At 70.6% G+C, this 446,738-nt stretch carries 410 protein-coding genes, 2 tRNA genes, 1 other RNA gene, 2 pseudogenes and 1 riboswitch (2 of these 416 cut by a window edge); of the genes and pseudogenes, 232 read left to right on the forward strand and 183 right to left on the reverse strand.

All coding sequences use genetic code 11. From position 1 onward, the window contains the following. The 4 genes from ACO2Q3_RS03930 to ACO2Q3_RS03945 form a co-directional block, all read right to left on the reverse strand. Window positions 1–202 carry the beginning of a DUF7507 domain-containing protein gene (locus ACO2Q3_RS03930; protein ID WP_423305181.1) on the reverse strand. Its footprint begins 2,981 nt before the window's first position, so the window shows 202 of its 3,183 coding nt (coding positions 1–202); the start codon lies at window positions 200–202; the stop codon falls past the left edge of the window. A gap of 384 nt (window positions 203–586) precedes the next feature. Then, the gene (locus ACO2Q3_RS03935; protein WP_423305183.1) at window positions 587–2,863 is read right to left on the reverse strand and encodes a S8 family peptidase; all 2,277 of its coding nucleotides are present in this window, start codon (window positions 2,861–2,863) and stop codon (window positions 587–589) included. 179 nt (window positions 2,864–3,042) lie between these two features. Further along, a complete protein-coding gene (locus tag ACO2Q3_RS03940; RefSeq protein ID WP_423305185.1) occupies window positions 3,043–4,422 on the reverse strand; it encodes an HlyD family type I secretion periplasmic adaptor subunit in 1,380 nt (459 codons plus the stop codon). Continuing rightward, window positions 4,419–6,251 (reverse strand): type I secretion system permease/ATPase, encoded by a 1,833-nt coding sequence (locus tag ACO2Q3_RS03945; protein ID WP_423305187.1) that lies wholly within the window; start codon window positions 6,249–6,251, stop codon window positions 4,419–4,421. The genes ACO2Q3_RS03940 and ACO2Q3_RS03945 overlap by 4 nt, the downstream gene beginning before the upstream one ends. A gap of 127 nt (window positions 6,252–6,378) precedes the next feature. Between ACO2Q3_RS03945 and ACO2Q3_RS03950 the strand changes: the two genes are divergently transcribed. Continuing rightward, window positions 6,379–7,440, forward strand: coding sequence for a lysine-2,3-aminomutase-like protein (locus ACO2Q3_RS03950; protein WP_423305189.1), 1,062 nt, complete (start codon window positions 6,379–6,381; stop codon window positions 7,438–7,440). Between the two features lie 22 nt (window positions 7,441–7,462). On the opposite strand, the gene ACO2Q3_RS03955 is transcribed toward ACO2Q3_RS03950, so the two are convergent. Genes ACO2Q3_RS03955 through ACO2Q3_RS03965 form a run of 3 tightly spaced genes read right to left on the reverse strand, consistent with a single transcriptional unit; the run spans window position 7,463 to window position 8,973 of the window. Next, entirely contained in the window at window positions 7,463–8,095 is a 633-nt protein-coding gene (locus tag ACO2Q3_RS03955) for a dihydrofolate reductase family protein (protein WP_423305191.1), read from the reverse strand. A gap of 40 nt (window positions 8,096–8,135) precedes the next feature. Continuing rightward, window positions 8,136–8,630: an SRPBCC family protein gene (locus ACO2Q3_RS03960; protein WP_423305193.1), complete on the reverse strand. Its 495-nt coding sequence runs from the start codon at window positions 8,628–8,630 to the stop codon at window positions 8,136–8,138. Beyond that, window positions 8,611–8,973, reverse strand: coding sequence for an ArsR/SmtB family transcription factor (locus tag ACO2Q3_RS03965; RefSeq protein ID WP_423305195.1), 363 nt, complete (start codon window positions 8,971–8,973; stop codon window positions 8,611–8,613). Before ACO2Q3_RS03965 ends, ACO2Q3_RS03960 begins: the two co-directional genes overlap by 20 nt. Window positions 8,974–9,141: 168 nt before the next feature. Here ACO2Q3_RS03965 and ACO2Q3_RS03970 point away from each other — a divergent pair, with 168 nt between their 5' ends. From ACO2Q3_RS03970 to ACO2Q3_RS03995, 6 genes are all read left to right on the forward strand, one after another. Beyond that, the gene (locus ACO2Q3_RS03970; RefSeq protein ID WP_423305198.1) at window positions 9,142–10,191 is read left to right on the forward strand and encodes a sugar phosphate isomerase/epimerase family protein; all 1,050 of its coding nucleotides are present in this window, start codon (window positions 9,142–9,144) and stop codon (window positions 10,189–10,191) included. A 15-nt stretch (window positions 10,192–10,206) separates the two neighbouring features. Beyond that, entirely contained in the window at window positions 10,207–11,358 is a 1,152-nt protein-coding gene (locus ACO2Q3_RS03975) for a Gfo/Idh/MocA family protein (protein ID WP_423305200.1), read from the forward strand. Beyond that, a complete protein-coding gene (locus ACO2Q3_RS03980; protein ID WP_423305202.1) occupies window positions 11,358–12,122 on the forward strand; it encodes a TIM barrel protein in 765 nt (254 codons plus the stop codon). The genes ACO2Q3_RS03975 and ACO2Q3_RS03980 overlap by 1 nt, the downstream gene beginning before the upstream one ends. Before the next feature lie 9 nt (window positions 12,123–12,131). After that, window positions 12,132–13,811 carry a GMC oxidoreductase gene (locus ACO2Q3_RS03985; RefSeq protein ID WP_423305204.1) on the forward strand — a complete coding sequence of 560 codons (1,680 nt, stop codon included), beginning with the start codon at window positions 12,132–12,134 and terminating at the stop codon, window positions 13,809–13,811. Then, window positions 13,811–14,539, forward strand: coding sequence for a sugar phosphate isomerase/epimerase family protein (locus tag ACO2Q3_RS03990; RefSeq protein ID WP_423305206.1), 729 nt, complete (start codon window positions 13,811–13,813; stop codon window positions 14,537–14,539). The genes ACO2Q3_RS03985 and ACO2Q3_RS03990 overlap by 1 nt, the downstream gene beginning before the upstream one ends. Before the next feature lie 314 nt (window positions 14,540–14,853). Further along, on the forward strand, window positions 14,854–16,677 hold the full coding sequence (locus tag ACO2Q3_RS03995; RefSeq protein ID WP_423305208.1) for a transglycosylase domain-containing protein: 1,824 nt from the start codon (window positions 14,854–14,856) through the stop codon (window positions 16,675–16,677). 294 nt (window positions 16,678–16,971) lie between these two features. Here ACO2Q3_RS03995 and ACO2Q3_RS04000 read toward each other — a convergent pair whose 3' ends face one another. Further along, window positions 16,972–19,089: a TonB-dependent receptor gene (locus ACO2Q3_RS04000; protein WP_423305210.1), complete on the reverse strand. Its 2,118-nt coding sequence runs from the start codon at window positions 19,087–19,089 to the stop codon at window positions 16,972–16,974. 179 nt (window positions 19,090–19,268) lie between these two features. On the opposite strand from ACO2Q3_RS04000, the gene ACO2Q3_RS04005 reads away from it, so the two are divergent. Both ACO2Q3_RS04005 and ACO2Q3_RS04010 read left to right on the forward strand, forming a co-directional pair. Next, window positions 19,269–20,603, forward strand: a complete 1,335-nt coding sequence (locus ACO2Q3_RS04005) for a histidine kinase (protein WP_423305212.1) — start codon at window positions 19,269–19,271, stop codon at window positions 20,601–20,603. Then, window positions 20,600–21,214 carry a response regulator gene (locus tag ACO2Q3_RS04010; protein ID WP_423305214.1) on the forward strand — a complete coding sequence of 205 codons (615 nt, stop codon included), beginning with the start codon at window positions 20,600–20,602 and terminating at the stop codon, window positions 21,212–21,214. Before ACO2Q3_RS04005 ends, ACO2Q3_RS04010 begins: the two co-directional genes overlap by 4 nt. 271 nt (window positions 21,215–21,485) lie before the next feature. On the opposite strand, the gene ACO2Q3_RS04015 is transcribed toward ACO2Q3_RS04010, so the two are convergent. Continuing rightward, entirely contained in the window at window positions 21,486–22,418 is a 933-nt protein-coding gene (locus tag ACO2Q3_RS04015; protein ID WP_423305216.1) for a LysR substrate-binding domain-containing protein, read from the reverse strand. A gap of 102 nt (window positions 22,419–22,520) precedes the next feature. Between ACO2Q3_RS04015 and ACO2Q3_RS04020 the strand changes: the two genes are divergently transcribed. Next, window positions 22,521–22,700: a hypothetical protein gene (locus ACO2Q3_RS04020; protein ID WP_423305218.1), complete on the forward strand. Its 180-nt coding sequence runs from the start codon at window positions 22,521–22,523 to the stop codon at window positions 22,698–22,700. Window positions 22,701–22,920: 220 nt separating this feature from the next. On the opposite strand, the gene ACO2Q3_RS04025 is transcribed toward ACO2Q3_RS04020, so the two are convergent. Both ACO2Q3_RS04025 and ACO2Q3_RS04030 read right to left on the reverse strand, forming a co-directional pair. Next, window positions 22,921–24,069, reverse strand: a complete 1,149-nt coding sequence (locus ACO2Q3_RS04025; protein WP_423305220.1) for an acyl-CoA dehydrogenase family protein — start codon at window positions 24,067–24,069, stop codon at window positions 22,921–22,923. Window positions 24,070–24,176: 107 nt separating this feature from the next. Then, a complete protein-coding gene (locus ACO2Q3_RS04030; RefSeq protein WP_423305222.1) occupies window positions 24,177–25,019 on the reverse strand; it encodes a hypothetical protein in 843 nt (280 codons plus the stop codon). A gap of 83 nt (window positions 25,020–25,102) precedes the next feature. On the opposite strand from ACO2Q3_RS04030, the gene ACO2Q3_RS04035 reads away from it, so the two are divergent. From ACO2Q3_RS04035 to ACO2Q3_RS04045, 3 genes are read left to right on the forward strand one after another with little or no spacing between them, the layout of a single operon-like run. Beyond that, entirely contained in the window at window positions 25,103–25,564 is a 462-nt protein-coding gene (locus ACO2Q3_RS04035; RefSeq protein ID WP_423305224.1) for a PaaI family thioesterase, read from the forward strand. A 49-nt stretch (window positions 25,565–25,613) separates the two neighbouring features. Then, window positions 25,614–26,651 carry an MsnO8 family LLM class oxidoreductase gene (locus ACO2Q3_RS04040; protein ID WP_423305226.1) on the forward strand — a complete coding sequence of 346 codons (1,038 nt, stop codon included), beginning with the start codon at window positions 25,614–25,616 and terminating at the stop codon, window positions 26,649–26,651. Window positions 26,652–26,669: 18 nt separating this feature from the next. Then, window positions 26,670–27,743: a hypothetical protein gene (locus tag ACO2Q3_RS04045; protein ID WP_423305228.1), complete on the forward strand. Its 1,074-nt coding sequence runs from the start codon at window positions 26,670–26,672 to the stop codon at window positions 27,741–27,743. A 165-nt stretch (window positions 27,744–27,908) separates the two neighbouring features. Here the strand turns inward: ACO2Q3_RS04045 and ACO2Q3_RS04050 are convergent, their stop codons facing one another. Genes ACO2Q3_RS04050 through ACO2Q3_RS04060 form a run of 3 tightly spaced genes read right to left on the reverse strand, consistent with a single transcriptional unit; the run spans window position 27,909 to window position 30,400 of the window. Beyond that, window positions 27,909–28,460, reverse strand: a complete 552-nt coding sequence (locus ACO2Q3_RS04050) for a molybdopterin-dependent oxidoreductase (RefSeq protein ID WP_423305230.1) — start codon at window positions 28,458–28,460, stop codon at window positions 27,909–27,911. After that, a complete protein-coding gene (locus tag ACO2Q3_RS04055; protein WP_423305232.1) occupies window positions 28,457–29,086 on the reverse strand; it encodes a glutathione S-transferase family protein in 630 nt (209 codons plus the stop codon). The genes ACO2Q3_RS04050 and ACO2Q3_RS04055 overlap by 4 nt, the downstream gene beginning before the upstream one ends. 30 nt (window positions 29,087–29,116) lie before the next feature. Beyond that, window positions 29,117–30,400, reverse strand: a complete 1,284-nt coding sequence (locus ACO2Q3_RS04060; RefSeq protein WP_423305234.1) for a NupC/NupG family nucleoside CNT transporter — start codon at window positions 30,398–30,400, stop codon at window positions 29,117–29,119. Between the two features lie 145 nt (window positions 30,401–30,545). Here ACO2Q3_RS04060 and ACO2Q3_RS04065 point away from each other — a divergent pair, with 145 nt between their 5' ends. Further along, window positions 30,546–31,553, forward strand: a complete 1,008-nt coding sequence (locus ACO2Q3_RS04065; RefSeq protein WP_423305236.1) for a hypothetical protein — start codon at window positions 30,546–30,548, stop codon at window positions 31,551–31,553. A gap of 229 nt (window positions 31,554–31,782) precedes the next feature. On the opposite strand, the gene ACO2Q3_RS04070 is transcribed toward ACO2Q3_RS04065, so the two are convergent. From ACO2Q3_RS04070 to ACO2Q3_RS04080, 3 genes are all read right to left on the reverse strand, one after another. After that, window positions 31,783–32,817, reverse strand: a complete 1,035-nt coding sequence (locus tag ACO2Q3_RS04070) for a DUF4424 domain-containing protein (RefSeq protein WP_423305238.1) — start codon at window positions 32,815–32,817, stop codon at window positions 31,783–31,785. An 85-nt stretch (window positions 32,818–32,902) separates the two neighbouring features. Then, window positions 32,903–33,676 carry a hypothetical protein gene (locus tag ACO2Q3_RS04075; RefSeq protein WP_423305240.1) on the reverse strand — a complete coding sequence of 258 codons (774 nt, stop codon included), beginning with the start codon at window positions 33,674–33,676 and terminating at the stop codon, window positions 32,903–32,905. A gap of 398 nt (window positions 33,677–34,074) precedes the next feature. Continuing rightward, window positions 34,075–36,144 carry a S46 family peptidase gene (locus tag ACO2Q3_RS04080; RefSeq protein ID WP_423305242.1) on the reverse strand — a complete coding sequence of 690 codons (2,070 nt, stop codon included), beginning with the start codon at window positions 36,142–36,144 and terminating at the stop codon, window positions 34,075–34,077. A gap of 152 nt (window positions 36,145–36,296) precedes the next feature. Here ACO2Q3_RS04080 and ACO2Q3_RS04085 point away from each other — a divergent pair, with 152 nt between their 5' ends. From ACO2Q3_RS04085 to ACO2Q3_RS04095, 3 genes are read left to right on the forward strand one after another with little or no spacing between them, the layout of a single operon-like run. Beyond that, window positions 36,297–37,436, forward strand: a complete 1,140-nt coding sequence (locus tag ACO2Q3_RS04085) for an ABC transporter permease (protein ID WP_423305244.1) — start codon at window positions 36,297–36,299, stop codon at window positions 37,434–37,436. Next, a complete protein-coding gene (locus ACO2Q3_RS04090; RefSeq protein WP_423305246.1) occupies window positions 37,433–38,185 on the forward strand; it encodes an ABC transporter ATP-binding protein in 753 nt (250 codons plus the stop codon). Before ACO2Q3_RS04085 ends, ACO2Q3_RS04090 begins: the two co-directional genes overlap by 4 nt. Further along, the gene (locus tag ACO2Q3_RS04095) at window positions 38,185–39,138 is read left to right on the forward strand and encodes an HlyD family secretion protein (protein WP_423305248.1); all 954 of its coding nucleotides are present in this window, start codon (window positions 38,185–38,187) and stop codon (window positions 39,136–39,138) included. The genes ACO2Q3_RS04090 and ACO2Q3_RS04095 overlap by 1 nt, the downstream gene beginning before the upstream one ends. Before the next feature lie 10 nt (window positions 39,139–39,148). Here ACO2Q3_RS04095 and ACO2Q3_RS04100 read toward each other — a convergent pair whose 3' ends face one another. The 4 genes from ACO2Q3_RS04100 to ACO2Q3_RS04115 form a co-directional block, all read right to left on the reverse strand. Beyond that, entirely contained in the window at window positions 39,149–39,406 is a 258-nt protein-coding gene (locus tag ACO2Q3_RS04100) for a helix-turn-helix domain-containing protein (RefSeq protein WP_423305250.1), read from the reverse strand. Window positions 39,407–39,519: 113 nt separating this feature from the next. Next, the gene (locus ACO2Q3_RS04105; RefSeq protein WP_423305252.1) at window positions 39,520–39,930 is read right to left on the reverse strand and encodes a response regulator transcription factor; all 411 of its coding nucleotides are present in this window, start codon (window positions 39,928–39,930) and stop codon (window positions 39,520–39,522) included. Between the two features lie 147 nt (window positions 39,931–40,077). Next, window positions 40,078–40,704 carry a response regulator transcription factor gene (locus tag ACO2Q3_RS04110; RefSeq protein ID WP_423305254.1) on the reverse strand — a complete coding sequence of 209 codons (627 nt, stop codon included), beginning with the start codon at window positions 40,702–40,704 and terminating at the stop codon, window positions 40,078–40,080. After that, on the reverse strand, window positions 40,701–41,993 hold the full coding sequence (locus ACO2Q3_RS04115) for a sensor histidine kinase (protein ID WP_423305256.1): 1,293 nt from the start codon (window positions 41,991–41,993) through the stop codon (window positions 40,701–40,703). The genes ACO2Q3_RS04110 and ACO2Q3_RS04115 overlap by 4 nt, the downstream gene beginning before the upstream one ends. A gap of 230 nt (window positions 41,994–42,223) precedes the next feature. Between ACO2Q3_RS04115 and ACO2Q3_RS04120 the strand changes: the two genes are divergently transcribed. From ACO2Q3_RS04120 to ACO2Q3_RS04130, 3 genes are all read left to right on the forward strand, one after another. Continuing rightward, entirely contained in the window at window positions 42,224–43,129 is a 906-nt protein-coding gene (locus ACO2Q3_RS04120; RefSeq protein WP_423305259.1) for an SDR family oxidoreductase, read from the forward strand. 252 nt (window positions 43,130–43,381) lie between these two features. Continuing rightward, window positions 43,382–44,815, forward strand: a complete 1,434-nt coding sequence (locus ACO2Q3_RS04125; RefSeq protein ID WP_423305261.1) for an MFS transporter — start codon at window positions 43,382–43,384, stop codon at window positions 44,813–44,815. 213 nt (window positions 44,816–45,028) lie between these two features. Continuing rightward, window positions 45,029–46,465, forward strand: a complete 1,437-nt coding sequence (locus tag ACO2Q3_RS04130; RefSeq protein WP_423305263.1) for an MFS transporter — start codon at window positions 45,029–45,031, stop codon at window positions 46,463–46,465. A gap of 1 nt (window position 46,466) precedes the next feature. Here the strand turns inward: ACO2Q3_RS04130 and ACO2Q3_RS04135 are convergent, their stop codons facing one another. Further along, complete coding sequence (locus tag ACO2Q3_RS04135; RefSeq protein ID WP_423305265.1) at window positions 46,467–47,576, reverse strand: Mrp/NBP35 family ATP-binding protein; 1,110 nt, start codon at window positions 47,574–47,576, stop codon at window positions 46,467–46,469. A 90-nt stretch (window positions 47,577–47,666) separates the two neighbouring features. Between ACO2Q3_RS04135 and ACO2Q3_RS04140 the strand changes: the two genes are divergently transcribed. Together ACO2Q3_RS04140 and ACO2Q3_RS04145 are read left to right on the forward strand one after the other, a co-directional pair. Then, window positions 47,667–48,245 carry a pyridoxamine 5'-phosphate oxidase family protein gene (locus ACO2Q3_RS04140; protein WP_423305267.1) on the forward strand — a complete coding sequence of 193 codons (579 nt, stop codon included), beginning with the start codon at window positions 47,667–47,669 and terminating at the stop codon, window positions 48,243–48,245. A gap of 279 nt (window positions 48,246–48,524) precedes the next feature. After that, window positions 48,525–48,713: a hypothetical protein gene (locus ACO2Q3_RS04145; RefSeq protein ID WP_423305661.1), complete on the forward strand. Its 189-nt coding sequence runs from the start codon at window positions 48,525–48,527 to the stop codon at window positions 48,711–48,713. 151 nt (window positions 48,714–48,864) lie between these two features. On the opposite strand, the gene ACO2Q3_RS04150 is transcribed toward ACO2Q3_RS04145, so the two are convergent. Then, on the reverse strand, window positions 48,865–49,539 hold the full coding sequence (locus ACO2Q3_RS04150) for an HAD family hydrolase (protein ID WP_423305269.1): 675 nt from the start codon (window positions 49,537–49,539) through the stop codon (window positions 48,865–48,867). A 47-nt stretch (window positions 49,540–49,586) separates the two neighbouring features. Continuing rightward, window positions 49,587–50,480 carry a phosphoserine phosphatase SerB gene (serB, locus tag ACO2Q3_RS04155; RefSeq protein WP_423305271.1) on the reverse strand — a complete coding sequence of 298 codons (894 nt, stop codon included), beginning with the start codon at window positions 50,478–50,480 and terminating at the stop codon, window positions 49,587–49,589. Between serB and miaA the strand changes: the two genes are divergently transcribed. The 4 genes from miaA (at window position 50,479) to ACO2Q3_RS04175 (ending at window position 55,015) form a co-directional block, all read left to right on the forward strand. Beyond that, window positions 50,479–51,435: a tRNA (adenosine(37)-N6)-dimethylallyltransferase MiaA gene (miaA, locus tag ACO2Q3_RS04160; RefSeq protein ID WP_423305273.1), complete on the forward strand. Its 957-nt coding sequence runs from the start codon at window positions 50,479–50,481 to the stop codon at window positions 51,433–51,435. The genes serB and miaA overlap by 2 nt on opposite strands. A 176-nt stretch (window positions 51,436–51,611) precedes the next feature. Beyond that, a complete protein-coding gene (locus tag ACO2Q3_RS04165) occupies window positions 51,612–53,417 on the forward strand; it encodes an acetolactate synthase 3 large subunit (RefSeq protein WP_423305275.1) in 1,806 nt (601 codons plus the stop codon). A 33-nt stretch (window positions 53,418–53,450) separates the two neighbouring features. Then, window positions 53,451–53,999 carry an acetolactate synthase small subunit gene (gene ilvN, locus ACO2Q3_RS04170; RefSeq protein WP_423305277.1) on the forward strand — a complete coding sequence of 183 codons (549 nt, stop codon included), beginning with the start codon at window positions 53,451–53,453 and terminating at the stop codon, window positions 53,997–53,999. A gap of 113 nt (window positions 54,000–54,112) precedes the next feature. Then, entirely contained in the window at window positions 54,113–55,015 is a 903-nt protein-coding gene (locus tag ACO2Q3_RS04175) for a TauD/TfdA dioxygenase family protein (protein WP_423305278.1), read from the forward strand. Between the two features lie 187 nt (window positions 55,016–55,202). Here the strand turns inward: ACO2Q3_RS04175 and ACO2Q3_RS04180 are convergent, their stop codons facing one another. Beyond that, the gene (locus ACO2Q3_RS04180) at window positions 55,203–56,174 is read right to left on the reverse strand and encodes a phytanoyl-CoA dioxygenase family protein (RefSeq protein WP_423305279.1); all 972 of its coding nucleotides are present in this window, start codon (window positions 56,172–56,174) and stop codon (window positions 55,203–55,205) included. A 195-nt stretch (window positions 56,175–56,369) separates the two neighbouring features. Beyond that, window positions 56,370–56,957 carry an inner membrane-spanning protein YciB gene (locus tag ACO2Q3_RS04185; RefSeq protein ID WP_423305280.1) on the reverse strand — a complete coding sequence of 196 codons (588 nt, stop codon included), beginning with the start codon at window positions 56,955–56,957 and terminating at the stop codon, window positions 56,370–56,372. 128 nt (window positions 56,958–57,085) lie between these two features. Here ACO2Q3_RS04185 and ssrA point away from each other — a divergent pair. The 5 genes from ssrA to ACO2Q3_RS04210 all read left to right on the forward strand — a co-directional run bounded on the left by ssrA (window position 57,086) and on the right by ACO2Q3_RS04210 (window position 61,709). Further along, window positions 57,086–57,450, forward strand: a transfer-messenger RNA (tmRNA) gene (gene ssrA, locus ACO2Q3_RS04190). 180 nt (window positions 57,451–57,630) lie between these two features. Beyond that, on the forward strand, window positions 57,631–58,143 hold the full coding sequence (locus ACO2Q3_RS04195) for an SspB family protein (protein WP_423305281.1): 513 nt from the start codon (window positions 57,631–57,633) through the stop codon (window positions 58,141–58,143). Between the two features lie 5 nt (window positions 58,144–58,148). Further along, entirely contained in the window at window positions 58,149–58,616 is a 468-nt protein-coding gene (locus ACO2Q3_RS04200; protein WP_423305282.1) for a PaaI family thioesterase, read from the forward strand. A 10-nt stretch (window positions 58,617–58,626) separates the two neighbouring features. Beyond that, the gene (locus ACO2Q3_RS04205) at window positions 58,627–59,406 is read left to right on the forward strand and encodes a C13 family peptidase (RefSeq protein WP_423305283.1); all 780 of its coding nucleotides are present in this window, start codon (window positions 58,627–58,629) and stop codon (window positions 59,404–59,406) included. A gap of 212 nt (window positions 59,407–59,618) precedes the next feature. Continuing rightward, window positions 59,619–61,709, forward strand: coding sequence for a serine hydrolase domain-containing protein (locus ACO2Q3_RS04210; RefSeq protein WP_423305284.1), 2,091 nt, complete (start codon window positions 59,619–59,621; stop codon window positions 61,707–61,709). 7 nt (window positions 61,710–61,716) lie between these two features. Here ACO2Q3_RS04210 and ACO2Q3_RS04215 read toward each other — a convergent pair whose 3' ends face one another. Then, a complete protein-coding gene (locus tag ACO2Q3_RS04215; RefSeq protein WP_423305649.1) occupies window positions 61,717–62,007 on the reverse strand; it encodes a RusA family crossover junction endodeoxyribonuclease in 291 nt (96 codons plus the stop codon). Between the two features lie 198 nt (window positions 62,008–62,205). Between ACO2Q3_RS04215 and fumC the strand changes: the two genes are divergently transcribed. Further along, entirely contained in the window at window positions 62,206–63,597 is a 1,392-nt protein-coding gene (gene fumC / locus ACO2Q3_RS04220; RefSeq protein ID WP_423305285.1) for a class II fumarate hydratase, read from the forward strand. 188 nt (window positions 63,598–63,785) lie between these two features. Here fumC and ACO2Q3_RS04225 read toward each other — a convergent pair whose 3' ends face one another. After that, complete coding sequence (locus ACO2Q3_RS04225) at window positions 63,786–64,796, reverse strand: polyprenyl synthetase family protein (RefSeq protein ID WP_423305286.1); 1,011 nt, start codon at window positions 64,794–64,796, stop codon at window positions 63,786–63,788. Window positions 64,797–64,903: 107 nt separating this feature from the next. Here ACO2Q3_RS04225 and ACO2Q3_RS04230 point away from each other — a divergent pair, with 107 nt between their 5' ends. Continuing rightward, a complete protein-coding gene (locus tag ACO2Q3_RS04230) occupies window positions 64,904–65,641 on the forward strand; it encodes a tRNA1(Val) (adenine(37)-N6)-methyltransferase (protein ID WP_423305287.1) in 738 nt (245 codons plus the stop codon). 63 nt (window positions 65,642–65,704) lie between these two features. Here the strand turns inward: ACO2Q3_RS04230 and ilvC are convergent, their stop codons facing one another. Both ilvC and ACO2Q3_RS04240 read right to left on the reverse strand, forming a co-directional pair. Continuing rightward, complete coding sequence (gene ilvC, locus ACO2Q3_RS04235) at window positions 65,705–66,724, reverse strand: ketol-acid reductoisomerase (protein ID WP_423305288.1); 1,020 nt, start codon at window positions 66,722–66,724, stop codon at window positions 65,705–65,707. 194 nt (window positions 66,725–66,918) lie between these two features. Beyond that, window positions 66,919–67,947: an RcnB family protein gene (locus tag ACO2Q3_RS04240; protein WP_423305289.1), complete on the reverse strand. Its 1,029-nt coding sequence runs from the start codon at window positions 67,945–67,947 to the stop codon at window positions 66,919–66,921. 138 nt (window positions 67,948–68,085) lie between these two features. Here ACO2Q3_RS04240 and ACO2Q3_RS04245 point away from each other — a divergent pair, with 138 nt between their 5' ends. Together ACO2Q3_RS04245 and ACO2Q3_RS04250 are read left to right on the forward strand one after the other, a co-directional pair. Continuing rightward, window positions 68,086–68,640: a DUF924 family protein gene (locus tag ACO2Q3_RS04245; RefSeq protein ID WP_423305290.1), complete on the forward strand. Its 555-nt coding sequence runs from the start codon at window positions 68,086–68,088 to the stop codon at window positions 68,638–68,640. 125 nt (window positions 68,641–68,765) lie between these two features. Further along, window positions 68,766–69,599 (forward strand): thymidylate synthase, encoded by an 834-nt coding sequence (locus tag ACO2Q3_RS04250; protein WP_423305650.1) that lies wholly within the window; start codon window positions 68,766–68,768, stop codon window positions 69,597–69,599. 14 nt (window positions 69,600–69,613) lie between these two features. Here the strand turns inward: ACO2Q3_RS04250 and ACO2Q3_RS04255 are convergent, their stop codons facing one another. Then, a complete protein-coding gene (locus ACO2Q3_RS04255) occupies window positions 69,614–70,207 on the reverse strand; it encodes a DUF2846 domain-containing protein (protein ID WP_423305291.1) in 594 nt (197 codons plus the stop codon). A gap of 32 nt (window positions 70,208–70,239) precedes the next feature. On the opposite strand from ACO2Q3_RS04255, the gene ACO2Q3_RS04260 reads away from it, so the two are divergent. Both ACO2Q3_RS04260 and ACO2Q3_RS04265 read left to right on the forward strand, forming a co-directional pair. Next, on the forward strand, window positions 70,240–70,752 hold the full coding sequence (locus ACO2Q3_RS04260; RefSeq protein WP_423305292.1) for a dihydrofolate reductase: 513 nt from the start codon (window positions 70,240–70,242) through the stop codon (window positions 70,750–70,752). An 89-nt stretch (window positions 70,753–70,841) separates the two neighbouring features. After that, window positions 70,842–71,753 carry an SMP-30/gluconolactonase/LRE family protein gene (locus tag ACO2Q3_RS04265; RefSeq protein WP_423305293.1) on the forward strand — a complete coding sequence of 304 codons (912 nt, stop codon included), beginning with the start codon at window positions 70,842–70,844 and terminating at the stop codon, window positions 71,751–71,753. Between the two features lie 194 nt (window positions 71,754–71,947). Here ACO2Q3_RS04265 and ACO2Q3_RS04270 read toward each other — a convergent pair whose 3' ends face one another. Next, the gene (locus ACO2Q3_RS04270; RefSeq protein WP_423305294.1) at window positions 71,948–73,783 is read right to left on the reverse strand and encodes a monovalent cation:proton antiporter-2 (CPA2) family protein; all 1,836 of its coding nucleotides are present in this window, start codon (window positions 73,781–73,783) and stop codon (window positions 71,948–71,950) included. A gap of 122 nt (window positions 73,784–73,905) precedes the next feature. Next, complete coding sequence (locus ACO2Q3_RS04275; RefSeq protein ID WP_423305295.1) at window positions 73,906–75,006, reverse strand: NADH:flavin oxidoreductase; 1,101 nt, start codon at window positions 75,004–75,006, stop codon at window positions 73,906–73,908. 227 nt (window positions 75,007–75,233) lie between these two features. On the opposite strand from ACO2Q3_RS04275, the gene ACO2Q3_RS04280 reads away from it, so the two are divergent. After that, the gene (locus ACO2Q3_RS04280) at window positions 75,234–77,054 is read left to right on the forward strand and encodes an alpha/beta fold hydrolase (RefSeq protein ID WP_423305296.1); all 1,821 of its coding nucleotides are present in this window, start codon (window positions 75,234–75,236) and stop codon (window positions 77,052–77,054) included. Window positions 77,055–77,275: 221 nt separating this feature from the next. On the opposite strand, the gene ACO2Q3_RS04285 is transcribed toward ACO2Q3_RS04280, so the two are convergent. Together ACO2Q3_RS04285 and ACO2Q3_RS04290 are read right to left on the reverse strand one after the other, a co-directional pair. After that, a complete protein-coding gene (locus ACO2Q3_RS04285; RefSeq protein WP_423305297.1) occupies window positions 77,276–77,671 on the reverse strand; it encodes a c-type cytochrome in 396 nt (131 codons plus the stop codon). 47 nt (window positions 77,672–77,718) lie between these two features. Continuing rightward, entirely contained in the window at window positions 77,719–79,323 is a 1,605-nt protein-coding gene (locus tag ACO2Q3_RS04290) for a flavin monoamine oxidase family protein (protein WP_423305298.1), read from the reverse strand. A gap of 403 nt (window positions 79,324–79,726) precedes the next feature. Between ACO2Q3_RS04290 and ACO2Q3_RS04295 the strand changes: the two genes are divergently transcribed. After that, a complete protein-coding gene (locus ACO2Q3_RS04295) occupies window positions 79,727–79,960 on the forward strand; it encodes a hypothetical protein (protein WP_423305299.1) in 234 nt (77 codons plus the stop codon). Window positions 79,961–80,031: 71 nt separating this feature from the next. Here ACO2Q3_RS04295 and ACO2Q3_RS04300 read toward each other — a convergent pair whose 3' ends face one another. Then, complete coding sequence (locus ACO2Q3_RS04300) at window positions 80,032–81,018, reverse strand: NAD(P)H-dependent flavin oxidoreductase (protein ID WP_423305300.1); 987 nt, start codon at window positions 81,016–81,018, stop codon at window positions 80,032–80,034. Window positions 81,019–81,230: 212 nt separating this feature from the next. Here ACO2Q3_RS04300 and ACO2Q3_RS04305 point away from each other — a divergent pair, with 212 nt between their 5' ends. The 5 genes from ACO2Q3_RS04305 to ACO2Q3_RS04325 all read left to right on the forward strand — a co-directional run bounded on the left by ACO2Q3_RS04305 (window position 81,231) and on the right by ACO2Q3_RS04325 (window position 86,069). Then, complete coding sequence (locus tag ACO2Q3_RS04305; RefSeq protein WP_423305301.1) at window positions 81,231–81,644, forward strand: PRC-barrel domain-containing protein; 414 nt, start codon at window positions 81,231–81,233, stop codon at window positions 81,642–81,644. Between the two features lie 99 nt (window positions 81,645–81,743). Further along, on the forward strand, window positions 81,744–82,526 hold the full coding sequence (locus ACO2Q3_RS04310; RefSeq protein WP_423305302.1) for a gluconate 2-dehydrogenase subunit 3 family protein: 783 nt from the start codon (window positions 81,744–81,746) through the stop codon (window positions 82,524–82,526). A 2-nt stretch (window positions 82,527–82,528) separates the two neighbouring features. Continuing rightward, on the forward strand, window positions 82,529–84,298 hold the full coding sequence (locus ACO2Q3_RS04315) for a GMC family oxidoreductase (protein WP_423305303.1): 1,770 nt from the start codon (window positions 82,529–82,531) through the stop codon (window positions 84,296–84,298). Further along, entirely contained in the window at window positions 84,295–85,656 is a 1,362-nt protein-coding gene (locus ACO2Q3_RS04320; protein ID WP_423305304.1) for a c-type cytochrome, read from the forward strand. The genes ACO2Q3_RS04315 and ACO2Q3_RS04320 overlap by 4 nt, the downstream gene beginning before the upstream one ends. Next, complete coding sequence (locus ACO2Q3_RS04325) at window positions 85,653–86,069, forward strand: cupin domain-containing protein (RefSeq protein ID WP_423305305.1); 417 nt, start codon at window positions 85,653–85,655, stop codon at window positions 86,067–86,069. Before ACO2Q3_RS04320 ends, ACO2Q3_RS04325 begins: the two co-directional genes overlap by 4 nt. 15 nt (window positions 86,070–86,084) lie before the next feature. Here the strand turns inward: ACO2Q3_RS04325 and ACO2Q3_RS04330 are convergent, their stop codons facing one another. Further along, window positions 86,085–86,645: an HNH endonuclease gene (locus ACO2Q3_RS04330; RefSeq protein ID WP_423305306.1), complete on the reverse strand. Its 561-nt coding sequence runs from the start codon at window positions 86,643–86,645 to the stop codon at window positions 86,085–86,087. Window positions 86,646–86,931: 286 nt separating this feature from the next. On the opposite strand from ACO2Q3_RS04330, the gene ACO2Q3_RS04335 reads away from it, so the two are divergent. Then, window positions 86,932–87,930 carry a hypothetical protein gene (locus ACO2Q3_RS04335; RefSeq protein ID WP_423305307.1) on the forward strand — a complete coding sequence of 333 codons (999 nt, stop codon included), beginning with the start codon at window positions 86,932–86,934 and terminating at the stop codon, window positions 87,928–87,930. A 9-nt stretch (window positions 87,931–87,939) separates the two neighbouring features. Here ACO2Q3_RS04335 and ACO2Q3_RS04340 read toward each other — a convergent pair whose 3' ends face one another. Next, the gene (locus tag ACO2Q3_RS04340; RefSeq protein WP_423305308.1) at window positions 87,940–88,539 is read right to left on the reverse strand and encodes a hypothetical protein; all 600 of its coding nucleotides are present in this window, start codon (window positions 88,537–88,539) and stop codon (window positions 87,940–87,942) included. A 538-nt stretch (window positions 88,540–89,077) separates the two neighbouring features. Here ACO2Q3_RS04340 and ACO2Q3_RS04345 point away from each other — a divergent pair. Both ACO2Q3_RS04345 and gluQRS read left to right on the forward strand, forming a co-directional pair. Then, window positions 89,078–89,713, forward strand: a complete 636-nt coding sequence (locus ACO2Q3_RS04345; protein WP_423305309.1) for a TetR/AcrR family transcriptional regulator — start codon at window positions 89,078–89,080, stop codon at window positions 89,711–89,713. Between the two features lie 12 nt (window positions 89,714–89,725). After that, window positions 89,726–90,556 carry a tRNA glutamyl-Q(34) synthetase GluQRS gene (gluQRS, locus tag ACO2Q3_RS04350; RefSeq protein WP_423305651.1) on the forward strand — a complete coding sequence of 277 codons (831 nt, stop codon included), beginning with the start codon at window positions 89,726–89,728 and terminating at the stop codon, window positions 90,554–90,556. A 23-nt stretch (window positions 90,557–90,579) separates the two neighbouring features. Here the strand turns inward: gluQRS and ACO2Q3_RS04355 are convergent, their stop codons facing one another. Both ACO2Q3_RS04355 and ACO2Q3_RS04360 read right to left on the reverse strand, forming a co-directional pair. Next, on the reverse strand, window positions 90,580–91,350 hold the full coding sequence (locus tag ACO2Q3_RS04355; protein ID WP_423305310.1) for a GNAT family N-acetyltransferase: 771 nt from the start codon (window positions 91,348–91,350) through the stop codon (window positions 90,580–90,582). Then, window positions 91,347–91,979, reverse strand: coding sequence for a TlpA family protein disulfide reductase (locus ACO2Q3_RS04360; RefSeq protein ID WP_423305311.1), 633 nt, complete (start codon window positions 91,977–91,979; stop codon window positions 91,347–91,349). Before ACO2Q3_RS04360 ends, ACO2Q3_RS04355 begins: the two co-directional genes overlap by 4 nt. On the opposite strand from ACO2Q3_RS04360, the gene argH reads away from it, so the two are divergent. From argH to lysA, 3 genes are read left to right on the forward strand one after another with little or no spacing between them, the layout of a single operon-like run. Then, a complete protein-coding gene (gene argH, locus ACO2Q3_RS04365; RefSeq protein WP_423305312.1) occupies window positions 91,980–93,380 on the forward strand; it encodes an argininosuccinate lyase in 1,401 nt (466 codons plus the stop codon). Further along, complete coding sequence (locus tag ACO2Q3_RS04370; protein WP_423305313.1) at window positions 93,377–93,661, forward strand: hypothetical protein; 285 nt, start codon at window positions 93,377–93,379, stop codon at window positions 93,659–93,661. The genes argH and ACO2Q3_RS04370 overlap by 4 nt, the downstream gene beginning before the upstream one ends. Further along, complete coding sequence (gene lysA, locus ACO2Q3_RS04375; RefSeq protein WP_423305314.1) at window positions 93,658–94,929, forward strand: diaminopimelate decarboxylase; 1,272 nt, start codon at window positions 93,658–93,660, stop codon at window positions 94,927–94,929. Before ACO2Q3_RS04370 ends, lysA begins: the two co-directional genes overlap by 4 nt. 149 nt (window positions 94,930–95,078) lie before the next feature. Here lysA and ACO2Q3_RS04380 read toward each other — a convergent pair whose 3' ends face one another. The 3 genes from ACO2Q3_RS04380 to ACO2Q3_RS04390 all read right to left on the reverse strand — a co-directional run bounded on the left by ACO2Q3_RS04380 (window position 95,079) and on the right by ACO2Q3_RS04390 (window position 97,149). Further along, on the reverse strand, window positions 95,079–95,369 hold the full coding sequence (locus tag ACO2Q3_RS04380) for a hypothetical protein (protein ID WP_423305315.1): 291 nt from the start codon (window positions 95,367–95,369) through the stop codon (window positions 95,079–95,081). Window positions 95,370–95,685: 316 nt separating this feature from the next. Then, entirely contained in the window at window positions 95,686–96,219 is a 534-nt protein-coding gene (locus ACO2Q3_RS04385; protein WP_423305316.1) for a phosphoribosyltransferase, read from the reverse strand. Window positions 96,220–96,234: 15 nt separating this feature from the next. Next, window positions 96,235–97,149, reverse strand: coding sequence for an MJ0042-type zinc finger domain-containing protein (locus ACO2Q3_RS04390; RefSeq protein WP_423305317.1), 915 nt, complete (start codon window positions 97,147–97,149; stop codon window positions 96,235–96,237). A 57-nt stretch (window positions 97,150–97,206) separates the two neighbouring features. Here ACO2Q3_RS04390 and ftsE point away from each other — a divergent pair, with 57 nt between their 5' ends. The 5 genes from ftsE to ACO2Q3_RS04415 are packed head-to-tail and all read left to right on the forward strand — an operon-like array spanning window position 97,207 to window position 101,274. Beyond that, the gene (gene ftsE / locus ACO2Q3_RS04395; protein ID WP_423305318.1) at window positions 97,207–98,010 is read left to right on the forward strand and encodes a cell division ATP-binding protein FtsE; all 804 of its coding nucleotides are present in this window, start codon (window positions 97,207–97,209) and stop codon (window positions 98,008–98,010) included. Then, window positions 98,007–98,918, forward strand: coding sequence for an ABC transporter permease (locus tag ACO2Q3_RS04400; protein WP_423305319.1), 912 nt, complete (start codon window positions 98,007–98,009; stop codon window positions 98,916–98,918). Before ftsE ends, ACO2Q3_RS04400 begins: the two co-directional genes overlap by 4 nt. Window positions 98,919–98,961: 43 nt before the next feature. Then, on the forward strand, window positions 98,962–99,582 hold the full coding sequence (locus tag ACO2Q3_RS04405; RefSeq protein WP_423305320.1) for a YdcF family protein: 621 nt from the start codon (window positions 98,962–98,964) through the stop codon (window positions 99,580–99,582). Window positions 99,583–99,606: 24 nt separating this feature from the next. Next, window positions 99,607–100,314, forward strand: coding sequence for a lysophospholipid acyltransferase family protein (locus ACO2Q3_RS04410; protein ID WP_423305321.1), 708 nt, complete (start codon window positions 99,607–99,609; stop codon window positions 100,312–100,314). 54 nt (window positions 100,315–100,368) lie between these two features. Next, window positions 100,369–101,274, forward strand: a complete 906-nt coding sequence (locus tag ACO2Q3_RS04415; RefSeq protein ID WP_423305322.1) for a LysR family transcriptional regulator — start codon at window positions 100,369–100,371, stop codon at window positions 101,272–101,274. Here the strand turns inward: ACO2Q3_RS04415 and ACO2Q3_RS04420 are convergent. Next, entirely contained in the window at window positions 101,271–101,822 is a 552-nt protein-coding gene (locus ACO2Q3_RS04420; RefSeq protein WP_423305323.1) for a gamma-glutamylcyclotransferase, read from the reverse strand. The genes ACO2Q3_RS04415 and ACO2Q3_RS04420 overlap by 4 nt on opposite strands. Window positions 101,823–101,851: 29 nt before the next feature. Here ACO2Q3_RS04420 and ACO2Q3_RS04425 point away from each other — a divergent pair, with 29 nt between their 5' ends. From ACO2Q3_RS04425 to ACO2Q3_RS04440, 4 genes are read left to right on the forward strand one after another with little or no spacing between them, the layout of a single operon-like run. Then, window positions 101,852–102,883: a DUF2125 domain-containing protein gene (locus ACO2Q3_RS04425; protein WP_423305324.1), complete on the forward strand. Its 1,032-nt coding sequence runs from the start codon at window positions 101,852–101,854 to the stop codon at window positions 102,881–102,883. Between the two features lies 1 nt (window position 102,884). After that, window positions 102,885–103,634, forward strand: coding sequence for a chorismate mutase (locus ACO2Q3_RS04430; protein ID WP_423305325.1), 750 nt, complete (start codon window positions 102,885–102,887; stop codon window positions 103,632–103,634). A 9-nt stretch (window positions 103,635–103,643) separates the two neighbouring features. Next, window positions 103,644–104,786 carry a histidinol-phosphate transaminase gene (gene hisC, locus ACO2Q3_RS04435; protein ID WP_423305326.1) on the forward strand — a complete coding sequence of 381 codons (1,143 nt, stop codon included), beginning with the start codon at window positions 103,644–103,646 and terminating at the stop codon, window positions 104,784–104,786. A gap of 4 nt (window positions 104,787–104,790) precedes the next feature. Next, window positions 104,791–105,720, forward strand: a complete 930-nt coding sequence (locus tag ACO2Q3_RS04440; protein ID WP_423305327.1) for a prephenate/arogenate dehydrogenase family protein — start codon at window positions 104,791–104,793, stop codon at window positions 105,718–105,720. 153 nt (window positions 105,721–105,873) lie between these two features. On the opposite strand, the gene ACO2Q3_RS04445 is transcribed toward ACO2Q3_RS04440, so the two are convergent. The 3 genes from ACO2Q3_RS04445 to ACO2Q3_RS04455 all read right to left on the reverse strand — a co-directional run bounded on the left by ACO2Q3_RS04445 (window position 105,874) and on the right by ACO2Q3_RS04455 (window position 109,034). Beyond that, window positions 105,874–106,164, reverse strand: coding sequence for an ArsR/SmtB family transcription factor (locus ACO2Q3_RS04445; RefSeq protein ID WP_423305328.1), 291 nt, complete (start codon window positions 106,162–106,164; stop codon window positions 105,874–105,876). A gap of 122 nt (window positions 106,165–106,286) precedes the next feature. Beyond that, window positions 106,287–107,603 carry a PQQ-dependent sugar dehydrogenase gene (locus tag ACO2Q3_RS04450; RefSeq protein ID WP_423305652.1) on the reverse strand — a complete coding sequence of 439 codons (1,317 nt, stop codon included), beginning with the start codon at window positions 107,601–107,603 and terminating at the stop codon, window positions 106,287–106,289. A gap of 54 nt (window positions 107,604–107,657) precedes the next feature. Beyond that, entirely contained in the window at window positions 107,658–109,034 is a 1,377-nt protein-coding gene (locus ACO2Q3_RS04455) for a serine hydrolase domain-containing protein (RefSeq protein WP_423305329.1), read from the reverse strand. A 261-nt stretch (window positions 109,035–109,295) separates the two neighbouring features. Here ACO2Q3_RS04455 and ACO2Q3_RS04460 point away from each other — a divergent pair, with 261 nt between their 5' ends. Beyond that, on the forward strand, window positions 109,296–109,916 hold the full coding sequence (locus tag ACO2Q3_RS04460) for a GNAT family N-acetyltransferase (RefSeq protein WP_423305330.1): 621 nt from the start codon (window positions 109,296–109,298) through the stop codon (window positions 109,914–109,916). A 176-nt stretch (window positions 109,917–110,092) separates the two neighbouring features. Continuing rightward, the gene (locus ACO2Q3_RS04465; protein ID WP_423305331.1) at window positions 110,093–112,351 is read left to right on the forward strand and encodes a TonB-dependent receptor; all 2,259 of its coding nucleotides are present in this window, start codon (window positions 110,093–110,095) and stop codon (window positions 112,349–112,351) included. A 78-nt stretch (window positions 112,352–112,429) separates the two neighbouring features. Here ACO2Q3_RS04465 and ACO2Q3_RS04470 read toward each other — a convergent pair whose 3' ends face one another. From ACO2Q3_RS04470 to ACO2Q3_RS04480, 3 genes are all read right to left on the reverse strand, one after another. Next, window positions 112,430–112,933, reverse strand: a complete 504-nt coding sequence (locus tag ACO2Q3_RS04470; protein WP_423305332.1) for a GNAT family N-acetyltransferase — start codon at window positions 112,931–112,933, stop codon at window positions 112,430–112,432. Between the two features lie 45 nt (window positions 112,934–112,978). After that, window positions 112,979–114,481, reverse strand: a complete 1,503-nt coding sequence (locus ACO2Q3_RS04475; protein WP_423305333.1) for a flavin-containing monooxygenase — start codon at window positions 114,479–114,481, stop codon at window positions 112,979–112,981. A 236-nt stretch (window positions 114,482–114,717) separates the two neighbouring features. Beyond that, entirely contained in the window at window positions 114,718–115,242 is a 525-nt protein-coding gene (locus ACO2Q3_RS04480) for a hypothetical protein (RefSeq protein WP_423305334.1), read from the reverse strand. 80 nt (window positions 115,243–115,322) lie between these two features. Here ACO2Q3_RS04480 and ACO2Q3_RS04485 point away from each other — a divergent pair, with 80 nt between their 5' ends. After that, complete coding sequence (locus tag ACO2Q3_RS04485) at window positions 115,323–115,745, forward strand: HAD family hydrolase (protein WP_423305335.1); 423 nt, start codon at window positions 115,323–115,325, stop codon at window positions 115,743–115,745. Between the two features lie 7 nt (window positions 115,746–115,752). On the opposite strand, the gene ACO2Q3_RS04490 is transcribed toward ACO2Q3_RS04485, so the two are convergent. Next, window positions 115,753–116,130, reverse strand: a complete 378-nt coding sequence (locus ACO2Q3_RS04490) for a nuclear transport factor 2 family protein (protein WP_423305336.1) — start codon at window positions 116,128–116,130, stop codon at window positions 115,753–115,755. Between the two features lie 263 nt (window positions 116,131–116,393). Here ACO2Q3_RS04490 and leuA point away from each other — a divergent pair, with 263 nt between their 5' ends. After that, window positions 116,394–118,076 (forward strand): 2-isopropylmalate synthase, encoded by a 1,683-nt coding sequence (leuA, locus tag ACO2Q3_RS04495; RefSeq protein ID WP_423305337.1) that lies wholly within the window; start codon window positions 116,394–116,396, stop codon window positions 118,074–118,076. A 182-nt stretch (window positions 118,077–118,258) separates the two neighbouring features. Here leuA and ACO2Q3_RS04500 read toward each other — a convergent pair whose 3' ends face one another. After that, window positions 118,259–120,928, reverse strand: a complete 2,670-nt coding sequence (locus tag ACO2Q3_RS04500) for an ATP-dependent DNA helicase (RefSeq protein ID WP_423305653.1) — start codon at window positions 120,926–120,928, stop codon at window positions 118,259–118,261. 282 nt (window positions 120,929–121,210) lie between these two features. On the opposite strand from ACO2Q3_RS04500, the gene ACO2Q3_RS04505 reads away from it, so the two are divergent. The 5 genes from ACO2Q3_RS04505 (at window position 121,211) to ACO2Q3_RS04525 (ending at window position 126,110) form a co-directional block, all read left to right on the forward strand. Continuing rightward, window positions 121,211–121,768, forward strand: a complete 558-nt coding sequence (locus ACO2Q3_RS04505; RefSeq protein ID WP_423305338.1) for a DUF805 domain-containing protein — start codon at window positions 121,211–121,213, stop codon at window positions 121,766–121,768. Window positions 121,769–121,841: 73 nt separating this feature from the next. Continuing rightward, complete coding sequence (locus ACO2Q3_RS04510; RefSeq protein WP_423305339.1) at window positions 121,842–124,325, forward strand: ligase-associated DNA damage response DEXH box helicase; 2,484 nt, start codon at window positions 121,842–121,844, stop codon at window positions 124,323–124,325. Between the two features lie 7 nt (window positions 124,326–124,332). Further along, window positions 124,333–125,061, forward strand: coding sequence for a ligase-associated DNA damage response endonuclease PdeM (pdeM, locus tag ACO2Q3_RS04515; protein ID WP_423305340.1), 729 nt, complete (start codon window positions 124,333–124,335; stop codon window positions 125,059–125,061). A gap of 70 nt (window positions 125,062–125,131) precedes the next feature. Next, window positions 125,132–125,701 (forward strand): hypothetical protein, encoded by a 570-nt coding sequence (locus ACO2Q3_RS04520; RefSeq protein WP_423305341.1) that lies wholly within the window; start codon window positions 125,132–125,134, stop codon window positions 125,699–125,701. A 10-nt stretch (window positions 125,702–125,711) separates the two neighbouring features. Continuing rightward, window positions 125,712–126,110: a DUF4440 domain-containing protein gene (locus ACO2Q3_RS04525; protein ID WP_423305342.1), complete on the forward strand. Its 399-nt coding sequence runs from the start codon at window positions 125,712–125,714 to the stop codon at window positions 126,108–126,110. On the opposite strand, the gene ACO2Q3_RS04530 is transcribed toward ACO2Q3_RS04525, so the two are convergent. After that, the gene (locus ACO2Q3_RS04530; protein ID WP_423305343.1) at window positions 126,107–129,319 is read right to left on the reverse strand and encodes a peptidoglycan-binding protein; all 3,213 of its coding nucleotides are present in this window, start codon (window positions 129,317–129,319) and stop codon (window positions 126,107–126,109) included. The two genes, ACO2Q3_RS04525 and ACO2Q3_RS04530, sit on opposite strands and share 4 nt — an antisense overlap. A 296-nt stretch (window positions 129,320–129,615) precedes the next feature. Here ACO2Q3_RS04530 and ACO2Q3_RS04535 point away from each other — a divergent pair, with 296 nt between their 5' ends. Next, entirely contained in the window at window positions 129,616–129,819 is a 204-nt protein-coding gene (locus ACO2Q3_RS04535; RefSeq protein WP_423305344.1) for a hypothetical protein, read from the forward strand. 156 nt (window positions 129,820–129,975) lie between these two features. Here the strand turns inward: ACO2Q3_RS04535 and ACO2Q3_RS04540 are convergent, their stop codons facing one another. Then, complete coding sequence (locus ACO2Q3_RS04540) at window positions 129,976–131,655, reverse strand: phosphatidylglycerol lysyltransferase domain-containing protein (protein ID WP_423305345.1); 1,680 nt, start codon at window positions 131,653–131,655, stop codon at window positions 129,976–129,978. 207 nt (window positions 131,656–131,862) lie between these two features. Between ACO2Q3_RS04540 and ACO2Q3_RS04545 the strand changes: the two genes are divergently transcribed. The 7 genes from ACO2Q3_RS04545 to ACO2Q3_RS04575 all read left to right on the forward strand — a co-directional run bounded on the left by ACO2Q3_RS04545 (window position 131,863) and on the right by ACO2Q3_RS04575 (window position 140,081). Beyond that, window positions 131,863–133,083 (forward strand): acyl-CoA dehydrogenase family protein, encoded by a 1,221-nt coding sequence (locus tag ACO2Q3_RS04545; protein WP_423305346.1) that lies wholly within the window; start codon window positions 131,863–131,865, stop codon window positions 133,081–133,083. Window positions 133,084–133,178: 95 nt separating this feature from the next. Beyond that, on the forward strand, window positions 133,179–134,390 hold the full coding sequence (locus ACO2Q3_RS04550; protein ID WP_423305347.1) for an acyl-CoA dehydrogenase family protein: 1,212 nt from the start codon (window positions 133,179–133,181) through the stop codon (window positions 134,388–134,390). 96 nt (window positions 134,391–134,486) lie between these two features. Continuing rightward, window positions 134,487–135,692, forward strand: coding sequence for an acyl-CoA dehydrogenase family protein (locus ACO2Q3_RS04555; protein WP_423305348.1), 1,206 nt, complete (start codon window positions 134,487–134,489; stop codon window positions 135,690–135,692). An 80-nt stretch (window positions 135,693–135,772) separates the two neighbouring features. Further along, complete coding sequence (locus ACO2Q3_RS04560) at window positions 135,773–136,996, forward strand: acyl-CoA dehydrogenase family protein (protein ID WP_423305349.1); 1,224 nt, start codon at window positions 135,773–135,775, stop codon at window positions 136,994–136,996. A 46-nt stretch (window positions 136,997–137,042) separates the two neighbouring features. Then, window positions 137,043–138,266 carry an acyl-CoA dehydrogenase family protein gene (locus tag ACO2Q3_RS04565; protein WP_423305350.1) on the forward strand — a complete coding sequence of 408 codons (1,224 nt, stop codon included), beginning with the start codon at window positions 137,043–137,045 and terminating at the stop codon, window positions 138,264–138,266. 15 nt (window positions 138,267–138,281) lie between these two features. Continuing rightward, the gene (locus ACO2Q3_RS04570) at window positions 138,282–139,409 is read left to right on the forward strand and encodes an acyl-CoA dehydrogenase family protein (RefSeq protein ID WP_423305351.1); all 1,128 of its coding nucleotides are present in this window, start codon (window positions 138,282–138,284) and stop codon (window positions 139,407–139,409) included. A gap of 174 nt (window positions 139,410–139,583) precedes the next feature. Then, window positions 139,584–140,081, forward strand: a complete 498-nt coding sequence (locus tag ACO2Q3_RS04575; RefSeq protein WP_423305352.1) for a pyridoxamine 5'-phosphate oxidase family protein — start codon at window positions 139,584–139,586, stop codon at window positions 140,079–140,081. 226 nt (window positions 140,082–140,307) lie between these two features. Here the strand turns inward: ACO2Q3_RS04575 and ACO2Q3_RS04580 are convergent, their stop codons facing one another. After that, window positions 140,308–141,354: an aldo/keto reductase gene (locus ACO2Q3_RS04580; RefSeq protein ID WP_423305353.1), complete on the reverse strand. Its 1,047-nt coding sequence runs from the start codon at window positions 141,352–141,354 to the stop codon at window positions 140,308–140,310. Window positions 141,355–141,612: 258 nt separating this feature from the next. On the opposite strand from ACO2Q3_RS04580, the gene ACO2Q3_RS04585 reads away from it, so the two are divergent. Beyond that, window positions 141,613–142,293 (forward strand): Crp/Fnr family transcriptional regulator, encoded by a 681-nt coding sequence (locus ACO2Q3_RS04585; RefSeq protein WP_423305354.1) that lies wholly within the window; start codon window positions 141,613–141,615, stop codon window positions 142,291–142,293. Between the two features lie 106 nt (window positions 142,294–142,399). On the opposite strand, the gene ACO2Q3_RS04590 is transcribed toward ACO2Q3_RS04585, so the two are convergent. From ACO2Q3_RS04590 to ACO2Q3_RS04605, 4 genes are read right to left on the reverse strand one after another with little or no spacing between them, the layout of a single operon-like run. Then, entirely contained in the window at window positions 142,400–143,812 is a 1,413-nt protein-coding gene (locus tag ACO2Q3_RS04590; RefSeq protein ID WP_423305355.1) for a cytochrome P450, read from the reverse strand. A gap of 11 nt (window positions 143,813–143,823) precedes the next feature. Next, on the reverse strand, window positions 143,824–144,249 hold the full coding sequence (locus ACO2Q3_RS04595) for an SHOCT-like domain-containing protein (RefSeq protein ID WP_423305356.1): 426 nt from the start codon (window positions 144,247–144,249) through the stop codon (window positions 143,824–143,826). 12 nt (window positions 144,250–144,261) lie between these two features. Next, entirely contained in the window at window positions 144,262–144,522 is a 261-nt protein-coding gene (locus ACO2Q3_RS04600) for a hypothetical protein (RefSeq protein WP_423305357.1), read from the reverse strand. Further along, a complete protein-coding gene (locus ACO2Q3_RS04605; protein ID WP_423305358.1) occupies window positions 144,519–144,899 on the reverse strand; it encodes a DUF2089 domain-containing protein in 381 nt (126 codons plus the stop codon). The genes ACO2Q3_RS04600 and ACO2Q3_RS04605 overlap by 4 nt, the downstream gene beginning before the upstream one ends. Before the next feature lie 200 nt (window positions 144,900–145,099). Here ACO2Q3_RS04605 and pstS point away from each other — a divergent pair, with 200 nt between their 5' ends. Together pstS and manD are read left to right on the forward strand one after the other, a co-directional pair. Beyond that, window positions 145,100–146,179 (forward strand): phosphate ABC transporter substrate-binding protein PstS, encoded by a 1,080-nt coding sequence (pstS, locus tag ACO2Q3_RS04610; protein ID WP_423305359.1) that lies wholly within the window; start codon window positions 145,100–145,102, stop codon window positions 146,177–146,179. 113 nt (window positions 146,180–146,292) lie between these two features. Next, on the forward strand, window positions 146,293–147,510 hold the full coding sequence (manD, locus tag ACO2Q3_RS04615; RefSeq protein WP_423305654.1) for a D-mannonate dehydratase ManD: 1,218 nt from the start codon (window positions 146,293–146,295) through the stop codon (window positions 147,508–147,510). A gap of 4 nt (window positions 147,511–147,514) precedes the next feature. Here the strand turns inward: manD and ACO2Q3_RS04620 are convergent, their stop codons facing one another. Continuing rightward, a complete protein-coding gene (locus ACO2Q3_RS04620; protein WP_423305655.1) occupies window positions 147,515–147,679 on the reverse strand; it encodes a hypothetical protein in 165 nt (54 codons plus the stop codon). Between the two features lie 195 nt (window positions 147,680–147,874). Here ACO2Q3_RS04620 and ACO2Q3_RS04625 point away from each other — a divergent pair, with 195 nt between their 5' ends. From ACO2Q3_RS04625 to ACO2Q3_RS04640, 4 genes are all read left to right on the forward strand, one after another. After that, window positions 147,875–150,286 carry a TIM-barrel domain-containing protein gene (locus ACO2Q3_RS04625; protein WP_423305360.1) on the forward strand — a complete coding sequence of 804 codons (2,412 nt, stop codon included), beginning with the start codon at window positions 147,875–147,877 and terminating at the stop codon, window positions 150,284–150,286. Window positions 150,287–150,437: 151 nt separating this feature from the next. After that, a complete protein-coding gene (locus ACO2Q3_RS04630) occupies window positions 150,438–151,112 on the forward strand; it encodes a DUF969 domain-containing protein (protein WP_423305361.1) in 675 nt (224 codons plus the stop codon). Next, window positions 151,109–152,068 (forward strand): DUF979 domain-containing protein, encoded by a 960-nt coding sequence (locus ACO2Q3_RS04635; RefSeq protein WP_423305362.1) that lies wholly within the window; start codon window positions 151,109–151,111, stop codon window positions 152,066–152,068. Before ACO2Q3_RS04630 ends, ACO2Q3_RS04635 begins: the two co-directional genes overlap by 4 nt. A 7-nt stretch (window positions 152,069–152,075) precedes the next feature. Next, window positions 152,076–153,086 (forward strand): DUF2891 domain-containing protein, encoded by a 1,011-nt coding sequence (locus ACO2Q3_RS04640; RefSeq protein ID WP_423305363.1) that lies wholly within the window; start codon window positions 152,076–152,078, stop codon window positions 153,084–153,086. A gap of 159 nt (window positions 153,087–153,245) precedes the next feature. On the opposite strand, the gene ACO2Q3_RS04645 is transcribed toward ACO2Q3_RS04640, so the two are convergent. From ACO2Q3_RS04645 to ACO2Q3_RS04675, 7 genes are all read right to left on the reverse strand, one after another. Beyond that, window positions 153,246–154,049: an SDR family NAD(P)-dependent oxidoreductase gene (locus ACO2Q3_RS04645; RefSeq protein WP_423305364.1), complete on the reverse strand. Its 804-nt coding sequence runs from the start codon at window positions 154,047–154,049 to the stop codon at window positions 153,246–153,248. 1 nt (window position 154,050) lies between these two features. Next, the gene (locus tag ACO2Q3_RS04650) at window positions 154,051–154,620 is read right to left on the reverse strand and encodes a carboxymuconolactone decarboxylase family protein (protein ID WP_423305365.1); all 570 of its coding nucleotides are present in this window, start codon (window positions 154,618–154,620) and stop codon (window positions 154,051–154,053) included. Window positions 154,621–154,699: 79 nt separating this feature from the next. Continuing rightward, window positions 154,700–155,500, reverse strand: coding sequence for an SDR family NAD(P)-dependent oxidoreductase (locus tag ACO2Q3_RS04655; RefSeq protein ID WP_423305366.1), 801 nt, complete (start codon window positions 155,498–155,500; stop codon window positions 154,700–154,702). A gap of 38 nt (window positions 155,501–155,538) precedes the next feature. After that, complete coding sequence (locus ACO2Q3_RS04660; protein ID WP_423305367.1) at window positions 155,539–156,126, reverse strand: malonic semialdehyde reductase; 588 nt, start codon at window positions 156,124–156,126, stop codon at window positions 155,539–155,541. 167 nt (window positions 156,127–156,293) lie between these two features. Continuing rightward, window positions 156,294–156,776 (reverse strand): MerR family transcriptional regulator, encoded by a 483-nt coding sequence (locus ACO2Q3_RS04665; protein ID WP_423305368.1) that lies wholly within the window; start codon window positions 156,774–156,776, stop codon window positions 156,294–156,296. A gap of 169 nt (window positions 156,777–156,945) precedes the next feature. Beyond that, a complete protein-coding gene (locus ACO2Q3_RS04670; protein ID WP_423305369.1) occupies window positions 156,946–157,458 on the reverse strand; it encodes a MarR family winged helix-turn-helix transcriptional regulator in 513 nt (170 codons plus the stop codon). A gap of 178 nt (window positions 157,459–157,636) precedes the next feature. Next, entirely contained in the window at window positions 157,637–158,731 is a 1,095-nt protein-coding gene (locus tag ACO2Q3_RS04675) for a zinc-binding dehydrogenase (protein WP_423305370.1), read from the reverse strand. Between the two features lie 157 nt (window positions 158,732–158,888). Here ACO2Q3_RS04675 and ACO2Q3_RS04680 point away from each other — a divergent pair, with 157 nt between their 5' ends. Beyond that, the gene (locus tag ACO2Q3_RS04680; protein ID WP_423305371.1) at window positions 158,889–160,418 is read left to right on the forward strand and encodes an FAD-dependent oxidoreductase; all 1,530 of its coding nucleotides are present in this window, start codon (window positions 158,889–158,891) and stop codon (window positions 160,416–160,418) included. Between the two features lie 116 nt (window positions 160,419–160,534). Then, window positions 160,535–160,954 (forward strand): hypothetical protein, encoded by a 420-nt coding sequence (locus tag ACO2Q3_RS04685; RefSeq protein ID WP_423305372.1) that lies wholly within the window; start codon window positions 160,535–160,537, stop codon window positions 160,952–160,954. Between the two features lie 53 nt (window positions 160,955–161,007). On the opposite strand, the gene ACO2Q3_RS04690 is transcribed toward ACO2Q3_RS04685, so the two are convergent. Next, window positions 161,008–161,820, reverse strand: a complete 813-nt coding sequence (locus tag ACO2Q3_RS04690; protein WP_423305373.1) for an SDR family oxidoreductase — start codon at window positions 161,818–161,820, stop codon at window positions 161,008–161,010. Window positions 161,821–161,935: 115 nt separating this feature from the next. Between ACO2Q3_RS04690 and ACO2Q3_RS04695 the strand changes: the two genes are divergently transcribed. Continuing rightward, window positions 161,936–162,604, forward strand: coding sequence for a TetR/AcrR family transcriptional regulator (locus tag ACO2Q3_RS04695; protein WP_423305374.1), 669 nt, complete (start codon window positions 161,936–161,938; stop codon window positions 162,602–162,604). 202 nt (window positions 162,605–162,806) lie between these two features. Here ACO2Q3_RS04695 and ACO2Q3_RS04700 read toward each other — a convergent pair whose 3' ends face one another. Further along, complete coding sequence (locus ACO2Q3_RS04700; RefSeq protein ID WP_423305375.1) at window positions 162,807–163,169, reverse strand: UBP-type zinc finger domain-containing protein; 363 nt, start codon at window positions 163,167–163,169, stop codon at window positions 162,807–162,809. Window positions 163,170–163,184: 15 nt separating this feature from the next. After that, complete coding sequence (locus ACO2Q3_RS04705; protein ID WP_423305376.1) at window positions 163,185–164,870, reverse strand: FAD-dependent oxidoreductase; 1,686 nt, start codon at window positions 164,868–164,870, stop codon at window positions 163,185–163,187. 216 nt (window positions 164,871–165,086) lie between these two features. On the opposite strand from ACO2Q3_RS04705, the gene ACO2Q3_RS04710 reads away from it, so the two are divergent. Then, complete coding sequence (locus tag ACO2Q3_RS04710) at window positions 165,087–166,763, forward strand: S10 family peptidase (protein ID WP_423305377.1); 1,677 nt, start codon at window positions 165,087–165,089, stop codon at window positions 166,761–166,763. Between the two features lie 230 nt (window positions 166,764–166,993). On the opposite strand, the gene ACO2Q3_RS04715 is transcribed toward ACO2Q3_RS04710, so the two are convergent. The 4 genes from ACO2Q3_RS04715 to ACO2Q3_RS04730 form a co-directional block, all read right to left on the reverse strand. After that, window positions 166,994–168,292, reverse strand: a complete 1,299-nt coding sequence (locus ACO2Q3_RS04715; protein WP_423305378.1) for an OmpP1/FadL family transporter — start codon at window positions 168,290–168,292, stop codon at window positions 166,994–166,996. A gap of 314 nt (window positions 168,293–168,606) precedes the next feature. Next, window positions 168,607–169,047, reverse strand: a complete 441-nt coding sequence (gene trxC, locus ACO2Q3_RS04720) for a thioredoxin TrxC (RefSeq protein WP_423305379.1) — start codon at window positions 169,045–169,047, stop codon at window positions 168,607–168,609. 64 nt (window positions 169,048–169,111) lie between these two features. Next, window positions 169,112–170,362, reverse strand: a complete 1,251-nt coding sequence (locus ACO2Q3_RS04725) for a dicarboxylate/amino acid:cation symporter (protein ID WP_423305380.1) — start codon at window positions 170,360–170,362, stop codon at window positions 169,112–169,114. Window positions 170,363–170,466: 104 nt separating this feature from the next. Then, complete coding sequence (locus ACO2Q3_RS04730) at window positions 170,467–171,825, reverse strand: LLM class flavin-dependent oxidoreductase (RefSeq protein ID WP_423305381.1); 1,359 nt, start codon at window positions 171,823–171,825, stop codon at window positions 170,467–170,469. Window positions 171,826–172,090: 265 nt separating this feature from the next. Between ACO2Q3_RS04730 and ACO2Q3_RS04735 the strand changes: the two genes are divergently transcribed. Then, complete coding sequence (locus tag ACO2Q3_RS04735; RefSeq protein WP_423305382.1) at window positions 172,091–172,594, forward strand: helix-turn-helix domain-containing protein; 504 nt, start codon at window positions 172,091–172,093, stop codon at window positions 172,592–172,594. Between the two features lie 101 nt (window positions 172,595–172,695). After that, entirely contained in the window at window positions 172,696–173,622 is a 927-nt protein-coding gene (locus ACO2Q3_RS04740) for a LysR family transcriptional regulator (RefSeq protein WP_423305383.1), read from the forward strand. 175 nt (window positions 173,623–173,797) lie between these two features. Here ACO2Q3_RS04740 and ACO2Q3_RS04745 read toward each other — a convergent pair whose 3' ends face one another. The 10 genes from ACO2Q3_RS04745 to cyoA form a co-directional block, all read right to left on the reverse strand. After that, window positions 173,798–174,991 (reverse strand): cytochrome P450, encoded by a 1,194-nt coding sequence (locus ACO2Q3_RS04745; protein WP_423305384.1) that lies wholly within the window; start codon window positions 174,989–174,991, stop codon window positions 173,798–173,800. Window positions 174,992–175,055: 64 nt separating this feature from the next. Then, entirely contained in the window at window positions 175,056–175,742 is a 687-nt protein-coding gene (locus ACO2Q3_RS04750; protein WP_423305385.1) for a beta/gamma crystallin-related protein, read from the reverse strand. Window positions 175,743–175,843: 101 nt separating this feature from the next. Then, window positions 175,844–176,326 (reverse strand): DUF3237 domain-containing protein, encoded by a 483-nt coding sequence (locus tag ACO2Q3_RS04755; RefSeq protein ID WP_423305386.1) that lies wholly within the window; start codon window positions 176,324–176,326, stop codon window positions 175,844–175,846. Between the two features lie 255 nt (window positions 176,327–176,581). After that, window positions 176,582–177,115 carry a response regulator transcription factor gene (locus tag ACO2Q3_RS04760; protein ID WP_423305387.1) on the reverse strand — a complete coding sequence of 178 codons (534 nt, stop codon included), beginning with the start codon at window positions 177,113–177,115 and terminating at the stop codon, window positions 176,582–176,584. Continuing rightward, window positions 177,112–178,425 carry an ATP-binding protein gene (locus ACO2Q3_RS04765; protein WP_423305388.1) on the reverse strand — a complete coding sequence of 438 codons (1,314 nt, stop codon included), beginning with the start codon at window positions 178,423–178,425 and terminating at the stop codon, window positions 177,112–177,114. The genes ACO2Q3_RS04760 and ACO2Q3_RS04765 overlap by 4 nt, the downstream gene beginning before the upstream one ends. Beyond that, window positions 178,415–179,188 carry an SURF1 family protein gene (locus ACO2Q3_RS04770; protein ID WP_423305389.1) on the reverse strand — a complete coding sequence of 258 codons (774 nt, stop codon included), beginning with the start codon at window positions 179,186–179,188 and terminating at the stop codon, window positions 178,415–178,417. The genes ACO2Q3_RS04765 and ACO2Q3_RS04770 overlap by 11 nt, the downstream gene beginning before the upstream one ends. Then, entirely contained in the window at window positions 179,185–179,565 is a 381-nt protein-coding gene (gene cyoD, locus ACO2Q3_RS04775; RefSeq protein ID WP_423305390.1) for a cytochrome o ubiquinol oxidase subunit IV, read from the reverse strand. Before cyoD ends, ACO2Q3_RS04770 begins: the two co-directional genes overlap by 4 nt. After that, window positions 179,565–180,194: a cytochrome o ubiquinol oxidase subunit III gene (cyoC, locus tag ACO2Q3_RS04780; protein WP_423305391.1), complete on the reverse strand. Its 630-nt coding sequence runs from the start codon at window positions 180,192–180,194 to the stop codon at window positions 179,565–179,567. The genes cyoD and cyoC overlap by 1 nt, the downstream gene beginning before the upstream one ends. A gap of 12 nt (window positions 180,195–180,206) precedes the next feature. Beyond that, the gene (cyoB, locus tag ACO2Q3_RS04785; RefSeq protein WP_423305392.1) at window positions 180,207–182,243 is read right to left on the reverse strand and encodes a cytochrome o ubiquinol oxidase subunit I; all 2,037 of its coding nucleotides are present in this window, start codon (window positions 182,241–182,243) and stop codon (window positions 180,207–180,209) included. An 8-nt stretch (window positions 182,244–182,251) separates the two neighbouring features. Continuing rightward, window positions 182,252–183,328 (reverse strand): ubiquinol oxidase subunit II, encoded by a 1,077-nt coding sequence (gene cyoA, locus ACO2Q3_RS04790; protein ID WP_423305393.1) that lies wholly within the window; start codon window positions 183,326–183,328, stop codon window positions 182,252–182,254. Window positions 183,329–183,476: 148 nt separating this feature from the next. Here cyoA and ACO2Q3_RS04795 point away from each other — a divergent pair, with 148 nt between their 5' ends. The 3 genes from ACO2Q3_RS04795 to ACO2Q3_RS04805 all read left to right on the forward strand — a co-directional run bounded on the left by ACO2Q3_RS04795 (window position 183,477) and on the right by ACO2Q3_RS04805 (window position 185,357). Beyond that, entirely contained in the window at window positions 183,477–184,211 is a 735-nt protein-coding gene (locus ACO2Q3_RS04795; RefSeq protein ID WP_423305394.1) for a hypothetical protein, read from the forward strand. A gap of 154 nt (window positions 184,212–184,365) precedes the next feature. Continuing rightward, window positions 184,366–184,917 carry a MarR family winged helix-turn-helix transcriptional regulator gene (locus tag ACO2Q3_RS04800; protein WP_423305395.1) on the forward strand — a complete coding sequence of 184 codons (552 nt, stop codon included), beginning with the start codon at window positions 184,366–184,368 and terminating at the stop codon, window positions 184,915–184,917. Between the two features lie 182 nt (window positions 184,918–185,099). After that, a complete protein-coding gene (locus ACO2Q3_RS04805; RefSeq protein WP_423305396.1) occupies window positions 185,100–185,357 on the forward strand; it encodes a hypothetical protein in 258 nt (85 codons plus the stop codon). A 51-nt stretch (window positions 185,358–185,408) separates the two neighbouring features. Here ACO2Q3_RS04805 and ACO2Q3_RS04810 read toward each other — a convergent pair. Further along, window positions 185,409–185,483, reverse strand: a tRNA-Gly gene (locus tag ACO2Q3_RS04810). Between the two features lie 129 nt (window positions 185,484–185,612). Here ACO2Q3_RS04810 and ACO2Q3_RS04815 point away from each other — a divergent pair. After that, on the forward strand, window positions 185,613–186,200 hold the full coding sequence (locus ACO2Q3_RS04815) for an HD domain-containing protein (RefSeq protein WP_423305397.1): 588 nt from the start codon (window positions 185,613–185,615) through the stop codon (window positions 186,198–186,200). Window positions 186,201–186,206: 6 nt separating this feature from the next. Here the strand turns inward: ACO2Q3_RS04815 and ACO2Q3_RS04820 are convergent, their stop codons facing one another. The 3 genes from ACO2Q3_RS04820 to ACO2Q3_RS04830 all read right to left on the reverse strand — a co-directional run bounded on the left by ACO2Q3_RS04820 (window position 186,207) and on the right by ACO2Q3_RS04830 (window position 188,133). After that, complete coding sequence (locus tag ACO2Q3_RS04820; RefSeq protein ID WP_423305398.1) at window positions 186,207–186,398, reverse strand: helix-turn-helix transcriptional regulator; 192 nt, start codon at window positions 186,396–186,398, stop codon at window positions 186,207–186,209. Next, the gene (locus tag ACO2Q3_RS04825) at window positions 186,395–186,796 is read right to left on the reverse strand and encodes a hypothetical protein (RefSeq protein WP_423305399.1); all 402 of its coding nucleotides are present in this window, start codon (window positions 186,794–186,796) and stop codon (window positions 186,395–186,397) included. The genes ACO2Q3_RS04820 and ACO2Q3_RS04825 overlap by 4 nt, the downstream gene beginning before the upstream one ends. A 284-nt stretch (window positions 186,797–187,080) precedes the next feature. Beyond that, window positions 187,081–188,133 (reverse strand): 2'-deoxycytidine 5'-triphosphate deaminase, encoded by a 1,053-nt coding sequence (locus tag ACO2Q3_RS04830; RefSeq protein WP_423305400.1) that lies wholly within the window; start codon window positions 188,131–188,133, stop codon window positions 187,081–187,083. A gap of 121 nt (window positions 188,134–188,254) precedes the next feature. Here ACO2Q3_RS04830 and metZ point away from each other — a divergent pair, with 121 nt between their 5' ends. After that, entirely contained in the window at window positions 188,255–189,472 is a 1,218-nt protein-coding gene (gene metZ / locus ACO2Q3_RS04835; RefSeq protein WP_423305401.1) for an O-succinylhomoserine sulfhydrylase, read from the forward strand. Between the two features lie 48 nt (window positions 189,473–189,520). Continuing rightward, entirely contained in the window at window positions 189,521–189,937 is a 417-nt protein-coding gene (apaG, locus tag ACO2Q3_RS04840) for a Co2+/Mg2+ efflux protein ApaG (RefSeq protein ID WP_423305402.1), read from the forward strand. Window positions 189,938–190,091: 154 nt separating this feature from the next. Here apaG and ACO2Q3_RS04845 read toward each other — a convergent pair whose 3' ends face one another. The 5 genes from ACO2Q3_RS04845 to ACO2Q3_RS04865 form a co-directional block, all read right to left on the reverse strand. Beyond that, entirely contained in the window at window positions 190,092–190,991 is a 900-nt protein-coding gene (locus tag ACO2Q3_RS04845) for an Hsp33 family molecular chaperone (protein ID WP_423305656.1), read from the reverse strand. 110 nt (window positions 190,992–191,101) lie between these two features. Continuing rightward, window positions 191,102–192,037, reverse strand: coding sequence for an ornithine carbamoyltransferase (gene argF / locus ACO2Q3_RS04850; protein WP_423305403.1), 936 nt, complete (start codon window positions 192,035–192,037; stop codon window positions 191,102–191,104). Beyond that, window positions 192,034–193,248 carry an aspartate aminotransferase family protein gene (locus tag ACO2Q3_RS04855; protein ID WP_423305404.1) on the reverse strand — a complete coding sequence of 405 codons (1,215 nt, stop codon included), beginning with the start codon at window positions 193,246–193,248 and terminating at the stop codon, window positions 192,034–192,036. The genes argF and ACO2Q3_RS04855 overlap by 4 nt, the downstream gene beginning before the upstream one ends. A 146-nt stretch (window positions 193,249–193,394) precedes the next feature. Continuing rightward, window positions 193,395–193,859: a GIY-YIG nuclease family protein gene (locus ACO2Q3_RS04860; protein ID WP_423305405.1), complete on the reverse strand. Its 465-nt coding sequence runs from the start codon at window positions 193,857–193,859 to the stop codon at window positions 193,395–193,397. A gap of 103 nt (window positions 193,860–193,962) precedes the next feature. Beyond that, a complete protein-coding gene (locus ACO2Q3_RS04865; protein WP_423305406.1) occupies window positions 193,963–194,781 on the reverse strand; it encodes an ABC transporter permease in 819 nt (272 codons plus the stop codon). A gap of 228 nt (window positions 194,782–195,009) precedes the next feature. On the opposite strand from ACO2Q3_RS04865, the gene ACO2Q3_RS04870 reads away from it, so the two are divergent. From ACO2Q3_RS04870 to ACO2Q3_RS04880, 3 genes are all read left to right on the forward strand, one after another. Next, on the forward strand, window positions 195,010–195,528 hold the full coding sequence (locus ACO2Q3_RS04870) for a GcrA family cell cycle regulator (protein ID WP_423305407.1): 519 nt from the start codon (window positions 195,010–195,012) through the stop codon (window positions 195,526–195,528). A gap of 60 nt (window positions 195,529–195,588) precedes the next feature. Next, entirely contained in the window at window positions 195,589–197,214 is a 1,626-nt protein-coding gene (gene xseA / locus ACO2Q3_RS04875) for an exodeoxyribonuclease VII large subunit (RefSeq protein WP_423305408.1), read from the forward strand. Between the two features lie 71 nt (window positions 197,215–197,285). Beyond that, complete coding sequence (locus ACO2Q3_RS04880) at window positions 197,286–197,516, forward strand: DUF2093 domain-containing protein (protein ID WP_423305409.1); 231 nt, start codon at window positions 197,286–197,288, stop codon at window positions 197,514–197,516. A gap of 4 nt (window positions 197,517–197,520) precedes the next feature. Here the strand turns inward: ACO2Q3_RS04880 and ACO2Q3_RS04885 are convergent, their stop codons facing one another. After that, window positions 197,521–198,426 (reverse strand): lysophospholipid acyltransferase family protein, encoded by a 906-nt coding sequence (locus tag ACO2Q3_RS04885; RefSeq protein WP_423305410.1) that lies wholly within the window; start codon window positions 198,424–198,426, stop codon window positions 197,521–197,523. A gap of 195 nt (window positions 198,427–198,621) precedes the next feature. Here ACO2Q3_RS04885 and ACO2Q3_RS04890 point away from each other — a divergent pair, with 195 nt between their 5' ends. Together ACO2Q3_RS04890 and hisN are read left to right on the forward strand one after the other, a co-directional pair. Then, window positions 198,622–199,026, forward strand: a complete 405-nt coding sequence (locus tag ACO2Q3_RS04890) for a helix-turn-helix domain-containing protein (protein WP_423305411.1) — start codon at window positions 198,622–198,624, stop codon at window positions 199,024–199,026. A gap of 217 nt (window positions 199,027–199,243) precedes the next feature. Then, the gene (gene hisN / locus ACO2Q3_RS04895; protein WP_423305412.1) at window positions 199,244–200,059 is read left to right on the forward strand and encodes a histidinol-phosphatase; all 816 of its coding nucleotides are present in this window, start codon (window positions 199,244–199,246) and stop codon (window positions 200,057–200,059) included. A 131-nt stretch (window positions 200,060–200,190) separates the two neighbouring features. Here hisN and ACO2Q3_RS04900 read toward each other — a convergent pair whose 3' ends face one another. Together ACO2Q3_RS04900 and ACO2Q3_RS04905 are read right to left on the reverse strand one after the other, a co-directional pair. After that, the gene (locus ACO2Q3_RS04900; protein ID WP_423305413.1) at window positions 200,191–201,147 is read right to left on the reverse strand and encodes an alpha/beta fold hydrolase; all 957 of its coding nucleotides are present in this window, start codon (window positions 201,145–201,147) and stop codon (window positions 200,191–200,193) included. A 6-nt stretch (window positions 201,148–201,153) separates the two neighbouring features. Continuing rightward, a complete protein-coding gene (locus ACO2Q3_RS04905) occupies window positions 201,154–201,462 on the reverse strand; it encodes an SCP2 sterol-binding domain-containing protein (protein WP_423305414.1) in 309 nt (102 codons plus the stop codon). Between the two features lie 251 nt (window positions 201,463–201,713). On the opposite strand from ACO2Q3_RS04905, the gene ACO2Q3_RS04910 reads away from it, so the two are divergent. Continuing rightward, entirely contained in the window at window positions 201,714–202,172 is a 459-nt protein-coding gene (locus ACO2Q3_RS04910; protein ID WP_423305415.1) for an Hsp20 family protein, read from the forward strand. A gap of 69 nt (window positions 202,173–202,241) precedes the next feature. Here the strand turns inward: ACO2Q3_RS04910 and ACO2Q3_RS04915 are convergent, their stop codons facing one another. The 3 genes from ACO2Q3_RS04915 to gpmA form a co-directional block, all read right to left on the reverse strand. Continuing rightward, the gene (locus ACO2Q3_RS04915) at window positions 202,242–203,507 is read right to left on the reverse strand and encodes a pentapeptide repeat-containing protein (protein ID WP_423305416.1); all 1,266 of its coding nucleotides are present in this window, start codon (window positions 203,505–203,507) and stop codon (window positions 202,242–202,244) included. A 100-nt stretch (window positions 203,508–203,607) separates the two neighbouring features. Continuing rightward, window positions 203,608–204,867, reverse strand: a complete 1,260-nt coding sequence (locus ACO2Q3_RS04920; RefSeq protein WP_423305417.1) for a pentapeptide repeat-containing protein — start codon at window positions 204,865–204,867, stop codon at window positions 203,608–203,610. 105 nt (window positions 204,868–204,972) lie between these two features. Next, a complete protein-coding gene (gpmA, locus tag ACO2Q3_RS04925; protein ID WP_423305418.1) occupies window positions 204,973–205,686 on the reverse strand; it encodes a 2,3-diphosphoglycerate-dependent phosphoglycerate mutase in 714 nt (237 codons plus the stop codon). 93 nt (window positions 205,687–205,779) lie between these two features. Here gpmA and ACO2Q3_RS04930 point away from each other — a divergent pair, with 93 nt between their 5' ends. From ACO2Q3_RS04930 to ACO2Q3_RS04940, 3 genes are all read left to right on the forward strand, one after another. Beyond that, window positions 205,780–205,959, forward strand: a complete 180-nt coding sequence (locus ACO2Q3_RS04930) for a hypothetical protein (protein ID WP_423305419.1) — start codon at window positions 205,780–205,782, stop codon at window positions 205,957–205,959. 57 nt (window positions 205,960–206,016) lie between these two features. Continuing rightward, on the forward strand, window positions 206,017–207,516 hold the full coding sequence (locus ACO2Q3_RS04935; RefSeq protein WP_423305420.1) for a phosphomannomutase/phosphoglucomutase: 1,500 nt from the start codon (window positions 206,017–206,019) through the stop codon (window positions 207,514–207,516). A gap of 82 nt (window positions 207,517–207,598) precedes the next feature. After that, a complete protein-coding gene (locus ACO2Q3_RS04940; protein WP_423305421.1) occupies window positions 207,599–208,900 on the forward strand; it encodes a UDP-glucose dehydrogenase family protein in 1,302 nt (433 codons plus the stop codon). A 6-nt stretch (window positions 208,901–208,906) separates the two neighbouring features. On the opposite strand, the gene ACO2Q3_RS04945 is transcribed toward ACO2Q3_RS04940, so the two are convergent. Further along, a complete protein-coding gene (locus ACO2Q3_RS04945) occupies window positions 208,907–209,059 on the reverse strand; it encodes a hypothetical protein (protein WP_423305422.1) in 153 nt (50 codons plus the stop codon). A 201-nt stretch (window positions 209,060–209,260) separates the two neighbouring features. On the opposite strand from ACO2Q3_RS04945, the gene ACO2Q3_RS04950 reads away from it, so the two are divergent. Next, the gene (locus ACO2Q3_RS04950; RefSeq protein WP_423305423.1) at window positions 209,261–209,881 is read left to right on the forward strand and encodes a DUF3828 domain-containing protein; all 621 of its coding nucleotides are present in this window, start codon (window positions 209,261–209,263) and stop codon (window positions 209,879–209,881) included. Window positions 209,882–210,041: 160 nt separating this feature from the next. On the opposite strand, the gene glmM is transcribed toward ACO2Q3_RS04950, so the two are convergent. Further along, window positions 210,042–211,394 (reverse strand): phosphoglucosamine mutase, encoded by a 1,353-nt coding sequence (glmM, locus tag ACO2Q3_RS04955; RefSeq protein WP_423305424.1) that lies wholly within the window; start codon window positions 211,392–211,394, stop codon window positions 210,042–210,044. A gap of 184 nt (window positions 211,395–211,578) precedes the next feature. Here glmM and glmS point away from each other — a divergent pair, with 184 nt between their 5' ends. Next, a complete protein-coding gene (gene glmS, locus ACO2Q3_RS04960; RefSeq protein ID WP_423305425.1) occupies window positions 211,579–213,393 on the forward strand; it encodes a glutamine--fructose-6-phosphate transaminase (isomerizing) in 1,815 nt (604 codons plus the stop codon). Window positions 213,394–213,487: 94 nt separating this feature from the next. Here the strand turns inward: glmS and ACO2Q3_RS04965 are convergent, their stop codons facing one another. Then, complete coding sequence (locus ACO2Q3_RS04965; protein WP_423305426.1) at window positions 213,488–213,742, reverse strand: hypothetical protein; 255 nt, start codon at window positions 213,740–213,742, stop codon at window positions 213,488–213,490. A gap of 123 nt (window positions 213,743–213,865) precedes the next feature. Between ACO2Q3_RS04965 and ACO2Q3_RS04970 the strand changes: the two genes are divergently transcribed. From ACO2Q3_RS04970 to ACO2Q3_RS04980, 3 genes are all read left to right on the forward strand, one after another. After that, on the forward strand, window positions 213,866–214,750 hold the full coding sequence (locus ACO2Q3_RS04970) for a UTP--glucose-1-phosphate uridylyltransferase (protein WP_423305427.1): 885 nt from the start codon (window positions 213,866–213,868) through the stop codon (window positions 214,748–214,750). Further along, a complete protein-coding gene (locus tag ACO2Q3_RS04975; RefSeq protein ID WP_423305428.1) occupies window positions 214,747–215,634 on the forward strand; it encodes an NAD-dependent epimerase/dehydratase family protein in 888 nt (295 codons plus the stop codon). Before ACO2Q3_RS04970 ends, ACO2Q3_RS04975 begins: the two co-directional genes overlap by 4 nt. A gap of 218 nt (window positions 215,635–215,852) precedes the next feature. Further along, window positions 215,853–216,923 (forward strand): 3-deoxy-7-phosphoheptulonate synthase, encoded by a 1,071-nt coding sequence (locus ACO2Q3_RS04980; RefSeq protein ID WP_423305429.1) that lies wholly within the window; start codon window positions 215,853–215,855, stop codon window positions 216,921–216,923. Between the two features lie 4 nt (window positions 216,924–216,927). Here the strand turns inward: ACO2Q3_RS04980 and ACO2Q3_RS04985 are convergent, their stop codons facing one another. Together ACO2Q3_RS04985 and ACO2Q3_RS04990 are read right to left on the reverse strand one after the other, a co-directional pair. Continuing rightward, window positions 216,928–218,175 (reverse strand): histidine-type phosphatase, encoded by a 1,248-nt coding sequence (locus ACO2Q3_RS04985; RefSeq protein ID WP_423305430.1) that lies wholly within the window; start codon window positions 218,173–218,175, stop codon window positions 216,928–216,930. A 401-nt stretch (window positions 218,176–218,576) separates the two neighbouring features. Further along, window positions 218,577–219,092 (reverse strand): DUF6882 domain-containing protein, encoded by a 516-nt coding sequence (locus tag ACO2Q3_RS04990; RefSeq protein ID WP_423305431.1) that lies wholly within the window; start codon window positions 219,090–219,092, stop codon window positions 218,577–218,579. A gap of 148 nt (window positions 219,093–219,240) precedes the next feature. Here ACO2Q3_RS04990 and ACO2Q3_RS04995 point away from each other — a divergent pair, with 148 nt between their 5' ends. Beyond that, window positions 219,241–219,642, forward strand: coding sequence for a DUF6491 family protein (locus ACO2Q3_RS04995; protein ID WP_423305432.1), 402 nt, complete (start codon window positions 219,241–219,243; stop codon window positions 219,640–219,642). Window positions 219,643–219,686: 44 nt separating this feature from the next. Here the strand turns inward: ACO2Q3_RS04995 and ACO2Q3_RS05000 are convergent, their stop codons facing one another. The 3 genes from ACO2Q3_RS05000 to ACO2Q3_RS05010 all read right to left on the reverse strand — a co-directional run bounded on the left by ACO2Q3_RS05000 (window position 219,687) and on the right by ACO2Q3_RS05010 (window position 224,599). Continuing rightward, the gene (locus ACO2Q3_RS05000; protein ID WP_423305433.1) at window positions 219,687–221,063 is read right to left on the reverse strand and encodes an amidohydrolase family protein; all 1,377 of its coding nucleotides are present in this window, start codon (window positions 221,061–221,063) and stop codon (window positions 219,687–219,689) included. A 155-nt stretch (window positions 221,064–221,218) separates the two neighbouring features. Continuing rightward, complete coding sequence (locus ACO2Q3_RS05005; protein WP_423305434.1) at window positions 221,219–222,277, reverse strand: MFS transporter; 1,059 nt, start codon at window positions 222,275–222,277, stop codon at window positions 221,219–221,221. A 519-nt stretch (window positions 222,278–222,796) separates the two neighbouring features. Then, a complete protein-coding gene (locus ACO2Q3_RS05010; protein WP_423305435.1) occupies window positions 222,797–224,599 on the reverse strand; it encodes an ABC-F family ATP-binding cassette domain-containing protein in 1,803 nt (600 codons plus the stop codon). Between the two features lie 140 nt (window positions 224,600–224,739). On the opposite strand from ACO2Q3_RS05010, the gene ACO2Q3_RS05015 reads away from it, so the two are divergent. Then, window positions 224,740–225,225, forward strand: coding sequence for a YcgN family cysteine cluster protein (locus ACO2Q3_RS05015; RefSeq protein WP_423305436.1), 486 nt, complete (start codon window positions 224,740–224,742; stop codon window positions 225,223–225,225). A 202-nt stretch (window positions 225,226–225,427) separates the two neighbouring features. Here ACO2Q3_RS05015 and ACO2Q3_RS05020 read toward each other — a convergent pair whose 3' ends face one another. The 3 genes from ACO2Q3_RS05020 to ACO2Q3_RS05030 form a co-directional block, all read right to left on the reverse strand. After that, window positions 225,428–226,696, reverse strand: coding sequence for an RNA polymerase sigma factor (locus ACO2Q3_RS05020; RefSeq protein ID WP_423305437.1), 1,269 nt, complete (start codon window positions 226,694–226,696; stop codon window positions 225,428–225,430). Continuing rightward, window positions 226,693–227,091, reverse strand: a complete 399-nt coding sequence (locus ACO2Q3_RS05025; protein ID WP_423305438.1) for a YciI family protein — start codon at window positions 227,089–227,091, stop codon at window positions 226,693–226,695. The genes ACO2Q3_RS05020 and ACO2Q3_RS05025 overlap by 4 nt, the downstream gene beginning before the upstream one ends. 86 nt (window positions 227,092–227,177) lie before the next feature. Further along, window positions 227,178–228,389 (reverse strand): NAD(P)/FAD-dependent oxidoreductase, encoded by a 1,212-nt coding sequence (locus ACO2Q3_RS05030; RefSeq protein ID WP_423305439.1) that lies wholly within the window; start codon window positions 228,387–228,389, stop codon window positions 227,178–227,180. A gap of 80 nt (window positions 228,390–228,469) precedes the next feature. On the opposite strand from ACO2Q3_RS05030, the gene ACO2Q3_RS05035 reads away from it, so the two are divergent. Further along, complete coding sequence (locus ACO2Q3_RS05035) at window positions 228,470–229,243, forward strand: pseudouridine synthase (protein ID WP_423305440.1); 774 nt, start codon at window positions 228,470–228,472, stop codon at window positions 229,241–229,243. Between the two features lie 34 nt (window positions 229,244–229,277). Here ACO2Q3_RS05035 and ACO2Q3_RS05040 read toward each other — a convergent pair. Then, window positions 229,278–229,511, reverse strand: a pseudogene (locus ACO2Q3_RS05040) (SDR family NAD(P)-dependent oxidoreductase); the annotation flags it as partial. A gap of 8 nt (window positions 229,512–229,519) precedes the next feature. Continuing rightward, on the reverse strand, window positions 229,520–230,278 hold the full coding sequence (locus tag ACO2Q3_RS05045; RefSeq protein WP_423305441.1) for an SDR family NAD(P)-dependent oxidoreductase: 759 nt from the start codon (window positions 230,276–230,278) through the stop codon (window positions 229,520–229,522). 156 nt (window positions 230,279–230,434) lie between these two features. Between ACO2Q3_RS05045 and ACO2Q3_RS05050 the strand changes: the two genes are divergently transcribed. The 4 genes from ACO2Q3_RS05050 to ACO2Q3_RS05065 all read left to right on the forward strand — a co-directional run bounded on the left by ACO2Q3_RS05050 (window position 230,435) and on the right by ACO2Q3_RS05065 (window position 232,956). After that, window positions 230,435–231,373 carry an AraC family transcriptional regulator N-terminal domain-containing protein gene (locus tag ACO2Q3_RS05050; RefSeq protein WP_423305442.1) on the forward strand — a complete coding sequence of 313 codons (939 nt, stop codon included), beginning with the start codon at window positions 230,435–230,437 and terminating at the stop codon, window positions 231,371–231,373. 81 nt (window positions 231,374–231,454) lie between these two features. Further along, complete coding sequence (locus ACO2Q3_RS05055; RefSeq protein WP_423305443.1) at window positions 231,455–232,111, forward strand: glutathione S-transferase family protein; 657 nt, start codon at window positions 231,455–231,457, stop codon at window positions 232,109–232,111. Between the two features lie 6 nt (window positions 232,112–232,117). Continuing rightward, complete coding sequence (locus ACO2Q3_RS05060) at window positions 232,118–232,477, forward strand: ArsR/SmtB family transcription factor (protein ID WP_423305444.1); 360 nt, start codon at window positions 232,118–232,120, stop codon at window positions 232,475–232,477. Beyond that, complete coding sequence (locus ACO2Q3_RS05065) at window positions 232,474–232,956, forward strand: SRPBCC family protein (RefSeq protein WP_423305445.1); 483 nt, start codon at window positions 232,474–232,476, stop codon at window positions 232,954–232,956. The genes ACO2Q3_RS05060 and ACO2Q3_RS05065 overlap by 4 nt, the downstream gene beginning before the upstream one ends. A 133-nt stretch (window positions 232,957–233,089) precedes the next feature. Here ACO2Q3_RS05065 and ACO2Q3_RS05070 read toward each other — a convergent pair whose 3' ends face one another. Continuing rightward, on the reverse strand, window positions 233,090–234,892 hold the full coding sequence (locus ACO2Q3_RS05070; protein WP_423305446.1) for a flavin-containing monooxygenase: 1,803 nt from the start codon (window positions 234,890–234,892) through the stop codon (window positions 233,090–233,092). A gap of 226 nt (window positions 234,893–235,118) precedes the next feature. Here ACO2Q3_RS05070 and ACO2Q3_RS05075 point away from each other — a divergent pair, with 226 nt between their 5' ends. From ACO2Q3_RS05075 to ACO2Q3_RS05175, 21 genes are all read left to right on the forward strand, one after another. Next, window positions 235,119–236,054: a DnaJ C-terminal domain-containing protein gene (locus tag ACO2Q3_RS05075; protein ID WP_423305447.1), complete on the forward strand. Its 936-nt coding sequence runs from the start codon at window positions 235,119–235,121 to the stop codon at window positions 236,052–236,054. A gap of 115 nt (window positions 236,055–236,169) precedes the next feature. Further along, a complete protein-coding gene (locus tag ACO2Q3_RS05080; protein WP_423305448.1) occupies window positions 236,170–236,505 on the forward strand; it encodes a PepSY domain-containing protein in 336 nt (111 codons plus the stop codon). A gap of 5 nt (window positions 236,506–236,510) precedes the next feature. Further along, complete coding sequence (locus ACO2Q3_RS05085; protein WP_423305449.1) at window positions 236,511–237,191, forward strand: response regulator transcription factor; 681 nt, start codon at window positions 236,511–236,513, stop codon at window positions 237,189–237,191. A gap of 64 nt (window positions 237,192–237,255) precedes the next feature. After that, window positions 237,256–238,614: a sensor histidine kinase gene (locus tag ACO2Q3_RS05090; RefSeq protein ID WP_423305450.1), complete on the forward strand. Its 1,359-nt coding sequence runs from the start codon at window positions 237,256–237,258 to the stop codon at window positions 238,612–238,614. Window positions 238,615–238,700: 86 nt separating this feature from the next. Continuing rightward, the gene (locus tag ACO2Q3_RS05095; RefSeq protein ID WP_423305451.1) at window positions 238,701–240,035 is read left to right on the forward strand and encodes a hypothetical protein; all 1,335 of its coding nucleotides are present in this window, start codon (window positions 238,701–238,703) and stop codon (window positions 240,033–240,035) included. A 212-nt stretch (window positions 240,036–240,247) separates the two neighbouring features. Further along, window positions 240,248–241,996, forward strand: coding sequence for a hypothetical protein (locus ACO2Q3_RS05100; protein ID WP_423305452.1), 1,749 nt, complete (start codon window positions 240,248–240,250; stop codon window positions 241,994–241,996). A gap of 101 nt (window positions 241,997–242,097) precedes the next feature. Next, window positions 242,098–242,367, forward strand: a complete 270-nt coding sequence (locus ACO2Q3_RS05105; RefSeq protein WP_423305453.1) for a helix-turn-helix domain-containing protein — start codon at window positions 242,098–242,100, stop codon at window positions 242,365–242,367. A gap of 40 nt (window positions 242,368–242,407) precedes the next feature. Next, window positions 242,408–244,108, forward strand: coding sequence for a SulP family inorganic anion transporter (locus ACO2Q3_RS05110; RefSeq protein WP_423305454.1), 1,701 nt, complete (start codon window positions 242,408–242,410; stop codon window positions 244,106–244,108). 65 nt (window positions 244,109–244,173) lie between these two features. Next, window positions 244,174–245,298, forward strand: a complete 1,125-nt coding sequence (gene ccmI / locus ACO2Q3_RS05115; RefSeq protein WP_423305455.1) for a c-type cytochrome biogenesis protein CcmI — start codon at window positions 244,174–244,176, stop codon at window positions 245,296–245,298. 8 nt (window positions 245,299–245,306) lie between these two features. Continuing rightward, window positions 245,307–245,825: a cytochrome c maturation protein CcmE gene (gene ccmE, locus ACO2Q3_RS05120; RefSeq protein ID WP_423305456.1), complete on the forward strand. Its 519-nt coding sequence runs from the start codon at window positions 245,307–245,309 to the stop codon at window positions 245,823–245,825. Further along, the gene (locus ACO2Q3_RS05125) at window positions 245,822–247,849 is read left to right on the forward strand and encodes a heme lyase CcmF/NrfE family subunit (protein ID WP_423305457.1); all 2,028 of its coding nucleotides are present in this window, start codon (window positions 245,822–245,824) and stop codon (window positions 247,847–247,849) included. Before ccmE ends, ACO2Q3_RS05125 begins: the two co-directional genes overlap by 4 nt. Beyond that, a complete protein-coding gene (locus ACO2Q3_RS05130; protein WP_423305458.1) occupies window positions 247,846–248,310 on the forward strand; it encodes a cytochrome c-type biogenesis protein in 465 nt (154 codons plus the stop codon). The genes ACO2Q3_RS05125 and ACO2Q3_RS05130 overlap by 4 nt, the downstream gene beginning before the upstream one ends. A gap of 154 nt (window positions 248,311–248,464) precedes the next feature. Then, window positions 248,465–250,051 (forward strand): Do family serine endopeptidase, encoded by a 1,587-nt coding sequence (locus ACO2Q3_RS05135; protein ID WP_423305459.1) that lies wholly within the window; start codon window positions 248,465–248,467, stop codon window positions 250,049–250,051. Window positions 250,052–250,081: 30 nt separating this feature from the next. Next, the gene (locus tag ACO2Q3_RS05140; RefSeq protein WP_423305460.1) at window positions 250,082–250,753 is read left to right on the forward strand and encodes a response regulator transcription factor; all 672 of its coding nucleotides are present in this window, start codon (window positions 250,082–250,084) and stop codon (window positions 250,751–250,753) included. An 18-nt stretch (window positions 250,754–250,771) separates the two neighbouring features. Next, entirely contained in the window at window positions 250,772–252,175 is a 1,404-nt protein-coding gene (locus ACO2Q3_RS05145) for an ATP-binding protein (RefSeq protein WP_423305461.1), read from the forward strand. Next, on the forward strand, window positions 252,123–255,107 hold the full coding sequence (locus ACO2Q3_RS05150) for a bifunctional [glutamine synthetase] adenylyltransferase/[glutamine synthetase]-adenylyl-L-tyrosine phosphorylase (protein WP_423305462.1): 2,985 nt from the start codon (window positions 252,123–252,125) through the stop codon (window positions 255,105–255,107). Before ACO2Q3_RS05145 ends, ACO2Q3_RS05150 begins: the two co-directional genes overlap by 53 nt. Before the next feature lie 104 nt (window positions 255,108–255,211). Then, entirely contained in the window at window positions 255,212–257,527 is a 2,316-nt protein-coding gene (locus ACO2Q3_RS05155; RefSeq protein ID WP_423305463.1) for an ATP-binding protein, read from the forward strand. Between the two features lie 173 nt (window positions 257,528–257,700). After that, window positions 257,701–258,258, forward strand: a complete 558-nt coding sequence (locus ACO2Q3_RS05160) for an RNA polymerase sigma factor (RefSeq protein ID WP_423305464.1) — start codon at window positions 257,701–257,703, stop codon at window positions 258,256–258,258. Between the two features lie 31 nt (window positions 258,259–258,289). Then, window positions 258,290–258,718 (forward strand): hypothetical protein, encoded by a 429-nt coding sequence (locus ACO2Q3_RS05165; protein WP_423305465.1) that lies wholly within the window; start codon window positions 258,290–258,292, stop codon window positions 258,716–258,718. After that, window positions 258,718–259,209, forward strand: coding sequence for a periplasmic heavy metal sensor (locus ACO2Q3_RS05170; protein ID WP_423305466.1), 492 nt, complete (start codon window positions 258,718–258,720; stop codon window positions 259,207–259,209). The genes ACO2Q3_RS05165 and ACO2Q3_RS05170 overlap by 1 nt, the downstream gene beginning before the upstream one ends. Before the next feature lie 534 nt (window positions 259,210–259,743). Further along, window positions 259,744–260,687, forward strand: a protein-coding gene (locus ACO2Q3_RS05175; RefSeq protein ID WP_423305467.1) for an IS630 family transposase whose coding sequence is annotated in 2 segments (ribosomal slippage) — window positions 259,744–260,079 and window positions 260,082–260,687 — 942 coding nt in all. Because the reading frame shifts where the segments join, the coding sequence is not laid out codon by codon here. Window positions 260,688–260,727: 40 nt separating this feature from the next. On the opposite strand, the gene ACO2Q3_RS05180 is transcribed toward ACO2Q3_RS05175, so the two are convergent. From ACO2Q3_RS05180 to ACO2Q3_RS05190, 3 genes are all read right to left on the reverse strand, one after another. Further along, entirely contained in the window at window positions 260,728–263,199 is a 2,472-nt protein-coding gene (locus ACO2Q3_RS05180; protein WP_423305468.1) for a PAS domain-containing sensor histidine kinase, read from the reverse strand. Window positions 263,200–263,512: 313 nt separating this feature from the next. Beyond that, complete coding sequence (pepN, locus tag ACO2Q3_RS05185; protein WP_423305469.1) at window positions 263,513–266,104, reverse strand: aminopeptidase N; 2,592 nt, start codon at window positions 266,102–266,104, stop codon at window positions 263,513–263,515. A 65-nt stretch (window positions 266,105–266,169) separates the two neighbouring features. Continuing rightward, entirely contained in the window at window positions 266,170–266,745 is a 576-nt protein-coding gene (locus ACO2Q3_RS05190) for a hypothetical protein (RefSeq protein ID WP_423305470.1), read from the reverse strand. A 154-nt stretch (window positions 266,746–266,899) separates the two neighbouring features. Here ACO2Q3_RS05190 and ACO2Q3_RS05195 point away from each other — a divergent pair, with 154 nt between their 5' ends. The 8 genes from ACO2Q3_RS05195 to ACO2Q3_RS05230 all read left to right on the forward strand — a co-directional run bounded on the left by ACO2Q3_RS05195 (window position 266,900) and on the right by ACO2Q3_RS05230 (window position 279,490). Then, on the forward strand, window positions 266,900–268,015 hold the full coding sequence (locus tag ACO2Q3_RS05195) for an acyl-CoA dehydrogenase family protein (protein WP_423305471.1): 1,116 nt from the start codon (window positions 266,900–266,902) through the stop codon (window positions 268,013–268,015). A 21-nt stretch (window positions 268,016–268,036) separates the two neighbouring features. After that, a complete protein-coding gene (locus tag ACO2Q3_RS05200; RefSeq protein ID WP_423305472.1) occupies window positions 268,037–269,257 on the forward strand; it encodes an acyl-CoA dehydrogenase family protein in 1,221 nt (406 codons plus the stop codon). A gap of 416 nt (window positions 269,258–269,673) precedes the next feature. Then, window positions 269,674–272,427 carry a TonB-dependent receptor gene (locus tag ACO2Q3_RS05205; RefSeq protein WP_423305473.1) on the forward strand — a complete coding sequence of 918 codons (2,754 nt, stop codon included), beginning with the start codon at window positions 269,674–269,676 and terminating at the stop codon, window positions 272,425–272,427. Window positions 272,428–272,630: 203 nt separating this feature from the next. Further along, window positions 272,631–274,151 (forward strand): response regulator, encoded by a 1,521-nt coding sequence (locus ACO2Q3_RS05210; RefSeq protein WP_423305474.1) that lies wholly within the window; start codon window positions 272,631–272,633, stop codon window positions 274,149–274,151. A 133-nt stretch (window positions 274,152–274,284) separates the two neighbouring features. After that, the gene (locus ACO2Q3_RS05215) at window positions 274,285–275,706 is read left to right on the forward strand and encodes a pyridoxal-phosphate dependent enzyme (protein WP_423305475.1); all 1,422 of its coding nucleotides are present in this window, start codon (window positions 274,285–274,287) and stop codon (window positions 275,704–275,706) included. Beyond that, entirely contained in the window at window positions 275,703–276,887 is a 1,185-nt protein-coding gene (locus tag ACO2Q3_RS05220; protein ID WP_423305476.1) for a trans-sulfuration enzyme family protein, read from the forward strand. Before ACO2Q3_RS05215 ends, ACO2Q3_RS05220 begins: the two co-directional genes overlap by 4 nt. 92 nt (window positions 276,888–276,979) lie before the next feature. After that, on the forward strand, window positions 276,980–277,624 hold the full coding sequence (locus tag ACO2Q3_RS05225) for an FABP family protein (RefSeq protein WP_423305477.1): 645 nt from the start codon (window positions 276,980–276,982) through the stop codon (window positions 277,622–277,624). A 258-nt stretch (window positions 277,625–277,882) separates the two neighbouring features. After that, window positions 277,883–279,490, forward strand: a complete 1,608-nt coding sequence (locus ACO2Q3_RS05230) for a methyl-accepting chemotaxis protein (protein WP_423305478.1) — start codon at window positions 277,883–277,885, stop codon at window positions 279,488–279,490. Between the two features lie 35 nt (window positions 279,491–279,525). On the opposite strand, the gene ACO2Q3_RS05235 is transcribed toward ACO2Q3_RS05230, so the two are convergent. The 3 genes from ACO2Q3_RS05235 to ACO2Q3_RS05245 all read right to left on the reverse strand — a co-directional run bounded on the left by ACO2Q3_RS05235 (window position 279,526) and on the right by ACO2Q3_RS05245 (window position 281,384). Next, window positions 279,526–280,092, reverse strand: coding sequence for a DNA-3-methyladenine glycosylase (locus tag ACO2Q3_RS05235; protein WP_423305479.1), 567 nt, complete (start codon window positions 280,090–280,092; stop codon window positions 279,526–279,528). A 20-nt stretch (window positions 280,093–280,112) separates the two neighbouring features. Then, window positions 280,113–280,189: transfer RNA gene (locus ACO2Q3_RS05240), tRNA-Met, on the reverse strand. 82 nt (window positions 280,190–280,271) lie between these two features. Then, entirely contained in the window at window positions 280,272–281,384 is a 1,113-nt protein-coding gene (locus tag ACO2Q3_RS05245; protein ID WP_423305480.1) for an NAD(P)/FAD-dependent oxidoreductase, read from the reverse strand. A gap of 73 nt (window positions 281,385–281,457) precedes the next feature. Here ACO2Q3_RS05245 and ACO2Q3_RS05250 point away from each other — a divergent pair, with 73 nt between their 5' ends. Continuing rightward, window positions 281,458–282,633 carry a serine hydrolase domain-containing protein gene (locus tag ACO2Q3_RS05250; protein WP_423305481.1) on the forward strand — a complete coding sequence of 392 codons (1,176 nt, stop codon included), beginning with the start codon at window positions 281,458–281,460 and terminating at the stop codon, window positions 282,631–282,633. 199 nt (window positions 282,634–282,832) lie between these two features. On the opposite strand, the gene ACO2Q3_RS05255 is transcribed toward ACO2Q3_RS05250, so the two are convergent. Beyond that, window positions 282,833–286,243: an indolepyruvate ferredoxin oxidoreductase family protein gene (locus tag ACO2Q3_RS05255; RefSeq protein WP_423305482.1), complete on the reverse strand. Its 3,411-nt coding sequence runs from the start codon at window positions 286,241–286,243 to the stop codon at window positions 282,833–282,835. Window positions 286,244–286,383: 140 nt separating this feature from the next. On the opposite strand from ACO2Q3_RS05255, the gene ACO2Q3_RS05260 reads away from it, so the two are divergent. After that, window positions 286,384–286,881, forward strand: a complete 498-nt coding sequence (locus tag ACO2Q3_RS05260; protein WP_423305483.1) for an Lrp/AsnC family transcriptional regulator — start codon at window positions 286,384–286,386, stop codon at window positions 286,879–286,881. Window positions 286,882–286,975: 94 nt separating this feature from the next. After that, the gene (locus ACO2Q3_RS05265; protein ID WP_423305484.1) at window positions 286,976–287,869 is read left to right on the forward strand and encodes a pirin family protein; all 894 of its coding nucleotides are present in this window, start codon (window positions 286,976–286,978) and stop codon (window positions 287,867–287,869) included. Between the two features lie 7 nt (window positions 287,870–287,876). On the opposite strand, the gene pgsA is transcribed toward ACO2Q3_RS05265, so the two are convergent. After that, window positions 287,877–288,500: a CDP-diacylglycerol--glycerol-3-phosphate 3-phosphatidyltransferase gene (gene pgsA, locus ACO2Q3_RS05270; protein ID WP_423305485.1), complete on the reverse strand. Its 624-nt coding sequence runs from the start codon at window positions 288,498–288,500 to the stop codon at window positions 287,877–287,879. A gap of 63 nt (window positions 288,501–288,563) precedes the next feature. On the opposite strand from pgsA, the gene ACO2Q3_RS05275 reads away from it, so the two are divergent. Both ACO2Q3_RS05275 and ACO2Q3_RS05280 read left to right on the forward strand, forming a co-directional pair. Next, complete coding sequence (locus ACO2Q3_RS05275; RefSeq protein WP_423305486.1) at window positions 288,564–289,568, forward strand: NAD-dependent epimerase/dehydratase family protein; 1,005 nt, start codon at window positions 288,564–288,566, stop codon at window positions 289,566–289,568. A 90-nt stretch (window positions 289,569–289,658) separates the two neighbouring features. Further along, window positions 289,659–290,009: a GIY-YIG nuclease family protein gene (locus ACO2Q3_RS05280; protein ID WP_423305487.1), complete on the forward strand. Its 351-nt coding sequence runs from the start codon at window positions 289,659–289,661 to the stop codon at window positions 290,007–290,009. Window positions 290,010–290,038: 29 nt separating this feature from the next. On the opposite strand, the gene uvrC is transcribed toward ACO2Q3_RS05280, so the two are convergent. Next, entirely contained in the window at window positions 290,039–291,919 is a 1,881-nt protein-coding gene (gene uvrC / locus ACO2Q3_RS05285; RefSeq protein WP_423305488.1) for an excinuclease ABC subunit UvrC, read from the reverse strand. A 58-nt stretch (window positions 291,920–291,977) separates the two neighbouring features. Between uvrC and ACO2Q3_RS05290 the strand changes: the two genes are divergently transcribed. Continuing rightward, on the forward strand, window positions 291,978–292,709 hold the full coding sequence (locus ACO2Q3_RS05290; protein ID WP_423305489.1) for an HAD family hydrolase: 732 nt from the start codon (window positions 291,978–291,980) through the stop codon (window positions 292,707–292,709). A gap of 49 nt (window positions 292,710–292,758) precedes the next feature. On the opposite strand, the gene ACO2Q3_RS05295 is transcribed toward ACO2Q3_RS05290, so the two are convergent. From ACO2Q3_RS05295 to thiC, 8 genes and pseudogenes are all read right to left on the reverse strand, one after another. Next, a complete protein-coding gene (locus ACO2Q3_RS05295) occupies window positions 292,759–294,543 on the reverse strand; it encodes a long-chain-acyl-CoA synthetase (protein WP_423305490.1) in 1,785 nt (594 codons plus the stop codon). A 120-nt stretch (window positions 294,544–294,663) separates the two neighbouring features. After that, window positions 294,664–295,467, reverse strand: coding sequence for an ABC transporter permease (locus ACO2Q3_RS05300; RefSeq protein WP_423305491.1), 804 nt, complete (start codon window positions 295,465–295,467; stop codon window positions 294,664–294,666). Between the two features lie 3 nt (window positions 295,468–295,470). After that, the gene (locus tag ACO2Q3_RS05305) at window positions 295,471–296,298 is read right to left on the reverse strand and encodes an ABC transporter permease (RefSeq protein ID WP_423305492.1); all 828 of its coding nucleotides are present in this window, start codon (window positions 296,296–296,298) and stop codon (window positions 295,471–295,473) included. Window position 296,299: 1 nt separating this feature from the next. Then, the gene (locus tag ACO2Q3_RS05310; protein WP_423305493.1) at window positions 296,300–297,292 is read right to left on the reverse strand and encodes an ABC transporter ATP-binding protein; all 993 of its coding nucleotides are present in this window, start codon (window positions 297,290–297,292) and stop codon (window positions 296,300–296,302) included. Between the two features lie 294 nt (window positions 297,293–297,586). Then, complete coding sequence (locus ACO2Q3_RS05315) at window positions 297,587–298,417, reverse strand: pentapeptide repeat-containing protein (RefSeq protein WP_423305494.1); 831 nt, start codon at window positions 298,415–298,417, stop codon at window positions 297,587–297,589. Between the two features lie 125 nt (window positions 298,418–298,542). Continuing rightward, window positions 298,543–298,695 (reverse strand): annotated as a pseudogene (locus ACO2Q3_RS05320) (ClpX C4-type zinc finger protein); the annotation flags it as partial. 99 nt (window positions 298,696–298,794) lie between these two features. After that, window positions 298,795–301,392: an autotransporter outer membrane beta-barrel domain-containing protein gene (locus ACO2Q3_RS05325; RefSeq protein ID WP_423305495.1), complete on the reverse strand. Its 2,598-nt coding sequence runs from the start codon at window positions 301,390–301,392 to the stop codon at window positions 298,795–298,797. A gap of 402 nt (window positions 301,393–301,794) precedes the next feature. Next, the gene (gene thiC / locus ACO2Q3_RS05330) at window positions 301,795–303,645 is read right to left on the reverse strand and encodes a phosphomethylpyrimidine synthase ThiC (protein WP_423305496.1); all 1,851 of its coding nucleotides are present in this window, start codon (window positions 303,643–303,645) and stop codon (window positions 301,795–301,797) included. Window positions 303,646–303,705: 60 nt separating this feature from the next. Continuing rightward, a riboswitch (TPP riboswitch) is annotated at window positions 303,706–303,834 on the reverse strand. A 67-nt stretch (window positions 303,835–303,901) separates the two neighbouring features. Here thiC and ACO2Q3_RS05335 point away from each other — a divergent pair. The 3 genes from ACO2Q3_RS05335 to ACO2Q3_RS05345 all read left to right on the forward strand — a co-directional run bounded on the left by ACO2Q3_RS05335 (window position 303,902) and on the right by ACO2Q3_RS05345 (window position 305,776). After that, complete coding sequence (locus ACO2Q3_RS05335) at window positions 303,902–304,270, forward strand: HIT family protein (protein WP_423305497.1); 369 nt, start codon at window positions 303,902–303,904, stop codon at window positions 304,268–304,270. Between the two features lie 157 nt (window positions 304,271–304,427). Continuing rightward, window positions 304,428–304,820, forward strand: a complete 393-nt coding sequence (locus tag ACO2Q3_RS05340; RefSeq protein ID WP_423305498.1) for a hypothetical protein — start codon at window positions 304,428–304,430, stop codon at window positions 304,818–304,820. A gap of 95 nt (window positions 304,821–304,915) precedes the next feature. Further along, entirely contained in the window at window positions 304,916–305,776 is an 861-nt protein-coding gene (locus ACO2Q3_RS05345) for a hypothetical protein (RefSeq protein WP_423305499.1), read from the forward strand. Between the two features lie 3 nt (window positions 305,777–305,779). On the opposite strand, the gene ACO2Q3_RS05350 is transcribed toward ACO2Q3_RS05345, so the two are convergent. From ACO2Q3_RS05350 to ACO2Q3_RS05360, 3 genes are all read right to left on the reverse strand, one after another. After that, window positions 305,780–306,334 carry a tetratricopeptide repeat protein gene (locus ACO2Q3_RS05350; protein WP_423305500.1) on the reverse strand — a complete coding sequence of 185 codons (555 nt, stop codon included), beginning with the start codon at window positions 306,332–306,334 and terminating at the stop codon, window positions 305,780–305,782. 180 nt (window positions 306,335–306,514) lie between these two features. Then, window positions 306,515–307,690, reverse strand: coding sequence for a hypothetical protein (locus tag ACO2Q3_RS05355; protein ID WP_423305501.1), 1,176 nt, complete (start codon window positions 307,688–307,690; stop codon window positions 306,515–306,517). 106 nt (window positions 307,691–307,796) lie between these two features. Then, complete coding sequence (locus tag ACO2Q3_RS05360; RefSeq protein ID WP_423305502.1) at window positions 307,797–308,102, reverse strand: GNAT family N-acetyltransferase; 306 nt, start codon at window positions 308,100–308,102, stop codon at window positions 307,797–307,799. Window positions 308,103–308,148: 46 nt separating this feature from the next. On the opposite strand from ACO2Q3_RS05360, the gene ACO2Q3_RS05365 reads away from it, so the two are divergent. Both ACO2Q3_RS05365 and ACO2Q3_RS05370 read left to right on the forward strand, forming a co-directional pair. Next, on the forward strand, window positions 308,149–308,706 hold the full coding sequence (locus ACO2Q3_RS05365) for a DUF3617 domain-containing protein (RefSeq protein WP_423305503.1): 558 nt from the start codon (window positions 308,149–308,151) through the stop codon (window positions 308,704–308,706). Window positions 308,707–308,732: 26 nt separating this feature from the next. Then, window positions 308,733–309,338 carry a hypothetical protein gene (locus ACO2Q3_RS05370; protein ID WP_423305504.1) on the forward strand — a complete coding sequence of 202 codons (606 nt, stop codon included), beginning with the start codon at window positions 308,733–308,735 and terminating at the stop codon, window positions 309,336–309,338. 40 nt (window positions 309,339–309,378) lie between these two features. Here ACO2Q3_RS05370 and dusA read toward each other — a convergent pair whose 3' ends face one another. Together dusA and ACO2Q3_RS05380 are read right to left on the reverse strand one after the other, a co-directional pair. Beyond that, window positions 309,379–310,389, reverse strand: a complete 1,011-nt coding sequence (gene dusA, locus ACO2Q3_RS05375) for a tRNA dihydrouridine(20/20a) synthase DusA (protein WP_423305657.1) — start codon at window positions 310,387–310,389, stop codon at window positions 309,379–309,381. 369 nt (window positions 310,390–310,758) lie between these two features. Next, entirely contained in the window at window positions 310,759–311,940 is a 1,182-nt protein-coding gene (locus tag ACO2Q3_RS05380; protein WP_423305505.1) for an acyl-CoA dehydrogenase family protein, read from the reverse strand. 83 nt (window positions 311,941–312,023) lie between these two features. Here ACO2Q3_RS05380 and ACO2Q3_RS05385 point away from each other — a divergent pair, with 83 nt between their 5' ends. The 3 genes from ACO2Q3_RS05385 to ACO2Q3_RS05395 all read left to right on the forward strand — a co-directional run bounded on the left by ACO2Q3_RS05385 (window position 312,024) and on the right by ACO2Q3_RS05395 (window position 314,338). Then, window positions 312,024–312,920 (forward strand): hypothetical protein, encoded by an 897-nt coding sequence (locus tag ACO2Q3_RS05385; RefSeq protein ID WP_423305506.1) that lies wholly within the window; start codon window positions 312,024–312,026, stop codon window positions 312,918–312,920. Continuing rightward, the gene (locus tag ACO2Q3_RS05390) at window positions 312,911–313,579 is read left to right on the forward strand and encodes a TetR/AcrR family transcriptional regulator (RefSeq protein WP_423305507.1); all 669 of its coding nucleotides are present in this window, start codon (window positions 312,911–312,913) and stop codon (window positions 313,577–313,579) included. Before ACO2Q3_RS05385 ends, ACO2Q3_RS05390 begins: the two co-directional genes overlap by 10 nt. A 384-nt stretch (window positions 313,580–313,963) precedes the next feature. After that, on the forward strand, window positions 313,964–314,338 hold the full coding sequence (locus ACO2Q3_RS05395) for a hypothetical protein (protein WP_423305508.1): 375 nt from the start codon (window positions 313,964–313,966) through the stop codon (window positions 314,336–314,338). Between the two features lie 90 nt (window positions 314,339–314,428). Here the strand turns inward: ACO2Q3_RS05395 and ACO2Q3_RS05400 are convergent, their stop codons facing one another. The 3 genes from ACO2Q3_RS05400 to ACO2Q3_RS05410 form a co-directional block, all read right to left on the reverse strand. Continuing rightward, complete coding sequence (locus ACO2Q3_RS05400; protein ID WP_423305509.1) at window positions 314,429–315,211, reverse strand: hypothetical protein; 783 nt, start codon at window positions 315,209–315,211, stop codon at window positions 314,429–314,431. Window positions 315,212–315,242: 31 nt separating this feature from the next. Then, a complete protein-coding gene (locus tag ACO2Q3_RS05405) occupies window positions 315,243–315,863 on the reverse strand; it encodes a cytochrome b (protein WP_423305510.1) in 621 nt (206 codons plus the stop codon). A gap of 142 nt (window positions 315,864–316,005) precedes the next feature. Beyond that, window positions 316,006–316,758 carry an SDR family NAD(P)-dependent oxidoreductase gene (locus tag ACO2Q3_RS05410; protein ID WP_423305511.1) on the reverse strand — a complete coding sequence of 251 codons (753 nt, stop codon included), beginning with the start codon at window positions 316,756–316,758 and terminating at the stop codon, window positions 316,006–316,008. Between the two features lie 304 nt (window positions 316,759–317,062). Between ACO2Q3_RS05410 and ACO2Q3_RS05415 the strand changes: the two genes are divergently transcribed. From ACO2Q3_RS05415 to ACO2Q3_RS05520, 22 genes are all read left to right on the forward strand, one after another. Then, entirely contained in the window at window positions 317,063–317,860 is a 798-nt protein-coding gene (locus tag ACO2Q3_RS05415) for a tyrosine-protein phosphatase (RefSeq protein ID WP_423305512.1), read from the forward strand. A 70-nt stretch (window positions 317,861–317,930) separates the two neighbouring features. After that, window positions 317,931–318,593 (forward strand): polysaccharide biosynthesis/export family protein, encoded by a 663-nt coding sequence (locus ACO2Q3_RS05420; protein WP_423305513.1) that lies wholly within the window; start codon window positions 317,931–317,933, stop codon window positions 318,591–318,593. A 49-nt stretch (window positions 318,594–318,642) separates the two neighbouring features. Continuing rightward, window positions 318,643–320,898, forward strand: a complete 2,256-nt coding sequence (locus ACO2Q3_RS05425; RefSeq protein ID WP_423305514.1) for a GumC family protein — start codon at window positions 318,643–318,645, stop codon at window positions 320,896–320,898. 33 nt (window positions 320,899–320,931) lie between these two features. Then, window positions 320,932–322,224, forward strand: a complete 1,293-nt coding sequence (locus ACO2Q3_RS05430) for a hypothetical protein (RefSeq protein WP_423305515.1) — start codon at window positions 320,932–320,934, stop codon at window positions 322,222–322,224. Between the two features lie 105 nt (window positions 322,225–322,329). Next, entirely contained in the window at window positions 322,330–322,830 is a 501-nt protein-coding gene (locus tag ACO2Q3_RS05435) for a hypothetical protein (RefSeq protein WP_423305516.1), read from the forward strand. Between the two features lie 26 nt (window positions 322,831–322,856). Continuing rightward, window positions 322,857–324,254, forward strand: coding sequence for an O-antigen ligase family protein (locus ACO2Q3_RS05440; RefSeq protein ID WP_423305517.1), 1,398 nt, complete (start codon window positions 322,857–322,859; stop codon window positions 324,252–324,254). Window positions 324,255–324,455: 201 nt separating this feature from the next. Then, the gene (locus tag ACO2Q3_RS05445; RefSeq protein WP_423305518.1) at window positions 324,456–326,357 is read left to right on the forward strand and encodes a polysaccharide biosynthesis protein; all 1,902 of its coding nucleotides are present in this window, start codon (window positions 324,456–324,458) and stop codon (window positions 326,355–326,357) included. Window positions 326,358–326,386: 29 nt separating this feature from the next. Next, complete coding sequence (locus tag ACO2Q3_RS05450; protein ID WP_423305519.1) at window positions 326,387–327,424, forward strand: Gfo/Idh/MocA family protein; 1,038 nt, start codon at window positions 326,387–326,389, stop codon at window positions 327,422–327,424. Further along, window positions 327,424–328,323: a DapH/DapD/GlmU-related protein gene (locus tag ACO2Q3_RS05455; RefSeq protein ID WP_423305520.1), complete on the forward strand. Its 900-nt coding sequence runs from the start codon at window positions 327,424–327,426 to the stop codon at window positions 328,321–328,323. The genes ACO2Q3_RS05450 and ACO2Q3_RS05455 overlap by 1 nt, the downstream gene beginning before the upstream one ends. A 5-nt stretch (window positions 328,324–328,328) precedes the next feature. Continuing rightward, complete coding sequence (locus ACO2Q3_RS05460; protein ID WP_423305521.1) at window positions 328,329–329,495, forward strand: DegT/DnrJ/EryC1/StrS family aminotransferase; 1,167 nt, start codon at window positions 328,329–328,331, stop codon at window positions 329,493–329,495. A 17-nt stretch (window positions 329,496–329,512) separates the two neighbouring features. After that, entirely contained in the window at window positions 329,513–330,925 is a 1,413-nt protein-coding gene (locus tag ACO2Q3_RS05465; protein WP_423305522.1) for a nucleotide sugar dehydrogenase, read from the forward strand. After that, a complete protein-coding gene (gene wecB, locus ACO2Q3_RS05470) occupies window positions 330,925–331,998 on the forward strand; it encodes a non-hydrolyzing UDP-N-acetylglucosamine 2-epimerase (protein WP_423305523.1) in 1,074 nt (357 codons plus the stop codon). Before ACO2Q3_RS05465 ends, wecB begins: the two co-directional genes overlap by 1 nt. After that, a complete protein-coding gene (locus ACO2Q3_RS05475) occupies window positions 331,995–333,182 on the forward strand; it encodes a DegT/DnrJ/EryC1/StrS family aminotransferase (RefSeq protein ID WP_423305524.1) in 1,188 nt (395 codons plus the stop codon). Before wecB ends, ACO2Q3_RS05475 begins: the two co-directional genes overlap by 4 nt. Further along, window positions 333,175–333,981, forward strand: a complete 807-nt coding sequence (locus ACO2Q3_RS05480; RefSeq protein ID WP_423305525.1) for a class I SAM-dependent methyltransferase — start codon at window positions 333,175–333,177, stop codon at window positions 333,979–333,981. The genes ACO2Q3_RS05475 and ACO2Q3_RS05480 overlap by 8 nt, the downstream gene beginning before the upstream one ends. Beyond that, window positions 333,978–334,922 (forward strand): transketolase, encoded by a 945-nt coding sequence (locus ACO2Q3_RS05485; protein WP_423305526.1) that lies wholly within the window; start codon window positions 333,978–333,980, stop codon window positions 334,920–334,922. The genes ACO2Q3_RS05480 and ACO2Q3_RS05485 overlap by 4 nt, the downstream gene beginning before the upstream one ends. Further along, window positions 334,915–335,874 carry a transketolase family protein gene (locus ACO2Q3_RS05490; RefSeq protein WP_423305527.1) on the forward strand — a complete coding sequence of 320 codons (960 nt, stop codon included), beginning with the start codon at window positions 334,915–334,917 and terminating at the stop codon, window positions 335,872–335,874. Before ACO2Q3_RS05485 ends, ACO2Q3_RS05490 begins: the two co-directional genes overlap by 8 nt. Further along, window positions 335,871–336,635, forward strand: a complete 765-nt coding sequence (locus tag ACO2Q3_RS05495) for a sugar transferase (RefSeq protein WP_423305528.1) — start codon at window positions 335,871–335,873, stop codon at window positions 336,633–336,635. The genes ACO2Q3_RS05490 and ACO2Q3_RS05495 overlap by 4 nt, the downstream gene beginning before the upstream one ends. Then, window positions 336,632–337,162, forward strand: a complete 531-nt coding sequence (locus ACO2Q3_RS05500; RefSeq protein WP_423305529.1) for a GNAT family N-acetyltransferase — start codon at window positions 336,632–336,634, stop codon at window positions 337,160–337,162. The genes ACO2Q3_RS05495 and ACO2Q3_RS05500 overlap by 4 nt, the downstream gene beginning before the upstream one ends. Before the next feature lie 9 nt (window positions 337,163–337,171). Continuing rightward, on the forward strand, window positions 337,172–338,455 hold the full coding sequence (locus tag ACO2Q3_RS05505; protein WP_423305530.1) for a glycosyltransferase family 4 protein: 1,284 nt from the start codon (window positions 337,172–337,174) through the stop codon (window positions 338,453–338,455). A 10-nt stretch (window positions 338,456–338,465) separates the two neighbouring features. Beyond that, window positions 338,466–340,301, forward strand: coding sequence for an asparagine synthase (glutamine-hydrolyzing) (gene asnB, locus ACO2Q3_RS05510; protein WP_423305531.1), 1,836 nt, complete (start codon window positions 338,466–338,468; stop codon window positions 340,299–340,301). Further along, complete coding sequence (locus ACO2Q3_RS05515) at window positions 340,298–341,680, forward strand: lipopolysaccharide biosynthesis protein (protein WP_423305532.1); 1,383 nt, start codon at window positions 340,298–340,300, stop codon at window positions 341,678–341,680. Before asnB (ACO2Q3_RS05510) ends, ACO2Q3_RS05515 begins: the two co-directional genes overlap by 4 nt. Then, a complete protein-coding gene (locus ACO2Q3_RS05520) occupies window positions 341,677–343,101 on the forward strand; it encodes a hypothetical protein (protein WP_423305533.1) in 1,425 nt (474 codons plus the stop codon). Before ACO2Q3_RS05515 ends, ACO2Q3_RS05520 begins: the two co-directional genes overlap by 4 nt. 42 nt (window positions 343,102–343,143) lie before the next feature. On the opposite strand, the gene asnB (ACO2Q3_RS05525) is transcribed toward ACO2Q3_RS05520, so the two are convergent. Together asnB (ACO2Q3_RS05525) and ACO2Q3_RS05530 are read right to left on the reverse strand one after the other, a co-directional pair. After that, a complete protein-coding gene (gene asnB / locus ACO2Q3_RS05525) occupies window positions 343,144–345,054 on the reverse strand; it encodes an asparagine synthase (glutamine-hydrolyzing) (protein ID WP_423305534.1) in 1,911 nt (636 codons plus the stop codon). A gap of 151 nt (window positions 345,055–345,205) precedes the next feature. Further along, a complete protein-coding gene (locus ACO2Q3_RS05530; protein ID WP_423305535.1) occupies window positions 345,206–346,393 on the reverse strand; it encodes a glycosyltransferase family 4 protein in 1,188 nt (395 codons plus the stop codon). A 153-nt stretch (window positions 346,394–346,546) separates the two neighbouring features. On the opposite strand from ACO2Q3_RS05530, the gene ACO2Q3_RS05535 reads away from it, so the two are divergent. Both ACO2Q3_RS05535 and ACO2Q3_RS05540 read left to right on the forward strand, forming a co-directional pair. Next, window positions 346,547–347,503 (forward strand): D-glucuronyl C5-epimerase family protein, encoded by a 957-nt coding sequence (locus tag ACO2Q3_RS05535; protein ID WP_423305536.1) that lies wholly within the window; start codon window positions 346,547–346,549, stop codon window positions 347,501–347,503. Between the two features lie 55 nt (window positions 347,504–347,558). Next, complete coding sequence (locus tag ACO2Q3_RS05540; RefSeq protein ID WP_423305537.1) at window positions 347,559–349,421, forward strand: right-handed parallel beta-helix repeat-containing protein; 1,863 nt, start codon at window positions 347,559–347,561, stop codon at window positions 349,419–349,421. Here the strand turns inward: ACO2Q3_RS05540 and ACO2Q3_RS05545 are convergent. The 5 genes from ACO2Q3_RS05545 to ACO2Q3_RS05565 all read right to left on the reverse strand — a co-directional run bounded on the left by ACO2Q3_RS05545 (window position 349,408) and on the right by ACO2Q3_RS05565 (window position 355,395). Beyond that, entirely contained in the window at window positions 349,408–350,520 is a 1,113-nt protein-coding gene (locus ACO2Q3_RS05545) for a DNA topoisomerase IB (RefSeq protein WP_423305538.1), read from the reverse strand. The genes ACO2Q3_RS05540 and ACO2Q3_RS05545 overlap by 14 nt on opposite strands. 66 nt (window positions 350,521–350,586) lie before the next feature. After that, window positions 350,587–351,735, reverse strand: coding sequence for a serine hydrolase domain-containing protein (locus ACO2Q3_RS05550; RefSeq protein ID WP_423305539.1), 1,149 nt, complete (start codon window positions 351,733–351,735; stop codon window positions 350,587–350,589). Window positions 351,736–352,055: 320 nt separating this feature from the next. Continuing rightward, entirely contained in the window at window positions 352,056–353,516 is a 1,461-nt protein-coding gene (locus ACO2Q3_RS05555; RefSeq protein WP_423305540.1) for an NAD-dependent succinate-semialdehyde dehydrogenase, read from the reverse strand. Next, a complete protein-coding gene (locus tag ACO2Q3_RS05560) occupies window positions 353,516–354,397 on the reverse strand; it encodes a hypothetical protein (protein WP_423305541.1) in 882 nt (293 codons plus the stop codon). Before ACO2Q3_RS05560 ends, ACO2Q3_RS05555 begins: the two co-directional genes overlap by 1 nt. Before the next feature lie 77 nt (window positions 354,398–354,474). Continuing rightward, the gene (locus ACO2Q3_RS05565) at window positions 354,475–355,395 is read right to left on the reverse strand and encodes a LysR substrate-binding domain-containing protein (protein ID WP_423305542.1); all 921 of its coding nucleotides are present in this window, start codon (window positions 355,393–355,395) and stop codon (window positions 354,475–354,477) included. 106 nt (window positions 355,396–355,501) lie between these two features. On the opposite strand from ACO2Q3_RS05565, the gene ACO2Q3_RS05570 reads away from it, so the two are divergent. Further along, window positions 355,502–356,263 (forward strand): phytanoyl-CoA dioxygenase family protein, encoded by a 762-nt coding sequence (locus ACO2Q3_RS05570; protein ID WP_423305543.1) that lies wholly within the window; start codon window positions 355,502–355,504, stop codon window positions 356,261–356,263. A 217-nt stretch (window positions 356,264–356,480) separates the two neighbouring features. Here the strand turns inward: ACO2Q3_RS05570 and ACO2Q3_RS05575 are convergent, their stop codons facing one another. The 3 genes from ACO2Q3_RS05575 to ACO2Q3_RS05585 are packed head-to-tail and all read right to left on the reverse strand — an operon-like array spanning window position 356,481 to window position 362,143. Beyond that, the gene (locus ACO2Q3_RS05575; RefSeq protein ID WP_423305544.1) at window positions 356,481–357,740 is read right to left on the reverse strand and encodes an MFS transporter; all 1,260 of its coding nucleotides are present in this window, start codon (window positions 357,738–357,740) and stop codon (window positions 356,481–356,483) included. A 2-nt stretch (window positions 357,741–357,742) separates the two neighbouring features. After that, entirely contained in the window at window positions 357,743–359,851 is a 2,109-nt protein-coding gene (locus tag ACO2Q3_RS05580; protein ID WP_423305658.1) for an alpha-glucosidase, read from the reverse strand. A 12-nt stretch (window positions 359,852–359,863) separates the two neighbouring features. Then, on the reverse strand, window positions 359,864–362,143 hold the full coding sequence (locus tag ACO2Q3_RS05585; protein ID WP_423305545.1) for a TonB-dependent receptor: 2,280 nt from the start codon (window positions 362,141–362,143) through the stop codon (window positions 359,864–359,866). Between the two features lie 324 nt (window positions 362,144–362,467). Between ACO2Q3_RS05585 and ACO2Q3_RS05590 the strand changes: the two genes are divergently transcribed. Then, entirely contained in the window at window positions 362,468–363,187 is a 720-nt protein-coding gene (locus ACO2Q3_RS05590) for a GntR family transcriptional regulator (RefSeq protein WP_423305546.1), read from the forward strand. 188 nt (window positions 363,188–363,375) lie between these two features. On the opposite strand, the gene ACO2Q3_RS05595 is transcribed toward ACO2Q3_RS05590, so the two are convergent. The 6 genes from ACO2Q3_RS05595 to araD all read right to left on the reverse strand — a co-directional run bounded on the left by ACO2Q3_RS05595 (window position 363,376) and on the right by araD (window position 369,595). Further along, on the reverse strand, window positions 363,376–364,194 hold the full coding sequence (locus ACO2Q3_RS05595; protein WP_423305547.1) for a phytanoyl-CoA dioxygenase family protein: 819 nt from the start codon (window positions 364,192–364,194) through the stop codon (window positions 363,376–363,378). A 276-nt stretch (window positions 364,195–364,470) separates the two neighbouring features. Further along, window positions 364,471–365,256: an SDR family NAD(P)-dependent oxidoreductase gene (locus ACO2Q3_RS05600; protein ID WP_423305548.1), complete on the reverse strand. Its 786-nt coding sequence runs from the start codon at window positions 365,254–365,256 to the stop codon at window positions 364,471–364,473. A gap of 7 nt (window positions 365,257–365,263) precedes the next feature. Next, window positions 365,264–366,130 carry an SMP-30/gluconolactonase/LRE family protein gene (locus ACO2Q3_RS05605; RefSeq protein WP_423305549.1) on the reverse strand — a complete coding sequence of 289 codons (867 nt, stop codon included), beginning with the start codon at window positions 366,128–366,130 and terminating at the stop codon, window positions 365,264–365,266. Next, complete coding sequence (locus tag ACO2Q3_RS05610; protein WP_423305550.1) at window positions 366,127–367,014, reverse strand: aldose 1-epimerase; 888 nt, start codon at window positions 367,012–367,014, stop codon at window positions 366,127–366,129. The genes ACO2Q3_RS05605 and ACO2Q3_RS05610 overlap by 4 nt, the downstream gene beginning before the upstream one ends. A gap of 14 nt (window positions 367,015–367,028) precedes the next feature. Then, the gene (locus ACO2Q3_RS05615) at window positions 367,029–367,832 is read right to left on the reverse strand and encodes an HpcH/HpaI aldolase family protein (RefSeq protein ID WP_423305551.1); all 804 of its coding nucleotides are present in this window, start codon (window positions 367,830–367,832) and stop codon (window positions 367,029–367,031) included. Between the two features lie 26 nt (window positions 367,833–367,858). Then, on the reverse strand, window positions 367,859–369,595 hold the full coding sequence (araD, locus tag ACO2Q3_RS05620) for an L-arabinonate dehydratase (RefSeq protein WP_423305552.1): 1,737 nt from the start codon (window positions 369,593–369,595) through the stop codon (window positions 367,859–367,861). A gap of 143 nt (window positions 369,596–369,738) precedes the next feature. Between araD and ACO2Q3_RS05625 the strand changes: the two genes are divergently transcribed. The 7 genes from ACO2Q3_RS05625 to ACO2Q3_RS05655 all read left to right on the forward strand — a co-directional run bounded on the left by ACO2Q3_RS05625 (window position 369,739) and on the right by ACO2Q3_RS05655 (window position 375,080). Next, a complete protein-coding gene (locus ACO2Q3_RS05625; RefSeq protein WP_423305553.1) occupies window positions 369,739–370,026 on the forward strand; it encodes a UxaA family hydrolase in 288 nt (95 codons plus the stop codon). A 14-nt stretch (window positions 370,027–370,040) separates the two neighbouring features. Beyond that, a complete protein-coding gene (locus ACO2Q3_RS05630) occupies window positions 370,041–371,216 on the forward strand; it encodes a UxaA family hydrolase (RefSeq protein ID WP_423305554.1) in 1,176 nt (391 codons plus the stop codon). A 10-nt stretch (window positions 371,217–371,226) separates the two neighbouring features. After that, window positions 371,227–372,246 (forward strand): Ldh family oxidoreductase, encoded by a 1,020-nt coding sequence (locus ACO2Q3_RS05635; protein WP_423305555.1) that lies wholly within the window; start codon window positions 371,227–371,229, stop codon window positions 372,244–372,246. Beyond that, complete coding sequence (locus ACO2Q3_RS05640; protein WP_423305556.1) at window positions 372,243–373,178, forward strand: hydroxyacid dehydrogenase; 936 nt, start codon at window positions 372,243–372,245, stop codon at window positions 373,176–373,178. The genes ACO2Q3_RS05635 and ACO2Q3_RS05640 overlap by 4 nt, the downstream gene beginning before the upstream one ends. A 1-nt stretch (window position 373,179) precedes the next feature. Beyond that, entirely contained in the window at window positions 373,180–374,301 is a 1,122-nt protein-coding gene (locus ACO2Q3_RS05645; RefSeq protein WP_423305557.1) for a YeiH family protein, read from the forward strand. A gap of 95 nt (window positions 374,302–374,396) precedes the next feature. Beyond that, the gene (locus tag ACO2Q3_RS05650) at window positions 374,397–374,588 is read left to right on the forward strand and encodes a hypothetical protein (protein WP_423305558.1); all 192 of its coding nucleotides are present in this window, start codon (window positions 374,397–374,399) and stop codon (window positions 374,586–374,588) included. A gap of 84 nt (window positions 374,589–374,672) precedes the next feature. After that, complete coding sequence (locus ACO2Q3_RS05655) at window positions 374,673–375,080, forward strand: YciI family protein (RefSeq protein WP_423305559.1); 408 nt, start codon at window positions 374,673–374,675, stop codon at window positions 375,078–375,080. Window positions 375,081–375,296: 216 nt separating this feature from the next. Here the strand turns inward: ACO2Q3_RS05655 and ACO2Q3_RS05660 are convergent, their stop codons facing one another. Together ACO2Q3_RS05660 and ACO2Q3_RS05665 are read right to left on the reverse strand one after the other, a co-directional pair. Then, window positions 375,297–376,454: an HlyD family secretion protein gene (locus ACO2Q3_RS05660; RefSeq protein ID WP_423305560.1), complete on the reverse strand. Its 1,158-nt coding sequence runs from the start codon at window positions 376,452–376,454 to the stop codon at window positions 375,297–375,299. Window positions 376,455–376,512: 58 nt separating this feature from the next. After that, window positions 376,513–377,106 carry a TetR/AcrR family transcriptional regulator gene (locus ACO2Q3_RS05665; protein ID WP_423305561.1) on the reverse strand — a complete coding sequence of 198 codons (594 nt, stop codon included), beginning with the start codon at window positions 377,104–377,106 and terminating at the stop codon, window positions 376,513–376,515. 111 nt (window positions 377,107–377,217) lie between these two features. Between ACO2Q3_RS05665 and ACO2Q3_RS05670 the strand changes: the two genes are divergently transcribed. Both ACO2Q3_RS05670 and ACO2Q3_RS05675 read left to right on the forward strand, forming a co-directional pair. Continuing rightward, a complete protein-coding gene (locus tag ACO2Q3_RS05670; RefSeq protein ID WP_423305562.1) occupies window positions 377,218–378,849 on the forward strand; it encodes a DHA2 family efflux MFS transporter permease subunit in 1,632 nt (543 codons plus the stop codon). Between the two features lie 23 nt (window positions 378,850–378,872). Next, the gene (locus tag ACO2Q3_RS05675; protein ID WP_423305563.1) at window positions 378,873–380,336 is read left to right on the forward strand and encodes an efflux transporter outer membrane subunit; all 1,464 of its coding nucleotides are present in this window, start codon (window positions 378,873–378,875) and stop codon (window positions 380,334–380,336) included. Window positions 380,337–380,507: 171 nt separating this feature from the next. Here the strand turns inward: ACO2Q3_RS05675 and ACO2Q3_RS05680 are convergent, their stop codons facing one another. The 6 genes from ACO2Q3_RS05680 to ACO2Q3_RS05705 all read right to left on the reverse strand — a co-directional run bounded on the left by ACO2Q3_RS05680 (window position 380,508) and on the right by ACO2Q3_RS05705 (window position 385,799). Then, complete coding sequence (locus ACO2Q3_RS05680) at window positions 380,508–381,389, reverse strand: alpha/beta hydrolase (RefSeq protein WP_423305564.1); 882 nt, start codon at window positions 381,387–381,389, stop codon at window positions 380,508–380,510. Between the two features lie 77 nt (window positions 381,390–381,466). Further along, window positions 381,467–382,768: an MFS transporter gene (locus tag ACO2Q3_RS05685; protein ID WP_423305659.1), complete on the reverse strand. Its 1,302-nt coding sequence runs from the start codon at window positions 382,766–382,768 to the stop codon at window positions 381,467–381,469. 256 nt (window positions 382,769–383,024) lie between these two features. Next, window positions 383,025–383,738, reverse strand: a complete 714-nt coding sequence (locus ACO2Q3_RS05690; RefSeq protein WP_423305565.1) for a DUF899 family protein — start codon at window positions 383,736–383,738, stop codon at window positions 383,025–383,027. 34 nt (window positions 383,739–383,772) lie between these two features. After that, window positions 383,773–384,213, reverse strand: a complete 441-nt coding sequence (locus ACO2Q3_RS05695) for a GFA family protein (protein WP_423305566.1) — start codon at window positions 384,211–384,213, stop codon at window positions 383,773–383,775. Between the two features lie 240 nt (window positions 384,214–384,453). Further along, a complete protein-coding gene (locus ACO2Q3_RS05700; protein ID WP_423305567.1) occupies window positions 384,454–385,068 on the reverse strand; it encodes a 2-hydroxychromene-2-carboxylate isomerase in 615 nt (204 codons plus the stop codon). Beyond that, window positions 385,065–385,799, reverse strand: coding sequence for an SDR family oxidoreductase (locus ACO2Q3_RS05705; RefSeq protein ID WP_423305568.1), 735 nt, complete (start codon window positions 385,797–385,799; stop codon window positions 385,065–385,067). Before ACO2Q3_RS05705 ends, ACO2Q3_RS05700 begins: the two co-directional genes overlap by 4 nt. A 113-nt stretch (window positions 385,800–385,912) precedes the next feature. Here ACO2Q3_RS05705 and ACO2Q3_RS05710 point away from each other — a divergent pair, with 113 nt between their 5' ends. The 3 genes from ACO2Q3_RS05710 (at window position 385,913) to ACO2Q3_RS05720 (ending at window position 388,006) form a co-directional block, all read left to right on the forward strand. Continuing rightward, window positions 385,913–386,386: a winged helix-turn-helix transcriptional regulator gene (locus tag ACO2Q3_RS05710; protein WP_423305569.1), complete on the forward strand. Its 474-nt coding sequence runs from the start codon at window positions 385,913–385,915 to the stop codon at window positions 386,384–386,386. 114 nt (window positions 386,387–386,500) lie between these two features. After that, window positions 386,501–387,010: a translation initiation factor 2 gene (locus ACO2Q3_RS05715; RefSeq protein ID WP_423305570.1), complete on the forward strand. Its 510-nt coding sequence runs from the start codon at window positions 386,501–386,503 to the stop codon at window positions 387,008–387,010. Window positions 387,011–387,106: 96 nt separating this feature from the next. Beyond that, window positions 387,107–388,006: an alpha/beta hydrolase family protein gene (locus tag ACO2Q3_RS05720; RefSeq protein WP_423305571.1), complete on the forward strand. Its 900-nt coding sequence runs from the start codon at window positions 387,107–387,109 to the stop codon at window positions 388,004–388,006. 148 nt (window positions 388,007–388,154) lie between these two features. Here the strand turns inward: ACO2Q3_RS05720 and ACO2Q3_RS05725 are convergent, their stop codons facing one another. From ACO2Q3_RS05725 to ACO2Q3_RS05735, 3 genes are all read right to left on the reverse strand, one after another. Then, entirely contained in the window at window positions 388,155–389,393 is a 1,239-nt protein-coding gene (locus ACO2Q3_RS05725) for an MFS transporter (RefSeq protein WP_423305572.1), read from the reverse strand. Between the two features lie 174 nt (window positions 389,394–389,567). Beyond that, window positions 389,568–390,008, reverse strand: a complete 441-nt coding sequence (locus tag ACO2Q3_RS05730) for a DUF488 family protein (RefSeq protein ID WP_423305573.1) — start codon at window positions 390,006–390,008, stop codon at window positions 389,568–389,570. Then, complete coding sequence (locus ACO2Q3_RS05735) at window positions 390,005–390,505, reverse strand: CC0125/CC1285 family lipoprotein (protein WP_423305574.1); 501 nt, start codon at window positions 390,503–390,505, stop codon at window positions 390,005–390,007. The genes ACO2Q3_RS05730 and ACO2Q3_RS05735 overlap by 4 nt, the downstream gene beginning before the upstream one ends. Before the next feature lie 127 nt (window positions 390,506–390,632). Between ACO2Q3_RS05735 and ACO2Q3_RS05740 the strand changes: the two genes are divergently transcribed. Beyond that, window positions 390,633–391,184, forward strand: a complete 552-nt coding sequence (locus ACO2Q3_RS05740) for a type 1 glutamine amidotransferase domain-containing protein (RefSeq protein ID WP_423305575.1) — start codon at window positions 390,633–390,635, stop codon at window positions 391,182–391,184. Between the two features lie 221 nt (window positions 391,185–391,405). On the opposite strand, the gene ACO2Q3_RS05745 is transcribed toward ACO2Q3_RS05740, so the two are convergent. Next, complete coding sequence (locus tag ACO2Q3_RS05745; RefSeq protein ID WP_423305576.1) at window positions 391,406–391,837, reverse strand: PaaI family thioesterase; 432 nt, start codon at window positions 391,835–391,837, stop codon at window positions 391,406–391,408. Window positions 391,838–391,968: 131 nt separating this feature from the next. Between ACO2Q3_RS05745 and ACO2Q3_RS05750 the strand changes: the two genes are divergently transcribed. Then, on the forward strand, window positions 391,969–393,480 hold the full coding sequence (locus ACO2Q3_RS05750) for a flavin-containing monooxygenase (RefSeq protein WP_423305577.1): 1,512 nt from the start codon (window positions 391,969–391,971) through the stop codon (window positions 393,478–393,480). 164 nt (window positions 393,481–393,644) lie between these two features. Here the strand turns inward: ACO2Q3_RS05750 and ACO2Q3_RS05755 are convergent, their stop codons facing one another. The 4 genes from ACO2Q3_RS05755 to ACO2Q3_RS05770 form a co-directional block, all read right to left on the reverse strand. After that, entirely contained in the window at window positions 393,645–394,019 is a 375-nt protein-coding gene (locus ACO2Q3_RS05755) for a VOC family protein (RefSeq protein WP_423305578.1), read from the reverse strand. A gap of 122 nt (window positions 394,020–394,141) precedes the next feature. Continuing rightward, window positions 394,142–395,404 (reverse strand): cytochrome P450, encoded by a 1,263-nt coding sequence (locus tag ACO2Q3_RS05760; protein ID WP_423305579.1) that lies wholly within the window; start codon window positions 395,402–395,404, stop codon window positions 394,142–394,144. A gap of 190 nt (window positions 395,405–395,594) precedes the next feature. Beyond that, window positions 395,595–395,834: a DUF2188 domain-containing protein gene (locus ACO2Q3_RS05765; RefSeq protein WP_423305580.1), complete on the reverse strand. Its 240-nt coding sequence runs from the start codon at window positions 395,832–395,834 to the stop codon at window positions 395,595–395,597. A 94-nt stretch (window positions 395,835–395,928) separates the two neighbouring features. Then, window positions 395,929–396,627, reverse strand: a complete 699-nt coding sequence (locus tag ACO2Q3_RS05770) for a pirin family protein (RefSeq protein ID WP_423305581.1) — start codon at window positions 396,625–396,627, stop codon at window positions 395,929–395,931. Window positions 396,628–396,745: 118 nt separating this feature from the next. Between ACO2Q3_RS05770 and ACO2Q3_RS05775 the strand changes: the two genes are divergently transcribed. Further along, window positions 396,746–397,642: a LysR family transcriptional regulator gene (locus ACO2Q3_RS05775; protein WP_423305582.1), complete on the forward strand. Its 897-nt coding sequence runs from the start codon at window positions 396,746–396,748 to the stop codon at window positions 397,640–397,642. 116 nt (window positions 397,643–397,758) lie between these two features. On the opposite strand, the gene ACO2Q3_RS05780 is transcribed toward ACO2Q3_RS05775, so the two are convergent. From ACO2Q3_RS05780 to ACO2Q3_RS05790, 3 genes are all read right to left on the reverse strand, one after another. After that, entirely contained in the window at window positions 397,759–398,394 is a 636-nt protein-coding gene (locus ACO2Q3_RS05780) for a cytochrome b (protein ID WP_423305583.1), read from the reverse strand. Window positions 398,395–398,532: 138 nt separating this feature from the next. Further along, window positions 398,533–399,828, reverse strand: coding sequence for an MFS transporter (locus ACO2Q3_RS05785; RefSeq protein WP_423305584.1), 1,296 nt, complete (start codon window positions 399,826–399,828; stop codon window positions 398,533–398,535). 161 nt (window positions 399,829–399,989) lie between these two features. Continuing rightward, the gene (locus ACO2Q3_RS05790) at window positions 399,990–402,953 is read right to left on the reverse strand and encodes a TonB-dependent receptor plug domain-containing protein (protein WP_423305585.1); all 2,964 of its coding nucleotides are present in this window, start codon (window positions 402,951–402,953) and stop codon (window positions 399,990–399,992) included. 500 nt (window positions 402,954–403,453) lie between these two features. Here ACO2Q3_RS05790 and ACO2Q3_RS05795 point away from each other — a divergent pair, with 500 nt between their 5' ends. Beyond that, complete coding sequence (locus ACO2Q3_RS05795) at window positions 403,454–404,122, forward strand: response regulator transcription factor (protein WP_423305586.1); 669 nt, start codon at window positions 403,454–403,456, stop codon at window positions 404,120–404,122. Then, window positions 404,119–405,993 carry a HAMP domain-containing sensor histidine kinase gene (locus ACO2Q3_RS05800; protein ID WP_423305587.1) on the forward strand — a complete coding sequence of 625 codons (1,875 nt, stop codon included), beginning with the start codon at window positions 404,119–404,121 and terminating at the stop codon, window positions 405,991–405,993. The genes ACO2Q3_RS05795 and ACO2Q3_RS05800 overlap by 4 nt, the downstream gene beginning before the upstream one ends. A 264-nt stretch (window positions 405,994–406,257) precedes the next feature. Here ACO2Q3_RS05800 and ACO2Q3_RS05805 read toward each other — a convergent pair whose 3' ends face one another. Next, window positions 406,258–407,814: an AlkA N-terminal domain-containing protein gene (locus ACO2Q3_RS05805; protein ID WP_423305588.1), complete on the reverse strand. Its 1,557-nt coding sequence runs from the start codon at window positions 407,812–407,814 to the stop codon at window positions 406,258–406,260. 118 nt (window positions 407,815–407,932) lie between these two features. Here ACO2Q3_RS05805 and ogt point away from each other — a divergent pair, with 118 nt between their 5' ends. From ogt to ACO2Q3_RS05855, 10 genes are all read left to right on the forward strand, one after another. After that, the gene (gene ogt, locus ACO2Q3_RS05810) at window positions 407,933–408,478 is read left to right on the forward strand and encodes a methylated-DNA--[protein]-cysteine S-methyltransferase (RefSeq protein ID WP_423305589.1); all 546 of its coding nucleotides are present in this window, start codon (window positions 407,933–407,935) and stop codon (window positions 408,476–408,478) included. Window positions 408,479–408,583: 105 nt separating this feature from the next. Further along, window positions 408,584–410,194 (forward strand): hypothetical protein, encoded by a 1,611-nt coding sequence (locus ACO2Q3_RS05815; protein ID WP_423305590.1) that lies wholly within the window; start codon window positions 408,584–408,586, stop codon window positions 410,192–410,194. Between the two features lie 41 nt (window positions 410,195–410,235). Then, window positions 410,236–413,349: a YncE family protein gene (locus ACO2Q3_RS05820; protein ID WP_423305591.1), complete on the forward strand. Its 3,114-nt coding sequence runs from the start codon at window positions 410,236–410,238 to the stop codon at window positions 413,347–413,349. Between the two features lie 19 nt (window positions 413,350–413,368). After that, complete coding sequence (locus ACO2Q3_RS05825) at window positions 413,369–414,421, forward strand: PrsW family glutamic-type intramembrane protease (protein WP_423305592.1); 1,053 nt, start codon at window positions 413,369–413,371, stop codon at window positions 414,419–414,421. Window positions 414,422–414,551: 130 nt separating this feature from the next. Continuing rightward, window positions 414,552–415,193, forward strand: a complete 642-nt coding sequence (locus ACO2Q3_RS05830) for a TetR family transcriptional regulator (protein ID WP_423305593.1) — start codon at window positions 414,552–414,554, stop codon at window positions 415,191–415,193. Then, window positions 415,190–416,149: an HlyD family secretion protein gene (locus ACO2Q3_RS05835; RefSeq protein ID WP_423305594.1), complete on the forward strand. Its 960-nt coding sequence runs from the start codon at window positions 415,190–415,192 to the stop codon at window positions 416,147–416,149. Before ACO2Q3_RS05830 ends, ACO2Q3_RS05835 begins: the two co-directional genes overlap by 4 nt. Next, a complete protein-coding gene (locus tag ACO2Q3_RS05840; protein WP_423305595.1) occupies window positions 416,146–417,108 on the forward strand; it encodes an ABC transporter ATP-binding protein in 963 nt (320 codons plus the stop codon). The genes ACO2Q3_RS05835 and ACO2Q3_RS05840 overlap by 4 nt, the downstream gene beginning before the upstream one ends. Next, complete coding sequence (locus tag ACO2Q3_RS05845; protein ID WP_423305596.1) at window positions 417,105–418,235, forward strand: ABC transporter permease; 1,131 nt, start codon at window positions 417,105–417,107, stop codon at window positions 418,233–418,235. The genes ACO2Q3_RS05840 and ACO2Q3_RS05845 overlap by 4 nt, the downstream gene beginning before the upstream one ends. Window positions 418,236–418,352: 117 nt before the next feature. Then, a complete protein-coding gene (locus tag ACO2Q3_RS05850) occupies window positions 418,353–420,239 on the forward strand; it encodes an alkyl/aryl-sulfatase (RefSeq protein ID WP_423305597.1) in 1,887 nt (628 codons plus the stop codon). Between the two features lie 204 nt (window positions 420,240–420,443). Then, window positions 420,444–421,271, forward strand: a complete 828-nt coding sequence (locus ACO2Q3_RS05855) for an enoyl-CoA hydratase-related protein (protein WP_423305598.1) — start codon at window positions 420,444–420,446, stop codon at window positions 421,269–421,271. A gap of 212 nt (window positions 421,272–421,483) precedes the next feature. Here ACO2Q3_RS05855 and ACO2Q3_RS05860 read toward each other — a convergent pair whose 3' ends face one another. Continuing rightward, window positions 421,484–422,896 (reverse strand): carotenoid oxygenase family protein, encoded by a 1,413-nt coding sequence (locus ACO2Q3_RS05860; protein ID WP_423305599.1) that lies wholly within the window; start codon window positions 422,894–422,896, stop codon window positions 421,484–421,486. A 74-nt stretch (window positions 422,897–422,970) separates the two neighbouring features. On the opposite strand from ACO2Q3_RS05860, the gene ACO2Q3_RS05865 reads away from it, so the two are divergent. The 5 genes from ACO2Q3_RS05865 (at window position 422,971) to ACO2Q3_RS05885 (ending at window position 426,800) form a co-directional block, all read left to right on the forward strand. Further along, the gene (locus ACO2Q3_RS05865; RefSeq protein WP_423305600.1) at window positions 422,971–423,591 is read left to right on the forward strand and encodes a TetR/AcrR family transcriptional regulator; all 621 of its coding nucleotides are present in this window, start codon (window positions 422,971–422,973) and stop codon (window positions 423,589–423,591) included. A 57-nt stretch (window positions 423,592–423,648) separates the two neighbouring features. Beyond that, complete coding sequence (locus tag ACO2Q3_RS05870; protein ID WP_423305601.1) at window positions 423,649–424,800, forward strand: epoxide hydrolase family protein; 1,152 nt, start codon at window positions 423,649–423,651, stop codon at window positions 424,798–424,800. Continuing rightward, entirely contained in the window at window positions 424,800–425,201 is a 402-nt protein-coding gene (locus ACO2Q3_RS05875) for a GFA family protein (RefSeq protein WP_423305602.1), read from the forward strand. Before ACO2Q3_RS05870 ends, ACO2Q3_RS05875 begins: the two co-directional genes overlap by 1 nt. Further along, complete coding sequence (locus ACO2Q3_RS05880; protein ID WP_423305603.1) at window positions 425,198–425,605, forward strand: GFA family protein; 408 nt, start codon at window positions 425,198–425,200, stop codon at window positions 425,603–425,605. Before ACO2Q3_RS05875 ends, ACO2Q3_RS05880 begins: the two co-directional genes overlap by 4 nt. Window positions 425,606–425,795: 190 nt before the next feature. Further along, entirely contained in the window at window positions 425,796–426,800 is a 1,005-nt protein-coding gene (locus ACO2Q3_RS05885) for a beta-eliminating lyase-related protein (RefSeq protein ID WP_423305604.1), read from the forward strand. A gap of 20 nt (window positions 426,801–426,820) precedes the next feature. On the opposite strand, the gene ACO2Q3_RS05890 is transcribed toward ACO2Q3_RS05885, so the two are convergent. The 3 genes from ACO2Q3_RS05890 to ACO2Q3_RS05900 form a co-directional block, all read right to left on the reverse strand. Further along, the gene (locus ACO2Q3_RS05890) at window positions 426,821–427,774 is read right to left on the reverse strand and encodes an acetyl-CoA carboxylase carboxyltransferase subunit alpha (RefSeq protein WP_423305605.1); all 954 of its coding nucleotides are present in this window, start codon (window positions 427,772–427,774) and stop codon (window positions 426,821–426,823) included. Between the two features lie 127 nt (window positions 427,775–427,901). After that, on the reverse strand, window positions 427,902–428,297 hold the full coding sequence (locus tag ACO2Q3_RS05895; RefSeq protein ID WP_423305606.1) for a hypothetical protein: 396 nt from the start codon (window positions 428,295–428,297) through the stop codon (window positions 427,902–427,904). Window positions 428,298–428,414: 117 nt separating this feature from the next. Beyond that, window positions 428,415–428,807, reverse strand: a complete 393-nt coding sequence (locus tag ACO2Q3_RS05900) for a hypothetical protein (protein ID WP_423305607.1) — start codon at window positions 428,805–428,807, stop codon at window positions 428,415–428,417. Window positions 428,808–428,970: 163 nt separating this feature from the next. Here ACO2Q3_RS05900 and ACO2Q3_RS05905 point away from each other — a divergent pair, with 163 nt between their 5' ends. Further along, window positions 428,971–430,254: a DUF445 domain-containing protein gene (locus ACO2Q3_RS05905; protein ID WP_423305608.1), complete on the forward strand. Its 1,284-nt coding sequence runs from the start codon at window positions 428,971–428,973 to the stop codon at window positions 430,252–430,254. Between the two features lie 269 nt (window positions 430,255–430,523). Here the strand turns inward: ACO2Q3_RS05905 and ACO2Q3_RS05910 are convergent, their stop codons facing one another. Both ACO2Q3_RS05910 and ACO2Q3_RS05915 read right to left on the reverse strand, forming a co-directional pair. After that, window positions 430,524–431,435, reverse strand: a complete 912-nt coding sequence (locus tag ACO2Q3_RS05910; RefSeq protein ID WP_423305609.1) for a tyrosine recombinase — start codon at window positions 431,433–431,435, stop codon at window positions 430,524–430,526. Window positions 431,436–431,445: 10 nt separating this feature from the next. Then, entirely contained in the window at window positions 431,446–433,038 is a 1,593-nt protein-coding gene (locus ACO2Q3_RS05915; protein WP_423305610.1) for a hypothetical protein, read from the reverse strand. Between the two features lie 121 nt (window positions 433,039–433,159). Here ACO2Q3_RS05915 and ACO2Q3_RS05920 point away from each other — a divergent pair, with 121 nt between their 5' ends. The 4 genes from ACO2Q3_RS05920 (at window position 433,160) to ACO2Q3_RS05935 (ending at window position 436,623) form a co-directional block, all read left to right on the forward strand. Next, a complete protein-coding gene (locus ACO2Q3_RS05920) occupies window positions 433,160–433,735 on the forward strand; it encodes a shikimate kinase (protein ID WP_423305611.1) in 576 nt (191 codons plus the stop codon). Beyond that, window positions 433,732–434,844, forward strand: a complete 1,113-nt coding sequence (aroB, locus tag ACO2Q3_RS05925; RefSeq protein WP_423305612.1) for a 3-dehydroquinate synthase — start codon at window positions 433,732–433,734, stop codon at window positions 434,842–434,844. Before ACO2Q3_RS05920 ends, aroB begins: the two co-directional genes overlap by 4 nt. Then, complete coding sequence (locus tag ACO2Q3_RS05930; RefSeq protein WP_423305613.1) at window positions 434,841–436,136, forward strand: HlyC/CorC family transporter; 1,296 nt, start codon at window positions 434,841–434,843, stop codon at window positions 436,134–436,136. Before aroB ends, ACO2Q3_RS05930 begins: the two co-directional genes overlap by 4 nt. Before the next feature lie 115 nt (window positions 436,137–436,251). Beyond that, a complete protein-coding gene (locus ACO2Q3_RS05935; RefSeq protein ID WP_423305660.1) occupies window positions 436,252–436,623 on the forward strand; it encodes a response regulator in 372 nt (123 codons plus the stop codon). Between the two features lie 13 nt (window positions 436,624–436,636). Here the strand turns inward: ACO2Q3_RS05935 and ACO2Q3_RS05940 are convergent, their stop codons facing one another. Further along, the gene (locus ACO2Q3_RS05940) at window positions 436,637–436,912 is read right to left on the reverse strand and encodes a BolA family protein (protein WP_423305614.1); all 276 of its coding nucleotides are present in this window, start codon (window positions 436,910–436,912) and stop codon (window positions 436,637–436,639) included. A 67-nt stretch (window positions 436,913–436,979) separates the two neighbouring features. Here ACO2Q3_RS05940 and ACO2Q3_RS05945 point away from each other — a divergent pair, with 67 nt between their 5' ends. Together ACO2Q3_RS05945 and cobS are read left to right on the forward strand one after the other, a co-directional pair. Then, a complete protein-coding gene (locus ACO2Q3_RS05945; RefSeq protein ID WP_423305615.1) occupies window positions 436,980–437,618 on the forward strand; it encodes a J domain-containing protein in 639 nt (212 codons plus the stop codon). A gap of 94 nt (window positions 437,619–437,712) precedes the next feature. After that, entirely contained in the window at window positions 437,713–438,717 is a 1,005-nt protein-coding gene (gene cobS / locus ACO2Q3_RS05950) for a cobaltochelatase subunit CobS (protein WP_423305616.1), read from the forward strand. A gap of 24 nt (window positions 438,718–438,741) precedes the next feature. On the opposite strand, the gene ACO2Q3_RS05955 is transcribed toward cobS, so the two are convergent. After that, the gene (locus ACO2Q3_RS05955) at window positions 438,742–439,308 is read right to left on the reverse strand and encodes a hypothetical protein (protein ID WP_423305617.1); all 567 of its coding nucleotides are present in this window, start codon (window positions 439,306–439,308) and stop codon (window positions 438,742–438,744) included. Between the two features lie 122 nt (window positions 439,309–439,430). On the opposite strand from ACO2Q3_RS05955, the gene ACO2Q3_RS05960 reads away from it, so the two are divergent. From ACO2Q3_RS05960 to ACO2Q3_RS05985, 6 genes are all read left to right on the forward strand, one after another. Beyond that, window positions 439,431–439,820: an AprI/Inh family metalloprotease inhibitor gene (locus ACO2Q3_RS05960; RefSeq protein WP_423305618.1), complete on the forward strand. Its 390-nt coding sequence runs from the start codon at window positions 439,431–439,433 to the stop codon at window positions 439,818–439,820. 147 nt (window positions 439,821–439,967) lie between these two features. Then, window positions 439,968–440,255 carry a hypothetical protein gene (locus tag ACO2Q3_RS05965; protein ID WP_423305619.1) on the forward strand — a complete coding sequence of 96 codons (288 nt, stop codon included), beginning with the start codon at window positions 439,968–439,970 and terminating at the stop codon, window positions 440,253–440,255. Between the two features lie 121 nt (window positions 440,256–440,376). Beyond that, a complete protein-coding gene (locus tag ACO2Q3_RS05970; protein WP_423305620.1) occupies window positions 440,377–441,063 on the forward strand; it encodes an AprI/Inh family metalloprotease inhibitor in 687 nt (228 codons plus the stop codon). Between the two features lie 62 nt (window positions 441,064–441,125). Beyond that, window positions 441,126–443,057, forward strand: coding sequence for a cobaltochelatase subunit CobT (cobT, locus tag ACO2Q3_RS05975; RefSeq protein WP_423305621.1), 1,932 nt, complete (start codon window positions 441,126–441,128; stop codon window positions 443,055–443,057). Beyond that, window positions 443,054–444,082, forward strand: coding sequence for an esterase-like activity of phytase family protein (locus ACO2Q3_RS05980; RefSeq protein ID WP_423305622.1), 1,029 nt, complete (start codon window positions 443,054–443,056; stop codon window positions 444,080–444,082). The genes cobT and ACO2Q3_RS05980 overlap by 4 nt, the downstream gene beginning before the upstream one ends. Further along, window positions 444,079–445,218, forward strand: coding sequence for an L-lactate dehydrogenase (locus ACO2Q3_RS05985; protein ID WP_423305623.1), 1,140 nt, complete (start codon window positions 444,079–444,081; stop codon window positions 445,216–445,218). Before ACO2Q3_RS05980 ends, ACO2Q3_RS05985 begins: the two co-directional genes overlap by 4 nt. A gap of 33 nt (window positions 445,219–445,251) precedes the next feature. Here the strand turns inward: ACO2Q3_RS05985 and ACO2Q3_RS05990 are convergent, their stop codons facing one another. Then, entirely contained in the window at window positions 445,252–445,599 is a 348-nt protein-coding gene (locus ACO2Q3_RS05990; RefSeq protein ID WP_423305624.1) for a hypothetical protein, read from the reverse strand. Between the two features lie 183 nt (window positions 445,600–445,782). Here ACO2Q3_RS05990 and ACO2Q3_RS05995 point away from each other — a divergent pair, with 183 nt between their 5' ends. Together ACO2Q3_RS05995 and ACO2Q3_RS06000 are read left to right on the forward strand one after the other, a co-directional pair. Beyond that, window positions 445,783–446,061, forward strand: coding sequence for a hypothetical protein (locus ACO2Q3_RS05995; RefSeq protein ID WP_423305625.1), 279 nt, complete (start codon window positions 445,783–445,785; stop codon window positions 446,059–446,061). 184 nt (window positions 446,062–446,245) lie between these two features. Next, window positions 446,246–446,738 carry the 5' portion of a dienelactone hydrolase family protein gene (locus tag ACO2Q3_RS06000; protein ID WP_423305626.1) on the forward strand. 272 nt of this gene lie beyond the right edge of the window, so the window shows 493 of its 765 coding nt (coding positions 1–493); its start codon is at window positions 446,246–446,248; the stop codon falls past the right edge of the window.

Genomic DNA, 446,738 nt, shown 5'->3' on the forward strand with positions numbered 1-446,738 from the left:
ACGACACCACCTGCAGCGCGCTGAGCAGGATGCTGTGGGTCCAGACGCCGCCCTTGTCGTCCAAGGGCACGCCAGCACTGGTGTTGTAGCCGTCTTCGGTGGGACTGGCCTGGATGCGCAGAAACGAGTCGTAGTTGCCCGTGCCGGAATTGACGCTGGTGGAGTCGTAGAACGCGCCATCATTGAGATCGGTCGTGGACATGATTTCTATCCCAACATCGTTTGCCATTTCGCAGCCGAACGGCTCGGGTCTGCGGTGTGTTCGGTAGTTTTCCTTAGACCGAAGACAATTGAGTGGTAGAACTCAGGTCCAGACGACCATGCCACCAGTCTTTCGCGACGGATTCGTCGCATGTTGTCGCCGGCATTGCTTCAGGATCGTAGCGGATTCAATTCACAGGGGATTAACCCTATCGAATTGGAAATAGAATTGCGAGGCCGCGACACCCCGAAAAGGGGCCTTAGCGAACAAGGTTCGGTGATTGCGCCGGCCCCATCGAGGCCGCCGACGCTTCGCCCCCGCGCAAACGCCCGCGGCCGGGGCCGCGGGCGTGTAGTCGCCGACGATGTCTGGTCGGGCCTGGGTCTAGAACCGGCTGGTGACGCCCAGGCGCAGGGCGGCGCCGTTGCGGCCGGCGACGTTGCCGGCGTCGGAGCGGAGCGAGAGCTGGGCGGCGACTGTGGCGTCGGGGCCCAGGGGAGCGGCGTAGGCCAGGTCCAGGTCAGTCTCGTCGCCCGAGGGAACCAGGCTCACCGTCTCGAACGCCGTATGCGGCAGCCCCTGATCGTCGACCGTGGTGGTCGCCAAGCTGAGCTGGCCGCTGGTCACGCGCAACGGCTTGCGCACACCCAGGCTCAGCCGGTCCCCGGCGCGGAAGGCGTCGTCCTGGGCCAGGGCCAGGCCGAATGCCCGGGCGGTCAGCGGACTGACGTCGCGCACCAGGCCGCCGCCGGCCGTGGCCCCGCTGGTGGAGACCCAGGCCGCATCGGCGATGAGGCTGCGCCCGCCGCCAAGCCCCAGGGTGCTGGTCAGCGAGATCGCCCGGCTGTCGCGGTGGTCGCCGAGGGCCAGCAGACCCGCGCCGTCATAGGTGGCGCCCAGCAGGCCGTTGCTCTCCGACAGGCTGGACCAGGTCGCCCCCAGCCGCCAGCCGGAGGTCACGGCGACATTGGCGCCGATCGCCGTCGCGCGGGCTGTGGAGCGGGTGCGATCGCCGATCAGGCCGACGCCGTATTGCTGGTCGGTCTCGGTCCAGCCGGCGGCAAGGCGCACGCGGCCGCCGAGGTTCGCGCCGACGCTGGTGGCGTAGCCGCCCTGGGCCAGACCCATCAGGACGGTGGAGGCCTGCAGCCGCCCGGCCTGGTCCGCCGCGGCGCTGTCGGCGCCCCAGAAGGCTTCGGCGAAGGCGCTGGTCGACCCGCCGCCACGCGAAACGCTCATCACGTCGCCGCGCGCGTCCACCAGGGTCATGGCCGTCAGCCCCCGCTCGCGCTGGCCCATCAGCCGGGCGGCGAGGTCGCCCTCGCCTGGGCCGGCGGCCAGGCCGTCGCCCCAGACCCCCTCGGCGAAGTTCAGCGGCCGGGTCGTCGCCGCGGCCGCCCAGCCGCCGCCGGTGAAATAGGTCCGCGCGCTGGCGACCGGCCGCGTGGGCTCGCTGGGCAGGGCCATCAGGCTGTCCGACGAGACCGTCGCCACCAGGTGCGACAGGTCGGCGCTGAAGTTGCGGCTGAAGCTGTCGAATATGGTGTAGCCGGACAGGGCCTGGCGCAGCGGGGTCGCCTCGCCGATGGCGCTGGAGGTGACCATGACCCCGCCCGACAGCGTCAGGTTGGTCTGGGTCCCGGTGGCGGTGGTGACGGTGGTCGTGCCGATCGGCTGGAAGGCGGCGGCCAGGTTCAGCAGCCCCGAGCCGTAGGTGGCGTCCACGCCCTTGGCCCCAAGGTCGGTGGCGCTCTTCAGCAGCACGGTGGTCGCCGTGCCGTTGGTGCGCAGGATCGGCCAGGTCGCCTCCAGCAGCGCCACCGCGCCGGTCACCTCGGGCGCGGCCATGGACGTGCCGCTCCACGAGGCATAGACGCTCGAGCCGAACTGGATGCCCGGGGCGACGATGTTCTCGCCGTTGGCCATCAGCCACAGGTTGGCGTAGGTGGTCGACGTGGTCCCCGCCGAGACCTTGCCGGTTCCGGGCTTGTTGCTGAACGTCGAGACGGTGTTCGTCGCCCCCACCGAGCCGACGAACAGCAGGCGGGCGGCCGCCGCCGCGGTCAGGCCGCTGGTGGTGGCCCCACCGTTGAAGTTGGTCGCGCCATTGCCGCCCGCCCAGACCAGCACGACATTCTTCGAGGCCGCATAGTTGATGGCGTTGATCACCGCCGTGGTCGGGGTGAAGGTCAGGCTCAGGTTGATCACCTGGGCGCCGTTGTCGGCGGCCTTCCTGATGCCGTTGGCGATGTCGCTGTCGTAGCCGCTGCCCGAGGCGTTCAGCGACTTGTCAGACAGGATGGTCGCCGCCGGGGCGACGCCGGACATGCTGTTGTAGATGGTGGAGGTGTACTTGCCCGCCGCGATGGCGGCGACGGCCGTGCCGTGACCGTTGTCGTCATAGTAGCCGTTCGAGCAGGTGAAGGTCACCGCCGCACAGGCCGACCCGCCGGCCACCCGGCCGCTGACCTCGCTGTTGGTCGACACCAGGCCGGTGTCGATCACGGCGATCGTCACCCCCGCCCCACCCTTGGCCTGGGTCTGCACGCTGGCGGTGTCGCCGATCTGCGCCTGCCAGGTCGCCGACTTGTCGGCGGCGCTCGCCTGGCCTGCCAGGACCAGGGCCGCGAAGGAAATACCAGCTAGAAGTCTTGCGTGCATGATAGCGCCGTGGAAAGTCTTTTCTGTGTAGAAAAGACTGAGCGCGGTGCGTTTCAGTACTGTTTAAAAACTTGGTTCATTTCAGGTATTGAAGTTTGGTTACGGACTCGTATCGACCAATTAAGCGAACAGCATTCGCCTATCGTGAGTCCGCGAAATCTGGCCTCGCCCCGGGCTGATCAGTGCTCGTGGAACGAGCTCCAGATCGCGTCGGTCAGGGGCTCGAAAAGGTACTGCAGCGCCGTGCGCTTGCGCAGCGGCACCAGCACCTGCACCGGCATGCCGGCGCGCAGGGCGAAGCCTGGCCCCTTGACCTTCTGCAGGGCCGCCATCTGGTCCGGCGGCACGGTGACCTCGGCGGTATAGAACCTTGCGCCGGTGCGGTCGTCGGTGAAGCTGTCGGCGCTGAGCTTGGTCAGCCGCCCCTCGAGGATCGGCAAGCCCCGGTCGCGGATCGAGGTGAACTTGACCTCGGTCGCCTGGCCCACGTGCAGGTCGTCGGCGTCATTGGGCGAGATGCGCGCCTCGATCACCATGCCGACGTTGTCGGGCACGATGTCCATCAGCTTCTGCCCGGGGGTGACCACGCCGCCGACGGTGAACACCGACAGCCCCACCACCGCCCCGCTGGCCGGCGCGCGCACCTGGATACGCGCCAACTGGTCGCGCGCAGCGTTCAGCTTGGGGGTCAGGTCGTTCAGCTGGAAATCGATGTCGCGCAGCTGACCGGCGATTTCCTCGCCGCGCTGGCGGTCCAGCTGCAGCATCTGCATCTGCGCCTCGCCGGCCTGCTGTTCTGACTGCGCCACCTGCGCGGCATACTGCCCGCGCGCCCCGCCGAGCTCCGCCTGGGTCCGCTGCAGGGCGCGCACCCGGTTGACCGGGGCGAAGCCCTTGTCAGCCAGAGCCTGGGTGCCGGCCAGTTCGTCGGCGAGCAGCTTCTGCTGGCGGTCGGCGGCCTGGATCTGGCGTTGGAATCCCTCGGCCTGCTGGCCCAGCTCCGAGGCGCGCTGGCGCAGCACCGCCTTCTGCGCCGCCAGCGACGCGCCGCGCGCCTGGAACTGCACCTGCTGCACCTTCATGGCGCGCTGGGCCTCGACGAGGTCGTCGCCCGTCAGGGTGTCGAAGGCCTTGGGCCAGGTGATCTCGGGCGCCCCCAGCTGTTCGGCCTGCAGCCGCGCGCGCTGGGCCTGCAGGCCAAGGACCTGCGCGGCCAGCGAAGATTCCACCGCCTTGGCCTCGGCGCCGTTCAGCTCCACCAGCACGTCGCCGGCCTTCACCTTCTGACCTTCGCGGACGTTGATCGCCGAGACGATGCCGCCGTCCTTGTGCTGCACGCTCTGACGGTGACCCTCGACGCTGACCTGGCCGGTGGCGTAGGCGGCCGCGTCCAGCCGGGCGAAGGCGGCCCAGCCCAGCAGCATCACGAAGAAGGCCACGGCGACGATGGCCCCGAAGCGGATCTCGCCCTTCGGGTCGTCGTCCTGCGTATCGGCGGGCGGGCCGAGCCGGGCCAGGGCCGTGCGGGCTCGCAGCAGGGAGGGCGCCTGGAGGGTCATTGTCCGGTCACCGGAGATCTGCGGGTGAAGTCGGCGGCCGGGCGCTGCGGCGTCGAGCCGGCGCGGCGGGGCGGCGCCGGCGGGGCGGCGGCCTCGGCCGCCGGTGGCTGCGCCTCCAGCTGCGGCCGCGGGCCGTTGATGCGCACGATCACCTCGTCGCGCGGGCCATAGAGTTCGATGCGGCCGTCGCGCAGCATCATCAGCTTGTCGACGGCGCTGAGCACGCCGGTGCGGTGGGCGACGACGATCACCGTGCGCCCGCGCGCCTTCAGCGCCTGCAGAGTCGCCAGCAGCTGGGCCTCCCCTTCCAGGTCGAGGTGGGCGTTCGGCTCGTCCAGCAGCAGGATCGCCGGGTCGCCGAACAAGGCGCGCGCCAGGGCGATCTTCTGCGCCTGGCCGGCCGACAGCCCCGAACCGCCCCAGCCCAGCTGGGTGTCGTAGCCGTCGGCCAGGCGCAGGATCATCTCGTGCGCGCCGGCCGCCTGGGCGGCGGCGATGGCCATGGCGTCGATGGCCTTGGGATCGTCTCCGGTGCGGAAGCGGGCGATGTTGTCCTTCACCGTGCCGGCGAACAGCGAGGCGTCCTGCGGCATGTAGCCGATGTGGCTGGCCAGCCGCTCGGCCTCCCAGTCGGCCCGCTCGGCGCCGTCGAAGCGCACCGCGCCCTGATCGGCGTCGATGGCCCCGGCGATCACCCGCAGCAGGGTCGACTTGCCCGCGCCGGAAGGACCGATCACGCCGACAATCTCGCCGGCGTCCATATGCAGGGTGATCTGCTGCAGCACAGCCCCGTCACGGGCCGCGTTCAGCACCAGCACCCGCTCCAGGTCGACCACGCCGGTGGGATCCGGCAGATGGGTCAGGCCGATCTCGGCCGGCGCCCGCGCCAGCAGGTCGTTCAGCGTCCGCCAGGCGACCCGCGCCTGCACCCCCTGGCGCCAGGCGCCCAGCACCTGCTCGATCGGCGCCAGGGCCCGGCCGACCAGCAGCGAGGCGGCGAAGATCGATCCGGGCGAGATCTTCTGGTTGATCGCCAGCCAGGCGCCGATGCCCAGGGCCAGCGACTGCAGGAAGGTGCGGGCGAAGCGCGTGAGGGCCATGTAGCCGCCGCCGGCGAAGGCCGCCTCGGTCTGCAGCCGCATGGCGCTCTCGCGCTCGCCCATGTGGCGCCGGATCATGGCCTGGCGCATGCCGAGCGCACGCACCACCTCGTTGCCGGCCGCCGACTGTTCCTGGCTGACATAGGCGAGGTTGGCCGCGGCGCTCGACTGGGCCAGACGTTCGCGCGTCGCCCGTTCGTTGAGCCAGGCGAGACCCACCAGGCTTGCCGCCCCGAACAGGGCCACGGCGCCCAGCAGCGGGTGCAACAGGGCGCAGACGATCAGGTAGATCGGTGTCCATGGCGCATCGAACAGGGCCAGCACGCCGGCGCCCGACAGGGCCTGGCGCAGGGTGTCGAACTCCCGCATCGCCTGGCGCGAGATCACGTCCTTGCCCCCACGCGCGCGGGCGAGGGTGGCCGACAGAATTACCGGCGCCAGCAGCCGGTCCAGACGCTGGCCGGCGCGGGTCAGCAGCCGCGTGCGCACCATGTCGAGCAGCGACAGGGTCGCCAGGGCCGCCACGAGGGCGATGGTGATGAACACCAGGGTCATGCCGCCGCGCGAGGGCACCACCCGGTCGTACACCAGCAGCATGTACAGCGTCGGCGCCAGGTACAGCAGGTTCAGCAGCGCGCTGAACGCCGCCGCGCCCCAGAAATGCCGGCGACACGCCTGCAGCGCCTGGCGCAGCGGCGAGGTAAGCGAAGTGGCGGTTTGTTTGGCCAATGCCAGACCCCAATGAATTCGCTCTTGATAAAGCAAATCCAGCACCATGCGGTAGCCTTCGCGTCACGCGCGAGCCGGCGACCCTGCCGCATTGCCGGCGCGGCGCGCTTGGCCCATATGCGGCCGGATGTCCGTCCCCGCCCCCAAGACCCTGCGCAGCGCCGCCGACCTCGCGGCCGCTGGCCTGGTCGCGTCCGAGCGTCTGCCGGCCCTGGAGGCGGTGGCGGCGCGCTATGCGGTGGCGATCACCCCGGCGATGGCCGAGCTGATCGACGTGGCGGACGACGACGACCCCATCGCCCGCCAGTTCACGCCGCACGAGTCCGAGCTGGTCGCTCTGCCCGTCGAGGCCGCCGACCCGGTGGGCGACGACGCCTTCAGCCCCGTGCCGGGCATCGTCCACCGATACCCCGACCGGGCCCTGCTGAAGATCACCCATACCTGCGCGGTCTATTGCCGGTTCTGCTTCCGGCGGGAGATGGTCGGGCCCGGCGGGGTCAAGAGCCTGAGCGCCGAGGCGCTGGACGCCGCGATCGGCTACCTCGCCGACCATCCGCAGATCTGGGAGGTGATCGTCACCGGCGGCGACCCGCTGGTGCTGTCGCCGCGCCGGCTGCGCGACCTGATGGATCGCCTGGCCGGCATCGAGCATCTGAAGGTCGTTCGCTTCCACACCCGCATGCCGGTGGTGGACCCGGCCGCCGTCACCGAGGCCATGGTCGCGGCCCTGCGCAGCCCACGGCAGGCGGTGTACGTCGCCCTGCACGCCAACCACGCCCGCGAACTGACCCCCGCCGCGCGGGCGGCCTGCGCCCGCATCGTCGACGCCGGCATCCCCATGCTGGGCCAGACCGTGCTGTTGCGCGGGGTCAACGACGACGCCGAGACCCTGGGCGCGCTGATGCGGGCGATGGTCGAGAGCCGCATCAAGCCCTACTACCTGCACCAGGGCGATCTCGCCCCCGGCACCAGTCACCTGCGCGTGCCGATCGCCGAGGGCCAGGCGATCCTGAAGACCCTGCGCGGACGCTGGTCGGGCCTGTGCCAGCCCACCTACGTGCTCGACATCCCCGGCGGCCACGGCAAGTCGCCGATCGGACCGGGGTATCTGAGCGAGGACGCTGAAGGGCTGGTGATCGAGGACTACAACGGGCGCGAACACGCTTATCCGCCGAAGGGCGAGGCCTGAGCCTGCTAGCCGCTGCCGGCGCTCAGCGCGTCAGCACGACGTGGGTCGCCAGCGCCGTCGGGGTCACCTGCGCCACACGGTAGCCGAGGCCCGGCAGGTCGATGCCGGCGAACAGCGACTCACCGCGGCCGAGCAGCACGGGCGAGACGGCCAGGTGCAGCTCGTCGATGGCGCCCGCCAGCAGGTACTGGCGTACGGTCGAGACGCCGCCGCCGATCTTGACGTCCAGCGCCCCCGCCGCGGCCCGCGCCTGCTCCAGCGCCGCCTCGATCCCCTCGGTCACAAAGTGGAAGGTCGTCCCGCCCTGCATCTCGATCGGCGGCCGGGGGTGGTGGGTCAGGATGAAGGTCGGCGCGTGATAGGGCGGATCATCGCCCCACCAGCCCTTCCAGTCGGGCCCGCCCCAGTCGTCGCCGGCGGGTCCGAACATGTTGCGGCCGAGGATGAAGGCGCCGAAACCCTCGCCGGCGGCGCGGGCGAACGGGTCGTCGGTCCCGCCCTCCTGCCCGATCATCTCCCGGAAGGTCCGCGTCGGGTAGAACCATTCGTGCAGCGCCTGGCCGCCCTTGCCCATCGGCTGCTCCAGCCCCTGGTCGGGACCGGCGCCGAAGCCGTCGATGGAGACGGCGAAACCCCTCACGCAGACCTTGCCCATGCGGCTCTCCGTCCGTTCGGTCGAGATGGATTGGCGCCGCTCAAGCGCCGGCGGCCAGGACGCTCAGCAGGTCGTTCAGCTGGTCGAACTGTTCGGGATAGCCGCCTTCCATGCCGACATAGGAGGCGTCGAGTTCTTCCTTCGTGGGATAGAGCTCCGACAGCACCACACGCGTGCCGCCGTCGCGCGCTTCGAAGGTCACCGTGGTCACGGCGCCGTCGGCGTCGCCCTCGTCGTTGGTCCAGACCAGGCGCGAAGGGGGCGAGACCTCGATGTACTTGCCGTAGAACGCCATGGCGCTGGCGGCGTCATGGCCGAAGGCGATGCGATAGCCGCCGCCGGTGCGCACATCCATCTCGCACGACAGCATGGGCACGCCGCTGGACTTCGGCGCCCACCAGCGCTGGAAAAGCTCCGGACGGGTCCAGGCGTCCCACACCAGGCGGGGCGGGGCGTCGAAGGTGCGGGTGACCGTCAGTTCGCGATCCGACCGCCGTTCGACCGCGGTGCGGCCGTCATTCGCCGTGGCGCCCATCGGCTTCCTCCTGTTGTTTGAGCGTCTCGAGGACGCCTTCCAGCGCATCGAAGCGCGCATTCCAGACCCGGCGGCGCCCCTCGATCCAGGCGGCCGCCTCTTCCAGCCCAGGCCGGCCGAGGCGGCACGTCCGCACCCGCCCGACCTTCTCGCTCGTCACCAGCCCGGCCTGCTCCAGCACGCCGACGTGCTTCTTCATGCCCGTCAGGGTCATGTGGAACGTCTGCGCCAGCTCGGTGATCGAGGCGTCCGCCCGCCCGAGCCGTTCCAGCACGCCGCGCCGGGTCGCGTCCGAAAGGGCGGCGAACGAGGCGTCCAGGTGGGGGGCGGAATACTGAACCATTGAGTTCAGTGTTAGCCTACGGATCGCCGCCGGGCAAGCGACGACGATCGCCGCCGCGCGCCACGAACGCGTGAATGTCACTCGCGCCTTGCTCTCACCGCGAACCTGGGCACATTGCGGCTAACCGGCGCGCTGACCGCCGGACCCCTGGGCGACATCGGAGGATACGTGAAAGGGCCGGCCATTTTCCTGGCGCAGTTTGCTTCGGACGAAGCGCCGTTCAACAGCCTGAAGTCGATCGCGCACTGGGCCGCGTCCCTGGGCTACAAGGGCGTGCAGATCCCGACCTGGGACCGGCGGCTGTTCGACCTGAAGCTGGCCGCCGAGAGCGACGCCTATTGCGACGAGGTGCGCGGCGTGCTGGCCGACGCCGGGGTGGAGATCTCCGAGCTGTCGACGCATAGCCAGGGCCAGCTGGTGGCGGTGCATCCGGCCTATGACGAGATGTTCGACGGCGGTGTGCCCCGCCAGGTGCGCGGCAATCCGAAGGCGCGCCAGGAATGGGCGGTCGAGCAGGTGCTGATGGGCGCCAAGGCCTCGCGCCGGCTGGGACTGGACGTGCACGTGACGTTCTCGGGCTCGCTGGCCTGGCCGTACTTCTATCCCTATCCGCAGCGGCCGGCGGGACTGATCGAGGAGGCGTTCGACGAGCTGGGCCGGCGCTGGCGGCCGATCCTCGACGCCTTCGACGTGGTCGGCGTTGACCTCTGCTACGAGGTGCACCCCAGCGAGGACCTGTTCGACGGCACGACCGTGGAGATGTTCTGGGACCGGGTGGATCACCACCCACGGGCCAACCTGCTGTACGACCCCAGCCACTTCATGCTGCAGCAGCTGGACTACCTCGAGTACATCGATCTCTACCACGAGCGGATCAAGATGTTTCACGTCAAGGACGCCGAGTTCCGGCCGACCGGGCGGCAGGGCGTCTACAGCGGCTATGCGCCGTGGAAGGAGCGCGCCGGGCGGTTCCGCTCGCTGGGCGACGGCCAGATCGACTTCAAGGCCATCTTCTCCAAGTTCGCCCAGTACGGCTACCAGGGCTGGGCGGTGCTGGAGTGGGAGTGCGCGCTGAAGGACTCCGTGGACGGGGCCCGCGAGGGCGCGCCGTTCATCCGCGACCACATCATCCAGGTGACCGGCAAGAGCTTCGACGACTTCGTGGCGACGGGGACCGACGCGGCGGCCAACCGGCGGATGCTGGGCATCGATCGCTGAGCCCTCGCTAAGATGATGACCGGACAACGACTGAAACTGGGCATGGTCGGCGGCGGCGACGGCGCCTTCATCGGCGGCGTGCACCGCATGGCCGCACGACTGGACGACCGCTGGACCCTGGTCGCCGGGGCGTTCAGCAGTGACGCGGCGCGCTCGCAGGCGTTCGGCCGGTCGCTGGGGCTGGACGCGGCGCGCTGCTACGGCGACTGGCGGGCGATGGCGGAGGGCGAGGCGGCGCGGCCGGACCGGATCGACGCGGTGGCGATCGTCACCCCTAACCACCTGCACCACGGCCCAGCGCGGGCGTTCCTGGACGCCGGCATCGCGGTGATCTGCGACAAGCCGCTGACCACCACCCTGGCCGACGCGCTGGACCTGGCGAAGACCGTGGAGCGCACGGGCCTGCCGTTCGTGCTGACCCACAACTACAGCGGCTACGCCATGGTCCGGCAGATGCGCGCCATGGTGGCCGAGGGGACGCTGGGCGCCCTCCGCGTGGTGCAGGCCGAATATGCCCAGGATTGGCTCGCGACCGACCAGAGCGGCAACAAGCAGGCCGACTGGCGCGGCGACCCCGAACGCGCTGGCGGCGGCGGCGCCCTGGGCGACATCGCCACCCACGCCTATCACCTGGCCGCCTTCGTGACCGGGCAGACCGCGCAGGCGATCAGCGCCGAGACCTCGCGCTTCGTGCCCGGCCGGCGGCTGGACGACGACGTGCAGATCCGCCTGCGCTGGGCCGGCGGCGCGCGTGGCCAGCTGTGGGCCAGCCAGGTGGCGATCGGCGTCGCAAACGGCCTGCGGCTGCGCGTCTATGGCGACAAGGCCGCCCTGGAATGGGCCCAGGAGGAGCCGGACCTGCTGCGCTTCGCGCGGCTGGGCGAGGCCCCGCAGATCCTGCGGCGTGGCGGACCGGGGATGTCGGCGGCGGCGCAGGCGGCCAGCCGGATTCCCGCAGGCCATCCAGAGGGTTACCTTGAAGGCTTCGCCCAGATCTACGCCGACGCCGCCGACCTGATCGGCGCGCACAAGGCGGGCCTTCCCGCGCCGGCTTCGATGCTGCCGGACGTCCGCGACGGCGTGGACGGCATGCGCTTCATCCAGGCCGCCCTGGCAAGCGCGGCGGCGGACGGGCGCTGGGTGGCGCTGAACGAGGGGGCGGCGTGATGCGGCAGAGCTTTGCCTGGTGGTCCTTCACTATGGGACGGGACATCGAGCCGGCGGCGTTCCTGCGCGACGCCGTGGCGGCCGGCGCCCAGGGCGTCGAGATGCTGCCGCAGCCGCTGTGGCCCGTGGCGCACGACCTGGGCCTGACCATCGTCACCGAGACCGGCCACAAGCTGGAGGAAGGCTTCAACGATCCGGCCAGGCACGCAGCCCTGCAGGGCGAGATGCGCCGCAAGATCGACGCGGCCGCGGCGGGCGGGGTCGAGGCGGTGATCGTCTTCGCCGGCAACCGGTTCGGCGACGGCGCCGACGCGCCGGCCATCGCCGCCTGCGTGGAAGGTCTGGGACCCGTGGTCGCCCACGCGCAGGCCGCCGGCGTGCGCGTGCTGATGGAGCTGCTGAACAGCAAGGTCGACCACCCGGGCCAGCAGTGCGACCGCACCGCCTTCGGCGTGGCCGTGGCGCAGCAGTTGGCCGGTCTGAAGCTGCTCTACGACGGCTACCACATGCAGCTGATGGAGGGCGATCTCAGCCGCACCATCAAGGCGAACCTGGACCTGATCGGCCACGTGCACACCGCCGGCGCGCCCGGCCGCCGCGACCTGGACGACCGGCAGGAGATCAACTGGCGGGGCGTCGCCGCCCTCCTGAACCACCTGAAGTACGACCACTGGGTCGGCCACGAATTCATTCCGCGCGGCGAGCCCATCGCCGCGCTCAAGCAAGCCATCGCCCTGTTCGATTCCGTCGAGCGGGCGGCGTGAGGATCTGAGATGCAATTTGATGCGGTCATTGTGGGCTCGGGCATCAGCGGCGGCTGGGTCGCCAAGGAGCTGTGCGAACGCGGCCTGAAGGTGCTGATGCTTGAGCGGGGCCCGGACGTCGAGCATGGCGCCGACTACAGCCACGAGCTGGCCGGGCGGCTTCGCCGGCGCGACGACCAGATCCCTCAGGAAGAGCTGGACCTGCACTACCCCTACTACGTCGGCGTGACCTACGCGATGTTCAACTCGAACAAGAAGTTCTGGGCCAGCGACCACGACTATCCGTACGAGACGCCGCCCGACAAGCCGTACCGCTGGATCCGCGGCTACCAGCTGGGCGGCCGCTCGCTGACCTGGGGACGCCAGTCCTACCGCTGGTCGCCAAACGACTTCGAATCCAACCTCAGGGACGGGCACGGCGTCGACTGGCCGATCCGCTACGAGGACCTGGAGCCCTGGTACGACCACGTCGAAGCCTTCGCCGGGATCAGCGGCGACTACGACGGCCTGCCGCAGCTGCCGGACGGCGACTTCCTGCCGCCCTTCCAGTTCAACGACGTCGAGGTGGACGCCAAGGGGCGCATCGAGGCCGCCTTCCCGACCCGTAACCTGATCATGGGCCGCTGCGCCCATCTCAGCCGCGTCGCCAAGCCCCAGATGGACGTGGGCCGCCAGCGCTGCGAGCAGCACGTGCGCTGCGCCCACGGCTGTCCGCTGGGCAGCTATTTCTCGACCCAGGCGGCGACCCTGCCAGCGGCGCGCAGGACCGGCAACCTGACGGTGATCACCGACGCCATCGTCGACAGCGTCATCTACGACCCGGCGACCAAGCGCGCGACCGGCGTGCGGGCGATCAACCGCCTGACCAAGGAGGCCGTGACCTATGAGGCGCGGGTGGTGTTCCTGAACGCCTCGGCGATCAACACCGCCGCCCTGCTGCTGAACTCGCGCTCCGACGCCTTCCCGCGCGGCCTGGCCAATGGCTCCGACCAGGTCGGCCGCAACCTGATGGACCACGTCAGCACCCGGCCGATCCTCGGGGTCTATCCGGGCTTCGAGACCAGTCCCTTCCAGAACGATCGCCCTACCGGGCTCTACATGCCGCGCTACGCCAACGTTACCGAGACCGACAAGCCCTATCTGCGCGGCTTCGGCCTGCAGGGCGGCGCGGTTCGGCGGCGCATTCCGGGCGCCGAGCCCGACGCCTCCGGGGCGCCGAAGCGCGGCTGGATGTTCTCGCTGCTGCCGTTCGGCGAGGTGCTGCCGAACCCGGAGAACCGGGTGACCCTGACCACCTCGCGGGTGGACAACTGGGGCATCCCGCTGCCGGTGATCAGCGCCGAGCACGGCGAGAACGAGCGCAGGATGATGCTCGACGCGGCCAAGGACGCCGCCGCCATGCTGGCCGCCGCCGGCTGCACCGACATCACCCCCTGGGAAGAGGCCGGGTCGCATCTGACCCCGCCAGGCGACCGCATCCACGAGATGGGCACCGCGCGCATGGGCCGCGACCCGCGCACCTCGGTGTTCAACGGCTGGGGCCAGGCGCACGAGGTCGCCAACCTGTTCTGCTCGGATGGCGCGGTGATGGCCTCCAGCGCCTCGATGAACCCCTCCCTGACCTACATGGCGCTCTCGGCGCGAACGGCCAACCACGCGGCCGACCTGCTCGAACAAGGAGCCCTCTGATGAAGCCCGTCGGCCTGCAACTCTACACCCTGCGTCGCCCGTTCGCGGAGGATCCGATCGGCACGCTCGAGCAGATCAAGCGGGTGGGCTACGACTCCGTCGAGTTCGCCGCGCCGCTCGACACCGACTTCGCGCCGCTCAGCGCCCGGATGAAGGAGATCGAGCTCGACTGCCCGTCGGTGCACGTGGGCCTGGCCGACATCACCGGCCGACCGGAGCGGGTGCTGGCGATCGCCAAGGAGCTCGGCTGCCGGTTCATCGTCCTGCCGTTCGTCGACCCGAAGGACGCCGACTGGCACGCGGTGGTCAAACAGATCGACGCCTTCGCCAAGGTCGCCAAGGACGAGGGCTTCCGCTTCGCCTACCACCACCACCACTTCGAGTTCGACAACTCCCGCGGCTTCCGCCCCTTCGACGTGCTGGTCGGCGAGTCCGACCCGGCGCTGCTCAACTTCGAGCTCGACGTCTACTGGCTGAAGAAGGGCGGCGAGGAGCCGGTGGAGATGATCAACCGCCTGGGCGACCGCGTGAAGCTGCTGCACCTGAAGGACATGGCCCCCGACGGCGCCATGACCGACGTCGGCGCCGGCGTGCTGGACTTTCCGGCGATGATCGCCGCGGGCCGCGCGGTGGGGGTCGAGCACATGTTCGTCGAACACGACGTGCCGCCCAAGCCCTACTGGCCGAGCGTCGAGACCAGCGTGAACTACCTGCGCGAGCTGGCGTAAGAACCGCAAGGCCGGCGCGGCCCCTCACCTTCCCACGCTGCTTGCTCGCGCAAGCGCCGCGGGCCCCTTCCTCTCCCTCGAGGGAGAGGCGAAAGGCATGGCGGACTTCAGGAAACATCCCCCTCTCCCTGGAGGGAGAGAGAGGGGCCCGAGGCCGGCGCGACGGCGCCGGGCTTGGGAGGGTGAGGGGCCGCGCCGGCCGGTTCACACAGATTACGGCGATTTCAGTTTCCGCGGCGGGCGCCCCGGGAGGATAAGGCGTGCGGCGGCGCCCTCCCCCCTTTCCGCCGCCCGCACTCAAGGAGCGCTAGCGCTTGATCGCCCTCGCCGTCGCCCTGTCCCTCGGCGCGTCGCTGCCCGACCTGCCGAGCCTGCCCAGCCTGCCACCCATCCGGCGCGACCCTCAGATCACCTACGTCGACCGCGCCGGTGCGGTGATCGGCGTTCGGGGCGGCCGCTACGCGCCGCCGGCGGACCTGGCCAAGCTGCCGGCCTATGTGCCGGCGGCGTTCGTGGCGATCGAGGACCGGCGGTTCTACGAGCACGCCGGGGTCGATCCGATGGGCATCGCCCGGGCCATCGTCAGCGACCTGTCCAAGGGCCGCGCGGCCCAGGGCGCCTCGACCATCACCCAGCAACTGGCGCGCAACCTGTTCCTCAGCAACGAGCGCACCGTCGAGCGCAAGGCGACCGAGGCGGTCTACGCCGTCGAGCTGGAGCGCGCCTTCTCCAAGCAGCAGATCCTGGGGATGTATCTCTCCAGGGTCTATTTCGGCTCCGGCGCCTACGGCATCGAGGCGGCCGCCCGGCGCTATTACAACAAGCCCGCGGCGAAGCTGACCATCCGCGAGGCCGCCTCGCTGGCGGCGGTGATGAAGTCGCCGGTGGCCTATGATCCCGCCGACCAGCCGGCAGCCAACGCCGCGCGCACCCGGCTGGTGCTGGACGCCATGGTCGAGACCGGGGCGATCACCGCCGCCCAGCGCGCCAAGGCGTTGGCCCAGACGCCCAAGGTCTGGAAGGACGCCCCGGATGCGCCGACGCAGTACTTCGTCGACTGGGTGGACGGCCAGACCCGCAAGCTGCTGACCGGCCCGCTGCATCAGGACCTTGTAGTCGAGACCACGCTGGACTCGCAGCTGGAAGCCGCCGCCGCCCAGGCGGTCAGCGCCAGCGTCACCCGCCACAAGGGTCAGGGCGTGGAGCAGGCCGCGGCGGTGTCAGTGGACGCCGTGGGCCGCATCCGCGTGCTGGTGGGCGGGGTCGACTACGCCAAGAGCCAGTTCGACCGCGCGGTGGACGCCCATCGCCAGGCCGGGTCGTCCTGGAAGCCGTTCGTCTATCTGGCGGCGATGGAGAGCGGCCGCACGCCGGACACGCCGGTGGTCGACGAGCCGGTGACGATCAACGGCTGGTCGCCGCACAACTTTGAGCCGGAATTCATGGGCTCGATCACCCTGCAGACCGCCCTCGCCCACTCGGTCAACACGGTGGCGGCGAAGCTGGCCGACGACGTGGGCCGCGACAAGGTCGCCGCCGACGCCCACCGGGTGGGGATCGTCTCGCAGATCAACACCGACCCGGCCATGGCGCTGGGCACCACCCTGGTCACCCCGCTGGAGATGGCGCAGGCCTATACAGCGTTCTCCAACGGCGGCAACCGGGTCGCAGCCTATGGCCTGGAACGCATCCGCGTGGCCGGCGGCGCGGTGATCTTCCAGAACCGCCCAACCCCGCCGACCCCGGCGATCGCCAATCCGCCGCTGTCGGAGCTGAACCAGATGCTGCGCCAGGTGGTGGCCGTCGGCACCGGGACCAAGGCGGCGATCCCCGGCTACGACGTGGCCGGCAAGACCGGCACCACCTCGGACTTCAAGGACGCCTGGTTCTGCGGCTTCACCGGCGGCTTCGCCACGGTGGTGTGGATGGGCCGCGACGACAACACCGCGATGCGCGGGATCACCGGCGGCAGCGCCCCGGCCGAGGCCTGGCGCAGCTACATGGGCTACGCGGTCCGGCACGTCGCCGCGACCGCGATCCCCCCCGGCCCGCCGCCCCCGGCGCCGGCGGCGCCCGCGCCGACCGAGACCCAGCCGCCAATCCCGGGGCTGAACGATCTGTTGCCACCGAAGACGTGAGGGGTTGGGGGTTCCGATTTTTGAACCACGAACCCACACGAACCACACGAACGGGTTCACCCCAACACCTGCTCACCCCGGCGAAGGCCGGGGCCCAGGCAAAAGCCTCAGCCCACTGGACCTGAGCCTGGCCTGGCGCAGCAACCACCCTGCCGGAGGCGAGTCTTGCCTGGGTCCCGGCCTTCGCCGGGATGAGCTGGTTGGGGGTGAACTTGTTCGTGTGGTTCGTGTGGTTCGTGTGGTTCGTGGTTCAAAATGAGAACCGCCCCACCCCAGCGGCGCTCTCCAGCCAAATCAGAAACTCTTGCTGATGCCGCCGAAGAAGCCGCGGCGCGGGCCCCATTGCGGGGCGCCGACGCCGACGCCGGTGCCGTCGCGGATCTCGTACTTGTCGTCGTTGACGTTGATGATGTCGAAGCGCAGGTCCAGCGGCCCCACGCCGTTCATCGCCAGGTGGTAGGTGGCCGACAGGTTGAGCTGGGCGTAGGCCGGCACATGGTCGCCGTTGGGGACGGCGCCGTCCTTGCGCAGGCCGCTGCCGATGATCAGGTCGCCCGACAGCTTCAGCGCGCCGATGCTGTAGGATGCGCCGCCTGAGGCGGTGATCGACTGGTTGTGGTCCAGATAGATGTAATGGCTCTGGATATAGGCCAGGTCCGCCGGGTAGAAGTTGAACTGGCTGGAGACGATGTCGCGCCCCTGCGCCTTGGACAGGGCCAGGTTGCCGTAGGCCGAGAACGGTCCGTGCGAGTAGGTGGCCGAGACCTCGATGCCGCGGATGCGCCCGTCGCGATAGTTGAACGGGGTGAGGATGATCGGCGCGCCGAACTGGCCCTCGTCGATCAGGTTCTTCGCGTAGCGCAGGTAGCCGTCGATCCCGACGGTCAGCTCGCCGAACCGCTGCTGCACGCCCACGTCATAGTAGTTGTCGCGCTCGGAATAGGGGGTGGTGTCGGTCAGGTTCGGCGACTGCGCGGTGGTGCCGACGAACTTCGCCACCGTGGGCGCCGCGATCAGCTCGAACGACGGCGGGGTGAAGTAGCGGGCGTAGCCGGCGTGGACGGTCGTGGCGTCGGTGGGCTTCCACACCAGGTTCACCCGCGGGCTCAGCTGGCGCTCGTTGCGCAGGGCGTCGACCTCGTCGAATCGCAGGCCGTAGTTGAGGGTCAGGCTGTCGGCCAGCTTCCACTCGTCCTGCAGGAAGGCGCTGTACGTCCACGCCGTGCGCGCGCCGTTGTCGACGATGGTCTCGGGAACGTCGCTGGTCTGGACGCCGAAGGCGTCGGTGGGCAGCACCTGGGCGGTGGTGCGGCTGATCGAGCGGTCGCCCTCGATGATCACCCCGCCGCGGATCGTGTGCGCGTCGTTCAGCTTGTACACCGCCTCGGTCTGCAGGCCGGCGGCAAAGTCGCGCTTGGCCGCATACTGCGAGATGCCGTTGAACAGCAGCTCGCCCAGCGGGTCGGGCCGATAGGTCAGGGTGGAATAGCGCGTGAAGCCCGACAGCTGCAGGGTCAGCCTGTCGGTGGTGCGCAGATAGCTGGCGATGGCGTAGTCGGTGGTTTCGCGCTGGCTCTGGCGCAGAGCCTCGCTGGCGAAGCTGGTCTGGCCGTTGACAGTGAGCCCGAGGCCGCCCGGATCATCGGCGTTCAGGCCGCGCACGTCCGGAATCTGGAAGCGCTGGTTGGACGTGCCGGCGATCAGCGAGATGCGGCTGGTGTCGTCGATGATGTGGTCCAGATAGCCGAACAGCTGGATCTGGTCGGTGCGGTCGTGCAGCGGCGCGCCGCTGCCGTCGGGGCTCTCGATGCCGAGGTCGCTGCGCGTGTAGCTGCCGGAGACGAAGAAATTGTTGGCCCCGGACGAGCCGCCGTAGTCGAAGCTGGGCTCGAACTCGCCGTGGCTGCCACCGTAGACGCTGACGTCGCCGCCGTTGTGGTAGAGGCCGCTCTTGGTGGTGATGTTGACGATGCCGGCGGTGCGCAGGCCGTACTGCGCCGGCAAGGCGCCGGTGATCAGCTCGGTCGATCCCGCCAGCCGCGGGCTGAGCGTCTGGCCGAACACCGACAGCCCCTCGGGCAGGATCACATTGTTCAGCCGGTACTGGATGTTGGCGTGGTCGCCGCGGATGTGCAGCTGGCCGAAGCTGTCCTGGGTGACGCCGGGCGCCTGCAGGATCACCTGGTTGAGGCCCGTATTCTGGCCGCCGGGCAGGTTGTCGACGAACTTGGAGCTGATGGTGAAGCTGGACGCGCCCAGCGCCGGCTCGATGGTGGCGCGCGCGGCGTCAAGCTTCTGGGCGGTGACCACCAGTTCGGAAACGTCGGTGTTGGCCGCGTCGGCCTTGTCGGGCGCCGCCTCGGCGGCATGGCCGAGCGCTGACCCGGCCAGGGCCGCCAGCAAGGCGAACAACGAAACCTGTCTCGTCCAGCGTCGCGCCACGAGCCCACTCCAGCACCAGTTGTGATGCCGCTGGGATAGGGCGCGGCGCGGACACGGCCCAGGGTGCGGCTTCCCGTTCTGGTCGGGAATTTTTCCCGATTTGCGCGCAGGCGTGGCGCCGACGGCCCTTGCAGGGCTACGCTCGGGGCATGTCGTTACGCGCCCGCATCGTCTCCGCCATCGCCCTGGTGCTGCTGCTCAGCGCCGTGGCCGGGGCCGGGCTGGCGGCCTGGCGCACCCAGCAGGCGCTGCGCGAGGAGCTGTCGGCCGCCATGACCGGCGGGCGCCAGACCGTGGCCGGCGCCTTCGAGGACCTGCCGCGCTCCGACCACGCGCCGCGCGACCTGGCCCAGCTGATCGCCGCCTTCGACGGCAATCGCCACGTCCGCGCCACCCTGGTGGGTCCCGGCGGCGGGGCGATGGCGGTGTCCGCCATGCAGCCCGCCGATCCGGCGCCGGCGTGGTTCGCCGAGCTGGTGGGCACGGACCTGCCCCCCGCCACCCTGCCCGTGCCCGGGGGCGGCGGCGAGGCGGTGGTGCTGAGCGCCGTCCCGGCCAACGACGTCGGCGCGGCCTGGGCCCAGTTCCTGGACCTGATGCTGGTGCTGGGCGGCGCCTTCCTGCTGGGCTCGGCCCTGGTGTGGCTGACCGTCGGCCGGGCGCTGCGCCCGTTGGCGGACGTCTCGGCGGCGCTGCAGCGGATCGGCTCGGGCGACTACCGCGCCCGGGTGGCTGCGGACGGGCCGCAGGAGCTGGCCAGGCTCAGCCAGGGCGTCAACGAGATGGCCGAGCGCCTGGCCGCCGTGCACGCCCGCAACAGCGCCCTCGAACGTCAGCTGCTGACCCTGCAGGACGAGGAGCGCGCCGACATCGCCCGCGACCTGCACGACGAGATCGGTCCGCACCTGTTCGCGGTGAACATGGACGCCAGCCTGGTCTCCCAGCTGGTGGCCGCCGGCAAGGCCGACGAGGCCGCGGCCCAGGTGAAGGCGATCCAGGCCTCGGTCGGGCACATGCAGCGCCTGGTGCGCGACCTGCTGGCGCGGCTGCGGCCCGCCCAGCTGGTGGAGTTGGGCCTGGGCGCGGCGATCGACGACCTGGTGGTGTTCTGGCGCGCCCGCCACCCGGAGATCGCCTTCGAGGTGTCGATGGCCGCCGACGAGGACGCCATGGGCGAGACCGCGCGCGAGGCGGTCTATCGCGTGGTGCAGGAGGGCTTGAACAATGCGGTGCGCCACGGGCGACCCAGGCGCGTCGAGATCGCGGTCAGCCTGGACGGCGCGGGCGAGGTGATCGCCCGGGTCTCGGACGACGGCGCGGGCGCCGCGGCCGGCGGCGGCGAACGCGAGGGGGGCTTTGGCCTGCTGGGCATGCGCGAACGGGTCGCGGCGGCGCACGGGCGGCTGACCATCGAGCGCGGCGCCGCGGGCCAGGGCTGGACAGTGCTGGCGCGGCTGCCGGCGCTGGCGGAGGCCGGCGCATGAGCATCCTGCTGGTCGACGACCACGCGATCGTGCGCGACGGCCTCAAGCGCCTGCTGGCCACGCTCGACTTCGGCGAGGTGCTGGAGGCCGCCGACGGGCGCGAGGCCCTGGCCGTGGTCCGCGCGCGGCGACCCGACCTGGTGATCCTGGACCTGAACCTGCCGGGCCTCGGCGGTCTGGAGCTGCTGCGGCGGCTGATCCAGCTGGAGGCCCGCCGGGTGCTGGTGCTGTCGATGCACGCCGAGCCGCTCTACGCCAAGCGCGCGCTGGAGGCCGGGGCCGCCGGCTATGTGACCAAGAACGTCTCGCCGGACGAGCTGCTGATCGCCGTGCGGCGGGTGGCGGCCGGCGGCCGCTACGTCGAGGCGGAGATCGCCCAGGCCCTGGCGGTGCAGGGGGCCGAGGCGGCGCAGTCGTTCGACAACCTGACCCCGCGGGAGCTGGAGATCATGCGCCTGCTGGCCACCGGCGCCAGCCTGGCCGAGATCGCCGCCGCGGTAGGCGTGGGCTACAAGACCGTCGCCAACGCCTGCAGCCTGATCAAGTCCAAGCTGGGCGTGTCCCGCACGGCCGACCTCGTGCGCCTGGCCATCGAGACCGGGGTGAGCTGAGCCCCCAACATCCGCTCATCCCGGCGAAGGCCGGCACCCAGGAAGTAGCTTCAGCCTACTGGATCCGGGTCCAGCCTGGCCGAGCAAACGTCCTGCCAGCGGCGAGTCTTGCCTCGGTCCCGGCCTTCGCCGGGGTGAGCAGATATGGGGTTCAACCCCAACCTCGAGGACCGGACGTGATTGTCAGTGGGCCCCCTGGTCGGGGCGGCGATGATCGCGGGCTGTTCGAAGCCGGCCGACCGGATCAGCCGCCGAACCCTGACGTTCCCGCTCACGGCGGCGGTGGGGCGAGGTCGCGATAGCGGGCGATGGCCGGGTCGGCGGCGACCAGGGCGGTCAGCCAGTTGCGGAAGGCGGCGATCTTCGGCGAGCGGCGGCGCTCCGCCGGCCAGGTCAGCCAGATCCCCCGCGCGGCCGGGATCACGGTGTCGAACGGCTGCGCCAGGCGGCCGGCGGCAAGCTCGGCGGCGAAATAGATCGGCGAGGCCAGGGCGATCCCCTGCCCGGCCATGGCGGTGGCCACCTCCACGGTCTGCAGGTCGGCGGCGAAGCGCGGCCCGGCCCTCAGCGGGCCGCCGGCCACCCCGGCGGCGGCGAACCAGTCCGCCCAGTCGGCCTCCAGCCCGATCAGCGGCGCGGTCAGCAGCGCCTTCGGCTCGGGCAGTCCGCCCAGCTCGGCCACCAGCGCGGGCGCCGTGAGCGGGGTGACCAGCGACGGCATCAGGTAGCAGCTCTCGACCCCGGGCCATTCGCCGTGGCCAGAGCGGATCGCCACGTCGACCCCCTCGCGCGCCAGGTCGACCATCCGCGCTGAGGTATCGAGACGCACCGCGATCTTCGGGTGCGCCAGCTGGAAGGCGCCCAGCCGCGGCGCCAGCCAGGAGGTGGCCAGCGACTGCAGGGTGGTGATCGCCAGCACCCCCTCTTCCGTCTCGGTGAGGTCGGAGATCGCGGCCTGCAGCAGGCCGACCGCCTCGGTCGCGGCGCGCGACAACCGCTCGCCCGCCGGCGTCAGGGCGACCTCGCGCGCCAGGCGCCGGAACAGCGGCTGGCCCAGGCGCTGCTCCAGCGCCTTCACCTGCCAGCTGACGGCGGCCTGGGTGATGTTCAGCGCTTCGGCGGCCCGCGTGAAGCTCTTCAGCCGCGCGGCGGCCTCGAACACGCGCACGGCGCTGAGCGGCAGGGTGGCAAGCGGGTCTGACATAAGGCTGACTTATGCATACAGCAGGAGGACCGGTTTGTCACCGAGCCCCGTTCTTGCGATCTATCCCTCGACAAGGGCGCGATATTTCAAAGGACGAGCATGATGGAAGAGCTCAACAAGACCCATAAGGAAAAGGCCTTCGGCTGGGTGCTGACGGTGCAGGAGATGATGCGCGCCGTGAGCCACCGCCGGGTCGATGCGCGCATCGCCGATCAGCTCAGCCGGTCTCGCCCGGAAGCCGCCCCGCTCGACGACCTTCACAACCTGGCGGGCCCCCACTGACGGGGGAGCCTCTCCCCCACCGCCCGTCACCCTCGGGCGCAAGTCCCGAGGGTCCAGGCACACGTGAGAAAGAATGGCGCGCTTCGAAGGGCGCGCCACGACGGGTCGGCTGCCGCTCCAGCAACGCTCCGCTGCCGCTCGCGACGGCCCTTCACGCGATCATGGATCCTCGGGACTTACGCCCGAGGATGACGGCAAAGGAGGGGGAGACCCCGCAGCCCTAGCCGCCCCGCTTCAGCGTCTCGCGGGCAATGACCACCTGCTGGATCTGGCTGGTGCCCTCGTAGATGCGGAAGATGCGCACGTCGCGGTACAGGCGCTCGATGCCGTAGTCGGCGATGTAGCCGGCGCCGCCGAAGATCTGCACCGCCTTGTCGGCCACTCGGCCGACCATCTCCGAGGCGAAGTACTTGGCCGCAGCCGCCTCCAGGGTGACGCTCTCGCCGGCGTCGCGCTTGCGGGCGGTCTCCAGGGTCAGGGCCTTGGCGGCCATCGCCTCGGTCTTGCAGTCGGCGATCATGCCCTGCACCAGCTGGAAGTTGGACAGGGTCTGGCCGAACTGTTTGCGCTCGGACGCGTAGGCGACGCAGTCGGCGATCAGCCGCTCGGCCACGCCGACGCACACCGAGGAGATGTGCAGGCGTCCGCGGTCCAGCACCTGCATGGCCACCTTGAAGCCCTCGCCCTCGGCGCCCAGGCGGTTCTCGGCGGGCACGCGGACATTGTCGAAGATCACGTCGCAGATGTGCGCGCCCTGCTGGCCCATCTTCTTCTCGGGCTTGCCGATCGAGAGCCCCGGCAGGTCGCGCGGCACCACGAAGGCGGAGACGCCGCCGGCCCCCTTGATGTCCGGGTTGGTGCGGGTCATCACCGTGAACAGCGCCGCCTTGTTGGCGTTGGTGATGTAGCGCTTGGAGCCGTTCAGCACGTAGTGGTCGCCATCGCGCACCGCCCGGGTCTGCACCGCGGCGCTGTCTGAGCCGGCTTCCGGCTCGGTCAGGGCGAAGGAGGTCACCAGCTCGCCGGAGGCGATGCCGGGCAGCCATTTGGCTTTCTGCTCGGGGGTGCCGAACATCACCAGCCCCTGGCTGCCGATGCCGACGTTGGTGCCGAAGGCCGAGCGGAACGCCGGGCTGGTGCGACCGAGCTCGACGCCCACCAGGCACTCGTCCTCCATCGACAGGTCCAGGCCGCCGTATTCCTCGGGGATCGACAGGCCGTACAGGCCCAGCGCCTTCATCTCGGCGATGATGTCGTCCGGGATGGCGTCGTCCTCGGCCACCTGCGCCTCCAGCGGGCGCAACCGTTCGGTGACGAAGCGGCGGACGGTGTCGATCAGCTGGTCGCGGGTTTCGAGGTCCAGGGCCATAGGGTCGTCAGTCTCATAGGTTGGCGTCGGGCGCGGCGGCCGAGTTTGGCTGCCGCGGGGAGCGCGACACTAGTGGCCAAACGTGAGCGGGGCAAACGCCGCGCCGGTCAGGGCGCGACCTGCAGCCAACGCCCGCCGCGGCGCACATAGATCGCATCGGTGAGGGCGTCCGGCAGGCCCGCGGCGTCGAGCGCCGCGCGGTGCAATCCATCGATCAGCTCCGCGCCGTCGCCGTGCATCACCACCAGGCTGTCTCTAGCAAAGGGCGAGACCAGCGGTGGCCCGCCCCTCTGCATGTCGGGCGAATCCCAGAAGGCGTCGAAGGCCATGAGGCTGGGAGAGATCTGCAGGCCGGTCACCACCACCATCCCCTGGGTCGGCGACAGCGCCTTCGGCAAGCGCGCGCGGGTGTTGGCCAGCGCCGAGGCCCAGATCTCCGCGTCCGTGGCGTGCAGCTTAGCGCGCAGCTCGGTTATCGGTGGGATCATGAAGCTCTGCGGCTCGTCGACTGCGACATACAGCGACAGCCCCGGCGCCACCGGTCTGGCGAAGGGCACAGCGTTGGGATCCGACCCCGGAGGGGCGCGCGCCAGCACTTGCTGGCCGTAGCCGTTCGGCCTGACCAGCAGAACCAATTGCGCAGAGGTGTAGGCAGGCTCACTGGCCTGCACGGCCTCCACAGCCATCGTCGCGTATCGGCGGACGATCCGGTCGAGGTCCTCGGGGTTCTGCTGATAGGCGTGATAGGCGTTGTCGAGGAAGGCGGTGATCGTCTTGCCATGCAGGCCAATCTCGAGTTCGGCCTCGTCCTTGGCGACCACCGTGACCTCGGGATCGCGCTCGCGAACGGCCGCGACGTAGGCGTCGCGGAAGCCGACCTTGCCCAGCAGATCGGCCGCCCAGACCGGCGCCGTGTGCCACATGGCAGTGACCGCTACGACCGCGGCCAATACGCCTCGCCACTTTCCCACACATGCCCCCTCGTGCTTATGAGCGGCCGGACAGTAGGCGACTTGAACCCAAGGTTGAAAGCATGGACGGCACGGTCGAGGAATTTGCCTGGTCGCGCGAGGTGATCCAGGACGGCGAGTGGGCCGGCTGGCGGATCTTCAGCGGCGACCCGTTCGAGCTGCACTCGGGGCCGTTCTACGCCCGCACCCTGGAGAGCGGCGAGAACGTCTGCGCCTTCCGCGCCGAGCGCAAGCACATGAACGGCGGCGGCTTCATGCACGGCGGCTGCCTGATGACCTTCGCCGACTACGCCATCTTCGCCATCGGCGGCGACGCCATCGCCGGATCCGGCTCGGTGACCGCCTCGATGAACTGCGAGTTCATCGACAGCGCCCGCGAGGGCGAGATCGTCGAGGCCCGCGGCGAGGTGGTGCGCAACGGCGGCTCGCTGGTGTTCGTGCGCGGCCAGATCACCACCGGCGAGCGCACGCTGCTGACCTTCTCGGCCATCATCAAGAAGATCCGCCGCAAGCCGGTGGAATAGGCGGCGCCTTGGGGGTTACGGCGCGCGTGGCGCGGCCCATATTGCGCCCATGACCAGGCTGTCCGTGCTCGATCTGTCGCCCCTGTCCGGCGAGGGGACCCAGGCGCAGGGGGTGCGCGACAGCCTGGAGGTGGCCGTGGCCGCCGAGCGGCTGGGCTATCACCGCATCTGGTTCGCCGAGCACCACTCGATCGCCACCCTCTCCAGCGCCACGCCTGAGGTGCTGATCGCCGCGGCCAGCCAGCGCACCAGCCACATCCGGCTGGGCTCAGGCGGGGTGATGCTGCCCAACTATTCGCCGCTGAAGGTGGCCGAGACCTTCATGGCGCTGGAGGCCCTGGCCCCCGGGCGCATCGACCTTGGCGTCGGCCGGGCCCTGGGCGCCGATGCGCGCACCGGCGCAGCGCTGCGGGCGCAGAGCTCCGAGGTGTTCCCGCAATATTTCGCCCTGCTGAACGCCTGGCTGCTGGATTCCGCCGGCAAGGAGCCGTTCCCACCGCACCATCCGGCCGCGGGCGTACGCGCCAGCCCCACCGGGCCCGGCCACCCGGCGCTGTTCATGCTGACCTCGTCGGTGGAGAGCGCGATCTTCGCCGGGCGGGCCGGGGTAGGCATGGTGTTCTCGGAGTTCATCGCCCGCACCGACGGCGGGCCGGCGATCCGCGCCTATCGCGAAGCGTTCGAGCCGTCGCCCTTCGCCGCCGAGCCTTTCGCGGGCGTCGGCCTGATCGCCTTTGCCGCCGACACCGAGGCAGAGGCGGTGAGGCTGGACGCCCCGCGAAGGGCGGCGAGCTTTTCCATGCTCACGGGCGAGCGGCGGCGATTCACCTCGATCGAGGGCGCCCAGGCCTTCCTCGACGAATTCAAGGGCGATCCGCGCCTGGAGGCGGTGATCGCGCGCAGCCTGACCGGCGAAGGGGCGGCGGTGCGCGGGATGCTCGCGGAAAAGGCGGCGCAGGCGGGGGCCGACGAACTGTTCGTCATGTCGGTAGGCCCGACCCTGTCCGACCGTCTAAGGTCGCTGGAGTTGATCGCCGGCGACACGCCCGGCGCAGCGCGGCTGCCGCAACTGGCCGCCGCCGTCTGAGCGGACTTGGGAGGGGATGTGGACGACGCCGGGCTGGACGACCTTGTCGCCTTGCTGCCGCCCCTGCTGCAGTCGCTGGAGAGCCTGATCTTCGTCTCGCGCCACCTCGACCCGCCCCGACTGCCCGAGGTGATGGCCGCGGTCGGTGCGCCCGAGGCGGCGTTGCCCGCCCTGCGCGCCCGGCTGGCGGCCTGGCCCGAACGGCTGGGCGGCGTGCGCGGCCGCCTGGAGCTGGCCCTGGACGAGACGGTGGCGGCCTTCGAGGCCCTGCGCACCGGACCGGACGACCCGGACGGCCTGCGCGGCGCCTTTCGCGCCCTGCGCAGCCTGCCGCGGGCGATGGAGGCGCTCTATCCTCTGGCCGCCGGCCTGCCGCCGCTCAGCCGCTTCTTCCTGGAGCCAGGGGCCCGCGCTGACGCCGACCTGCTGCTGAAGCTGGTGCAGGCGCCGCCGCGCGAGGATGTGGGCGTGCTGCACGGCGGCGGCGAGCCGGGCGACCGCGGCGGATTCTCCCTCTATGTCCCGGAGTACTACAGCGACGACCGCGACTGGCCGGTGGTCTTCGCCCTGCACGGCGGCAGCGGCAACGGCCGCAGCTTTCTGTGGACCTGGCTGCGCGAGGCGCGCAGCCGCGGCGTGATCGTCGTCTCCCCGACGGCCATCGGCGACACCTGGGCGCTGAGCGGGCCGGATATCGACAGCCCGAACCTGGCGGCGATCCTGGACCAGGTGCAGGCGCGCTGGCGGATCGATGCGTCCCGCGTACTGCTCGGCGGCATGAGCGACGGCGGCACCTTCACCTACGTCAGCGGACTGGAGCCGGACTCGCGCTTCACCCACCTGGCCCCGACCTCGGCAGCCTTCCATCCGTTCCTGGCGGAAATGGCCGATCCGGAGCGCCTGCGCGGCCTGCCGATCTTCATCACCCACGGCGCGCGCGACTGGATGTTCCCCGTCGACATGGCCCGTGACGCCCACATCGCCCTGGACCAGGCGGGGGCGGCGGTGTGCTACCGCGAGATCGCCGACCTCAGCCACACCTACCCGCGCGAGATCAACGTCGAGCTGCTGGACTGGATGGGGGTGGGGTAGAGCCTCGCCCATCCCCGTCTGTCATCCCGGAAAGGCGCGCAGCGGCTTATCCGGGACCGCCGGAAGCGCTGGTCGTTCAATTGCGGCCAGCGCCGGCGTCTGCCGCGGTCCCGGATACTCGCTGTGCGAATTCGGGGATGACAGAGGGAGGAGCGACGAGCCCCCCTACGGCAGCACCTTCACCTCGATGCGGGTCACCGCGTAGACGCTGCGCGAGGGCTTCCTGTCGCCGTCGACGACCAGGCGGTACGGCGCGTCGTGGGCCGTGAGCGGGGCGCCGTCCATGCGGTCGGCGAGGATCACCGGGTGGGCCTGCACGCTGCCGTCGGTCTCGGCCAGGGACAGCACGGCGCGGAAGCCGTCGCCGCCGGTGACCACCAGGTAGTCCTTCACCGCCTCGGCGTGCACCCGCGCGGCCGTGGGGGCGTCGACCAGGCGCAGCAGCTCGGTCAGGCGCACGCCCTCGTAGGTGTGCGGCTGGCTGTGGTTGGTCATCACCGCCTGCTCGCGGTCGAGACCGGCCAGGGTCGCGGCGGTGATCTTCAGCGTCTTGCCGGTCGGACCGACGAGTACGGTCTCGGCGGGCGGGGCCGTGGGTGCGGGCGGGGGCGCAGCCGTCCCGGCGGCGGGCGCCTTGGGCGCCGGCTGGGCCAGGGCGGCGCCAAGCATGGCCAGCGCAAAGCCGCCGGCGGTGACGAGGCCGCGCACCGCGCTCATGCGCCGGCCGTAGCGGACGGCCGGGCGCGGATCGCCTCCAGCCAGCGGGCGATGTTGGCGTGCTCCGGCTTGAGCTGGAACTTCACCATCCGCGCGAAGTCCATGCCGATGAACAGCACCCCGTCGGCCAGGGTGATGCGGTCGCCCGCCAGCCATTCGCTCTCGCCGAGCCGCCGGTTGAAGAAGCTCATCGCCCGCTCGGCGCTCTGGCGGTTGTTGTCGGCCACCTCCGGCACCTGGGTCTCCAGCGCTGCCAGGGCGGGATGGCCGTGGCGCACGGCCAGCATCAGCGGCGTGGCCGCCATCATCTCGGCCCGGCGGGTCCACATCTCGATCTGCGCCGTCTCGCGCGCATCGCGACCGAACATGTTCGGCTCGGGATACAGGCTCTCGAGATAGCGGCAGATGGCCACCGACTCGGTGATCGTCGCGCCGCACGGCATGGTCAGGGCCGGCGCCTGGGGCAGGCCGGCGCGGGCGACGTATTCCGGCGTCTTGTGCTCGCCGGCGAAGAAGTCGACCGGCACGATCTCGATCGGGCCGTCCTCGCCGTCGATGCCCTTCTCGGCCATGAACCAGCGCACGCGGCGGGGGTTGGGCGCGCGGCGCGCGTCGTACAGCTTCATGGATGTCTCCGCTTCGACCCGCCTTCGAGTCTAGCGCCCGAACAGCTGGGACGGCAGAAGGCCCACGACCGAGGCCGTCATGCAAGTGGCCAGGAAGCCGGCCATCATCGCCTTCCACACCATGCCCATGACCTCCTTGCGCCGCTCCGGCGCCAGCACGGTATAGCCGGCGACGTTGATGCCGACGGAGGCGATGTTGGCGAAGCCGCACAGGGCGTAGGTCATGATCACCCGGGTGCGGTCGGAGATCACCGTGGCCGGCATCTTCGACAGGTCGATGAAGGCGGTGAACTCGGTGAGCACCAGCTTGACCCCCAGCAGCGAGCCGGCCGCGGGCGCCTCCTTCCAGCTGATCCCCAGCGACCAGGCTAGGGGGGCGAAGATCACGCCCAGGATCCGCTCCACGCTGAGCGGGGCGCCGCCGACGTTGGGGGCCAGGCCCATCAGCCCATCGACCATGGCGATCAGGGCGACGAACACGATCAGCGTGGCGCCGACGTTGAGCACGATCTGCAGGCCGTCGCTGGTGCCCTTGATCAGGGCGTCGATCGAGCTTTCGTAGGCCTTGGCCGCGCCGGTATCGAGGGCCTGGGGCTTCTCCGCCTCGGCGTCGCGCGGCACCAGGATGCGCGCCAGCAGCACCCCGGCGGGCGCCGAGATCAGCGAGGCGGTCAGCACGTGGGCGGCGGCGTTGGGCAGCACCGACTTCAGGATGGTGGCGTAGGCGACCATGGTCGAGCCCGACACGCAGCTCATACCGACCGCGATCAGCATGAACAGCTCGGAGCGCGACAGGCTGGCCAGGTACGAGCGGATGAAGATCGGGCCCTCCACCTGGCCCATGAACACCGTGGCGGCGGTGGCCAGGGCGGGCGCCCCGCGCAAGCCCATGGTGCGTTCGAAGACGATGCCGAAGGCCTGGGTGATCCAGCGCAGGATGCGCCAGTGCCACAGCAGCGCCGAGGTGGCGCAGACCACCAGGATCACCGGCAGCACCCGGAAGGCGAACACGAACAGGCTGCCCGGGTCGGTCACCGTGTAGGGCTGGGAATCGCCGCCGGCCAGGAAGCCGAACACGAACCGCACCCCGGCCTGGGTGCTGGCCGACAGGCCGTCCACCGCCTGGCCGATGCCCAGCAGCGCCCCGCGCGAGGCCGGCAGGCCGAACAGCAGCGCCACCAGGCCCGCCTGAACGGCGATGGCGCCGATGGCCAGCTTCCAGGGGAAACGGTCGCGCCGCTCCGACAGCAGCCAGCAAAGGCCGATGGTGAAGACGATGCCCACCAGGCTCTGGGCATTCTGCAGTTCGAACATGCGTCCCCCGACTCCGCCCCTGATCGCGGGACGAACGACGATTGATCCCCAAGCGGGGCGCCGGCGCAAGGGCAAGCACCCGCGGCCCGTCCGTCAGGCGGTCCGGCGCCCTAGCCTCGCCACCTTCCTCGTGCCAGGAGGGCGCATGACAGCGCGACGACTCCTGGCCGGCCTTGCGGCGATCCTGCTGATGCTGCCGCCCCTGGCCCACGCCAACGATCCGGGCGCCGACGGCCTGATCGGCCGGGACGTGCGGGCGGGCGTCGCCGCCGGCGGCAAGGTGTGGGTGTCGAGCTTCGGCGCCCTGGTGGCGATCGAGGAGGCCACCAACGTCCGCAAGGTGGAGATCCCCAACGGCCTGATCGACGTCGCCAAGTGGAAGGGCGAGGTCTGGGCGCTGCGCCGCCGCGCCGACCTTCCGGCGCCCCGGCCCGACCAGAGCCGCTACAGCATCTACGTGGTCAAGGCGGGGCGGATGTTCGAGCTGCCGCCGCTGCTGACCGGCACGGCCGACGGACCGCAGGGCCTGGCGATGTCCGCCTCCGGACCGCGGCTGGTCGGGCGCACGCACCTGTGGACCCTGGACCGTAACGCCTCGCGCTGGCGCGAGACCCGGGTGACCCGCCCCGCCGACCCGGCGGGCGCGGTGATGAGCCTGGCGGCCAGCGCCGACGGCCAGACCATCTACGTCGGCTGGAACGCCGGCCGCGACGGCGGGCGGCTGGAGCGGATCGCCACCGGCCCCGGCTCGGTCACCGTGCGGACCACCCTGCCCGTCACCGGCCTGGCCCCCGATCCGCAGCATTCCGCCTGCGTTCTGGCCGCCTACGGCCTGACGCAGGCGACCAGCAGCGGCAAGGTGGTGCGCGTGTGCGGCGACGCCGAGACCGTGGTGCTGGAACACAAGACGGCCGGCGCCGCCGAGCCGTTCTATGGCATCGCCGCGGACGGCGACACGGTGTGGGCCGCCACGGGTTCGACCCTGTTCCGCCTGACCCCGAAGGGCCAGGACCAGTTCCCGATCGGCGACTACGTCTGGCTCAGCGACCTGAAGGTCACCCGCCCGGCGCCGGGCGCGCTGCTGGTGCTCACCGACCTCAACCGCCACTTCTCCGCGGCGGGCTCGACGCCCCTGGTGATCGCCAATCCCTAAGGGCCTGCCTTCCCCCTCTCCCCGTCATCCTCGGGCGACAGTCCCGAGGATCCATGAACACGCGAGACGAAGTCGCGAGCGGCAGCGGAGCGACGCAGGAGGCTTCCGCGAACACGAACGCGCAACCGCTGTGCCGTGACGCGCCCTTTGAAGCGCGCCAATCGTTCGCCCGCGTTCATGGATCCTCGGCACAAGGCCGAGGATGACGGTGGGGAGAGGAACAGCCCCCCTACGGTGTGGCCCCGTTCATCCGCTTGAGGATCAGCACCGACACTTCCTGGCGCGGGGTGAAGTCCCTGTAGCGGACCTCGAACTGGGTGGGGCCGATCTTGCGCACGCCCTGACCGCAGAAGCTGACCAGGGAATCGGCGTCGCCCTTGTCGATGACCATGTGGAAGTCGCCGATCGGCGCCTTCCAGTTGGCCCCGGTCGAGAGGATGTATTCGATGCGCTGCTCGGTATAGGGCGCGAACTCGACGTCGGCGCGATGCGGGGTCGCGGCGATCGCCTTCAGGAAGCCGTCGTCGACGCAATAGTGGGCCCGCAGCCGCACGTACTGCGGGTCCTTGCGGAAATAGTCCGCGCCCCAGGACGTGCCGGCGGTCTCGCCCACCGAGGGTCGGTAGCGGTGCTCGACGACGATCTCGCGGCCGGCGGGGAAGGTCTGGCGCCAGAAGTACGTCGTCTTCAGGGTCCAGGTCGCATAGAGGTGGCGCTCCCAGCCCTTGCCGGCGTCGTATTCCATGATCTGGCCGAGGCCGAGGCGGATGATCTCGTCGCGCTTGGCCTTCGGCAGGGCGTCCAGCACCGTGTTGGTGGCCTGCAGATGCGGCGCGAGGGGCACGCCCAGCGCCCGCAGATAGGCCGTGCGGTCGACGCCGCGGGCGAACACCTTCTGCTCCACCTGCGCCGCCACGGCGCGGCCATCCACGGTGGTGTGGAAGTCCAGGAAGTTCACCGGATCCTGGGTCGGCACCGAGATGTTGTCGTCCTCGCCCTCGATGGTGATGTCGGGCATCGGAAAGGCGACGAGGATGGTGACGGGCCGCGGCGAGGTGTTGGCGAACCGGTAGCGCACGCGCACCGCCTTCGCCGAGATGAACAGGTCCTCGGACCGCATCTCCACGGCCGGGTCGCGCGTCAGCACCAGGCCGCCCGACTTCAGCTCGGCGCTGGAATCGTTGGCGCGCAGGGCGACGGGCGACAGCAGGGCCAGGGCCAGTCCGGCGGCGGCGATCGTGTGGCGGGCGGCAGGTCGGATCATCGGGCGCCTCCGTGGAAGCGCCACCTTGCCAGTTCCTGGCGGCAAGGAACATCGGGCCGGAGGCGAACCCCCGGCCCGAAGGACGCTAAGCCGTGACCGCGGCGGTCGCCGTGGTCGTACTGGCGGTGGTCGAGGCGCCGGACTGCGACTTCAGGGCCGAGATCAGATCGGACATGAGGCCGCCGACCAGGTCGGAGACCGCCTGGTACTGCGCCACCCCCTGCTCGGCCTTCTGCTGCTGTGACGACAGATAGCTGCTGAGCTCGGCGGTGGAGAGGGAACCATCGCCATTGCTGTCGGCGGCGGCGAAGTCGCTATCGGCCTGCGACGACGAGCTGGTCGTCGATGCGCTGGCCGAGGACGATCCGTCGGACGCCTCCACGTGGTGGTGATGGTGGTGGTGGCGCCCGCCCACGGAGCCGGACTGATCCGAGCTCTGCAGGCCTTGGTAGGCGCTCTCGAACTGGCTCTTGCTCATGGAGCCGTCGGTTCCGTAGGCGCTCTCCAGATTCGAGGCCGCCGAAGCGGGATCGAAGCTGCTGAGGGCGTCCTGGCCCTGCGGGTTCAGGAACGGGTCCTGGCCGAGGGATGAGCTGGAATCCGTCTGCAGCGACAGCAGGGACTGCAGGATTGCATCACTGAAACCCTGCGGGGCCATCGACAGAGACGTCGCCTGGGTCGTGGTCGTACTCGTCGACGACGATGACCCAGCACTATTTGCCGACGCGGGAACATTCTGCCCGATCGACTGAAACTCACTCTGAGAGAGAACGCCGTCCGCGTTCTTGTCCAAAGAGTTGAACAGCGACTGCTGCAGCTGCTGCAGCAAGGTCGATGTGTTGACTGAGGAGATGGTCATTGTGGTTTTTCCTCAAGTGACCGCGGCGTCACCGACCACCGCGGGCGCCGGGACAAGGGCGGCGCAGGCTCGAGGCGTGCGAAAATCGGTCCAGACGCGCTGGCGCCGTGGACCGGCGTCAGGGATTGCGGCGCGATTGTGGCGGGGCGGTTGCGGGGGTGAAGAGGTGGGAACCTTCCGAATGATCACCTCACCCCACCCACCGTCATCCTCGGGCGTCAGTCCCGAGGATCCATGAACACGGGAGGCGCATTCGCGAGCGGCAGCGGAGCGTCGCAAGGGCGGCAACCGCCCCGTCGTGGCGCGCCCTTCGAAGCGCGCCAATCGTTCTCACGCGCGCATGGACCCTCGGGACTTACGCCCGAGGGTGACGGCAATATCGGGGTCGATGGCACCCCCTATCTGCCCATCAGCTCCTTCACCAGCGCGGTGCGGCCGTAGACCTTGCTGAGCGCCTCGGTGATGGCGTCGGTGGATAGGGCGACCGTGCGGTTCAGGGCGCCGTCGTAGACGAAGTCGCCGGCGATGGAGTGGATGTTGCCGTCGAAGGCGTCGCCGATGATCTGGCCCTTGGCGTCCACCACCGGCGAGCCGGAGTTGCCGCCGAGGATGTCGTTGGTGGTAGCGAAGTTGAACACGATGGCCGGGTCCAGCTTGCCGCGCGCCGCCTCCCAGCGCGGCGACAGCCGGAAGGGGTCGGCCCCGGTGGCGCGGTCGTAGAGGCCGGCGAAGGTGGTGAAGGGGGCCACCTGATCGCCCTTGTAGGTCCAGCCGGCGACCTTGCCGTAGCTGAGGCGCAGCGAGAAGGTCGCGTCCGGATAGATGTTCGGCCCGTTGAAGGCGAAGCGCACCCGGGCGATGCGCTCGCTGGCGCGGTCCGTGGGCCCGGCCACCTCCTCCTCCCACAGCTGGCGCGCGGCGCGCGACACAGGGTCGGTGCGCAGCACGAACTGGATCATCGGATCGCTGGAGGCGGTGATGGCCGGCAGGCCGCCAGACCACAGGGCCCGGCGCACCGCCGGATCGGCCAGTTTCGAACCGTCGACCAGCCGGCGGGCCATGTCCTCGGGGCTCTCGCGGCCCAGCACCATCACCGTCGCCGGACTGTCGGCGCCCAGGTACTCGCGGGTCTTGGAGAGCCAGAACTCCAGGTACAGCACCTCGAGCCCCGGCTCGACGGCGGCCTTGTCGAACAGGGTCTTCTCGACCAGCGGCAGCCGCGAGTCGGCGAACTCGGGCAGGCGCTGGGTGGTCGGCTTGGCGCGTTCCAGCGCCCCGCGCACCAGGGTGCGGGCGTAGCGGTAGAGCTCCGAGCCGCCGCCGGCCGCGCCCTCGAGCTGGCGCCAGACGATGTATTGTTCGGCGTAGGCGTGCTGCAGCCGCTCGATCTCGGCCCAGGGGTCGCCGACCTCGGCCGACAGCTTGGGATCGGCCGCCAGACGGGCGCGCAGATCGGCCTCCTCCTTGCGGCGCTGGGCCATGAACTCGGGGTCGAGCAGCGCCAGCTGGCGACCGTAGAACACCTTGAAGGCGTTCTCCTGGCCGAACAGCTGGTCGGTGGTGATGCGGCGGTTCTCCGCGCTCTGTTCGGAGAACTGGATCAGCCGGCCGCGCAGCTCGGAGCGCTGCAACTCGGTGATCGGCAGGTTGACGTCGCGAAGGCTCTCCAGCTGGGCCACGGTGAACTGGCGCTCGCTGGCGCCCGGATTGCCGGAGACGAACACCGGCTCACCCGCCTGCGGCGCGCCCGAGGCCCAGGTCAGGTAGTCGGGCGTCGTGGCCGGCTTGCCGTCCTCGTACAGCCGCAGGAAGGCGCAGTCGAAGGCGAAGCGCGGGAAGTTGAAGTTGTCCGGGTCGCCGCCGAAGAAGGCGGCCGAGAACTCCGGCGCGAACACCAGCCGCACGTCGGCGTACTTGTGGTACTTGTAGACCTTGAACTGGCCGCCGCGGAAGAAGCTGATCACCTGGCAGCGCAGGTGCGGATCGCCGCCGCAGGCCGCCCGCTCGGCGCCGGACATCGCCCCCTCACGCGCCACCACATAGTCCTCGCCGAACTTGCCCGTCGAGGCGGCGAACACCTGGGCGGTGACGTCGGTGATGCCGATCAGCACCTCGGCCTGCACGCCGGGACACTTGCGCTCGTCGGTGCGCGCCTCGGTCAGGAACCCGTCGCGCACATAGTCCGCGCCGGGCGGCGACAGGTCGTGGGCGCACTCCATGATGCAATGCTGGTTGCTGAGCGCCAGGCCGTCGGCCGACACCACGGCCGCCGAACAGCCGCTGGTCAGGCGCACCGAGGCGGCGCGGACGTGGTCCAGCCAGGGGCGGTCCAGGCGCACGCCCAGGGATTGTTCCACCTGCACCGCGGGGAAGTCGTCGAAGGTCCACATGCCTTCGTCGGCGCGTGCGGAAGATGCGAACGGCAGCGCCAGCAGGGCGGCGACGGCCGCCAAAGCGAACTTGAACATCTTGGCCGTTGACGGACCTTCGGGTGTTTCCTCTGAAGATCGATTGTGCGCCATCGATCGGCCAAGGCCAAGCCCGCCTTACCGCGATTTAACTGGGTGCGGCGCGAGGGCGCGGATATCCCGCAGCCTGGGGTCGCAAACGGGGGTGGCTCATGTCGCTGGCCCTGGCGACGCTCATCTACGAATGGCGACGCTACCTGGCGGCGGTGATCGCCCTGGCCTGCGCCGGCCTGCTGGTGCTGGCGTTCGTCGGCCTGTTCGCCGGCATCATCAAGGCAGCGACGGCCAACATCGAGCGCGCCCGCGCCGAGATCATGATCTTGGCCCCCAAATCCGAGAGCCTGGTCAATTCCTCGAACGGCCTGCCGGTGCGCATCAAGCCGCTGATCTACATGAACCCGGAGGTGGTCGAGGTCGGCGTGCTGGAAGGCAATGGCGGCCAATGGGTCAACATCCCCAAGCCGGGCCAGAAGCAAGTGTCCAGCTTCGTCGCCATCCGCGTAGTCGACACCCGGCCGGGCGCGGTGACCCTGCCGGTGGACTATCCAGAGTCCATCCGCCTGGCGCTGACCGAGCCGGGCGCCGTGGTGGTCGATAAGACCGCCCTTTCGCGCCTGGGCGTCAAGGTCGGCGACAAGGCTTCGCTGAACGGACACACAGTCTATCTGCGCGGCGTGCTGACCGGCTACGCCAACGTCAACAACGTTGACGTGGTGATGAGCCGCGACACCCTGCGGCGGCTGGGCATGGGCGATTCCGGGCCCCGGTCCGGCCCGCTGATGGTGCGCATCCGCAACCCCGCCCGCGCTGAGCTCGTGCGCGACCAACTCAACGCCGTGGCGCACGGCGCCTACCGGGCCTGGACGCGCGACGAACTGGCCAAGGCGAACGAGGGCGCGCTGCTGAAGGAACAGATCATCGGCCTGATCCTGGCGTTCGCGGTGGTCATGGGCGGCGGGATCGGCATCGCCATCACCTCGATGACGCTGCGCGGCGCGATCCTGGCCAACATCAAGGAGTTCGCTTCCCTGCGCGCGCTGGGCGTGTCGATGGGTTCGCTCAGGCTGATCGTCGTGGAGCTGTCGCTATGGGTTGGCATCGCCGGCATCGTCGCCACCGCGATCCTGACCTCCCTGATAAGCCTGCTGGCCGCGTCTATCGGCCTCCCCATGGTGTTCCGCCCGCCGATGGTGATCGGGGTCAGCATCATGCTGATTGTCGTCGCCGCCCTGTCGGGCCTGATCAGCCTGGGGGTGCTGAAGCGCAGCCAGCCGGCGGATCTGCTGCGATGAACGCCGCCGTCCTCAAACCCCCGCCCACCGCCCTCGTCGCCAAGGGCCTGGTCAAGCGCTTCAAGACCGGCCGCACCCACATCGAGGTGCTGAAGGCGGTGGATTTCGACGCCCGGCACGGCGACGTGACCATGGTCATGGGTCCCTCCGGCTCGGGCAAGTCGACCCTGGTGGCGGCGCTGTCGGGCCTGCTCAAGCCCGACCAGGGCGAGGTGCAGGCGCTGGGCGAGAGCCTCTGGGACCTGCCGTCAGGTCGGCTGGACAAGTTCCGTCTGGATCACTGCGGCTTCATCTTCCAGGGCTTCAACCTGTTCAGCGCCCTGACCGCCCTGCAGCAGGTGACCACGGTGCTGAAATACCAGGGCCACGCCCCCGCGGTGGCGCGCCGGATGGCGGTGGACGCGCTGACGGAGGTGGGCCTGGCGGGGCGCATGCACCAGCGCCCGGCCGAACTGTCCGGCGGCGAGAAGCAGCGGATCGCCATCGCCCGCGCCCTGGCCAAGCAGCCGAAGCTGCTGTTCGCCGACGAGCCGACCTCGGCCCTCGACGGCGAGAACGGCCAGATCGTCATCCGCCTGCTGCGGCGGGCGGCCAAGCAGCACGGGGCCGCGGTGATCTGCGTGACCCACGACCCGCGGCTGGAAGCCTACGCCGACCGGGTCATCCACATCGAGGATGGCCGCATCCTGGACGACCAGCGCCGCGAGCCCAGCATCGCCGCCGACCAGCCCCCCATCGGAGCCGACTGATGCCCGCCTTCCTCAGACGCCGCGCCTTCTGGATCGTGCTGGTCGCGATCCTGCTCGCCGGGGCGGCCGGCTTTGCCATGCTGCGCCAGGCCAGGGCGCATCAGCAGGCGGTGTCCGTCGCCGCCGCAAAGCCGGTGGACAGCCCCTATGCCGCCATCGCCGCCGGCAAGGCCGACGTCGAGGGCGGGGTGATCCAGGTGGCGGCCCGCACCCAGGGCGTCGTGCGCGAGGTCTATGTGCAGGAGGGCGACAAGGTCGCCAAGGGCCAGATCCTGGCGCGCCAGGAAGACGACGTGCCGCGCCTCGCCGCGCAGACCGCGGCGGCCGACGTCCAGTCCGCCCAGGCGCAGATCGCCGCCACCGAGGTGCAGGTGCGCACGGCCAAGCGTGAGTACGACCGCCTGGCGCGCCTGGCCGCCGGCAACTGGATCGCCGGCCAGCAACTGGACCAGGCCCGCGACGCCATCGCCGCCGCGCAGGCGCAGCTGCAGGCCCAGCACGCTGCGGTGGCCGCAGCCCAGGCCCGGCTGTCGCAGGCCCGCTACAGCGAGGAGCTGACCATCGTCCGCGCCCCGGCGGACGGCCGCATCGCCCGCCGCTACGCCAACCCCGGCCTCGGCGCCTCGACCCTGAACGTCTCCACCATGTTCGACCTGGAGCCGGCCACGCGGCGCATCGTGCGCGCCGAGCTGACGGATGCGGCGGTGCCGTTCGTGACCATCGGCCAGAGTGTCGAGATCCTGTCGGAATCCGACCCCACGCACGTGTTCAAGGGAACGGTGCTGCGCCGGGCGGCTGTGTTCGGCGCCCGCAAGCTGCAGTCCGACGATCCGTCAGAACGCAGCGACGACCGGGTGGTCGAGGTGGTGGTCAGCGCCGACGGTTCGCCCTTCCTGATCGGCCAGCGGGTGCTGGTGAAATTCCTGAAGCCTGGCGCAAGGCCGGCCGGCTGACGACCGGATCTCAGAAGCCGGCGAGCACGGCGACGGGCCGCCGCCGGGCGGGCGGGTCATTGTCGTTCGCCGCGCCCAGCCGGCTCAGGTCCGACCGGCAACGCGCGCCCAGGATCCGGAGCACGGCCGCCACGTGCCGTTCCACCGTCGTGCGATGCAGGTTGAGGTAGGCGGCGATCTCGGCGTTGCTGTCGCCTGCGAGGATGCAAAGGGCGACCTCGTGCTGCCGCGTGGACAGGGTCTGCAGGAGGGCGTCGATGTCTGACACTGGAAACTCGGCCTTTCGGGAGGGCTGAAGAAACGTCCTGCAGCCTAGGCGTCCGGGCGCCCCGCCATCCATTGGGCGCTGGTAGCGGCGGATGCCAAGTGCGGATAGCGAAGCTATACCTTGGTATAGGCCTCAGGTTCTCCGCCGCCCCGAATGGCCCTGGCGGCGGATAGCAGACGGAGGAGGTCGGCGGGCTGGAACGGCTTGGCCAGGCATTCCAGCGCGCCAGCCGCCATCGCCCGCTCGCGGAAGGCCGGGTCCAGGCGCGAGGTGATGAACACCACCGGCATGCGCCAGGGCTGGGTCTGCAGGGCCGCCAGCAGCGCCAGCCCGTCCATGCCCGGCATCTGCATGTCCAGCAGCAGGCAGAAGACCGCCTCGTGCGGACCGGCAGCCATGAAGGCCTCGGCCGAGGGGAAGGCCAGCACCTCCATCCCCATGGCCGCCAGCAGGCCGCCGAGGGCGTCCCGGAAGGACGCATCGTCGTCGACGATGGCGACGCAGGGGGAGCGTGCCGCGGGCATGGATCCGGTTCCTGGCGGAAAAGGGACCGGCGACGGAACGGACCGCCGCCGAGGCGCCCGCAGCCTCGCGCCGGTAGCCGGGAAATTGAAGCCGTGCTTTGGCCTCGCGCGACTATACCAAGGTATCGGCAGGCTTGCGGCCGATCGTCAGGGACCGGCGGCGCGCAGGCCCAGACGATCGGCCATGCGCACCAGCTCGGGCAGGGACGCGGCCTGCATCTTGCGCATCAGCTGGCTGCGGTGGACCTTCACGGTGACCTCGCTGAGACCCAGGTCACCGGCGATCTGCTTGTTCAGCCGCCCCGCCGTCACCTGGATAAACACCTCCCGCTCGCGCTGCGACAGCGCGGCGTAGCGGGCGCGCAAGTCGGCCAGGCCGGCCTGCTGGGCCGCGTGGCTGGCATCGCGTTCCAGGCCCACCTGGATCGCGTCGAGCAGGTCCTGTTCGCGGAACGGCTTGGTCAGGAATTCCACGGCGCCGGCCTTCATTGCCCGCACCGACATCGGGATGTCGCCGTGGCCGGTGACAAACACCACCGGCAGCGGCCGGCCCCTGGCCGCAAGCTCGTCCTGCAGGTCGAGGCCGCTGCGTCCGGGAAGGCGGACGTCCAGCACCAGACAGGCGGGGCTGGGCGGGGGCTCCGCAGCCAGGAACTCCGTCACGGAACCGAACAGCCGCACCTGAAAGCCCACCGAGCGCAACAGCCCGTCCAGGGCCTCGCGGACGGCGGCGTCGTCGTCGACCACGAGCACAGTCCCGGCGGACGGGGTCATCGGCCCGGCCCTCGCCTGCCCGCCGCGACGGGGAGGGTGAAGCAGAAGCAGGCCCCGCCCCCCTCGGCGGGCTGGGCCCACAGCCTGCCGCCGTGCGCCTCGATGATGTTGCGCGAGATCGCCAGTCCCAGACCGACGCCGCCGGGCTTGGTGGTGAAGAAGGGATCGAACAGCCGCGCCGTGGCCTCGGCGTCCAGTCCGGGACCCTGGTCGCTCACCTCCACCCGCACGGCGTCGGCTCCGTCGGCCGCAGCGCTGACGCGCAGCGTTCCACCGCCGCCGGCGCGCATGGCCTCCAGGCCGTTGACCACCAGATTGAGCACGACCTGCTGCAGCTGCACCCGGTCCCCGAACACCCTGGGCAACCGGCGCGGAACCGCCCATTCGATGGCCGAGCCGGACCGGCGCTGCTCCGGCTCGACGAACAGCTTGAGATCCAGCAGCGCCTCGGCGAGGTCCACCGGCGCGAAATGCGTTTCCTGCCGCGCCAGCAGGGCCCGCGTGCGCTGCACCACCTCCGCGGCGCGGTGGGCGTCGCGCAGGCCGCGGCGCAGGGCCTGGCGCGCCTGGGCCAGGTCCGGCGGATCGCGATCCAGCCAGCGCAGGCCCGCCTCGCAGTTGGTGGCCGCCGCCGCGATCGGCTGGTTGATCTCGTGGGCGATGGTCGCGGCGAACTCGCCGACAAGACTCAGCCGGGTCGCGCGGGCGAGGTCCGACTGGGCGTCGCGCGCCGCCGCCTCGGCCGACAGGCGCGCCGCCTCCGCGGCCTTGAGCTGCTCGCGCGCCTCGATGGCGGCCATGGCGAAGGCCAGTTCGCCGCCCAGTTCGTCGAACACCGCCACTTCCTCGGGCCCGAAGGCGTCCGGCGTCTGGGCGTAGATCATCAGCACGCCGGCGACACGGCCCTCGCGCCGGAACGGCACGGTGGCGCTGGAGCGGATGCCGAAGCGCGCCGCCTCTTCGCGCCAGGGGCCGAAGATCGGATCGGTCGCGGCGTCGCGCATGAACAGCGGATGGCCCGAGCGGATCGAGCGGCCGGCCGGCCCGTCCCCGCCTGGCTCGCCGGAAATGGCGCTGATCCGCAGGTTGTCGAAATAGGCGCGGGCGGGACCGGCGCCGGCGACCAGGCGAACCGGGCCGACCCCAGGGGTCACCAGGCCCACGCCGGCCAGCACATACTCGCCCTCGCCGACGATCGCCGCGCAGAAGCCGGCGACCAGGTCTTCCAGCGTCTCCGAGTGGATGAGGGCGGACGCCGACCGCGCGTAGGCGCGCAGCGCCCAGTTCATGCGCCTCAACTCGGCTTGCGACGGCGCGGTCGCTTCCTGCCTCACGTCGCTTGCCATGCGGTCCGCACGCCGCGCCCCTCCGCTCACCCCGGCTCTATAGGCAATTGCCGCCCCCGTCGCCGTTGACATGGCGCAAGCTTGGCCGGCGAGGCTGCGACCGCTTGACGCTCCGCGGCGCCGGCGCGCAAAAGGCGCCCACCAGAAACCCCTCTTCAACGGGAGACTATGCGATGGCGGACGTCCGCTTCGACGGCAAGGTGGCGATCGTGACGGGCGCCGGCGGGGGCCTCGGCCGCCAGCACGCGCTGGAACTGGCGCGGCGCGGCGCCAAGGTGGTGGTGAACGACCTGGGCGGCTCGGTGGACGGCTCCGGCGGCTCCTCCGAGGCCGCGCTGAAGGTGGTCGAGGAGATCAAGGCGCTGGGCGGCGAGGCGATCGCCAACGGCTCGTCGGTGACCGACGACGCCGGCGTGGCGCGCATGGCCAAGGACGCCATGGACCACTGGGGCCGGATCGACATCCTGATCGCCAACGCCGGGGTGCTGCGCGACAAGTCCTTCTCCAAGATGGAGATGAGCGACTTCGACTTCGTGCTCGACGTGCACCTGATGGGCACGGTGAAGTGCGCCAAGGCGGTGTGGGAGATCATGCGCACCCAGAACTATGGGCGCATCGTGGTGACCACCTCGTCGTCGGGCCTGTACGGCAACTTCGGCCAGACCAACTACGGCGCGGCCAAGCTGGGCATCATCGGCTTCATGAACACGCTGAAGCTCGAGGGCCAGAAGAACAACATCCACGTCAACGCCATCGCGCCGGTGGCGGCCACGCGGATGACCGAGAACCTGATGCCGCCGGAGATCCTCAAGCGGCTGGCGCCGGAATATGTGACGCCGGGCGTGGTCTACCTCTGCTCGGAAGAGGCCCCCACGGGCACGATCCTCACCGCCGGCGCGGGCGCCTTCGCGGTGGCCCGCATCTATGAGACCGAGGGCGTCTACCTCGGCGAAGGCGGGCTGTCGGTCGAGGAAGTGCGCGACAACTGGAGCAAGATCGCCGACGAGGCCGGCCAGAAGGCCTATTTCGCCGGCGGCGAGCAGAGCCAGAAGTTCTTCCGCAAGATGTCCGGCGGCTGACCCGACGGAAAGTTACCCCCCGATCACGGCGTCTTTGGCTGGAATCATCCAAAGCCGTGATCGATTCCAGACTTTTGGAGCGGGTCGCGGGCGGAACACCGGGGCCACTTTTCCTCGACCCGCTCTGGCGCCGCGCAGGCTTTCTGATCACCGGTCAGGAAAGCGCTTGCGCGGCGCAGCCCGGGCCGCCATGTGGAGGTCAAGCGTCCGAAGAGACGTGCTTTTTTTGACCCAATTGCCCAGGAATCTCCCGTGACGACGGCGCCCTCCGCCTCCCTGGCGACCCCTCGCCTCAACTTCTTCAATGTGTTGGCGTTCTGCTCGCCGGGCCTCGCCCTGGGCAGCTACGCGGTCGCCTTCTCGGTGTTCCTGCCGCAGTACTACGCCAGCCACATCGGCATCTCGACGGCGATGGTCGGCAACGCCTTCGCCATCGTGCGCCTGATCGACATCTGGCTGGATCCGTTCCTGGGCCTCGGCATGGACCGGACCCGCACGGTGATCGGCCGCTATCGGCCCTGGCTGCTGATCGGCGGACCGGTGCTGGCCTTCGCCTCGTACATGGTCTTCATGGCCAAGCCGGGCATCAGCGTGAACTACGTCATCCTCTGGGTGCTGGTGTTCTACCTCGGCACCTCGCTGATGAGCCTGGCGCAGACGTCCTGGGCCGCCAACATCGCCCCCACCTATGACGCCCGCTCGCGCCTGTTCGGCGCCCTGTCCGCCGTCGGCGTGGTGGGCGCGGCCATCATCCTGCTGATGCCCAAGGTCATGCACGTGGCCAAGTCGAGCGACCCGTCCCTGATCCAGACCATGGGCTGGTTCATGATCATCGCGGCCCCCGCCGGCTGCTTGCTCGCCAGCGTGGTGACGCGCGAGCCGATCGTGCAGACGGCCCATCACCAACAGGTGCGCCTGAGCGAGTACTGGGCGCTGATCAAGCGCCCCGAGGTCGCCCGCATCCTGGCCGCCGACTTCTGCCTGGCGCTCGGCCCGGGCTGGATGGCGGCGCTGTACCTGTTCTTCTTCCGAGATTCCCGCCACTTCACGACGGCCGACGCCAGCCTGCTGCTGTTCGTCTACACCATGGCCGGCCTGATCGGGGCGATCGTGCTGGGGCGCCTGGCCACCCGCTTCGCCAAGCACCGCACCCTCATCGGAGCCAGCACCCTGTATTCGCTGGGCCTTATCCTGCTCTACGTCATGCCCAAGGGCCAGTTCATCATCGACGGCCCGTTCATGTTCGGCATGGGCTTCCTGGCCACGGGCTTCACGCTCCTGGTGCGGGCCATGGTGGCCGACGTCGGCGACGTGGTGCGCCTGGAGACCGGCCAGAACCGGGTCGGCCTGCTCTACGCCCTTGTCACCGGCACCCAGAAGGCCGCCGGCGCCCTGTCGATCTTCTTCACCTTCAATGCGCTGCAGTTCGTCGGCTATCAAACCAAGGAAAACCTGCACAACACGGCGGCCGCGATCTCGGGCATGGAGATGACCTACCTGATCGGGCCGATCGGCTTCGTGATGCTGGGGGGCGCCTGTTTCCTGGGCTACAAGCTCGACGCGGCGCGGCACGCCGACGTCCGACGGCAGCTCGAGGAACGCGACGCCATGGTGCCGGAGTCGCCGGTGCTGGAAGGCCTGAGCAGCGACGTCGCCCTGCCGGGGAACGTGCCGGGAGCCTCCTGAGCCCTTCCCCTGAGCGGGCGAAAAATACCGCTTGCGCTCGGCCTTGCGGGACCGTCACATCTGAGCCGACCTTTTGCCGTGACGGCCGAAGGGACGTCTGGGCCGTCGCCGCATTTTCGGCCGGCCGCCACGTCCCCGGCGCCGTCCGGAGCATGATCGATATTTCCGTCTGAGCGCCCGAAGAGACGCCGGACACAATTTGGGAGACGCCGCGTGACCACGACCAGCCCGGATTCCGCCAAGAGCGTGCCGCTACCGAACATCCTGGCCTTCGGGACCCTCGGCATGCCGCTGGCGGCCTTGCTGCTGGTCTACGGCCTGTATCTTCCCCGCTTCTATGCCGGCCTCGGCCTGAGCTTCATCGCGGTCAGCGGCGCCGTCGCGTCGGTGCGGTTCGTCGACATGGCGTTCGACCCGATCATCGCCCTGGTGATGGACCGGACCAGGACGCCGCTCGGCCGCTATCGACCCTGGCTGATCCTGGGCGCGCCGATCGCCATGCTGGGCGCCTGGAAGCTGCTGATTCCCGCCGAGCATCCCACGGTCGGCTATCTGATCACCTGGCTGATCGTCACCTATGCCGGCACGTCCATGCTGACCCTGGGCGTCGCCGCCTGGTCGGCGATCCTCGCCCGGGGCTATCATGATCGCTCGCGGGTGTACGGCTGGACCCAGGGCATGGGGGTGGTCGGCTCGGTCGCCTTCCTGCTGCTGCCCGTGTTCACCCACGGCAAGGTGGTGGCCGGCAAGGCGGCGAGCATGCCGGCGATCTGCATGATCCTGCTGGTCGCCCTGCCCATCGGCGCGCTGATCACCGCGCTGTTCACGCCGGAGAAGATCCTGCAGCCGGCCGATCGGCCGCGGTTCAAGCTCAGCGACTACTGGGGCGCCATCTCGCGGCCGACCCTGCTGCGCGTGATCCTCGCCGACCTGGTGCTGACCCTCGGCCCCGGCACCACGGCGCCGCTCTACGTCTACTTCTTCCACGACGCCAAGGGCTTCTCGATCGCCGACGTGGGCTTCCTGCTGATCTTCTATATCGGCGCCGGAATCATCGGCGCGCCGGTGTGGGCGCGGGTCGCCCGCCGGTTCGGCAAGCACCGCACGATCCAGATCGCCTGCGTGTTCTACGCCATCTTCCAGACCATCCTGATGGCCCTGCCCCGGGTGCACGAGCCCTATGCGCGGCCGGACACCCTGCCCACCGCCGCCGGCATGTTCTGCGTCGGCTTCTGCGCCAGCGCCTTCCTGCTGCTGATCCGCGCCATGGTCGCCGACATCGTCGACGAGGTGAAGCTGGAGCAGAAGCAGGACCTGACCAGCCTGCTGTTCTCGATGGTCACAACCACCACCAAGATCGGCAGCACGATCACCGTGCTGATCGTTTTCCCGATCCTGCAGTTCGTCGGCTACAACGGCAAGGAAGGCGCGGTGAACACGCCGCACGCCATCTTCGGCCTGGAGATGTGCTACCTGTTCGCGCCAATCATCCTGGTGTTCTTCGGCGGCGCCATGCTGTTCGGCTACAAGCTGGACGCCAAGCGGCATGCCGAGATCCAGGCCGCGCTCGAGCAGGAGGCCGCCTCGGCGCACCTCGCGGCGTCGGAGGAATCGCTGATCGGGCCGACCGCCGGCGCGCCGGCGGAATAGCTCAGCCCAGCGCTCTGGCCGCCTGCAGGAAGGCCTGGGAGACCGGGCTTTCCGGGTGGGCGGCGGTGAGCGGCCGCCCCTCGTCGCCGCCGGCGCGCAGGGCCATGTCGATGGGGATCTCGGCCAGCACCGGCACGCCCAGCTTCGCCGCTTCGGCCTTGGCCCCACCCTCGCCGAAGATCGGGATCCGCGCGCCGGTCGCCGGGTCGGGGAAGAAGGCCATGTTCTCCACCATGCCCAGCACCGGCGTGCGCAGCTTCTCCAGCATCGCCACCGCCCGGCGCGCGTCGATCAGGGCGATCTCCTGCGGCGTGGAGACCACCACCGCGCCGTCGACCTTGAAGTCCTGGAACAGGGTCAGCTGGATGTCGCCGGTCCCCGGCGGCATGTCGATGATCAGCACGTCCAGCGGGTCGTCCGGCGTGCCCCAGCGCACGTCGTTGATCATCTGCCGCACCGCCGAGGAGACCATCGGCCCGCGCCAGATCATCGCCCGGCCCTCGTCGACGATGAAGCCGATCGACATCAGCTTCAGCCCCCAGGCCTGCAGCGGCACGATCTGCTCGTCGGCCCGCTCCAGTTCCTGGTCGGTCCCCAGCATGCGCGGGATCGACGGGCCGTAGACGTCGCAGTCCAGCAGGCCGGTCTTGTGGCCCAAGGCGGCGAAGGCGCAGGCCAGGTTCACCGCCACGGTGGACTTGCCAACCCCGCCCTTGCCGCTGACCACGGCGATCACCCGCTTGACGTTGGGCACGGCCGTCAGGGGCTTGGCCTGCGGCGCCGTGCGCGGATCGTCGTTGACCTGCACGCCCTTGCGCACCCGCGTGGTCCCCGGCGCCGGCGCGCGCGACGAGGCGGTCATCACCACCTGCGCCTTCTCCACCCCGGGCAGCCCGGCCAGCGCCTTCTCGGCGGCGTCGCGGATATAGGCGTAGCGGGCCGCGTCGGCGGAGGCGACCTCCATCATGAAGCCCACCCGGCCCGGCCCGACGACCAGCGCCTGGACGAGGCCGGACGCATGCAGCCCCAGGCCCGTCGCCGGGTCGCGGATGGCGTCGAGGGTGGCGATTACGCGGTCGCGGTCGGGGGTGGGCGCGGCGGACTGGGTCATGGAGACTTGATGCTTCGTTCGTGGAGGCGCCTCATATCCGTTCGTGACGGGCGCAATACAAGCGCCGCGCGCCGGGGAGAGGCTTTTCATATGTACCACGACGGCCAACGCGCGCTGCAGGACTGGGCCGGCAGCCGCGCCCTTGCCGACCGGCTGGACGAGACCCTTCGCCGCGAGCGGTTCAACGACGCCGACAGAGCCTTCGTCGAAGGGGTCCCGTTCTTCTTCCTGGCCACCGCCGACGCCGACGGCCGGCCGGACTGCTCGTTCAAGGGCGGCGAGCCCGGCTTCGTGCGCATCGCCGCCCCCGACCGGCTGGAATTCCCCGACTACGACGGCAACGGCATGTTCCGCAGCCTGGGCAACATCCGGGTCAACCCCCACGTCGGCCTGCTGTTCATCAAGACCGGCGAGCGGCCCGCCCGCCTGCGGATCAACGGCCGCGCCGACCTGGTGTTCGACCCAGACGCCCTGGCGGCGATCCCCGGCGCCCAGGCGCTGGTGCGGGTGACGCCGAGCGACATCTTTCCCAACTGCCCGCGCTATATCCCGCAGCTGCAGATGACAGAGCCTTCCGCCGATGCGCCGAGGCCCGATGCGCCGCCGGTCGAGCCGGCCTGGAAGAGCTTCGACCTGTTCAGGGACGTGGTCCCGCCGCGGCTGAGGTAGCCGCGAGGCGTTCGAAGCCGGCGATCAGGGCGTCCAGGCCGAACCGGAACTGTTCGTCCAGGGCGCCGGGCTCGGTGAAGGCGTCGAAGGCGGCGGCGACGTTGGGCGCGCAGGGCCTGGCCCATCTGCCGCATGTCCTCGCGCCAGTCGTCGCCCTTGGGCGCGAACACCAGCCCCTCCTGAAGGTGGTCGAACAGGGCCAGTTCCAGCGCCTGCTTGTCCTTCACGTACCAGTAGATCGCCGGCGCCTGGACGCCGAGCTCGGCGGCCACGGCGCGCATGGTCAAGCCGGCGTGTTCGTGGCGCTCCAGCACGGCGGCGGCGGCGTCCAGCACCTGGGTCAGACTGAGATTGGGACGCTGGGTGCGAGGCGTGCGGCTTGGTGGGGGAGGCCACGTCGTCGACCTGCCGCATCGCATCACCATGCGCCCGGCGGGCGGCCTGCCGATGTTCGTCGAGCGGCGGTGAGCCCGGCTCCGGAGCCCCCTTCCCCGGCTTCGCCGGTACTTCCCCCAGAGGGGGAAGAGAACGGTGCAGCGGGCTTTGGCGCTGTCTCTCTTCCCCCCGTGGGGGAAGTACGGCCGAAGGCCGGGATGGGGGCTCCAGCGAAGAGCCGGCCTCAGGCGCCGGCCTGGTGCGCCTTCACCAGGTCCAGCACGTGGTGCAGGCTGTCGGCGATGGCGACGGCGAGGTCGCGCATTTCGTCGGTGGGGGCCAGCAGGTCGGGGACCATCACCGTCATCATCCCTGCCGCGTGGGCGGCGCGCACGCCGTTGTAGGAATCCTCCAGCGCCAGGCAGTGTTCCGGCGATACGCCCAGCGCCCTGGCGGCGGTAAGGAAGGGGTCCGGCGCCGGCTTGCCCTTCTCGTAGTCGCCGCGGGCGATGACCGCGTCGAACCGCGCCAGCACCCCGTTCGGCTCGAGATGGCGGCGCACGGACTCGTGGCCCGACGAGGTGGCGATGGCGCGCGGGATGTTCATCTCCTCCAGGTGCGCGATCAGCTCGCGCACGCCCGCCTTCAGCAGGTCCTCGCCGTGGGTCATGACCTTGAAGCGTTCGGTGGCGTCCTCGAACAGCGCCTCGCCGTCGTAGTCCGGGCCATAGAACTCGGCCAGCACCTGAAGACTGTGGCTCAGCGGCGTGCCGATCATCCGGTTGAACACCTCGACCGGCAGCGGCGCGCCCCGTTCGGCGGCGGCCGCCAGGATCACGTCCTTGTAGCGGACCTCGGTGTCGAGCAGCAGGCCGTCCATGTCGAACACGACGGCGCGAATCGGATTTTGGAAAACCATGGGGGGACCTATCGGCTCAGGGCCGGGCTGCGAAGTCACGATCGGTGTCAGTCGGTGACGAAGGCGTCCTGGCCGTAGCCCTGGAAGTACAGCAGGGTGCGCAGGTCCGTGTGATCGACCTTGGCGTCCGCCTGGCCGGCGACGATCGGCTTGGCGCGGTAGGCGACGCCGAGGCCCGCGGCCTCGATCATCGCCAGATCGTTGGCCCCATCGCCCACGGCCAGGGTCTCGTGCAGGCCGAGGCCGGCTTTGGCCGCCTCCTCCTGCAACGCCGCGAGCTTGGCCTCGCGGCCGAGGATCGGCTCGGCGACGTGGCCGGTCAGGGCGCGGCCGTCGTCCAGCAGGCGGTTGGCGCGCTGGGCGGCGAAGCCCGCGGCCTCGGCGACGCGGGTGGTGAAGAACTCAAAGCCGCCCGACACCAGCACGCAGCGGGCGCCGTTGGCGGCCATGGTGCGCACCAGGGTCCTGGCCCCCGGGTTCAGCCGCACGCGCTCGTCGTAGGCCCGCTGCAGGGCGTCGAGGCCGAGGCCGTTGAGCATCCACACGCGCTCGCGCAGGGCGGCCTCGAACTCCAGCTCGCCGCGCATGGCCCGCTCCGTGATGGCGGCGATCTCAGCCTTCAGCCCGGCGAAGTCGGCCAGTTCATCCAGGCACTCGCAGCCGATGATGGTGGAATCCATGTCGGCGATCAGCAGCCGCTTCTTGCGCCCCTCGACCATCTGGGCGCAGACGTCGACCTTGAGGTGGCCGAGGTGGCTCTCGGCATGGGCGCGCAGGATGGTCGGGTCGCCGCCCTCGACCAGGATGTCGGCGGCGCCGTCGCCGAGGATCTCGGTGTCCTCCACGGGCCGGCCGGCCATGGCCACGGCTTCCAGGGCCATGGGCAGGGCGTGCTGCAGGGTGTCGAAGTCGGGCGTGACGAGGGTGAGCGCGAGCAGCATGGGTCCGAGGGATGACAGCGGCAGGGAAGCGCCCCGCATCTGGCTGATCGCCGGCCCCACGGCAAGCGGCAAGTCGGCCCTGGCCCTGCGTCTGGCGCAGGCGGTGGGCGGCGAGGTGATCAACGCCGACTCCATGCAGCTCTACCGCGACCTTTGCGTGCTGACCGCCCGGCCGCCGCGCGAAGAGACGCTGCTGGCGCCGCATCACCTGTTCGGGGTAGCCGACGCCGCCGACGGCTGGTCGGTGGGCCGCTGGCTGGAGGCCGCCCGGCGCGAGCTGGACGACATCGCCCGCTGGCGACGGGTGGCGATCGTGGTGGGCGGCACGGGCCTCTATTTCCGCGCCCTGACCCAGGGCCTGGCCGAGATCCCGCCGGTGCCGCGCGAGGCGGTCGACGCGCTGGCGGCCGAAGTCGGCGCGGCCGGCGAACTGGCGCTGCGCCCCCGGCTCGCCCGCCTGGACCCCGAGGCGGAGCTGAGGATCGCCCCGGGCGACATCCAGCGCCTGCTGCGCGCGGTCTCGGTGGCCGAGCACACCGGACGCTCGCTCACCGCCTGGCAGGCGGACACCCGGCCCACGCTCGCCCCCGGCAGCTGGGGCTCGGTCGTGCTCGAGCCGCCGCGCGAGGCGCTCTACGCCCGCTGCGACGCCCGGCTCGAGCGGATGGTCGCGGCTGGCGCCCTGGACGAAGTGCGGGCGCTGATGGCGCGGAATCTCGATCCCGCCCTCCCCGCTCTGAAGTCGGTCGGCTATCGCGAACTCGCCGCGCACCTGGCCACCAGCCTGGAGACGGCCATCGCCCTGGCGCAGCAGGAGACGCGGCGCTACGCCAAGCGGCAGATGACCTGGTTCCGCAACCAGACGGGCGACTGGCCGCGCCTCACCGCCGTGGCGCCGGAGGACCAGTGGCGGCAATTCCTTGCCCTGAACCCTGCCTTGACGGGTCTGCGCTAGGATGGCATGAGCGTTCCGAACGATTTGGAGCAAGGCGCATGCGCGCGATCGTACTTATCCGGCGGCCGTCCTCGACGGGGGTATGACGCCCCTCGCCGTTGTCGGTCGCGTATGCCCAGGCCCCTAGCGGGCCTTTTTTCTTGCCCCAAGCATCCCCCGGATCAAAGTTCACCGCCATGACCGCCCACCCCGCCATCGAAGCCTCCGAAACCGACGCCGCCGCCGAGATCATGACCGGCGCCGAGATCGTGGTCCGCGCCCTGGTCGACCAGGGGGTGACCGACCTGTTCGGCTATCCGGGCGGCGCGGTGCTGCCGATCTACGACGCCCTGTTCCACGAGCCGCGGCTGAAGCACGTGCTGGTCCGCCACGAACAGGGCGCGACCCACGCCGCCGAGGGCTACGCCCGCTCCACCGGCAAGCCCGGCGTGGTCCTGGTCACTTCCGGGCCCGGCGCCACCAACGCCATCACCGGCATCGTCGACGCCCTGATGGACTCCATTCCCCTGGTGGTGATCACCGGCCAGGTCCCGACCCACCTGATCGGCACCGACGCCTTCCAGGAATGCGATACGGTCGGCATCACCCGCTCGTGCACCAAGCACAACTACCTGGTGAAGGACGCGCGCGACCTGCCGCACGTGCTGCACGAGGCGTTTAAGATCGCCACCACCGGCCGCCCCGGCCCGGTGGTGATCGACATCCCCAAGGACGTGCAGTTCGCCAGCGCCCCCTATGTCGGGCCGGACAAGGCGCGCTCCAGCCACAACTATCATCCGCGCACCCAGGGCGACGCCGGCCGCATCGCCGACGCCATCGCCCTGATCGCCGGCGCCAAGCGGCCGATCCTCTACACAGGCGGGGGGGTGATCAACGCCGGCCCGAAGGCCAGCGCCCTGCTGCGCGAGTTCGCCAGGCTGACCGGCGCGCCGGTGACCTCGACCCTGATGGGCCTGGGCGCCTTCCCCGCCGACCAGCCGGCCTGGCTGGGCATGGTGGGCATGCACGGCGCCTTCGAGGCCAACCACGCGATGCACGACTGCGACGTGATGGTGGCCATCGGCGCGCGCTTCGACGACCGGGTCACCGGGCGGCTGGACGCCTTCTCGCCCGGCTCGAAGAAGATCCACATCGACATCGACCCCTCGTCGATCAACAAGGTGGTGCGCGTGGACATCGGCATCCTGGGCGACGCCGGCCAGGTGCTGGAGCAGATGATCGGCGCCTGGAAGAAGCTGAAGACGCCTCCGGCCGCCGCGCGGCTGGACGGCTGGTGGGAGCAGATCGACCGCTGGCGCGCGCGCAACGGCTTCGCCTACCGGCCCAGCGCCAGCATCATCAAGCCGCAGTACGCCATCGAACGGCTGTACGAACTGACCAAGGACCGCGACACCTACATCACCACCGAGGTGGGCCAGCACCAGATGTGGGCGGCCCAGTTCTTCAAGTTCAACGAGCCGAACCGCTGGATGACCTCGGGCGGCCTCGGCACCATGGGCTACGGCCTGCCGGCCGCGGTGGGCGTGCAGATGGCGCACCCGGACAGCCTGGTCATCGACATCGGCGGCGACGCCAGCGTGCAGATGACGATGCAGGAGATGTCGACGGCCATTCAGTACGAGCTGCCGATCAAGATCTTCATCCTGAACAACGAATGGATGGGCATGGTGCGCCAGTGGCAGCAGCTGCTGCACGGCGAGCGCTATAGCCATTCCTATTCCGAGAGCCTGCCCGATTTCGTCAAGCTGGCCGAGGCGTTCGGCGCCGTCGGCCTGCGCGCCGAGCATCCCGACGAACTGGACGGCAAGATCCTGGAGATGATCAACACCCCGCGGCCGGTGCTGTTCGACTGCCGCGTGGAGCGGGCGGAGAACTGCTTCCCGATGATCCCGTCTGGCAAGGCGCACAACGAGATGATCCTCGGCGAGGAGGTCACCGATATCGGGCGGGTGATCGACGACGCCGGCCGCCGGCTGGTGTAGGTCCCGCCAGAGCAACCCCCTTCCGGAGCACGCATGAGCATCGAACCCCCGGCTTCGGCCTACGACATGGGCCACGCGGTCGAGGCCGAGGCGCTGGCGACCTTCGCCGTGCTGGTGGACAACGAGCCGGGGGTGCTGCACCGGGTCGTGGGGCTGTTCGCGGCGCGCGGCTACAACATCGAGAGCCTGACGGTCGCCGAGACCGACCCCAGCGCCCACACCAGCCGCATCACCATCGTCACCCGCGGCACGCCGCACGTGCTGGCGCAGATCGAGGCCCAGCTGCAGAAGATGGTCTCGACCCGCCACGTGCAGAACGTGACCAAGGACCCCAACGGGGTGGAACGCGAGCTGGCCCTGATCAAGGTGCGCGGCGTCGGTGTGGAGCGCGTGGAAGCCCTGCGCATCGCCGACATCTTTCGCGCCCGGGTGATCGACACCACCATCGAGAGCTTCATCTTCGAGCTCACCGGCGCGCCCTCCAAGATCGCCAAGTTCGTCGACCTGATGCGCCCGCTGGGCCTGGTCGAGGTGTCGCGCACCGGCGTGCTGTCCATCGACCGCGGCGTCGAGACGCTCTGAGGGAATTCCTGCTGGATCAGGCGGGATTTCTCCCCTCGCCGTTAGAATTCCTGGGGTTCAAATCCTACTGAGTTTATAGGCTATCTTTCGAGGCCAGCGCCCCGGAGATCGCCATGAACGCCTTCAGTCCAAAGCCCGTCGCCGCCTCGCCCGCGCTCGGCGAATACGATTTCGCCGGCCTGGGCCTGGAGCCGCTCGGGCCGGTGCTGGGCGCCGAGGTGTCCGGCGTCGACCTGCGCGAGCCGCTGGACGGCGAGGTGGTGGCGGCGATCCACGCCGCGCTGCTGAAGCACAAGGTGCTGGTGTTCCGCGACCAGGACATCACCTACGACCAGCACATCGCCTTCGGGCGATGTTTCGGCGAACTGGAAAGCCATCCGGTGATGGCGCACGTGCCGGGGCATCCGGAGATCCTGCAGATCGAGCCCGGCGACACCGAACCGGTGACCGCGGCCACCCACTCGCAGCGCCGCGCCGAGAACAAGTGGCACGCGGACGTCACCTTCCGCGAGCAGCCGTCGATGGCTGGGGTGCTGCGCGCGCGCAAGCTGCCGCCGCTGGGCGGCGACACCCTGTTCGCCGACACCGAGGCCGCGCTGGCCGACCTGCCGAAGGAAATGCGCACCCGCCTGGCGCACCTGAAGGCCGAGCACGACATCCTGCGCACCTACGGCCACCGGGTCAGCGACACCCGTCGCGCCGAGCTGCGCCGCCGGTTCCCGCCGCAGGCCCACCCGGTGGTGCGCACCCATCCGGAAACCGGGGCCAAGTCGCTGTTCGTCAATCACGAGTTCACCACCCGCATCCTCGGCATCGATGAGCGCGAGAGCACCGAACTGCTGGCCTGGCTGGCCGACCGGGTGAAGGCGCCGGAATACCAGCTGCGCCTGAAGTGGACCCCGAACGCCGTGGTCTTCTGGGACAACCGCTGCACCCAGCACTATCCGATCCTGGACTACTGGCCGTCCGAGCGGCTGATGGAGCGGGTCACCGTGCGCGGCGACCGCCCGTTCTGATGTGCCCAAAAATGCGGCGATAGAAATCCTTGCCCCGGAAAATCAAAAAGTGGGTATGCCGGACGGGTCGAATTGGCTAGTAAGTCGCGTCGTCCCTTCTGGGGGCGTTCCTCCCAAAATGACTGGGCCGCGCCACATGGCGTGGCCCGTTTCTTTTCAGCCCCGGCAAGGAATTGCCGTGAGCGGATCATTCCTCGGCGGCGACGCCCCGGCTCACCGGCGCCGTCCACCCCGGCTCCAGGCTCTTGAGCGGATGCGATGCGGTGACCTGGCCCATGAACGGCGGGTACAGGCCGTAGCCCAGCAGGGTCTGCAGCTCCGGCGCCATCGTCGCCACCCGCTCGCGGGGAACGGCGAGATAGAAGTTCTCCTGCGTCCGGGCCCAGGGCTCGCAGTACTGGTTGGTGAACGCCAGGCGTGGCGCATCGCTGCGATTGGCGCCCGCGCCATGCACCAGGGTGCCCAGGAACAGGGCGATGGCCCCGGGCGGCATCTCAAGGGCGAACATGCCCTCCATCAGCGGATGCTCGCGGCCGGCCGCCAGGGCGTCGCGCACCGCCTGCCCCTGCTCCGCCGTCCAGCGGTGGCTGCCGGGGAACATCACCGTGCCGCCGTTCTCGGACGTGAAGGCGTCGATGGCGCCGATCACGCTGAGGCCGATCGCCGGGCGCGGCCGGGGGATCGGATAGAAGCTGTCGTCGGTGTGCAGGCTTTGCGCCGCCTCGCCGGGGTAGATGCAGATCGCATGGCTGGCGCTCAGCAGGTAGCCGGGCCGCAGGAAGGCGTCGAGCAGCGCCATCAGCCGCGGGTCGCAGGCGATGTCCTCGAACACCCGCCCCCGCGCCACCAGGGTGTAGACCCGCTCGGTCTTCAGCCCTTCGAACGGGTTGCGGCCGCGGTAACGGCCCAGCAGCGGCTCGATCCCGGCGCGGAAGGCGCCCAGGCGCGCCGCGTCCAGGAAGTCCTCAACGATGGTGTAGCCGTCGCGGTGCAGGCGTTCTACATGGCCAGCGGCGTCGAAGCCGGCAGGCAGGGTCCGGCCCGGGGGCGCATTGCCGTCCATGTCGAGTCCTCCTTCGAGTCGCCTGTCCTGAACGTTGAGCCGGTTGTCGGCGCGGATGCCGGTCTTGTCCGCGTCCGAGCCCAGCCGCTCGATCAACTGCGCATCATTATACACCTGCCCCGTGAAGCTGTCGGGCGTCTGCAGCGCCTGCAGGATCGCGGGCTCGACGTACGAATCCGGCGCGGAATGACCGGGAGCGTACGCGCAGGGCCTATGGCCCGCCAGCACGAGAAAGGGCCCGACCCCGGTGGGATCAGGCCCTTAGGTGAAGAGACAGACTGGCGACGCCCGTCAGGCCGGGACCCCCTCGGCGGCCATGGCGGCCGCCTGGGCGCGCCGTCGGCGCACGCCGATCAGGCGCATGGTGGTGAACTGGACGCCGAACAGGGTCAGCTTGCTGAAGGTCCCCCAGCCCGACATGAACAGGCCCCAGGTCACAGCGCTGTAGTGCACGGCGACGTAGACGTTGAGCGCGGCGGACAGGAACATCAGCCCGGCCCAGACGAAGCCGAAGATCACGGCGACGTCGGGCACCACCTCCATCGCCACCTCGGGCAGATACCGGTTCATCCAGCCGGGCTTCAGCATCACCGAGCCGACGATGGCGTAGATCAGGCTGGCCTTGACCATCATGTAGCGCGGGTCGTTGGTCAGCAGGCTGGCCGTGCCGCCGGCGATCACCAGGAAGAGGCTCAGCCACTGCATGGTGTCGATCTTCTGCTTCCTCCAGATCTGCCAGCCGAACTGGCCCAGACCGAAGGCGACGCCGGTGGCGACCGCCAGCGGCACGCTGTGCGTGGGCATGTAGGTGATCAGGAAAACGATCGTCGACGCCATGTCGAGCAGCAGGAACTTGCCGCTGTGGAACAGTTGCTTCATGTCACGCGCCCCTCCTTGCCGGGCGAGGCGAACCTAGGGCCGGCGGGCGGCAAACGCCGAGGCCGTCCACGAAGCGAGGGGCGCCGTTCGCGAAATTCCGGGCCGCCATCCGCGCTTCGCGAACGGTCCTTCTTCATTCCGCAACGCAAACACCCTATATGAGGCCTGTCCGGATCCGTCCGGACTATGGAGATAAACGCGCACGTCATAAGCGGACTGGACCCGGGTGCGATTCCCGGCGGCTCCACCAACATCCTTCCGGGTTATCGCCGGATCGCATGGGGCCGATCAGCATCGACAGACGTCTAAAGGTGTTGCTTTCTCTCGGCCTGACCCACCGTTTCGGGTCTTAAACTAACTGCGAACGATAACTTCGCTGAAGAATACGCCCTCGCCGCGTAATGCGGTGCGGTCGAATTCGACCTTAAAGCCCTAGTGTCTTAGCAGCGCTAGGCGGGGCCCGGGAGGCGCCTGTCAACAGAAGCCTCCCACTTTCCTTCGATCTTGCCGGCGCCTCCCATCCTTTCGCGATGAAGAATGGAGGCGCCTGTCAACAGAAGCCTCCCACTTCGCTCCCCGTCTCTCCCGGGCCCAGCGCGAATTCCTCGTCACGGGATCATCAAATTTCAGAACCTCCCCTTGTGCCAAATCACCCGGGCGCTACGCTTGGCGCATGGCCAAGGATGACAAGCTGAAGGACCTGATGCGCTACGATGCGCTGCAGCAGGAGGCGCTGCGCGGCGTGGTCAAGGCGGCGCTGAAGCGGGCGGCCTCTCCGGAGGGCCTGCCGGGCGACCATCACTTCTACATCAGCTTCCGCACCGACGCCCCCGGCGTCTCCGGCCCCAAGGACCTGCTCGCCAAGTACACCGACGAGATGACCATCGTCCTGCAGAACCAGTTCTGGGACCTGGCCCCCGGCGAGACCTTCTTCTCCGTCACCCTGAAGTTCGGCGGGCAGCCCAAGAGCCTGGCGATCCCGTATACGGCGGTGACACGGTTCTACGATCCTTCGGTGCAGTACCTGCTGCAGTTCACTCCCGCCGAGGAGCCCGACGCCGCCCCGGCGCCGGCCGCCACCGCGGTGCTGCCGCCGAAGGCCGAGCGGGCCGCCAAGGCGCCGCCGCCGGCGGGCGCGCCGGAGGAGCCGAAGGTGGTTTCCCTGGATCAATTTCGAAAGAAGTGATTGCCGTGACAGACGTTGCCTCGGATGCGCCCGAGACTTTGACAGACGACGCCATCCTGCAGCGTTTCCTGCGGACCAAGAACCAGCCCACCGGCTCCCAGACGCTCGGCTTTCGCATGGTCAGCGTCAGTCAGGAGAAGATGGAGGTCGAGGTCGCCTTCGAGGCGAAGGCGGACCTCGTCGCCAATCCGATGAAGCAGGTCCAGGGCGGCTATCTGTGCGCCATGCTGGACGAGTGCATGTCCGTGGCCTGCATGGTGGCTTCGAAGATGACCGCGGTGGCCCCTACCGCCGAGATGAAGACCAGCTTCTTCCGCCCGGCGAAGTTCGGGACTATCCGCGGCGTCGGCCGCGTGGCGCGCTGGGGCAAGACCATCGCCTTCACCGAGGGCGAACTCTACGACGAAGACGGCCGGCTGCTGGCCAAGGCCACCGGCACCGCCGTGCCGACGCCGTTCAAGAACTACAAATAGGCGTCCGCCGTTGAAGCCCTGGGCCCTGATCGTCGGCCTGGTCTTCAGCCTCCTGGCGCTCGCCGGCGGTCCGGCGCGGGCTGCGGAGTCGCCCGGCCGCGGGCCGTTCGCCAACTGGGCGGCGGTGGTGATCGCCGGCGACTATCATGCGGCGCACAGCGAGACCCAGACCGAGGCCTTCGACAACGCCCGGCGCGACGTCTCCAAGGCGCTGGAGAAACTCGGCTTCGATCCGGCCAACCTGCGCGAATTCTCCGTCCGGCCCGAGCGCTACCCGGACACCCGGCCGCTGAAATCCGACCTGCAGACCATCTACGACACGCTGAAGGATCTCAGCGCCAAGGCGCCCGGGGGGTGCCTGATCTACTATTCGTCGCACGGGGCGCCCCAGGGCGTGGTGCTGGGCGACAACCTGCTGCCGCCCGGGCTGATGGACCAGCTGATCACGCAGAGCTGCGGGCGAAAGCCCACGGTGGTGGTGATCTCGGCCTGCTTCTCCGGCGTGTTCGTGCCCGTGCTGGCCGACGGCAACCGCATGATCATCACCGCCGCCCGCCCCGACCGCTCGTCGTTCGGCTGCAGCGAGAGCGACAAGTACCCGTATTTCGACACCTGTTTCCTGAAGGTGCTGCCCACGGTGCAGGACTTCGTGGCGCTGGGGTCCGCGGTGCAGGCCTGCGTCGCCGAACGCGAGCACGAGACCGGCATGTCCCCGGCCTCCGAGCCCCAGGTCTCGGTCGGCGCGCAGTTGCGCCCAACCCTGCAGCTCTATCTCTTCCCAACCGGCTAGAGCCCTCGAGGGTCAGATGAATTCATCTGCCCCGTCAAGAAGGGCTCTATTTCAAACATTTAGAGCGTGTCCGGGCGGCGAAGCCGGATCCACTTTCGCCTGACATGCTCTAGCGGGCGGCAGCTTGTCGCACTAGAACGGGGATGTTCGCGACGACGGGGGCTGCGTCCATGACGAACGGGTGGCGCTCCCTTCGCGGGCGCGGCGGAGTTTTGCGCCTGCTGGCCGCAGCCCTGTTGCTGGCGGCGCCCGCGAGCCGTGCTCAGCCGGTCCCGCCGCCTGCCGGCCCGGTGGCGACGGCGCCCGCCGCCTCCCCGCCCGCGCCCCACCCGGTCGCCGCCCATCCGCCGGCTCCGGCCGCCGCCGCCGCCGCCGCCCCTCAGGCGCCGGCACGTCCCGGCGCCCGTCTCGCGCCCGGGCAGGACATGCCGCCGGCCGAACTGGAGGCGTTTGTCGACGGCGTCGTTCGCCAGGCGATGACGCGAGATCACATCGCCGGCGCCGCGGTGGCGGTGGTGCAGCACGGCCAGGTGCTGCTGAAGAAGGGGTATGGCGCGGCGGACTTCGCGCCGTACCGGCCCGTGGATCCGGACAGGACCCTGTTCCGCCTGGGTCCCGTCTCCAACGCCTTCACCTGGATCCTGGTCCTGCGCCAGGCCGAGGCCGGGCGCATGCGGCTGGACGCGCGGGTGAACCAGTACCTGCCCGACGCCCTGCGCATCCGTGACCAGGGCTACTCGCGGCCGATCACCCTGCTGGAGCTGATGAACCATACGGCCGGGTTCGAGGATCGCGCCCTGGGCCAGCTGGTCGAGCGCGACGAGGGGCGCGTCCGGCCGCTGGCCACCTATCTGCGGCAGGAGCGACCACGCCGGGTGCGCGAGCCCGGGGCGGCCGTCAGCTATTCCAACTACGGCGTCGCACTGGCCGGCGAGGCGGTGTCGGAGGTGAGCGGCAAGCCCTTCGAAACCCTGGTGGAGGACCAGATCACCGGCCCGCTCGGCCTGGCCCACACCAGCTTCCGCGAGCCGCACGGCCCGGCGACAGGCCTGCCCGCGCCGCTGGCGCCCGCCCTGGCGGGGGATCTGTCGCGGGGCTTCCGCTGGACCACGGCAGGCTACCGCCTACGCAGCGCCGAATACTGGGAGCAGGTCGGCCCCGCCACCGGGGGCTCGGCCAGCGTCGGCGACATGTCGCGCTTCATGCTGGCCTTGCTGGGCAACGGCAGCCTGGACGGCGTGACCATCTACGGCGAGCCCACCGCCATCGCCTTCTCAAGCCCGCAGCCGACGCCCGCCCGCGGCCTGCCGGCCTGGCGCCACGGCCTGCTGGAGACCGCGCTGCCGGGCGACTTCGGCGGGGTCGGCCTGGGCGGCGCGACCCTGTCCTTTCACACCAACATGGTGCTGGTTCCGGAACTGGGACTGGGCGTCTTTGTGACCGGCAACACCGACAGCGCAGGCGCCCTGGTCAGCGCCTTGCCGGCCCATCTGGTGCAGCGGTTCTACGCCGGCCCGCCGCCGGCCCTGCTGCCCGGCTCGAACGCCCTGATCGCCGACCGCCAGGCCTTCGAGGGCGTCTACCTGAACGACCGGCGCGCCTGGGGCGGCCTCGAGGGGTTCGTGACCCGGCTGCTGGCGACGGAGACCGTGCGCATCAGCGACAATGGCAAGCTGCTGGTGCGCGGCGCCGACGTGGGTGGGGTCTGGTCGCTGGACGGCGCGCCGGCGCGCGGCTGGTTCGCCAGCGACGACGGCCCCCAGCGCCTGGTGTTCGACCGCCGGGACGGTGGCCGGGCGGGTCGCTTCTTCGCACCCTGGGGCGGCCTCACGTTCGAGCGCGTCGGATTCCTCGGCCAGGCCGCAGCGCTGGCCTGGATGACGACCCTGGCCCTCGTGGCCTCGCTGGCCACCCTCGGCGGGGTGGTGATGCGGGCCAGGCGGGACTTCCGCGAGACCTCCGGCCAGCGTCGGGCCAGCCTGCTGCAGTCCAGCCAGGCGATCCTGTGGATCGTCGCCGCGGGCCTGTTCGGCGGCTGGGCCATGAACGTGAGGGACCCGGCGCAGATGATGTACGACTGGCCGGGCTGGAACCTGCTGCTGGCCTCGGCCTGCGCCCTGGTCGCGGCGATCATGGCGGTGGTCAGCCTGGTGTTCATTCCCCTGGTGTGGCGCGGCGGCGGCCGCCGGCTGGACAGCTGGACCGCCGGGCGCAAGGCGCGCTTCACCGTCACCGCCCTGATCTTCGCCGGCTACGCGGTGCTGCTGGGATTCTGGGGCGCTCTGGAGCCCTGGACGGGCTGAGCCGACCTCAAGGATCCCGGGTGACCTGGATGGTGATCCGCTCGCGCTCGCCGGCGCGGCGCTCCACCAGCAGCCGGCGCACCTGGGCGTCGTCGTGGAAGGCGTAGCCCTTGATGGCGTCCAGCAGCGCCTTGGCCAGGTTGTCGAGATCCATCCACGGCGGATCGCCGGTGTATTCCATCTGGATCTCGACCGCGAACTCGCCCCAGGCCGGCCGAGAACCGCGCCATTCCTTGCGGAAGAACTCGTAGACCAGGGGCTTGTAGTACTTGGCCTGCGTGGTCAGGCCATCGATCATCACCGTCAGCGCCCCGCCCGCCTCGCGCGCACGGACCTTGCCGCGGCCGGTCCAGCCGTCGGCGGAGGGGATGTCGTTCTGGCCCAGGGTCACGCCTCCCTATAGGCGTTGACGGGCCGGGCGCGAAGGGCGCGTTCCGGCTTGCCAGGGCGGCGTATCCGGCTAAACCCCCGCCATAGCTTCTTGCCTGGGACGACCATGACCGCCACGCGCATCGAAACCGACACCTTCGGCCCCATCGAGGTCCCCGCCGACCGCTACTGGGGCGCGCAGACCCAGCGTTCGCTGCAGAACTTCAAGATCGGCTGGGAGAAGCAGCCGCGGCCGGTGATCAAGGCCCTGGGCGTCGTCAAGCGCGCCGCGGCCGAGGCCAACATGGCGCTGGGCAAGCTGGACAACAATTTCGGCGACGCCATCGTGGCGGCGGCCCAGGAAGTGATCGACGGCAAGCTCGACGACCACTTCCCGCTGGTGGTCTGGCAGACCGGCTCGGGCACCCAGTCGAACATGAACGCCAACGAGGTGATCTCGAACCGCGCCATCGAGATGCTGGGCGGGGTGATGGGCTCCAAGAGCCCGATCCACCCCAACGACCACGTCAACATGAGCCAGTCGTCCAACGACACCTATCCGACGGCCATGCACATCGCCTGCGCCGAGGAAGTGGCGCGCAGCCTGATGCCGGCGCTGGAGCACCTGCACGCGGCCCTGAAGGTCAAGACCAACGCCTTCGCCCACATCATCAAGATCGGCCGCACCCACACCCAGGACGCCACCCCCCTGACCCTGGGCCAGGAGTTCGGCGGCTACTCGCACCAGACGGCGATGGCCGTGCGGCGCATCAAGGACACCCTCTACGGCCTCTATGAGCTGGCCCAGGGCGGCACCGCGGTGGGCACCGGCCTCAATGCCCCAATCGGCTTCGCCGAAAAGGTGGCCGAACGCATCGCCGCCATCACCCACCTGCCGTTCATCACCGCGCCGAACAAGTTCGAGGCCCTGGCCGCGCACGACGCGATGGTATTCAGCCACGGCGCGATCAACAGCGCCGCCGCCGCCCTCTTCAAGATCGCCAACGACATCCGCTTCCTGGGGTCCGGCCCGCGGTCCGGCCTGGGCGAGCTGTCGCTGCCGGAGAACGAGCCGGGGTCATCGATCATGCCGGGCAAGGTCAATCCCACCCAGTGCGAGGCGCTGACCATGGTCTGCGCCCACGTGATGGGCAACAACACCGCCATCAGCTTCGCCGGCGCCTCCGGCCATTTCGAGCTGAACGTGTTCAACCCGGTGATGGCCTACAACTTCCTGCAGTCCTGCCGTCTGCTGAGCGACGCGGCGATCAGCTTCACCGACAACTGCGTGGTGGGCATCGAGGCCCGCGAGGACAACATCAAGAGCTCGCTGGAGCGCTCGCTGATGCTGGTCACCGCCCTGGCGCCCAAGATCGGCTACGACAACGCCGCCAAGATCGCCAAGACCGCGCACAAGAACGGCACCACCCTGCGCGAGGAAGCGGTGGGCGGCGGCTATGTCACCGACGCCGAGTTCGACGAATACGTCCGCCCGGAGAAGATGATCAGCCCGGGCTGAGGTTGCGAAAGCCCCTCACCCCCTCTTCTGTCATCCCGGAATTCGCGAAGCGAATATCCGGGACCGCGGCAAACGCTGACGCTCGCCACGAGGCCAGGTGTCGGCGCTTCCGGCGGTCCCGGATATCTGCTGCGCAGATTCCGGGATGACAGTGAATGAGGTCGCAGTGGCGGCCGGCCCCTCAGCTTCTAGGCCCGCCGGCTCACCGCGAAATCCGCCAGTGCGGAGAGCGCCTCGCGCCAGTCGCTGGCCGGGAAGTGTTCCAGGGCCGCCTTGGCGGTCTCGGCGTAGTCGGCGGCCAGGTCCAGGGTGGCTTCCAGGGCGCCGGTGCCGATGATCAGTTCGCGCGCGCGGCGGAAGTCGGCGTCGGTCTGGTCACGGCGGTTGATGGCGCGTTCCCAGAAGTCGGCCTCGCGCGGGCCGGAGCGGGCGATGGCCAGGAGCAGCGGCAGAGTGGCCTTGCCCTCGCGGAAGTCGTCGCCGGCGTTCTTGCCCAGGGTCTCGGTGGCGCCGCCGTAGTCCAGGGCGTCGTCGGCCAGCTGGAACGCCAGCCCCAGGTTCATGCCGTAGGCGCGCAGGGCGGCCGAAAGGACGTCGTCGGCGCCGGCGGCCACCGCGCCCGCCTCGGCCGCGGCGGCGAACAGCTCGGCGGTCTTGGCCGAGATGATCTCCAGATACATCGCCTGCGACAGGTTGAGGTCGTGCGCGCGGGTCAGCTGCAGCACCTCGCCCTCGGCGATCACGCGCGAGGCCCGGGCCAGGATGTCCAGCGCCTTCATGGCGCCCGTCTCGACCATCAGCTCGAACGCGCGGGCGAACAGGAAGTCGCCGACGAGGACGCTGGAGGGGGCGCCCCAGATCAGGTGCGCGGCCACCTTGCCACGGCGCAATTGCGAGGAATCCACCACGTCGTCGTGCAGCAGGGTGGCGGTGTGGATGAACTCCACCGCGGCCGCCAGCTTCCAGGCCGCATCGCCGCGCCCGCCGCACAGGCGCGAGGCGGCGACGGTGAGCAACGGCCGCAGGCGCTTGCCGCCCGCCTCGATCAGATGGTCCGCCAGCGCCGGGATCACGCTCACCGGACTTTGCATGCGCGCCACAATAAGGGCGTCAACGCTCGCCATATCGGCGGCGGCGAGCTTGGCCAGGCGCTCGACGGAGCCGGCTGGCCGGGCGACGGCGGCTTTGGCTGCGTCCAAGTCCTTCTGCTCCTGTTCGCCGCCCGCCCACGCGGCGTTGCGGAAGATAGTCAAAGGCGGGATAGGTCAGGCCAGAGACAAGCACAAGGCTTGAAGCGACGCACCCCATGGAAGTGACCGAGGATCGTCTGCTGGGCGGGCGGATTGTACTACGCCAGCCGGCGCGCGGTTATCGGGCGGGAATGGACGCGGCGCTGCTGGCGGCGGCCTGCGACGCCAGCGACGGCCAGGCCGTGCTGGAGGCCGGGTGCGGCGCGGGCGCGGCGCTGCTGGCGGCCGCCGCCAGGCGTCCGGGGGCGAGGTTCCTGGGCCTGGAAAGCGATCCCGAGGCGGTGGCCCTGGCGCAGCAGAACATCGTGCTCAATGCTCTTGGCGATCGCGTCGAGGCGCGCCGCGCCGATGTGGGACAGCCGTTCTCGAAGCTCGGCCTGCCCCCATTCGACATGGCCATGGCCAATCCGCCGTTCTTCGACGACGAGGGCGCCCTGCGCGCGCCCGATCCCGCCAAGCGCGCCGCCTGGATCGCCGTGGAGGGCCTCGCCGCCTGGTGCGCCTTCCTGCTCAAGGCGGTACGCGAGAGGGGGGCGATCGTGATGATCCACCGCGCCGACCGGCTGGCCGACATCATGGCCCATCTCGCCCCCAAGGCGGGCTCGTTCACCGTGCGCCCGGTGCATCCGTTCGCCGACGTCCCGGCCAAGCGGGTGATCGTGCGGGCGGTGAAGACCGGAAAGGCGCCCCTGCGCATCCTGCCGCCCCTGGTGCTGCACGACCGGGCCGGCGGCAAGCACACCCTGCAGGCCGAAGCGATCCTCAGGGGTGAGGCGGCGCTGGGCTGGGACTAGCGAGACACGAAAAAGGGGACGCCCAGCGGACGTCCCCTCCCCGATCCCGTCGATGCGGGATGATCAGTTCTTCGCCTGGTCGACCAGCTTGTTCTTGGTGATCCAGGGCATCATCGCGCGTAGACGACCACCGACCTCTTCGATCTGGTGCTCGGCGCCGCGGCGACGGGTGGCCTTGAAGCTGGGCTGGCCGGCGGCGCATTCCAGCATCCAGTCGCGCACGAAACGGCCCGACTGGATGTCGTCGAGGATCCGCTTCATCTCCGCCTTGGTCTCAGGCGTGACCACGCGGGGGCCGGACACGTACTGGCCGTACTCGGCGGTGTTGGACACCGAGTAGTCCATGTTGGCGATGCCGCCTTCGTAGATCAGGTCGACGATCAGCTTCACCTCGTGCAGGCACTCGAAATAGGCCATCTCCGGCGCGTAGCCGGCTTCCACCAGGGTCTCGAAGCCGGCGCGGATCAGCTCCACCAGGCCGCCGCAGAGCACGGCCTGCTCGCCGAACAGGTCGGTCTCGCATTCCTCGCGGAAGTTGGTCTCGATGATCCCAGAGCGGCCGCCGCCGATCGCCGAGGCGTAGGCCAGGCCGAGGTCCAGGGCGTTGCCGGTGGCGTTCTGGTCGACGGCGATCAGGCACGGCACACCGCCGCCCTTCTGGTATTCGCCGCGCACCGTGTGGCCGGGGCCCTTGGGCGCCACCATCAGCACGTCGATGGAGGCCTTGGGCTCGATCAGCTTGAAGTGCACGTTCAGGCCGTGGGCGAACAGCAGCGCGGCGCCGTCGCGGATGTTGGGGGCGATCTCGTCGCGGTAGATCGAGCCCTGCAGTTCGTCGGGGGCCAGGATCATGATCATGTCGGCCCAGGCCGCGGCCTCGGCGACGGTCATCACCTTCAGCCCTTCGCCTTGCGCCTTCTTGGCGGTGGGCGAGCCGGCGCGGAGCGCGACCGCTACATTCGCTACGCCGGAGTCCCGCAGGTTGAGCGCATGGGCGTGGCCTTGCGAGCCGTAGCCCACAATGGCGATCTTCTTGTCCAGGATGCGGGCGAGATCGGCGTCGCGGTCGTAGTAGACGCGCATGATATTTTCTCCGGATAGGCTTGGAACCGAGGAACCGCGCAAAAGGCGGCCCTGACAACGGGCGCGATTGATAGGTTTTTTCGCCGCACGTCAACGCCGGATGCGCATGCAAAAGGGCCACCGCAGCGCTTTCCGCCACGATGGCCCCGGCATTGCCTGTGCGAGGGGCGCCCCTGCGGGCGCCCGCTCACGCCTCAGTAGAAGGCGTCGTAGTAAACCGACAGCACCTCGCCGGTGTAGATGTCCACCAGCAGGGCGTCGTCGCCCTGGCGCACCCATTCGCAGCCGATCGGCGGCGCCGGCAGGTCATAGGCGCCCCAGTTCAGGTAGAAGGACGGGCCGAACCAGCCGAAGGGCAGGAACTCGCCGTAGCTCCAGCGCTGATAGTACCAGCCGTTCGGCCGGTAGAACGGCGCGCGGTAGCGGTGATGGGCCTGGAAGCTCTCGGGGAAGCGTCCCGACTGGAACCAGGAGCGGCCGCGGTCGCGATCGCGGGGCGCATGGCCGCCGGGCAGGTAGCCGGGGGCGCCATGGCCGTTGTTCCAGCCATGGTTGTTGTTGTTCCACTGGCCGTTCTGACCGCCCGGGCCGCCGTGCCAGCCCTGGCCGTTGTTGTAGCCGTTGTTGTAGCCGTTGTTCTGGCCGCCATGGCCATTGTAGCCATTGTAGCCGTTGTTCTGGCCGCCGTTCGGATTGTGCCAGGCCGGCTGGCCGTTGTTGTTCTGGTAGCCCGGATTGTGCCACGCCGGCTGGCCGCCGTTGTTGTTCTGATTGCCCGGATTGTGCCAGGCCGGCTGGCCGTTGTTGTTGTTCTGGTAGCCGGGGTTGTGCCAGGCGGGCTGCTGTCCGCCGCCCTGCCCCTGACCTTGGCCCTGGCCCTGCCAGGAGTGATGGTAGTTCGGGCCGCCGCCCGCGCCCTGCGGCGCCTGGGGCTGAACGCTCTGGCCCTGGACACCCTGAGGCGCACCGCCGCCACCCTGACCGCCATGCCAGCCGCCGGGGCCGCCGTGCTGACCGCCACCACCGCCGGGGCCGCCGCCGCCCTGGGCGCCGCCTTGGCCGCCGCCGTGCTGGCCGCCGCCACCCTGGCCGCCTTGACCATGCTGGCCGCCACCCTGGCCCTGATGCTGGCCGCCCTGGCCGTTGTTGTTGTCGTTCGGTTCGGCCATCGCGGCGCCGGCGACAAACGCCAGGGCCAGGGCCGCGGTCATCGTGCGTTTCATGGATCTCTGCTCCTGCGGCGACGCCGCGCGCCACCGATCATTTCCTGTCCCGGCCTTGATGAGCCTTCTGCGATGAACCCCGCTTGAACGACGTCGCGCATTGCGGTTCATCATGGAACGCCGTCATTCGAGATATAAATGCCTGCCCACCCCGGTGATATAGTTGGTTTTTGGCGCAACGCCGGACCGCGGCGATGGTTCGCCAAGAGTACAGCCTTCGACGAGGCGATCCGGCTGAAGTTCGAACCGACGCACTTCGCCGCCGCGCGCGGCGAGTATGACGCCTGGATGGCCAGCGCCGAGGGCGCCCTGGCCCTGCTGATCCTGCTGGACCAGTTCCCGCGCAACCTCTGGCGCGGCTCGGCGCATGCCTTCGCCACCGACCCGCTGGCGCGCCACGTCGCCGCCCAGGCCATCGACGCCGGCCACGACCTGCGGGTCGAGCCCGACCTGCGGCCGTTCTTCTATCTGCCGTTCGAACACTCGGAGGCCATGGTCGACCAGGACCGCTCAGTGGCGCTGCACGAAGCGCTGGCGGCGGAGGTGGGCGATCCGGAGGTCGCCAAATGGGCGCGCGGCCACCGCGACATCATCGTCCGCTTCGGCCGCTTCCCGCACCGCAACCGAGCCATGGGCCGGATCACTACGGCGGAGGAGGAGGCCTTTCTCGATGAAGGCGGGTTCGCCGGCTAGGACTGTCCACACCTTCGCCGACTTGCCCACAAGCTCTGGCGGGAAATTTACCCCTGGCCACAGGGTTTAGGGTGACACTCGCAAGAGCCACCGAGTGATTCGCCGCCGTGAACGCCCTCTCACCCATCGTCGTGAAGTCCGAGTCCGCCGCATCGGGCGACCATCCGGAGCGACAGTACCTCGGCCTGCTGGCCGACATCATGACCTCGGGCGTCGAGCGGAGCGATCGCACGGGCACCGGCACGCGCAGCGTGTTCGGCCGGCAGATGCGGTTCGACCTGGCCGCCGGCTTCCCGCTGCTGACCACCAAGCGGGTGCACCTGAAGTCGATCATCCTGGAGCTGCTGTGGTTCCTGCGCGGCGACACCAATGTGCGCTGGCTGCAGGAGCGCGGCTGCAGCATCTGGGACGAGTGGGCCGACGAGCGCGGCGAACTCGGGCCGGTCTACGGCCGTCAGTGGCGCTCGTGGGCGGCGCCGGATGGGCGGGTGATCGACCAGATCGCGGCCGTCACGCAGTCGCTGAAGACCAATCCCGACAGCCGCCGGCACATCGTCTCGGCCTGGAACCCCGCCGACGTCGACGACATGGCCCTGCCGCCCTGCCACTGCCTGTTCCAGTTCTACGTGGCCAACGGCCGCCTCTCCTGCCAGCTCTACCAACGGTCGGCGGACGTGTTCCTGGGCGTGCCGTTCAACATCGCCAGCTATGCCCTGCTGACCCTGATGATGGCCCAGGTGACCGGGCTGCAGCCGGGTGAGTTCGTGCACACCCTGGGCGACGCGCACCTCTATCTGAACCACATGGACCAGGCGACCCGGCAGCTGGCGCGCGACCCGCACCCGTTCCCGACGATGCGGCTGGCGCCCAAGGCCGACCTGCTGGCCTTCGAGCTCGAGGATTTCACGCTGGAAGGCTACCGCTCGCACGGCGTCATCAAGGCGCCGATCGCGGTCTGACGCGGCCCCGGCCCTCAGATCTCGGAAATCTCGGGCGCCGTCATCTTCATCCCGCCCAGCGCGGCCTTCACGGGAGCCAGATCGGGCATCGGCGCGATCTGGATGCTGTTCTGCAGCATGCCCATCGAAAGGGTCAGGCGGAAGGCGTAGACGCCGCCGGCCTCGGCGGTGAACGGCTCGCTGGCCACCTTGTTCTGCGCCCCAGCCAGGCCGCCGAACCCTGCGGTGAGGGTGTGGGCGCCCGGCGCCACGCTGACGACGGTGAACCGCGGACTGGTAAGCTGGGCCACCGTCCTGCCGTCGACGCTGACGTTGAGGCCGGCCGCCATGCCGACGAAGCCTTGCCGATAGACATAAACGAGCGCCTTGTCCGCCGGCGCGGTCATCGTCAGCGCCTGGGCCTGCTGGCCGGCGTCGGCGGTGGCCACCTTCCGGTTGCCCGCCAGGTTCGCCAGGATGTAGGCCGTGAAGCCACCGAAGAAGATGGCGAAATACAGCGACAGGCCGGGGCTCGGAATGTGCAGCGCGTTGAACAGCGCCGACACGCCGAAGCCGACGACGAACGCCACGACGAAGCCGATCACGATCGGTCGGATATACTTGTTCACGGAATCCCCCTTGCCGGACGCGGAGCGCAACCTTGCCGATCCTTACCCTAGGCCCAGTCGCGCGCGGACGGAACGGCGTTATCGGAGTCGGCGGCGACCTGCCCTGGCGTCTGAAGTCCGACATGGCCCTGTTCAAGGCCCTGACCCTGGGCAAGCCGGTGATCATGGGCCGCAAGACCTGGGACAGTCTCTCCGTACGGCCATTGCCCAAGCGCACCAACATCGTCCTGTCGCGCGACGGCTCGTTCGAGCCGAAGAAGGCCATCGTTTGCGAAGAGTTCGGCGAGGCGGTGCAGATCGCCCGCGAGCAGGCGGAGGAGGACGGGGTCGAGGAGTTCTGCGTGATCGGCGGGGCGGCGCTGTTCGCCCTGGCCCTGCCCAAGGCGCGCCGCATCTATCTCACCGAGGTGGATGCCGAGCCGGAAGGTGACGTCCACCTGCCGCCGATCGACGAGACCGGCTGGCATGAGGTGCGTCGCGAGGCGCACGCGGCGGGCCCCGACGACGACCACGCCTTCGTGTTCCGGGTTCTGGAGCGCCGTTGACCCGACGTCGGGCTGGACGCCTTCCGGCCCCGGCGGCATGGTTCGCGCAAGCAAGAAAACGTTGGCAAGAACACGCTGGGAGCACCGCCTTGGAAATCCACCTCGTCACCGACGGCCTGCAGTTTCCGGAAGGGCCGATCGCCATGGCCGACGGCTCGATCATCCTGGTGGAGATCGAGGGTCAGCGCCTGACCCGGGTGACGCCCGACGGGCAAAAGACGGTGGTGGCCGAGACCGGCGGCGGGCCGAACGGCGCGGCCATCGGCCCGGACGGAAAGATCTACGTCACCAACAACGGCGGCTCGTTCCACTGGCTCAAGCAGAACGGCCTGACCATCCCCGGCCCCACCCCGCCGGAGCACAAGGGCGGCTACATCCAGCGCGTCGACATCGCCTCCGGCAAGGTGGAGACCGTCTACGACGCCTGCGACGGCGAGCCGCTGAACGGCCCCAACGACCTGGTGTTCGACAAGCAAGGCGGCTTCTGGTTCACCGACCACGGCTGCGGCACGCCCGACGGGCGCAAGCACGGGGCCCTGCTCTACGCCAAGCCTGACGGCTCGCACATCAGCCGCCCGCGCGGCCACTTCGTCTCGCCCAATGGGGTCGGCCTGTCGCCGGACGAGACGGTGGTCTACATGGCCGACACCCAGCTCGGCCGGCTGTGGGCCTTCGACATCGAGCGCCCCGGCGTGCTGAAGGCGCAGGAAGGCTTCGGCCCTGGGCGGGTGATCTGCAACCTGCAGGGCTACCAGCTGCTGGACAGCCTGGCGGTGGAGGCCTCGGGCAAGGTCTGCGTGGCGACGATCATCAACGGCGGCATCACCGCCTTCGATCCGAACGGCTCGACCGAGCACTTCCCGTTCCCGGACCTGATCACCACCAACATCTGCTTCGGCGGGCCGGACATGCACGACGCCTGGATCACCTGCTCGTCCACCGGCAAGCTGTTCAAGTGCCGCTGGCCGCGGCCGGGCCTGAAGCTGAACTTCAACGCCTAGGGACGGGCGTCGACTCGTCCTCCCTCACTGTCATCCCGGAAAGCCGCGCCAGCGGCTTATCCGGGACCGCCGGAAACGCCGATGGTGGTCCGCGATGGCGGGCGACGGCGCCTGCCGCGGTCCCGGATATCCGCTTCGCGAATTCCGGGATGACAGTCTGGGGGATGACTGGCGCTCGCAACACCTCGCGCCCGTCAAGCCGTCTCTGAAGACGCCGCCTCCACCGCCGGCCCGTCCCCCGTGGCCGCCTTGGGTTCCGGCAGCCTGGCCCTCTGGCGGTCGGCCTCCAGCAGGCTGGCCAGTTCCTCGGCGGCGTTGCGGGTGCTCTGGATCAGCGCCTTCTCGTCGTCGCGGATCGCCCGCTGGTCCAGCAGCAGCTGCTCGTCGTAGTCACGGAACAGGCCGACCTCGCGCCGGGCGCGGTCTGGCGGATGACCCAGCGCCTTCAGCGCCTCCTCCGCCATGCGCAGGCTGGAGTGGTAGGTCTCGCGGGTGATGTTGTTGACGCCCAGCTCCAGCAGCCGGTGCGCGTGGAAGCGGTCGCGGGCGCGGGCGATGATCTTCAGGTTGGGAAAGTTGCGGCTGGCCGTCTCGACGATGCCGAGGCTCTCCTGGGCGTCGGAGGTGGCCAGGATCAGCAGCCGCGCCTTGTCGGCGCCCGCAGCGCGCAGCACGTCAAGCCGCGCGGGATCGCCGAAGAACACCTTGTTGCCGAAACGGCGAACCTGCTCGACCTGTTCGGAGTCCTTCTCCAGGGCGGTGAAGGCGATGCCCTGCATGCGCAGCACCCGGGCGATGATCTGCCCCACGCGGCCCAGGCCGGCGATGATCACCGGCGCCTCCTGGGTGTCGAAGGCGTCGAACGGCGGCGGGGGCGCGGCCTTGGGCGTCACCCGCGGGATCAGCAGCGCCTCGGAGGCGGCGAACAGCATCGGGCTGAGCAGCATCGACAGGGCGATCACCAGCGTCGCCTGGCCGGCGGCGGCCTTGGGCAGCACCCCCACCGCCAGGGCGGCCGGAAACAGCACGAAGGCGAACTCGCTGCCCTGCGGCAGGGCCAGGGCCATGCGCGCGGCGGTGCGCAGCGGCTGGCGGCGCAGCAGCTCTATGGCCAGCAGCACGGCGATCTTCACGGCCATCATCGCCAGGGCGCCCAGCAGGATCAGCGCCGGGTCGGCCAGCAGCAGCCGCACGTCCGCCGACATGCCCACCGAGATGAAGAAGAAGCCCAGCAGCAGACCTTCGAACGGCTCGACGTCGGCCTGCAGCTCGTGGCGGTACTCCGACTCCGACAGCAGGACGCCCGCGGCGAAGGCCCCCAGCGAGGCCGGCAGGCCGACCGCCTGGGAGATGCCGGCCGCGCCCGCCACCAGCAGCAGGGCCGTGGCGGTGAATACCTCGCGGGTGTTGGCGCGGGCCATCAGGCGGAACAGCGGCCGCATCAGGAGGCGCCCGCCGATCAGGATCACCACCGCCCCGCCGGCCGCCTTGGCGATCGACAGCCAGGGCGTCGCCGCCTCCGTGTGCCCCGCCGCCAGGAACGGCACGGCGGCCACCATCGGCACCGAGGCCAGGTCCTGGAACAGCAGCACGGCGAAGGCGTCGCGCCCCGAGGCGGCGCCCAGCAGGTCGCGCTCGGCCAGCATCGGCAGCACGATCGCGGTCGACGACAGGGCCAGGCCCGCGCCCAGCACGACGGCCGCCGGCCACGCGGCGCCCGCCAGGTGCGCCAGGCCAGCCAGCACCGCGCCGGTGACCAGCACCTGCGCCGAGCCGACCCCCAGCACCGCCTTGCGCATCAGCCAGATGCGGCGCGGGCGCAGCTCCAGCCCGATCAGGAACAGCAGCATCAGCACGCCGAGCTCGGAGACCTCGGTGATCTGGTCGATGTCGGTGACCAGACGCAGCACCGAGGGGCCGATCACCACGCCAGCGACCAGATAGCCCAGCACGCTGCCCAGCCCCAGCCGCCGGCTGATCGGCACGAACAGCACCGAGGCGGTGAGCAGGACGACGAGGGTCTGGATCATGCGCTGGTTCTAGCCTGCCCGCGCAGGTGCGGCCATCGGGCGTGGCCCGGCGCGCGCCGGTTGGCTTGAACGAAGGCGCCCTTGCCGGCTCCTCCAGGCGAGAAGCCGGCGTGGGACGTGGTCTACGACAGGGTGGCCATCGCCGAGCGGTCGAAGTCCAGCAGTTCGGCCGTGCGGCCCTGGTGCACCTTCACCGCCCAGTTCGGGTCCTGCAGCAGCGCGCGGCCGACCGCGACCAGGTCGAAGTCGCCGCGGTCGAGGCGGCGCAGCAGCTCGTCCAGCGACGCCGGCTTGGACGCCTCGCCGGCATAGGCGGCGATGAACTCGCCCGACAGGCCCACCGAGCCGACCGTGATGGTCGGCACGCCGGTCAGCTTCTTGGCCCAGCCGGCGAAGTTCAGGTCGGATCCCTCGAACTCCGGCTCCCAGAAGCGGCGCTGCGAGCAGTGCAGGATGTCGGCCCCCGCGTCGACCAGCGGCTGCAGCCAGGCTTCCAGCAGGGCCGGCGTCTCGGCCAGCTTGACGTTGAAATCCTGCTGCTTCCATTGCGACAGGCGGATGATCACCGGGTAGTCCTTGCTGACCGCGGCGCGGACGGCCTTGAGGATCTCGGCGGCGAAGCGGCCGCGGTCGCCGATCGACGGACCGCCGAAGGCGTCGTCGCGCTCGTTGGTGCCCTGCCAGAAGAACTGATCGATCAGGTAGCCGTGGGCGCCGTGCAGCTCGATGGCGTCGAAGCCCAGGCGCTCGGCGTCGGCGGCTGCGCGCGCGAAGGCGGCGATGGCGTCGGCCACCTCCGCGTCGGTCATCCCCTCGCCGAACTTGTGCCCCGGGCTGGAGAGACCCGACGGGCTGTCATAGGGACCGGCCGGGGCCCAGTCCTCGCGGCGGCTTCGCACCGCGCCGACGTGCCAGAGCTGCGGCGCCATCAGGCCGCCGACGGCGTGGACGTCGTCGATGACCTTCTTCCACGCGGCCAGTTCCCTTTCGCCGTGGAAGCGGGGGATGTTCGGATCGTTCAGCGAGGCCGGCCGGTCGACGCCGGTGCCCTCGGAGATGATCAGCCCCACCTCGGCCGCCGCGCGCCGGGCGTAGTAGGCCGCGACATCATCGGTCGCCACGCCGCCCGGGGAGAAGGATCGGGTCATCGGCGCCATCACGACGCGATTGGGCAGGTTCAGCCCCTTGAAGGTGAAGGGCTTGAAGAGGGCGTCGGCGGCCACGGAGATCTCCCGGCGGGTTGCGATTGGAGACGGAGACTTAAACAGCTGTTCGGAATGCGCCAGTTAGAAAAACTATGCGCCGGGCGAGGCTGCCGCCCGATCGGGCCCATGGACGTTCGCCGAACGGCGTGCTGCAATGTTTCCGGGGCGACACCATACGGTTCGACTAATGTCGAATTCGTCATGTTCAGCGATCGGATAGCGTGGGGGCCAAACTCGAACCATCCTTGCCGCAGGCGCTGCGCCAGCGGCTGGCCGAAGGTCAGCCCTCGCAGGCCTTCCTAGACGGCTGGCCGGGGCTGGAGGTCAGCGCCAGCCGGGAGCCCGAGGCGCTGGCCGCGGCCCTGGCGGACGCCGCGCGTCTGGACGAGGCCGCCGGCGGGTCGGCGCGGGCGCCGGCCTCGGCCCTGTGCGGCGCGGTGTTCACGCCCGGCGGGCGACAGATCTTCGCCGATCCAGGCTTCGAGGGCCTGTTCGGTCGCCCTACCGACAGCCAGGCCTTCGCCCGCCTCACCCGCCAGGCGGCGCGGGACGGGGTCGCCACGGGCCTCGCGGAGGCGCACGACGGCCAGGTGATCGCGGTCTGTGTGGGCGCCCCGGGGTCCGTCCAGTCCTGGCCGTTGTCGCCGGCCTGCCGCGAGCAGCTCGGCGCCGGGGCCGGCGCGCGGCTGGCGGTCCTGGCCTTCGCCCCCTCCCGCGCCAGCCACCTGGCGATGCGGGCGGCGGACGCCTTCGGCCTGACGCCCCTGGAGGCCCGGCTGGCCGAGGCCCTGCTCGATTCGCCCAACCTGGTGGCCGCCGCCGACCGGATCGGCGTCGGCCGCGAGACCGCCCGAGACGCCCTGCGCGCGGCCATGCGCAAGACCGGCGCCAAGCGCTCGCCGGACCTGGTGCGGCGCATGATGGACCTGATGTGCGGCGACCATCCCCCGGCTGCCGACCTGGAGGCCACCCTGCGCGCCGCCTTCGGCGCCACGCCGGCCGAGGCCCGCGCCGCGGCCCGGTTCGCCGAGGGCCTGACCGCGCGGCAGGTGGCCGAGGCGCTGGCGGTCAAGGAAGCCACCGTGCGCGGCCAGCTCAAGGCGGTGTTCGGCAAGACCGGCGTCAACAAGGCCAAGGACTTGGTGCGGCTGTGCGTCGAGGCCGGCGCCCTGGCCACCCTGACACGCATGAGCGAGACCCTGCTGGACACCGCCGACCCGGCGGGGCGGCTGAGGATCATCCCGGCGGCCGACGAGCGGCGCGTCGCCTTCATCGACTATGGCCCCCGGTCCGGCCGGGCGATCCTGGTGCTGCACGGCTCCAGCACGGGCCGCACCCTGCCTCCCGCGTTCGTCACCCTGCTGCAGGAGGCCGGCTGGCGGCCGATCGTGCCGCAGCGGCCCGGTTTCGGCCTCACCGACCGGGCGACCCGGGAGCACATGGCCTGCTGCGCCGACGACATGGCGGCGATCCTCGACGCCCTGAAGCTGCCCGCCGTGGACATGATGGCGCGCGACGCCTCGGTGGCGCCGGCGCTAGCCTTCGCCGAGCGCCATGCGCACCGGCTGCGCCGCGCGATCCTGGTCAACGCTCACGCGCCGCAGGTGTGGGACGAGGGGTTCAGCCTGCGCACCGCCGTGCTGCGCACCTTCATCTCGCGCCCGCATCTCATCGAGACCTTCGCCGAGATGATGCGGCGCCAGACGCGGACGGACACCCTGCGCGCGATGATCCTGGGCACGCTGGAGGACGTCGAGGACGACCGGCGCACCGCCGACAACCCGGCCGTCCTGGCGCAGCTGGTGCGGGACGCCCAGGCGCTCTCGTCGCGGACCAGCGCGGGCTTCGCCGCCGAGCACGCCTATTACGCCCGCGGCTGGGGGCCACCGGCCGAGGTCGGCGGCGAACGATGGGACGTGTTCTACGGCCTGGGCCTGCGCTGGACGGGCCGCCAGCAGGTGTGGCGCCACCTGCCCAACGTTCGCTTCCACGAGCACCCCCACGCCGGCCTGCTGGTCTACTTCAGCGCCCCCGAGGCGATCCTCGAGGTGCTCGGCCCCGCCTGAGGCCGGGTCGATGGCCGTCCTGTCACATTTTGTCAGGAAACGGCGCCATCGGAACCCCACCCCCTGGCGGCGCGTCTTCTCAATCCCATCTATGGCCGCGCAAAGGAGCTTTCGTCACCATGACGGCCAATCAGGTTCTATACGTCGCCCTCAGTCTGTTCGTGCTGGGCGGCGTCTTCATCATCGCCGTGACCACCCACGCCTGAGGCGCGCGCCGGCTTCTAGTGCGCCTGCGCGCCGGACTGCAGCTGGTGGCTGGCGGCCGACCCACGGGCCGCCGCCACGATCGCCGGGGTCACCGGCCCGGCCTTGTTCCCCCAAGCTGAGCGTACATAGGTCAGGATCGAGGCGATGGTCTCGTCCGACAGCGAGGCCTTGAACGCCGGCATCCCGCCGCGCCCGTTCAGCACGCGCGAGGCGGCCGCCTTGGCGTCGCCCGTGGCGATCGGGTCGGCCACCAGGGCCGGGAACGCGCCCTTCACCCCGACGCCGTTGGGCCGGTGGCAGGCCGAACAGTTGTCGAGAAACAGCTGCTGGCCGCTGGGCGCGGCGTGGGCGGCGGCGGCAAGGCCGAGGGCGGCGGCAAAGACGGCGGGGCTGAACGCTTTGGCGGTCACGGTCTGATCCTGCGAAGATGTGGCGGTGAACGGCGGTGGCGGCGGCGTCAGGCCGCCATCGCCCGCTTGTGCAGCTTGGCGATCTGGCCCCAGGCGCTCTCGATGGCGCCCGCCTGCCAGCCGGTGAGATAGCTCATGTGCTCGCCAGCCAGGTAGATGCGCCCCTCCGGCTCGCAGAGGATCGGATAGGCGTCGCGCCGGCCGTCCTCGTCCCACTCCGCCCAGCCGCCGAGGTTGTACTTGACCAGGTGCCAGGCCACCGAAAACGACTTCTCGTAGCTGTCGGCGTACTGCGGAAACACCTTGCGGCCGAAATCCACGGCGAACTTGGCGCGATCCTCGGGCGACAGGGCGCTAATCTTCGCGGCGTTGGCCCCGAACTGGTAGTAGCCCAGGATCACCCCCTTCTCGCCCAGCCAGCCGGTGGAGGGGAACGAGAAGCTGTTGATGTCCGGGTTGTCGGTATAGACGTGGCCGCCGTAGATGAAGTCGTCCTCCTCCCAGAAGCGGCGCTTCATCTGCAGGCCGATCTTGCCCACCGGGGCATAGGCGACGCTGGCCACCGCATCCTGGAACTTCGGCGAGAACGGCATCTCGATCGAGCGCAGCACCGACAGCGGGATGGCGCAGATGCAGTAGTCGGCGTGGAAGGTGGAGCGCTGGCCCTTGTCGTCCACGGCCAGCACGGTCACGCCCTTGGCGTCCTGAGTCACCTTCTCGACCACCGTCGAATAGTGGATCAGATTGCCGATCCGCTTCTCGAAGGCCTTCGGAATCTGGTCCATGCCGCCCACCGGCTGGAACATGGTCCGCTGCTGCTCCCAGGGCGCCACCGAAGTCAGGGTGCGCCACATGTTGGAGCTGAGCACGTCGGTCATGGCATAGGGTTTGGACGGCTTGCCCGGGCCCGGATCCATCAGCGCGCCGGGGGGGACGTCCCAGCCGCGGCCTTCCGTGCCGGCGTAGGTCAGGTCCTTCTTGGACAGATAGCCCTCGTTCACCAGGTAGGCGATGAACGCCTCCTTGTCGCCGGCGCCGATCTGGTCGTCGAGGCCGGTCTTGCTGGCCAGCTTGGCCAGGATCTCGGCGGCGTGGCCGCGTGCGTCGGCGGCGACCTGGCCCTTGCGAACCGGCTTGCCGGCCAGCAGGCCTTTGCCGTTCTCGAAGTACAGATACGAGGCGTCGTTGTCGTTGACGAACACCTCCACCGGCACGCCGAAGGTCTTCACGTAGTGCAGGGTCGAACGGTGATGGTAGGGGATCCGCCACGGCCCGTGGTTGATATAGAGCCCCTCGTCGAAGTCGCAGGTCTGGGTGACCCCGGTCAGGTCCGTCATGGTCACGCCCTTGCGGGCGGTCTGGCTGCGGCCGCCGGCGAAGCTTCGGGCCTCCAGGATGGTGCAGTCGTAGCCGGCCTTGGACAGCTCGTAGGCCGAGGTCAGCCCCGCCAGGCCGCCGCCCAGGATGATCACCTTCTTGCCGCCGCCCGAACCGGGCAAGGCGGGGGGGGCGGCGCTCGCCGAGGCGATGCCGAAGCCGAACGCCTCCATGCCGGCGAGCATCAGCCCCATGCCGCCGACCATCCCCAGGCGTTCGATCAGGCCCCGCCGCGTGAGCCCCCCAAGCATCGGCTTCGACAAGATATCGCGCATATCAGGACCCTATCCCCAATCCGACCGACCACAAGCGCGCCGTTGAGGCTACGCCGACGCCACTCAGACCAGACGGCGGCGCCGGCGCAATTCGAAATGTCAGCGTCGGGCGGGGAAGCGCCGGTCTGCCCGGATCGCGGCGCCGGCGCCTGTTCGGCGCCCGCGGTGACGCGTGCGGGGGCGATCCGGCGCCCTGGCCTGGCCTGCCGCCACCGGGCGTGATTCCCGCGCGCGGTCTTTCGGCTACAATCCCGCCACATGGCTTGCAGCCCGGCAAAATGGAGACATTCGGCCGATCGGACCGAGGGTTAGACGGAACCCGGCGTGTCGGCGCGTATTGGGGTGGGGCCGCTGCCCTGGCCGATCGGGCCGCGGCGGCGCACAGCAGTTCGGAGATCAAGGCATGGCGTTCGAGACCAGGGGCGTACCCCACGACCAGACGCTGTTCCTGTGCATTCAGCAGTCACGCGCCGTGGTGCTGCGCTGCGCCGTCTGTTCGGCCGAGCACGTGCTGGCCCCCGATCGCCTGCTGGCCGCCTTCGGCGACGACCTGGACGCAACGCTGGAGGATCTCGCCGCCGCGGCCGAATGCGGCCACTGCCATTCGCTGAACGGCGTGGTCAGCCTGCAGGCCTGAGGCCGGCGCGCCTTCGCGAGGACGACGTCGGGCGGGCGAAGGCCGGGTCCGGCCCTCCCCGCCCCGGTCCGTCAGGCCGTCACCTGCAGCCGGCGGGCGTCGCGTTCGATCACCGACTCCGCCTGGGTCATGATGTTGCGGACGATGTCCTTGCACGTCGGGATGTCGTGGATCAGGCCCTGGCTCTGACCCACGGTCCAGATGCCGCCGTCGGTGTCGCCCTGGCCCATGACATTGGTCCGCCCGCGCACGCCCGCCACCAGGTGGCGAACGTCGTCGATGGTCTTGGTGGGATCCTGCTGGATCGCGACCACTTCTTCCGACACCGCATTGCGCGCCACGCGGCTGGTGTTGCGCAGGGTGCGGTTGGTGAGCAGCGTGTCGCGCTCGGTGTTCTCGACGATCTTCTTCTTCACGTTCTCATGGATGGCGCATTCCTGCGACGCCATGAACCGGGTGCCCATGTTGACGCCCTCGGCGCCCAGCGCCAGGGCCGCCGCCAGGCTGCGGCCGTCGGCCATGCCGCCGGAGGCGATCACCGGCACGTTGCCGATGGCGTCCACGGTGGCGGGCAGCAGCACGATCAGGCCGATGTCGTCCTCGCCCGGGTGACCGGCGCATTCGAAGCCGTCGATCGAGATCACGTCCACGCCGTGCTTCACCGCCGAGACCGAGTGGCGGACCGAGGTGCATTTGTGGATCACCTTGACCCCTGCCGCCTTGAAGGCCGGCAGGTGGTCCACCGGCGCGCGGCCGGCGGTCTCGACGATCTTGATGCCGCTCTCGATGATCGCCTGCCGGTACTCGTCGTAGGGGATCGGGTTCAGCGACGGCAGCAGGGTCAGGTTCACGCCGAACGGCTTGTCCGTCAGGTCGCGGCAGCGCTGGATTTCCTTGTGCAGCTCTTCGGCCGACTGCGAGTGGTGGGCGGTGATGAAGCCCAGCGCGCCGGCGTTGGCCACGGCGGCCACCAGCGGCGCATAGCCCACGCCGGTCATGCCCCCCATGACGATAGGGGTCTCCACACCGAACATCTCGGTGATGCGGGTCTTGATCATGTTTCCTGTCCCTGTCTCGCCTCGTTGCGGCGGATGCGGTCTTTTCGCCCTTCTGACGCAAGGTTCCGCAAGAGGCTTCCGTACGCAATCCGCCAGTTTTTGCGGCGGCGCGGCGCCGGCGGGACGAATCCCGCGGCAATCGCCTGTCCTGCAACGCCTTGCGCCCCGGCGCGCTGTAGGCGAGGAGCATGGCCCCCGAGAGGAGAATCCCGATGGACGACAATGGCGACGCCCGCCCGATGACCACGGACGACCTGCCGAGCCACGCCGATCACGGCCTGGTCACCTCCAGCCGGGTGATCGACGCGCCGGTGTTCGACAAGACGGGCCAGCGCATCGGCCGGATCGACGACCTCTCGATCGACAAGAAGACCGGCCAGGTCCGCTATGTGATGGTGGCCTTCGGCGGCTTCCTGGGCATCGGCGAGCGCCTGCATCCGACGCCGTGGGGCGTGCTCGACTACGACACCGCCCTGGATGGCTATGTCACGCCGCTGGACAAGGCCGCGCTGAACGCCGCCCCCCACTACACCCACGACGAACTGGCCGCCTTCGGGGCCGGCGACTCCAGCTATCGTGACCGGCTGTTCGCCTACTACGGACCCTACGGCGCCGCGCCCTTCTGACCGTGCACGGGTCGGGCCGCGCGTCTGCGGGGCTTCGGACAATCGTTTTGCCCGTCTCGCGCGTTAGCCTCTCGTCCAGGTGGCGAGAGGAGGGCGAAGTTGTCCAGCGAGAGGGTCGACCGCCGGCGGTTTCTGGTCGGCGGCGCACTGGCCGGGGCCGCGGCCGGCGCGGTGGTCGAGGCGCATGGCGCGGCGATCCACGACGGCGAGCTCGGCGCCCCGCCGCAGACCATCGCCGGCGAGGTCCCCTGGCAGGAAGGCGCCGCCGACGTCCCCCCAGGCGCCGAGGGAACCGACTTCCGGTTCTTCACCGGGCCTGAGCGCGCCTTCATCGAGGCGGCGGTCGACCGGCTGATCCCGAAGAGCCCGGAAGGTCCAAGCGGGACCGAGGCCAACGTGCCGTTCTTCCTGGACCGCCAGCTGGCCGGCCCCTTCGGTCGCGGCGACCATTTCTTTCTCGGCGGGCCGTGGAAGGCCGGGACCCCGGAACAGGGCTATCAGCTGCGCTTCGCCCCCGCGCAGCTGTATCGCGCCGCGATCGCCGCGGTGGACCGCTACGTCGGCGGCCAGTTCAGCGGCGCCGTGTTCGCCAGGCTCGCCGATCCCGACCAGGACAAGGTGCTCAAGGGGCTGGAGGCCGGGACCATCCAGCTCGACGGCGGCGTGCCGGCCAAGGCCTTCTTCGCCATGCTGCTGCAGAACACCAAGGAGGGCTATTTCTCTGACCCGATCTACGGCGGCAACAAGGACATGGGCGGCTGGAAGATGATCGGCTTCCCGGGGGCCCACTACGACTACTCCAACTGGATCTCCCGGCACGGCGAGCGGGTCCCCTACCCGCCCGTCGGCTTCAAGGGCCGTCCCGGCTGGCGGGAGTCCTGAGCATGGTCACCACCCTCAAGCCCGTGGACGCGGTGATGGTCGGCTTCGGCTGGACCGGCGCGATCATGAGCCAGCAGCTGGCCGACGCCGGCCTGTCGGTGCTGGCGCTGGAGCGCGGCCCCTGGCGCGACACGGCCACCGACTTCGCCACCGGCTTCGCCCAGGACGAGCTGCGCTACATGTGGCGCCACCACCTGTTCCAGAACCTGTCGGACGACACCCTGACGATCCGCAACAATGTCGGCCAGGAAGCGCTGCCGATGCGCCGGCTGGGCTCGTTCCTGCTGGGCACCGGGGTCGGCTCCGGCGGCGTGCACTGGAACGGCCAGATCTGGCGCTTCCTGCCCTCCGACTTCCAGGCCAGGACCCACAACCAGCAGCGCTACGGCGCCAAGTCGGTCACCGACTACGACCTGACGGTGCAGGACTGGGGCGTCACCTATGACGAGCTGGAGCCGCACTACGACGCCTTCGACAAGCTGTGCGGGACCAGCGGCAAGGCCGGCAACCTGAAGGGCCAGGTCCAGGCGGGCGGCAACCCGTTCGAGGGCGCGCGCTCGGCCGAATATCCCACCCCGCCGATGGCGCAGGGCTATGGCCCGACCCTGTTCGGCCAGGCGGCCGCGTCGCTGGGACGCCATCCCTTCCCGCATCCCACCGGCAACCTGTCGCAGGCCTACACCAACCCGCTGGGCTGCCAGCTGGGCAAGTGCACCTATTGCGGCTTCTGCGAGAAGTTCGGCTGCGGCAACTATTCCAAGGCCAGCCCGCAGACCACGGTGCTGCCCTACCTGATGCGCAAGTCGAACTTCGAGCTGCGCACCGAGTGCGAGGTGCTGAAGGTCGAGCTGACCGCCGACCGCAAGCGCGCCACGGGGGTCACCTACGTCAATTCCGCCGGCGAGACCTTCTTCCAGCCGGCCGAGATGGTGTTCCTGGGGGCCTACATCCTGCAGAACGTGCGGCTGCTGCTGCTGTCGGGGATCGGCCAGCCGTACGACCCCGCCACCGGCGAGGGCGTCGTCGGCAAGAACTACGCCTACCAGACCATGTCGTCGGTCAACGTGTTCTTCGACGACAAGATCCTGAACCCGTTCATCGGCGCCGGGGCGCACGCCACCGTCGTCGACGACTTCAACGGCGACAACTTCGACCACGGCGGCCTGGGCTTCATCGGCGGGGCCTATATCGCCGGCATGGTCACCGGCGGGCGGCCGATCGAGATGATCTACACGCCTAAGGGGACGCCCGCGTGGGGCCTCGCCTGGAAGCAGGCCGCCGCCCGCGACTACCTGCGCTCGTTCAGCCTGTCGATCCACGGCTCGTGCATGAGCCACCGCGGCAACTACCTGGATCTGGACCCAACCTATCGCGACATCCACGGCCGGCCGATGCTGCGCATGACGTTCGACTTCACCGACAACGAGCTGAAGATGTCGAACTATCTGACGGATCGGGCTGTGGAAATCGCCAAGGCGATGGGTCCGCGCGAGTACAAGGACAACCGTCGCACCGGCTCGTGGAGCGTGGTTCCGTACCAGACCACGCACAATACCGGCGGGGCGATCATGGGCGACAACCCCAGGGACAGCGTGGTCAACAAGTACCTGCAGGTCTGGGACGTGCCGAACGTGTTCTCCATGGGCGCCGGGGCGTTCCCGCAGAACGCCGGCTACAACCCCACCGGCACGGTGGCGGCGCTGACCTATCATGCGGCCCAGGCGATCATCGCCCAGTACCTCAAGGCGCCTGGCGCCCTGGTGGCGGCATGAGCGGCCGGCGCCGGGTGGCGCTCGCCGCCGGCGCGCTGGGGCTGACCCTGGCGGCGCTGGGCGGCTTCGCCGGCGCGCAGATGGCCCTGCCGCACCACCCGCTCGGCGGGCCGACGCCGGCGGAGATGCTGACCCAGCCGATCCCGGACTCGGCCCCCAACGCCGCGCAGCTAAGGCAGGGCCAGTACCTGGTGCGCGCGGGCGACTGCGTGTCGTGCCACATGCGGCCGGGCGGGGCGCCGCTGGCCGGGGGGCTGGGCCTTAAGACCCCGTTCGGGGTGATCTTCTCCTCCAACATCACCCCGGACGCCGAGACCGGCATCGGGCGCTGGACCCCGGACCAGTTCTACGCCGCCATGCACGACGGCCACGGCGCGCGCGGCGAGAACCTGTATCCGGCCTTCCCCTATCCGTGGTTCCGACGCATGAGCCGCGCGGACGACGACGCGGTGCTGGCCTATCTGAAGAGCACGCCGCCGGTGCGCTATTCCCCGCCCGGCAACCGCCTGCCCTTCCCGCTGAACCTGCGGTTCATGGTCAAGGGCTGGAACCTGCTGTTCCTCAAGAGCCACGACTTCCAGCCCGACCCCGGACAGTCGGCCGAGTGGAACCGGGGCGCCTATCTGGTGAACGGGCCCGGCCACTGCGGCGGCTGCCATACGCCCAAGAACCTGTTGGGCGCCGACAAGGGGGGCCAGGACTTCCGCGGCGGGGTGCTCGACAACTGGACCGCCCCGGACCTCACCGCCAATCCGCGGACCGGCCTGGGCGCCTGGAGCGTCGACGACGTGGCCCACTTCCTGAAGACCGGGCGCAACGCCCATGCCAACGCCGGCGGCGCCATGGCCGACGTGGTCAGCTGGTCGACCTCGCTGATGGACGACGCCGACCTGCGCGCCATCGCCGTCTATCTGAAGAGCCGGCCCGCAGCCCCCGAAGGCGCCGCCGGCCAGGCCGACCCCGCCGCCCTGAAGCGTGGCGCGCAGATCTATTCCGACGCCTGCGCCAGCTGCCACCTGGAGAACGGCGTCGGCCAGCCCGGATACATCCCGCCCCTGGGCCGCAACGCCGTCGTCCAGCAGGGCGACGCCACCGGCCTGACGCACCTGATCCTGGCCGGCAGCCGCACGGCGCCCACGCCGACCTACCCCTCGCCGCTGACCATGCCGGCGTTCGCCTGGAAGCTGTCGGACCGCGAGATCGCCGACGTCGCCACCTATGTGCGCCAGAGCTGGGGCAATGGCGCCGCGCCCGTGCCGGCCGGGAAGGTCGGCAAGCTGCGCCGCGCCCTGGGGCTGGACAAGCCGCAGCTGACCGAGAACTCCGGCGACCAGAACCGGGATGGAGGCGGACGATGATGACGGCCCGACAGGGACCTTGGGCCGCCGCCGCGGCCGGGGTGATCGCGGCGACGATGGCGGCGAGCGTCGCGCTGGCCGCCGCCCCGGCCGACCCGGTGCACAAGACCACGCTGCAGACCCTGGCGTTCCCCGCCGCGCCGCTGCACTCGGTGACCGTGCGCACGGTGATCGACCCCGGCGGGATGGTGAAGCCGCACACCCATCCGGGCGCCGAGATGGCCTATGTGGTCTCCGGCCGCGGCGAGGTCGCCATCACCGGCCGCGCGCCCCAGCCGCTGGCCGCCGGCTCCAGCTTCGCCGTGCCGCCGGACACCGTGCACAGCGTGCGCAACCTGGGCCGCGCACCGCTGGTGCTGGTCTCCACCTACGTGGTCGACCAGACCCGGCCGATCGCCTCCCCGGCGCCCTGAGCGTGACGGCGGGCCTCAGGCCTCCAGCTCGATGTCCCAGTAGAGGTAGTCCAGCCAGCTTTCGTGCAGGTGGTTGGGCGGGAAGCGGCGGCCGTGTTCCTGCAGCTCGTACATGCTGGGCCGGCGGGGGGCGCGGTGCGGGTGCATGGCCGCCTCGCGCGGCGTGCGGCCGCCCTTGGTCAGGTTGCAGCGTGCGCAGGCCGTGACGATGTTCTCCCACGTGGTGCGCCCGCCGCGCGAGCGCGGGGTCACGTGGTCGAAGGTGAGCTCCTCCATCGACCCGCAGTACTGGCAGGTGAAGGCGTCGCGCAGGAACAGGTTGAACCGGGTGAACGCCGGCGGCCGGTCCTGGGCGACGTAGTGCTTGAGCGAGACCACGCTGGGCAGGGCCATCTCGAAGCTGGGGGAATGGATGCGCTTGTCGTAGGTCGAGACCACGTCCACCCGGTCGAGGAAGACGGCCTTGATCGTCTCCTGCCAGGGCCACAGCGACAGCGGGTAGTAGGACAGCGGCCGGAAGTCGGCGTTCAGCACCAGGGCGGGCCAGCCGGACGGCGGACGATTAAGCACCTGCATGGTCGCCTCCGTCGCTCTGGGCCCCTGCGGTGAGGGCCCCTGCGGTGAGGGTCAGCGGGCTAGCGGGGGGTGTCTGAGCGTCGAAACTGAAGACCAGCCTCCTTCAGAGCCTTGCGCCCGAAGGTCCCCGGCCAGAATCGGCGGGGATCCAGACGCAGGCTGAAGATAGGAGGTTTTGCACGACATCTCCATGACGCGGAGCGCGCAAATCACCCGGGTTATCGACGCCGTAACGGCTTTGCCTTACGGGGGTGGCGAGAAAGACACGGTTCGGTTGAGGTTTCCCATGACGGCCCCCGCCCTCTCCGCCCAGGTCCAGCGCCTGACCGCCGCCGGGACGATCACGCCCGCGGACGTGGTCGGCCTGCGCCAGGCGATCTATCCGGACATGACGGTGGGGCCGGACGAGGCGGAGGCGCTGGTCGACCTCGACCGCGCGCTCGCCACCCGCTGCCGCGAATGGAACGACCTGTTCATCGAGGCGCTGACCGACTTCGTGGTGCGTCAGCAGGCGCCGGTCGACTACATCGACGAGGCCAAGGCGGACTGGCTGATGAGCCGTCTGGCCGGCAATGGCCGGCTGAACAGCGACAGCGCCCTGGAGGCGGTGGTGCACATCCTGGAGGCGGCGACCTCGGCCCCGCCGCGACTGGCCCAGTTCGCCATGGCCCAGGTCAAGGCCGCCGTGCTGGATGGCGACGGCCCGCTGCTGCAGGGCAAGCTGGAGAAGGGACGGGTGTGCGCGGCCGAGGCGGCGCTGCTGCAGCGCCTGCTGTACGCGGCCGGGGGCGACGGCAACGTGGCGATCACGCGGGCCGAGGCGGAGCTGCTGTTCGACATCAACGACGCCTGCCGCGGCGCCGACAACGACGCCGCCTGGACGGGCCTGTTCGCCAAGGCGCTGGCCGCCTCGGTGATGACGGTGTCGGGTTTCACCCCGGTGGCGCGCGACGACGAGGCGCGGCGCGAGGCGTGGCTGGCGCACACCGACCCCTATGGCTATTGCGGCATCGGCGGCTTCTTCAACCGCATGTTCGTCCCCCGTCCGGCGGACGCCGGCAGCCTGTGGGGCGATGGCCTGGACAGCTGGCGCGCACACAACGCCGAGGTCGAGCGGGCGCAGTCGGCGGCCGAGAGCGTCACCGACGAGGAAGCCAACTGGCTGATGTACCGGATCGGCCGGGACGGCGTTCTGGACGAGGCCGAGCGGGCGCTGGTGGCGTTCCTGAAGGCGGAGTCGCCGGACATCCATCCGGTGCTCCGGCCGCTGCTCGACCAGGTCTGAGCGGGCGGCTCAGTCGCCGTCGTAGACCCCGCCCTTGCCGCGGCAGCGCGCCGCCCAGGCGGCGTCGCTCTCCGGCGCCCCGCGGTTGATGAAGCCGACGTTCAGGCCGCCGTCGCCCGAGCCGGCCGGTTCGGCGTGGCCGTCGGCGTAGATGTACAGCTGCGGGCGGACGCACAGCCAGACGATGCGCACCGGTTCCTGCCGGCACGGGTTCTCGATCTCGGTGTAGTCGCAGGGGGCCGCCGCCGCGCGATGCGCCGCGCCGCCGGCCGTCGGCAGGGGCGGCAGGTCCTGGCCGCGGGCGAACTGCAGCCCGCCCGCCCAGCAGACCGCGCGATTGACCTTGCCGGCCGGCGCGTCCGGCAGCGCCACGTCCGCGCGCCAGACCCGGCCCCAGCGGGGGCTGTCGCTGGTCTGCGCCCGCTCCACATGGCCGCCCGCGCGCTGCACCTGGCCGACCAGGCGGGCGATGCAGTCGGGCGAGGGGCTGGGCCCACCGCGGTCGGCCGCCTCGCCCTGCGGCGACAGCGGCGGCGCGTCGGCCACCGGCGCCGCGCCCATCACGAGCACGGCGAGGAACGGAAGTGCGGCGGTCTTGCCCGGACTCATCACGGAACCTCAGACGGAGGCGGACCGTCACTGTCGGACGAAGCGAGGCGATGGAAAAGGGGAAGCGTTGCGAAGGCCGCGGGCATTCTGCCCTGCACGGGGCGGATCTCGGCGGCGGCGCTATCGTGAAAGCCCGGCGCGGTTGCGGGCGTTACAAGGTCTTGCTAGCGGATCGTAACTGTGTCGGATGCGTTTGAGGGGAGCCGATCGACTCCCCTCAAACCTTCGACACCCGGTCGGTCATCGTGGGCGCGGCTTAGACGCCGACGATGGCGGTGGCGCCACCGACCGCCAGGCCGATGAAGACCAGCAGCACGGCCGCGGTGCGGTCGAAGAGACGTTCAAACGCGGAGAAATTTGCGAGAGACATAACCATATTCCTTGTTTCGATCTGGCCTTCCGGGGGAGCGGAAGGCCTCCCTTGAAACCCCTGGGGGAGCAGGGGTTGTCCGATCTGGACGGTGCTTAGATAGCATCGATCTGAACGGTGTCAACATAAATCTTTACAGCGATCAGATTCAGAATTACGGTGCCGGTAATGAGAGAAACTGCAAGCCTGGCCGCAAAGCCCTACCACCATGGCGACCTGTCACGGGCGCTGGTCATGGCGGCGCGTCGGATCCTCGAAACCGAAGGCCCGGCGGCGCTTTCCCTCCGGGCGGTGGCGCGTGAGGCCGGGGTCAGCCCCGCCGCCCCCTACCACCACTTCAAGGACAAGAACGAACTCCTGGAGGCCGTGGCCCACGAAGGCTGGATGCAGCTGGGGGCCGAGGTGGCCCGCGCCCGCGCCGAGGCCGACAGCGAGCGCTCGGCCCTGACCAACATCGGCGTGGCCTACGTGATCTTCGCCCGCCAGAACCCGGCGCTGTACCGCGTGATGTACGACGGCATGCGCGACCGCACGGAAATGCCGGAGCACGCCAAGGACGCCGAGAGCGGCTGGACCCAGGTGGAATGCGCCATCATCGCCGCCGGCGGCGATCCCAACCCGGCGGAGCTGCAGCTGGCCACCATCGCCGCCTGGTGCGCGGCGCACGGCCTGGCGGAGATGTCCACCTTCCGCGAATTCGACGGCCTGAAGGAAAGCCTGGGCGGCGAGGAAGCGTTCATCCGCGCGATCCTCGACCACATCGGCGTCTTCATCCGGCCCGGGCGACACACGTCCGACCACTGAGCGGCGGGCCCGCTGAGCCAGTTCACCACCCGCTTCGCCCCCTCCCCCACGGGCCTGCTGCACCGCGGGCACGCCTTCTCGGCGTTGACCGCGCACGAAGCCGCCCGCGCGGCCGGGGGACGGTTCCTGCTGCGCATCGAGGACATCGACGCGACCCGCTGCCGGCCGCAGTTCGAGGCGGCGATCCTGGAGGACCTGGCCTGGCTGGAGCTGACCTGGGAGACGCCGGTGCGCCGCCAGTCCGAGCATCTGGCCGACTACCACGACGCCCTGGATCGGCTGCGCGCGCGTGGCCTGACCTACCGCTGCTTCAAGACCCGCAAGGAGATCCTCGACGACATCGGCCGCGCCCCGCACGACCCGGCGGAGGCCTATGTCGGCGCGCCGCTGTCCGCCGCGGAGGAAGCGCAGCTGTTGGCCGAGGGCCGGCCCTATGCCTGGCGGCTATCGTTGGCGGCGGCGCGCGTGGCGCTGGGCGGGTTCGAGGGGCTGGACTTCGTCGAGGACGGCCGTGGCCGCATCCAGGCCCGGCCCGAGACGGCCGGCGACGTGGTGCTGGCGCGCAAGGACGTGGGCGTGGCCTACCACCTGGCGGTCGTGGTGGACGACGCCCTGCAGCAGGTGACCCACGTGATCCGGGGGGAGGATCTGGCCGAGGCGACCCACATCCAGCGGCTGCTGCAGGCGCTGCTGGACCTGCCGACGCCGGTCTACCGCCACCACCCGCTGCTGCGGGGTCCTCACGGCAGGCGCTACGCCAAGCGCGACCAGGCCGAGACCTTGCGCGACCTGCGCTGGCGCGGCGTCACGCCCGAGGCGCTGCGCGCCGAACTCGGCGTCTGACAGGGCCCCGGATCAAGCCTCGATCAGGCCGGCGTCCAGTAGCAATAGCGGTAGGCCTCGGCGAACCCGGCGCGGGCATAGAGGGCGAGCGCCGGATCGTTGCCGGCCTCCACCTGCAGGTAGCCGTGGCGGGCGCCCTGCGCCGCCGCATGCGCCAGCAAGGCCTGGAACACCCGCCAGGCGAGGCCGAGACGGCGGTGCGCCGGATCGGTGCGCATGGCGAAGATTCCCGCCCAGGGCCCCTCGACGGCGACCGCGCCGATGGCGACCGGGGCGCCGTCGCGATCGAGCCGGGCGAGGCCCCGCGGATGCGGCATACGCTCCAGGGTCTGCAGGCGCTCCCGCGCGTCGGCGGGATCGCCGTTGCCGGCCGCGGCGAACACCGCCGCGAACGCCGGGTCCAGGTCGGCGACGATGCGCACCAGCGGATCGGCTTCGCCCAGCACCGGTCCGGTCATCACCACGGTGTCGGTGTAGGCGCGGTAGCCGCGTGCGGCGAGCCGGTCGGCCAGGTCGCGCGGGCGCGTGGCGTCCCCCGCCAGCTTGAACACCGGGCGGCCCTGGTCGCGGTACCAGGCCTCCACCGCGGCGATCGCCTGGTCCAGCGGCCGGTCCGGCTCACCCAAGGGCCAGCAGGCGTTCACCCGGCCCGAGAAGCCGTCAGTGGCGGTCAGCCGCCAGCCGCCGAGCGCGGCTTCCTGCGCGGGACGCCAGGCCCGGCCGGTGACCGGCTCCAGCTCTGCCGCGGACCCCGGCGTTGATGCCGGCGCCGCCCTGCCGTCCGCCGCGCTCACCCCTTGAGCAGGCCGTCGATCACCGCGCGGGCGTCCGCCCCGGACCAGTCGGCGCCGCCGGCCAGCCGGCCGCGCTCGACCCCGGCCTTGTCGTAGATGATGGTGGTGGGCATGTCGGTGACGATCGGCTTCATGGCGTAGGGCAGCTTGAACGTCGGCTCCGAATAGTAGGCCAGGGGCGCATTCTTGGCGATGAAGCGCTTGGCCGGGTCGATGTCCTCGCCCTTGTCGACGTCGATCGTCACCACCGCCACCGGCTGGCCGGCGTAGGCCGCCTGCAGCTTGGCGAGGCTGGGGATCTCGGTGACGCAGGGGGCGCACCACTTGGCCCAGATGTTCACCACCGTCACCTTGCCCTTGAACTCGGCCAGGGTGTGCGACTTGCCGTCGGCGTCGACAAAGGGCGTGTCCGGCGCGGGCGCCGGGTGGGACGTGGCCAGCAGCTTGGCCATCTGACCCTTGCCGAGCGCCGTTCCCGCCGCCTGGCCGGCGCTGTCGCCGGCCGGCGCCGGCGGCTTGGAACACCCGGCGATGCCGTATAGAAGCGCCGCGACGCCGAGCCAGGCAGCGGCGCGCCTTTGCCAATCACGGGAATACGCCGCGCCCGCGGCGCCAGGGACGTCTTGCATATGACAGGGGACTCCAAGACCAGCGGCCATTCTCTATGGGGCGGGCGCTTTTCCGCCAAGCCCGACGCGCTGATGCAGGCGATCAACGTGTCGATCGGCTTCGACAAGCGCCTGGCCGGCGAGGACATCGCCGGCTCGCGCGCCCACGCGGCGATGCTGGCCAAGGCCGGCATCCTGTCCGCCGCGGACGCGGCGGCGATCGCCGGGGGCCTGGACAAGATCGAGCACGAGATCGCCGCGGGCAGCTTCCCGTTCCGCGACGAGTTCGAGGACATCCACATGAACGTCGAGGCGCGCCTCGGCGAGATCATCGGCGCGGCGTCGGGCCGGCTGCACACCGCCCGCTCGCGCAATGACCAGGTGGCGCTGGACTTCCGCCTGTGGGTGCGCAGCGCCTGCGATCGCACCGTCGAGCAGCTGATCGCCCTGCAGCGGGCGCTGGTCGCCAAGGCGGCGGACAATGCCGACACCCTGATGCCGGGCTTCACCCACCTGCAGGCGGCCCAGCCGGTGACCTTCGGCCACCACCTGATGGCCTATGTCGAGATGTTCGGCCGTGACGCCGGCCGCTTCGCCGACGCCCGGGCGCGCATGAACGAGAGTCCGCTGGGCTCGGCCGCCCTGGCCGGGACCTCGTTCCCGATCGACCGGCACATGAGCGCCCAGGCGCTCGGCTTCGACGGGCCGATGGCCAACTCGCTGGACGGGGTCTCCGATCGCGACTTCGCGCTAGAGGCGCTGTCGGCGGCCAATCTGTGCGCCATCCACCTGTCGAGGCTGGCCGAAGAGATCGTGCTCTGGACCACCCCGCAGTTCAACTTCATCCGGCTGTCGGACGCCTTCACCACCGGCTCGTCGATCATGCCGCAGAAGAAGAACCCCGACGCCGCCGAGCTGATCCGCGCCAAGATCGGCCGGATCATGGGCGGGCTGACCAGCCTGACCCTGGTGATGAAGGGCCTGCCGCTGGCCTACGGCAAGGACATGCAGGAGGACAAGGTCCCCACCTTCGAGGCGTTCGACGCCCTGGAGCTGGCGCTGCTGGCGATGACCGGCATGATCGAGGATCTGCAGCCGAACAAGCCCGCCATGGCCGCCGCGGCCGGCGCCGGCTTCGCCACCGCCACCGACCTGGCGGACTGGCTGGTGCGCACCCTGAACATCCCGTTCCGCGAGGCGCATCACCTGACCGGCGCGGCGGTGAAGCGGGCGGAGGCCCTGGGCCTGGACCTGGCGGATCTGCCGATCGCAGAGCTGAAGGCGCTGGACGGGCGCATCACCGAGGATGTCTATGGGGTGCTGACCCCCGCCGCCTCGGCCGCCAGCCGCACCAGCTACGGCGGCACGGCGCCGGACCAGGTGCGCGCCCAGGTCGCCCGCTGGCAGGAGATCCTTCGATGACGCCCCGTTTCGCCGCGCAGCGCCTCGCCCTCACCCTGATCGCCCTGGCGGCGGCCGGCCTGACCCTGGCGGCCTGCGGCAAGGTCGGTGAGCTCGACCGGCCGGGTCCGATGTGGGGCGCCAAGGCCAAGGCCGACTGGGCGGCGCAGCAGAAGGCCGCCGCGGACGCCGAGGCGCGCAAGGACGCCCACGACCAGTCCCAGCGCGGCCACCCGGAGCCCCTGCCCTCGCCCGACAGCGCCCCGTCCGACGGGCCGAGCGCGCCGCAGCGGCCGCAATGAACCACTTCGAACTGAACGACGGCGAGCTGTGGTGCGAGGGCGTGCCGCTGGCGCGCATCGCCGCCGAGATCGGCACCCCGGTCTACGTCTATTCCAGCGCCACGCTGGAGCGGCACTATCAGGTGCTGCACGACGCCATCGCCTCGCGCCCGGACCTGGGCGAGCCGCTGATCGCCTTCGCCGTGAAGGCCAACTCCAACGTTTCGGTGCTGCGCACCCTGGGCCGGATGGGCGCAGGGGCCGACACCGTTTCCGAGGGCGAGATCCGCCGGGCGCTGGCCGCGGGCATCCCCGCCGACCGCATCGTCTTCTCCGGCGTCGGCAAGAGCGCGCGGGAGCTGGCCTTCGCCCTGGATGTGGGCGTGGCCGAGATCAACGTCGAGTCCGAGCCGGAGATCGCGCTGCTGTCGCAGATCGCCCGGCAGAAGGGCGTGCGCGCCGTGATGGCGATCCGGGTCAACCCGGACGTCGGCGCCGGGGGCCACGCCAAGATCGCCACCGGCAAGGCCGAGAACAAGTTCGGCGTCTCGATCGGCGAGGCCGAGCGGCTGTACGCCCAGGCGTCCAACAATGCCGGGCTCAAGCCCGTCGGCGTGGCCTGCCACATCGGCAGCCAGATCACCGACCTGGCGCCCATGGAAGCGGCCTTCGGCCTGATGCGGCGGCTGGTGGAACGCCTGCGCGGCGAGGGCCTCTCCGTCGAGCGGCTGGATCTGGGCGGCGGCCTGGGCGTCCCGTACTTCCACCAGCCGGCGCCGCCGTCGCCCGAAGACTATGCGGCGATGCTGTCGCGCAGCGTCGGTGGTCTCGGCGTCCAGCTCGCCTTCGAGCCGGGGCGGATGATCGCCGCCAACGCCGGCGTGCTGCTGGCGCAGGTGCTGCACGTCAACGCGCGCCCCGACGGGCGGCAGTTCCTGGTGCTGGACGCGGCGATGAACGACCTGATCCGGCCAGCTATGTACGACGCCTATCACGACATCCGGCCGGTGCGGCCGCGCGATGGTTCACCGATGAACTATGACGTGGTCGGGCCGGTCTGCGAGACGGGCGACACCTTCACCCGCGACCGCGCCCTGGCGCCGCTGGCGGCCGGCGACCTGGTCGCCTTCATGACGGCCGGAGCCTATGGGGCGGTGATGGCCAGCGAATACAACACCCGGCCGCTGGTCCCGGAGGTGCTGGTCCGCGGCGGGGACTATGCGGTGATCCGCCCCCGGCCGACCTATGAGGACATCCTGGCCAGGGAACCCATGGCGCCCTGGCTCTAGACTTCCAGGGAGCCCGTGAGCCCTTCCCGATCCATCGGAATCGGAAAGGGCTCCGGGAGGCCCGTGGCCGACGCTCGTCGAGAGCCGGTCAGAACGCTTACGCAACGGCGACGCCACCGGGTGGCGACGTCGCTTACTGAAATCGAAGCTTACTTGCTGGCGACGGTCGCCGCGGCGTCGTGGCCCTGGGCCACGGCCGACTGGGCCTGCAGCTGGGACTCGGCGCGGGCCACGGTGGCGGTCACGCAGGCGTTCTTCATGAAGTAGTTGTCGAACACGCCGGTGTATTCATCGTCGCAGACGCGACGGGCGGCCAGGCGGATGTCGTGATGGATGGCTTCGGCGGTCTTGCCGCTGGTCTTGACGACAACGCCCTCGGCGTTGGCGGCGCTGGCGAAGGCAAAGGCGGCGATGGCGGCGGCGGCGAGAATGCGGGTCATATCAGGCTCTCCAAGAAAAATGGCGCTTTGCCATTCCCCGGACGCGTTCCCCGAAACGCGCGGCGGCGTGCTCGCCGTCCGCTTACTTGATGATTGAAGGATGAACTGCCGACTCGCGGCGTTCAAGAGTTTTATTTTGAACGAGACGTCAAAGTTTAAGGCTATACTTTTGTCAACCCCTCACATTATCAACGATCACATTCGTCCGAGGCGCCGAAACCCGCGCAATTTTGCCGGAAGAGTCAAAAATCAACTCAAACGCGACGGCGCCTCAGCGGTGCGCGCTCAAGCCCTTGTATAGCCTCGACAATGCGCCTCAGTCCGCGGCGCCGACGAAGGGCAGGCCGCGCATCTTGCCGCCCACATCCATGCCATATCCGACCAGGAAGCGGGCCGGCGCGGTCCAGGCGACGAAATCCGGCTCAATGGCGCGCGGGGTGGGCCACGGCTTGCTGGCGAAGACCGCGGTGAGCACTTCTGCCGCACCGGCGTCGCGCACCAGGCGGGCCGCCTCGCTGAGCGACAGGCCGGTGTCGAACACGTCGTCCACCACCAGCGCCCGTCGCCCGGCCAGCGGACGCTGCAGGTCGGCGCGCACCTCGCAGCGGCCGCGGCTGGCGCGCTCGTCGCCGTACGAGGCCAGCCACAGGGCGTCGAACGCCACGTGCCGGCCCAGCCGGGCGAGGGCGCGCGTGAGGTCGGCGGCGAACCACAGCCCGCCCGTCAGCAGGCAGACCGCGACCGTGTCGTCGTCGACGCGCGGCGCGATCTTCTCGGCAAGCGCCGCGACGCAGGCGGCCACCCCGGCCTCGTCCAGCAGGACCTCGAGACCAGCGGGAACGTCGGCCATGGGGGGGCTCCGAACTCAGGGCTTGGCGGGAGCGGCGGGTTTAGCGGGGGCCGGCGCAGCCGTCGAGGCGCCCGCCGCTGCGGCGGGCGAAATCGGAACCACGGCGGCGCTGTCGCCGCCGGCCGCCGGCTCTTCCGGCGAGGCCGCCCCGCGCAGGGCGGGCGCCGGCGCGAGCGCGGGCGTCGCGGCGGACACGGGATGGGCGACCGGGCGCGCCGTCGGCGTGCGGCCGATGGCGTCCATGGCGAAGGTCACCTCCAGGTCGTGCGCCGTCAGCGGCGGATCGAGGATGGCGACGGTGAAGTACTTCTGCTCCCCGGGCGCGATGCGCGGATTGGCGGGATGCACGATCTGGCCCCCCACCCGCTTTCCCTGGGCGTTGAGCAGCACGATGCTGAGCGGCGGCGAGTCGATCGGATGATCCTCGACGTTGCGCACCGTCATCGACACCGACAGCGCCGCGTGGCCGTCCTGCAGCGCCGGCTCGGCGTGCACGCCTTCGATGGTCAGGCCCACCCGGTTCACCGGCATGCCGATGGCCTTGTAGGCCGCGGCGGTGGAGGGCACGGCGCGCACGATCGCCTCGCGGAACACCACCAGGCAGACCACGACGACGACCACCAGCAGGGCCACGCCCCCCCAGACCAGGCCGGCCAGCCTCGCCTGGCGCATCTTCTCCTGTTCGCTGGCGCGTTCGCGGAACACCTTGGGCAGGTCGTCGCCGGTCAGTTCCGACGGTTCCAGGTCGGCCGGCGACGGCTCCTTCGCCACCGCGCCCTCGGACTCGCTGCTGGTGAGCTCAAGCGGGGTGTCGGGCTGCGCCAGCCAGCGCGCGCCGCACGAGGCGCACCGGACCATCCGGCCGCCCGGCTTGATCTGGGCGTCGTCGACGAAATAGCCGGTGGCGCACTCAGGACAGGTCAGTATCATGCCGAAGAATCGGTTACCCGGGCCAGGATCACTTCGAGGTCGCCGATTTCGGGTCTTATGTCCAGAAACGCCGATCACTCAACGGCAGAAGACGCCGCCCAATCCGCAGAAAACGCGCCGGTCGTCGCCTTCGAGGGCGTGTCCATGCGCTATGGGCGCGAACCGGAAGTCCTGCGCGACGTAGGGTTTTCCCTGCCCCGCGGCTCGTTCCACTTCCTCACCGGGACCTCGGGGTCGGGCAAATCGACGCTGCTGAAGCTGATCTACCTGGCCGAGCACGCCTCGCGCGGTCGCATCGAGCTGTTCGGGCGCGACGTCGCCGAGGTGAAGGCCAAGGACCGGCCGTTCGTCCGGCGTCGGATCGGCGTGGTGTTCCAGGAGTTCCGCCTGCTGGACCACCTGTCGGCGTTCGACAACGCCGCCCTGGCGCTGCGCGTGCTGGGCCGCAAGCCGACCACCTATCGCCAGGACGTGGCCGAGCTGCTGTCGTGGGTCGGGCTGTCGCACCGCATGCACGCCATGCCGCAGGCGCTGTCGGGCGGCGAGAAGCAGCGTCTTGCCATCGCCCGGGCGGTGATCCACCGCCCCGACCTGCTGCTGGCCGACGAACCCACGGGCAATGTCGATCCGGCCATGAGCCTGAGGATCCTGCGGCTGTTCACCGAGCTGAACCGCATGGGCGCCACGGTGCTGATCGCCAGCCACGACGAGGAGCTGGTGGCGCGCTCGGGCAAGCCGGTGCTGCACCTGGAGAACGGTCGCCTGACCCGCTACGACGGCGTCTCGCGCGCGCCCTACCCGCCGCCGGGGGCGGCCCCCGAGGCAACGCAGGACTTCGCGGCCGGGAGCGAGGAGGCATGACCAGCGAAGCGCCCCTCGCCGCCACCCTGGACGTCAAGCGCTGGTGGCCCGCGCCCATGCTCCCCGAAAGCGACGGGCGTCAGCTCACCCTCCTGTTCGTTCTGGTCGTGCTGTGCTGCCTGGCCAGCCTGTCGGTGATCGGCGCCCTGGCGGCCAGCCGCGCGGCCGACGGCTGGCGCTCGCAGCTGGTGGGTTCGGCGACCGTGGTGGTTCGCGCCAGCGAGCGTGAAAGCGCCGACGCGGCCGCCGCACGGGCGACCGAGGCGCTGGCCGGGGTCAAGGGCGTCACCGAGGCGCGCGCCCTGGAGCGGGACAAGGCCGAGGCGCTGATCAAACCCTATCTCGGGCCCGATCCGCTGCCGGCGGACCTGCCGGTGCCGCGACTGGTGGCAGTCGAACTGGACCGCAAGGCGCCGGCCGATGCGGCGGCGCTGCAGGCGGCGCTGAAGACCGCCGGGGTGGACGCCACGGTGGATGACCATAGCCTGTGGACCCGGCAGATCACGGCTGCCGGCGCCGTGGCGCGCTGGGCGGCCAGCGGCCTCTTCGTGATGATCCTGGCCGCGGCCGCGGCGCTGATCGCCTTCGCCACACGCCAGGGGCTGGCCACCGGTCACGAGCTGGTCACGGTGCTGCACCTGGCCGGCGCCACCGACGCCTTCGTCGCCCGGCAGTTCCAGGCGCGCTTCGGCCGCATGGCCTTCTTCGCCGGCCTCTGGGGCGGCGTGCTGGCCGCCGCCGCGGCCGCCGCCCTGAAGCTCTCGTCGGGGGGACAGACCATCGCCGCCCTGCTGCCGGTGGCGTGGACCGATCTGCTGGCCCCGTTGCCCTGCCCGTTCATTGCCGCCCTGATCGCCGCCGTCACCGCGCGCCTGACCGCCCAGGGCGTGCTTGGACGCATGCCGTGAACCGGGACGCCTGCCATGCCGCCGCTCGCGTGAGGGGCCGGCCGTGAGAGGGCTGGCGGGGATCCTGGTGGCCCTGGCCATCTGGGCGGCCGGTCTGCTGGCCTTCGCCGACCGGGTCGCGCGGCTGACTCCCGCGGAGGAGCCCGCCGCGGCCGACGGCATCGTCGCCCTGACCGGCGCCTCGGACAAACGTCTGGAAGCGGCCACCCGCCTGCTGGAGGCGGGCAAGGGCCAGCGCCTGCTGGTGAGCGGCGTCAACCGCAAGACCACGCGCAAGGACATGCTGGGCGTCACCGGCGCGGCCAAGCCGGTATTCGATTGCTGCGTGGATCTGGGCTTCGCCGCCGCCGACACCATCGGCAACGGCAGCGAGACGGCCGAATGGACCCGGGCCATGGGCTACAAGCGGCTGATCCTGGTCACCGCCGACTTCCACATGCCGCGGGCGCTGCTGGAGCTGAAGTCGTCGATGCCGGAGGTGGAAATCGTCCCCTATCCGGTGGCCACGCCCGCCTACGACGCCCACCACTGGGCGTCTTCGACCGACGGCGCCAGGCGGATCACCCTCGAATATGTGAAGTACCTGGCGGTGCTGGTGCGCGAGGCGATCTTGAGCGCCGGCGCGAAAGCCCATACCCCAGTCGCTCAGACCGCGGCGCGATAGGGCGGCGTTGCTGGGGGAAGCTGCTTGATCCTGCTCCGTTCGATCCTGTGGATGATCGTCTTCTACGCCTGGTCGGTGGTGATCGGCCTGCTGATGATCCCCCTGCTGCTGGCCCCTCGGCGCTGGATGATCTGGGCGATGTCGTTCTGGGCCCGGGGCGTCAACGCGATGATCCGGCCGATCTGCGGCATCAGCGTGGAGTTCCGCGGCCTGCAGCACCTGCCCAAGGGCCGCGTGCTGGTCGCGGCCAAGCACCAGTGCATGTACGACACCATGGGGCCCTTCGCCGTCTTCGACGACTTCAGCTACGTGATGAAGAAGGAGCTGATGGCGATCCCGTTCTACGGCTGGTACTCGCTGAAGGCGGGCATGATCGTGCTGGACCGCGACGGCCACGCCAAGGCGCTGCGCAAGCTGGTGGCGGACGCCAAGGACCGCATGAAGGAGGAGCGCCAGGTGGTGATCTTCCCCGAAGGCCATCGCCATGACCCCGGCGCGGCCCCGGACTACAAGCCGGGCGTGGCGGCGCTCTATCGCGAACTCGGCGTGCCCTGCGTGCCGATGGCCACCAACTCCGGCGTCCACTGGCCGGCGCACGGCATCCGCCGGATCCCCGGCAAGATCGTCTACGAGTTCCTCGAGCCGATCCCGGCCGGCCTGCCGCGCAAGGAGTTCATGCGCCTGCTGGAAGAGCGCACCGAGACGGCGTCGCGCGCGCTACTGACGGAATAGGCCGCCGGCCGCCCGATTTCCGGTTTGGCGATTTGAGGATTATCGAAGTCGGCCATGGCTGATTTCGATCTCAACAAGATCCGCCGGCTGGACGGGACCCTGCTGCTGGTGCTGCGCGAGCTGCTGCGCCGTCGCCAGGCGCAGGCGGTCGCCCAGCGGTTAGGGCTCAGCGCCTCGGCGATCAGCCACGCGCTCGGCCGGCTGCGCGAGCTGTTCGAAGACCCGCTGTTCATCCGCCGACCGCATGGCCTGGAGCCCACCCGCCGCGCGCTGGAACTGGCCCCCCGCATCGAGGCGCTGCTGCAGCTGGCCGACAGCGCCCTGTCGCCGGAGGGCGGATTCGAGCCGGCGCGTTCCGACCGCTGGTTCGCCATCGGGGCCTCGGAATATGTCGCGGTGCTGGTCGGCGGGCCGCTGCTGCAGATGCTGCGCGCCGAGGCGCCGGGCGTGGCCTTCACCCTGACCACCCATTCGCACAGCCGCACCCTGGACGCCCTGCGCCGGGGCGAGCTGGACCTGGCCCTGGGCCGTTTCGGTCCGCCGCCGCCCGGCGTCGTAGCCGAGCCCCTGTTCGAGGACGAATACGCCGTGGTCGCCCGGCGCGGCCATCCGCGCATCCAGGGAACGATGGACCTCGACGCCTATGTCGCCACCGGGCACATCTTCTCGGCCGCCTCCGGCGAAAACTCGACCGAGGAGCCGGTGCCCGACCGGAGAGCGATCGCCACCCTGGCCGTCGTGCCGCGCTGGCTCACCGCGCTGTCAATGGCCGCCGTCTCGGACGCCCTGGTCACCTGCCCCCGCCGCCTGGCCGAGCGCCAGGCCCCGCTGCTGGGGCTGCAGGTGCTGACCCCGCCGTTCGCCCAGAAGCCGTTCACGGTGCACGCGATGCGCCGCGAGGGGCCCGATCCGGCGGTGGACTGGCTGCTGGAGAAGATCCGGACGGCGGTCTCCGACTAGACCCCGGCGGCCTCGCGCTCGCGCACCAGGGCCAGCAGAGCCTCCATGGACCGGTCGCGAATGCCTTCCTCGCGCAGGTGTCCGACAAGGTCGGCGAGATAGTCTTCGTTGCGTCCGGACAGGCCCACCGCGCCCGTGATCAGCTCGGCCTGGCGGTCCAGGGTCAGGGCGCCGGCCCACTGCGGGTGGCTCACGTCGGAGAGGAAGGTCAGGGCCTCCAGCCGCCGCCCGTCGGCCAGCCGGATGGCCACCCGGGCTTCGACATAGGTCTCCGTCGGCTGCTCGCGCTCGCGCAGATAGGCGTAGGTCTCTTCCCAGGCCGCGTCCGCCACGCGGTAGGCCATGCCGCGCACCGCGCCGCCGGGCGCCAGGCCCAGCACCAGGCCCGGCCGCTCGTAGGTGCCGCGGTGATGCACCGAATAGATGCAGAAGGCGCGCCGGCGCCCATGGAGCGTCGCCGGCTGCCGGTCTAAGAAGGCGAACCCCGGCCGCCACATCAGCGAGCCGTAACCGAACACCCACCGCGCGTCCGCCGCGCTCTCACTCATCGCCGACCCGTTGTCCGCCAAGCCTTTTCATGACCCTGCCCGATCCTTCCAGCCCGCGTAAAGTCCGACGTACGGGTCTATATGTTCCCTATGCCATCGCCGTGGTGCTGGCGGTCGGCTGGTGCGGGGCCTGGTTCTGGATCGAGCGCCAGGCCGAACAGCAGATGGATGCGGCGCGCGCCCGGCTGACGGCCGGCGGCTATCCGATCAGCTGGACGAGCCGGCGGATCGACGGCTTCCCCTTCCGCCTGGACCTGCACCTGACCGGGGTGCGCATCGGCGAGCCCTCCGGCTGGGGCCTCGAGCTGCCGCGGCTGGAGGCGGAGGCCAACGCCTATGATCCCGGCCACTGGATCCTGGCGGCTCCGCAGGGCGCGACCTTCACCCGGCCGCGGGACGGCGGCGTCGCGGTGCAGGCCAAGGTGCTGCGGGCCAGCGTCTCCCACTTCGGCGAATACCCGCCGCGCCTGTCGGTGCAGGGCGAGGACCTGACGTTCGCCGCCGCGCCAGGGGCGAGACCATACTTCGTCAGCGCGGCCAAGGGCTTCGACCTGCACCTCAGGGCCGGACCGGGCGACCAGGGGGCGGTCTATGTCGGCCTCGACCAGGCGCAGGCCAACCTCACCGGCCTGATGGCCCGCATCGCCCAGGGCAAGCCGGTCGGCATCACCGCCGACGCCATCTTCTCCAACGCCGCCGAGTTCCGGGGCGGCAGCTGGCCGACGGCCGTGGACAGCTGGCGACGCGCCGGCGGCCGCTTCCAGGTGCGCCAGCTGACCATCGCCGCGGGCGAGTCGATCCTCGACGCCCGCAGCGGCGTGCTCAGCGTCTCGGACGTCGGCCGGGTGTCCGGCTCCTTGAACGCCAGCCTGCGCCAGGCGCCGCAGGCGCTGGGCGCGATGGGCGAGGCCGGCCGGATCACGCCGGCCGCCGCCAGCCAGGGGGCGCAGGCGGCCCGCGCCGCCCAGCAGGGCGACGTGGCGCACATGGTGCTCGACTTCCAGGACGGCCAGACGAAGCTGGGCCCGGTGGTCATCGGCCCGGCGCCGAGGGTGTTCTGACGTGACCGCGACCGAGATCGAGACTGAGGACGACCTTGACCTGGCGCTGCTGCGCCGGCTCGCCCAGCGGGTGGCGGCCGCGTCGGCGGCGATCGCCGCGGCAGGCCCGCGCAGCCTGGTCTCGGCCGACGAGGAGCACACCCTGCGCCGACTGATCCGGGTGCGCGCGGGCGGCCTGCGGGCGCCGGCGCTGGTGCGCATCTGGCGCGAGTTGGTGGCCGAGGCCCGCGCGGCCCAGGCGCCCGTCACCCTGGCCCTCTGCGCCGGCGCCGATCCCGGCCGGGCTGTCGACCACGCCCGCCTCAGCTTCGGCAGCGCGCGCCTGGCCCTGCAGCCGCAGCCGGAGGCGGCCCTGGCCGCGGCCCGGGCCGGCGCCGTGGCGATCCTGCCGCTGGACGCGGGCAAGCCGTGGTGGGGCCGGCTGCTGGCCGAGCCGGCGCTGCAGGTGTTCGCCGCCCTGCCCTGCCTGGCGCAGCTGGGCGACACCACCGCCCTGGCCGTGGCCCAGACGGCGCCGGAGCCCACCGGCGCGGACCAGACCTTCTGGGTCACCGACGCCCCCGGTCCGGCGTCGGGCGTGCTGGCCGCCCTCGCCCGCGACGGCGTGGCCGGGGAGCCGCTGGCGGAAGCCGGCGGGCTGAAGCTGTTCGCCCTGGTCGGCTTCTACCAGGCGCACGATCCGCGGCTGGCGCGCGCCCCGGGGCGCCTTTCCGGCGTGATCGGGGCTGCGCCGACGCCGCTCGACGTGTAAGAGCGCGCCATGAACGCCCAGACCTCCGCCGACCGCTTCCCCCCTGGCGATCGCTTCAAGGCCGCGACGCCGCAGCCCAAGCCCGGCATCCTCGACATCAGCCCCTATGTCCCCGGCAAGGCCAGGGCCGACGGGGTCGCCGAACCGGTCAAGCTGTCGGCCAACGAGAACATCCTCGGCTGCAGCCCCCTGGCCCAGGCCGCCTTCGGCGAGGTGGCCGGCAAGCTGAACCTCTATCCGGACGGCCGCGGGACCCTGCTGCGCGACGCCGTGGCCGCCCGCTACGGCCTGGAGCCGGAGCGGATCATCCTCGGCTGCGGCACGGACGAGATCTTCGCCCTGCTGAACCAGGTCTACATCGCCCCCGGCGACAACATCGTGCAGGGCGAGTTCGGCTTCGGCGCCTACGCCATCGGCGCGCGGGGGGCCGGGGGGACGGTGAAGTTCGCCGCCGAGCCCGACTACCGCATCGACGTCGACGCCCTGATCGCGCAGGTGGACGAGCACACCCGCATCGTCTTCGTCGCCAACCCCGGCAATCCGACCGGCACCATCATCCGCGCCGAGGAGATCGCCCGGCTGCACGCCGAGCTGCCGCCCAGCGTGCTGCTGGTGCTGGACGGCGCCTATGCCGAGTTCGCCAGCGCCCCGGACTACACCGACGGCCTGGAGCTGGCGCGGGGCGCCGCGAACGTGGTCGTCACCCACACCTTCTCGAAGATCCATGGCCTGGCCGCCCTGCGCGTAGGCTGGGCCTACGCCCCGGCGGCGGTGGCCGACGCCGTGGAGCGCGTGCGCCTGCCGTTCAACACCTCGATCCCCGCCCAGGCGGCCGCCGTCGCGGCGCTGGGCGACGAGGAATTCCAGGCCCGCTCGCGAGCCCACGTCGAGCACTGGCGGCCCTGGCTGGTGCAGCAGCTGGGCGGCCTCGGGCTGGAGGTGGTGCCGTCCTCCGCCAACTTCATCCTGGTCGGCCTGCCCGACGCGGACGGCCGGCGGGCGCCGGACGCGGAGGCCTTCCTGGCCAGCCGCGGGCTGCTGGTGCGCGGCGTCGCCGGCTACGGCCTGCCCAATCACCTGCGCATCACGCTCGGTCTCGAAGAGCACAACCGCGCCCTGGTCGACGCCCTGGCCGCGTTTCTGAAGGGCTGAGGACGTGACGGGGGTGCTGTACCAGAAGCTGGCGGTGATCGGTTGCGGCCTGATCGGGTCTTCCGTCATCCGCGCGGCGCGCACCGCCGGGGTAGTGGGCGAGGTGTCGGTCTACGACGCCAGCCCCGCCGCGCGCGCCAAGATCGCCGAGCTGGGGTTCGCCGACACGGTGGCCGACGATCCCGTCCAGGCGGTGGAGGGCGCCGACCTGGTGATCTTCGCCGCGCCGCCGCTGGCGATCGGCACGGCGGCGGAGCAGGTCGCCGGCGCGCTCAAGCCCGGCTGCACGGTCAGCGACGTGGGCTCGGTCAAGGCCGCGGTCAGCGAGGCCTTCGCCAAGGTGGTGCCGCCCACCTGCTTCGCGATCCCGGGCCACCCGATCGCCGGCTCCGAGCAGTCCGGCCCGGAGGCGGGCTTCGGCGAGATGTTCCAGGGCCGCTGGTGCATCCTCACCCCGCAGGCCCGCACCGACGCCGCCTATGCCGAGGCGGTCGAGCGGCTGACCGACTTCTGGTTGGCCCTGGGCAGCCAGGTGGAGATCATGGACGACAAGCACCACGACCTGGTGCTGGCCGTCACCTCGCACCTGCCGCACCTGATCGCCTACAACATCGTCGGCACCGCCGCCGACCTGGAGGAGGTCACCCGCGGCGAGGTGATCAAGTACTCCGCCGGCGGCTTTCGCGACTTCACCCGCATCGCCGCCTCCGACCCGATCATGTGGCGCGACGTGTTCCTGGCCAACAAGGACGCGGTGCTGGAGATGCTGGGCCGCTTCACCGAGGACCTGCAGGCGCTGTCGCGGGCGATCCGCTGGGGCGAGGGCGACAAGCTGCAGGAGCTGTTCACCCGCACCCGCGACATCCGCCGCAGCATCATCACCGCCGGCCAGGAAAGCGCCGAACCCAACTTCGGGCGCAACCGCAAGGGGTGACGCCGGCTCTGCGCCAGGGGCCCCCATCCCCGCCTTCGGCGGTACTTCCCCCAGTGGGGGAAGAGATTCACGGCTTCGGCTTCCGTTCTCTTTCCCCTCAGGGGGAAGTACCCGCGAAGCGGGGGATGGGGGCTGCAGCCAGGCCCTGGCCTTTCAGCTGTCCGCCATCTGCGCCGCCACCGCGCGTTCGGCCAAGCCGATCAGCCAGCCCGCGGCCTCCGCCAGCGCCGGCGAGGCGATGGCGTAGAGCCTCTGCTGGGCGCGGCTGCGCACGGTGACCAGGCCCGCGTCGCGCAGCACCTTCAGATGCTGGGAGATCGCCGCCAGGGAGACGTTGAACTGATCGGCGATCTCGCCGACCGGGGCCTCGCCGGCCGCCAGATAGGCCATGATCTGCCGGCGGTTGGCGTCGCCAAGGGCTTCGAAGGTGACGGCGATCGACATCGGCGGTCCGCTCTGCGGGGTCTGGCGACGATCCTAGCGCGGCGGTGGCCCGACCCGGTCTGGAAATCGCCACGGCGCGGTCATTTGCCCACGCCGTGACCACGCCGGCCCCCGCGCGGGGACTATTTCGGCGTCACCCGCCAGATCGCGCCGCCGACGTCGTCGGCCACCAGCAGCGCCCCGGCCTTGTCGAAGGTCACCCCCACCGGCCGGCCCATGGCCTGGCCCTTGTCGTCCAGGAAGCCGGACAGCACGTCGCGCGGATAGCCTACCGGCTTGCCGTCCTTGAAGGCGACGAAGATCACCTTGTAGCCGGACGGTTGCGAGCGGTTCCACGACCCGTGCTGGCCGACGAACACCCCGCCCTTGTAGCTGGCCGGCAGCAGGTCGCCGCGGTCGAAGGCCAGGCCCAGCGAGGCGGTGTGAGCGCCCAGGGCGTAGTCGGGCGCGATCGCCCTGGCCACCAGGTCGGGTCGCTTGTCCTTGGGCCGGGTGTCGAGGTGCTGGCCGTAGTAGCTGTAGGGCCAGCCGTAGAAGGCGCCCTCCTTCACCGAGGTCATGTAGTCGGGGACCAGGTTGTCGCCCAGCTCGTCGCGCTCGTTGACGGCGGTCCACAAGGTCCCGGTGACCGGCTCGAAGTCGAGGCCGTTGGGGTTGCGGATGCCGGAGGCGTAGACCCGCCACTTGCCCGTGGCGCGGTCGACCTCGAGGATCGCCGCCCGGTTCTGCTCGGCGGCCGGACCATTGTCGCCGACGTTGCTGTTGGAGCCGACCGTGACGAAGAACTTCGTCCCGTCGGGAGTCAGCAGGATGTTCTTGGTCCAGTGGTGGTCGATCGGGCCGCCCGGCAGGTCGGTCAGCTTGGCGGGGGCGGCGGCGATCTTCGTCTCGCCCGGGGTGAACGGGAAGCTGACGATGGAGTCGGTGTTGGCGACGTAGAGCCGGCCGTCGATGAAGGCCATGCCGAACGGCGAGTTCAGGCCGCCGACCAGCTCGGTCTTCAGGTCGGCGACGCCGTCGCCGTTGGTGTCGCGCAGCAGGATGATCTTGTTGGGGCTGGCGGTGGCCGCGCCGGCGTCCTTCATCAGCACCTTCTCGGCGGCGCCGCGGATGCCGGTGGGCTTCTCATAGCCGGGCCCGTCGCTCTCGGCGACCAGCACGTCGCCATTGGGCAGCACCAGCATCCAGCGCGGATGGCTGAGGCCGGTGGCGAAGGCCGCCACCTTCAGGTCGGGCGCGGCCACCGGGGTGCGGCCGGCGGGCCAGCCCACCACCTTGGCGATGTTCACCACCGGGATCATGCCGTGCGCCTGATCCACCAGCGTCGGGTGCGGGCCATAGGTGGCGTTGGGTCCGACCTTCGGGCCAGGAGAGCACGACGCCAGCAGCGCCGCCGCTGACACGGTCATGGCAAACCCGGCGGCCGCCTTCACATACATACGCACTGTTGTTCCTCCCGAACGCCCTTGGCCGGATTCGCCGGCGCCCGGAGACTACTCCGCCAGCCGGTAGAGGGCGCGCACTTCCTTGGCCGCGGCCTTCTCGGTCTGCAGGCGCGAGGCGGCGACCCAGACCTCCGCCACCTTGCCCGACCGGCTGCGCACCAGCCGCGCCGTCTCGCCGTGGCTGGCGAAGCCGCTGGCCTTGGCGATCAGGGCCTCATCGCCCTTGCCGACCGTCAGCTCGGCCGCGTCCGCGAAGGGGTTCCAGAGCGCCGGCGAGGCGACCAGCACCTTGTCGCCCAGCGGCACCAGGTCCAGCGCGCCCCACGGCCCGCCCCACCAGCGGCCCGACCAGTCCGCCAGCTTCTTGGGCGCCGGGCCGGCGGCGGCGAAGGCCTGCAGGATGCGCACGATCCCCTCGAGGAAGAAGCCGGGCGTGCCGTCCATGGCGTTGGTCAGCACGCTCACCGTCAGCCCCTGGCCGCGCAGCACCGCCGTCTGGGTGAGGAAGCCCTGGAAGCCGCCGGAGTGACCCACCGTCTCCCAGGGGCCGATGCGGCCCTGGATGGTCCCCAGGCCGTAGTGCTGCTCGATGGAGAGATCCGGCACCTTCCAGTGCGGCCGGGTCATCTCCCGCCGGCTCTCGATGTGCAGCAGGCTCTTCTTCGCCTGCGGATCGATCTGGCTGAAGAACCGCGCCAGTTCGGCCGCGGTGCTGACGAAGCCGGTGGCGGCCGCCAGGGCGTTGGTCGGGTTGTCGCCAGGGATGATCGCCCGCCGCCCCAGCAGCAGCTTGGTCCCGTGGCCCCTGGCCAGGCGGTCCATCTCCAGCGTCGGGGTGTCGGGCCAAGTGTGCTTCAGCCCCGCTCTGGCCACCACCTCGCGGGCCATCCACTGGCCGTAGGGCTCGCCGGTAACCGCCTCGATCATCAGCCCGGCCAGGCCGAAGCCGTGGTTGGAGTACTTCATGCGCGTGTTGGCCGGCAGCACCGGGGCCACGGCGAGCTCGGCGCGAAGCTCGGACTCGTCCAGGAACGGCCGGCGGTCGGCCCACTGGCCGCCGTCGGCGCCGTCGCGGATCACCCCCGCGCTGTGGCTGAGCAGCTGTCCGACCGTGGCGCGGGCGAGGGACTTGTGCAGCCCCTTGACGTGCTGGCCCACGCGGTCGTCCAGGCGCAGGCGCCCAGCCTCCACCAGCTTCAGCACGCCCACGGCGGTGAAGGACTTGGAGTGCGAGGCGACGCGGAACTGGTGGTCTGGGGTCAGCTTCACGCCCTCGCCCAGGTCGGCGTGGCCGTAGGCGGCGGTGAGCACCGGCTTGCCGTCCTGCAGCACGGCCAGGGAGACGCCCGGCAACTCGTGCAGGCGCACCTTGTAGGCCGCCCACTGCGAGGCGTAGTCGAGCGCGGCGGGCAGCCACTTGGCCATGGGTCGGTCCTTCATCGAACGAAGCTTGGCCGACGATAGGCCCGATCGCGCCGCAGCTGGAAGAGCGGCGCCTGACAGGCCTGCCGAATTCGTCTATGCAGCGCGGATGGTCATCACGATCCGCATCGGCGCCTCGAATTGCTCCGCCCCCACCCCGGGGTCTGTTGCCGACGTCTGACCGGACGCTGACGACCACGGACCCCGCCGTTGCGGCAGGGTCCACCATCCTTCCCGGCGGCGCTTGAACCCAGGAAGGACACCATGAAGAAACCCGTTGCAACCCCGCGCGGCCCGGGCCGCCGAAGACCCACCGTCCCGCGCTGGCTGCCGCTGGAGACGGAGCGCCTGATCCTGCGCGACGTGCGCGAGGACGATTTCGACGACGTCCACGAATACGCCACCGACCTGGAGGTGGTGCGCTACATGAACTGGGGGCCGAACACGCCCGAGATCACCCGCCAGGTGCTGGACGGCTGGCTGAAGGACCAGCGCCGCTGGCCGCGCCCGGTCGTCAACATGGCGGCGCACCACAAGACCGACGGGCGGATGATCGGCGCGGTCCGCTTCGCCATCCTCGATGCGGAGAGCGGAACCGGCGACTTCGGCTATTCCTTCAACCGCGCCTACTGGAACCAGGGGCTCGGCGCCGAGGCGGCCGGCGCTGTCGTGCGCAACGCCTTCGAGACCCTGGGCCTGCGCCGGATGATCGCCACCTGCGATGCGCGCAACATCGGCTCGTGGCGGGTGATGGAGAAGCTGGGCATGCGGCGCGAGGCGCTGTTCCGCCAGGATGCCAAGGCCCACGACGGCTGGCGCGACAGCTATCTGTACGCGATCCTGGCGGACGAATGGGCCGCCGCGCGGGCGGAGAATCAGCCTTAGCCGTACACGGAGGAAATGTGGCGCCGCAGTCACGCGGCGTCACAACCGTCAGTATTGCGCACATGCAGCATTGACGCCGCGCTGCAAAATCGCGCCTGCATGGCGACACTTCCGCAACGAGTCGATGACGACGGCATGACAGCGTTTCTGTCGGCCGCGCCATGGGGATGAGCCTGATGTCCAACACGATCCGCACCTGGGGCCGCACCGCCGGCGCCCTCTCCGCCCTGCTGTTCGCCGGCTGCGCCAGCCAGGCGTTCGCCGCCACCGCGGCCGCACAGGCCAGCACCGACGCCAACGCCGACACCGCCGTCGCCCCCGTCACCGTGACGGCGACGCGCGAAGCCGCCGACATGCAGAGCGTGCCGCTGGCCATGTCCGCGATCAACAAGCAGAACCTGGAAGTGATCGCCTCCGGGGGCGACGACATCCGCATGCTGTCCTCGCGGGTGCCCAGCCTGACGCTGGAATCCAGCTTCGGCCGCACCTTCCCGCGGCCGTACATCCGCGGCCTCGGCAACACCGACTTCGACCTCAACGCCTCCCAGCCGGTGTCGTTCGTCTACGACGACGTGGTGCTGGAGAACCCGATCCTGAAGGGCATTCCGCTGTTCGACATCGACCAGGTGGAAGTGCTGCGCGGGCCGCAGGGCACCCTGTTCGGCCGCAACACTCCCGCCGGCGTGCTCAAGTTCGACAGCGTCAAGCCGGGCAAGGACTTCGGCGGCTACGCCAGCGCCTCCTACGCCTCGCTGGGCACGGTCAACGCCGAGGGCGCCGTGGGCGGCCCGATCACCGACGGCGTGCTGTACGGCCGCCTGTCGGGCCTCTACCAGCACCGCAACGACTGGATCACCAACGACTTCGACGGCAAGAAGGAAGCCGGCGGCTATGACGAGTACGCCGTGCGCGGCCAGCTGCTGTGGACCCCGACCTCGAACTTAAGCGCCCTGCTGAACTTCCACCACATGCATCTGAACGGCTCGCCGCAGATCTTCCGGGCCAACATCATCCAGTCCGGCACCGACCAGATCGTCGCCGGCTTCCAGCGCGACCACATCGCCCAGGACGCCGCATCGCGCTCGTTCCAGCACGTCAACGCCACCGGCGGTTCGGTCAACCTGAACTACGACTTCGGCAACGGCATGAAGCTGACGTCGATCACCGCCTATGAGCACGCCCACACGCTGAGCCACGGCGACATCGACGGCGGCTTTGGCGCCGTGTTCGCCCCGCCGTCCGGCCCCGGCCTGATCCCGTTCCCCTCGGAGAGCGCCGACGGCCTGCCCAAGCACCACCAGATCACCGAGGAAATCCGCCTGGCCGGCGACGCCACGCCGCAGATCCACTACCAGGTGGGCGCGTTCTATTTCTATGAATCCGTCAACATCAACAGCTTCGACTACAACACCCTGGCGGGCGGCGCGCTCGACGGCTTCGCCTGGCAGCACCAGACGACCAAGTCCTGGGCCCTGTTCGGCACCGCCAACTACAAGCCTACCGACAACCTGACCCTGACGGCCGGCCTGCGCTACACCAACGACCAGAAGAACTTCGAGGCGGCCCAGACCCTCTCGCCGATCGGCGCGCCGCCCACCGGCATCCTGCGCGCCAACCCGAAGAGCGACGACGTGTCCTTCAACGTCAGCGCCGACTACCAGATCACCGGCGACATCAGCGCCTACGCCCGCATCGCCAAGGGCTATCGCGCGCCGTCGATCCAGGGCCGGCTGCTGTTCGGCAGCACGATCAGCGTGGCCAACAAGGAGACCCTGTACTCCTACGAGCTGGGGCTGAAGTCCTACCTGTTCGACCACCGCCTGCGGGCCAACATCGCCGCGTTCGATTACGAGGTCGACAACCTGCAGGTCACCGCGGTCGGCGGCGGCGCCAACTTCAACCGCCTGCTGAACGCCAAGCACGCCCAGGGCTACGGCTTCGAGGCGGACCTGGAAGCCAAGCCGATCGAGCACCTCGTGCTGACCAGCGGCATCAGCTACAACCACACCGAGCTGCAGGACCCGAACCTGACCACGCAGATCTGCAACATCTGCCACGTCACGGACCCGGTGTCGGGCGGCCTGGCCTCGCTGAACGGCAACCCGCTGCCGAACGCGCCGCAATGGATCGCCTCGATCACCGCGCGCTACGGCGTGCCCTACGGCGACGGCGAGTTCTTCGCCTTCACCGACTGGTCCTACCGCAGCCGGGTGAGCTTCTTCCTCTACCAGTCGCAGGAGTTCCAGTCGCCGAACCGCGTCGAGGGCGGCATCCGCGTCGGCTACTCCTACAAGGGCGGCAAGTGGGAAGCGGCGTTCTTCGGCCGCAACATCACCAACGATGTCTCGCTGGAAGGCGCCATCGACTTCGACAACCTGACCGGCTTCGTCAACGATCCCCGCACCTGGGGCGTCGAGCTGCGGACCAAGTTCTAACCAACGCCAGGTTCCGAGGGATCGCCAGATCCGAAGGACGGGGGGAGGCTGCGGCCTCCCCTTTTTCTTGCGCGGCGCTCAGAAGACGATGGCGATCAGCTCCTCGTCGTAGTCCACGCCGTCCAGGCGCTGGCCGCGCGGCTCGATGCCGTAGGGGGTGAAGCCGTGCCGGAAATACAGCCGCCGCGCCGCCTCGTTGGTCGGGGCGACCACCGCGCGGAGCACGGCGCAGTGCTGGCGGGCATGGGCGACGATGGCCGCGATCAGGGCGTCGGCCGCGCCCGTGCCGCGCACGGCCGGGCGGAGATAGACCGCGCCCATCAGCGCCTTGTGCCGCATCTTGGCCGCCGTATCGAGGGTGAAGGCGGCCGTGCCCTGCAGCGCATCGCCGACGAAGACGCCGAGCACCACGTCGGGCCCCGGCGCCGCCAGCCGCGCCTTCAGCTCCGCGATCGGCCGCGCCGCGGCTTCCTCATAGCTGTCGCCGAAGGCCCGCGGATGCGCCAGAAGCGCCTCCAGGCGCATCGCCATCCAGGCCTCGGCCTCATCCGGCCGCACCGGCCGGATCTCGAACTGCGCCATCTGCGCCCCCCAACTTGAGGGGCGCAGCTTAGCCGGCGTCACCGATCAGGCGTAGACGAACTCGGGGCCGTCGAGGTCGATCTTCGGGAATTCGTCCTTTTCCGCCCAGTAGTCCTGGGTGTGCTGCCACTGGCGCTTGCTGCCGCGCTGGGGCAGCAGGTGCATGCCACGCATCAGGTAGCCCGGATTGAAGTTCTCCGGGTCGATCCAGTCGGAGAGCTCCATGTCGGCGTCCTCCGGCGGGATCTCGACGCTGATCCGCTTGGCCTGCTTTTCCTCCATGTGCGCCAGCAGGCGGCAGACGAAGTCGCCGATCAGGTCGGCGCGCAGGGTCCAGCTGGCCCGGAAGTAGCCGAACACCCAGACCATGTTGGGCACGCCGGTGAACATCATGCCGCGGTAGGTGACGGTCTTGTGGAAGTCGAGCGGCTTGCCGTCGATGGCGAAGTCGATGTCGCCCAGGACGTTCAGGTTGAAGCCGGTGGCGGTGATGATCACGTCGGCTTCCAGCTCGTCGCCGGACTTCAGCCTGATGCCCTTTTCGGTGAAGCGGTCGATCTCGTCGGTGACCACCGAGGCCTTGCCCGAGGCCACGCCCTGGAAGATGTCGCCGTCCGGCACGAAGGCGATCCGCTGGCGCCAGGGGCGATAGGTCGGGGTGAAGTGCTTCTCCACCACGTCCGGCGGCAGGAACATCGACACGCCGGCCAGCAGCTCCTGGCGCACGGTCTCGGTGTCCTCGATGGCGCGCTTGGTGAAGGCGTCCTGGTTGAACAGGATCTGGCGGCGGACGATCTCGTGGATCCAGTTTTCGTCCACCTGCAGCTGGCGCAGGGTGTCGGCCAGGTCGTTGGCGTTGCGGCCGGGAATGAACCAGGTCGGCGAGCGCTGCAGCATGGTGACGTGCGCCACGTCACCGGCGATCGCCGGGATCAGGGTGGCAGCCGTGGCCCCCGAGCCGATCACCACCACCCGCTTGCCCTTGAGGTCGAGGTCTTCCGGCCAGGTCTGCGGATGGACGATGCGGCCCTTGAAGTCGCTCATGCCCGCCCACTCCGGCGTGTAGCCCTCCGAGTGGCGGTAGTAGCCCTGGCACATCCACAGGAAGCCGGCGGTGATGCGCACGGTCTCGCCGGTGTCCTTGCGCACCGCCTCGATGGTCCAGAGGTTGTCGGTGGTGGACCACGAAGCCGACTTGATCGCGTGGCCGTAGCGGATGTGGCGACCGATGTCGTTCTCGTCGATCACCTCGTTCATGTACTTGAGGATCTCGTCGGCGCTGGCGATCGGCGCGCTGGTCCACGGCTTGAAGCGATAGCCGAAGGTATAGAGGTCGCTGTCGGAGCGGATGCCGGGATACTTGTGCGTCAGCCAGGTGCCGCCGAAGCTCTCCTGGCTCTCCAGGATCACGTAGCTGGTTCCGGGGCGCTGGGTCTGCAGGTGATAGGCCGAGCCGACGCCGGAGATGCCGGCGCCGACGATCAGCACGTCGAAGTGTTCGGCGGCCTGGGCCTTGGTCGGGCGTTCCAGCGTGGCGGTGTCGGTCATGGCGGTTCCTGTTTCCTCTTTCCTGGCGCGCCAGCCTTCGGCGCGCGGCGTCCCCATCCTGGGCCGGACCGGAAATACCCGGTCCGTAAGCTCCGCCGTTTGAGGCAGATCAAGATGACTGAACACCGATCACATATTTCGATCCTCGCCGTCCGCCAAGCGGCATTCGCCTGACGATCATCGAACCTGCGCCAACGGCTCAAGGCCAGAGTCAACGGCCCGTCCGCCGGCCGCGCCTAGGCCTCCGGTTCCTGGTCCAGGGATGGCCCCTGCGCCAGCCAGGTGGCCAGGTCCCAGGCATTGCGCGTCGCCACCAGCAGCAAGGCCAGGATGGTCAGCGCCAGTCCCAGGGCGGCATGGGGCAAGCGCAGGACGACACCGCCGCAGGCCAGCGCCAGGGCCGCGTGCGCCGCCAGCGGGCCCAGGCCGTACCAGCCGATGTCCGACCAGTGTGCGTGGTTCGGCAGCCGCAGGATGCCCACCGTGACATGCAGCGCGCAGGCAAGGCCCGCCAACGACCACGCCAGCATGAGGGCGGCCGGCCAGGGCCCCTCGCCGGCCGGCGCCAGGGCCATGGCGCTGATCGCCAGCACCGTGGCGAAGTGAAACACGGTCGGCGTGGTGTAGAAGCGCGAGCCGATCTGCATGCCCCGCGGCCGCGGGCGCCCCGCGGTCAGGGTGACGACGATGAACAGCAGGCCGGTCAGCGTCGCCGCCGCCTCGCCGGTCATCTGGAACAAGCTCTGCCAGCCGCTGAACATCGACGCAGCTTAGCCAGACTCGCCGCCGGACGGGAGCCGCCGCGCGGCCGGATTGAGCGACTCGCCGCGCGGGCGTAGCCATGGATCTTCTTTCCCAGGAGGACCGCATGGCCATCGACCGCGCCTGGCAGGACGTCCGGGCCTTCCACCACGCCTTCAGCCATCCCGCGCCAGAAGCGCCGACAATGCTGTCCGCCGAGATGGCCGGGCGACGGGCGGCGTGGATCGAGGAAGAGGCGCAGGAGCTGCGCGAGGCCACCACCATCGAGGCCCAGGCCGACGCCTTCATCGATGTGATCTATTTCGCGGTCGGCGGCCTGGTGAACCTGGGCGTGCAGCCGGGCCCGCTGTGGGACATCGTCCAGGCCGCCAACATGGCCAAGCTCTGGCCGGACGGAAAGCCCCGGCACCGCGAGGGCGATGGCAAGGTGCTGAAGCCGGAAGGCTGGCAGGATCCCGGGCCGAAGCTGGCGGCGGAAGTGCGCCGGCAGATGGGGCTCTGACCCGCGGTCAGGCGATGAACGCCGCCTGGTGGGCGGAGTCGAAGTACTCGTCCAGGCGGGTGATGCGCCCGTCCTTCACCTGACAGATCACGCAGGCCGGCAGGCTGCGCTCGGCGCCGTCGGACCGGCGGGCGCGCAGCACATGCTGCTGCACGAAGCCGCCGGGAAAGGCGGTCAGGCGGCGCTCGGCATAGCGCCGCTCGGGGTAGTAGCGGATCAGGCCGGAGAGCACCTTCAAGTTCTCGTCCCGGCCCTGGGTCAGGCCGTCGGTGTTGTGCCAGATCGCCACGTCCTCGGCGTAGCAGGCGGCCACCGCGGCGGCGTCGCCGCGTTCGATGGCGTCGAAGAAACGGACGGCGAGGTCGTGCTCTGCGGCGACGGTCATGGCGCGCTCCAAGGGTCTGCGGCGAGTTCAGTCCTGCTTACCCGCGGTAACGCAAGACTTGCGGAACGCGGCGCGCGGCCTAGCCGGGGCCCCCATGATCGGCTAGAAGCCGCGCATGGCCAGCAGCGTTACAGCGGTTCTTCCCGCGTTCGGGCGACTTACCGGCGGCCGCCGGACCTAAGACGGCTGCTCCGGCGGCGACGCATCAGCCGCGCCTCACAGTTCCACGTCCGCGTTCACGCCTTCGCCAAAAGAGCCGCCCCATGATGCTGCGCGACCCCTCGGTCAAATACCGCCCCTTCCCGCAGGTGAATCTGCCCGACCGCCAGTGGCCGTCGCGGGTGATCACCGCCCCGCCCCGCTGGCTGTCCACCGACCTTCGCGACGGCAACCAGGCGCTGGCGGACCCGATGAACGCCGAGAAGAAGCAGCGCTTCTTCGAGCTGCTGGTGAAGATCGGGGTCAAGGAGATCGAGGTCGGCTTCCCCTCGGCCGGCCAGACCGAGTTCGACTTCATCCACGGCCTGGTGCGCGACGGGCGCATCCCGGACGACGTGATGGTCCAGGTGCTGACCCAGTCGCGCCGCGACCTGATCGAGCGCACCTTCGAGAGCCTGGAGGGCGCCCGCGCGGCGACCATCCACCTGTACAACGCCGTCTCCCCCGCCTGGCGCGAGGTGGTGTTCGGCCTTGACCGCGCCGGGGTGAAGGCGCTGGCGGTGGAAGGCGCGAAGATCCTGCGCGAACAGGCCGAAAAGCGCCCCGGCACCGACTGGCGCTTCGAATACAGCCCCGAGACCTTCTCCACCGCCGAGCTGGATTTCAGCCTGGAGGTCTGCGAGGCGGTGATGGACGTGATCCAGCCGACGCCGGACAAGCCGCTGATCCTCAACCTGCCGGCCACCGTCGAGGCCGCCTCGCCCAACATCTACGCCGACCAGGTGGAGTGGATGGGCCGGCATCTGTCGCGCCGCGCGTCGGTGGTGATCTCGGTGCACCCGCACAACGACCGCGGCACCGGCGTGGCGGCGGCGGAGCTGGCGGTGATGGCCGGCGCCGACCGGGTCGAGGGCTGCCTGTTCGGCAACGGCGAGCGCACCGGCAACGTCGACCTGGTGACCCTGGCGCTGAACCTCTACACCCAGGGCGTCAGCCCCGGCCTCGACTTCTCCGACATGGAGACGATCGTGAAGACCGTGGAGTACTGCAACCAGCTGCCGGTGCACCCGCGCCATCCGTACGCGGGCGAGCTGGTGTTCACCGCCTTTTCCGGCAGCCACCAGGACGCCATCAAGAAGGGCTTCGACGCCCAGTCCCGTCGCAACGATCAGCTGTGGAACGTGCCCTATCTGCCGATCGATCCGGCCGACCTGGGCGGCGCCTACGAGGCGGTGATCCGGGTCAACTCGCAGTCCGGGAAGGGCGGCGTCGCCTGGGTGCTGCAGCAGGACAAGGGGCTGAAGCTGCCCAAGCCGATGCAGGTGGACTTCAGCCGCGTCGTGCAGAGGCTGGCCGACGAAACCAGCCGCGAGCTGACCACGGCCGACATCTGGGCGGCGTTCGAGCGCGCCTACCATCTGACGCCCGGCCAGCACTTCGAGCTGGTGGGCTTCGAGGAGACCGGCGCCTCGCGCGCGGACCAGCAGCGGGTGTTCGTCGGCGAGCTGCGCCTGGACGGCAAGGCGGCGACCATCCGCGGCCGCGGCAACGGGCTGATCTCCAGCCTGCTGGCCGCCCTGCGCGACGACTGCGGCCTGACCATCGAGGTCGCCGACTACCAGGAGCACGCCATCGGCGCCGGGACCGACGCCCAGGCCGCCGCCTACGTGCAGTGCCGCACCGCCGACGGCCGCACGGTGTTCGGCGCCGGCGTCGACAGCGACGTCGCCACCGCCTCGGTCAGGGCGGTGCTCAGCGCCGCCAACGGGGCGCTGTCGGGCGGCTGAGAGGCCGCGGAACCCCTCACCCTCCCACGCCGCCTGCTGTCGCAGGCGACGCGGGCCCCTCCCTCTCCCTGTGGGAGAGGTGAACCAAAGCATTGCTGCGACGAGAAAAAACACCTCTCCCATAGGGAGAGGGAGGGGCCCAAGGTCGGCGCGACAGCGCTGAGCTTGGGAGGGTGAGGGGTTCAGACCCCTCCATCTCCGCCAGTCCCCAGGTGCTCGGCCACCGCCTCGATCGCCTCCACCAGCCCCATGCGCTCCACCTGCACGCCCTCCGGCAGGCCGGAGAACAGGCGGGTGGGCGTGGCGGCGTCGAGCATGACGAACACGCCGCGGTCGTCGGCCCGGCGGATCAGGCGGCCGAAGGCCTGGGCAATGCGGGCGCGCGCCAGGCCGTCGTCGTAGCTCTTGCCGCCGAAGCGCTGGCGGCGGGCCTTGTGCAGGATGTCCGGCCTGGGCCAGGGCGCGCGGTCGAACACCAGCAGGCGCAGCGAGCGGCCGGGGACATCGACCCCGTCGCGCACGGCGTCGGTGCCCAGCAGGCAGGCGTCCTCCTCCGCGCGGAAGATGTCGACCAGCGCGCCTACCTCCAGAGGATCGACATGCTGGGCGTAGAGGGCCAGGCCCTTGTCGGCCAGCGGCGCGGCGATCCGCTCGTGCACGGCGCGTAAGCGGCGGATGGCGGTGAACAGGCCCAGCCCCCCGCCGCCCGCGGCCAGGAACAGCTCGCGCAGCGCGGCCGCCACCTGGCGCGGGTCGTCGCGGCCGACATCGTTGACCACCAGGCAGCGGGCGTTGGCGGCATAGTCGAAGGGCGAGGCCAGGCGGATGGTCTTGGGCCGGTCCGGCAGCCGCGCGGCGCCGGTGCGCATCTCGGCCAGGGCGAACGGATCGTCCAGCGTCTGGTCGGCCAGGGTGGCGCTGGTCACCAGCACCCCGTGCGCCGGCGCGATCACCGCCGCGGTCAGCGGCTCGGTGGGGTCGACCCAGTGCCGGCGACAGGCGGCGTCGACCACCCGGCCATAGAGGAAGGTGGCGTCGAACCAGTCGACGAAGTCGGGATCGTCCTCGGCGTCCTCATCGATCGCCCGCAGCATCGAGCGCCAGGCCGGCAGCATCATCCGCGCCCGCCGGTCGAGGCCGCGCAGCGCCCCCTCGATGCGGGCCCGCTCGGCGCCGTTCAGGGTGTCGGCGTCCTCGTCGAGCACGTCCTCCAGGTGGCGGGCCAGGGCCAGCAGCGGGGCCTCGACGGCGCCGAGGGCGGCGGCGGCGGCGCGGGCGGTGTCGCGCACGAGGTCGATGGCCGGCCGGGCCTGGCATTCCATGCCCAGTTCCGAGGACGCGGCGCGGGCGCGCAGCTGTTCCAGCACCGCCACCAGGAAGCCCTCGACCGGCCCCATCGGGCTGACCTCGCCGGTGGCCGGCGCGATGCGGCCCGACCAGCCTTCGCCCGGCAGGGCGGCGGCGGCGCGCACGGCGTCCAGCAGGGCGCGGCGGCTTTCCTCGCGCTCGCCCAGCACCTCCATCAGCCGGGCTTCCAGCCCCCGCCCGCGGCGCCCGCGGCCCTCGGGTCCGCGGATCCAGCGGCGCAGCTCGGCGGCCTCGGCGCCCGAAAGGGCCGCGGCGAAGGCGCTGTCGGCGGCATCGAACAGGTGGTGGCCCTCGTCGAACACGATGCGCTTCAGCGCCGTGGTCTCCCCGTCGCCCTTGGAGCCGCGGGCGGCGCGGGCCCCGTCGAACGCCGCCTGGGTCATCACCAGGGCATGGTTGGCGATCACGAGGTCCGCCCGCCGCGAGGCGCGCACCGCCTTCTCGATGAAGCAGGCCCGGTAGTGCGGACAGCCGGCGTGCACGCACTCGCCGCGCCGGTCGACCAGGTTGCCGGCCCCGGCCTGCAGCGCCGGCGCCGTGGCGAACAGGGTCGGCAGCCAGGCGGGAAAGTCGCCGCCCGTCATGTCGCCGTCGCGGGTCACCCGCGCCCAGCGGGCGACCAGGGCCAGGCCGATGGAATCGCCGTTGCCCAGCGCCGCGCCGTTCACCGCCTCCTGATAGTTCAGCAGGCAAAGGTAGTTCTCGCGCCCCTTGCGCACCACGGCCTTGCGGGCGCGCACCGCGGGGTCCGGAAACACCGCGTGGCTCTCGCGCTCGATCTGCCGCTGCAGGGCGCGGGTGTAGGTCGAGACCCACACCGCCGGGCCGTTGGCCTCGGCCCACAGCGACGCCGGCGCGAGATAGCCCATGGTCTTGCCGACGCCGGTGCCGGCCTCGGCCAGCACCATGCGCGGCTCGCCCTCGCGCAGCCGCGGCTGGAAGGCCTCGGCGGTCTCGGCGGCGAAGGTCCGCTGTGTCGGCCGCGCCTCGTCCAGCCCGGCGCGGGCCAGCAGCTCGCCCAGCCGGCCGGCCGCCGCCTCGGGATCGATCGGCTTGGACCCGGCCTCGCCCGGCGGGGCCTGATCCTCCCATTCGGTGATCCGGCTCCAGACGTCGAGCCCGCCGCCGCGCCAGGCCCGATCGATGGGCGCCGCGCGCAGGGCGCCGATCAACGGCGCCGCCCAGGCCCAGCCGGACCGGCCCATGGTCTCGGCCTGCGCCAGGGCCTCCGCGCGCTGGTTGGCGTTCCAGACCACCACCTCGGCCAGCAGCGCCTGGGCGCAGTCGCGGATCGCCGCCGCCTGCTCGGCCGCGCCGCGCGGCTCGGGGCGTCCGAGCGCAAGCGCCACCCCCGCCGCCGAGGGCGCGCAGAACTGCGCCGGCCGCACGAAGGCCCAGAGCTCCAGCACGTCGAAGATGCGCGGCGAGCGCGGCGGCGCATTCAGCCCCAGCCGACGGGCGGTCATCGCCGCATGCGCCAGCATCACCGGCCCGCCCTCGAGCAGGTCCCGCGCGTGCGGCGGGCGGATCGCCCGCCCCTCGCCGCCGCCGTCGGCCACCGCGGCGCGCGGCCCGGGCAACACCACCAGGGCCGGCGCTAGATCGAGACTCGAGCCCGGCGCGTTCACCCCGCCGGGATAGCCCCTTTCAGCCGAAACAAAAAGGCAACTTCAGCGCTCTGCGACACGACAACCGGGACGCGAACGAACCTTTTCGAAACCACGCCCTGCGACAATCCGTCTGCTCAACGGTCAGAAGGACCTGACATGCAGCCAGCGCAGCCCTTCGGCCGACGCGGTGTCGTCGCCGCGTCGCAGCCCCGGTTCGTTCACCGCCAGGCCGCCGCCCCGCAACCGGCCCAACGCCCCGAGCCCAGCCTCGCGTCGCTGGGCCTTGAACGCCTGGGGTCCGCCGCCGCTCCGGCGGATCACCGGGTGCTGTGGATGCTGTTCAGCGTCCAGGGCCGACTGGCCCAGGGCAGCTATCGTCTGGTCCGCTTCGGCCTGAACGCCTTCGCCATCATCCTGTTCTGGAGCCTGGCCCGATGGGCGATGGAACAGCGTAGCCACGCCGATCTCGGGGTGCTGCTGTTCATCCTCCTGGCGGAACTGACCGCCATCCCGCTGTGGATCTGGACGACCATCGCCATGCAGGTCAAACGCTGGCACGACCGCGACAAGTCGGGAGTCTGGATGTTCATCGGCTTCATTCCGTTCGTCGGCCCCCTGTGGACCTTCGTCGAGCTGATGTTCCTGCCGGGGACACCCGGCCCCAACCGCTTCGGCCCCGCGCCCGGCGGCGACACGGCGGCCGTCTTCGACTAGCGACGGGCGTCTAAGAGCGCCGGTCGATCCGGCGCTGGACGAAACGGAACGGGAACATGCTATAGACGCCGGCATGGACGCTGGCGCTCTGCAGCTGCTCCCGCCGCGGTTCGCGGACTGGTTCGACCGCCGGGGCTGGGCGCCGCGGCCGCACCAGCTGGCCATGGTGGAAAAGGGCCTGGCCGGCCGCCACAGCCTGCTGATCGCCCCCACGGGGGGCGGCAAGACCCTGTCCGGCTTCCTGCCCAGCCTGATCGAGCTGGCGCAGCGACCGCCCGCCAACACCCCGCGCGGCATCCACACCCTGTACATCTCGCCGCTCAAGGCCCTGGCGGTGGACGTCGAGCGCAACCTGCTGAAGCCGATCCTGGAGATGGGCCTGCCGGTGGTGGCGGAATCCCGCACCGGCGACACCGGGATCTCGCGGCGCAACCGCCAGCGGGTCAAGCCGCCCGACATCCTGCTGACCACGCCCGAACAGCTGGCCCTGTTCTGCGCCTGGGAGGGTGCAAGGCTCTATTTCGAGGACCTGCGCTGCGTGATCCTCGACGAGGTGCACGCCATCTGGCCGTCCAAGCGCGGCGACCTGCTGAACGTGCAGCTCGCCCGCCTGCAGACCTTCGCCCCGGCGATGCGCCGCGTGGGCCTGTCGGCGACGGTGGACGATCCCGACGTGATCCGCCGCTGGATGACCCCCACCACGGTGGAGGACGTCGACCTGGTCCGCGGCGTCGGCGGCGCCGCGCCGGTGGTGGATCTGCTGCTGTCCGAAGGCCGCGTGCCCTGGGCCGGCCACACCGCGCAGCACGCCATGCCCGAGGTCTACGAGGCGATCCGGCGCGCCAGGACCGCGCTGATCTTCGTCAACACCCGCTTCCAGGCCGAGTTCGCCTTCCAGGAGCTGTGGAAGCTGAACGAGGACAACCTGCCCATCGCCCTGCACCATGGGTCGCTCTCGGCCGAACAGCGGCGCAAAGTCGAGGCGGCGATGGCGCGCGGCGCCCTTCGCGCCGTGGTCTGCACCTCGACCCTGGATCTCGGCATCGACTGGGGCGACGTGGACCTGGTGATCCAGCTGGCCTCGCCGAAGGGCGCCTCGCGCATGGTGCAGCGGATCGGCCGCGCCAACCACCGGCTGGACGAGCCCAGCCACGCCCTGTTCGTGCCGGCCAACCGCTTCGAGATGCTGGAGTGCCAGGCCGCGCGCGAGGCGATCGCCGAAAACGCCTTCGACGCCGAGCCCTGGCGCGAGGGGGCGCTGGACGTGCTGGCCCAGCACATCATGGGCTGCGCCTGTTCCGAACCCTTCGACCTGGTCGGGCTGTACGACGAGGTCACCACCGCCGGCGCCTATCGCGACCTCTCGTGGGAGGACTACGAACAGGTGGTCGATTTCGTCTCCACCGGCGGCTACGCGCTGAAGGCGTACGACAAGTACCGCCGCATCGTGAAAGGCCAGGACGGCCTTTGGCGGGCGCGCAACGAGGAGACCGTGCGCCGCCACCGGATGAACGTCGGGGCGATCGTCTCGCCGGGCATGCTGGCGGTGCGCATCGGCAACGGCAAGGGCCGCAATCCCGGACGCAAGATCGGCGAGGTCGAGGAAGGCTATCTGGAGGTGCTGGAGGTGGGCGACACCTTCGTGTTCGCCGGCCAGGTCTGGCGGCTGATGGCGGTGACGGGGCTGGACGTGCACGTGATGCCGGCCCCGGGCGAGGACGCCAAGATGCCGTCCTGGGGCGGCTCGAAGTTCGCCCTCTCCACCTTCCTGGCGGCGCGCGTGCGCCAGCTGATGTCCGACGGCGAGCACTGGAAGGTGCTGCCCGCTGACGTGCGCGAATGGCTGGAGATCCAGAAGGACCGCTCGGCGATCCCCGCCGAGGACGAGATGCTGCTGGAGACCTTCCCCAAGGGGCCCCGGCATTTCATGGTCTGCTACCCCTTCGAGGGGCGCCTGGCGCACACCACCCTGGCGATGCTGCTGACCCGGCGGCTGGAGCGCCTGGGCGTGGGGCCGATGGGCTTCGTCTGCAACGACTACGCCCTGACCATCTGGTCGGTGAAGCCGATGGACGGCCTGAACTTCGGCGAGCTGTTCGACGAGGACATGCTGGGCGACGACCTGGAATCCTGGCTGGCCGAAAGCACCATGATGAAGGCGGCGTTCAAGGCCTGCGCCCTGATCGGCGGGCTGATCGAGCGGCGGTTTCCCGGCGAGCAGAAGTCGGGCCGGCAGATCACCTTCTCCACCGACCTGGTCTACGACGTGCTGCGCCGGCACCAGCCGGATCACCTGCTGCTGCGCTGCGCGCGGACGGACGCCGCGCGGGGCATGGTGGACGTGGCGCGGCTGGGCCAGATGCTGGCGCGGGTGAAGGGCCAGATCCGGCATGCGGCGTTGGACCATCTTTCGCCCTTCGCCGTGCCCATGATCCTGGAGATCGGCCGCCAGCAGTCGCCGGGCGCCTATGGCGACCTGATCCTCACCGAGGCCGCCGAGGACCTGATCGCCGAGGCCGTCTCTCCCCAGCGCCTGCCCGGCGAACCCATGGCATAGTTCCCCGATGAGTCTCGCCGAACAGATCTTCAGCTACGCCTTCGCCCGGCGCCCGGACGGATCCCTGGCGGTGATGGTGGCCGAGACCGAGGTGGTGCTGCGCGCCTCAGGGGCCCTGTGGCTGGAGCGCGAGCGCGCGCTGGTGGTGGCCGATCTGCACCTGGAGAAGGGCTCGTCGTTCGCCCGCCGCGGCCAGATGCTGCCGCCCTACGACACGCGCGAGACCCTGGACCGTCTGGAGGCCGAGGTGCGCAGCCTGGCGCCCCGGGCCGTGGTGCTGCTGGGCGACACCTTCCACGACCGCGACGCCGAGACCCGGCTGGCCGGCGACGACGCCGGGCGGCTGGCGGCGCTGGCGGCGGGGCGCGCCCTGGTGTGGGTGGTCGGCAACCACGACGAGGACGGCCCCGCCGTCCTGCCGGGCGAGGTGCTGGCCGACCTCAGCCTGGCGGGCCTGGCGCTGATCCACCAGCCGACGGGCGGCCCGGCGCGGGCCGAGGTCGCCGGCCATTTGCACCCCTGCGCGCGGGTGGCGGGCAAGAGCGCCAGCGTGCGGCGGCGGTGTTTCGTCACCGACGGCGAGCGGCTGGTGCTGCCGGCCTTCGGCGCCTATGCCGGCGGGCTGAACGTCCTCGATCCCGCCTTCCGCCCGCTGCTGGCGCGGCCGCCCCTGGCGGTCGCCCTGGGCCGTGGCCAGGCGCACCCGGTCGGCTGGCGCTCGCTGCGGCCGGACTGAGCCCATGCGAAATCCGTGTCGGCGGGGCGACACGCCTTGTCCGCGCCACAGCTTTCGGTCCAATGGGCGCATGGCCCTCGCGAAGTACCTTGCCCCCGCGCTGCTGCTGATCCCGGGGCTCGCCGCCGCCCAGCCGGCCCCGGCGCCGCCCCCGTCGGCCGCCCACGGCAACGAGGTGGCCGGCGTCACCGTGCCCGGCGGTCCGCCACCGAACGTGACGGCGACCTATCCGGCCGAGGGCGCCAGCGCGCCGCCGGGCGTGATGGTGCTGAAGTTCACCTTCGACCAGGCCATGGACCCGCGCGCCTGGGCCTTCGGCCAGGTGGCCGACGCGGCGTTTCCGCACTGCCTCGGCAAGCCCCGGCTGCTGCACGACAAGAAGAGCTTCGCCCTCCTGTGCACGGTCGCCGGCAAGCAGGCCTACGCCATCCAGCTCAATCCGGACCCGCGCTTCGCGGCGGATGGCGGCCGCTCGGCCAGGCCCTTCGTGCTCCACTTCGCCACCAGCGAACTCGGCGAGACCCGCGACCTGCACACCGCCCTGGACCGGGCCGGGCTGAAGGACGAGGACGAGCCGATCATGGACTGGGACGATGCGGGCAAGGGCGTCTCGGAGAGCCCGCCGGCCCCGGCGGGGTAGGCGACTGGGCATGGTCGACGCCGAGACCGCCGTCCGCGCCCGCCGGCGCCTCAGCAACAAGCTCATCGCCGCGCACGAGGCCGCGCGGCTGAAGCCGTTCTTCCTGCCGGACGCGCGGGTGATCGCCGGCGACGGGACACTGATCGCTGGCGCGGCGGCCATCCTCGACGCCTTCGCCAGCCAGTTCGTCGAGCCCGGATTCATCGCCTACGAGCGGACGACGAGCCGCGTGGCGCTGGACGCCTCGCAGCGCCGCGCCGCCGAGCATGGAACCTGGATCGGCCGCTGGCGCGGCCGGCCGGCCCTGAGCGGCGAGTACCTGGCCGTCTGGCGCAAGGTCACCGGACAGTGGGCTATCGAGTCCGAGCTCTACGTGACGCTCGCCGAGGCGCCTGAGGGCGCCGCTTAGCGCACGTAGGCCGACAGCCGCGCCACGGTGGCCGGGTCCGCCTGGCCCGAAGCCGGCAGGCCCTGGTCGTGCTGATAGGCCGACAGCGCCAGGCGGATGGCCGGCGACGAAGAGCCATCGGTCGGGCCCTGGTAGTAGCCGAGCGCCGAGAGGGCGCGCTGGGCGGTGACCATGTCGTTGCCCACCGGCGCCGCCGGTGCGGGCGCCGCGGCCGGGAGCGAGGCCTGGATGGACGGCAGCGTCGAGGCGTTCGGCGCGGACGACCGGAAGGCCGCGGCCGCGCGTTCGGCGGTCAGGCGGGCGTCGGCCGACAGGCCGTCGCGCACCCGGGTGGCGCTGGTGCGGGACTCCGCATCGCCGCTCTTGGCCGCGATCAGGTACCACTTGTAGGCCTCGGCCGCGTTCTGAGGCACGCCGAAGCCGCCTTCGTAGATCCGCGCCAGATTCACCTGGCTGTCGATCACGCCCAGTTCGGCGGCCTTCTGGAACCACTGTACGGCGATGGCGCGGTTGGTGGGGCCGCCCGTGCCTTCGAAATAGGCCAGGCCGATGTTGTGCATGGCCTTGCGGTCGCCGCCCTCGGCGGCGCGCTCGGTCCAGCGACGGGCTTCGGCCGGATCCTTCTTCAGGCCGGCGAGGCCGCCATCGTACAGCTTGCCCAGGTAGAACTGCGCCGGGGCGTAGCCCATGTTGGCCGCCTTGCGCAGGTCGGCCAGGCCGGTGTTGTCCTTGGCCTCGATCCGCGCGACCGCCGAGGAATAGGCCTGGGCGAGGTTGTCCTGCGCGGGGGCCGTGGCCGGGGGCATGCCGGCGCCCTGCTGGTCGAGGGGGCGCGGCGCCAGGGCGACGGCCAGCTGCGGTCCGGCGGCGGGCGCCGCAGCGGGTCCGCCCGCCTTGCCGCCCACCGTCTGGCGGACGTTGTCGAGCGCGTCGGCGAGGCTCTTGCCCAACCCCTTGTTCGGCTCGCTCTGCAGCAGGGTGTAGCCCCCTGCGGCGGCGACCACGAAGCCTGCGGCGAGGCCGAGCCCCACGACCTGCCCCGCGCCGAAGCGGGGACGGGCGCGCTTGCCGAACGGCGCGCCGGTGAACAGGGTGTCGTCGTCCTGGGCGACCGGAGCCGCGGGCGCCGGCCTGGCCGGGCCGATCGCCGCGCGGGCGGCGGCGCGGGCGCGCTCGACGGCTTCACGGGTGCTGATCGCCGGCTCGGCCTCGGCGGCGAGCGGCGCCGGCTCGGCGAACAGGTCCTCGTCCGTGGCGGCGACAACCGCCGGGGCCGGCTCGGGCGCTTCCAGGAGGGGCTCGGCGACAGCTTCGGCGGCGACCGGCGCCACGGGCGCGGGCTCGACGAACTGCGGCTCGACCGGCGCCGCGGCCTGGACCGGCTCGTCCTCGGAGAAGTCGAAGGGCGCGAGCGGTTCCTCGGCGGGGGCGAGCAGCAGCTCGGCCACCGGCTCGGCAACCGGCGCGGCGGCGACCACGGGCGCGGCGACGGCGGCAACCGGCGGCTCGGGCGCGACGTGCGCAGCGACCGGGGCGGCCTCGACCGTCTCGATTGGCGCAAAGTCGGCTTCGCTGATCGCGGCGGGAAGCTCCGCGACAGGCGCCTCGGCGATCAGCCGGGCGGCCTCAGCGGCCCTCAGGTCGGCGTCCGGTTCGGCGAAGACGGCGTCGGCGGCGACGAAATCCTCGTCGCTGAAGGCGGCGGCCGGTTCGGGCGACTGGGTCCAGGCGTCCGAGATCGCCGCAGTCGCGGCGGCCGGGCTGTAGGACACCTGGCTGGAGACGGTCTGCCGGTAGGTCGGCGCCGCGTAGGCCCCCTCAGCGGGAGGGGGTGGCTGGAAAGGGGGGAAGTCTTCCTCGAAGAGGCTCTCATCCTCTTCATAGGCGTTGCGCCGCACGTCCGGCGCGCGGCGCTGGCTGTCGGCGGCCAGCTTCTCGAGCTTCTCGCGCGCTTCCTCCAGCAGCTTGGCGGTGCGCTCCTCGCTCTGACGGATGCGGTCGGCCAGTTCGGAGTGGGTGCGCTCGTGGCGCTGGCTGATGCGCTCGGTGACCCGGGCCACCTGTTCGCCGACGTCGTCGATCGCCTGGGCGGAACGGCGCTCGGAGTTGGAGATGCGTTCGGCCAGCCGCTCGGAAATCCGGGCGATCTCGCCGCCCAGCTTCTCCAGCGCCTGGGCCTGCACGGTGTCGGCCCGGTTCAGCTTGGCCTCGACGGCGTGCGCGATCCTGGCGACCTCCCCGCCCACCTGCTCGATGGCGTCGGCGCTGCGATGTTCCACAGACTCCACACGACGGCCCAGCTTCTCAGCCATGTCAATGACTTCGCGGCCCATCTTCTCGATGGCCTGGGCGGAGCGCTGCTCGGCGGCGCGCACGTGCTCGGACATCTCCGCCAGGGTGCGGTCCATGCGGTCGAAGCGGGTGTCGGCGGTGACCCGCAGGCGCTCGGCCATCTCGGCGCGGGCGGCTTCCATGCGGGTGGTGAGGTTGGCGGCCAGCGTCTCCAGCCGCGCCTCCATGGCGGCGGTGGCCGGCGCGGCGCCCTGCCCTTCCACGGAGCTCAGGCGGTCGTCCAGGGCGGCGAACGACGCGCGCAGATCGTTGAGCGCGCCGGAGGTCTTGGCCTCGGCCTGTTCCAGACGCTGACCCAGGCGGCTGACCACCGCCTCGACCACGCCTTCGCCACGGTCGGCCTCGAAGCGGTCGACGCGCTGGCGCATCTCGGCCAGGGCTTCGCGGGTGCGGCCCTCGCCGTCGTAGAGGTGGCCGGCCACCTTGCCGAGCGCGCTTTCCAGCGAGCGCAGGGCTTCGGCCGAGCGCGGACCGGCGGCTTCGGCCTCGATGCGGCGCATGCGGTCGGCGGCCCTGGCCTGCTCGAACTGCACTTCCTGAACCGCGCCCTCGAAGCGGGCGGCGACGGCGTTCTGTTCGCGCTCGGCGGCGTCCAGGCGCTGCAGCATGCCGCGAACGGTCTGGTCGACGCCGCTGATGGCCAGGGTGGAGCGGTGCTCGGCCGCCTCGATGCGGGCCGACAGGCGATCAAGGGCGGCGGTGACGCGCCCGACCTCGTCGGCCGGATGCTGCGGGATTTCCATGCGCGACGGCGCGGCGCGATCGGCGCGCGGCGTTTCCAGATAGGTGTCCGCGCTGGCGAAATAGTCCTGGGAGATGGCGTCCTCCGGTCCCTCATCGGCCAGCAGACGGTCCACCCACTCCGACAGGGACAGCCCGGACCGGCGCGCAAGGTCAGCAGCGACCTCTCGCGACCTGGGATCCAGTCCCTTGAAATGCCTGGGCGCCCCCGCGCTCATCCGAATCGCTCCGCATACCCCTCCATCGAGACGGTACCGGCCGAGCCCTAGTGTGTAAACGCGACGGGACCGCTAAATATAGCGTTGCCGCGGTAACAGGGTCTGAGGTACGCCGTCCCTTGTGGAGACAGGTATTTTTGTCGGACCGGCATGGTTAACGATGTCTTACCGCGACGGCGGGGACTGTTAACGCCATGCCCGCGGAGTGGGCAGGCGCGGCCCTGGCGGCATGCCTCGGCGCGGCGGTCCTGTTCGGCTGGCTGGGCGCGCGGCCGGCGCGGCCGATGAGCCCGCCAAGGCTTGTGCCCTATAGGGTTCTGATGCTCGCCAGCTTCACGGCGGCGGTGTTCCTGGCCACCTACCTCGTCGCGCTTCTGCGCCAGGATCCGGTGCCATAGAGGCTCGCGGAGGCCGACAGGCCGGCCGTTAAGACTTGTCAGCCGCCGCCGCTGCTGCGGCGACCCGTCGCGGCGCCGGACGGCGTCTTCCGCCCCCGCCCGAGCGCGCGGCGGCACTCGGCGCCTGGGGAAACCGATTCCAGACTCGGTTTGCGGTCAGGCGGCGGCCTTGGGGGTGTCCGCGGGCCGGTCCGCGGGCTTGGGGCTGCGCCGGGTCAGGCCGGCCACGCCGCCGGACGACAGCAGGCCGACGTCCGCCAGCAGGATCGGGATCGCCCACTTGTGCGGGGCGGCCAGGTAGCGCGGCTGCCAGACCGGGTCGTACTTGTCCTTGTACCGGCGCACGCCGCGGAAGTTGTAGATTTCCTCGCCCCGCTCGAACAGCAGGTTGCCGACCCGGGACATGATCGGCGCCAGCGGCCGGTCGTCCAGGCCGGCCAGCGGCGCCATGCCGAACTCGAAGGCCTCGTAGCCCTGCTCGCGGCCCCACTGCAGCAGCTCGACGAACAGGAAATCCATCACGTTCTTCGGCGCGTCGTTGGAATAGCGCATCAGGTCCATGGAGAAGCTGCCGCGCTTGGGCGCCAGCCACAGGGTGGCGAAGGCGACGATGCGCCCCTCGACACGCACCAGGGCGATCGGGAACTCGGCGACATAGGCCGGCGTGAAGCCGCCCATGGAAAAGCCCTTCTCGCCGCCCGCGTGGTGGCCCAGCCACTGGTCGGAGATCGACTGCAGCTCGGCCATCAGCTCGGGGGACGGCCCCGGCGGGATCACCTCGAACTCGCCGCCGCCCTCGCCCGTCTTGCGCCAGTTGCGCCGAAGGGTCTCGCGCCGGCGCCCCTCCAGCGAGAAGCTGTCCAGCGGCACGGCGGCGCTCTCGCCGGTCTTCTGGATCGAGAAGCCCAGCTCCACCAGGTCGGGCAGATCCTCGGGCCCGACGCCGTAGATGCCGGGCCGCGCGGCGTGGGCGTCGGCCATCTCGCGGAACCGCCAGAGCAGCTCCAGCCGCTCGTCGCGACGCCCCACGGGCGCGCCGAGGGCGACCCAGGAGCGCCCGCGCACCCCGAACATCAGGAAGCTCTTGCCGCTCTCCGAGAAGATGAACCGCTTGTCGCCCAGCAGCGCCAGGTTCGACGCCGGCTCGGCGCAGTCGGCGCTGGCCAGGATCGCCCGCACGCGCGAGAAGTCGGGATCGGCGTCGCCCACCACGCGCGGCGTCGCCGGCGTCGCCAGCAGCCGCCACACCCCCACCGCCAGCAGCACGATGGCCACCCCGGCGAAGGCGCGGATCGCCCGCTCGACGTCGGCGTCGGCCATCATCGGCGCCCAGGAGACGTTGGCGTAGTCGGCGTGGCGGAACGACCAGTAGCCCAGCAGCCCCGCCCCCAGCACCGCGGCCACGGTGGAGGCCAGCCAGCCGGGGGTGATCTCCATGCGGCTCAGGGCCGCCGTGCGGGGGAAGGCCTCGTGGCACGGCAGCAGCAGGCCCTGTATGGCCAGCAGCGCCACGGACTCCTCCCAGTTGAAGCCCTTGAACAGCGCCAGCGCCGCGGCCAGCGGCAGCACTACCGCCGCCGCCATCCAGGCCGCGTCCAGCCGCCGCGACAGGCCGAAGGCCAGCAGCACCAGCACCAGCCCCAGGATCGAGGACAGGAAGTGGCTGATCTCGATCAGGATCAGCGGCGCCCATTGCACCAGCCACAGGAAGCGCATCGGGTCGGAGGGCGTCGCCCCCGAGGCCATCAGCATCACCCCGGCCACGGCGGTCAGCAGCGCCAGCAGCTTGGGGGCGACGGCGAGGACGGCGGGGCGGAACTCACTCAGCCAGCGCATCGGGCTTCCTTGAGCGGTTTCCAGGGCGGCGATCTTTCGGGAGGCGGTGTTTGGGCAAGCGTCGCCACTTGAGACATCATCGCCAGCTTATAGCGGCTTTGGCGCCGACTGACGACCACGCGCGTGCCCAGCGTGTTCCCGCTTGCCCGCCGAGCGCCCCGCGCTAAGGTGCCGGCAAATTCGAACGGGTGTTTGGAGGATCCTCCCATGGCGGACTTCGGCGGCGATCTGGACGCCTTCCGCACCGAGCTGCGCGCGTGGCTCGAGGCGAACTATCCGGCCGAACTGAAGGATCCCAATGCCGCGACCGACCCCGAGGCCACCTGGGGCGGCCGCGCCTTCGAGGGCAGCGACGACCCGCAGATCCGCTGGATGCGCGCCGCGGCGGACCGGGGCCTGACCGCCCCGACCTGGCCCAAGGAATACGGCGGCGGCGGCCTGAGCGCCGACCAGGCCCGCGTCGTGGACCAGGAGCTGAGCCGCGGACGTTACCGTCCGCCACTGGCCTCGTTCGGCGTGTGGATGCTGGGTCCGGTGCTCCTGGAATACGGCAACGAGGCGCAGAAGGCCGAACACCTGCCGAAGATCACCAAGGGGCAGATCCGCTGGTGTCAGGGCTATTCGGAGCCGGGCGCGGGCTCGGACCTGGCCGGCCTGCAGACCCGCTGCGAGGACAAGGGCGACCACTGGCTGATCAACGGCCAGAAGATCTGGACCAGCTACGCCAACAAGGCCGACTGGTGCTTCTGCCTGGTGCGCACCGACACCACCAAGAAGCACGAGGGCATCAGCTTCGTGCTGATCGACATGAAGACGCCCGGCGTCGAGACCCGGCCGATCCAGCTGATCAGCGGCGAGAGCCCGTTCTGCGAGACCTTCTTCACCGACGTGAAGATCCCCAAGGCGAACATGGTCGGCAAGCTGAACGGCGGCTGGGAGATCGCCAAGCGGCTGCTGCAGTACGAGCGGCAGAACATCTCCGGCGGCTTCGGCGGCGGCGGCGGCGCCGGCGGCGCGGCGGGTGACCTGGCGGAGATCGCCAAGGGCTATGTGGGCGTCGACGAGACCGGGGCCCTGGCGGACGGCGACCTGCGCCACCGCATCACCAAGAACAAGATGGACTTCCAGACCTTCTACCAGACCCTGGCCCGGGTGGCCGCGGAGTCCAAGGCCTCGAACGGCCCCAGCGCCGCCACCTCGATCATCAAGTACGCCGCCGCCAGCCTGGCGCAGGAGCGCTCGGAGCTGATGGTCGAGGCGATGGGCGCGCAGGGGCTGGGCTGGGAGGGCGAGGCCTTCACCCCGGCCGAGCTGACCGCCACCCACGGCTGGCTGCGGTCAAAGGGCAATTCCATCGAGGGCGGCACCTCGGAGGTGAACCTGAACGTGGTGTCGAAGCGGGTGCTGGGCCTGCCCGACCCGAAGTAACGGGCGGCTTCAAGCGCTTGTGCTTGCGCGCAATTTCGGCGCGGTCGTAAGGTTTTTGCATAGTCGAAGATTTTTGAAAGTCGGAGCGGATTGAGATGGCGGATTTTGGCGGCGCGGACGCCGAGGCCTTCCGGGCCGAGGCGCGGACTTGGCTTGAAGAGAACTTCCCGGCGGCCCTGAGGGCCGACCCGGCGCAGCAGATGGCCCAGGCCATGGGGGCCAAGGAAGGCCCGGACGCGAAGCTGTGGCGCGAGCGCATGGGCGCCAAGGGCTGGGGCACCCCCACCTGGCCGAAGGAATACGGCGGCGGCGGCCTGTCACGCGCCGAGGCGCGGGTGCTGGCCGAGGAAATGGCCAGGATCGGCGCGCGCAACCCGATCGGCGGCATGGGCGTGATGATGTTCGGCCCCACCCTGCTGGAGGTCGGCACCGAGGCGCAGAAGCGCCAGCACATCCCGCCGATCTGCCGCGGCGAAGTGCGCTGGTGCCAGGGCTATTCCGAGCCCGGCTCCGGCTCCGACCTGGCCTCGCTGCAGACCAAGTGCGAGGACAAGGGCGACCACTGGCTGATCAACGGCCAGAAGATCTGGACCTCCGGGGCCAACCTGGCCGACTGGTGCTTCTGCCTGGTGCGCACCGACCCCAAGGCCAAGAAGCACGAGGGCATCAGCTTCGTGCTGATCAACATGCACCAGCCGGGCGTCGAGACCCGACCGATCCTGCTGATCAACGGCACCAGCCCGTTCTGCGAGACCTTCTTCACCGACGCCAAGGCCGACAAGGACCAGATGATGGGTCCGCTGAACGGCGGCTGGACCATCGCCAAGCGGCTGCTGCAGTTCGAGCGCGACAACATCTCCACCAGCCTGGGCGCGGGCGGCGTCGGCTCGGCGATTCCGCTGACCGTGGAACAGGTGGCCAAGGCCTATGTCGGGCTGGACGATGACGGCCGTCTCGACGACGCGGACCTGCGCCGCCGGGTGATCGAGCACCGCATGGAGAACCAGGCGTTCCAGCTGACGGTCCGCCGCGCCGCCCTGGAGGCCAAGTCCAACCAGGGTCCCAGCGCGGCCACCTCGATCATGAAGTACGCGGGCGCCAAGATCGCCCAGGACCGCACAGAACTGATGGTCGAGGCCATGGGCCACCAGGGCCTCGGCTGGGATGGCGACGGCTTCGAGAAGGACGAACTGGCGACGGTGCGCTCGTGGCTGCGCGCCAAGGCCAACTCCATCGAGGGCGGCACGTCGGAAGTGAACCTGAACGTGGTCGCCAAGCGCGTGCTGCACTTGCCGGACCCCAAGTAACCGGCGCTAATAGGCTGAAAAACAAGATCAAGAGGCGCCCGTCCGGTTGCGGACGGGACGCCCGATTTAAGACGATTTCTCAGGGAGTGATTTCAAATGGCTGATTTTGGAAGCGAATTGGAAGCTTTCCGCGTCGAGGCCCGCGACTGGCTCGAGGCGAATTTCCCGACGTCGCTACGCCGCAACCGCGAGGCCGCCGAAGCCGCCATGGGCCCCGACCGTCCGAAGGGCGACATGGCCCTGTGGAAGGAGCGCATGGGCGCCAAGGGCTGGGGTACGCCGACCTGGCCGAAGGAATACGGCGGCGGCGGCCTGACCCCGCAACAGAACCGCGTGCTGCAGCAGGAGATGGACCGCATCGGCGCCTACAACCCGATCGTCGGCATGGGCACCTCGATGTTCGGTCCGACGCTGCTGGAATACGGCACCGAGGAACAGAAGCAGCGACACATCCCGCCGATCGTGCGCGGCGAGCTGCGCTGGTGCCAGGGCTACAGCGAACCGGGCGCCGGCTCGGACCTCGCCTCGCTGCAGACCAAGGCCGAGGACAAGGGCGACCACTTCCTGATCAACGGGCAGAAGATCTGGACCTCCGGCGCCCAGTACGCCGACTGGTGCTTCTGCCTGGTGCGCACCGATCCCAAGGCCAAGAAGCACGAGGGTATCAGCTTCGTGCTGATCGACATGCATCAGCCGGGCGTCGAGACCCGGCCCATCAAGCTGATCGCCGGATCCTCGCCGTTCTGCGAGACCTTCTTCACCGACGCCATCGCCAGGAAGGAAGATCTCGTCGGGCCATTGAACGGCGGCTGGACGGTGGGCAAGCGCCTGCTGCAGCACGAGCGCTCCGGCCAGGGCGGCGCGCGGATGATGGGCGCGGGAACCTCGATCCCCGACCTCGCCAGGAAGTACGTTGGCCTCGACGAAACCGGCCGCATCGCCGACATCGACCTGCGCAGCCGCATCATCAGCCACATGATCAACGCCAAGGCGCACGTGCTGACCCTGCAGCGCGCCCAGGCGGAGGCCAAGGGCAACCTGAACCCCAGCGCCACCACCTCGGTGATGAAGAACTCAGGCACCTGGGTCGGCCAGGAGCGCGCCGAACTGACGCTGGAGATCATGGGCCACCAGGGGCTGGGCTGGGAGGGCGAGGACTTCAGCCACGACGAGCTGCAGGCTGTGCGCGGCTGGCTCTCGGGCAAGGCCACCACCATCTTCGGCGGCTCGCAGGAGATCCAGAGCAACATCGTCTCCAAGCGGATCCTCGGCCTGCCGGACCCGCTGAACGCGGGGGCCTGAGCCCGGCCAATCCATCGGGAGGCCGGGCCCGCCTGGCCTCTCCCCCTTCCCCGGCTTGACCAGAAGAAGAGGCGTTTTCCATGCCCGACTTTGGTTCTTCCGATCTCGACGCCTTCCGCCAGACCGCCCGCCAGTGGCTGGAGGAGAACCTGCCCGCGTCCCTGCGCCGGGATCCCGACGCCGCCGCCGAGGCGTTCGCCGGGCACGAAGAGCTGGAGGGCGACCTTGCCCTCTGGAAGCAGCGCATGGGCGAAAAGGGCTGGGGCGTGCCGACCTGGCCGAAGCGCTATGGCGGCGGCGACCTGACGCCGGCCGAGGCGCGGGTGCTGGCCGAGGAAATGGCCAGGATCGGCGCGCGCAATCCCATCGGCGGCATGGGCGTGATGATGTTCGGCCCGACGCTGCTGGAGTACGGCGCCGAAGAGCAGCTGGCCCGCCACATCCCCCCGATCGCCCGCGGCGAGCTGCGCTGGTGCCAGGGCTTCTCCGAGCCCGGCTCCGGCTCGGACCTCGCTTCGCTGCAGACCAAGGCCGAGGACAAGGGCGACCACTTCCTGGTCAACGGCCAGAAGATCTGGACCTCCGGCGCCCAGTACGCCGACTGGTGCTTCTGCCTGGTGCGCACCGACCCCAAGGCCAAGAAGCATGAGGGCATCAGCTTCCTGCTGATCGACATGAAGACCCCGGGGGTCGAGCCCCGGCCGATCCTGCTGATCAACGGCACCAGCCCGTTCTGCGAGACCTTCTTCACCGACGTGAAGGTGCCCAAGGAGAACCTGGTGGGGCCGCTGAACGGCGGCTGGACCATCGCCAAGCGCCTGCTGCAGCATGAGCGCCAGGGGATCAGCGGCGCCAACGCCGCCGGCGCCCCGGGGGTCACGCCCGGCCCGGCGCTGAGCGAGCTGGCCACCACCTATGTCGGCAAGGACGACGCCGGCCGGCTGGCCGACGCCGATCTGCGCGGGCGGATCACCCAGCACCTGATGGAGGCGCAGGCCTTCGCCCTCACCGGCCGCCGCGCGGCGCTGGAGAACCGCAACAACCGCGGCCCGAGCGCGGTGTCGTCGATCCTCAAGAACGTCGGCTCCAAGGTCCGCCAGGACCGCGCGGAGCTGTCGGTGGAGGTGATGGGCCACCAGGGTCTGGGCTGGGCCGGCGAGGCCTTCAACGACGACGAACTGGGCACGGTGCGGGCCTGGCTGCGCGGCAAGTCGGGCACGATCGCCGGCGGCTCGTACGAGATTCAGAACAACATCATCGCCAAGCGCATCCTGGGTCTTCCCGATCCGACGCGTTCCACCTAAACCCTTCCCGGAATGACCTAGAGCATTCTTCGAGGAGACATTTGAGATGCCTGATTTTGGAGGCGACACGGACGCCTTCCGCAACGAGGCCAAGGCCTGGCTGGAGGCGAATTTCCCGCCTTCGCTGAAGGGCCGGGCAAGCCTCAGCGCCGGCGAAGGCCCCGCGGTGGTCAACGCCGACCTGGACGCCTGGACCAAGGCCATGGGCGAGAAGGGCTGGGGCGTTCCGACCTGGCCGAAGAAGTACGGCGGCGGCGGGCTGACCCCGGCCGAGGCGCGCGTGCTGCAGCAGGAAATGAACAAGATCGGGGCCTGGAACCCGATCGGCGGCATGGGCACGATGATGTTCGGCCCGACCCTGCTGGAGTTCGGCACCGAAGAGCAGAAGATGGAGCACATCCCGGCCATCGCCACCCAGAAGGTGCGCTGGTGCCAGGGCTTCTCCGAGCCGGGCGCGGGCTCCGACCTGGCCTCGCTGTCGACCAAGGCCGAGGACAAGGGCGACCACTTCCTGATCAACGGCCAGAAGATCTGGACCTCCGGGGGCCAGTGGGCGGACATGTGCTTCTGCCTGGTGCGCACCGACACGACGAAGAAGCACGAGGGCATTTCCTTCCTGCTGATCGACATGCATCAGCCGGGCGTGGAAGTGCGCCCGATCAAGCTGATCGCCGGCGCCAGCCCGTTCTGCGAAACCTTCTTCACCGACGCTGTGGCGCCGAAGAAGAACCTGGTCGGCCCGCTGAACGGCGGCTGGAACATCGCCAAGCGCCTGCTGCAGCACGAGCGCTCGGGCATTTCCGGCGGCGGCGGCGCGGGTTCGCGCGGCGGCGGCATGTTCGGCGTCGGCGGCTCGCCGGCCGAGATCGCCAAGGAATACGTGGGCGTCGACGGGGCCGGCCGCATCGCCGACTCCGACCTGCGCTCGCGCGTGGTGTCGCACGAGATGGACGCCAAGGCGTTCCAGCTCACCGCGATCCGCACCATGGTGGAATCCAAGTCCAACCAGGGTCCCAGCGCGGCGACCTCGATCATGAAGAACGCCGGCACCAAGGTCGGTCAGGATCGGGCCGAGCTGATCATCGAGATCATGGGCCACCAGGGCCTGGGCTGGGAGGGCGAAGGCTTCTCCGCCGAGGAGCTGAGCTTCGTGCGCGGCTGGCTGGGCGGCAAGGCCACCACCATCTTCGGCGGCTCCCAGGAAATTCAAAGCAACATCATTTCCAAGCGGATCCTCGGCCTGCCCGACCCGCTCAACAATTCGAACTAAAGGGAAGAGACCAAAATGGCCGTTCTGACTGAAGAACAAAGCATGCTGCGCGACGCCGCGCGCACCTGGACCCAGGAAAAGTCGCCGGTGACGGCGTTCCGCAAGGTCCGTGACGCCGGCCTGCCGCTGGCCTACGACCCGGCCGCCTTCGCCGAGATGGCGGAGATGGGCTGGACGGGCGTCATCATCCCCGAGGAATACGGCGGCTCCGACTTCGGCTACCTGAGCCTGGGCCTGGTGCTGGAAGAAACCGGCCGCACCCTGACCGCCTCGCCGCTGCTGTCGTCCGCCCTGGCCGCCGCCAGCGCCCTGATCCTGGGCGGCTCCGGCGCGCAGAAGGAAGCCTGGCTGCCGAAGATCGCCTCGGGCGAAGCCGTCGGCACGCTGGCGATCGACGAAGGCGCGCACCACAACCCGTCCAAGGTGGCCGTGAAGGCGACCAAGAGCGGGTCGGGCTACACGATCTCCGGCGCCAAGTCGTTCGTGCTGGAAGGCATGGCGGCGAACGTGCTGGTGGTTTCCGCCCGCACCTCCGGCGCCGAAGGCGACAAGGACGGCATCAGCCTGTTCCTGGTCGACACCTCCGCCTCCGGCGTCAACCGCAAGGCGCTGAAGCTGGCCGACAGCCGCGGCGCGGCCAACATCAGCTTCGACAACGCCCCCGCCGAGCTGCTCGGCGAAGAGGGCAAGGGCTACCCGCTGCTGGAAAAGGTGCTCGACCGCGCCCGCGCCGGCCTCTCGGCGGAAATGCTGGGCGCCGCCCTGCAGGCCTTTGAGACCACCCTCGACTACCTCAAGGTCCGCGTGCAGTTCGGCCAGGTGATCGGCTCCTTCCAGGCGCTGCAGCACCGCGCGGCCAAGATGTTCACCGACCTGGAACTGTCGCGCTCGTGCGTCGAGGCGGCCCTGGCGGCCATCGACGCCGACAGCCCGGACGTGCCGGAACTGGTGTCCCTGGCCAAGGCCAAGATGGGCGACACCCTGCACCTGGTGTCCAACGAGATGGTCCAGATGCACGGCGGCATCGGCATGACCGACGCCCACGACGCCGGCCTCTACCTGAAGCGCGCCCGCGCCGCGGAAGCCACCTACGGCAACCAGGCGTTCCACCGCGACCGCTACGCCCGCATCCAGGGCTACTAGGCCACGGCCCGCCCAGCACTTCCTTGTGAAGGCGCTGGGCGGATTTTCCCACAAGCCTTTGAATTTACGAAATGAAGCCCCGATCGGCGCCGCCGGTCGGGGCTTTTTTCAAGCGGAACCAAGGACCCCGTGCCGGGTTGAGGGACTGAACCCGAAATCCCGGAGACCCGCACCATGCAGATCGACCTGAGCAAGCCCGCCGATGTGGAGATGCATCTTTGGGAATGCATAGAGGGGCACAAGGTCGGCATGCTGAGCCTTGGCGGCGGCTACCTGCCCCACGCCCAGCCGATGACCGCCTTTCCCGAACGTTCGCGCCGCCAGCTGTGGTTCTTCACCCGCAGCGACACCGACCTGGCCCGCCAGGCGCAGAGCGGCCGGCCGGCTTTGTTCAGCTTCCAGCACAAGGACCTGCACGCCTCGCTCTCCGGCGAGCTCAGCCTGCAGCACGATCCGATCCGCATCGAGCGCTACTGGAACGCCATCGTCTCGGCCTGGTATCCGGGCGGCCGCAGTGATCCTGCGCTGACCATGCTGTGCTTCGAGTGCGAGGATGCGCAGGTCTGGCTCTCGGAGGCCCGCCCCGTGCGCTTCGCCTGGGAAATCGCCAAGGCCAACGCCACCCGCCAGCCGCCGGACGTCGGCGCGCGGGTGCATCTGGACTTCCACTAGGGCGACGAGCACGCGCTCCTTCCCCCCTCCACCGTCATCCTCGGGCGTTAGTCCCGAGGATCCATGAACACAGGAGAGGCCGTTGCGAGCGGCAGCGGAGCGACGCACGGCGACCGCCACGTCGTGGCGCGCCCTTCGTAGCGCGCCATTCGTTCTCACGTGTGCATGGACCCTCGGCACAAGGCCGAGGGTGACGGCAAGAGTTGGGATGAAGCGCCTGCGCCCCCTACCCCTTCCGCACGAACGGCCTGGGCGTGCGGTTGGCGCCCTGGCGCTGGAACATCCAGCCCGGGTATTCCGACGGCAGCTCGGACACCGCGTCCAGCGCCTTGACCTCGTCGGCCGTCAGCTCCAGGTCGGCGGCGGCCAGGTTGTCGTCGAGCTGCTCCTCGGTCTTGGCGCCGATGATCACGCTGGTGACGAAGGGCTTGGCCAGCACCCAGGCCAGGGCCACGCGGGCCACGGAGACGCCGTGGGCGTCCCCGATCTGGCGCATCGCCTCGACTACCGGCCAGGCGCGCTCGGTGTTCACCGGCGGGAAGTCGAACACCGTGCGGCGCGCGCCCTCCGGCCCGTTGCTGCCCGGCCCGAACTTGCCCGACAGCAGCCCGCCCGCCAGCGGCGACCAGACCAGCAGTCCCACGCCTTCGCTCTGCATCATCGGCACGATCTCGCGCTCCAGGTCGCGGCCGGCGATGGAATAGTAGGCCTGGACGGTGGCGAAGCGGCTGAGGCCCCGGTGGTCGCTGATCCCCACCGCCTTGGCGATCTTCCACGCCGCCCAGTTGGAGCAGCCGACGTAGCGGACCAGCCCCTGGCTGACCATGTCGTCGAGCGCCCGCAGGGTCTCGTCCAGCGGCGTGACCGGGTCGTTGCCGTGGATCTGGTAGAGGTCGATGTGGTCGACGCCGAGCCGATCCAGGCTGGCCTTCACCGCATCCATCAGGTGCCCGCGCGAGGCGCCGCGGTCGTTGGGTCCCGGCCCCATCTCGCCGAACGCCTTGGTGGCGATCACCACGTCCGAGCGCTTGACGCCCAGGTCCTTCAGCGACTGGCCGACCAGCCGCTCGGACAGGCCCTGCGAATAGACGTCGGCGGTGTCGATGAAATTGACGCCGCTCTCCAGCGCCTTGCCCATCACGCCGTTGACCTGCTTCTGGTCGAGATCGCCGATGGCGGCCCAGATGCCGCCGGCGGCGCCGCCGAAAGTCATGGTTCCAAGGCAGATTTCCGAGACGAACAGGCCGCTGCGGCCAAGTTGGCGATATCGCATAGTTGCTTCCGATGTTCCGAGGTTGTGGACAAGAGCCTGGTCCGGCGAATGTCGGCTAGCCGACAGCCGTTGATCTTCTAGAACTGCCTTCTGCGCATTCGCTCACAAGTGGTTGCCTGATCTGGATTTTCCTTGGACCGCGAAAGGTCGGGTTCCAGACAGTCTCAAGCGGAGCCGATCGATACCTTGCAACCGTCGCCGCAAGACGACGTTCGATTCGCCATGACGAGACCGTTGCACCCCTTGACGAACCGCCTGTTGAACGCGCTTTCCCCAGAGGACCATGGTCTGCTGACCCCTCACCTGACGCTCGTGGAGCTGGAGAAGGGGCGGCTGCTGTACGATCCCGGGGACGAGATCGACACCATATACTTCCCGCACAACACCGTCATTTCCCTGATGACGCTGATGCGCAACGGGGCGGCGATCGAGAGCGCCACCATCGGCCGCGAGGGCGCGCTGGGCCTGATGGCCGCCGCCGCGCCGCGCCAGTCGCTGAGCCGGGCGATCATCCAGGTCGGCGGCCGCGCCTCACGGATCAGCGCCGCGCACCTGCACGAGGCCTGGGCCAAGAGCGCCCACCTGCGCGACCTGGTGGATCGCCACACCGACGCCCTCTACGGCCACGCCATCCAGTCGGTGGCCTGCAACGCCCTGCACTCGGTGGAGGCGCGGTTCTGCCGCTGGCTGCTGTCGTGCCGCGACCGCATCGACATCGACACCGTCAGCCTGACCCAGGAGTTCCTGGCCGACATGCTGGGGGTGCAGCGTACGACGGTGACCGCGGTCGCCGGGGCGCTGCAGGCCAGGGGCCTGATCCGCTATCGCCGCGGCGTGGTGGACATCCTCGATCGCGCCGGGCTCGAGGCGATGACCTGCGAATGCTACGGCGCGGTGCGGCGCACCTACGAGCGCCTGCTGCCGGTCTCGTTCGACTGAAATAGTTCGTTCGACCAAGAAAGCGCCCCCTCCCCAGAACCTTCGCAGGAAGGCAGACGGGAAGGGGGCAGTCGGTCCGGCGTCGCCGGGGAGGCTCGGGGCGGGATCAGACCCGACGTTCGACCATCATCCGCATGCCGTACTTGGGCCGCAGGGTGACGTTGGCCAGGGGCACGATGTCCTGCCCCGGCGAGAGGCTGAGCCGATAGCGCTGCGCCAGGCCGGCCAGGATCAGGGTCGCCTCGTTCATCGCCAGCACCTGGCCGATGCAGACCCGCGGCCCCGCGCCGAATGGCATGTACGCCAGACGCGGCCGGCCGGCGCTGCGCTCGGGCAGGAAGCGGTCCGGATCGAACCGCGCCGGGTCGTCCCACAAGGTCTTGTGGTGGTGCAGCAGCCAGGGGGCGATGGCGATCGCCTGGCCCTTGCGCACCTTCACCCCGCAGATTTCGTCGTCGGCGACGGCCACGCGGGCCGAGATGCCGGGCGCGGTCGGATAGATGCGCATGGATTCCTCGACCACTCGGCGGGTGAAGGCGAGGTTCGGCAGGTCCTCCTGGGTCGGCGTGCGCCCGCCCAGCACCCGGTCCAGCTCCTCGTGCAGCCGCGCCTCCTCGGCCGGATGCTGCGACAGCAGATACCAGGTCCAGGTCATCGCCTGGGCGGTGGTCTCGTGGCCGGCGATGAAGATGGTGATCACCTGGTCGCGGATCTCGCGCGAGGTCAGGGCCGCGTCGCCGCCCTCGTCGTGCGCGCCGACCAGCCGGCCGAGCAGGTCGGCGGCGGAACCCTGCGGGTCCTTCTGCCGGGCGTCGATCATGCGGTTGATGGCGGCGTCCAGTGGCCGGAAACGCTCGGCCATCTGCTGCACGCGCCGGTCCATGCGCATGCGCCCGATCACCGGCAGCACGTCCAGGATGCTGAACGGCCCGATGCCGATCCCGTCCTTCATGCTCTCCGCCACCAGGCCGATGACGTCGTCGCTGTCGGCGGAGAACATGGTGCCGGCGATGATGCGCAGGGTCAGCCGGCTCATCTCGGCGCCGATGTCGACCTCGCCGCCCGGCGGCAGCTGGTCCCAGTGGCCGTAGAAGCCGTCGCAGGCGCGGCTGATCGCCGGGCCGTAGCCGGCGACGCTGCGCGGATCGAACGCCGGGGCCATGATCCGCCGGTGGCGACGCCAGAGCTCGCCGTCCGTGCCCAGCAGGCCGTTGCCGAACAGGGCGCGGAAGATCCGCTGCTCCATCTCGGTCTTGGGATAGTTGGCGACGTTGTCGATCAGCACCCGCTTGACGCCGGCCGGGTCGCTGACGATCAGCGCCGAGCCGCCCAGGGCGCGCAGCAGATAGATCGGCTGCTCGAAGGCGATCTGCGGGATGTTGCCGAACACCCGCTCCTTGCGCGCCTTGCGCGCGGCCGCTCCCTTCAGGGTGCGCGGATCGGCAAGGCCGGGCAGGACGGGCCGCTTGCCGGCGGTGGGGGCGGCAGGCGCGAGCCCGTCGGCGAGGGTCATCGACATGGGCCGGTCTCCTATTCGCAGAACACGCGGACCTTGGCGTTGTCCGCATCGACGTCGACCGTGAGGTCGCTGAGCTGTTCGATCAGGTCTTCGAGGTTCTCCGGCTTCAGCTGGTTGAGGTCGAAGGCGATGCCCTGGCGCGCCATGGCGGCGTTGACCTGCTCGCGCGCCTGCGGCGGGATCAGCGCGCTGAGACGCACCCCGGCGCGCAGCAGCTGCATCGGCACCCGCACGTTCACCTTGGCCGGGCCCTGCGGATCGTTGGCGTCAACCACCACCCGCAGGTACTTGGCGCGGGCGGGCCGGGCGACCGGGGCGGGGTCGGCATAGGGCGGTTGCGAAGGCTGGCCAAGGGCGGCGATCAGCCGGTCGGCCTCGTCGGCGGTGATCTTGCCCTCCGCCAGCATGCCCAGGATCGCGCGACGGTCATCGCTCATGGAAGAGCTCCTTCAGGTGATGTGCAGGAAGACGGAGGCGTCGGGCGCCTCGACTTCCACATGCGTCCCCGAGAGGGCGCAGAAGACGGCGAAAAAGCTGCCGACGGCGGCGAACGGGTTCATCCCGGCGATCGCGCCCAGGATCATCACCGCCGGCACGATCAGCACCAGCAGGGGCGCCAGCAGGATCCAGATCAGCACCAGCGGCAGCCAGATGCGGATCGGCCGCTGGTGCACGGTCCGCACGCTGACGGACAGGAACAGCGGGATCATTTCAGCGCCTCCAGCGCCTTGACCGCCTCGTCGGCGCTCAGCTCGCCGCGGCGCAGGCGGTCCAGCACCTCGGCGCGGGACGGCTGCGGCGCCAGGTCGACGAACTCCAGCTTCTCGGCGATGCGGTTCAGCCGGGCCTTCACCGTCGGGTAGCTGACGCCGAACACCTGCTCCATCTCCTTGATCGAGCCGTGGCTGCGCAGGAAGGCGGCGACGAACACCTGGTCCTCGCCGGAGAGGCGGGCAAGTTCGGGGATCGCCCAGCGCCCCTCGATGGCCACGTCCTTGGCCGTCAGCCGCACCCGCTCGACGACGAACGGCTGGTCCCGGGTCAGATCGGTCAGCTCCTGCCAGTCCGCGGTATCGCCCTGCGCCATCGCATCCTCATCATTCTTGATTTGGCACTTAATATTTTTAATTTCAACGCGCAAGAAGTTTGATTTTCCGTGGATCAGCCTTGAGAAACGGGCTGCGGCGGCCAAGCCTCACGGCAGCGCTTGCATCGACGCGCGCAACAGGCTTCATCGAACCGTCGCGCGAAGGCGCCAGAACCGTCCGCACCCTACGGAGGATATCCATGAACAAGCGGAAGCTGCTTCTCACCGGCCTGGCCCTGACGGCCGGCGTGGCCCTCGCGGCCTGCGGCAACAACGGCGGCTCGAGCGCCGGGGGCGGCGGCGGTGGCGGCGGCATCTCCGGCGCGGGCGCGACCTTCCCGGCCCCGCTCTACGCCAAGTGGGCCGAGACCTATAAGGCCTCCACCAACCTGACCCTGAACTACCAGGCGATCGGTTCGGGCGGCGGCATCAAGCAGATCGAGGCCAACACCGTCGACTTCGGCGCCTCCGACAAGCCGCTGAAGCCCGAGGAACTGGACAAGCAAGGCCTGATCCAGTTCCCCACCGTGATGGGCGGCGTCGCGCCGATCGTGAATCTGCCGAACATTCAGCCCGGCCAGATCAAGCTGACCGGCGCGGTGTTGGGCGACATCTTCCTGGGCGCCATCAAGACCTGGAACGCGCCGCAGATCGCCGCCCTCAACCCGGGCGTGGCCCTGCCGAACCTGCCGATCACCGTGGTGCACCGCGCCGACGGCTCGGGCACCAGCTTCCTTTTCACCTCCTACCTCGCCGGACAGAACCCGACCTGGTCGTCCAAGGTCGGCGCCAGCGACTCGGTGAACTGGCCCACCGGCCAGGGCGGCAAGGGCAACGACGGCGTCTCGGCCTTCGTGAAGACCACGCCGGGCGCCATCGGCTACGTGGAATACGCCTACGCCAAGCAGAACAAGATGACCTACGTGGACCTGAAGAACCACGACGGCCAGTTCGTCGCCCCCGAGGCGAGCGCCTTCGCCGCCGCGGCGGCCGGCGCCGACTGGACCAAGGCGCCGGGCAACTACCTGCTGCTGCTCGACCAGCCGGGCGCCAAGTCGTGGCCGATCACCGGCGCGACCTTCATCCTGATGCACAAGGCCCAGACCGACGCGGCCAAGGCCAAGGCGGTGCTGAGCTTCTTCGACTGGGCCTACAAGAACGGCGACGCCACCGCCGCCTCGCTCGACTACATCAGCCTGCCGGACACGGTGAAGGACATGGTCCGCAAGCAGTGGACGGACGGGCTTAAGGGCCCCGACGGCAAGCCGGTGTATCCGTAGGCCGGATCACCACCTAGCGCCGGCGCGCGCCAGCGGTTAGGCCTTGGCCTCCATCGGAGGATCATGCCTTGTCCGCTTCGCCGCCGGCCGCTTCCGCCCGTGAGGCGGGCCGCCTGACGCCGTTCCGCATCACCGGCGCGCGGGTGATCGTCACCTGCCCCGGCCGCAACTTCGTCACCCTGAAGATCGAGACCGACCAGGGTGTCCACGGTATCGGCGACGCCACCCTGAACGGCCGCGAGAAGGCCGTGGTCGCCTATCTGGAAGACCACGTCATCCCGGTGCTGATCGGCCGCGACGCCCGGGCCATCGAGGACATCTGGCAATACCTGTACCGCGGCGCCTACTGGCGGCGCGGGCCGGTGACCATGCGCGCCATCGCCGCCGTCGACGTGGCGTTGTGGGATATCAAGGCCAAGGCCCTGGGCGCGCCGCTCTACGACCTGCTGGGCGGACCCAGCCGCCACGGGGTGATGGTGTACGGCCACGCCAACGGCGGCGACATCATCGAGACGGTGGACGAGGTCGAGCGCTATATCGGCCTCGGCTACAAGGCGGTCCGCGCCCAGAGCGGCATCCCCGGCGTCGACAAGGCCTACGGCGTCGGCCGCGGGCAGATGTTCTACGAGCCGGCGGACGCGACCCTGCCCACCGAGACGGTGTGGTCGACGCCGAAGTACCTGACCCATACGCCCAAGCTGTTCGAGGCGATCCGCGACCGCGTCGGCTTCGACACCCACCTGCTGCACGACGCCCACCACCGCCTGACCCCGCTGGAGGCCGCGCAGCTTGGCAAGGCGCTGGAGCCCAGCCGCCTGTTCTGGCTGGAGGACGTGACCCCGGCCGAGAACCAGGAGGTATTCCGCCTGATCCGCCAGCACACCACCACGCCGCTGGCGGTGGGCGAGGTGTTCAACACCCTCTGGGACGCCAAGGACCTGATCCAGAACCAGCTGATCGACTACATCCGCGCCACCATCGTCGGCGCGGGCGGGGTCACGCATCTGCGCCGAATCGCCGACTTCGCCTCGGTCTGGCAGGTGCGCACTGGCTGTCACGGCGCCACGGACCTGTCGCCCGTCACCATGGGCGCGGCCCTGCACTTCGACACCTGGGTTCCGAACTTCGGGGTGCAGGAATACATGCGCCACACCCCCGAGACCGACGCGGTGTTTCCGCACGCCTATCATTTCGAAGACGGCCTGCTGTTCCCTGGCGACGCGCCCGGCCACGGCGTCGACATCGACGAGGCGCTGGCGGCGAACTATCCCTACGAGCCCAAGCAGCTGCCGGTGGCGCGGCTGGAAGACGGGACGATGTGGAACTGGTGAAGGGCTACAGGTCCCCCGGCGCCGGCGCCTCGTCCGCCGCGGCATCGAGATAGGGCAGCAGGTCGAGCGGCCGGGCCTCACCCGCCCGACGCCTCAGGAAGTCGGCGGCCGTCTCCACCGCGCCGACCTTCTCAGCCACCGCGACGGCGATCCATTGATTGAGCGACACGCCATCTTCCTTGGCGAGCCGCTGGGCGGCAGCCTTCACCGAAGCCGGCAGCTTCAGGGGATAGGACGATCGGGCCATACTAGAGCTCTCTCAACACATCGCCGGGCCGCAGGACGGGAACCGCGAACCGGGTCGCGGCCGGCAGAGATATGCAGGCTAGCGTCTTGGGGCTAGAGGCGCACCGCGCTACGAAGCTTGCGTGCGCACCCCACCCTTGCCGCCCCGCCGATCTTCCGTCTCGCCGGCCGCGACGGGCCGCGGCTGGACCTCGCCTCCGACACGGCGGCCACGGCCCATATCTTCGTGCTGGCCGACGACATCATGCGGGTGCTGGTGCTGCCGGAGGGGCGGCTGAAGGGGCCGAACAGTTGGGCGATCGCGCCTTGGCAGGACGACTGCCCCGCGGAAGGCCGCAGCCGGTTCGACGTCTCAGGCTTCCATCCGCCGGACATCCTGCTCGAGGAAGCCGACCGCCGACTGACGATCACCACGTCACGCCTCAGCCTGTCGGTCAGGCTGGATGGCCTGTTCCTGAGCTGGCGCCAGCGCGGGACGGACGGCGAATGGCAGGCCATCGCTCAGGACCGCCCGACCCAGGCCTACGACTTCGGCTGGTGGGATGGGCGGGCGCACCACTACCTCGCGCGCAAGCCCGGCGAGCGCTATTTCGGCCTGGGGGAGCGGGCGGGGCCGACCGATCGCGCGGGCGGGCGCTACAGGCTCTCCAACCTCGACGCAATGGGCTACGACGCGGCTTCGACGGACCCGCTGTACAAGCACATCCCGTTCTACATCACCCATCGCGACGGGCCCGCGGGGGCGTTCGGCCTATTCTACGACACCCTCGCCGACTGCACCTTCGACTTCGGGCGCGAGTTGGACAACTACCACGGCCACTACCGCGGCTTCGTCGCCGAGCATGGCGATCTCGACTACTGGCTGATCGCCGGCCCCCGCGTGGTCGACGTGGTGCGGCGCTTCACCCGGCTGACCGGGCGACCGGCGCTGCCGCCGCGCTGGGCCCTGGGCTATTCCGGGTCGACCATGAGCTACACCGACGCGCCGGACGCCCAGGCGCAGATGGAGGGCTTCCTGGAAGGGTGCGAGGCGCACGACATCCTCTGCGACAGCTTCCACCTGTCCAGCGGCTACACCTCGATCGGGCCCAAGCGGTACGTGTTCCATTGGAACCGCGACAAGTTCCCCGATCCCGCCGGCTTCGTCGCCCGCTACGCCGCCGCGGGCGTGCGGCTGGTTCCCAACATCAAGCCGGCCCTGCTGCGCGACCACCCGCGGTTCGAGGAAGCCCACGCCAGGGGCCTCCTGATCGCCGATCCGGACGGCGAGCCGGCGTGGATCCAGTTCTGGGACGAGGTCGGCGCCTATCTCGACTTCACCAATCCGGCCGCCGCCGACTGGTGGAAGGCCCGGGTCACCGAGAGTCTGCTGGACGTCGGCATGGCGGCCACCTGGAACGACAACAACGAGTTCGAGGTGATCTCGCCGCGCGCCACCGCCCACGGCTTCGGCCGCCCGCACCCGGCCCGCGAGACGAAGCCGCTGCAGACCCTGGCGATGATCCGCGCATCGCGCGACGCCCAGCTGGCGCACGCGCCCGACCGGCGCCCGTTCCTGGTCTCCCGCTCGGGGGCGGTGGGCATGCACCGCTATGTGCAGACCTGGTCGGGCGACAACTACACCCGCTGGGAGACCCTGCGCTTCAACCTGAAGATGGGGCTGGGCCTGGCGCTCAGCGGCGTGTCCAACACGGGCCACGACGTCGGCGGCTTCTCCGGCCCGGCGCCGGACGCCGAGCTGCTGGTGCGCTGGGTGCAGTTCGGCCTGCTGATGCCGCGGTTCTCGATCCACTCCTGGAACGACGACGCCACGGCCAACGAGCCGTGGATGCATCCGCGGGCGACACCGTACGTGCGCGACCTGATCAAGCTGCGCTACCGCTTCCTGCCGCAGATCTACCGCCTGCTGTTCACCTATGCCGAGCTCTGCGATCCGGTGATGCGGCCGACCTTTCTGGATTTCCCGGACGACCCGGCCTGCCTTTCCGATGACGATAGCTGGATGCTGGGCCCGGACCTGCTGGTCGCGCCGGTGGTGGAGCCGGGCCAGGCGGAGCGCAGCGTCTGGCTGCCGGCGGGCGCTGACTGGCTGGACTACTGGAGCGGCCAGCGCCACGCCGGCAGCCGGCGCATCACCCTTTCCGCTCCGTGGGACAAGCCGATCCTGCTGCAGCGCGCCGGCAGCGGCCTTGCCCTCAACATCGCGCCGCAGACCTTCGCCCATCGCGCCGACACCCGCGCGATGCTGATCGCGCCGCTGGACGAGGGCGCCTTCCAGGCGATCAGCATCGAGGACGACGGCGAGAGCCAGGCCTGGCGCCGCGGCGGGACCGCGCTCTGGCGACTGAGGGTCATATGCTCCGCCGAGACGATCACGGTGGCCCCGAGCCTGGAGGGCCACTATCCCGCCGCGCGGCGGCTGGTGCTGCTCCTGCCGGCGGGAGAGACGCGACCGCTGACGGTGGAGGGCGCGCACGCCGAGCCGGAGACGACGTTCGAGGGGTGGCGGGCCGTGGCGGTGCGGGTGTGAGGGCGGCGCTTCGCTGGAGCCCCCTCCACCCCCTTCGGGGGTCCCCCTCCCCCAACGGGGGAGGAGAAGCGCCGCTACCGTTATCTTCCCCCACTGGGGGAAGTCCGGCCGAAGGCCGGGATGGGGGCTCCGGCGGAGCGGCGGCCAGCCCATGATCGTCCTGATCGGCATCGCCATCGTCGTCGCCGGCTTCCTGCTGCGGTTCAATCCGCTGCTGGTGGTGGTCGCGGCGGCGATCGCCACCGGGTTGGCGGCGGGGATGGGTCCGGTGGTGGTAGTCTCCGCCTTCGGCAAGGCGTTCAACGACGCCCGCTACGTCAGCGTGCTGTGGCTGGTGCTGCCGGTGATCGGGCTGCTGGAACGCTACGGCCTGCAGGAGCGGGCGCGCCAGCTGGTGGGGCGCCTGAGGGCGGCCACGGTCGGCCGGCTGCTGCTGATCTATTTCGTGGTGCGCCAGCTGACCATCGCGCTGGGGCTGCCCGGCCTCGGCGGCCATGCCGCGATGGTCCGGCCGCTGGTGGCGCCGATGGCCGAGGCGGCGGCCGAAGCGCAGGATCCGGCGCTGGACGACGCCGGCCGGGCGCAGATCCGCGCCCACGCCGCGGCGGTGGACAACATCGCCGCCGTGTTCGGCGAGGACATCTTCATCGCCGTCGGCTCGATCCTGCTGATCAAGGGCTTCATGGCCGCCAGCGGGGTCGACGTCTCGCCGCTGAAGCTGTCGCAGTGGGCCATCCCCACCGCCGTGATTGCCCTAGCGGTCCACGCGGTGAGGCTGCTGCGCCTCGATCGGCGGCTCAAGCGGCAGGTCGGGGGCCGGCGATGATCACCCTGGAGTGGGTCTACATCGTCGTCGGCGCCCTGATGGCGGTCGTGGCGGCGCTCAGCTTCAGGGACCGCTCCAATCCGCGGCGCCTGCGCACCAGCCTGTTCTGGAGCCTGTTCGCCCTCAGCTTCCTGGGCGGCAGCCACATCGGCGACTTCGCCAACGGCCTGCTGGTGCTGGCCATCGCCGGGGTCGCCGCCTGGGGGCCAGGCCACAGCCGGGCGCAGACCACCAGCGCCGCAGAGCGCCAGGCCTCAGCCGGGCGCTGGAAGGAGGCGCTGTTCGCCATCGCCCTGGTGATCCCCGCGGTCGCAGTCACAGGAGCCCTGGCGGTCAAAGCGCCCGGCGTCGACTGGACCAGGGTCCTGGACGTCAAGCAGGCCACCGTCATCTCCCTCACCCTGGGCGCCCTGGCGGCGCTGGCCATCGGCATGCTGGTGCTGCGCCCGCCCCTCGTCGCGCCCTTCCAGGAGGCGCGCCGGCTGATGGACGCCATCGGCTGGGCGGCGATCCTGCCTCAGGCGCTGGCCGCCCTGGGCGCGGTGTTCGCCCTGGCCGGGGTCGGCAAGGTGATCGGGCATCTGGCCGCCGGGGCCATCCCGGCCGACAGCCGGCTGGCGGTGGTGGTCGCCTACTGCGTCGGCATGGCGCTGTTCACGATGATCATTGGCAACGCCTTCGCCGCCTTCCCGGTGATGACCGCCGGCATCGGCCTGCCGCTGATCGTCGGCAAGTTCGGCGGCGACCCGGCGGTGATGGCGGCGATCGGCATGCTGTCCGGCTTCTGCGGCACCCTGGTCACCCCGATGGCGGCCAACTTCAACATCGTGCCGGCGGCCCTGCTGGACCTGCCCGACCGCTACGCGGTGATCCGGGCCCAGGCGCCGACGGCCCTGGCCATGCTGGTCGCCAACACCGCCCTGATGGATCTGCTGGTGTTCCACCATTGGAGCTGACGTTCGCATGTCCCGCCTGACCCCGGCCCTCGCCGAAGATTTCGCCCGCATGGCCCTGGGCCATGTGACCCGCGAGTATCCCAACAAGCTGGACCAGGTGCTGACCGGCGAGGCCGACCTGGCCGGCCCTCGCGCCCTGCACCCGATCTTCTACGGCAGTTTCGACTGGCACTCGGCGGTGCACAGCCACTGGCTGCTGGCGCGCCTCCTGCGGCTCCAACCGCAGGGCGCCGCGGCCCCGGCGATCCGCGCGCGACTGGACGAGGCCTTCACCCTGGAGAACGTCGCCGGCGAGCTGAACTTCCTGGCCCGCCCGGCGGCCCGCGGCTTCGAGCGACCCTACGGCTGGGCCTGGCTGCTGGCGCTGCAGGCGGAGCTGGAGCGCGCCGGCACCAACGACGGCCGCCGCTGGGCCGCAACCCTCCGTCCCCTGGCCGGCGCCTTCGTGCAGCGTTTTCAGGGCTGGCTGCCCAAGGCGTCCTATCCGGTGCGTTCGGGGGTGCATTCGTCCAGCGCCTTCGCCTTCATCCTGGCTCTCGACTACGCCGAGGCGGTGCGCGACGGCGCCCTGCTGGAAGCGCTGAAGACCACCGCCGCCGGCTGGTTCGCCGGCGACGCCGACGCTCAAGCCTGGGAGCCCAGCGGCGCCGACTTCCTCTCCGCCACCCTGGTCGAGGCCGAATGCATGCGCCGGGTGCTGCCGGCAGCGCGGTTCGCCGCCTGGTTCGCGCGCTTCCTGCCCCGGCTCGCCGAGGGCCAGCCGCAAAGCCTGTTCGAGCCGGCCCGGGTCAGCGACCGCAGCGACGGCCAGATCGCCCATCTCGACGGCCTCAACCTCAGCCGCGCCTGGTGCTGGCGCGCCCTGGCCCCCTTCGCCCCGGAAGCAGCGCAGGACCGCGTGCTTCAGGCCGCCGAGCGCCACCTGGAGGCCGGCCTGCCGCACCTCGACGCCGACTACATGGGCGAGCACTGGCTGGCGACCTACGCCCTGCTGGCGCTGGAGGGGCTGGGGGGATAGGGGCCCACACCGTACCCCCTCACCTTCCCTCTCCCTATGGGAGAGGTGATTTCCCAGTGCGATCCGCGGCTTACCTCACCTCTCCCATAGGGAGAGGAAGGGGCCCGATCGCGCCAGCGATCGGGAAGGTGAGGGGTTGCGCCCTCCCCGCCCTGCCCCCTACCCGATCCGGCTGGACATGCCGCCGTCCACCGGCAGCACGACCCCGGTGATGAAGCGGGCCTCGTCCGAGGCGAGGAACAGGGTCGCCCAGGCCGTGTCCCAGGCGGTCCCCATCTTCCCGCCCAGCGGCACGCGGGCGTTGCGGGCCTGGCGGACGGCCTCCTGGTCCTCGCCGCGGGCCTGGGCGATGCCGGCGACGGCCATCGGCGTGTCCATCAGCCCGGGGGCCACGGCGTTGCAGCGCACGCCCTTGCCGGCGTTGGCCTGGGCGATCGAGGTGGTCAGCCGGTTCACCCCCGCCTTGGAGACCTCGTAGGCGACCTGGTTTCCGCCGGCGATACCCGCCAGCGACGAGGTGAAGACGATCGCGCCCGAACCCTGCTCGCGCATGCCCGGCAGCACCGCGCGCGACATCAGCCAGGCGCCCTTGAGGTTCACCGCCAGGATGCGGTCGAACGCCTCCTCGGTCAGGCGGTGCGCCGGCCCGTCGCCACCGCCGCCGATGCCGACGTTCTGCACCAGGATGTCCAGGCCGCCCAGCTGCTCGCGGCAGGCCGCGGCCACCGCCTCGCAGGCCTGCGCCTTGCGGATGTCGGCGGCGAAGGCCGACGCCTCCCCGCCCTCCTCGCCGATCATCGCCGCGGTTTCCGCCGCCCGCGCCTCGTCGCGGTCGACGCACAGCACCCGCGCGCCCTCGCGGGCGAACAGCAGGGCGATGGCGCGGCCGTTGCCGATGGTCTCGCCCGGGGTCTGGCCGGCGCCCACCACCACGGCGGCCTTGCCCGCCAGCCGCCCGGCCACCTCAGAAGCCCTTCAGGTCGGGATCGAGGGTCTGGCCCTCGTCCAGCTGCACCCCGAAGCTGTTCAGGATCATCGACACCTGGGTGTACTGGCCGGCGGTGAACACCACGTCCATGCACTGCTTGTCGCTGAAGTGGGCCTTCAGCGCCGCCCAGGTCGTGTCGGTGATGAACTGGTCGTGGTGCAGCTCGTCAGAGGCGCGCAGCAGCGCCGCGTCGGCCGCGCTCCAGCCGGGCGCGTCGGCGCCCAGCTTGATGCGGGCGATCTCGTCCCTCGACAGGCCCGAACGCTCGCCGATGGCGTAGTGCTGGGTCCACTCGTAGCCGGACTTGCACAGATAGCCGATGCGCAGGATGACGATCTCGCGCTCGCGCGCCGGCAGGTCGTTGCGCCGGCTGAGCACATAGTTGCCCCAGGCCAGGAAGCCGCGCGCCGCCTTGGGCGCGTTGACCATGGTGCGGAAGATGTTCAGCACGCGGCCGGTATCGGCCATCGGCTTGAGGATCTCGGCCTGGTCGGCGTTCAGGTCGGCGTCGGCCACCGGCGCGATGCGGGGCTTGGTCAGTCGCATGCAGATCCTCCCGGGACCCGGTTGCTCCGGGCGCTTGGTTTCCCAACGATAGCGGGCGAGGCGTCTGCGCGCGAGCGCTTCAGTAGTGGATCGGTCCCTTCACCCCGCCGCCGCAGGCGATGGCGTCGCCGTTGATCGCCACGCTGCGCGGCGAGGCCAGGAAGGCGACGATGTCGGCCACCTCGGCGGCGTCGACGATGCGGCCGATCAGGACGTTGCCCGCCATGCGGCTCTCGACCTCCGCCGCCGTGTGCCCGGTGGCCGCGGCGCGGGCCTCCACCAGCGGGCCGGTCTTCTCCGTGCGGGTGAGGCCGGGGTGCACCACGGTGACGTTGATCCCCTGCGGTCCCAGCTCGTCGGCCAGGTTCTTGGTAAGGGCCGCCACCGCCACGTTGCGGATCGAGCCGATGGTCGAGCCGGTGGAGCGCGCGGCCAGGCCGCTGACGTTGATGATCCGGCCCCAGCCGGCGGCGGCCATGTGCGGCGCGGCCTCGCGGGCCACGCGCAGATAGCCCATCACCTTGACGTTCACGTCGTCCCAGAACAGCTGGTCGGTGATCTCGGCCAGCTTCGGCGGGGGCGCCTGGCCTCCCGGCTTGGCGGCCGCGTTGACCAGGATGTCGAGGCCGCCGAGTTCGCGCGCGGCCGCCGAGACCCCGGCCCTCACCGAGGCGTCGTCGCCCGTGTCCATCGCCACGCCGATGGCCGAACCGCCGGTCTGGGCCTTCAGCGCCGCCACGGCCGCCGACAGCGCCTCGCGGTCGCGCCCGGCGATCGCCACCGCCGCCCCTTCCAGCGCCAGCTGCCGGGCGATGGCCAGGCCAATGCCGCGGCTGCCGCCGGTGATCAGGGCGCGTTTGCCGGCCAGCTGCAGGTCCATGTCGTCCTCCCAGTCGCTCCCTGGAGCAGAGGGACGGCTCAGAGGATCTGGCAAGCCTCTTCGAAGTCGAGGCGCGGGCTGCGGGCGAACAGGTTCTCGTCCGTGCCGTAGCCGATGTTGACCAGGAAGTTCGACTTCACCGACGTGCCGGCGAAGAATTCCTGGTCGACGCCGGCGTTGTCGAAGCCCGACATCGGCCCGCAATCCAGGCCCAGCAGGCGCGCGGCGATGATCAGGTAGGCGCCCTGCAGGGTGCCGTTGCGAAACGCCGTGGTCTCCGCCACCTGCGGGTGGGCGAACCAGGTCTTGGCCGTCTGGTCATGGGGAAACAGGCGCGGCAGGTGCTCGGCGAAGGCGACATCGTAGCCGACGATGCAGCACACCGGGGCGGCCATGGTCTTGACCTTGTTGCCGGCCGACAGGAAGGGCGCCAGCCGCTGCTTGGCCGCGTCGCTGGTGACGAACACGAACCGCGCCGGCGAGGCGTTGGCCGAGGTCGGTCCCCACTTGGCCAGGTCGTAGACCTCGCGCAGCAGCGCCTCGGACACCGCCTGCGGGCTCCAGCCGTTGCGCGTGCGCGCCTCGCGGAAGGCCTGGTCGAGGGTGGCGGGCGGCGCGGCGGGCATGGGCGGCTCCTGTTGGGCGCGGGCAGGTGAGCCGCGCTTACGGGAACTTGGCGGCCAGGGCCAGGGGTCGCCGCGCCGAATTCGCAGGCGTCGTCAGCGCGCTCAAAGCCGCAGCAGATAGCCCTGGCCCCATGCAATGGGGAGAGGACTGCTGCACCGCCCTCTTCTCAGCGCATGAACGCCGGTTCGTGGTGGCCGTCGACGCGGGCGCGGACCATGCGGTCGTATTCCTCGGCCTGCGGCAGCAGGTCGGGGCGCACCTTGCTCAGCTGCTCTTCCAGGTTGGCGCAGGCCTTGTGCAGGATGTCGAGGGCGGCGCCGATGTCCTCGCGCTGCTGTTCCAGGGCGATGATCCGCTCCTTGAACTTGCGCAGCGCCTTGGCGTTCTGAGCCGCCTCGCCGTCGCCCTTGCCGTACAGCTCCAGGATCTCGCGGATCTCGGCCAGGGCGAGGCCGACGCGCTTGCCCTGCAGCACCAGCTTCAGCCGGGCGCGGTCCTTGTACGAGTAGACCCGGTTCATGCCCTGCCGCGACGGCGAGAGCAGCCCCTTGTCCTCGTAGAAGCGCAGCGCGCGCGGGGTCGTCTGGAACTCGCGGCAGAGCTGGCGGATGGTGAAGGTCCGCGCGGGGCGGCGAAGGTCGCTGGTCATCTCTCTTCCCTGGCAGGTCCGAAGGGGTCTTGCGCCCCGGCCTCGGATTCAAACGCTAGTTCGATATTACGTTGACGTCAACGTAAAGCAAGCCGCCCAGCGGAAGAATATCGAAACGCGTTCCGGAAATTTTTTGCAAGCCGGGGTGACGCTGGGTCACCCGGGGACATCAGCCGGCGCGGGCTTCGCGATCGGGCTCACCGTCATCCGCCCCGAGGCCGATGCTGAGCTTCTCGAGGGTCGCGCGCAGGGCCACGACCTCGTCCACCGGCAGGGGCAGTTGGCCCAGCACGGTCAGCGGGATATGGGCGGCGCGGGCGCGCAGGGCGATCCCGGCGTCGGTCAGGTCGACGAGCACTCGCCGCTCGTCCCCCGGGTCGCGCTGGCGGGTCACTAGGCCCAGCTTCTCGAGCCGCTTGAACAGGGGCGTCAGGGTGCCGGAGTCCAGGTTCAGGCGCCGGCCCAGCGCGCCCACCGACTGCGGCGCCTGCTCCCAAAGCGCGATCATCGCCAGATACTGCGAATAGGTCAGCCCCAGCGGCTCCAGCAGCGGCCGGTAGAGACGCGTGACCAGGTTGGTCGCCGTATAGAGCGCAAAGCACAGCTGAACGTCCAGGCGCAGGTAGTCTTCGGGCGCTGTCCCGTCGACCACCGTCAGTCCCGTCGTAACCGGCTTGTTCATCGCGCGCCCGAGTCTCCTCGCTGGAACGCGTCTCCTCGCTGGAACACGTTCCAGTATCGGGCTTACGGCGCCCGGCCGCAAATATCGAGCCCAAAAGCGGCCGCACTCGACCGGATGCGGAAGAGATCGCGCGAAGAAGACCGCGTTGGGGGGCGCGGTCTCGCACGGTCGGCGATCTCTACAGCGAGGGATCCACGACGATCTTGCACTGACGCTCGGGGTCCGCCAGGGCGGCGAATGCGCCGGCCACGCCCTCAAGACCGACGGTGTCGGTGATCGCCGGAAGCACATCTATGCGTCCGTCGGCGATATTGCGCAGGGTGTCGGAGAATTCCTGCGGCGAGTAGCCGAGGACGAAGCGGAAATCGAGCTGCTTGTTGATGCACAGCGAGGGCTCGATGCTGTCGGTGGCCATGCACACCCCGGCGACGATGATCTGCGAGCCGCCCGGGGCCCCCTCGATGACCTTCTGCAGCAGCCCTGGCACGCCGACGCATTCGAAGATCACCGCGCGCTTGCCCTGCCCGGTCATCTGCGCCATCGCCCGCTCGGCGAAGGTGGTGGGCACCCCGCGCGCCGACCAGTTCTCGTAAGGAGACTGCTGGGCCGGATCGATCACCTCGTCGGCGCCCATCACCTCGGCCAGGGCCCGGCGCGCCGGGGAGAAGTCGGCGGCCACGATCGGGCCGACGCCGCGGGTCTTCAGGGCGGCGATCACCGCCAGGCCCACGGGGCCGCAGCCGATCACCAGCGGCGCGGCCGCCGCCCCCGACCCGTCGCCCAGCACCGAGGCCGCCACCGCGTGCTCGCCGACCGCGAAAGGCTCCGTCATGGCCGCCTGCACCGACGACAGGCCGTTGGGCACCTCCAGCAGCATCTGCTCGGCCAGCAGCATCCGCTCGGCATAGCCGCCCGGAAAACGGTTGGAATAGCCGATCGATTCGAACCCCTCAGCGCTGATCATCACCGGCATGGTGACCACCCGGGTTCCCGCCTTCAGCGTCCTGGCCGAGCCGGGACCGTGGTCGAGGATCTCGGCGCAGAACTCGTGGCCGAAGACGATGTCGGCGCTGGGGTCCAGCCCGCCGCCCACCCCGCCGCCGCCCGACCGGCGGCCGAGCTCCAGCATGTGCTCCAGCGAGTGCAGGGCGTGCAGGTCGGAGCCGCAGATGCCGCAGCACAGGGTGCGGGCCAGCACCTGGCCGGGCCCCGGCGTCAGATCGTCGATGTCCGTGCAGACCAGCTGCTTGTTCCGCCGCACCACCGCCCGCATCGCGCACGCCCCTGTTTCTTTCGATTGGTTGCGCGGACCTTGGCGGCGGCGTAGCGAACCGTAAAGACGCAAAAATTAGAATGCGTTCGAAAATTTTCTGTGCAACCGCCGGGCGCTTCGCTAGCTTCCGGCGCACCGCGTGACACAAGGCAGGACCATGACCCACGACAGCGAGGCGGCGCGCGAACAGGTGCTGGTGATCGGCGCCGGCATCGCCGGCCTGTGCACGGCCCTGGCCCTGGCCCCGACCGGACGGGCGGTCACCCTGGTCGAGCGCGACGACCCGCCGCCGACGGGGGACACCCACGAGGCGTTCCGCGACTGGAACCGCCGCGGCGTGGGCCACCTGCGGCAGAGTCACGCCTTCCTGGCCAGGCTGCGCTCGCTGATCAAGGCCGAGCATCCGGGCCTGCTGAAGGACCTGGTCGACGCCGGCTGCCGCGAGATCGGCTTTGTCGACATGCTCAGCGACAGCCTGCGCAAGGGCTACGCCCCGGCGGACGGGGACGCCGACATGGCCGTGCTCACCAGCCGCCGCACGACCCTGGAACTGGTGATGCGCCGGTATGTGGAGCGACTGGCGGGGGTGCGGATCGTCTCCGGCTTCTTCGTCGAAGGCCTGGTCACCGGCCGCGACGATGCCGGGGCGCTGGTAGTGCGGGGGTTGCGCGGTGAGGACGCCGACGGCCCGCGCGAGCTGCTCGCCGACCTGGTGGTCGACGCCGCCGGCCGGACCAGCGGTGTGGTCGAACAACTGGCCGCCGAGGGCGCGCCGGTTCCCGAGACCTCCGAGACCTGCGGCATCCTCTATTTCACCCGTCACTACCGTCTGCTGGAAGGCCAGACCGAGCCGCCGCGGGGCAAGCTGCCCGGCACCGGCGACCTGGGCTTCCTGAAGTTCGGCGTGTTTCCCGGCGACAACGGCTGCTTCTCGATCACCCTGTGCGTGCCCGAGATCGAAGAGGAGCTGCGCAAGGCCGTGGTCCGGCCCGAGGCGTTCGAGGCCATCCTGAACCAGCTGCCGGGCATGCAGCCCTGGGTCGATCCCGCGCGCGCCGAGCCGGTCAGCCGGGTGTTCGGCATGGGCGACCTGGCCAGCCGCTGGCGGGACTTCGCGCCGGAAGGCCGGCCGGTGGCGCTGGGGCTGTTTCCGGTGGGCGACAGCCTGGTGCGCACCAACCCGCTCTACGGTCGCGGCTGCTCGTTCGCGGCGGTGGAGGCCTATCTGCTGCGTGACGTGCTGGCCGCGCGATCCGACGCGGCCGGGCGGGCGGTGGCCTATGCCGGCAAGGTCGCCGAGGTGCTGCGACCCTACTACGACAACATGCAGACCCAGGACCGCGCGGCGATCCGCCGGGCGCGGCACATCCTGACGCCGGGCTATCGCCCGAACCTGTCGTCCCGCGTGCTGAAGAGCTTCTTCGAGGACGGCGTGGCGGTCGCCACCCGGGCGGACGTGGCCCTGCTGCGCGAGGCCCTGCGCGGCTTCCACATGCTGGAGCACCCCGAAGCCTGGCTGAAGCGGCCGGCCAACCTGGCCAAGATCGTCGGCTTCTGGGCGCGCGGCCGCAGGGCCAACGCCGCCCTCTACCCGCCGAAGGTCGGCCCTGAGCGGGCCGCGATGTTCGAGGCCCTGGGCCTGTCGCCCCAGCTCGACATCGACCGGCTGGCGGCCGCGGCGGCCTGAAGCGCGCCTACGATCACGATCTCTCGCCGGCCGGATCGTTGGCGCGGCGCCCGAGTTATCCGTTTCAGGGACGAAATGTCGGCGCCGCGGCGCCGTCCTGAACGGAGCTCTTTCGCATGCCAAAACGGACCCTCGGCATGGCTGCGGCCATGACGGCCGCCGTCACCGTACCCGCCGGCGCGCAGGCCGCCTCGCCGCCACAGCCGGCGATCCCGCCCGCGCAATCCTTCAACGACCTGCTGGACCCGATCCCCGACGCCGTCGAGCGGCTGAGGGTGGTCGAGGCGGCCGAGCGCGACGCCGCGGCGCGGCCCGCCACGGGCGGCGAGGTGATCAAGGCCCAGTACTGGGTCTATCACCATCATCACCACCACCATCATCACCATCACCACTACCGCCGCAGCTACTGGTACGCGCCGCCGGCCTACCGCTACTACTACTATGGCCGCGGGTGGCGGCCGTATCATCACCACCACCATCACCATCATCACCACCACCACCATCATCACAGCCACGGCTACTACGGCCCGTTCTAGGGCCGCAGCCGGGTGCGGGGCGCGCCGCCTCGCACCCGGGACCGCGCCGCGATCTAGCCCGCGGCGGTGGCGGCGTTCAGGGTCTGGAACAGCGAGCCGCCGGCCATGCCGTCGCGCGTCTGTTCGGGCGCCAGGGTGGCGGCCTTGTCCAGCTCGTAGATCTCCTCGGGCACGTACCAGTGCAGGCGATCCTCGTGGTAGGCGCGCCAGACCACCTTGGCCACTTCCACCGGCGGAATGGCGCGGAACATGCCGTCCTTCGGCGCATTGGCGGCGGCGCCCGGCGGCAGGATCGGGGTGTCGATCAGGCCCGGCAGCACGTCCGCCACCTTCACGCCGTAGGCCTTGAACTCCACCGCCAGAGCCTCGGTCAGGCCCTTCACCGCATGCTTGGTGGCCGAATAGACCGCGATCCCCGGCATGCCGTAGGTGGCCGAAGAGGACGAGGTGGTAAAGCACATCGAGCCGGGCGTCGCCTTGAGCAGGCCCACACCCTCGTGGATGCCGATCAGCACGCCCACCAGGTTGACGTTGACCACCGCCATCACGTCGTCCCACGGCTGGTCGGCGAACGGTCCGCCGCGGCCGATCCCGGCGTTGTTGAACAGCACGTCCATCGTCCCGCCGGTGGCGGCGGCGAAGTCGGCCAGGGCGGCGCGGTAGTCCTCGCGGTCGGTGACGTCCAGCCGTCGGACCAGGCAGTTCTCGGCGCCGAGCTCCGCCTCCAGGGCCTTCAGGCCGGCGTCGTTGACGTCGTAGCCGCCGACGAACCAGCCCTCGGCATGGAACACCCGGGCCGTCTCCAGGCCCATGCCGGAGGCCGCGCCGGTGATGAAGATCGCCTTGCGGCCGTTTGCCTGGCCCATGCGGACCTCCCTTTTGAGTACGGTTCTGTTTGGTCCTCGTCTTAAGAACGTGTTCCAAGTTTGATCAAGGGCCGATATTCGAGGACCTCAGGGCTTTTCGAGGACCGGGATGCGGATGACCAGACGCGAAGAGGGCAAGGCCGACCGGCGCCGGCGGATCACCGCGGCGGCGCGCGACCTGATCCGCGAGACCGGCGACACCGGCCTGTCCATGCGCGCCATCGCCGCCCGCGCCGAGGTCAGCCTGTCGACGCCCTACAACCTGTTCGGCTCCAAGCGCGCCATCGTGCTGGCGGTGCTCGACGACATCGACGACTTCCAGGCGCGGTTCGCGCGCATGCAGGGGGTGGACGCGATCGAGCGCATCTTCCAGGCCGTGTCGATCACCATCGGCTACTACGCGGCCGACCCGGAGTTCTACAAGACGCTGTGGACCGCCCTGTTGGACTCCAGCGGCAAGGACGAACGGACCGCCCTGCTGACCCCCGAGCGCAAGGCCTTCTGGATGGCGCTGGTGGCCGAGGCGGTGCGGGCCGGCGCCCTGGGCGCCGAGGTGGATGTGGAGCTGATGACCCGCAACCTCGACCTCACCTTCGCCGCCACCATGCTGACCTGGGTGTTCGAGGCCACCGGCGCCGAGGCGCTGGAGCCGTCCGTGGGCTATGGCTACGCCCTGGCCCTGGCCGGCGCGGCCACCGACGCCTGGCGCCCCCGGCTGCTGGCCAAGGCCCTGGAATACCAGGACCAGCTCGCCGAACTGCAGCGGATGGCGGCGGCGGCCTAGGGACCTTCATCCGCGATCGCAGGCCCCCTCCACCATCGGGCTTCGCCCGACGGTCCCCCTCCCCCGCTACGCTGCGCTCCGCATGGGAGGAGAAGACGGTGCGACCGCCCTCCTCCCATGCGAAGCCGAAGGCGTAGCGGGGGAGGTGGATCGACGCCCGATAGGGCGGCGAGACGGAGGGGGCCACAGCCGCGCGCCACGCTCACCACTTCTCCGGCTCGTCGAGCGCCGCTTTGAACCCGGCTTCCAGCTGCGCCAGGGTGAAGTGCGGGATCGGGCCGCGCTGTGGCGTCGTGTCTTCGCCCAGGTCCAGCATCACGTCGTCGACGAAGCACCAGCCCCAGCCCTCCGGCGGGTCGTAGCCCTCGATCACCGGGTGGCCGGTGGCGTGGAAGTGCTTGCTGGCGTGGCGGTTCGGCGAGTCGTCGCAGCAGCCGACGTGGCCGCACTGGCGGCAGAGCCGCAGATGCAGCCAGGGGGCGCCGGTCTTCAGGCATTCCTCGCAGCCGAGGGCGCTGGGCGTCACCTTGCGGATGGCGTCGCCGTGGGAGCAGTAGGCGGGCATGGCGATGGTCTCCGTTCAGGTATGAGGCGGCTGCGCCGCCATCGGGTCGCGTGACGCCAGGAAGGCGTGCACCGCGGCCACCACCTGCGCCCCCTCGCCGACCGCGGCGGCCACGCGCTTGACCGAGCCGGCGCGCACGTCGCCGATGGCGAACACCCCCTCGCGGCTGGTCTCCAGCACGCCGCGCCCGGCGCCGGCCTCGGCGCCGGTGCGCACGAAGCCCTTGGCGTCGACGCCCACCGCGCAGTCGCTCAGCCAGTCGGTGTTCGGCTGGGCGCCGATGAACAGGAACAGGTGGCGGATGTCGCGGCGGGCCGCCTCGCCGGTGCGCCGGTGACGCCAGGCGACGGTGGCGAGATTGCCGTCCTCGCCGTCCAGCGCGGTGACCTCGGTCTCGGTCAGCACCTCGACGTTGGGCAGGCCCCGGATGCGGTCCACCAGATAGCGGGACATGCTGTCGGCGATGTCCCGGCCGCGGCACAGCAGCCAGACCTTGGCTACGTGGCTGGCAAGGTAGACCACCGCCTGACCGGCGGAATTGCCGGCGCCCACCAGGGCCACCTCCTGGTCCTTGCACAGCTGCGCTTCCAGCGGCGAGGCCCAGTAGTGCACGCTGGAGCCTTCGAAGGCGTCGAGATTGGGCAGGTTCAGGCGCCGGTAGCGCGCGCCGCTGGCGATCACCACCGAGCGGGCCTGCACCGCTTCGCCGGTGTCCAGCACCAGGCTGTAAGGCCCCTGCGCGCCGGGTGCGGCATCGCTGAGGCGGGCCACGGTATCGGGGATCGCGGTCTCGGCGCCGAACTTGTGCGCCTGGTTGTAGGCCCGGCCCATCAGCGCCATGCCGCGGATGCCGGTGGGAAAGCCGAGATAGTTCTCGATCCGCGCCGAGGCCCCGGCCTGGCCGCCGAACGCGCGGGCGTCGAACATCAGCACCGACAGCCCCTCGGAAGCGGCGTAGACCGCCGCCGCCAGGCCGGCCGGACCCGCGCCGACGATGGCCACGTCGTACAGCCGGTCCGGATCCACCGGCCCGACCATGCCCAGGCAGCGGGCCAGCTGGCTCTCCGACGGATTGCGCAGCAGCTCGCCCCCGGGACAGAGCACGATCGGCAGTTCGGCGGCGTCGACATGCAGGCGCTGGATCAGGGTCTGGGCGTCGGCGTCGACGTTGGGGTCCATCAGGTGACGCGGCACGCCGTTGCGGTCGAGGAAGCTGAGCAGCCGGATCACGTCGCCGCTGCCGTCATGGCCGATGATCACCGGCCCGCCAGACCCGCTCTCCAGCAGGGCCACGCGGCGCAGGATCAGGGCGCGCATGATCCGCTCGCCCAGCTCCGCCTCGGCGATCAGCACGGCGCGCAGCCGGTCGGGCGCCAGCAGCAGCGCCTCCACCGGGCCCACGGCGTGGGCGTCCACCAGCGACGGGGCGCCCGAGAGCTGCGCCACCTCGCCCATGAAGGCGCCGGCCTCGTGGGTGACGATCTCCAGCCGGTGGCCCATCTGGTCCTGCTGGGTGACCCGCACCGCGCCCGACAGGATCACCACGAAGCGGCTGGCCGGACGGCCGTTGACCAGCAGGGCCTCGCCGTCCTCGAACCGGGTCACCTCGCCGAACCGCCGCAGGCGGTCGACCTCCGCCGGCTCCAGGGTGGGGAACATCTGGTCGCGCCGGGTCTCGATGGTCGGGCGGGCGTTGGCCACGGGAGTCAAATCTCCTTGCACAATGGGGTCAGGGATCGCGGCGCCGTTTCCCCGTCACGGTCGCCCTGGCCATCATGGCCTTGCCCAGGATGGCGGCGATTGCGCGAAACCGCCCTGCCCCAGGTTAAATATCGGCAATGTGGCGCCGGCTGACATTCAAGCGCGGCGGTTGACCTGATAGGCAGCAGACAAACGATGCTGTCCAGGAGTTCAACCTTGCGCAAACTGCTGTTCACCGCGCTCTCCGTCCTCACCCTCGCCGCCACGATCGCCACAGGCCTGCCCGCGCTCGCCGACGACCCGGCCGACGGCGCCGCCGGCAAGACCCAGTCCGTCGAGGACCGGCACAAGGACGCCACCGCCGCCGAGGTCGAGACCGGCTGGGCCCGCGCCCCGGTCAAGGAGACCGCCACCGCCACCAGCCACCAGATCACCGTGGCCGGCAAGGTGCTGCACTATACCGCCACCGCCGGCACGCTGACCCTGCGCGACGACGAGGGCAAGCCCACCGGCAGCATGTTCTATGTCGCCTATACCCTGGACGGCGCCGACGCCGGCGGCGCGGCGCGGCCGGTGACCTTCTTCTACAACGGCGGGCCCGGCTCCTCGAGCATCTGGCTGCACATGGGCTCGTTCGCGCCGATGCGGGTGCGCACTTCGAACCCCGAGACCATCCGCCCGGCGCCCTTCGCCTTCGGGCCCAACGAGCAGACCCTGCTCGACAAGACCGACCTGGTGTTCCTCGACGCCATGGGCACCGGCTTCTCGCGCCCGCTCGGCGCCACCGAGAACAAGGCGTTCTGGGGCGTGGACCAGGACGCCGACGCCTTCGCCCGCGGCATCATCCGCTACGTGACCCGCAACAGCCGCTGGAACAGCCCGAAATTCCTGTTCGGCGAATCCTACGGCACCACCCGCTCGGCGGCGCTGGCCTACCAGCTGCAGGACCGCGGCATGGCCCTGAACGGCGTCGTGCTGCTGTCCTCGATCCTCAACTTCGGCGTCGAGACCCCCGGCTACGACGAGGTCTATATCGGCTATCTGCCGAGCTACGCCGCCACCGCCTGGTACCACAACAAGGTCCCGAACCGTCCGGCGGACGTGGCGACCTTCGTCGAGCAGGCCCGCCAGTTCGCGCTGGGTCCCTATGCCGCCGCCCTGGCCAAGGGCCACAACATCAGCCCCGCCGAGCGCGACGCCATCGCCCAGCAGATGAGCGCCTTCACCGGCCTGTCGCCGGACTTCATCAAGCGCGCCAACCTGCGCGTCGACCTCGACCGCTTCCAGAAGGAGCTGCTGCGCGACCAGCGCCTGACCGTCGGCCGCTTCGACAGCCGCTATACCGGCGTCGACACCGACGCCGCCGGCTCCAGCCCCGACTACGATCCGTCGGACACGGCGATCAGCGGCGCCTTCATCAGCACGTTCAGCGACTATCTGACCAAGGAGCTGAAGTACCAGACCGACATGCCCTACCGGGTCGCCGCCTATGGCCTGAAGGAGTTCGACTGGGACTGGAAGCACAAGCCGCCGACCGGGGGCGACGCGGAGACCACGCCGGACGTGGCTCTGGACCTGGCCGCCGCCATGCGCACCAACCCGTACCTGCACGTGATGTCGGCCAACGGCTACTACGACATGGCCACGCCGTTCACCTCCACCGAGTACGACCTGTCGCACATGATGCTGGAGCCGCAGCAGCAGAAGAACCTGGAGTTCCGGTACTATCCGTCCGGCCACATGGTCTACCTGAACCCGGAGGCCCTGCGGCAGCTGCACGCCGACGTCGCCGACTTCATCGACCGCTCCGTGGCCAGCGCCGAACGCGGCGGCCTGGACCGCGCCTCCCCCGTCCCGGCCGGCAAGCCGCACGGGCCGGCGGCCACGCCGTAGGGTTAGCCGCCCCGTCGCCCCATCGTTCCACCGTCATCCCCGGGCGTAAGTCCCGGGGATCCATGAACACGGGAGAGGCCGTCGCGAGCGGCAGCGGAGCGTCGCTGGAGCGGCCCGTCGTGGCGCGCCCTTCGAAGCGCGCCAATCCATCTCACGCGTGCATGGACCCTCGGGACTGACGCCCGAGGGTGACGGTCGAGAGACCGGGGGAGCGCCGCACTCGCCCGCCCTCAGAACCGCTTGCGCACCCCGACCGAGAACACCACGGCGTTGCCGGTGACCTCGCCGTCGAGGCTGATCGGGGTGACCAGCGGGGTGCCGGCGTAGGCGGTGGCGTCGGCGCCGACGTGGGTGTTGTCGAAGTGGATGTACGAGACGCCCGCGTCCAGCGACATCGAGCGGCTGCGCTCGTAGGTGAAGCCGACGGCGTAGAGCATCCGGTCCCCGTCCGGCACCCGCGCCGAGCGGCCCACGTCGGGCGTCGGCGTCGGATCGTGCTGGATGCCGGCGCGGACGGTGATCTTCGGATTGACGACGTACTCGGCGCCGAACGCCTCGCTGGTGGTGTCGTGATAGCGTTCCGGCGTCGTCAGGGTCTGGCCGGCGTAGGCGACATCGATGGCGCTGAACTCGCTCCAGCCGAAGCGCTGCACCTGCGCCAGCAGGGTCAGGCGGTCGGTGGCCTTGTAGCGGGCGCCGAAGGTGGCGATCCACGGCGTCGAGAAGCGCGCCTCGCCGCCGGTGTCGACGTTGGCGACGGCCAGCGGTCCCTGCAGGCCGGAGACGGTGACGTGGCCGCCGAGGTCGTGGCGGATCGCCGACCGGTAGCTGGCGGCGAGGGTCAGGCGGCTGCTCGGCCGCGCCTGGGCGCCGATGTTCCAGCCCACGTTCCAGCCGTCGCCCTTCAGCTCGGAATTGCCGTCGGGCAGCAGCGGCGAGAGGTTGGGCAGGGCGTTGGTCAGCCGGGCGTGGGTGTATTCCACGTCCAGGCCCACGCCGACATCCAGCCAGGGCGTCGCCTGGAAGGCCAGGGTCGGCTGGAAGTCCAGGGTCAGCAGGCGCGAGGTCAGGGCCTCGTAGCGGGTCCAGCTGTCGCGCCCGTACTTGGTGGTGAAGTCGTAGGGCGCGGTGATGGCGAAGCCGGCCACGAAGCGGTCGTTGAGCCGCTTGGCCACCGCCAGGTTCGGCACATAGCCGGTCTCCACCGGATCGCGTTCCAGGCCGGCGCCGCCGACGCCGGTCACGCCCTGCAGCGGGCGGGTGATGGTCGAGCCCTGGTCGACGACGTCGGCGTGGGCCGAGACCACGTGGAAGCCGGAATAGACCTCGCCGTTCTCGACGCTGGCGATCGCCGCCGGGTTCCACCACAGCGCCGCCGCGCCGGTGTCGGTGGCCTCGCCCGAATAGGCCCGTCCCAGGCCCTTGGCCGACTGCTCCTGGACATAGAACCCGGCCGCGGCGGCGGAGGTTGACAGGGAGACCAGGCCCACGGCCGTCGCCGCGAGCAGGAGGGACTTGGACGTCGACATGGGCATCGCCTTCTTGAGCCGCGCCGTCTCGTGGCGGCGCCTTGGCCGTCACATGGGCGGCCGACGCGGGCGCGCCAGGGCGCCCGGCGCAGGAAGGCCAGACCGGCCGCGCTTTACGGCCGTTGCGTACAAAATTCCGTGGGTTAGGCGCATTTCCGCCCTCCCCTTCATGGGGAGGGACAGATCGCGCAGCGATCAGGGTGGGGAAGTGAGGAGCCGTGCGCCGCCCTGCGAGAAGAGCCCGTGCGTCGGCAGGCAACCCCCACCCTGCCCGCTTCGCGGGCTGTCCCTCCCCACAAGGGGGAGGGAAGAGGCTAGGCGGCTTTGGCCAGCGCCTGGCGGGCCCAGCCGACGATCTGGCTGGCGGGCATGGCGCCGGCGGTGCGGGCGATCACCTGGCCGTCGCGGATCAGGAACAGGGCCGGGATGCCCTGGACGCCCAGCGCGCTGGCGGCGGCCGGCTCGTTGTCCGAGTTCAGCTTCAGCAGCCGCACGTCCGGCTCCAGGTCCTTGGCCGCGGCGGCGAACTGCGGGGCCATCGAGCGGCACGGGCCACACCACGGAGCCCAGACGTCCAGCAGGATGGCGGCGCCCTTGGTGGATTTCTGGTGCGCCGCGAGCTGGGCGCCGGTGACCTCGACCGGCGCGCCGGTCAGCAGGGCCTGGTGGCACTTGCCGCACTTGGCCTGGCGCGCGTCGCGGCCTTCGGGGGCGCGGTTCACGGCGCCGCAGGACGGGCAGACGAACTGTTTCATCGGACGGACTTTCGCAAGCGATCGGGGCCGGCCGAGCCGGCGTTCGAGGCTGATATAGGAAAGCCTAGGCCTCGACCGAAGAGGGCGCGGGCCGACCGGTCCAGCGGTCGATCAGGGCGGTGACGCCGACGTCGGCGGCGACGTTGCCGATGGTGCGCGACAGATCCGGCAGGGTCTCCACCGCCAGCAGCAGCGGCAGCAGCTCCATCGGCAGGCCCATGGCCATGAAGATCGGCCCCAGGGTGGTGAAGAAGGTCACCGCGCTGGCGATGCCCACCGCCGCCAGGCTGACCAGCGCCGCCACCACCACCCCGGCGACGACGTGCAGCGGGTCGAGGGGAATGCCGTAGACGTGGGCGACGTAGACCGCCACGGCGATGTTCCCGGCCGGGCTGGTCATCCGGAAGAGGGCGACGGCCATCGGCATCACCAGGTCGCGCACCGTGGTGCGCACGCCGATCTTCTCGCAGGCCTCCAGCATGGTCGGCAGCGAGGCCAGCGAGGACTGGGTGGAGATCGCCACGGCGTTCACCGGGATCAGCGACGCCATCATGCGGCCCACCGGCACGCGGCCGCCGACGATGCCGAGCACCAGGGCGATCAGCCCGGCCAGCAGGCACATCAGCGAGACCACCACCACGTACTGCACCAGCACGCCCAGGCCGGCCACGCCGGTGCGCGCGCCGAACACCAGGCCCAGCGCGAACACGCCCGCCGGCGCGACCCAGAGGACCCAGCGCACGATCACCATCATCGCCGCCTGGATGGCGTCGAAGAAGCCGAACAGCCGCTCGCGCCGGTCCGTCTCGATCTGGGTCACCGCCAGGCCGAACACCAGGGCGAAGAACACCAGCGGCGCCATCGCGCCGTCGGCGGCGGCCTTGATCGCGTTGTTCGGCACGAAGCTGCGCAGCCACTCGGCGAAGGGCGGGGTTGGCGGCACGGCGCCGGCGGTCTTCAGCGAGGCGCGCAGGGCGGCCGTGGCGCTGGGCGACGGCGGCCAGACGTCCAGCAGGGCCCCGGCGGTCACCACCGAGACCGCGGCCGAGACCAGCAGCAGCACGCCGAACACCAGCAGGGCCCGTCCGGCGATGCCGCCGGCGGCCAGGGTCCCGGCCGCCTGGGCGACGCCGGTGACCAGCAGGGCGAACACCAGCGGCACGATGGTCATGCGCAGGGCGTCCAGCCAGACGCCGCCCAGGGCGTCGAGTACGGCGATGGCGCCGTCCCGCCAGCCGGGGCTCCAGGCGGCGAGGACGATGCCGAGGCCAAGGCCCAGGACGAGACCGGTCATGATGCGGAGGGTCGGCGACATCCGCCCACCGTTCCCGAGACGGCGAGGCTTGACCAGGGGAAACTTCCCCGGCGTGGGCGAGATCGCCCGTCAGCCCGCCCCAACGCCGCCTATTTGGCCGCCGCCTATTCGGCCGCCGCCTGCTGCGCGCCCTCGAAGAAGCGGTTGGGCGGCCGGCGAAGGCCGAGGTGCTCGCGCAGGGTGGTTCCCTCGTACTCGCGGCGGAACCGGCCCCGGGCCTGCAGCTCGGGGATCACCTGCTCGACGAAGTCGTCCAGGCCCTCGGGCAGGAACGGGAACATGATGTTGAAGCCGTCGCAGGCGTCCTGGTCGATCCAGCGCTCCATCTCGTCGGCGATGGTCTTGGCCGTGCCGACGAAGGCCGTGCCGCCGTAGCTGCCGGCGCGGGCGGCCAGCTGGCGGATGGTCAGGTTCTCGCGCCGGGCGGTGGCGACGATGCGCTCGCGCGCGCTCTGGCTGGCGTTGGTCTCCGGAATCTCCGGCAGCGGCCCGTCCGGATCGAAGCCGGAGACGTCGTAGCCCAGCATGCCGTTCAGCGAGGCGATGCCGCTGTCGTAGTGCACCAGGCTGTCGAGGTGGGCGCGCTTGGCGCGGGCCTCGTCGTCGGTGTCGCCCACCACCACCAGGGCGCCGGGCAGGATCTTCAGACTGTCCGGATCGCGGCCCAGCGCGGCCATGCGCCGATGGATGTCGGCGTAGAAGGCCTTGGAGGCTTCCAGGTTGCCGCCCGCCGCGAACACCACCTCGGCGGTCTCCGCCGCCAGCTGCCGGCCGGCCTCCGAGGCGCCGGCCTGGATGATCACCGGCCAGCCCTGCACCGGACGGGCGATGTTCAGCGGCCCGCGCACGGACAGGTGCTCGCCCTTGTGGTCCAGCACGTGCATCCGCTCGGGGTCGAAATAGATGCCCGCCTCGACGTCGCGCACGAAGGCGTCGTCGGCGAAGGAGTCCCACAGGCCGGTCACCACGTCGTAGAACTCCCGCGCCCGGCGGTAGCGCTCGTCGTGGTCCATGTCCTCGTCGAGGTTGAAGTTCAGCGCCGCGTCGGGGTTGGCGGTGGTGACGATGTTCCACGCCGCGCGCCCGCCGCTGATGTGGTCCAGCGAGGCGAACCGGCGGGCGATGTGATAGGGCGCGTCGTAGGTGGTCGAAGCGGTCGCCGCCAGGCCGATCCGCTCGGTCACGGCCGCCAGCGCCGACAGCAGGGTGAAGGGCTCGAACGAGGTCACCGTGTGGCTGCGCTTCAGCGCCTTGACCGGCATGTTCAGCACCGCCAGGTGGTCGGCCATGAAGAAGGCGTCGAACTTGCCGGCCTCCAGCTTCTGGATGAAGCGCTTCAGGTGCTGGAAGTTGAAGTTGGCGTCGGGAAAGGCGCCCGGATAGCGCCAGGCGCCGGTGTGGATGCTGACGGGGCGCATGAAGGCGCCCAGCTTGATCTGCTTCTTCGCGGTCGCGGCGATCATCGGCGCCCCTCTGGGATGTCCGGCCGGGTGCAGCCGCGGCCCTTCAGGATGTGGGAACACCCCGCCGACAAGTCGAGATTGCCGCCGGCCCGGGCGGGCGCCGAAAATCTGCACGCGCCGCCAGGACTTCTGCCTTGGCGCCGGGGGATCCGAGGTCCGCGCCGATTAGGCCCATTTCGGCAACAATCTGATGCAGGCCAGGTAGATTATCGGCGGGGCTGTGGCCGACTATCTGCTCCCTCACGCTCAAGCTGGAGTGAGGGACATGCAGACCAACCGCGCGGAAGCCCAGCGCTTCGCCACCGCCCCGTCCGACGCCGCCCGCCCGATCGGCGGCCTCGGCCAGGCGATCATCCCGCCGCCGCCCGCCAATGACGTGGACGCCGGCCCGAACCTCTACGCCAAGGGCGGCCTGGCGCCCTGGCAGATCCGCAAGGTCACCGCCCACGTCGACAGCCACCTGGACGACGCCGTCGGCGTGCCCGAACTGGCGGCGCTGGCGCGGCTGAGCGTCAGCCAGTTCAGCCGGGCCTTCAAGCACAGCTTCGGCCTGTCGCCGCACGCCTATGTCATGGGGCGTCGCATCGCCCAGGCGCAGGCCCTGATGCTGCGCGCCCGCGAGCCCCTGAGCCAGATCGCCATCGCCGTCGGCCTGGCCGACCAGGCGCACCTGTCGAAACTGTTCCGCCGCCTGACCGGCGAGACTCCGAACGCCTGGCGCCGCGCCCACTGGGACGACGCCGCCCTGCCGAGCGCGCCCTTGCAATGACCCCCGCCCCGGCCAGCGGCCCCGGCGCCGCCTTCGCCGGGATTGTTGCGGAATCCGGCGGAACAGGCATGGTGCCCCCAGCCTCAACCGCCGGACCGCCCATGCCGCACCTGCCCGACTTCGAAGCCTGGGCGATCTTCGCCAAGGTGGCGGAGCGTGGCTCCTTCTCGGTGGCGGCCGAGGACCTCGGCCTGTCGAAGACCACCGTCTCCAAGGCGATCACCCGGCTGGAACAGCGGATGCGCACCACCCTGCTGCACCGCACCACCCGGCGCCTGTCGCTGACCGAGAACGGCCGCCTGGCGCTGGAGCGCGCCGCGCGCATCCTGGCCGACGGCGCCGCGGTCGAGGCCGAGGTGTTCGAGACCGCCGCCCTCCCCCGCGGCCACATCAAGCTGGCCTCCAGCGTGCTGTTCGGCCTGGAGATCCTGACGCCGATCCTGCCCGACTTCATGGCCCGCTATCCGGACATCGAGATCGACCTGCACCTGACCGACGAACCGATCGACATGGTCGGCGACGCCTTCGACCTGGCGCTTCGGGTCGGGCCGTTCGTGGATTCCTCGCTGCGGATCAGCCGCCTGGCCTCGTTCCGCCGCCCGGCCGTGGCCGCGCCGGCCTACCTGGAACGGATGGGACGGCCGCAGCATCCGCGCGAGCTGGTCGGCCACCAGGCGATCATCTATTCGCACATCGGCCTCGGCAACCACTGGCGCTTCACCCGCGACGACGGCGAGGAGGAGTGCGAGGTGGTGGTCGCCGGGCGCTACCACGTCAACAATTCCGGGGCCGCCGTGCCCGCGCTTCTGGCGGGCCTGGGCATCGCCCTGCAGCCGGAATTCTTCATCTGGCGCGAGCTGCAGGAGGGCCGGCTGGAGGAGGTGTTCCCCGGCTGGAACACCGATCCGGGCCCGCTTTACATCGTCTCGCCTCCCGGCCACGGCAATCCGGCCCGGGTGCGGGCGCTGATCGCCTTCCTGCGCGACTATTTCGCCACGCAGCCCTGGGCGCACGGGGTGGAGGTGTAAGAGCGGCTGAACTGCCACGCCACTTTCACTGTCATCCCGGAAAGCCGCATCGCGGCTTATCCGGGACCGCCGGAAACGCTGGACGTCCGGCTGCCGTATCAGGCGCCCGCGCTTGCCGCGGTCCCGGATATCCGCTGCGCGGATTCCGGGATGACAGAAGGGGGCCTGCGCGGACCTAGGCCGCCCTGAACTTCAGGGGCATGGCCCGCGGGCCGGAGATGAAGTTGCTGGCCAGCCATTCCGGCGGCGCGGCCAGTTCGAAGTCGGTCATCCGGCTCAGCACCTCGACCAGCATGGCGTCGATCTCGACCCGGGCGATGTGCTGGCCCAGGCACGCGTGGGCGCCGGCGCCGAAGGCGTTGTGCGCGTTGACGGCCCGCGACAGGTCGAACCGCTCCGGATGGTCGAAGTGGGCCGGGTCGCGGTTGGCCGAGCCGAAGTACATCACCACCTTCTGGCCCGCGCGGATGGTCTTTCCGGCCAGCTCGACGTCGTGCTTGGCCGTCCGGCGCATGTAGATCACCGGGCTGGTCCAGCGCAGCATCTCCTCGCGCGCGGTGGCCAGGCGCCCCGGCAGGTCGGCCTTCAGCCAGGCCATCTGGTCCGGATGCTGCATCAGCGCCAGCAGCCCCCCGGACAGCAGGTTGCGGGTCGTGTCGCCGCCGGCGTCCACCAGCAAGAGGAAGAACAGCAGGAACTCCATGTCGTCGAGCCGCCGCCCGTCGACCTCGCAGGCCAGCAGGCGCGAGGCCAGATCGTCGCCCGGCCGCGCGCGCTTCTCGTCGATCACCCCGCGGCCGTACTCGAACATCTTCATCACCGCCGCGCCGCCCGCGCCGGGCGCCTGGGCCTCCGGCGCGGTGTGGATCGCCTCGGTCAGCTTGTAGAGCTCGCGCCCGTCGTCCAGCGGCAGGCCCATCAGTTCGGCGATGACGAACGAGGGCATCTCGCCGGCGACGTCGGAGACGAAGTCGCATTCGCCCTTGTCGATCACCGCGTCGACGATCTGCTTGGCCAGGGCCTTGATGCGCGCCTCGCGCAGCTTGGCGGACGGCAGGGTGAACTCCGAGCGGATCAGCTTGCGGAACGCCGTGTGATCCGGCGGATCCATCATCAGCATCATCTTGTACGGGCCGAACCCGCCGCCGGCCTCGGCCAGGGGGTCGTGGATCATGATGGTCGGCTCGGACGAATAGGCCTGGAAGTCGCGGTCGACCGCCCACACGTCCTCGAAGCGGGTCACGGCCCAGAAGCCGGGGCCGCCCGGCTCCTCGTGCCAGTGCACGGGATCGTTCTCGCGCAGCCAGGCGAACTGGGCGTGCGGCTGGCCGTCCGCGAACGAGGCGGTGTCCAGGAGGTCGATCTTCATGGAGCGTTTCCCTGAGCCTTTTGCGGCTCAGGGACGCCGCCTCACCCTACGACAATCAAGCGCCTCAGCGGTCGCGCAGCGCGTGCAGCGAGGACACCTCGTGGCCCAGGCCCATGCGGCCCAGGTCGCGCACCCGCCCCTGCACGGTCTCGCAGTGGCCGCGATAGTCGTCGTCCTCGCAGATCACCCACGGTCCATCGAAGTAGCCGCTCATGGCGCGGTCCTCGAAGCCGGTCGAGCCGAGGCCCGCGTTCTCGCCATAGACCGTGTACGACTGGCCGCGGAAGTCCGGGTATTCGAACAGGGTCGCGGTGCGGCCGCGCGGACGACCGTAGTCGCCGTAGGGGCCGGCGCCGCCCCCACGCCAGCCTTCGCCGCGCCAATCCCCGCCTCGCCCGTCGCCGCCGCGCCAGTCCTCGCCGCCCCCGCGCACGGCGTGCAGGGACGAAATCTCGTGGCCCAGTCCCAGGCGGTCGAAGTTGCCGACGTCGCCGGAGACGGTCTCGCAGTGGCCCTGGAAGTCGTCATCCTCGCACACCGTCCACGGCCCGTCGAAGCGGCCGCTCATCGCCCGGTCCTCGAACCCGGTGGGGCCGAGGCCGCGGTTGCCGCCGTAGACCACATAGGAGCGGCCCTGGAAGTGCGGGTACTCGTAGAGGATGGCGCGGCGCTCGCGCGGCTGCGAGGTGGCCGATCCGGCCAGGAAGGCGGCGCAGAGGCCGGCCAGGGCAAGGGCGGTGAGGCGCTTCATGATGATCCCTTCCAACATCACGTCAGCCTAGAGCCAAAGCTCAAGGTCGGACCAGGGCTTACATACCCATGTTACCGCAAAAAAGGCGCCCGGCGAGCGCCTCACAGCACCTCGAACAGGCTGTAGACCGGTCCTTCCGGAAGGCGATGGCCGGTCCCCACCGCCACCACCCCGTTCAGCCAGGCATAGGGCTCGGCGGTGGTCTCGAAGCCGCCGTGGATGCGGAAATAGTATTCCGTGGGGTCCACGGCCTCCCCCTTCGCCAGGCGCGCCAGCACGGCCGGCGGACCATGGCGGCGGCCCTGGTAGGTCATGGCGATCAGGGCCCCGTCGTGGGTCTTGAGCACCAGGCGCACGTCGAGGCCGGTGACCGCGTCGGCGGAGACGGTCTGCCAGTCCACGCCGCTGTCCAGCACCTCGCCGCGCAGCCGCTCGCCGTCAAAGGTCCCGCCCGGCACCACCCCGATCCGCCGCTGCGGACCGACCACCTGCAGCGGCTTGACCTGCAGGCGCATGACGAACAGCGGCCGGGTCTGAAGGGTCCGCAGGGCGGGCGGCAGGGCGTCGAAGGCGGCGTCGGGCATGGCGGGGACTCTCGGGTTGGACCAGCCAGCCCTAGCTGCGGTGGAGCGGCCTCGCTTGCAAGATCGCGGGGGCGCAACGCGTTCCCCCCCAATTCAGCTCATCCCGGCGAAGGCCGGGACCCAGGCAAAAGCTTCAGCCCACTGGATTTGCGTCCAGCGACGGCGGGCATACATCCTGCCGGTGGAGACTTGTGCCTGGGTCCCGGCCTTCGCCGGGATGAGCAGGATAGTAAGGGTGATGCGCGCCCTTCCCCCTCACGTCAGCCGCCGCTTCTCCAGCTTGCGGGCCAGGGTGCGGCGGTGCATGCCCAGGCGGCGGGCGGTCTCGGAAATGTTGAAGTCCGTCTCCACCAGGGTCTCGTGGATCTTCTCCCACTCCAGGGTCTTGATCGAGGTAGGGCGGTGGCCGATCGGGATCGAGGTGTCGCCCGCGCCCCGGGCGAAGGCGGCCTCGATGTCGTCGCTGTTGGAGGGCTTGGCCAGGTAGTGGCTGGCGCCCAGCTTGATGGCCTCCACGGCGGTGGCGATGCTGGCGAAGCCGGTCAGCACGACGATCAGGGTCTGGGGATCGCGCCGGTGCAGCGCCTCGACGCAGGCCAGCCCCGACTCCCCGGCCAGCTTCAGGTCGACCACGGCGTAGCCGGGCGCGAAGCCCTCGGCGATCTGCAGCATGTCGGCCAGGTGGGCGGCGCGGCGCACGTCGTAGCCCTTGCGCTCGAACGAACGCTGCAGGGCGGCGGCGAAGTTGGGGTCGTCCTCGACGATCAGTAGCCGGCGGGGGGTGTTCATCGGACGGCCTCGATCGCCAGGGCGCTCAGCGGGGCGGTGACCGTCACCGAGGCGCCGCCGCCCTCGCGGTTGCGCGCCTCGACCTGGCCGCCCAGCTTGCGCAGCACATTGACCACCAGGAACAGGCCCAGACCGCCACCCTGCCGGCCCTTGGTGGAAGAATAGGGCTTGCCGAGCGAGGCCAGCATCTGCGGCGTGAAGCCCGGCCCTTCGTCTTCCACGGTGACCACCAGCTGGTCTTGTTCGATCCGCGCAGACATGCGCACCGCCTCCGGCGAGGCCTCGATGGCGTTGTCCAGCAGGTTGGTCAGGGCCTGCTTCAGGGCGGAGTCGGCGACGATGCGGGGGTTGCTCCTCAGGGCGTCGTCGTAGCGGGCGACCCAGGGGGCGCGGCGCAGCTTCCACTCGGTGAACAGGTCCGACAGCCAGGTCCGCAGGCGCTCGGCCCCGGCTGCCTCCGGCCGCGCCTCGCCGGCCGACAGCAGCACGCCGGTGACGATCGCCTTGCAGCGGGCGATCTCGGACCGCATCTCCTCGATCTCCTGGGCCAGTTCGGGATCGTCGGTCAGCTTCGGCATCCGCCGCCAGTCGCCCAGGATCACGTCGACCGTGGACAGCGGCGTGCCCAGCTCGTGCGCCGCACCGGAGGCCAGCAGGCCCATGCGCACGATGTGGTCCTCTTCGGCGGCCCGCTGGCGCAGGGCGGCCAGGCGGGCGTCGCGATGGCGCAGGTTGGCGTTGATCCGGCTCATGAAGAACACCAGCAGCACCGCGTCCAGGGCGAAGCCGATCAGGGCGCCGACGATGTACAGGCGAAACAGCCCAGGCCCGCCCGGCGGCAGGGCCAGCGGCCGGTAGTCGAGGGTCAGGCCCAGGTAGCAGACGATCGCCACCCCCACCATCACCCAGGTCGCCCAGGCCTCCAGCAGCACCGCGCCCAGGATCACCTGCAGCAGGTAGAGGGCGGCGAAGGGGTTGGTCGCGCCGCCGCTGAGGTACAGCTGCACGGTCAGGATGATGGCGTCGAAGATCAGGCTGAACAGCAGTTCCTGGTTGGTCACCGGCGTGGGCAGGCCCAGGCGCAGCAGGCTGAGGAGATTGCCGATCGCCAGGATGCCCAGGGCCAGGCCCATCTCGGCCACCGGCAGGCGGATGTGCAGCCAGGCCTCCACCACCAGGATGGTCACCAGCTGGCCGGCGGCGGCGATCCAGCGCAGCTGCGAGAGCAGCATCAGGTTGGAGCGGGCGGTAGCCAGCGCCAGCGGCGTCTGTTCAGCCCGCGGGATCGGCGGTTCGGCGCTAGCGGACATCGGCCCCCGCCAGGCGCGCGGGCCCGCGGCGGCGGCGTAGCGCGCCTTCGATCGCCGGCCAGAAGCTCCATCCCAGGGACATGGCCGCCAGGGTGAACCAGGTGGCGGCATAGACAAGATGGCTGTTGCGGAAGCGGATCACGGTCAGGCCGCCGCGCGGCCAGCCGCCCGGGTTCGGCGTGGCGTCGGCGTCGATGAAATAGGGCGCGGCGCCAGCCAGCCCCCTGGCCGCGGCGATGGCGGCGACATCGCGCGAGTACCAGCGGCCCGCCTCGGGCCGGTTGGCCCGCAGGAAGCCGCCGTGCGGCTCGCTGATCCGCAGCAGGCCGGTGACGATGACGGGACCGACGATCTGGCCGGATGCCCGGCTGGCGGGCGCGGCGCGATCCGCCGGCACGAAGCCGCGATTGACCAGCACCGTGAAGCCGGCGCCGGCGCGCAGCGGGGTGACGACCCAGAAGCCGGGGCCGGCGTCGGTGACCGCCTGGACCAGGGTCTCGCGGCCGTTGTCGAACTCGCCCCGCACCGTCACATGCCGGTAGGCGTCGTGCCTGTCGTCAATTGCTGGCCAGGCTTCCGGGGCGGGCGTCGGCGCCGGCGCGGCGGCCACGCGGGCGTCGACCGCGGCGATCAGGGCCCGCTTCCAGGCCAGCCGCTCCACCTGCCAGACGCCCAGGGCGATGAACACAGCCGCCAGCGCCAGGCCCAGGGCCACCAGCCCTCGGCCCCGCGCCCCGCCGGTCAACGCGAGGGGATCGGTCACGGCGCCTGCCGCATGGCCTCGGCGGACATCGGCATCATGTTCACGTCCAGATGATGCATCACCCACATCGAGCCCGACAGCACGATGCCCACCAGCAGCAGGGTGAACAGCAGCGCCATCAGCGTCCATCCGCCCTCGGCCTTTCGGTTCATGTGCAGGAAGAACACCATGTGCGCCACCACCTGCACGGCGGCCAGCCCCATCACCAGGGCGCCGGTCACGGCCGCGTTCTCCAGCAAGTGGCTCATCACCAGCCAGAACGGAATCACGGTCAGGGCGGCGGCCAGCAGGAAGCCGACGACGTAGTCCCTGCGGGTGGCGTGCGGGGCGCCGTGACCGTGCTCCTCGTGGGCGCCATGCGCCGCGGCGTCGGTCATCACATCGCTCCCAGCAGGTAGACGAACGAGAAGACGCCGATCCAGACGACGTCGAGGAAGTGCCAGAACAGGCTGAGGCACATCAGGCGCCGCCGGCTGGCCTCTGTCAGGCCCCAGCGGCCGACCTGGACCATCAGCGTCACCAGCCAGATCACCCCGCAGGTGACGTGCAGGCCGTGCGTTCCCACCAGGGTGAAGAAGCTGGAGAGGAAGGCGCTGCGGCCAGGCCCCGCGCCCTCGGCGATCAGGTGGGCGAACTCGTTCAGCTCCAGGCCCAGAAAGGCGCAGCCGAACAGACCCGTGACGCCCAGCCACGCCAGCACGGCGCGCGTGCGGCCCTCCTGGGCGGCGATCATGGCCATGCCGTAGGTGATCGACGAGAACAGCAGCATGGCCGTGTTCACCGCCACCGTCGGCAGCTCGAACAGGTCCTTGCCGGTGGGACCGCCGGCATAGCTGCGGCCCAACACCCCGTAGCAGGCGAAGAGCACCGCGAAGATCAGGCAGTCGCTCATCAGATAGACCCAGAAGCCCAGCGCGGTGGCGTTCTGCGCGTGCGGCTCCTCGGCCAGGTGATAGCGGGGGTCCAGGGCCTCGCCCGGGAAGTCGACGTTGGAAACGGCGCTCATGCGGAGGCTCCCTTAAGCGGCTCGGCCGAGGGTCTGGGTGCGGTAGTCTTCCTCGGCCACCACCGTCTCGGCGGGGATGTGGAAGTCGCGCTGGCGGTTGAAGCTGTGGACGATGGCGCCCACCACCACGGCCGCCAGGGCGCCCACGCCCAGCCACCACATGTGCCAGATCAGGCCGAAGCCGGCGGCGACGCTGAGCGCCGCCAGGATCACCCCGGCGCCGGTGTTGCGCGGCATGTGGATCGGCCGGAAGCCGCTCAGCGGGCGGCGATAGCCGTTGCGCTTCATGTCCCACCAGGCGTCGCGGGCGCGGGCCACCGGGGTGAAGGCGAAGTTGTAGGCCGGCGGCGGCGAGGCGGTGGACCATTCCAGGGTGCGGCCGTCCCACGGGTCGCCGGTCAGGTCGGCCAGGGCCTCGCGGTTGCGGAAGCTGACCACCAGCTGCACCAGGAAGGCGGCGATGCCGAGCATGATCACCCCGGCGCCGATCGCGGCGATCACGAACCAGATCTGCAGCGACGGGTCGTCGAAGTGGCTCAGGCGGCGGGTGACCCCCATCAGGCCCAGCACGTACAGCGGCGTGAAGGCCAGCCAGAAGCCCACCAGCCAGCACCAGAACGAGACCTTGCCCCAGAAGGGGTCGAGCCGGAAGCCGAACGCCTTGGGGAACCAGTAGGCGATGCCGGCGAACATGCCGAACACCACCCCGCCGATGATCACGTTGTGGAAGTGCGCCACCAGGAACAGGCTGTTGTGCAGCACGAAGTCCGCCGGCGGCACCGCCAGCAGCACCCCGGTCATGCCGCCGATCACGAAGGTGACCATGAAGCCCAGGGTCCACAGCATCGGCAGCTCGAAGCGGATGCGGCCGCGGTACATCGTGAACAGCCAGTTGAAGATCTTCGCCCCGGTGGGGATCGAGATGATCATCGTGGTGACGCCGAAGAAGGCGTTCACGTCGGCGCCCGCGCCCATGGTGAAGAAGTGGTGCAGCCACACCAGGTACGAGGCCACGGTGATCGCCGCGGTGGCGTAGACCATCGAGGTGTAGCCGAAGAGGGGCTTGCCGCTGAACGTCGCCACCACCTCGGAGAACACTCCGAAGGCCGGCAGGATCAGGATGTAGACCTCGGGGTGTCCCCAGATCCAGATCAGGTTCACGTACATCATCGGGTCGCCCCCGAGATCGGCCGTGAAGAAGTGCGTGCCGACGTAGCGGTCGAGCGACAGCAGCGCCAGCACCGCCGTCAGCACCGGGAAGGTGGCGACGATCAGCACGTTGGTGCACAGCGCCGTCCAGGTGAACACCGGCATGCGCATCAGGCTCATGCCCGGCGCGCGCAGCTTCAGGATGGTGGCCACCAGGTTGACCCCGGACAGCAGGGTCCCCACCCCGGCCACCTGCAGCGCCCAGATGTAGTAGTCGACGCCCACGTCGGGGCTCTCGGCCAGGCCGGACAGCGGCGGGTAGGCCAGCCAGCCGGTGCGGGCGAACTCGCCGACGAACAGCGAGGCCATCACCAGCACCGCGCCGCCGACCGTCATCCAGAAGCTGAAGTTGTTGAGGAACGGGAAGGCCACGTCCCGCGCGCCGATCTGCAGCGGGGCGACGAAGTTCATCAGCCCGGTGACCAGCGGCATGGCCACGAAGAAGATCATGATCACGCCGTGGGCGGTGAAGATCTGGTCGTAGTGCTGCGGCGGCAGATAGCCGTGGTTGGCGCCGAACGCCACCGCCTGCTGGGCGCGCATCATCATCGCGTCGGCAAAACCGCGCAGCAGCATCACCACCGCCAGCACGATGTACATCACGCCGATCTTCTTGTGGTCGACGCTGGTGAACCACTCGCGCCACAGGTAGCCCCACAGGCGATGGCGGGTGATCAGGCCCAGCACCGCCAGGCCGGCGACGGCGACGCCGGCGAAGGTCGCCAGCAGGATCGGCTCGTGCAGCGGCAGGGCGTCCCAGGTCAGCCGGCCGAACAGGAACGACCAGGGCTGGGCGACGGACAGGGGCAGATCAGGCAGGGGCAGGTCGGGCTGGGTCATGGCGGGGCTCACGACGGGATTTGCGATCGGGGCCGCTGGGACGGCGGGCCCCGATCCTTTGGCGCGCAGATCGCGCGGGTGGCGGCGGCGAGCGCCTCCGAGGCGAAGGCCATGCGGTAGTCCGAACGGTCCTTGCAGCCGCTGCCGTCCGCCGCGCAGCGGTTGACGATGTCGGTGAACAGGGCGGGGTCGACGCCGGCGAAGCGGCGGACCGGCTGGTCGGCGCTGGGCCGGGCGAGCGACGCATAGGCCGCCCGCGTCAGGGCGCCCTGCCCCGGCGCCCCGCCCTGCCGCGCCTGGGCGACCCAGGCGTCGAAGCCGGCCGGGGTCAGGCCGCGCACCTTGAAGCGCATGCCCGAGAAGCCCGCGCCGCTGTAGTTGGCCGAGAAGCCCTCGCTGTCGCGGACCCTGTTCAGCACGCCGTGCAGCTGGGTTTGCATGCCGGGCATGGCGTAGACTTGGCCGGCAAGATCGGGGGCGTAGAACGAGTTCATCACCGAGGCGGCGGTGATCTTGAACGCCAGCGGCCGGTCCACCGGCACGGCCAGCTCGTTGACCGTCGCGACGCCCTGTTCCGGGTAGATGAACAGCCATTTCCAGTCGAGGGCGACCACGTCGACCTCCAGCGGCTTCACCCCCGCCGGGACGGGCCGGCCGGCGGCGATGCGGCCGATCGGACGATAGGGATCCAGAGTGTGGCAGGTGACCCAGGTCACCGCGCCCAGCACCAGGATGATCGCCATCGGCGCGCCCCAGATCAGCACCTCCAGCCGCGTGGAGTGGCTCCAGTCCGGCGCGTAGGTCGCGGTGGTGTTGGAGGCGCGGTAGCGCCAGGCGAACACCAGGGTGGCGACGATCACCGGCACGATGATCAGCAGCATCAGCCCGGTCGCCAGCAGGATCAGGTTGCGCTGCTGCATCGCAACATCGCCGGCGGGATCCATGACCACCATCTTGCAGCCGCCCAGCAACGCGAGCGCGGAAACCGCAAGGACGGGCTTGAGTTTTGTCAGGGGACCCAAGACCCTTTTGAGAACGCAACGCATGTTGCGTCGCAATAAAGCCCTCTCGCGCGTGGACGCCATTGGACGGTTTGTCCAAGGGGGCGGCGGTTTTCGGTTGCGCCCGGCGCCCGCTCGGTCATGCTGCCGTCAAGACCGCGAAACGCGGCGCCCCCGAACCGGGGCGACCCCAAGCCGGGGAAACAGGGAAGACCAGGGCCAGGAACAGGGCATGAGCCACAGCTACGCTTGGCCTTCGCAACAGGGCGCCGCCGGCGCGCCCGCCCCGGACGGCCCGCAGGACATCGCCACGGCCGATCTGGGCGCGGCCCTGGCCCTGGCCGCCCTGCCCCAGGCCTTCGACCTGGCCGTCACCGGCCTTGCCGCCCTCGCCGTGTTCCCGGCCGCCTTCTTCAGCGGCCTGCCCCCTGGCGCGGCCCTCGCCGCCGCGCTGGCGCTCTGGGGCCTGGCCTATGCGGTCGCCGCCGTCGTCGCGCGCTGGCCCGCGGACCGCCGCCGTCCGTGGACGGGCAAGGCGGCCGCCCGCGCGGGGCTGACCGTCGCCACCGTCGCCATCTCCCTGCTGCCCGCCGTCGGGCACGCGGCCTGGGCCCCGGCGGGCCTGGTGGTCGCCCGGCTGGTCCAGGGCCTGGCCATCGGCCGCCTGGGCGCCGGCCTGCCGGCGCACGCCGGGCCGGGGCTGCGGGCGCTGGCCTGGCGGACCTGGGGTCTGGCCCTGCTGGCGGGCGGCGGACTGGCGGCCGCCCTGGCCGGCGGTCTCGCCCTCAGCCTCGGCCGCGCCGACCTGCTGGACTGGGGCTGGCGCTTCGCCTTCTTCATCGCCCTGGCGCTGAACCTGGCCGCCTTCGCCGCCGACCTGGCGCTGCGGCGGGCCAGCGAGGGCCGGCCCGCCACGCCGAGCCAGCGCCCGCGCCTGGCGACCGTCGACGGGGTGCGCGTGGCCTGAGGCGTGCGCTCGGCCTGAGGGCCGCCGCCCACCTTCGCCCCGGCGCCTCCGCCCAGGGATTCAATCCCAGGGCGATTTCGCCACGACGCTAAGATGCGTCGATGATTCGCTCGGCCAGACAGCCGACAGCCCCACGATGTCCGCAAGCCACGCCATGCCGCCTGCCGATGACCGCCCCACCCCGGACACCCCCGTCGCCGAAGGCCTGACGGCGGACGAGTCCGGCGGCCGCTACCTGATCTACCTGCTGTCTGTGTTCGAGGCGCTGCGCCTGCGCGAGCTGGAGACCGAGCTTCGTCCCCTGTCGATGAGCGTCTCGCGCAACCGCGTGCTGGGCTGGCTGTCGGTGAACGCCGAGGCCACCATGACCCAGCTGTCGCGTGGCTCGATGATCGAGCGCACCACCCTCACCCGGCTCCTGGACCCGATGGTGCGCGATGGCCTGGTGGAGCGGGTGCGTTCCGACGCCGATCGCCGCGAGATCTTCGTGCGCATCACCGCCACGGGCCTGGAACACCTGCGCCGCTCGGTGCTCGCCGCCAACGGCGTCAACGACCGCTATCGCGGCGTGCTGACCGCCGACGAGATCCGCGCCGCCACCGCCGTCCTGCTGAAACTGCTCAGCCAGACGCGCCTGGACGACCAGACCTTCGCCATGCTCACCCGTCGCGAACGCCGCCGCCCCGGACAGACCGAAGGCAAGTAGCCCCCCGACCGTCCGGTTTCTGGCGCCGGTTCACGCCGGTCCACGGCGTCCCGCCATTGCGCGCGCCGGCCGGCTCGGCCCCGGCAAGGCCGCGCGCCGCCTCCGCCAGGCGCCGCCTTCTTAGCGGTGGACAGCCCGCCTCACGCCTCTACCGTGGCGTGATCCACGGGGGGACCGCAGTCATGACTGGAAGAGAAGCCTTCGCCCTGGCGATCCGCATCGGCGGCGCCTGGAAGGTGCTGGAATCGTTCAGCGACATCTATTTTATGGTGGTCAAGGTGCTGGGCCTGCCGACCACCTCGACACTGCCCCTGGCGGTCGATGTCGAGACCTTTCTCTACCGGTTCGGGCTGGGCCTGGTGTTGATCCTCCTGGCCGATCCCCTGGCCCGCGTGTTCTATCGCGCGAAGGAAAAGCCGGTCGAGGAGTCGTTCTCCTGATGCGCCACGCGCCCGGCGGTGAAGCCGACAACCGGTGAACTGAGGGAGGGTTGGAGCGGGCGGGGGGAATCGAACCCCCGACATTCAGCTTGGGAAGCTGACGTTCTACCTCTGAACTACGCCCGCGCGGCCGTCGGCCGGGCGCGCAACATAGCCAAAACCGCCGTCCGGGCAAGACGCCGGTCGGCGCGCCGTGCGGATTGACCGCGCGCGGGCCGCGTCCCACCATGGCGCGGCAAGAGGAGGACCGTGATCATGGCCGACGGCGAAGCGCACCCGCAGGCGAAGTTCCACGCCATGACCCAGGGCACCCCCGAGGACTGGGCCGCCATCGGCCTGGCCGGCCAGCCCTACCGCAAGGCGCTGCCCGACCGCATGCTGGCGCACCTGCGCATGCTGGAAGCCGACTCCGGCGGCTTCGCGGTGACCCGGCTGGAACACTCGCTGCAGACCGCCACCCGGGCGTTCCGCGACGGGCGCGACGAGGAATATGTGATCTGCGCCCTGATGCACGACATCGGCGACATCCTGGGCCCGTCAAACCACGCCGAGATCGGCGCGGTGGTGATGAAGCCCTACGTCTCCGAGGCCAACCACTGGATGCTCGACAAGCACGGCGTGTTCCAGGGCTACTATTTCTTCCACTACCTGGGCCTGGACCGCGACATGCGCGAGCAGTACCGCGGCCATCCGCACTTCGAGCACTGCGCCCAGTTCTGCCACCTGTACGACCAGAACAGCTTCGACCCGGCCTACGACTCCATGCCCCTGGAAGCCTTCGAGCCGATGCTGCGGCGGGTGGTCGAGCGGCCCAAGCAGTCGATCTACCTGCGGGCCAGCTGAGGCGGCTCACTCGGCCTCGAAGATCGCCTCGATCGGCGCCTCGAACAGCCGGGCGATGCGGAAGGCCAGCGGCAGGCTGGGGTCGTACTTGCCGGTCTCGATGGCGTTGACGCTCTGGCGCGAGACGCCCAGGCGCTCGGCCAGGTCCTGCTGGCTCCAGTTCCGCTCGGCGCGCAACACCTTCAGGCGGTTCCTCACCGGTACCTCCGGAACAGGAGCGCCTGGGAGACGCCCATGCCGGCGCAGAAGATCGGGAACACCAGGAACAGCTGCAGGCGCGGGGCGCCGGCGAACAGCTCGAGGAACCCCCAGACGGTGGTGATCGTCAGGAGCGCCGCCAGGCCCCACAGCATCGATTGCACCAGCAGCATGCGGCGAAACTCGTCGGCCTCCTCCACCAGGTAGCGGCCGATGGCGACGATCACCCCGACCAGCGGCAGGGCCGGCGCCACCGCCAGCGCATAGCGCGCCGGACTGCCCGCCGGCACGACGCGCAGCAGCTCGATGGCCGCCACCAGGGCGGCCGCGTAGAGGCCCATGGCGACGCCGAAACGCAGATAGTAGCGGCGCACCGCGGCGTTGACGGGTTGAGGCATGGCTCGTCCAGTTCCCTTGTCCAAATGACAAGGATACTTGTCATACGGGCGTCCATGGATGTCAATGCCCCTTTACACTCGACCGCCCCTGCACCGTCATCCCCGGGCGTCAGTCCCGGGGATCCATGGACACGTGCAGCGACGTCGCGAGCGGCAGCGGCGCGTTGCTGGAGCGGCAGCCGACCCGTCGTGGCGCGCCCTTCGAAGCGCGCCAACCGGTCTCACGTGTGCATTGACCCTCGGAACTGACGCCCGAGGGTGACGGCTGAGAGAGGGGGGCCGCCCTAGGTCCAGGCCTTGAAGTGCTTGGAGAGCTTCAGGCCCTGGCGCTGGTAGTGCGAGCCGTCTTCGCCGTAGAGGCGGGTCGGGCGGGCGGTGAGGGGTTCGAACACCAGGCGCGCGACGGTCTGGCCGTCCTCCAGCAGGAACGGGGTCTCGTGGCTGCGCACCTCCAGCACGCCGCGGGCGCCGACGCTGTCGGTCTCCGCGGTGCCGAAGCCGGGGTCGAAGAAGCCGGCGTAGTGCACGCGGAACTCGCCCACGGACGGGTCGATCGGGGTCATCTCGGCGGCTTCCAGCACCGGGATCTGCACGGCGTCCTTGGAGGCGAGGATGTAGAACTCGCCGGGGTCGAGCAGCAGCTCGCCGTGGCGCGGCTCCAGCGGCTCCCAGTAGTCGTGCGGGTCGTGGCCGTCCTCCTTGTCGAGGTCGACGACGCCGGCGTGGCGGCGGCCGCGGAAGCCGGCGACGGCCTGGGTCAGGTCGACGCCGACGCTGCGCACCGACAGCAGCGGCGGGGTCCCGCGCTTGAGGCGCAGCTGCGCCAGGCGGGTGCCGGAGCGCACCAGCACCGAGAAGGTCTGCGGCGCGATCTCAAGGTACAGCGGCCCCTCGTAGCCCTCGGCGACATTGTCGAACGCCGGCTGGCCGTCGGTGAGCAGGCGCACGAACACGTCGACCCGGCCGGTGGAGCTCTTGGGGTTGCCGCGCGCCGAGACGCCCGGCGGCAGGGCCAGACGCTCCTGCAGCTCGGCGATGTAGACGCAACCCTTCTCCAGCACCACGCCCTTGGTCAGGTCGAGCTCGTGCATGGAGACGTCGGCCAGGCGCTCCAGCACGCGGCGGCCCACGCGCGGCAGGAACGAGGCGCGCACGCGCCAGACCCGGGCGCCGAGGCGCAGGTCGAGGCTGGCGGGCTGCACCTGATCGGCGTCCCAGGGGGTCTGGGTGGAGATGGCCGCCTGGGCCACCAGATCCTCGATCGACTGGCACGGCAGGATGCCGGCGCCGGCGGCGGCCGAGGATTGCGGATGCGATTGCGGGGAGGTGTCACTCATCGGACCAGCAAGCCTTAGCTTAGATCGCGCGCTTGGCAAGGCCCCGGGCCGCCGGGCCTTGACCACCCCCGCCCCGGCGCCTTCTATGCCGGCCCTTTCGCCGCAAAGCCGGGAGGCCGCCATGGCCGATGACACCGCCGAAGATCCCCGCAACTGGGATGTCGCCACGCGTCTGATCCGCGGCGGGCTGATGCGGTCGCCGATCGGCGAGACGGCGGAGGCGCTCTACCTCACCCAGTCGTTCGTCTACGACAGCGCCGAGGGGGCCGACGCGCGCTTCGCCGGGACCGATCCGGGCTTCATCTATTCGCGCTACGGCAACCCCACCGTCAGCATGTTCGAACAGCGCCTGGCGCTGCTGGAGGGCGCCGAGGGCTGCCGCGGCACGGCGTCGGGCATGGCGGCGGTGCACCTGGCGCTGACGGGCCTGCTGCGCGCCGGCGACCACGTGGTGGCGGGCCGCGCCCTGTTCGGCTCGTGCCGCTGGATCCTGAACAACTGGGGACCGCGCTACGGCATCGAGGCGACCTTCGTCGACGGCCCGGACCTGGACGCCTGGAAGGCGGCGGTGCGGCCCAACACCAAGGTGTTCTTCCTGGAGACCCCGGCCAACCCGCTGCTGGAGATCTGCGACATCGCCGCGATCAGCGCCATCGCCCGCGAGGCCGGGGCCAAGGTGGTGGTGGACAACGTCTTCGCCACGCCGATCTTCCAGAAGCCGCTGCAGCTGGGCGCCGACGTGGTGGTGTATTCCGCCACCAAGCACATCGACGGCCAGGGCCGGGTGATGGGCGGGGCGGTGCTGGGCGCCAACGCCCTGCTGGACGAGTTCTACCGCGACTTCATCCGCCACACCGGCCCGTCGCTGTCGCCGTTCAACGCCTGGGTGCTGCTGAAGGGCCTGGAGACGCTGGACCTGCGGGTGCGCCGCCAGAGCGACACCGCGGCCGAGCTGGCCGACCTGATCGCCGCCCACGCCAAGGTCAAGCAGGTGCGCTACCCCGGCCGCAAGGACCACCCGCAGCACGCCATCGCCCAGCGGCAGATGACCGGCGGCGGCAACGCCATGGCCGGCGGCGGCAGCCTGGTGGCGTTCGATCTGGGAACCCAGGCGGCCGCGTTCCGCTTCCTCAATCGTCTGGAACTGTTGGACATCTCGAACAATCTCGGCGACGCCAAGTCCATGGCCACCCATCCCAGCACCACCACCCACCGGGCCATGACCGAGGAACAGCGGCTGGAAATCGGCCTGACCGCCGGCTGGGTGCGGGTGTCGTTCGGCCTGGAAAGCCCCCGCGACCTGGCGCGGGACATCCAGCGGGCGCTGGACGCGGCGTGAGGCCAAGGATGAACCTGGGCGCGAGGATCGGGCGATGAGGCGCGACAGATGAGTCGAGGTCCGCCCCGCGACGTCTACGAGGCTCGCACCCGGGACATCCTGGTGCGCGCGGCGCCGATCTATCAGCCCAGCCAGTCCGACCCGGCCAACAACCGCTTCTCGTGGACCTACACCATCGAGATCGAGAACCACGGGACCGAGACCGTGCAGCTGGTCTCGCGCCACTGGATCATCACCGACGCCCTGAACCGGGTGGAGGAGGTCAAGGGTCCCGGGGTGGTCGGCGAGCAGCCGACCCTGAAGCCGCGCGAGGCCTACCGCTACATCTCGGCCTGTCCGCTCGCCACCTCGTCGGGCGCCATGCGCGGCAGCTACCAGATGGTCACCGACGGCGGCGAGGTGTTCGACGCCGAGATCCCGGAGTTCTCGCTGCACATGCCCGAGGCGGTGAAGCGGATGAACTGAGGGGGTAGCTCTCCGCTGGAGCCCCCTTCCCCCGCTTCGCGGGTACTTCCCCCAGAGGGGGAAGAGAGAGATCGTCGCAGCGCGCTCATCCGTTCTCTTCCCCCATTGGGGGAAGTACGGCCGAAGGCCGGGATGGGGGCTGCCGTGCGCGGACCTACGCCACCTCGTCCGCCGTCAGCGCATACACCCGCGAACAGTATTCGCACGTCACGCGGATGCGACCGTCCGCCTCGACCATGCCGGCGACGTCCTCCTCGGGGAAGGATTTCAGCACGCCGACGATGCGCTCGGGCGAGCAGCGGCAGAAGGCCTGCAGCGGCTTGGGTTCGAACATGCGCACGCCGTCCTCGTGGAACAGGCGCCACAGCAGGGTCTGGCTGTTGATGGTCGGGTCGATCAGCTCGTCCTCGCCCACCGTCTCGAACAGGGCCTGGGCGGTGATCCAGGCCTCTTCCGTCGAGCCGCGCGCGTCGTCCTCGGCGATGTTCTGGATGAACAGGCCGCCGGCGCGCCAGTGCGGCCCGGCGCCGGCGTCGGCCTGGCCGACCGCCAGGCGTACGCGGGTGGGCGTCTGTTCCGACTGGGCGAAGTACTGCTCGGCGCACAGCGCCAGGGTCTCGCCCTCGATCGGGGTGACGCCCTGGTAGCGGTCCATGTCCGGGCCCTGGTCCACGGTCATGATGAACACGCCCTTGCCCAGCAGGGTGCGCGCGCCCGGCCGGACAAAGCCTTCGGAGACCCGCGCCACCTCGGCCTCGTCGTAGCGGCAGTAGCCGCGCAGCGAGCCCTCGGTGTCGTAGTCGACCACCACGTAGCGCACCGGTCCGTCGCCCTGGGCCTGGACGATCAGCCGGCCGTCGAACTTCAGCGACGCGCCGACCACGGCGGCCAGGGCGCAGGCCTCGCCCAGCAGGTTGGCCACCGCCTCAGGATAGGCGTGGCGGGTCAGGATCTCGTCCACGGCCGGGCCCAGGCGCACGATGCGCCCTCGCACGGGCTGGTTCTCGATCTGGAAGGCGGCGACGAGGTCGTCGGCCACGGGGGGAGCAATGATGTCAGGCACGGCGCGGATATAGGCTCTTGCCGGGCGAATGCGAGACCGGCCCGGCGGGTCGAAGGGCAAGCGGGCCGCGGCGTGTCACCGCGCCCCGCCAGAGCTGAAGACTAGGCGACCCCGCCGAAGCACCAGGCCAGGATCGACTTCTGCACGTGGATGCGGTTTTCGGCCTCGTCCCAGACCAGCGACTGCGGCCCGTCCATCACCTCGTCCGTCACCTCCTCGCCGCGGTGCGCGGGCAGGCAGTGCAGGAACACGGCGCGCGGATCGGCCAGGTCCATCAGCGACTGGTCGACCTGGTAGGGCTCCAGGGCCTCCAGCCGCTCGTCATGGTCCAGGTCGCCCATCGACACCCAGGTGTCGGCGACCACGCAGTCGGCGCCGCGGACGGCGGCGTGCGGGTCGTCGGTGACCTCCACCCGGCCCTGTTCCTCCGCCGCCCGCGCCAGGTCGCGCAGGTCGGGGTGGTACTTGGGCGGGCAGGCCACCACCAGCCTGAAGCCCAGCTTGGCGGTGGCGTGGATGAAGCTGGCGCAGACGTTGTTGCCGTCGCCGACCCAGGCGATCGTCTTGCCCGCCACCGGGCCGCGATGCTCCTCGAAGGTCATCAGGTCGGCCAGGATCTGGCACGGGTGGCTGCGGTCGGTCAGGCCGTTGATCACCGGGATGGTGGAGGCCAGGGCGAAGCGCTCGACGTCCTCGTGCCGGTCGGCGCGGATCATCACCGCATCGACCATGCGCGAGAGCACCTTGGCGGTGTCCTCGATGGTCTCGCCGCGGCCCAGCTGCATGTCGGTGGACGAGGAGATGATCCCCTGCCCGCCCAGCTGGCGGATGGCGGCGTCGAACGAGAAGCGGGTGCGCGTGGAATTCTTCTGGAAGATCATCGCCAGCACGCGGTCGCGACCCGGCGCATCGGCGTCCACACGCCCCTGCGGCCAGCCCTTGCGGGCCGCCTTGCGGGCCTTGGCGTCCTCGAGGATGGCGCGCAGGGTCCCGCCCTCCATCCTCCACAGATCGAGGAAGTGGCGGGGGGCCGTCATGCCGCCGCCTTCTTCCGCACCGCCTCGCACGCGCGTTCCAGCTTTTCGATCGCCTCGCGGGCCTCGTCCTGGGTCAGCAGCAGCGAGGGCAGCAGGCGCACGCAGTTGTCGCCGCCGCCGGCCACCAGCAGCTTCTCGTCGCGGGCGAGCTGCATGAAGTCGCGGTTGTTGGGGATCAGCTTCACGCCGATCAGCAGCCCCTTGCCGCGGATGTCGGCGATGACGTCGGGATAGCGGTCCTGCAGACCCTTGAGCCCTTGCGTGAAATAGCCGGCGATGGTGCGCACGTTCTCGAGCGTCTCGGGCTTGGAGAGCTCGTCGAACGCCGCCAGGCCCACCGCCATGGCCAGCGGGTTGCCGCCGTAGGTCGAGCCGTGCGAGCCGACGGTCATGCCCTTGGCCGCCTCGGCGGTGGCGAGGCACGCGCCCACAGGGAAGCCGTCGCCCAGCGCCTTGGCCACGCACATGATGTCGGGCGCCGCGCCCTCCGCCCATTCGTGGGCGAACAGCTTGCCGGTGCGGCCGAGGCCGCACTGGATCTCGTCGTAGATCACCAGCACGCCGTGTTCGGTGCAGTGGTCGCGCATCGCCTTCAGCGTCTCGGGCGTCAGGGCGCGGGCCCCGCCCTCGCCCTGCACCGGCTCGACGATGATGGCGCAGGTGTCCGGGCCGACGGCGGCCTTGAAGGCGTCCAGGTCGCCGAACGGCAGGGTCTTGTAGCCGGGCAGCGCCGGGCCGAAGCCCTCGACGTAGGACGGGTTGCCGGCGGCGAACACCGCCGCGTAGCTGCGCCCGTGGAAGGCGCCGTCGAAGCCGAAGATGTCGATCCGCTCGGGCTGGCCGTTGGCCCAGTGATACTTGCGCGCCGTCTTCAGCGCGCACTCCACCGCCTCGGTGCCCGAGTTGGTGAAGAACACCACGTCGGCGAAGGTGGCGTCGGTGAGCTTCCTGGCCAGGGCCTCCTGGCCCGGGATGCGGAAGATGTTGGACACGTGCCACAGCTTCTCGGCCTGGTCCTTCAGCGCCTGCACCACCTTGGGGTGGGCGTGGCCCAGGCCCGTCGTGGCGATGCCGGCCAGGCAGTCCAGGTATTCCTCGCCGTCGACGGTATAGAGGCGCGCGCCTCGGCCTCGTTCGAACGCCAGCGGGGCGCGGTTGTAGACGCGCAGGATGTGGTCGGTCGGAACGGTCGGCGAGGGTGCTTGCGCCATTGGATAAGCCTCCCAGAAGCGCGAAAATCCCCGCACCAGGGGCGCAGGGACGGGAAGCGTCGCGTTTTCGTCTCAAGGGGCCCCGCTGTCAATCGCGGGTATGTGACAGGGGGGCGGGGCGAGGCGGTGAAATTGCTGACGTTTCTTCACCCCCTCCCCTTCCCTCTGTCATCCCGGAATCCGCGCAGCGGATATCCGGGACCGCCGGAAACGCCGGGCCTTCGGCCGTGCGGCCTAGCCTCGTCGAACCAGAGCCGCGCAGAAACCCCCTCCGGATCCTGTCCCAGTTCATCTTCCCACGGATAGCGTCCACCGCCAGCGAGCCCTTCCCAAAGATCCGCCCAATCGGGATTGAGCGCCTCAACGAGTTGGAACTTCCACGCCCGGGGCCAGCGCTTGATCGCCTTCTCTCGCGCGATCGCCTGCGCTACATCCCCATGAAGTTCGAACCAGGCCAGCCGCTTGCAGCCCCAGTCAAGGGTGAAGCCGGGAACCTCACCGAAGCGGTGCTGACGCGCCCGGCCGACGAGGTCACCAGTCACGCCGACGTACAGCACGCCGCGCCGGACGTTGGTCACGATGTAGACGGCGTAGATGCGCTCTTCTCGCATTGCGGTTGCAACGCTAGCGCTTCCCGCGGTCCCGGATAAGCCGCTTCGCGGCTTTCCGGGATGACAGAGAGAGTGTGTGAGCGGCGCTCCGCGCCGCCCCGCCTCAGGTCTTCAGCTTGTAGCCCGTGGCGAACATTCGCCAGCAGACGGCGGTGAGGATCAGCACCAGGCCCGCGGTCAGGGCCGCGCCGATGGCGACCGAGCCGTCGGCGGCGCCGATGAAGCCGTAGCGGAAGCCGTCGATCAGGTAGAAGAACGGGTTGAAGTGCGAGATCGTGCGGAACGGCTCGGGCAGCCCTTCCACGAGGTAGAAGGTGCCGGACAGGAACGTCATCGGCATGATCACGAAGTTGGTCACCGCGGCGATGTGGTCGAACTTCTCGCTCCAGATCGCCGCGACGATGCCCAGCAGCCCCATCACCAGCGAGGCGCCGAGGCCGAAATAGAGCACCGCCCAGGGGTGGGCGATGCGCAGGCCGTGGGCGAAGGGGATCACCGCCAGGCCGGCGATGGCGCCCACCATGATGCCGCGGGTCGCGGCGCCGGCGGCAAAGCCGATCACCTGCTCCGAAGGCGACAGCGGCGGCATCAGGAAGTCGCCGATCAGGCCGTTCATCTTGGCCTGCAGCAGCGATGACGAGGAGTTGGAGAAGGCGTTGGAGAGGATCTGCATCATCACCAGGCCGGGGATGATGAACAGGCTGAAGTCCACCCCCTCGATCACCCGCCGGCGGCCGACCGCCACCACGAACACCAGCATGTACAGCAGCGCCGTGACCACCGGGGCGGTCAGGGTCTGCATTCCCACCTTCCAGAATCGGCGAACCTCGCGGAGGTAGAGGGTGCGCAGCCCCTCCCAGTTGACCCCGTTGTAGACGCGGGGCGGCGGCGGAACGACGGCGGCGGCGGGCATGTCCTTCATGGCGCCTGATGTGCGCCCGCGAAGGCCCGCGCGCAAGTCGCACGACGTTCGATCAACATATTGATCCTGTGGACAGATGGAGGGGCGCCTATTGTGTCCCTTAAGAGTTTGTGCACGATATCTAGTAGGCCATCGGTAACGACGGCCCTCGGGGACACAAGATGTGGGGCCGGGCGTTTATGGGGAGCGCCTCGTCCTCCTTGCAGCAGGGGTTGGAGGGTTTCAGTCATGGGTTGGACCGACGAACGCGTTGAAATGCTGAAGAAACTCTGGCTCGACGGCCTGTCCGCCAGCCAGATCGCCAAGCAGCTGGGCGGCGTCACCCGCAATGCGGTGATCGGCAAGGTGCACCGTCTGGGCCTGTCCGGCCGTGCGGCGCCCTCGCAACCCGCCCGCCCGGCGTTCAAGCCGGCCCGCCCGGCGCGGCCGGTTGTCGCGGCCCAGCCCGCCGCCCGCCGTCCGGCCGCAGCCGCCGCCGCGCCGGTGGAGGCCGCTCAGGTCCCGGCCCCGCGTCCGGCGAACTTCGTCGAGGCGCCCGGCACGGCCACCGTGCTGACGCTCGGCGCGCACATGTGCAAGTGGCCGATCGGCGATCCGGCGACCGACGGGTTCACCTTCTGCGGCCGCCGCTCCGGGGGCGAGGGCCCGTACTGCAACGAGCATGCGCGGATCGCCTACCAGCCGCAGCAGACCAAGAAGAAGTCCGGCGCCAACGAGCTGGCCCGCTCCCTGCGCCGCTACATCTAGCGGTCACAACTGACAGCCCTCCCTCCCCCCACCCGGGAGGGAGGCGCTATAGAGGCGCGCATGACCGATCTCGCGCCCGAGTCCGGGACCGCCGCCCCCGGCAACGCCCAGCCAGGGGGCGGCAACGCCCAGGCCTATTCCGTCTCGGAACTGGCCTTCGCGCTGAAGCGCACCATCGAGGACGCCTACGGCTTCGTGCGCCTGCGCGGCGAGTTGTCCAAGGTCACCTTCCACGGCAACGGCCACGTCTACCTGGACATCAAGGACGAGCGGGCCTCGATTTCCGGCGTGATCTGGAAGGGCAATGTCCGCCAGCTGAACGTGCGGCCGGAGACCGGGCTGGAAGTGATCGTCACCGGCAAGGTCACCACCTTTCCCGGCCGCAGCCAGTACCAGATCATCATCGAGACCATGGAGCCGGCGGGCATGGGCGCCCTGCTGGCCCAGCTGGAGCGGCTGAAGGCGCGACTGGCCGCCGAGGGCCTGTTCGCCGCGGACCGCAAGCGGCCGCTGCCGGCCATGCCCCGGGTGATCGGCGTGGTCACCAGCCCCACCGGGGCGGTGATCCGCGACATCCTGCACCGCATCCGCGACCGCTGGCCCTGCCGGGTGATCGTCTGGCCGGTGGTGGTGCAGGGCGACCAGGCTGCCGCCCAGGTGCGCGCCGCCATCCAGGGCTTCGACGCCCTGCCGCCGGGCGGCCCGATCCCGCGCCCCGACCTGCTGATCGTGGCCCGCGGCGGGGGGTCGGTGGAGGACCTGTGGCCGTTCAACGACGAGGCCCTGGCCCGGGCGGTGGCCGCGACCACGATCCCGCTGATCTCCGCGGTGGGGCACGAGACCGACACCACCCTGATCGACTTCGTCTCGGACCGCCGCGCGCCCACGCCGACCGCGGCGGCGGAGATGGCCACGCCGGTGTTCGCCGAGCTGGCGGCCCAGGTGGCCGACTACAGCCGGCGCATGACCCAGTGCGGCGAGCGCACCCTGGAACACCGCCGCACGCGCCTGTCGGCCGCGGCGCGCGGCCTGCCCCGCCCCACCGACCTGATGGCCATCGCCACCCAGCGCCTGGACCTGGTTGCCGGTCGGCTGGGCGCGGCGCTGGAGAAGAACGTCGCGGCTCACCGCCAGGACCACGTGCGGGTCGCCTCGCGCCTGCGCCCGGGGCTGCTGGAGCGGCCGATCCAGGTGGGCCGCCAGCGCCTGGGCGCCAGCGCCGAGCGCCTGGCGCCGGCGGTCCGCCGCCGGCTCGAGCGGTCGGCCGACCGGATGGCGGGGGTCGAGAAGCTGGGCCTGCTGCTCGAACGGCCCATCCAGAACGGCGCCCAGCGGCTGGCCGCCAGCGCGGACCGGCTGGCCCCGGCCGTGCACCGGCGCCTGGAGCGGTCGGTGGAGCGGCTGGTCGCGCTGGAGAAGCTGCGGCTGTCGCTGAACCCGGACGGGCCCCTGAGCCGCGGCTTCGCCCGTATCCACGACGCCGAGGGCCGGCTGATCCGCTCGGCCGGAGCGATGAGCGCCGGCGAGGCCGTGCGCATGCACTTCGCCGACGGAGACCGGCAGGCCGTGGTGGATGGCGCGGCGTCCCTGCCACCCGGCGTCGCGGCCCCGCCCGCCCCGCGCCCGGCGCCGCCAAGGCCGGCGCGGCCCAAGCCCGGCGACCCTGGCCAAGGTGACCTCTTCTAGGGGCGACCTCTTCTAAGCGGCGGCTGCGCTCCCTATTTGGAACCGGCCCCGATCGCGGTATCCTTGAGCTCATGAACGCGCACGACCGAGACTTCACCGGCAAGGCCAACGAGATCGCCATGGTCCACTATGGCGACGGCGAACTGGCGATCCTGAAGCCGGGCCGCTACGTGATCTGCGCCGTCAGCGGCAAGCGCATCCCGCTGGAGGCCCTGCGCTACTGGAGCCCGCAGCTGCAGGAAGCCTACGCCGGCCCGGCCGAGGCTCTCGCCCGCTGGCAGGAACTGAACCCCAAGGGCTGAGCCCTCAGAGCCCCCTGGCCTCCAGCTCGGCGTAGTCGCGCGCCGGCCAGCGCCGGTGCACCCAGAACCATCCCTCCGGACGCTCGCGCACCCGATCCTCGATGAAGCCGGTGATCGCGGCGACGCCGGCGGCGATATCCGCGGCGCGATCGCCGGTGTCGGGCATCACCAACGGCGCGTGCAGCACGCAGCGGAACCGCGCCCCGGCCAGGCGCTGCAGCGAGATCGGCTGCACCAGAGCCCCGAACCGGATCGCCAGGCGCGCCGCCGCCGGCAGGGTGTCCACCGGCCGGCCGAAGAACGGGGCCGGCACGCCGCCGTCGTACTTCTGGTCGTTCATCATCGCCACCGAGACCCCGCGCTGCAGCGCCTCCAGCAGTTCGCGCGCGCCGTCCGCGCCCTTCGGGGCGAACAGGCGCACGCCGTAGCGGCGGCGACTGCGCTTGATGCGCGCGTCGACGTAGGGGTTGTTGGCCGCGCGGTAGGTGATGTCGCACGACACGCCCGCTCCCACGATCACCGCCGCCATCACCTCCCAGTTGGCGAAGTGGCCGGTGACGAACACCGCCGGCGGACCGCCCGCCGCGATCGCCGCCAGCCGCTCGGCCCCGACCACCTCGACCCGCCCGCTGGCCGGGGTCAGCCGGTCGACCACGGGGAATTCGAAGAAGGTGCGGCCCACGTTCCGCCACTGGGCGTCGAGCAGCCGCGCCCGCTCGGCCTCGCCCATGTCCGGGAACGCCAGCCTGAGGTTGCGCGCCGCCACCCGGTGCTGCCGGGTCAGCGGGCCGATCCAGCGCGCCAGCCGCGCGCCCAGGGCCGAGGCGACGTCCACCGGCAGGGCGCGGATCAGCAGGGTGAACAGGTCGAACCCGGCGGCCTCCAGCCGCCACCTCACGTCCCGCCACATACGCCCGCCCCGTCCAGGGTTCCGGCCCGCCGGGCCGCGCATCCTCGCCATGGCCCCAATAGGCCACAGCCCTGCGACCGTGCAACGCACCCTCGTCCTGGGCTGGCGCCGGCGCCCGGCACACGCCTTGCGGAAGATCAGGCCAGACGTGCCGTTTCGGCACAGGGGCATTGACTGAGAGAGCAGGCGTTCACCATGGGCGATGACATCGACCTCCACCTCGGCAAGCGGCTTCGTCGTCGGCGTCGGCTGCTGGGCCTGACCCAGCAGCAGCTGGCCGGCGCCTGCGGCGTGCGCTTCCAGCAGATCCAGAAGTACGAGTGCGGCGCCAACCGCATCTCGGCCGCCCGCCTGTGGCAGCTGTCCGAGGCGCTGGAGGTGCCGGTGGGCTACTTCTTCGACGGCCTGTCGGAGACCAACCAGCGCCTGCGCGAGCGCGACTCCGAGCGCGCGGGCAACATCGCCGGACCGGGCGAACTGGTGGCCCGCAAGGAAACCCTCGACCTGATCCGCGCGTATTACCAGCTGGGTGAGCGGCCGCGGCGGCGGCTGCTCGATCTGGCCAAGTCGCTCAACGGCGCAGACTCCGACGCCGCCTGAAGTTCCAGGTCCGGCGACGCTGTCGCGCCGGACCGACGAGTTGGAGCGTGCAGCTTTGACGCAGGGCCTGACCTTCCTGCCGAGCACGCTCCTGGCCCGCCGTCGTGGTTCGATGGCGCCGTCTCCGTTCAACTTGGGGGTTAGGACGGACGGCCCCGCGGCTTTGGCCGCGGGGGGCCGCCTTTATTGCGGCGGCGGCCTCGGCTAAAGCTTGCCGATGCTCACCGCCGACCAGTTCGACACCCTCGACCGCTTCCTGCTGGACCTCAACGCCGCCGCAGGAGACGTGATCCTGCCGCTGTTCCGCACCGAGCAGGACGGCATGGAGGACAAGGGGCCGGCGGGCGCCTTCGACCCCGTCACCGCTGCGGACAAGGGCGCGGAGGCGGCGATCCGCAAGCTGATCGGCGAACGGTTCCCCGAGCACGGGGTGATCGGCGAGGAATATGGCGAGGACCGGCCGGACGCCGAGTTCGTCTGGGTGCTGGACCCGGTGGACGGCACCCGCGCCTTCATCGCCGGCCTGCCGGTCTGGACCACGCTGATCGGCCTGCGCTTCCAGGGCCGGCCCGTGCTGGGATCGATCGGCCAGGCCTATACCGGCGAGATCTACATCGGACACGCGGGCGGCTCGCGCCTGATCAGCCGCGAGGGGACGCGCCCGCTGAAGGTGCGCAAGGGCATTCCGCTCACCCAGGCGATCATCGCCACCACCGATCCGCACGCCTGCTTCAACGGCGCCGAGCTGGGCGCCTGGCGACAGGTGCGCTCGGCCGCCCGCCTGGCGCGCACCGGCTGCGACGCCTATGCCTACGCCCAGGTGGCCGCCGGCCGCATCGACCTGGTGGTCGAGGCCGGCCTGAAAAGCTGGGACATCGATGCGGCGATCCCGGTTCTGGAAGGCGCCGGCGGCTATGTCACCGACTGGACCGGCGCGCCGGTGGGCGCCTTCGGCGGCCAGGTGGCGATCGCCGGCGAAAAGGCCGTGCTGGACGAAGCGCTCGTAGCGCTGAAGCGGGCGGCGACGGTCTAGGCGCGGCGCGCGCCCCTCACCCAACCCTCTCCACACTGCGTGGGCGAGGGCTTTTGAATTCGGACCCCACAAGAACTTAGCCCTCGCCCCGTTTACGGGGAGAGGGTGGGGTGAGGGGTCTCACGGCGCCCTCAGGCGCGCGGGGCGACCTGGTCGGCCAGGGCGTCGAACTCGCCCCAGAACACCGTCCGGATGTCGTCGGTCTCCTGCAGGATCTCGTGGTAGGCGCCGGGAATCTCGACGAATCTGCCCTTGGCGATGCGGGCGGTGACGAGGCGCTGGCCGGTGATGTCCACCAGCTTGTCCTGCCCCGCCGCGACCACGGTCACCGGGATGTCCAGGCGGGTGACGCCGGTCCCCGAGCGCAGCTCGGCGATGGCGCGGAAGGCGAAGTCCAGCCAGCCCCAGGTCGGCCCGCCCAGGGCGAGATCCGGACAGGCCTCGACCTGCGCCTGGTTGCGGTCGTAGCGGGCCCTGTCGTGGGTCAGCACGTTGGTCTCGAACGGTGAGGTGATCGGGCTGTCGGCCCGCCCCTGCACCATATTGGCGGCCGCGCCGAGGGCGGAGAGCCCGCCCGACAGCAGCACCGCGATCGGCCTGGGTATGCCGCCCGTCAACAGGGCCAGCATCGGCGCGGAGAGCACCGCGCCGGAAAAGCCCTTCTGCCCCAGCGCCAGGCACAGCAGCGTCAGGCACCCGCCCATGGAGTGGCCCATGGCGATCCAGGGCTTCGGCAGCCGGTCCTGGTAGGCCGTGATCAGGGCGGTGAAATCGGCGACGAAGGCGCGGTAGCCGGCGGCGTGGCCCTTCAGCCGCTGGGGCAGCAGGCGCTGTGACAGCCCCTGCCCGCGCCAGTCGTGGGCCAGCACCGTGAAGCCGCGCGCGCGCAGCTCGGCGATGACCTCGAAGTATTTCTCGATCGGCTCGGTGCGCCCGCCGCTCAACACCACGGACCCGCGCGGGGTCCCGACCGCCGGAAACAGGGCCGCCCGCAGCCGAAAGCCGCCGGCGCCCTCGAACCAGGCCGCCTCGCCGCCCGGCGGAACCGGGGCGGCGGGGGTGTCGATCAGGGGCGCAGCCTCGCCCACCTCGGATCAGCGCATCTTGTTGAACAGGGTCTGCATCTTGCCTTGCAGGCCCATGGCGACGCCCATGTCCGACAGCTGCAGGCGGCCGGTCATCACCGCGGTCATCGGGTCCAGCTTGCCTTCGCCCATGGCGACCAGGTCGTCCAGCGCGATGGTCATGGTCAGGTCGGCGGGCTTGTCCTCGTTGGAGACTTCCGCACCGTTGATGTAGACGACGCCGTCGCCCTTCAGATTGAATTTCAGGCTCTTGCCCAGACCGGAGTCGTCGCCCACGGCCGTCTTGACGCGGTCGGTGAGCTCTTGAAGCGTAGCCATGGACGAAGGTCTCCCTCGGGGGTTTGAGTTCCAGGTTCGCCCCTAGCCCGCCCCCGGGCCGGGCGCAAGTGAACAGTGTTCAGACCGCCAAGTTCGTCGGCGCCGCGCCCCCCCTTGAACGGCGATCTGCGGCGCCTAACTAGATCGCTGGAGGCGCTGGTTCCCGGGCCTCCCGGATCCCGCGAGGCCAGTTGGCTCGCGCCCGGTCCGCACATCATTGCAACCTTGCTTGTCCAAGAAGGATGTACCGTATGCGCACGATCGACTTCTCGCCCCTCTACCGCTCCGTCGTGGGTTTCGACCGCCTGGCCGACCTGCTCGACGCCGCCACCAGCGAAGCGGCCACGGGCTATCCCCCGTACAACATCGAACGCACCGCCGATAACGCCTACCGCATCGAGATCGCGGTGGCCGGCTTCAAGCCGGAAGACTTGAACATCGAGGTCAAGGAGAACCTCCTGACCGTGCAGGGCCGCAAGGTCGCCAACGACGAGGCCAAGCGCTACCTGCACCGCGGTCTGGCCGAGCGCAACTTCGAGCGCCGCTTCCAGCTGGCGGACTATGTCGTGGTCACCGACGCCAACCTGGCCGATGGCCTGCTGTCCATCAGCCTGAAGCGCGAACTGCCGGAAGCGCTGAAGCCGCGCCGCATCGAGATCGGCGCCGCCAAGCCGGCCGAGACCCTGATCGAAGGCGAAAAGGCCGCCTAAGTCCGGCCTCGCAGGAGTATCGCGAGACGAACGGGGCGGCGCCGCGAGGCGCCGCCCTTTTTCGTGGGGTCAGATGTCGACGCCGAGGTCCAGGCCGACCACGGTGGTGACGTTGGCCCCGCGCAGGGTGACGCCCAGCATCAGGGCGCCGGTGAAATCGGCGCCGCCGAGGTCGGTCTCGTCCATCACCGCGTCGCTGAAGTCGGCGGCCTGGGCCTGGGCGTAGCGCAGGCGGCAGCGGGCGAGGTTGGCCGGCGATCCGCGGTCCGGACCGAGCGGCAGGGCGCAGACCTGGGCCCCGCGCAGGTCGGCCTTCGTGAGGTTGGCGCCTGCCAGCCGCGCGCCGCGCAGGTCGGCGCCCTTGAGCACGGCGCCGCGCAGGTCGGCGCCTTCCAGATTCGCCCCCTGCAGGTGCGCCCCGGTCAGGTCCATGCCCACCATGCACGCGCCCTTGGCGCTGAGCGCGGTCAGCCGCATGCCCTTCAGGGCGTCGCCCAGGGTGCGCATGTCCTCGCCGTCGAGCTTGCCCGGCTGGCCGCCCTTGCCGCCGGTGGCGACCCAGACGTGGTGGCCCTTGGCGGTCTGGGCCAGGAACGGCGCGCGCAGCAGCGCCTCGTGCGTCGGCTGGGTCAGGCAGCCGGTCATGTTGGCGCCGGAGGTGCGGGCCCGGCCGACCTCGACGCCCGAGAGCACGGCGCCTTCGAGATTGGCGCCCTCCAGGTTGGCGCCGCCGACATCGGCCCCTTCCAGGATCGCACCGGAGAGGTTGGCTTCCTTCAGATTGGCGCCGGTCAGGTTCGCGCCGCGCAGCGAACAGTCGGAAAAGTCGGTGGCGAAGGCCGAGGCCTCCGACAATTGCGCCCCGTCCAGGCTGGCCCCCGCCAGGATGGCGTGGTCGATGTCGCCGCTGCGCGCCTCGTGGCGCATGGAATCCAGCCCCTTGCGGGGGTGCGGCACGGAGATCTGGCCCACGCGAAAGTCCGCCTGGCGCAGGTTGGCGTTGGTCAGGTTCGCGCCGCGCAGGCAGGCGCCCCTGAGGTCCGCGCGCGCGAGGTTGGCCTTGCGCAGGTCCGCCGTGCGCAGGTCGCAGCCGAACAGCGTCGCCCGCTCGAACTGCGTTCCGATCAGCCGCGCGCCGTCGAACAGCGAGCCGGTGAAGTCGGCGTCGGACAGGTTGCGGGCCGAGAGGTTGAGCCCGGACATGTCCACGAAGTGCATGACCAGGCGCTTGCCGCCGGGACGCCCCGACTGCAGCCGTTCGTGCGCCTCGACCATCATGTCGAGTTCACCCTGGGTAAGGCGTCGACGTCCGGATACGGCAAGGGCGGCGGTCATGGGTGGGGCCGGCTTCGAAGAACAATGATTTTTGCACTTACCACGCCAATATCGCCGATTGGTTAACGGCGCGGTGACGGTTGCCCACGATGGGGAAGTTTCAGAACACGCCGTCCAGGCCGCGGGCGCCGTCGCGCAGGCAGTCGGCGACGTCGATCCCCTTGAGGAAGGCGCCGGTGAAGTTGGCCCGCGACAGGTCCGCGCCGGCCAGCACCGCCTGGCGCATGTCGGCCCGGGCGAAGTCCACGTTCTTGAGGATCGCACGGCTCATGTCGCACGGCAGGGTGCGGTTCGGACCGATGACCAGCGGCCCCAGCTGGGCGTCGCGCAGGTCGGACCCCGACAGCTTGGCGCCGATCAGCCGGGCGCCGCGCAGGTCGGCCTGGCGCAGGTTGCAGGCCCGCAGGTCCGCGCCCTCGAGGTGGGCCCCCTGCAGCTGCACGCCGCTCATGTCGAGGCCGTAGAAGGTGGCGCCCTTGGCCGACAGGGCGGTCAGGTTGAAGCCGGTGATCGACTTCAGCGAGCGCAGGTCGGCGTTGTCGAACACCGAGGGCGAGCCTTCGCGCCCCCCGGTCTCGCACCACAGGGCGTGCGCGCGCAGCATCTCGTCATAGGGCAGCTCGGCGATGTCCTGGCCGACGGTCTTGTCGGTCAGGGCGCCGGCCATGTCGGCGTTGCTGACGTTCCAGCTGTAGGTCTTGGCGCCCACCAGGATGGCGTCGCGCAGGTCCGCGCCGGCGAGATCCGCGCCCGACAGGTCGGCGCCGGCGAGGTTGGCGCCGTTCATGTTGGCCTGCTTCAGGTTCGCCCGCACCAGCTTGGCGTCCTTGAGGATGGCGTCGGAGAAGTCGGCCTTGACCGCCATCACCCCGGACAGGCGCGAGCGTTCCAGGTTGGCCCCCGCCAGGATCACGCCCTGGGCCTGGGTGGCGCGGTCGACGTGCTCGAGCACGCGCAGGCCACGCTCGCGATCGGCGGCGGCGATGGCCCCCTCGCGCAGGTCGGCCTCGAACAGGTCCGCGCCGGTGAGGTTGGCGCCCCGCAGGCAGGCCCCGCGCAGGTCGGTGCGCCGCAGCGACGCCTCGGTGAGGTCAGCGTTCTGCAGGTCGGCGCCGAACAGGTTGGCGTTGTCCAGGCGGGCGCCGTGCATCTTGCACTCCACCAGGATCGCCCCCGTGAAGTCGGCGTCGCACAGGTTGCGACCCGACAGATCGAGGCCGGTCAGGTCCTTCCAGGTGAACACCGCCCGGGCGCCGCCCATGCGCGACGACCACAGGCGGTCGTGCCGCAGGCAGATCACATCCACCTCCGCCTGGGTGAGCTTGCGATGTTGCACGCTCTGGGCGGCGGCTTCCGACATGAGTTCCCCGAGGACGAAAAGAGACTCAGGGACTCTAGGGCGACGTGATTAACGCAATGCTTCCAACCGCTTCCGGCAATGCCCTCGAATCGGCGCCCCTCAGGGTCACGGCGTCGCAGGCAGGGCTTCGGCCCGGTCGGCGTCCAGATAGCGCGCCGAGGTCGGCCGCAGGTCGGCCGCCAGCTCGATCAGCAGCGGGTTGCCAGTGGGGATTTCCACCCCGACGATGCGGTCGTCCGGCACCGCGAACAGCAGCTTGACGATGGCCCGCAGCGAGTTGCCGTGCGCCGCGACCAGGATCGTCTCGCCGGCGGCGAGTTTCGGCGCGATCACCCCGCTCCAGTACGGCAGCACCCGCTCCAGGGTGGTCTTCAGGCTCTCGGTGTCGGGCAGGCGCGCCCCGGCGTAGCGGCGATCCCGGGTGAAGTCGTAAGGACCGCCGGGCGCCAGCGGCGGCGGCGGGACGTCGTACGACCGGCGCCAGACCTTGACCTGTTCCTCGCCGTGCTTCTCGGCGGTCTCGGCCTTGTTGAGCCCGGTCAGGCCGCCGTAGTGGCGCTCGTTCAGCCGCCAGTCCTTATCCATGGGGATCCACAACTGGCCGGCCTCGGTCAGGGCCAGCACGCCGGTGCGGATCGCCCGGGTCAGCACGCTGGCGTAGGCCCGGTCGAACTCGATCCCCTCGGCCTTGATCAGCGCCCCGCCCCGCTTGGCCTGCGCCTCGCCCTCGGCGGTCAGGTCCACATCCACCCAGCCGGTGAAGCGGTTCTCCAGGTTCCACTGGCTCTGGCCGTGACGGAGAAGGACGAGACGCGGCATGGGGCCTCCGGCGCTGCCAGATCGAGGGTCTGGTGGGCGGGGCTAGGGCTCCGGGCTGGCCGCGTCAAGCGCCGGAGGGCTATAAGCCCCTCCATGTCCGACCGCATCGCCCTGCCGCTGCTGGCGCTCCTGGCCCTGGGGCTTGTCGGCCTCGCCCTGGCCTGGCCGCAAGGGCTGGGACGTCGCTCGCCGGCGCCGTTCGGCCACGCGCCGGCGCCCAGCGCCGCGAGGCCGGCAATGCCGCGCGGGGCGCAGCCGCCCGCAGGACCATGAACCTTGGGCTTCGACAACCGTTTGAGCCCCGCCCCCGACACATGCCAAAGAGGCGCCATGCTGCCCGCCCCCCGAGCCGACCTCGTCGCCAACACCGCCGCCTACGAGAGTACGCCGCTGGTCAAGGCGACGGGCTTTCGCGAATACGACGCCCGCTGGCTGCTGGGGTCCGAGATCAACCTGCTGGGCATCCAGGCGCTGGGCCTGGGCCTGGGGACCTATATCCATGAACTCGGCCAGCGGCGCATCGTGGTCGGCCACGATTTCCGCTCCTATTCCCTGTCGGTGAAGCAGGCGCTGACCCTGGGCCTGCTGGAGGCCGGCTGCGAGGTGCTGGATATCGGCCTGGCCCTGTCGCCGGTGGCCTACTTCGCCCAGTTCGACCTGGAAGCGCCGTGCGTGGCCATGGTCACCGCCAGCCACAACGAGAACGGCTGGACCGGGGTGAAGATGGGCGCTCAGGCGCCGCTGACCTTCGGCCCGGACGAGATCGGCCGGCTGAAGGACATCGTGCTGGGCGGCCAGGGCGTCGGCCGGCCGGGCGGAACCCTGATCCACGTCGAGGGGGTCGCCGAGCGCTACATCGCCGACGTCGCCACCCGCTGCCAGCTGAAGCGGCCGCTGAAGGTCGTCGCCGCCTGCGGCAACGGCACCGCCGGCGCCTTCGCCCCCGAGGCGCTGCGGCGCATGGGCGCCGAGGTCATCGAGATGGATTGCGAGCTGGACTGGACCTTCCCGCGCTACAATCCCAACCCCGAAGACCAGGAAATGCTGCACGAGATGGCCAAGGCCGTCCGTGAGCACGGCGCCGACCTGGCGCTGGGCTTCGACGGCGACGGCGACCGCTGCGGCGTCGTCGACAACACCGGCGAGGAGATCTTCGCCGACAAGATCGGCCTGATGCTGGCGCGCGACCTCGCGCCGCTGCACCCCGGGGCCAGCTTCGTCGTCGACGTGAAATCCACCGGCCTCTACGCCACCGACCCGCTGCTCGCCTCGCACGGGGTGACCACCGTCTACTGGAAGACCGGTCACAGCTACATCAAGCGCAAGACCGCCGAGATCGGCGCCCTGGCCGGCTTCGAGAAGTCGGGCCACTTCTTCTTCAACCCGCCGCTGGGGCGCGGCTACGACTGCGGCCTGACGGCGGCGGCGGCGATCCTGGCGATGCTGGACCGCAACCCGCAGCACCGGCTGAGCGACCTTAAGGACGCCCTCCCCGTCGCCTATACGTCGCTGACCATGAGCCCGCATTGCGCCGACGAGGTGAAGTACGGCGTGTGCGATGCGATCGTGAAGGAATACGAGGCCTTCGCCGCCGGCGGCGGCAAGATCCTGGGCCGGGCGATCAAGCAGGTGATCACCGTCAACGGCGTGCGCGTGGCGCTGGAGGATGGCTCGTGGGTGCTGGTGCGCGCCTCGTCGAACAAGCCGGAGCTGGTGGTGGTGGTGGAGAGCACGCGGTCGGCCGACGACATGCGCGACCTGTTCCACAAGGAGGTCAAGCCGAGGCTCGCCCGCCACCCCGAGATCGGCGGCTACAACCAGGAAATCTGACGCCGCGCCGGCGTCTTAAAACTGTGCCGTTGAACGGCCAGATAAGCTTCCGGACACTGAAGACTGTTTGCAAGGAGCCTGCATGCGCGTCGCCATGATCGGTACGGGATACGTCGGCCTGGTCTCCGGCGCCTGCTTCGCCGACTTCGGCCACCAGGTGACCTGCATCGACAAGGACGCCGGCAAGATCGAGCGCCTGAAGGCCGGCGAGATGCCGATCTATGAGCCCGGTCTGGAAATCCTGGTGGAGCGCAACGTCCGCGAGGGTCGCCTGGCCTTCGCCACCGACGGGGCCGAGGCGATCGCCGCGGCCGACGCGGTGTTCATCGCCGTGGGCACGCCCTCGCGCCGCGGCGACGGCCACGCCGACCTGACCTATGTCCACGCCGCCGCCGAGGAGATCGCCGGCCTGATCGACGGCTTCACCCTGGTGGTCACCAAGTCGACGGTGCCGGTGGGCACGGGGGACGAGATCGAGGCCATCATCCGGCGCGTGCGGCCGGACGCCGACGTGGCGGTGGTCTCCAATCCGGAATTCCTGCGCGAGGGCGCGGCGATCGAGGACTTCAAGCGCCCCGACCGGGTGGTGGTCGGCATCGAGGACGAGCGCGCCCGGCCGGTGATGACCGAACTCTACCGGCCGCTGTTCCTCAACGAGACGCCGATCCTGTTCACCGGGCGGCGCACCTCCGAGCTGATCAAGTACGCCGCCAACGCCTTCCTGGCGCTGAAGATCACCTTCATCAACGAGGTGGCGGACCTGTGCGAGGTCGCCGGGGCGGACGTGCAGCAGGTCGCCCGCGGAATCGGCCTGGACAAGCGCATCGGCGGCAAGTTCCTGCACGCCGGGCCCGGCTATGGCGGCTCATGCTTTCCCAAGGACACCCTGGCCCTGGTGCAGACGGCCCAGGATCTGGGACGCCCGCTGCAGCTGGTGGAGACCACGGTGCGGGTCAACGACGCGCGCAAGAAGGCCATGGCCGGCCGCGTGGCCGAGGCCCTGGGCGGCGATCTGAAGGGCAAGACGGTCGGGGTGCTGGGGCTGACCTTCAAGCCGAACACCGACGACATGCGCGATGCGCCCTCCCTGGACATCGTCCCGGAGCTGCAGGCCATGGGCGCGCGGGTCCAGGCCTACGACCCCGAGGGCCACGAGGCGCGCCAGCTGCTGCGCGACGTCGACTTCCGCAACAGCCCCTACGAGGCGGTGGAGGGGGCGGACGTGATGGTGATCATCACCGAGTGGGACCAGTTCCGCGCGCTGGACCTGGACCGGGTGCGCACGCTGATGCGGCGGCCGGCGATCGTCGACCTGCGCAACGTCTATCGTCCGCAGGAAGTGCGTGAAAAGGGCTTCGCCTACGCCAGCGTCGGCCGCGCCTGAGCCGCGCTATTTCAGCAGCGGCAGGGTCACCCACAGCACGCCGGCCCAGAAGGCGGCGCCCAGGGCGGCGATGAACAGGATGCAGGCGATCGGCTTGGCCGCTTCCCTCGCGGGATGAGCGGGCACAGCCTGCGCGCTCCAGGTGGAGTGGCGGGACATTCGGCCTCCTGGCCCCTTCTGCGGGGGCGACGTTCCTCGGGTCTTCTTTTTCGAACGCACCGGTCGAGCGGCGCGATGCGGGAAGGTTACGGGAAATTCATCCTCTGTCGAGGGGACAATTGTCACGCTTACGGGGTGGCGCCGGCCGCGCCAGCGGCTAGGTTACGCCGAACATCGATATCCGAGAGGGCGTAGATCGTCGTGACCAGAATTGCTCATTGTCTTGCCGGCGCGGCGGCGTTCGCCGCCCTCGCCGGCTGCAACAAGCCCGCCGCCCCCACCTCGGCCGCGACCACCGCCGCCGCGTCGGCGCCGGCCCAGACCGCGGCGGCGCCCGCCGCCGGCCAGGACGCCGCCGACGCCAAGGCCTTCCTCGAGGGGCTCTACGCGAACTACGCCAAGGGCGCCTCGACCGACAACAACGCCTTCGCGCCGATGGACAAGGACGCCCCGCGGGTGTTCGACAAGGCGATGGTCGACCTGCTGGCCCGGGACGCCAAGCTGAACGGACCGGACGAGGTCGGCTTCATCGACGGCGACTGGCTGTGCGACTGCCAGGACTACGACAAGATCACCGCCACGGTGACCGTGCAGTCGGCCACCGCCACCGCGGCCAAGGCGGTCGTCGACTTCAAGGTGTTCGACCAGATGCACCGCAACGCCTTCGACCTGGTGAAGGAAGGCGGCGCCTGGCGGGTGCACGACGTGCAGGATGTCGGCGCCAAGCCCCCCGAGCCCAGCCTGCGCGCCGGCCTGGAGGCCGACATCGCCCAGCTGCAGAAGGCGGGAAAGAAGAAGCCCAACCCCGACGAGGCGCCCTAGTTAAAAGCCCTCTCCCCGGTCGCGGGGAGAGGGTTGGGTGAGGGGTGGTCCCGCGTGACGAGCCCGTCCGGATGGCCTCGGCCGACGGCGCCGCCCCCTCACCCAACCCTCTCCCCCGAGGGGGGCGAGGGCCAATCAGGATCAGGCCCGCGCCCTGGGCTCAGGCCGCCGCGGACTTCACCGCCCCGGCGATCTCGCGCACCAGCTGGCCGACCAGCTTCTCGTCGTCACCCTCGGCCATGATGCGGATCAGCGGCTCGGTGCCGGAGGCGCGCACCAGCACCCGGCCCGAGCCGTTCAGGCGCTGCTCGGCGTCCTTGATCGCGCTCTTCACCGTCTCGTGCTCCAGCGGCTTGCCGCCGGCGAAGCGCACATTCTCCAGCTTCTGCGGCACCGGCTGGAACTGGCGGGCCAGGGCGCTCATCGGCTTGCCGGAGCGCACCAGCTCGGCCATCACCTGCAGCCCCGCGATCAAACCGTCGCCGGTGGTGGAGTGGTCCGACAGGATGATGTGGCCGCTCTGCTCGCCGCCCAGGTTGAACTTGCCGGCGCGCATCCGCTCCATGACGTAGCGGTCGCCCACGGCGGTGCGCTCCAGCTTCAGCCCCCGTTCCGACAGGAACCGCTCCAGGCCGAGGTTGGACATCACCGTCGCCACCACGCCGCCGCCCGACAGCTTGTCCTTGGCCGCCAGGGCCGCGGCGATGGTGGCCATGATCTGGTCGCCGTCGACCACGGTGCCCTTCTCGTCGCAGATCACCACCCGGTCGGCGTCCCCGTCCAGGGCGATGCCGAGGTCGGCGCGGTAGTCGCGCACCGCCTTGGCCATGGTCGAGGGATAGGTCGAGCCGCATTCCTCGTTGATGTTCAGGCCGTTCGGCGCGACGCCGATCTCGATCACCTCGGCGCCCAGCTCGTAGAGCGCCGTGGGGGCGACCTTGTAGGCGGCGCCATGGGCGCAATCGATCACCACCCGCAGCCCCTGCAGGCTGAGATTGCGCGGGAAGGTGGCCTTGACCAGCTCGATGTAGCGCGCCTGCGCCTCGTCCATCCGCGCCACCCGGCCCAGCTGCTTGGGCTCGGCGAGGCCTTCCTGCAGGCCCTCGTCCATGTGCGCCTCGATCTCGGCCTCCACGGCGTCGGACAGCTTGTAGCCATCCGGGCCGAACAGCTTGATGCCGTTGTCGGCGAAGTTATTGTGCGAGGCGCTGATCATCACGCCCAGGTCGGCGCGCATCGAGCGGGTCATCATCGCCACCGCCGGGGTCGGCAGCGGGCCGAACAGGCGCACGTCCATGCCGACGCTGGTGAAGCCGGCCACCAGGGCCGGCTCGATCATGTAGCCCGACAGCCGCGTATCCTTGCCGATCACCACAAGGTGGCGGCGGTCGCCACTGGTGCGGAACAGCTTGCCCGCGGCCATGCCGGCGCGCAGCGCCACCTCGGCGGTCATGGGGAACAGATTGGCCTGGCCGCGAATGCCGTCCGTGCCGAAGTAGCCGCGCTTGGTCATGAGGCTTCGTCTTCCATTCGCCGAAATGCTGCGAAACTGAGAAATTAGCTGACCGGCTCTTTGCGGATGCTAAACGCCTCGCCACCACGCTGGGCGCCGCGTTCGCGGGAGCGGTCGGCCGAGCTAAACCTTATCGCGGCCCGAGCCGTTCCACAAAGTCCGTTTCCGAGAGGTCATCCAAGGCATGTGCGGGATCATCGGCATCGTCGGCGTCGAGCCGGTGGCAGACAGGCTGATCGACAGCCTGAAGCGACTTGAATACCGGGGCTATGACTCCGCCGGCGTCGCCGCCATGGTCGACGGCCACGTCGAACGCCGCCGCGCTCAGGGCAAGATCCGCGCCCTCGAGGCCGTCCTGGCCCAGGAGCCCCTGGCCGGCACGGTGGGGATCGGCCACACCCGCTGGGCCACGCACGGCGCGCCCGCCGAGCGCAACGCCCACCCGCACACCGCCGGCCGCGTGACCCTGGTGCACAACGGCATCATCGAGAACTACGCCGAGCTGCGCGAAGAGCTGCGCGCCGAGGGCCGCAGCTTCCAGAGCGACACCGACACCGAGGTCATCGCCCACCTGCTGGACCGCACCCTGGAGACCATCCCCGATCCGCTGAAGGCGCTGAAGGCGACCCTCGACCGGCTGACCGGCGCCTATGCGCTGGGAATCCTGGTCCAGGGGGAAAAGGATCTGGTGATGGGCGCCCGGCGCGGCAGCCCGCTGGTGGTGGGCCACGGCCGCGGCGAGATGTTCATCGGCTCCGACGCCCTGGCGGTCGGCCCCTTCACCAACCGCATCGTCTACCTGGACGAGGGCGACTTCGTCGCCATCGACCACCAGGGGGCGCGGATCTTCGACGCCGCCGGCCAGCCGGTGACCCGCCCCGAGCGGATGGTCTCGCCCGCCGCCGCCCTGGTGGAAAAGGGCAACTACCGGCACTTCATGGAAAAGGAGATCCACGACCAGCCGGAAGCCTGCCAGCACACCCTGTCGGCCTACATCGATCCGGTGACCGCAGCGGCCAAGGCGCCGGGCGTGGACTTCGCCAAGGTCGACAAGCTGCAGATCGTCGCCTGCGGCACGGCCTCCTACGCCGGCATGATCGCCCGCTACCTGTTCGAGCGGCTGGCCGACCTGCCGTGCGAGGTGGAGATCGCCTCGGAGTTCCGCTACCGGCGGCCGGCGCTGGCCCCCGGCGCCCTGGCCCTGGCCGTCTCGCAGTCGGGCGAGACCGCCGACACCCTGGCGGCGCTGCGCTGGTGCAAGGAACGCGGCATCCAGACCGCCGCCCTGGTGAACAACCACGAGAGCACCATGGCGCGCGAGGCCGACGTCCTGTTCCCGACCCACGCCGGGCCGGAGATCGGCGTCGCCTCGACCAAGGCCTTCACCTCGCAGGTTGCCGCCCTCACCGCCCTGGCGGTCGCCGCCGCCCGCCAGCGCGGCCGGATCGACGCCGCCGAGGAGGCGCGCCTGACCACCCTGCTGATGGAGGTGCCGCGCCTGATCGCCCAGTCGATCGGCGCCGAGGACGAGATCAAGGCCATCGCCGCCGACATCGCCCGGGCGCGCGACGTGCTCTACCTGGGCCGCGGGGCGATGTACCCGCTGGCGCTGGAGGGCGCCCTGAAGCTCAAGGAAATCAGCTATATCCACGCCGAGGGCTATGCGGCGGGCGAGTTGAAGCACGGGCCCATCGCCCTGGTCGACGAGGCCACGCCGATCATCGTCATCGCGCCCAGCGACGAGCTGTTCGAGAAGACCGCCTCGAACATGAGCGAGGTGATCGCCCGCGGCGGCCGGATCGTGATGATCACCGACGAGGCCGGCGCGCGGCACGCGCCGGAGGGCGTCCGGGTGGTGCTGGCCCCGGCCTGCGATCCGGTGATCGCGCCGCTGGTGTTCGCCGCGCCGATCCAGCTGCTGGCCTACTACGTGGCCGTGCAGAAGGGGGCGGACGTCGACCAGCCGCGCAACCTGGCCAAGTCGGTGACCGTCGAATAGGCCGCACGAAAAAGCCCCCCGCCTTGCGGCGAGGGGCCTTCTGAAGGGTCGGGGAGCCGGTTGCCGGCTCCTGCCGGTTACGGCCTCTTGCCGGTTACTGGCTCTTGGTGGTCGTGGTGGTCGTCGACTGGGTGCTGGTGGTCGCCTCGCCGGCAGGGCTGGCCGACGACATCGCCGACGAGTCGGCCGGGGTCGCCGACGACATCGCGGAGGTGTCCGCCGGACTGGTCGTCGTGGTGGTGGTGTCCGTCGTGGTCGTCGCCGAGGTGTCGGCCTTCTTCTGGCAGGCGCCAAGGCCACAGGCCATGCTGACCGCCAGCATCACGGCCACGGTGGTGCGTTTCGTCATAGGATATTCCTCCAGGATGCGCGGCGGAAACGAACACGCAAGCGTGATGGTTCCTTGATCGACGGAAAAGAATTTGAGACCGATGCGCCCTCCTGTACGGCGGACGTCAGGCAAGAGGGCTCCATGCGACCTGTCCGTAAAGCTGTGCTGCCGGTGGCGGGGTTCGGCACCCGCGCGATGCCCGCCGCCAAGGCGACGCCCAAGAATCTGCTCAACGTGTTCGACCGGCCGATCCTGGCGCACGTGGTCGAGGAGGGCCGGGCGGCCGGCATCGAGCACTTCATCTTCATCGTCGGTCGCGGCCAGGGGCCGATCGAGGACTACTTCGACCACAACGTCGAGCTGGAGAGCCAGCTGGAGGCCAAGGGCAAGGTCGACATCCTGGCCCTGGCCACCGCCGACCTGCCGCAGCCGGGCCAGATGAGCTTCATCCGCCAGATGCGCGCGAACGGCCTGGGCCACGCGGTCTGGTGCGCCCGTGACCTGATCGGCGACGAGCCGTTCGCGGTGATGCTGCCCGACATGCTGATGGACGCCGCCCCGGCCGCCCTGAAGCAGTGCATCGACGCCTACCAGCAGGTGGGCGGCAACATCGTCGCCGTGGAGCCTGCGCCGCCCGGGCAGGCGCACAAGTACGGCATCGTCTCCCTGGGCGACACCGCGGCCGGCTTCGACGGCCGGCTGAAGACCATGACCGGCATGGTCGAGAAACCGCCGCCGGGGACCGAACCGTCGAACCTGTTCATCTCCGGTCGCTATGTGCTGCATCCGGAGATCTTCGCCCTGCTGGCCGACCACCAGAAGGGCGCCGGCGGCGAGATCCAGCTCACCGACGCCATGCTGCGGCTGATGGCGATCCAGGACTTCCACGCCCTGGAATACCAGGGGACCACCTACGACTGCGGCGACGTGCTGGGACTGCTGCGCGCCAACCTCGCGTTCGGCCTCAAGCACGCCGAGCACGGCGGCGCGGTGCGCGACCTGGCCGCCGGCCTGCTGAAGGGGTGAGCCCCCCTCGCCTGCCCGGCCTGCCCCGCCTTTTCGTGTTCGGCTGGGGCGGCGTCGGCGCGGCCCTGGGCCGGCGGCTGAAGGCCGAGGGCTGGGCGGTGAGCGCCACGGCGCGCTCGGAGGGCGCCGCCGCGGCCCTGGCGGCCGAGGGCGTGCAGGACGTCGACGTCGCCGACCCGGGGGCGCTCGCCGCGGCGGCCGGCGCCGCCGACGCCGTGCTGGTCACCGCGCCGCCGGATGACGGCGGCTGCCCCGGTCTCGCCGCCCTGGCCCCGGCCCTGCGCGCCGGCGAGGCGCGGCCGTGGATCGGCTACCTCTCCACCACCGGGGTCTATGGCGACCACGGCGGACGCTGGGTGTTCGAGCAGACGCCGACGGCGCCCCAGTCGGCCGAGGCCCACCGCCGCGTGGCCGCCGAGACGGCCTGGAGCGCCCTGGCCGCCGAGACCGGCGCGACACTGGCCATCTTCCGCCTGCCCGGCCTCTACGGTCCCGGGCGCAGCGCCCTCGACCGGGTGCGCGCCGGCGACGCCCGGCGGCTGGTCCGGCCGGGACAGGTGTTCTCGCGCCTGCACCTGGGCGACGCCGCCACCGCCATCGCCACCGCCATCGCGCGGCCGCGCGCCGGCGCCGTGTTCAATCTCTGCGACGACCTGCCGGCCCCCAGCGCCGATGTCACCGCCCATGCCGCGCGGCTTCTGGGCCTGCCGGTCCCGCCGGAAGAACCGGTGGACCTGAGCACGCTGAGCGTCCCCGCCCGCCGCTTCTGGAGCGAGAACAAGCGCGTCTCCAACGCCCTGGCCAAGGCCGAACTGGGCTGGCGTCCGGCCTTCCCCACCTACCGCGAGGGACTGGCGGCGATCCTGGCGGCCCAGGGCAGGTGACTCGGCGAAATTTCCGCGCTACAGAACCCGGGCAATGAACCCGTCCGTCGCCAGCACCTATTTTTGGTACTTTTGGCAATCCGATGCCTCTGGCGGAGGACGGGACGAGTTCGACCTGATCTAGACCTCAAGATCACATCCGAACCCCCACCAGCCGCCAGCTCCCTGGCGGCTTTTTTCATGCCGCCGGCGCCGGTCCCACCCGAAAGGCCCACGGCATGACCCTGCAGACCCCGACCCCCACCGACGACCTGCGCATCCGCGCCATCACCCCGCTGCGCCCGCCGGCGGACCTGATCGACGACCTGCCGGTCAGCCACCGGGCCGGCGCCACGGTCAGCGGGGCCCGCGCGGCCGTGCAGTCGATCCTGCACGGCGACGACGACCGGCTGGTGGTGGTGATCGGGCCGTGCTCGATCCACGACCCCAGGGCGGCCATCGACTACGCCGAACGCCTGGCGGCCCAGCGCGAGCGGCTGAAGGGGTCGCTGGAGATCGTCATGCGGGTCTATTTCGAAAAGCCCAGGACCACGGTGGGGTGGAAGGGGCTGATCAACGATCCGCGCCTGGACGGCAGCTTCCGCATCGACGAGGGCCTGCGCGCGGCGCGCCAGCTGCTGCTGCACGTCAACGACCTGGGTCTGCCGGCGGCGTGCGAGTTCCTGGACGTGATCACCCCGCAGTACATCGCCGACCTGGTGGCCTGGGGCGCGATCGGCGCGCGCACCACCGAGAGCCAGATCCACCGCGAGATGGCGTCGGGCCTGTCGTGCCCGGTGGGCTTCAAGAACGGCACCGGCGGCGACGTGCAGATCGCCATCGACGCGGTGAAGGCGGCCAGCCAGCCGCACCATTTCCTGGCGGTGACCAAGGACGGCCGCTCGGCCATCGCCGCCACCAGCGGCAACGCCGACGCCCACGTGGTGCTGCGCGGCGGGACCGCGCCCAACTGCGACGCCGCCAGCATCGCCGGCGCCTCGACGCGGCTGGCCGCCGCCGGCCTGCCGACCCGGCTGATGGTCGACGTCTCGCACGCCAACAGCGGCAAGCAGCCCGAGCGCCAGCCGGGGGTCGCCGACGACATCGCCCGCCGCATCGAGGCCGGCGAGCGGCAGGTGTTCGGCGTGATGGTGGAGAGCAACCTGCTGGCCGGCCGCCAGGACCTGACGCCCGGCCAGCCCCTGGTCTACGGCCGCTCGATCACCGACGGCTGCATCGACTGGGAGACGTCCGCCTGGGTGCTGGAGCGCCTGGCGCGGGCCGTGGAGGCGCGGCGGGCGGGGCGTTGAGCCGTCAGCTCTTGGGAAGGCAGCCGGGAACCAGGCGGGCCTCGACCCGCTGCTTCACCTGCTCCAGCGCGCACAGGCCTTCCGGGCCGTCGGCGCAGCCGTCGACCTTCAGGGGCATGGCGTTGGCGGCGTCGGGCGACAGGCTGCGCAACTGGTCGAGGGTGAAATAGAACACCACCGGCCGGACGTAGCGCCGCTCGCCGTCGCGCCAGACCTCGAAGGCCAGGGCCGTGGCCGGCGCGGTGGCGTCCGGCTGGCCCGGCAGCGACCAGTCCACGTCGAACAGCCCGCCGATCATCGACAGGTTGGTGTCGTGCCCGGCCAGGGCCACCAGCTTCACGTCGGGACCGGACTTCGGCCCCGCGTCGCCGGCCGTTGGCTCGCCCTGCATCGCCTGCAGCATCGCCCGGGCCATCGGCGCGCCGCGGCGGCCGGCCAGGTAGACGTCGCGTCGCAGCAGGCGGGCGGTGCGCTCGTGCGCGGGCATGACCGCGGCGATGTCGTCGGCGGTGACGATCCGGCCCCAGCCGAGGTCCCGGCCCGTCAGGCCCTGGGCGTATTCCAGCAGCAGGTTCTCCGCCAGGGTCGCGCCGGTGGCCATGGGGCCGTTCCAGCCGGCGCCGTAGCGCCCCGCGGCCAGCGTGTCGTCGCCCGCCAGGCAGACGCCGGGACCGCCGTCGCAGCCCGCCGGCGCGACCACCGCCTGCAGCCGCTTCATCGCCGCGCGGGTCTCGTCGGTCTGCAGGCCGCCGGGGCCCGCCAGGGCCGCGACCGCTGCCTGGGCCGCCGCCGGGTCGGTGACGCAGTCGGCGTCCTCGACGCCGTCGAAAATCGGGTCAGGCCCCGGGAGGTTGCGATAGGGTGTGCCGACGCCGCAGCCGGGCGCCAGGCCGTCGGCGAGAGCCATGCCCGACAGCCGCGTGCGCTGGTCGCCGGCGTCCGCCCACACCGCGATCGATCCGGCCGGGGCGCAGCCCTTGGCCGGCAGCAACCCCGCGAGGGCGTAGTGCTGTCGAATGCTGGCGGCCACCAGCCGCACCTGCTCGAAGCCGCGCGGCGTCAGCTCGCCCGGCGCCACGGGCCACGCGGGCCAGGCCTCGGCCGAAAGGGTGTTCAGCTTGTCGTTGGGCGCGGTGGGCGGCCGCACGCCGTGCCGCTGCACCAGCACCACCCGCTCCAGCACCGGCGCCGCCAGGGCGGGGCTGACCGCCGCCGCCCACGCCATCGCCGCCAACAGCAACAGACCCTTCATGCGACCCTCGCTCTGGTAGGCGGCCTGGAAAGTCAGGGCTTCCAGGTCGAGGCGGATGCTGCCGCCGGGCCTAGGGCGCCGGCGCGCGCTTGTCGAACGGATTGCCCGTTCCGAGCCAGAGTCTGGCCAGGCCCGAAGGCCATGCGTCCCAGGGGAGGAGGTCGCCGCGCCCGCGCATGGGCGCCGGCCTCGGGGGGAGAGAAGGCCGGCGCCCGCGCCGGGGCCTGGATCACGGGGGGTGAAGCGGTCAGGCGGGCGGCGTATGCGACGCCGCCGGACAGGCGAGCGCCACCGCCGACAGATGCGCCGGTTGCGGCGCGCTGGCTTGGACAAATCGCCGCCCAATTGCCGGACGCCATCGGGCCGCACGCCGTTCGTCAGGACGGCGGACATTCCGGCCCTCAGGCCTTGTACGTCCAGCCGTAGCCGCCGGCGCCGCGGGCGTCGCGCAGGGACATGATGGCGAAGAAGGCCATCTGGCTGCCGTCGGGCATCGCCTGGCGATGCGCGCCCAGGGCGTCCAGGTGGTTGACGGCCAGCGCCACCAGCCGCCAGGCGGCGGCCTCGTCGGCGACGCGCAGGGCCCGCGGGTCGGCGAAGGTCTCCACGCCGGTGGCCTGCGCCAGGCTCTTCAGCGCCTCGGCCTTGGCCCGCGCCACCGGCGGCAGGTTCGGGTCGGCCCAGGCCCAGCGCCAGGCCCCGTGCCGGGCGCTGTAGGCGCCGATCTCGATCACCTGGGTCTCCGCCAGCGGCCGGCCGGCGGCGTCCGCCAGGACCAGGCGCCCGGCGTCGGGGGCGTAGTCGGCGGCCGTGGCCACCGCCAGGCCGTGATCGCGCGCCAGCGCGGCCTGCTTGACCTTCAGGGCGTCCACCGCCCGGTTGACCAGGGCGTCGAAGTCTTCGTCGCTGAGCGCCATGCCGTTTTCCCGTTCCCGCCCGCCTTTGCCACAACCCACCGCCCGGCGCCCAGGGTGCTCGCCCAGGGTGCTCGCCCAGAGTGCTCGCCATGCCGCGAAATCGCGCTACACTCGCGTCTCGGGGGACCTGAGGAAGGATCGGCGACAGATGCGCAAAACACACCTCATCTCCATGGCCGGCATCGCCGGGCTCGCAGCGCTGGTCTGCGCCCCCAACGCCATGCCCGAGCCGTCCAAGGCGGGCTCCACGGCCTGCTTCTTCTCGCGCGACTGGGACGGCTGGAAGGCGAGCGCGGATTCGAAGGCGATCTACATCCGCGTCTCGCATCGCGACGTCTATCGCCTTGACCTGTCGAGCGCCTGTCCGGACCTGCACTATCCGAATGCGCACCTGGTCACCAAGATGCACGGGGACACCATCTGCAACGCCCTGGACATCGACCTGAAGGTCAGCTCCGGCGACGGCTTCGCGGTGCCGTGCATCGTCAGCCACCTGACCCAGCTGTCCAAGGCCGAGGCGGACGCCCTGCCCAAGGAGCTGCAACCCTGACATCCGCCGGCCCCAGCCGCCGGCGGCGAGCCGACGGCTGGGTGTCAGAAGTCGGCGATGCCCCCCGGCATCGCCGGGGGCGGGGCCGTGTCGGCGGGATGGATCGGCGTCCCGCCCGCCTTGAACACCTTGCCGCCCTTCATCACGAAGCCGACGTGCTCCAGCACGGTGATGTCCTGCAGGGGATCGCCGGAGACCGCCACCAGGTCGGCGTAGCGGCCCGGCTGCACCGAGCCGATGTCCTTGGCGTCGCCGATCAGGTCGGCGGCGTTGGCGGTGGCCGCCCAGATCGCGTCGATCGGGGTCATGCCGGCCTTGACCATCAGCGCGAATTCCCGGGCGTTGGTCCCGTGCGGCGCCAGGCTCTGGTCGGTGCCGAAGGCGATCTTCACCCCGGCCCGGTAGGCGGCGCCCAGGTTCTTCTGCACCATCGGCGCCACGGCCAGGGCCTTGGCCGCCGACGAGGGGTTGAGCTGCTCGGGGTGGGTCCGGGCGACGTCGTAGACGGTCTGCGCCACCAGCAGGGTCGGCACCAGATAGGTCCCGTGCTGCTTGAACAGGGCGTAGGACTCGGCGTCGGCGTACGAGCCGTGCTCGATGGAATCGACGCCCAGGACGATGGCATGGTTGATCGCCTCGCGGCCGTGCACGTGCGCCGCCACCTTCATGCCCAGGGCGTGGGCGGTGTCGACCGCGGCCTTGATCTCGTCGTCGGTCATCAGCTGCAGGTTGGGATCGTCGCCGATCGACAGCACCCCGCCCGACGGCATGATCTTGATCAGGTCGACGCCCTGCCGGCGCAGGCTGCGCACCTCGCGGCGGACCGCCTCGGGGCTGTCGACGTTGGCGTCGGTCCAGCCAGGGTGGCTGAGCGCCGGGTCGAAGCCGTTGGCCGGATCGTTATGGCCGCCGGTGGGACCGAGCGGCGGGCCGGCGACGAACATCCGCGGCCCCTCGATGTCGCCATGCGCGATGGCCCGCTTCAGGGCGATCACCACCCCCGGATCGGCGCCCACGTCGCGGATGGTGGTGAAGCCGGCCTCCAGGGTCACCCGCGCATTGCCCACCGACAGGAAGGCGGCGTCGAAGCTGGTGGTCGTCACCGCCTCGGCCACCGGATTGCCGCCGTCGAAGTTGGCGGTGATGTGGTCGTGGCAGTCGATCAGGCCCGGCAGCACCGTCTGGTGGCTGAGGTCGATCACCTCGGCGCCGGACGGCGTGACGAAGCCGGCCTGTACGGCGGTGATGCGGTCGTCGTGGATCAGGATCGAGACGTTGTCGCGGGGGGTCTTGCTCACCCCGTCGATCAGGTGGCCCGCGTGCACCACCACGTCGCGGGCCAGGGCCGCGCCGCCGCACGAACCCGCCAGCGCCGCCCCGATCACCAGCGCCGAAACTCCCCGCAGCAGGCCCTTGCCCATCGTCCGCTCCCCTGGTCGAAAACGCCAGCATACGACGCGGATTCGATCGCTGACGACAGGGATCAGCGCTCAGGCGCGAGCCTGGGCCACGGCTGCCGGCGGCGGCGCGTCTGGCCCGTAGGGCTTCAGCGCCAGCAGCAGGGCCGCGCCGCCGATCAGGGCGGCGACCACATCACCCCGCTGATCGCGCCGTAGGCGCGCAGGCCGAAATAGCGGGAAATGAAGAACGGCAGGGCTCCGAACTCCGTGCCCAGGCCAATGCCCATCAGCGCTCCGGCCAGGATCAGGCCGGGGGTGTCCTGCGCGTACAGCATCAGCACCACGCCGACGGCGGCCAGCAGGTATAAGGGCGCGGCGATGCGTGGGGCGCGGGTGCGGTCCAGCAGCCAGCCGACCGCGATCTGCCACGCCGCGCAGACCAGGGCGAAGGTCGAGATCACCGCGATGATCGGCCTTTCGCCGATACCCTTGTCGCCGAGGATCGGGGCGACGTGGGTGAACACGGCGGTCACGCACCCGGCGCCCAGGGCGATGGCCACCAGCGTGATCCAGAAGGTCGGGGTGCGGGCGGCCTCGGCGAGGGTCAGGCCGTCGGCGGCCTGGGCCTGGTCCGCAGCCCGCAGCGGCGGATCCTTCAGGAAGGCCAGCAGCAGCGGAAAGCCGATCAGGGCCACCAGCAGGCCGATGCCCTGGTAGGCGCCGCGCCAGCCGTAGCGGGCCAGCAGCAGGCCGGCGACGATCGGCAGCACCGTCGAACCGGCGCCGTTGCCGAGCCCCGCGGTGAGGCCCAGCGCCCGGCCGCGGGCCGCATCGAACCAGCCGGTGACCACGTTGGTGAACATCATGGTCGAGGGCACGGCGCTGGCCACCGACATCACTGCGAACAGGGCGTAGAACTGCCAGAGGCGCCCATCGGCCAGCGACAGGGCCGCCACCGTGGCGGCGAAAGCCAGGTTGCCCGGCAGGATCAGCCGCCGCGCGCCCCACCGGTCCGTCGCCCAGCCCAGCAGCGGATAGGTCAGCGCCGTCACCACCGCCATCAGCGTCAGCACGCCGGAGACCTCGGCCCGCGGCCAGTGGAACTCGCGGGAGATCGGCACGATGAAGATGCCGAACACGGTCTGCACGGCCGGCGTGGCGCAGACGAAGTTGCCAGCCGTCGCCGCGACCAGCACCCCCGCCTGGGCGCGCGCGTAGTTCGTCTCATCCGCCATGTCCGCCTCCGACCTGGCGTCATGGTCTGCGAGATTTCAGATGATGTCGAAGGCTTGCTGGGGCTTCCCCGCGGGTTGGGCGTAGATATCGCGCCCCCGCCGCCAATCTGGGCGCCGCCCAAACGAGCGAAGGGGGCGGTGCTCGGGATTGCGCCCGCTCACCGTCCCCTCACCCAAGCCCTTGCGGGCTTGTATCTCTGGATCCAGACCCCGGCTCTGTAGCGCCGGGTCGCCCCGCCGCCGCCTTCCGGTGTCCTGCTGCCTGTCCCAATCCCGGGTCGCCCCTGGATCGTGCGGGCTTCGGAAGCTTCCGGCGTCCTGATCTCCCGGTTTCCCTGGAGGTCCGAGCCGCCGGCTCCGTCGACAGATGAAGATTGCGCCGCTGCCTTTCGGCGCGCAAGCGGCCCTCCTGGCGCCCCTGTGCAGCGTTCGGCGAACATCGGTGCAGAAACGGTGGAAAAGCGGGTGAAAACGCCAAAAACTGACGCGATTCCCGCGCGTTAACCTTTCCCCAGATTCCTAGCTCCGGCTCTTCTGCAGCGCCTCGCGCTTCTCTTCGAGGGCCAGCCATTCGTCCTCGGCGGCGGCGAGATCCGCCTGCGCCTTGGACAGGGCCGCCGACGCCGTCTGGAAGGCCTTGGGATCGCGGGCGTAGAGGCTGGCGTCGGCCAGCAGCGCCTCCGACCTGGCGATGCTCTCGGCCAGCTTCGGCATCAGCTCGTCCAGGGTCTTCAGCCGGTGCTGGTCCTTGAACGACAGCTTCGCCGGCTCGGCGGCGGCGCGCGGCGGCGGCGGGGCCTTGCGCGGCTCGGCCGGCGCGGTGGCGGCCACGGAGGCGAAGAATCCCGGGTTTTGCGACAGGAAATCGCCCCAGCCGCCGGGCGTCTCCACCACCCGGCCGTGCCCGTCCAGGGCGATGGTGGAGGTGGCCAGCCGGTCGATGAAGTCGCGGTCGTGGCTGACCAGGATCAGGGTGCCCTCGTAGTCGGCCAGGATCTCCTCCAGCAGGTCGAGGGTCTCCATGTCGAGGTCGTTGGTCGGCTCGTCCAGCACCAGCACGTTGGACGGCATGGCCAGGGCCCGGGCCAGCAGCAGGCGGTTGCGCTCGCCGCCGGACAGGGACGAGACCGGCTGGCGCATCTGGTCGTCGCGGAACAGGAACTCGCGGGCGTAGGCGGCCACGTGCTTGGGCCGGCCCTGGGCGATGATCTGGTCGCCGCCCATCGGGGCCAGGGCTTCCACCAGGGTCATGCCCGGCTTCAGGTCGGCGCGCGCCTGGTCGACGTAGGCGATCTGCAGGTTGACCCCCAGCTTCACCGACCCGGAGTCCGGCGGCTCCTCGCCCAGCAGGATCTTCACCAGGGTGGTCTTGCCGGCGCCGTTGGGCCCGACCACCGCCACCCGCTCGCCGGCCAGGATGCGGGTGGAAAAGCCCTTCAGCAGTCCGCGATCGCCGAACGCCTTGAACAGCTTCTCCGCCTCGACCACCCGGCGCCCGGAAGGCTCGGACACCTTCACCGACATCGACAGCTCCCCGCGGGTCAGGCGCAGGCGCTCGGCCTTCTCCTGGCGCAGCGCGATCAGCTTGCGCCGGCGGCCCTCGTTGCGCGCCCGCCGGGCGGTGACGCCGCGGGCCATCCAGTAGGCTTCCCGCTCGATCGCCTTGTCCAGGCGGCGGGCCTCCTCGGCCTCCTGCGCCTGGATCTTCGCCGCCCAGTCCTCGAACTTGCCGAACCCGGCGTCGAGGCGGCGCACCCGCCGGTCCTCCAGCCAGAAGCACTGCTGGGTGACCCGCTCCAGGAAGGCGCGGTCGTGGCTGACGATCAGCACCGCCGAGCGGGCCTGGGCGATCTTCGCCTCCAGGGTGGCGATGGCCAGGATGTCCAGGTGATTGGTCGGCTCGTCCAGCAACAGCACGTCCGGCTGCTCGGCGAAGGCCCGGGCCAGGGCCGCGCGGCGCATCTCGCCGCCGGAGAGGCCCTGGGTGCTCTTGGCCGGGTCCAGGTCGAAGGCCATCAGCGCCGCCTCCGCCTCGTGCGGCGCCGCCCCGCCCGCGGCGGCGTAGTCGCCCAGGGTCTCGCCCTCGATCGGCGGCTCCTGCAGCACGAAGCCTACCTTTAGGCCCGGCGTGACGAAACGGTCGCCGTCATCCGGCTGGATCAGGCCCGCCAGCATCCTCAGGATCGTCGACTTGCCGGCCCCGTTGCGGCCCACCAGGCAGGCCCGCGCCCTCGGCTCCAGGGCCAGGTCGACCCCGTCGAACATCTGCCGCGGTCCGTCGGCCAGGCGCACGTTGCGCAGCGCTAGCAGAGGGGCGGGCATGAAGGGCGGCGGTCTCCGGCGATGTCGAGGGGCCGCATGTAGTCGTTTCGACCGCCCGGGTGAAGCGCCGGCGCGCCGACCGCCCCCACCGCCTGCCCGGCCACGCTAGGGAAACCGGCGAAACCGGGCTACGACGGCGCATGCCTGCCAAGCCCCCCGCCCGGCCCTTCTGGGAAGCCAAGCGCCTCGAGCAGATGACCGTCCCGGAGTGGGAGTCGCTGTGCGACGGCTGCGGCCTGTGCTGCCTGGTGCGCTTCGAGGACGAGGACACCGGCGAGGTGATCCCCACCCGCGTGTCCTGCCGGCTGTTCGACGACGGCCTGTGCCGCTGCCGCGACTACGAGAACCGCAAGCGCTACGTGCCCGACTGCATCAAGCTGACGCCGCAAAACATCGAGGCGCTCGAGTGGATGCCCAGGAGCTGCGCCTACCGCCGCCTGCACGAGGGCAAGCCCCTGCCCCGCTGGCACCCGCTGATCACCGGCGATCCCGAGAGCGTGCACGCCGCCGGGGTCAGCGTGCGCGGCCAGACCATCAGCGAGGCCTCGCTGTCCGATCCGGACGACGCCCTCGACTTCGAGGCGCCCGACCTGCTGCGCGACAAGAGCGACGACGACTGGCGTTGAGAGGCAGGCCCTTGCGTCCAGGCGCGACGCTTCTCTTCCCCCTCTGGGGGAAGTACCCGCGAAGCGGGGGTAGGGGGCTCCAGCGAAAGCCAGTCTCAGCGGCCAGGTCGGCGCATGGCAGCCCCCATCCCCGCCTTCGGCGGTACTTCCCCCAGAGGGGGAAGAGAAACGAGCTGCAATCCGCCTGCAGAGGTCTGCATCCCTAGCCGCAAGCGGGGGAAGAGGCCTGCGCCCCGGCCTGAAGCCGATCGAGGTGGCCGCGGATGTGGGCGGCCTCGGCGGGCGTGTGCGCCAGGCCGATGGCGCGGTCGAAGGCTTCGCGGGCCTCCGCGTCGCGGCCGAGCTGCGACAGCAGCGCGCCCTTCAGGCCCCAGAAGTGGAAATAGCCGGCCAGCGGGTCGGCCAGCGGCGCGATCAGCGCCAGCGCGGCCTCCGGCCCCGACATCTTGGCGACCGCCACCGCCCGGTTCAGGCTGACCACCGGCGAGGGCTGCAGCCGCTCGAGCAGGGCATAGAGGGCGTCGATCTGCGACCAGTCGGTCTCGGCCGGGGTGCTGGCCCGCGCGTGGGTCGCCGCCAGGGCCGCCTGCAGCTGGTAGGCGCCGGGCCGGCGGTGGCGCATGGCCTTGTCCACCAGCGCCAGGCCCTCGGCGATCATGCCCTGGTTCCACAGGCCGCGGTCCTGGTCATCCATCAGCACGATGGCGCCGTCGGCATCCAGCCGCGCCGCCGAGCGGGCGTGCTGCAGCAGCATCAGCGCCGTCAGCCCCATGATCTCGGGATTGGTCTGGAACATGCGCAGCAGCAGCCGCCCCAGCCGGATCGCCTCCTCGCACAGGGGCGTGCGGACATGCGCCTCGCCGCCCGAGGCGGAATAGCCCTCGTTGAAGATCAGGTAGATCATCGCCGCCACGGCCTCGAGCCGATCGCCACGCTCGTGCGGCGCCGGGGCGCCGTAGGCCACGCCGGCCTTGGCGATGCGCCCCTTGGCGCGGGTGATGCGCTGTTCCATGGCCGCCTCGGAGACCAGGAAGGCGCGGGCGATCTCGCGCACGGTCAGGCCGCAGACGATGCGCAGGGCCAGAGCCACCTGCTGGCTGGGCGGCAGATCCGGGTGGCAGCAGATGAACAGCAGGCGCAACACGTCGTCGCGATAGTCGGCGTTGTCCAGCCGCTCGGCGAGATCGGCCTCGCGATCCTCCAGGTCGGAGATCTGGTCCTCCGGCGGCAGGGCCTCGTTGCGGCTCAGCCGCCGGGCGCCGTCGATCCCGGCATTGCGGCCGACCAGGATCAGCCAGGCGGTGGGGTCGCGCGGCGGTCCCTTCTCCGGCCAGGACTTCAGCGCCCGCAGGCAGGCGTCCTGATAGGCCTCCTCGGCCCGGTCGAGATCGCGGAAATAGCGCAGCAGCGCGCCCACGGCCTGGGGACGCGCGGCCGTCAGGGCGGCGTCGATCCAGGCCATGTCGGTCATCCCGCGCCCGCCCCGGCCACGGCCGCATGCGACATGTCCCCGCCCGGCAGGAACAGGCGGATCGGGCGGATTTCGTAGGCGCCGCCGGGGTTGGCCCGGCCCAGGTCCTTGGCGATCTCCAGCGCCTCGTCCAGCGACTGGCAGTCGATCACGTAGAAGCCCAGCAGCTGTTCCTTGGTCTCGGCGAACGGGCCGTCGATCACCAGCGGCGGGTCCGACTTGCGCAGGGTGGTGGCCGCCGTCGTCGGCAGCAGCCGCAGGGCGGGCCCCAGCTTGCCGGCCTCGCGCAGCCGCTCCTGCACCACGTTCAGCCGGGCCATCACCGCATCGTCCTCCTCCTGGGTCCAGGAGAACACGACGTCCTCGGCGTTGTAGCAGAGCATGGCGTAGAGCATGGGAGCCTCCGTCTGGTCCAAGGACGCCAGCCTAAGTCGCGTTCCGACAGGAGGGTGACAGGAATCTTCGGGGAGGTCCGAAGACCTCAGGCCACCTGCCCCGCGGCCCAGCCGCTGGCCCAGGCCCATTGGAAGTTGTAGCCGCCGAGCCAGCCGGTGACGTCGATCACCTCGCCGACGAAGAACAGGCCCGGCGCCTCGCGCGCCTCCAGCGTGCGGCTGTCGAGGGCGCGGGTGTCGACGCCGCCCAGGGTGACTTCCGCCGTGCGGTATCCCTCCGAGCCCACCGGCTTCACCGACCAGGCGTTTACCGCCACAGCCAGGCGACGGAGCGCGGCGTCCGGGCAGTCCGCCAGATTGCGCCCGGCGACGCCTTCGGCCTCGACCAGCAACTGGGCGAGGCGCTTGGGAATCAGGGCGGCGAGCGCGGTCTGCGGGGCCTGCCGCGGCTGCTCGGCCTTGGCCTGGCGCAGGACGGCGAACAGGTCGGTCCCCGGCGCCATGTCGACGACGATCGCCTCGCCCTCGCGCCAATACGACGACGCCTGCAGGATCGCCGGGCCGGAGAGGCCTCGGTGGGTGAACAGCATCGCCTCGTCGAACCGGGCCTTGCCGGCGCTCACCCGCGCCTCCAGGGCGACCCCGGCCAGGGGCGCCAGGCGCTGCAAAAGTCCGGTCTCGAAGGTCAGCGGCACGAGCGCCGGGCGGGTGGCCACAACCGGCAGGCCGAACTGGGCGGCGACGTCGTAGCCGAAGCCGGTGGCTCCCATCTTCGGGATCGACTTGCCGCCGGTGGCGATCACCAGCGCGGCGCAGGCCACCTCGCCGCCGGACGAGACCGCGAAACGGTACCCGCCGCCCGGCTCGCGGCGGATGTCCGAGGCGCTGGTCTCCAGCCGCAGCCGCGCGCCATGCCGGTCCATCTCGGCCAGCAACAGGTCCACCACCTGGCGCGCCGAGCCGTCACAGAACAGCTGGCCCAGGGTCTTCTCGTGCCAGGCGACGCCATGCGCCTCGATCAGGGCGATGATGTCCCGAGGCTGGTAGCGGCTCAGCGCCGACAGGGCGAAACGCGGGTTCTGCGACAGGAAGCCGGCCTGGGGGCGGGCGGCGTTGAGGTTGGTGAAGTTGCACCGCCCGCCGCCGGAAATGCGGATCTTCTCCCCGGGCGCCCGGGCGTGGTCGATCACCAGCACCCGGCGTCCGCGCTTCGCCGCCTCGATGGCGCACATCATGCCCGCGGCGCCGGCGCCCAGGATCGCGACGTCGACGGTCTCGGCAGGGTTGGAAGCGCTCATCGGCCCTCTGTAGCGGGTGATGGCCGACGCCGCATTCTGGTTTACAGAGATCGGCCCTCCGCCGCTGCCCGAGACCCCGCTTGGCCTGGACCCGCACCTACGACGAAGCCGAGCCCCAGCGGGTCAACCGCTGGCTGGCGCAGAGCGGCGTCTGCAGCCGGCGCGAAGCCGAGACGCTGATCGCCGAGGGCCGGGTCAGCATCGACGGCCAGGTGGTCGAGGACGCGGGACGCAAGATCGAACCGGGCCAGACCCTGGTGCTGGCCGACGCCGCCGCCGGTCCGGGCGCGGCGCCCGCGGCCGAGGTGTTCAGCCTGGTGATCCACAAGCCGGTCGGCGTGGTCTCCGCCCAGCCGGAGGGCAAACAGATACCCGCCGCGCGCCTGCTGACCCGCGAGCGGCTGTGGGGCCCGGCGGCGCCGATCCCGGACCCGAAGGCCAGCCTGCCGCCGCTGGGCCGGTTGGACATGGATTCCCGGGGCCTGCTGCTGCTGTCGCAGGACGGCGTGCTGGCCAAGGCGCTGATCGGGCCGCAGTCGACCCTGGACAAGGAATATTTGGTGCAGGTGGCCGGGCCTATCACCCCACGCAAGATCGCCCTGCTGCGCCACGGCCTGTCGCTGGACGGGCGCCAGCTGAAGCCGGCCAAGGTCACCGAGATCGGCAATCGCCGCCTGCGGATCGTGCTCACCGAGGGCCGCAACCGGCAGATCCGGCGGATGTGCGACCTGGTGGAGCTGAAGGTCGTCGACCTGTTCCGCACCCGCATCGGCCCGTTGCGCCTGGGCGACCTGCCCGAAGGCCGGTGGCGGCCGCTGACCGCCGAGGAGCGCGCGGCGCTGATCGCCACCTAGACCGCCGCGGCGCGCCGTTCAGGGCGACGATCTCGCCGGCGGCGCGGCGCGCGCTCTCCAGCTCCGACAGATCGCAGACCACCGTCGTCGCCCGGCCGCCGAGGCCCTCGACCGCCGCCTTCACGTCGGCCAGCTTCGTCCGGTCGCGCCCGACCAGGACGAGGTCGCCCTGCCCTGCCATCCTCGGCGCCGTCGCGCGGCCGGCGCCGGAGGTGGGACCGGTGATGACGCAGGCCCCGGCGCCGGGGGCAGCGGTGGCTTGCGGCATGGTGGGGCTCAGATCTGCATGCCGCCGGCGACCTCGATCCGCTGGGCGTTGACCCAGCCGAAGTCGTCGGACAGCAGGCCGGCGATCACCGGACCCACGTCCTCCGGTTCGCCGGCGCGGCCCAGGGCCGTGTTCTCGGCGATCATCCGGTTCACCTGCGGATTGTCGCGCACCATGCCGCCGGAGAAGTCGGTGGCGATCGGGCCCGGCGCGACCACGTTGACGGCGATCCGGCGCGGGCCGAGCTCCAGCGCCATGTAGCGCGTGAGCGACTCCACCGCCGCCTTGATCGGGCCGTAGCCGATGCGGTTGCGGCTGGCGAAGCGCGCCAGGCCGGAGGAGATGTTCACGATCCGCCCGCCGTCGTTGATCAGCGGCAGCAGTCGCTGCGTCAGGAACAGCACGCCCTTGAAGTGGACGCTGTAGAGCCCGTCCATCTCCGCCGGGGTGATCGACTCCAGGCTCGCGGCCGACGAGGTCCCGGCGTTGTTGACCAGATAGTCGAAGCGCTCGGCCCCCATCTGCGCCAAGGCCGCCTGCAGCCGGCCGGCGAAGCCGTCGAACGCGGCCACGTCGCCGACGTCGAGCTGCAGCGCCAGCGCCGGGGCGCCGGCTTCGGCGGCGAGCGCCACGACCTTGTCGGCTTCTGCCTGATTGGTGTTGAAGGTCAGGATCGAGCGGACGCCGCGCCTGGCCAGGCAAAGCACGGTGCTGCGGCCGATGCCGCGGCTTCCGCCCGTGACGATCGCGATCTTACCCTTTGACATGACTGATATTTCCCTTGAACGCCAGCGCCTCGCAGATCGATGGAGGCCGAGGCGCGACGGTACGCGCCTCGTCGCAAGACGGAATGCTGGAACCCAGCCATTTCTTGCCTATTCCTGTATTTCGGCGCAGGCACTGACGGTCGAAGGGAGATCCGCATGTCCAACGAGCTGGCCCAGGCGCTGCTGCGCTACACCGAGCGGCAGACCGGCGAGAGCCCGTTCCTGACCCCCATCGAGGGCCTGGGCATACTGCGCTCGGACCATCCGAAGCCGCCGAGCCACATGCTCTCGCGGCCGGCGCTGTGCATCGTGGCGCAGGGCGCCAAGTGGGCGACGTTTGGCGACCAGAAGCTGGCCTACCGCGCCGGCCAGGCGCTGCTGATCGGCGTCGAGACGCCCTCGATCGGCCGGGTGGTCGAGGCCAGCCCGCAAGAGCCGTGCCTGGTGCTGGCGTTCGAGCTCGACCTGGAGATCCTGCGCAGCGTCGCCGAAAGCCTGGAGTCGCCGCCCAGGGCCAGCGGGGAGCCGGGCCGCGGCGTGTTCGTGACCGACTTCCAGGGCCCGCTGCGCGACTGCGCCCTGCGCCTGGTGCGCCTGCTCGACACGCCCCAGGCGATCCCGACCCTCTATCCTGGGATCATGCGCGAGATCTGCTACTGGCTGCTCACCGGGCCGCACGGCGGCGACGTGGCCAGGATGGCGCTGGCAGGCAGCCCCTCCCGGCGCGTGATCTCGGCGACCCACAGCCTGCGGACGCGCTTCCGGGAGGCGGTGCGGATCGACGAGCTCGCCGCGATCGCGGGCATGAGCCCCTCGGCCTTCCATCGCCAGTTCAAGGCGCTGACGTCGCTGACGCCGCTGCAGTACCAGAAGCAGCTGCGGCTGCTGGAGGCCCGCCGACTGATGGTGTCGCGCCAGCTCACCGCGGAGGCGGCCGCGCTGGAGGTCGGCTACGAAAGCCCAACCCAGTTCAGCCGCGAATACGCCCGCATGTTCGGCGCGCCGCCGAAGCGGGACCGCAAGCGCCTTCAGGTCATGTTTGGCGCCGACCGCACCCTCGAGGACGCGGAGGCGATCACCCGCGACGCCGCCTAGAGGCTGAAGGCGCCCAAGCGGGCGTTGACCCGGCGCTTGCCCCTTGATACTTAAGATATTACCTAAGTATCGGAGCGACCCATGACCCTGGCCCTCTACGCCCACCCGCTGTCGTCCTACTGCTGGAAGGTGCTGGCGCCGCTGTACGAGAACGGCACGGCGTTCGAGATGCGGCCGCTGGACCCGGAGCATCCGCAGAACTTCGCCGAGCTGCAGGGCCTGTGGCCGGCGGCGAAGATGCCGCTGCTGAAGGACGAGGCGCGGGGGCAGGCGATTCCCGAGAGCAGCATCATCATCGAATATCTGGACCAGCACTACCGCGGCCCGGTACGGCTGATCCCCGACGATCCGGACGCCGCGCGCCAGGTGCGCCTGGCCGACCGGTTCTGGGACCTGCACGTCCACCAGCACATGCAGGCGATCGTCAACGCGGCGCTGCGGCCCGACGACGCCAAGGATCCCTACGGCGTCGCCCAGGCGCGGGGAAAGCTGGACCTGGCCTACGACATGATCGAGGCCGACATGGCGAACAGGACCTGGGCGGCCGGCGACGCCTTCAGCCTGGCCGACTGCGCGGCCGGGCCGGCGCTGTTCTATGCCGACTACCAGCATCCGATCGGCGGGCAGCGGCCCAACACGCGCGCTTACCTGCAGCGGCTCGTCGAACGGCCCGGGCTGAAGCGCGCCATGGCCGAGGCCCAGCCTTACATGCACATGGTTCCCCGCGAGGCCCGCTAGGCGCCCATGCCTCGCCCCCCGGCTTCCGCCCCGCCGCAGCCGCTGGACCTGATGTTCCAGGCCCTGGCCGACCCGGCCCGCCGCGGCATGGTCGAGCGGCTGTCGCGCGGGCCCGCCTCGGTCAGCGAGCTGGCGGCGCCCTACGCCATGTCGCTGCCGGCGGTGATGCAGCACATCCAGGTGCTGGAGACCTCCGGCCTGGTGAAGAGCCAGAAGGTCGGCCGGGTGCGCACCTGCCAGATCGAGCCGGGCGCGCTCAGCCTGGCCGAACGATGGATCAACGACCGGCGCACCAGCTGGGAGCGCCGGCTGGACCGCCTGGGCGACTACCTGGCCGCCCACCCCGAGGATGAGGAAACCCCATGACCGAAGCCCCCCAACGCAGCGCCGTCCACGCCACCTTTGCCATCGAGCGCGACTATCCCGCGCCGCCGGCGCGAGTGTTCAAGGCCTTCGCCGATCCCAAGGCCAAGGCGCAATGGTTCGGCGGGCCGGAGGCCTGGGACCAGGGCGAGCGCTCGATGGACTTCCGCGTCGGCGGCCGCGAGGTCAACGTCGGCGGGCCGCCGGGCGGAACGGTGCACCGCTTCGAGGCTGTGTACTGGGACATCGTGCCGAATGAGCGGATCATCTACGCCTACGACCTGCATCTGGACGACCGGCGCATCTCGGTCTCGGTGACCACCATCGAGCTGAAGCCGACCGCCACCGGCACGCACCTGACCTTCACCGAACAGGGCGCCTTCCTCGACGGCTGGGACTTCCCCGACCAGCGCGAGGCCGGGACGCGGGAGCTGCTGGACAAGCTGGGCGCGGCGCTCGGCCGGATGAACGCAGACGCCTGAGCCCAGCTGAAGCCCCCATCCCCGGCTTCGCCGGTACTTCCCCCAGTGGGGGAAGAGAATGGACGGCCGACGCGCTGTCTCTCTTCCCCCCTTGGGGGAAGTACGGCCGAAGGCCGGGATGGGGGCTGCAGCGCTACCCCCGCCCGACCTCCAGCCCGGCGAGGTCGCCCGCCGCGCGCCAGTCCTCGAGGATCTTCACGAAGGCGATCGGGCCGGCGCCGTAGGCGCCGTTGCGCGCGGCCAGGACCGAGGGCTTGCCCTCATTGTTGTAGTAGCCGGGGGTGCATTCCTCCTGGAACTTCTGGCGCAGGATGGCCGACGAGATGATCGTCTGCACCCAGGCGTCCTCGGCCTCCTGGGTCGCCTCCACGGTGCGGGCCTGGCGCGCCGCCGCCTCGGCGATGATGTAGGCGCAGTGCTTGGACTGCTCGTTCAGCATGTGCGGGTAGTTGGCGGTGAAGCCGGACTGGGCGTTGCTGATGATGAAGCAGTTCGGGAAGCCGCGGCTGTGCATGCCGTGCAGGGTCGATACGCCCCCTTCCCACTTGCCGGTCAGGGTCACGCCGTCACGGCCGACCACCTCGTAGCCAGCCCGGCGGGTGTAGCTGGTGCCGACCTCGAAGCCTGTGGCGTAGATCAGGCAGTCGATCTCGTACGCCTGACCGTTGGCGATGATGGCGTTCTCGGTGATCCGCTCGACGCCGCGCCCCTGGGTGTCGACCAGGCTGACGTTCGGCCGGTTGAAGGCGTCCAGGTATTCGTCGTGGAAGCACGGCCGCTTGCAGAACTGGTTGTACCACGGCTTCAGCGCCTCGGCCGCGGCCCGGTTCTTGACCACCGCGTCGACCCGGGCGCGGACCTGTTCCATCTTCTGGAAGTCGGCCAGCTGCATCATCTCGGCCAGTTCTGCCGGCGAGCGGCCGGCGCCCTGCTTGCGCGCCAGCAGCAGCAGGTTGCCGATGATGTCGGTCCAGCCGTCGTTGACCAGGTCCTCCTCGGCGAAGCCGCCGGACACCAGGGTGTTGAAATTGTCCATCCGCGCCTGCTGCCAGCCCGGCGGCAGCGAGGCGGCCCAGGCCGGATCGGTGGGGCGGTTGTTGCGCACGTCGATCGACGAGGGCGTGCGCTGGAAGACATAGAGCTGCTTGGCGGCGGCGGCGACATGCGGCACGCACTGCACCGCGGTCGCGCCGGTGCCGATGATGCCGACGCGCTTGTCCTTCAGCCCGGTGAGGCCGCCGTTGGAATCGCCGCCGGTGTAGTCGTAGTCCCAGCGGCTGGTGTGGAACGCGTGGCCCTTGAAGCTCTCCACGCCGGGGATGCCCGGCAGCTTGGGCCGGTGCAGCGGGCCGTTGGCCATCACCACGAAGCGCGCGCGCATGGCGTCGCCGCGGTTGGTCTCGATGATCCAGCGCGCGGCGGCGTCGTCCCAGCGCATGCCGGTGACCTCGGTCTGGAAACAGGCGTTGCGGTAGAGATCGAAGTGCTCGCCGATGGCGCGGCTGTGGCGCAGGATCTCCGGCGCGCGGGAGTACTTCTCGACCGGCATGTAGCCGATCTCCTCCAGCAGCGGCAGGTAGACGTAGCTCTCGATGTCGCAGGCCGCGCCGGGATAGCGGTTCCAGTACCAGGTGCCGCCGAAGTCCCCGCCCTTCTCGATCAGGCGGATGTCCTGCACCCCGGCCTCGCGCAGCCGCGCCCCGGCCAGCAGGCCGCCGAAGCCGCCCCCGATCACCACCACCTCGACCTCGTCGGTCAGCGGCGCCCGGGTGAAGCCCGGCTTCACGTACGGGTCGTCCAGATAGTGGGCGAACTCGCCGGTGATCTCCTGGTACTGCTCGTTGCCGTCGGCGCGCAGGCGCTTGTCGCGCTCGGCGATATAGCGGGCCTTCAGGGCGGCCGGGTCGAAGCCGAGGTCTGCGGCTTGCGTGCTCATGTGGTCTCTCCCTCCGCCGGCGCGCTCTGTCGTCGCCCATACCGGATCTTCGAATGCGATGGCCGAACGCTACGGGACGGGTCGCCGCCGCGCCAGCGGAAAATCATCACGCGTTCCAATTTCCCAGGGGGCCACGCCATGTGGCATAAATGCAACAAGCCCTCTTGCGCCGGCCGCGCTATGGCCTAACTGAGGGTCTTTGGACGACAGTGAAGGGGCCGGTGGCTTGGCGCAGGATCCGTATATGGAGCTGGGAGTTTCGCGCAGCGCCAGCGCGGACGAGATCCGCAAGGCCTTCCGCAAGCTCGCCAAGCAGAACCACCCCGACACCAACCCGAACAACAAGGCGGCCGAGGAGAAGTTCAAGCGGGTCAGCGCCGCCTTCGACATCGTCGGCGACGAGGAGAAGCGCAAGAAGTTCGACGCCGGCGAGATCGATGCGGACGGGCGCGAGACCATGCGCGGCTTCCAGGGCAACCCGTTCGGCCAGGGCGGCGGCTTTCAGGGCGGCGGCTTCCGCGGCGGTGGGCAGCAGGGCTTCGAGAACGTCGACCTGGGCGACATCCTGGGCGAGATGTTCGGCCGCGGCGGCGCGGGCCCCGGCGCGCGCGGCGGCGGCTTCGGCGGCGGCTTCCAGTCCCGCGGCCAGGACCTGCGCGCCACCCTGGAGATCGACCTCGAGGAGTCGATCAACGGCGGCAAGAAGCGGATCGCCTTCTCCGACGGCCGCACCCTGGACGTGACCATTCCCAAGGGGGCCGCCGACGGCCAGGTGCTGCGCCTGAAGGGCCAGGGGGCGCCCGGCCGCGCCGGCCCCGGCGACGCCCTGATCGAACTGGCGCTCAAGCCGCACCCGGTGTTCCGCCGCGAGGGCGAGACCCTGGTGATGGATCTGCCGGTCTCGGTCCCCGATGCGGTGCTGGGCGGCAAGGTGACGGCGCCCACCCCCGACGGGGCCGTGACGCTGAGCGTGCCCAAGGGAGCCAATTCCGGCCAGACCCTGCGGCTGAAGGGCAAGGGCATGGTCGACGCCCTCGGCCGCCGCGGCGACCTGCTGGCGCGCCTGGTGGTCACCCTGCCGGAGACGCCGGATCCCGAGCTGGAGAAATTCGCCGAGACCTGGCGCAAGGATCGGCCCTATTCGCCGCGCCGGAAGGCGTAACGCAGCGATCTCGCGGCTGTCACCCTTGGTAACAAGTCCAGGCGTGACAGGCGCCGGTTCGGCCCTATGCTGCGTTCAGCCGCTATTCAGCCGACGCCGCATAAGACCTGAGGGCATGAAGCGCATCGCTGCCGCCATCTTCGGACTGGGACTGATCTCCGCCGCCCTGCCGCTTGCCGCGCAGGCGCAGGGGCGCGGTCCCGATTCCCTGGGCGCCGACTGGCGCGAACAGCAGGACGAGGCGCGCGCCGGCGTGCAGCAGCGTCGTCTGGTGCCGCTGAACCAGGTCATCGAACAGATTCGCCGCCGCCATCCCGGCCGGCCGCTGGACGCGGGCTCCGAGAGCATGGGCGACCGGCCGGTGTACCGGGTGCGCTGGATCACTACCGATGGCCGGCGCATCGACTTCATCATCGACGCCGTGAGCGGCGCGATCCTGAGCGGAGGCTGAGACCCGTGCGTATTCTTCTGGTCGAGGACGATCCGGACCTGACCCGGCAGCTGAAGGCCGCCCTGGCGGACGCCGACTATGCGGTGGACCACGCCCCCGACGGCGAGGAGGCCCACTATCTCGGCGAGAACGAACCCTATGACGCGGTGATCCTGGACCTGGGGCTGCCGAAGATGGACGGGGCCACGGTGCTGGAACGCTGGCGCCGGGCCGGGGTGAACACGCCGGTGCTGATCCTCACCGCCCGCGGCGCCTGGAGCGAGAAGGTGGCCGGCTTCGACGCCGGCGCCGACGACTACCTGACCAAGCCGTTCCACACCGAGGAACTGCTGGCGCGGCTGCGCGCCCTGCTGCGCCGCTCGGCGGGCCATGCCGCGCCGAGCCTGGCCTGCGGCGCCCTGCGGCTGGATCCCCGCGCCGCGCGCGCCTCGGTGAACGGCGAGCCGCTGCGGCTGACCTCGCTGGAGTACCGGCTGCTGCACTATCTGATGATGCACCAGGGCCGGGTGATCAGCCGCACCGAACTGGTCGAACATCTCTACGACCAGGACTTCGACCGCGATTCCAACACCATCGAGGTGTTCGTCGGCCGGCTGCGCAAGAAGATCGGACCGGACCGCATCGAGACGGTGCGCGGCCTGGGCTATCGCCTGATCGCCCTGGAGGGCGAAGCGACGGAGGCCTGAGCTGGCCCTCGCCTGGAAGCCCGCCTGGCTGAGCAAGACCGCGGCGCCGCGACATCCGTCGCTGGTGCGCCGCCTGGTGCTGCTGGCCTCGGTCTGGAGCCTGGCGGTGGTGATCGTCACCGGCCTGGCGCTGATCGTGTTCTTCGCCCGCGCGAGCACGGCCCGCTTCGACGACAGCCTGTCGGAGCTGGTGGACAATCTTGTGGCCGGCACCTCGCTGGACGACGCCGGCCAGGTGGCGGCCCCGCCGCTCACTGACCAGCGGGCGCTGCGGGCCTATTCCGGCAAGTACTGGGAGATCGCCCAGGCCACGGAGGTCGGCGGCTTCAAGGCCGTGGTCCGCTCGCGCTCGCTGTGGGACCAGGAACTGAGCCCCCCGCCCGAGGGGGTGGCGAAGGTCAGCCGCTCGCCCGGCAAGGCGGTGTTCTACGACAGCCACGGGCCGCAGAAGGGCGAGCACGTCCGGGTGGCGGCCATGCAGGCCCTGCTGCCGGACATGAAGTCGCCGCTGATCTTCCTGGCCGCCGAGGACCGTTCGCCGATCGACCGCGACCTGCGCAACTTCGCCGCCTCGGTCGCCCTGGCGCTGGCGCTGCTCGGCGCCGGCCTGGTGACCGCGGTGGTGATCCAGGTGCGTTTCGGCCTGGAGCCCCTGTTCGCCCTGCGACGCGAGGTCGCCGCCGTGCGCACCGGCAAGTCGGAGCGGGTCGCCGGCGCCTATCCCACGGAGCTGGAGCCGCTGGCGAACGAACTGAACGCCCTGGTCTCGCACAATCAGGAGGTCGTCGAGCGCCAGCGCACCCACGTCGGCAACCTGGCCCACGCGCTGAAGACGCCGCTCTCGGTGATGCTGGCGGAGGCCGCCGCCCAGCCCGGGTCGCTGGCCGAGGTGGTCACCCGCCAGTCTGAGACCATGCGCCAGCAGGTCGACCACCACCTGCGCCGCGCCCGCGCCGCCGCCCGCGCCCAGGGCCCCGGCGAGCGCACCGCCGTCGGACCCGTGCTGGAGGAGCTGACCCTGACCCTCGACCGGGTGTTCCAGGGCGATGACGCCGAGATCGACTGGCTGGCCCCGGACGACCTGTTCTTCCTCGGCGAGCGGCAGGACCTGCTGGAGATCGCCGGCAACGTCATGGAGAACGCCTGCAAGTGGCGCCGGCGGCGGGTGTGGGCCAAGGCCGAGCCCATCTCGGCCAGCCAGTTCCGGCTGACCGTCGAGGACGACGGACCGGGGTTGCCCGAAGGCGGCGAGGACCAGGCGCTCAAGCGCGGGACCCGGCTGGACGAGACGGCGCCGGGATCGGGGCTGGGGCTGTCCATCGTCGACGAACTGGTGCGCGCCTATGGCGGAACGATGAGCCTCTCGCGCTCGTCCATGGGCGGCCTGCGGGTCGAAATGTCGCTGCCCCGCGCCGAGACCTAAGCCCCTCAACCCGCGCGCGTTTCGCAGATCGTTAACGGGTGCTTCAGCATGCTGTCCTCGGGGACAATCGGTCCTGCCGGAGCCACATGAGCCCCCTTCCCGACGCCAAGCTGAAGATTGTGCGCGCCCTGGTCGAACAGGCGCCCGACAAGGCCGTGTCGACGCTGCTGATGGCGCTCAGTTCCGACAGCGGCCTGGATGCCGGACTGATCGCCGTGCGTGCGGTGGTCGAGGTGGAGGCGCGCGAGCGGCGCACCCGCGCCACGGTGTTCGCGCCGATTTCCGCCCTCTGCGCGCGCGGCCGCACCGGGCGCCTGGCCTTCCCGCCCAAGACGCTCGGCCGCCTGTGGACCGCGCTCAAGCTGGAGGCGCCGGACCGCTGCGAGGCGGCGCATCACCTGGTGGCGGAATGGGACGCCGAGACCTCTCGCCCCGACCTGCTGGACGACCTCTGCCGGCTGGCCGGCCGGGGTCTGGCCGACGGGCGCAATGGCGAATTCATCGCCGCCGCCGCCCTGGCGGACGAAGGCTCCGGCGCCGGGACCCTGTCCCGATGCCTGGAGCTGGCCGCCATCACCCGCCGCTCGATCGCGCGCCTGCCGGACTGGCTCGGCCGCGTCACCGACGAGAAGGCCGCCCTGCTGCGCCTGGCGTTCAAGGATGTCGCCAAGATCGCCCCCGACAGCGAGCCGCTGTTCTTCGAGAGCCTGGCGGCAAACCTGGCCGAGCCCTGGCGCATCCTGCACATCATCGCCATGGCCATGGCCCGCCCCTCCGACACCTACCTGGCGTCCACCGAGCTGGCCGGCTTTGGCGAGGATCTGCTGGCCGATATCGACAGCCGTCTCGACCTGCTCAAGCGCTTCACCCGGGACGCCGGCGCAGACGGGGCGCGGGCGACGGCGGAGGCGCTGCACGTCGCCGTGCAGGAGATCGTCGAGTTCGAGCGATCGCTGAATCTCTCGCCGGAAGGCGTCTGGGGGCGCAGACTGATCGCCCAGCGCCGCACCCTGGCGGCCGCGGCCGAGGCGCACCTGCGCGCGGTGGACGACGCCATGAGCCACGCCCTGCCGCTGCAGACCGTCCGCCTTGGCCCCCGCACGCTGAAGGGCATCCCCCGCCTGACCGCCGAGCCCGACCCGAAGATGGCCGAGCGGGCGATCACCCTGCTGACCCTGCTGCAGGAGACCCGGGTCAGCGCCGCGGCCGGCGGCTTCGCCTCGGCCCGCTCCAAGGCGCTGGAGATCGCCGAGGCCCGGCTCGACGAATACATCGACGACACCCTGCACGACCTGCGCGCGGAAGCCCCGCGAGAGCCGGAACGGGCGCGGGCCTTCCTGGAGGTCGCCGCCCAGCTGTCCGCCGTGCTGCGCGACGACAAGGCCGCCCAGCTGGTGCGCCGCCGCGCCGCGGCCGCCTAGAGCCTTTCAGGGTCAGATGGAGTCATCTGACCCGTCGAAAAAGGCTATATCTTCATGAGTTTAGAGCATGTTCGCGCGGCGAAGCCGCGTACACTTTCGCCTGACATGCTCTAGGCCCGCCTTCCGCGAACCGCCCTCTCCCCGCTGTCCGCCCTTCCCGCCCCCGCGCTTCGATGCGAACATCCCTGGCCAGGAAACCGGGGGCTTGGGGCATGCGATCGCTGATTCTGGGCGGACTGCTGTCTGCCCTGCTGGCCGGCGCGGCGCTCGCCGGCGAGCCGGCCGCGAGCTCCGGCACGGGCGGCATGGCGGACATGTCCGGCATGGACACCATGCCGGGCATGGGCCAGATGCGCATGCCGCCGATGCCCGCCGCCTATGCCGGCGAGGCCGACAAGCCGGGCGCGCCGGTGTTCGCCGGCCTGGGCGACCATAAGCATCCGATCAGCACGAAGAACCCCGAGACGCAGAAGTTCTTCGACCAGGGCGTCAACCTGATGTTCGGCTTCAACCACGCCGAGGCGATCCGGTCGTTCCGCGAGGGGGCTCGGCTGGATCCGGATTGCGCCATGTGCTGGTGGGGCGTGGCGGTGGCGCTGGGGCCCAACATCAACATGACCATGCCCGACGACGCGGTCGCGCCCGCCTGGCAGGCGCTGCAGCGGGCCGTCGCCCTGGAGCCCAAGGCCACCCCCCTGGAGCGCGCCTGGATCGAGGCGCTGCGCGCCCGCTACGCCGAGCATCCCCCCGCCGACCGCCATGCGCTGGACGAGGCCTGGGCCACGGCGATGGGCGCCCTGTGGAAGGCCCATCCGGAAGACCTCGACGCCGGGACCTTCTACGCCGAGGCGATGATGGACACCCAGCCGTGGGACTACTGGCGGCTGGACGGCGTGACGCCCAAGGGCCACGCGCTGGACATCGTCTCCACCCTCGAGACGGTGATCCGCCGCGATCCCAACCATCCGGGGGCCCTGCACCTCTACCTGCACGCGATGGAAGCCACCACGACGCCCGAGCGCGCGGAGGCCGCGGCCGACCGACTGGAGGTGCTGATGCCCGGCGCCGGGCACATCGTGCACATGCCCTCGCACATCTACTACCGGGTGGGCCGCTACAAGGACGCCGCCCACGTCAACGAACTGGCCGCCACGGTGGACGAGGGCTACATCGCCGCCTGCAAGGCCCAGGGCTACTATCCGGTGGGCTACTACGGCCACAACATCCACTTCCTGTGGACCTCGTCGGAGATGCAGGGCCGCTATCAGGCGTCGATCGACGCCGCCCGCCGGCTGGTCGCCGCCATCGGACAGTTCCCCGGGGCGGCCGAGGACACCGGCTCCGAACCCTATGAGTTGACCCCGGTCGCCACCCTGCTGCGCTTCGGCAAGTGGGATGCGATCCTGACCGAGCCTGCGCCCCTGGCGACGCACAAGGTGCAGACCGCCGTCTGGCTCTACGCCCGCGGCTTCGCCCACGCCAACAAGGGCGATCTGGCCGCCGCCCGCGCGGACCGCGAGACGCTGGGCGACCTGGCCACCAAGACTGACTTCTCGTCCTACGCGGCCAGCCACACCCCGGCCCACGACATGGCCGACATCGCCCTGGCGCTGCTGGACGGCGAGATCGCCCGGGTGTCGGGCAACCTGCCCGACGCGATCGGCCGTTTCCGCCTCGCCTGGACCCTGGAACAGGGGCTGCCCTACAACGAGCCGCCGTACTGGCATCAGCCCACCAGCCACATCCTGGGCGCGGCGCTGCTGCAGGCGCGCCGGCCCGCCGAGGCCGAGGCGGTCTACCGCCAGAGCCTGAAGACTTACCGCGACGATGGCTGGGCCCTGCACGGCCTGATCGCGGCGCTGGAGGCTCAGGGCAAGACCTCTGACGCCGCCAAAGCCCGCGACGCCTTCGCGCGCGCCTGGCAACTAGCGGACGTCACCCCGGAGACGTCGCGATTCTGACGCCGCGTGCGTCAAATCCGCTCACGGCTCAAACATTGAACATGATGTTCTGTACATCAGTTATGAGATTTGATACGCGTGTTGTTGTCTATGGAGCGTGAATGATCACCGCGGCGCAGATGCGGGCCGCGCGGGCCCTGCTGGGGATCGACCAGCGTCGGCTCGCCGAGCTGTCGGGGGTCTCCCTGCCGACCATCCAGCGGATGGAGGCCAGCGAGGGGGCCGTGCGCGGCGTGATCGACACCCTGATGAAGGTCGTCGAGGCCTTCGACGCGGCCGGGATCGAGCTGATCGGCGAGAACGCCCCCAGCGCCGGCGCCGGCCGCGGTGTGCGCCTGAAGCTTGGCAAGGGGCCAGGCGGCGGCTCCTGACGGATCGCGCGCCGCCCGCCGGTCGCGCCGAGAGGACCGGATGAGCGCCCCAGACGCCGCCTACGCCGAACCCTTCCGCCCGAAGCTGCTGACCGTGCTGGGCGAGTCCTATGGGCTGAAGGACCTGCGCGCCGACATCATGGCCGGGCTGACGGTGGCGATCGTCGCCCTGCCGCTCTCCATGGCCATCGCCATCGCCTCGGGCGTCGGCCCGGAGCGCGGTCTCTACACCTCGATCGTCGGCGGCTTCCTGGTCTCCGCGCTGGGCGGCAGCCGCTTTCAGATCGGCGGTCCGGCCGGCGCCTTCATCGTGCTCGTGGCCTCGACGGTGGCGCGGCACGGACTCGACGGCCTGCTGCTGGCGACCCTGCTGTCGGGCGTGATCCTGGCCCTGGTCGGGGCGCTGCGCCTGGGCGTGTTCATCAAGTACATCCCCTATCCGGTGACGGTGGGCTTCACCGCCGGCATCGCGGTGATCATCTTCGCCAGCCAGCTCAAGGACCTGCTCGGCCTGCGGCTGGCCGGCAAGGAGCCGGGCCCCCTGCTGCCCAAGCTCGAAGCGCTGACCGGCGCGGCCGGGACCGTCAGCCCGGCCGCCGTCGGGGTCGCCCTGGGCGCCGTCGCCGTCATCCTGCTGATCCGGCGCTGGCGGCCGCACTGGCCCGCCATGCTGATCGCCGTCGCCGGCGCGGCCGTCGCCGCCTGGGCCCTGGCCCTGCCGGTGGAGACCATCGCCAGCCGCTTCGGCGAGCTCCCGCGCGGCCTGCCGGCGCCGCGACTGCCGCCGATCTCGGTCGCGCGGGTGAGCCAGGCCCTGCCGGACGCCTTCTCGTTCGCCCTGCTGGGCGGCATCGAGAGCCTGCTTTCCGCCGTGGTGGCCGACAGCATGTCGGGCCGCCGGCACCGGTCCAACGTCGAGCTGTTCGCCCAGGGCCTGGCCAATATCGGCTCGGCCCTGTTCGGCGGCATGTGCGTGACCGGGACCATCGCGCGGACCGCCACCAACGTCCGCGCCGGCGCGCGCGGGCCGGTCGCGGGCATGGCCCACGCCCTGCTGCTGCTGGTGTTCCTGCTGGTCGCCGCGCCGCTGGCGGGCTTCATCCCCCTGGCGGCCCTGGCCGGGGTGCTGGCCGTGGTGGCCTGGAATATGGCCGAGAAGGACGCCTTCCTCAGCCTGCTGCGCGCCTCCCGCGGCGACGCCGTGGTGCTGGGCGTGACCTTCCTGCTGGTGGTGTTCCGCGACCTGACGGAAGGGATCGTCGTCGGCTTCGCCCTCTCGTCCCTGCTGATCCTGCACCGCATGGCCAGGGCGGTGCAGGTCTCGCCGGGCGCCGCGCCAGCGGTTGCCGGAGACGCCGACCCCGAGGACGGCGCGGCCTTCGCCCAGGCCGTCACCCGCGACGACCGGGTGGCCGTGTGCCGGATCTCCGGGGCCTTCTTCTTCGGCGCCGCCGCCGCCGTGGCCGCGGCCCTCGACCGGATCGGCGAGCACCCCCGGGCCTATGTCATCGACATCTCGGGCGCGCCGCTGATCGACTCCAGCGCCGCCGCGGCGATCGAGGGCTTCGCCCGGCGCGCGGCGGGCCGCGGGGCGATGGTGTATATCGCCGGCGCCAGCCGCGAGACCCGCCGCCTCCTGCTGCGCCAGGGGCTGCGCCCGCCGCACGTGCGCTATCGCCAGGACCTGGAAGGCGCCGTCGCCGCCGCCCATCGCCGGACCACCGCCGGCGCGGTGGCCTGACCGACGATCGTCGCTGCGGCGCCGCAGCGCTCGCGTCGAGCCGGGGATTGGGATAACAGCGCCGGATGATCATGATCTGGATCGCGGCGGCGCTGATGGCGGCCCTTTCCGCCGGCCTGGTGATGCACCGCGCGGCGCGGGGCGCCCGGCTGGCCGGGGCGCCTGACCCCGCGATGGACGTCTACCGCCGCCAGCTGGCCGAGATCGACGACCTGGCCGACCGTGGCCTGATCGCCGACGACGAGCGCCGGGCCGCCCGCGCGGAGACCGGCCGTCGCCTGCTGTCCCAGGCCGACGCCGCCGTCGCCCCGCTGCAGAGCCGGGTCCGGCCCGCGGCGGTGATGCTGTTCGCCGGCGCGCCCGCGCTGCTGGCGGTGGTGCTGTACGCCGTGGTCGGCGAGCCCGCCATGCCCGACCTGCCGTTTAAGGCGCGGCTGGCGAACTGGCGCGGCGAGGTGCAGCGCTGGGCGGCGCATCCCGACACCGATCCGCCACTGGGCCTGGCCGCGGTGCTGGCCGACGATGCGCGCGCGCATCCCGAAGATCCGCGCCCCCTGCGCGGCCTGGCGGCGCTGGACGAGGCCGTCGGCGACGCCCCCGGCGCGGCGCACGCGCTGCGCCGTCTGGCGCAGCTCACGCCCAACGACCCGGCCGTCTGGGAGATGCTCGCCAAGGCGCAGATCAGCCAGGCGCAGGGCAAGATCGACGCCCAGGCCGAGGCCTCGGTGCAGAAGCTGCTGGCGCTGGATCCCGGCAACGCCAACGCCCGCTACGTCCTGGCGCGCGCGCGCATCCTGCGGGGCGACACCACCGGCGGGCTGGCCGACTGGAAGGCGCTGTACGCAAGCCTTCCGGCGAACGATCCCAACCGACCCGGCCTGGCCGCCGACATCGACGCCGTGCAGAAGACCGGCAAGCCGGCCCCGCCCGCCGCCGCGCCGGAACCGCCGGCGGCCCAGGCGACGGCGCCGGGAACCGCGGCGATGATCCAGGGCATGGTGGACGGCCTGGCGGCGCGGCTGAAGGCCAGTCCCGACGACCCGGCCGGCTGGGTGCGCCTAGTGCGCGCCTATTCGGTGCTCGGCCAGACCGAAAAGCGCGACGCCGCCCTGGCCGAGGCGCGCCGGCGCTATGGCGCCCGGCCCGACGTGTTGAGCCAGCTCAACGACGCCGCGGCGCCGCAGAGGTAGTCGCCCGCATGGCCCTGCTCCCCCGCTCCAAGACCGCCCGCCGCCGCCTGATGGTGGTCGCCGCCGTCGCCCCCGTGCTCGCCCTGGCCGTCGGCCTGACGCTGTACGGCCTGCGCGGTTCGATCTCGTATTTCTACACCCCCGCCCAGGCGGTCCAGGCGCATGTCCCGGCCGGCCGGTCGATCCAGCTGGGCGGCCTGGTGGCCGTCGGCAGCGTGGTCAAGCGCGGCGGCGGCGAGGTCGACTTCACCGTCGCCGACAAGACCAGCACGTCGAAGGTGGTGTATCGCGGCGACCTGCCGGACCTGTTCCGCGAGGGCCAGGGCGTGGTCGCCATCGGCGCCTTCAACGACACAGGCGTGTTCGAGGCCAAGCAGGTGCTGGCCAAGCACGATGAGAAGTACATGCCCCCGGAACTGGCCAGACAGTTGAAGAAGCAGGGCGAGTGGCGCGGCGACGGGGCGGCGTCCCCCAGCTACGGGGCGCCCGCCTACAATGCGCCCGGCCAGGAGACCACCAGCCGATGATCGACGAACTGGGCCAGTTCGCCCTGGTGCTCGGGTTCTGCCTGTCGCTGGCGCAGATGGCCCTGTCGTTCGCCGGCCGCTGGCGGCGCGACGCGGTGCTGACCGGGGCCGGCGAAGGGGCGGCGCTGGGCGCCTTCCTCAGCCTCGCCTTCGCCTTCGGCGCCCTGATCCACGCCTTCGTGGTGTCGGACTTCTCGGTGATGAACGTCGCCGCCAACTCGCACACCGAAAAGCCGATGCTCTACAAGGTGGCCGGCGCCTGGGGCAGCCACGAGGGCTCGATCCTGCTGTGGTGCTTCGCCCTGACCGGCTACGGCGCGGCGGTGGCGCTGTCGCGGGGCCTGCCGTTCGGCCTCAAGGCGCTGACCGTGGCGGTGCAGGGAACCCTGGGCAGCCTGTTCGTCGGCTACATGCTGTTCGCCTCCAACCCGCTGCTGCGCATCGCCCTGCCGCCGGTCGAGGGCCACTCGCTCAATCCGCTGCTGCAGGACCCCGCTTTGGCGGCGCACCCGCCCTTCCTCTACGCCGGCTACGTCGGCTTCTCGGTGGTGTTCTCCCTGGCCGCCGCCGCCCTGATCGAGGGGCGGGTCGACGCCGCCTGGGCGCGCTGGGTGCGCCCCTGGGCGCTGGGCGCCTGGAGCCTGCTGACCATCGGTATCACCCTCGGCTCGTTCTGGGCCTACTACGAGCTCGGCTGGGGCGGCTGGTGGTTCTGGGACCCGGTGGAGAACGCCAGCTTCATGCCCTGGCTGCTGGGGACGGCGCTGCTGCACTCGGCGATCGTCACCGAGAAGCGCGGCGGCTTTCCGGCCTGGACCGCCTTCCTCGGCATGGGCTGCTTCACCCTGTCGATGCTGGGCGCCTTCCTGGTGCGCTCGGGGGTGCTGACCAGCGTGCACGCCTTCGCCGTCGATCCCAAGCGCGGCATCCTGCTGCTGGGCATCCTGGCGCTGGCGGCGGGGTCCGGCTTCGCCCTGTTCGCCTGGCGCGCGCCGAGGCTGAAGGACCCGGCGACCTTCGCCCCGATCAGCCGGGAAAGCACCCTGTTCATCAACAACATCCTCCTGTCGGCGGTGACGGTGACGGTGCTGCTGGGCACCCTCTATCCGCTGCTGAAGGAGGCCGTCACCGGCGAGGCGGTCTCGGTCGGCCCGCCGTTCTTCAACCTGACCTTCGTGCCGCTGATGGTGACGGCCTTCCTGATCCTGCCGGCCGGGCCGCTGCTGGCCTGGAAGCGCGGCGACGCCGCCGCCGTCGTCCAGCGGCTGGTCCCCGCGGTGATCGCCGCCGCCGCGGCCGGGCTGCTCTGCCTGGCGGTGGTCAGTCCGAGGAAGGCGCTGGCCTCGTTTGGCGTGGGCCTGGGGGCCTGGCTGATCGCCGGGGCGCTCGACGAGATCGCCGAGCGCGTGCGGCTGTTCCGCGCGCCGCTGGCCGAGAGCGGCCGGCGCCTGGGCGGGCTGCCGCGCGGCGCCTGGGGCATGAGCCTGGCGCACATCGGCCTGGGCGTGTTCGTGATGGGCGCGGCGTTCGAGAGCGCCTGGAAGGTCGAGGCGGCCGAGACCCGGCCGATCGGCGGGGTCGTCGCGCTCGGCGACTACCGCCTGACCCTGCAGGACGTCTCGCCCCGGCCTGGCCCCAACTACGACGCCGAGCACGCCCGGATCCTGGTCACCGATGCGGCGGGGGCCGTCGCCTGCACCGCCGAGCCGGAGCGGCGCACCTACGATTCCGGCGGCCAGACCACCAGCGAGGTGGCGATCTGCGCCAAGGGGGCGGACGACATCTATGTGGTGCTGGGCGAACGGCGCATCGCCGACGCCGGCGCTTCGCAATGGCTGATCCGGGCCTACTGGAATCCCTGGGCGCGGCTGCTGTTCTTCGGGCCGGTGCTGATGGCCCTCGGCGGCGCGATCTCGCTCTCCGACCGGCGCCTGCGGTTCGCCGTGGGCCGGCGCGCGCGCGCCCGGACGGCCGGGCCCGCTACGCCCTCCGTCGCCGGTCCGTCCCCGGAGCCTGCGGAGTGAAGGGCCTCTCCCTGGCCCGACGTCTGGCCGCCATCGCCGGCGCCGCGCTCTGCCTGGCCGCGGCCTCCGATCCGGCGGACCGTCTGAAGGACCCCGCGCAGGAAGCCCGCGCCCGCGCCATCTTCCGCGACGTGCGCTGCCTGGTCTGCCAGAACGAGTCGATCGACGATTCGGAAGCCACCCTGGCGGCGGACCTGCGCCGGCTGGTGCGCCAGCAGGTCGCCGCGGGCCGCTCGGACGCCGAGATCAAGGCCTACCTGCGCTCGCGCTACGGCGAGTTCGTGCTGCTCAAGCCGCCGTTCTCGTGGGGCAACGCCGCGCTGTGGACTGCACCCTTCGCCGTGGTCGCCCTGGGCGGCGCGCTGCTGCTGCTGCGTCGCCGCAGGGACGCGCCAGTTGAAACCCTCAGTGCTGAGGAAGAAGCGCGGCTCGAACATTTGCTGAGCGATGAAACACACTGACAAGCTTGGACAAGTTCGCGCCTGAAAACCGCTTCGCAAAAGCCCCCGGGATGACGGAAAGGTAACTTGAGAGGCCTCGCGCATTTTGGCATCGGAGCCTAGATTAGTGGTCACCCGGACCCCCCAAGCAAATGCCGGGAATGAGGAACACGTGATGGCGGTTAGGAAGTACCAATTCTTTGTCGGCGCTCTGGCGGGGGTCGGGGTCGCCGTGGCGGCGGCGGCCGGCGTGGGGGTCAGGCTGCCGGCGGCGGCGGCCGACACGCACGGGCGGCTGATGCTGGCGTCCACCTCCCCGGTGTTCGCCCCGGCGCCCGGCGCGCCGCAGTCGTTCGCCGACATCTTCGAGAAGGTCTCGCCGGCGGTGGTCTCGATCAACGTGACCTCGCACATCCCGGTTGCGCAGCAGAACCCCGCCTTGAAGGGCTTCCCGTTCAACATCGTGCCGCCCAACGGCGGCGGCGGCGACGATGACGGCGACGACAACAGTGGCGGCGCCTCGCCCAACCCGCGCGGCCAGAAGGCGCTCTCGGCCGGTTCCGGCTTCTTCATCTCGCCCGACGGCTACATCGTCACCAACAACCACGTCGTCGAGAACGCCGACGACATCAAGGTGGTGATGAAGGACGGCTCGACGCTGAAGGCCACCGTGGTCGGCCGCGACGAGGGCACCGACCTGGCGGTGATCAAGGTCGAGGGCCACAACTTCGCCTACGTCGACTTCGAGAACAACGCCCGCCCGCGGGTCGGCGACTGGGTGCTGGCGGTGGGCAACCCGTTCAGCCTGGGCTCGACCGCCACGGCCGGCATCGTCTCGGCCTACGGCCGCGACATCGGCGAGACCTTCGTCGACTACATCCAGATCGACGCCCCCATCAACCGCGGCAACTCCGGCGGCCCGACCTTCGACACCTACGGCCGCGTGATCGGCGTCAACACCGCGATCTTCTCGCCGTCCGGCGGCTCGGTGGGCATCGGCTTCGCCATTCCGGCCGACGTCGCCGACAACATCACCAAGCAGCTGATCGCCGGCGGCAAGATCACCCGCGGCTACATCGGCGCCACCATCCAGAACCTGTCGGATGAGATGGCCGAGAGCTGGGGCCTGAAGGGCCGCAAGGGCGCCGTGGTCGCCGACCTGGTGCCCAACGGCCCGGCCTCGCGCGGCGGCCTGCAGCAGGGCGACGTGGTGGTCGCGGTCAACGGCCACAACGTGACCACCTCCTCGGAGATGACCCGCGAGGTGGCCAAGGCCAAGGCCGGGGACACCCTGCACCTGGACGTCTATCGCGACGGCAAGCAGCGCACCGTCGACATCAAGTCCGGCACCCGCCCGTCCGAGGCGCAGCTGGCCCAGAACGGCGGCGCCGGCGGCGATGACAGCGACAGCGGCGGCTCCGCGGCGGGGCCGAAGGTCGGCGCCAAGGCGCAGGTGCTGGGCATGTCCCTGACGCCGCTGGATCCGGTGGCGCGCCGGCAGTACGGCATCGACGACGCGGTGCGCGGCGTGCTGGTGGACGGGGTCAAGGGCTCGTCCGACGCCGGCGAGAAGGGCCTGCGCCGCGGCGACGTGATCGTCCGCGCGGGCGGTCACGAGGTGGCGAGCGCCAGCGACGTGGCCGCGGCGGTGGCCGAATGGCGCAAGTCCGGCCGCACCTCGATCCCGCTGGGCATCAGCCGCGGCGGCCGCACCCTGTTCCTGCCGGTGAAGATCGACGAAGCCGCGAAGGGCGATGGCTAGGGCCATCGCGGCTGCGAAGGGGGACGCAGGATGCGACTGCTGATCGTGGAAGACGACGTCGTGGCCAGCGAGGTGATGGTCAAGGGCCTCACCGACGCCGGTCACGAGTGCATCGCCGCGCCGGACGGCCAGGCCGGCCTGCTGGCGGCCAAGGGCGCGAAGTTCGACGTGATGATCGTCGACCGGATGATGCCCCGGCTGGACGGCGTGGCCATGGTCGAGCTGCTGCGCCGCGAGGGCGACCAGACGCCGGTGCTGTTTCTCTCCGCCCTTGGCGAGATCAACGACCGGGTCGCCGGGCTGAAGGCCGGCGGCGACGACTATCTGGTCAAGCCCTACGCCTTCGCCGAGCTGAGCGCCCGCGTGGAAGCCCTGGCGCGCCGGCGGGAGACCGGCTCGGTGCAGACCCTGCTGCGGGTCGGCGACCTGGAGATGGACCTGATCGGCCGGGAGGTGCGTCGGCAGGGCAAGGAGATCGACCTGCAGCCGCGCGAGTTCCAGCTTTTGGAATTCCTGATGCGCAACGCCGGCCAGTCGGTGACCCGCACCATGTTGCTGGAGAAGGTCTGGGAATACCACTTCGACCCGCAGACCAACGTCATCGACGTGCACATCTCGCGGCTGCGCTCGAAGATCGACAAGGGTTTCGATCGGCCGATGCTGCAGACCGTCCGGGGCGCGGGCTACCGCCTCGAAGCCTGAGGCCCATAGCCTCCCGCCATGCGCCTGCCGCGCCTTTTCCGCACCACGCCGTTCCGGCTGACGCTGCTGTTCCTGGCGGTGTTCGCGGCCGCGGCCAGCGCCTTCCTGGCGTACATCTACCTGGCCACGGCGGGCGAGGTGAACCGGCACGCGGACGCGGCCATCACCCGCGAGATGCAGTCGCTGGAGGCGATCTACCGCCGGGGCGGCTTCGCGGTGCTGAACCAGGCGGTGATCGACCGCGCCTCCAGCGATCACGGCTTCCTGTACCTGCTGATGAACAAGGACGGCCAGCCGGTCAGCGGCTCCCTGGCGGTCTCGCCGGTGGACCACCAGAACGGCGACCGCGAATGGGCCAGCTTCCGGCTCAACGAGACCGATCCGGACGGGGCGATGATCCGCCGTCCTGCGCGGGGCATGCAGGAGCGGCTGTCCGGCGGCGAGCTGCTGTTCGTCGGCTCTGACGTCGGCGAGGCCGAGGGCTATGTGGTCAAGATCGCCCGCGCGCTCTGGGGCGCCGGGGCGCTGGTGATCCTGCTGGGCCTGGCCGGCGGGGTGGTGGTCAGCCGAGACGTGTCGCGCAACATCTCCAGCCTGACCGGGGTGATCGGCGCGGTGCGCGGCGGCGATCTGCGGGCGCGGGCCGAGGTGCGCCACACCGGCGACGAGTACGACGAGCTGGCCGGCGGGCTGAACGACATGCTGGATCGCCTGGAGCGCTCGATCGGCGGGCTGCGCCATGCCGGCGACGCCATCGCCCACGACCTGCGCTCGCCGCTGACCCGCCTGCGGGCGCGCCTGGAGGCGGCGGCGATCGAGGCCGACAACGGCAAGGGCGATCCGGTGGCCGCCCTGCACACGGCCCTGGAAGACGCCGACAACGTGCTGAAGACCTTCAACGCCGTGCTCGCCATCGCCCGGCTGGAGGCGGCCGTCGAGCCGCCGAATCCGGTGACCTTCGACCCCGGCGAACTGGCGGCCGGCGTCGCCGAGCTCTACGAGCCGCTGTGCGAGGACAAGGGTCTGGACTTCCGCGCCGAGCTGACCCCGACGCTGCAGCTGCGCGGCAACCGCGAGTTCATCGCCCAGGCCCTGGCCAACATGCTGGACAACGCGGTCAAGTACACGCCCGAGGGCGGGGCGATCATGCTGCGCGTGCGCCGCCGCTCGTCCGGCGACGTGGAGTTCTCGGTGACGGACACCGGCCCCGGCGTGCCGGAGACCGAGCGAGCGCGGGTGATCCAGCGTTTCGTGCGCCTGGAAAACAGTCGCAACGAGCCAGGCGCGGGCCTCGGCCTGTCGCTGGTGAGCGCCGTCGCCCAGGCGCACAAGGGCGGCCTGGAGCTCGACGAGGGTCCGGGGTCCGTCGATGGTTCCGGCCCTGGCCTGCGCGTGGCCCTGGTGCTGCCGAAGATCGGCTGAGCCGGCCCTTCTAGGAACCGCCGCGAGTCGCCATGATGCGCCGGTGACCGCGCTCCTCGATCTGATCCAGCCCTGTGGCCCCCTGGTCGACGCCAAGGCGGCCGAGCGGTTGCGGGCCCAGCTGGACGAGGCGGCCGTGGAGGGCGGCTGGCAGGAAACCCTGGCCGGCGCCTGGCGCGCCCTGGCGCCGGTGTTCGCCGCCTCGCCCTACCTGGCCTCGCTGGCGCGGCGGGACCCGGAAAGGTTGCGGCGCATCCTGGAAAAGGACCCCCAGGCGCACCTGGAACTGATCCTGCAACGCGCCGCCGAGGCCGGGGCCGACCTGGCCAACGGCGAGGCCTCGCTGCGGGTGCTGAAGGCTGACCTGCACCTGCTGACCGCCCTGGCCGACCTGGGCGGCGCCTGGGACCTGGACGCCGTGACCGCCGCCCTGACCCGCTTCGCCGACACGGTCACCCAGGCGGCCATCGCCCTGGCCGCCCGCGAGGCCCTCGCGGCGGGCCGGCTGACCCGGCTGGGCGAAGGCGAGGAAGGGCCCCTGCCCGGCTATTTCGCCATCGCCATGGGCAAGCACGGCGCCTTCGAACTCAACTATTCCAGCGACATCGACATCTCGATCTTCTACGCGCCGGAGGCCCTGCCCCTGGCCGACGGCATCGAGCCGCCGGCCTTCGTGGCGCGCATCACCGAACGCCTCTCCAACATCCTGCAGAGCCGCACGGCGGACGGCTATGTGTTCCGCGTGGACCTTCGGCTGCGCCCGGACCCGTCGTCCACGCCGCTCGCCGTGCCGGTGGACGCCGCCTACGAGTACTACGAGACCGTCGGCCAGAACTGGGAACGGGCGGCCTTCATCAAGGCCCGCGCCTGCGCCGGCGACCTCGGGCGCGGCGAGGCGTTCCTGCGCGAACTGCGCCCCTTCGTCTGGCGGCGCAACCTCGACTTCGCCGCCATCGCCGACATCCACTCGATCAAGCGCCAGATCCACGCGCACAAGGTGGACGAGCGTCTCACCGCCAAGGGCGCCGACCTGAAGCTCGGCCGCGGGGGCATCCGCGAGGTGGAATTCTACGTCCAGACCCAGCAGCTGATCCTGGGCGGCCGCCATCCGGACCTGCGCTCGCCGCGCACACTGGACGCCCTGGCCGCCCTCGCCGCCGCCGGACAGGTCGGCGAGGCCGCCGCGGAGGACCTCACCGAGGCCTACCGCACCCTGCGGGCCCTGGAGCACCGCGCGCAGATGGTGGCCGACGAACAGACCCATCGCCTGCCGGAGGCCGACGCCGATCGCCGGCGCATCGCCGCCCTGGCCGGCCACACCGACCTCAAGGCGTTCGACGCCTTCGTCGGGCGGGTGCTGCGGCGGGTCAACGGCCGCTACGGCGAGCTGTTCGCCGGCGAGGAGGCGCTGTCCTCGCGCTTCGGCAGCCTGATCTTCACCGGCGTCGACGACGACCCCGAGACGCTGGCGACGCTGAAGCGGATGGGCTTCTCCCACCCCGCCCAGGTTTCGCAGACCATCCGCGGCTGGCACCACGGCCACATCGCCGCCACCCGCACCGAGCGCGGGCGCGAACTCTTCACCCGCCTGGCCCCGCGTCTGCTGGAGGCGGCCAACGCCACGGGCGCGCCGGACGCCGCCTTCCTGCGCTTCTCCGACTTCTTCGGCGGCCTGTCGTCGGGGGTGCAGGTGCAGTCGCTGTTCCTGGCGCAGCCCAAGCTGCTGGAGCTGGTGGTGCGGGTGATGGCGTTCGCGCCGGAATTCGCGCGCACCCTGGCGCGCCAGCCGGCGGCGCTCGACGCCCTGCTGGACCCCAGCTTCTTCGCCGCGATCGAGCCGCCTGGGGATCTGGCCGACGCCATCGCCGGGGCGGACGGCTTCGAAGCCGCCATGGACCTGGCGCGCCGGCGCCACCGGGAGGCGGCCTTCCGCATCGGCACGCAGGTGATGGGCGGGGTGGCGACCGCCGAGGCCGCCGGCGCCGCCTTCGCCGACCTGGCCGACGCCATCATCCGCGGCCTGTCCGTCGCCGCCCTGGCCGAGGTCAGCCGCATGGCGGGCGCGTTCGACGGCGACGTCGCCGTGGTCGCGCTCGGCAAGTGCGGCTCGCGGGAGATGACCGCGCGCTCCGACCTCGACCTGATGACCCTCTATCGCGCCCGCACCCCGGATGCGGCGTCGGCGACCCGGGGCTGGGGGGCGGAGACCTTCTACACCCGCTTCACCCAGCGCCTGGTGGCCGCCCTCTCGGCTCCCACGGGTGAGGGCCTGCTGTACGAAGTGGACCTGCAGCTTCGTCCGTCCGGCACCCAGGGGCCTGTTGCGGTCAGCTTCGGCGCCTTCACCGGCTACTACCGCGGGGGCGAGGCCGAGACCTGGGAGTTCCTGGCCATGACCCGCGCGCGGGTGGTCTGGGCGACGTCGGACGCGTTCGCCGTCGAGGCGGCCGAAGCGATCGAGACGGCGCTGCGACAGCCCCGCGATCCGGCCGCCCAGGCGGCCGACGTCCGGGAGATGCGCGAGCTGATGGCGCGCGAGCGCCCGCCGCGGGGCGAATGGGACATGAAGCTCAGCGAAGGCGGCCTCGTGGACATCGAGTTCGCCGCCCAGCACCTGCAGCTCGCCGCCGCCGCGGCGGGCGGACCTCTGGCGCAGAACACCCGCGCCGCCCTGGAGGCCCTCGGCGAAGCCGCCCTGGCGCCGCCCGAGCGCCTGGCCGAGTTGATCGACGCCTGGCGGCTGCAGCAGAACCTGTCGCAGCTGCTGAAGGTGGCGCTGGACGACGACGCCGACCCGGCGGAGGAGCCGCCGGCGCTCAAGAACCTGCTGGCCCGGGCGGGTGGCGCGCGCGACTTCCGGGCGCTGCTGCAGCGGCTGCGCCGGGCGCGGCAGGCGGCCCACGCCGCCTATCTGGCGACGCTTCGGAGCTAGGTCGGGTAGCCGCCAGAAACCTGCGACAAAAGCGCCGGAGCCGGCCGTCGAAAGGCTCGATTCAGCAATCCGGCGACAATGGGACGCCGGGAGCAAAAGCCACCATGACGACGTCCGGCGCAAAACGCGCACCCTGGTCGACGCTGATCGGCGACGAGTCGCAGACGGCAGGCTGGTTCTTCGAGCACGCCGCGGACCTGTTCGCGGTGGTCGCCCCGACCGGTCAACTGACCGAGTGCAATCCGGCCTGGACCGCGGTCACCGGCCGGCCCCGCGACCAGCTGATCGGCACGCGCTTCCTCGACCTCGTCCACCCCGACAGCCGCCCCGATCTGGTGCGTCAGGTGCGGGCGCTCGATAGCATCGCCCACGCCCCCATATCGCTGCGCGTCGCCCGCCACGACGGCGGCTGGGCCCAGCTTCGCGGCGAGGTGCGCCGGGGGCCGGACGGCCAGGTCATGGGCGCCCTGCGCGACGTGACCGAGGAGTTCAAGGCCGCCGAGACGGTCGCCAACGCGCAGAAAGTCCAGCGCTATCTGTCGGAGGCCGCCGGCGTGGGCCTGTGGTGGTTCGACCCCCGCTCCCAGCGCATCACCTGGTCCGACGAGTGGCTGGCGATGCTGGCCAAGGCGGGGGTCAGCATGACCACCGAGGAGGACTTCGGCCGCTATTGTCACCCTGACGACCTGCCGGGCGTGCTGGCGGCCATGGACGGCGCCATCGACCACGGCCGGCCCGGGGCCTTCGAACATCGACTGCGCACCGACGCCGGCGGCTGGATGCACGTGCGCGGCCACGTGTGGGGCGAGCGTCTGGAGGGCGGCCTGCACCTGGCGCACGGCATCTCGCAGGACGTGACCGCCCTGGTGGTCGCCCGCGACATGGCCGTGCAGGGCGAGCGTCGCAGCCGCGACCTGATCGAACAGGCGCCCTATGCGGTTGCGATCTTCGACCGCGCGCTGCGTTATTCCATGGTCAGCCCGCGCTGGGCGCAGCTGTTCCACCTGGAGGGCCGGCCGCATCTTGGCTACGACCTGTCGGGCCTGAACCACGCGCCCTATGCCGAGGTGATCAAGGCCCAGAAGCGCGCCCTGGCCGGCGAGATCGTCAGCAAATCCGAGGACGTCATCACCGACACCCAGGGACACACCTACGCCCTGCGCTGGGAGTGCCGCCCCTGGCGCGACGGGGCGGGCAACGTCGACGGGGTGGTGATGTACGCCGACGACATCTCGGCCATCGTCGCGGCGCGCCGTGAGGCCGAGGATCGCGCCGGCGAACTGGCCGTCGCCCTGCAGCTGGCTCAGGCGGCCACCGAGGCGAAGTCCCGCTTCCTGGCCAACATCAGCCACGAGATCCGCACGCCGATGAACGGGGTGCTGGGCGTGCTGCATCTGCTGAAGGCGCAGAACCTTTGCACGCCGGGCGAGGGCCTGATCGATGAGGCTCTGGCGTGCGGCGGCATGCTGCAGGCGCTGCTCGACGACGTGATCGACTTCTCACGCATCGAGGCCGGCCACCTGGAGCTCAATCCCGACCCCCTGTCGCCGGCCGCGGTGGCCGAGGGCGTGGTGAAGCTGCTGTCGCCCCAGGCGGACCGCAAGGGCCTGGCCCTCTCGGTCGAAGCCGAGGACGGCCTCGGCGAGGTGATGGCCGATCCGGCGCGCCTGCGCCAGTGCCTGTTCAACCTGGTCGGCAACGCCGTGAAGTTCACCGAGGCCGGCCACGTGACGGTGCGGGCCGGATGGCGCGGCACAGGGGCGCAAAAGCGGTTGCGCTTCGAGGTCGAGGACAGCGGCATCGGCATCCCCGAGGCGGCGCAGGCGCGGGTCTTCGAGCGGTTCCAGCAGGCCGATGGCTCGACCACCCGCCGCTTCGGCGGCTCCGGCCTGGGGCTGGCCATCACCCGGCGGCTGGCTCAGATCATGGGCGGCGAGGTGGGGCTGACATCGACTCCTGGGGTCGGCTCGACGTTCTGGCTCGAAATCGCCGCCCCGCCCGCCCAGCGCCCGTCGGCGGATCACGCGGTGACGCCGTCCGGCCTCGCCGACCTCGACATCCTGCTGATCGAGGACAACGCCACCAACCGGCTCATCGCCAGCCGCATCCTCGAGGGCCTGGGCGCACGGGTCACCTGCGCCGAGGACGGCGAGCGGGGCGTGGAGGCGGCCCGGCTACGGCCGTTCGACCTGATCCTGATGGACATCCAGATGCCGGGCATCGATGGCCTGGAAGCCACCCGGCAGATCCGCGCCCTGCCCTCCACCGCCGCCGGCGCCCCGATCATTGCCCTCACCGCCAACGTCATGAGCCACCAGCGCGACAGCTACCGGGCCGCCGGCATCGATGGCGTGGTGGCCAAGCCGATCTCGCCCGGGGCGCTGCTGGCCGAGATCGCCCGCGTCGCCGAGGCGGCCTGACGGCGCCATCCTCCGGCGACGGAATGCCCTCGCCAGCGCGTGACAGCTGCCGGGACGGCGTTGGTTGGGGGGACGTCATTGGAGTTCTCGTCGTAAGGGATCATCTGATGGCGCCCGGGCGTCGCTCTCACGGCATGGCCGGCAAGGAGCGCAGGGCGTGGACGAGGTGAGGCTTGAGGCCAGCGGCCGGCGACACGGACGACGAACTGGTGCTGCGCGCGGGCCGGGGCGACCCGGCCGCCGTTCGGGCGCTCGTCGCCCGCAAGCTGCCGCGCATCCTGGCGCTGGCGCAGCGCATGCTGAGCGATGCGGCGGAGGCCGAGGACGTGGCGCAGGAAACCTTCGTGCGGGTCTGGAAGAACGCGCCCAACTGGCGGCCGGGCGAGGCCAAGTTCGACACCTGGCTGCATCGGGTGTCGCTGAACCTCTGCTACGATCGCCTGCGCCGGCGGCGCGAGCACCCGACAGCCGATCCGCCGGAACAGGTGGACGCCGGCCCGGCGCCGGACCGCAACCTGCTGGCCCGGGACGTCGGCAAGCGCGTGGCCGCCTCCTTGCAGAGCCTGCCGCCGAGACAGCGCGAGGCGATCGTTCTGTGCCACTATCAGGAGCTGGGCAACATCGAGGCGGCCGCCTTGATGCAGGTCAGCGTCGAAGCGCTGGAGAGCCTGCTGTCGCGCGGCCGCCGCGCGCTTCGCGCGGCGCTGGCCGATCTGGCGGACGGGGGATGACGCAGCCATGCCGCAACGGGAGAGTCCGGGCATGACCGACGAGCGGTTCGCGGCCCTGGCCGCGGCCTATGGCGCGGACATCGGCCGCTGGCCGGAGGGCGAGCGTGAGGCCGCCCGGCGGCTCGCGGCGCAGGCGCCGGCGCGCGACGTGCTGGCGGCGGAATCCGACCTCGACCATCTGCTGTGGCAGGCGACGACGGCGGCGCCCAGCCACGCCCTGTCCGAGGCGGTGATCGCCATGGCGCCGCCCGCGCGGCGAACCGGCGGCGAAATCCTGCGCTGGCTGGCGGCGGTCGGCGTGGCCGGAAGCATGGTGGCGGCCTGCGCCGCCGGCGTGGTCATGGGCGCGACCTTCGCGCCGCATGCGCTGATCAACGTCATGACCCCGCATGCCTCGCCGCAGGCGCAGCCCCCCTCCGAGGAAACCGCACTGGACGGCGGCCTGGGAGGCGACGTCTGATGAGCCCGCGCGCCCTGACCATCACCCTGCTCTGTTCGCTGGCGCTGAACTTCTTCCTGCTGGGGGCCGGCGCGACCATCGTCGTCGTGGCGCGGGCGGTGAAGGCCCGCGCCGTGGCGGCGCAGACGGCCAACGGTCCGCTGCAGCCGGTGCGCCGCGCCGCCCTGGCGCTGCCGCCGCTCTCCCGCGGGCAATTCGCCGCGGCGGTGAAGGCGGTCAACACCGACCAGCGCCCCGCCCTGCAACAGGCCCGGCAGCTGCGCATCGAGGCCTGGACGGCGCTCGGCTCCGACAAGGTCGATGCGGCGGCGATCAAGGCCAAGCTGGATCAGGCGCGGCTGATGGAGACCGGGGCCCGCAGCCACATCGAGGCGGCGATCGTTGACTTCACCGTCAAGCTGCCGCAGGACCAGCGCGCCAAGGTCGGCGAGGAGATGCGGCCCCAGCCGCAGCTGCAGCAACAACCGGCAGCGACCACCGCGGCGCCCTGATCTCCGCTTCCCGACGCTCGCGGGGGAAGTGTCGCCTAAGCGGAGCGGGCGACGATGGGGGTGCGTAGGGTGTGAGGGCGCAGGCTATTCGGGCCCGTCTCTGTCGTAGATGAAGGCAATTTTCACAGACGTCGACGCGAGCGGCCGGCTACTTCCCCCTTCGTCGCCCGCCTCGCTTCCCTCGGCATTGGCGACACTTCCCCCGCAAGCGGCTAGGGGATGCACACATCGTCGAAGCGCTCTTTCCTTCTCCCCTTGCGGGAGAAGGTGGCCCGCGAAGCGGGTCGGATGAGGGGTTGCCGGAACCCTTGTGACGATCTCGGCGACGGCGGCGCGGCGCCAACCGGAGAAGCTTCCCGACCCCTCATCCGTCTTGCTGCGCAAGACACCTTCTCCCGCAAGGGGAGAAGGGTTGGTCTCAACGCGACATCAAGATGTGTGAATCGCCTAGAGCGGGTTCCTTTCTGGCGGAATCGGGGTTCCCAAATCAGCGGAGAGCTGATTCACCCTGGCTGCTGGGGGAGGCCAGCTGGGATGACGGCTCCTTACTCGATGGATCTTCGGGCGCGGGCGATGGCGCGCCGGGCTGCGGGCGAGACGCATCGCGAGATTGCGGCGGCGCTGCAGGTGGCGCCCTCGTGCATATCGAAGTGGGCGCGCCGTGAGCGTGAGACGGGATCGCTGAAGCCGGATGCGATCGGGGGCCGCAAGCCGCGGACGCTGAGCGGCGATCTGGCGAGGTGGCTGGAGGAGCGGATCGCGTCGGGGCCGTTCACGCTACGGGGTCTGACAGCGGAGCTGGCGGAGCGCGGGATCAAGACGACGCCGCGGGCGGTGTGGATCTTCGTGCGGGAGCAGGAGCTGACTTTTAAAAAAAGAGCGCCTTCGCCGAAGAACAGCTCCGACCCGACGTAGCCCGTCGCCGGGCCCGCTGGAGAACGCACCAGAAGAGCGTTGATCCCTCTCGTCTGGTCTTCATCGACGAAACCTGGATCAAGACCAACATGGCTCCCCTGCGGGGCTGGAGCCTGCGGGGCAAGCGCCTGAAGGGCTACGCTCCACACGGCAAGTGGAAGACCCTGACCTTCGTCGCGGCCCTGCGCAGCGACCGGATCGACGCGCCCTTCGTGATCGACGGCCCGATCAACGGCGAGCTCTTCCTGCTCTACCTCCGCGAGGTCCTCGTTCCGGCGCTCTCGCCCGGCGACGTCGTGGTGATGGACAACCTCGGCAGCCACAAAAGCCGAAAAGCCCGCGCCGCGATCCGCGCCGTCGGCGCTCACCTCATCTTCCTGCCGCCCTACAGCCCCGACCTGAACCCCATCGAGCAGGTCTTCTCCAAGCTCAAACACCTCATGCGAAAGGCGCAGCCCCGCACCGTCGAGGAGACCTGGCGAAGCGCTGGCGCGCTCCTCGACCGCTTCACCGCCAAAGAGTGCAGCAACTACCTCGTTAACGCCGGCTACGCTTCCGTGTGAACGAGTCCCGCTCTAGCCGCAAGCGGGGGAAGATAAAACGTCACGCCACCGCCTGGGCGCCTTCTTCCAGCAGACCCGGCTGGCGGATCGGCAGCACGAAGCTGGCCGTGGTGCCCTGCCCCGGCTGGCTCTCCAGCTCCAGCACCCCGCCATGCATCTCCACCAGCGACTTCGACAGCGCCAGGCCCAGGCCGGTGCCCTGCTGGGTCTTGGCGTGCTGGCTCTCGACCTGCTCGAACGGCCGCGCGAGCCGCGCCAGGTCGTCCTTGCCGATGCCGATGCCGGTGTCGCGCACGCTGATGCGCACGCGCTCGCCGAACGGATCCATCCGGGTCTCGGCCCGGACGCTGATCTTGCCGCCCTTGGGCGTGAACTTCACCGCGTTGGACAACAGGTTCAGCAGCACCTGCTTGATCGCCCGGTAGTCGGCGTCCACCTCCGGCAGCGGCGGCAGCGCCACCTCGACGTACAGCCCCGCGTTCTCGGCCCGGTTCTTCACCAGACGCACTGAGTCCTCGACCAGGTCGTCGATCGACACCGGCTCGAAGCGCAGGTTCATCTTGCCGGCCTCGATCTTGGACATGTCCAGGATGTCGTTGATCAGCGCCAGCAGGTGCTCGCCCGAGCGATGGATGTCGCCGACATATTCCTTGTAGCGGCGGTCCCCCAGGGGGCCGAACATCTCGCCGACCATGATCTCGGAGAAGCCGTTGATGGCGTTCAGGGGGGTGCGCAGTTCGTGACTCATGTTGGCCAGGAACTCGCTCTTGGCCTTGTTGGCGCCCTCGGCCCGGACCTTCTCGGTGGCGTACTTCTGCGCCAGTTCGGCGGCCTCCTCCTGGGCGCGCTTGAGGTTGACGATCAGCGCCTGCAGCTGCTCCTCGTTGCGCCGGCGCGCCTCGTCCTGGGTCTTGATGGCGGTGATGTCGGCGGCGGTGACCACCAGGCCGCCGTCGAAGGTGCGGCGCTCGGCGATCTGCACCCAGCGCCCGTCGTTCAGCTGGGCCTCGCGCACGCCTTCCGTGGCCGTCTGCGTTTGCTGGCGTATGGCCAGGTTGACGAACCGCAGCACCTGTTCGCGCAGGGCGCCAGGCTTCAGGATCCTCGGCTCCAGGCCGAAGAACTCCCGGTAGTTGTGGTTGCACATCAAGAGGCGGCCGGCCCGGTCCCACAGCACGAAGGCGCTGGGCACGCTCTCGATGGCGTCGCGCAGGCGGTTCTCGGCGGCCTGGGCGCGGATCTGCGCCAGCCGTTCCTCGGTGACGTCCAGGGCCACGCCGATGATCCGCGGAAAGCCGTCGGCCCCCGCGTCGCCGAAGCCCTGGCCGCGCGCGTCGATCCAGGTCGGCGGTCCCCCGGCGGGGTTCGGCACCCGGAACGACACGTCGAAGGCGCTGGATTGCCGCGCGGTGGAGAGCGCCTGGGTGACGCGGTCGCGGTGGTCGGGCGAGATGCGCTCCAGCACCTGCTCGGTGGTGGCCACGCCGCCGCCGCCCCACCCCAGCATCGCCCCCATGACGTCGGACATGAACAGCTCGCCTGACACGAGGTCCCATTCCCAGATGCCGCAGCGCGCGGCCTCGACGGCCAGGCGGAAACGCTGCTGGCTTTCGGCGAAGGCCGCCTGAGCGGCCTCGGCCCGGCGCGCCTGGAACACCAGCAGCAGCGCCAGGGCGCAGGCGATGGTCAGCGGCGCCAGCAGGGAGACCAGGTTGTCGCGCAGGCTGTCGGTGAACATGCCGCTGGCCGGCTCGGCGGTCAGCGCCAGCAACGCGCCGCCGGCGGCGGGCCGGACTGCAAGTTCGATGGCCCGCCCGTCCGGGCGCCGGCCGCGGGCCAGGGCGCCGGGCTTCACGTCGCCCGGACTGATGGCGAAGGCTTCGTTGACGGTGCTGGCGGCCGCGACGCCGCCGTCTCCCGCGGAGGCGACCAGCCGACCGTCCGGCAGGGCTGCCGCGGCGCTGGTCTTGCCGCCGCCGAGGCCGTCCAGCAGCGCGGCGTGGCTGACCTTCAGCAGGATCACGCGCTTGGCCTTGCCGGCATCGGAGACCCAGGCGGCATAGAGGGCTGGCGCCGGTCCCGCGCCCTGCGGGGCCGCCGGCGCGCCGATCCAGAAGGATCCATCCGCGGCCTGGGCGGCGCGGGCGGCGCCCTTCCAGTCGGGGTCCTTGGCGTCGCCGGCCTGGGCGACGACCTCGCCGGCCAGCAGCACGGCCGCGCCCTCGGCGCGGTCGCCCGCCGTGCGAGCCGCCATCTCGGCGGCCTCGATGGGCGTGTCCGGAAAGCGTTGCTGGAGACCGTCGCCGGCGATCAGGGCGGCGCGCAGGGTGGTCGCGACGCCGTCCAGCCGTTCGCCGAGGGCGCCCGCCCTGGCGGCCAGCATCGGGCCTGCCGGCGTCGAGGACTCCGCCTCGCGCAGCCGCCAGGCGGCGAAACCGGTGTAGATGGCGGCGCCCAGCAGCACCACGAGCACGGCGATGCGCACCAGCGTCGGCTGGTCGCGGCGCGGCATGCCGCCCCGGGGGCCTGCCGCGGCCGGCGCGCCTAGTCGCGCAGCCTGCCGGTCACGCCGACCCGTCCTGGGACCGCCCCTGGCGTCTGTCGCCAAAACCCCGCCACTCCTCGAACCGCCGAACCCCATTCACCCGTGATTCGATTCTTACGCGCCGTCAGCGATTCCGTCACCGGCGCGGCAATCTGTCCGAGTCGGCAAGCGGCCATTTTGTCACAGTCGGCGAGCGCGCCGGCCGTGGTCAGAATCCCTCAACGGAATCGTCGCTGGGCGATCAGCCCAGCGCCTTGGCAACGGAATCGTCGCTGGGCGATCAGCCCAGCGCCTTGGACGCCAGCTCGTAGACGTTCTTCGACAGGTTCGGCGCCTGGGTGATCCGCTCCAGCTCGGCGCGCATCAGGGCGCCCAGTTCCGGCGCATACCGCGCCCAGGCGCCCAGCGGCTCGACCAGCCGGGCCGCGACGCTCGGATTGAAGGTGTCGACCATCAGGATCTGGTCGGCCAGGAACCGGTAGCCGGCGCCGCTGGGATCGTGGAACCGCGCCGGATTGAAGTTGGCGAAGGTCGACACGAGCGCGCGCAGCCGGTTCGGGGTGCGGGCGTCGAACGCCGGGTGGGCGGTCAGGCCCAGCACCCGGCCAAGCGCGCCGTCCGATGGATCCCGGGCCTGGGTCTGGAACCACTTGTCGATCACCAGCGGCTCGTTCTTCCACTGCTCGTAGAAATCCGCCAGCGCCTCGTCGAAGTCGTCGCCGCCCATCAGCATCAGCGCCGTCAGCCCGCCGATCGCATCGGTCATGTTGTTGGCGGCCTGGAAGTGACCGCGCGCGCGGTCGCGGTTGTCGGCGTGCGGGTCGGCCGCCAGCAGCTCCAGCGCCGCGTTGCGCAGGGCGCGCCGCCCTGCGGCCTCGGCGGAGGGCGAGAATTCGCCGGCGTCCTGCAGGCCGCCGTGAAGCCGGCGCAGGTTGTCGCCCAGGTGCACAGCCATGCGCGCCCGCAGCGCCTCGCGCGCCTCGTGGATCGCCGCCGGGTCGGCCGGCGCGGCGATCACGGCCAGGTCCGGCTCCGACGGCAGCGCCAGCAGCAACGCCTTGAACGCCGGCTCTGCCGACTGATCGTCCAGCGCCCGGCCCATGGCCTCGGCGTAGCGCTCCTCGCCCACCTCGTCGGGGTGTCCGGCGGCGCGGGTCAGGATCAGGTCGCGAGCCAGGTTCTGGCCGGCTTCCCAGCGGTTGAACAGGTCCGGGTCCGACGACAGCAGCACGTAGCCGTCCTTGGCCGGGGCGTCGCTGGACAGGTTCACCGGCGCGGAGAAGCCGCGCAGCCCCGACAGCACCGGGGTCCGCTCGACGCCCTCCACGCGCAGCTGGGTCTTTTCGCCCTCGAGCACCAGCACCTCGGTGTCCTTCAGCACCCGCCCGTCCTCGTCGATCAGGCCGAAGGCGAACGGGATCGGCAGCGGCTGCTTGTCCGGCTGGCCGGGCGTGGGCGCGGTCTCCTGGGTCAGGGTGAGGTCCAGCGCCTTGGCCGCCTCGTCATAGACCGCCTCGACGGTCACCTTCGGCGTACCGGCCTGTTCGTACCAGGCGAAGAAGGGGGCGAGGTCACGCCCGGTGACATCGACGAAGCACTGGATGAACGCCTCCACCGTGGTCGCGTGGCCGTCCCAGCGGTCGAAGTAGAGGTCCATGCCCTTCCTGAAGTCGGCGTCGCCGATCAGCAGCTTGAGCATGCGGATCACCTCCGCGCCCTTCTCGTAGATGGTCGCGGTGTAGAAGTTGTCGATCTTCACATAGGTCGAGGGCCGCACGGGGTGCGACAGCGGCCCGGCGTCCTCGGAGAACTGCCGGGCGCGCAGCATCTTCACGTCCTTGATGCGCTGGGTCACGTGGCCGCGCATGTCGCCGGAGAAGCTCTGGTCGCGGAACACGGTCAGGCCTTCCTTCAGGCACAGCTGGAACCAGTCGCGGCAGGTGATCCGGTCGCCGGTCCAGTTGTGGAAGTACTCGTGCGCCACCACGCCCTCGATGCGCTCGTAGTCGAGGTCGGTGGCCGTCGCCTGGTCGGCCAGCAGTAGCGAGGAGTTGAAGATGTTCAACCCCTTGTTCTCCATGGCCCCGAAGTTGAAGTCGCGCACGGCGACGATCATGAACAGGTCCAGGTCGTACTCGCGGCCGAACACCTCCTCGTCCCACTTCATGGAGCGCTTGAGGCTGTCCATGGCGTACTCGGCGCGCGACGCCATGCCGGGGTCGACGAAGATCTTCAGCGCCACGGTGCGCCCGCTCATGGTGACGAGGCTGTCCTCCAGCACGTCGAGCTCGCCGGCCACCAGGGCGAACAGGTAGCAGGGCTTGGGGAACGGATCGTTCCAGACGGCGAAGTGACGCCCGCCCGGCAGTTCGCCGCTGTCGATCAGGTTGCCGTTCGACAGCAGGTGCTGGAACGCCTTGTCGCCCTCGACCCGCACGGTGAAGCGCGACAGCACGTCCGGCCGGTCGGCGAACCATGTGATCTTGCGGAAGCCCTCGGCCTCGCACTGGGTGCAGAAGCGGCCGCCGGACATGTACAGTCCCTCCAGCGCCTTGTTGCCGTCGGGGTCGATCTGCACCTCTGTTTCCAGGGTGAAGGCGTTCGGCACGCCCTGCACGGTCAGGAACTCGGCGTCGATCTGGCGCTCGCTGTCGCCCAGGGCGCGGCCGTCCAGCGCCACCGATATCGGCGTCAGCCGTTCGCCGTTCAGGCGCAGCGGACGGTTGTGGTCGCCATTGCGGCGGATCTGCAGCCGGGCCTTCACGCGGGTGGCGCTGGGCTGCAGGTCGAAGTCCAGGTGGACCTCGTCGATCAGGAAATCGGGCGGCGTGTAGTCGGCCAGGCGGATCGGCTGGGGGGTGTCGGTGCGCATCCGAAGGATTTAGCCTTCGGCGTCGCCGGGCGCCACCGCGACGCGGCGAAAATAGCCGCCCGCCGCTACTCCGCCGCCTGCGCCGGCGCCGCGCGGCCGCTGGCGACCTCGCCGCCGGGAATCTCCTGCAGGTAGCGCTCGACGGTCAGGGCGCGGCGGGCCAGATCCTGCACTGCCGGCGGCGCATCCTCCGGGCTCTCGGCGACCATGGTCAGCAGGTCGCGGGCGAGGCTGCGCAGGGTCGGGGCGGAGGCGATCAGGCGCGCCTGAAACTCGATCAGCCGCGGGTCGCGGTCGTACTCGGCGCCCGGCACGCGCCAGCCGCCCCAGTCGCCCAGGTCAGTGACCACCACGGGGAAGGTGCCCGGATAGGGATGGTGCGCGCAGTCCTCTGGAGCCTGCCACTTGTTGCGCGCGCGCAGCAGTCGCCACGAGCCGCCCTCGCCGCCGCCCTCGACCTCGCGCTCCTCGGGGCGCAGCTCGTGCGCCAGGAACGGACGGCCAAGGCCGACCTCGTAGGTCACCCGCACCGGCTCGTCGAAGCCCTTGGCCCAGATCGGCACGATCTTCTCGACCACCGCCCAGGCGCCGACGCTCTCGACCCAGACCTTCTGGTTGCGCTGGAATACCGCCTTGGCCATGTCCGCCGCCTGAAATCCGCTTCTGTCCGGCTGACATAAAAACCGTAAATCCTTGACGCGCGGTCAATCTTTCCCCGCCGCGAAAGGGGGCTATCCTTCGCGCGAGACAGAAAGCCGGCCCCCGACGCCGGCCAACACATCGGGCGGAGACGAGATGAACTTCGATTTTTCCGACGACCAGAAGTTCCTGAAGAACGAGGCGCGCAAGTTCCTGGACGGAAACTGTTCGTCGCAGACCGTGCGCGGGGTGCTGAACAACCCTGGCCGCTCGTATGACGAGACGCTGTGGAAGGCCGTGGCGGCCCAGGGCTGGCTGGGCACCACCATCCCGGAGGAACATGGGGGCCTGGGCCTCGGGCACATGGAGCTGTGCGTGATCGCCGAGGAGCTGGGCCGCGCCCTGGCGCCGATCCCGTTCGCCTCGACCGTCTATTTCCTGGCCGAGGCGGTGCGCCTGGCCGGCAGCGACGCCCAGAAGGCCGCCATCCTGCCGAAGATCGCCGCGGGGGAGCTGATCGGCGCCCTGGCGGCTTCCGAAGGCCCCGGCGTGGTCAGCGCCGCCTCGGTCAAGGCCACGGTCAGCGACGGCAGGCTGACGGGCGAGAAGCTGCCGGTGACCGACGGCGATGTGGCCGACGTGGCCGTGGTGCTGGCCAAGGAGGCGGGCCAGCTGAGCGCCTTCCTCGTCGACCTGAAGGGCGCGGGCGTGACCCGCGAGACCCTGCAGACCCTGGATCCCAGCCGCGGCGCGGCGAAGCTGAGCTTCAGCGGCGCGGCCGCCGAGCGCCTGGGCGCGCCCGGCGAGGGCCTCGACCTGGTCGAGCAGGTGCTGAACCGCGCGGCGGTGCTGCTGGCGTTCGAGCAGGTGGGCGGCGCCGACCGGGCGCTGGAGATGGCCAAGGACTATGCGCTGAACCGCTACGCGTTTGGCCGGCCGATCGGCAGCTACCAGGCGATCAAGCACAAGCTGGCCGACATCTACGTCAAGAACGAGCTGGCGCGCTCCAACGCCTACTACGGGGCCTGGGCGCTGGACACCGACGCCCCGGAGCTGCCGCTGGCGGCCGCGGCGGCGCGGGTGGCGGCCTGCGAGGCGTCCTGGTTCGCGGCCAAGGAAAACCTGCAGACCCACGGCGGCATCGGCTTCACCTGGGAGATGGACTGCCACCTGTTCTACCGCAGGGCCCAGCAGCTCGGCCTGGTGGCCGGCGGGGCCAAGCAGTGGAAGGAACGGCTGGTCACCCAGCTCGAACGCAAGAACGCGGCCTGAACGAGAGCGCGGAGAACCCTCATGGACTTCAACGACACCCCGGAAGAAGCCGAATACCGCGCCAAGGCCCACGCCTGGCTCGAGGCCAACGCCCCCAAGACGCACGGCCGCATGGACGACGAGGGCGGCGACGACCTGACGGCGGCGAAGGCCTGGCAGGCGAAGAAGGCCGCCGCCGGCTATGCCTGCATCACCTGGCCCAAGGAATGGGGCGGCCCGGGCGGCGCCTCCTGGCAGTCGCAGATCTTCGCCCAGGAGGAGGCGAAGTTCCCGAACCCCGGCAACCCGTTCCAGATCGGGCTGGGCATGTGCGTGCCCACCATCATGACCGCGGGCAACGAGGCGGACAAACAGCGCTTCGTCGGCCCCGCCCTGCGCGGCGAGGAGATCTGGTGCCAGCTGTTCTCCGAGCCCTCCGGCGGCTCGGACGTGGCCGGCGCGCGCACCCGCGCAGTGCGGGCGACGGACGGTTCGGGCGACTGGATCATCAACGGCCAGAAGGTGTGGACCTCCGGGGCGCAGTTCTCCGACTTCGGCATCCTGATCACCCGCACCGACCCGGACGTGCCCAAGCACAAGGGCCTGACCATGTTCTGGGTGGACATGAAGGACCCGGCCATCGAGGTGCGGCCGATCCACCAGATGTCCGGCGCCTCCGGCTTCAACGAGGTCTATTTCACCGAACTTCGGGTCAAGGACAGCCAGCGGATCGGCGCGGTGGGCGACGGCTGGCGCGTGTCGATCGTCACCCTGATGAACGAGCGCAACGCCATCGGCGGCGGCGTCAGCTACCATCGCCAGGTGATGCAGCTGGCCGACGGCATCTCCACCCTGGCGGGGACCGGCATCAAGGACGCCGCCCTGCGTGAGAAGATCGCCGACTGGTACGTGCAGGCCGAGGGGCTGAAGTACACCCGCCTGCGCACCCAGACCGCGCTGTCCCGCGGCCAGACTCCCGGGCCCGAGGCGTCGATCGGCAAGGTGGTCACTGCCCCCCTGATGCAGGACGTGGCGGCCGCGGCGCTCGAGCTGCAGGACCAGTTCGGCATCATCGCCGATCCGAAGCTGTCGCCGTTGCACGCCCTCTTCCAGCAGACCCTGATGAGCGCGCCCGGCATGCGCATCGCCGGGGGCACCGACGAGATCCTCAAGAACATCATCGCCGAGCGGGTGCTGGGCCTGCCGCAGGACGTGCGCCTCGACAAGGACGTGGCCTTCAAGGACATCCCGTCGGGTCGCTGACCCGCACCTGCCGATCAACGGAACGGCCCGCCGACGATCCCGCCGGCGGGCTTTTTCGTGGCCGAATCGGCTGGCCGGAAGCTTGGACAGGCGCGTCCAAAATAAGCCTGCATTTCAGCCTTGCAACGATTGCTCGCAATGCAATTGCGCCCGCATTTTGACAGCGGCGCCCTGAACACCGTTCTTTTATTGGCGTTCCAGCGTTACGCGAGGTGGCCAAACCGCGGCGTCGGAGACACAGATTTCACGTAGCTATGAGTGATCAGTGATAACTTACGGACAGTGAGTTGACTTTGTTAACCCCGGCGCCGGAAGTCCTGCCCCCGACTTGCCCGCCTCCCCGCGTGGCAGGCCGTTCTGGCAAAAAAACTAGAGTCTGCCGTCAAATTTTGGGGCGGCCCGTCCTGGAGGGATAGATGAACGACACCTTGAAGCTGCGGCGCTGGCTGGCGCTGGGCGCCTCGGCGATGGCCCTGGGCGCGATCGCCGCGCCGGCCATGGCCGCCGACGCAGGCGCCGCCGCGGGCGCCGAGACGGCCGCCCCCGATCAGAACACCATCGACACCCTGGTGGTGACCGCCGAAAAGCGCGAGCAGAGCGTGCAGGACGTGCCGATCGCGATCTCGGCCTTCGGCACCAAGCAGCGCGACCTGAAGGGTATCAACACCGTTCAGGACATGACCAACTTCACCCCGGGTCTAGTCTACTCCAGCACCAACGACCGCGCCTCGGTGCGCGGCGTGGGCCGCCTGACCAACATCCACTCGGCCGACGCGGCCGTGGCCATCTACATCGACGGCCTCTACAGCACCTCGACGGTGTTCGCCGGCATGCCGCCGCTGCTGGTCGACCGGGTGGAAGTGCTGCGCGGCCCGCAGGGCACCCTCTACGGCCGCAACTCGATCGGCGGCATCATCAACATCATCACCCAGAAGCCGACCGCGCACTGGACCGGCGAGGTCCGCGCCATTGGCGAGAACTACGGCTACTCGGACTTCCAGGGCACCGTGTCCGGTCCGATCACCGACAACCTGAAGTTCCGCCTGTCCGGCTACAAGAAGGACCAGCGCGACGGCTACTTCAACAACATCAACGCCGGCATGCCGTCGGAAGGCTCAAAGCGTAACGAGTACTACGTCGAGCTGCAGCTGGCGGCCAACCTCGGCGAACACGCCGAAGCCTGGTTCAAGTACGACACCCTGCACTGGGACAACCGCGGCGGTCCGGGCGCGCGCTCCGGCTACACCGCCGGCGCGTACGACACCACCAGCACCGGCATCGGTCCCAGCAACCCGCTGATCTACAATGCGGCCTACGGCTATTCCGGCGCGGTCACCGGCCTGACCCAGTTCAACGGCGGCACGACGACCTTCAACCCGCCGTCGCACGGCCTGCTGCGCGACTTCAACACCAACACGCCGCTCAGCGTTAAGCTGCAGAACGCCAACCAGTTCTCGTTCAACTTCGTCTACCACTTCCCGACTTTCGACGTGAAGTACCTGACGGAATGGCAGCACTACCACTACAGCCTGGCCGGCGATTACGACAATACCAACGTCCAGAGCTATCAGATCCCGCTCAATCCGAACGGCATCTGCGCGCACACGGCCGGCTGTACCGCTCTGACGGTCAATCCGAACGAGACCTACAGCTACGACGAGGTTCCCACCTGGTGGAGCCACGAGATCAACCTAACCTCGACCACCGACGGCCCGCTGCAATGGGTGCTCGGCGCCTATTACTATCACGAGCACTACAGCAACCCGCAGGCGGGCTACGACCCGTCGCAGACGCAGCTGCTGCATCCCATCGGCGGCCCGGCCAACCCCACCGGCCTCTTCAACTACACCAACTACGACATGGTGACGAAGAGCACCGCGGTGTTCGGCCAGGTCGACTACAAGATCACCGACACCCTGAAGGTCACCGGCGGCCTGCGCTACACCCGCGACACCAAGTACGGCACGGAATACCTGCGCGACGTCTGCTACGCTGACAGCTGCATGTCGAGCGTCTACGCCGGCGCCCTGCACCTGCCGGCGACCCTGGGCGGGCTGGACGCCACGGGCACTGCCGCCAACTGGGGCAGCCTGCTCGGCAACACCACCTTCCTGAACGCCCTGACCGGCGGGGCCATCCCGAACCTGGGCTCCGGCGGCTTCGACGTGACCTCGTCGCTGCTGCCCTGCACCACGATCGCGGGCACCAAGGGCGTCAGCGGCACGCCGGTGGCTTCGGCCGCCTGCGCCGCCTCCGGCGGCTATACCCAGGCGCACATCGACCCGGCCACCGGCCTGCTGACCCGCGGCCTGAGCGACTCGTCCAGCGCCACCACCGGCACCCTGCGCGCCGAGTGGACGCCGAACCGCGACACCCTGGCCTATGCCAGCTACAGCCGCGGCTACAAGGCGTTCGGCCTCTACGCGGGCCAGCTGCTGACCAACCCGGAGGCGGCGCCGGAAACCGTCGACGCCTACGAGATCGGCCTGAAGAAGGACTTCGGCCATACCCTGCAGGTCAACCTGTCGGCCTTCTACTACGCCTACCACAACCTGCAGGCGCCGGTGCAGATCACGACGGTCAACGGCTACTCGACCCAGTTCGTGAACGTCGCGGAATCGCGCTCCTCGGGCATCGAACTTGACGCCGTGTGGCAGCCGATCGACCACCTGCAGTTCTCGCTGGACTACTCGTACAATCCGACCCGCATCACCAAGTCGGCGATGTTCGCGGACGTCAACAACAACAAGAACTGGGGCACCACGCTCAGCCCGCTGTACTACCAGCCGGAAAGCGTCGTCGGCGACTCGCTGCCTCAGGCGCCGAAGAACAAGGTGGCGCTGAACGGCAACTACACGTTCGTGTTGGACGCGGGTAAGATCAACGTCGGCGCCAACTTCATCTGGCGCGACAAGGCCTACGCCAACATCTTCACCCGCTCCTGGAACGAAGCCCCGTCCTGGGACCAGGTGGACCTGCGTGGCTCGTGGACGCCGAACAACGGCAAGTACCAGGTGATCGTCTACGTGAAGAACGTCGGCAACACCCTCGGCTACGACGCCGCGGCCCTCGGCTCGCCGCGCAACATCGCCTACGGCAACGCCGCCAACGTCTACAGCCTGACCCCGCCCCGGACCTACGGGATCGAGGTGCACTACAAGTTCTTCTAGGCCTCAGGGCTTCAGAAGCGATCGATCGGGGCGCGCCGGCATCGCCGGCGCGCCTTTTTCGTGGCCGGCGCCAAATATTTCCGGGGCGGCGCCAAATTCGCGCGGCGGATGTCTGTGAAAACGCACGCAACGTTATCGCGCTTAACGTCTTCGCAAGCGGCGTGCGCCATGGTGTGCCTCCAATTAGGCATCCCCGGCGCCCCATGGACACCCTTTCCCGTCTGATCGACCGCCGCGACCCGGTTGCCGCCGATTGCGCGTGCGAAACGATCCTCGAGCGCTTCATCCGCGATCCAGCCGCCCTGGCGCTGGCCGTCGTCGACCACGGCATGCCGGTGGGCGTGATCGCGCGCGAGACCTTCCTGGCGCGCATGGAGGTGCCGGGCGCCGGCGACCTCAGCGCCCGCGCCGTGATGTCCGCGCCGCCGACTGTGGTCTGCGAGACCGCGGTGGCCGCGGAGGTCGCGGCCGACCTGTCGCGCACGGCGCCGGAGACCCTGCTGGGCGGCTTCATCGTCGTCGACGAAGCGGGGGCCTACGCCGGCGTCTGCACCGCCGTCTCCCTGCTGGGCGCCGCGGCGGCATCACCCACTGCCGCCCCGACCAGCAACCTCATCGAACGCATCACCGCCGAAAGTCGCGAGCCGGTGATGAACACCCTCGCGGCCATCGAGCGCATGCGCCGCTTCCGGCTGCCCGAGGACGCCGTGGCCTGCCTGGAGACCATCTCCGAAGCCAGCCATGGCATGCTCGATCTGCTGGAGACCGCCGCCGATCTGCACCGCGCCCAGACGGCCGAACTTCGCCTCGAGGCCGAGCCGCGCCGGTTGCAGGATCTGATGGACGAGGTGGAGGCGCGCTGGCGCGCCAAGGCCGATATCGCCGGCCTGACCCTGCTGGTCTCCTACGACGGCGACCCGGACTGCGCGGCGATGACCGACAGTCCGCGCCTGATCCAGGTGTTCGACGCCCTGATCGGCCATGCCCTGACCAACGCCCGCACCGGCGTCATCGAGGCCAGCCTGAAGACCTCGCCGGCCGGTTCGCGGGTCGCCCTGCGCGGCCGGGTGCGCGACAACGGCGCACTCTACGACGGGGCCTATCTGCAGCGCATGTTCGACGACGACGCCGCGCCGGCCCCACGCTCGACCCTGGGCGTGGCCCTGGGCCTGGCCCTGGCCGGCCGGGCCATCGGGGCCATGGGCGGCCGGCTGTCGGCCGAGCCCAACATCGGCGCCGGGGCGACCATCAGCTTCGAGATCGACCTGGCCGCCGCCGAGGCGATCAGCGAACAGTCCGTTCAGGCCGAGGCCCAGGGCGGCCGGTCCGCCCACGTGCTGGTGGTGGACGACAACGCCACCAACCGCATGGTGGTCGAGGCCCTGTGCGAGATGTTCGACTGCTCCACCGAGTCCGTCGCCGACGGGGTGGAGGCTGTGGAAGCCGCCAAGGCCGGCCGCTTCGACGTGATCCTGATGGACATCAAGATGCCGCGCATGGACGGCGTCACCGCCACGCGCGAGATCCGCAAGCTGAAGGGCCCGGCCGGCAGCGCGCCGATCGTCGCCCTCACCGCCAACGCCGACCCCGACGAGGCGCGCGAATACATGGCGGCGGGCATGCTGTGCGTGGTGGAAAAGCCGATCAAGCCCGAGCGACTGCTGGAGGCCCTGGACATGGCCCTCGCCGCCAAGGAGGTCATCGACAAGGCCGCCGCCGCCTGAGGCTCGTCGGGGTCGATCGTCCCGCAGCGACGCTCCTGCCCGAAGCATCCTGCCTCGCCGTCAGCCGCACGGCGAAAAACTTGCCCACATCTTCGTGAAGCCCAGGCCGACGTTCGCACGTTAGTCTGGCGCCATGACCCTTCCGACTCACACCGGCGCGCCGCGCGCCGTCGGTTCGGCGCTCGACCTGATCGGCCACACGCCGATGCTGGAACTCACCCGGCTCGACACCGGCCCCTGTCGCCTGTTCCTGAAGCTTGAGAACCAGAATCCCGGCGGATCGATCAAGGACCGCGTGGCCCGCTCCATGATCGAGGCGGCCGAGGCCGATGGGCGGCTGAAGCCCGGCGGGACCATCGTCGAGGCCACCGCCGGCAACACCGGGCTGGGCCTGGCCCAGGTGGCGACGCTGAAGGGCTACCGGCTGGTGCTGATTGTGCCGGACAAGATGGCGCGCGAGAAGATCCTGCACCTGCGGGCGATGGGCGTGGACGTGCGCCTGACCCGCTCGGACGTCGGCAAGGGGCATCCGGAATACTACCAGGACATGGCCCAGGCCTTCGCCGACGAGACCGGCGCCTTCTACGCCAACCAGTTCGAGAACCCGGCCAACCCCCTGGCGCACGAGCGCGGTACGGGTCCGGAGATCCTGCAGCAGATGGACGGCGACGTGGACGCCGTGGTGGTGGGGGTCGGCTCGGGCGGCACCCTGACCGGCATCGGCCGCTTCATGCGCGCGCATTCGCCGAAGACGCAGATGATCCTGGCCGATCCGGTGGGATCGATCCTGCGCCACTACGTCGAGACCGGCGAGCTGATCGATGCCGGCTCCTGGGTGGTCGAGGGCATCGGGGAAGACTTCGTGCCGGTCAATGCGCAGATGGACCTGGTGGCCAAGGCCTATTCCATCGGCGACCGCGAGAGCGTCGAGACCGCCCGGGCCCTGCTGCGCGCCGAAGGCGTGCTGGCCGGCTCCTCCACGGGCACCTTGCTGGCCGCGGCCCTGCGGTACTGCCGCGAGCAGACCACGCCGAAGCGGGTGGTGACCCTGGCCTGCGACACCGGCGCGAAATATTTGACCAAGGCCTTCAACGACTTCTGGGTGGCGGCTCAGGGCTTCACCGACCGCACCCTGCACGGCGACCTGCGCGACCTGATCGCCAAGCGCTGGTCCGAGGGCGGGGTGGTGACCATCGGCCCGGAGGACACCCTGCTGACCGCCTACAACCGCATGCGTTCCTCGGACATCAGCCAGCTGCCGGTGGTCGACGATGGCCGGCTGGTGGGCCTGCTGGACGAGAGCGACCTGCTGGCCGCGGTCGAGGGCGCGGACGCCCATCGCGACCTCGCCTTCAAGTCGCTCGTGGGCAAGGCGATGACCACCAGGGTCAAGACGCTGCAGGCCGACCAACCTATCGACACCCTGCTCAGGGTGTTCGACCGCGACGAGGTGGCCGTGGTGCTGGAGGGCGAGGAATTCGTCGGCCTGATCACCCGCGTCGACCTGATCAACCACCTTCGGCTCACCAGCCAGAACGAGGCCATGACCGTATGACGCAAGCGCCCCGCGGCCCCGCCAACCGCCTCGCCTTCGCCACACGGACCGTACACGCGGGCCAGGAGCACGACCCCACCACCGGCGCGGTGATGACGCCGATCTACGCCACCTCGACCTACGCCCAGGCGAGCCCCGGCGTGCACAAGGGCTTCGAATACTCGCGCAGCCAGAACCCCACCCGCTTCGCCTTCGAGCGCTGCGTCGCCGACCTGGAAAGCGGCGCCGCCGGCTTCGCCTACGCCTCGGGCCTCGCCGCCGCCGCCACCGTGCTGGAGCTGCTGGACAGCGGCGACCACGTGATCGCCAGCGACGACCTCTACGGCGGCTCGTTCCGCCTGTTCGAGCGCGTGCGCCGCCGCTCCGCCGGGCTCGGCTTCAGCTTCATGGACCTGACCGACCTGGCCGCGGTGGAGGCGGCGATCACCCCGCGCACGCGGATGATCTGGGTTGAAACCCCGACCAACCCCACCCTGAAACTGGCCGACCTGGCGGCGATCGGCGCCCTCGCCCGCCGGCGAGGGCTGATCGCGGTGGCCGACAACACCTTCGCCACCCCCTTCGTGCAGCGGCCCCTGGAACACGGCTTCCACATCACCCTGCACTCCACCACCAAGTACCTCAACGGCCACTCCGACATGGTCGGCGGCGTGGCGGTGGTGGGCGAGGATGACCCGGAGCTGCTGCAGCAGATGAAGTTCCTGCAGAACGCGGTGGGCGCCATCTCCGGCCCGTTCGACAGCTTCCTGGCCCTGCGCGGCCTCAAGACCCTGGCCCTGCGCATGGAGCGCCACTGCGCCAGCGCCAGCCGCATCGCCGCCTGGCTGGAGGCGCATCCGGACGTGGAGCGGGTCTACTACCCCGGCCTGCCCAGCCATCCGCAGCACGACCTGGCCCGCCGGCAGATGACCGGCGGCTTCGGCGGCATGGTCTCCGCCACCCTGAAGCGCGACCTGGACGGCACGCGCCGGATGCTGGAGCGCACCCAGCTGTTCACCCTCGCCGAGAGCCTCGGCGGCGTGGAAAGCCTGATCGAGCACCCGGCCATCATGACCCACGCCACCATCCCCGAGGCGACCCGCCGCGAGATGGGCATCGCCGACGGCTTCATCCGCCTGTCCGTGGGCATCGAGGACGCCGACGACCTGATCGCCGACCTGGACCAGGCGCTGGGCGCCTGAGTCCGGCTGGAGGGGCTCCGGCGGAGAACCACCCTATCGAAATCCGCGTCCGCCTAAGCTAGGGAACCCTGCACCAGCAGGGAGTTTCGCGCATGGCCGAGTTTCCGGACGACATCTTCACCGAGCCGGAGGACGTGGATCCCGATGGGCTGGCCAACCTCGGCCCGCTCACCCGGCTGGCGGGGACCTGGGAAGGCCTGCGCGGGGTCGACGTGAACCCGAAGGCGGAAGGCCCCGAGCGGCGCATCTACCTCGAACGCATCGTCATGCAGCCGATCGACCCGCAGCCGAACGGGCCGCAGCTGCTGTACGGCCTGCGCTATCATGTCCACATCAATACCCGCGAAGAGGCCACGACCTTCCATGACCAGGTCGGCTACTGGCTGTGGGAGCCGGCCACCGGCATGATCATGCAGACGGTCTCCATCCCGCGCGGCCAGGTGGCGCTGGCGATCGGCCAGGCCCAGCCGGGCGACGACAAGCTGCTGCTCAAGGCCGTGCGCGGCTCGACCGAGGCGGGCATCGCCTCCAACCCGTTCCTGGAATACGCCTTCCGCACCGACGCCTACCAGATCGAGGTGACCTTCAATCCGGACGGCACGTGGAGCTACATCTCCGACACCACCCTGGTGGTGAAGGGCCAGGCCGAGCCGTTCCGCCACCGCGACGTCAACACCCTGACCAAGGTGGCCGAGCCCGAACCGAACCCGCTGTTCCTGGCGACGAAGGCAGACTGATTCGTAAGACGCCGCCCCCAGGGGGATCGGCGTGATCGCGGAGGCTGCGGGCCCACGCCATCCGGTTGATGCGGCGAGGACGCTCGCGGCAGGGCTGCCACGAGGCTGGCGCGCCGCCGAAGATCGGCGCTGTCGCGGCCAAACGCCGCGCCATTCCGGCGCCATGCTTAAGCTCCCATCAACCTCGCTCTGGCCCCCTCGGCCAGGGCGCCGCGCAGAGGTTCGCACGCCCTGAAGATCAAGTCCGGGCGCCGATCCATGCTCTCATTCCGTCGCAGTGAAACATCGCATTCGTCTCGCCAGTCGGCCGAGTTCGCCAAGCTCAAGGAACGCTCCGACCTGCTGGACGCCACCTGTGGCGTGGGGCTGTGGGAGGCGGTGCTCTACAACGCCGACGCCCTCGATCCTCGCAGCCAGTGGACCTGGTCGCCCGAGTTTCGCCGGCTGGTCGGCTATTCCAGCGAGTCCGACTTTCCCAACGTCTGTCAGTCCTGGTCCGACAAGCTGCACCCGGAGGATGTGGAGCCGACCTTCGCGGCCTTCGCCGGCCATCTGACGGACCGCACCGGAACGGTTCGCTATGACGTCACCTATCGGCTGAAGACCCGCACGGGCGCCTACCGGTGGTTCCGGGCCATCGGCGGCTGCCGCCACGCGCCGGACGGGGTGACGATCCACGCCTGCGGGTCGCTGATCGACATCCACGACCAGAAGACGATCGAACTCGCGGCCAAGGCGGAGGCCGACTCCGACCGGATCGCCATCGGCGAGCTGGCGGCCGCGCTGAAGGCGCTGGCGGGCGGCGACCTGACCCACGAGATCACCGTGCCGTTCTCCGCCAAGGCCCAGGGCCTGAAGGATGATTTCAACGAGGCCTCCCGCCAGCTTCGCCAGGCGATGGCGTCGGTGACCGCCGCCGCCAGCGGCATCCACGGCGGCTCGGACGAGATCGCCTCCGCTGCCGACGACCTGTCCCGGCGGACCGAGCAGCAGGCGGCCACGCTGGAGGAAGCGGCCGCGGCGCTCGACGAGATCACCGCCACCGTCAAGCGCAGCGCGGAGGGCGCCAGGCAGGCCTCGGACTCGGCCCGCTCGGCCCAGGCGGACGCCGAAAGGTCCGGCGTCATCGTGCAGGACGCCGTCTCCGCCATGGGCGAGATCTCGGGGAGCTCCGGCCAGATCAGCCAGATCATCGGCGTGATCGACGAGATCGCCTTCCAGACCAACCTGCTGGCGCTTAACGCGGGGGTGGAAGCCGCCCGCGCCGGCGAGGCGGGCCGCGGCTTCGCCGTGGTGGCGCAGGAAGTGCGGGCGCTGGCGCAGCGCTCGGCCGAGGCCGCCAAGGAGATCAAGACCCTGATCGCCAACAGCAGCGCCCAGGTCGAACGCGGCGTGCGGCTGGTGGGCGACACCGGCCAGGCCCTGGGCGCCATCGTCGTCAAGGTCGGCGAGATCACCGGTCAGATCGCCGAGATCGCGCAGTCGGCCCAGGAACAGGCGACGGGCCTCAACCAGGTCAATGTGGCCGTCAATCAGATGGACCAGGTCACCCAGCAGAACGCGGCCATGGTCCAGCAGACCGCCGCGGCCGCCACCACCATGAATGCCGAGGCCCGGGATCTGACCCAGTTGATCTCGCGCTTCAGGACCGGCGCCCAGGCGGCCGCCTCAGGCGACCGGGCAGCGCCGGCGCGGGTCTCGGCCGGCCGCGCAGAGCCTTCCCGCGCCCCCGCTCGCTTGGAGGTCGCCAGAAGCGAGCGGCATCCGCCGGCGCGCAACGTGGTGCGCGAGGCGCAGGCGAGGATCGCCGCCTCGGCCCGCGCGACACAGCCCGCGGCGGCCGTCAGCGACTGGGAAGAGTTCTGAGAGACGGCCGCTGGCGCGGCGGCGCAGGGCAGGCGTCAGCCCGCCCGCGGAAACGGCTTCGACACATGCGGTGAGCCTTTGAGGCCGAAGCGCCAGGGGGTCTCGACGCCCTTGGTCAGGCCGATGCGTGGACCGACGAGGATCTCCGCCGGCGGCGCGGCGGGCGCCAGCAGCTCGAACGGAGGTTCCGTCACGCAGAGCCCGTTCTGCGCCACCGTGATGCCCAGCGCCTGGCATAGCCGGCCCGGTCCCGAACACAGCAGCCGGGCCGCCGACAGGCCGCGCCGCTGCGCCATCACCGCCAGGCCGTCCGTCGGCGCGAGCGCGCGGATCAGCACCGCCGCGCCGGGCTGCGGCCCGCACACCAGGTTCAGGCACCAGTGCAGGCCGTACGAGCGGTAGACATAGGCCCGGCCCGGCGGGCCGAACATCACCGCGTTGCGCGCCGTCGGCCCGCGGAAGGCGTGCGAGGCCGGATCCTCCGCATCGTAGGCCTCGGTCTCGACGATCACGCCGCCGACCCCGTTCAGCCGCAGGGTGACGCCCAGCAGGCTGACGGCGAACCGCTCTGCGGGCTCGGTGAAGTCGAGGTCTCCGGCCATGGGGAAGGTCCAAAATCGAGTGGTAGCTGGGGGCGGGATCGAACCGCCGACCTGTGGGTTATGAATCCACCGCTCTAACCATCTGAGCTACCCAGCCAAAAGGGGTCACTCGTTTTGGAGGGCCGGCTTATAGGCGGGAAGTTCCGCGCCTTCAAGCCGCTTGCGGGCCCTCAGGACGGTCAGCCGCAGAGCATGCCGGCCACCGCCTCGCCGATCGCCAGCGACGACGTCAGGCCCGGGCTCTCGATGCCGAACAGGGCGACGAGGCCCGGCAGGCCATGGACGTCCGCGCCATCCAGCTGGAAGTCGGGCTGCGGCTCGCCGGGTCCATGGATCTTCGGGCGGATGCCGGCGTAGTCGGGCGACAGGGCGCCGTCCGGCAGGCCCGGCCAGAAGCGGCGGATATAGCGGTAGAATTCGTCCGCCCGCGCGGGGTCGACCGTGTAGTCCTCGGTCTCGACGAAGGCCAGGTCCGGGCCGAACACCGCCCCGCCCCCCAGGTCCTTGCGGTAGTGGGTGCCGAGCGCGCCGGGGATCGGCGGCGGATAGATCAGGTGCTCGAACGGCGCCTTGCCGTGGAAGCGGAAATAGACCCCCTTGCCCAGGTGGCGCCGGGGGATGCGCTCGCTGGGGAAGCCCTCGATGGTCGCCGCCACGGCCTGGGCCGAAAGGCCCGGCGCGGTCACCAGCAGGCGCACGGTCAGCTCCGCCGGCGCCTCCCCGCCGACGCGCAGGCGAAAGCCGCCGCCGGCCAGCGGCTCGGCGCCCAGCAGCGGGGAGCCTTCGACCACCGCCCCGCCGCGGCCTTCGATCTCGCCGCGCAGCGCATGCATGTAGCCGTGGCTGTCGAACACGCCGCTCTCCGGCGACAGCAGGGCCTCGACCACCTTCAGCCCCGGCTCCAGGGCCATGGCCTGGGCGCCAGTCAGGGTCTGCATGCCCTCGACGTCGTTGGCCAGCGCCTGGCGGCCGATCGCCTCCAGCCGCTCGACCTCGTCTTCTTGCGTGGCGACGACGATCTTGCCGCACTTGCGATAGGCGACGTTGTGCGCCTCCAGGAAGGCGTAGAGCGCGCGCCGGCCCTGCACGCAGAACCGCGCCTTCTTCGACCCCGTCGGATAGTAGAGGCCGCCGTGGATCACCTCGGAATTGCGCGAGGAGACCCCCTGGCCGATCATGGCTTCCTTTTCCAGGACCACCACCGACAGGCCGCGTTTGGCCAGGGCGAAGCCGCTCGCCAGCCCCACGGCGCCCGCCCCGACCACGCAGGCGTCGAAATCGAATTCGCTCATGCCCCTCCCCTAGCGAAAGCCGCGACCGATGCAAACCGCCCGGCGGCCTGCTAAGCGTCGGCGAAAAGGGGAGATGCGTGAGATGAAGGCGTTGTGGACGGCCGTTCTGGGCCTGGCGGCGGCGACAGTGCTGGCCGCGCCTGCGACTGCGGCGGACCCGCCGGTCGCCTTCGGCGGCGGCGGCGCCTCGATCCTGATGTGGACGCCCGAGCAGCAGGCCTGGGGCTATCGCAACATGGAGAAGATCGGCCCGGTCGCCCCGGTGAAGCGCGGCGAGCACGTCTTCCCGCTGCCCGTCGCGGCGCATCCGATCGACCCGGCCATCCGCTACAAGGGCAAGACCTATACGGCCGAGAGCTACATGGCGGCGTTCCGGGTCTCGGGCCTGCTGGTGATCAAGGACGGCCAGATCGTGCTGGAGCGCTACGGCCTCGGCCGCCGGCCGGACGAGCGCTGGACCTCGTTCTCGGTGGCCAAGTCGGTGACTTCGACCCTGATCGGCGCGGCCATCCGCGACGGTTACATCAAGAGCCTGGACGAGCCGGTCACCACCTATATCCCGGAGCTGAAGGGCAGCGCCTACGAGGGCGTCACCGTACGCCAGCTGATCACCATGACCTCCGGCGTGAAGTGGAACGAGGACTACACCGACCTCAATTCCGACGTCGCCAAGGTGGGGCTGTCGGTCCTGGAGCCGGGGGTCAACCCGGTGGTCAGCTACATGCGCAAGCTGCCGCGCGAGGCGGCGCCGGGGACCAAGTTCGTCTACAAGACCGGCGAGACGGACCTGGCCGGCATCCTGCTTTCCAACGCCGTGCACAAGCCCATGGCGCAGTACCTGTCGGAGAAGATCTGGGCGCCGTTCGGCATGGAGCAGGACGCCATCTGGGTCGAGGACATCGCCGGACACGAGCGCGGCGGCTGCTGCATGAGCATGACCCTGCGCGACTATGGCCGCATCGGCCTGTTCATGCTGGGCGGCGGCGTGGCCGGGGGCCAGCCGGTGCTGCCCGACGGCTGGGTCGCCGACGCCACCCGCCCGCACGTCAAGGACCCGCCCTATGGCTACTTCTGGTGGCTGACCCCGGGCGCCTACGAGGCGGAAGGCATCTTCGGCCAGTCGATCAGCGTGTTCCCGGCGGAACACCTGGTGGTGGTGCAGAACGCCGCCTGGCCGGCGGCCTGGAACGACGACCTGGACGGCGGACGTCAGGCGATGCTGAGCGCCGTGCGGGCGGCGGTGAAATAGCTAGGTTTGTTCGGAGAGGCCTGAACCCCTCACCCTCCCAATCGCTGATCGCGATTGGGCCCCTCCCTCTCCCTATGGGAGAGGGAATTAAATCGTTGCCGCGATAGAGAAAATCACCTCTCCCATAGGGAGAGGGAGGGGCCCGCGTGGCTTGCGATAGCAAGGCACGTGGGAGGGTGAGGGGTTCCGCCCTCGCCGACTACGCCGCCCACTCGCTCCACAGTTTCGCCTCGGCCGCCTTGGCCGGCCCCACGGACGCCTCCTTGACGTGGCCGAAGCCGCGGATCTGGTCGGGGATCTGGGCGATCTTCACCGCCAGGGGCAGGTTTTCGGCGGTGAGGCCAGCGGCGATCCGGTCGAGCCCGGCCTCGTAGTCGGTCACCAGCTGGCGCTCCATGCGCCGCTCGGCGGTGCGGCCGAAGACGTCGAGCGGGCCGCCGCGCAGACCCCTCAGCTTCGCCAGGGTCGGGAAGCCGAGCTTCAGCATCCAGTCGCCGAACGCCATCTTGCGCGGCTTGCCGTCCTCGCCCTTGCGCGCCAGCAGCGGCGGGGCCAGCAGAACCTTGGCCTTGCCGCCCTTGAAGGTCTCGCCGAGCGCCTTGGCGAAGCGGCCGTCGGAATACAGCCGGGCGACCTCGTACTCGTCCTTGTAGGCCATCAGCTTGTAGAGGTTGGCGGCCGCCGCGCGGGTCAGGGCCTCGCCGCCGCCGGCGGCCGCTTCCGCCGCCCGCACCCGGGCGATGCGGTCCAGATAGCGCCGGGCGTAGGCGCCGTCCTGGTAGGCGGTCAGCTCCCCGGCGCGGTGGGCGATCAGCGCGTCCAGCGACTTGACCGCCAGCTTCGGCGTCTCGCCCTCGCCGCGGCTGGACGGGTCGTGCGCCGCGATGCGGCCGATCTCGAACGCCTGCAGGTTCGCCTCGACCGCGGCGCCGTTCAGGCGGATGGCGCGGTAGAGGGCGCGGCTGGAGAGCGGCACCAGCCCCTTCTGCCAGGCAAAGCCCAGCATGATCATGTTGGCGTAGATGGCGTCGCCCAGCCGCCGCTCGGCCATCGCCACCGCCGGGATCGAGTCGTAGTCGCGGCAGGCGGCCGTCAGCCGGCGCGCCATGGCCCCGGCGTCGAAGCGGACATCGCGGTTGACCACGAAGTCGGCGGTGGGCTGGAAGTCGCCGTTGCCGACGGCGCGGGTGCGATCCTTGGCGTAGAGCGCCAGGGCGTCCGGCCCGGCCGCGACCAGCAGGTCGCAGGCGATCAGCACGTGGGTGCTGGCCGCCGGCACGCGGCCGCCGATGACGGTCTCCTCGGTCTCGCCGATGCGCACGTGGCTGAACACCGCCCCGCCCTTCTGCGCCAGGCCGGTCATGTCGACCACCGAGGCGGCATGGCCGTCGATGTGCGCGGCCATGGCCAGGATCGAGGCGGTGGTGGTCACGCCGGTGCCGCCGATGCCGGTGAAGATGATGTTCTTCACCCCCTCGACCGCCTCGATCTCCGGCAGGGGCGTGGAGTCGGCCGTCAGCGCCGGCAGGGGCGCGGCCTGGGCGTTGGCCGCGCCTTCCAGGGTGACGAACGACGGGCAGAAGCCGTTCACGCAGGAATAGTCCTGGTTGCAGGTGGACTGGTCGATCTTGCGCTTGCGGCCGAACTCGGTCTCCAGCGGCTCGATGGACACGCAGTGGCTTGCGGCCGAACAGTCGCCGCAGCCCTCGCAGACCAGCGGGTTGATGAACACCCGCTTCTCGGCCGCGGCCATGGTCCCGCGCTTGCGCCGGCGGCGCTTCTCCGTGGCGCAGACCTGGTCGTAGATCAGCACCGTGACCCCGGGGACCTCGCGCAGTTCCTTCTGCACGGCGATCAGGTCCTCGCGCGGACGCACCACCACGCCAGGCGCGAGGTCGGTGACCTCGGCGTAGCGTTCCGGCTCGGCGGCGACCACCACGGTGCGGGTGACGCCCTCGGACGCCAGCTGGCGGGTGATCTGGGCCACCGAGAAGCCGCTCTCGGGGTGCTGGCCGCCGGTCATGGCGACGGCGTCGTTGTAGAGCAGCTTGTAGGTGATGTGGCTGCCCATGGCGATCGAGCCGCGGATCGCCAGCGAGCCGGAGTGGTTGTAGGTGCCGTCGCCCAGGTTGACGAACACGTGCTTCTCGCTGGTGAACGGGCTGGCCCCCGCCCAGGACAGACCCTCGCCGCCCATGTGGCTGGTCAGGTCGGTCTGCGGATCGGAGAAGCTGGCCATGTAATGGCAGCCGATCCCGGCCAGGGCGCGGGACCCCTCCGGCAGCCGGGTCGAGGTGTTGTGCGGGCAGCCGGAGCAGAAGTACGGCTTGCGGATCTGGTCGGCGCCCAGGCTGACGGCGGCGACGCCGGCGGCGGACACCCGGTCGAGGTAGGCGTTGACCCGCTCCATGTGCGGGCCGGGCGGCAGGCGGTCGGCGATGGCAAGCGCGATTTCCGCCACCGACAGCGACCCCAGCGTCGACAGCAGCGGATGGCCCTGTTCGTCGACCTTGCCGATCACCTTGGGCTGGGCATGGGCGGGCAGTTCGTAGAGGGCGGCGCGCGCCTGGGCCTCCAGCAGCGGGCGCTTGTGCTCGACCACCATCAAGGTTTCCAGCCCGCGGGCGAAGCCGCGCAGGCCGGTGGGCTCCAGCGGCCAGGGCATGCCGACCTTGTACAGCGAGACGCCCAGCGCGGCGGCTTCCTCGAGGCCGAGGTTCATGGCCGCCAGCGCCTCCAGCACGTCCTTCCAGGCCTGGCCGTGGGCGGCGATGCCCAGGCGCGGGCGCGAGGAGGTGAGCACGGCGCGGTCCAGCCGGTTGGCCTTGGCGAAGGCCAGGGCGGCCGGCAGCTTGAACAGCCGCAGGCGCCGCTCCTTGTCCATCGGCTGGTCCTTCAGCCGGATGCCGAGGCCGCCGGGCGGCATCGAGAAACCCTCGGGAATGATGAACCGGTGGCGGTCCAGGCCGATGTCGATGGTGGCGCCGGAGTCCATGGTGTCGGCCAGGGCGATCAGCCCGGTCCACAGGCCGGAGAAGCGCGACAGCGCATAGCCGGCCAGGCCGAAGTCCAGCACCTCCTGCACGTCGGCGGGGGCCAGCACCGGCATCTCGAAGTCCTGGAAGGCGAACTCGGACTGCGACGGCAGGGTCGAGGACTTGCAGGCGTGGTCGTCGCCGGCCACCGCCAGCACCCCGCCCTTGGCCCAGGTTCCGGCGAAGTTGGCGTGCTTGAAGGCGTCGCCGGTGCGGTCCACGCCCGGCGCCTTGCCGTACCACATGCCGTAGACGCCGTCGTACAGCGCGCCCGGGAACAGGTTGGCCTGCTGGCTGCCCCACACGGCGGTGGCGGCCAGGTCCTCGTTGAGCCCCTCCTTGAAGACGATGTTGCGTTCGCCCAGGAACTTGCCGGCCCGGTGCGCCTGCTGGTCCAGGCCGCCCAGGGGCGAGCCGCGGTAGCCGGAGAGGAAGCCCGCGGTGTTCATCCCGGCGCGGGCGTCGAGCCGCCCCTGGTCCAGCAGCACCCGCAGGAGCGCCTGGACGCCGGTGATGAAAACGCGACCACTTTCGAGCACATATTTGTCGTCAAGGGTCACGTCGGCATGGCGCATTGAAATTTCCTTCCCTTCGGGCTGGCTCTCCCGGCCGCAAGAATATATAAGCACCCGGAAAACGCTTGCCAAAGTCGTGCCCGGCAAACGGTCTTTTTGAGCAACGAGTTTGCGATAAATCGGTTTCGGAGGGTAGGTTCTTGTCCGATATGCTGGACGCCGTAGACGCTAAAATCCTCGACCTCATCCAGCACGACGCCGGATTGTCGGTCGCCGAGATCGCCGAACGGGTCGGCCTGTCGTCCAGCCCGTGCTGGCGGCGCATCAAGCGCCTGGAGGACGACGGCGTGATCCAACGCCGGGTGACCATTCTCGATCGCGAGAAGCTGGGCCTGGATTTCGAGGTCTATTGTACCGTCAAGCTCAGCCTGCCGACCAAGGAAAACCTCGAGACCTTCGAGCAGTCGGTGAAGCGCTGGCCCGAGGTGGTGCAGTGCGCCACGGTCACCGGCGCGGCCGACTACGAACTGCGCATCGTCACCCGCGACATGCACGCCTTCGACGACTTCCTGCGCGACAAGATCCTGTCGCTGGGCCTGGTCTCGAACATCGAGAGCCGGATCGTCATCCGCTCGGTGAAGAACTCCACGGCGGTGCCGCTGGGCCTGATCAGCCCCTACGTCGGCGCGCGGGTCTAGCACGGCGTCCGGCAGGGCGATTTCCTCCTAGCGACGGCGCGGCCGGCATCGCATACGCTGCGGACCACGGCTGGCTGCAGGAGGAACGCGCGAGATGATCGAACTGGTGATCGACAGTCGTCGGCGCGACCTCGGCGGCTTCGAGGTGGGGCGCGTGCTGCCCTTCGCCATGCACCGCATGGTCGGGCCGTTCATCTTCTTCGATCACATGGGACCGGTGGACTTCGCGCCGGGCTTCCCGCGCACCGCCGACGTGCGCCCGCATCCGCACATCGGCCTGTCGACCGTGACCTACCTGTTCGAGGGCGAGATCACCCACCGCGACAGCGTCGGCTCGGAGATCGCCATCCGGCCGGGCGAGGTCAACTGGATGACCGCCGGCCGCGGCATCACCCACTCCGAGCGTTTCGAGACCCTGCGCAGGACCGGCGGGTCGATGCATGCGATCCAGGCCTGGGTCGCCCTGCCCGACGGTCAGGAGGAAATCGATCCCGCCTTCGCCCACCATGGCGAGGGCGACCTGCCGACCTACCAGGGCGACGGCCTGTGGGCGCGGCTGATCGCCGGCAAGGGCTTCGGGGCCGAGGCGAAGGTGAAGACCCATTCGCCGATGGCCTACGCCCACTGGCGGCTGGACGGCGGCGCCAGGGGCGGTATTCCGGCGGAGTATCCCGAACGCGCGGCGTTCGTCGCCTCGGGCGAGGTGGAGATCGACGGGCGGACGCTGAAGGCCGGTCAGATGGCGGTGTTCGCGCCGGGCGAAACCGTCGCGGTCAGCGGGGTCGTCGACTCCGAACTGATGATCATCGCCGGCGAGCCGATCGGCCCGCGGTTCATCGACTGGAACTTCGTCTCCTCGTCCAAGCAGCGCATCGAGCAGGCCAAGGCCGACTGGCGGGCCCAGCGCATGAAGCTGCCCGACCTCGACCACGACGAGTTCACCCCGCTGCCGGAGCCGCGGCCCGAGCCGCCGCCGACCATGTCCTGAGGGCGGGTCAGCCCTCGCTCAACGCCTTTCGCGCCTGTTCCCAGTACTGGGCGCCGGTGATCAGCGTCACCAGCGCCGCCAGCCACAGCACCGAGTGGGCGAAGACGGTGACATAGTTCAGCGCGGTTGAGTTCGGCGGCAGGTGGAAGGCGACCCAGGCCACCACCAGGATCTCGGCCCCCAGGGCGACCAGCTGCAGGGTGGTCTTCCACTTGGCCAGCACCGTCACCGGCAGCTTCACCGCCTTGCCGGCCGCCACTTCGCGCAGGGCGCTGACGGTGAATTCGCGGAACAGGATCAGCGCCGCCGGCAGCACGACCGCGGGGTTGGCGCCCTCGCACAGCAGGCCCAGCACCGCGCCGCAGACCAGCACCTTGTCGGCGATCGGATCCAGGATCGCGCCCCAGATGGTGGTCGCGTTCATCCGCCGCGCCAGCCAGCCGTCGAAGAAGTCGGTCACCGCCGCCACCACGAAGGCGCCGAACGCCCAGCGCTGCAGGCTCTGCTGCAGCGGCAGCGTCAGGGTGTCGGAGAACCAGGGGACGTCGCCCGCCGCCGCCGCCAGGGCGAAGAACATGAACAGCGCCAGGGCGAGGCGCAGGCCGGTCAGCAGATTCGGGATGTGCTTCATTGGGCTAACCTAACGCCCAAGGCCGGCTAATGTCGCGGGCGACACGTTTGCGAGGAGGCCGGAATGGCGAGAAAGGCCCTGATCATCGGCGGCTCCGGCCAGATCGGCCGGGCGACGGCCAAGGCGCTGCTGGCGGACGGGTGGGCCGTGACCGCGGGCCAGAAGTCGCCCACCGGCTTTCCCGACGACCTGCGCCGCGCCGGCGTCGAGGTGATCCACCTGGACCGCGAGGAGCCGGGCGTGCTGCCCCGCATCGTCTACGGCGGCTTCGACGCGGTGATCGACACCGTCGCCTACGACGACCGCCACGCCCGCCAACTGCTGGCGGTGCAGGGCGACGTCGGCGCCTTCGTGGTGATCTCCACCGGCAGCGTCTATGCCGATGCGCAGGGCCGCACCCTGGACGAGGCGGCGAGCGGCGGCTTCCCGCAGTATCCGGTCCCGATCGCCGAGGACCAGGCGCGCACGACGCCGGGGCTTGAGACCTATTCCACGCGCAAGGTGCTGATGGAGGACGTGCTGCTGGCCGAGGCGCAGCGGCCAGTGATCCTGCTGCGGCCGTTCGCCATCTATGGCCCCGGCTCGCGCCATCCGCGCGAATGGTGGTTCGTCAGGCGGATCCTCGACGGGCGCCGCCGCATCCCCCTCGCCTGGGCCGGCGAGAGCCGCTTCCACCAGAGCGCCACCGCCAACATCGCCGAACTGACCCGCGTGGCGCTGCAGTCACCGCAGACCCAGGCCCTGAACGCCGCCGATCCGCAGGCGCTCAGCGTGCGCGAGATCGGCGAGGCGATCGCGGCGGCCTACGGCGTGACGCTGGACTTCGCCTTGCTGGACGGCCCCCCGGTGAAGGGCGTGGGCGCCACCCCGTGGAGCGTCGCCGCCCCCCTGGTCGCCGACATGTCCCGCGCCGAGGCGCTGGGCTACCGCCCGGTGGCCACCTACGCCCAGGCCGTCGGCGAAGCCTGCCGCTCGGCCGAGGCGGCGGCCAAGGCCGGCGTGGAATTCCCGGCCTATATCAACGCGATGTTCGACTACGCGGCGGAGGATGCGGTGCTGGGCCGCTAGCATTTGTTCTGTTTTCGTTCTATATTCTAAGAGTTTCATCCCGACGAAAGTCGGGACCCAGGCAAGAGCCTCGGCTTGGCGGGGTCTGCGATGTTTTACACCTACATCTTGGCGAGCGGACGAAACGGCACGCTGTACATCGGCAGCACGCAAGACCTGTTGAACCGCATCCACCAGCACAAGGCCAAGGCCGTTCCCGGCTTCACCGCCAAGTACGGCGTGGACCAGTTGGTCTGGTACGAGCCGCACACGGATCGCCACCAAGTCTTTCGTCGCGAGCGGCAGATCAAGGAATGGCGGCGGCTCTGGAAGCTTCAGTTGATCGAACGCACCAACCCCAATTGGCTGGACCTCGCCGAAGGGCTGGAAGAGCGGCTCTCTCGCGAGGAAATGTTGAGCATGTGGCAAGACGTGCCTGGGTCCCGGCTTTCGCCGGGATGAGAAGGTTTATTGAATGGAATCAATAAAACTCACCCCTTCCTGAAATAGTCAAACACCCGCTGGGCCAGCGCGGCGCTGACGCCTTCGACCTTCTGCAGGTCTTCCACCGAGGCCCGGCTCACCCCCCGCGCCGAACCGAAGGCGTGCAGCAGGGCGCGCTTGCGGCCCGGGCCGACGCCGTCGATCTCGTCCAGGGGGTTCTTCTTCAGGTCCATCGAACGGCGCGTGCGGTGGGCGCCGATGGCGAAGCGGTGGGCCTCGTCGCGCAGGCGCTGCAGGTAGTAGAGCACCGGGCTCTTGGGCTCGAGCATGAACGGCTCCTTGCCCGGGATGAAGAACCGCTCCAGCCCCGCGTCGCGGTCGGGCCCCTTGGCCACGCCGACCACGGCCACGTCGTCGACCCCCAGGTCGGCCATCACCTCCAGGGCCGAGGCCAGCTGGCCGGCGCCGCCGTCCACCAGCACCAGGTCCGGCCGGGTGGGGTTCTCGCCCGCCTCCTCCTCCTTGGCGAGGCGGGCGAAGCGGCGGCGCAGCACCTCGTTCATCATCGCGTAGTCGTCGCCGGGGGTCAGCTCGGTGCTCTTGATGTTGAACTTGCGGTACTGGCTCTTGGCGAAGCCCTCCGGGCCGGCGACGATCATGCCGCCCACCGCGTTGGTGCCCATGATGTGCGAGTTGTCGTACACCTCGATGCGCTCGGGCGGCCCGTCCAGGCCGAACGCCTCGGCGACCCCCGCCAGCAGCTTCGACTGCGCCGAGCTCTCGGCCATCTTGCGGCCCAGCGCCTCGCGCGCGTTGGTGTGGGCGTGGCGCACCAGGTCGGCCTTCTCGCCGCGCCTGGGCAGGGCGATCTCCACCTTGCGCCCGGCCTTGATGGCGAAGGCCTCGGCCAGCAGCTCGCGCTCGGCCGGCTCGACGCTGACCATGATCAGCTTGGGGATCGGCTTGTCCTCATAGAACTGGCCGAGGAAGGCGGACATGATCTCGGCGTCCTCGTCGGCCTTGTCGACCCGCGGGAAATAGGCGCGGTTGCCCCAGTTCTGGCCGGCGCGGAAGAAGAACACCTGCACGCAGGCCTGGCCGCCCTCGGCGTGCAGGGCGAACACGTCGGCCTCGTCCACGGTCTCGGGATTGACCTGGGTTTCCTGCGCCACCGAGGACAGGGCGCGGATGCGGTCGCGCAGCCGCGCGGCGCGCTCGAACTCGAGGTCCTCGGCCGCGGCGCTCATCTCCGAGGCGATGCGCTCCATCACCGCCCGGCTCTTGCCGCGCAGGAAGTCCTCGGCCTCGCCCACCAACTGCTCGTAGTCGGGGATCGAGATCAGCCCGGTGCACGGCGCCGAGCAGCGGCGGATCTGGTGCAGCATGCAGGGCCGCGTGCGGCTCTCGTAGACGCTGTCCGAGCACGAGCGCAGCAGGAAGGCCTTCTGCAGGGTGTTCAGCGTCTTGGTCACCGCGAAAGCGCTGGCGAAGGGGCCGAAATAGTCGCCCTTGATCGAGTGCGCGCCGCGATGCTTCTTCAGCTGCGCCGCCGGGTGCTCGCGGCGGATGACGATCTCGGGGAAGCTCTTGTCGTCGCGCAGCAGCACGTTGAAGCGCGGCTTCAGCGACTTGATCAGATTGATCTCGAGCAGCAGGGCGTCCGTCTCGGTGCGGACGGTGGTGAACTCCATCGAGCGGGTCAGGTCGACCATCAGGGCGATGCGCTGGGTGTGGAAGCGGCCCTGGGCGTACTGGATCACCCGCTTCTTCAGCGAGCGCGCCTTGCCGACGTAGAGGGCCTCGCCGTCCTCGCCGAACATGCGGTAGACCCCCGGGGCGTCGGGCAGCCGGCGCACCTCGTCCTTGATCAGGGCGGCGCCGATCAGCTTCGGTTCGGACAGGTCGGAGGTCATCCCGGTGTCTGGCATCGCCCTGATATAGTCGAGTCCGTGGGCAAGCTCACGGGCCTGGATTAAGGGTGCTGACATGCCGAACTTTCCGCGCGCCATCCTGTTCGATCTGGACGACACCATCATCTCGGCCTACGCGCGGCCGGAACTGGCTTGGCTGACGGTCACCAGCGAACTGGCCGAGCACCTGGCCCCGCTGACCCCGGAGGAGGCCACCAGGGCCGTCGCCGACTACGCCGCCGACTTCTGGAGCGACGAGGACCGCCACCGCGAGCATCGCCAGGACCTGGGCGCGGCCCGGCGCAAGATCGTCGCCGGCGCCCTGGCGCGGCTGAACGCCGAAGGCCGCCAGCCGTTCGCCGCCGACCTGGCCGTGCGCCTGGCCGACCGCTTCACCGACTACCGCAACGAGCAGATGACCCTGTTCGAGGGCGCGCACGAGACGCTGGACGCCCTGAAGCGGCACGGGGTGCGGCTGGCGCTGGTGACCAACGGCGCGGCGGCCGACCAGCGCGCCAAGGTCGCCCGCTTCGACCTGGCCCCCCGCTTCGACCATATCCAGATCGAGGGCGAGCACGGCTTCGGCAAGCCGGAGGAGCGCGCCTATCGCCACGCCCTGGAGGCGCTGAAGGTCGAGCCGCACGAGGCCTGGATGGTCGGCGACAACCTGGAATGGGAGGTGGCCGCGCCCCAGCGCCTGGGCATCTTCGCCATCTGGCACGACCACGTCGGCGACGGCCTGCCACACGGCAGCCCGGTGCGCCCCGACCGGATCATCACCCGGCTGAGCGAGCTGCTCGACGACTGAAGCGCCTGCGCAGGCCGCCAATTCGTCGCGTAGCTCACCTGGCCGGGGCTCACAGCCGCATGCGGCCGGCCTGGATGTCGGCGAACAGCGCCGGGGTGATGGGCTGGTAGCCCTTGCCGTCCTTCACATACAGCGGCTGCAGCACCTTGGCCGGATCGAAGCCGTCGGCCACCAGGTCGACCTTGCGGTACTTGAAGGTGCCGGTGGTCTCGATCTGCGGCAGCAGCCGCAGGAACAGCGGCTGCTCGTAGGCCGGCAGCTCGCGCGCGACATAGTCGGCGAAGGCGGCCAGGTCGAAGCCGGGACCGGTGACCAGGCCGGCCATGCCGGCGCGGCCCTCCATGTCGCCCACCTTCACCCCATAGACGTTGGCCTCGCTGACCCCCGGCGCGCCGAGCAGCCGTTCGGCCACCTCGCCGGTGGAGACGTTCTCGCCCTTCCAGCGGAAGGTGTCGCCCACCCTGTCGACGAAATAGAAATAGCCGTCCGCGTCCTGGCTCATCAGGTCGCCGGTGCGGAACCAGCGGTCGCCCTTGGCGAACACGTCGTGCAGCACCTTCTTCTCGCTGGCCGACTTGTCGGCGTAGCCGCTGTACGCCGTGCGGGCGTCGTCGTGGATCTGGCCCAGGCACTCGCCGGCCTCGCCGGGCGCGGCCTCGACGCAGAAGCCGTCCGCGCCGCGCACGGGCGCCTCGGCCTCGACGTCGAAGCGCACCAGACGGATGTTGAACACGCCGCGCAGGTACTTCGGCGCCCGACCGATGGCGCCGCGCTGGCCGTCGAAGTTGAACATCGACACATTGCCTTCGGTCGAGCCGTAGAACTCCAGCACCTGGGGCACGTGGAAGCGGTCGACCAGCTGGTCCCAGACGTCCGGCCGCAGGCCGTTGCCGAACGCCAGCCGCAGCTTGTGCTGTGTCTCCTCCGGGCTTGGCGGCAGGTGGGTCAGATAGCGGCAGAGTTCGCCGATATAGACGAACTGGGTGCAGCCCTCGGCGACGATGTCCGGCCAGAAGTGGCTGGCGGAGAACTTGCGCTTCAGCGCCACCGAGCCGCCGTTCAGCAGCGCCGCGCCCACGCCGCAGAGGCCGCCGGTGGCGTGGTACAGCGGCAGCGGCACATAGATGCGATCGTCCGGACCGGCGTCCGTCGCGCCGGCGAAGCCGCGCATGTACAGCTGGGCGCGCATGTGGGTGATGCGCGCGGCCTTGGGCAGGCCGGTGGTGCCGCTGGTGAAGATGAACAGGGCGGTGTCGCGGGCGGTCATGCCGTCGCGCGCCGACGGGCCCGGCCGCAGGCTGGAAACCCCCTTCATCGCCTGGCCCAGATCGCGCTGGCCGCTGTGCGCCGCGCCCAGCATCCACTCCTGCATGTCGTGCGACAGCAGCGTGCGGGCGGCCTCGAACGGCGGCCAGGTGTCGTCGTCGACGATGATGTGCCGCGCGCCGGAGATGTTCACGCAATGCGCCAGGGTCTGGCCGGCCAGCTGGTTGTTGATCAGCGCCGTGGCCACTCCGACCTTCGACAGGCCGTACCAGATGGCCAGGTATTCCAGGCGGTTGGGCATGAACAGCGCCACCACGTCGCCGCGGTGGATGGCCTGGTCCTGCGCCCAGTGGGCATAGCGATTGGCCATGGCGTCGAGCTCGCCATAGGTCAGCGAGCGGCCTTCGAAGGTGATGGCGCAGCGGTCGCGCCACTTGTCGACCGCGGCCTCCAGATCGTCGCACAGCAGGTTGGCGGACTGGGCGGAGATGCTCCGCACACGGCCGAGGGTGCGCATCAGTCCCCTCAGGAAGCGCCACTCCCGTTTCAGACGGGCAGACAAACGCATCCTGAAAACCTCCCACACCAGCCCGGCAAGCTTCGCGGATAGGCTGACAGGCGGTCAAGCGATTGAACGGATGGGGCGCCCGCGGGCGATTACCCGTGGCGCCGGCGCCTCAGGCGCCCGTCAGGACCCCGTCGAGGTGTAGTGGCGCACGCCGAAGCCCCAGGCCCAGAGGGCGACGGCCAGGAAGGCGAAGCCGGCGGCCGGCGTCAGCGGCAGGACCCAGGCCGGCGTCCCCAGGGGGTCGGCCCGGCCCATGGCCGCCAGCATCGGAAAATAGGTCACGCAGCCGATGGGCACCACGAAGGTCAGGACGTTGCGGAACCAGCCGGCGTAGATGTTCAGCGGATACTCCGCCGCCGCCTCGCCGCCATAGGTCAGCACGTTCATCACCTCCAGGCTCTCCACCGTCCAGAAGGACATCGTCGCCTGGAACACGAACAGGCCGGAGAACAGGGCGATGCCGCCCAGCGCCGCCCACAGCAGGATCGCCAGCGCCGCCGGGCCGAAGGTGATGTGGGTCAGGTGGACGCCGATGGCGAACACCAGCATCCCCTGGACCAGCCGGCCGACCCGGGTCAGACGCAGCTCGTAGCCCAGCAGCTGCAGGGCCGTGGTGCGCGGGCGCACCAGCAGCCTGTCGAAGCCGCCGGTCTTGACGAACACCTCGCCGAACACGTCGAAGCCGCGGGTCACGGCGTCGCCGAAGGCGAAGATCATGCTGACCAGGCCGTAGAACAGCGACACCTCGCCCAGGCTCCAGCCCTGCAGGTGGCCGAACCGCCGGAACAGCGCCCACACGCCGACGAACTCGATGACCGTCACCAGGAAGGCGCCGCAGCTGAGCAGCAGGAACGAGCCCGGATAGGCCATCTGCGCGCGGATCGAGAAGGCGGTGTAGCGAAGGTAGAGACGAAGGGCGCCCATGGATCAGCCCCCCTGGATCTGCAGCCGGGTCATCACCCGGCCCAGCCACCAGCGGCCGAACCCGACCAGGACGGCCACCCAGACGAACTGCAGCGCGATCGCCTGCAGCGCCGGGGCGCCGGAAAGCCCCCCGAAGTAGATGCTGAACGGGATGTCCACCAGGCCGGCGAACGGCTGGGCGCGCAACCAGGGGCGAACGGCGTCGGGGAAGAAGGCCAGCGGGATCACCATGCCGGTGAACAGGTTGGCCAGCGGCGCGGCCAGGGTGTTGGCGCCCCGGTCGGTCATGGTCGCGGCCATCACCACGTTGAGCAGCACGGTGAACGCAGCCGACAGCAGCATCATGCCGATCGCCGAGACGGCGAACAGGGTGGCGGCCTGCCACGTCGTCGGCGGCGGCAGGCTCCACTTGCCCAGCCCCGCCAGCGGCAGCAGCACCGAGGCGAAGCCCACCATCAGCGCCGCCCGCGGCAGCACCTTGGCCGCCGACCAGGCCAGGGCGCGGGCATACCAGAAGCTGTAGGTGTCCACCGACCGCAGGCGCTCGTAGGCCACCGCGCCGGAGCGGACCATGCCCGCCACCTCGGGATCGGCGTACCACGGCAGGAAGGCGAGGAAGGCCTGGCCCAGCCAGGTGTAGGTGATCGCGTCGCCCAGGCTCATCGGCGCCTTGCCGGCCCCGCCGGCATAGAAGGCGGCGAACACCAGGATGCGGATCACCCCGAACCAGCACTGGGTGGCGAACCCCGCCAGCGCCGCGGCGCGGTACTGCAGCGTCAGCTGGAAGCGGCCGGCCAGGACCGCGATGTACGGGCGCAGCAGTTCGAACACCTCACCCCTCCCCCGCCCCGTGCAGGTCGTAGAAGCGGGCGATCACCTCCTCGATGGCCGGCTCGTCGACGTGCAGGTCGGCGACCGCGTGGTCGGCGGTGATGCGGCTGACCAGCTTCGGCGTCGGGATCACCCGCGGGTCGAAGGCCAGCTCCAGCGAGCGCCCATCCCTCGACCGCACCGTCACACCCTCCAGCGCAAGGTCCGGCGCCTCGCCCTCGAAGTCGACGAACAGCCGCCGCTCGGCCAGCACCCCCTGGCGCAGGGCCTCGAACGGGCTGTCGGCCAGGATCACGCCGTTGCCGATGACGATCACCCGCTCGGCCAGGGCCTCGATGTCGTGCATGTCGTGGGTGGTCAGGATCACGGTCACCCCGCGCTCCTTGTTCAGCACCCGCACGAAGTCGCGCACGGCCAGCTTCGAGGTGGCGTCCAGGCCGATGGTCGGCTCGTCCAGGAACAGGATCGACGGCTCGTGCAGCATGGCCGCGGCGATCTCGCAGCGCATCCGCTGGCCCAGCGATAGCTGGCGCACCGGCTGGTCCAGCAGCTTCTCCAGCCGCAGCAACCCGACCAGCTCGTCGCGCGTGCGGCGATAGCGGTCGGGCGCCACGCGATAGATGTCGCGCAGCAGGTCGAAGCCCTCGATCACCGGCAGGTCCCACCACAGCTGGGTGCGTTGGCCGAACACCACGCCAATACGCGCCACATGCCGGATGCGGTCGCGCCACGGCGTCAGACCGTCCACCTCGCAGCGCCCGGCGCTGGGCTCCAGGATGCCGGACAGGATCTTGATGGTGGTCGACTTGCCGGCGCCGTTCGGGCCGATGAAGCCCAGCAGTTCGCCGGCCTCCAGGCTGAACGAGACGCCCTTGAGGGCCTCGATGGTCCGCCAGCGACGACGCACGAGTCCGCGCACCGCGCCCCAGGCTCCGGGGTCACGTTCGGCCACGCGATAGGTCTTCGCCAGACCTTCGACGAGGATCTGGGGCATGCGGAGAACCGCCGGATGAAAATGAGAAAGGCGCGGACCCTAGGAAGGCCGAGCTTCGCCGTCAATGGGCGATCGCTGTTCTTGTGCGAGGCTTGTCCAGGACGTTCCGACTCTTCGAACAGTATCCCCTAACTCGCTCATCCCGACGCAAGTCGGGACCCAGGAACAACTCTCCGCCGACGGGCCATTTCAGGGGATGAGGCTGGACACCGATCGAGTGGACGGATGCTTTTGCCTGGGTCCCGACTTGCGTCGGGATGAGCGGGAGATGGAAATTTCCGAACCCCAACAAAACTACTCGGGCTGAACGTCGATCCCCATGGCGTCGAGCAGCCGGTACTGCTGGTCGGGGGTGATCTTCAGGTCGCGGTAGGTGGCCAGACGGCGGATGTCGAGGCCGCTGACCTCGGCGCCCCGCAGGTCCGCGCCGGCCAGCCGGGTCTCGTCAATGATCGCCTGAAACAGATCCGCGCCGGCCAGATTCGCCCCCTCCAGGTCCGCGCGCGACAGGTCCGCCTCGCGCAGCCGGGATCGGGAAAGATCGCAGCCCGGCAGCCGCGCCCCGCCCAGTTCGACCAGACCGAGGTTGCAGTCGGTGAGGGTGGCCGCGGCGCGCACCACGTTGCGGCCGAACGCCCGCGAGAAGCTCGAGCGCGGAAAGGCAGCGCCCATCAGGTTGCAGGCGTCCATGACCACCGCGTAAAGGTCCGCCCCGTCGAAGCGGGCGCGGCTGAGGTCGCAGCGGGCGAACCGCGCCTCGTCCAGGCGGGTGAAGGCGAAGACTGCCCCCTGGTCGCGGTCGGCGAAGCTGCAATCCTCGAACACCGCCTCGCGCAGGTCGGCGTGGCTGAAGCGGCAGCGCGTCAGGCGACAGCGCTCGAAGCGCGCGCCCTGCAGCACGGTGTTGGAAAACGCCACCCCGTCCATGCGGCAGCCGGCGAACACCGCATCGGCGAGGTCGGCGTCGGTCCAGTCGGCGGCGGAGAGGTCCTGGTCCTCGATGCGCGCGCCTGGCTCCAGCCCGCTCAGGAGAACCGCTCCCAGGCCGACTGGCGCGACACCCCCAGCGCCGCGCCGATCACCGCCCAGGACACCTCCCGCCCGCGCAGGGTCTCGACCACCCACTGCAGCTGATTGCCCTTGCCCTGCAGGGTGTCCTCGATGGGCTTGAGCTGGGCCAGCAGCCGCTCGGTGGGCAGCTGCTCCGGCGGGGTGACATGCGACAGGTCCGGGGTGCGGCCGGCCATGTATTCGGCGCACAGCCCCACGCAGCCGTCGCAGATGAAGATCCGGCCGGGACCGGCCACCAGCTTGGCCACCTCGGTCTGCGGCTTCAGGCAGAAGGAACAGTAGATCAGGTCTTCGGTCTTGCGCTCAGGGCTCTTGGCTTCGACGGCGCCCATGGCGGCCTCCCTCGGGTTCGACGCCGTCAAGAATTCCCTGACACAACCCCATATGTCAAGTCTTTCCTGACGGCGCCGGACCCGAGGGCCTGAACAGCGTTAGAAGGCGAAGCGCACGCCCACGCGCGCGCCGCCGCCGCCGGTCCCGCTGGCGAAGTCCAGGTCGCCCTGGATGAAGCCGTCGACACCGCGGTTGTTGAGGAAATTCAGCCCCGCCGTGGCGTGCCCGTAGGTGCCCCGACGATGGTTGAAGTAGTCGAAGTTGTAGCCGCCGTTGCTGAACACGAAGCCGTCGTTGTCGCGGAACTCGTGCACCGCGAGCACCGAGCCGTAGGGGATCACCTTGGCCCCCATCCAGTCGCCCATGGCCGCGCCGAAGCGCAGGCCGGCCTTGCCTTCCTCGCCGGTATAGCGATTGAAGGCGAAGGTCGAGTTGAGCGCCGAGACGCTGTCGACGTAGGTCCGGCTGTAGCTGAAGCTGCCCACAGGCTCGACGAAGACGCTGCCGCCGACACCCAGGCGATAACCCATGTCGATCTGGCCACCGTAGGTGTGCGCGGCGAAGTCCAGCTCCGACGAGGCCAGCAGGCTGCCCATCTGGATGCGGTCGTCGTTGTACTTGCCGAGCACGGTGATGTAGGCGCCGTGGGTCATGATCCCGGCGTAGGCGCCGACGTTGTAGCCCTGCATCATGGTCTTGTCGTTGGTGGCGTGGAACCGCATGTCCTGGCCGCCATAGCCGGCGGTGAGGCCCGTGACCCAGGGCCCCATGACCGCGTCAACGCCGCCCTGGAAGCCGTAGTTGTTGCTGTCGTAGCTCAGATCGTCGACGTGGCTGACGCCGAAGGTCGTGGTCTGCAGGCTGTCGCGCCGGTCGCGGGCGCCGCCGTAGAGCTGGCCCCAGCCATGCACCCCCTGCGCGCCCGCGCCGGCCCACTGGGCGTCCCGGGCTGCGGCCATGTGCGCCTGCCAGGCGTCGGCGGAGATCTTCCAGAAGTCGGAGATCGCCTCCTGCACCTTCACCGTCTCGACCACCGAGGCGTTCGGGCTGCCGACCAGGGCGTAGGTTCCGGCGGTGGGGCTGACAAGGTCGTAGCGGATGAAGCCGACGTTGGCCGAGGACGGGCTCAGGGTGAAGGCGTTGGCGCTGGAGCCGGCGCCGGTGGTGGCCACGACGACGTTGTTGACCGCCAGGCCGCCGCCGATGGTGTTGACCTTGATCGCCGTCGAGCCGCTGGCCGCGCCCAGCACGTTCAGGGTGTCGGCCACCGGGGTGGTCCCGCCCGCGACGTCCACGGCCAGGGTGCTGCCCGTTCCGCCGTTGAAGGTCCCCGGCAGGGTCAGGCTGTCGCCGGCATGGCCGTTCTGCAGCGAAATCAGGCCTTTGTTGTTGAAGGCGCCCAGGTTGGTGAAGGTCACCGCCGTGGCGGTGGTGGCCGTGGGGGCGACGTTGACCACGCCGGTGTTGTTGAACACGTCCGTGCCGGCGGCGGCGAAGGCGCTGTTGGCGGTCGCGTTGAAGGTCCCGGAATTGTTGAAGGTGTCACCGCCGGCGTCGAAGCTGACCGCGCCGGTGATCGTGCCGCTGTTGGTCAGGCCCACCGGTCCGCCGGTGGCGAACACGGCGTAGCCGCCGCTGGAACTGATCGTCCCGGCGTTGTTGACCGTGGCGGCGGTGGTGGAGTCGATGGCCAGGCCCGCCGTGGCCCCGGAAATCGAACCCTTCGTGCCGATCGTGGCCTGCACCGTGTCGCCCGTCAGGTCGACGGCGTCGGCCTTGGTCGAGGTGATCGCGCCCGAGTTGACGTTCAGCTTCACCGAGCCGGAGCCGACCGCCGAGACGGCCGCGGCGCCGGAACCGCTGGTCGCCACGTTGCCGGCGGTGGTGATCGAGATCGCGCCGGGGGTGGACACCGAGATGCCGGTGGCGTTGGCCCCGGTGGTGGTCACCGGGCCTGTGGTGCTGACGGCGATGGTGGCGCCGGACCCGAAGCCCACCGCGTCGATGCCGACCGCGCCTGCGCCGGTGGTGCTCACCGCGCCCGCATTGATCGCGGTGGCCCCCGTGCCGTTGGCGGTGAAGATGCCGGTGGCGTTGGCGCCCGACGTCGTCACCGTCGTGGCGGTGATGCTGATCCGCCCGGTCCCGTTGGCGGCGTCGATGCCCACGGCGCCAGCCCCGGTCGTGGAGACCGAGCCGGCGTTGATGTTGACGTCGCCGGTGACGGATTCACCGTTGATCCCGACCGAGTTGAGGCCGCTCGTGGTAACCGAGCCGAGGGTGAGGTTGACCGTGCCCGATCCGGAACTCGCGTTGACGCCCGTCGAGCCGGCGCCCTTGGTGACGACGGTGGACAGATTGGCGTTGATGGCGCCGCCCAGGCTGTTCAGGTTGACCCCCGGCGCGCCATCCCCCTCGCTGGTGATGGAGACGCCCGTCGCGCCGTTTACGCTCACCGCCCCGGTCGCCCCGGCGCTGGTCACGGACAGGCCGGTATTGGGCGTCGCGGCGTCGACCACGACGCCGCTGGAGAGGTTCACCGTCTGGTCGGTGGCGCTCGTGTAGCTGATGCCGGACGTATAGTTGTTTCCGGTCGAGGTGCAGGTGACGCTGGTCCCGGCGCCACATTCATTCGCCGCCAGGGCCAATTGTGGCAGGCTTGCGGCGCACAGGGCCAATATTGCCCCCGAACCCATCAGCTTGATCCGGCGGGCCACGGCGCGGAAAGCTATGCCATTGTAAGCGTTGTTGCGAACTGAGCGCGAAGACACATTATCGGCGCGAGGAAACACTGGCCCCTCCTTGAATTGATAGGCGAGGCGGAAACAGGGTGGAGAGTCGGTTCGTTCCTCCCCTTTCGTCGCAAGGCCGACTTTGGTCAGGAGTGTGGCGCAGGCGCCTCAGTTGCCGTCAGGCTTGAGGGAAGCGTGGCCGGCCGGCGCCGCGCCAGCGTCTGCCGGCCAGCGTCTGCCGGCCAGCGTCTGCCGGCCAGCGTCTGCCGGGGCGTCGCGAAGGATCACCAGCCCTCATCCGACCCGCCGACGCGGGCCACCTTCTGCCGCAGGGGGAGAAGGTCCGGAACGCTCGCAGAGCCCGTTCTAGCCCTTGGCGTCGACGTAGATCTCGCCGCCGGATTGCTTGAACTTCTCGGCCATCTCGGCGAGGCCGCCAGCCACGTCGCTTTGGGCCACGTCGTTCTGCGCCCCGGCCGCGTCGCGGATTTCCTGGCTGATCTTCATCGAGCAGAACTTCGGCCCGCACATGGAGCAGAAGTGCGCCACCTTGTGCGCCTCCTTGGGCAGGGTCTCGTCGTGGTATTCGCGCGCCGTCTCCGGGTCGAGGCCGAGGTTGAACTGGTCCTCCCAGCGGAACTCGAAGCGGGCGCGGCTGAGGGCGTCGTCCCAGGCGCGCGCCGCCGGGTGGCCCTTGGCCAAGTCGGCGGCGTGGGCGGCGATCTTGTAGGCGATCACCCCGTCCTTGACGTCCTGCCGGTCCGGCAGCCCCAGGTGCTCCTTGGGCGTGACGTAGCAGAGCATGGCGGTGCCGAACCAGCCGATCATCGCCGCGCCGATGGCGCTGGTGATGTGGTCGTAGCCGGGGGCGATGTCGGTGGTCAGCGGGCCGAGGGTGTAGAACGGGGCCTCGTGGCAGTGCTTCAGCTGCTTGTCCATGTTGGCCTTGATCTTGTGCATCGGCACGTGGCCGGGGCCTTCGATCATCACCTGCACGCCGTGCTTCCAGGCCACCTTGGTCAGCTCGCCCAGGGTCTCCAGCTCGGCGAACTGCGCCGCGTCGTTGGCGTCGGCGATCGAGCCGGGGCGCAGGCCGTCGCCCAGCGAGAAGCTGACGTCGTACGCCCGCATGATCTCGCAGATGTCCTCGAAGTGCTCGTAGAGGAAGTTCTCCTTGTGGTGATAGAGGCACCACTTGGCCATGATCGAGCCGCCGCGGCTGACGATGCCGGTGACCCGCTTGGCGGTCAGCGGCACATAGGCCAGGCGCACGCCGGCGTGGATGGTGAAGTAGTCCACCCCCTGTTCGGCCTGCTCGATCAGGGTGTCGCGGAACACCTCCCAGGTCAGGTTCTCGGCGACGCCGTCGACCTTTTCGAGGGCCTGGTAGATCGGCACGGTGCCCAGCGGCGTCGGGCAGTTGCGCAGGATCCACTCGCGGATGTTGTGGATGTTGCGGCCGGTCGACAGGTCCATGATCGTGTCGGCGCCCCAGCGGATCGCCCAGACCATCTTGTCGACCTCGTCCTCCACCGAGCTCAGCACCGCCGAGTTGCCGATGTTGGCGTTGACCTTGACCAGGAAGTTGCGGCCGATCGCCATCGGCTCCAGCTCGCCGTGGTTGATGTTGGCCGGGATGATGGCCCGGCCGCGGGCGATCTCGTCGCGCACGAACTCGGGGGTGACGAAGTCGGGGATCTCGGCGCCGAAATCCTCGCCGTCGCGGATGAAGGCGTCGCCCTGCTGGCGGCGCAGGTTTTCGCGGATCGCCACGAACTCCATCTCCGGGGTGATGATCCCGCGGCGAGCGTATTCCAGCTGGGTCACCGCCGCCCCGCCCTTGGCGCGAAGCACCTTGCGGGCCGAGGTGTCGAACTGCGGCGCCAGGTGGCGGCCCTTGGCGTGGCCGTTGTCCTCCGGCTTCACCGCCCGACCCTCGACCTCCTCGACGTCGCCGCGGGCGCGCACCCACCGGTCGCGGGGCGCCTCGAGGCCCTTCTTGATGTCGATGGTCGCGTTCGGGTCGGTGTAAGGGCCCGAGGGGTCGTAGATGGTCACCGGCGGCTCGTTCGCCGACGGATGCACGGCCACCTCGCGGAACGGCACATTCACGCACGGGTGCAGCACCCCCTGCTGATAGACCTTGCGCGAGCCCGGCCGCTCCCCGGTGGGGATGGCGTCGATTGGCGTCTTGTCCGGCGGCGTATGCACGTTCATGGCGAGGTCCCAGGCGTTGTGGGGCCACGCAGACGAAACGGGGAACATATGGACGGACGGCGCCGCCTTCGGTTCCCTCCCTTCGCCGGCATGACCCGGATCAGGTTCGGCGGGTCGCGACGTCGATCCTGCAGGATGACAGGGATCAGTCGCCTCTCAGCCGCTCTGGCGGCTCCCCGGAGAACGCGCCAAGCCTAGGCCCTTGCGCCGCAGCGTCAACCGCTGAAAGTCTGCCTGCGCGGCGAAAGGGGGCGGGATGGCGCACGCGACGGACAATCTGATCCATCGACGGGTGGAGATGGCCCGGCGCGGCGAGAACCCCTACGTGATCCGGCGCATGCCCTCCGGCTGGCTGGTGATCGGCGACGTGCAGCCCTTGCCCGGCTATTGCCTGCTGCTGGCCGACCCGGTGGTGGGCTCGATCAACGCGCTCGATGAGGCGGGCCGCATCGCCTACAGCCTGGACGTGGCGCGGATCGGCGACGCCCTGCTGGCGGTCACCGGCGCCGAGCGCATCAACTACGAGACCTGGGGCAACCTGGAGCCGGCGCTGCACACCCACATCACCCCGCGCTACGCCGACGAGCCGCCGCTCAAGCGGCGCATGGCGCCCGGCCGCGCCTAAGGCCGCCTGTTCGCCCGCCGGTTCGATCCGGCCAAGGACGGCGACTTCATGCAACGGATGGCGCAGGCGCTGGAGGTCTGAGCGTCGGCCTTGCGCTGGCGGGCGAACCACGAAACGAAACGGCGCACACAGACGTTGCCATGTCGGAGGACCGCCCATGACGCTTCGCACCCTGCTGACCGCCGCCACCCTGGTCGGGGCCATCGCCCTGCCCGTCGCCCTCGGCGCCCCTGCGATCGCCGCCGGCGCGGGCCAGTGCCTTTACGTGAACCAGATCACCTCGACCAAGGCCGACGGCATGCGCACGGTCTATGCCTGGACCGGCCGCCACGACGCCTGGCGCATCGACCTGGCCGCCGACTGCGCCCCCCTGGCCGACGGCGGCGGCAAGATCGTCCTGGCTCCGCGGGGGTCCGGCTCGATCTGCGGGGCGCAGGACTTCGACCTCAGCGTGGTGGCCGCCGGCGGCTCGCAGCGCTGCTTCGTCAAGGGCATGACCCGGCTGACGCCGGACGAGGCTTCCAGGATCCCGGCCAGCGCCCAGCCCTGATCGACACGGGACGGCCCTCAGGCCGATTGCGCGCGTTCTTGACGCCTGCAACCTTGGTCCCTCGCCCGACTCGGGCGTACCGCTTGGGGGGGCAGGTGGCGGATACGGCAGGCGCAACGGCGGGCGTCTCTCGCGCGGACGGCGTTACAGACCCGCACGCCCTTTCGTTCAGGCGGATTTTTCGCGACTGCGCTGTCGCTTTCCGCCGATCCGGCTTTGCCATCCTGGCCTTCGCCCTCGTTTGCGCCTGGACCCAACAGTTCCGCTTTGCAAGTTGGCAATCGCTCGACTTTCTTCGGATCTCCTACCGCGCGGCCTACGCCACGATCGTCTTGAACCGGCTGGTGCAGGTGGCCTTGGCCAGCCTTGGACAAGGCGCCATCCTGACCTTCGCCATCTCGGCGATGGACGGTGAACCTATAGGGATCAACCTTGCCGATGCGCGATGGGCGCTGCTGAGGAGCCTCCGCGCCTGGCCGCCTCTGTTCGTGTTCTATCTGCTGATGTCCTTGTCGCGCTTCATCGTGCCCCTGCCGGTGGGCTTCGGCTTTGATATCCGGCCGCTCCTGGCCGCAGCCTACGCCGCGAACGGCTTCGCCTTGTTGCTCACGGTCTGGATCGGCATCTATCCGCCGGCTGTCGTCGCCGAGCGGCGGTCGGTGTTTCGCGGCGTGATCCGAGCCGACATCCTTCTGTCCGGCCGGCGCGGCCGCTTCATACTGGTCATGCTTCTGCTGGGCGCGCCTTGGCTGTTGCCCGGCCCCCTGTTCTCGGTCGCCCTTGCTCGGGGCTTGTCGCTTCCCGCGCTATCGCCCGACGTGATGCAGGCCGGCGTGTGGGTGCTGACGACGGCGCTCGGCGCTCTATGGACGGTGGGCCAGGCCGCCGCCTACCGCGAATGTCGTCGACAGCGGGAAGGCCCCGGCGCCGAAGCTCAGGCGCAGATATTCGATTGACCCCTACCGACGGGTGACCGTGAAGCGCAGCAGCTGCTGCTGCGGCAGCTGCCAGTCCGGCTTGATGGTCAGCGCCTGCTGGTAGTCGAGGTAGGCCGACTTCGCGTCGTCCAGGCCCTCGTAGGCCAGGGCGCGGTTGTAGTAGGCCTTCTCCGGCGAGATCACCCCCAGCACCAGGCCCTGGTTGATGTCCGCCAGGCCGTCGGCGTAGCGCTTCTCGGCCACAGACACCGCGCCACGGTTGATCCAGGCCTCGCCGATCTTGCCGTCCACCCGGATCGACTCGTCGAAGTCCTTGCGCGCCTGCGCCAGGTCGCCCAGGCGCAGGTACATAACCCCGCGGTTGATGTAGGTTCCGGCGCGGTCCTTGTTGTCCAGCACCTCGTTCTCCAGCGCATTGTCGCAGTTGCGGATCGACGCCGGGTCGGACTTGCCCTTGAAGGCCGCCTCGGAGCAGTCGTGCGCCTGGCCGTTGCCGAACACCGTCACGGCGGCATGGGCGGTTCCGTGAATTGCGAAGACGGCGAGGACGGCCGTCGCCAGAACGGTGGCGCGCATCGAACACTCCCTGCGCCGCCCATTCCGAGGCTCTCACGCCGCAGTATCTTGGGGCGGGCTCCGGGAGCTTCGCGCCGCGCCTCCGACATGTCAATTTTCAGACGAAACCCTGTCACGACGGTGGCGGGAAGTCGGCCCTCAGGCAGGCTGCGGGCGGGGCCGCGGCGGCCGAATCGGCGATCAGTCGAGGTTGACCGCCATCGCGCCGCGCGCCAGCGCCGGAGCCCCCGTGGGCGCCTCGGCCAGGCGGCGCAGCTCGGGGAAGGACAGGCTGTCCTCGAAGTCCATGAAGGTCTCGCACAGTTCCTCGGCGCCGATGAACGCCGGGCGGCCGAGCGGGAAGCGGAACTGCCAGAACGAGGCGATGTGGTTCACCGCGCCCAGCCGCTCGCCCAGGTCGGCGAACATCGACGGCGCGCTGAGCAGGAAGTCGCGGAACGCCTGCGGCTGGCCGTCGAGCAGGCTGGCGAAAGCCCGGTCATAGACGGTCAGGGTTTCGCGCGCGGCGTCGCGCACCGCCAGGATCGAGCGGCCGAGGGCGTCGCGCGTGCGGCCCAGATAGGCCTTCACCTCGGCGTCGGCCGGCCCGCTGGGGCGGATCTGGCCGATCGAGGCCGCCACCCGCTCGATGTCCTTCAGCTGCTCGGCGACGGTCCACTTGTAGTACAGGAAGCCCTTCCAGCAGAAGACGCCCTCCTGGTACTCGTTCTTCTCCAGCCGCAGCGTCAGGCGCAGCGGCTCGGTGTCCTCGTCGACGGTGATCGACAGGATCTTGCGCACCAGCTTGGCGCCGGCGCCGGCGCGGCCACTGGTCTCGCCGCCGGCGAAGCACAGCTCGATCAGCTGGCGGATCTCGCCTTCCACGTAGCGGTGCATGCGGGCCAGGTCGGCGTCGGAGACCTCGAAATAGCAGCGCGCCGGCGTGCGGCCGTGGCGCTTGAGGTGCTCGCGCAGCAGGAACGGGTCGAGCGACGGCAGGGCGTCGAGCAGCTCGAGCATCTCCCGGTCCTCGGCGTGGGTGATCCAGCGCTCGCCCAGGCTGGCGTGCATCACCGCGTCGTAGTTGAGCTGGTCGACGAACACCGAGCGGCCGCCGAGCTTCAGGTCGGCCCCGTCGATCGGGATGACGATCTTGGTGGCGGTCAGGCGGCCGTCTGGGAAGATGTCCCGCTCGTTGCGGCGCAGGCGGTGCTTGAGGATGATCGCCCGGTTGAGGTGCGGGTGGCGGAAGAACGGATGCTCGGCATGCTCTTCCTCCCCGCCGCAGCGCTGACCGATGCGCAGCAGGTTGAGCACCCGCGAGGTGGAGGCGGACCGCTGCAGGTTCGCCAGGTTGCGCACGCTCTGGCCAGACACGCCTTGCCGCCCTCGTCAATCAGGCGCGCAACATGCCAACACCCGGTGTGGAAAGGGTTAGCGCGGCGCCAACCAACTCCCCAGAATGGGTTTTTGCCGTCGGGACCTAGCCGAGCAGGTCGGACTGCTCGGGATGGCGCCGGAACCAGGCGACCGCATAGCTGCACACCGGCAGCACCTTCAGCCCCTCGCGGCGCGCCGCCTCGGCGACGCCCTGCATCACCTGGGAGGCGACCCCGCCGCCCCGCAGGGCCACCGGCGTCTCCACGTGGTCGATCACCAGGCGCCCGCCCTGGCGACGGTAGTCGGCGAAGGCCACATGCCCTTCGACGTCCAGTTCGAAGCGGTTGGCGGCGGCATTGTCGCGCAGCAAAATCGTGTCCATGGCGAACTCGCTCGGCAGGCGTTCCATTCGAAACTATCGTTCCAGCAGATAGGCGCGCGCGAGGAAGAACGCCATGCTGCAAGCTCTGAAGACCCGTCTGCCGGGCCTAACCGCAACCGCGGCCCTGGCCCTGCTGGCCGCCTGCCACCCGCCGCACAAGGGCGGCCAGTCGCGCATGACCCTGCCGGGCGCCGACACCGCGCCGCGCAAGGAGGGCCTGTGGGAACAGAAGGTCTCCGACGGCAAGACCGCCCAGGTCACCAAACTCTGCCTCGACGCCGGCGCGCACCGGGCGGTGGCCTACCTGGGCGACAGCCTGAACCGCGACCTGTGCTCCAAGTCGGGCATGAAGCGCGGCGACGACGGCGCCTGGAGCTTCTCGTCCACCTGCAAGGCGCCGGGGGCCGGCGAGGTCACCACCACCGGCGTCGCCACCGGCGACTTCACCGCCCGCTACCAGATCAGGCTGCAGCGCACCCAGGTGGGCGGGCGCACGCCGGGCGTGCAGCGCTTCGTCGTCGACGCCGAATGGAAAGGCCCCTGCCCCGCCGACATGAAGCCGGGCGACATCGTGCTGGCGAACGGCCACAAAGAGGCGATATCACAGGTCAGTCCCCCCAAGGGGTCGTGAGCGACGACAAGGGTTCGAAGAAGCGTATGCGCAGGGCGTTGATCCTGGTTGCGGCGACGGCCGTGATGCTGGCGGGCTGTGGCGGCAAGAAGAGCGGCAGGGCGGCCAGCGCCGCCGCCGACGGTCCCGCCTCGGCCGCCGCGCCGGACGAATCGGCGCCGGGGCCGATGCGCAAGGCCGGCCTCTGGACGATCACCCGCATCCACGACGGCAAGCCCGCCGGCGGCGCCACCAAGGTCTGCGTCGACGCCGGGACCGACGCCGGGCTGAACGCCCTGGGCGGCGGGTTGACCCGCAGCCTGTGCGCCGACCTCAAGAGCCGGCGCAATCCCGACGGTTCCTGGAGCTTTTCCAACACCTGCCAGCTCGGCCCGGCGGGCATGACCCGCACAAGCGGCTCCGCGCGCGGCGACTTCGCCTCGCACTACGAGGTGCACAGCGAGAGCGACACCGAGAGCGCCCAGATCGCCAGCCTGAATGGCCACCACGTCACCGACCTGTCCGCCGTCTATGGCGGCGCCTGCCCGCCGGACATGCAGCCGGGGGACGTGCTCCTGCCCAACGGCATGAAGGTCAACCCGCAGAAGATGATGGCCGGAGCCCATCCGGCGGGCGTCGGCGGGGATCAATAGCCGCCGGCCGGCCGCCGGATCGACGTTCGCCTGACCGGCTCTAGGCGGCCGCGGACGCCTCCAGCCGGGCGCCCGCTTCCTGCACCGCGCTCAGCGCGCGGTCGATGACATCGATCCCGGCCCCCGGCTTGGCTCCCTCGACGGTGAGGATGCGCCGCCAGGCCCGCGCCCCGGGGCGTCCATGGAACAGGCCCAGCATGTGCCGGGTCATCGCCGCCAGGTGCGCGCCCTGCGCCAGCTGGTCCAGGACGTACGGGCGGTAGCGCGCCACTGCCTCGGCCGGGCCGACATCCGCCGCCGAAGTCTCGCCGAACACCAGCCGGTCGACGGCGCCCAGCCGCCAGGGCTCGTGGTAGGCCGCCCGCCCCAGCATCACCCCGTCGAGCGCCGGCAGGTGCTCCAGCGCCGCCTCCACCGATGGCAGGCCGCCGTTCAGCACGATGGTCAGGCCGGGGCGCTCGCGCTTCAGCCGATGCACCAGGGCGTAGTCCAGCGGCGGGATGTCCCGGTTCTCCTTCGGCGACAGCCCTTTCAGCCAGGCCTTGCGCGCATGCACCACGAAGGTGCTCACCCCGGCCGCCGCGCAGGCGTCCACCAGGGCGAACAGGCTCTCTTCCGGCTCCTGGTCGTCGACGCCCAGGCGGCACTTCACCGTCGCCGGGACCCGCACCGCATCGCCGATCGCCGCCATGCACTCGGCCACCAGCGCCGGCTCGCGCATCAGGCAGGCGCCGAACCGGCCGCTCTGCACCCGGTCCGACGGACAGCCGACGTTGAGGTTGATCTCGCCGTAGCCCAGGTCCTCGCCGATCCGCGCCGCCGCCGCCAGATCCGCCGGCTCCGACCCACCCAGCTGCAGCGCCACCGGCTGCTCGGCCGGATCGAACCCCATCAGCCGCCCGCGATCCCCGTGCAGCACCGCCCCGGTCGTCAGCATCTCGGTATACAGCAACGCCCGCGCCGACAGCTGCCGGTGCAGCATCCGGCAGTGACGGTCCGTCCAGTCCATCATAGGTGCAACGGAGAACCGGTAAGGTAGGCAGGTCAGGATTTTGGCCTTAGGTTCAACGTGTTGTGGCGATGTTCAACTACACTAAAATGCCACGCCCTATCCAGGTTTTCCCTGAGATTCGCCCCCCAGGAACAGACTGCCGGACCGGGCATGACTCATAAGTTAGCTTACGCCAGCGGTCAGACACGACTGACGCAGTTGCAGCCAGACAGGCCTTAAGCACCTTGGGGAATCCGAGCCGATTGACGGGGGCTTTGGTGGCCCTAGCGGCGCCTGGCGCGACGGCAGGGTGTTGACCGCCGGCGGCGGACTCTTGCGCGCCTGCGCCGCCTGGCGGCAAGTCGCCGACGCCGTCCTGAAGCCCATGGCGCTGGTGGCAAGCGGCCAAAGCGCCCCGGCCCGCCTCACCTAGAGGTGCAGCACATGTTTGGCGATGATGTTGCGCTGAATCTCGTCCGTGCCGCCTGCGATGCTGGCGGCACGGCCCTCGAAATATCGCGCCAGTTCGCGGCGCACCCAAGGCGGCCCCACCGGCGGGACCGGGGCGGGACCGGCCACCTCGGGAAACCAGGGTGCGGCGTAGGGTCCGGCGCACTCGACGAAGAATTCGGTCATCCTCTGGACGATCTCGGCGCCCTTCAACTTGAGGATCGACGACTGGGCGCCCGGCGCCGAACCCGCCTGAACCTGCCAGAGGGTGCGAAGCTCGGTCATCTCGAGAGCCTTCAGCTCCATCTCGGCGAGCGCCAGCCGAGCGGCGAAGCTCGGATCGTCCAGCAGGCTTGCGCCGTCGGGCCCGGCAAGAGCGGCCGCGGCCTCCTTCAGTCCCGCCAGCAACTCCAGGGACAGGGAGACGAAGGCCTGGCCGGTGCGCTCGTGGGTCAGAAGGCCCTTGGCGTAGGTCCATCCCCGACCTTCTTCACCGATCCGGTTCTCCAAGGGCGTCCGCACGTTGTCGAAGGTGACCCGGTTGAACGCGTGCCGTCCGTCGATGGAGATGATCGGATGCACCGCCACGCCGGGCGCGCGCATGTCGATCAGCAGGAAGGTGATGCCGGCTTGTGGCCGGGCTTCGTCAGAGGTGCGGGTCAGGCAGAACATCCAGTCCGCCGTGTGCGCGCCGCTGGTCCAGATCTTCTCGCCGTTGACCACATAGGCGTCGCCGTCGCGGACGGCGCGCGTGCGCAGCGAGGCCAGGTCCGAGCCCGACCCGGGTTCCGAGTAGCCCTGGCACCACCGCTCCCGGTCCTCCAGAATGGCCGGCAGGAACCGCGCCTGTTGCTCTGGCGTGCCGTAGGCGAACAGGATCGGGGCCAGCATGCCCATGCCCATGCCCCCCACCTGGGGCGGCAGGCCCGCGGCGGTCGTCTCCCGTTCCCAGACGAAGGCCTGGGCCGGGGTCCAGCCAGGACCGCCGAATTCCACCGGCCATTTGTTCGCCGCCCAGCCCTTGGCGGCCATCGCCTGACGCCAGCGGTCTTCGTGGGCGCGGCTGCCGTCGAACCGCTCGGGCGGCGGGAACGTCGCCGAGATGAGGGCGCGGACATCGTCGCGGAAGCACAGGTCGTCGGGTGAGAGTTCGAGGTCCATGGACTCTTGGCGCCCTTATTGTACGGTTGGTACAATAAGAGTCTGGACCCCACCGTCAACACGCTCAGCAGGAGCCCCCTCCGATGGCTGCCGACGTTCTCGACACCGCCCCTTTCACGATCAGCGAGGCCGATGGCGTCCGGGCCGGCCCGGTTCGGCGTCCCGCCAACTTCTCGAAGAACGCCAAGGGTTCGATCCACGACGACGAACGCGCCCGCGAACTCGGGTTCCGGGGCGGGACGGTGGCCGGCAATATCCACTTCGAGCAGTTTCCGCCGCTGCTGGAGGCCGTCCTCGGCCCGGAATGGCGGCGCACGGGCGGCCTTTCCCTCTATTTCCTGACCCCGACCAGCGACGCCGAGCCGGTACAGGCCTTCGCCGGCCCGACCCGGCCCCGGCCCGAGGGCGGCTTGCGGGCCGACGTGTGGATGGAGACGCCTGAAGGCGTGCGTGTCTGCGAAGGCACCGCGTCCGTGGGGCCGCCCGACGACCACTCTGCCCTGCGCCAACGTCTGGCGGCCGTCCGCCCCGCCGCAGACCTGCGCATCCTCAAGGGCCGCAACGTGGGCGACCGGGTGGCCGGAATCCCGTCGCGGCAGATCAGCGAGAAGACCAGCCCGCGGGTCGAGACCATCACCGAACCGATGGACATCTACGTCGACCCCTCGATCCTCGGCGGCCTGGTCGCCGCGCCGTCCGCGGCCATCGACGCGCTTCGGGAGGTGGAGGGGCCGTTGTTCCGGGCCGGCGACGGCTTCGTGGGCATGTTCGGCGCGATCGAGCTTCAGTTCCTCGACGGTCCGGTGTTCATTGACCGCGACTATCTCTGCGACGGCCAGATCCTGGCCCTGTCCGAGAGTCCGAAGACGGAGATCGCTTGGTACGAGAGCATCCTGCGGCCGGCCGACGGCGGCGACCCGGTGGCCCGGCTGATCCTGATGAGCCGACTGCTGAAGGCGTCCTCCCCCCTATGGACCTAGACCTGCGCGATGGCGGCCCGTCCCCCGGGGTCGGTCTGCGGCGTCGCACCCGCCTTGCGCCGCAGGCCCGCCAAGGTCGCATACTGGATCACGCCGCGGCGATCATCCTGACAGAGGGGCTCGCCGCGGCCACGATGGAGCGTCTGGCGCGCGACGAAGGTGTCAGCAAGGGGCTGGTCTACGCCTACTTTCCAACGCGCGACGCGGTGTTCGCCGCTCTGTTGCGCCGCGAACAGGCGGACTTGCGGGACCGGGGCATGGCCAGCGCCCTGCGTGCCGACACCTTCGCCGACCTGATCCGCCAGACGACGCGCCTCTACCTTGAGCAGACCCGCGACCGCGGCGCCCTGATCGCCGCCCTCCTCGCCGACCCTTCGGTGGCGCGGCTGATGGAGGAGGACAACCGGGCTGAGCGCGAGCGAACCATCCGCTACTTCGTGCGCGCCACGCGCCGGGAGTTCGATCTGCCCCTGCCGCTGGCCATCGCCGCGGTGGACTCGCTTATGAATCTGACGGGCGGCGCCGGCCGCCAAGTGGCCGACGGGCTGATGGACGTGGAATCGGCCACCGAAATGTGCGTCGCGCTCATCGTTGGCGGCCTGCGCGAACTCTCGGCACGACGCCGGCCTTTGCCCATGCCGGCGGCGCGGCTGCCGTGAGGCCAGACAAGGGGCCGGGCGACGTCATCTTCACGTTAGGCTCTCCGACGTCCCCGGCGCTCCTCCCACGAGGGGTCTCTCGAGACAAGGCAGAGGACGGCAATGTGCGCTGGGACGGGCCACGCAAACCCAGCACGCACGCCTTGCGGGCCTCTCGGGGACGACCTTGCGGTCGGCCATCGAAGCCCACTTGCCGATCGCGCGCCACTTTCTCCTGATGACGCCACGGCGCAGGAGGAAGTGCGCTCGTCATTGCTCTTGCAGGGGCGCGCGGACCCAAGGCCGATCGAGTTACTCGACTGGCTGTGCGCGTCGCGCGCCACGGGATCGAACAACCGTCTCGGTCGTTCCAGTCTCTGGCCCCTTGCCGAGATGGAGAAACCGATGGACTACAAGACCGCAACGATCGTGGGGGCCGCGGCCGCCCTGGCGGGCGCGCCCGCCATGGCTTCGCCCTCCCCCGCCCAGGCGCCGGCCATGAGCCCGGCCAGCTCGTACTCGGAACTGCTGGAGCCGATCGCCAATCCTGTGGAGCGCCTGCGGATCGCCGAGGCCGAGGACGCGGCCCGGCCGCCCCGGCTGATCGAGGCGCAGTACGCGGTGCACGATCATCACCACCACCACCACCATCACCACCATCACAGCCGCCGCTGGTACCGCCAGCACGGCTACTACTGGTTCGGCGGCGCCTGGGTGCTGCGGCCCCCGCCGCATCATCACCATCACCACCACCATCATCACCACCACAACAACTTCTAGGTCGCGGCCACCGCCGTACGACCCTGCACCCCGGCGCAGAGCGCCGGGGTGTTTGATCGCGCGCCTCGCGGTGGGGCGCCCAACTGGCGCTTACTCCGGAGGGCGATCACCGGCGCTCGTGCGATCTCCGGCCCCGGCCTGGTCCTCGCGCTTCGCACGGTCCCTGGCCTTGGCGGCGCGCAGCATGTGCCGATAGGTCCCGTCGAACACGGTGTTGGTCGACGACAGCCATCGCGACCCCTCGGCCAGGGCGTCGCGGCTGGCCGCCAGCCGCCGGGCCCGCAGCTCGCGTTCGGCGCTCTCCGCCTCGTCCATCGCGCGCAGGTCGAGCTGCGGATCCGTGGGCAGGACGATCAGGCTGATGAACGGCTCGCCCTGACGGAACACATGGGTCACTCCGCGCGGCGGCGCCTTGAAGATGCAGAAGAACATCATCGGCCACCACTCGCTGCGCACCAGGGCCGGCACGGCCAGGGGCGTGCTGTGCGTCGGGTCGGTGAAGTACCGCGGATGGGGCTCGGTGCGCACCGACCAGCCGGGCGGAACCTCCAGATCCAGCGACAGCTGGTAGGAATAGAAGTCCGCGCCGAAGGGGCGGAACGGCGGCCACATCATGTCGGGATCGACGGGCGCGCCCCAGTCGGCGTCCAGCTGCACCTTTCCGCGGACCGTCCGGACGCGCAGCTCCTCACGGAACGGATAGAGCAGTTCGACGCCGTACTGCGCGCTTTCGGAGAAGGGCGTGCAGTGCCAGGGCTGCTCGTGGCTGCCGTCGGCCCGGGGCTGCTGGGCGCCGGCCCAGCCCGGGATCTGCAGCCGGATCGGCTGCGGCGGCGGCCGGTGGCCGTGCAGGCGATATTTCACGGTCGGCATGACGGGACCTCCAGGCCGCGTTGCGAGAGGGTCAGGCGCCGCGGGGCGGCCGGGCGCCGGTCATCCGCCATAGCACAGGATGTCCGTCGAACTGGTGCTTCAGGGCGCCGGCCACATGCAGCGCCAGGTTCAGCAGGATGACCCAGATCAGGATGTAGACGTGGATGTGCGACACCTCGTGGCGCACAGGGCGCGGAACCGGGGAGCCGAACATCTGCGCGACGCCTGGCAGGTGCGGCCAGGGCAGGCCCCAGAACGATATCGGCCGCGCGCCCATGGAGACCAGCGCCCAGCCGGTCAGCGGCAGCGCCAGCATCAGCGCGTAGAACAGCAGGTGCGCTGCGCCGGCCAGCAGCCGCTCCCAGCGCGCCAGGCCTGGCGGGGGCGGCGGAGGCGGGTTGAACAGCCGAACGGCGATCCTCGCCAGCACCAGCAGCAGGATCGTCAGGCCCAGCGAGATGTGGATGGATTCCACCCCCTCCTGCGCAGGGGTGTGGTCGGGCAGCACCTCGTTCATGTACCAGCCGAGGCCGATCTGCACGACGATCAGCAGGGCGATCGTCCAGTGAAGCACCCGCGCGGCGATGCCGTAGGGCCGCCCGCCGCCGGCCTGCGGCGTCTCGCCAGCCGCCCCCATGTCCGTCGCGGTCATCACATCCTCCAGACAGTCAAGCCAGTTTACGCTAACGCGCCATGGCCGACTTCGTTCGCTCGAGGAAGGCGGATCGCACGCCCGACGTCGTCCCGGGTGGCCAACGGCGGCGGCGCCGATGACCGTCCTTGCCGGCGATCGCTCACGATGGCCCTGTTCCGCGCGCCCTGGCGTAGCCGGTGGAACGCGACGCGCCCGGCGGGCAGCCTGTGGCAAAGGCGATCGCGGTCGCCGCCGCCTGGGGCAGGCCCAGATCGCCGCGCATCATCGCCTCGAAGCCCAGGCGAGCCATGGACGCTGCCTGGGCCTCCGCCGGAGTCTCGCCCGCCGCCACGCCACAGCACGCCTGCGGCGCCAGACAGGTGACCGACACGCCGTCGTCGGCCAGCTCTTCGCGCAGGGCGAGGGCGAAGCCGGCGAGAAAGGCGTTGCCGCCGCACAGCATGGCGCCGCCGGCGTCCGGCGCGGCCGGCGCGCAGGCGATGAGAATTTTCCCGCGCCTGCGTTGGCGCATCTCGCGTCCTATGCGGTGCGCGAGGCGTACGGGCGCCAGCACGCCCAGGTCGAAGGCGTCGATCACGGCGTCGAGGGGTTGATCCAGGAAGGCCGCGACCGCCGGGTGATCGGGACCGGTCACGAGAACATCGACGGGACGGCCGAGCACCCGGGCGATGTCCTGCAACTCGTCCACGCCGTCGAGGCAGTCCAGATCGATCTGCACGGGCTCGACCATGCGGCCATGGTCGCGCAGGCGCTCGGCCGCGGCGTCCACCCGCCGGTCCGCCGCGGCGACCAGCAGATCGAAGCCGCCGGCGGCGCAGCGTTCGGCGAGGGCGAAGCCGAGCTTGCCGCAGACCCCGGTGACGACGGCGAGAGGGGTGCTGGTCTTTTGCATCGAGGGCTCCGGCGGCTGGACGTCAGGCAAACCGCGACCGCCGCCGGGCCGTTCCTGCGGCGCCGGTCAAAGCGAGAATAATTCTGACGGAACAATGCTCTGCGAAGCGGAGTTCGCGCCAGGCGACGACTATTTTCGGCTGCGCCAGGCGTGGAGCGGAACGTTTTGCCCGTCCCGCAGCTTTTCCGGACGCACAGCGAAGTGAGCCCGGCTGAGTGACAACGACTGCGCCTCGCGATCGACCCTTCGAAGTCCCGGCGCCCGGGCTGCTGGCGGCCGCCTGTCCGTCTGGAGAGCTTGCGGCATGATCGATCTGCACTGTCATATGCTGCCCGGCATCGACGACGGGGCCCCCGACCTGGAGACTTCCCTGGCCATGGCGCGCATGGCCGTCGCCGACGGCATCCGCGTCACCGCCTGCACCCCGCACATCATGCCGGGGGTGTATGAGAACACCGGGCCTGGGATCCGCGCGGCCATCGTCAGGCTGCAGGCGGCGCTGGACGCCGCCCAGATTCCGCTGAAGCTGGTGCAGGGCGCCGACGTCCACATCACCCCGGGCCTCGCCAAGGGATTGCGCGACGGCCAGATCGCCGCCCTCAACGGGACACGCTATTTCCTGTTCGAACCCTCGCACCATGTCGCGCCGCCGCGACTGGAGGAGACGGTGTTCGACGTGATGAGCGCAGGCTACCTGCCGCTGGTCACGCACCCGGAACGGCTCACCTGGATCGAGAGCCACTACGACACCATGCAGAAGCTGGTGCGCGCGGGCGCCTGGATGCAGATCACCTGCGGCTCGGTGACCGGCCGCTTCGGCCGCCGGCCGAAGTACTGGGCCGAGCGCATGCTGGACGAAGGCCTGGTTCACGTCCTCGCCACCGACGCCCACAACCTCAGGAACCGCAGCCCGCTGATGGCCGAGGCGCGGGACGCCGTGGCCGAGCGTCTGGGCGAGCAGGCGGCCGTCGACATGGTGCTGACCCGCCCGCAGGGCGTGCTGGACGACGTGATCCCCGACAGCCTGCCGCCCTTGGTGGGCGCGGGCCCGGCCAAGCCCGAGCGGCGGGGGCTGTTCAGCCGCATCTTCTCGAACGCCTGAGACCTAGGAGGCCGCCGTGAACCGTGATCGCTTGTGGAGAATTGCTGGCGCCGGCGTTCTTGGCTTGACCATGAGCCTGACGGCAGGCGGCGCGGCGCTGGCGAAGGAAAAGCCCGCGCCCGCGTCGGCCGACCTCCCCGCCCCCGACCCCAGCTACGCCAGCCTCGACGTCAGCAAGAACTATCGCATCGGGCCGCTCGACAAGCTCGACATCTCGGTATTCCAGGTCGACGAACTGAAGACCGAGGCCCAGGTCGACGCCAGCGGCAACATCTCCCTGCCGCTGATCGGCTCGCTCACCGCAGCCGGCAAGACCACCTCCGAGCTGTCGGCCGAGATCGCCCAGAAGCTCGACGCCAAGTACCTGAAGTCGCCGCAGGTGACGGTGCTGGTGAAGGAAGCCGAGGGCCAGAAGATCACCGTCGGCGGCGCGGTGCAGCAGGGCGGGGTGTTCGACATCCAGGGGCGCAGCACGCTGATGCAGGCGGTGGCGCTGGCGCACGGCCCCGACCACGTCGCCGACCTCAAGCATGTCAGCATCTTCCGCACGGTGAACGGCCAGAAGTTCGTCGCCACCGTCGACCTGCGCGACGTGCAGAAGGGCAGGATCGCCGACCCGGTCGTCTACGGCAACGACACGGTGATCGTCGGCACGTCCGGCTTCAAGAGCACGGTGCAGACCATGGCCGGCGCCGCGCCGATCCTCGAGTTCCTGGCGCTGGTGCGGCCGTAGGGCCCGCCGCGCTCCGCCACAACGTGATCCCCGAGACCAGGACCTTCCGATGAGCGTCAGCGAATTCGACCCCTCCACCGGACTGGCGCCCACTACGGGACGGGCGCCGCTGAGAGCGGCGACCCTCGGCGATCCGCAGCGGCTGCGCGTGCTGCGCCCCACCGAGGAGACCGGCGTCAACCTGCTGGAATACTGGCAGGCGCTGGTGAAGCACCGCGTGGCGATCGGGGTGGTGTTCGTCGTCGCCCTGGTGGTCGGCGCGCTGGTGACCCTGCTGATCCCGCCGGTCTACACGGCCTCGGCCACCATCCAGATCGACCGCGATGCGCCGAAGGTGATGAACGTCCAGCAGGTCGACGAGTCGCCCGACCTGTTCTCCAGCGAGGAATTCTACCAGACGCAGTACGGCCTGCTGCGCTCCAAGTCGCTGGCCGACCGGATGGTCAAGACCCTGGGCCTGGACAGCAACCGAACCTTCCTGACCGGCGGCCATTCCAGCGTGCTGGCCCTGCTGGGCGCGCCGATCGGCCTGTCGATGCCCAGCAGCCAGGGGGCCGCGCAGAAGAAGGCGGTAAAGATCTTCCGCCACAACCTGGGCATCGACCCGGTGCGCGGCTCCCACCTGGTGAAGATCAGCTATTCCAATGCCAACCCGGTGCTCGCGGCGCAGATCGCCAACTCCACCGCCGAGAACTTCATCACCGCCAACCTGGAGCGGCGCTACGAAGCCTCGTCCTACGCCCGCGACTTCCTGCAGAACCGCCTGGGCCAGGTGAAGGCGAAGCTGGAGGAGTCCGAGAAGCAGCTGGCCGACTACGCCACCGCCCAGCACATCATCAACCTGCCCGGCCCCACCGGCGTCGGCAGCGAGGTGACCCAGTCGCCCACCGCCAACAGCCTGGTTTCGCTGAACACGGCCCTGTCCGACGCTACCGCCCAGCGGATCAAGGCGGAACAGGAATGGCGCCAGGCGCAGTCGACGCCAGGAACGGACCTGCCGCAGGCGCTGGCCAGCCCGACGATCCAGGCGCTGATCCAGGCCCGCGCATCGCTGCAGGCGACCTACCAGGACAAGCTGAACCTGTACCGGCCCGAATTCCCGACCATGGTGCAGATGCATGCCCAGATCGCCGAGCTGGACCGCCAGATCAACACCCAGACCGGCGCCATCAAGCAGGCGCTGAAGGCCCAGTACCAGACCGCGCTCAATCAGGAGCGGCAGCTGGGCGGCCAGGTGAACGGGCTGAAGTCCGACATGCTGAGCCTCAACGACCGCTCGATCCAGTACAACATCCTGCAGCGCGAGGTGGACACCAACCGCACGCTCTATGACGGCCTCCTGCAACGCTACAAGGAGATCGGCGTCACCGGCGGCATCGGCGTGAACAACATCTCGGTGGTCGACCGCGCCGACCCGCCGGACCAGCCGTCGCAGCCCAAGCCGCTGACCAACCTGGCCCTGGCCGCCGTGGCCGGCCTGATCCTGGGCTGCATCGTCGCCTTCATCCTCGAGGCCCTCGACCAGTCGATCCGCACGCCGCAGGACGTGGAGGAGAAGCTGGCCCTGCCGCTGCTCGGCGCGGTGCCGCTGCTCGGCAAGGAAGAGGCCCCGAGCGCGGCGCTCGCCGATCTGAAGTCGGCCTTCTCCGAGGCCTACTATTCCATCCGCACGTCACTGCAGTTCACCACCGGCGACGGGGTGCCGGGCGCCCTGTTCGTCACCAGCTGCCAGCCGTCCGAGGGCAAGTCGACCACCGCCCAGGCGCTGGCGCAGAACTTCGCCCGTATCGGCGCGCGGGTGCTGCTGGTCGACGCCGACCTGCGCAATCCCTCGATCCACCGGCATTTCCCCGTCGACAACTCCGTGGGCCTGTCGAGCTTCCTGGCCGGAGCCTGCTCGCTGAAGGACGCGGCCCAGCCCAGTGGGATCGCGAACCTGTCAATCACCCCGTGCGGCCCCCTGCCCCCCAGCCCCGCCGAGCTGCTCGCCGGCGAGAAGCTGCGCGCCTTCCTGGCCGCGGCCCGCACGGAGTTCGACATCGTCATCGTCGATGGCCCGCCGATCATGGGCCTGGCCGACGCGCCGATCCTGGCGTCGGCCACCGAGGGCACCGTGCTGATCGTCGAGGCCGGTCGCACCCGCCGCGGCGCGGCGCGGGCAGCGATCCGCCGGCTGCAGGCGGCCAACGGCCGGGTGCTGGGCATCGTGCTGACCAAGTTCAACGCCAAGCGCGCCACCTACGGCTACGGCTACGACTACGCCTACGGCCACGACTACGGCGGCCGCAGCGTGGCCAAGACCTGAGCCGGCGAGGGGCTGCGGCGTGAGGCGGCGTCCATGAGCTATGTGGCCAGGCTGTCGCGGCAGGGCCGCCGGCTGGCGGCCGAGCGGGCGGCCGGGGGGCGACGCAGTCTGCCGGCCGCGGCGGCCTTCGGCGCGATCGCCCTGTGCGGCGCCGGCCTGATCGTCGCCGACGCGGTCGCCGGCTTCGGCGAACGGCGCGATCCGCCGATGGCCCTGGCGGCGGCCGGCGGCGACGCCTCGGCGCTGGCGCAGGTCGCCCAGGCGCGCGTCGACAGCCGCGGCGGGCCGGAGTCCCTGGCCGAGGCCGAGCGCCTGGCGAACGCCTCGCTGCGCGCCCAGGCGCTCAACCCGGCGGCGTTCCGCGTGCTGGGCGAGGTGGCCGACGCCCGCGGCGACAAGGCCCGCGCGGTGGCCCTGTTCCGGGCCGCCGCCCGCCTGACCCGGCGCGACACCATCACCGGCGCCTCCCTGCTCGCCGATGACCTGCAGCGGGGAGACGTCGTCGCAGCGGTCCGCCAGGCCGACGTGATCCTGCGCTACGCGCCGGAGGTGTCCAACGAAGTGTTCCCGCCCCTGGCGCAGATGGCGCGCGATGCGAAGGGCCAGCCGACCCTGGCGCAGCAGCTGGCCACCCGTCCCGCCTGGCGCCCCGGATTCCTGACCTTCCTGGCCGGGGGCGAGGACCCCAACGTCGCCCTGGACCTGATGGGCCGGCTCGCCGACCTCGGCGCCCCGGCCACCGACGCCGAGATCTCGCCGCTGCTGAACCGGATGGTGGACCATCATCAGTACCTGCAGGCGTTCCTGGCCTGGCAGCAGCTGTCTCCCGGCGCCGCCACGCGTCTGCGCGGCAATGTGCGCGACGGCGACTTCGACGGCCAGGCGGGGGCGCCGCCCTTCGGCTGGAACCTGCAGAACAGTTCCGGCGCCAGCGCCGAGATCCTTCAGGGTCCCACCGCCGGCGCGGCCGGCAGTGCGCTGAAGGTGTCCTACGACGGCGTCTCGATCGCCACGCCCGCCCGTCAGCTGATGATCCTGGGTCCGGGCGTCTACCATCTGGCGGTCAAGGCCTATGTGTCGGCGCCGCGGGCGGCAACCCATCTGGGCTGGACGGTGCGCTGCGCCGAGGACAACCGGCCCCTGGCCTCGACCCCGGATCTGGCTCTGGATCCCGGCTGGAACACCCTGGGGGCGGACTTCGCCGTGCCCGCCGGGTGCGAGGGCCAGTGGTTGTCGCTCACCGCCATCCCTGGCGAGCACAGCGACGACGTGGAGGTCTGGTACGACGCTCTGGAGGTGCGCCGCACGGCGCTGGCGCCGGCGTGAGCGCCGACGCCGGGCCGCCGGTGAAAATTTCTTTTTCCGGAGCGAACGTTTTTCGCGCGCCGCCAGTTTGGCGATTGGGCAAGCCCAACAAGGAGTGCTGTTCCCATGTCGTTTAAAATCGCCGCTGTCGCTGCGACAGCCATTGGCCTGCTCTGCGGACAGGCCGTCGCGCAGAACGCCACCCTGCCGCATCTCGCGAACCTGCAGGGTCTGGTCTACGTCGACCAGGGCGATGGCTTCGTCCCCGCGAGCGCCAACACCGTTCTGCACCCCGGCGACCGGGTGATGACCGCCCGCGGCGGCGTCGCCAAGATCAGCTACGCCGGCGGCTGCGGCGAACAGGTGAGCGGGCGCAGCATGGCGGTGATCGGCGGGGCCGACTGCGGCGGCGCCTCGGCGCGGATCGTCAAGGCCGACTACCAGGGCGACGCCTCGGGCGGCGGTGGCGGCGGCTTCGGCGGCGTCAGCACCACCGGCCTGGTCATCGCCGGCGTGGCCCTGGCCGGCATCGTCGCGGTGATCGTCGGCGCGGCCACCGACCACGGCAACAACAACGGCTCCAGTGGCGGAACGTCCGGCGGCGGCGGCGGCCCGGTCAGCCCGTAATCGCAAGCGCTCCGGAGACGGCGGCGGTGGGCGCGAGCACGACAGGCGAGATCCTGTTGCACGCGGTCGCGTCCCGCCCGGCGGCCCATGCCCGTGAGACGGCGCCGTGGCAGCCCGCCGCGGCGTTGCTTGCCGTCTGCCTGGTGTTCGGCGGCTCAAGCCAGGGCAACGCCCTGCCCACCGCCATCACCGAACTGGCCGGCCTGGCCGGCCTGACCTATGCGGCCTGGCGCTGGCGCAGCGTCGGCTTTCCGCCCCACGCCAGGCTTGGCGGCGCCTTTCTGCTGGCCCTGGCCGCCTTCCACCTGATCCAGCTTGCGCCCCTGCCCCCGGGCCTGTGGGCCTTGCTTCCGGGCCGCGGCGCCCTGGCCGGCGACCTCAGGCTGGCCGGGACCGCGGACGCCTGGCGGCCGCTGAGCCTCACGCCGCAACTGACCTGGCGCAGCCTCCTGGGACTGCTGGCGCCGGCGGCGATGTTCCTGCTCTCGGCCGACCTCAGCGCCGGAGGTCTTCGCCGTCTCGCCGGCCTGATGCTGGCGGTGGCCCTGGCCAGCGTCATGCTCGCCACCCTGCAGCTGGCCGGCGGCCCGTACTCGCCGCTGCGCTTCTACGCCATCACCAACGCCGACTCCGGCGTCGGCTTCTTCGCCAACCGCAATCACCTGGCCAGCCTGCTGGTGGTCAGCATGCCCCTGGCGGCCGCCCTCGCCGTGGACTGGGGGCTGGAGGGCCGGCGCGGCTCGACGGTGCGCGTCGCGGCCACCCTGGGCATCTATCTGGTGCTGATGGTGGGGGTTGGCGTCTCCCTGTCGCGGGCGGGCATGCTGCTGCTGGCCCCGGCGGTGCTGGCCAGCCTGGCCATCGCCCTGGTGGGGCGCGGCCCCTACCGCCAGCGGCCGGCCGCCCTGCTGCTGGTGGGCGCCAGCGTGATCGGCCTGTTCCTGGTCGGCGCGTTCAGCCTGGCCGCGGTGGCGCAGCGCTTCCACCAGGAGGGCGCCACCGACATCCGCTTCCAGGCGGCCCCGGTGGTGATCCAGATGGCCAAGGCCTATGGCCCGGTCGGGACGGGGTTCGGGGCTTTCGAGAGCGCCTATGGCGCCGCCGAGCCGGTGACCCTGCTGCTGCCCAACTACCTGAACCACGCGCACGACGACTACCTGGAGCTCTGGCTGGAGGGCGGCGTGCTGGGCGTGGCCCTCGCCCTGGGGTTCATCGCCTGGTGGGTGCGCGCCAGCGTCGCCGCCTGGTGGGCGGTCTGGCGGCGAACGGCCGGATCCATGCTGCCGGCGGCGGCGAGCGCCGGCGCCGGCCTGCTGCTGCTGCACTCCGCGGCCGACTATCCCCTGCGCACCACGGCCCTGGCCTGCGTGCTGGCCCTGTTCTGCGGGACGCTCAGCCAGATCCGCGCCACCGCCCCGCAATAAATTTTCGGCCGGCGGAACGATCGCCGAAGCCGTCAAGTTTCCCGTTCAAATATCGCCCCGTAGCGCGGCGCACTGGCGAAGCCTTTGCGGGCCTTTCCTAGCGACGCCAACAATAGAAGTGCGCCCCGGATGCTGATGCGAACCGCAAAAAATGCTGCACGCGGCAGCTTTGCACTTTTGGCATTCGCCCTGGCATATGGATTGACGATCGTTGGCACGGCCCAGGGCCAGTTTACACTTGCCTCGTCGGTGGTGTTCGCGGCCCTGCTGTACGCCGCCGTGGCCGTCGGATTCGACCTGGTGTTCCGCGCCGATCGCTCGGCCTGGCGGTTCACGAGCCTCGCCGACGTGCTGGCGATCCTGCGCAATTCCACGCTCACCGCCCTGACCCTGCTGCTGCTGCTGTTCATCGGCTCGCGCGCCATCTACCTGCCGCGCTCGACCCTGGTGATGGCCTGGATGCTGGACATCGGCTTCATCACCGGCGCCCGCCTGATCCGCCGCGCCGCGCATGAGCGCAGCCTGGGCGCCCTGCTGCCGCCGCGCGCCAGCGCCGCCAGCATCCCCGCCGACCGCGAGAGCCTGCTGATCATCGGCGACGTGGACCAGGCTGAGGCCTTCCTGCGCGGTCAGGCCCGCAACCCGGAAGCGGCGTTCAGCCCGGTGGGCATTGTCGCCCTGGCGGCCGGCGACGCCGGCCGCGAGGTGCGCGGCGCCCCGGTGCTGGGCGACCTGTCGGGCCTGGGCGGCATCCTCGACACCGTGCTCTCCGGCCCACGCCATCTCGACGCGGTGCTGTTCCTCTGCGACCCGGCCCGCACCGCCGGGGTCGAACCCGAGCACCTCGGCCGGCTGAAGGCGGCTCGCACCCACCTGCTGCGCCCCAGCCGGATCACCGAGCTGCGCGACGGCGAGGATCGCGAGGCGGGCGGCTCGGCCCTGGTGTCGATCAGCGTCGAGGAACTGCTGGCCCGCCCGACCGTGCGGCTGGACGACAGCGAAATCCGCAAGCTGGTCGCCGGCCAGCGGGTGCTGGTCACCGGGGCCGGCGGCTCCATCGGCTCGGAGATCTGCCGCCAGGTGGCCGCGCTCGGCTGCGCGCACCTCTCGCTGCTCGACGTCTCGGAATTCGGCCTGTTCAACATCCACCGGGAAATGGGCGACAGCCATCCCCGGCTCTCGCGGCGCGACATCCTGTGCGACATCCGCAACGCCGAGCGCCTGCGCGCCTGGGTGGTGTCGGAGAAGCCCGACATCGTCTTCCACGCTGCGGCGCTGAAGCACGTCACCCTGGTGGAGAACCACCCCTGCGAGGGGGTGCTGACCAACATCGTCGGCACCTGGAACGTGGCCGAGGCCGCCCGGGCGGCGGGGGCCCGGCGGATGGTGTTCATCTCCACCGACAAGGCGGTCGAGCCCAGCTGCGTGATGGGCGCCACCAAGCGCCTGGCCGAGACCGTGGTGCAGACCCACCGCGAGCGCGCCAGCCGCACCCGCTTCTCGGTCGTGCGGTTCGGCAATGTGCTGGGCTCGGCCGGGTCGGTGGTGCCGATCTTCAAGTCGCAGATCGAACGCGGCGGGCCTGTGACCGTCACCCACCCCGACGTCGAGCGCTTCTTCATGACCATCCCCGAGGCGGTGCAGCTGGTGCTGCACGCGGTGGCCAAGTGCGAGGCGGCGCCGGAGGGGCGCTCCCCCGAAGGCCGATCGGGCGTCTACGTGCTGGACATGGGCAAGCCGGTGAAGATCCTCGATCTCGCCCAGCGGATGATCGAGCTGCACGGCAAGGTCCCGGGCCGCGACATCCCCATCACCTTCACCGGGCTGAAGCCGGGCGAGAAGCTCACCGAGATCCTCGTCGACCAGTCGGAGACCGCCCAGCCCTGCGGACCCGGGGTGATCGAGGTGACCCAGGCGCGGCCGACGCCCGGCCTGACCTGGACCCAGCTGCTGTCGCTGGAAGCCATCGCCCGCCGCGGCGACCCCGACGACGTCCGCGCCTCGATCTTCGAGCTGCTGGAGCGCGCCCGCGAGCCGATCGCCGGCGGTGTCCGCCGCAGCTGGGAGGAAGAGCGCGCCGCCGCCGCCTTCGCCGCCCAATGACCCTTCACCCCGGGGGAGACCGCCCGCAGATGACCGAGCCCACGTCTGGCGCCCAGAGCCCTGCAGCCGATGTTCCCGCCGTCGCCCTGATCGGCTGCGGCCGCTGGGGCCGCAACATAGCCCGCGCGCTGGCCTCGCTGGGGGCGCTGAAGGTGGTCGCCGACCCCGCGGCGCAGCTGGTCGGGCCGATCGCGGCGGACCTGGGGGTCGAGGCGGTCGGCGATGCGGACAGCGTGCTCGCGCGCGCCGATATCGAAGCCGTCGCCATCGCCGCCCCGGCGGCGGGCCACGCCCGGCTCGTCCAGGCGGCCCTGGCCGCCGGCAAGCACGTGTTCGTTGAAAAGCCGCTGGCCCTGAGCTTGGCCGACGCCGAGGCGTGCGCCGAGGCGGCCCGGACCGCCGGCCGCGTGCTGATGGTCGGCCACCTGCTGCAATACCATCCCGCCTTCCGCCGCCTGGTCCAGGCCGTCGAGGACGGCGCGATCGGCAAGGTGCGGCATGTCTCCTCGCACCGGCTGAACCCCGGCGCGATCCGCACCGAGGAGACCGCCCTGTTCAGCCTGGCGCCGCACGACGTCTCCATGGTGCTAGCCCTGTGCGGCCGCGCGCCGGACACGGTGCAGGCGATGAGCGCCCAGATCTCGGGCGCCGGCGTGCCGGACGCCTACTGGGCCAACCTCGGCTTCGGCGGCGACGTCACCGCCCACATCCAGGTCTCCTGGCTCTCGCCGTTCAAGGAACACAAGCTGACGGTGCTCGGCGAGCGCGGCGCCCTGGTGTTCGAGGACACCGCCGCCGCCGAGCGCAAGCTGGTGCTCTATCGCGATCCGGTAGACCGCGCCGGCGCTGCGCCCGCCTATCGCAAGTCCGACGGCGAGCCGGTCGCCTACGATGGCGCCGAGCCGCTCAAGGCCGAGATGGGCGCCTTCCTGGACGCCGTGCGCGGCCGGGCGACGACCCGCACGGGGCCAGAGGAGGCGATCCCGGTGCTGGCGGTGCTGCGCCGCATCGAGGACGCCGCCGCCCAGCCGGCCGTGCGGATCGACGACGCGCGGGCCGCCGCCTGATGGAAACGCTCAGCGCCTACGAAGGAGTCGGCGGGCTGAAGGTGCTGCGCGACGGCGCCTTCGCCGTCACCGGCAAGCTGTCGACGCCGCTGGACGGCGTGCTGGCCCCGCTGCGCTCCGAGCGGTACCTGGCCGAGGCCAACGCGTGCGCCAACCTGGCGGCGGTGATCACCACGGCGGCGCTGGCCGAGCGGCTGGACCGGCGCCTGGGCGTCGCGGTGGCCCAGGAGCCCGACGCCGCCCACGCCGAAGTCCACGCCCGGCTGGTCGCCGCCCGCGAGGCCACGCTGAAGGCGCAGCCGACGCTGATCGATCCCAGCGCCCGCATCGACGGCTCGGCCAGCGTGGCGGACTACGGCGTCGCGATCGGCCCGAACGTCTATGTCGGCCCGCGCTCAGTGGTGCTGCCCGGTTCGACCCTCGAGGCCGACTGCGCCCTGCACGTGGGCGCGGTGATCGGCGTCGCCGGCTTCCAGTCGGCCCGCATCGGCGGGCGCCAGAGGATCGCCCCGCAGCTGGGCGGCGTGCGGCTGAAGGCCGGGGTCGAGCTTCTGGCCGACGTCTCGGTGGCCCGCGCCCTGTTCGGCGGCGAGACCGTGCTTGGCGAGGAAACCCTGGCCGACTGCCACGTCTATATCGCCCACGACTGCCAGATCGGCCGTCGGGTGCAGATCTGCGCCTTGGCCAACATCCTGGGCCGGGTGGTGATCGGCGACGACGCCTACGTCGGCCCCTCGGCCGTGGTGGTCAACGGCGCGCGCATCGGCGCCGGCGCCAAGCTGACCATGGGCGCGGTGGTCACCCGCGACGTGGCGGCCGGGACCACCGTCAGCGGCAACTTCGCCATCGAGCACCACCGCTTTCTCGACCACCTGCGCGCCATCCGGGGAGGGATCTGAAGCCCATGGAATTCATCGACCTCAAGCGCCAGCGCGCCCGCCTGGAGCCGGAGCTGAGCCAGCGGATCGAGGCGGTGCTGGCGCACCAGAGCTTCATCCAGGGGCCGGAAGTGGCCGAGCTGGAAACGGCGCTCGGCGCCTTCAGCGGCGCGTCGCACGTGATCACCTGCGCCAACGGCACCGACGCCCTGCAGGTGGCGCTGATGGCGCTGGAGATCGGGCCGGGCGACGCGGTGTTCGTGCCCAGCTTCACCTACACGGCGACCGCCGAGGCGATCCTGCTGCTGGGGGCGACGCCAGTGTTCGTCGAGGTGGACGAGGCCAGCTTCAACGTCGACCTGGCCGCGGCCGAGGCCGAGATCGCCGCGGTGGTCGACGAAGGCCGGCTGCGGGCGGCGGCGCTGATCACCGTCGACCTGTTCGGGGCGCCGGTGGACGGTGAGGCCGCCAGGGCGCTCTGCGACCGCCGCGGCCTGAAGCACATCTCGGACGCCGCCCAGAGCTTCGGCGGCCGCCTGGACGGCCGGCGGGTCGGGACCCTGGCCGACATCACCACCACCAGCTTCTTCCCGGCCAAGCCGCTGGGGTGCTACGGCGACGGCGGCGCCCTGTTCACCGAGGACGCCGAACTGGCGGCGCGGATGCGCTCGATCTGCCAGCACGGCAAGGGCGCGGCCAAGTACGACGTGGTGCGGGTGGGGCTGAACAGCCGCCTCGACACCCTGCAGGCGGCGATCCTGCTGCCCAAGCTGGCGATCTTCGGGGACGAGGTCGAGCGCCGCCACCAAGTGGCGCAGGCCTATACCGAACGCCTGCTGGGCTACGTTCGCACACCCCTGCCGCCCGCCGCGCCGGACGACCGCTCCGCCTGGGCGCAATACACGGTGCAGATCGAAGCCGGCCAGCTCGGCGGCCGGGACGCCGTGCAGGCCCGGCTGAAGGCCGCAGGCGTTCCCAGCGCCGTCTACTACCCCCGCCCGATGCACCGCCAGCCGGCCTACGCCCATCTGGCGCGACGGCCGCTGCCGGTCAGCGACGGCCTCTGCGAGCGGGTGCTGAGCCTGCCGATGCATCCCTACCTGACCGACGCCGAGATCGACCAGGTGTGCGCCGCCCTGATCGGCGCCGACACCGGCGCCCTCGCCCCCCGTTCCCTCGAAACCGCCGCTTGAAGAAGGGCCTGCCCGCCATGGACAGCACGCCAACCCTCAACCAGACGACCGACCTGCTGCGCGAGCCCGGAGCCGGGCCACGGGTGGCGCCGGAAGCCCGCTCGTTCGGCGCCGACCTCTTCGAACGGCTGGAGAGCCGCGAGGCCCGCGTGGGCGTGGTCGGCCTGGGCTATGTCGGCCTGCCGCTGGCCGCCGCCGCCTGCCGCGCCGGCTTCCGGGTGCTGGGCTTCGACGTCGACGCCAGCAAGATCTCCAAGCTGAAGCTGGGCCAGAGCCCGGTGGGCACCGTGCCCAACGACACGGTCACCCGCATCAGCGCCGACGGCCAGTTCACCCCCACGGCCGACGTCGAGGCCCTGAAGGCGGCCGACGTGATCATCATCTGCGTCCCGACCCCGCTGGACCGCCACCGCAACCCGGACATGTCGTACATCGTCGGCACCGGCCGCATGCTGACCCAGGTGCTGCGCCCCGGTCAGCTGGTGGTGCTGGAATCGACCACCTATCCCGGCACCACCGACGAGGTGCTGAAGCCGATCCTGGAAGAGACCGGCCTGGTGGCCGGCGAGGACTTCCTGCTGGCCTATTCGCCCGAGCGCGAGGACCCCGGCAACAAGTCCTTCGAGACCTCCACCATCCCCCGCGTGGTCGGCGCCGACGACGACCGCTCGCGCAAGGCGGCGGAACTGCTCTACGGCGCCATCGTCTCCAAGGTCATTCCCGTCTCGTCGACCCGCGCCGCCGAGGCGGTGAAGCTGACCGAGAACATCTTCCGCCTGGTCAACATCGGCCTGGTCAACGAGCTGAAGGTGATCCTCGGCCAGATGGACATCGACATCTGGGAGGTCATCGAGGGCGCCAAGTCCAAGCCGTTCGGCTTCATGCCCTTCTATCCGGGCCCGGGCCTCGGCGGGCACTGCATCCCCATCGACCCCTTCTACCTGACCTGGAAGGCCCGCGAGTACGACACCCCGACCCGGTTCATCGAACTGGCTGGCGAGGTGAATGCCGCAGCCCCCCGGCGAGTGGTCGACGCCCTGGCCGAGGCGCTCTCGGTTCGCAGCCGCAAGAGCCTGGCCGGCGCCCGGGTGCTGCTGGTGGGCCTGGCCTACAAGAAGAACGTCGACGACATGCGCGAGAGCCCGGCGCTGACCATCCTTCGGGCCCTGGAGGATCGGGGCGCGGCGGTGGCGTTCCACGACCCGCACATCCCGATCATCCCGATGACCCGCGAGCACCCGGAACTGGCCGGGCGCGAGGGGGTCGCGCTGGACGCCGCCTCGCTGGCGGACTTCGACGCCGCCCTGATCTGCACCGACCACGACGGGGTCGACTACCAGGCCATGGTGGACGCGATCGCGGTGGTGGCGGACTCGCGCAACGTCACCAGGGGCCTGCACGACCCCGACAGCCACGTCGTGCGGGTCTGATGCCGCGGCGCCTGCTCACCGTCGTCGGCGCGCGGCCGCAGTTCATCAAGGCCGCCGCCTTCAGCCGCGCCCTGGCGGCCGAGCCGGGCGTGGAGGAGGTGCTGGCGCATACCGGCCAGCACTTCGACGACAACATGTCCGGCGTGTTCTTCCGCGAGCTTGGCATCCCCGCGCCGCACCGCAGCCTCGACATCCACGGCGGCGGCCACGGCCAGATGACCGGCCGGATGCTGGAGGCCCTCGAACAGGTGATGCTGGAGGAGCGGCCGGACGCGGTGCTGGTCTACGGCGACACCAACTCCACCCTGGCCGCGGCCCTGGCGGCGGTGAAGCTGCACATCCCCCTGGTGCACATCGAGGCGGGGCTGCGCTCGCGCAACCGGGCCATGCCCGAGGAGATCAACCGCGTGCTCACCGACCACGCGGCGGACCTGCTGCTGGCGCCGACGCGCACGGCGATCGAGAACCTCGCCAACGAGGGGCTGGCCAGCCGCGCCCGACTGGTGGGCGACGTGATGTACGACGCCACCCTGCACGCCATCGCCGAGGGGCGAAGGACCTCGACCATCGTCGAGCGGCTCGGTCTGGCCGGCGAGGCCTATGCCGTCGCCACCGTGCACCGGGCCGAGAACACCGACGACGCGGCGCGCCTCGCCCGGATCGTCGCCTATCTGCGCGACGTTGCGCAGGGGCGCAGGGTGGTGTTCCCGGTGCATCCGCGCACCGCCGCCCGCCTGCGCGATCAGGGGGTCGACACCAGCGGCCTGCTGCTGACCGAGCCCCTGTCGTATTTCGACCTGCACCGTCTGGTGGACGGCTCGGACCTGGTGATGACCGACTCCGGCGGGCTGCAGAAGGAAGCCTATTTCCACCGCAAGCCCTGCATCACCCTGCGCTCGGAGACCGAGTGGGTGGAGACGGTGGAGGCGGGCTGGAACCGCCTGTGGACCGGCCCCGAACACGCCGGCCCCCGCCGGGACATTCCCGACTACGGCGAGGGCGCCGCCGGCGCCGCCTGCGTGGCGGCCATCCGCGCCTTCCTCGACCCCTATCCACAAACGGAGGCCGCATGAGCGAAGCGTTCGTCACCGAAGCCCCTTCAGGGCGCCGCCGGGCCGCCCGACCAGCCGCGCCGGCGGTGATCGGCCAGCGCCGCGAGGTGCCGTTCTTCAACTATCCGGCGCTGTTCGCCGAACACCGCGACGAATACCTGGCCACCATCACCGAGGTGCTGGAGCGCGGCGCCTACATCATGCAGCGCGACCTGACCGCGTTCGAGGAAGAGCTGGCCGCCTACCTCGGGGTGCGCCACGCGGTGGGCGTAGCCGACGGCACCATCGCCCTGAAGATCGCCCTGAAGCTGTCCGGCGTCGGCCCGGGCTACGAGGTGATCCTGCCCAGCCACACCTTCATCGCCACCGCCGCGGCGGTGCACGACGTCGGCGCCGAGCCGGTGCTGTGCGACTGCGGCCCCGACAGCATGATGGATGTGGACAGCGCCCGCGCCCTGGTGACCAAGAACACCTGCGCCATCATGCCGGTGCAGCTGAACGGCCGCACCTGCGACATGGCCGCGGTGCAGGCGCTGGCTGACGAGTTCGGCCTGAAGATCGTCGAGGATTCCTGCCAGGCCATGGGCGCGAAGTTCCGCGGCCGCTTCGCCGGCACGTTCGGCGCGGCCGGCGCCTTCAGCTTCTATCCGGCCAAGACCCTGGGCTGCTTCGGCGACGGCGGCGGGCTGATCCTCGACGACGACGACCTGGCCGCCAAGGCGCGCGAGCTGCGCGACCACGGCCGCGGGGCCGACGGCCTGGTGCATCGCTTCGGCGTCAACGGCCGGCTGGACAACCTGCAGGCCGCGGTGCTGCGGCTGAAGCTGGCCCGCTACGACGAGAGCATCGCCCGACGCCGCGCCATCGCCCGGGTCTACGACGAGCGCCTGTCGGGCCTGGACGGCCTGCAGCTGCCGCCCGGACCGGACGCGGACCCCGACCGCTTCGACATCTTCCAGAACTACGAGGTTCAGTCGGACCGGCGGGACGCCCTGCGCGCCTTCCTGGCGGACCGCGGCGTCGGGACCATCGTCCAGTGGGGCGGCTCGATGATCCACCAGTTCACCGACCTGGGGCTGCGCGCACGCGCCCCGTACGCCGAGGCGATGTCGCGCCGATACCTGATGCTGCCCATGCACCCGATGCTCAGCGACGACGACGTCGCCTACGTCTGCGACCAGGTGGAGGCCTTCCACCATGGCTGACATGCTCGACAAGACCGCGCCGCCCACCGCCGCCCCGGTCAAGGTCACCCCGGTAAGCGTCTCCGGGGGCCTGCGCACCCAGGCCGAGGCCCAGGAAGGCGCGCGCAACAAGGCCCTGTTCGACGCCAATCCGTCGTCCTGGGAGACCAAGCTCGAGAACTTCCCCAAGTATGTGCGCCGCCAGAACCTGACCCGGTTCCTGGCGCTGTACGAGCTGTTCAAGCGGGTGCTGCCGGTGAAGGGCTCGGTGGTGGAGTGCGGGGTCAACCACGGCTTCGGCCTGATGACCTGGGCCAAGCTGTCGGCGATCCTGGAGCCGGTGAACCTGACCCGCCGGATCTACGGCTTCGACACCTTCGAGGGCTTTCCCGGGGTCGGCGCCGAGGACCGGTCGGCCGCTTCGCAGCACGTCCAGGCCGGCGACCTCGCGGCCGACGTGCACGACGAGCTGGAGCAGCTGGTCGAGGTCTACGACTCCACGCGGTTCCTGGGGCACGTGAAAAAGGTCAACATGATCCGGGGCGACGCGACCCGGACCATCCCGGACTTCATCGAGGCCAACCCGCACCTGGTCGTCAGCCTGCTGTACCTCGACTTCGACCTCTACGCCCCGACCAAGGCGGCGCTGGACGCCTTCCTGCCGCGCATGCCTGCCGGCTCGATCCTGGCCTTCGACGAGCTCGACAACCCGCTCTGGCCCGGCGAGACCCTGGCCATGCTCGAGACCCACGCCAACCGGCGGCTGAAGCTCGAGCGGCTGGAGTTCGACCCGTACATCGCCTTCGCGGTGCTGCAATGAGCGCCGGGCTGAGAACCGACGGCGAGGCGCTAGCGCGGGCGGCGCCGGCCACGTCAGGCGGCGGCGTCGCCGGGGAGTCGCCGTCCTTCGCCCAGCCGGCGCCCCGGGGGGCGGCGACCTCGCAGACCGAGGCCCTGGCGCACCGCCTGCGCCGCCACGTGGTGCGCATGACCAGCCTCGGCGGCTCGTCGCACGTCGGCTCGGCGCTCTCGATGGCCGACATCATCGCCGTGCTGTTCGGCGAGGTGCTGCGGCTCGATCCCCAGGCGCCTGACTGGAGCGGCCGCGACCGGTTCATCCTGTCGAAGGGCCACGCGGGGGCGTGCGTCTACGCCGCCCTGGCCGAGCGCGGCTTCTTCCCCGTCGGCCACCTCGACCGGCACTACCAGAACGGCTCCAACCTCTCGGGCCACGTCTCGCACAAGGGCGTGCCGGGGGTGGAGTTCTCCACCGGCTCGCTGGGCCACGGCCTCGGGGTCGGCGGCGGCATGGCCCTGCAGCTGCGCCGGCTGGGCGGCGACCAGCGGGTGTTCGTGGTGCTGTCGGACGGCGAGATGGACGAGGGCTCGAACTGGGAGGCGATCCTGTTCGCGGGCCACCACCGGCTGGCCAACCTCACCGCGGTGGTCGACTACAACAAGATCCAGAGCCTGGCGCCCGTCGCCGAGACCCTGGCGCTGGAGCCATTCGCCGACAAGTGGCGCGCCTTTGGCTGGACCGTGCGCGAGTCCGACGGCCACGACCACGCGGCGCTCAATCAGGCGCTGGCGACGCCGCCGGTGGACGGCCGACCCACCGTGGTCATCGCCCACACCACCAAGGGCAAGGGCGTCTCCTTCATGGAGGACACCGTGCTCTGGCACTACCGCTCGCCGCAGGGCGACGAACTGGCCGCGGCGCTGCGGGAGCTGGATGCGGCGGAGGGACGGCCGCATGCGTGACGCCTTCATCCGCACCCTGACGGGCCTGGCCGAGCGCGACCCGCGCATCGTGCTGATCACCGGCGACCTGGGCTTCGGCGTGCTCACCGACTTCGCCCAGCGCTTCCCGGAGCAGTTCATCAACGCGGGGGTCGCCGAGCAGAACATGACCATGCTGGCCTGCGGCATGGCCCGGGAGGGCGCGCGGGCCTACACCTATTCCATCGCCAACTTCACGACGCTGCGCTGCCTGGAGCAGCTGCGCAACGATGTCTGCTACCACGACGCCGACGTCACCGCGGTCTCGGTGGGCGGGGGCTTCTCGTACGGCCAGCTGGGCATGTCGCACTTCGCCACCGAGGACCTGGCGATCCTGCGGGCCCTGCCGAACATGGCGGTCGTGGCGCCCTCGGACCCGTGGTCCGCCTCGGTGCTGACCGGGCAGCTGCACGCGCGCGGCGGGCCGGCCTATCTGCGGCTGGACAAGGGCTCCGCGGGTCTGCCCGAGGCGCCGGGCGAGATCGCCCTGGGCCGCATCCGTACGGTGCGCGAGGGCGGCGAGGTGACGATCTTCGCCACGGGCGCGATCCTCGGCGAGGCGCTGAAGGCGGCCGACATCCTCGCCACCGAGGGCGTCGGCGTCGCGGTCGCCGACGTGCACACCCTCAAGCCCTTCGACGCCGAGGGCGTGGCCGCGCTCGCGCGCAAGGCGCGGGCGGTGATCACCCTGGAGGAACACACCATCGTCGGCGGCCTGGGCGCGGCGGTGGCCGAGGCCTGCATGGAGGCCGGCGTGCATCCCAAGGCGTTCCGCCGGATGGGGCTGAAGGACTGCTTCCCCACCGTGGTCGGCGACCAGAACTTCCTGCGCGCCTTCTATGGCCTGGACGCCCTGGCCGTCGCGCGCACGGTGCGCGAGGCGCTGGGCCGGCCCGTGGTTCCGCCGGCGAGCGTGAGCGTGGCGGCCTCATGAAACGCGCCTTCGACATCGTCTTCGCCGCCGCGGTGCTGACCGTGGCCTCGCCGGTGCTGCTGACGGCCATGGGCCTGGTATGGCTACAGGACCGCCACTCCCCGCTCTACCTGGCCCGCCGGGTCGGCCGGAACGGCGCGGACTTCCAGATGGTGAAGATCCGCTCGATGGTGGTCGACGCCGACTGCAGCGGGGTGAACTCCACCAGCGCCGGCGACAACCGCGTCACCCCCGTCGGCCGCTGGATCCGCCGCTGCAAGCTGGACGAGGTCTCGCAGTTCTGGAACGTGCTGGTGGGCGAGATGAGCGTGGTGGGGCCGCGGCCCAACACCCGCGCCTGGGGCGTGGATCTCTACACCGCCGAGGAACAACGCCTGCTCAGCGTGCGGCCGGGGATCACCGACCTGGCCTCGATCGTGTTCGCCGACGAGGGCGACATCCTGCAGGGCGCCGAGAACGCCGACCTGACCTACAACCAGCTGATCCGGCCGTGGAAGAGCCGGCTGGGGCTGCTGTACGTCGAACGCATCGGGCGGGCGGGCGGCGCAGCCGTCTGGCTCGACCTGCGCATCGCCTGGCTGACCGCGCTGGCCATCGTCTCGCGCCCGGCGGCGCTGAAGGGCGTGGAGGGGATCCTGCGCGAGCTCGGCGCCGACGAGGCGCTGATCGCCGTCTGCCGCCGCCAGGGCGCGAAGCCGCCCGCCGGCGCCCCACCCGGCGCGGACCGCATCTTCTTCCTGGAGGGAGCAGGCCAGGCATGAGCCTCAGGTTCTATGGCCATCTGGCGGGCGAACCGATGCGCGCCGCGGCAGAGCTGCCGGCCGGCGTCGAGGTTTCGGTCTGGCGCCCGCGCGTGGACGGTCCGCCGCCCCGCGACCTGCCGGCCTGGCCCAACGCCGTGTGGTGGGCCTTCGACCGGACGGGGGTGTTCGCCAACCGCGCCTGCGGGGTGCTGAGGCTGCACGAGGGCGGCCGGCTGATCCACTCGTCCCTGGTCACCCCCCGCTGGTTCCGCTTTCCGCAGATGGCCGACGACGACCTGCAGATCGGCGGCGTGTTCACCGACCCCGCCCATCGCGGACGCGGCCTGGCCAAGGCCGCGGTGCGGCTGATCGCCGAGCGCTGGGCCGGCGAGTACGCGCGGCTGTGGTGGATCGTCGAGGACGACAACATCGCCTCGATCCGGGCGATCGAGGCCTGCGGCTTCACCCTCATGGGCGCCGGCGAACGTTTCAGCCCGCTGGGGGTCGGCCTGCTGGGCCGCTACCAGCTTCTGCGGCCGGCGTGAGGTAGCAAGATGCGCATCTGGACCACGGTGATGGGCCAACGGCTGGACGATGCGGCGGACACCCGCTCGATGATCCTGTGCGACCACCTGCTGCGCCGCGGCCACCAGGTGACGATGTGGACCTCGGCCTGGGACCACATCCGCAAGGAGTGGCGCAAGGAATGGCGCGCCGCGGGCGGGGCGCCGGTGGTGCGCGACGACGGCCTCGAGATCCGCTTCATGAAGGGCAGCGGCTACCAGCGCAACACCAGCCCGATGCGCCTGGTCGACCACTGGGGCGCCGCGCAGGACTTCACCCGGCAGGCGCTGGCCAGCCCGCGCCCCGACGCCATCGTCGCCTCCCTGCCCGACCACGTCACCGCCGCGGCGGCGGTGAGCCTCGGCCAGAAGCTGGGCGCGGCGACCATCGTCGACGTCCGCGACAAGTGGCCGGACGTGATCGCCGACTTCTCCACCCGTTCGGCGGCGGGCCAGGTGGCGCGGCGCCTGATGCACTTCGAGCACCGCCGCACTCGACGCGCGCTCGCCGAGGCCGACGCCGTGGTGGCGATGATGCACTCGATGCTGGACTGGGCTCTGGCCAAGGCGGGGCGGCGGGCCAGCGCGCTGGAGCAGGTGTTCTACCTGACCACCGCGCCCAAGGCGTTCGACGTCGAACCGCCCGCCCTGCCGGAGGGCCATCCGGTGCGGGCGGCGCTGGCGGCCAGCGAGGGGCGGGTCAGGTTCGCCTTCGCCGGCACCTTCAACCGCACGCAGCATCCGGAACTGCTGCTGACCGCGCTCGAACAGCTGAAACGCGAGAACCATCCGGCGCTGCGGCGGGCGGCGTTCCTGATCGGCGGCGACGGCCAGGATGCCGACCAGGTGCGCCAGCGGGCGGCGGCGCTCGACAACGTGCATTGCGTGGGCTGGATGAAGCCGCCGGAGATGCGCGCCCTGCTGATGGGCGCCGACGTCGGCCTGGTGCTGATGAACTATCCGACCGAGGCGTTCAACAACAAGTCGTTCTCGTACATGGCCGCCGGCCTGCCGATCATTTCCGGGGCCAGGGGCGACCTGCAGCAATTGATCGAGGCCGAGACTGTGGGCCTGAACGTGCCGGGCGGCGACGCCGGCGCCCTGGCCCAGGCGATCGTGCGCCTGACCGAGGACGACGCCCTGCGCACGCAGATGCGCGCGCGCATGCGGCGGCTGTTCGACGCTCGCTTCGACCGCGAGAAGAACTACACGGCCTACGCCGACCATGTGGAGCGCGTGGCGGGGCTGAAGGCGCCGTCGCGCGCCGCCGCCTGAGGCGCCCGGCATGTGCGGCATCGCCGGCGCCATCACCACCCGGGGCGACTGGGACCTCAGCGTCCTGGTGGACCAGATCACCTTGTCGCAGACCGCGCGCGGCCCGGACGCCCGGGCCGTCAGAGCCCTGCCGGGCGGCGCCGCGCGGGTGATCTTCGGCCACAACCGGCTGAGCATCATCGACCTCAGCGCCGCGGCGAACCAGCCGATGAGCGACGCCCGCGGCCGGCTGACCATCGTCTTCAACGGCGAGATCTACAACTACCGCGAACTGCGCGCGGAGCTGGAGGCCCAGGGCGTCTCGTTCGCCACTGCCAGCGACACCGAGGTGCTGCTGGAGGCCTATCATGCCTGGGGCGAGGCGGCGTTCGAACGGCTGTACGGCATGTTCGCCCTGGCGATCCACGACAAGTTCACCGGCCGCGTGGTGCTGGCGCGCGACCGCTTTGGGGTCAAGCCGCTGTATGTCTGGGAGGACGGCCGCTCGCTGGTGTTCGCCTCCACCCCCACCCGGATCGCCGACTGGGCGGGCCTGAAGCCGGACCTGGCCTATGTCGAGCGGGGCCTGCGGCTGAAGTACTACGAGGACGACGGCGCGCGCACGCCCTACGCCGGTCTGGGCGCCGTGCCGGCCGGCGGCTGGCTGGCGGTGACCCCGGGCGCAGCCGGCCTGGAGTGCGAGGCGGGCCGCTTCTACGACCTGACCGCCGCTGTCGCCCGCGAGGTCGAGGCGCAGCGTGGGCTGGACGAGGCGGCGCTGGAGGCGCGGGTGCTGTCGCGGCTGGCCGAGGCGTGCGAGCTGCGCATGCGCGCCGATGTGCCGGTCGGCCTGTCGCTGAGCGGCGGCGTGGATTCCTCGACCGTCGCGGCGATGACCGCGCCGATGCACCCGGACCTGGTCGGCTACAGCTTCGGCCATCCCGACTGCGCCGAGAGCGAGGCGCCGCTGGTGGAGACCCTGGCCGGCGCCACGCGGGTGCGGCCGCGCTACGTCTGGCCGACCGCGCCGTTCCAGATCGAGGAGCTGTTCTGGCAGACCCTGGAGGCCCAGGGCGCGCCCTTCCCGCACGCCAGCATGATGGCCCAGCACGCGGTGTTCCGCGCCGCCCGCGCCGACGGGGTGAAGGTGCTGCTGGGCGGACAGGGCGGCGACGAGGCCTTCATGGGCTATCGCAAGTTCTACCTGTTCTACGCCCAGTCGGCGCTGCAGCGGCGCAGCGTCGGCGACGCCCTGCACCTGGGCCGCGCCCTGCCCAGCTTCGCCGGGGCGGTGGCCGGGCGGGCCAGCGTGTTCTGGCAGGAACGCGGGCGCTATGCCGGAAAAGGCCTGGGGGCGCGGCTCAACCTGCCGCCCGAGCAGGCCGGCAACATGGGCATGGCCGCCGGACAGACCCCGGCCGAACGCCAGCGGCTGGACGTCACCCGCTACAGCCTGCCCTCGCTGCTGCGCTACGAGGATCGAAACTCGATGGGCTGCAGCGTCGAAAGCCGGCTGCCGTTCATGGATCACCGGGTGATCGAGACGGGCCTGGCCCTGCCCGAGCGGCTGAAGCTGGCGCGGGGGTTCGGCAAGTGGATCCTGCGCAGCGCCATGCGCGGGCGCGTGCCCGACGCCATCCGGCTGAACCGCGACAAGCGGGGCTTCGACGTCAACCAGGACCGCTGGATCGACCAGGGCCTGGGCCGGGCCATCCGCGGCGCCCTGCACCAGCGACGCGCCGCGATCGCCGACTGGATGCCGGCAGGCGGGGGCATCGACGAGCTCTACAGCGACGCCGCGCTGAAGGGCGTGCGCACCGCCTTTGCCGAGGCCGTCAGCCTGATCTGGCTGGGAGACCGCGCTTGAGCGCGACCATGAGCGCCAACCCTGTTCCCGCCCCCTCCTGGACCGCGCGGCTGAGCGGCTTCGTCCGCCCCGGCGGCATGGGCCGGTCGATGGCCCACGTCGGAGGGGCGACGGCGCTGGCGCAGGTGATCGGGCTGGCGGTGCTGCCGCTGGTCAGCCGGCATCTGGGACCGGTGGCGTTCGGCCAGTTCGGCCTGTTCTTCACCCTGGCCACCACCATGGCCGCGGCGGGACCGCTGGGCCTGCCCGAGGCCATGCTGGCCGCGCGGCGCTGGAGCGAAGCCCTGGCGCTGCTGGGCGCGGCGCTGCGCGCGGTGTTCCTGATGGGCCTGGTGTGCGCCGGACTGACCTACGTGTGCCTGCGCTACGACCTGTTCGGCACCGCCAGCCTGCCCGACTGGGTGTGGCCGGCCATGGCGCCCGTGGTGTGGCTGATCAGCCTGGCGATGGTGTTCCAGATCTGGCTGGTGCGGCGACGCCGCTTCACCGCCCTGGCCGGCGCCTATGTCTCTCAGGGCCTGCTGCGCGGCGGGTCACAGGTGGGCGGCGCCGTCGCCGCGCCGGGCCTCGGCTGGCTGGTGCTGCTGGGGTCTGAGCTGCTCGGCCGCGCCTCGACCGTGCTGGTGATGGCGGCGCCGGCGCGGCGGGAGATCCTGACCGCCTGCCGCATCGACCGCCGGCGGTGGACCGCCGCGGTGCGGCGCTACTGGCGCTTCCCGGCGTTCCGCACCCCCTCGATGCTGGCCAACAACCTGGCCGCGGGCCTGCCGCTGTTCCTGCTGGCCAGCGCGTTCGGCGCGCACGACGTCGGCGACTTCGCCTTCATGATGGGGATCGTGGTGGGGCCGATCGGCTTCATGCAGCGCGCCGTCGGCGACGTGTTCCTGGGCGAGTTCGCCGCCCGCCGCCGGCGCAGCGCCGCCGAGGCCCGCAGCCTGCTGGTGCGCACGGCCGGCGCGCTGCTGGGGCTGGCCCTGCCCGCCACCCTGGTGCTGGGCGCCTTCGGACCGCTGCTGTTCGCGACCGTGTTCGGCCACGCCTGGCGCGGCGCGGGCGTGCTCGCGGCGGCCTACGCACCGGCCTTCCTGGCCAACCTGGTGGTCGCGCCACTGGGCGGCGTGCTGAACGTCGCCAACCGCCCGGGCTACAAGCTGATGGTCGACCTGGCCGGCATCGCCGCCCTACTGGCGGCCTTCGCCCTGGCGCGTGGCGCGGGCCTCGATGCGGCGCGCACCACCCTGGCCTTCGCCGTCGCCAGCGTGGGCGCCTACGCCCTGTACTTCATCCTGGTGATGCGCGCGGCGGGCGCGGTCGGGAACGTCCCGGCCCCGGCGGCTGTTGTTGTTCCCAGGCCCCCCGCAGGAGACCCGCCGGCATGACCGCCGTCAACCTGGTGACCGAGCGCCAGCTCCTGGCCCGGTCGAAGACCTCCTCGCGGGCGACGTCGTCGCGGCGGCGGCTGCTGTTCGTGCTGCTCGCCTTCGCCCACGCCATGGCCTGCCGGCTGATCCAGGACCAGGTGCTCGCCCAGAGCGGGGTGTTCGAATACATGGGCCTGCGCTGGATGCCGGCGAACCTGGGCGTGGAGCTGCTGTTCCTGGCCCTGGCGGTGGCCCCCGCCCTGCTGTTCATTCCCGTGGAGCTGAAACGGGCCAGCGACCTGCTGCTGATCATCGTCTATGGCACGGTCTATGTGCCGGCCACGGCCCTGTTTCCCAATGTCACGCTGAACGACACGGGCGAGGCGCTGCTCCTGACCGGGGTGTGCCTGTTTGGCCTCTACCTGACGACACGCCTTGCCCAGTTCGAACCCGGCGGGGGCGGCAGCGGCTTCGGCCTCCCCGACAACCGCTATGACCTGATGCTGTTCTGCGCGGCGGGGGCGGTGATCGCCTCCTACGTGGCGTTCGTGCCGATCCAGGTGGTCGAGTTCGACCTGACCCGGGTCTACGAGTTCCGCGCCGCCTTCGGCGACCAGATGTCGAAGCTGTCGCCCCTGATGCTGTACGTGTTCGTCAACGCCGCCCTGGCGCTGTCGCCGATGATGATCGTGCGCGGCCTCACCCGGAAGAACTACCTGATGGTGGCGCTGGCCTTCGGCCTGGCCTTCTACACCTTCGCCGTGACCTCCTACCGGTCGCTGCTGTTCGTGGCCGGGTTCGTGGCGGCGCTGACCTATCTGATCCGGCTGAAGATCCCGCCGGCCGTCAGCATCTTCGGCTTCTTCGTCGCCGTGGCCGCCGGCACGGTGGCGCTCGACGCCATGGCCCACGCGGCGATCCCCACCAACACCTTCTCGATCCACTATCGGCTGTTCGGAAATTCGGCCACGATCACAAGCGCCTACCTCGACCTCTTCAGCAGCCATCAGAAGTTCTACTACAGCCAGAGCTTCCTGCGGTTCCTGATCCGGCCGCCGACCGACATCCCCTACCCCCTGCTGGTCGGCCACGAGATCAGCACCGTCGAGAACGTCTGGGCCAACGGCAACATGGTCGCCGACGCCTTCGCCAACCTGGGCTATGCGGGCGTGTTCCTGAGTTTCGTGGCGCTGGGCCTGTTCCTGGCCCTGTTCAACTGGGTCAGCCAGGCCAAGGACCGCATGGTGGCGGCGCTGACCCTGGCGGCGCCCGGCTTCTATCTCAGCAACGGCGGCCTGCAGTCCGCTGTGCTCTCGGGCGGGCTCGGCGTGACGGTGCTGCTGGTGGTGCTGTACCCCACGACCAACCTGAGCTTCGTCTCCCGACATCCCACGCCCGAGCCGGCGGGGCCGGCGCCCGAGGGCCAGGACGAGGGCTGATCCGCCGACGGCGCGCCGGGCGCGCGTCTGCGGGCGCGCGTTTCAGGCGATCGCCACGCCGAACGCCTGGACCCACTGATTGAACACGATCAGCCGGAACAGCTTCTGCCCCTCGGCCTGTGAACCGCCCAGGAATCGCTCGGTGGCCCGGGTCAGGGCCGGCCCATCGACGAACGGCAGGTCCCGGCACGCGGCGAGCTCACGACGGGTCCATTCCGGCTTGGCCGCCATCCAGGCCTCCTCGGTGGCGCGAAAGCCGATCTTGTCGTGGCGGTCGCGGATCGGCGCCGGCAGCACGCCGTCCAGGGCGTCACGCAGCACCGCCTTGGTGCGCCCATCCGGCGAGATCAGCGCCTCGGCCGGCAGGGCGAAGATCATCTCCACCAGCGGGCGGGACAGGAAGGGCGCCCGGTTCTCCACCGAGAAGGCCATGGCGTTGCGATCGGCGTAGCGCAGCAGCGAAGGCAGCACCCCGCTCTCCAGGCTGTGGCGCATCACCTCGTCGAAGCTGCGCCCCTGGTGGAACTGGCGGTTCTCGGCGTCGCGCGGGTCCATCCCGCGGGCCTTGAGCCATGACTGGTCCAGGAACGGCAGTTGCAGCGCCTTGCCCGACAGCCGGCGCGCCGCCAGGGCCGGCCCTCCCGGCAAGGCCAGCCGCGCGAGCCGCTGGGCGACCATCCCCCGCGAGCCGGGATCAAGACGGGCATGGGCGCTCCACAGCGCCGCGCCCTCGCGCAGCCGCCCCTCGCCCAGCAACTGCCAGATGCGATAGGCGACGAAGCTCTTGTAGCCGGCCAGCACCTCGTCGGCGCCCTGGCCGTCCAGCATCACCTTGTAGCCGCGCGCGCCGATCGCCTCGAAGATCTTGTACTGGGCGTAGATGCTGCCGCTGCCGAACGGCTGCTCCTGGGCGCGGATCAGCGCCGGCAGGTCCTCCAGCACCTGGTCCTCGTGGATGTGGATCTTCTCCACCGCGAGCCGCTTCTCGGCCGTCACCAGATCGATCCAACGCTCTTCCGACTGCTCGCCGGAGGCGACGTAGCTGAACACATGGATCGGCGCGCAGGGATGCAGCAGCCGCAGGGCGCCGCAGATGGCGCTGGAATCCAGGCCGCCGGAAAGCGTGGCCACCACCGGCACATCGGCCCGCAGATGGCGCTCGACGGTGGTCATGAACAGGTCGCGGAAGTCGCGCCGCCAGGCTTCGGCCGGCCGGGTGTCGTCCCGCCGCTGCGGGGCGCGCCAGAACCGCCGGAAATCCAGCTGGCCGCTGTCCAGGTCCAGCCGCATGAGCTCGCCCGGCTCCAGCTGGCGCACGCCGTGGAACAGGGTCTGGCCGTCCTCGTCCACCGCGCCCCAGCGCAGGTAGTCGAACAGCCGCGAAACGTCGGCCAGCGGCCGCTCGCCGTGAATCAGCGGGCGGATTTCGGAGGCCAGCCGGACGCCGCGCGCGTCGACGGCATAGTGCAGCGGTTTCATGCCGAAAGGGTCGCGCGCGGCGGTGAGGGTGCGGGCGCCGTGGTCGACGAGGATGAAGGCGTACATGCCGTCCAGCCGGTCCAGCGTCGCCTCACCCCAGGTCTGCCAGGCGGCCAGCAGCACCTCGGTGTCGGAATCGCTGCGGAACGTCCGGCCGTGCCGCTCGGCCAGTTCCTGGCGCAGTTCCAGGTAGTTGTAGATCTCGCCGTTGTAGGTCAGCGCCAGCAGGCCGTCCGCCGACCGCATCGGCTGCGCCCCGCCGGGGGACAGGTCGATGATCGCCAGGCGCCGATGGCCGAGCAGCACGTGCGGCTCGCTCGAGGTTTCAGGCGCGCCGAAGCCAGTCTGCGGCGACCAGGCCAAGAGGCCGGAACCATCCGGCCCGCGGTGGGCCATGAGGTCAAGCTTCTGTTCGAAGGTGCGCGCGTCCAGGGTCCCTGATCCGCGACGCCACTCCCCCAGAATCCCACACACGCGATCGGCTTTCCTTGTGGAAACTATCGGTCGTCGTTCGCCCCCGGGCGCTGGCTCCCGGATAGAACGCGCGAAGACGGCGGAAGGGTCTCGAGCCGCCGTCCCACCAGGATAGACGACGCCGGGCCCACACCGCCTCCAGGCGAAAAAACTAAGCTGGAGCGGGACTTGGCGCCGCCGCCCGGCCTCGCCGCCTGGGCGCAAGGAGACGGTCGTAGAGCGCCAGCAGCCTGGCCTCGTCGGCCGCCCATTCGTGGTCGCGCAGCACGGCCTCGCGGCCACGCCGGCCCATGGCCTCGGCCCGCGCCGGGTCGCGAAGCAGGGTCTCCAGCGCTGCGGCGATGGCGCCCGGATCACGGGCGTCGACCAGCAGGCCGCAGTCGTAGCGGCTGACCAGTTCGCGCCAGCGCGGAATGTCGGTGGCCACCAGCGGCAGCCCGGCGGCCATCATCTCCAGGAACTTGATCGGATCGGAGCGCAGCACGTTTTCGGTGGGCAGGTAGACCACCAGCCCCACCCGGGCGTCCCCCAGGATGCTGATGACCTTCGGCCGGTCGGCCCAGCCCTCGAAATCCACCCGCTCGGCGCCGGGCTGGCCGCGGGCGCGGGCCTCGGCGGCGGGATCGCGGAAGTCGCCGCCCAGGCTGAGCCGCGCGCCGAGCTCGGCCGGCAGCTGGCGCATGGCGTCGATCATGCCCGCGACGTTGTGATAGGCCGCCAGGCCGCCGACGTAGGCCACCCGCATCGGCCGCTCGCCGTAGGGTCGGGCTTCGGCGATGGCCAGCTCGCTGGCGCGCGGCGTGTTGCGCACGGTGACGGTCCGGCCGGCTCTGAAGTGCTCGGCGATCAGCGGCGTTGCGGCGACGATGGCGTCGAAGGCCGTCTCGGCCAGCCGCTCGAAGGCCCACAGACCGGCGGTCAGCACACCCCGCGCCAACGCCGGGACGTAGGCCCTGTCGCGCATCAGCGCCAGTTCCTCGTGCACGTCATAGACCACGCGCTTGCCGCACAGTTTCAGCGCCAGCCCCACCCAGATCAGTTCCGGATCGTGCAGGTGATAGACGTCGGCGCGTTGGGCCAGGGCCACGCGCAGGGCGCGGGCCGCCAGTCGCAGGCCGCGGTCGAGCCGGTTGCGCGGCTCCGGCAGCGCGATCATGCGCACCCCGTCGATCACCTCGGCGCGAGGCGTGCGCGCGATCAGAGCCACATCGTAGCCCGCCTGCGCCAGCCCCCTGGCCTGCTTGTGGAAGATCCGCACGTCGAATGGCCGATGCACGGTGGTCAGGATGACGATCCTCCGGGCGGCCTCGCCGGCCACGCGGGACGATGGATGCTGCATCTAGAGGTCCGCTGCGGCTGCTTCTGCCCAGCGGGAACCAGCCAAGCTCGCGAAAGGTTGCAAGCTGGACAACGGGAGCCCCGCGGCGGCGATCGCCAGGGGCGTATGAGCATCGGCGGCGGTCGGGTCGCCTGAGGGACGGTGGAGCAACCCATGGCCGAAGGGCGACGTCTGACGCCGCGCAAGACCCTGGCCGGCGTGGTCGCGGACATGGGCTCATTCCTCAAGGGCGCCCGGCAGGACTATGCCGCCGACCTTGCCGCCGATCCGCTGGCCTATCCCCTGGCGTTCGACCGCCTGCTGGAGGCCGACCCTGCGCTGTTCAGCCCGCTCGACGAAGACGGCGTTCCGGTGAAGGGCCCGCCGGGCGCGCCGGGCCGCTACATGCCCTCGCGCATCGCCGGCTACGCGCTGGCGCAATGGAACCTGCATCGCCGCGGCGATGGCGAGGCGGCGGCCAGGTTCCTGCCCGCCGCCGAGTGGTTCGCCGGCCAGGCCGGCGGCGACTTCATGCACGACCTGCCGATCGAGGGCATGGCGGTGCCCTGGCCCTCGTGCCTGGCGCAGGGTGAGGGCGTCTCGGTGCTGGTGCGGGCCTGGCGTCTGACCGGCGAGGCGCGTTTCCTCGACCAGGCGCGCGCGGCCCTGCCGATGCTGCAGCGCCCGGTGGCCTGCGGCGGGGTGGCCTCGACCCTGCCCGACGGCTCCTTCTTCGTGGAGGAATATCCCGGCGGGCGGCACCGGCACGTGCTGAACGGGGCCCTGTTCGCCGCCGTCGGCCTGGACGACCTGGTGCGCCTTTCCGACAGCGCCGAACCCGTGGCCGAGAGCTTGCGCGACCGGCTGCTGGCGGCGCTGGCCGACAACCTGGGCCTCTGGTCCAGCGGCGACTGGTCGGTCTATTCGGTGGAGCGGGCGGCGCTCGGCGCACGCAACGCCTGCACCCTGCACTATCAGCTGGTGCACGTGGCCCTGCTGCAGCATCTGGCCACGCTCAGCCCAGGCCTCGCGCCGCTGACCGCCCGCTGGTCGCGCGGGGCGCGCCGGCCGGCGACCCGGCTGCGGGCGCTGGGCATGAAGGTGTTCTATCGCGCGGCCAACGGCTGGTGATGGGAACGCGGCGCCTCCGGCCAGGGTTTATGCGCAAACGGCCCGAGAGGCGGCCATGACGGCTTTGACGCGGCGGCGGCTAGGCGCCGGACTGGTTTTCACCCTGGCCGCGGGCGCCGCCGCGCGCGTCGAGGGCGCGCCGCCGCTGTTCCTTGAGCTGCCCCGGGTCATCGTCCCGCCCCACCTGCAGCGGCTGACCACCGCCGGTCACGGGCGCCACGGCGTCGGCGCGGCCAGCTACCGGCGGTGCGCGCCCGGCCCCGCCACCCTCTATCGCACCCTGTCTGCCGACGGCGCCTGCTGGGAACTGGCGGACCTGCAGGTCACGCCCGAACAGGCCGGCGCGGCGGGGGACGGCGACGCGGACGACCGCCCCGCGCTGATGGCGGCCCAGGCCCTGGCGCGCCCCCTGACCCTGACGCCCGGCCGCGCCTATCGTGTCGGCGCGACCATGCCGCTCAGCGTGCCGGTCAGCGGCCGCGGCCGGCTGCTGGCGGCGCGCGGCTTCCGGGGCGACGTGCTGATCCACGGCCATGCCGGCCTGAAACTGCAGGACCTGGAGATCGACGGCGCCGGCCTGCCCCGGCCCCGGCAGCGCTGGTCGGGCGTCGGCGCGCCGGTGGGCTGCGCCATCTTCCTGGAGGGCGCCCCGGGCGCCCCGCTCGACCAGCCGGCCCTGGACGGGGTGACGATCCGCAACACGCCCGGCGGCGGGGTGATGATCAAGTACGCCCAGGGCGTTCGCATCCAAGGCTTCACGGCCGAGGGCGTGCAGACCCAGCGCGACGCCCTGACCAACGCCGTGGTCGAGCTCTACCGGGTGGACGACGGGCTGATCACCGATTCCGCGATCCGCGGCTACGGCTGGAAGGGCTTCTCGCTGGGCGCCTGCAAGCGAACGGTGGGGCGCAACTGCACCGCCGAGGGCGGCAGCCCCGGCCACGCGGCGCACTATGTGGACGATTGCGAGGACACCGGCTTCGAGGACTGCAGCCATAGCGGCGCCGGCTACGCGGCCAAGGCCAGCAACGCCCGCCGCGCCTGGTTCCGCGGCTACAGCGCCAAGGGCAGCGCGGGCGGCGTGCAGATCCAGTCGTGCCACGACGTGGAGATCACCGGCGTGGTCATCGCCGACACCGCCGGCCCCGGGCTGGTGGTCTCGTCCAGCACCGCCGGGCCGATGGACGGCTGCCATATCGAAGCGGCGCAGGTCTCGTGGTCGGCGGCGCCGACGGTCAACCAGGTGGGACTGATGCTGACCGCCAACGGGGCGAAGGACAGCGCGGTCACCGGGGTGGTGGTGCGGGGACTTTCGATCAGCGGCGGCTATTTCGGCATCGACGCGCGGGCCGCCGCGACCTGCGACGTGTCTCTGGACCTGCAGGACGTACGCATCGACGGCTCGGCGCAATACGGCATGATCCTCTACGCCCGCGACGTGGCCGTGCGCGGCGCCCAGATCCGCGGACCAAGCGGGTTCCCGGCCATAGCCCTCTACGGGAACGACGGCGCGCCGGGGGGCGACGTGGCGCTGGTCGATCTCACATTGTCCGGCGGCGCGGGGCGCGCGGCCCTGATCGAGGTCGGCGACGACTCCGGCCGCGCGGCCGCCTTCGCCAGCCTGACGGTCAGCGGCGCGCGAGCGCTCGGCGGACGCAGCCTGCTGAAGGCGCGGCTGACGGCCGCCGCGGGCGCTGCGCCGCCAACCGTCGATCTGGAAGACAACGTGGTGTTCGGTCTTGCCACGCCCGACGGCATCGACGTCGGCTTTGCCGACGGACTGACGGCCAGGGTTCAGGCCCGCGGCAACCGGTTGCTGCAGGCTGGCGGCGCTCTGGGCGTGATGCGCATCGGACCGCGCGCGGCCGTCGCCGCCCCCAGGCTCAGCCGCAACCAGGCCGACGTCAGGATTTCCTGAGCCGCCGGCGCAGCCAGGCGAGGACGGCCGCTTCGGCTGGCGAGAGGCCGTCGCCCTCGTCCTCGCCGATCTCCAGCGCCAGTTCGCCGGCCAGGTGCGCCGTGATCACCTCCGGGTGGATGTAGCCCTTGCGGCAGACCGCCGGCGTGTTGCCCAGGCGCCGGCTGACCTCGCGCACCACCGCCGCCAGCCGGGCCTGACCCGCGCCCTCGCCCCGCTCGGGGTCGGCCAGGGCGGTGGCGGCCAGCACCGTGCCCCACCAGGTGCGGAAGTCCTTGGCGGTGATGTCGCGACCGCTGGCGGCCTTGAGATAGGCGTTGACGTCGCCGGAGCTGATCGGCTGGCGCTCGCCCGCGGCGTCGACGTACTGGAACAGATGCTGGCCGGGCAGGTCCTGGCAGGCGCGCACCACCCGCGCCAGGCGCCGGTCGCGCACGCCTACCCGCCATTCCTTGCCGCTCTTGCCCTTGAAGTGGAAGGCCAGGGCCGCGCCGTCCACCGCCACGTGCCGGCTGCGCATCGACGCCAGGCCATAGCTGCCGTTCTCCCGGGCGTAGGCCTCGCTGCCCACCCGGATCATGGTCGTCTCCAGCAGCCGCACGACCACGGCCAGCACCTTCTCGCGGCCGAGGCCGGGCCTGGCGAGATCCTCCCGCACCCGCTCGCGCAGCACCGGCAGCGCCTCGGCGAACTCCAGCAGATGCTCGAACTTCGCCGCCTCGCGGCGGGCGCGGAAGTCGGGATGATAGAGGTACTGCCGCCGGCCCCGCTGGTCCACGCCGGTGGCCTGCAGGTGCCCGCCGGGGTGGGCGCAGATCCAGACGTCGGTCCAGGCCGGCGGAATCACCAGCCGGCGGATGCGCTCCAGGGTGTCGGGGTCGCGCACCGTCCGCCCGGCAGGATCGCGATAGCTCCAGCCGCTGCCGGCCCGGCGGCGGGTGATGCCGGGCTCGTCGGGGCTGACGTGCCGCAGCCGCGCCTTCGGCGTCGCGGCCGCAGCCAGTCTGTCCGCCAGCCGCCGCGCCAGCACGCGCGTCGTGGCGGTCTCGCGGACGGTCGCGGCGCGGGCGGCGGCGGTGCGGACGGAGGTGGCGGACATGGGAGCCCCTTTCGCTCCCCCAATTCGCGGCGCGGGTGGCGGTTCCGGGTCCGCGCCCCGGCGGCGTCAGCCTGTGGCCGCCGCCGCCGCCAACTCCTGCGAGAGCTGTCCGCTCATGCCCTCGACGGCGGTGTTGGTCATCAGCACGAAGCTGAGCTCGCGAGCCGGATCGACGAACCAGCTGTGGCCGTACACCCCGCCCCAGCGCCAGGCGCCGGCCGACAGGGGCGAGGCCGCGGCGACCGGGTCGACCACCACGGCGCCGCCGAAGCCGAAGCCGGAGCCCGGTCCGCTGATCGTCGGGATGTCGCCGATCTGATTGGTCATCATCGCCCGGGTGGTGGCCTCGCCGACCACGCCGCCGCCGCCAGTGCGCATCGCCTCCAGGAAGGTCAGGAAGTCGGTGGCCGTGCAGGCCGCGCCGGCGCCGCCCGAGGGGAAGGAACCCGGATCGAAGATGCGGTCCGGGGCGAAGCGGATGCCCGACAGGCCGGCGAAGGGCGCGACATAGGCCTCGCCCATCGGCCTTGGCGGCGGGCCATCCGCATAGGCGGTGGCCAGGCGCGCGCGGTCGGTGATGCGAAAGCCGGTGTCGGCCAGGCCCAGCCTGGCGCAGACCCGCTCGGTGAGGATGTCGTGCAGGCCCTGGCCGGCAGCCTGTTCCATGGCCGCGCCCAGCACGTCGATGGCCACGGAATAGATCCAGCCGGCGCCGGGCGGATAGAACAGGCCCGCCTCGACGATCTTCGCCAGGTTCTCCGCAAAGCCGACGCCGGGCTGGTCCAGCCCGTCCGACACCTTGAGCTTCAGATAGGGCCCGTCGTCCGGCTGCATGAAGCCGTACGACAGCCCTGCGGTGTGGGTCAGCAGCTGGCGCAGGCTGATGGTGGGCGTCTGGCCATCGAACTTCGGCGTGAAGTCCGGCAGGAAGCGGGTCACCGGATCGTCCAGCCCGATCACCCCCGCCTCGACGAGCGCCAGGGCGGCGGCCGTCACCAGCGGCTTGGTCAGGGAGGCGGCGCGGAAGATGGTGTCGAGCGCCACCGGACGGCCGGACGGGATGTCCGCCAGGCCCGCGGCCCGGGCGTAGGCCAGCTTGCCCGCCCGCGCCACCAGCGCCACGCCCCCGGCGATCCGCCCCTCGGCCAGCGCCGCGTCGATCAGCGGGTCCAGCCGGGCGGCCAGGGCGGGTTCAAGGGCTTCGGCGATTTGCATGTGCGGGCTCCCACGACGGCTAGGGTTGGCGCTGTGCCCGGTATGTAGACGATCCGGCCGCCGGGCGCGCGGTCACGCAGCGTCATCCCGCCTGAGGCTGCGCCGGCGTCCGCAAAGGCGCTGGCGCAGGGTGCGGAGGTCGACATCGCGCGCCCTGCGATTATTTCCGCGCGCCGACGCAACCCAAGTCCTGGCCGGGCATTTCACAGGAGCCTCGCAAAATCGCCCCCCCGACTTGATGCGAGGCCAGGGCCCGGAGAGCGCGAACGCGTTCCCGGGCCCTACTTCGTTCGGGGTGTCCCCGGACCGGCGCGGCCGCCCTACCCCAGCCCGCCCAGCAGCACGTACTTGATCTCCAGATAGTCCTCGATGCCGTACTTCGAGCCCTCGCGACCGATCCCGGACTGCTTCATGCCGCCGAACGGGGCGACCTCGGTGGAGATCAGGCCGTCGTTGCAGCCCAGTATGCCGTACTCCAGCGCCTCGGCCACCCGCATGATGCGGCCGATGTCACGGGCGTAGAAATAGGCGGCCAGGCCGAACTCGGTGTCGTTGGCGATGCGGATCGCCTCGGCCTCGTCCTCGAAGCGGATCAGGCTGGCCACCGGGCCGAAGATCTCCTCGCGGGCGATGTCCATGCCCGGCGTGACGCCGGTGATCACCGTCGGCTCGAAGAAGGTGTGGCCGAGCGGGTGGCGGTGGCCGCCGACCTCCACTGTGGCGCCGGCCGCGGTGGCCGAGGCCAGCAGCCGCTCGACCTTCTGCACCGCCTTCTCGTTGATCAGCGGCCCCTGGGTGACGCCGTCCTGGAAGCCGTCGCCGACCTTCATCGCCCGCACCCTGGCCTCCAGCTTGCCCTTGAAGGCGTCGTACACGCTGGCCTGCACCAGGATGCGGTTCGCGCAGACGCAGGTCTGGCCCATGTTGCGGTACTTGGAGACCATCGCCCCCTCGACCGCCGCATCCAGGTCGGCGTCGTCGAAGACGATGAAGGGGGCGTTGCCGCCCAGCTCCAGCGACACCTTCTTCACCGTGGTGGCGCACTGCGCCATCAGCTTCTTGCCCACCGCTGTCGAGCCGGTGAACGAGAACTTCCGCACCAGCGGGTTCTGCGTCAGGGCCTCGCCGGCGGCCTGCGCCCGGGTCGAGGTGACCACGTTGAACACCCCCGCCGGGATGCCCGCCCGGTGCGCCAGCTCGGCCAGGGCCAGGGCCGACAGCGGGGTCTCCTCCGACGGCTTGATGACGAAGGCGCAGCCGGCGGCCAGCGCCGGGGCGGCCTTGCGGGTGATCATGGCGTTGGGGAAGTTCCAGGGGGTGATGGCGCTGACCACTCCCACCGGCTCCTTGAACACCAGGATCCGCTTGCCGGCCTGATGGGTGGGGATCACGTCGCCGTAGATCCGCTTTCCCTCCTCGGCGAACCATTCGATGAAGTTGGCGCCATAGGCGACCTCGCCCCGGGTCTCGGCCAGGGGCTTGCCCTGTTCGGCGGTCATGATCCGCGCCAGGTCCTCCTGGTTCTCCAGGATCAGCGCCACCCACCGGCGCATCAGGGTCGCCCGCTCCTTGGCGGTCCTGGCGCGCCAGGCGCCTTGCGCGGCGGCCGCCGCCTCGATGGCGGCGTCGACGTCGGCGCCTTCCAGGTCGGCGACCTCGGCGATCGTCTCGCCATTGGCCGGATTCAGCACCCTGAACCGCGCCCCCGATCCCGCCGGGACCCAGGCCCCGTCGACATAGGCGTCCGTGCGCAGCAGGGTGGGATCGGCGAGGGTCAGCATCAGGCGGCTCCAGCGACAGGATTGGAAGAGGCGGGCGTCCCCGCAACGGCGAGGGCTTCGGCGAAGATCCCTTGGGCGGTCGCCTTGAGGGTCAGGGCCTCGGCCCAGCGGTCGGTCAGTTCGCGCCCCTCGGGATCGGTCACAGCATAGGGCGGTGGGCCGAGCTCACATAGGACGGTCAGACTGTCATCCGCGCCGGCGCGCGCCAGCCAGTGCTCCATGCCACGCCGCCACCAGATCTCGAACATCGTCCGCCAGTCGGCGAACTGCGGCGCCGCCAGCGGAACCTGCGCCTGGTTCGGACCGGCGACCCGCAGGTGCAGGGCTTCGGTCCGCGCCAGCACCGCCTCGATTCGTCCGGCCAGGTGCGGCTCGAGGGGCAGCGTCATTTCATGGGCGGTCACCCAGTGCGACAGGTCGCCGGTGAAGCGCAGCCGCGGACAGGCTTCCAGCATCAGCGCGGTCAGGAACAGGTCGTTGGTCAGCCGGCCGCGGTGGGTCTCGAAGCAGACCGGCAGGGGCGAGCCGTGGGTCACGGCGAGCAGCCGCTGCATCAGCCGGATGGCCGCCTGCGGCGTGTCCGGGCCGCTGGCGACCTGGACATTGAGGTGGTGCGCGCCGCCGATGGCGATCGCCTCGTCCAGCCAGCGGGCCAGATCGCGCTCGTCGCGCACGAAACATTGCGCCTCCCACGACAGGCCCCGCTCGGCGAGGATGCCAGCCGCGATCCGCGCCCGTGGCCGGCGGGCGAGGTTCACGCCCACGCCGTCGAAGCCGGCCGCCAGGATGCGCCCCATCGCGCCGGGCAGGTCGCCGTCCAGGTCGACGCCGGGCAGCCCCTCCATGGCCCAGAGGGACTGGTAGATCTTCAGGTGCGGCATGAACTCCTCCGCGCGCAGGGAAGCGGCGGCGACCGATGCGGTCCAATCGGTTTTCTTCAGCGGCTCATTCGCCAAAGCTATGGCTGGGTGGCGACCGCCCGGCTCTCGGCCAGACGCGCCGCGGCGGCGGCGAGGATCGCTGCGCGGGCCTCGGCGATCACCGGCGGGGTGGGACCGATCTCCGGCTCGAGCATGGCGAAGCGCACGCTGAGCGCCGGACGGAAGGTCCGCGCAACCACCCCCAGCCGGGCGAACAGCGGCGCCGAGAACGGCTCGGCCACGGTGATCCCCAGCCCGGCCGCGACGAAGGCGTAGGCCGGGAAGGAATGCTGGGTCTCCAGCCGCCGCAGCGGGGTCACCCCCGCCGCCTCGAACACCCGGTCGATGCCGAACCACAGGGCGTCCACCTCGTGCATCGGCCCGATCAGGGTCTCGCCCTCCAGGTCCTTGGGCCCGATCACCGCCCATTTGGCCAGCGGATGGCCGGCGGGCATCACGCAGAGGTATTCGGCTTCGGCCAGCAGGGTGCTGGAGACGCCCTGCCGGTCCGCGGTCTCCACCGCCAGGCCGATGTCCGCCTGGCCGAGGAACACCCGGTCCACCACTGCGCGCTGGCCCAGCGCCTCCACGGTCAGCTTGATGTCGGGGTAGCGGGCCCGGAAATCGGCGATCACCGGCGGCAGCACGCCCGCGGCCAGGGCGGCCAGGGCGGCGATGCGGATCACCCCCACCGGATGGGCGCGGATGCGCCGGGCCGCCTGCTCCAGCAGGTCCAGCCCGGTGAACGAACGGCGCACCGCCTCGTCCAGCGCCTGGGCCTGGCCGGTGGGAAACATCCGCCCGCCGCGCCGCTCGAACAGGGCGAATCCCACCGACCGCTCCAGGTCGGCGATCAGCCGGCTCACCGACGGCTGGCTGACGTTCAGCATCTGCGCCGCGGCGGTGACGCCGCCGCTCAGCATCACGGCGCGGAACGCCTCGACCTGCCGCATCTTCATGCCGCCAGTTCATAGCATTCCTGCATGAAGTGGCGAACGGATTCGATTTGATCCTATGACTTGCCGAACCCATCCTTGGTCCCAAGCCAGATGGAGGATTGCCAGGATGTACGAGCAGCAGCGCGACCAGTTCGCCCGCGAGGGCTATGCGGTGTTCGAGGGCGCCCTGGTGGGGCCGATGCTGGAGCTGCTGCGCGAGCAGTGCCAGAGCTTCATCGCCCGGGAGGACGCCAGGATGGATGACCTCGGGGTAGACACCCTGGGCATCACCCACCGCGGCCGGCGCTATTTCGCCAACGAGTGCCAGCGCCAGCAGCCGGCCCTGCGCAGCATGCTGTTCAGCCAGACCATGGCCGACGTCTGCCGCGCCGCCCTGGGCGACGACGTGTACTTCTTCTTCGACCAATACGTGGTGAAGGGCCCGGACAACGGCATGCCGTTCGCCTGGCACCAGGACAGCGGCTACATGGTCACCTACGGCGGGCCGCCGGCGCACAAGCCCTACCTGACCTGCTGGTGCCCGCTGGACGACGCCACCGCGCAGAACGGGACGGTGCGGCTGGTGCCTTTCTCCAAAGCCCCGGCCTCGCGCGACGCCGTCGTGCCGCACACCAAGCAGCCCGGCAGCAACGACCTGGTGGCCGAGGTCGACCAGGAGCAGGCGATCACCGTCGAGGCCAGGGCCGGCGACATCGTCGCCTTCTCCAGCCGCCTGCTGCACGCCACCGGCTCCAACCAGACCGACCGCATGCGCCGGGTCTACCTGGCGCAATACTCCCCCGAAGCCATCGTCGACCCAGGCACGAACCACCTGCGCCGCAACGCCATCCCGCTGCTGCGGGGCGGCAAGCAGGTCACGGTGGGGTGAGACCCAGCGCTTCGCCGCGCGGGCGGAACCCCTCACCTTCCCATGGCTGCGCCATGGGCCCCTCCCTCTCCCTCCGGGAGAGGTGAACGGAAGCGCGCCGTCGGGCGGCTTATCCTGTTGATTGCAATGGGTAAAACACCTCTCCCACAGGGAGAGGGAGGGGCCCGATCGCGCAGCGATCGGGAGGGTGAGGGGTTCCGCCCCATCCTCGCCGGCCCTAATTCCGCGCCTCGATCTTCGGCAGCAGCAGCTGCACCCAGCCCAGCGCCAGCAGGTACGACACCGCCGCCAGGATCAGCAGCGGCGCATAGCCGTAGCCGGCGGCCAGCAGGCGGCCGGCGACCTGCAGGATCACCATCCCGGCCAGGTTGCCGCACAGGGCGCCGACGCTGATCACGCTGGCGACCCGGGAGTTGGGCGCCACGTCGGCGGTCAGGGCGAACAGGTTGACCGAGAAGCCCTGGTGCGCGGCGAGGGTCAGGCTGAGCAGCCCCACGGCGATCCAGACATTGCCGGCCACCAGCAGCAGCGGCACGGGCGTCACCAGCAGGGCGCAGACCAGCATCGTCAGCTTGCGGGCGGTGTTGAGGCTGTAGCCCGCGGCCAGCATGCGCCCCGACGCATAGCCGCCGACGATCGAGCCCAGGCCGGCGACGCCGTAGATGATCGCCAGCGGCAGGCCGAAGCTGCGCATGTCGAGGTGGAACACCCGTTGCAGCATGTCCGGGGTCCAGAACAGCAGGAACCACCACACCTGGTCGGACAGCACCTTGGCCCCGGCGATGGCCCAAGTGGCGCGGTCGGTGAGCACGGCGCGCCACAGCGAGCGGCCCTCCTGCGCGATCTCTTCGGCCGTCGGCGCCGGGTGCTCGGCCACGGCGACCTCGCCCGAGGCGGCCAGCACCCACGCGAGCGCCCAGGCGATCCCCAGGCCACCGATCAGCAGGAAGGTCGCCTGCCAGCCGACCTGCAGCGCCAGGAGCGGCACGACCAGCGGGGTGACGATGGCGCCCAGGTTGTTGGAGGCGTTCATCGCCCCCATGGCGAAGGATCGCGCCTTGGCGGAGAAGAACACCGCCACGGTCTTCAGCGCCGTCGGCGTGCCCAGCGCTTCGGTGGCGCCCAGGGCGACGCGGGCCACGGTGAACTGGCCCAGGGTGTGCGCCAGGGCGTGCGACATCGCCGCCAGGCTCCAGGTCCCCACCGCGATCGGGTTGGCCCGCCGCCAGCCGACCTTGTCGACGAACCAGCCGGCGCCGAGATAGGCGATCGCCGCGGCGAACTGGAACACCGAGGTCATGTCGCCGTAGTCGCGGTCGGACCAGCCCAGGGCATGCTGTAGCATCGGCTTCAGCACGGCGATCACCTGGCGGTCGGCGTAGTTGAGGATCCCCGCCGTCACCAGCAGGAACAGCAGGATGTTGCGGCGCAGGGTCGCGGCGCTGGAGACCGGACGGGACAGCGCCTCGGCGGCCATGCTCAGGCGTCCGTCAGCGAACGGAACAGGCCGGCGTGCGCCGAGCCCTCGCGGAAGAACACCGGCGGCTGGCCGAGCGGCGCGGCGACGTCGGCCGAGGCGCCGCCCTCGAAGGTCTCGCCCGACCACAGGTGGGTCCAGCGCGCGCCGGCCGGCAGATAGGCCTCGCGGCGGGTGGCCCCCTCGGCGATCACTGGCGCGACCAGCAGGTCGGGGCCCAGCAGGTAGGCGGTCTGTTCCGTGTAGGTGGCCGCATCCTCCTCGAAGTGCAGGAACAGCGGCCGCTGCAGCGGCAGGCCGTTCACCGCCGCCTCGTCGGAGAGGGCGCGCAGATAGGGGCCGAGGGCGCGGTAGATCCGGGTCATCTTCGCGAAGTGGGCCAGAACCTCGGGGTCCTGGTCAATCTGCAGGTTCTCGGTCGGGCGGTTGCCCTCGTGCGAGCGCATCACCGCGGTGAAGGCGGCCATCTCGCTCCAGCGCATGATCAGCTCGGGCGTGCGCACGTTGCCGAACAGGCTGGTGTACCCGCCGATGTCGCTGTGGTGGTAGGCGTTGCCCAGCAGGCCCGACGACAGGGCCGCGCAGATCACCGTCTGCAGGCCGTCGTGCCGGCTGAAGTCCACCGACTGGTCGCCGGCCCACAGCAGCGGACAGTAGCGCTGCACCCCCGAAAAGCCGGCGCGCATGAAGAACAGGGTGTCGCCGGTCAGGCCGCGGCTGGCCACGGCGCGGGCGTTGACCTCGCCCCACAGCACCGGCCAGGCGTTGTGCGCCAGCATGCCGTCGAGGCCGCTGTGCAGCCGCACGTCGGTGGGCAGGTATTCGCCGAAGTCGGCCATCCAGCCGGACAGGCCGAAGTCGAGCATGTTGCGGCCGATCACCGCCTCGGCGAACCAGTCGGCCGCCGCCGGGTTGGTGAAGTCCACCAGGCCGCAGTGGAACTCGCCGAAGTCGACGACGTACGGCTCATCGCTGTCCAGCTTCAGCGCCAGGTAGCCGGCGTCGCGCGCCACCGGGTAGAGGACGCCGTCGATGGCCAGATAAGGGTTCACATAGCCCAGGAAGCGCTGGCCCCGCGCGCGCAGCGCGGCGATCTTCTGGTCCAGGTCCGAATAGCGCTCGCGGTTCCAGGCCCAGTCCCAGAAGAGCCGCCGGCCGAACGAGGTGATCCGCAGGCCCACCCAGTCCTCGCACCAGATGCCGCTCACCGCCGCCCCGGCGTTCTCGATCGCGGCCATCCGCGCAAAGCTGTTGTCGCCGTCCTTCATTCCCAGGATCGCGCCCTGCAGCACCCAGTCGGGCAGCGGCGGCTGGCGGCCGAAGCGTTCGGCCAGGGCGCCGACCAGGTCGGTGAAATGCGGCCGGGCCCACAGCTCGATGCGTTCGGGGACCTCCCACACCTCGATCTCGTGGAAGCCGTCGTGGCGGAAGTCGAACGCCGACCAGGCGGTGGTCTCCACGTGCAGGGCGTAGCGGCGCGAGGAGATGAAGGTCGGCTGCGGATAGTTGGTGTTGAAATAGTCGCCGCCGGCGTTGGAGCGCTGATTGTTCTGGAACGTCATCAGCGTCTTCGGATCGCGGCCGTTGCCGGGCTCGGAGGTCCACAGCGGGAAGTGCCGGCCGCGCATGTCGAAGTACGACAGTTGCTCGCCGCCGCCCCAGACATGCTCGCCGGCCTCGGCGGCCACGCGGATCCAGAAGCGGTTGACGTCGGGCGCCGCGCCTTCGAAGCCGATGCGGGCGTCGGCGTCGTCACCGGACACCGTCAGCACGATGGCGACCGGATCAGCCGCGGTGGGCGACAGGGCGATGCGTGCGCCCTCCCCAGCCGCCGACATCTGCGCGTGGGTCAACGGCACGCGCGCCGAGACATAGTCGCGGATGCGGAAATGGCCGTGGTTCATCCGCATCGACGGCTCGCCGGTCCCGAGATACAGGAACGGGGCGTCCGCGCGATGGCGGATCACCACCCGGTCGCCAAGGGTCAGGTCGAAGCCGTCAGGGTGCTGGACGAGACGCATGCGCATGACCCGTTGCTGGCGGCCTTCAGCGCCGCGCCGAGAGAATGGGACGGATCGCCCGGCGCGGCGTGAAGCCGCCGCCCCGGGGATCGGTAGCCGGCCTCAGAAGTCCTTGTGAACGCTGAAGCCGACGTAGCGGGAGTCGTCGCGCGGGACCCAGCGGACCAGGCCCGCCAGGTCGCCATGCGACAGGTAGGAGGAATAGTGGGTGTCGGCGATGTTCTTGATCAGCACCCGGGCCGACCATCCGCCCCGCACCCCGATCAGGCCGATCGACGCGTTCCAGACGCCGTAGGCCGGCTGGATCGTGTCGTTGAACTCGCCCAGTTGGTACTGGGTGTCCGACTGCCAGTTGTACTCGGTCTCCAGGTCGACATCGATCGCGTCGCTGACCGGATGGCGGTACTCGCCCTCGAAGTGCAGCTTCCATTCCGGCGCGAACGGCAGCGGCTTGCCATTGATGTTGCAGCTGGCCGCCGCGCCCGTGGGGCACGGGAAGTTGACGATGTGGGCGTCGTCGTAGGCGAAGTCGGCGGTGAAGGTGAAGTCGCGGATCGGCCGGGCGATCAGATCACCCTCGACCCCGCGCGAGATCACGGTGCCGGCGTTGACCAGATTGGTCACCAGGGCGCCGCCGATCACCTGGGTCGAGTTGGCCTGGTAGTTGAAGAAGTTGGTGGTGTAGGCCGCCAGGTCGAACTGCACCCGGTGATCGAACAGCTGCGACTTGATGCCGGCCTCGTAGGAGTTCGAGGTCTCGGGGCTCAAGAGGCCGGTGTTGGCCGCCGCCTCGTTGAAGAACACGTTGTACGCGGGGCCCTTGTAGCCGTGCGAATAGGTCATGTAGGCGTTGATCGACGGGGTGAAGTCGTACTGGATCCCCACCCGGCCGGCCAGGCCGTTGCGGGTCGACGAGCCGCTGGCCGCGAAACTGGGCTGCACCCCGGTGATCGCCGCCGGCTGGGTCGACACCCGGTTCATATGGAACGACAGCTGGTCCCACACCTCGCGGAAGCCGGCGATCACCCGCAGCTGCTTGCTCAGGTTGACGTTGGCCTCGCCGAAGATGGCGTAGTTGTTGCCGGTCACGCCGTAGTGGTTGACGCCATTGTCGGCCTGGTCGGCGCCGCTGATCACCCGCACCACGTCGCGCTCGTAGACCTCCGCGTCGCTGGCGTTCAGGTAGTAGAGACCGGCGACGAAATCCACGAACCGGCCCTTGGGCGAGGCGATCCGCAGCTCCTGCGAGGTCTGGTGGAAGTTCACATGGCCGATGTCCTTGACCTGCGGCAGGCTGGCGTTGTGGTCGGCCAGCTGGTCGTAGTCCTGGTTCTGGACGTTGGTCCAGCCGCGCCAGGCGGTGATCGAGGTCAACCGGTAGCCGCCGCCGAAGTCGTAGTCGGCCTGCACCGAGACGCCGCCGTTGTGGTCCAGCACGTTGCTGTTGACGTTGGTGTTCACCACCCGATTGTCCGCCGACGGGGTGATCCCTTCGGACGTCAGCAGGCTGGCCAGGGCGGCGTTGGTGGAGACCGCGCCGGTGGGATAGGCGGTCTGGCTGGCCGAGGCCCAGACGCCGGTAGGCACCGTGTCCAGCGAGCGGGTGTAGTCCGCCCCGATGGTGATGGTCAGAGCGTCGGTGGGGTTGGCGATTACCTTGCCGCGCAGGCCATAGTGCTCGTAGCCGTTGACCTGCTGGTTGTTGCTCAGGTTGCGGACGTTGCCGTCATAGTGGCCGTAGAAGCCCGACAGCAGGCCGCGCACCTTGTCGGTGATAGGCCCCGAGACGGTGCCGGCGAAGCGGTACTCGTTGCCCTCGAAGTACGAACCCTCCACCGCGCCGGTCAGGGTCGAGGTGGGGTTCTTGGTCAGGATGTTGATCACGCCGGCCGAGGCGTTCTTGCCGAACAGGGTGCCCTGAGGCCCGCGCAGCACCTCGATGTGGTCGAGGTCCAGCAGGTCGACCGTGGCCTGCCCCGGCCGCGCCATCACCACGCCGTCCACCACCGTGGACACCGACGGCTCGACGCCCGGAGAGGTGGAGATGGTGCCCGCGCCGCGCACGAACACCGTGCGGTCCTTGTTCGAGGCGCCGGTGCGGAACTGAACGGCCGGCACCTGGGCGCTGATGTCGCCGATGTCGTTGAGGTTCTTGGCCGCCGTCTTGGCGCCGTCGACCACCGAGATGGCGATCGGCACCGACTGCATGGTCTCTTCGCGATGCCGGGCGGTGACGGTGATCTCGCCCACCTGGGCGACATCAGCAGACGGCGCCGCGCCGGCCGCAGCGGCGGCGTCAGCCGCCAGGACGGGGACGGCTGCCCCCAGCATGGTCAGGGCCGTGGTCGCGCCCAGCCACAGCCTCACGTTCGAAGCCCGCATGATGTCCTCCCCTTGATCGTTCACGTCGGATTGTCCCTTGAGGGCTCCGCGCGGTTGCCCTACATCCGCAAACCCTATTGCTTGGGTAGGGGTTAGAGCAACCCCTATATCTTATAGAAGAGTTGTAGGACTGCAACAGCGGAGCTAATGGCGACACCGCCGAGAGCGTGCAATGCCAGGGGGCCGATGCACGGGCGCCACAGGGCGATCTGACGGCGCATGCTTATGACTGAGTCATCACACCAGCCAGCGCTCTGCTAGAAGATAGACAAGTGACTCAAGGTGAGCCTACCCTCCGCCGGAAGCCCGGGGGAAGCAGCAAGCGTGACCGAAACGCCAGGGTACCGGCCGCTCTATCGACAGGTGTACGACATCATCGTCCGCCGCATCGCCCAGGGTCACTGGCGTCCCGGCGAGGCTTTGCCCAGCGAGCAGGCCCTGGCGCGGGACCTGGGGGTCAGCCAGGGCACCATGCGCAAGGTGCTGGATTCCCTGACCGCCGAGAAGCTGCTCGAACGGCGTCAGGGCAAGGGCACCTTCATCGCCGAGAACACCCAGGAACGCGCGCTCTTCCGGTTCTTCCGCATGGCCCATGCGGGCGGGGAGCGGGTGATCCCCGAGCGGGGCGGCGAGACCGTGAAGCTGCGGGCCTCGCGCGCCGCCGATCAGGCCAGGCTGGACCTGGCGCGCGGGGAGCGGGTGGTGGAGATCCAGCGGGTGCGGCTGATCGAGGGCCGGCCGGCGATCTCCGAGACCATCATCGTGCCGGCGTCGCTGTTCCCCGGCCTGGAGGGCCGGCTCCCCCTGCCCAACACCCTCTATTCGCTCTACCAGACCGCCTACGGCATCAACATCACCCAGGCGCACGAGGAACTGCGCGCCGACCTCGCCACCGAGGACGATCACCAGCGCCTGGATATCGCCCCGGGCAGCCCGATCCTGCACATCGACCGCCTCGCCTTCTCGCTGCAGGACCGCAAGGTGGAATGGCGCATCAGCCGCGTGGCCGCCGGCGACCTGGTCTACGCGGTGACGCTGAACTGAGGGCCGGCAGGCGCCACGCGCGCCCACCCTTTTCCCACTGTCATCCCGGAATCCGCGCAGCGGATATCCGGGACCGCGGCAGGCGCCGGCGCCCGCCACGGCTGGCAAGCATCGGCGTTTCCAGCGGTCCCGGATATGGGCGGACGCCCATTCCGGGATGACAGAATGGGGGAGATGGAAGCGCGCGCCTACCGCAGCCGCAGGAACGAGGGATCGCGGAACGGATCGCCGGCCTTCATCCGCGCATGGAAGCCGTCGACCCGCGGTCCCGGCCGCCCGGGCCGGGGATCGTAGACGGCGGTCTCGCCGAAGAAGCGCAGGGTCAGGGTCCGCCGTCGACGGCCGCCGTGGGTCGCCGCGCCGCCATGCAGCGTCGCCGGATGGAAGACGATCAGGTCGCCGGGCTTCACCGCCCAGGAGACGATGTCCCAGGCCACCCGGTCGGCCTCGATGTCCGGCATTCGCGGCAGGTCGGCGTTGGGGTAGAGCGGCGCGGTGTCGTCGCCCAGTTCGAAGCGCGAGCCGTTGAACAGCGTCCCCCGGTGTGAGCCGCGCACAAACTCCAGCGAGTCCGCCTTGGCCACCGGGTCGAAGGTGATCCAGGCCACCGCCAGGTCGTCGCCCGCCACCGCCAGATAGGAGCTGTCCTGGTGCCAGGGGGTGCGCCGCGCCTCGCCGCCCTCCTTGAGGAACACCTGTTCGTACATGAACCAGACCTCGGGCCGCCCCCAGAGGTCGGCGACCAGAGCCGGGATCGGCGAAGCCTCGAGCATGGCCCGATAGCCGGTCAGGCAGTCGGGATTGTAGAGGTCGTTGTAGAAGGTCCCCTCGGTCGCCTGGGCGAAGCGGGTGGCGCCCGGCCCGGGATGGGCGAGGCTCCAGTCCCAGGCCGCCTGCGCCGCCGCGACAGCGTCGGCGTCCAGGGCGCCCGTCAGGAACACCACGCCGTCGCGGGCATAGGCTTCGCGGTCGGCTTGCGTGATCGCGCCCCCAAAGATCGCGCCCATGGCCGATCCTCCCTTTTTTTGGATCGTCGGCCGGGCAGAGGGCGGTGGCAAGGCAAAATCAGATCACGTTCTGAAAATCTGCCGCTGGCGAAGGACCCGCTTACCCCTCCTGCTGTCATCCCGGAAAGGCGCGTCAGCGCCTTGTCCGGGACCGCCGGAAACGCTGACGCCCACACGCCGTAGCAAGCGCCGGCGCTTGCCGCCGTCCCGGACATCCGTTGCGCGGAATCCGGGATGACAGTGGAATAGGGTTGGAGGGCCAGGCCAGCCGCCGCCTCAGTTCTGCGTCAGGCCGCCATCGACCAGGAAGTTGGCGCCCGTGCAGCCGGCGCTCTCGTCGGAGCCCAGGAACAGGGCCATGCGCGCCACGTGCTGGGCGGTCAGGCGAAACTTCAGGGCCTGCAGCTCGATGAACTGGCGGTCGAGCTCCGGATTGAGCCACAGGCGCTGCTGGCGCTCGGTGAGGATGGCGCCGGGGACGATGCAGTTGACCCGCACGCCGCCCTCGCCCAGCTCCCGCGCCAGGGTGCGGGTCAGGCCGTTGATGGCGGCCTTGGCGGTGGTGTAGGCGGCCATGCCCGGACGCCCGCGCATCCACGACACCGAGCCCAGCATGATCACCGAGCCGCCGCCCCGCGCCGCCATGCCGGGCGCGGCCGCCTGGGTGGCGAAGAACTGGTGATCAAGATTGAGGCCCATGAGCCGCCGCCAGCTTTCCGGCTCGATCTCGGCCAGCGCCTGGCGGTCATCCTTGCCGGCGTTGTTGACCAGCACGCCGATGCCGTCCTGCGCCGCCTCGACCGCGGCGATGGTCCGGCGCAGCGCGGCGATGTCGGTGACGTCGCAAGCGTGGAAGGCGGCCCCCGTGCGCTTGGCGACGTCCGCGCCGGCCGCCTCGTCGATGTCGGCGAAGGCGACCGTCGCGCCCTGCGCCGCGAACGCCTCGACCATCGCCTCGCCGAGGCCCGAGGCGCCGCCGGTGATCAGCACCGAGCGTCCGGCCAGGGAGGCGTAGCGGACGGTGTCGTAGCGCGGGCGGTCGGCGATGTCGGCGGAGGGCATGCGGCGGTCAGGCGTCCGGATCGAAGGGGGTCGAGGGCAGGCCCGGCGTCTCCACCGGCATGGCGTAGAGATCGCCGCCGGTTCCGTCAGGGCTGCGGGCGGTGGTGACGAACAGGGTCTTCAGGTCCGGCCCGCCGAAGCAGGGCATGGTCGGCCGGCGCACCGGCAGTGGATAGGCGGCCATCAGGGCGCCGTCGGGATCGTAGCGGTGCAGCCGCCCGCCCTCCCACAGCGAGGACCAGTAGCAGCCGTCGGCGTCCACGGCCGCGCCGTCCGGCCGGCCCTTGTCCGCCGCATCGGGATCCAGCCGGGCGAAGGCGCGCCGGCCCGTCGCCGCGCCGGTGGCCAGGTCGTAGTCACAGGCCCAGATGACGAAGCGCGGCGTGTCCGAGTGATACAGGGTCCGCCCGTCCGGCGAGAACGCCGTGCCGTTGGCGGTCATCAGGCCCGTCGCCAGCGTCGCCAGCCCGCGCCGGTCCCAGCGGTAGAGGGCGGCGATGCCGCCGGTCTTCTTCTCGTCGATGGTTCCCAGCACGAAGCGCCCGGCCGGGTCGATGCGCCCGTCGTTGAAGCGGCTGACGGCCGGATCGGCCGGATTGTCCGCCAGCTTCACGGTCTGGCGGCCCTCGGCGTCCAGCCGCCAGAGGCCCGAGCGCATGCCGGCGATGTAGCCGCCATCCCTGGCCGGGGCGATGCAGCCGGCGTTCTCGGCCAGGGCCCAGCTCTCATGGCCGCCGCTGGCCGGATCGAAGCGGTGCAGCCGATTGCCGTCGATGTCGAGGAAGATCAGCCTCTGCTCGGCAAGCGACCACACCGGCCCCTCGCCGAGGGCCGCGCCCACCGCGAGCGCCACGCGGAACGGCGAGGCGCTCATGCGCCGGCCACCACGATGCGCACGGTCCCCTGCAGCGTCTCTCCGGGCGCCAGCACCGCCAAGCCATGGTCGGGCTCGTGCATCCGGTGCGCGGCGTTGGCCATGTGCGTCACCGGCTCGATGGCGCAGGCGCCGCCGTCCGGCGGGGTGTAGAGCCGCAGATGGCCGAACACCGCATCGCCGGTGACGATGGTCGCCGATCCGTCGGGAGCGGTCACCCGCGCCGACCCGCCCCAGCCGTAGATGTCGTGATCCAGCCTGGCGTCGGCCAGCGGCAGGCCGCGCAGGAAGCGCCCGGCAACGTCGGGCTCGCGGGCGGCCGGCAGGCCGTCCGGACTGTTGCTCCAGCGCCCGGCGCACGCCAGGGTCAGCACCGCATCCGGCGGGGCGACGACATAGGGATGCAGGCCGAGGCCGGCGGGCGCCGGATCGGCGCCGGTGTTGGTCATGGACAGCGTCACGCTCAGCCCCTGGTCGGAAAGCGCCAGCTGCTGGCGCGCGCGGAAGGCGAAGGGCCAGTCCTCGCAAGGCGCATGGTCGAAAACAAGGCTCGCCCGGCTGGTCACCGCCCACTCGACGCGCCACGGCCTGCGCCAACCGACGCCGTGCAGGGCATGGCGCGGATCGGCGGGGTCACGCGGCAGGCGCCATTCGCGTCCCGCCCAGACCAGCCGCCCCCCGTCGATGCGGTTGGCGAATGGGACCATGGCAAAGCCGGCGCTGCGGCGCACGTCGCCGGCGTCGATCGTCGGCGTCGGCCGCAGGATGTCGCGGCCGGCGCGGCGCAGCGACAGGATCGCCCCGCCCACCTCGGGCGCGAGCCCGGCCACCCAGTCGCCGTGGCGCAGGATCAGCGGGGCGGCGCGGGCTTCGGCCTCGGCCATGGCCACCGCGAGGCTCAATAGGCGGCCGCGGGCTCGGCCGCCTGCACCCGCCCCTGCAGCGCGGCCAGCCACTCCACCGCCCGCCCGGTCATCATCGCCATGTCGGAGGCCACGGCGGCGAACGTGTAGCCCATGCCCAGGAAGCCGCCGACCATCTCTGGATTGGGTCCGACGATGCCGATCGGCTTGCCGGCGCGCGCCGCCGCCCTGGCGGCGTGGGCGATCAGGCCCTGCACCTCGGGATGGGCGATTTCGCCGATCCGGCCCATCGACGCGGACAGGTCGCCCGGGCCCAGGAACAGGGCGTCGACGCCGGGCGTGGCGGCGATCTCGTCCAGTCGCTCGACCGCCTCGGGGGTCTCCAGCTGCAGGATCACGCAGACCTGATCGTTGGCGGTCTTCAGATAGTCGGGCGCGCGGCCGAACTGCGAGCCGCGGTGCACCGCCGCCACCCCGCGCACCCCCTGGGGCGGATAGCGCGTGTAGCTGACCGCCGCGCGGGCCTCCTCGGCGGTCTGGATGAACGGGAACATCAGCGTCTTGCCGCCGGCGTCCATCACCCGCTTGACCAGCACCTGGTCGTTCCAGGCCAGGCGGATCAGCGGCTCGGCCGGGGTGCCGGCGATGGCGCGCAGTATCGAGGCCGTCTCCGGAACGCCGATCGGCACGTGCTCCATGTCGACCACCAGGAAGTCGAAGCCGCAGTGGCCCATGGCCTCCGCCGTCGAGGGTGCGGCCGACATCAGCCAGGTGCCGAGCGGCGGTCGCGGGCCGGGCTCGGCGAACCAGCGATGGAAGCGGTTGGCGGTCTGGGTCATCGGTGGGTCCGTGCGTCAGGGGTCGTCTAGAAGATCGGCGGTTCGGGGACGGGCTCGCGCCCGGCCAGGAAGTCGAGGTCGCAACCCTCCGGCGCCTGGGTGACGTGCTGCTGATAGAGCGCCGTCCAAGAGCGTGCGTAAGGGGAGGCCGGCGCGGTCCAGGCCGCCCGGCGGCGGGCCAGCTCGGCGTCGTCCACCAGCATGTCCAGCCGCCCGGCCGCGACGTCCAGCGCCACGAGGTCGCCGGTGCGCAGCAGCGCCAGCGGCCCGCCCACCGCCGCCTCGGGCGCGGCGTGCACGATGCAGGCGCCGTAGTGGGTGCCGCTCATCCGCGCGTCGGACAGGCGCACCATGTCGCGCACGCCCTGCGCGAGCAGCTTCTTCGGGATCGGCAGATTGCCCCACTCCGGCATCCCCGGCGCGCCCACGGGGCCGGCGTTCCTCAGCACCAGCACCGTGTCGGCGGTGATGTCGAGGTCGGGGTCGTCGATGTGGGCCGACAGCTCGGCGTGGCTGTCGAACACCAGGGCCGGGCCGGCGTGCTTCAGCAACCGCGGCTCGGCGGCGCTGGACTTCATCACCGCGCCGTCGGGGCACAGGTTGCCCTTCAGCAGGGCCAGGGTCGCCCCGCGCGCCAGCGGGACGACCGGATTGTCCGGCCCGCGGATCACGTCGTCGTCGAAGCATTGCGCCTGGCCCAGGATCTCGCCCAGGCTCTGGCCGCCGACGGTGGGCCGCGACAGGTCCAGCCGGTCCTGCAGCTTGGCCAGCAGCGCCGGCAGGCCACCGGCGAAGAAGAAGTCCTCCATCAGGTGCTCGCCCGAGGGGAACAGGTTGGCGCAGACCGGCGTGCGCTTGGCCTCGGCGGCCAGGTCCTCGAGCGACAGCGCGACGCCCGCGCGCCCGGCCAGGGCGATCAGGTGGATCGCCGCATTGGTCGAGCCCCCAAGCGCCATGTAGGCCACCACCCCGTTCAGGAAGCTGGCGCGGTCCAGGATGTCGGAGGGCTTGAGGTCCTGCCAGACCATCTCGACGATCCGCTCGCCCGCCAGGGACATCAGCCGCGGGTGGCCGGAATCCGCCGCCGGCGTGCTGGACGCGCCCGGCAAGGTCAGGCCCATGGCTTCGACGATGCCGGTCATGGTCGAGGCGGTGCCCATGGTGTTGCAGGTGCCGATCGACCGGGTCATCCGCGATTCCAGGTCGATCCAGTCGTCGGCGGTGATGTTGCCGGCGCGCAGCTCGTCCCAGTACGTCTTGGTGTGGGTGCCGGCGCCGGTCTTCACCCCGCGCCAGCGCCCGCTGGACATCGGCCCGGCCGGACAGAAGATCACCGGCAGGTCCATGCTGATCGCGCCCATCAGCAGGCCCGGCGTGGACTTGTCGCAGCCGCCCAGCAGCACCGCCCCGTCGATCGGGTGCGAGCGCAGCAGCTCCTCGGTCTCCATGGCCAGGAAGTTGCGGTAGAGCATGGTGGTGGGCTTGACCATCACCTCGCCCACCGACAGCGCCGGCAGCTCCACCGGATAGCCGCCCGCCCGGATCACCCCGCGCTTCACCGCCTCGGCGCGGTCGCGCAGATGGATGTGGCAGGGGCTCATCTCGCTCCAGGTGTTGACGATGGCGATCACCGGGCGGCCCATGAACTCCTCGCGGCGCAGCCCCATCTGCTGGGTGCGCTGGCGATGGGCGAAGCCGCGCATGTCGCTGGAGGCGAACCAGCGCTGGCTGCGCAAATCCTCGATGGCCCGCCTGGCCGCCATGCCGTCCCCACCCTTCAAAGCCTTGCCGCGCCGCCGTTCGGCGCCACGCCGCATCGTCACCCGCCCCGCCTGCCTTGCCAAGCTCGGAGGCTTCTGCAATGTTATGTCTTATATAAGACCTAAAACACCATAGGGGAAGTGAAGTGACCGCGCCACATCTGCTCGTGCACGACCACCGCGACAACGTCGGCGTGGTCGTGGTGGAGGACCTGGCCGCCGGGGCGGACATGCTCTGTGTGGTCACCGAGGACGACAGCGACTTCCGCCTGACGGCGAAACAGGCCGTGCCGATCGGCCACAAGGTGGCGCTGAGGGACCTCGCGGTCGGCGACACGGTGATCAAGTACGGCGAGGACATCGGCCGCGTCGTCGCCCCGATCACCCGGGGCGAGCACGTCCACACCCATAACCTGAAGACCAAGCGCTGGTAGGAGCCGGATCGATCATGAGTTTCGCCGACCGCAAGATCTGGGGCTATCGCCGCGAGAACGGCCGCGTGGGCGTGCGCAACCACGTCGCCATCCTGCCGCTGGACGACATCTCCAACGCCGCCTGCGAGGCGGTGGCCGCACACATCCAGGGGACCATCGCCCTGCCCCACGCCTATGGCCGGCTGCAGTTCGGCGAGGACCTGGAGCTGCACTTCCGCACCATGATCGGCACGGGCGCCAACCCGAACGTCGCCGCCTGCATCGTCATCGGCATCGAGCCGGGATGGACGCAGAAGGTGGTCGACGGGATCGCCGAGACCGGCAAGCCGGTGGCCGGCTTCTGGATCGAAGGCAACGGCGACATCGCCACCGTCGCCGCCGCCTCGCGCAAGGCCAAGTCGTTCGTCCACTGGGCCTCGGAAAAGGTGCGCGAGGAATGCCCGCTGACCGATGTCTGGGTAGCGGCCAAGTGCGGCGAGAGCGACACGACCACGGGCCTGGCGTCCTGCCCGACCGTCGGCAGCATGTACGACAAGCTCGTGCCGCAGGGCCTCTATGGCTGCTTCGGCGAGACCTCGGAGCTGACCGGCGCCGAGCACCTGGCCGCCGCCCGGGCCGCGAGCCCTGAGGTGCGCGAGAAGTTCATGAAGACCTGGAAGGCCTATCAGGACGACGTGATCGAGGCGCACAAGACCTCGGACCTGTCCGACAGCCAGCCGACCAAGGGCAATATCGCCGGCGGCCTGACCACCATCGAGGAAAAGGCCCTGGGCAACCTCGAGAAGATCGGCAAACAGGTGAAGTACATCGACGTGCTGGAGCCCGCCGAGGCGCCGGCCAAGGGGCCCGGGCTCTATTTCATGGACACCTCGTCCGCCGCCGCGGAGTGCTGCACCCTGCAGGCCGCCGCCGGCTACGTGGTGCACATCTTCCCCACCGGCCAGGGCAACGTCATCGGCAACCCGATCATGCCGGTGATCAAGGTGACCGGGAACCCGCGCACCGTGCGGCTGATGAGCGAGCACGTGGACCTGGATGTCTCCGGCATCGTCCGCCGGGAGATGACCATCAGCCAGGCCGGCGACGCGCTGATCGACATGATCGCGCGCACCGCCAACGGCCGCTCCACCGCCGCCGAGGCGCTCGGACATCGGGAATTCGTGATGACGAAGCTCTACCGCAGCGCCTAAGAGTTCACCGGTGGCCGATACCGTGAGACTGAGCCTGGACGACGCCGAGCGGCTGGCGGCCCGGGCCCTTCAAGCCAGTGGATCCTCACCGGACAACGCCCGGTCGACCGCCCGCGCCCTGGTGGCGGCCGAGGCGGACGGACAGGGCGGCCACGGCCTGACCCGCGTGCCGAGCTATGCCGCGCAGGCCAGGGTCGGCAAGGTCGACGGCCGGGCGGTTCCCCGCCTGATCGGCGATGCGCCCGCCGCCCGGCGGATCGACGCCGGCGCCGGCTTCGCCTATCCGGCCATCGACCTTGCCATCGATACCCTGGCCGAGCTCGCGCCCAAGGCGGGGACCGCCGCCATCGCCGTGTTCGCCTCGCACCACTTCGGCCAGGCCGGCCGGCACGTCGAACGCCTGGCCGAGCTGGGGCTGGTGGCGTTCGCCTTCTCCAACACGCCCCGGGCGATGGCCTTCCATGGCGCGGCGCGGGCGCGGATGGGCACCAACCCGCTGGCGTTCGCCGCGCCGATCCCCGGCCGGGCGCCGCTGGTGATCGACATGGCGCTGTCGGTGGTGGCGCGAGGACGGATCGTCTCCGCCAAGGCCAGGGGCGAGCCGATCGAGCCCGGCTGGGCCGTCGACGCCGACGGTGAACCCACCACCGACGCTGCGGCGGCGCTCGCCGGGACCCTGTTGCCGATCGGCGGGGCCAAGGGCTCGGCCCTGGCGCTAATGGTCGAGGTGCTGTGCGCCGCCCTGGCCGGCGCGAACTACGGCTGGGAGGCCAGCGCCTTCCTCGACGCCGAGGGCGGGCCGCCGCGGATGGGCCAGCTGCTGATCGCCCTCGATCCCGGCCACTTCGCCGGCGATGGCTTCGCCCCCCGCATGGCCACACTGGCCGCCGCGGTGGCCGAGGATGGCGCGCGCCTGCCCGGCGATCGGCGCCTGGCGCTGCGGGCCAAGGCGGGCGCCGAGGGCCTCTCCATTCCCGCCGCCCTCCACGACCAGATCGCCGGCCTCGCCGCCGGCCGGGAGACCGCATGAGCGAGATCGTCATCAGCGAGTTCATGGACGAGGCCGCCGTCGCCCAGGTGCTGTCCGGGCGCGACGTGCTGTACGACCCCGGCCTGGTCGACCGGCCGGACGAGCTGGCCGCCGCCCTGGCCGACTGCCGCGCGCTGATCGTCCGCAACCGCACCCAGGTCCGCGGCCCGCTGCTGGCCCAGGCTCCGCGCCTGAAGGTGGTCGGCCGGCTGGGCGTCGGCCTGGACAACATCGACGTCGAGGCCTGCCAGGCGCGGGGCGTCGCGGTGCGGCCGGCGACCGGCGCCAACGACCTGTCGGTGGCCGAATACGTGATCACCGCGGCCCTGATGCTGCTGCGCCGCGCCTGGTTCGCCAGCGACCGCGTGGCCGCCGGCGCCTGGCCGCGCATGGACCTGATCGGCGGCGAGCTGGCCGGCCGCACCCTGGGGCTCGTGGGCTTCGGCGCCATCGCCCGGCTGACCGCCGCCAAGGCGCAGGGCATGGGCATGAGCGTCGCCGCCTTCGACCCGTTCGTGCCCGCCAGGTCCGTCATCTGGGCGACCACCGGCGTGCGGCCGCTGGCCCTCGACGACCTGCTGGCCAGTTGCGACGTGGTCAGCCTGCACGTTCCGCTCACCGACCAGACCCGGCGCATGGTCGATGCCGCCGCCCTGGCGCGGATGGCGCCGCACGCCATCCTGATCAACGCCGCGCGCGGCGGGGTGGTGGACGAGGCGGCCCTGGTCGCGGCGCTGCGGGCCGGCAAGCTCGGCGGCGCGGCGCTGGACGTGTTCGAGACCGAGCCGGTCACCGCCGAGTCGGGCGCGGTGTTCGCCGGCGCGCCGAACCTGATCCTCACCCCGCACATCGCCGGGGTGACCGAGGAGTCCAACGTGCGGGTCAGCCGGGTCACCGCCGAGGCGGTGCTGGCTGTCCTGAAGGCGCTCTAGCATGGCCACCGACACCCAGACCGACACCGCCGCCGCCCAGCAGCTGTTCCAGTCGTTCGACGCCATGGAGGGCCTGCCGTTTCCGGCGCCCGCGACCGCGGTCGCGACGCCGACGCAGCGCCGGCCCCTGCCCGGGGAGACGCTGGTTCGCGCCGTCTGGCCGGGCTTCCTGGTGGCCGCCACCATCGCCCTGGCCTCCACCTGGCTCTCCACGCACTACACCGCCCCGGTGATGCTGTTCGCCCTGCTGTTCGGCATGGCCTTCCACTTCCTGCACGAGGAAGGCCGCTGCATCGCCGGCATCGAGTTCTCGTCCAAGGCCATCCTGCGCCTCGGCGTCGCCTTGCTGGGCGCGCGGATCACCGCCGCGCAGATCCTCGGCCTCGGGGTCATGCCGATCGCCACCGTGATCGTCGGCGTGACCAGCACCATCGGCCTGGGCTGGCTGGCGTCGAAGGCCTTCGGCCAGAGCCGGTCGTTCGGGGTGCTGTCCGGCGGAGCGGTGGGCATCTGCGGCGCCTCGGCGGCGCTGGCGGTGGCCTCGGTGCTGCCCCGCAACGCGGACTCCGAGCGCGACACCATCCTGACGGTGGTCACCGTCACCGCCCTCTCCACCCTGGCGATGATCCTCTACCCGCTGTTCGCCACGGCGATCGGCCTGGATCATGTGCGCGCCGGCATCTTCCTGGGCGGCACCATCCACGACGTCGCCCAGGTGGTGGGCGCCGGTTACACCATCTCGCCGCAGACCGGCGACATCGCCACCTATGTGAAGCTGCTGCGGGTGACCATGCTGCTGCCGGTGGTGTTCACCGTCGCCTTCATCGCCAGCCGCGCGGCCGGCGCCGGCGCCGCGGCCGGCCCCAAGCCGCCGGTGCCGATGTTCCTGCTGGGCTTCGCCGCCCTGGTGGCGCTGAACAGCTTCGGCCTGCTGGCCAAGCCGGCCACCGACGCGGCCAATGAGGTCTCGCGCTGGTGCCTGGTCACGGCGATCGCCGCCCTGGGCATGAAGACCTCGTTCAAGGCGCTGGTCGCGGTGGGCTGGCGGCCGGTGGCGCTGATGGTGCTGGAGACCCTGTGGATCGGTGGCCTCGTGCTGGCGGCGGTGCTGCTCTTCCACTGAAATAACGGCAGGGCGGATGGCCAAGCCCCGCTCAACCACGTCCGTTTCTGTCGCACCGCCGCCGCAGAGTGCCCGGGCCCTCAAGGAGACGCCCCATGGCCCCGACCTGTTCCATCGCCCTGCCCCTCTACCGCCGCAGCCCGGCCCAGCGCCTGCTCGGGGCGATCCGCTACGCCGGGGTGCTGGCCGTGTGGCTGGCGCTGTTCCTGGTGCGGCCGGGCCTTGCCCTCGACATCTTCCGCCACCGCCGGGCGGACTCGCCGATCCCGCGGCTGCGATGGGCGTGAAGGCCTGAAAAAAGTCGCCGCGAAAACGTCGGCCCGTCGCCTCCTGGCGCGTCATGCGATCATGGACCACCCAGGAGAACACCGATGCGCTTCATGATGCTGATGATCCCCGGCGGCTACGAGACCGCGCCGCCCGACGCCATGCCCACCGCCGAGGCCGTGGCGGCGATGATGAAGTTCAACGAGGACCTGCAGAAGGCGGGCGTGCTGCTGGCGCTCGATGGGCTGCATCCGCCCTCGTCCGGCGCCCGGGTCAGCTTCAAGGGCGGCAAGCCGCTGGTGACCGACGGCCCCTTCGCCGAGGTCAAGGAGGTGCTTGGCGGCTACTGGATGATCGACGTGCCCTCGCGCGCCGACGCCATCGCCTGGGCCTGCCGTTGCCCCGCCTCGGAGAACGAGGTGATCGAGATCCGCCAGGTGCAGGAGATGAGCGACTTTCCGGAGGACGTGCAGAAGGCGGCCGAAGGGTTCGCCGAGATGCAAAGGCGGTGAGGGGAGGAGGGTTCGCGGGCGACGGCGGAACCCCTCACCTTCCCACGCGACTTGCTCGCGCAAGTCACGCGGGCCCCTCCCTCTCCCTCCGGGAGAGGTGATTTTCTCTGTGCTGGCAACGCTTTAGTCCACCTCTCCCATGGGGAGAGGGAGGGGCCCAAGGCCGGCGCGACAGCGCTGGCCTTGGGAGGGTGAGGGGTTACGCCGGCGGCGCAGTCACCCCTGCGCCTTCAGGCTCACCTTCACCGTGGTCGACAGGCCGGGGCGCACGCGGGCGAGGTCCGGCTGGCCGGGGTCGAAGCGGATGCGCACCGGCACCCGCTGCACGATCTTGGTAAAGTTGCCCGTGCCCGGTTCGAACGGCAGCAGCGAGAACTGCGAGCCGGAGCCGGGGGCCAGGCTCTCCACGTGGCCCTTGAAGCGCACCCCGGGCAGGGCGTCGACCTCGATGCGGGCCGGCTGGCCGACCGTCATGCGCCCCGTCTGGGTCTCCTTGAAGTTGGCCGTCACATAGACCGCGTTCACCGGCACGATGGTCAGCATGCGCGTGCCGGCCTGGACGTAGTCGCCGGGCTCGACCTGGCGGTCGCCCACCACGCCGTCGATCGGGGCGCGGATCAGGGTGTGCGACTGGTCCTGCAGCGCCAGGTTCAGCGCCGCCTGGGCCCGGGCGACGCCGGCCTCGGCCTGGGCCAGGTTGGCCGCCAGCGTGGCGGCCTTGGCCTGGGTCACCTCGGCCTGGTTGCGGGACACGTCGAACTGGGCGCGGGTGCGGTCGGCGTCGGACTGGGCGGTGATCGCCGCCGCGCGATAGGTGTCCGCATCGCGCCGCGCCACCGCCCCGGTGGCTACCAGGGCGTCGTAGCGGGCGCGGTCGGCCTGCGCCCGCTCGCTCTGCGCGTCGGCCGAGCGGATCTGGGTCTGGGCGGCGCGGATGTTCGAGGCGGCCAGCGCCTCCTCGGCGTGCAGCGAGACGATCGCCGCCCTGGCCGCCGCCACCGCCGCCTGGGCGTTCAGCAGCTCGGCCTGGGCGGACGCCACGCGGGCGTCGAACTCCTCCGGGTCGATGCGCACCAGCGGGTCGCCCTTGCGGACCGCCTGGTTGTGGCGCACCAGCACCTCGGCCACCAGCCCGCGCACCTTGGGCGCCACCACCGAGCTGTCGGCCTGGACATAGGCCGCGTCGGTGGTCTCCGACGCCTTCGGACTGACGATGTAGAGCGCCCCGCCCGCGGCGACCGCGATCGCGGTCCCCACCGCCAGCAGCGTGCGGTTGGAGAACGGCAGGGCCCGGGGCTTCGGCTTGGCCGTGGCGGCGGGGCTATCGACGGCGGCGTCGCGCAAGGCGGCGTCATCCAGCGTGGCGTCGGTCATCTTGATACTCGCGGGGCTTCGACGGCTTCGGGGGAGGAAAGGGGGTCGGCGCGCGGCCCTAGGACGATCTGTCCAGGCCCAGGCGACGGCGGATGGAGGCGCGCGAGCGCGCCAGGATGAAGTCGGACTTGGTCGGGTCGGGCTCGGCGCGGGCCAGGGTCACGGCGCCCACCATCTCGGACAGCACCGAGCCGGCTTCCTCGAAAGCGTCCGGATGGCCCAGCGCCGCCAGGGGGCCGGCCAGGCCGGCCGTCAGCCGTTCGACACCCAGGGCGAAGCGCTCGCGTGACGGCGCCGCCAGGCGCGGCGCGTCCGTCGACAGGAACGGCAGCGGGCAGCCCGAACTGCGCGAGTCGCGGTGCGCCGGGGACAGGTAGAAGTCGATGTAGCTCTCCAGCGCCTCGCGCGGCGAGCCCTTGTCCAGGGCCTGGCTCAGCCGCTCCTGCCCCTCAACGAACATCTGGCCGATGGCGGCGGCGATGAAGTCGTCCTTGGAGGCGAAGTGGGCGTAGAAGCCGCCGTGGGTCAGACCGGCCTTGGCCATCACCTCGGCCACGCCGACCTTGTGCGGCCCCTGGGCGCGAATGGCCTTGGCGGCCTCCTTCAGCACCCGCTCGCGGGTCTTCTGCTTGTGTTCTGCGTCGTATCGCATGGGCGTCGAGCTCGTTGCCGGGGGCTTGCGGCCCCGTTGGTATGATACATATAATATTACGGTCGCCATTTTATCAAGAGGCGGCCCGTCGAAGCGCATCGAGGCTAGCCCATGACCGCCGTGTCGCCGCCCCTGAAAAGCGGCATGTTCCAGCGCCAGCGCGCCGACGAGCCGTTCGTGGCCCCGGCGGACCTGCCGACGGCCCGCAAGTTCCTGATCTTCGGCATCATGGCCTTCGGCCAGTTCATGGCCCTGATCGACATCCAGATCGTCGCCGCCTCGCTGAACGACGTCCAGGCGGGCCTGTCGGCCGGGCCGGACGAGATCAGCTGGGTGCAGACCGGCTACCTGATGGCCGAGCTGGTGATGATCCCGTTCTCGGCCTTCCTGGCCCAGGCGCTGTCCACCCGCTGGCTGTTCGCCCTGTCGGCCGGGCTGTTCACCGCCTCCAGCGCGCTGTGCGGCATCGCCTGGGACATCCAGTCGATGATCCTGTTCAGGGTGCTGCAGGGCTTCGTCGGCGGGGCCATGGTGCCGACGGTGTTCGCCACCGGATTCAGCCTGTTCTCGGGCAAACAGAGGGCCATGATCCCGGCCATCCTGGGCATGGTCTCGGTGCTTGCCCCGACCCTTGGTCCCACGGTCGGCGGCTGGCTGACCGACGCGGCCGGCTGGCGCTGGATCTTCTACATCAACATCCTGCCGGGCATCGCCGTGACCATTCTGTCGATCCTGGTGATCCGGGTCGACCGGCCGAACCTGACGATGCTGCAGAAGATCGACTATTCGCACCTGGCGGCGATGGCGGTGTTCCTCGGCGGCCTGGAGTACGTGCTGGAGGAAGGACCCCGCCACGAGTGGCTGAGCGACCCGGCGATCCAGATCGGCGCCTGGCTGTCGGTCACCGGATTCCTGCTGTTCCTGGAGCGGTCGTTCCGCTCCGGCGGCCCGATCGTACGGCTCTCGCCGTTCCGCAATTTGACCTTCGCCTTCGCCTGCGTGTTCAACCTTGTGATCGGCTTCGGCCTCTATGCCTCCACCTACCTGATCCCGGTTTTCCTGGGCCGGGTACGTGGCTACGATTCCCTGCAGATCGGCACGACCGTCTTCGTCACCGGCATCGCCCAGGTGTTGAGCACGGTGATCGCCGCGCGCGCCTCGCAGAGCGTCGACCAGCGCATCGTCATAACCTTCGGCCTGAGCCTGTTCGCCGCCAGCCTCTACTGGACCTCGCACCTGACGCCGGAGTGGGGGTTCGCCGCCTTCCTGGGGCCGCAGGCGCTGCGCGGCTTCGCCATCATGCTGTGCATCGTGCCCAGCGTGGGCATGGCCCTGGCCGGCTTCGAGGGCGTCGAGCTGCGCTACGCCTCCGGCCTGTTCAACCTGATGCGCAACCTCGGCGGCGCGATCGGCATCGCCGTGGTCAACACCTGGCTGCAGGACAACGCCCGCATCGTCGCCGCGCGCATCGGCGAGGGCCTGGGCGCCGCCGGCGGCCATGCGCCGGGGTTCATCGCCGGCTTCGGCCAGGCGATGGCCGAGCGCGGCGGCGACGCCAGCCAGGCGCTGCAGCTGGCGCAGGGCGAACTGGCCCGCGTGGTCGGTCGCCTGGCCCTGACCCAGGCGTTCAACGACACCTTCCGGCTGATGTCGTGGATCTTCCTGGCCGCCCTGGTGATGATCCCGTTCTGCCGCCCGCCGCCGCTGCCGGGCAAGGACGCCCCGCCCGTCGAAGCCCACTGATGTCCTTTCGAAAGCGAACCGCCATGTTCCGCCCCCTCGCCGCCTCCACGCTGGCCGTCGCCGCGCTGATGAGCGCCCTGCCCGCCGCCGCCTTCCAGGTTGGCCAGACGTACGAGCGCCCGCAGGTCGCCCTGCCGTCGGCGTACCGCAACGCCCCGCCGCCGGCGCAGGGCGCCGCCGAACTGGAGGCCTGGTGGGCCAGCTTCGGCGACCCCGAGCTGACCCGCATCGTCGAGCGCGCCCGCGCGCAGAACCTCGACCTGGAGCAGGCCCGCGCCCGGATCCTGCAGGCCCGCGCCCAGGTGAAGGTGGCGACGTCGCGCCTGCTGCCGTCCGGTGAACTGGGCGCCGCCGCGGCCAACCAGCAGCAGTCGCTGCTCAGCCCGATCGGGGCGATCGGCCAGCACCTGCCCGGCTACCGGCGCGAGACCGACCTCTACGACCTGGGCGCCTCCGCCAGCTGGGAGATCGACCTGTTCGGCGGCCTGCGACGCGGCCGCGAGGCGGCCCGCGCCGACGCCGCGGCCACCATCCTGCAGGGTGAGGCGGTGATGTTGTCGGTGACCGCCGAGGCGGCCGACGCCTACCTGCAGGCCAGGGCCTTGCAGGCCCGCGTGGCGGTGGCGAACCGGCAGTTGCAGACCCAGCGCGAGCTGGTCGACCTGCTGCAGCAGCGCGTCGCCCAGGGCATCGCCGCCGAGCGCGACCTGCACCAGGCGCAGGCCGCCCAGGAGGGGGTCGCCGCCTCGATCCCGCCGCTGCTCGCCGCGCTGGAAGCGCAGCTCAACCGGCTGGACGTGCTGATGGGCGCCGCGCCCGGGACCTATCGCGCCGAGCTGGAAACCGTGGCGCCGATCCCCGCCGCGCCGGCCCTGAGCGTTGCCGAGACGCCGGCCGATCTGCTGCGCCGCCGCCCCGACGTGATCGCCGCCGAGCAGCGCCTGGTGGCGGCCAACGCCCGGGTGGGCGTGGCCACCGCGGAGTACTATCCGAAGATCTCGATCTCCGGCCTGCTGGGGCTGGAAAGCGTCGATTCCAGCAACCTCTTCGCCGGCAACGCGGTGCAGCACCAGATCGGCGCCGGCCTGCGCTGGCGGCTGTTCGACTTCGGCCGGGTCGACGGCGAGGTGGCCGCGGCCAAGGGCGCCAAGGCCGAGGCGCTGGCGGCCTACCGGCAGTCCGTCCTCACCGCCGCCGCGGACGTCGAGAACGCCTTCTCCGACCTCGCCCAGCAGCAGGCCCGCGCCGCCGCCCTGCAGCGCCAGGTCGACGACCTCACCACCGCGCGGCGCCAGGCCGAACAGGCCTACGAGGGCGGCGTCGCCAGCCTGATCGAGGTGCGCGATACCGACCGCGACCTGTTGGCCGCCGCCGACCAACTGGTCCAGGCCAGGGCCGGCGCCGCCCGGGCCGCCGTGGCGGCCTACCGCGCCCTGGGCGGTGGCTGGACGCCGGCGGTTCCGGGCAAGGCCGCGGGGGGGCGCTAGGGCCTTCGGAGAGGGCGGAACCCCTCACCCTCCCAATCGCTGAACGCGATCGGGCCCCTCCCTCTCCCTGTGGGAGAGGTGAAGTTGAAAGACACCTCTCCCGGAGGGAGAGGGAGGGGCCCATTGCGTAGCAATGGGAGGGTGAGGGGTTCCGCCCTCGACGACCGACCCCTAATCGCGCAGGGCGAAGGTGATGGCCCGGGCGATCGAGGCGGGGACCACGCTCATGTGGTCTTCGGCCTGGAAGTTCTGGAACGCGGCCTTGTAGCCCGCGGCGCCCTTCAGGGTCACGAGGCGCTCGCCCAGTTCGCGGGCGTTGTCCACCATGCGGCCCAGCCGCATGCGCTCGGCCGCCGCCTCCAGCGTCATGCCCGGCGGCGCCACGCGCGGCGGGTCCTGCTCGGTGGCGCCGATGGTGACCAGCACCCGCGGCGTGATCTCGCCCGCCTCGACGGCGCGGGCGAAGGCCGCCTCGCCCTCCAGGATCGCCCGGCTGTTCCACCAGATCGACGGGCTGGAGATGGCGTAGGTGCGGAACGCCTTCGGCTCGGCGAACAGCACGGTCAGGGTGAAGAGGCCGCCCAGGGAGTGGCCGTAGAGGGTCTGGTCGTCGGGGTTGACCGGATAGGCCGCGGCGATCGCCGGGCGCAGCTCCTCCAGCAGGAAGCGGCGGAACTCGACCGCGCCGCCGTAGTCCGCCTCGCGCGGCTCCGGCATTCCCGGGATCGCGATCAGCGCCGACTTCGGCGTGGGCGGGGTGAGGTCGCGGTTGCGCAGCGCCATCAGCTGATCGTCCGCCGCATAGCCGACGCCCACCACGATCACCGGCTTGTCGCCGGAGATGGTCAGGGCCGTGGCGGTGGTCGCCGCCAGCGGGAAGGTCAGGTTGCCGTCGGTGACCGTGACCACCGGATAGCCGCCCTCGGGCGCCGGCCCGACGGGACGGGAGACATAGATCTGGTAGCTGCGGCCGCTGATCTTCGAGGCCATCTCGAACTGCCGTGCGCCGCGCAGGGTGACGGGTTCCGATCCGGGCAGGACATCGTGCGGCATGGCCATCTCTTCCAGGCTGGCGTTGGGGCGCCGACCTTCGGGGCGAAGCCCGCCGCTGGCAACCTCGCAATCGCCGGTCAGGCGAAATCGGCCGCCGTCAGCGCCGCGACCTTCGCCGGGTGGGTCTCGCGCAGGAAGCTCATCGCCGTGATGCCGATCGCCGCCGCGGCCATCAGGTACCAGGCCGGCGCCATCGGATTGTGCGTCACCTCGATCACCTTGCTGATCAGGGGCTGCGCCAGGCCGCCGAACACCGTCACCGCGACGGCGTAGATCACCGCCATGGCGGTCGAGCGCACGTTCTTCTGCAGCGACTCCGTCAGGGCCACCAGGGCGACGCCGACGCTGGTGGAGGAACAGGCGCTGATCACGCCGGTGGCCACGGTCAGGGTCACCGGATCGCGGTTGGCCACGATCAGCGCGAAGGCCGGCCAGGTGACCAGCAGCAGCAGGGTCCGCGCGGTGATCATCACCGGCTTGCGACCGTAGCGGTCGGCCAGCCAGCCGCCCAGCAGCGCGAAGACGATGCCGCTGATCCCGTTGGCCACCGAGGGACCGAAGCTGTCCTTGATGGCGATGTGCAGGGTCTGGGTGGCGTAGGTGGTCATGTACAGCAGCACGTAGGTCGAGGTGGTGAAGCTCATGATCATCGCCAGGCCCACCAGGATCGGCCGCAGCAGGCTGGCCGCGCCCGGCTCGACGTCGGCCGCCGAGATGGTGTCGGGCCGGTGCAGGGTTTCAGGCAGCCGCCGGCGCAGGATCAGGCCGAACGGCAGCACGATCGCCCCCAGCCCGAACGCGACCCGCCAGCCAAAGCTCTCCAGGTCGTGCGGGGTCAGGGCATGGGACATGGCAAAGCCGATCACCGCCCCGACCAGGGAGGCCACGGCCTGGCTGGCGCTCTGCCACGAGCCGATCAGCGCCCGGCTGCGCGTGGGCGCGGCCTCGATCAGGAAGGCCGTCGTCGGTCCAACCTCGCCGCCGAGGGCGAAGCCCTGGATCAGGCGGCACAGCACCAGCAGCGCCGGCGCCGCCGGCCCGATCGCGGCGTAGGGCGGGATCAGCACCAGGCCGATGATGCCGACACCCATCAGCACGAAGCTGAGCAGCATCGAGGGTCGCCGTCCCATGCGGTCGCCGACCGCGCCCAGCACGATGGCCCCGATCGGCCTGGCCACGAAGCCGATGCCGAAGGTCAGCAGCGAGCCCATCAGCTTGGTGAACCCGTCGTGGAACGGGAAGAACACATTGCCGATCTGCACGGCGAACAGGGCGTAGGTGGTGAAGTCGTAGAACTCCAGGGCATTGCCCATCACCGCCGCGGCGATCTGGCCGCCGCTGATCGCGCCCTGCGCTTCGGCCGCGCCCGCACTGTTCACTTCCGCCAAGACGCTTCCCCCACACGCAACACTGCACGGCCCTTCGGTCCGCAGAGACCCGTTGCGCGCGGACAGGTCAAGCCGGCGCCGCCGGAAGGTTGTCTATGGCAACGGATGAAGCACGCGCAGGCCGCCGAACATCAGCGCCGCCAGGCCGACACCCTCTGGGTGAGAACCCGCCGGGTTGTCGTCACGAAAGGTTGCAAATTGGCGCCGATCAGCCTGGCGCCGCGATCAGGCGACGCGGGGCGGCGGCTCAATCGTAGGTCAGCGACGGGTACCAGCTGGGATCGCGCCCCTCGGGCGTCTGGTCGAGCACGGTCCACAGCGGGGCCGGATCGGGCGCCCCGCGCGGGTCCTGGCCGGGATCGGCGGTCTGGCCGGTCATCTCGCCGGACCAGAAGTGGCGGATGGTCCCGTCGCGGCGGGTGAACACATTCTGCGCCGGGATCTCCGAGCCGTCCGGCAGCACGCCGCCCCGTTCGCGCGAATAGGCGTCGTTCAGGTCCTGGTAGAGCCGCAGATGTTTCCAGCCGCGCTCGGCCTTCCAGGCCTTGAGCTTCTCGATCGGCGAGCGGGCGATCACCACCAGCGACACCTTCTGGCCGATGTCGGCGGCGTTGCCCTCCCAGGCGCCCAGCAGGTTGGTGCACATCGGGCAGGGCCGCTCGCGCTGTGGGCCGAACATGTAGCTGTAGGCGACGAGGGTCTGCTTGTCGCCGAACAGGCCCGCCAGGTCGGTCTCCCGGCCGTCCTCGCCCAGGAAGCGATAGTCGCCCGCGACCTGTGGACCGGGCGGCAGGGCGCGGCGCTGTTCCGCCACCCGGGCGAGATGGCGGCGCAGCTCGATCTCCTCCGCCAGCAGGGCGGTGCGCGCCGCCCGGTATTCGGCGCTCTCGCCAGGAATGCGCACGGGATTGTCGCGCGCCAGGTCCTTGGCCGGGGTCAGGGTCTGGGTGTTTCCGTCCATCGGAGGCTCCTGCGTCTGTCCGCTTGAGGGGGTGTCAGCTGGCCTGGGGCTCGGGCCGCGGGCCGGTCGGCATGGTGTCGAACACGGTGACGCCCTCCGGCAGCGTCGCCCAGGCGGGACGGCGGGCGTTGAACAGCGCCATCGTCGGCTTGAACCGCTCGGGACGGTCCAGGGATCCCGCGTAGATCGTGTGGCTGTCGTCGACGCCGTAGCGGCCGCCGAACACCAGGCTGCCGCAGGTCGGGCAGATGTTGCGCACCGCCTCGCCGCCGTTCCAGGCGCGGCTGATCACGTGCCGGGTCTCGCCGGTGACGGTCACCGCGGCGGCGGCAAAGCCCATGAACGGCATGAAGCCCGAGCCCGACGCCTTGCGGCAGTCTTCGCAGTAGCAATGCCCGGCGAACTGCGGCTCGCCCCGCGCCTCGTAGCGCAGCGCCCCGCACAGGCAGCCGCCGACATAGGGGGTCTCGGCCATGCTCGCTCCTCGTCTTGCTTGTGAGGATGACGCCCGAGAGGGCCGAAAAGCGACAGGAGCGGCGAAAATTTTCGCCCTCCCCTTCTTTCACTGTCATCCCGGAAAGCCGCGTCAGCGGCTTATCCGGGATCGCCGGAAACGCTGGCGCATGACCGCGGTAGCGGGCGACGGCGTCTGCCGCGGTCCCGGATATTCGCTACGCGAATTCCGGGATGACAGATGTTTTTGAAAAGGGCTGAGCTAGGCCTTCGCCCGCGCGATCTCGTCCTCGACGTCGCGCAGCTGGTCCTTGCCGAAGAACATCTCGTCGCCGACGAAGAAGGTGGGGGAACCGAACGTGCCGCGGGCGACGGAAGCTTCGGTGTTGGCCAGCAGGCGCGCCTTGGCGTCGGGCTCCTGGGCGCGGGCCAGCAGGCGTTCGCCGTCGAGGCCGGAGGCGTCGAGCGCCGCCCTGACCACCGCCGGATCGTCCATCTTCTTGGGATCCTCCCACATGTGGTGGTAGGCGGCCTCGACGTAGGGGCCCAGCGTCCCGTCGAGCTCGCAGCCGGCGGCGATGCGCATCAGCATCAGGGTGTTGACCGGGAAGAACGGGTTGAACCGGTAGCGGGTGATGCCGTGCGCCTTGAGGAAGCGCTGGGTCTGCAGCGCCTCGAACTGCGGCTTGTTCCTGATCCCGGCCAGGCTCTCGGCCGGCGAGCGGTTGCCGGTCGCCTTGAACACCCCGCCCAGCAGCACCGGCACGTAGCGGAACGTGGCGCCGGTGCGCGCCTCGATCTGCGGGATCACCAGGTGGCTGAGGTAGGCGTTGGGGCTGCCGAAGTCGAAGTGGAATTCCACGGTGGGAGCGGTCACCAGCGTTCTCCATAGGGCCGAAGGTCGAGCTCGAAGGTCCAGCCGTCGCGGTGCTGGCTGTGCAGCGTCCAGTAGGCCTCGGCGATCGAGGCCGGGTTCATCAGCTGATCCGGCTCGGTGATCTCGCCGCCGCCCGCCGCGCGGCGCCGCTCGCGCACCCAGGCGGTGTCGACCCCGGAATCGATCACCAGGTGGGCGACGTGGATGTTCTGCGGCCCGAGTTCGCGGGCCATGGCCTGGGCCACCGCCCGCAGGCCGAACTTGGCGCTGGCGAAGGCGGCGTAACCGATCCCGCCGCGCATCGAGGCCGTGGCGCCGGTGAAGAAGATCGAGCCCCTGCCGTGCTCCAGCATGTGCCGGGCCGCCTCGCGGCCGGTCAGGAAGCCGCCGTAGCAAGCCATTTCCCACACCTTGCGGAACACCCGCTCGGTGGTCTCCAGGATCGGGAAGTTGACGTTGGCGCCGACGTTGAAGATGCACACCTCCAGCGGCGCGATGGCGTTGGCCTCCTCCAGGAAGGCGGCGATATCCTCCTCCTTGCGGGCGTCCAGCGAGCGGGCGTGGCAGACGCCACCCGCCGCCTCGATCTCGGCCTTCAGCGGGGCCAGCTGGTCGCCGTTCCGCCGGCCGACCACGACCTGATAGCCCTCGGCGGCGAACTTCCGGGCGATGGCCGAGCCGATGTAGTCGCCGGCGCCGACGATGGCGGCCGTGGCGTTGCGGGATGTCACGTGAGCGCTCCTGCCTTGGTTGGACCCTGTGGGACGGCCCTGGCGGCGATAAGTCAGTTCTTTTTTGGAACTGTCAACGATGTTATGACCATCCCGGTGACGGAGATGGCGCGATGAAGTGGGACACCCTGGAGGACGAGGCCTGTTCGGTGGCCCGGACCGTGTCGGTGATCGGCGACCGCTGGACGCTGCTGATCCTGCGCGACTGCTTCCTGCGCGTGCGCCGCTTCGAGGCGTTCCAGGCGCGGCTCGGCATCACCCGCCACCTGCTGGCGGCGCGGCTGAAGAAGCTGGTGGAAGCCGGGGTGCTGAAGAAGGTCCCCTATCAGGCCCGGCCGCTGCGGCACGAGTATGTGCTGACCCCCAGGGGCCTCGACCTGCACCCGGTGATCATGGGCATCGTCCACTGGGGCGACGTGCACATGGCCGGCGAGGCCGGCCGGCCGCTGCTGCACCGGCATCGGACGTGCGGCTGCCTGTTCGACCCGGTGATGGTCTGCTCGGAATGCGCCGAGCCGCTGAGCGCGCGGGACGTGATCGTCGAGCCCGGCCCCGGCGCCGCCAGGGGCTTGCTCCCCGCTTCGTGACATGATTGCGAAAATGCGGCGAAACAAGCGCTGCCGTACTTGACAGCCCAGCGGGCCTTCGGGAAACCTTCAACTCGCGCTTGTGTGCGCATTTCTTGGGGGGTCTTTTCCATTATGAAGCTTATTCCGATCCTGGCGCTCGCCGCGCTGGGCGCGAACCTTGCCGCCTGCGCCACCGTCGTGCGCGGCACCACCACCCGTTTCGAGGTGTCTTCCGAGCCGCCGGGCGCCGAAGTCCACGCCAGCAACGGCTTCAGCTGCCAGTCGACGCCTTGCACCTTCCGCCTGTCGCGCAAGGACGCCTTCGACGTCAGCGTCACAAAGCCGGGCTTCGAGAAGCAGACCGTGCACGTCCGCTCGCACGCCGCCGGCGCCGGCGTGGCGGAGATGACCGCAGGCAACTTCCTGCTCGGGGGCGTGATCGGCGCGGGGGTCGACGCGGCGAGCGGCGCCACCAACGACCTCGAACCCAACCCGCTGAAGGTCAAGCTGGTCCCCGTGGCCCAGGCTGAAGCGGCCAAGCCGGCCGAGACCTCCGCCGCCACCGCGGCGCCGGCGGCGGCGGTTCAGCCCGCCTCGGCTCCGGCGCCCGCCGCACCGGCCGCGGCGCCGTCGAACCCGTAGAGCCCAGCGGGCCGCCGCCCCGGCGGCGGCCCCTTTCCGGCGGCGCTTCCCGCTTCTAAGGTCAGGCTTCAGGGCCTCGCGCCGGGAGTCTTCGCCATGCGTATCGCCGCTGCTCTACTGGCCCTCTCGGCCTGTCTGATCACCGCACCGGGCCTCGCGGCCGCCGCGCCGATTTCCGCTGCCGTGGCCATCGCCCAGGATCCGCCGGCCGACGCCGCCCATCCGGCGCGGATGGAGGTGATCCACGTGCCTACCGGCGGCGGGCTGAAGGTGAACGGCATCGTCTATGTCGCCGCCGGCCCCGGCCCGCACCCGACCCTGCTGCTGTTCCACGGCCTACCGGGCAACGAGCGCAACCTCGACCTGGCCCAGGCCGTGCGCCGCGCCGGCTGGAACGTGGTGGCGATCAACTACCGTGGCTCCTGGGGCAGTCCCGGCGCGTTCAGCTTCGCCCAGAACCTGGAGGACGCCCGCGCCGCCCTGGCGTTCGCCCGCGATCCGGCCAACGCCGGCCCGCTGCAGATCGACACCGGACGCATCGCCATCGCCGGCCACAGCATGGGCGGCTGGGTGACCGCCGAGACCCTGGCGGTCGAGCCCGGCCTGCTGGGCGGCCTGACCATCTCCGCCGGCGACATGGGCGCCATCGGCCAACTGGCGCGGCGCGACCGCGCCAAGGCCGTGGCGCTGATGGCCGACAACCGCGAATCGCTGAACGCCTCCGCCGAGGCCATGGCCGACGAGGCGGCGGCGCATGCCGACGACTGGGGCTTCGCGGCGCTGGCGCCCAAGCTGAAGGACCGGCGGCTGCAGGTGCTCTACAGCGACGACTTCGTGAAGGCCGACTCCGAGGGCCTGGTCGCGGCGGTGAAGGCCGCCGGCGGAACCCAGGTCACCAGCGCCCACGCGCCCACCGACCACAGCTGGTCCGACCACCGCATCGCCCTGGAGACCCTGGTGATCGACTGGCTGAACGACCTGCCGGGCGCGCCCTAGCCGGCGCTCTCACCCTTCTGTCATCCCGGAATCGGCGCAGCCGATATCCAGGACCGCGGCAAGCGCTGGCGCTTGCCAAAGCCCGGCCCACGGCAGCGCCCGTGGCGGTCCCGGATATGCGCTGACGCGCATTCCGGGATGACAGAGGTTAGGGCGTTGGCCGAGCGCTGCGACGTCCGCCCGCCCCGGCCAGCCCCAACGCCACCACCGTGAACCCCGCGGCCAGGAACATGGTCAGCCCGGACCAAGCGGGGGCCCTGCCCGCCGCGATCGACCAGGCGAACAGCTGGGTCAGGGCGATCGGGGCGGTGGCGCTGGTCAGGCTGGCGATGGCCGCGACGGCGCCCTGCAGCCGACCCTGTTCGTCCTCACCCACCCTGGCCGAGAGCAGCGCCTGAATTGCGGGGCCAGCGACACCGCCGAGCACGATCGGCAGGTTGGCGGCCCAGAACCAGGGGCTGACCGCGGCCAGGCCCATGGCGACCAGGCCAGCCACCTGCAGCGCCAGCCCGCCCAGGGCCGCGACGCGCTCGCCGAACCGCCGGGCCGCCCAGCCTGCGCCCACCGCCTGGACGGCGATGCTGGCCGGGCCCAGCACGGCGCAGAACAGGCCGAAGTCCAGCGCCGACCAGCCGTAGCGGTGGGCGGTATAGAGCACCAGCATGTTGTCCTTGGCCTGGAACGCCAGCCAGGTGAAGAACAGCGCCGCCGCCAGGGGGGCGACGCCCCCGCGGCCGAGAAGGCCCAGGCCGCTGAGCGGGACCAGGCCGCGCCAGTCGGGCGCGGCGCGCCTGTCCGCCGGCAGCGACTCCGGCAGCGCCAGCAGCCCCCACAGAGCGGCCGCGCCCGACATCGCCGCCGCCAGCCAGAACGGCGCGCGCAGGCTGAGGCCTGCGCTCAGCCCGCCCAGCGCCGGTCCGATCGTGACCGCGCTCCAGATCGCCGCGCTGACCCAGCCGAAGCGGCGCGCGCGATCCTCCGGGGCGGTGACGTCGGCCACATAGGCCATCGCCGCCGCCTGGCCGCCACAGGTGACGCCGCACAGCACCCGGCCGGCCATCAGCCAGCCGATGTTTGGCGCCAGCGCGTTCATCACCAGCTCGACCCCGACGAACAGCATCGAGACCACGATCACCGGCCGCCGGCCGAAACGGTCGGATAGCCGCCCCAGGATGCCGGCGGCGACGAACTGCGGGGCGGCCCAGGCCACTTCCAGATAGCCGGTCCAGCGCGCGGCCTGCGCCATGTCGCCGCCCAGCAGGCGTTGCGCCAGCCGCGGCAGGACCGGAAACGAGATCGACTGCGCCAGGCTGTCGAGAAACACCACCACGATGACCAGGGCGACGGCCGCGGTCCGGCCGCCCGCCCTCTCGGTTGAACGAAGCATCAGGGATCACCCTGCGAGGCCGGCGCCCTTGTGCGCCGGCGTGACGAGACCTCCAGCCGCGGAGGCGGCTGGCGCGAACCTGCGCGGTCGGTCGGGGCGGCTCGCCCCGCGCGCGGTCTCAGGCCTTCAGTCGTTCGAACATCGCCATGGCGCGAAGCCTAACGGGTGCGGCGCCTACAAGTCCACCACCTCGCAGCCCAGTTCCTCCGCCATCAGTCCGGCGACGATGCGGCGGTGGCAGCGGGCGGCGTCGGCCTCGAAGCACAGCAGCGCGGCGGGTTTGTCGCGGGCGATGGCGATCGCCTCGGCCAGCGCCTTCTGCGCGGCGGGCTCTGCCATGTGCGCGTTGAAGATGTCGTGCATCTCGGCGATGCGGCCGTGGCGGGCGGCGTCGCGGCCGGGCTTGGGCGTGCCGAGCTGGCGCAGGTGGCGATAGGCGATGCCGGCCTCGTTCAGCGAGGCGGCCAGCACGGTCTTGGAAAAGCCGGCCCGGCGCGAGGCGGCCACCGCGCGCACGTCGATCAGCACCTTCACCCCGGCGGCCCTAAGCCGGCCGATCACGTCCGGCTGCGTCGCGGCCTCGTAGCCGATCGTGGCGAGGCGGGGCGGGCTCATCCGTGTGGCGGGGGCGGCGGCGGAGGGCCGGCGCGGGGGCCGATGGTGTCGATGACCCCGCGGGCGTCATAGGCGTCGGGCCCCGCCGGCTTGGCGCCGCGGCCCAGCAGCACCTCGATCGAGCTGCGCACCACCGGTCCGCCCGACAGGTCGTAGCTGGAGCCCACGCCGAAGCCGCCATGGCGGCCGAAGCTGCCGGTGCCGAACGACACCGTGGCCCCCGATCGCGGCGGCCGGGCGTCGTCGAAGCGATCGGTGATGCGGAACCAGTCATAGCCGTCGCGCACGGTGATCTGCGCGGCGCGCAGCAGCACGTATTCGTGCACCTGCTGCGGCGGGCCGTCGCCGCCCTGGAAGGTCACGCGGTAGCGGCCGGGCTCGATGCGCTGTTCGGCGTAGCCCACAGAGTCGGGCGAGGTCGCCGCCTGGTAGGCGGTGGTGGTTTCGCACGCCGCCAGCGCCACGCAGCCGGCGGCGATCAGCAGGATGCGCTTCATCGCGGATCTCCTTCGCCGTTCCAATGGTCACGCGGTCGGGTCGTTCCCGCAAGAGCGCGCGAAACTGGGCAACGGCACAGGCCGTTGTTCGGCCGAGGCTTTCGCCTCCGGCAAAGGGATGACGATCATGGTTGGCGATACTCTGCACGGCCGCAAGGTGGCGGTGCTGGCGACGGATGGCTTCGAACAGGTGGAGCTCACCCGGCCGGTGGAAGCGCTGAAGGCCGCCGGCGCCCAGGTCGAGGTGATCGCGCCGAAGGCGGGCCGCATCCAGGGCTACAACCATCATGACAAGGGCGACAGCGTGACGGTGGACCGCGACCTGGCCCACGCCGACGCGGGGTCCTACGACGCCATCGTCCTGCCGGGCGGGGTTATGAATCCGGACGCCCTGCGGCTGGAGTCCAGGGCGGTCGACTTCGTGCGCGCCTTCGCTGAGGCCGGCAAGCCGATCGCCGCCATCTGTCACGGCCCCTGGACGCTGATCAACGCCGAGGCGGTCGAGGGCAGGCGGATGACCTCCTGGCCGTCGCTGAAGGCCGACCTGCGCAACGCCGGCGCCGAGTGGGTTGACGAGGAGGTGGTGGTCGACCGGGGCCTGGTCACCTCGCGCAAGCCCGACGACCTGCCGGCCTTCTGCGCCAAGATGATCGAGGCGTTCGCCGAAGGGCGGCGCTGACGGTCCGCCTCGCCCCTCGCCGCGAGGCCTGAACCCCTCACCTTCCCAATCGCTGATCGCGATTGGGGCCCTCCCTCTCCCTATGGGAGAGGTGAACTAAAACGTTGCCGGCGCTAAGAAATCCCCTCTCCCATTGGGAGAGGGAGGGGCCCAAGGTCGGCGCGACGCGTCGAGCTTGGGAGGGTGAGGGGCTCCGCCCGCGCCGGGCAAATCCGTCTCCCCTACCCCCGCGGATACAGGATCATCTGCGTGCAGCGGAACACGGCCAGGGTCTTGCCCGTGCCGGCGTTGGTCAGGGTGGCGTCCCAGATCTGGGTGGAGCGGCCGCCGTGCAGCAGTTCGGCCCGGCATTCCACCTCGCCTTCCAGCAGGGTGCCCATGAAGTTGCACTTCACCTCGACGGTGGTGAAGCCGTTGGAGCCCTCGTTCCACACCGTGGAGACGCCGTAGGCGCAGAGGATGTCGGCGATCGACAGCAGCGAGCCGGCCAGCAGGTAGCCGGTGTGCGCCACCAGGTCCTGGCGCACCTTGAAGCGGCCCACGACCTTGCCCGGCGCGACCTCGGTGACCACCAGGCCGATGTGTTCGGGCAGCTTGCCGACGTTGGCGCGGTTCAGGTCCTCGACGGAGGTGCGGTTGCTGGTCGCCGGCATGGTGGTCCCCTGGTTTTCCTCGCCTCTAGCGCGCGACGCGGCGCAAGGCGACGCGAAAGGAGACTCGCGACTTCAGGTGATCTATGTTCACCTGCACATACCGAACTTTCGAGGGGGAGCTGGGGGCGCACATGGCCGTGGAGCATTTCGACGTACTGGTGGTGGGCGCGGGCCTGTCCGGCATCGGCGCGGGCTACTTCCTGAAGACCCGCTGCCCGAACAAGCGATTCGCGATCTTCGAGGGCCGGGCGGCCATGGGCGGCACCTGGGACCTGTTCCGCTATCCCGGGATCCGGTCGGACAGCGACATGTACACCCTGGGCTATGCCTTCAAGCCCTGGACCGAGGCCAAGGCGATCGCCGATGGCCCCTCGATCCTCAAATACGTCAAGGAAACGGCCGCCGAGTACGGCCTCGACCGCCTGGTGCGCTACGAGCACAAGGTCAGGCGCGCCGCCTGGAGCTCGGCCGACGCCCGCTGGACGATCGACTACGAGGTCGGCCCGGAGAAGACGCCGCGCCAGGTGACCTGCAGCTTCCTGCACATGTGCACCGGCTATTACAGCTACGCGCGCGGCTATCGCCCGCATTTCGAGGGCGAGGAAGCCTTCAAGGGCCCGATCATCGAGCCGCAGTTCTGGCCGCAGGACCTGGACTACTCCGGCAAGCGGGTGGTGGTGATCGGCTCGGGCGCCACGGCCATGACCCTGGTCCCGGCGATGTCGGACAAGGCCGCCCACGTCACCATGCTGCAGCGCTCGCCGACCTACGTTGTCTCGCGCCCCGCCGAGGACGCCTTCGCCAACAGGCTTCGCGCCAGCCTGCCCGGCAAGCTGGCCTACACCATCACCCGCTGGCGCAACGTGCTGTTCGGCATGATGTTCTTCCGCATGGCGCGCAAGGACCCGGACAAGGTCAAGGCCGGCATCCTGAAGATGGTGCGCGACGAGCTGGGCCCCGACTACGACGTCGATACCCACTTCACCCCGCGCTACAACCCCTGGGACCAGCGGCTGTGCCTGGTGCCGGACGCCGACCTGTTCGCCTCGATCAAGGCCGGCCGCACCTCGGTGGTGACCGACCATATCGATCACTTCACGGCCGAGGGCATCGTGCTGAAGTCCGGCCAGACCCTGCCCGCCGACGTGGTCGTCTCGGCCACCGGCCTCGACCTGCAGGTGCTCAGCGGCCTTGAGGTCAGCGTCGACGGCGCGCCGGTGAACTTCGCCGAGACCTTCAACTACAAGGGGATGATGTTCTCGGGGGTGCCGAACCTGACGTCGACCTTCGGCTACACCAACGCCTCGTGGACGCTGAAGGCCGACCTGACGGCCGAGTACCTGTGCCGCATGCTGGGCCACATGGACCGCCACGGGTACGTCGAAGCTCGGCCGGTGAACGACGATCCCGACATGAAGGCCCTGCCCTGGCTGGACTTCAGCTCCGGCTACGTCACCCGGGCGATGGACAAGTTCCCCAAGCAAGGCGACCGCGCGCCCTGGAAGGTGCACCAGAACTACGCCCTCGACCTGCTGGCCTTCCGCTATGGCCGGCTGGAGGACGGGGCGATGCGGTTCTCCAAGGCCGGCCAGGCCCCCGCGGTCGCGCCCGCGGCGGCCGAGCCGGAGGCGGTGGCGGCGTAGGGGCCGGAGTCCGGCTGGAGCCCCCTTCCCCCGCTTCGCGGGTACTTCCCCCAGTGGGGGAAGAGAACAGCAGCTTCAGCACACATCCTCTTCCCCCCTTGGGGGAAGTACGGCCGAAGGCCGGGATGGGGGCTCCAGCGGAGAACCGCAGGAGCCCGATCACCTTACATGCGGTGCAGGCCGCACAGCTTGTTGCCGTCCGGGTCGCGCAGGTAGGCGAGGTAGAGCTTGCCGGTGGCGCCTTCGCGCACGCCGGGCGGGTCTTCGCAGGTCGTGCCGCCGGCGGCCACGCCCGCGGCGTGCCAGGCGTCGGCCTGTTCGGGCGAGCTGCAGGCGAAGCCGATGGTGCCGCCGTTGGCGCAGGTCGCCGGCTCGCCGTTGATCGGCTTGGACACCGAGAAGATGCCGGTCGGGGTCATGTAGAAGATGCGGTGGCCGTCCACCCGCGCCGGCGGCACGCCCAGCGTGCCCAACAGGGCGTCATAGAACGACTTGGCGCGGTCCAGGTCGTTGGTGCCGATCATGATGTGCGAGAACATGCGTGGTCTTCTCCCCTTCGTGAGGTTTGTCAGGGCCCGCTTCGGCCCTGATTTTCCGCTGATGCGGAAGTTCGTCCCGCGGATGCGGGAACTTCGTGACGCCGGCAACCGCTGGCGTGTGATCAGACGCTGACGTCCAGCCGCTCCAGGCCGCGGAAGAACGGCAAGGTGCGCCAGACCGGCGGCGCGGCCGGGTCCGCCAGGCGCAGGTTCGGGAACCGGGCGAACAGACGCCCCAGCGCCACCTGCGCCTCGATCCTGGCCAGCGGCGCGCCGATGCAGATATGCGCCCCGCCGCCGAAGGCGACGTGCGGGCTCTTCCTGCGGGTGATGTCGAAGCGGTCGGGCTCTTCGAACACCTCCGGGTCGCGGTTGGCGCCGCGCAGCGACAGCAGCAGCGACTGGGTAGTGTGCACCGGGCAGCCGCGCACCTCCATCTCGCGTGAGGCGATGCGGCCGGTGATGTCGACCGGCGGTTCGTAGCGCAGGGTCTCCTCCACGGCCGCGGCGATCAGCGACGGGTCGGCGTGCAGCTTGGCCAGCTCCTGCGGATGGGTCAGGAACAGACGCACCGCGTTGCCGATCAGGTCGGTGGTGGTCAGGTTGCCGGCGACCAGCAGGGCATTCAGGTTGGTGACCAGGTCGTCGTCGGTGAGATCCGCCCCCGCCGCCTGGATCTGGACCATGTCGCTGACCAGGTCGTCCTGCGGGTTCGCCCGACGGTCGGCCAGCATCTGCTCCATGTGTTCGCGCAGCGCGTCGCCGGCGCGCAGCATGTGCTCGGTCTGCTCGGGCGTGCGCAGCGGGTTCAGGCCCTGGATCACCCCCTCGGACCAGTCGCGGAACTCCGCCAGCCGGTCCTTGGAGACGCCGAGGATCGCCGCGATGACGTCGATCGGGATCGGCAGGGCGTAGTCGGCCATCAGGTCGAAGGTTCCCTTGGCCGCCACGGCGTCCAGCGCGGCGTCGGCGATCCGCTCCACCTCCGGCTTGATCTTCGCCGCGCGCTTGTACAGCGCCTGGGCCAGGGGGTTGCGCACCCGGGCATGGTCCGGGTCGTCCTGCAGCAGGATCGAGGGGTTGCGCGAGCCGCCCGGGCGGGCGCCCTCCGGCTCCTCGAGGATGCGCCGGGTCAGCACCGCCGCCTCTTCCGCCCGGTTCGGATCGCGCCACAGGGTGAGGTCGGTGAGGATCGCCCGCACGTCCTCGTGCTTGGAGACGAAAAACACGCCCGCGCCCTCGTCGCGCATCACCGGGCATTGCTCGCGCAGGGCCGCGAGCATGCTGTACGGATCCTCCCGGAACTGCGGGTTCAGCGGGGTCAGCGCGAGAACCGGCGGCTGGGCGGGCGCCGCTGCGGGGGTCTGGGAAGCGTCGTCGGCCATCGGGAGCTCCTGGCGTCAGGGACGCCGGAAGCTACTCCGCGGCAGGGGCCGGGGAAATGGTGACTTAGGGGAAATTCGAAAGATCGGTATCGAGGCGGCGCGCCATGCTCCGCCCCTCCATCGTCATCCTCGGGCGTAAGTCCCGAGGATGACGGGGCAAGGTGAGGTAGACCATGCGGACGGACCGCCGCTAGCCCTTCACCTCGGTCACCGGGCGGTCGTCGCCGTCGGCGATCTCCTGGTGCCAGCGGCCGTTGGCGTCTTCCCAGACGATGCCCCGGGTCACCCCGGGCGCCAGCTGCTCGCGGGCCACGCGGGTGGCCGCGGCCTTGGCCGCGTCGTGGCTGGGGAAGGTCTCGGAATAGACCCCATCGGCCCGGTAGGCCCAGCCGCCGTCGTGCTCGACGATCTCATAGACGATCTTGCTCATGAACCCTCCGGTTTGCGGCTCCGCCTAAAGGTGGCGACGTGACAAGCCTTGGCAAGGGCCTGGGTTCCTTCGCCCGGACCCTCGCGGTCTTGCATCAGGCGGCGTCGACCAGAACGATCTCGGCGTCTTCCAGCGCGGTGATGATCAGGGTGTCCTCGCCGCTGATCGCGGCCCCGTCACGGGCGTCGATGCGCACGCCGTTGACCTCGACCGCGCCCACCGCCGGCACCAGATAGCCGTGGCGGCTCGCGCCAAGCGGATAGGTGGCGCTGTCGCCGGCCTTCAGGGTGGCGCCCAGCACGCGGGCGTCGGTGCGGATCGGCAGGGCGTCGGTGTCCTCGTCGAAGCCACTGGCCAGGGCCACCAGCTGGCCGGCGCGGTCGTCCTTGGGGAACGGCTTGGCGCCCCAGGCCGGCGCGCCGCCATCGCGGCTGGGCTCGATCCAGATCTGGAAGATGCGGGTCGTTTCCGGCTCCAGATTGTACTCGGCGTGACGGATGCCGGTCCCGGCGCTCATCACCTGCACGTCCCCGGCCACGGTGCGGCCCTGGTTGCCGAGGTTGTCCTGATGGGTGATCGCCCCTTGCCGGACATAGGTGATGATCTCCATGTCGCGGTGGGGGTGCGGCGGGAAGCCGGTGTTGGGGGCGATCTCGTCGTCGTTCCACACGCGCAGGGCGCCGTGGTTCATGTTCGACGGGTCGTAGTAGCTGGCGAAGGAAAAGTGGTGCTTGGCCTTCAACCAGCCGTGGTCGGCGCCGCCAAGGGTGTCGAAGGGCTTGCGAACGATCATCTGTTACTCTCCTGGCCGGCTCGCTTGCGAGGTGGAGCGCGGCGTCGAGGCGATAGATATCGACGCGCCCAACGATCAGAAATAGAAACGATCGAAATCCATCGTTTCGGAAAATTGCATGTCGACCCTGCCGGACTTCGAAGGCCTGGCGATCTTCGCCAAGGTGGCGGAGGCCCGTTCCTTCGCCGGCGCCGCCGAGGCGCTGAAGCTCTCCAAGGCCACGGTCTCGAAGGCCGTCGGCCGGCTGGAACAGCGCCTGGGCGCGCGGCTGTTCAACCGCACCTCGCGCCGGCTGGCGCTCACCGAGGCGGGCCAGCGGCTGGCCGGGCAGGCGGCGCAGATCCTGGCCGCCGCCGAAGCCGCCGAACAGGGGGCCCAGGAGGACGCTGCCGCGCCACGGGGGCTGATCCGGCTGGCGGTCCCGATGTCGTTCGGCCTGAGCCGCATCGCCCCGCTGCTGCCCGACTTCCTGGCCGAATTTCCCGGGGTCTCCATCGACCTGCACCTCAGCGACGCCCAGGTCGACCTGATCGGCGAGGGTTTCGACGCGGCCCTGCGCATCGCCCTTTTGCCGGACTCGTCGCTGGTGGCGCGGCGGCTGTGCGCGGTGCGTCGCTATGTGGTGGGCGCCCCGGCCTATTTCGCCCGCCGCGGCCGGCCGACCCACCCCGCCCACCTCGCCGAGCACGATTGCCTGGGCTACGCCTACCTGCCGACCCCCGACCTCTGGCGCTTCCGCAACAGGGCCGGCGAGGAAGTCTCGGTGCGCCCGGCCGGGCCGCTGCGCGCCAACAACGCCGACGCCCTGATGCCGGCGCTACTGGCGGGGCTGGGCATCGCCGTGCAGCCGGACTTCATCGTCGGCGAGGCGCTGGCCGACGGGCGGCTGGAAGCGGCGCTCACCGACTGGGAGTGGCCGCTCGGCGGCCTGCACTTCGTCACCCCGCCCGGCGGTCCGCGGCCGGCGCGCCTGACGGCCCTGGCGGACTTCCTGGCGCGGCGGCTGGCTCCATGACCCTGACGCCGGCGCGCGCGCCCTCGCTCAGGCCCTCCCAGCCCCCCGTGTCAACTGCGCCTGCAGGCCGCGATAGACGGCGAAGTCACGGCGCGCGCCTAGGGGGGCTATCGCCGTCAACCGCCGCGGCTCACGGGAAGCATCCTGGACATTACGCCGTCTCTTCCAAACACCGCGTGGGCGAATGCTGCGACGGCGTGCAGCGTGACGGTGATCGCAATCGCATAGGCGAGAAGTGAATGGCCGGTGGCAAAGGCTCGTCGAAGGGATGGGCTGCTTTGAAAGGGACGCGGGAGTGTGAAGAGGCCAAATAGGCTGTCGCCGCGGACCCAGGCATTGCCGATGCCCAGGACAATCGCCGTCAGAAGCAGGCCATAGAGACTCAGATGCAGGAGGCGTGACAGGTCCTCCAGCACCCTGTTGCTGGATCTGGGCGCCCTTCGCCCTCCCCTATACCGCCAATGGATGCGGACCAGGATCAAAGCGGCAAGAGCGGCGCCCGTCAGCAGGTGGACCGATCGCGCTTCGGTTCGAAGCGCGCCACGGGGGAACCAGTCGATCGTGTGGCCGCCAATCCATTGGGCCGCGACGAAGATAGCGGAGAGCCAATGAAGGGCGATGGTTCTGGCATCGTAGACGAAGCGAGGCGGGTCCGGGTCACGCAGGTCGGCGGCTGTCCTCATGAGGCGTTCAACCTTTCCACCCACGCGCAACAGGTGATGACGATCCGATGGCCGAGGATCGAGGTCCATCCACGCTTGCGGCTCGGGAACCAAGGTTCAACGAGATCGCCGTGATGGCCGAGGCTGCACCGCCATCGAGGTCGCCCCTCCGGCAAGATGCTGGTGCGCGGCGCTTTGCGCTCCAGCTGCGACCGACCTTACGATTGATCATGCTGGGTCCGGCGCCGAGGTGACGCGTGACGTGCGGAAGCGCTGCCCCAGCAGGACGACGGCAATGAAGGCGCAGAGCGCCGCCGAGGACATCCAGAGCCCCGGCGCGGCCTTGTCGTGGGTGGTATGGATGAGCCAGGTCGATATGGCCGCTGTGAACCCGCCAAAGATCGCGGTCGACAGGCTATAGGCGATGGAAAATCCGGTCGTCCTCAGGTCTTTCGGCATGATCTCGGTCAGGGCGACGACAAGAGCGCCGTTGTATCCGGCATAGACAAACGACAGCCAGAGGTCGACGACCACCATTCTCGAAAAGCTAGGCTCATGCGCCAGAAAATTGAGCGCGGGATAGGGCGTCAAGAACGCGAGCGTTGAGTAGAATAACAGAATTGGTCGACGCCCGATCGCGTCACTCAAAGCGCCGATGACAGGCAGCCACAAGAAATTCGAAATTCCCACACAGAGTGTGACAATGAGGCTGTCAGTTTCACTTAGATTGAGAACCGACTTACCGTAGGTCGGCGTATAGACAGTGATCAGGTAGAACGACACGGTCGTCAAAGACACCAGCATCGCCCCGCCGAGCACGAGTCGCCATTGAGCCAGCATGGACGTCCAGGCCTCCAGGGCCGACGGATGATGCGAGCGGGCGAGAAACTCTGGCGTCTCGGTGAGCGTCCCACGAACATAAAGTAGAAACGGCACGAGCGCACAGCCCAGGCCGAACGGGATGCGCCACCCCCAGGCCGCGATGTCATGGCCGGACATCAGTTTGCTGAGCGCGAAACCAAGGCCCGCCGCGACCACGATGGCCACCTGCTGGCTGGCAGACTGCCAGGCGACCACGAACCCCTTGCGATTAGGCGCGGCGATCTCCGACAGGTAGACCGAAACCCCGCCCAGTTCCGTGCCTGCCGAAAAGCCCTGCAGGAGCCGCCCGATCACGACAAGGATCGGAGCGAGGAGTCCGATTTGCGCGTATCCCGGTACAAGCGCGATCAACATCGTGCCGATCGCCATGATGCCCAGTGTGACCACCAGGCCTTTGCGCCGCCCCGCGGCATCGACGTAGGCCCCCAGCACAATCGCCCCCAGCGGCCGCATGAGAAAGCCCGCGCCGAAGGCGACAAAGGCGTTCAGCAACGACGCCAACTCGTCCTTGGCGGGAAAGAACGTAGCAGCGATGTGCGAGGCATAGAGGCCAAACAGGAAGAAATCGAACATCTCAAGAAAATTGCCACCGGTTACGATGACTACCGATCGTAGAGTTCCGTGAGGAGATTCCGATTTCATTCTGCCTCGCACCAAATGCCGCTGTTGCCTGTCTCGGACCGGCTCGCCCGATACGTCCGCAAAGATCCGTGACTTGCCGCGCGATGCGGAAAGCCTGGATAGGCGCCTGTGGCGCCGGGCTTCTCCCGGCGGCGCACCGCCGCCGGGAGCGCTCAAAGGCCTTAGAACTTGAACTTCGCCGCGATGTACCAACTGCGCCCGATGACATCGTACGTCGCCGCGTCGGTTCGCAATTCGAGCGTGCCGATGAAGGGCGGAGCCTGGTCGGCTAGATTGTTGATGCCGGCGCTCAAGATCAGGCGCTTGCCGAAGGCATAGTGAGCCTCGATGTCGAAGTAGCTCGTCGCGGGCACCAGCGAGCCGGGAGCGTCGAGGTTGTTCATGCCGCCGATGTAACGCCAGCGAACGGCGCCGGTGAACGGCCCCCGGCTATAGGTGAGCGAGCTGTTCGCCTTCCAGCGGGGGTGGGTATAGAGGTTCTCGCCGTCCGACGTGACCAGCCCGTCAGACACCTGACCCGCATATTCTGTGGTGGCGGTTCCGTCCGACGGGGTGACCGTGAAGTGGTTCAGGTAGGAGACGACGGTGGCGACCTGGATCCGCCCAGAGTCTTCCGGCAGTCCAAGATTGCTGAGCTCGAAGGTGTAGTCGACCTGCGCGTCGACGCCGTCCAGTCTGATGGTGTTGAAGTTGAACGTGCCCGAGGTGAGCAGCGAGATCGAGCCGGTGCTCGGATCACGCTGAACCCTGCCACAGAAGGAATTGCTGGCGGAGAAACTCGGGTTTGCCGCCGAACCGTAGCAGTCAGAGAGGATCTGATTTGGCGACAGGCTGGCGATCGCACCGGCGATGTTGATGTTATAGTAGTCGATGGCGATGTTGAGCCCGTGCAGGGGCGACAACACCGTGCCGATCGACCAGGTGTTCGCCGTTTCCGGCTGGAGCAGACTGTTGCCCCCCGACTGGATCGGGATCGACACGACGCCGCCATTGTAGGTGAACGACGCCGATCCCGCGGCGGCCGACTGCGCCGCACAGAGCGCCTGCACCTGCGCAGCGTTTGCGCCCGTGCGATAGCTGCTCTGGATGTCGCACGGGTCGGTGGTGACGTTCTGGTTGCTCACCGACTTGCCGACGTAGAGGTCGGCCAGACTCGGGGCGCGGATGGCGACCGAGTATCCGCCCCGGATGCGCACGCCCTCGAACACGGTCCAACTGCCGTCGGCTTTCCAGGTGCTTCTGCCGCTGAAGGAGTTGTACTTGGAGTATCGGTAGGCAAGGTCCAGCGAGACCTCCTTGGCGAACGCCTGATCGCGCAAGACCGGCGCCAGCACCTCGGCGAACAACTCCTTGGCGTCTTGCGCCCCCTGAGAGGGCGTGTCGGTCCCGTACGACAGCGAGTCTCCCGAAACGAACAAGGAGTCTGGCTGGTACGCGTATTGCGACTGGCGATAGTCCCCGCCCAGCGCCACCTTCAGCGGCCCCGCTGGAAGGTTGAACACCGGCCCCTGGATTGAGAACTCGATGTTCTTGGCGGTGAGCGTGTCGCTGGTGTTGTCCGTCCGGCCGGCGAAGCTGATGCAGGAGGTGCTGACCGATTGAATTCCAAAAGGATTCCAGTTGCAGCCGCCAACGCCTTCAGAGGCCAGGACTTTGTTGATCGCCGTAATGCTGATGTCGCCGTGCGCCTGAGCATTGTAGCTGCTGCGCCCGTAGGAGGCGTAGAGGTCCCAGGTGAATTCGCTGCCGGGAATGTCGCCCTTCAGCCCGGCCAGCGCCTGCCACACCGTGTAGTGGAAGTCTTGGACCCGTTGGCCCCAGCCGAACAGGAGCTTGGAGTAGTAGAAGGCCGAACCGGCCGGCGGCGTACCGCCATAGGCCGAGTTGAGCAGCGACATGAGCGCGGCGTTGGACTGGACGTACGGATTGCTGACAGGAATGATCAGCTCCTGGGGCGCGGATGCGCTGGTCTTGGTGCTGCCGGGGCTGGTCTGGTCGAGCGCGCTCGAGTCCGAGAAATTGAACTGGGCGTAGCCGGTGATGTGCGAGGTGAATTCGTATTCGCCCTTGGCGAAGAGATTGTACTTGGTCAGCGGGACCTGCACGGCGAAGTAGTTGCCCAGGACCACGCCCGCCGTCGTGCAGTTCGGATTGACGATCGCGCCCAGCTCGGCGCCCACACCCTTGTAGTTCTGGGCGCAGGAGGCGGGATTGGCGCTGGTGTAGAGCGACTGATCGGTGTTGACGCCGATAGCGCCCCTATAGGCGCCGGATCCCGGGATTGGAGTTGTGGAGGAATAGCCGGCCAGTACGGCGTTGACCGCGGCGATGGTCGGAGCGGTGGCGCCCGCACCCCAGCCGCCTGCGAAGATGATCCCTTCCGGCGGGCGCCCGAGGAAGCGAACTGACGGTTGGGTGAAAAACGGCCTTTGTGAGCCGGCCACGGCGTCACGGCTGGAATACTCAAAATCCAGCATGGCGTTGCCCTTGCCGTCGTCGAACTTGCCGCCGAACAGAACGGAGACCTGGTTCGTCGCACCGTCGCCACGGCTCGTCGCGCCATGCTGCACACTCAGTTCGAGCCCGGAGACGTTCCGCCGGAGCTTGAAATTGGCCACGCCGGCCACGGCGTCAGAACCGTAGGCGGTGGACGCCCCCCCGGTGACCACCTCGACGTTGTCGATCATCGACATCGGAATGGTGTTCAGGTCGATGGACCCGTCCGGAGTCGACGGCATGAGGCGGCGTCCGTCCATCAACACCAGGGAACGATTGCGCCCAATGCCGCGCAGGTCGCTGTAGGACGCCCCACCGCCAAAACCGATGCTGCCTTGCACGTCGCCGACTTCGGCGGCGCCCTGCGCGGCCTCGAACTGGGGCAATTGACCGACAACGCGGTCAAGCGAGGGCTGACCGGAAGCGGCGATCGCCGCGCTGGTGAGGGTCGAGACCGGGCTCTCGGCCTTGAAGTCGGACCGGCTGATGCGCGAGCCCGTCACGACAACTTCGTCGACGGTTGGCGGCGCGTTGGCCGACGCATCGGCCCCCGGCGTCTGAGCATGCGCCGTGGCGCTGGCGATCAGGGCGAACGCCGATGCGCCGCTAAGCAGAATGGACGTCTTCATGGTGCCTCCCCTTTAGGTCTCGCGCCTTTGACGCGCGTAGAAGTCTTGTTCTCTGGATTGCCGCGCTTCGGAGTCTCCGCTCCGGTGCGGATCAGCGAAGGCGCTGAGCCTCGCGTCCCAGCGCCTTTGCCGCTGGTCTGTGGTCCCAAACATTCAGACCGCGTGTATGATCGCGAGCATCCCGATCGGCGCCGCGCAATCAAATCCTCGGCCGCATTGGTGCGCACTCTGGGAGGCGGAGCTTTCACCAACCTGTCACGAATGCGCCGGGCGCAGGTTTCTTTGCCGAAGCGACGATTCGACCTGTCTGCGAGAAGCGAATTTTAGGCGGTGACAGCCGTCGTCGTCGCGATTCCCAGGCGTTTCTCATGAAGCCTCAGGGCCAAATCGCCGCCGATTGACTGGCCAGTCGCTTTGGCGTTGGCTGGGTCCGCGCGGGAAGCGCCGAACGGCCCAGGTAGAGCCGACGGGGAGGAGCGACCGCGCAAGGGGGAGCGATCGTGTCGAGGATTCTACTGGTCGAGGATGACGCGGCCCTGTCCCGCGGCGTGGCGGCGCTCTTGAGAGCAAGCGGCCACACCGTCGATTGCACGGGTGATGGCGAGTCCGCCTTGACCTACACGATGGGCGAACCCTACGGCCTGATCGTCCTTGATATCGGCCTGCCGGGGATGTCGGGATTCGAGGTGTTGAAGACACTGCGCGCCCGGGCCTGCAAGATCCCCATCCTGATGCTCACCGCGCGCGACCGGGTCACGGACAAGGTCAAGGGGCTAGACCTGGGTGCGGACGACTACCTTCTAAAGCCGTTCGATCCCAACGAACTTGATGCGCGGGTTAGGGCCCTGCTGCGCCGCACGCACGGCGACCCGACGCCGGTCCTCGTATTCGGCAATCTGACGATCGATCGATCCCATGCGAAGGCTTCGGTGAGTGGAAGACCGTTGGACCTGCGCCGCAAGGAGTGGGCGGTCCTTGAAGGCCTGGTCGGAGCCGCGGGCGGCATCCTTCCGAAGGAACGGCTGCTGTCCATGATCTACGGTTTCGATGGCGAGGTGGCGCCTAACGCTCTCGAGGTGCACATCGCGCGCCTGCGCAAGAAACTCGAGCCCGACGGTCCCGCAATCAAGACCTTGCGAGGACTAGGATATATGATCGAGGTGATGTGATCTTCCGCTCGTCGGTCACCAACTATCTGACCTTCTTGATCGGCGTACTGCTCGCGGGCCTTCTCGTCGCCACGGCGATACTGGCCGACCAGGCCTGGACTGTGCATACCCGGGCGCTCGCCATTGCGCGCTACACCAATACCGATCGGACGCTGATCGACGCCATTGTCGCCGTCAGGGAGCAGGTCCCAACGGACACGACGGCGCTCATCACACAAGACAATCCTATCGGCGCGATGGAGGAAGCGGACCGGAAGGCCACGCGCGAAGTGGCGGGCGCTCTGGCGGCATTGGACAAGCTCAATGTCGCGGGCCGCGCACGGTATGTCGCGACGATTCGCGAGGCGCGCGCGAAGGAGGCAGCGGCGCGATCCGCCCTGGCGCAACAGGCTCGACGTGCGCGCGCTGACCGTGACTTGTCCGCCGTCGACAACTGGCGAGCGGCCGTCCACCAGTCGATTGATGTCCTCGACGCTGCCTCGGTGGCGGTGAACAATCTCGTCCGTATCGATGACTCCAAGGTAGCGGAGCTCAAGGAAATTCGCCGCCTGTCCTGGTCCATTCGGGACAACTACGGCTTTCAGTGTTCTGCGCTGCGCGCGAGTGTGAACAGCGGACTTCCGCCAAGAGACGCCTTGCGCGACAGCCTGCTGGGACACCGCGCCGTCTATCTGGCGGACTGGGGCGCGCTGAACGAAATCTTCCTTCGCCCTGGGCTATCGCGTGAACTCGCCAATGATGTCGGCACGGCGCGGCTTGTGACCGAGCAGGCGCAAGCCGGCGTGGACAAGGTTGTCACTGGTCTTACGGCAGCGAACAAACCCACAGTCACCGGCAGTGATTGGACAGCGCTATGCGATCGTCCCTTTCGATCGATCCTCGCCATCGGACAACAAGCGCAGACGGACGCCGATCGCTACGCCGGCGACTTGAGCGCGGCTGCGCTCCGGAACATGTTGCTGGCGGGTCTGGGTCTGGCGATCGTGGTGGCCTTCGGGGGCCACTCCGTGATCAACGTTCGTCGGCGTCTGACCCGTCCGATGAGGGCATTGACGGAGACGATCGATCGCCTCAGTCGCCGCGAACTGGACGAGCCGGTGCCCGCGACTGGAAGCTCTGATGAGCTCGACCGCATGGCCCGGACCCTTGAGACCCTTCGGCTGAGCGAACTTGAGGCGCGGCGGCTGCAGCAGGCCATGAGCCACTTCACCGCCAACGCGTCGCACCAGATGCGCACCCCGCTGTCGATCCTTCGCGTCCATATCGCGGTGCTCACCAAGCGTATTCCGCCATCCCTCGACGCCTTCGAGTCGCTGAGAGACATCGAGGACGCTGTCGAGAGGCTGCAGAATCTGTTGATTCAGTTGCTCATTCTGGCCCGCGCGGACGGCGGCGCACTGGCCGCCAGCGGCGACCACCCTGTCGATATGGGCGAAGTGATCGGTGACATTGTCGACCAACACCGGCAGCGGGCAAAAAAGGCCCGTGTCAGCCTGACTCTGGAGGCCGATGCATCGCTGACTCCGGTGAATCTCAACATGACCTTGGTCACGGAGATGGTTGGAAACCTGATCGAGAACGCGATCCTCTACAATCGTCCGGGCGGCTCGGTTGCGGTCAGGCTCTCCGAGGCGCGCGGCCGGCGCCTCATCGAGGTGGAGGACGACGGTCCCGGAATCCCCGTTGCGGAACTTGGCAATGTTTTCCTGAGGTTCTATCGCCTGAAGCGTGACTCGGGGCGCCCCGGGAGCGGGCTCGGCCTGGCGATCGTCCAGGCGGTCGCCGCCACTCTGAAAGCAGACATTCAGGCGGGTCCGAATCGCTGCGGACCGGGCCTATGTGTCCGGATCACCCTTCCGCAAGGCTTGTGATGGCGACAGCGCCAACATCGATTTCGCGCCGCCATGCGGGACGATGGTGGGGGCCGTGAGTCTGGACCGAGTTGTTCGGTCGCTAGCCGCCGAGACGCCCGATATTCCCGCGCCGCTGGCGCCCCCCGGAAACGGTTCGGTTGACGGGGAGGGAGAGGCTCAGCGGCCGTCGCCCCCAACGTCCGGAGCTTCAGCGCGACGGGGCCGCCCATGCGCCATTGATCACCGCCTTCAGCAGGTCGCCGAAGCTCCGGCCCAGCGTCGTTACGCCGCCCTCGCCTTCGCCGGCTTCGCCTCCGCGTGCGGCGCATAAGACGCCCACAGGTGCTGCGCGGCATAGGCCCGCCAGGGGCGCCAGCGCTCGGACCGGGCCAGCAGTTCGGCGGGCGTCGGGCGACGGCCGGTCTCGTCCTCCAGCGCGCGCAGCAGGCCGATGTCCGCGGCGGGGAAGGCGTCGGGCTCGCGCAGCGCCCGCAGGGCGATGTACTGCGCGGTCCATTCGCCGATCCCCGGCAGGGCGCGCAGGCGGGCGATGGCGTCCTCCAGCCCGCCACGGCCAGCGAGGATCGCCGGGTCGGCGGCCACCGCCGCGCCCATCGCCGACAGCGCCCGCGCCCGCGCGCCGGGCATGCCGAGATGGGTCAGGTCGCTGGTCGCCAGCCGCTGGGGCGTCGGGAAAACGTGGGTCAGGCCGGGGCGCGCCGCGTCCGCCGCCAGGGGCGCGCCGTAGCCGGCGGTCAGCTTGCCAGCCAGGGCGATCGCCGCGGGGACCGTGACCTGCTGGCCGAGGATCGCGCGGATCGCCAGCTCGAAGCCGTCCCAGGCGCCGGGCACGCGCAGGCCCGGCCGCGCCGCGATCAGCGGCGCCAGCGCCGGATCCTCGGCAAGCTGGGCGCCGATCGCCACCGGGTCCGCGGCGAGATCGAACACCCGCCGCAGCCGCGCGATGATCGCCGGCAGCGAAGAGAGCCGGGGAAAGCGGATCACCGCCTTCAGCGCATCGGCGCCCGGGGCCGGCGCGACGCTGAGCGTGCCGACGGCGCCGTCCAGGGCGATGGTCCGGCTGTAGACCTGGCCGTCCACCGTCTCCACGCCGGCGATGGCGCGCAGGCGCAGGAAGGCCAGCATCGCCGGCCAGTCGTACGGCGGGCGGTAGCGCAGCATCAGCGTGATCTCGCCGCTGGGGCCGGCCGAGATCTCCGGCGCCCCGGCGCGGCGCAGGGCGCTGGGCGGGCGGCGGAACAGCTGCTGGAAGGTCTCGTTGAAGCGGCGGATCGAGCCGAAGCCCGACGCCAGGGCGATTTCCGCCATCGGCAGGCGGGTCTCGTGGATCAACTGCTTGGCCAGCAGCACCCGCCGGGTCTGCGCCGCCGCCACCGGCGAGGCGCCGAGGTGGCGCTGGAACAGGCGCCGCAGCTGCCGCTCGCCGACCCCGACCCGCGCGGCCAGGGCGTCGACGTCGCCCTCGTCCAGGGCGCCCATCTCGATCAGCGACAGGGCGCGCGAGACGGTGTTCGAGGTGCCGCGCCAGGCCCCGAGGTCCGGCGCGGTCTCCGGCCGGCAGCGCAGGCACGGACGAAAGCCGGCTTCCTGGGCGGCCGCGGCCGACGGGAAGAACAGCACGTTGCGCGACTGCGGCGTGCGCGCCGGGCAGATCGGCCGGCAATAGATCCCGGTGGTCTTCACCCCGGTGAAGATCTTGCCGTCGAAGCGGGCGTCGCGGGTCGAGACCGCGCGGTAGCAGGCGTCGTGGTCGAGGCTGAGCTCGGGGCCGGCGTCGAGGTCGACGGCGGAGGCAATGAGGGGCGTGGGCTGGGTCATGCCCGCATCATGGCCCTGGGCCGAAGCGGAATCTGGCGGCTTTCGGACATCGATGCAGCTTCGCATCCGCGTCCGAAAACCGCCAGCCGTGTTCGGCGCGCGCGTCCAGATTGGCGGGATGAGCAAGCCCGCCCCCTCCGCAAAACCGCCGCTCGAACTCGCCGTCGAGCGCATCGCCTTCGCCGCCGGCGTCGCCGTGCTGATGACCGACCCGGCGGGCCGCGTGCGCGTGCTCGACTTCGAGGACTATGAGCCCCGCATGCAGCGGCTGCTGCGCCGGCACTATGGCGAGCATGGCTGGACCGTGCGCGAGGCCGCGGCCCCCACGGCGGCTCGCCGCGCGCTGGAAGCCTATTTCGCCGGCGACCTGACCGCCATCGACGGGCTGGAGACCGCTACCGCCGGCACCGCCTTCCAGCGGGACATCTGGAAGGCCTTGCGCACGATCCCGGCGGGCCAGACCGCGAGCTATCGCGACCTTGCCCAGCAGGTCGGCCGTCCGGCGGCTGTGCGCGCGACCGGCGCGGCGAACGGCGCCAATCCGATCGGCATCATCGTGCCCTGCCACCGGGTGATCGGCGCCGGCGGCGACCTCACCGGCTATGGCGGCGGCCTGCCGCGCAAGCGCTGGTTGCTTGAGCACGAGGGAGCCTTGACGGGCTAAATCGACCCTGGGCCGTAACTTTCATTTACACAAAGTTGCGCGCCGCGTTGACGGAACGGCGTTATTTTTGCAGAAGTGTGACGCCTGACCGGAGGGGTGGTTTCCATGGCGACGCAGATATCCAACAACCAGCGCATGCTCGCCGCTGGAGCCGTGATCGCGCTCGTGGCGAGCGGGGCCTACTATGTGGGCCGTATCTACCCGCCGCGCGCCGGTGACGCCCAGGGCACCATCGCCCCCGCGCAGCGCTTCCAGTCCAGCCAGGTGCAGAACGCCGACGTCGGCCTGGGCGACACCTCGGTCGCCGCGCTGATGCAGACCGACGCCTTCGAGGTGATGGTCAAGAATCCCGGTTTCCGCGCCCTGGCCGCCGACCCGGGCTTCCGCGCCCTGGCCCAGAACCCCGCGGCGCTGAGCGCGATGGCGCAGCACCCGCAGGCGTTCACCGCCCTCGCCCAGAACCCGCAGGCCTTCGCCCAGATGGCGGCGCAGGCGCAGAACGCCCAGGGCGTCAGCGCCCAGGCGTTCCAGGCCCTGGCCAGCAACGCCGCCGCCTTCCGGCAGATGGCGGTGCAGCCGGCCGCCTTCGCGGTGATGGCGCAGCATCCGCAGGCCTTCGCCGCGCTCGCCGCGCATCCGCAGGCCTTCGCCGCCATGGCCGCAAACGCCCAGGCCTTCGCCGCCTATGGCCACAACGTACAGGCCTTCTCCGCCGACGCCGCGCATCCGGCCGCGGTCGCGTCGATGGCCGCCAGCGCCCAGGCCTTCCAGGCGCTCGCCGCCGACGCCAAGGCGATGTCCGCCCTGCGCGCCGACAGCGCAGCCTTCACCGCCCTGGCCGGCCAGGCCGCCGCCTTCCACGCCCTGGCCGCGGACGCCTCGTTCGCCGCCCAGGGGCGCTGGCTGAACGCCACGTCGGCGCTGGCCGCCAACGCCCAGGCCTTCCAGGCCCTGGCGGCCAATCCGGCCGCCCTCGCCTCGGCCGCCAACGCCGCGGCCAGCTTCGCGGCGGCCGGCGCCGCCCAGGGGATCAACGCCCAGGGCATCGCCGCCATGGCCGGAAACGCCCAGGCCTTCGCGGCGATGAACGGACACGCCGCCGCCTTCACGGCCATGGCCGCGCATCCCCAGGCCTTCGCCGCGATGGCGGGCAACGCCCAGGCCTTCGCCGCCTACGCCGGTAACGCCCAGGCCTTCGCCGCGGCGGCCGCGAACCCTGCGGCAGTGCCCTCGATGGCCGCCAGCGCCCAGGCGTTCCAGGCGCTCGCCGCCGACGCCAAGGCGATGGCCGCGATCCGCGCCGACAGCGCGGCCTTCACCGTCCTGGCCTCCAACGCCCAGGCGTTCCACGCCCTGGCCGCCAACGCCCAGGCGGTGGCCTCGCTCTCGGCCAACGCCGCGGCGATGAGCCAGGTCTGCCAGGCCGCGGCCGCCTTCCGGGCCCAGTCCTCGGCCAGCTTCGCGGCGGCGGCGGGCGACGCCCAGCTGCGCGCGGTCATGGCGCAATACCCGCAGGCCGTCGCGGCGATGGCCGGGAACCCCGCGGCCTTCCAGGCGCTGGCGTCCGACGCGGCGGCCATGCGCGTGCTGGCGCACGACGCCTCGGCCTTCCAGGCCGCGGCCAGCCAGCCGGCCTTCGCCGTGCTCGCCTCCAACGCAGCCTTCTCGTCGATGCTGCAGAGCGCCGCCTTCGCCAAGGCGCTCAACGCCTACTAGTCAGGGTTTGAGGGGCCGGGGGGCTCCGAGGGGGCGGCTTGGTGCGGACAGCGTGGGCCAGCGGCCTGGTGATGGCGCTCGCCATGGGCTGGGCGGGGCTGTCCCTGCCCGCGCTGGCGTGGGCGCAGGAGGCGCCCGCCAGTTCGCCTGTCGCCGGCCAGCCGCCGCCGTCTCCCGCCGACAATCCGCCGCCCATCCCCACGCCCCCGTCGCCGCCGGTCAGCGACCCGCCGGGCGCGCCACCGCCGCCGGCGCCAGCCACGACCCATGCCGGACATGCCGAGATCGACCTGTCACGGCTGGAGACCAAGGACCTGCGGCTGCTGTACTTCGACCCGGCCGAGACCTACCTGACCCCCTATATCGCCCGGGCCTATCTCAACTCGCTGAAATTCCAGGAAAAGACCTTCGGCTGGAAGCCGTGGGAGAAGACCACCATCCTGCTGAAGGACTTCGGCGACTACGGCAACGCCGCCGCGCGTTCGTCGCCGAACAACGCCATCCTGGTGGACATCGCCCCGCTCAGCCAGACCTTCGAGACCTTCAGCGCCGGCGAGCGCTTCTTCACCCTGATGAACCACGAGCCCGTCCACGTGGCGACGATGGACGTGTGGAATTCGCAGGACGCCTTCTGGCGGCGGCTGTTCCACGGCAAGCCGATGCCGCTGCAGGACCATCCGGAATCGATCCTCTACAACTACCTGGCCACGCCCCGGGTGAACGTGCCGCGCTGGTACCTGGAAGGCAGCGCCGTGTTCATGGAGACCTGGATGGCGGGCGGCTACGGCCGCGCCCAGGGCGGCTACGACGAGATGGTGTTCCGCGCCATGGTCCGCGACAACGCCCGCTTCTTCTCGCCGCTGGGGCTGGAGTCGGAGGGCACGGCCATCGACTTCCAGGTCGGGGTCAACGAGTACCTCTATGGCACGCGATTCATGAGCTACCTGGCGCTGACCCGCTCGCCGCAGAAGGTGATCGACTGGCTGCGCCGCGACGAAGGCAGCGCCGGCTATTATTCGATCCAGTTCAAGCGGGTGTTCGGCGAGCCGCTGGACCAGGCCTGGCGCGAGTGGACCGTCTACGAGCACGACTTCCAGCGCCAGAACCTGGCCTCGGTGTCGCAGTACCCGCTGACGCCGCTCACCCGGCTGTCGCCCCGGGCCCTGGGATCGGTGTCGCGGGCGTTCATCGACCCGGCGACCGGCAGGATGGTCGGCGCCTTCCGCTATCCGGGGGTGATCGGCCACGTCGGGGTGCTGGACATGACCACCGGCGACATCCGCCGCCTGGTCGAGATCAAGGGCCAGATGCTCTACCGGGTCACCTCCCTGGCCTACGACCCGGACAAGGAGACCGCCTACTACACGGCCGACAACTACGCCTATCGCGACCTGATGGCGGTGGACGTGAAGACCGGCAAGAGCCGCATGCTGATCCGCGACGGGCGCATCGGCGACATCGTCGTCAACCCCAGGGACAAGGCGATCTGGGGCCTGCGCCACATGAACGGCTATGTCACCCTGGTGCGGATCGACCCGCCTTACGCCGGCTGGACCCAGGTGCACACCTTCCCCTACGGGCGCATCCCGTTCGACCTGGATATCTCGCCGGACGGGACCCTGCTGTCGGCCTCGGTGGGCGAGGTGAACGGCGAGCAGAGCGTGCAGGTGTTCCGCATCGCCGACCTGGGATCTGAAGAGCCCGCGCCGATCGCCACCCTGAAGCAGCCTGGCGCCACGCCGGAGAGCTTCGTGTTCTCGCCGGACGGCCGGTATCTCTACGGCTCCAGCTACTACACCGGGGTCTCGAACCTCTACCGCTTCGAGATCGCCACCCAGCAGGTGGAGGCCGTCAGCAACGCCTCGACCGGGCTCTTCCGGCCGATCCCGCAGAAGGACGGCTCGCTGATCGCCTTCGAGTACACCGGCCAGGGCTTCACTCCCGTGCGCCTGGACCCCAAGCCGCTGCAGGACCTGGGCGCCATCAAGTTCCTGGGCACGGCGGTCGCCGACCGGCATCCGGAGGTGAAGACCTGGGGCGTCGGCTCGCCCGCCGGCGTGCCGCTGGACAGCCTGATCACCGCGCAGGGCAAGTACGTCCCGCTGCAGGCCATGAAGCTGGCGGACTCCTATCCCGTCATCGAGGGCTACAAGGGCCGCGTGGCCGGCGGCTGGCATCTGATCTTCGAGGATCCGATGCAGTTCGACCAGCTGACCGCGACCCTCAGCTATTCGCCGGCGCCCGGCCTGCCGGCCGACGAGCGGATCCACGCCGACCTGACCTTCCACACCATCGCCTGGAAGTTCGAGTACTGGCACAACCAGGCCGGCTTCTACGACCTGTTCGGCCCCACCGAGCGGGCGCGCAAGGGCGACGCCTTCATCGTCGGCTACAAGAAGTCGCTGGTGTACGACCCGCCGCGGCAGCTGGACTTCAGCGCCGAGGCCGGCGCGTACCTGGGCCTCGACACCCTGCCCGGAGCCCAGAACATCGCCACCGGCGCGGACCGCAACATCGGCGTCGTCAAGCTGGGGCTGAAGTACGAGGACTTCAACAAGTCGCTCGGCGCGGTGGACCACGAGCGTGGCTGGCAGTGGAACGTGAATGTCGAGAACGACGTGTCGGACGGCGGCGCCTATCCGTCGGTGTACGCCGGGCTGGGTTTCGGCCGGCCGATCGGCTGGAGCCACTCGTCGGTCTGGCTCTACAGCGCCGCGGGCGTCGCCGGCGGCAATCGCGCCAACCCGCTGGGCGCCTTCTACATGGGGGCGTTCGGCAACAACTACGTCGATGACGGCGAGGTGAAGCGCTATCGCCAGTTCGACAGCTTCCCCGGCTTCGAGATCGACGCCATCACCGCGCGCCGCTTCGTCAGGAGCCTGGCCGAATGGAACCTGCCGCCGGTGCGCTTCGCCCAGGCGGGAACGCCCAGCCTCTATCTGTCCTATCTGCGCCCGGCGCTGTTCGGCGGGGTGCTGGCGCTGCAGCAGCCGGTGGGCCCCAACCGGACGCTCGAAACCGTCGGCGGCCAGCTGGACTTCAACTTCACCGTCGCGCTGCGGCTGCCGATGACCTTCTCGGTGGGCTACGCCCACGGCATGGAGCATGATCGCCCCGGCCATGACGAGGTCATGGTGTCGCTGAAGATCATGTGAGCCGGATCGCGTAACCCAGATGGACCCGTTCATCCTCAAGGGCCTGATCGCCTGCGTGCCGGTGCTCACCGTGCTGGCCGCCTTCGTCGTGCTCGACGTCTTCAAGCTGATGAAGCCGTGGGAGGTGCTGGAGCTGATGGCCGGGGGGGCCGTGGCGGCGGCCCTGGCCTTCCTGGCCAGCGGCGGGCTGTTCGACGCCTTCCCGCTGGACGTCAGCAACTATTCGCAAGTCGGCGCGCCGATCCTGGAGGAGTCGCTCAAGGGGCTGATCGTCGTCGCCGTGTTCGCCACCAATCGCGTGGGCTATCTGGTCGACGCGGCGATCTCCGGCTTCGCCATCGGCGCCGGCTTCTCGCTGATCGAGAACCTGTTCTACCTGCGCCTGTTCTCCGACGCCGGCCTGGGGCTCTGGCTGGTGCGCGGCTTCGGCACGGCGATCATGCACGGCGGCGCGACGGCCATCCTCGCCGCCACCGCGCAGCTGCTGTTCGTGCCCAGCCTGAAGCGCGCGGCCAGCGGCTTCTTCCTCAACCCGCTGTTCTTCCTGCCGGGCCTCGCCGCGGCGATCGCCCTGCACGCCGGCTTCAACCATTTCCCGAAGACGCCGCTGATCGACATGGTGGTGATCGCCGTGGTGGTTCCGGCGGTGCTGCTGATCCTGTTCGCCGCGGGCGACGTCTTTGCCCGCCGCTGGCTGGCCGAGGACGAGGACGCGCACGAGCATCTGCTGGCGGCGATGCAGAGCGGGGCCTTCGCCCAGACCCCCGGCGGCCAGGCCATCGCCAGCCTGGCCAGCCGGCTGGGGCCACAGGGACCGCAGCTGCAGGAATATGTCCGGCTGCACGTCGAGCTGGTGGCGCGCGCCGAAGCCAGCCTGCTGGCGCTCGAGGCGCACGAGGCCGCCCGGCGCCGCCGGCTCGCCGGCGCCGAGGCCAAGGCGGCGTTCGAACGCCTGCACGCCTTGGAGTCCGCCCTGGGACGCACCGTGGTGATGGCGGTTCGCCAGCACCTGCGCTTCTCGCGCAACGACCTGTGGGAAATGCACGAGCTGGAGGAGGACGTGGCGGGCTGACGGCTCGCGCACGCCTCATCCCTACCCCGAGCCTCTTCGCATCGCGCCCCCGCCAAGGCGTAGGCGCGGGCGGCTGGACTCTGCATGCAGATCTGTTAATGACTCATGGGTCAATTATTTCGAGGTGATCGTGAACGCCGACCCGAAATGGCGCAGGCGCAAGACCGCGCGCCCCGGGGAGATCGAGGCGGCGGCGCTGGAGATCTTCGCCGAGCGGGGCTTCGCCGCGGCCAGGCTGGAGGAGATCGCCGAACGGGCGGGGCTCTCCAAGGCTGCGCTGTACGTCTACTACCCCAACAAGACCGAGCTGTTTCGCGCCGTGGTCGGAACCCGCGCCGCGCCGGACATCGACGGCATCGCCCGCATCCTGGAGACCGCCGATGTCCCCTTCGCCGAGCTGGCCCGGGCGATGCTGGCGCGCATGGCCGAGACGCTCGGCCGGCCGGGCGTGCGCAGCCTGGCGCGGATGGTGATCGCCGAAGGCCGCAACTTTCCGGAGATCGCCCGCCTGTGGCACGACGACGTGGTCGCGCGGGCGCTGACGGCGATGACCACCGCCATCGCCCGCGCCCAGGCCCGCGGCGAGGTGCGGCCCGGGACACCGCGGCTGATGGCGCTGTCGCTGATCGGGCCGATGATGCTGGGCGCCCTGTGGATCGAGGTCATGCAGCCGGCGGGCGGCGAGCCGCTGGATCTGGCCGCCCTGGCGGCCGAGCACTTCGACACCGTAGCCGCCGGGCTGCTGACACCCCCGCTGGAGCGGGCCGCATGAAACGCCTGCGCATCCTCGTCCCCGTCGCCCTGGTCCTGGCCGTGCTCGGCCTGCTGGCGTGGAAAGCGCTGGCGCCGCGCGCCACCGACGCCGACGTGCTGTCCGGCTACCTGGAGGGCGAGGCCCTGTACCTGGCCAGCCCGTCCCCCGGCGCGGTGACCTCGCTGGGCGTGGTGCGCGGCCAGCGCGTCGCCGCCGGCGCGCCGCTGTTCAGTGTCGACGCCCGCAGCCAGGAGGCCCAGCACGCCGCCGCCCAGGCGGAGCTGGCGCAGGCGCGCCGGCAGGGCGAGGCGGCCGACGCCGGCGTGGCCGAGGCGGCGGCGCGGCTGACGTCGGCAAAGGCCCAGGCGGCCAACGCCGAGCGCGACGCCGCCCGCTTCACCACCCTGCAGAGGTCGGGGACCGGGGCCGTGTCGACGCAGGAGGCCGACCGCGCCCGCACCGCCGCCGCGGACGCCGCCGCGCAGGCCAACGGCGCGCTGGCGGCCCTGAAGACCGCCCAGGCCCAGGCCGAAGCCGCCCGCGCCGGCGCCGAGCGGGCGCGGGCCCAGGTGGCCGACACCGAGGCGCGTCTGGCCCAGTTCTCCGCCCGCGCCCCGGCCGCCGGGCGGATCGAGGAGACCTTCTTCCAAGCCGGCGAATGGGCCGGCGCCAACCAGCCGATCGTCAGCCTGATCCCCGACGGCAAGGTGAAGCTGAAATTCTACGTGCCCGAGCGCGACCTGGCCCTCTACCGGCTCGGGCGGACGATCCGCTTCACCTGCGACGGCTGCCGCGCGGCGCGCCAGGCGGTGATCGCCTACGTCAGCCCGCGCCCGGAATACACTCCGCCGGTGATTTACAGCCGCAAGTCCCGCGATCGCATGGTGTTCCTCATCGAGGCGCGCCCGACCGACGCCGCCGACCTGTCGCCGGGCCAGCCCGCCGATGTGGAGCCGCTGAAGGCCGGGACATGAGCCTGCCGCCGCCCGCAGCCGCCGGACCCGGTCCCACGGAGCCCGATCGGGTCATCGACGTGCGCGGCCTGGACAAGGCCTTCGGCGGGCGGCGGGTGGTGCAGGACGTCTCGCTGGCCGTGGCGCGCGGCCGCATCTGCGGCTTCCTGGGCCCCAACGGCTCGGGCAAGACCACCACCCTGCGGATGATCTGCGGCCTGCTCAGCGCCGACGCCGGCGAGGGCACGGTGCTGGGCCTCGACTTCCGCACCCAGAGCGAGGCGATCAAGCGCCAGACCGGCTACATGACGCAGAAGTTCTCGCTCTACGAGGACCTCTCCATCGAGGAGAATCTGAGGTTCGTCGCCCGGGTCTACGGCCTGGACCGGCGCCGCGAGCGGGTGCGCGAGAGCCTGGAGCGCCTGGGCCTGACCAACCGCCGCGCGCAGCTGGCCGGCTCGCTCTCCGGCGGCTGGAAGCAGCGCCTGGCCCTGGCCGCGGCCACCCTGCACGAGCCGAAGCTGCTGCTGCTGGACGAGCCCACCGCCGGCGTCGATCCCAAGGCCCGCCGCGACTTCTGGGACGAGATCCACGCCCTCTCCGCCCAGGGCCTGACGGTGCTGGTCTCCACCCATTACATGGACGAGGCCGAGCGCTGTCATGAGATCGCGTACATCGTCTACGGCCGGCTGATCGCCCGCGGCACGGCCGACGAGGTGATCGCCGGCTCGCACCTGGTCACCTTCCTGGCGGAGGGGCCGCAGGCAGATCGGCTGGGCCGCGAACTGGCCGGCAAGCCCGGGGTGCTGGACGTGGCGCCCTTCGGCCAGAGCCTGCATGTCAGCGGCGTCGACCGGGCCGCGCTGGAGGCCGCCATCGCCCGGTTCCGCCGCGAGCCCTACCGCTGGCGCGAGGTCGCGCCCAGCCTGGAGGACGTGTTCATCCGGCTGATGGACCAGGCCCCGGACAACTTCGCATGAACGGCGTGGCGCTGCGCACCTTCGCGGTCCTGGCCAAGGAGTTCACCCAGCTCACCCGCGACCGGCTGACCTACGCCATGATCCTGGTGCTGCCGATCGTGCAGCTGCTGTTGTTCGGCTACGCCATCAACAACGATCCCAAGCACCTGCCGACCGCGGTTCTGGTCGAGGACCAGGGCCGGTTTTCCCGCTCGATCCTGTCGGCGCTCAAGGAGACCGACTATTTCGACTTCCGCCAGACCGTGCGCAGCCCGGCCGAGCTGGACCGGCTGATCGAGAACGGCCAGGCCCAGTTCGCCCTGACCATCCCGGCCGACTTCAGCCGCCGGCTGGTGCGCCATGACCGGGCGCAGATCCTGGTGGAGGCCGACGCCACCGATCCGGCCGCCACCGGCAACGCCCTGGCCGCCCTCGCCACCCTGCCGACCCAGGCGCTGTCGCACGATCTCCAAGGCGCCCTGGCGCCCGCGCCGGGGGGCGCAGCGCCGTTCGAGGTGGTGGTGCACCGCCGCTACAATCCGGAGAACATCACCGCGGTGAACATCGTCCCCGGCCTGCTGGGGGTCATCCTGTCGATGACCCTGGTGATGATGACCTCCCTGGCCGTCACCCGCGAGCGCGAGCGCGGCACGATGGAGAGCCTGCTGGCCACCCCGGTGCGGCCGATCGAGGTGATGATGGGCAAGCTGGCGCCGTACGTCATCGTCGGCCTGGTGCAGGCGGGGATCATCCTGCTGCTGGCCCGGGCGCTGTTCGACGTGCCGATGGTGGGCGGCTGGACGGCCTTCGCCCTGGGGCTGCTGCTGTTCATCGTCGGCAGCCTGGCCCTGGGTTTCCTGATCTCCACGGTGGCCAGGACCCAGCTGCAGGCCATGCAGATGTCGTTCTTCTACATCATGCCCTCGATCCTGCTGTCGGGGTTCATGTTCCCCTTCGCCGGCATGCCGAAATGGGCGCAGGCGATCGGCTCGGCGATCCCGGTGACGCACTTCCTGCGCATCGTGCGCGGCTCGCTGCTGAAGGGCGAGAGCCTGGACGGCAGCCTGCCGAGCCTCGGCGCGCTGAGCCTGTTCGTGGCCATCGCCACGGGGCTCGCCCTGTCGCGCTACAACACCCGCCTGGACTGATCCGACAAAGTGGCGCTCGACGCGCCACAAGCCTGCGACGCCCGTTGTCGTCCGCTGCGCCCTCGCCTATGCCGGAGAGACGACGGCCGCTGAGGGCCGCGACCGGGAGGGTGACCCATGGACGGTCCCAAGGACGCCACCGCCGCCACGCGCGCGGCCCACGCCGCGCTGGCCGCCACCCTGCCCGCCGACGCCGAGAGCGATTTCGCCGACGCCCGCCGAGGCTTCATCGACACCATCCCGGACGCGCGGGCAACGAACGCCGCCGGCCGGGCGGTCTGGGACCTCGCCCCCTTCGCCTTCGAGAACGACCCGACGGCGCCGGACACCGTCAATCCCAGCCTGTGGCGGCAGGCGCGGCTGAACCTGATCCACGGCCTGTTCGAGGTGACCGCCGGCGTCTACCAGGTGCGCGGCTTCGACATCTCCAACATCACCTTCATCGAGGGCGAGACCGGTTTCGTGGTGATCGACCCGCTGGTGTCCGCCGAGCCGGCCGCCGCCGCCCTGGCGCTGATGCGCAGGCACCGCGGCGACAAGCCGGTCAGTGCGGTGATCTACACCCACAGCCACGTCGACCACTACGGCGGCATCAAGGGGGTGCTCAGCCAGGCCGACCTCGACGCCGGGGCGACGATCATCGCGCCGGAGGGCTTCCTGCAGGCGGCGGTCGCCGAGAACGTGATGGCCGGCAACGCCATGAACCGGCGGGCGACCTACATGTACGGCGCCTTCCTGCCGCGCGGGCCGAAGGGGCATGTGGACGCCGGCCTCGGCAAGGCCACCTCGCTCGGCCAGGTCGACCTGGTGGCGCCGACCCGCAGCATCGTCAGCACCGGCGAGCAGTTGGTGGTCGACGGGGTGGAAATCGTCTTCCAGGTGACCCCGGACACCGAGGCGCCGGCCGAGATGAACTTCATGTTCCCGCAGCACCGGGCGCTGTGCATGGCGGAGAACTGCACCTGCCACCTGCACAACCTCTACACCCCGCGCGGCGCCCAGGTGCGCGACGCCAGCGCCTGGAGCCGCTACATCGAGGAGGCGATCGGCCTCTTCGCCGACGGCACGGACGTGCTGTTCGCCAGCCACCACTGGCCCAAGTGGGGCCGCGAGCGCAGCGTGAAGTTCCTGCGCCAGCAGCGCGATCTCTATAAGTACATCCACGACCAGAGCCTGCGGCTGGCGAACCACGGCCTGACGCCGCTGGAGATCGCCGAACGCCTGGCCCTGCCGCCGTCGCTGGCCGCCGAGTGGCACACCCGCGGCTACTACGGCACGCTGAACCACAACGCCAAGGCGGTCTACCAGCGCTACCTCGGCTGGTTCGACGGCAACCCGGCCAACCTGCACAAGCACCCGCCGGTGGAAGCCGGCCGCCGCTACGTCGACCTGGCCGGCGGCGCCGACGCCCTGCTGGCCAAGGCCCGCGCCGCGTTCGACGCCGGCGACTATCGCTGGGTCGCCGAGGTGGTGAACCACCTGGTGTTCGCCGATCCCGACAACGCCGAGGCCCGCCACCTGCAGGCCGACGCCCTGGAACAGATGGGCTACCAGGCAGAGTCCGGGCCGTGGCGCGCCTTCTACCTGACCGGCGCCCAGGAGCTGCGCAACCCGATCGCCCCCTCGCCCACCCCGCGTCAGAGCCAGCTGGGGCAGATGCGCAACCTGCCGGGGGACTCGCTGCTGGAGAGCCTGTCGGTGCGGCTGAACGGCGAGAAGGCCGGCGCCGAGGCCGACTTCGGCCTCACCCTGGCCCTGGCCGACACCGGCGAGCGCTTCCGCGTCTGGGTGGAGAACGCGGTGCTGCACCACGCGCCCTCCGAGGCGGCGCCCGCCGTGACGCTGGCCCGCGGAACCCTGGTCGACCTGGTGATCGGCGAAGCGACCCTGGACGCCGCCCTGGCCGACGGCCGCGTGAAGGACGCCGGCGACGCCGAGGCGCTGGGCCGGCTCCTGGGCCTGCTGGACCGGTTCGACTTCTTCTTCCCGATCGTCACGCCGTAGGGCTCGCTCCCGGCTGGAGCCCCCATCCCCCGCTCCGCGGGGACTTCCCCCTGAGGGGGAAGAGAACGGGAGTGGAAGCCGCGACTCTCTTCCCCCCGTGGGGGAAGTACGGCCGAAGGCCGGGATGGGGGTTCCCGCGGAGAACCGGCCTGGACGCACGCGACGTCACCGGGCCTCAATCCTCCGAAAACCCCGGAGGAAGCCATGGCCGACGACCCCATCCTGCTGATCGACACCCCGGCGCCGCACGTGCGTCGCCTCACCCTGAACCGGCCGAACAAGCGCAACGCCCTGTCCAACGCCCTGCGCGGCGAGCTTTTCGCGGCGCTGGAGGAGGGCGACCGCGACCCGGAGGTGCGGGTGATGATCCTGCGCGGAGCCGGGACGTGCTTCTCGTCCGGCTACGACCTCTCCAGCCTGGGCGAGCTGCCGTTCTACACCGCCGGCGGGCAGGGCCAGTGGGCGCGGCACGTGGTCGAGGGGTGCTTTCGCATGTGGGACCTGGCCAAGCCGGTGATCGCCCAGGTGCACGGCTGGTGCCTGGCCGGCGGCTCCGAACTCGCGGTGGCCTGCGACCTGGTCTACGTCGCCGAGGACGCCCAGATCGGCTACCCGGCGGTGCGCACCATGTCGCCGCCGGACAACCAGTACCACGCCTGGATCGTCGGCATGCGCGCGGCCATGGAGCTGATGCTGACCGGCGACTCCATCTCCGGCCTTGAAGCCGTGCGGCTGGGCTTCGCCAACCGGGCCTTCGCCGCGGACGACCTGGAGGCCCAGGTGCTGGCCATGGCCGAGCGCATCGCCAAGGTCGACCCGGAGCTGGCCCAGCTGAACAAGCGCCTGGTGCACCGGCAGATGGAGGCCATGGGCATGCGCGCCGGCATCCGCGCCGGCACCGACCTGCACGCCCTCGGCTGGCACACGCCTGCCTCGCGCGACTACATGGCGCAGCTGCGCAAGGGCGTCACCCAGGCGCTCACCCAGCGCGACCAGGCCTTCGGCGACTACCGGACCGGGGACAAGGGGTAGGCGCGGCAAGGGGCGGAACCCCTCACCTTCCCAAGCTCAGCGCTGGCGCGCTGACCTCGGGCCCCTCCCTCTCCCTCTGGGAGAGGGGATTTTCGCCTGTGCGCTTCGACACTTAATCTACCTCTCCCACAGGGAGAGGGAGGGGCCCACGCTCATGGCGTCAGCAAGGAGCGTGGGAAGGTGAGGGGGTGCGGCGCCGGCCGACAGCCCCCCTACGCCCCGCGCCAGTTGCCGTGGAAGCCGAACGGGACGCGGCGCGGCACGTGGGCCAGGCCGATGGGGCCGGCGGTGACGTCGGCGGCGTCGAACACCGCCAGGTCGGTGCGGTCCTCGGCGCCGCGGTAGATGGTGGCGATCACCCAGCCGTCGCCCTCCGGCGCAGCGGCCGAGCGGGGGACGAACACCGGCTCGCCGGCGGCGTCGCTGCCCGGCAGCTCGTACTGGCTGCGCTTGCCGGTCTTCACGTCGACCTGGGCGATGGCGTTGAAGCGCACATCGCCGGAGCGCGAGGTGTTGGCCGCGAACCAGCCGTGCCGGTAGGCCAGGCCCGCATGGCGCTCGTCGAAGCGCGGGAACTCGCCGTCGAGGTCGTCGAGCCGGGTGCGCTTGATCGCGTTGGAGTCGCCCGCCAGGTCGAAGGTCCAGCGCACCAGCCTGGCCCCGGCGTTCTGCCCACGGCTGCCGTCGGCATTGGGGAACAGCGGCGCCTGCGGATACTCCATCACGTCGGCGTGGATCAGGTCGCCCTCCTCCCAGGCGTTCATCGGATGGAACACATAGTTCGGCTCGGTCTGGAACCAGCGGATGGTGTCGACACTGGCGTCGCGCCTCATCACGCCGACGAAGGCGCCCTTCTCCGGCTCCCAGGCATAGGCTGGGCCGCCCTTCATCACCCGCTCCAGGTCGCCGGTCAGCGGCAGCACCGGGAACAGGGCGTGGTTCCGCGTGACCAGGAAGTCGTGGATCATGCTGGAATAGGGCGCCTCGAAGTCGTCGCGGCGCACCACCTTGCCGGCGGCGTCGGTCACGCCGTACGACACCGTCCGGGTGAACGGCATCTGGCCGATGGAATAGCCGAACCAGACCATCTCGCCGGTCTCGGGATCGAGCTTGGGGTGGGCGGTCGTGCGGTCGCGGTAGTCCTGGACGTAGCCCCGGGTTTCCAGGGTCAGCGGGTCCAGCTCGGTCGGCATGTGGCCTTCCTCAAGCGCCAGCAACTTGCCCGCGTGCCAGACGATATTGGTGTTGGCGACCCCCGAGTCCTGGCCCATCACCGACGGATCGGTTTCCAGCGGATTGCCGAAAGTGCCGAACAGCGCCTGGCCGGCCGCGTGCTCGGTCACGTACTTGTTGGTGCGCACATAGCGGTTGCGGTAGCGCGCCTTGCCGTCTTCCAGGAAGAAGCCGTGGATCATGCCGTCGCCGCCGAACCAATGGTACTGGCCGCGCGGCTCGAACTGCGGGTTCGGCCCGTTGCGGTAATAGGCGCCGGCGAGGCCCTTGGGGATCTCGCCGGTGATCTTCAGCTCGAAATCGTCCTCGCTGCGCACCGGCGCGAAATTGCCCGACAGATAGGGATTGATCGGTTGCGATCCATCCATGGCGTCCTCCTGCAGCTTGGCCATGTCTTACATTGTAAATTTATGTCGTACGATATAGGCTCCTGGCAAGTGAATTGTTCGTGAGACGCTTAAGACCCGTGCCCAAGGCCCTTTCCGACCAGGACGTCGCCGAGTTCCGCGACCGGCTGTGCGACGCCGCCGAGCACCTGTTCGCCGAGCAGGGGCCCGAGGCGGTGACCATGCGTCAGCTGGCCCAGGCGCTGGGCGTCAGCGCCATGACCCCCTACCGCTACTTCAAGGACAAGGACGCCATCCTGGCCGCCGTGCGCGCCCGCGGCTTCAACCGCCACGCCGATGTGCTGGAGCGCGCCTACGACGAGGCGAAGACCTCCGGCGGCGACGTCTCCGAGGCGGTGGGCCGCGCCTACGTCCGCTTCGCGTTCGACAATCCCGAAGCCTACAAGCTGATGTTCGACATCACCCAGCCCAACGAGGCCGACTATCCTGAGCTGGTGGCCGCGGGCGAGCGCTCTCGCGCGACCATGACCCAGCATCTGGACGAATTGATCGGGGAGGGCCGGCTGACGGGCGACAAGGACCTGATCGGCCACCTCTACTGGGCGGCGATCCATGGCCCGATCATGCTGCAGTTCTCCGGCAAGCTGGCGCCGCCGTTCCGCGCCGAACGGCTGATCGGTGAACTGGTGGCGATCCTCAACGCGCACTTCTTCCCGCCCGCCGCCGCCAACGAGGCTTGACCGCCGCCGCGTCACGACGCCAGCGTCACCTTCGCAAACAGGGGAAGGAAGCCGCCGATGGCCGAGATCAAGCCGTTCAAGGTCGACTGGCACGCCATGGGCGTGGGCGAAGTGCTGGAGAAGGTGCGCAACTATCCCTGGCCGCCGGCGCCCGACGTGCCGGACGGCTGGGGCTATGGCGCGGACGGCAAGTTCCTCAAGGACATCTGCGCCTACTGGCTGGACGGCTACGACTGGCGCGCCGCCGAAGCGGAGCTGAACCGCTATCCGCAGTTCACCGCCAGGGTCGAGGACTTCGACATCCACTTCGTGCATGTGGTCGGCGAGGCGGGCGGCAAGCGGCCGCTGCTGCTGAGCCACGGCTGGCCCGGCAGCCACTACGAGTTCTGGGGCGCCATCGACGCCCTGGCGTTCCCGTCGAAGCACGGCGGCAAGGCCGAGGACGCCTTCGACCTGGTGATCCCGTCCCTGCCCGGCTTCGGCTTCTCGTCCAAGCCGAAGCGGCCGTTCGGCCAGCGCGCCACGGCGCGGCTGTTCAACACCCTGATGACGCAGGTGCTGGGCTACGACCGCTACCTGGCGCAGGGCGGCGACTGGGGCGCGTTCGTCACCTCGTGCCTGGGTTTCGACCACGCCGCCCACGTCAAGGCGATCCACCTGAACATGATCGGCTTCCGCCCCGCCGGCGGCCCCACCAGCGAGGCCGAGGTCGCCTGGCTGACCCGCCAGAACGCGATGATGGACATGCTGGGCGCCTATTTCCGCCTGCAGGCGTCCAAGCCCCAGTCCCTGGCCTGGCTCGGCGCCGGCAACCCGGTCGGTCAGGCCGCCTGGATCATCGAGCGGTTCTACGACTGGTGCGACCGCCGCGAGGCGAAGTTCGAGGACGTGTTCACCCGCGACCAGCTGCTGACCAACGTGATGATCTACGTGATGACCGGCAGCTTCACGACCGGCGCCTGGTACTACCGCGCGCTGCTGGAAGAGGGCGGCGTGGTGCTGCAGGAGGGCCAGCGCTGCGAAGTGCCGACCGCCTTCGCCAACTTCCCGGGCGAGGCGCTCTACCAGGCGCCGCCGCGGTCCTGGGCCGAGCGGGCCTACAACATCGTCCGCTGGAGCGAGCAGAAGGACGGCGGCCACTTCGCCGCCATGGAGCAGCCGCACGCCTTCGTCGCCGACGTGCGCGCCTGGGCCGCCGAGGTGGACTGATGCGGACCCTGGAAGGCGGCTGCCGGTGCGGCAGGATCCGGTATGTGGCTGAGGGCGAACCGGTCGCCGGCATCGCCTGCCACTGCCGCGATTGCCAGTACGTCGCCGGCGGCGGCCCCAATCTGTCCCTGGTCTTTCCGGCGGCCGGGTTCCGGCTGACGGCCGGCGAAGCGCGGGTCTATAGGGCCAAACCCACCAGTGGCGGCAGCTTCTTCTGCACAGATTGCGGTGTGCACCTGTTTTCCAGGCCGGACAGCCGCGACGATCTGGTGGCGGTGAAGGTCGGCGGGCTGGACGATCGATCGGACTTCAAGGTCCAGGCGGATTTGTGGATGGATAGCGCGCCGCCATGGCACCAGCCGCACGCGGGCGCGGCCCAATTCGGAGGAAACCCACCATGACCACCCGAACCGGCGGCTGCTTCTGCGGCGCCATCCGCTACGAGGTCGAAGGCGATCCGGTGTTCCAGGTCGCCTGCCACTGCCGCGCCTGCCAGTACGCCGCCGGCGGCGCCCCCACCCTGGCGATGATCTTCCCGCGCGCGTCGCTGAAGGTGACCAAGGGCCAGCCGCGGACGTACTGGGCCGAGGCCGACTCCGGCGCCAAGGTCGGCCGCAGCTTCTGCGAGAGCTGCGGTTCGCCGGTGTTCTCCGAGCCCACCGCCAGCGAGATCGCCGTGGTCAAGGTCGGCAGCCTCGACGATCCCTCGGACTTCAAGGTCCAGGCCGACATCTGGGTCAAGGAAGCCCAGCCCTGGCACATCGCCCACGAAGGGGCTTTCCAGGTGGAGGCCAACCCGGGGTAGCGCGGCGCCAAGCTGGAACCCCCTTCCCGGCCTTCGGCCGTACTTCCCCCAACGGGGGAAGAGAACGGCAGTGCGGGCTTGAGCGCTTATTCTCTTCCCCCCGTGGGGGAAGTACCGGCGAAGCCGGGGATGGGGGCTCCAGCGGAGAACCGGCCTTGACCCCGCCCCGGCCACCGCCGAAACCTCCGCCATGGCCAGATACGACTTCGCTTCCGACAATACCGCCGGCGCCATGCCCGAGGTCATGCAGGCGCTCACCGCCGCCAACGACGGCTTCGCGGCCGGCTATGGCGCCGATCATGTCAGCAAGGCCGCGGGCGACGCGATCCGCGCGCTGCTCGACGTCGACGCCGAGGTTCGCTTCGCCGCCAGCGGCACCGCCGCCAACGCCCTGACCCTGGCCGCCCTGGCCGCCCCGCACGAGGCGGTGGCCTGCCACGAGCACAGCCACATCGCCACCGACGAGACCGGCGCCCCCGGCTTCTTCGGCGCCGGCGTCGGCCTGATCACCTTGCCCGGGGCCTCCGGCCGCATCGAACCGGCGGCCCTGGCCGAGGCCCTGGCCCGGCCCGACCAGCCGCATTGGCAGTCCGCCGCGGCGCTGTCGGTGACCAACACCACCGAATACGGCGCGCTCTACGACGAGGCGGCGCTGAAGGCGCTGATCGAGCCGGCCAAGGCCGCCGGGCTGAAGGTGCATCTGGACGGCGCCCGCCTGGCCAACGCGGCCGCCTCCGGCTTCGACGTCAAGGCAGTAGGGCGGCTGGGGGTCGACGTGCTGGTGCTGGGCGGGACCAAGGCCGGCTCGACACCCACCGAGGCCATCGTGCTGCTCGACAAGAGCCTGTCGCGCCGGTTCGGCGCCCGGCTGAAGCACGGCGGCCAGCTGACCTCCAAGGCCCGTTTTCTGGCCGCGCCCTGGCTGGGGATGCTGGAAGACAACGCCTGGGCCAGCCGCGCCGGCCACGCCAACGCCATGGCGAAAAAGCTGGCCGCGCTCTCGCCCTTCAAGGTGGTCCACCCGGTGGAAGCCAACGCCGTCTTCGTGGAGATGGACGAGCCGACCCTGAAGCGGCTGCACAAGTCCGGCTGGTTCGTCTACCGCTTCATCGACGGCACGGTGCGCTTCATGTGCTCCTGGGCGACCACCGACGAGTCGGTGGAGGCGTTCGCCGCGGCGCTGAAGGCGCTTTAGCAGAAGGGCCGGCGCCGCCTCTACGGCCGGCTGATGGCGTAGAAGCGCTCGGCGCGCTGGGTCTTCAGTTGTTGCGGCGAGAGCGCCAGGAGCGCCTTCAGCTCTTCCTCGATGGCGTCGCCGACGCGGCTGATCGCCAGGGCGGGATCGGCGTGGGCGCCGCCCAGCGGCTCCTCGATGATCTTGTCGACCACCTTGTTCTTGATCAGGTCCTGGGCGGTGATCTTCATCGCCTTGGCCGCACCGGCGGCGAGGGCGCCGTCGCGCAGCAGGATCGAGGCGCAGCCCTCCGGCGTGATCACCGCATAGACCGAGTGTTCCAGGATCAGCACCGCGTTGGCCGCGCCGATGCCGATGGCGCCGCCGCTCATGCCCTCGCCGGTGATCACCGCGACCATCGGCACGCCCAGGGTCAGGCAGCGCTCGATGCCCCGGGCGATGGCCTCGGCGACGCCGCGCTCCTCCGAATCGATCCCCGGGTAGGCGCCGTTGGTGTCGATGAAGCTCAGCACCGGCAGGCCGAACTGGTCGGCCAGGTCCATCAGCCGGGTGGCCTTGCGATAGCCCTCGGGCCGCGCCATGCCGAAGTTGTGCTTGATGCGCGTGGCGATGTCGTGGCCCTTTTCCTGGCCGATCACCACCACCGGCTGGCCACGGAACTGGCCGATGCCGCCCAGCATCGCCTGGTCGTCGGCGAAGGCGCGATCGCCGCGCAGTTCGATGAAGTCCTCGATCAGGCCGGCCATGTAGTCGACGAAGTGCGGCCGCTGCGGGTGGCGCGCGATCTGGGTCTTCTGCCAGCCGTCGAGATTCGAATAGGCGTCGCGGCGCATCTCGCCCACCCGCTCGCGGAGCGAGGCGATCTCGGCGTCGAACGCGCCCGGCCCGGCGGTCTCCGAGAGCTTGTGCAGCTCTTCGATCTTGGCCTCGAGTTCCGCGATGGGGCGTTCGAACTCGAGATAGTGCGCGGCCATGGGGTCCTTGAACGAAGCCGTCGGAAGGTGGGCGAAACTAGGGGCTTAGGGTGGCAGGAGCAAGGGCGGCCCTCGCCGGCCCCCTGCGCAGGGGTGAACGCCGTCGCGGCCGCCCGGCGCCAGGGGCCTATCCGGCGGCCGAGCGCGGCCCGGCCCGGGACCATACCAGGGCGTTCACGGCGCCCGGCGTCAGGCGCCCCTGGTCCTGGATGTGCTTGAGCTGGAACAGCACCTCCGCCCCCAGGGTGGCGAACCGCACCGAGACGTCGTCAGGCTCGCAGACCCTTCCGGGGGTCAGGAACAGGGCCGCGTTCAGCTCGGGCTTCTTCATCACCAGCATCACCGCCGCCCGGCGCGCCAGCGTCAGATGGCTGGCGGGCAGGCGCGGGTTGTGGGCGAACACCTCGCGCACCAGGGTCGAGACCTGCCCCATAGACAGCCTGGCCAGGTGCCCCGCCATGCGCGGCGGCACCAGCTTCGCCGGCTCAAGGTCGAGCACCATGTCGTTCAGCAGGAACAGCACCGCACCGCTCCGAAACCCAGAATGGGTAAGGGTTCGGGCGTGGATATCGGCGGGACGTTAAGTCGCCGTTGGGAAGATCGGTGAGCCGCGGATTAACCTTGAGGCGAGTGGCGCGGCTCAGCTCGCCAGTCTTTGTCCGAGGGCGGACCATACGAGATTGTTGGCCATCGCCGCGTTCAGCCGCCCCTGTTGCTGCATGCCCTTGAGCTGCATCAGCAATTCGGCGCCGAGGCCGGCGAACTGGATCGACACCTCTTGCGGCGCGCACACCCGGCCGGGGGTCAGCACCAGGGCGGCGTTCACCTGCGGCTGCTTCAGCGTGATCATCAGCGCCAGCTTCTGCGCCTCGAAAACGTTTCCGCCGGGCAGCCGGGGGTTCTCGGCGAAGGCCTCGCCGACCAGCTGGGTGACCTGGCCGAAGCTCAGGCGGGCGAGATGGCCGGCGATGGCCGGCTGGGTCAGCCTGGCGGCTTCGAACTCGACAATGACATCGTTCAGCAGGAACAGCATCGGCCCGCTCCGACCTCGTCAAGGAAGGGGGAAGTGAAGTTATGTCAGCCACCATGCCTGAACCGCGTTAAGAGGCGGTTTTCGCCGATCCGCGTTCCTTGACGATGAGCCGCCGCCTCCCCGCCCCTCGCCCGATGGCCGGCCCCGCCCTATGGTGCAGGCCTTGACCCTCGCCCAACCCGCCCCGCCGCCCCACGGCGCCGAGAGCCGCGCCGCCGATCCCCGGGCCGCGCTGGCGCGCATGCGCGCCCTGGCCACCAGCCTGCTGGTGGTGATGGCCCTGGTGTTCGTGGCCGCCAGCGCCGCGGAAGCCCGCTGGCCGTGGCTGGCCTGGGTGCGCGCCTTCGCCGAGGCCGCCACCGTCGGCGCGGTGGCCGACTGGTTCGCGGTCACGGCCCTGTTCCGCCGGCCGCTGGGCCTGCCGATCCCGCACACCGCGGTGATCCCGCGCAACAAGGACCGCATCGGCGAGGGCCTGGGACGGTTCATCGCCGACAACTTCCTGACCGCCCGGGTGCTGGACGGCCAGGTGCGCAAGCTCGACGCCGCCGGCTGGGGCGCCGCCTGGCTGGCCGAGCCCGGCCGGGCCGACGCCCTGGCCCGCCGCCTCGCCCCGGCGATCCCGGCCCTGCTGCGGGCGATCCCGCGCGAGACCCGCGAGCAGCTGCTGGGGGCGATCGCCCTGGCGGCCATCAGGGCCGTGCCGGCCGGCCCGGCAGCCGCGCGCGTGATCGACCTGGCCTGGCGCGACGGACGCGCCCAGCCGATGCTCGACGGCCTGCTGGACGGCGCGGCCGGCTACCTCGCCAGCCACGAGGACTTCGTGCGCGAGAAGGTTTCCGAACAGTCCTTCAAGTGGCTGCCCAAATGGGTCGACAGGATCATCGCCGACCGCCTGACCCAGGGCCTGATCAAGGCGGCCGAAGAGATGCGCGCGCCCGATCACCCCTGGCGGCTGGAACTGGCCAACGCCGTTCAGGGCTTCGCCCAACGGCTGGACCACGATCCCGAGCTGATGGCCCAGGCCGACGCCCTGAAGCTGCGCCTCCTCACCCACCCCGCCCTGCTGGCCGAGATCAACGCGGCCTGGGCGCGCGTCGAGGCGCGGATGCTGCAGGACCCCGCCGCCGCCAACGCCGCCATCGCCGAACGGCTCACCGAGTGGCTCAAGGCCCTCGGCGCCTGGCTGGCCCGCGACGTTGCCGTGCAGCGGCGCCTGAACGACACCGCGCGCCTGATCGCCCTGCGCCTGATCGCGCCGCGCCGGCACGACATCGGCCGCTTTGTCGCCGGCGTCGTCGCCGGCTGGGAGACGCGCGACACGGTCGAGCGCCTGGAACTGCAGTTCGGCCGCGACCTGCAGTACATCCGACTGAACGGCACCATCGTCGGCGGCCTGGTGGGGCTGGCGCTGTACGCGGTGTCGCGGGTGGTGGGCTGGGGGTAGGCGAGGCGGCGGGTCGGGGTGGCCAGTCCGGGGTAGGCCCGAGAGCCTCGCCCCGCCCTTTCAACCGTCACCCTCGGGCGCAAGTCCCGAGGGTCCATGCACGCGGGAGACCGATTGGCGCGCTTCGAAGGGCGCGCCACGGTACGGAGGCTGCCGCCTTGCGACGCTCCGCTGCCGCTCGCGACTTCGCTTCACGTGTTCATGGATCCTCGGGACTTACGCCCGAGGATGACGGTCCAGGGAAGGGGGCGAAATTGGCGCCCCTGCCCCTAACGCTTCTTGGCCAGCGGGTGCTTGCTCTCCACGACCTCGCGCAGGCGGTCCTGGGCGACGTGGGTGTAGATCTGGGTGGTGGCGATGTCGGCGTGGCCGAGCAGGGTCTGCACCACGCGCAGGTCGGCCCCGCCCTCCAGCAGGTGGGTGGCGAAGGCGTGGCGCAGCACGTGCGGGCTGACCTTCTGCGGATCGACGCCAGCGTCGGCCGCGGCCTCGTCCAGCAGCTGCGCGAAGCGCCGGCCGGTCAGCCGGCCGCCCTGGCCGCGCGAGGGAAACAGCCACGGACTGTCCTTCAGCCCCTTGGCGAAGAAGGCCGGGCGCACCGGCAGATAGGCCTTCACCGCGGTCCGCGCGGCGTCGTTCAGGGGCGCCAGACGCTCCTTGCCGCCCTTGCCCTTGACGATCAGGTAGGCCGGATCGCGGGCCAGGGCCGCCAGCGGCAGGGCGATCAGCTCGGAGATGCGCAGGCCCGAGGCGTAGATCAGCTCGACCATGCAGGCCAGCCGCAGGCCCTGGGCCCCGTCGCGCGCGGCGGCGGCGGCGATCAGCCGGTCCACCTCGGCGCGGGTCAGCACCTTGGGCAGCGGCCGGCCCTTCTTCGGCGCGTCGACCCGCCGCGACGGGTCGTCCGGCCGCCAGCCCTCGCCCAGCACGAAGCGGTAGAACTGCCGCACGGCGGCGCGGCGGCGCGCGGCGGTGGCCGGCGAAAGACCGCGCGCGCCCAGGTCGGCGAAGTACGCCTCGATCGCCTCGGCCGTGGCGGTGGCCAGGTCGTCGCCGCGGCCGGCCAGGAAGCCCTGCGCATCGGCCAGGTCCTTGCCATAGGCCGTCAGGGTGTTGCGGGCGGCGGCGCGCTCGGCCGCCATCATCTCCAGGAAGGCTTCCGTCCAGCCCGCGCCGCTCATGGCCGGCTGCTCATTTGAGCGACAACAGCCCCTCGGCGTCGAGGGCGCGGGCGTCCGCCTCCAGTCCCGCCCGGCGCAGGGCCGCGACCACGCGGGCGCGATCGGCCGGGGCGAGACCGGCCGCCCCGGCGTCGGCGGCCAGCGACAGCGCCAGGATCGCCGCCTCGCCCTTGGCCTTGGCGCCGGCGGCGCTGTCCAGCAGGGCCAGCTTGGCGGCGCTGGCCTGCGAGCGGCCGACGTCGAAGCCCGCCACCTCGGCCCGCGCGTCCGCCGACAGCGGATCGCCCAGCGCCAGGAACAGCACCGCCGCCGCCTGGGTAGGCGCCTTGGCGCCGTCGTGGCCGCCGCGCTCGGCCAGCCGGTCCATGGTCTGCGGATCGCCCGGCCCCAGGGCGGCGATGGCCGCGTCGAGCAGGGCCAGGTCGGAGGCGCCGACGCTCTCGCGGCTGATCCGCGCGCGGATGGCCCTGGCCGTCTGGGGATCGTTCGCCGCCACCGCGGCGCAGGCCAGCCGAAGCGGGCTGGCCAGCGCCTTGTCCGGCGCCGCCAGCGCGCGAACGGCAGGGATCGCCAGGCGGGCGAGCGCGATGAAGTCGCCGGGAGTCTTTGCCCGGCCGAACAGGGCGTCCAGCGCCGCCCCGGCGGCGGCGGCATCGCTCTGGCGCAGCGCCAGGGCGACGAGACCGGCCTCGGCGGCGACGCCGGGCTTCAGGGCCAGGGCCTTGATCGCCGCGGCCGGGTCTTGGGCGGCGGCGTCGGGCCCCGCGGCCGGCCACAGCGGCGGCTGTCCGCCATCGAAGAGGTCGTCCAGGGTGACCGCGCCCCGCACGGCGCGGGCGGCCGCAGCCAGGCGAACCTCCGGCGGCAGGGTCGCGTCGCGCGCCAGTTCCGCGGCCACCGCCGGGCTGGCGCCGTCCAGCGCCGGCGTCGGATCGATGGCCAGCGAGCGCACCAGCGCCAGGTCCAGGCCGTCGCGCAGGGAGGGCGCCGGCGGGGCTCCGGAGCCGAGCAGCTTGGCCCCCATCAGCCGCCTGTAGACCACGTCCTTGGCCGCCTCGTTGGCCAGGCTGTAGGTGGTCTGCGCCTTGTCGAGGTCGCCGGCCATCGCCTGGCAGAAGGCGCGCAGCTCCAGCCAGTAGGCGCCGTCGCGGCCGACCTGCAGCCCCTGCGAGATCGCACAGGCGCGCGCCTCCTGGCGCACGGTCAGCGCGGCCTCCGCCGCCGCGCGGGCGAGCGGCTCCGAATCGGCGAGATCGGGGGCGGTCCGCGCGATGGCGTCCGCCGCCCGCGCGCCGCCCAGGTCGATCAGCGCCAGCAGCCGCTGACCGGCGAGGTCGCTGTCGGCGCCCGCGCCGTCCGGCGCTGTCGCCCCCGTGGCCAGCACGTGGCGCGCCAGCATGGCGGCGGCGGGCGACATCGGGCGCTGGCCGAGGGTCGGCAGGACTTGGCGAACCAGCGGCGTCGAAGCGCCCTGCCAGAGGTCGGCTCCCAGCCCCGGGCCGCCGGCGCCGGTGGAAAAGGCGTCGATCACCGCCAGCGGCCGGCTCTCGATCTGCGCGGCGGCGGGCCCCGCGAGCGCCAGGGACGCGGCGAGACTGAGCAATGGGCGACAAAGCGCGGGCCGAGGGCGACGCGACGCGGCGACCGGGCGGCAGGACGTGTTACAAACCGGCATGGGCAAAGTTGGCGCGCATGGCGGGGGTCGTGTAAAGCCGCAATTGCTCATGACCACCTTTCCCGACCTCAACCACAAGACCATCGCCCTCGTCGGCCTCATGGGCGTGGGCAAGAGCAGCGTCGGCCGCCGGCTGGCGACCGTGCTGGGCATGCCGTTCCGGGACGCCGATGTCGAGGTCGAGGCGGCCGCCGGGCGCAGCATCCCGGAAATCTTCCAGCAGTTCGGCGAGCCGGCCTTCCGCGACGGCGAGCGCCGGGTGATCGCCCGGCTGCTGGACGAGCCGGCGCACGTGCTGGCCACCGGCGGCGGCGCCTTCGTCAATCCGGAAACCCGCCGGCTGATCAAGGACAAGGCCATCTCCGTGTGGCTGAAGGCCGACCTGGAGGTGCTGGCCCGGCGGGTGGGGCGCAAGGACACCCGGCCGCTGCTGACCGGGCGCGACCCGATGGAGGTGCTGCGCCAGCACGCCGCCGACCGCTACGGCGCCTACGGCGAGGCCGACATCATCGTCGAGACCGGCGACACCCCGCACCATGTGGCGGTGGACGCCATCCTGCGCGCCCTGAGCGCCTATCCGCCCCAGATGGCCGCGGCCGACGCGCCCGGAGACGCCGCCGAGTGACCCGGACCCTGCGAGTCGGCCTGGGTGGCCGCGCCTACGACGTGCTGATCGGGACCGGACTGGTGGACGCCGCCGCCGACCACATCCGCCCGTTCCTCAAGCGCCCCGTCGTCGCCCTGGTGATGGACGAGGTGGTGAGCGGCCTGCACAGCCCGCGCCTGATCGGCGCGCTGGAGGCCGCCGGCGTCACCACCCACGCCGTGGTCGTGCCCGCCGGCGAGGAGACCAAGAGCTGGGCCGGGCTGGAGGACGTCTGCGAGCGCCTGCTGGCGCTGGAGCTGGAACGCGGCGACCTGATCGTCGCCTTCGGCGGCGGCGTGGTCGGCGACCTGGCCGGCTTCGCGGCGGCGATCTACAAGCGCGGCGTCGACTTCGTGCAGATCCCCACCACCCTGCTGGCGCAGGTGGACTCCTCTGTCGGCGGCAAGACCGCCATCGACAGCCCGCACGGCAAGAACCTGATCGGCGCCTTCCACCAGCCGCGGCTGGTGCTGGCGGACCTGTGCATTCTCGACACCCTGCCCGAGCGCGAGATGGTCTGCGGCTATGCCGAGGTGATCAAGTACGGCCTGCTGGGCGACGCGGCCTTCTTCGACTGGCTGGAGGCCAATGGCCCGAAGGTGGTGGCCCGCGAGCCCGACGCCCTGGCGCATGCGGTCGGCCGCTCGATCGAGATGAAGGCCGAGATCGTCGCCGAAGACGAGCGGGAAGCCGGCCGCCGCGCCCTGCTGAACCTCGGCCACACCTTCGGCCATGCCCTGGAGGCGGAGACGGGCTTCGGCGAGGCCCTGAAGCACGGCGAGGCGGTGGGCATCGGCTGCGCCCAGGCCTTCCGCTTCTCGGCGTCGCTGGGGCTGTGCCCGGGGCAGGACGCGGTGCGCGCCGAGCGGGCGATCGCCGCCGCCGGCCTGCCGACCCGGCTGCAGCAGCTGTCGGCCCATCCGTTCCGCGCCGACGCCCTGGTGCGCCACGCGGCGCAGGACAAGAAGGCCGAGGGCGGGGCGCTGACCTTCATCCTGGCGCGCGGCATCGGCGACGCCTTCGTCGCCAGGAACGTCGATCCGGCGGCGCTGCGCGATTTTCTGATCTCCGAGGGGGCTCTGGCATGATCGCCGCGCTGCTGGCCGGCCTGACGCCGATCATCCTGATCATGCTGGTGGTGTCCGGCTTCCTGTCGGCCGCCGAGACCGCCCTGACCCGCGCCAGCCGCGGGCGGATGCACCAGCTGGAACGCGAGGGCGACGCCGGCGCCAAGCGGGTCAACCAGCTGATGGGCGACCAGGAGACCATGATCGGCGCCCTGCTGGTCGCCTACAACGCCTTCAACATCGCCGCCTCGGTGATGGCCACCGAGGTGATCACCGCGGCGATCCCCGGCCCGCTCGGCACCTTCCTGGCGACGGTGGTGATGACCGTGCTGGTGGTGGTGTTCGTCGAGGTGCTGCCCAAGACCCTGGCCATCGTCCGCGCCGACGACGTGGCGCGCGGCCTCTCCGCCCCGATCGTGGTGATGGTGCGGCTGCTGGGCCCGGTGATGTTCGCCATCCAGTGGATCGTGCGGCGCACCCTGGGCCTGTTCGGCGTGCAGCTGGACATGGAAGCCGACGTGCTGGCCGCCCACGAGGAGATTCGCGGCGCGGTCGAATACCACCACTCGGAAGGCGCCGTGGAGAGCCGCGACCGGCGCATGCTGGGCGGCGTGCTCGATCTTTCGGACATGGACGTCGCCGAGATCATGGTGCACCGCAAGTCGATCTCGATGATCGACGCCGACCTGCCGGCCCACGACCTGATCGCCCGCGCCCTGGAGAGCCCGTATACCCGCCTGCCGCTCTACAAGGACGACGCCGAGAACATCGTCGGCGTCCTCCACGCCAAGGACCTGGCCCGGGCCATGGCCGAGGTCGGCGGGCAGGTGGAGGCCATCGACTTCGCCGCCATCGTGCGCGAGCCATGGTTCATTCCGGAGACCACCAACCTCAAGGACCAGCTGAACGCCTTCCTGAAGCGCAAGACCCACTTCGCCCTGGTGGTGGACGAATACGGCGCGCTGCAGGGCCTGGTGACCCTGGAGGACATCCTCGAGGAGATCGTCGGCGAGATCGACGACGAGCACGACACGTCGGTGCAGGGCGTGCGCCGCCAGCCGGACGGCTGGGTGAACGTCGATGGCGAGGTAACCGTCCGCGACCTCAACCGCGCCATGGACTGGGACCTGCCGGACGACTACGCGGTCACCGTGGCCGGTCTGGTGATCCATGAGGCGCAGACGATTCCGGAGCCGGGCCAGGTGTTCCTGTTCCACCACCATCGCTTCCAGGTGCTCCGTCGTCAGCGGAACCAGCTCACCGCACTGCGCATTAGTCCACCGCTGAAACAGGAGGGGGACGAAGCCGGGTGACCCAGATTGAGCGCTACGCGTCTGCGCATCGCTTGCGCGCCCGATCGGTTGGACTAGTGTGCGACCGGCTGACGCACCCTTTTGGGGGCGAGCGGAGTACATGGCGATGAGTGGACTGGACGCGTTGCAGGGCCGCAGGGTCCTGGTTGTCGAAGACGAACTGATGATCGCCATGCTGGTCGAGGACATGCTCGCCGACCTCGGCTGCACCGTCGTCGGGCCGGTCCACACGCTGGAGATGGCGCTGAAGGCGGTGGAGACCGAGCCGCATATCGACGCGGCCCTGCTGGACGTGAACCTGGCTGGTCAGCCGGTCTTCCCGGTGGCCGACGCCCTGCGCGCCCGCCACGCCCCCCTGATCTTCTCGACGGGCTACGGCGAAGCCGGCCTGCGCGACGTCGACGCCGGCGCCCCGGTGCTGCAGAAGCCGTTCCGCGCGGGCGACCTCGCCAAGGCGCTGCAGAACGCCCTGGGCATCGCCGCCTAATTCTCCATCAGGATCAAGCCGTTTCGCCGGGGGCCAGCGCCTTCAGCGACAGGGCGTGGATCGGCCCGGCCAGCTCTTCGGCCAGGGCGGCGTAGACCATCCGCTGGCGCTGCACGCGGCCGACACCGGCGAAGGAGGCCGACTCCAGCGTGACCGTGAAATGGCTCTCGCCCCCCTCGCGGGCGCCGGCGTGGCCCTTGTGTCGGTCGGAGTCGTCGACCACGTCCAGGCGAGTGGGCGAAAAGGCGGCGCCCAGCTTGTGACGGATGGTCTCGGTGACAGCGCCCATATTCGGCCCTCCAATTGGGTTGGTGTCAATTCTTGAACGGTAAAAGTTCGGGCTCATACTTCGTCGCATGAAGACTGCGTTTCAATATCGGCCGAAGTTCGTGGACATCCGCGTGCGGCCGCCCAAGCCGGAGGAAGCGGCGCAGGCCGAGGACGTGCACGCCCTGAAGCCGGGCGAGCGTCCCTGCGACCACGCCGACTGCCGGCTGGCGGCCACGGCGCGGGCCCCCAAGTCGCGCGACCTGATGGGCGAGCACTACTGGTTCTGCCAGGCGCATGCGGCGGAGTACAATCGCAACTGGAACTTCTTCGCCGGCATGACCGAGGGCGAGATTCGCGCCCGGCAGACCGACGACCAGACCACCGGCGGGCGGCCCACCTGGGCGTTCCGCGCCGGGGCCGGCACGCGTGAGGCGGCGGCGGCGCGCGGCGGCTTCACCGATCCGCTCGGCATCTTCCATGCCGCCCAGGCGCGCCACACCCAGGACAAGGCCGCCTATGACCGGCGGCTGGGCAAGCTGGAACGGGGCGCCCTGGCCGACCTGGACCTGGACGTGAACGCCGACGCCCCGACCATCCGCGCGCGGTACACCGAACTGCTCAAGCGCTGCCACCCGGACACCAACGGCGGCGACCGCTCGGCCGAACACAAGCTGCAGCGCGTGGTGAAGGCCTATAAGACGCTGCAGAAGGCCAAGCTGGTCTGACGTTACGGCGCCCCCCGCCGGGCCGAAAAATCCGCACCGGTTCTTCAAACAGCGGTTTGCGTCCGCCCCGCCGCCGCGTTAGTGAACCCGCGCCATGACAGACATTGCCCCCAATGACGAGGCCCTGCTGGGCCTGACGCCCGACAAGATGGTGTCGGTGCGCGACACCTTCGGCGTCGACTCCGACATGATGGTGCCGGCCTTCTCCGTGCGCGACAGCCACGTGCCGGACCTGGACGACGCCTACCGCTTCGACCCGCAGACGACGCTGGCCATCTGCGCCGGCTTCGCGCACGACCGTCGGGTGATGGTCCAGGGCTATCACGGCACCGGCAAGTCGACGCACATCGAACAGGTGGCCGCGCGGCTGAACTGGCCGCTGATCCGCGTGAACCTCGACAGCCACGTCAGCCGCATCGACCTGGTCGGCAAGGACGCCATCGTCCTGAAGGACGGCAAGCAGATCACCGAATTCCGCGAGGGCATGCTGCCCTGGTGCCTGCAGCGCCCGATGGCCCTGGTGTTCGACGAATACGACGCCGGGCGCCCGGACGTGATGTTCGTGATCCAGCGCGTGCTGGAGGCCCAGGGCAAGCTGACCCTGCTGGACCAGAACCGGGTGATCCGGCCGAACAAGTTCTTCCGCCTGTTCTCGACCACCAACACCATCGGCCTGGGCGACACGACGGGGCTGTACCACGGCACCCAGCAGATCAACCAAGGCCAGATGGACCGCTGGTCGATCGTCACCACCCTGAACTACCTGGCGCATGACGTCGAAGCCGAGATCGTGCTGGCCAAGGCGCCGAAGTATGCCGAGACGCCCGAGGGCAAGCGGCAGATCGCGGCCATGGTCCGCGTGGCCGACATGACCCGCAACGCCTTCATCAACGGCGACATCTCCACGGTGATGAGCCCGCGGACGGTGATCACCTGGGCGCAGAACGCCGAGATCTTCGGCGGCGACCTGGCCCTGGCCTTCCGCCTGACGTTCCTGAACAAGTGCGACGAACTGGAACGGCCCACCGTGGCCGAGTTCTACCAGCGCGCCTTCGGGACCGACCTGCCGGAAAGCGCCGCCCGGGTGAAGGTGACCTGAGCCCCTTCCCCGGGGCCCGCGCCTTCACTCGGCCGCGGGCAGGTCGAACATGCCGGTTGGCAGGCCGTCGAGGCTGACCGCGTTCTTTTCGCGGCGGTAGTCGTCGAGCCCGTCCTCGCCCTTGGCCTCGGCCCAGCGCCTGAGGTTGTCGCGCTCGCCGACATGGTCGAACAGCGGCACGCCATAGCCGCACGAGGTCTGAACCAGGTCGAAGTCCAGCACCACGATCTGCCTGGCGCCTGGCGGCTCCTCGCCGGCGAAGGCCTCGGCCAGCAGTCGCGCGTAGTCCGGCGCGCCGCGCAGGGCGATACGGGCGCGCCCATACAGCCGCAGGATCAGCGGCGGTCCCTGAAAGGCGCAGAACATCACCGTCACCGGCCCACCGGCCAGGGTGTGCGCCGCGGTCTCGTTGCCGCTGCCGGTCTGGTCCAGCCAGGCGGCGCGGTTCGGGCCCAGCACCCGGAACGAAGCGCCGTCCTTGGGCGAGACGTTGACCCGGCTGCCGGGCGCCGCCGAGGCGGCGAAGAACACGTGCTGGCGGCCGATGAAGGCGGTCAGGGTTGCGTCGAGCGCGGTAAACTGCTTGGCCATGGGCGCCTCCGGCGAGTTGCACCGCGCTTAGCCCTGGCCAGCCATCGTCGCAACCGATCCGCGCGGCGGGCATTCCTCTGGCATCACGCAACATCGCCCCGTCGGGGGGCCAGGAGACTCCCATGAGCCCCGACAACCTTCGCCATCTCGCCATCGCCGCCTTTGCCTGGACCTGCCTGCCGGGCCTGGCGGTCGCCGAGGACCACGAGGCGGGCGTGCCGCTGGTTCCGGCCGAGGCGGCGGGAACCTGGAGCCTGTCCAGCGGCGGCGCGGACATCTGCCGGGTGACGCTGGGCGGCGCCAAGGCCGGCAACGCCGGCTTCTCGGCCAATGCGCCCGCGGCCTGCGGCGAGGCGCTTCCGCCCGGCATCGCCGGCTGGACGCCGACCGGCGACGGCATGGCGCTGACCGCCACCGACGGCAAGGTGCTGATCGCCTTCAACCGCTGGAGCAACAGCCTGTTCGTCTCGCACCGCAGCAGCGGCGCAGATCTGCAATTGCGCCGTCAATGACCAAGACTTGAGCAGAGCGTGGCGGCATAGCCACGTTCGATCGGCTTCGCCGCAGGATGACGGAACCCGTCGCCCGATGGCGAATTCGACATTGCAGAGGGGGCGAAGACCACCACCCCAGCGACTGCTACGCCGGAGACGTTCCTCATGTCCGCCACGCATCTTGTCGTCCTGCCGACCGCCAACGACGGCGCCGTCGGCGAGCCCATCGGTCAGAAGATCCTGCGCCTGCAGGCCGAGGCCCGCGGCCTCGCCCACGAGCACGTCGAACTGTTGCGCTCGGCCCTTTCGGAGGTGGCGCGACTGTCCGAGGAGATCAGCGACGGTGGCGAAGCCTATCCGGTCGGCGCCCGCGAACTGGCCCGGCGGCTGGCCGAGGACGCTGGCCACCAGGCCCTGACGCTCGGCGCCATCAACGATCGCGCGCTGAACTAGCCTGCCTCCGGCATTTCGTCCGCTCGCGCGTCGACGCCGCCCCATGCTGAAGGTTCACCGCCGCGATTTCGCCCTATCGGCTCCTATGGTCTAAGGTAGGCGTAGAAGCGAACGGAGCGGCATGCTGCCAGCCATCCTCATTGCGGCGGCCGTCACCGCCCCGCCGCCGGTTTCCGCGGCGGCGCGGCTCGAAAACGCGCCCGCGATGTCGCGCGCCGCGGTCGGCCTGTGGCGGCTGAGCGAGGTGGGCGGCAAGATCGGCTGCACCCTGACCCTCACCGGCGCCCCCGCCCCCTCGGGCTGGGAGGTCAAGGCCCCGCTGGCCTGCCGCGGGGCTTTCCCGCCGCTGAAGGAGGTCACCGCCTGGATGGTGGACGCCGACGGCGCCATCGCCCTCACCGACAGCGAAGGCCGACGGATCGTCGCCTTTCCCAACAGCACGGGGGCGGCGGCCGAGGCCAAGGCCCCTGACGGCAAGACCTGGCGGCTGGAGGCGGCCGGTCCGGCCCGCGCCCTGACCTCCCGCGAACGGATGAGCGGTCCGTTCCGGCTCAGCGGCGCCGGCGGCGCCTCGCTGTGCGAACTGACGCTGCGCGCCGACATCTTCGGCCGCGCCGGCTGGGTGACGCCGGGAACCTGCAACCCCGCCTGGACCGCCAAGCGACTGTCGATCTGGGTGTTGAAGGACGGCCGCCTGACGCTGATGGACGGCAAGCGCAAGCCCCTGCTGGTGATGAAGAGCGGCGAGGCCGGCGGCTTCCAGGCGACCGACCCCGCGGACGGCCCGGTGACCCTGGCGCGGCGTTAGCCCCCCGCAGCGAGGCTTTTCGCTTTCGCAGCCGGCGGCCTGCACGCTATGAACCTCGCGCCATGTCCCAAAAGGAAACTCCCGCCGAAGTCTTCAAGCGCGCCATCGCCCAGGCGGCGCGCTCGCTCGCCGAGCAGCCGGACCTGGAGGTCGTGTTCTCGGGCGACGGCCCCAGCCTGTCGGGCCACCGGGCGGTGCTGCCGCATCCGCCGCGCGAGCTTTCCGGCCCCGAAACCACCCGCATCCGCGGTCTCGCCGACCAGATGGCCCTGCGCATCGCCCACCACGATGCGGCGGTGCACACCCGCACCAAGCCGAAGTCGCAGGAGGGCGCGCAGGTCTACGACGCCCTGGAGCAGGCCCGCATCGAGGCGATCGGCGCCAACGCCCTGGGGGGCGTGCGCGAGAACCTGAAGGCGGTCTGGGAGCACAATATCCAGCGCAAGGGCTTCGCCCACCTGGTGGACCGCGCCGCCGCGCCGATGCCCGACATCGTCGCATTGATGGTGCGCGAACGGCTGACCGGCGAGCCGCCGCCGCCCGGCGCCCAGGCCATGGTCGACATGTTCCGCGAGGAGATCGAGGCCAAGGCCGGCCCCGACCTCGACAAGCTGACCGGCGCCGTGGAGGACCAGAAGGCCTTCGCCCGCATCGCCCGCGCGGTGGTGCGCGACCTGGAGATGGGCGACGACCTGTCCGACGCCCCCGACCAGGACGTGCAGGACGACGAGAGCCAGGACGGCGAGGCGGAGGACTCCAGCGAGGGCGAGGGCGAAGGCGAGGACCAGTCGCCGCAAAGCGCCACCCTGGACGAGAACGAGAAGACCCACCGCGAGTCGGAAACCTCGGAAAGCACCATGACCGAGGTGGAGGACGACGAGAACGCCGAAGCCTCCGACGAGGAGATGGACGCCGCCGAGGGCGACAAGCCGGCGCGCCCGGACGTCAAGGACCACGGCCGCCCCGAGCCGGCGTACAAGATCTTCACCACCGCCCACGACGAGGTGGTCACGGCCGAGGATCTGTGCGAGCCGGACGAGCTGACCCGGCTACGCGCCTACCTCGACCAGCAGCTGGCCAACCTCTCGAACGTGGTCGCCCGCCTGGCCAACCGCCTGCAGCGGCGGCTGCTGGCGCAGCAGAACCGCTCGTGGAGCTTCGACCTTGAGGAAGGCATGCTGGACGTGGCCCGCCTGACGCGGGTGATCGTCGACCCCACCGCGCCCCTGTCCTTCAAGATGGAAGAGGACACCGAGTTCCGCGACACGGTGGTCAGCCTGCTGATCGACAATTCCGGCTCGATGCGCGGGCGGCCGATCATGGTGGCGGCGGTCTGCGCCGACATCCTGGCCCGCACCCTGGAACGCTGCGCCGTGAAGGTCGAGATCCTGGGCTTCACCACCCGCGCCTGGAAGGGCGGCGCCTCGCGCGACGACTGGTTGAAGGCTGGCAAGCCCGCCTCCCCCGGCCGGCTGAACGACCTGCGCCACATCGTCTACAAGGGCGCCGACGCCCCCTGGCGGCGGGCGCGCAAGAATCTCGGCCTGATGATGCGCGAGGGCCTGCTGAAGGAGAACATCGACGGCGAGGCGCTGATGTGGGCGCACCAGCGGCTGCTGGCCCGCTCCGAACAGCGGCGTATCCTGATGGTGATCTCCGACGGCGCGCCGGTGGACGATTCCACGCTCTCGGTGAACTCCGGCCACTATCTGGAGCGCCACCTGCGCAAGGTGATCGCCGAGATCGAGAACAAGAGCCCCGTCGAACTGATCGCCATCGGCATCGGCCACGACGTGACCCGCTACTACCGCCGCGCCGTCACCATCGTCGACGTCGAGCAACTGGGCGGGGCGATCACCGAGCAGCTGGCGTCGCTGTTCGAGGAAGAGCCGCGGCAGGTCACGCGCAAGGCCGTGGCGGCCCTGATGCAGCCCCTGCCGACGGTGACCCCGTCACCGCTCAAGACGGGCTCGCGGCCGGTCGCGCCGGCGTGAACCCGGCGCGGGGGCGGATCGGGGCCCTGGCCCTCGCCCTGCTGGCGGCCGCCAGCCTCGCCGCCTGCGGCCACAAGGCCGAGGCGCGCGGGCCGGCGGTGGAAGGACCGATCCACGTGGTCGCCGCGCCCCTGCCGCTGGATCCCAAGGACCCCCGCCACGAGCGCCTGGGCGACTTCCAGTTCGCCGGCGCGCTGCAGCTGACCAGCCCGGACACCGGCCTGTTCGGCGGCTTCTCGGACCTGAAAGTCGCCGACGACGGGTCCTTCGTCTCTGAGTCGGACGAAGGCTCGGTGATGCGCGGGCGCATCGTGCTGGGCCCGGATGGCCGCCTGGCGGGCGTGTCCGAGACCCGCATCGTTCGCCTGAAGGGCCTCGATGGCAGGCCGCTGGACGGCAAGCACGAGGCCGATTCCGAGGGCGTCGGCCTGTGGCCCAACGGCGACCTGATGGTCAGCTTCGAACGCGATCATCGCATCTGGATCTACCCCGCCGCCGGCGGCCCGCCGCACGCCGCGCCGCGCCCGCAGACGCCGATGCCGGACAACGAGGGCATGGAGGGCCTCGCCCTGGCGCCGCGAGAAGGCCCGGACGCCTACTGGGTGGGGATCGAGGGCGGCGACATCTGGCTGTGCCACCTCGCGGCCACCTGCGCCAAGGCGCCCGGCCAGCTGCCGCCACGGCCGGGCTATCGCCTGCCGGCCCTGTTCGAGATGCCCACCGGCGACCTGGTGGTCGAGCACCATCACTGGGACCCGGTGACCGGCACCCATCTGACCGTCAACGTGATCGACAACCCCGCGACCAACCCGCGGCCCCGGGTGAAGGCCCAGCTGGCGCTGGCCACGCCGCTGACGGTGGACAACATCGAGGGCGTCGCCGTGGTCCCGCGGCCGGGGGGCGCCTGGCGGTTCTACCTGATCAGCGACGACAACTTCTCGCCCGACCAGCGCACCCTGCTGATGGCCTTCGACTGGACTCCGGGAGCGGGAACGGCGGGCGGGGGAAAGGCGGGCAAGCGATGAGACCAGCGTCCGTCAGCGACTACCGCGAGCTGGCCCGGCGGCGACTGCCGCGGGTGCTGTTCGACTACATCGACGGAGGCTCCTACGCCGAGGCGACCCTGGCCGCCAACGTCGACGACCTGAACGCCCTGACCCTGCGCCAGCGGGTGATGCGCGACGTCTCCAGGCTGTCGATGCAGACCGAGCTGTTCGGCCAGACGCTGTCCATGCCGGTGGTGCTGGCGCCGGTGGGCCTTTCGGGCATGTACGCTCGCCGCGGCGAGACCCAGGCGGCGCGGGCGGCGAAGGCCGCGGGCGTGCCGTTCAGCCTGTCGACGGTGGGGGTCTGCACGATCGAGGAGGTCGCGGCGGCGGCCGGGACGGCGCCCTGGTTCCAGCTGTACATGATCAAGGACCGCGGCTTCATGGCCCAGGTGCTGGAGCGCGCCAGCGCGGCCGGCTGCCCGGCGCTGCTGTTCACCGTCGACCTGCCGATGCCCGGCGCGCGCTATCGCGACACCCGCAACGGCATGATCGCCACAAACGTCGCGCAGAAGCTCAGCCAAGCCATCGACGGCCTGGCCCATCCCGGCTGGCTGTGGGACGTGCAGCTGAACGGCGGGCCGCATACCCTGGGCAACGTCGCCGGCGCGGCGGCGGAACTGCGCACCATCACCGACTTCTGGGCCTGGATCGGGCGCAACTTCGATCCCTCGGTCACCTGGGACGACATCGCCTGGGTGCGCGAGCGCTGGAAGGGGCCGATCATCCTCAAGGGCGTGCTCGACGTCGAGGACGCCGCCGAGGCGGTCGCCCGGGGCGTCGACGGCATCGTCGTCTCCAACCACGGCGGCCGGCAGCTGGACGGCGTCGCCTCGGGTATCGCCGCCCTGCCGCGCATCGCCGAGGCCGTGGGCGACCGCCTGACCATCCTCATGGACGGCGGCGTGCGCTCGGGCCTCGACGTGCTGAAGGCGCTGGCCAGCGGCGCCCAGGCCTGCCTGATCGGCCGCGCCTGGGCCTGGTCGCTGGGCGCGCGCGGCGAGGCCGGCGTCGGCCATATGCTGCAGATCCTGCGCGGCGAACTGCGCATGGCCATGGCCCTGACCGGCTGCACCGACGTCAGGGCCGCCGGCCCGCACCTGCTGGATCGCTAGACGCTGGCGGACCGGGCGCCGCCAGAGCTGGAGCTAGTGGCCGTCGTGGTCGTGGTCGCCGTCGTGATCGCGATGGCGCCCGCCATCCCCCGGCCCGGCGTGGCCCGACCCATGCACCGCGTGGTAGCCGCCCGCCTGGTCGTGACGGAAGTGGTGGGCGTCGTCGCGCCGGAACGGATGGCCCGCGGCGTCCGAATAGTAGAAGAAGCCGTCGCCGCCCCAGTAGCCGTCGTAGAACGGACCATAGGCGTCGTCATAGAACCCGTCGTAGCCGACCGCGCCGCCGTAATAGGCCCGGTGGCCGTAGCCCTCGTCGGTGGCGCAGGCGCCCAGGCTGAGGGCGGCGGCGCCGGCCGCCAGGGTGAGGATCAAGGTCTTCATGGTGCTCTCCAACACGTTCTGATGGGCCGGGCTGCGGCCAACGGCTGGGGTCCGGTCGTGGAAGGCAACGCGCCGCCCGCGTGGAAGATGCATGTGCGGGGACGTTCGCAATCCGGCGCCAATCGGGCAACGCGCGCCTCGCCCGGCCGTTAGGTCTTCACATCGGCCAAGGGAGACATGCCCATGCCTAGCCATTCGAAGTCCGACGAACGCCATTTCACCCACGGGACCGCCGCCACGACGGCGGACATGGCCGTGGACGGCAAGGTCCGGCCCGAAGACCGCCACATCGACGCGCCTCACGCACGCCGCGCCAGGCATGCGCTGAAGCCGGGCGAGAAGCACGACCAGCTGGCCGAGAAGGTCGACCAGGCCGAAGATCGCCAGGAGGCCCTGCTGGACGAGGGTCTGGAGGAAAGCTTCCCCGGCAGCGACCCGGTCAGCGTCAAGCGCATCACCTGATCGGGCGATACGCAGGGGGCCTTTCGTGGCCCGGCCCGATAGTGGTTGAATACGGAGGCCGACGGTCCACGCCGTCGGCCTTTTCGTGCGCCGGTCCAGCGATACGCCTGCAATGCGGAGGTCCTAACCCTCCCCGATCGCCCGGCGGCGCGCCGCCAAGAGATTTTCAAGGGAGGTCATTTCCATGAGCAAGACCGAGGTTTCCATCCCCACGCCCGACGGCGACGCCCGGGCCTATGTCTTCAAGCCCGAGGGCCAGGGCGCGGGCCCGTGGCCGGCGATCATCTTCTATTTCGACGCCCCGGCGATCCGCCCGGCGATGTTCGAGATGTGCGAGCGCCTGGCCAGCCACGGCTATTACGTGCTGCTGCCCGACATGTTCTGGCGCGCGGGGCCCTACGAGCCGATCAACCTGCGCGAGGCGTTCAAGGACGAGGAGACCCGCCGGGCCTTCTTCGGCAAGTTCATGGCCTCCACCGATCCGGAGAAGTCCACCCGCGACACCGGCGCCTTCCTCGACTTCCTGTCCGCACAGCCCGAGGTCAAGGGCGACAAGGTCGGGACCACCGGCTACTGCATGGGCTGCGCCCTCTCGCTGCGGGCGGCCGGGAACTATCCGGACCGGGTCGTCGCCGCCGCCGGCTTCCACGGCGGGCGCCTGGCCACCGACGCCCCCG

The sequence above is a fragment of the Caulobacter sp. KR2-114 genome, assembly GCF_049446115.1.
In the GTDB taxonomy this organism is placed as follows: Bacteria; Pseudomonadota; Alphaproteobacteria; order Caulobacterales; family Caulobacteraceae; genus Acaudatibacter.

Excerpts from the sequence above, each read along its gene's own strand:
- ACO2Q3_RS03935 (WP_423305183.1), bottom strand. The coding sequence starts at position 2,863 with ATGCACGCAAGACTTCTAGCTGGTATTTCCTTCGCGGCCCTGGTCCTG.
- ACO2Q3_RS03940 (WP_423305185.1), bottom strand. The coding sequence starts at position 4,422 with ATGACCCTCCAGGCGCCCTCCCTGCTGCGAGCCCGCACGGCCCTGGCC.
- ACO2Q3_RS03950 (WP_423305189.1), top strand. The coding sequence starts at position 6,379 with ATGTCCGTCCCCGCCCCCAAGACCCTGCGCAGCGCCGCCGACCTCGCG.
- ACO2Q3_RS03955 (WP_423305191.1), bottom strand. The coding sequence starts at position 8,095 with ATGGGCAAGGTCTGCGTGAGGGGTTTCGCCGTCTCCATCGACGGCTTC.
- ACO2Q3_RS03960 (WP_423305193.1), bottom strand. The coding sequence starts at position 8,630 with ATGGGCGCCACGGCGAATGACGGCCGCACCGCGGTCGAACGGCGGTCG.
- ACO2Q3_RS03965 (WP_423305195.1), bottom strand. The coding sequence starts at position 8,973 with ATGGTTCAGTATTCCGCCCCCCACCTGGACGCCTCGTTCGCCGCCCTT.
- ACO2Q3_RS03975 (WP_423305200.1), top strand. The coding sequence starts at position 10,207 with ATGACCGGACAACGACTGAAACTGGGCATGGTCGGCGGCGGCGACGGC.
- ACO2Q3_RS03980 (WP_423305202.1), top strand. The coding sequence starts at position 11,358 with ATGCGGCAGAGCTTTGCCTGGTGGTCCTTCACTATGGGACGGGACATC.
- ACO2Q3_RS03985 (WP_423305204.1), top strand. The coding sequence starts at position 12,132 with ATGCAATTTGATGCGGTCATTGTGGGCTCGGGCATCAGCGGCGGCTGG.
- ACO2Q3_RS03990 (WP_423305206.1), top strand. The coding sequence starts at position 13,811 with ATGAAGCCCGTCGGCCTGCAACTCTACACCCTGCGTCGCCCGTTCGCG.
- ACO2Q3_RS04005 (WP_423305212.1), top strand. The coding sequence starts at position 19,269 with ATGTCGTTACGCGCCCGCATCGTCTCCGCCATCGCCCTGGTGCTGCTG.
- ACO2Q3_RS04010 (WP_423305214.1), top strand. The coding sequence starts at position 20,600 with ATGAGCATCCTGCTGGTCGACGACCACGCGATCGTGCGCGACGGCCTC.
- ACO2Q3_RS04015 (WP_423305216.1), bottom strand. The coding sequence starts at position 22,418 with ATGTCAGACCCGCTTGCCACCCTGCCGCTCAGCGCCGTGCGCGTGTTC.
- ACO2Q3_RS04020 (WP_423305218.1), top strand. The coding sequence starts at position 22,521 with ATGGAAGAGCTCAACAAGACCCATAAGGAAAAGGCCTTCGGCTGGGTG.
- ACO2Q3_RS04025 (WP_423305220.1), bottom strand. The coding sequence starts at position 24,069 with ATGGCCCTGGACCTCGAAACCCGCGACCAGCTGATCGACACCGTCCGC.
- ACO2Q3_RS04035 (WP_423305224.1), top strand. The coding sequence starts at position 25,103 with ATGGACGGCACGGTCGAGGAATTTGCCTGGTCGCGCGAGGTGATCCAG.
- ACO2Q3_RS04040 (WP_423305226.1), top strand. The coding sequence starts at position 25,614 with ATGACCAGGCTGTCCGTGCTCGATCTGTCGCCCCTGTCCGGCGAGGGG.
- ACO2Q3_RS04050 (WP_423305230.1), bottom strand. The coding sequence starts at position 28,460 with ATGAGCGCGGTGCGCGGCCTCGTCACCGCCGGCGGCTTTGCGCTGGCC.
- ACO2Q3_RS04055 (WP_423305232.1), bottom strand. The coding sequence starts at position 29,086 with ATGAAGCTGTACGACGCGCGCCGCGCGCCCAACCCCCGCCGCGTGCGC.
- ACO2Q3_RS04060 (WP_423305234.1), bottom strand. The coding sequence starts at position 30,400 with ATGTTCGAACTGCAGAATGCCCAGAGCCTGGTGGGCATCGTCTTCACC.
- ACO2Q3_RS04065 (WP_423305236.1), top strand. The coding sequence starts at position 30,546 with ATGACAGCGCGACGACTCCTGGCCGGCCTTGCGGCGATCCTGCTGATG.
- ACO2Q3_RS04070 (WP_423305238.1), bottom strand. The coding sequence starts at position 32,817 with ATGATCCGACCTGCCGCCCGCCACACGATCGCCGCCGCCGGACTGGCC.
- ACO2Q3_RS04075 (WP_423305240.1), bottom strand. The coding sequence starts at position 33,676 with ATGACCATCTCCTCAGTCAACACATCGACCTTGCTGCAGCAGCTGCAG.
- ACO2Q3_RS04080 (WP_423305242.1), bottom strand. The coding sequence starts at position 36,144 with ATGTTCAAGTTCGCTTTGGCGGCCGTCGCCGCCCTGCTGGCGCTGCCG.
- ACO2Q3_RS04085 (WP_423305244.1), top strand. The coding sequence starts at position 36,297 with ATGTCGCTGGCCCTGGCGACGCTCATCTACGAATGGCGACGCTACCTG.
- ACO2Q3_RS04090 (WP_423305246.1), top strand. The coding sequence starts at position 37,433 with ATGAACGCCGCCGTCCTCAAACCCCCGCCCACCGCCCTCGTCGCCAAG.
- ACO2Q3_RS04095 (WP_423305248.1), top strand. The coding sequence starts at position 38,185 with ATGCCCGCCTTCCTCAGACGCCGCGCCTTCTGGATCGTGCTGGTCGCG.
- ACO2Q3_RS04105 (WP_423305252.1), bottom strand. The coding sequence starts at position 39,930 with ATGCCCGCGGCACGCTCCCCCTGCGTCGCCATCGTCGACGACGATGCG.
- ACO2Q3_RS04110 (WP_423305254.1), bottom strand. The coding sequence starts at position 40,704 with ATGACCCCGTCCGCCGGGACTGTGCTCGTGGTCGACGACGACGCCGCC.
- ACO2Q3_RS04115 (WP_423305256.1), bottom strand. The coding sequence starts at position 41,993 with ATGAACTGGGCGCTGCGCGCCTACGCGCGGTCGGCGTCCGCCCTCATC.
- ACO2Q3_RS04120 (WP_423305259.1), top strand. The coding sequence starts at position 42,224 with ATGGCGGACGTCCGCTTCGACGGCAAGGTGGCGATCGTGACGGGCGCC.
- ACO2Q3_RS04135 (WP_423305265.1), bottom strand. The coding sequence starts at position 47,576 with ATGACCCAGTCCGCCGCGCCCACCCCCGACCGCGACCGCGTAATCGCC.
- ACO2Q3_RS04140 (WP_423305267.1), top strand. The coding sequence starts at position 47,667 with ATGTACCACGACGGCCAACGCGCGCTGCAGGACTGGGCCGGCAGCCGC.
- ACO2Q3_RS04145 (WP_423305661.1), top strand. The coding sequence starts at position 48,525 with ATGGTCAAGCCGGCGTGTTCGTGGCGCTCCAGCACGGCGGCGGCGGCG.
- ACO2Q3_RS04150 (WP_423305269.1), bottom strand. The coding sequence starts at position 49,539 with ATGGTTTTCCAAAATCCGATTCGCGCCGTCGTGTTCGACATGGACGGC.
- miaA (WP_423305273.1), top strand. The coding sequence starts at position 50,479 with ATGGGTCCGAGGGATGACAGCGGCAGGGAAGCGCCCCGCATCTGGCTG.
- serB (WP_423305271.1), bottom strand. The coding sequence starts at position 50,480 with ATGCTGCTCGCGCTCACCCTCGTCACGCCCGACTTCGACACCCTGCAG.
- ACO2Q3_RS04165 (WP_423305275.1), top strand. The coding sequence starts at position 51,612 with ATGACCGCCCACCCCGCCATCGAAGCCTCCGAAACCGACGCCGCCGCC.
- ilvN (WP_423305277.1), top strand. The coding sequence starts at position 53,451 with ATGAGCATCGAACCCCCGGCTTCGGCCTACGACATGGGCCACGCGGTC.
- ACO2Q3_RS04175 (WP_423305278.1), top strand. The coding sequence starts at position 54,113 with ATGAACGCCTTCAGTCCAAAGCCCGTCGCCGCCTCGCCCGCGCTCGGC.
- ACO2Q3_RS04185 (WP_423305280.1), bottom strand. The coding sequence starts at position 56,957 with ATGAAGCAACTGTTCCACAGCGGCAAGTTCCTGCTGCTCGACATGGCG.
- ACO2Q3_RS04195 (WP_423305281.1), top strand. The coding sequence starts at position 57,631 with ATGGCCAAGGATGACAAGCTGAAGGACCTGATGCGCTACGATGCGCTG.
- ACO2Q3_RS04215 (WP_423305649.1), bottom strand. The coding sequence starts at position 62,007 with ATGATCGATGGCCTGACCACGCAGGCCAAGTACTACAAGCCCCTGGTC.
- fumC (WP_423305285.1), top strand. The coding sequence starts at position 62,206 with ATGACCGCCACGCGCATCGAAACCGACACCTTCGGCCCCATCGAGGTC.
- ACO2Q3_RS04230 (WP_423305287.1), top strand. The coding sequence starts at position 64,904 with ATGGAAGTGACCGAGGATCGTCTGCTGGGCGGGCGGATTGTACTACGC.
- ilvC (WP_423305288.1), bottom strand. The coding sequence starts at position 66,724 with ATGCGCGTCTACTACGACCGCGACGCCGATCTCGCCCGCATCCTGGAC.
- ACO2Q3_RS04240 (WP_423305289.1), bottom strand. The coding sequence starts at position 67,947 with ATGAAACGCACGATGACCGCGGCCCTGGCCCTGGCGTTTGTCGCCGGC.
- ACO2Q3_RS04245 (WP_423305290.1), top strand. The coding sequence starts at position 68,086 with ATGCCTGCCCACCCCGGTGATATAGTTGGTTTTTGGCGCAACGCCGGA.
- ACO2Q3_RS04270 (WP_423305294.1), bottom strand. The coding sequence starts at position 73,783 with ATGATCCAGACCCTCGTCGTCCTGCTCACCGCCTCGGTGCTGTTCGTG.
- ACO2Q3_RS04290 (WP_423305298.1), bottom strand. The coding sequence starts at position 79,323 with ATGCGCGATATCTTGTCGAAGCCGATGCTTGGGGGGCTCACGCGGCGG.
- ACO2Q3_RS04295 (WP_423305299.1), top strand. The coding sequence starts at position 79,727 with ATGGCGTTCGAGACCAGGGGCGTACCCCACGACCAGACGCTGTTCCTG.
- ACO2Q3_RS04300 (WP_423305300.1), bottom strand. The coding sequence starts at position 81,018 with ATGATCAAGACCCGCATCACCGAGATGTTCGGTGTGGAGACCCCTATC.
- ACO2Q3_RS04305 (WP_423305301.1), top strand. The coding sequence starts at position 81,231 with ATGGACGACAATGGCGACGCCCGCCCGATGACCACGGACGACCTGCCG.
- ACO2Q3_RS04315 (WP_423305303.1), top strand. The coding sequence starts at position 82,529 with ATGGTCACCACCCTCAAGCCCGTGGACGCGGTGATGGTCGGCTTCGGC.
- ACO2Q3_RS04320 (WP_423305304.1), top strand. The coding sequence starts at position 84,295 with ATGAGCGGCCGGCGCCGGGTGGCGCTCGCCGCCGGCGCGCTGGGGCTG.
- ACO2Q3_RS04325 (WP_423305305.1), top strand. The coding sequence starts at position 85,653 with ATGATGACGGCCCGACAGGGACCTTGGGCCGCCGCCGCGGCCGGGGTG.
- ACO2Q3_RS04330 (WP_423305306.1), bottom strand. The coding sequence starts at position 86,645 with ATGCAGGTGCTTAATCGTCCGCCGTCCGGCTGGCCCGCCCTGGTGCTG.
- ACO2Q3_RS04335 (WP_423305307.1), top strand. The coding sequence starts at position 86,932 with ATGACGGCCCCCGCCCTCTCCGCCCAGGTCCAGCGCCTGACCGCCGCC.
- ACO2Q3_RS04340 (WP_423305308.1), bottom strand. The coding sequence starts at position 88,539 with ATGAGTCCGGGCAAGACCGCCGCACTTCCGTTCCTCGCCGTGCTCGTG.
- ACO2Q3_RS04345 (WP_423305309.1), top strand. The coding sequence starts at position 89,078 with ATGAGAGAAACTGCAAGCCTGGCCGCAAAGCCCTACCACCATGGCGAC.
- ACO2Q3_RS04360 (WP_423305311.1), bottom strand. The coding sequence starts at position 91,979 with ATGCAAGACGTCCCTGGCGCCGCGGGCGCGGCGTATTCCCGTGATTGG.
- argH (WP_423305312.1), top strand. The coding sequence starts at position 91,980 with ATGACAGGGGACTCCAAGACCAGCGGCCATTCTCTATGGGGCGGGCGC.
- ACO2Q3_RS04370 (WP_423305313.1), top strand. The coding sequence starts at position 93,377 with ATGACGCCCCGTTTCGCCGCGCAGCGCCTCGCCCTCACCCTGATCGCC.
- lysA (WP_423305314.1), top strand. The coding sequence starts at position 93,658 with ATGAACCACTTCGAACTGAACGACGGCGAGCTGTGGTGCGAGGGCGTG.
- ACO2Q3_RS04380 (WP_423305315.1), bottom strand. The coding sequence starts at position 95,369 with ATGACCCGCATTCTCGCCGCCGCCGCCATCGCCGCCTTTGCCTTCGCC.
- ACO2Q3_RS04385 (WP_423305316.1), bottom strand. The coding sequence starts at position 96,219 with ATGGCCGACGTTCCCGCTGGTCTCGAGGTCCTGCTGGACGAGGCCGGG.
- ACO2Q3_RS04390 (WP_423305317.1), bottom strand. The coding sequence starts at position 97,149 with ATGATACTGACCTGTCCTGAGTGCGCCACCGGCTATTTCGTCGACGAC.
- ftsE (WP_423305318.1), top strand. The coding sequence starts at position 97,207 with ATGTCCAGAAACGCCGATCACTCAACGGCAGAAGACGCCGCCCAATCC.
- ACO2Q3_RS04400 (WP_423305319.1), top strand. The coding sequence starts at position 98,007 with ATGACCAGCGAAGCGCCCCTCGCCGCCACCCTGGACGTCAAGCGCTGG.
- ACO2Q3_RS04415 (WP_423305322.1), top strand. The coding sequence starts at position 100,369 with ATGGCTGATTTCGATCTCAACAAGATCCGCCGGCTGGACGGGACCCTG.
- ACO2Q3_RS04420 (WP_423305323.1), bottom strand. The coding sequence starts at position 101,822 with ATGAGTGAGAGCGCGGCGGACGCGCGGTGGGTGTTCGGTTACGGCTCG.
- ACO2Q3_RS04425 (WP_423305324.1), top strand. The coding sequence starts at position 101,852 with ATGACCCTGCCCGATCCTTCCAGCCCGCGTAAAGTCCGACGTACGGGT.
- hisC (WP_423305326.1), top strand. The coding sequence starts at position 103,644 with ATGAACGCCCAGACCTCCGCCGACCGCTTCCCCCCTGGCGATCGCTTC.
- ACO2Q3_RS04445 (WP_423305328.1), bottom strand. The coding sequence starts at position 106,164 with ATGTCGATCGCCGTCACCTTCGAAGCCCTTGGCGACGCCAACCGCCGG.
- ACO2Q3_RS04450 (WP_423305652.1), bottom strand. The coding sequence starts at position 107,603 with ATGTATGTGAAGGCGGCCGCCGGGTTTGCCATGACCGTGTCAGCGGCG.
- ACO2Q3_RS04455 (WP_423305329.1), bottom strand. The coding sequence starts at position 109,034 with ATGGCCAAGTGGCTGCCCGCCGCGCTCGACTACGCCTCGCAGTGGGCG.
- ACO2Q3_RS04460 (WP_423305330.1), top strand. The coding sequence starts at position 109,296 with ATGAAGAAACCCGTTGCAACCCCGCGCGGCCCGGGCCGCCGAAGACCC.
- ACO2Q3_RS04465 (WP_423305331.1), top strand. The coding sequence starts at position 110,093 with ATGTCCAACACGATCCGCACCTGGGGCCGCACCGCCGGCGCCCTCTCC.
- ACO2Q3_RS04470 (WP_423305332.1), bottom strand. The coding sequence starts at position 112,933 with ATGGCGCAGTTCGAGATCCGGCCGGTGCGGCCGGATGAGGCCGAGGCC.
- ACO2Q3_RS04475 (WP_423305333.1), bottom strand. The coding sequence starts at position 114,481 with ATGACCGACACCGCCACGCTGGAACGCCCGACCAAGGCCCAGGCCGCC.
- ACO2Q3_RS04480 (WP_423305334.1), bottom strand. The coding sequence starts at position 115,242 with ATGTTCAGCGGCTGGCAGAGCTTGTTCCAGATGACCGGCGAGGCGGCG.
- ACO2Q3_RS04485 (WP_423305335.1), top strand. The coding sequence starts at position 115,323 with ATGGATCTTCTTTCCCAGGAGGACCGCATGGCCATCGACCGCGCCTGG.
- ACO2Q3_RS04490 (WP_423305336.1), bottom strand. The coding sequence starts at position 116,130 with ATGACCGTCGCCGCAGAGCACGACCTCGCCGTCCGTTTCTTCGACGCC.
- leuA (WP_423305337.1), top strand. The coding sequence starts at position 116,394 with ATGATGCTGCGCGACCCCTCGGTCAAATACCGCCCCTTCCCGCAGGTG.
- ACO2Q3_RS04500 (WP_423305653.1), bottom strand. The coding sequence starts at position 120,928 with ATGCTGGCGCATGCGGCGATGACCGCCCGTCGGCTGGGGCTGAATGCG.
- ACO2Q3_RS04505 (WP_423305338.1), top strand. The coding sequence starts at position 121,211 with ATGCAGCCAGCGCAGCCCTTCGGCCGACGCGGTGTCGTCGCCGCGTCG.
- ACO2Q3_RS04510 (WP_423305339.1), top strand. The coding sequence starts at position 121,842 with ATGGACGCTGGCGCTCTGCAGCTGCTCCCGCCGCGGTTCGCGGACTGG.
- pdeM (WP_423305340.1), top strand. The coding sequence starts at position 124,333 with ATGAGTCTCGCCGAACAGATCTTCAGCTACGCCTTCGCCCGGCGCCCG.
- ACO2Q3_RS04520 (WP_423305341.1), top strand. The coding sequence starts at position 125,132 with ATGGCCCTCGCGAAGTACCTTGCCCCCGCGCTGCTGCTGATCCCGGGG.
- ACO2Q3_RS04525 (WP_423305342.1), top strand. The coding sequence starts at position 125,712 with ATGGTCGACGCCGAGACCGCCGTCCGCGCCCGCCGGCGCCTCAGCAAC.
- ACO2Q3_RS04535 (WP_423305344.1), top strand. The coding sequence starts at position 129,616 with ATGCCCGCGGAGTGGGCAGGCGCGGCCCTGGCGGCATGCCTCGGCGCG.
- ACO2Q3_RS04540 (WP_423305345.1), bottom strand. The coding sequence starts at position 131,655 with ATGCGCTGGCTGAGTGAGTTCCGCCCCGCCGTCCTCGCCGTCGCCCCC.
- ACO2Q3_RS04545 (WP_423305346.1), top strand. The coding sequence starts at position 131,863 with ATGGCGGACTTCGGCGGCGATCTGGACGCCTTCCGCACCGAGCTGCGC.
- ACO2Q3_RS04550 (WP_423305347.1), top strand. The coding sequence starts at position 133,179 with ATGGCGGATTTTGGCGGCGCGGACGCCGAGGCCTTCCGGGCCGAGGCG.
- ACO2Q3_RS04555 (WP_423305348.1), top strand. The coding sequence starts at position 134,487 with ATGGCTGATTTTGGAAGCGAATTGGAAGCTTTCCGCGTCGAGGCCCGC.
- ACO2Q3_RS04560 (WP_423305349.1), top strand. The coding sequence starts at position 135,773 with ATGCCCGACTTTGGTTCTTCCGATCTCGACGCCTTCCGCCAGACCGCC.
- ACO2Q3_RS04565 (WP_423305350.1), top strand. The coding sequence starts at position 137,043 with ATGCCTGATTTTGGAGGCGACACGGACGCCTTCCGCAACGAGGCCAAG.
- ACO2Q3_RS04570 (WP_423305351.1), top strand. The coding sequence starts at position 138,282 with ATGGCCGTTCTGACTGAAGAACAAAGCATGCTGCGCGACGCCGCGCGC.
- ACO2Q3_RS04575 (WP_423305352.1), top strand. The coding sequence starts at position 139,584 with ATGCAGATCGACCTGAGCAAGCCCGCCGATGTGGAGATGCATCTTTGG.
- ACO2Q3_RS04580 (WP_423305353.1), bottom strand. The coding sequence starts at position 141,354 with ATGCGATATCGCCAACTTGGCCGCAGCGGCCTGTTCGTCTCGGAAATC.
- ACO2Q3_RS04590 (WP_423305355.1), bottom strand. The coding sequence starts at position 143,812 with ATGTCGATGACCCTCGCCGACGGGCTCGCGCCTGCCGCCCCCACCGCC.
- ACO2Q3_RS04595 (WP_423305356.1), bottom strand. The coding sequence starts at position 144,249 with ATGAGCGATGACCGTCGCGCGATCCTGGGCATGCTGGCGGAGGGCAAG.
- ACO2Q3_RS04600 (WP_423305357.1), bottom strand. The coding sequence starts at position 144,522 with ATGATCCCGCTGTTCCTGTCCGTCAGCGTGCGGACCGTGCACCAGCGG.
- ACO2Q3_RS04605 (WP_423305358.1), bottom strand. The coding sequence starts at position 144,899 with ATGGCGCAGGGCGATACCGCGGACTGGCAGGAGCTGACCGATCTGACC.
- pstS (WP_423305359.1), top strand. The coding sequence starts at position 145,100 with ATGAACAAGCGGAAGCTGCTTCTCACCGGCCTGGCCCTGACGGCCGGC.
- ACO2Q3_RS04630 (WP_423305361.1), top strand. The coding sequence starts at position 150,438 with ATGATCGTCCTGATCGGCATCGCCATCGTCGTCGCCGGCTTCCTGCTG.
- ACO2Q3_RS04635 (WP_423305362.1), top strand. The coding sequence starts at position 151,109 with ATGATCACCCTGGAGTGGGTCTACATCGTCGTCGGCGCCCTGATGGCG.
- ACO2Q3_RS04640 (WP_423305363.1), top strand. The coding sequence starts at position 152,076 with ATGTCCCGCCTGACCCCGGCCCTCGCCGAAGATTTCGCCCGCATGGCC.
- ACO2Q3_RS04650 (WP_423305365.1), bottom strand. The coding sequence starts at position 154,620 with ATGCGACTGACCAAGCCCCGCATCGCGCCGGTGGCCGACGCCGACCTG.
- ACO2Q3_RS04655 (WP_423305366.1), bottom strand. The coding sequence starts at position 155,500 with ATGGACCTGCAGCTGGCCGGCAAACGCGCCCTGATCACCGGCGGCAGC.
- ACO2Q3_RS04660 (WP_423305367.1), bottom strand. The coding sequence starts at position 156,126 with ATGCCCGCCGCGCCGCCCGCCACCCTCGACCAGGCCTTCCGCGAGGCG.
- ACO2Q3_RS04665 (WP_423305368.1), bottom strand. The coding sequence starts at position 156,776 with ATGACCAGCGACCTTCGCCGCCCCGCGCGGACCTTCACCATCCGCCAG.
- ACO2Q3_RS04670 (WP_423305369.1), bottom strand. The coding sequence starts at position 157,458 with ATGAACAAGCCGGTTACGACGGGACTGACGGTGGTCGACGGGACAGCG.
- ACO2Q3_RS04675 (WP_423305370.1), bottom strand. The coding sequence starts at position 158,731 with ATGCGGGCGGTGGTGCGGCGGAACAAGCAGCTGGTCTGCACGGACATC.
- ACO2Q3_RS04680 (WP_423305371.1), top strand. The coding sequence starts at position 158,889 with ATGACCCACGACAGCGAGGCGGCGCGCGAACAGGTGCTGGTGATCGGC.
- ACO2Q3_RS04685 (WP_423305372.1), top strand. The coding sequence starts at position 160,535 with ATGCCAAAACGGACCCTCGGCATGGCTGCGGCCATGACGGCCGCCGTC.
- ACO2Q3_RS04690 (WP_423305373.1), bottom strand. The coding sequence starts at position 161,820 with ATGGGCCAGGCAAACGGCCGCAAGGCGATCTTCATCACCGGCGCGGCC.
- ACO2Q3_RS04695 (WP_423305374.1), top strand. The coding sequence starts at position 161,936 with ATGACCAGACGCGAAGAGGGCAAGGCCGACCGGCGCCGGCGGATCACC.
- ACO2Q3_RS04700 (WP_423305375.1), bottom strand. The coding sequence starts at position 163,169 with ATGCCCGCCTACTGCTCCCACGGCGACGCCATCCGCAAGGTGACGCCC.
- ACO2Q3_RS04715 (WP_423305378.1), bottom strand. The coding sequence starts at position 168,292 with ATGTCGACGTCCAAGTCCCTCCTGCTCGCGGCGACGGCCGTGGGCCTG.
- trxC (WP_423305379.1), bottom strand. The coding sequence starts at position 169,047 with ATGAAACAGTTCGTCTGCCCGTCCTGCGGCGCCGTGAACCGCGCCCCC.
- ACO2Q3_RS04725 (WP_423305380.1), bottom strand. The coding sequence starts at position 170,362 with ATGTCGCCGACCCTCCGCATCATGACCGGTCTCGTCCTGGGCCTTGGC.
- ACO2Q3_RS04730 (WP_423305381.1), bottom strand. The coding sequence starts at position 171,825 with ATGATCGCCGCGACCGCGAAGAAGCAGATCAAGCTGGGCGCCTTCATG.
- ACO2Q3_RS04735 (WP_423305382.1), top strand. The coding sequence starts at position 172,091 with ATGCAGACCAACCGCGCGGAAGCCCAGCGCTTCGCCACCGCCCCGTCC.
- ACO2Q3_RS04740 (WP_423305383.1), top strand. The coding sequence starts at position 172,696 with ATGCCGCACCTGCCCGACTTCGAAGCCTGGGCGATCTTCGCCAAGGTG.
- ACO2Q3_RS04745 (WP_423305384.1), bottom strand. The coding sequence starts at position 174,991 with ATGAAGATCGACCTCCTGGACACCGCCTCGTTCGCGGACGGCCAGCCG.
- ACO2Q3_RS04750 (WP_423305385.1), bottom strand. The coding sequence starts at position 175,742 with ATGAAGCGCCTCACCGCCCTTGCCCTGGCCGGCCTCTGCGCCGCCTTC.
- ACO2Q3_RS04755 (WP_423305386.1), bottom strand. The coding sequence starts at position 176,326 with ATGCCCGACGCCGCCTTCGACGCCCTGCCGCCCGCCCTGCGGACCCTT.
- ACO2Q3_RS04760 (WP_423305387.1), bottom strand. The coding sequence starts at position 177,115 with ATGAACACCCCCCGCCGGCTACTGATCGTCGAGGACGACCCCAACTTC.
- ACO2Q3_RS04765 (WP_423305388.1), bottom strand. The coding sequence starts at position 178,425 with ATGTCCGCTAGCGCCGAACCGCCGATCCCGCGGGCTGAACAGACGCCG.
- cyoD (WP_423305390.1), bottom strand. The coding sequence starts at position 179,565 with ATGACCGACGCCGCGGCGCATGGCGCCCACGAGGAGCACGGTCACGGC.
- cyoC (WP_423305391.1), bottom strand. The coding sequence starts at position 180,194 with ATGAGCGCCGTTTCCAACGTCGACTTCCCGGGCGAGGCCCTGGACCCC.
- cyoB (WP_423305392.1), bottom strand. The coding sequence starts at position 182,243 with ATGACCCAGCCCGACCTGCCCCTGCCTGATCTGCCCCTGTCCGTCGCC.
- cyoA (WP_423305393.1), bottom strand. The coding sequence starts at position 183,328 with ATGGCGTCCACGCGCGAGAGGGCTTTATTGCGACGCAACATGCGTTGC.
- ACO2Q3_RS04795 (WP_423305394.1), top strand. The coding sequence starts at position 183,477 with ATGAGCCACAGCTACGCTTGGCCTTCGCAACAGGGCGCCGCCGGCGCG.
- ACO2Q3_RS04800 (WP_423305395.1), top strand. The coding sequence starts at position 184,366 with ATGCCGCCTGCCGATGACCGCCCCACCCCGGACACCCCCGTCGCCGAA.
- ACO2Q3_RS04805 (WP_423305396.1), top strand. The coding sequence starts at position 185,100 with ATGACTGGAAGAGAAGCCTTCGCCCTGGCGATCCGCATCGGCGGCGCC.
- ACO2Q3_RS04815 (WP_423305397.1), top strand. The coding sequence starts at position 185,613 with ATGGCCGACGGCGAAGCGCACCCGCAGGCGAAGTTCCACGCCATGACC.
- ACO2Q3_RS04825 (WP_423305399.1), bottom strand. The coding sequence starts at position 186,796 with ATGCCTCAACCCGTCAACGCCGCGGTGCGCCGCTACTATCTGCGTTTC.
- ACO2Q3_RS04830 (WP_423305400.1), bottom strand. The coding sequence starts at position 188,133 with ATGAGTGACACCTCCCCGCAATCGCATCCGCAATCCTCGGCCGCCGCC.
- metZ (WP_423305401.1), top strand. The coding sequence starts at position 188,255 with ATGGCCGATGACACCGCCGAAGATCCCCGCAACTGGGATGTCGCCACG.
- apaG (WP_423305402.1), top strand. The coding sequence starts at position 189,521 with ATGAGTCGAGGTCCGCCCCGCGACGTCTACGAGGCTCGCACCCGGGAC.
- argF (WP_423305403.1), bottom strand. The coding sequence starts at position 192,037 with ATGACGGCCCCCCGCCACTTCCTCGATCTGTGGAGGATGGAGGGCGGG.
- ACO2Q3_RS04855 (WP_423305404.1), bottom strand. The coding sequence starts at position 193,248 with ATGGCGCAAGCACCCTCGCCGACCGTTCCGACCGACCACATCCTGCGC.
- ACO2Q3_RS04860 (WP_423305405.1), bottom strand. The coding sequence starts at position 193,859 with ATGCGAGAAGAGCGCATCTACGCCGTCTACATCGTGACCAACGTCCGG.
- ACO2Q3_RS04865 (WP_423305406.1), bottom strand. The coding sequence starts at position 194,781 with ATGAAGGACATGCCCGCCGCCGCCGTCGTTCCGCCGCCGCCCCGCGTC.
- ACO2Q3_RS04870 (WP_423305407.1), top strand. The coding sequence starts at position 195,010 with ATGGGTTGGACCGACGAACGCGTTGAAATGCTGAAGAAACTCTGGCTC.
- xseA (WP_423305408.1), top strand. The coding sequence starts at position 195,589 with ATGACCGATCTCGCGCCCGAGTCCGGGACCGCCGCCCCCGGCAACGCC.
- ACO2Q3_RS04880 (WP_423305409.1), top strand. The coding sequence starts at position 197,286 with ATGAACGCGCACGACCGAGACTTCACCGGCAAGGCCAACGAGATCGCC.
- ACO2Q3_RS04885 (WP_423305410.1), bottom strand. The coding sequence starts at position 198,426 with ATGTGGCGGGACGTGAGGTGGCGGCTGGAGGCCGCCGGGTTCGACCTG.
- ACO2Q3_RS04890 (WP_423305411.1), top strand. The coding sequence starts at position 198,622 with ATGGGCGATGACATCGACCTCCACCTCGGCAAGCGGCTTCGTCGTCGG.
- hisN (WP_423305412.1), top strand. The coding sequence starts at position 199,244 with ATGCTCACCGCCGACCAGTTCGACACCCTCGACCGCTTCCTGCTGGAC.
- ACO2Q3_RS04905 (WP_423305414.1), bottom strand. The coding sequence starts at position 201,462 with ATGGCTACGCTTCAAGAGCTCACCGACCGCGTCAAGACGGCCGTGGGC.
- ACO2Q3_RS04910 (WP_423305415.1), top strand. The coding sequence starts at position 201,714 with ATGCGCACGATCGACTTCTCGCCCCTCTACCGCTCCGTCGTGGGTTTC.
- ACO2Q3_RS04915 (WP_423305416.1), bottom strand. The coding sequence starts at position 203,507 with ATGACCGCCGCCCTTGCCGTATCCGGACGTCGACGCCTTACCCAGGGT.
- ACO2Q3_RS04920 (WP_423305417.1), bottom strand. The coding sequence starts at position 204,867 with ATGTCGGAAGCCGCCGCCCAGAGCGTGCAACATCGCAAGCTCACCCAG.
- gpmA (WP_423305418.1), bottom strand. The coding sequence starts at position 205,686 with ATGCCGCGTCTCGTCCTTCTCCGTCACGGCCAGAGCCAGTGGAACCTG.
- ACO2Q3_RS04930 (WP_423305419.1), top strand. The coding sequence starts at position 205,780 with ATGTCCGACCGCATCGCCCTGCCGCTGCTGGCGCTCCTGGCCCTGGGG.
- ACO2Q3_RS04935 (WP_423305420.1), top strand. The coding sequence starts at position 206,017 with ATGCTGCCCGCCCCCCGAGCCGACCTCGTCGCCAACACCGCCGCCTAC.
- ACO2Q3_RS04940 (WP_423305421.1), top strand. The coding sequence starts at position 207,599 with ATGCGCGTCGCCATGATCGGTACGGGATACGTCGGCCTGGTCTCCGGC.
- ACO2Q3_RS04945 (WP_423305422.1), bottom strand. The coding sequence starts at position 209,059 with ATGTCCCGCCACTCCACCTGGAGCGCGCAGGCTGTGCCCGCTCATCCC.
- glmM (WP_423305424.1), bottom strand. The coding sequence starts at position 211,394 with ATGACCAAGCGCGGCTACTTCGGCACGGACGGCATTCGCGGCCAGGCC.
- glmS (WP_423305425.1), top strand. The coding sequence starts at position 211,579 with ATGTGCGGGATCATCGGCATCGTCGGCGTCGAGCCGGTGGCAGACAGG.
- ACO2Q3_RS04965 (WP_423305426.1), bottom strand. The coding sequence starts at position 213,742 with ATGACGAAACGCACCACCGTGGCCGTGATGCTGGCGGTCAGCATGGCC.
- ACO2Q3_RS04970 (WP_423305427.1), top strand. The coding sequence starts at position 213,866 with ATGCGACCTGTCCGTAAAGCTGTGCTGCCGGTGGCGGGGTTCGGCACC.
- ACO2Q3_RS04980 (WP_423305429.1), top strand. The coding sequence starts at position 215,853 with ATGACCCTGCAGACCCCGACCCCCACCGACGACCTGCGCATCCGCGCC.
- ACO2Q3_RS04985 (WP_423305430.1), bottom strand. The coding sequence starts at position 218,175 with ATGAAGGGTCTGTTGCTGTTGGCGGCGATGGCGTGGGCGGCGGCGGTC.
- ACO2Q3_RS04990 (WP_423305431.1), bottom strand. The coding sequence starts at position 219,092 with ATGGCGCTCAGCGACGAAGACTTCGACGCCCTGGTCAACCGGGCGGTG.
- ACO2Q3_RS04995 (WP_423305432.1), top strand. The coding sequence starts at position 219,241 with ATGCGCAAAACACACCTCATCTCCATGGCCGGCATCGCCGGGCTCGCA.
- ACO2Q3_RS05000 (WP_423305433.1), bottom strand. The coding sequence starts at position 221,063 with ATGGGCAAGGGCCTGCTGCGGGGAGTTTCGGCGCTGGTGATCGGGGCG.
- ACO2Q3_RS05005 (WP_423305434.1), bottom strand. The coding sequence starts at position 222,277 with ATGGCGGATGAGACGAACTACGCGCGCGCCCAGGCGGGGGTGCTGGTC.
- ACO2Q3_RS05010 (WP_423305435.1), bottom strand. The coding sequence starts at position 224,599 with ATGCCCGCCCCTCTGCTAGCGCTGCGCAACGTGCGCCTGGCCGACGGA.
- ACO2Q3_RS05015 (WP_423305436.1), top strand. The coding sequence starts at position 224,740 with ATGCCTGCCAAGCCCCCCGCCCGGCCCTTCTGGGAAGCCAAGCGCCTC.
- ACO2Q3_RS05020 (WP_423305437.1), bottom strand. The coding sequence starts at position 226,696 with ATGACCGACATGGCCTGGATCGACGCCGCCCTGACGGCCGCGCGTCCC.
- ACO2Q3_RS05025 (WP_423305438.1), bottom strand. The coding sequence starts at position 227,091 with ATGCTCTACGCCATGCTCTGCTACAACGCCGAGGACGTCGTGTTCTCC.
- ACO2Q3_RS05030 (WP_423305439.1), bottom strand. The coding sequence starts at position 228,389 with ATGAGCGCTTCCAACCCTGCCGAGACCGTCGACGTCGCGATCCTGGGC.
- ACO2Q3_RS05045 (WP_423305441.1), bottom strand. The coding sequence starts at position 230,278 with ATGTCAAAGGGTAAGATCGCGATCGTCACGGGCGGAAGCCGCGGCATC.
- ACO2Q3_RS05050 (WP_423305442.1), top strand. The coding sequence starts at position 230,435 with ATGTCCAACGAGCTGGCCCAGGCGCTGCTGCGCTACACCGAGCGGCAG.
- ACO2Q3_RS05055 (WP_423305443.1), top strand. The coding sequence starts at position 231,455 with ATGACCCTGGCCCTCTACGCCCACCCGCTGTCGTCCTACTGCTGGAAG.
- ACO2Q3_RS05060 (WP_423305444.1), top strand. The coding sequence starts at position 232,118 with ATGCCTCGCCCCCCGGCTTCCGCCCCGCCGCAGCCGCTGGACCTGATG.
- ACO2Q3_RS05065 (WP_423305445.1), top strand. The coding sequence starts at position 232,474 with ATGACCGAAGCCCCCCAACGCAGCGCCGTCCACGCCACCTTTGCCATC.
- ACO2Q3_RS05070 (WP_423305446.1), bottom strand. The coding sequence starts at position 234,892 with ATGAGCACGCAAGCCGCAGACCTCGGCTTCGACCCGGCCGCCCTGAAG.
- ACO2Q3_RS05080 (WP_423305448.1), top strand. The coding sequence starts at position 236,170 with ATGAAGCGCATCGCTGCCGCCATCTTCGGACTGGGACTGATCTCCGCC.
- ACO2Q3_RS05095 (WP_423305451.1), top strand. The coding sequence starts at position 238,701 with ATGAGCCCCCTTCCCGACGCCAAGCTGAAGATTGTGCGCGCCCTGGTC.
- ACO2Q3_RS05100 (WP_423305452.1), top strand. The coding sequence starts at position 240,248 with ATGCGATCGCTGATTCTGGGCGGACTGCTGTCTGCCCTGCTGGCCGGC.
- ACO2Q3_RS05105 (WP_423305453.1), top strand. The coding sequence starts at position 242,098 with ATGATCACCGCGGCGCAGATGCGGGCCGCGCGGGCCCTGCTGGGGATC.
- ACO2Q3_RS05110 (WP_423305454.1), top strand. The coding sequence starts at position 242,408 with ATGAGCGCCCCAGACGCCGCCTACGCCGAACCCTTCCGCCCGAAGCTG.
- ccmI (WP_423305455.1), top strand. The coding sequence starts at position 244,174 with ATGATCATGATCTGGATCGCGGCGGCGCTGATGGCGGCCCTTTCCGCC.
- ccmE (WP_423305456.1), top strand. The coding sequence starts at position 245,307 with ATGGCCCTGCTCCCCCGCTCCAAGACCGCCCGCCGCCGCCTGATGGTG.
- ACO2Q3_RS05125 (WP_423305457.1), top strand. The coding sequence starts at position 245,822 with ATGATCGACGAACTGGGCCAGTTCGCCCTGGTGCTCGGGTTCTGCCTG.
- ACO2Q3_RS05135 (WP_423305459.1), top strand. The coding sequence starts at position 248,465 with ATGGCGGTTAGGAAGTACCAATTCTTTGTCGGCGCTCTGGCGGGGGTC.
- ACO2Q3_RS05140 (WP_423305460.1), top strand. The coding sequence starts at position 250,082 with ATGCGACTGCTGATCGTGGAAGACGACGTCGTGGCCAGCGAGGTGATG.
- ACO2Q3_RS05145 (WP_423305461.1), top strand. The coding sequence starts at position 250,772 with ATGCGCCTGCCGCGCCTTTTCCGCACCACGCCGTTCCGGCTGACGCTG.
- ACO2Q3_RS05150 (WP_423305462.1), top strand. The coding sequence starts at position 252,123 with ATGGTTCCGGCCCTGGCCTGCGCGTGGCCCTGGTGCTGCCGAAGATCG.
- ACO2Q3_RS05155 (WP_423305463.1), top strand. The coding sequence starts at position 255,212 with ATGACGACGTCCGGCGCAAAACGCGCACCCTGGTCGACGCTGATCGGC.
- ACO2Q3_RS05165 (WP_423305465.1), top strand. The coding sequence starts at position 258,290 with ATGACCGACGAGCGGTTCGCGGCCCTGGCCGCGGCCTATGGCGCGGAC.
- ACO2Q3_RS05170 (WP_423305466.1), top strand. The coding sequence starts at position 258,718 with ATGAGCCCGCGCGCCCTGACCATCACCCTGCTCTGTTCGCTGGCGCTG.
- ACO2Q3_RS05180 (WP_423305468.1), bottom strand. The coding sequence starts at position 263,199 with ATGCCGCGCCGCGACCAGCCGACGCTGGTGCGCATCGCCGTGCTCGTG.
- pepN (WP_423305469.1), bottom strand. The coding sequence starts at position 266,104 with ATGCGCACCGACACCCCCCAGCCGATCCGCCTGGCCGACTACACGCCG.
- ACO2Q3_RS05190 (WP_423305470.1), bottom strand. The coding sequence starts at position 266,745 with ATGGCCAAGGCGGTATTCCAGCGCAACCAGAAGGTCTGGGTCGAGAGC.
- ACO2Q3_RS05195 (WP_423305471.1), top strand. The coding sequence starts at position 266,900 with ATGAACTTCGATTTTTCCGACGACCAGAAGTTCCTGAAGAACGAGGCG.
- ACO2Q3_RS05200 (WP_423305472.1), top strand. The coding sequence starts at position 268,037 with ATGGACTTCAACGACACCCCGGAAGAAGCCGAATACCGCGCCAAGGCC.
- ACO2Q3_RS05205 (WP_423305473.1), top strand. The coding sequence starts at position 269,674 with ATGAACGACACCTTGAAGCTGCGGCGCTGGCTGGCGCTGGGCGCCTCG.
- ACO2Q3_RS05210 (WP_423305474.1), top strand. The coding sequence starts at position 272,631 with ATGGACACCCTTTCCCGTCTGATCGACCGCCGCGACCCGGTTGCCGCC.
- ACO2Q3_RS05215 (WP_423305475.1), top strand. The coding sequence starts at position 274,285 with ATGACCCTTCCGACTCACACCGGCGCGCCGCGCGCCGTCGGTTCGGCG.
- ACO2Q3_RS05220 (WP_423305476.1), top strand. The coding sequence starts at position 275,703 with ATGACGCAAGCGCCCCGCGGCCCCGCCAACCGCCTCGCCTTCGCCACA.
- ACO2Q3_RS05225 (WP_423305477.1), top strand. The coding sequence starts at position 276,980 with ATGGCCGAGTTTCCGGACGACATCTTCACCGAGCCGGAGGACGTGGAT.
- ACO2Q3_RS05230 (WP_423305478.1), top strand. The coding sequence starts at position 277,883 with ATGCTCTCATTCCGTCGCAGTGAAACATCGCATTCGTCTCGCCAGTCG.
- ACO2Q3_RS05235 (WP_423305479.1), bottom strand. The coding sequence starts at position 280,092 with ATGGCCGGAGACCTCGACTTCACCGAGCCCGCAGAGCGGTTCGCCGTC.
- ACO2Q3_RS05245 (WP_423305480.1), bottom strand. The coding sequence starts at position 281,384 with ATGAGCGAATTCGATTTCGACGCCTGCGTGGTCGGGGCGGGCGCCGTG.
- ACO2Q3_RS05250 (WP_423305481.1), top strand. The coding sequence starts at position 281,458 with ATGCGTGAGATGAAGGCGTTGTGGACGGCCGTTCTGGGCCTGGCGGCG.
- ACO2Q3_RS05255 (WP_423305482.1), bottom strand. The coding sequence starts at position 286,243 with ATGCGCCATGCCGACGTGACCCTTGACGACAAATATGTGCTCGAAAGT.
- ACO2Q3_RS05265 (WP_423305484.1), top strand. The coding sequence starts at position 286,976 with ATGATCGAACTGGTGATCGACAGTCGTCGGCGCGACCTCGGCGGCTTC.
- pgsA (WP_423305485.1), bottom strand. The coding sequence starts at position 288,500 with ATGAAGCACATCCCGAATCTGCTGACCGGCCTGCGCCTCGCCCTGGCG.
- ACO2Q3_RS05275 (WP_423305486.1), top strand. The coding sequence starts at position 288,564 with ATGGCGAGAAAGGCCCTGATCATCGGCGGCTCCGGCCAGATCGGCCGG.
- ACO2Q3_RS05280 (WP_423305487.1), top strand. The coding sequence starts at position 289,659 with ATGTTTTACACCTACATCTTGGCGAGCGGACGAAACGGCACGCTGTAC.
- uvrC (WP_423305488.1), bottom strand. The coding sequence starts at position 291,919 with ATGCCAGACACCGGGATGACCTCCGACCTGTCCGAACCGAAGCTGATC.
- ACO2Q3_RS05290 (WP_423305489.1), top strand. The coding sequence starts at position 291,978 with ATGCCGAACTTTCCGCGCGCCATCCTGTTCGATCTGGACGACACCATC.
- ACO2Q3_RS05295 (WP_423305490.1), bottom strand. The coding sequence starts at position 294,543 with ATGCGTTTGTCTGCCCGTCTGAAACGGGAGTGGCGCTTCCTGAGGGGA.
- ACO2Q3_RS05300 (WP_423305491.1), bottom strand. The coding sequence starts at position 295,467 with ATGGGCGCCCTTCGTCTCTACCTTCGCTACACCGCCTTCTCGATCCGC.
- ACO2Q3_RS05310 (WP_423305493.1), bottom strand. The coding sequence starts at position 297,292 with ATGCCCCAGATCCTCGTCGAAGGTCTGGCGAAGACCTATCGCGTGGCC.
- ACO2Q3_RS05325 (WP_423305495.1), bottom strand. The coding sequence starts at position 301,392 with ATGGGTTCGGGGGCAATATTGGCCCTGTGCGCCGCAAGCCTGCCACAA.
- thiC (WP_423305496.1), bottom strand. The coding sequence starts at position 303,645 with ATGAACGTGCATACGCCGCCGGACAAGACGCCAATCGACGCCATCCCC.
- ACO2Q3_RS05335 (WP_423305497.1), top strand. The coding sequence starts at position 303,902 with ATGGCGCACGCGACGGACAATCTGATCCATCGACGGGTGGAGATGGCC.
- ACO2Q3_RS05340 (WP_423305498.1), top strand. The coding sequence starts at position 304,428 with ATGACGCTTCGCACCCTGCTGACCGCCGCCACCCTGGTCGGGGCCATC.
- ACO2Q3_RS05350 (WP_423305500.1), bottom strand. The coding sequence starts at position 306,334 with ATGCGCGCCACCGTTCTGGCGACGGCCGTCCTCGCCGTCTTCGCAATT.
- ACO2Q3_RS05360 (WP_423305502.1), bottom strand. The coding sequence starts at position 308,102 with ATGGAACGCCTGCCGAGCGAGTTCGCCATGGACACGATTTTGCTGCGC.
- ACO2Q3_RS05365 (WP_423305503.1), top strand. The coding sequence starts at position 308,149 with ATGCTGCAAGCTCTGAAGACCCGTCTGCCGGGCCTAACCGCAACCGCG.
- ACO2Q3_RS05370 (WP_423305504.1), top strand. The coding sequence starts at position 308,733 with ATGCGCAGGGCGTTGATCCTGGTTGCGGCGACGGCCGTGATGCTGGCG.
- ACO2Q3_RS05380 (WP_423305505.1), bottom strand. The coding sequence starts at position 311,940 with ATGGACCTCGAACTCTCACCCGACGACCTGTGCTTCCGCGACGATGTC.
- ACO2Q3_RS05385 (WP_423305506.1), top strand. The coding sequence starts at position 312,024 with ATGGCTGCCGACGTTCTCGACACCGCCCCTTTCACGATCAGCGAGGCC.
- ACO2Q3_RS05390 (WP_423305507.1), top strand. The coding sequence starts at position 312,911 with ATGGACCTAGACCTGCGCGATGGCGGCCCGTCCCCCGGGGTCGGTCTG.
- ACO2Q3_RS05395 (WP_423305508.1), top strand. The coding sequence starts at position 313,964 with ATGGACTACAAGACCGCAACGATCGTGGGGGCCGCGGCCGCCCTGGCG.
- ACO2Q3_RS05400 (WP_423305509.1), bottom strand. The coding sequence starts at position 315,211 with ATGCCGACCGTGAAATATCGCCTGCACGGCCACCGGCCGCCGCCGCAG.
- ACO2Q3_RS05405 (WP_423305510.1), bottom strand. The coding sequence starts at position 315,863 with ATGACCGCGACGGACATGGGGGCGGCTGGCGAGACGCCGCAGGCCGGC.
- ACO2Q3_RS05410 (WP_423305511.1), bottom strand. The coding sequence starts at position 316,758 with ATGCAAAAGACCAGCACCCCTCTCGCCGTCGTCACCGGGGTCTGCGGC.
- ACO2Q3_RS05415 (WP_423305512.1), top strand. The coding sequence starts at position 317,063 with ATGATCGATCTGCACTGTCATATGCTGCCCGGCATCGACGACGGGGCC.
- ACO2Q3_RS05420 (WP_423305513.1), top strand. The coding sequence starts at position 317,931 with ATGAGCCTGACGGCAGGCGGCGCGGCGCTGGCGAAGGAAAAGCCCGCG.
- ACO2Q3_RS05425 (WP_423305514.1), top strand. The coding sequence starts at position 318,643 with ATGAGCGTCAGCGAATTCGACCCCTCCACCGGACTGGCGCCCACTACG.
- ACO2Q3_RS05430 (WP_423305515.1), top strand. The coding sequence starts at position 320,932 with ATGAGCTATGTGGCCAGGCTGTCGCGGCAGGGCCGCCGGCTGGCGGCC.
- ACO2Q3_RS05435 (WP_423305516.1), top strand. The coding sequence starts at position 322,330 with ATGTCGTTTAAAATCGCCGCTGTCGCTGCGACAGCCATTGGCCTGCTC.
- ACO2Q3_RS05450 (WP_423305519.1), top strand. The coding sequence starts at position 326,387 with ATGACCGAGCCCACGTCTGGCGCCCAGAGCCCTGCAGCCGATGTTCCC.
- ACO2Q3_RS05455 (WP_423305520.1), top strand. The coding sequence starts at position 327,424 with ATGGAAACGCTCAGCGCCTACGAAGGAGTCGGCGGGCTGAAGGTGCTG.
- ACO2Q3_RS05460 (WP_423305521.1), top strand. The coding sequence starts at position 328,329 with ATGGAATTCATCGACCTCAAGCGCCAGCGCGCCCGCCTGGAGCCGGAG.
- ACO2Q3_RS05465 (WP_423305522.1), top strand. The coding sequence starts at position 329,513 with ATGGACAGCACGCCAACCCTCAACCAGACGACCGACCTGCTGCGCGAG.
- wecB (WP_423305523.1), top strand. The coding sequence starts at position 330,925 with ATGCCGCGGCGCCTGCTCACCGTCGTCGGCGCGCGGCCGCAGTTCATC.
- ACO2Q3_RS05475 (WP_423305524.1), top strand. The coding sequence starts at position 331,995 with ATGAGCGAAGCGTTCGTCACCGAAGCCCCTTCAGGGCGCCGCCGGGCC.
- ACO2Q3_RS05480 (WP_423305525.1), top strand. The coding sequence starts at position 333,175 with ATGGCTGACATGCTCGACAAGACCGCGCCGCCCACCGCCGCCCCGGTC.
- ACO2Q3_RS05485 (WP_423305526.1), top strand. The coding sequence starts at position 333,978 with ATGAGCGCCGGGCTGAGAACCGACGGCGAGGCGCTAGCGCGGGCGGCG.
- ACO2Q3_RS05490 (WP_423305527.1), top strand. The coding sequence starts at position 334,915 with ATGCGTGACGCCTTCATCCGCACCCTGACGGGCCTGGCCGAGCGCGAC.
- ACO2Q3_RS05495 (WP_423305528.1), top strand. The coding sequence starts at position 335,871 with ATGAAACGCGCCTTCGACATCGTCTTCGCCGCCGCGGTGCTGACCGTG.
- ACO2Q3_RS05500 (WP_423305529.1), top strand. The coding sequence starts at position 336,632 with ATGAGCCTCAGGTTCTATGGCCATCTGGCGGGCGAACCGATGCGCGCC.
- ACO2Q3_RS05505 (WP_423305530.1), top strand. The coding sequence starts at position 337,172 with ATGCGCATCTGGACCACGGTGATGGGCCAACGGCTGGACGATGCGGCG.
- asnB (WP_423305531.1), top strand. The coding sequence starts at position 338,466 with ATGTGCGGCATCGCCGGCGCCATCACCACCCGGGGCGACTGGGACCTC.
- ACO2Q3_RS05520 (WP_423305533.1), top strand. The coding sequence starts at position 341,677 with ATGACCGCCGTCAACCTGGTGACCGAGCGCCAGCTCCTGGCCCGGTCG.
- ACO2Q3_RS05530 (WP_423305535.1), bottom strand. The coding sequence starts at position 346,393 with ATGCAGCATCCATCGTCCCGCGTGGCCGGCGAGGCCGCCCGGAGGATC.
- ACO2Q3_RS05535 (WP_423305536.1), top strand. The coding sequence starts at position 346,547 with ATGGCCGAAGGGCGACGTCTGACGCCGCGCAAGACCCTGGCCGGCGTG.
- ACO2Q3_RS05540 (WP_423305537.1), top strand. The coding sequence starts at position 347,559 with ATGACGGCTTTGACGCGGCGGCGGCTAGGCGCCGGACTGGTTTTCACC.
- ACO2Q3_RS05545 (WP_423305538.1), bottom strand. The coding sequence starts at position 350,520 with ATGTCCGCCACCTCCGTCCGCACCGCCGCCGCCCGCGCCGCGACCGTC.
- ACO2Q3_RS05550 (WP_423305539.1), bottom strand. The coding sequence starts at position 351,735 with ATGCAAATCGCCGAAGCCCTTGAACCCGCCCTGGCCGCCCGGCTGGAC.
- ACO2Q3_RS05555 (WP_423305540.1), bottom strand. The coding sequence starts at position 353,516 with ATGCTGACCCTCGCCGATCCCACCCTGCTGCGCACGGACGCCTATGTC.
- ACO2Q3_RS05560 (WP_423305541.1), bottom strand. The coding sequence starts at position 354,397 with ATGCCGCACCTGAAGATCTACCAGTCCCTCTGGGCCATGGAGGGGCTG.
- ACO2Q3_RS05565 (WP_423305542.1), bottom strand. The coding sequence starts at position 355,395 with ATGAAGATGCGGCAGGTCGAGGCGTTCCGCGCCGTGATGCTGAGCGGC.
- ACO2Q3_RS05570 (WP_423305543.1), top strand. The coding sequence starts at position 355,502 with ATGTACGAGCAGCAGCGCGACCAGTTCGCCCGCGAGGGCTATGCGGTG.
- ACO2Q3_RS05575 (WP_423305544.1), bottom strand. The coding sequence starts at position 357,740 with ATGGCCGCCGAGGCGCTGTCCCGTCCGGTCTCCAGCGCCGCGACCCTG.
- ACO2Q3_RS05585 (WP_423305545.1), bottom strand. The coding sequence starts at position 362,143 with ATGCGGGCTTCGAACGTGAGGCTGTGGCTGGGCGCGACCACGGCCCTG.
- ACO2Q3_RS05595 (WP_423305547.1), bottom strand. The coding sequence starts at position 364,194 with ATGGGCGCGATCTTTGGGGGCGCGATCACGCAAGCCGACCGCGAAGCC.
- ACO2Q3_RS05600 (WP_423305548.1), bottom strand. The coding sequence starts at position 365,256 with ATGCCCTCCGCCGACATCGCCGACCGCCCGCGCTACGACACCGTCCGC.
- ACO2Q3_RS05605 (WP_423305549.1), bottom strand. The coding sequence starts at position 366,130 with ATGAGCGCCTCGCCGTTCCGCGTGGCGCTCGCGGTGGGCGCGGCCCTC.
- ACO2Q3_RS05610 (WP_423305550.1), bottom strand. The coding sequence starts at position 367,014 with ATGGCCGAGGCCGAAGCCCGCGCCGCCCCGCTGATCCTGCGCCACGGC.
- ACO2Q3_RS05615 (WP_423305551.1), bottom strand. The coding sequence starts at position 367,832 with ATGACCCAGACCGCCAACCGCTTCCATCGCTGGTTCGCCGAGCCCGGC.
- araD (WP_423305552.1), bottom strand. The coding sequence starts at position 369,595 with ATGGCGGCCAGGCGGGCCATCGAGGATTTGCGCAGCCAGCGCTGGTTC.
- ACO2Q3_RS05630 (WP_423305554.1), top strand. The coding sequence starts at position 370,041 with ATGAGTTTCGCCGACCGCAAGATCTGGGGCTATCGCCGCGAGAACGGC.
- ACO2Q3_RS05640 (WP_423305556.1), top strand. The coding sequence starts at position 372,243 with ATGAGCGAGATCGTCATCAGCGAGTTCATGGACGAGGCCGCCGTCGCC.
- ACO2Q3_RS05645 (WP_423305557.1), top strand. The coding sequence starts at position 373,180 with ATGGCCACCGACACCCAGACCGACACCGCCGCCGCCCAGCAGCTGTTC.
- ACO2Q3_RS05650 (WP_423305558.1), top strand. The coding sequence starts at position 374,397 with ATGGCCCCGACCTGTTCCATCGCCCTGCCCCTCTACCGCCGCAGCCCG.
- ACO2Q3_RS05655 (WP_423305559.1), top strand. The coding sequence starts at position 374,673 with ATGCGCTTCATGATGCTGATGATCCCCGGCGGCTACGAGACCGCGCCG.
- ACO2Q3_RS05660 (WP_423305560.1), bottom strand. The coding sequence starts at position 376,454 with ATGACCGACGCCACGCTGGATGACGCCGCCTTGCGCGACGCCGCCGTC.
- ACO2Q3_RS05665 (WP_423305561.1), bottom strand. The coding sequence starts at position 377,106 with ATGCGATACGACGCAGAACACAAGCAGAAGACCCGCGAGCGGGTGCTG.
- ACO2Q3_RS05670 (WP_423305562.1), top strand. The coding sequence starts at position 377,218 with ATGACCGCCGTGTCGCCGCCCCTGAAAAGCGGCATGTTCCAGCGCCAG.
- ACO2Q3_RS05675 (WP_423305563.1), top strand. The coding sequence starts at position 378,873 with ATGTTCCGCCCCCTCGCCGCCTCCACGCTGGCCGTCGCCGCGCTGATG.
- ACO2Q3_RS05680 (WP_423305564.1), bottom strand. The coding sequence starts at position 381,389 with ATGCCGCACGATGTCCTGCCCGGATCGGAACCCGTCACCCTGCGCGGC.
- ACO2Q3_RS05690 (WP_423305565.1), bottom strand. The coding sequence starts at position 383,738 with ATGGACGGAAACACCCAGACCCTGACCCCGGCCAAGGACCTGGCGCGC.
- ACO2Q3_RS05695 (WP_423305566.1), bottom strand. The coding sequence starts at position 384,213 with ATGGCCGAGACCCCCTATGTCGGCGGCTGCCTGTGCGGGGCGCTGCGC.
- ACO2Q3_RS05710 (WP_423305569.1), top strand. The coding sequence starts at position 385,913 with ATGAAGTGGGACACCCTGGAGGACGAGGCCTGTTCGGTGGCCCGGACC.
- ACO2Q3_RS05715 (WP_423305570.1), top strand. The coding sequence starts at position 386,501 with ATGAAGCTTATTCCGATCCTGGCGCTCGCCGCGCTGGGCGCGAACCTT.
- ACO2Q3_RS05720 (WP_423305571.1), top strand. The coding sequence starts at position 387,107 with ATGCGTATCGCCGCTGCTCTACTGGCCCTCTCGGCCTGTCTGATCACC.
- ACO2Q3_RS05725 (WP_423305572.1), bottom strand. The coding sequence starts at position 389,393 with ATGCTTCGTTCAACCGAGAGGGCGGGCGGCCGGACCGCGGCCGTCGCC.
- ACO2Q3_RS05730 (WP_423305573.1), bottom strand. The coding sequence starts at position 390,008 with ATGAGCCCGCCCCGCCTCGCCACGATCGGCTACGAGGCCGCGACGCAG.
- ACO2Q3_RS05735 (WP_423305574.1), bottom strand. The coding sequence starts at position 390,505 with ATGAAGCGCATCCTGCTGATCGCCGCCGGCTGCGTGGCGCTGGCGGCG.
- ACO2Q3_RS05740 (WP_423305575.1), top strand. The coding sequence starts at position 390,633 with ATGGTTGGCGATACTCTGCACGGCCGCAAGGTGGCGGTGCTGGCGACG.
- ACO2Q3_RS05745 (WP_423305576.1), bottom strand. The coding sequence starts at position 391,837 with ATGCCGGCGACCAGCAACCGCACCTCCGTCGAGGACCTGAACCGCGCC.
- ACO2Q3_RS05750 (WP_423305577.1), top strand. The coding sequence starts at position 391,969 with ATGGCCGTGGAGCATTTCGACGTACTGGTGGTGGGCGCGGGCCTGTCC.
- ACO2Q3_RS05755 (WP_423305578.1), bottom strand. The coding sequence starts at position 394,019 with ATGTTCTCGCACATCATGATCGGCACCAACGACCTGGACCGCGCCAAG.
- ACO2Q3_RS05760 (WP_423305579.1), bottom strand. The coding sequence starts at position 395,404 with ATGGCCGACGACGCTTCCCAGACCCCCGCAGCGGCGCCCGCCCAGCCG.
- ACO2Q3_RS05765 (WP_423305580.1), bottom strand. The coding sequence starts at position 395,834 with ATGAGCAAGATCGTCTATGAGATCGTCGAGCACGACGGCGGCTGGGCC.
- ACO2Q3_RS05770 (WP_423305581.1), bottom strand. The coding sequence starts at position 396,627 with ATGATCGTTCGCAAGCCCTTCGACACCCTTGGCGGCGCCGACCACGGC.
- ACO2Q3_RS05775 (WP_423305582.1), top strand. The coding sequence starts at position 396,746 with ATGTCGACCCTGCCGGACTTCGAAGGCCTGGCGATCTTCGCCAAGGTG.
- ACO2Q3_RS05780 (WP_423305583.1), bottom strand. The coding sequence starts at position 398,394 with ATGGACCTCGATCCTCGGCCATCGGATCGTCATCACCTGTTGCGCGTG.
- ACO2Q3_RS05785 (WP_423305584.1), bottom strand. The coding sequence starts at position 399,828 with ATGAAATCGGAATCTCCTCACGGAACTCTACGATCGGTAGTCATCGTA.
- ACO2Q3_RS05790 (WP_423305585.1), bottom strand. The coding sequence starts at position 402,953 with ATGAAGACGTCCATTCTGCTTAGCGGCGCATCGGCGTTCGCCCTGATC.
- ACO2Q3_RS05805 (WP_423305588.1), bottom strand. The coding sequence starts at position 407,814 with ATGACCCAGCCCACGCCCCTCATTGCCTCCGCCGTCGACCTCGACGCC.
- ogt (WP_423305589.1), top strand. The coding sequence starts at position 407,933 with ATGAGCAAGCCCGCCCCCTCCGCAAAACCGCCGCTCGAACTCGCCGTC.
- ACO2Q3_RS05815 (WP_423305590.1), top strand. The coding sequence starts at position 408,584 with ATGGCGACGCAGATATCCAACAACCAGCGCATGCTCGCCGCTGGAGCC.
- ACO2Q3_RS05825 (WP_423305592.1), top strand. The coding sequence starts at position 413,369 with ATGGACCCGTTCATCCTCAAGGGCCTGATCGCCTGCGTGCCGGTGCTC.
- ACO2Q3_RS05835 (WP_423305594.1), top strand. The coding sequence starts at position 415,190 with ATGAAACGCCTGCGCATCCTCGTCCCCGTCGCCCTGGTCCTGGCCGTG.
- ACO2Q3_RS05840 (WP_423305595.1), top strand. The coding sequence starts at position 416,146 with ATGAGCCTGCCGCCGCCCGCAGCCGCCGGACCCGGTCCCACGGAGCCC.
- ACO2Q3_RS05845 (WP_423305596.1), top strand. The coding sequence starts at position 417,105 with ATGAACGGCGTGGCGCTGCGCACCTTCGCGGTCCTGGCCAAGGAGTTC.
- ACO2Q3_RS05850 (WP_423305597.1), top strand. The coding sequence starts at position 418,353 with ATGGACGGTCCCAAGGACGCCACCGCCGCCACGCGCGCGGCCCACGCC.
- ACO2Q3_RS05855 (WP_423305598.1), top strand. The coding sequence starts at position 420,444 with ATGGCCGACGACCCCATCCTGCTGATCGACACCCCGGCGCCGCACGTG.
- ACO2Q3_RS05860 (WP_423305599.1), bottom strand. The coding sequence starts at position 422,896 with ATGGCCAAGCTGCAGGAGGACGCCATGGATGGATCGCAACCGATCAAT.
- ACO2Q3_RS05870 (WP_423305601.1), top strand. The coding sequence starts at position 423,649 with ATGGCCGAGATCAAGCCGTTCAAGGTCGACTGGCACGCCATGGGCGTG.
- ACO2Q3_RS05875 (WP_423305602.1), top strand. The coding sequence starts at position 424,800 with ATGCGGACCCTGGAAGGCGGCTGCCGGTGCGGCAGGATCCGGTATGTG.
- ACO2Q3_RS05880 (WP_423305603.1), top strand. The coding sequence starts at position 425,198 with ATGACCACCCGAACCGGCGGCTGCTTCTGCGGCGCCATCCGCTACGAG.
- ACO2Q3_RS05885 (WP_423305604.1), top strand. The coding sequence starts at position 425,796 with ATGGCCAGATACGACTTCGCTTCCGACAATACCGCCGGCGCCATGCCC.
- ACO2Q3_RS05890 (WP_423305605.1), bottom strand. The coding sequence starts at position 427,774 with ATGGCCGCGCACTATCTCGAGTTCGAACGCCCCATCGCGGAACTCGAG.
- ACO2Q3_RS05900 (WP_423305607.1), bottom strand. The coding sequence starts at position 428,807 with ATGCTGTTCCTGCTGAACGATGTCATTGTCGAGTTCGAAGCCGCCAGG.
- ACO2Q3_RS05910 (WP_423305609.1), bottom strand. The coding sequence starts at position 431,435 with ATGAGCGGCGCGGGCTGGACGGAAGCCTTCCTGGAGATGATGGCGGCC.
- ACO2Q3_RS05920 (WP_423305611.1), top strand. The coding sequence starts at position 433,160 with ATGACCACCTTTCCCGACCTCAACCACAAGACCATCGCCCTCGTCGGC.
- ACO2Q3_RS05930 (WP_423305613.1), top strand. The coding sequence starts at position 434,841 with ATGATCGCCGCGCTGCTGGCCGGCCTGACGCCGATCATCCTGATCATG.
- ACO2Q3_RS05940 (WP_423305614.1), bottom strand. The coding sequence starts at position 436,912 with ATGGGCGCTGTCACCGAGACCATCCGTCACAAGCTGGGCGCCGCCTTT.
- ACO2Q3_RS05945 (WP_423305615.1), top strand. The coding sequence starts at position 436,980 with ATGAAGACTGCGTTTCAATATCGGCCGAAGTTCGTGGACATCCGCGTG.
- cobS (WP_423305616.1), top strand. The coding sequence starts at position 437,713 with ATGACAGACATTGCCCCCAATGACGAGGCCCTGCTGGGCCTGACGCCC.
- ACO2Q3_RS05955 (WP_423305617.1), bottom strand. The coding sequence starts at position 439,308 with ATGGCCAAGCAGTTTACCGCGCTCGACGCAACCCTGACCGCCTTCATC.
- ACO2Q3_RS05960 (WP_423305618.1), top strand. The coding sequence starts at position 439,431 with ATGAGCCCCGACAACCTTCGCCATCTCGCCATCGCCGCCTTTGCCTGG.
- ACO2Q3_RS05965 (WP_423305619.1), top strand. The coding sequence starts at position 439,968 with ATGTCCGCCACGCATCTTGTCGTCCTGCCGACCGCCAACGACGGCGCC.
- ACO2Q3_RS05970 (WP_423305620.1), top strand. The coding sequence starts at position 440,377 with ATGCTGCCAGCCATCCTCATTGCGGCGGCCGTCACCGCCCCGCCGCCG.
- cobT (WP_423305621.1), top strand. The coding sequence starts at position 441,126 with ATGTCCCAAAAGGAAACTCCCGCCGAAGTCTTCAAGCGCGCCATCGCC.
- ACO2Q3_RS05985 (WP_423305623.1), top strand. The coding sequence starts at position 444,079 with ATGAGACCAGCGTCCGTCAGCGACTACCGCGAGCTGGCCCGGCGGCGA.
- ACO2Q3_RS05990 (WP_423305624.1), bottom strand. The coding sequence starts at position 445,599 with ATGAAGACCTTGATCCTCACCCTGGCGGCCGGCGCCGCCGCCCTCAGC.
- ACO2Q3_RS05995 (WP_423305625.1), top strand. The coding sequence starts at position 445,783 with ATGCCTAGCCATTCGAAGTCCGACGAACGCCATTTCACCCACGGGACC.